Origin of the sequence: Brucella sp. NBRC 14130 (assembly GCF_040371715.1) — a bacterium.
In the GTDB taxonomy this organism is placed as follows: domain Bacteria; phylum Pseudomonadota; class Alphaproteobacteria; order Rhizobiales; family Rhizobiaceae; genus Brucella; species Brucella intermedia.
On the sequence record NZ_BAABTE010000003.1, the window covers coordinates 1 to 454,640 of the forward strand.

Here is a 454,640-nt window from a genome sequence, read left to right on the forward strand (position 1 = left end):
CTTGTTTCCCATGGGTGGTTTCTCCTACTTGGCCGCTTGACGCCGGGAGGCGTAAATCTCGCCGGTGTTGATCTTTGCGGTTGGTGTTCCGGGCTTGGGGGGGGGGGGGGGGCGGGGCCCCCCCCCCCCCCCCCCCGGGCTTCCTCCCTATTGGCGGATGCGAGGTGCTGGGCGCCGAAATTTCCCGGCACCTTACCAGGGGTGGTATTATTTTTGTTTTCAATATGTTAGGGTTGCAGGAAACGGGGTGTTTCATAACGCAACATTAATAGGCGGAAAGAATTGTGCGTTGCGATTTAAACGGTTTGAATATCAGCACATTGCGCCGTCGCATTTTAGCCAAATGCAGCCGACATTCAGGGAACCGATCACGGATACTGCCGTTTCCCTGAAATGAAAATTCAGACTAATGTCAGTGTCCACCCGCCGCATATAACTCATTTCCTTCGGAAAGGCTGTTAAGGCAGATGCCGGAATTGTCTTCTTCGCTCTCCAAATCAACCTCTACCGAGAATAAATCGCCGATGCAGCAGCCTTCGATGGAGCCCAAATCCAGCGACCGCGATGCGTCAGGCCAGATTCCCCCCGAACAGCCGTCGCCCATCCGGGCCTTGTATAAAACCGAGGAAGAACTTGGCGCGCTTGCCGCTGCCGTGGCGCGGGGCGAAGACATTCCGCTGCCGGGCTATATTGCCTTCCCGTTCGATCAGCGCCTGTCGGAAAACGGCAAGCTGATCCTGCATGCCTATCGCGCCTCCGATGCCGCCTCGCGCGCGGGTGAAACCATCACCCCTGCCGCGCAATGGCTGCTCGACAACCACTACCAGATCGACAAGAACGTCCAGCAGGCGCGCCGCGACCTGCCGCGCCGCTTTATCCGCCAGCTGCCGCTCTACAAGGCGCCGGTTGAAAAATACGAGGGCATGCCGCGCATCTTCGCGCTGGCCTGGCTCTATGTCGCGCATACGGACAGCAATTTCTCGCTGAAGACGCTGACGGCCATCGTCAAGGGTTTCCAGACCGTCGAGCCGCTGAAGATCGGCGAATTGTGGGCGCTGCCGTCTGCGGTGCGCTATTTCCTGATCGAGAATGCGCGACGTCTGGCGCTGCGCGTCGACCGCGCGCGCATCATGCGCAATCTCGCCAATACGGCTGCCGACCGCATCGTGGTCGCTGCCGACGGAGCCGAGCTGGATTCGGTCCTGGCGCAATATGCCGATGCCGCCCGCGACAGCACCTTCGCGACGCATCTCCTTTATCGCCTGCGTTCCTCCTCCACCGACACCACGGCAGCCGCCCACTGGCTGGAGCGGATTCTGGAACAGGAAGGCAGCAACCCGGAAGACGCCATCGTCGAGGAACATGCCCGCCAGTCCACCGGCGGCGTCACGATGGGCAATGTCATCCGCAGCCTGAAATCCATCGATGACGTGGATTGGGAAACCTGGTTTGAAACCGTCAACGAGGTCGATGCGATCCTGCGCGACCACAGCGATTTCGAGCTTCTGGACTTCCGCTCCCGCAATGCCTACCGCGTGACCATCGAAAAGCTCGCCCGCTATTCGGACATGAGCGAAATCGACATCACCTGGGCGGCGCTCAAGCTGGCGGAAGACGGCCACCGCGCCGAAAAGGCCGGTCATCCGGAAGCCGAGGGCAAGGGCGCAATCGCCTATTACCTGTCGGGCGAAGGCCGCACGGAGCTTGAAAGGGTCTGCGGTTACAAGGCGCCGTTCGGTGTCAGGGCGCTGCGTTTCTATCGCGGCCTTGGCCTCTGGGGCCTGTTCATTCCGACGGCGATCTTCACGATCCTGATTCTCACTCTCGTCAATTACTGCATGATCCGCGCCGGTCTTTCGACCGATCTGCGCACGCTGTTCACGCTGCTGGCGCTCTTCCCGGCGATGGACGCGTCCTATTCGCTGTTCAACGCGCTGGTGCCGTGGTTCGTGCAGCCCACGCGCCTCATCGGTTTTGAATATAAGGAAGGCTTGCCCGAAGAGGCGCGCACGCTGGTCGCGGTGCCGACCTTCATCACCTCGCGTGATTCCATCGACGAGCAGATTCGCAATCTCGAAGTGCATTATCTCACCAATCCGCGTGGCGAAATCTACTTCGCGCTGGTCAGCGACTGGACCGATGCGAAGCACGAGATCACGCCCGCGGATATGGAAATCTACGAATATGCGCGTGAGGAAATCGCCAAGCTCAACGAGCACTATACGGGCGATGACCAGCCGCGCTTTTTCCTTCTGCACCGCCGCCGCCTCTTCAACGAGAAGCAGAACTGCTGGATGGGTTGGGAGCGCAAGCGCGGCAAGCTGCATGAGCTGAACCTGTTGCTGCGGGGCGATCAGGATACGAGCTTCTTCCCGCCGGACGAACGCCTGCCGAAGGAAATCAAATATGTGATGACGCTGGACGCCGATACGCGTCTGACGCCGGAATCCGTCACGCATCTGGCCGGCAAGCTCAGCCATCCGCTGAACCGCCCGATCATTGACGAAAAGACCGGCAAGGTCATCCGTGGCTATGGCATTCTCCAGCCGCGCGTCACGCCGTCGCTGACGACCGGCGACGAAGCATCGTTCCTGCAGCGCGTCTTCTCGGTCAATCGCGGCATCGATCCTTATGTCTTTGCTGTGTCCGACACCTATCAGGACCTGCTTGGCGAAGGCACCTTCACCGGCAAGGGCCTTTACGACATCGACGCCTTCGAGGCCGCGCTGAAGGGCCGCGTGCCGGAAAACACGCTCCTCAGCCACGACCTTCTGGAAGGCGGCTATGCCCGTGCCGCTCTGGTCAGCGATGTGGAGGTGGTCGAGGATTATCCGACCGGCTACAATGTCGACGTCTCGCGCCACCATCGCTGGGCACGCGGCGACTGGCAGCTTCTGCCATGGCTGTTTTCGACCAATGCAGGCGTCAGCGCCATCACGCGCTGGAAAATGGTCGACAACTTGCGCCGCTCGCTCAACCCGATCCTGTGGCTGATCGCAGCCGTCGTCGGCTGGAGCGTGCTGCCGATCGGGCCTGCCGCCGTCTGGCAGGGCTTCCTCATCCTTTCCATGTTCGTGGCGCCGACCTTCGGGATCGTCACCAATCTCATCCCGCGCAACATGGATTATTCGCTGAAAGGCCATGCGCAGTCGGTACTGACCGACATTGCGCTCGGCACGGCGGATGTGGCGCTGCGCACCACCTTCATCGCCCATTCGGCGTTCCTGATGGCGGACGCGATTGCGCGCACCGTCTATCGTCTGTTCGTTTCGCACCGCAACCTTCTGGAATGGCGCACGGCGGCGCAGGCGAGAACCTCTCCAGATACGCTGCTTTTCTATTTCCAGCTGATGTGGCCCGCCATGGCCATTGCGGGTCTGGCGATCTTCTTCCCCCTTGCCGCTGAAAGCCATGCCGCGCTGATCGCCGCACCTTTCGCCGTCATCTGGTTTGCCTCGCCGCTGATCGCCTGGCTCGTCAGCCGTTCGGCCAAGCCGCAGGACACGCTGGAAGTGCTTTCTTCCGACAAGTCGGACCTGCGCCGCTATGCGCGCCGGACCTGGCGTTACTTCGCCGAGTTCACCAATGAGGAAAACCACCATCTCCCGCCGGACAATTTCCAGGAAGACCCGGCGCCCATCGTCGCGCAGCGCACGTCGCCGACCAATATCGGCGTCTATCTGCTGTCGGTCATCGCCGCGCGCGATTTCGGCTGGATCGGCTTCGGCGAAACGCTGGATCGTGTCGCCGCCACCGTCAATACGCTCGAAAAGATGGAGAAGTACCAGGGCCATCTCTACAACTGGTACGAGACCAACACGCTGACACCGATGCGGCCCCTCTATGTATCGGCGGTGGACAGCGGCAATCTCGCCGGTCATCTGGTTACGCTGTCGTCCGCGCTGGAAGAATGGGCGGAAGCTCCCTCCGTCTACATGCAGGGCGACCTCGACGGCATTCTCGATGTCAACGACATTCTTGAAGAGTCCATCGCGAAAATCCCCGACGACCGCCGGATACTGCGTCCGCTGCGCCGCCGCCTGGAAGAGCGGATCGCCAATTTCCGCCGTGCCGTCCTGTCCATCAAGGACGAGCCGGAGACGGCATCCTTCCGCACCATCAACCTGTCGCTTTTCGCTACCGATATCGTTCGCCTGATGGACGAACTCGATGGCGAAATCGAAACCTCCGCAAGCGCGGAAGCGGTGGAATGGGCGCGCATTCTGGTCGATACCTGCAAGGCGCATACCGACGATTCCATCGGCGAGCATGACACGGACGCGCTGCGCGAGCGCCTGCGCGATCTGGCGACCCGCTCGCGCCAGCTTGCCTTCGACATGCAGTTCGGCTTCCTTGAGCGGAAGGAACGCCGCCTGCTTTCCATCGGTTTCCGCGTGCAGGAAAACGAGCTGGACGAAAGCTGCTACGATCTTCTCGCATCGGAAGCGCGTCTGGCGAGTCTGTTTGCCATCGCCAAGGGCGACGTGCCGGTCGAACACTGGTTCAAGCTTGGCCGTCTTCTGGTGCCGGTGGGCTGGAAGGGCGCTCTGCTGTCCTGGTCCGGCTCGATGTTCGAATATCTGATGCCGCCGCTGGTCATGTCGGAGCCGCTCGGTTCGCTGCTCGACCAGACCAACAAGCTCGTGGTGCAGCGCCAGATCGACTATGCGACCTCGCGCGGCCTGCCCTGGGGTATTTCGGAAGCGGCGTTCAATGCGCGCGACGCGCATATGAACTACCAGTATTCCAACTTCGGCGTGCCGAATCTCGGCCTGCAGCGCGGCCTGTCGCGCAACGCGGTCATCGCGCCCTATGCGAGCCTGCTCGCCGCGCAATACCAGCCTGCCGCCGCCGTCGCCAACCTCAAGCGTCTTGCCAAGCTCGGCGCGCTTGGACGCTACGGCTTCCACGATTCGGTGGACTTCACCCCGTCGCGTGTCCGCGAAGGCGAACTCTGCGCCGTCGTGAAGAACTACTATGCCCACCATCATGGCATGTCGATCATCGCGGTCAACAACGTGATCTTCGAAGGCCGGATGCGCGAGCGTTTCCACTCCGACCCCGTGATCGAGGCTGCCGAACTGCTGCTGCAGGAAAAGGCGCCGCGCGAAATCCCGATGATCTACGCCAAGACGGAAAACCCGATGCGCGTGGATTCCGGCGGTTTCGACGATGCGCCGATGCGGATCGTCGACAAGCCCTTCAAGGCGCCGCGCACCACGCATATGATGTCGAACGGACAATATGCGCTGATGGTGACGGCCAACGGCTCGGGCTACAGCCGCTGGCACAATTGGGACATCACCCGCTTCCACGCCGATGCGTCGGAAGACCTGCAAGGCACTTTCCTGTTCCTGCGCGACATGGAAAGCGGCTATTGGTGGTCGGCAACCGGCGAACCGGTCCGCAATCCGGATGAGGAAACCAAGACGGTCTTCACCGAGGACAAGGCGGAATTCTACAAGACCGCCGGTGATATCAAGACGGTCATGGAAGTCATCGTGTCGTCGGAATCCGATGGTGAGGGCCGCAGGCTCGACATCATCAACACCTCCGCCCGCGACCGCATGATCGAGGTCACCTCCTATGCGGAACTGGTGCTGACCGACAGCGACAGCGACGCCGCCCATCCGGCCTTTGCCAAGATGTTCGTGGAAACCGAAATCTCCGATAACGGTTCGACCATCTATGCCAAGCGCCGCAAGCGCGCGCCGTCCGATCCCGATATTCATGTCGCGCATTTCGTGACCGATCTTTCCGGCTCGATCCGCGAAACGGAAGTCGAAACCGACCGCCGTGCCTTTGTCGGACGCGGTCGTTCCTTGCGCGATGCGGCAGCCTTCGACGCCGGCGCCAAATTCACCGGCAGCCAGGGTTGCGTGCTCGATCCGATTGCTTCGGTGCGCACACGTGTCCGCGTTCCGGCGCACAAGAAGGTGAGCCTCGTGTTCTGGACCTTCGCAGGCGGCAGCCGCGATGCGGTGGAACATGCCGTGGCGACCCATCGTCACCCCGAAACCTTCGCCCGCGAATATTCGCTATCCTGGACCTCGTCGCAGGTGCAGCTCTATCATATCGGCATCAAGCCCGCGGAAGCTGCGGATTACCAGAAGGTCGCCGCCTATCTGCTTTATCCCGAGCGGACCCTGCGCCAGCCGCCTGAAACCATCGCCAGCGGCCTCGGCAAGCAGTCGGACCTGTGGCCGATGTCGATTTCCGGCGACTATCCGATCTTCGCGCTGCGCATCGACAATGAAGCCGATCTCGACGTGTTGCGCGGTGTGCTGCGTGCGCAGGAATACTGGCGCTCGAAGGGCCTCACGGTCGATGTCGTGGCGGTCAATGAGCGCGCCTTCTCCTATGCGCAGGATACGCAGCGCGCCATCGACTGGATCGTCGAAGGATTCCGGGCGCGCGGCGGCGGCCAGCCGCACATCTTCGCGGTGCGCCGCGACCAGATGAGCGACGAAAGCTACAACACGCTGCTTGCCTCGGCGCGTATCGTCATGCACGCACAGAACGGCTCGCTGGCCGAACAGTTGCGCCGCAGCGAGGAAATCACCGTCGATCTCGCCGCGCGCGATGCCAAGACCGCGATTGGCGGACAGGCTTCGAGCCAGGGGCTCGGTGCCGCCGGTCTCGCGCCCATCGCCATTGAGCGCGGGACGGAAGAACGCCGCCCGGCTGTCAAGCCAGCGGTGAACCGTCCTGCTCCGGCAGGCGGCGACCTCCGCTTCTGGAACGGCTATGGCGGCTTTGCCGAGGATGGCTCCTATGTGGTGCGCATCAACAATCGCACCACCACGCCGCATCCGTGGATCAATGTGATCGCCAATCCGAATTTCGGTTTCCACGTCTCGGCGGAAGGTTCGGCCTTTACCTGGGCAGGCAACAGCCGCGATTACCAGCTCACCCCATGGGCGAATGATCCGGTCACCAACCGTCCGGGCGAGGCGATCTATATCCTCGACCGTGAAACGGGCCGCACCTTTGCGCCGACCGCAAGCGTGCTGCGCGACGAGGCGGTGACTTATGAAGCGCGCCATGGCCACGGCTATTCGAGCTTCGGGGCGCAGCACGGCGAGCTGGCGCTCGACCTCACCCATATCGTGGATGCGGACAAGCCGGTGCGTCTCTCGCGCCTCACGATCACCAACAAGGGCCGCTCGAAGCGCAAGCTGCGCGTCTATGGCTATGTCGAATGGGTGCTGGGCAATGCCCGCGCCAAGAATGTGCCTTTCATCGTGCCGTCGCAGGACGAGGAACTGGGCGCGCTCTTTGCGGGCAATCCGTATCATCCTGACAAGTCAGGGCAGGTCGCCTTCTTTGCCGCGACCGAAAAGCCGCAATCCGTCACTGCCGACCGCAGCGAATTCATCGGCACCACCGGTTCGGTGGACAAACCGGAGATCGTGCTGGCAGGCAAGGCGCTTTCGGGCACGGTTGAAGCGGGCCGCGATCCCTGTGCCGCGCTCGCCCTCGACATTGAAGTCGGACCGGGTGAAGCCCGTGAAATCGTCTTCCTGCTCGGCAATGCCGCCGACCAGAAACAGGCAAAGGCGCTGATCACCGAGACCCGCAAGGTTTCGTTCAGCGATATGCTTGCTGCCGCGAGGCAGCAGTGGGAAGGCCTCTTCGACCGCGTTCAGGTCAAGACCCCGGACCCGGCTTTCGACCTTCTGGTCAATGGCTGGCTGCCCTATCAGGCAATCGCCTGCCGTATCTGGGCGCGCGCCGCCTTCTATCAGGCAAGCGGTGCGTTCGGCTTCCGCGATCAGTTGCAGGACACGCTGTCGCTGCTGCTCATCGATCCGACGCTTGCCCGTGCGCAGATACTCAACGCCGCATCGCGCCAGTTCCCGGAAGGCGATGTCCAGCATTGGTGGCTTCCCGCAACGGGTGCGGGCGTCCGCACGCTCATCTCGGACGATGTCGTCTGGCTCGGCTATGGCACCTCGCTCTACGTCGAGACGACGGGCGACAGCGCCATCCTCGACGAAAAGCTGCCGTTCCTCGAAGGGCGCAAGCTGGAGGAGGGCGAACATGATGCCTTCTATCAGCCGGAAATCTCCGGGCAGACGGCCAGCCTCTACGAGCATTGCGCCCTGGCGCTCGATCTCGCCGTCGCGCGCACCGGCAAGCACGGCCTGCCGCTGATGCTTGGCGGCGACTGGAACGACGGCATGAATCTGGTCGGCGTGAAGGGCGAGGGCGAGAGCGTTTGGCTCGGCTGGTTCCTTGCCTATACGCTCGGCAAGTTCATTCCGATTGCCGAAGCACGCAAGGACGTGAAGCGCGTCGACATTTGGAAAGCCCATCTGGAAAGCCTGACGGCTGCGCTCGACCGCGACGGTTGGGACGGCGAATGGTATTGCCGCGGCTTCTTCGATAACGGCGCGCCGCTTGGCTCCAAGGACAGTGACGAATGCCAGATCGATGCCATCGCGCAATCGTGGAGCGTGCTGTCTGGCGTGGCCGATCCGAAACGCGCCGAACAGGCGATGGCCTCGCTCGAAAAATACCTGCTGGATGACGAGGGCGAATTGCTGCGTCTCTTCACGCCGCCTTTCGACAAGACCGTGCAGGAGCCGGGCTATATCAAGGGCTATCCGCCGGGTGTCCGCGAGAATGGCGGCCAGTACACCCATGGCGCGACCTGGGCGATCATGGCGCTCGCCCGCATGGGCAGGGCGGCGGAAGCCTGGAAGCTCTTCTCGCTCATCAGCCCGGTCAACCATGGCCGCAATCCGGATATCTATCGTGTCGAGCCCTATGTGATCGCAGCCGACATCTATTCCGTGGAGCCGCGTCGCGGGCAGGGCGGCTGGACCTGGTATACCGGCTCCGCCGGCTGGTTCTATCGCGTCGCAACCGAGGGTATCCTCGGCGTCACCAAACGCGGCGACCGCCTGCATCTCGACCCGGCCCTGCCGCCGGAATGGGATGGCTATGAAGCGGAACTCCGCTTCGGCGAGGCGCTCTACCGCGTGAAGGTCGTGGCCGGTGGCAAGGACAAGGCGGTCAAGCTCAATGGCCGCAAGATCGGCAAGCCGGAAGAGGGCGTGCCGATCAAGCCGGACGGTGAACATGAAATCGTCGTAGAGCTTCCCAAACAGAAGTGAACCGATTAAAAAGGCGGGTGAAAAACCCGCCTTTCTTTTTGCTGCAATTCCTCTGGGGCGGTTGCAGTACAAGTTCATGCAATGGAGGCCGTCATGGCCAAGACTGATATTGCGCGCCGCGTCTACAATCACGCATGGAAGCTCGATCCCATCGTCCGCAGCCTTCTGGACACGGACTTCTACAAGCTTTTGATGCTGCAGATGATCTGGGGCCTCTACCCCAAGGTGGATGCAACCTTCTCGCTCATCAACCGCACCACTTCCGTGCGCCTTGCCGATGAGATCGATGAGGGCGAATTGCGCGCACAGCTCGACCATGCCCGCACACTGCGTTTCTCCAAGAAGGAAATGATCTGGCTGGCGGGTAACAGCTTCTATGGCCGCAAGCAGATTTTCCAGCCCGAATTCCTGAACTGGCTTCATGATTTCCAGTTGCCGGAATATGAGCTGCGCCGCAAGGATGGGCAGTACGAGCTGCATTTCCATGGCGCCTGGTCGCACACGACCATGTGGGAAATTCCCGCACTTGCCATCATCAACGAGTTGCGCTCGCGCGCGGCGATGAAAAACCTCGGTCCCTTCTCGCTCGATGTGCTTTATGCGCGCGCCAAGGCGAAGATGTGGAGCAAGGTCGAACGCCTGCGCCAGCTTCCGGGCCTGAAGATTTCCGACTTCGGCACGCGCCGCCGCCATTCCTTCCTGTGGCAGCGCTGGTGCGTCGAGGCGCTGAAGGAAGGCATCGGCGATGCCTTTACCGGCACCAGCAATGTGCTTCTGGCCATGGATACGGACCTCGAAGCACTGGGCACCAATGCGCATGAATTGCCGATGGTGCTGGCGGCCCTTGCAAGGAATGACGATGAACTGCGTTCCGCGCCCTATCGCGTCCTGCAGGACTGGAACCGCTATTATGGCGGTAATCTCCTGATCGTGCTGCCCGATGCTTTTGGCACGGCGGCCTTCCTGCGCAATGCGCCGGACTGGGTTGCCGACTGGACCGGCTTCCGCCCCGACAGCGCCCCGCCCATCGAAGGCGGCGAGCGCATCATCGAATGGTGGAAGTCACGCGGCAAGGATCCGCGCGAAAAGCTGCTGATCTTTTCCGACGCGCTTGATGTGGATACGATCGAGGAAACCTATCGTCACTTCGAGGGGCGCGTGCGCATGAGCTTCGGCTGGGGCACCAACCTCACCAATGATTTCGCGGGCTGCGCCCCGAAGGAAATCGAAGGGCTGAACGCCATCTCCCTCGTCTGCAAGGTGACGGATGCCAACGGCCATCCAGCGGTCAAGCTTTCCGATAATCCGCAAAAGGCGACCGGCCACCCCAAGGAAGTGGCGCGCTATCTCAAGTTCTTCGGAAATGAGGAACGGGTGGAGCAGCTCGTCCGCGTGTGACGAGCTGCAACGCGCTTTAATCCTTTGTTTTGACGCGCATCCCGAAAACCGTTTCACCCTTTTCGGGATGCGCTGCTATTCCATCAGCCGTGCGGTGCCGGAAACGCGGATGGAACCGCCGCGCTCATTGCCGATCTGGGCGCGCAGGTGCGACGGGCTGCCCATATCCTCGCCCTGAAAGACTTCGATCTCACCGCCATGCGGCCAGCCGCTGTCGCGCAGATAAGCGGCAAAGGCAGCGGTCGCGGCACCGGTGGCCGGGTCTTCATAAACGCCGCCCGATGCAAACGGATTGCGGCTGTGGAAGCGTCTCGGCGTCTCGGAATAGATGAGCAGGATCGTCGTCCAGCCCTGCCGGTTCATCAGGGTGCGCCCGCGCGCCATGTCGTAATGCATCGAGGCGAGCCTCTCGCGGGAACGAAGCGGCAGCACGATATGGTCCGCACCGGCGTGGATCAGCGCGGGAGCAAGACCGGGCGCCAGATCGTCCTTTTCAAAGCTGAACAGCGCCAGCGCTTGCTCCACTTCCGCATCGTTGGCAGCGCGCTGGCGGGTTGGCGGCGATTGCAGGCTGGCGGCGAACAACTCGCCTTCCTTGCGGCCATCGACGCTGATATCGCCATTGTTGAGCTTGAGCGCGAAACGCCCGTCGCCCTCGCGCATGGCCAGCGCCGCGCCGAGCGCAATGGTGGCATGGCCGCAGAACGGAACTTCCATTTCCGGCGCAAAATAACGAACGCGCCAGCTGTCGCCTTCCGGCGCGGCAAAGGCGGTTTCGGAAAAGCCGACATCCTTGGCGATCTTCTGCATGTCTTGCGGGGAGGGCAGGTGATCGGCAATCAGCACTCCAGCGGGATTGCCGCCCTGATTGCCTTGCGAAAAGGCTGCAATGCGCAACACGTCCATGGTTTCTCCTCGCCAGTCTGATTCGTGTCCCGCCCCTCCCTATAAAGAGCGTGAAATGTGGCTGGTCAAGCTGTCTGTCGGCTAGCGGAAACTATCAACAGCATGGGCCGCTCCATTTCCTCCGACAGCCCCGGCCATGCTTCGATCTGCTCCGCGGAGGGGCGCCATTCCTCCAGGCGATTGATGGCAAATCCTGTATCGATCAGGGCGTTGACCGTGGTGCTGAGACGACGGTGATATTTGATGACGCCTTCGGCCAGCCAGTCGGTCCGCCGCTCGCCCTCCACGGCATAATGATCGACAGGCCAGTGCTTCCCGCCATTCTGGTCTTCGATCCAGCCCGGCGCCAGCGGTGCCATGAAAATCGGATGCTCGATCGTGAATACGAAACGGCCTTCCGGCCGCAAAGCCGCACGGATCGTTTTCAAAAGGCGCGGGAAATCGCGAATATAATGAAACGCCAGCGAACTATAGACGAGATCGAAGCTCGCTTCGGGAAGTTCCAGCTCTTCCATGTCCGCCTGAACATAGCGGACAGCGTCATCCGGCGTATCGCGGCGCGCGCGTTCGAGCATGTTTTCCGAAAGGTCGTAACCGATGACAGAGGCCGCGCCCTGTTTGCGGGCGAAGCGGGCGAACCAGCCGAAACCGCAACCGAGATCGGCGACATCGCGGCCTGTCAGGTCGGGCAGAAGGGAACGTACAAAGGGCCATTCCGGTGCGCCGTCCAGCCCGTGTACCGAGCGCGGCAACTGGCTGTAGGCTGTGAAGAAATCGTCGCGGTCATAAATGTTCTGGGCCATGGTCTATCGTTCGGTCAGTGCGAGTTTGGCCCCGAGCGCGATGAAGGCGGCTGCAAAGCTGCGGCGCATCCATGCAAGCACGGCGGGGCGTGAGATGATCTGGTTACGGACGGCAGCGGCAAAGACGCCGTAGATCGCAAACACCACGAATGTCATGGCCATGAAGACGAGCGACAGTTCCACCATGCGCGCCACCGTTGCGCCCTGCTGCGTATTCACGAATTGCGGCAGGAAGGCAAAGAAGAATATCGACAGTTTGGGGTTGAGAAGGTTGACGAGGATCGCAGACCGGATGACTTCCCGGTCTGAACGCGGCGCGTCATCGGTCTCGATTTTCAACGTGCCGTGCTCCTTGAGCGTCATCCAGGCCATATAGAGCAGATAGGCGACGCCCGCATATTTCATCAGCTCGAAAGCCAGTGCGCTGGCATGGAGCAGGGCAGCAAGCCCGGTCACGGCAGCCAGCATGTGCGGCACGATGCCAAGCGTGCAGCCGAGCGCGGCAATGACCGATGCGCGTGCGCCACGGGACAGGCCTGCCGCAAGCGTTACCAGCACGCCGGTGCCCGGCGAGGCAACTATGATGAAGGATGTCAGCAGAAATTCGATGCTCATGATGCGTCAGCTTTCCTTTGCGCATTGTCCGCGCAAAACCGCTTCGCACTTTTGCTGGAAATGCCCTTACTGGTAATGGCGAACTGGCAATGCTCCTGCGGGCATCATGTCACGGCTTTGCCGTGCGTCAATCCTTCATCTCATGCGCCCATGGCGGGTTTGCCCCTGCGCGGGCGACGGTTACGGCAGCAGCCCGCACCCCTAGCGCGACGACGGAATGAATCTGGTCTTCGGTAAGGTCCTCGAGCGCATCCTTGTCGAGTAGGCCCTGATTGTGAAGGCTGGCGAGAATGCCCGCATTGACCGTATCGCCTGCGCCAACCGTGTCGACCACGTCCACTTTCACGCCGGGCACGCGCACGGTTGCCCGCGCCGTATAGGCATCGGCCCCATGCGCACCCTTGGTGATGACCACCAGTTTAGGCCCAAGCTTCAGCCATTCGGCGGCGATTTCATCGTGGCTGCCCTTTTCGCCGAACCAGTCGAGGTCTTCGTCGGAAAGCTTGACGATATCGGCAAGCGCGATCATGCGCCTCATGCGGGCCAGATGCCTTTCGCGGTCAGTGATGAAGCTGGTGCGGATATTCGGATCGAGGAACATGACCCGCTTAGGCGCCTCGCGCGTCATCAGCGCCTCATAGACACTGCCGCACGGCTCGGAAAACAGGCTGATGCAGCCGAACAGCATGGCGTCGACGGCGTCGTCGACATAGGGCATGTCGCTCTCGGCCAGCATGCGGCCCGCCGTGTTCTCGTCGTAGAAGGCGTAGCGGGCCTGCCCATCCACCAGGCGCACGAAAGCCAGCGTCGTCGGACGATCCGAGATGGCGGCGAAGGAATAATCAACATTGGACCGCGCCAGCGTGTCGCGCAGTATCTCGCCGAAAAAATCCGACGAGATGCCGGAGAAAAATCCGGTCGGAACGTCGAGACGCCCAAGCGCGATGGCCGTATTGAAAACCGAACCGCCTGCAAAGGGCTGAAACGCGGTCTCGCCCGCTGCGGTTTCACGGGGCAGCATGTCGATCAGGGATTCACCGCAGCAAAGGATCATCGGTCGTTTCTCTGGTTCTAAATCGATTGAATGGAGATAAACAAAAAGCGCGGAGAATTTCAATCTCCGCGCCTTGCATGGTGTCAGACGTGCTGGCCGCCATTGATATGGATTTCCGAGCCGGTCACATAGGATGAGGCTTCGGAGCAAAGGAAGTATATGGTTTCCGCCACTTCCGATGTCTTGCCGAGGCGGCGCATGGGAAGCTGTTCCACCAGCTTGTCGGTTCCCGGCGAAAGGATCGCCGTATCGATCTCGCCCGGCGCGATGGCATTGACGCGAATGCCATAGGGGCCGAAATCGGATGCCATCTCGCGGGTAAGCGCGGCGAGTGCGGCCTTGGATGTCGCATAGGCTGTGCCAGCGAAGGGGTGTACGCGGCTGCCAGCTATCGAGGTCACATTGACGACCGAGCCTTGCGCCGCTTCCAGTTCCTTGAACAGGCCGCGTGCCAGCATGATCGGGGCCATGAAGTTCACCTGAAACACGTCGCGCCAGACTGCCATCGGCGTTTCGATGGAATTCATGCGGCGTCCGCCTTCCGCCTTGGGCGAAATGCCGGCATTGTTGACCAGTGCATGAAGCTTGCTGCCATCGGCTTCGAGACGGCGCCGGATTTCGGCAATTGCCTTGCCGACATCCTCCTGATCGGCGAGGTCCACCTTGATGTGATCTTCCGGGCCAGCCGGCCACGGGCAATTGTCGGAAAAATCCTGTCGCGAGCAGGTGATGACGCGCCATCCGGCGCGCGAAAAGCGCTTCACTGTCGCGTGGCCGATACCACGGCTGGCGCCGGTCAGGACCAGCGTCTTGCGTTCGGCATCTGCCTTGGAAGTATCGGAACCGGCAACGTCTGTTTTGGTGACTGGGGACATGGAAACCTCGCTCTCCGATCTTGAATAGACCAAGCCGCTCAAGATTTCGAGGGGAATCGGAGCACATTCTGAAAAGTGAGAGCTACTGCGCGGTTCACCAGTTCCCGATGAGAGAAATTCATCGGGAACCGGCGCTCATGGCTTGCTCAGCGCGGAACGTATTGCTCCAGCTCCGGCAACAGGACGACGCTTTCCTGCTCGTTTGGATCGGTTCGCGCTATTATGGCTGTCGCGGGCTTGTCGCTGAGATTGGCGGGAAGATGCGGGACGCCTGCCGGAATGTAGAACATCTCCCCTTCGCGAACGATGACATGCTCCTCAAGCTTTTCGCCGAACCAGCAATGTGTTTCGCCGGAAAGCGCATAGATCGCCGTCTCGTGGGAAGCATGAAGATGGGCCTTGGCGCGGGCACCCGGCGGGATGGTCAGAAGATGCATGCAAATGCCTTCCGAACCGACAGTTTCGGCTGCAATTCCTTCAAAATAATCAAGGCCCTGTTTCCCGGAATAAGTGTTTCCGGGACGGACGATCCGGCAGACCGGTTTCGATGAACTATTCATTCTCTGCCTTCCTTCTAAAATGACTTTTGTTGCTAAGGTCTATTGCGAGTTCCCCATTATGATATCGAGCAGTGTCGTGGATTTTCCCGATTGTTGCGGTTGTCCGCCGCCGATATCGCCGGGGGGCAACGGACGGAAATCGTCGTTGGCATTGGCCGGGTAGGCCACGGCACCGGGCTGCTGGACGGTGCCGCGCATCGTGGAATCCGGCGCAGGCGGCCAATAGCCGTCATCGCCATTACCCGCCATCGGCTGGCCGCCATAGGGATCCTGCGGCATCATGCCCGGGTCGTAGGGCGCATTCGGGTCGATGCCGTCGCTGCCGCCGGGGACGATGTTCTGGATGTCGTAATGGCCGGGAAGCTCGGCGATCGGCACGCCCTTGTGCGCTTCCTTCATGAAGCTTTTCCAGGCCGCGACCGGCAAGGTCGCTCCGAACACACGCTTCATGCCCTTGCCATCGTCATTGCCGAACCATACGCCGGTCGTGAGGTTGGCGGTATAGCCGACGAACCATGCATCGCGGAAATTCTGGCTGGTGCCGGTCTTGCCTGCGGCGGGCCAGCCGAAGGCGGCGCGCTTTGCCGTCCCGTCTTCGACGGTGCGCCGCAGCATCGCGTTCATCATGCCGACATTGCGCTCGTCGATGACGCGCGGTCCGACGCCATCTTCCTTCTGGTAGAGAACCTTGTCCTCGGAATCGGTCACTTTGGTTATGAAATAGACCGGCGCGCGATAGCCGCCATTGGCAAATGGCACATAGGCATCGGTCAGTTCCAGCAATGTCACTTCCGATGTGCCAAGCGCCAGCGAGGCATTGGCCTCGAGTTTCGATTGAACACCCAGCCTGTGCGCCGTGTCGATCACGGTCTGCGGGCCGACTTCCATGACGAGCTGTGCGGCGACGGAGTTCAGCGAGTGGGAAAGTGCTGTGGCCAGCGTCACCTGCCCCATATATTTGCCGTTGTCGTTGCTGGGGGTCCATTTACCGATGCGGACCGGTGCGTCGTTGCGCACGGAGTCCGGTGTGCGGCCCTGTTCAAGCGCCGTCAGATAGACGAAGGGCTTGAAGGAGGAGGCGGGCTGGCGGCGGGCATCCGTCACACGGTCGAACTGGCTGGTGGCATAATCGACCCCGCCGACCATGGCGCGAACCGCGCCGGTGCTGTCGATGGAAACCAGCGCGCCCTGGCTCGCATTCATCTTTTTGCCGTTCTGGGAAATCTGGTCCTTGATAGCGTCTTCGCCCGCGCGTTGCAGGTTGAGATCGATCGTGGTCTGAACGGTAATGTCGTCCTTCGCCTCACCGATCAGTTCGGGCAGCGCGGCCACCACCTTGTCGGCGACATAGTTTTCCGAACCTTGCCAGTAGGAAGGCGCCCGTGTCGGCGGTTCGCTTTCGGCGATGGCCATCTGGCTGTCGTCGATCATGCCTTCTTCACGCATCGCGCCCAGCACCAGCTTGGCGCGCGCGGCGGCGGCTTCCGGATCGCGGGCCGGTGACAGGCGCGACGGAGCCTTCAGGAGACCGGCCAAGGTCGCCGCTTCCATAAGGTTCACCTCCTTGGCGGACTTGTTGAAATAACGCCGCGAGGCTGCATCGACGCCGAACGCGCCAGAACCGAGATAAACCCGGTTCAGATACATCTCCAGAATCTGGTCCTTGGTGTATTTGTGCTCGAGCCACAGGGCGAGCATGACTTCCTGTACCTTGCGTTCCAGCGTGCGGTCGGGCGAGAGAAACAGGTTCTTGGCAAGCTGCTGCGTGAGCGTCGAGCCGCCCTGAACGGCGCGACCAGAAACGACATTGGTTACAACCGCGCGGGCAAGGCCGATGGGGTCGATGCCGAAATGCGAATAGAAGCGGCGGTCCTCGATGGCGATGACCGCCTTCGGGATGAAAGGAGACATCTCCTGCAGGCTGACCGCCTCGCCGCCGGTCGTGCCGCGATTGGCGATCAGGTTGCCGTTGACGTCGACAATGCGCACATTGGGCGGACGGTCGGGAATGGCCCAGTCGGTCGTCGGTGGCATCTTGGCCGCGAAATAGACCAGCATGCCCGCAAAGGCGATGCCGCCCCACAGACCCAGCACCAGGCACCAGTAGATCGAGCGGCGCACAAAGCCGAAGAAGCCGCGCGGCTTCTTCTTGCCGCGGCGCGACGCGCGCGGTTCCGGTCTATCCGATTGCCTGCGTCGGCGCTGCTGCGAGCGAGCCATGCGGTCCTCCTCGTCGACGCGAAAAACCTCATCGTCTTTTTTCTCTTCGCCACCGAAGGAAGGTTCGATGCGCCGGTTTTTGTCGTCACGCGATGCCATGTCAGTCTGGAGCCGCCCACCCGATTGCCGGTCCATGCCGTCATGCGGACCGGTCATTTTGAACAATGTCTGCGTGCTTTACGGGGTTTTGCGCCGCAAAAGCAAATAGGGCCTAATGCGGTGCAGGGTAAATGCGGCAGTTTAAAGGGACGTAAATCTTCAATGCACAAAAAAAGGCCCCACCGGAGTGGGGCCCTTCACAATCACAAGCTGCCTGGAGCTTAGAACTTGTATGCGACGCCGAGGCGAACTTCGTTGGTCTTGAAGTCCTGATTGATGTTCAGGCCACCGAAGTCGATGTCCTTGTCGCCGTAGTCGGTGTAGCGATATTCAAGGCGAACGATCAGGTTGTCGGTCGCGGCGTAATCCACGCCGGCACCTGCGGTCCAGCCGGTGAGCGTCTTGCTTTCGGAGAAGCTGCCGATATTGTCGATGCTGCCGCTGTTCTTGATGTTGCCGAAGGCCACACCGCCAGCAAGGTAAGGCATGAAACGGTCAACCGCATAGCCGACGCGAGCGCGAACGGCGCCGGACCAGCGAAGCTTGGTTTCGAAATCGCCAACTGGGACGCCGCCGGCGAATACGTCGATATCCTTGGAGACGTCGTTATAGGTCACGTCACCGTCGATACCGAGAACGACGTTGTTGCCGAGGTCGAAGTTATAACCGGCATAAACGCCGCCGAGGAAACCATCCGGCTTGACATTGCCATAGCTGAACACATCGCCGTCGAAGTTCGACTTGCCCCAGCCGTAGCCGATCTGGCCACCAATATAGGCGCCGGTCCAGGTGAAGGACGGAGCGACTACAACAGGAGCTGGTTCCTGTTCGATGACGGCGTCGGCAGCCTTTGCGCCCGTAGCGGCCACAAGGGCGACAGTCGATGCAAGAAGAAGGGCCTTGAGCTTCATGATAAACCTCCTGAAGGAAAGTCTCAGAACCAATATTTATCCCCAATATAAGCGATTGCTGTCAAAAGTCTGTAGCAAACGGGACACAGCAAGGGGAATGTCGCCCCCGCAGTACACGTTCCCGTGATCCGCTTGTGATGAGTCTCGACCGAAGACAGGCGCAATATGGCGCAGGCAGGCGCAAGTTCTTCGGGATGTGATTATGCCGCCATTCAGGTTATAGAGGGCAGGAAAACTTGCGGGGAACATGGAAATGCATGGCACGACGGGCGTAAGGGAGCGGGTCGACTGGGTCGATATTGCAAAGGGCATCTGCATCATCTTCGTGGTCATGATGCATTCGACGCTCGGCGTGGAGAAGGCTGCCGGCGCGCAAGGCTGGATGCACTATGTGGTGGCCTTCGCCAAGCCCTTCCGCATGCCAGATTTCTTCATGATTTCAGGCCTGTTCCTCGGTCTCGTCATCGACCGGCCCTGGCGGCGCTATCTCGACCGCAAGGTGGTGCACTTCCTCTATTTCTACATTCTTTGGCTGACGATCCAGTTCGCATTCAAGGCACCCGGCATCGCCAGCGAAGCCGGAATTTCGGGCGTGGTGAATGCCTATCTGATGGCTTTCATCGAGCCGTTCGGCACGCTCTGGTTCATCTATATCCTGCCCGTTTTCTTCATTGCGACAAGGGCTTTGAAGCGCGTTCCGGTGGGGGTGACCTTTACGGTGCTGGCACTGCTGGAAATCCTGCCGATCCATACGGGCTGGGTCATGGTGGACGAATTCTGCTCGCGGTTCGTCTATTTCTATGCGGGCTACGCCTTTGCTCCCGCCATCTTCCGGGTTGCAGACTGGCTGCGCCAGCGACCGCTCATCGGCATTGCCGGACTGCTCGTCTGGGGGCTCGTCGAATATATGCTCGTCTTCATGCCGGTGCCGGAAAGTCTCGCCGCGCTGATATCGCCGGCAGGTGATCTTCTGGACGGACGCGGCGCGGTCAGCGATCTGCCGGTCGTCTCACTCCTGCTGGGTCTGGTGGGGGCGCTGGCGATCATCTCCATCTCCTCGCTCCTGAGCCTTCTGCCAGCTGGCAGCTGGCTGCATCGGGGCCTGAGCTGGCTCGGCGCGCATTCGATCGTCGTCTATCTCGCTTTCTTCCTGCCGATGGCCATTGCCCGCACGGTGCTGCTGAAACTCGGCGTCGGCGATATCGGCACCGTCTCGCTTCTGACCACGGCAAGCGGCGTCGTCGGTCCGGTCATTCTTTATGGCCTTATCCAGTGGAGCGGCTACGGTCGGTTTCTGTTCCGCCGTCCGGCCTGGGCCTATATCGATGAGGTTCCGCAAAAGAAAACGGCGGCTGCCGCCGCCGTTTGATGGTTGGAGAGCTTTTCACGCAAGCCTCAGCTATGCGCGAAAATATCGTCTTCCGGCCAGCCCATGAGATCGAGTTCCGAGCGTGTCGGCAGGAACTTGAAGCAGGCTTCGGCCTGCTTGGCACGGCCGTCGCGTTCAAGCCGCTGCTCAAGCACGGCTTTCAGGCGATGCAGGTAAAGCACGTCAGAAGCCGCATATTCGAGCTGCGCCGCCGACAGTGTCTCCGCCGCCCAGTCCGACGATTGCTGCTGCTTGGAAATCGAAACGTCGAGAAGCTCGTTGCAAAGCTCCTTCAGGCCGTGACGGTCCGTATAGGTACGGGTCAGCTTCGATGCGATCTTTGTGCAGAACACGGGCTGCGGCATGGTGCCGAATGTGTGCGCCAGCACGGCCAGATCGAAGCGACCGAAATGAAAGATCTTGGTGATCGAGCGATCTTTCAGAAGCTTGACCAGATTTGGCGCTTTCTTTTGTCCTGCTTCGATCTGGATCACATCCGCCGTACCGTCGCCGGGCGAAATCTGTACCACGCAAAGCCGGTCGCGATGCGGATTCAGGCCCAGCGTTTCGGTATCGATGGCGACCGCATCGACCTGATAATGATGGAGGTTCGGCAAATCGTTCTTATGAAAACGGATTGTCATTTAACTGTCCTTATTTGGCGGCGATAGCCGCCATGATGCGTGCCCTACTTGGCGGCGATAGCCGCCATGATACGCGCCCATGAGCGCTGTCCCTTATGGAAGGAGTTCAGCTCGTATTTTTCGTTGGGCGAATGGATGCGGTCATCTTCGAGACCGAAGCCGACCAGCAGCGACTCCATGCCGAGGAACTTGTCGAAATCGCCGACAATCGGGATCGAGCCGCCCATGGCGATCAGCACGGCTGGCTTCGGCCATTCGTCGGAAAGCGCGTCCTTAGCCTTGGAAACGAGCGGTGAATCATAGGGCAGCTGGATGGCTGGCGAGCCGCCATGCGGATGGAACTCCACCGAGCAGTCGGCGGGCACGCGTTCCTTGACGAAGGTGCGGAAGGATTCGCGAATCTTGACCGGGTCCTGGCTGTGGACGAGGCGGAACGAAACCTTGGCGGAAGCCTGTGCGGCGATGACTGTCTTGAAGCCTTCTCCGGTATAGCCGCCGGTAATGCCGTTGACTTCCGCCGTTGGGCGCGCCCATGTCAGTTCCAGCACGCTGCGGCCTTTCTCACCGGACGGGATGGAAAGTCCAATCGGACCGAGGAAATTTTCCGCCGTGCGGCCGAGGCTTTCCCACGACTTCAGGATCTGCGTCGGGGTTTCTTCCACGCCCTCGTAGAAGTCAGGCACCGTCACGCGCCCGGTTTCGTCGTGCAGGTCAGCCAGAATCCTGGTCAGGATATGGATCGGGTTTGCCGCAGCTCCGCCGAAGAAGCCGGAATGCAGATCGCGGTCTGCTGCCTTGATGACGATTTCTTCGCCCACGAGGCCACGCAGGCCAACGCTGATCGCAGGCGTTTCCGCATCCCACATGGCCGTGTCGCAGACAAGCGCCACATCGGCTTTCAGTTCCTGCTTGTTGGCGTCGAGGAAAGGCTTGAGCGAGGGCGAACCGGATTCTTCCTCGCCTTCAAACAGCAGCGTTACCTTGACCGGCAGATTGCCATTCACTGCCTTATAGGCCCGGCAGGCTTCCACAAAGGTCATGAGCTGGCCCTTGTCGTCGGATGTGCCGCGCCCGGTCAGTATCTTGCGGCCGTTTCCCACATCCTTGATCGCAGGCTCGAACGGGTCGTTTTCCCAAAGATTGAGCGGGTCGACCGGCTGCACGTCATAATGGCCGTAGAACAGCACATGCGGGGCATCGGGTGTCGCGCCTTCTTGATGGGCAACCACCATCGGATGGCCGGGCGTATCGCGCACGCTCGCATCGAAGCCGATCGTCTTCAAATCCTCGACCAGCCATTCGGCGGCCTTGCGGCAATCGGCCTTGTAGGCCGGATCGGTGGAAATCGACTTGATCCGCAGGAGATCGAACAAGCGATCGAGGCTCTTGTCGAGATTGTTGTCGAGATGGGCGAGGACTTTGTCGAGCGATGGCGCAGACGATTGCTGGGACATGAAGATTTCCTGACGAGTCGTAACGTAAACTGGCGGCACACTACAACCAGCGTCGTCAAGAAGAAACCCAATTTGAAGGAAAGCCGTTCTCCGAAAAATGAATTGGCCGTTACGGTGAGGGGGTTACCGTAACGGCCATATCACTACACTCAAAGCGGCAGCCCGGAGAGGGGAAATGAGGCTGCCGCTAACATCCGGCATCCAACGGGGGACGGGTCAGAAAACCGGCGACCGACGAACTGTCGATGACCTGAATTTGGCCTTTCAACTGTGGCTATTCAAGGGCGTGGAAGATTACAAATCTGTAACAAACCCGTTATCGCGACGTGATCGGTTTCTTTCACGTGGACGGTTGTTTCTCCTGACAAGGGAGCGGTTTCCTTTGGCGCCGCTTTCCTCTAATTCTACCGTATGAAAAAAGGCGATCATCTCTTTCTCGTTGACGGCTCGGGTTACATTTTCCGCGCCTATCATGCCCTGCCACCGCTGACCCGCAAGACGGACGGTCTGCCGGTTGGCGCCGTCTCGGGCTTCTGCAACATGTTGTGGAAGCTCCTGAAGGATGCGCGCAACACGGATGTGGGCGTGGTGCCGACCCATTTCGCGGTTATCTTCGACTATTCGTCGAAGACCTTCCGCAACGAGCTTTATCCCGATTACAAGGCCAACCGTACCGCGCCGCCGGAAGACCTGATCCCGCAGTTCGGTCTCATCCGTCAGGCGACGCGCGCCTTCAACCTGCCCTGCATCGAGAAGGAGGGTTTCGAGGCCGACGACCTGATCGCGACCTACGCCCGCATTGCGGCGGAAGCGGGCGGCGATGTCACCATCGTCTCGTCCGACAAGGACCTCATGCAGCTCGTGACGCCAAGCGTGTCGATGTATGACAGCATGAAGGACAAGCAGATTTCGATCCCGGAAGTGATCGAGAAATGGGGCGTTCCGCCGGAAAAGATGATCGACCTGCAATCGCTGACCGGCGACAGCACCGACAATGTGCCGGGCATTCCCGGCATCGGCCCAAAGACCGCGGCGCAGTTGCTGGAGGAATTCGGCGATCTCGACACGCTTCTGGCCCGCGCCTCGGAAATCAAGCAGAACAAGCGCCGCGAGAATATTCTGGCCTTTGCCGACCAGACCAAGATTGCGCGCGAACTGGTGACGCTCAAGAACGACGTGCCGCTGGATGTCGATCTGGACGGGCTTGTGCTGGAGCCGCAGAACGGGCCGAAACTGATCGGTTTCCTCAAGGCCATGGAATTCACCTCGCTTACGCGCCGTGTTGCCGAGGCGACCGATACGGATGCTTCCTCGGTGGAGCCGAGCCATGTGGAGACCGGCTGGGGCGCCGATGCGTCCACTGCCGACCTTCACGGGCCGGACATGGATATCCCGCCAAAGGCGGATGGCGAAGTGACGGTCGTGGTCGTGACGGCGACGGTGTCCGTTTCCACGACAGAAGCCGGCTACACACCGACAGCGCTTGCCGACAAACGCGCGGAAGCGGCGCGTGCGCAAAAGGTCGATACCAGCGCCTATACCTGTATTCGCGATATCGCGACATTGAAGCTGTGGCTCGCCGAAGCAGTGGAAACCGGCCTCCTGGCTTTCGACACGGAAACCACTTCCGTTGATCCGATGCAGGCGGAACTCGTCGGCTTTTCGCTGGCGCTTGCGCCGGGCAGAGCCGCTTACATTCCGCTTCAGCACAAATCCGGTGCGGGCGATCTGCTGGGCGGCGGCATGGTGGAGGGACAGATTCCGCTGGGCGAGGCGCTGGCCGCCTTGAAGGCGGTGCTTGAGGACGCCTCGGTCCTCAAGATCGCGCAGAACATGAAATATGACTGGCTGATCATGCGGCGCTATGGGATCAACACCGTGTCGTTCGACGATACGATGCTGATTTCCTACGTGCTGGATGCAGGCACCGGCAGCCACGGCATGGACCCGCTGTCCGAACGCTGGCTCGGTCATACGCCGATTGCCTACAAGGACGTGGCAGGCAGCGGCAAGAGTTCGGTCACGTTCGATATGGTCGATATCGACCGGGCGACGGCCTATGCGGCGGAAGATGCCGATGTCACACTGCGCCTCTGGCAGGTGTTGAAACCGCGCCTCGCCGCAGAAGGGCTGATGTCGGTTTATGAACGTCTCGAGCGTCCGCTGGTCGATGTGCTGGCGCGCATGGAAGAGCGCGGCATCGCCGTCGACCGTCAGGTGCTTTCGCGTCTTTCCGGCGATCTGGCGCAGGCTGCTGCGGCCTATGAAGACGAGATCTACGAACTGGCAGGCGAGAGGTTTACCATCGGTTCGCCCAAGCAGCTTGGTGACATTCTCTTCGGCAAGATGGGCCTGCCCGGCGCATCCAAGACCAAGACCGGCCAATGGTCCACCTCCGCGCAGGTGCTGGAAGACCTTGCCGCCGAGGGTCACCCGCTGCCCCGCAAGATCGTGGACTGGCGACAGCTCACCAAGCTCAAATCCACCTATACCGATGCGTTGCCGGGGTTCATAAACCCTGCAACCAGACGCGTTCATACATGTTATGCGATGGCGTCCACCTCGACCGGTCGCCTGTCGTCATCCGATCCCAACCTGCAGAATATTCCGGTGCGCACCGCAGAGGGCCGCAAGATCAGGACGGCCTTCATCGCCGAACCCGGCAACAAGCTGATCTCTGCAGACTACAGCCAGATCGAGCTGCGTGTGCTGGCGCATGTCGCAGATATCGCGCAACTGAAGCAGGCCTTTGCAGACGGCATCGACATTCACGCCATGACCGCATCCGAGATGTTCGGCGTGCCGGTCGAGGGTATGCCTTCGGAAGTGCGCCGCCGCGCCAAGGCGATCAATTTCGGCATCATCTACGGCATTTCAGCCTTCGGTCTGGCGAACCAGTTGTCGATCCCGCGCGAAGAAGCCGGACAATATATCCGCACCTATTTCGAGCGCTTCCCCGGCATCAAGGATTACATGGAAGCAACCAAGGCCTTTGCGCGCGAGCATGGCTATGTCGAAACCATTTTCGGCCGCCGTGCGCACTACCCGGATATCAGGGCCTCGAATCCGCAGATACGCGCCTTCAACGAGCGCGCCGCCATCAATGCGCCGATCCAGGGTTCTGCGGCCGACATCATTCGCCGTGCCATGATCCGCATGGAAGATGCCTTGGCGAAGGAAAAGCTTGCTGCCCGCATGCTTTTGCAGGTGCATGACGAACTGATCTTCGAAGTTCCGGAAAATGAAGTCGAAAAGACCGTTTCCGTGGTTCGTCATGTCATGGAAAATGCGGCCATGCCTGCCGTCTCGCTTGCAGTGCCGCTGCATGTCGATGCGCGTGCAGCGCATAACTGGGATGAGGCGCATTGAGGTTTGGCCGGTTGACCTGAGCGGCCCAACCCTATAGGGAAGCATTAATTCTGTTGCTTCGGTGGTCGTCAGGGGAGTCGTGGACATGTGGTTCGCGACCAATGGGTATACGGCTTGAGAAGCTTTTTTCGTGAAAGTGGTTCATGTCTTTGCCCGAAACCATCGCTCCGGCTCTGTCCGGAGCATTAGCCGCTCGCGGTTATAATACGCTCACCGCCGTTCAAAATGCCGTTCTGGCATCCGAAACGCTCGATGCCGATCTTCTCGTTTCCGCACAGACCGGATCGGGCAAGACGGTCGCATTCGGCCTTGCAATGGCCAATACCATCCTCGAAGACGAACTGCGTTTCGGCGATGCCGGTGCGCCGCTTGCCATGATCATCGCGCCGACGCGCGAACTGGCGCTTCAGGTTCGCCGTGAGCTGGAATGGCTCTATGCCGATACCGGCGCGCGCATCGCATCCTGCGTCGGCGGCATGGATATCCGCACCGAACGCCGTGCGCTTGAACGTGGCGCCCATATCGTCGTCGGCACGCCGGGACGCCTGCGCGACCATATTACCCGCGATGCCCTCGATATGTCGGAACTGCGCGCGGTTGTTCTCGATGAAGCCGACGAAATGCTCGACATGGGCTTTCGCGAGGACCTCGAATTCATCCTCGGCGAAGCGCCGGAAGATCGCCGCACGCTGATGTTCTCGGCAACCGTGCCGAAGCCGATTGCCCAGCTTGCCAAGCGCTTCCAGAACGACGCGCTTCGTCTCACGGTCCAGAGCGAAACCAGCCAGCACGCCGACATCGACTATGTCGCCATGCCGGTGCCGCCGCATGAGCGCGATCACGCGATCATCAACACGCTGCTCTATTACGACAGCCAGAACTCGATCATTTTCTGCTCGACCCGCGAAGCGGTGAAGCACATGGCAAGCCGGCTTTCCAATCGTGGCTTTGCGGTGGTGGCACTGTCGGGCGAATTGAGCCAGGCAGAACGCAACAATGCGCTTCAGGCCATGCGCGATGGCCGCGCCCGCGTCTGCGTTGCAACCGACGTTGCCGCGCGCGGTATCGATCTGCCCAATCTCGACCTCGTCATCCACGCCGATCTGCCGAACAATCCTGAAACGATGCTCCACCCTTCGGGCCGCACCGGCCGCGCCGGTCGCAAGGGCACCTGCGTGCTGGTTGTGCCGTTCTCGCGCCGCCGCACGGCCGAGCGCCTTCTGCACATGGCAAAGCTCGATGCGCAGACGGTCCCCGCGCCAAGCATTGCTGCGGTTCAGGGCAAGACCAATGAGCGCATCCTGAATGCCGAAGTCTTCAACCAGCCGGTCGAAGAAGAATATCAGGATCTCCTGAAGGCGCTGACCGAGCGTTATACGCCCGAACAGATTGCGAGTGCCTTCCTCAACCGCGAAGTGGCTTCCTACCCCGCAGCCGAAGAAGTTTCCGACGCGCCGGTGCATCCGGTTGGCGGCAAGAAGCCCCGGGATCGTTTTGAAAAAGGTGAGCGTTCTGACCGTGGCGACCGCTTCGAGCGTCGTGATCGTGGCGAACCGGGCGAACGTTTCGACCGCAATGCTCAGTTTGACGGCGTGTGGTTCTCGGTTTCCGCAGGTCGCAAGCATCGCGCCGATCCGAAATGGCTGCTGCCGCTGATCTGCAAGGCGGGCGATGTTTCCAAGCGCGATGTCGGATCGATCAAGATTTTCGACAATGAAACCCGCTTCGAAATCACAGCCTCCAAGGCTGACGAGTTCCGCCGTTCGGTCGAAGAACGCGGCACTGGCGAAAAGGGTCTCGTGATCCGCACCGCTGTTGCAGGTGCAGGCGGCGACGCTGCCCCGCGCGAAGGCAAGGGCGGTTTCAAGCCGCGCGGCGAGAAGTTCAAGGAAGGCGGCTTCCGCGACGGCTACAAGAGCGACGGCTACAAAGGCGACCGCTCGAAGGGCGACAAGTGGGACAAGCCGCGCGATTTCTCCCGTGGAGACGACTTCAAGAAAGACGGCTTCAAAAAGGGCGGTAAAAAGCCCGAAGGCGGCGGTTACAGCAAGAAGCGCCGCGGCGAATAAAAGTCTGAAATGAGAAAAGCCCCGGATTTCCGGGGCTTTCTTTATCAAACGTCCAGATTGGCGACGCTCAACGCGTTTTCCTGGATGAACTCGCGGCGCGGCTCCACTTCGTCGCCCATCAGGCGCGAGAACAAGGAATCCGCGTCGGTCGCATCCGTCACCTTGACCTGCAGCAGCGAACGCACATTCGGGTCAAGCGTGGTTTCCCAAAGCTGTTCGGCGTTCATTTCGCCCAGGCCTTTGTAGCGCTGCAAGGTCAGGCCCTTGCGGCCGGTCGCGAAGATCGCATCGAGCAGAGCCATCGGACCGGAAAGCGTTTCCACCTTGTCCTTGCGGCGCAGCACCGGCGGTTCGGCAAAGACTTCCGAAAGGCGTGCAGCCACACGGTCGATCTGGCGGGCATCGGCAGAACCGAGCAGCGCCATGTCGAGAACGGCAATGTCCTTCACGCCGCGCACCATGCGCTCGAAGCGGTAACCACCATCTTCCGTCACATGGGCCGTCCAGCCACGCTCGGTTTCTTCCGAGATCATGTCGAGACGCTTTGCAACAATATCGGCGGAAGCTTGCGCGGTTGCATTGTCTTTCGAGGCATCCGGATTGAGCAGCCCGGCAATGGCCGCCTGTTCCACGACACGGCGGTCATAGCGCGTGTGAAGGCCGCCCAGAAGCTGACGCATGGTGCGTGCATCTTCCACCACCGAACGCAGGTCCGGCCCGGCGCGAACTTCGCCGCTTGCCATTTCCAGCGTGGCTTCTTCAAGTCCTGTCTCGATGAGGAAATCTTCGAAGGCCGCTTCGTTCTTGATGTATTGCGAGGACTTGCCGCGCGACACCTTATAGAGCGGTGGCTGCGCGATATAGATATGGCCGCGCTCGATCAGTTCCGGCATCTGGCGGAAGAAGAAGGTCAACAGCAATGTGCGGATATGCGCGCCGTCGACGTCAGCATCGGTCATGATGATGATCTTGTGATAGCGCAGCTTGTCCGGGTTGAAGCCGTGCGTTTCATCCTTGCCGATCGAGGTGCCAAGCGCGGTAATCAGCGTGCCAACCTGATCGGACGAGATCATGCGGTCGAAGCGAACGCGTTCCACGTTGAGAATCTTGCCGCGCAGCGGCAGGATGGCCTGGTTCTGGCGCGAACGGCCGCTCTTGGCGGAACCGCCTGCCGAGTCACCCTCGACAATGAAGATTTCGGACTTGGCCGGATCGCGTTCCTGACAGTCGGCAAGCTTGCCCGGAAGCGATGTCACGCTGAGATTGCTCTTGCGGGTGATGTCGCGGGCCTTGCGGGCGGCTTCACGGGCAGCGGCTGCCTGGATGACCTTCTCGACCACGGCCTTGCCGCCTGCCGGATGTTCTTCTAGCCATGTCGAAAGCGCTTCGTTGACGAGGCTTTCCACGACGGGGCGAACTTCCGAGGAAACCAGCTTGTCCTTGGTCTGCGACGAGAATTTCGGATCGGGAACCTTGACCGAAAGAACGGCGGTCAGGCCTTCGCGGCAGTCGTCACCGGTAAGCGTGACCTTTTCCTTCTTGGTCATGCCCGAAGCATCGGCATAGCCCGTCACCTGACGGGTCAGCGCACCGCGGAAACCGGCCAGATGCGTGCCGCCATCGCGCTGCGGAATGTTGTTGGTGAAGCACAGCACCTTCTCATGGTAGGAATCGTTCCACCACATGGCGACTTCGACCGTCATGCCGTCTTTTTCGCTGCGGATATAGATCGGCTCTTCCAGAAGCGGCTTCTTGCTCTGGTCGATATATTTCACGAATTCGACAAGCCCGCCGTCATAGTGCAGTTCGTGTTCCACCAGATCGGCGTGGCGGCGGTCGGCAAGCTTGATGCGCACGCCGGAATTGAGGAAGGCGAGTTCGCGCAGGCGACGCTCCAGCGTATCGAAATCGAATTCGACCATCGAGAAGGTTTCCGGCGAAGGCAGGAAGCTGACTTCCGTGCCGGTTTCACCGCCCGCATCACCCGTCACGACAAGCGGTGCATCGGCAACGCCATGCGTAAAACTCATCTCATGGATCTTGCCAGCGCGACGGATCTTCAGTTTCAGCCAGATCGACAGCGCGTTCACCACAGACACGCCGACGCCGTGCAGACCACCGGAAACCTTGTAGGAATTCTGGTCGAACTTGCCGCCGGCGTGAAGCTGGGTCATGATGACCTCGGCTGCCGAAACGCCTTCTTCCTTATGGATATCGGTGGGGATGCCGCGGCCATTGTCGGTCACGGTGCAGGACCCGTCCGGGTTGAGAGTGACGGTCACAAGCGTGGCATGTCCTGCCAGCGCTTCGTCGATCGCATTGTCCACGACCTCGTAGACCATATGATGCAGGCCGGAGCCGTCATCCGTGTCGCCGATATACATGCCGGGGCGCTTGCGAACGGCATCCAGACCTTTCAGAACACGAATGGAATCCGCGCCATATTCGGCGGGGGCTTCGGAATTCATCTCGGGCATCTCGCTCATGAAAATCTTTCGAAAAACGCGCTGCGAATGCAGCTTCAAAGATATGTCGAATCACGCGACAAACATGGCTTTAATATAGGTGCTAACGGCCATTTTTCCAAATTCTGGCGGTAAATTTGCCGGGGATTCCGGCAGTCTGTCCATATGAGGGCGATCCGGCTGCCGTCCGGCTTCTGGAACCGCCACAATTGACGCTTATATCTGGTCTGACGGGGGCGTTCTCGACCTGTTTAAAGCATGATCCGACCGGATTGTGCCTAAAGTGAAGCTGGAGCGGCGATCTGATCCCGTCAGATCGAAACGCGCTCCATGACGAAAGGAACGCTTGATGGAAATTGCGAATGTGAGCGACCGATCGGGACCGTTCGTGCCGCCTGCACCGCGTCCGCGGGAAAAGCCCGTGGGGCGTTTCGAGATGATGCGGGTCGTCTACAAGAACCCGCTCGAGCTTTGGGGCGAGCCTTCCTATAACGAGCGCTGGATTTCCGTCAGCTGGTTCGGCATGAAGACCATCATTGCCAACGATCCGGGGCTGATCCGTCATGTGCTGGTCGACAATGCCGCCAATTATCCCATGTCCGCCATCCGCCAGCGCGTGCTGCGTCCGCTGCTGCGCGACGGTCTGCTGACAGCCGAGGGGCAGGTGTGGAAGCGGTCGCGAAAGGCCATGGCTCCCGTTTTCACGCCGCGCCATATCGGCGGTTTTGCCGAGACCATGCGTGACCGGTCGCTTCGGTTCGCCGAGCGATACAAGACGCCCGGCACGATTACCGATGTCGCCCATGACATGACGCTCCTGACCTACGACATTCTCGCCGAAACCCTGTTTTCGGGCGAGATCGCGGGCGATCCCAATGATTTCGCCCATCAGATCGACAGGCTGTTCGAAACCATGGGCCGGGTTGATCCGTTCGATCTTCTGGGGCTGCCCGACTGGCTGCCGCGCTTCACGCGCCTGCGCGGACAGCAATCGCTGGGCTTTTTCCGCGAGCTGGTTTCAAACACCATCGCGCTACGCAAAGCCCGCATGGACAGGGGCGAGGACGTGCCGAGCGACTTTCTTACCCTGCTTTTGCGCGCCGAAGGACCAGATGGCTTGAGCCGCTCCGAGATCGAGGACAACATCATCACCTTCATTGGCGCTGGCCATGAGACCACCGCCCGCGCACTGGGGTGGACGCTCTATCTGCTCGCCAAGGCGCCCCGCGAGCGCGAGCGCATCGAGACGGAAATCGACGGCTTTTTTGCACGGGGCGGGCGTGATCTGCCGCCGCAGGACTGGCTGACGTCTCTGCCTTTCACGCGCGCGGCCTTCGAGGAGGCGATGCGGCTTTATCCGCCCGCTCCCTCGATCAATCGCGAAGCCGCGACCGACGATACATATGACGATCTGAAAATCCCGAAGGGCGCAACCGTGCTGGTCATGCCATGGGTCATTCACCGCCACAGGCTCTATTGGGATCAGCCGGATGCCTTCATGCCGGAACGCTTCTGGCCCGAAAACCGCGAGAGGCTAGACCGCTTTCAATATCTGCCGTTCGGGGCGGGTCCGCGCGTCTGCATCGGCGCGAGCTTTGCCTTGCAGGAGGCGGTGATAGCACTTGCCGTCCTGCTCGACGGCCGTCGTTTCGACGTGCTCGAAACGACAAGGCCTTGGCCGGTGCAAAAGCTCACCACCCAGCCGCAAGGCGGCCTGCCGATGAAGGTTTTGAAACGCTGATCAGCGCTTCAGACGCTCCCCGTGCCAGCGCAGGTGATCGCCCATGAAGGTGGAGATGAAGAAATAGGAATGGTCATAGCCTTCACGCATGTTGAGCGTGAGGGGAATGTCGGCTTTCCTGCAGGCTTCTTCCAGAAGCCATGGACGCAAGCCTTCATCGAGAAAGCCGTCGGCTGTACCCTGGTCGACCAGAAATTCCGGGAAGCGGTAACCATCCTCGATAAGCAGCGTGGCATCATAGCTACGCCAGGCCCGCTCTTCGGAGCCCAGATATTTTTCCAGCGCCGGTCTGGACCAGCCCGCCGTCGAAGGCTGAACGATGGGCGCGAAGGCCGAGGCCGACTTGAAGCGGTCCGGGTTTTTAAGTGCGATGGTCAGCGCGCCATGGCCGCCCATGGAATGACCGGTGATCGCCTGCCGCGCCATGTCGAGTGGAAATTCGCGCCCCACCAGATCGGTCAGTTCTTGCGTGATGTAGCTGTACATCTGATAGTTTTTGGCAAAAGGCTCCCGCGTCGCATCGACGTAGAACCCGGCTCCCTTGCCGAATTGCCAGTTGTCCGGTTCATCGGGAATGTCGTCTCCGCGCGGGCTCGTATCAGGGCAAATGACGGCAATTCCCAATTCTGCGGCCATTTGCCGATATTCACCCTTGTCCATCACGTTCTGATGCGTGCAGGTGAGGCCCGACAGATACCATAGCACAGGCACCGGTCCATCCTTGGCCTGCGGCGGCAAAAAAACGGCAAAGGTCATGTCGCACTGGTTTGTCGCGCTCTTGTGGCGATAAACGCCCTGCGTTCCACCAAAGCTCTTTGCGGTTGAAATGGTTTCCATGGAAAATTCCCGGTTTTGTTCAGCTTCCGAGCGCCACCGCAACATTGACCGAAGCGGCGACCAGAACGGTGTTGAAGAAGAAGGAGACGATGCTGTGCAGCAGCGTGATCCTGCGCATGGCAGGCGTTGTCACGCTGGTGTCGGACGTTTGCGCCGTCATGCCGATCACATAAGCGAAATAGGCAAAATCCCAGCCGGAAGGTTCCGGTGTGCCGGGAAACTCGAAACCGCCACGATGGCGGCTGGCATGGCTGCTATCGTTGCCAGCAGGTTCGCCGGGTTGCCAGTAAGCATGCGCGTAATGCAGCGCCGCCATCATGTGGATGGTAAACCAGCCGAGCGGCACCGAGGCGAGCGTCATCACCAGCGAGAAGGCATCGGCCTGCGGCTGCCGGTTGATCAGGATGAACAGCGAGACGACCGCCACGAGCACGGTCGCGAAGGTCACAAGGAAGATGATCCAGACCGGTTCATCGGCGCTGGCGGCGTGTTTTTTCAGCTGTGCTGCGGTGAGTTTTGGCAGCGCAAAGAGCGTCAGCGCGAGATAGAACACGAAGAAGCAGTTGGCCCCGATGACGGGGGCGAGTTCCCTGTCGACAAGCCACGCAATGATGAAAGCTGCAACGCCGCCCAGGGCAGCAAGATAGAACGACATATGGCGGCGCAGCAGAAACATCAGGCAAGCGTTTCCCTTGGTTCCAATCGCATATCGACATGTGGAATGCCGTCTTCGAGATATTCGTCGGAAATCGCCTCGAAGCCGAACGAGCCATAGAATTTCTGCAAATGGCTTTGTCCGCCAAGCTCGATCGCCGTACCCGGAAAACGGGCCTGGGCAAATTCGATGGCCTCTTTCATCAGACGGTGGCCGAGCTTGTAGCCCCGGTAATCCGGCGCCACGACCACGCGTCCGATCTTCACCGGCTTGCCATCCTGTTCCGGCGGCAGAACCCGCAGCGACGCTGCAAGCTCTTCCCCGTCGACAATGCGCAGGTGAAACGCCTCGAAATCCTTGCCGTCGATCTCCGGATAGGGACATTTCTGTTCGACCACGAAGACATCCACGCGCAGCTTCAGCATCGCATAAAGTGCGCGCGGGGTCAGGTTGTCGAGTTGGTCCCACCGGGAAACGAGAAGCTTTTCAGCCATCAGTAGACAACCACCGAACGGATGGACTTGCCTTCATGCATGAGATCGAAGGCAGTGTTGATTTCATCGAGCGGCATGGTGTGGGTGATAAGATCGTCGATATTGATCTTGCCCTCCATGTACCAGTCGACGATCTTCGGCACGTCGGTGCGACCGCGCGCGCCGCCGAAGGCGGTGCCTTTCCAGACGCGTCCCGTCACAAGCTGGAACGGACGCGTGGCGATTTCCTTGCCCGCTTCGGCCACGCCGATGATGATCGATTCACCCCAGCCGCGATGGCAGCATTCCAGCGCCTGACGCATGACATCCGTATTGCCGGTTGCGTCGAAGGAATAGTCAGCGCCGCCGTCGGTCAGGTCCTGGATGGCCTGCACCACCTTGTCATTGCCGATCTCACGCGGGTTGATGAAGTCGGTCATGCCGAATTTCTTAGCCATCTCGACCTTGGCCGGATTGATGTCCACGCCGATGATCTTGTCGGCGCCCACCATGCGGGCACCCTGGATGACATTGAGACCGATGCCGCCGAGACCGAACACGACGACATTGGAGCCGGGGCGAACCTTTGCGGTATAGATCACCGCGCCGATGCCGGTGGTCACGCCGCAGCCGATATAGCAGATCTTGTCGAAGGGCGCGTCTTCACGCACCTTCGCAACTGCGATTTCCGGCAGAACGGTGAAATTGGAGAAGGTGGAGCAGCCCATATAATGGAACACTTCGCCGCCATCGCAGGAAAAGCGCGTGGTCTTGTCGGGCATAAGGCCCTGACCTTGCGTGGCGCGGATAGACGTGCAGAGGTTCGAGCGCTGCGACAGGCAGGTCTTGCACTGGCGGCATTCTGGCGTGTAGAGCGGAATGACGTGATCGCCCGGCTTGACCGAGGTCACGCCCGCGCCTACTTCGCGCACGATGCCCGCGCCTTCATGGCCAAGAATGGCGGGGAATTTGCCCTCGGAATCGAGGCCCGACAGCGTGTAGGCATCGGTATGGCAAACGCCTGTCGCCATGATTTCGACCAGCACTTCGCCAGCCCGTGGACCACCGATTTCGACTGTTTCGATAGTGAGCGGCTTCTTCGCTTCCCAGGCGACGGCTGCGCGTGATTTCATGGCGATGTTTCCCTTCCAGTTGTGTGTTGCGCGCCTATTTCAGATAGGTGCGCAAAATCCGCATGATTTCGTCGATTTGCGTATCGGGATCGGCATTGGCTTCATGGCCGAACGTCTCGCGGAAATGACTTTCCAGCACTTCCGCCATCAGTCCGTTGGCCGCGCCTCGCAACGCCGCGATCTGCTGCAGCAGCGCCGCGCATTCGGTGCCTGCCTCCACCGCGCGCTCCAGCGCTTCGGCCTGTCCGCGAATGCGGCGCAGACGCGTCAGGGCGCGCTTCTTGTCTTCCGGTGAATGCGGCATGGAATCTCCCGATTTCAACGAAATCTATATACTCCGGGGGAGTACGTCAATCACTGTTCGCCAGCTGCAGGTGCAGAAGCGGATAAGGGCGTCCCTGATTGTCTGTTTCGGAACGCCCGGTTTCGACAAATCCCATATGCCGGTAAAAGCCGACGCCTTGCAGGTTCTGCTCGTTCACATCGACGGTCAAAGGATTGCCGACAGCTTTTGCATGGGCGATCATAAGTTTGCCGATGCCTTTGCCGCGCTGGTCGGGGGCGATGAACAGGCTGTCGATATGATGATCGCTCATGCCCATGAAGCCGACGGGCTTGCCAGCGTCTTCAACAAGCCAGACTTCGACATTGGGCAGATATTGCTCGGCCACGAGCTTTTCGATTTCCAGGAAATCATCGCGACTAAGGAAGTCATGCGTGGCGAGCACGCTGGCGCGCCAGATTTCGGTCAGCGCAGGCGCGTCGCTGCTGCTCGATTTTCGAATATGGATCATGTGCGCTCCTTGTGTGATAAGCACGAAAGCGAAAGCCTTATCTGACGGAAACTAATTTGACGAGCCTGCCCGATCTTCCTGTGACACAGATTCTGCCTCGACTGGATGAGGCATTGGCGCATCATGCGAGTGCAGTCCTTGTCGCGCCGCCCGGTGCGGGCAAGACGACACTGGTGCCGGTTCATATGCTGAATGCCGCCTGGCGCAAGGACGGCATGATCGTGCTGCTTGAGCCGCGCCGTCTCGCGGCACGCGCCGCCGCGCGCCGCATGGCGCAGCTTCTCGGCGAGGAGCCGGGCGAAACCGTTGGCTACCGGATGCGCCTTGAAAGCAAGGTGTCGGACAAAACCAGAATTCTCGTCGTCACCGAGGGCGTCTTCGCCCGCATGATTCTTGATGATCCGGATTTGACGGGCGTTGCAGCGGTTCTGTTTGATGAATTCCACGAGCGCAGCCTCGATGCGGATTTTGGTCTGGCGCTGGCGCTCGATGTGCAGGCGGCGCTTCGCGACGATCTCAAAATCCTCGTCATGTCGGCGACGCTCGATGGCGCTCGTGTGGCATCGCTTCTTGGCGATGCACCGGTGATCGAGAGCGAAGGCCGCGCTTTTCCCGTCGATATCCGCTATCGCGACCGCAAGGCCGATGAACGGATCGAAGACGTGATGGCGCGGGCGATCCGCGATGCGCTGGCCGAAGAGACAGGCAGCATTCTGGCTTTCCTGCCGGGGCAGGGCGAGATTGAACGCACCGCACGGCTTCTGGATGACCGGCTTCCGGCCAACGTGCTGCTTGCGCCGCTTTATGGCGCCATGGAAGGCGGTGCACAGGATGCGGCGATCAAGCCTGCACCGGCTGGTCATCGCAAGGTCGTTCTGGCGACCTCGATTGCCGAAACTTCCATCACGATCGATGGGGTGCGCGTGGTGATCGATAGCGGCCTTGCCCGCCTGCCGAAATATGAACCGGCCACGGGACTGACGCGCCTTGAAACCGTGCGCACGTCTCGCGCAAGTGCCGATCAGCGAGCTGGTCGCGCCGGGCGTACCGAACCCGGCATCGCCATCCGCCTCTGGCATCAGGGACAGACGGCAGCGCTCCCCCCTTTCTCGCCGCCGGAAATCCTGGAAGCTGATTTGTCCGGGCTGGTGCTCGATGCTGCCGCATGGGGTGTGACCGATCCGGCGACGCTCAGTTTTCTCGATGTTCCGCCGGGGCCCGCGCTGAAAGAGGCTAAGGCTCTGCTGTTGCGGCTGGGCGCGCTGGATGAAGCGGGGCGCTTGACGCCGGATGGCGAAGCAATGCGTTCTCTGGCGCTGCCCGCGCGTCTGGCGCATATGGTTGCGGAGGCGGCCAAGCGTGGCGAGGCACAGAAAGCGGCTGAGCTTGCCGTATTGCTGACCGAACGCGGTCTTGGCGGCAATGAAACCGACCTGGACACCCGTATGTCGCGTTTTCGCAATGACCGCTCGGACCGGGCGCAGCGTGCAAAAGGACTGGCAAGGCGGCTCGCCGCGAATGTCCCGAACAACGGCGAAGCCGCAGGCTCAAGCATTGGGCGAATGCTCATCGATGCTTATCCGGATCGCATCGCGAAGGCGCGTGGGGCGGCGGGGCAGTTTCTGCTCGCGAATGGACGCGGCGGAGAGGTTGATCCCGCCATCAGCCTTAGCCGCGCGCCGTGGCTGGTGGTTGCCGATATGTCGGGCAAGGCAGGCCGGGCGCGTGTTCTTTCTGCTGCGGAAGTCAGCGAAACGGAAATCCGCGCTGCCTTGGGCGGCAAAATCGAGAGTGGACGACAAGTTGTCTACGACCCGGAAAAGAATGCCTTGCGGGCGCGCGAAGCCGTGCGTATCGGCGCTATCGCTCTTTCCGAGAAGCCGCTCGCCGGTCCTTCAGGAAGTACCGCCGACGAAGGCGTGATTGCCGCCGTGCGTGAACATGGCCTCGATATCCTGCCGTGGAGCAAGGAGGCCGACATCCTGCGCCGACGGCTTGGCTGGCTTCACCGTGGTCTCGGCGATCCGTGGCCCGCCATGGATGATGAACATCTTGTCGAAAGGCTGGAAGACTGGCTGCTGCCTTTCCTGACAGGTGAAGCACAGCTCGACCGCATTCCTGGGCATGTGCTGAAAAACGGCCTGATAAGCCTCGTGCCATTCGATTTGCAGCGCAGCGTGGAGCAGCTTGCGCCGACGCATTTCGAAGTGCCGACCGGATCGAATATTCCGATCCGCTACGATGCGGAGGAGCCTGTCATAGCGGTCCGCGTGCAGGAACTGTTCGGTCTTGGCGTGCATCCGGCCATCGCCAACGGCAAGGTTCCGCTCCTGCTTGAACTGCTTTCTCCGGCTCACCGCCCGATCCAGATCACCCGTGATCTTCCTGGCTTCTGGAAGGGTTCATGGGCGGATGTGCGCTCCGACATGCGCGGGCGTTATCCGAAGCATGTCTGGCCGGAAGACCCTGCCAATGCGGAAGCGACCCGTCGCGCCAAGCCGCGCGGAACCTGAATCCGGCCTGCGACCGGATAACGCAGTTTCGCTTGCTTTCTGGTCCGGGCTTGCCTCATAAGGGCCTGACGAGGGACCCCATGCACGCAGAATTCGAGAATCGCGCTTCCAATCTTTCGCGCCGCCCGCGCCTCACCACGTTGGTCCGCGTTCGCTGGCTGGCAATTGCGGGACAGACCGCCGCAGTCATGTTCGTGGCGCTTTATCTGCAATTTGCGTTTGCAGTCGGCATCTGTTTTGCGCTGATCGCCTGTTCGGCCTGGCTCAACCTTTATCTTGCCTTCCGTTTTCCGACCAACCATCGGCTCAATCCGGCGGCGGCAAGTCTGGTTCTGGCATTCGACATTCTGCAACTGGCAGGCCTTCTCTATCTTACCGGCGGCCTGCAAAATCCGTTCGTCATCCTGATGATCGTGCCCGTCATCATCTCGGCGACATCGCTTTCTGCCCGCCACACGCTCGTGCTTGGCTTGCTGGTGGTTGCCTGTACATCGGTGCTCACCATCAGGCACGAACCGCTGCCCTGGTATCCGGGCGAAACGCTGAACCTGCCGTTCCTGTTCGTGATCGGCATCTGGTGCGCGATCATTTCGGCGCTCGGGTTCACCGCGGTCTATGCCTATCGCATCGCCGAGGAAGCGCGCCAGCTGGGCGACGCATTGAGCGCCGCCGAACTTATTCTCCAGCGCGAACAGCATCTGTCGGCGCTGGATGGGCTGGCTGCTGCAGCGGCCCATGAACTGGGCACGCCGCTTGCAACCATTGCATTGGTGGTGAAGGAAATGCAGCGCGCCCACACCACCGATCCGGGCCTTGCCGAAGATATCGCCTTGCTGCATTCGCAGACCCAGCGATGCCGGGAAATTCTCAGGCGCCTGACCAGTCTTTCCTCCGAAGGCGAAGAACACATGTCGCGCCTGCCGCTCTCATCGCTCATCGAGGAGGTCATCGCGCCGCACCGCAACTTCGGTATCACCATCGACGTGCAAAAGATGGAAGGTCCGAAGCCGGAACCCGTCACCCGCCGCAACCCCGGGCTGCTTTATGGCCTGGGCAACCTGGTGGAGAATGCCGTCGATTTTGCGCGCGGGACGGTCAATGTCACCTGGGGCTGGACTGACGGCAATGTGAGCGTAACCATCCAGGATGACGGCGAGGGGTTCAAACCCGAAATCCTCGACCGGATCGGCGAACCCTATATGACAAGCCGCGACAATACCCGAAATGGCGGCGGTTTGGGCCTCGGCCTCTTCATCGCCAAAACCCTGCTGGAACGCTCGGGCGCGCACATCACCTTCCGCAATCGCAACAATCCGGGGCAAGGCGCGGAGGTAAAGGTGGTCTGGCCGCGTTCCGCATTTACGTCCGTCTGAAGCACGCTTGCGGGCACGTATGGGATTTTCCTATCAAATCCTCGTGTCCGCATTTAAAAATAACATTTGAATACAAGGGCTTGTATTGCCCCGGCGCGGGATCGCCTGCTGAAATTGCTTCAACAATTCAGTGGCTATTTGACTTTTTGACGCAGGGGTATCAATAAGGAAAGAAAAATACAGGCAGGAAGCACCCGATGGACGACTTGAAGCAGGAAGACACCGAAGCCATAGGCAACGATCCGACCCTCCTTCTGGTTGATGACGACAAGCCCTTCTTGCAGCGCCTTGCCCGCGCCATGGAGAGCCGGGGTTTCCAGGTGACGACTGCGGAATCGGTTGAAGAAGGCATCGCCGCCGCCAAGGCAGCTGCACCGGCCTATGCGGTCGTGGACATGCGGCTGGGCGATGGCAATGGTCTCGACATCATCGAGGCGATTCGCTCGCGCCGCGCTGATACGCGCGCTATCGTTCTTACCGGCTACGGAAATATCGCAACCGCTGTGAATGCCGTTAAGCTTGGCGCCATCGACTATCTGTCGAAGCCCGCCGATGCCGATGAGGTCTTTGCAGCATTGACCCGCCGTCCGGGTGAAAAGGTTGCGCCGCCGGAAAATCCCATGTCCGCCGACCGGGTTCGCTGGGAGCACATCCAGCGGGTTTACGAAATGTGCGAGCGCAATGTCTCCGAAACCGCACGTCGTCTCAACATGCACCGCCGCACTTTGCAGCGCATTCTGGCCAAGCGCGCACCGCGTTAGAGCATAAAATAGAAGAACCTGGAGCGCCGATCTGATCCAATCAGATCGAAACGCGCTCTAATTCGGACTGCCAGATCAATCGATTTCCGTCTCGGGTACGTCGAGACCGGCCAGTTCGGCGATCGTCAGGCGGGCGGCGCCCGCCCGCGCAAAGCGAAGCATCAGCGCTTTTCGCGTCGCACCGGGCAATTTGTGCTCCGGCGCATCGCGCATAATTTCCGCTCCATAGCCATCAGAGAGAATGAAGCCGCATTCCTGCGGAAAGATTTCGCTCGGCACTGCCGGGTGGGTGGCGAAGAACAGCCGGTCGCAATAGGCGCGATATTCCGGCCATTTGCGATCTGTCTTCCAGTCCTCAATGGACGATTTGATCTCCACGATCCAGATTTCGCCTTTGCGGCTGAGCGCAATCAGATCGGCGCGCCGGCCCGACGCCAGCGGCAGTTCGGGCAAAGTGGCAAGTCCCATTTCCAGAAAAAGGCGCTGGACGCCACGCCGCACAAGCATGGCGTTCTCAGACTGCCTGCCGTCGGAAAGTGGATGGGTCTGGTTGGGAATCACAATGGGCATGGGCGCATTTTGTGCCCGGTTTGGGAGCGAAACAATCGGAAATCAGCGGCACGCCGGGCGAAAACTGCGGCGGCTGGGCAAAACATGGCCAAAAAATGTCTTAATCAAGGAATTTTCAATTTACGGTTAACGTCTGGTTAACAATACTGCCCCATCTTCAACGACAACGAACGATTCGCATCTATCTCCGGCCCATCGCGGTCCCATTGACGGAATGAACCAATCTGGGGGAATGCATGAATTCTCGCGTCCTAAATCTGACGGCGGCTCTCTTTCTGGGCAGTGTGTTGGCTGGCTGCTCGACCGTAGGCGGCACCTTTTATACCGCTTCCTATTCCTCGGTCACTGATGCCGGCTATGTTGTCCCGGCGATCCCGAGCGAAAAGATTCAACCGCAATATCGTCGCCAGATCGTCAAATATCCGACGGACGAAAAGCCGGGCACGATCATCGTCGATACGCGGGAAAAATTCCTTTACCTCATCATGCCGGAAGGCAAGGCCATGCGCTATGGCATTGGCGTTGGGCGTGAAGGTTTTGAATGGTCCGGCACGGCGCGGGTCGCCATGAAGCGCGAATGGCCGACCTGGACACCGCCTTCCGCCATGATCAAGCGCCAGCCGGAACTTGCAAAATATCGCAATGGCATGGACCCCGGCCTGCGTAATCCGCTCGGCGCGCGCGCCCTTTATCTTTACAACAAGGGTGGTGACACGGGCTATCGTCTTCACGGAACGCCGGAATGGTGGTCCATCGGCAAGGCAATGTCTTCCGGCTGCATCCGTCTCATGAATCAGGACATCATGGATCTTTACGACCGCACCGAACAGGGCGCGAAGGTCATCGTAAAGCAATAAGCCGGGCCATGCGGATATGAAAAAGGCCGCTTCACGCGGCCTTTTTCATTTGCAATTTCAAACAGATCAAATCTGTTCGACCTGCTGCACTTCTGGCACGAAATGGCGCAGGAGGTTCTGAATGCCGTGCTTCAGCGTTGCCGTCGATGACGGGCAACCTGAGCAGGCGCCCTTCATGTTCAGGAATACGGTGCCGTTTTCAAAGCCACGGAACGTGATGTCGCCGCCGTCCTGCGCAACGGCTGGACGAACACGGGTTTCGATCAGTTCCTTGATGATTTCGACTGTTTCCGCATCGGCTTCATCGAAGAATTCTTCGTCGCCATGGGCAGCGGCGGCATCCGCATTACTGTTGCCTGCCATTGCAGGCGCACCGGACATGAAATGTTCCATGATCGTGCCGAGAATGGCAGGCTTCAAGTGTTGCCACTCGCCGTCTTCCTTCGTCACGGTGATGAAATCATAGCCGAAGAAAACACCGGTTACGCCCGGAACCGAAAAAAGCTTGGCTGCGAGCGGCGACGTGTTGCCAGCGGTGGAAGGGTCGCGGAAATCGGCGGTGCCTTCCGGCATGACGACCTTGCCGGGAAGAAACTTCAGGGTCGCCGGGTTGGGCGTGGTTTCAGTCTGGATGAACATGCCAGTTGTCCCGCTTTCAGATTTTGGAACGATTCTCGTAAGCGCAGATCCATATGGACGCAAGTGCTGTCCCGACACTGCGCGTGTCAGTTGCCATCAATATAGGGTGATCAGGTCACCGCATCAATGTCATCGTCGCTCATGCCTGCCGGAATGACCGTGACCGGGATCGGGAACTGCGAGCGGCTGGCAAGCGATTGCACCAGGGGACCGGGGCCTTCCTTGCCCGAACCGGCAGCCAGAACCAGAATGGCGATATCCTGATCTTCCTCGATGAGGCTGATCAGCTCTGCGGCGGTTTCGCCCTCGCGAATGCTGATTTCCGGCTCGATCCCTTGATCCGTGCGCACGGTTGCCGCGAATTTTTCCAGCGCCGCCTGCGCGCGATCCTGTGCTTCTGCGCGCATGATTTCTCCGACGCCCAGAATTTGCTGGAAATCGGAGTCATCGATCACGAAAAGCAGGATGAGCGAGCCGCCCGTGTTTTTTGCACGGCGAGCGGCATAGGCAACGGCGCGCCCGCACTCGGGCGTCTCGTCGATGACGGCAAGAAACTTGCGGCGGTGACCGGCTTCCCGGCTAAGTCGTTTTGATACCATGGCCGCAATTTGCCATCGGGACCGGCCATCTGCAAGCTGACATTTGCAGGAGCTTGAGGATCGAAAGTCGATCTTCGAACGGGGAGGACGGCAGCAAAAAAGCTGCCGCCCGCTGGTCAATCGGGAATTTTAGTTCTGCAGCCAGCCGACGATGTCGCGGACATGACGCATGGTCTGTTCGGCGATCACGCCGGCCCGTTCGCCGCCATCGCGCAGAACGCTGTCGATGTAGGCCGGGTCAGCCACCAGCCGACGCATCTCATGGGTGATCGGCGAAAGTTTCGCGACCGCCAGATCGGCAAGCGATGCCTTGAATTCGGAGAACTGGCGTCCGCCGAATTCGTTGAGCACGTCTTCCTTCGATCGAGCGGAAAGTGCTGCATAGATGCCAACCAGGTTATCCGCTTCCGGGCGACCGTCGAGGCCGTCGAGTTCCGTCGGCAGGCCATCCGAGTCGGTCTTTGCCTTGCGGATCTTCTTGGTGATGGTCTCTTCGTCGTCGATCAGGTTGATGCGCGACAGATCCGATGGATCGGACTTCGACATCTTCTTGGTGCCGTCGCGCAGCGACATGATCCGCATGGCCGGGCCGGAAATAACCGGCTCGGTGAGCGGGAAGAAGCCAGAGACCTGCTCGTCACCGACCTTCATATCCACACCGACCCCAAGCGAGGCGATACGGTCGGAATAGTCGTTGTTGAACTTCTGCGCGATATCGCGGGTCAGTTCCAGATGCTGCTTCTGGTCCTCGCCAACCGGGACGGCGGTGGCGCGGTAAAGCAGGATGTCGGCGGCCATAAGGCTCGGATAGGCGAACAGCCCAAGGGAAGCGTTTTCGCGATCTTTGCCTGCCTTGTCCTTGAACTGGGTCATGCGGCTCATCCAGCCGATGCGCGCGACGCAGTTGAACACCCATGCCAGCTCCGCATGCTGCATGACGCGGCTCTGGTTGAAGACGATGCTCTTCTTCGGATCGACGCCAGCGGCGAGATAGGCAGCGGTCACTTCCCGGGTCGAGTTCGTCAACTCGGCTGGATCGGGTGAAATGGTCAGCGCATGCATATCAACGACGCAATAAATGCAGTCGTTGGTGTCCTGCATGTCTACCCACCGCTTGATTGCCCCGAGATAATTGCCGAGGTGAAGATTTCCGGTCGGTTGGGCGCCGGAGAAAACAAGCGGTTTGAACGTGCTCATGATCGTTTCCTAAAAAGTTAGCCCCGCCGGTGGAGAGCGGGGATTTTGAATGTTAGAGCATGATTCCGAAAAGTGGGAACCGGTTTTCGGATAAAATCATGCTCAAACAAAAACTTAACACGGGATGGTGATTCAACTTAAAACATCCCACTCTAGCCTTTTCGCAGAGACGCAGTCGCCTTTCAAGCGCGAATTATTGCTCGCTTTCAGGCGCTTTCTTTGCCGCACCGCGCTTGATGTTGCGGCGGATCATCCCGGTATTGGCGCCGCCGAGACCAAAGGCAAAGCCGAAATAAACGACCATTGCGGCAATGACGATTGCGGTCACGGTTCCCGCTCGTACAAGAAGCGGCGCAGCCGCGGAAAGCTCTTGGGCGAAGTAGCCGACGGCAAAATGGATGCCGACAGCCATGATCGCGGCAGCCACGAGAAGACGCGGGATGCGGGTGAGGAGTGGAATATCCTGTCCCCAATGGCCCCGCTTCACCAGTGTCGCAAAAAGCAGCACAGCATTGACCCACCCCGCGACGATTTCGGCGGTGGCGATGCCCGTCGGCCCGAAATGGGGGAAAAGCGAGATGGCAAGCGAGACATTCACCGCCACCGAAATGGCAGCGAAGATCATCGGCGTGCGGGTATCCTCGCGGGCGAAGAAGCCCGGAATGAACGCCTTTATCAGCACGAAAGCCGGCAGGCCCAGGCCATAGATTGCCAGAATATTGGAGACGACGAGCGTGGAATCCGGACTGAACTTGCCGCGTTCGAACAGGAGTCGCACGATTGGCTCCGACATGACGAGGAGAGCGGCTGCGGCTGGCAGCGTGAGGAACAAGGTGAACTCGACTGAACGGTTTTGCAGGTTCGACGCTTCCTTCATGTGACCGCCACGCAATGCGCGTGACAGTTCAGGCAGAAGCACGGTCGCGACCGCGATGCCGACGACACCGAGTGGAAGCTGATAGATGCGGTCCGCATAAACGAGCGAGGAAACCGCGCCTTCCATGCCCGACGCGATATTGGTGTTGATGAGCAGGTTGATTTGTGTGATGCCCCCGGTGATGGCGGCAGGAAGCGCCAGCACCAGAAGCCGCCTGACATTGGGCGTGAGGCGCGGACGGCGGAAGCCGATCTTGATGCCTGCATTGCGCACGGCAATCCAGACGATGGCAAGCTGCACCAGGCCCGCAGCCATGACGCCCCAGGAAAGGCCATATCCCACGGCCAGCGCATCATAGCCGCGCCACCAGGCCACGGCCAGGACGCCGATCAGGATGATGTTGAGAAAGACCGGGGCTATTGCCGCCGCGAAATAACGGTGCAGCGAATTCAGCATCCCGCCCATCATCGCGGCAAGCGACATGCAGGCGAGGTAGGGGAACATGATGACCGCGAGGCGCACCGTGTTCTCGAACTTTACCGGATCGTCGGTGAAGCCCGGCGCGATCACGGTTCGCACGATGAAGGGCATCGAAAGTTCCATCACGATGGTCAGGAACAGGAGCACGGTAAAGAGCACGCCGAACACTTCTTCGGAAAAGCGACGCGCGCCGTCCATGCCGTTCTTTTCGATTTCCTTGGCAAAAAGCGGCACGAAAGCGGAGTTGAAGGCGCCTTCGGCAAAAAGTCGTCGAAAGGTGTTCGGGAAACGGAAAGCGGCATTGAAGGCGTCGGCCACCGGACCGGTGCCGAGTGCCGCCGCCATGAACATCTCGCGGGTGAAGCCGAAAATGCGGCTCATCAGCGTTCCGGACGCGACCGTGGCGAACTTTTTGACCAAACTCATTTACTGAAAAACCTATGCTGCGGCCTGCGACGAGCGGCCGTTTGTCTTGCTGCCATTTTCCGCGCCCAGCACACCTAGCAGCTTGCGCCTGATATTGCCCTGACGGGTGGCATTTGAAATCTTGTGGCCCACTAGGTCGGTTACGTAAAAACTGTCAATCACCTTCTCGCCAAACGTGGTGATATGGGCAGAAGCAATATCCAGCGAAAGGTCGGAAATAAGGCCGGTCAGCTCCGAAAGCAGGCCGGGGCGGTCCAGGCCTTCCACCTCGATGACTGTGAACTTGTTGGAGAACGTGTTGTTGATCTCGACACGCGGCTCCACCTTGAAAGCCTTGGCGGCCTTCTTCGGCTTGGTACGCTTGGCCAGAACGTCGGGCAAATGCGCCTTTCCGGACAGGACATCCTCGATGACCTTGCCAACGCGTTCGGCACGGCGGCGCTCGTCGTCGTCAGTATCGAATTCACGGCTGATGAGAATGGTATCGAGCGCCCGCCCGTCGCCGGTGGTGAAAATCTGCGCGTCGACGATGTTGGCCCCTGCCGCCGCGCAGGCTCCCGTGATGATCGACAGGAGACGTGGATGGTCGGGCGCCAGCACCGTGATTTCGGTCACGGCCTCGAAGGTGTGTGGCTTCGCCATGGTGGCCAGCGCCCGCTCATTGCGGTCGGCTTCGCGGATGAAATGGGCGTGCCGGACCTGATCCTCGAGGCTGACGGTCAGGAAATAGTTGGTGTAGTGGAGGGCCAGATAGGCATCGCGCTTGTCCTTGGGCCAGTCGGAAAGCCGTTCTGCCAGCGCCTCTCGCGCCTGATAGTCACGGTCGGCGCGGGACAGTTCCGAGAAACCGCCGGTCAGGACCAGCTCGGTTTCGTAGAAGAGCGTGCGCAGAAGCTGGCCCTTCCAGCCGTTCCATACACCGGGGCCGACCGCCTTGATGTCGCAGACGGTGAGGATCAGGAGAAGTTTCAACCGCTCCATCGTCTGCACTGTATCGGCGAAGTCGATGATGGTCTTGCGATCATTGAGGTCGCGCGATTGCGCCACCATGCTCATGGTCAGATGTTCCCGCACAAGCCATTCGACGGTTTCGGTTTCGGCGGGGCTGAGACCGAAGCGGGGACCGAGCTTGCGGGCAATGCGCGCACCGGCAACCGAGTGGTCTTCCGGTCGTCCCTTGGCGATGTCGTGCAAGAGCAGGGCCACATAAAGCAGGTTGCGATCGCGCTTCACCGTCGTGATGAGGTGGTTTGAAAGCGGATGTTCGTTTTCAAGCTCGCCATGCTCGATTTCCGACAGCACGGCGATGCAGCGCAGCAGATGCTCGTCCACCGTATAATGGTGGTACATGTTGAACTGCATCATGGCGACGATCTTGCCGAAATCCGGAATGAACTTTCCGAGTACGCCGGATTCGTTCATGCGGCGCAGAATGAGTTCGGGATTGCGCGGTGAGGTCAGGACTTCGAGAAAAAGCCGGTTGGCTTCGGGGTTCTCGCGCAGATCGGCGTTGATGAGTTTCAAGGAGCGGGTGAGGCTTTGCATCGCTTCTGGATGAAATTCCAGCCCGTGCTTGTCCGCCAGATGGAAGAGACGGATGATATTGACCGGGTCTTCCTTGAAAACATCGGGCCGCGCGATGTTGATGCGGTGATTTTCCGAAACGAAGTCGCTGTCTGCGGAAAGCTTGCGCTTGCGCCGTGAAAAGGTGAGGAAGATGCGATTGAAGCCCGGCACATGCTTGGCCTGCTGCTCCTCCAGCGCAGCGCTGATGATGCGGGTGAGATCGCCCACATCCTTCGCCACGAGGAAGTAATGCTTCATGAACCGTTCGACATAGTTCTGGCCGGGATGCGCCGTATAGCCAAGGCGCTGGGCGATTTCCGGCTGGATGTCGAAGGAAAGCCGCTCTTCTGCCTTCAGCGTGGCGAAGTGCATGTGGCACCGCACCGCCCAGAGAAAATCTTCCGCCTTGTTGAACAGTTTCAGTTCGGCCCGCGACAGAACACCGAGCTTGACCAGCTCTTCCTTCGTCTTGACGCGGTAAAAATACTTGGTGATCCAGAACAGCGTATGCAGGTCGCGCTGCCCGCCCTTGCCTTCCTTGACGTTCGGCTCGACCAGATAGCGGGTTTCGCCTGCCTTGCGGTGGCGCTGGTCGCGCTCGGCAAGCTTGGCCTGAATGAATTCAGGCCCGGTATCCTTGACGATTTCCTCGTCGAAGCGGCCAACAAGCGATTTGAAGAGCTCACGATTGCCGGTGAGAAACCGCGCATCGAGAACTGCCGTGCGGATCGTCATGTCCTCGCGCGCCAGACGGATGCACTCATCGATGTTGCGCGTGGAATGCCCGACTTTCAGTCCCATGTCCCACAGCATGTAGAGCATGTATTCGACCACCTGCTCGCCCCACGGGGTCTGCTTGTAGGGCAGTAGAAACAGAAGATCGATATCCGAGCCTGGCGCCAGCCCACCGCGCCCGTAGCCGCCCACCGCGACGATGGCCATGTTTTCCGCCTTCGATGGATTGATCATCGGATAGGCTTTGGTGGTGGCGAATTCGAACAGCGCCTCGATCAGCGTGTCCATCAGAAAGGAAAGGCGTTTGGCGCAGAGCGTGCCGCCGCCGTCCTTCATCAACATGCCTTCCGCGTTGGCGCGGCCACGCACCAACGCGTCCTTCAAGGCCTGAAGCACCACTTTGCGCACGGTAGGGCTGGTGTAGTTTTCGTCCGTGGAATCCGCCAGTTCGTTGAGCTTGCGGCGCAGCGTCTCGGGATTGACGATCTCTTCCAGCTTAAGGTCGTGTGCGCTCATGCGGCATGTAGATCCGGTTTGCGGGGAAAGGATAGTGGACGATGGCCATCCTAGAGCATTTCCACCAAAAGTGCGAAGCGGTTTTGCGTGTGGCAAATGCGACAAAACAAATACTTAGCGCGGTTCCGACGATTCCGTTTTAACCGGAACCGCTCTATAGCCGCTTTTATGGATGATGAATATCCAAAAGCAAAGGCCGGGGAGACCCCGGCCTTCGTTTTACTATTCGCTGATCTTTCAGTTCGTCGCATTATAGGCGGTGATTGCCGCCATATTGACGATGTCGGAATCCTTCGCACCGATGGTGACGATCTGAGCAGGCTTGTCGAGGCCGACGAGCAGAGGGCCGATGATGGTTGCGCCACCCAGTTCCTGCAGCATGTCGGCGGCAATCGACGCAGAGTGATTGTCGGGTGTGACGATCACATTGGCCGGCCCCGACAGGCGGATGAACGGATATTGTTCCATCAGCTTCGGGTTCAGCGCCACATCGGCACTCATTTCGCCGTCGAATTCGAAATCCACATGGCGCGTTGCAAGAATGCGGACGGCTTCCTGAATGCGGGCGGAACGTTCGCCGCCCATATGGCCGAATGTCGAGAAGGCGGTGAGCGCCACGCGCGGCACATAACCCATGCGGCGCGCCATGCCCGCAGCCTCTACTGCGATATCGGCAAGCTCGGCTGCGGTCGGCATTTCATGGACCGCAGTATCGGCGATGAACACGGTGCGCCCACGGCAGAGTGCGATGGAAACACCAACCACGCGATGGCCCGGCTTGGAATCGATGACGCGGCGCACGTCGTCGAGACCCGTCGCATAATTGCGGGTCACGCCCGTCACCATGCCATCGGCATCGCCCAGCGCCACCATGCATGCCGCAAAATGATTGCGGTCATTGTTGATGAGGCGGTGGCAATCGCGCGTCAGATAGCCCTTGCGCTGTAACTTCTCGTAGAGATAGTCGGCGTAAGCCGCATTGCGGCTCGACAGGCGCGCATTGATGATTTCGATGCCCGGACGGTCGAGGTCGAGACCGGCAGCCTTCGCCGTATCCTGCACCCGTTCCTCGCGGCCCACCAGAATAGCGGTGCCGAGCCCCTGGTTCACGTAGGAAACGGCGGCACGCATCACCTGTTCTTCCTCGCCTTCGGCAAAGACGATGCGCTTCGGCTGGCGGCGCACGCGTTCATAGATGCCGCGAAGGGTCGAGGCGATCGGATCGCGACGGGCCGACAGTTCGCGCTTGTAGCCTTCGATGTCGGCAATGGCGCGTCCGGCAACGCCGGTTTCCATCGCGGCCTTGGCGACGGCAGCCGAGACGGATGCAAGCAGGCGCGGATCGAACGGCACCGGGATGATGTAGTTCGGGCCGAAGCGCGGGCGGCTCCCCTGATAGGCCGCGACAACATCGTCCGGCACGTCCTCACGGGCAAGTTCGGCCAGCGCGTTGACGGCGGCGATTTTCATCGCATCGTTGATGGTGGTCGCACGCACGTCGAGCGCGCCGCGGAAGATGTAGGGGAAGCCAAGCACGTTGTTGACCTGGTTCGGATAATCCGAACGGCCAGTCGCAACGATGGCGTCGTCGCGGATGCGCGCCACTTCTTCAGGCGTCACTTCCGGGTCGGGATTGGCCATTGCGAAGATGATCGGGTTCGGCGCCATGGAGCGCACCATGTCTTCCGTGAACGCGCCTTTGGCCGAAAGGCCAAACACCACATCCGCGCCATTCATGGCATCCGCCAGCGACCGCTTGTCGGTCTTTACCGCATGCGCGGATTTCCACTGGTTCATGCCCTCTTCGCGGCCCTGCCAGACGACGCCCTTGGTGTCGCACAGGATGACGTTTTCTGGAGCAAAGCCCATGGCCTTGATGAGTTCGATACAGGCGATGCCGGCTGAGCCCGCGCCATTGCAGACGAGCTTCGTCGTCTTCATGTCGCGGCCGGTCAGATGCAGCGCATTGATGAGGCCGGCGGCGGCGATGATGGCCGTTCCATGCTGGTCATCATGGAAAACCGGAATGTCCATCAGTTCGCGCAGGCGGCTCTCGATGATGAAGCAGTCGGGCGCCTTGATATCTTCCAGATTGATGCCGCCGAAGGAGGGGCCGAGATAGCGCACCGCATTGATGAAAGCGTCGATATCGGTGGTGTCGACTTCAAGATCGATGGAGTCGACATCGGCAAAGCGCTTGAACAGCACGGCCTTGCCTTCCATGACGGGCTTGGATGCGAGCGCGCCCAGATTGCCGAGGCCCAGAATGGCGGTGCCGTTCGAAATGACGGCGACCAGATTGCCCTTCGCCGTATAGTCATAGGCGCGGGCGGCGTCTTCGGCGATTGCCTTCACCGGCACGGCAACGCCCGGAGAATAGGCGAGCGATAGATCGCGCTGCGTGGTCATGGGCTTGGTGGGGTTGATCTCCAGCTTGCCCGGGCGACCCTGCGCGTGAAAGTCTAGCGCTTCCTTCTCACTGGCTGTGGGTGCGCGTTCTGATGTGTTGCCCTTCGGCGTCGAGGCTGGCATGTTCCCTCCGGTTTCATCTGCGGGAGAACCTCGATAGCGCCAGTCACGCATTGTGTAAACAGCGCTTGCGGGAATAGATATTCATCCAAAAACGATGGAATACGAAATTTTATGACCCTGGCATTGTTTGCCAGGCAATAAATGAAGGTTTACCGATGGAATCGAAGGCGAGCGAAAATATGTTGGAAGCGGAAGAAGATGCCGCCGAGGCAGCGCCCGTTCGCCTGACGCCCATGATGGAGCAATATATCGAGATCAAGGCCGCGAATGTCGATTCGCTGCTCTTTTATCGCATGGGCGATTTTTACGAATTGTTCTTCGATGACGCAGTGGAGGCATCTGCGGCGCTGGGCATTACGCTTACCAAGCGCGGCAAGCATCTGGGCGAGGATATTCCGATGTGCGGCGTGCCTGTCCATGCCGCCGACGATTATCTGCAAAAGCTGATCGCCAAGGGCTACCGGGTTGCAGTCTGCGAGCAGGTTGAAGACCCGGCGGAAGCGAAGAAGCGCGGCTCCAAATCCGTGGTGAAGCGCGATGTGATCCGCCTCGTCACGCCCGGCACGCTGACTGAGGAAAAGCTGCTGGACCCAGCGCAAGCCAATTTCCTGATGGCGATGGGGCGCACGCGCGGCGATGGCGCACTGGCGCTTGCCTGGATCGATATTTCTACCGGCACCTTCCGCGTGGCGGAAACAACGCCCGATCGGCTTTTCGCCGATGTGATGCGGGTGGACCCGCGTGAGCTGGTGGTAGCCGACAGCGCCTTCCACGATGAGGAATTGCGCCCCGTCTTCGATCTGGTCGGCAAGGCGGTGACGCCGCAACCGGCGACGCTCTTCGACAGCGCGGCTGCGGAAGCGCGTATCCAGCGCTATTTCAACGTCGCGACGCTGGATGGCTTCGGTCAGTTCAGCCGCTCCGAGCTGTCGGCGATTTCCGGCGCGATTGCCTATATCGAAAAGACGCAGATTTCCGAGCGTCCCCCCCTGATGCGGCCGGAACGCGAGCATGAGGGCGGTACGCTTTTCATCGACCCGGCCACACGCGCCAGCCTGGAGCTTGCCCGCACCATGTCGGGCAACCGCGACGGCAGCCTGTTGAAGGCAGTTGATCGCACGGTGACTGGCGGCGGGGCGCGGCTTCTCGCCGAGCGCCTGACCGCGCCGCTCACCAATCCGAAGGAAATTGCGCTGCGGCTTGATTCCGTTTCCTGGTTCCTGAGCGAGCCGTCGCTCTGCGAAGCCATGCGTGCGGAACTGAAAGGCGTGCCGGATATGCCGCGCGCGCTTTCGCGCCTTGCGGTCGGACGCGGCGGGCCGCGCGATCTGGGCAGCCTCGCGCGAGGTTTCGAGGCTGCGCACACGATTGCAAATCTGTTGGAAAGTGCGTTGCTGCCGGACGAACTGGCACATGCCCGCGATGCCGTCAGCGCCATGCCTGCCATCTTTACCGCGCATCTTGACCGGGCCCTGGCCGACGAATTGCCGCTTCTCAAACGCGACGGCGGTTTCGTGCGGGCAGGCTATAATGCCGAGCTTGATGAAATGCGGGCCTTGCGCGATCAGTCACGCCGCGTAATCGCCGGTCTCCAGGCTGATTATATAGAAGAGACCGGCATCAAGTCGCTCAAGATCAAGCATAACAATGTGCTTGGCTATTTCATCGAGGTGACGGCCAACAATGCCGGGGCGATGACGGACACAGACGAAGCCAAGGGCCGTTTCATCCACCGGCAGACCATGGCCAATGCGATGCGCTTTACCACGACCGAGCTGGCGGAACTGGAAAGCAAGATCGCCAATGCCGCAGACCGCGCCCTGTCCATCGAGCTTGCCGTGTTCGAGGAACTGACGGCGGAAGCCGTTTCCCATGCCGACAGCATCCGAGCGGCTGCATCGGCGCTCGCGGTTTTCGACGTTTCAGCAGCTCTTGCCGTGCTGGCGGATGAGCAGGGCTATTGCCGCCCGCAGGTCGATGACAGCCTGTCCTTTAATATCGTGGCTGGCCGTCATCCGGTGGTCGAACAGGCCCTGCGACGGCAGGCGGCCAATCCGTTCGTCGCCAATGATTGCGATCTCTCCCCGCAAACGGATGGGGGAAACGGTGCGATCTGGCTTCTGACCGGCCCGAACATGGGCGGTAAATCGACATTCCTGCGCCAGAACGCTTTGATTGCCATTCTCGCACAGATGGGTTCCTTCGTCCCTGCCGGTTCCGCGCAGATTGGTGTCGTGGATCGCCTGTTCAGCCGTGTCGGCGCTTCCGACGATCTGGCGCGCGGGCGTTCAACCTTCATGGTCGAAATGGTGGAAACGGCGGCGATCCTCAATCAGGCAGGCGAGCGTTCGTTGGTGATTCTTGACGAGATCGGGCGCGGTACGGCGACTTTCGACGGGCTTTCCATTGCCTGGGCTGCGGTCGAATATCTGCATGAGAAGAACCGCTGCCGTGCGCTGTTTGCTACGCATTTCCACGAAATGACCGCACTTTCGGAAAAGCTGGAGCGGCTTTTCAACGTCACCATGCGGGTGAAGGAATGGGACAACGATGTCGTCTTCCTGCATGAGGTGGCAAAGGGGGCTGCCGACCGTTCCTACGGCGTGCAGGTCGCGCGTCTTGCCGGTCTGCCCGAGGCGGTCGTCAATCGTGCGCGCGATGTTCTGCACCAGCTGGAAGCCGGTGAAACTTCCGGCAAGGCGGACAAGCTGATCGATGATCTGCCACTGTTCTCCGTCGTCTTGCAGCAGGAAAAGCCGAAGCCGCAGGCAACGGCAAAGGACAGCGAACTGGCAAAGGCGGTGGCAGGCATCAGCCCTGACGAACTGACGCCGCGCGAAGCGCTGGACCTGATTTATAAGTTGAAGGAACTGGCCGGAAAGGCGTGAGATCTGGACCCTCGCCCTTCGAGGCTTCGCTATGCTCCGCACCTCAGGGTGAGGGCGTCGAGTTTTTCGGCGAGGGGTATCCAGATGATTTCCCCTCATCCTGAGGAGGCCCGTAGGGCCGTCTCGAAGGGCGAGGGGAAATATCTACAGACTAAACAAACCTGTTCGCTTCAGCGCCGTAATAAGTAATGTAGCGGCTGGAGATGCGCTCAATCGGCAGGATGATGAACACATCGGTGGTGCCGAATGCTTCATCGATCACCGCACCATCCCCAATCATCGCGCCAAGGCGCAGATAGCCTTTCACCAGCGGCGGCATCGAGAAGAGTGCAACCTTGTTGTTGATGGCTTCCTTCGGCATCAGGTCCATGGCCTGATAGCGGTGCGGCAGGGCGCGCACGTCCCAGTCCGGGGTGGCCCGGCAGTTGTGATGCAGGAACGACAGGCCGAGCGCATGCGCGGCAGGCACGGCCCCGTGGAAGGAGGCGCAGCCGAACATCACATCGATGGAGTGGCGTCGGCAATAGGCCCAGGCGCCTTGCCACAGCAGCTCGACGGTGCGCTTGGAGCGATATTCCGCCTTCACGCAGGAGCGACCCAGTTCGAGCAGACGAAGATTGGGGCGCGAAAGGGCCAGACGCTGCACGTCATATTCATCGGCGGAATAGAAGCCGAGCGCTTTGTCGGCCTGATCGCTGCGCATCAGACGATAGGTGCCGACAATCTGTTGGTGTTCCGGCACGGGCAGGGCGGTATCGTAAACAAGCAGATGATCACAAATAGCGTCGAAGCGGTCGGCATCGCGAAGCTCTACAGCCTCGATGCTTTCGCGGCGCGCACCCATTTCGTCGAAGAAGACACGAAAGCGCAATTCCTGCGCGGCTTCCACGGCCTCAGGTGAATTGGCAAGCCGTACTTCCAGCGATCCGATGCGTCCCAGAACGATGGGATCGCCGCCGGACGCGAACAGCGCCTGTTGTGCTTCTAAGCCTGACATGACGGTATCATCAATGATTTGCTGGTCCATTCCAAGCAGTACTGTCATGATGATGGCTCCTGATTTGTCTATTCACGTATTCCTGAACGGCTTTCCCACCGATATTTCAGCAGGAACCATTCCAATCCATGTTCGGACAAGATTGCGTGGACACGACGTCCAGTTCGGCCGAAGCATTACAGATTCAGTGCTACGCGAGGATGACAGAAGCATGTCACCAATGTGTCAATTCAAGTGGATGGACCGTATCCTCTTCAAAAATCTTATAATTTCACGAGATTAAATTATGCGAAAGGCTGAAACCGATCAAGCTGCCTTGTCAGCGGGCCGCCCGCTCGCGCCGCCAGCCGAGAAATTCTTCCAGAATGATGAGTCCAGCGCCGATGGTTATGAACGTGTCGGCGAGATTGAACACGGCGAATGACCATGTCGGCAGGTGGAACAGAATATAGTCCACGACATAGCCATGCATCACCCGGTCGATCAGATTGCCGATAGCCCCCCCGACGACAAGCGCAAAACCGCAACGCGCGAAAATGCGGTCCGGAGCGTTGGTCCACCACAGATAAAGCACGAACAGGATAACTGCGGCCGTGATCGCGACCAGCCCCCAGTCGTGCAGCCAGGCCAGCATGGAAAAGGCGATGCCTTCATTGTGCGTGCGGAACAATGCGAGGAACGGCAGAAGGTCGATCTGCTGGCCGTAGCCCATCCGTGTTTCCACCAGATGCTTGACGCCCTGGTCGATCAATATGGTGAGAATGACGACAAAAAGTGAGGACCAGACAGCGTGCCGCTTCATCCGGAAGCCCTTTCATCAAGCGTGAGCGCGTCGCGACGGATTTCGTAGAGCATCACGCCGGTGGCGATGGCAAGATTGAGAGAATCGGCACGTCCCGCCTGCGGGATGCGGGCAAGCTTGTCGCAGGCTCCGGCAAGGCTGTCCGGCAGGCCCTGCTGCTCATTGCCCATCATCAGCACGACCGGCTTGTTGGCATAGGGAATGGTGCGATAGTCGACCGCGCCTTTCAGGTGCGTGCCGACGACGAGACCGGACACGCCTCTGCGCCAGTTGAGGAAATCGGCTTCGCTCACCTTATAGAGCGGCATGGAAAAGACCGAGCCCATGGTGGCGCGCACGGTTTCCAGCGAATAGGGATCGGTCGTGTCGCCGATCAGAATAACGCCCTTGGCGCCGACCGCATCCGCGGTGCGGATGACAGTGCCAAGATTGCCCGGGTCACGCACGCGGTCGAGCGCGATATAGACGTCGTTGCCCTTCGGCTTGAGGCTTGCAAGCGGGCGGTACTGCTGCTCGAAGACGCCGACCACCATCTGCGGATTATCGCGGCGGGTAATGGCGGCCATGATCTTCTCGGTCACTTCCAGCACCAGTCCGCCCTTGGCGAAGGTGCGGGCGGCAACCTGCTCAACCATTTTGTTGCCCTTGCCGGATTTCGCAAAGACAAGCGTCTTGATGCGCCAGTCCTGTTCCAGCGCGTCGATGACAAGCTTCAGCCCTTCGGCGAGGAACACGCCCTGCTGGTCGCGGAATTTTTTCAGCGCCAGCGAGCGCAGGTCCTTCACAATGGGATTGGTAAGGCTGGTGACTTCCTTGACCTGTCCGACTTTCGAATATTCGGTCCGTTGGCCTTTTGAGAAATCGTCGTCACGGCTCATTTTGCTACCCAGCGGCTGAACATGGATGTGGAAAGCGCGCGCCCTTTCGACTGGTCGGCGGAACGTTCACGCAGAATAAGTTCGCCCGATTCGACCGTGCCGCCAAGACCGGTGAAACGGTCGCGCATCAGCTCATGAATGGCGAAGAAGGAAGCCCGGATCGAATAGGCGGTCAGGATGACTGCAAGCGGCTTCGGCGTCAGGATAGAGCGGCATGTATCGACCATTGCGGGCAGATGCTCGAACAATTGCCAGACCTCGCCGCTCGGTCCGCGCCCATAGGCAGGCGGATCAAGCAGGATGATGTCGTAGAAGCTGCCGCGGCGTTCCTCGCGAGCCACGAATTTCATCGCGTCTTCGCAGATCCAGCGGATCGGTTTGTCGGAAAGCCCGGCCATTTCCTGGTTTTCCCGCGCCCACAGGATCGCTTTCTTGGATGCGTCCACATGGGTCACTTCCGCACCGGCCCGTGCCGCCACCAGCGAGGCGACGCCCGTATAGCCAAAAAGATTGAGCACTTTCACGCTGCGTCCGGACTTTACGCCGTCCCGGATAAGCCCATCCATATACGACCAGTGCGCGGCCTGTTCGGGAAACACGCCGACATGGCGGAATGAGGTGAAACGGCCATGAAAGGAAATGCCGTCGTGCTGCATCGGCCATGTTTCACCGAGCGGCAGTTTTGGAAATGCCCAGCGGCCCATGCCTTCCTCATCGGTATTGCCGGTGAAGACGGCATCCGCTTGATCCCACTCTTTCTGAGGCAGGTTCGGGAGCCAGATAGCCTGACCTTCCGGGCGGACAATCCGATAGGGGCCGTATTGCTCGAGCTTCAACCCATTGCCGCTGTCGAGAAGCGCATAATCGGGTGACGGTTCCGTTTCGAGGATGAGCGGGAGCTTTTCAGCAGGGCGGGCGCCGGCATAGGGCTTGATTTCGCGAAGCGGAGCGGCGGGTTTGTCGTCCGCAGGCCTGGGTGCAGCCTTGGCGAACTGGGGACGCGGCTTTTTGAAGGATGAGCCCTTATCGGACTTGCCTTCAAACCTGCTCTCAAGCTTGTTTTCCGGACGTGGCACATCGTGTCTTGTGCGCTCGAAACCACGCTCCTGCTTGCCGCCCGACGGCTTTTTGCCTTTTCCCTTTGGCGCTTTCACCCGAAACTCCAATCATCATGATTGGGGTCTAGGTAGGATAAACAGGGCCGGTGTGGAAGGGGAAAACGACGTTCAACCGCGCACAAAGGATATTTCAGCGGTCGAAAACCCGGAAGTTTGCTTCCGGGTTCGAGAATAAAGGCCGTTTCAGGAATTCGCGACCGATATATTGCGCTTTTCGGCGGCTGTGCTGCGTTCAAGCAGGCGGGCCGCCTCCTGCTTGTACATCCGTTCCTTGCGCCGATGCTTGCCCTGCGTGAACCAGGTCACCAGGGAGCCGATGACGACACCGAGGAGAAGTGCTCCAAACAGCCACAGGAACAGCGGTGCTTGATAGGAGAGGGCCGGATTGCCCGGATTGAACGGATCGATCGTGAATTGCACCGACGCGCGATTGGCAACCGACAACGCAATCAGAACCACGGCGAGCGGTACAAGAACGATGATGGCGATGATGCGTTTTGCCGCCATAGCGTCTATCAGACTGCGCCGTTCAGACGGTCGCGCAGTTCCTTGCCGGTCTTGAAGAAGGGAACCCACTTTTCTTCCACATCCACCGTTTCGCCGGTACGCGGATTGCGCCCACTGCGGGCAGGGCGGTTTTTCACGGAAAATGCGCCAAAGCCGCGCAGCTCCACGCGATTGCCTTCGGCAAGGGCGTTTGTGATCTCGTCGAATACCGCGCCGACGATGTTTTCGACATCGCGCTGGAAGAGATGCGGATTGCGGCTGGCGATAATCTGAACGAGTTCCGATTTGATCACGGCTTTAAACCCCTGTTCTTCTGTTTGTTTCGTCCGGTATCAGCCGGATATTGTGTGTGTTTGCCCGGACGGCGTCAATTCGCTTCAGGCGTACCGTCAACGTGCCAAACCGAAAGAAGTCCGTCAAGAAAGATGCGTTCCTTGGCAATCTGCTTCAACATGCCATCGGCTTCCTGCGGCACGCCGATGAGGCGCGCACCGGCATGAATGATGAGGTCGCGCAGCGAAAATCCGGTATCGTCGTTGACCGGCTTCCATTCCAGGCGAGGCAAATCCTTCGAGAGCCCCTTGCCTGCAAGCCAGGCAACAGCTTCCTCTTCACCGCCCAGCCCGTCGATCAGCTTCTTGTCCAGCGCCTGCCGTCCGGTGAAAACGGCGCCATTGGCGAGCGCCAGCGCCTGTTCATGCGTAAATGAACGGCGTTTTTCGACAATATCCACGAACCAGGCGTAGGAATCCATGATCATATTGCTGATCATTCCCTTGGCTTCGTCGCTGGCCGGGCTGAAATAGTTGGGCTCCGCCTTGAGCGGCGAAGACTTGATGGTTTCGACTTTCACGCCGATCGTATCGAGAAGCTTCGAGAGGTCGGGATATTGAAACAGGACCCCGATGGAGCCGACGATGGATGTCTGCCGCGCGATGATATGATCGGATGCGCTGGCAATCATGTAGCCCGCGGACGCGGCGAGCGTGCCCACCTGGGTCACGACCGGCTTCTTCTCGGCAATCTTGCGGACGGCTTCAAAAATGGCTTCCCCGCCAACCGTCGTTCCGCCCGGCGAATCGAGGACCAGAATCACACCCTTGACGGCATCGTCCCTGGCGATCTTGTCGAGGCGCTTCAGCAATTCCTCATTCTCGAAGATGGTGCCTTCGATGCGAACCTTGGCGATGTGCGGCTGGCTGAAATTGGTGCCGCGCATGGACCAGGAAGCGAAACCGGCGATCAGGGCTGCGATCAGAAGCAGGAACGCTCCGCGCCAGACTGTCAGCTTTCTGCGCAATTTCCGGCGTTCAATGATTGCTTCGGCGTCTTGAGCCATTCCCGTCCATCCGTTCGTTCAAATAGCGTGGTTCGCGCTTGCAGTTCACCTTTTGCCTTGAATGAAGGCATGCGGCAAGTCTCTTCGAAAAATAGGACTGGCCGGATATCGTTCCTGTTTCGCGAAATGCTCCCGTACCGGGTATATATAGTCATGACGACGCGCGCGATTCCCGGTTTGTTGCCGGTTCAGCTTTCATGGTGACGCCACACCCGACTGTAATTTGGGCCAGATTTGTGATATCAAAGAGTTGATTAGCATTCTACCAATCTTGGTAGAGCGCAAATTGGGATGAATTATCAAGCACATAAACCGTTCTTGCTGTCCTGTTGGGAGGCGGGTGCGGTGTTTTGTGCGGTATGAAGCTATTGAGCGACCGTCTATTTCACCCCAAATAAACCTTATTGAAATGAAAAAGCGCGACATAGGCGCGCCGATTATTGAATTCCAGGAAAGCATTGAGGAACTGAACGCAACATGACCGCCGACACGACACCCAGCCATGCGCCGCAGAACGTGACCTCCCAGGGTCGCGGCAAGGGTGGCATGCGTTTTGGGGCGTCGGAGAAGGCAGAGGCGCTCTTCCATGCGGCACAGCGCCATTCAGTCCGTGTTCGCGTCTTGAAGACCGCGCTGCCGGTGGCTGCTGTTATCGTGGCGGCCGTGTTCTCATGGTACACGTTTCTTGCGACGCCGAACACGCCCATAAAGGTGGAAGTGAATAATGGCGGCGAAAGCGGCAAGCTTGTCATGACGAGCCCGCACCTCAATGGATACACCAAGGACAACCGCCCCTATTCGATGACCGCTGCCAAGGCGACGCAGGATGCGAAGAACAGCGGCGCGATTTCACTGGAAGGCATTTCCGCCGAATTGCCGGTTGGTGAAAAGGGCACGGCCAAGGTCGAGGCGACGTCGGGTGTCTACGACAATGCCAATGGGCGTTTGCAACTTGATAAGGACTTTACTGTTACCACGGATGATGGTTTGCGTGCGGTGATGCATTCTGCGGACGTAAATCTGAAGAGCGGGCAGATCACGACCGACAAGCCCGTCGACATCCGCAGCGGCAGCACGCATATTCTGGCGGACAGCATGCAGGTCAAGGACAACGGCAAGGTTCTGATTTTCGAGAACAAGGTTCGAATGACCGTTGACGGCAGCGTTGTTTCGCCCAACAAGGCTCCCTGAAAAGGAAGCCTGATTTGAGGACAGGCGAAGCGTTCGGACCGATTCATATCTGTGCGGGCGCTTGAGTACGTTGCGAAGCCGGTTTCGGATTGAAATGTGCTCGAAAACAAATTGTTAGAGCGTGATTCTGATGCAATCGGAATGCCACAGGCTCTAAACCGCTTTTTTGATCGCATTTTGCGATGCCGAATGTTCCCATTTGGACGCAAAGTGCTTAATGTTGCGTCTGACCGCATGTCGGCCCAGGAATGGTCGAATGCTTCGGGGAGCTGGTGATATATGGAACGCGAGACGGGCAAGATGAACAAGGGTACGATGGCCCGCACTTTGCGGATGGGATTTGCAGTTCTGGCGCTCGGCATGATCGCGGCCCCGGCAGCCTCTCTGGCGCAGGAAGGCGCGGCTGTGAACGGCCTGAAGCTTTCCAACAGCAAGGCTCCCGTAAAGATCGACGCCGACAAGCTTGAAATGCGCGACAAGGAAGGCGTTGCCGTCTTCACTGGCAATGTTGCCGTTTCGCAGGGCGATGCGCTGCTGAAGGCTGGCCAGATGACGGTCTATTACAACAAGGCCAAGAAGGACGGTGACGCTCAGGCGCCGGAACCGGCAAGTGCTGGCGTCGGTGGCCTCGATTCGTCGAGCATCGATCACATCGACATTTCTGGAAAAGTCTATCTCAAGTCTGGCACCCAGGTCGCAACCGGCGATACGGGCCGCTATGATGCCAAGAACCAGGTGATGGTTCTCCAGGGGCAGAAGGTGGTGCTGACCGATGGCGACAATGTCGTGACCGGCTGCAAGCTGACCGCGCATCTCGATACGGGACGCGCCAATGTCGAAAGCTGCAAGGGACAGTCCAAGGGTCGCGTATCGATCATCATGGCTCCGAAAGATCAACAGCAGGGCGGTGCTGCGCCCAAGCAGAACTGACCGGAGCAGGCGTGGGATTGTTCTGGAACAAGAAGGCCGACGGGTCGCAAGACGCATCGCAAAATGTGAACGCACCATCCGATGTTGCCGGAGCCATGCCCGGCCAGCCGGGTAAGTCGGCGCGTCTCAAGGGTACGCTGGTGGCACGCGGTCTCTGCAAGAGCTATCGCGGCCGTCAGGTCGTCAACGGCGTGTCGTTCGGCGTGCGGGCGGGTGAAGCCGTCGGCATTCTGGGGCCGAACGGTGCCGGCAAGACTACCTGTTTCTACATGGTGACCGGTCTCGTCCCGGCTGATGCGGGCTCCATCGAGATCGACGGTTTTGATGTCACATCGATGCCGATGTATCGCCGTTCGCGTCTTGGCATTGGCTATCTGCCGCAGGAAGCGTCCATTTTTCGTGGTCTTTCGGTGGAAAACAACATCAAGGCCGTGCTGGAAGTGGTGGAGAAGGATCGCTCCAAGCGCGCGTCCGAACTGGACGCACTTCTGGAAGAATTTCACATCGCGCATTTGCGCAAGGCACCCGCCATTTCGCTTTCCGGCGGTGAACGCCGCCGTCTCGAAATTGCCCGTGCGCTTGCCTCGCGCCCGAATTTCATGCTGCTGGACGAGCCTTTTGCGGGCGTCGATCCGATTGCCGTTTCGGATATTCAGCAGCTTGTCCGCCATCTGACGAGCCGCGGCATCGGCGTCCTGATCACCGATCATAATGTGCGCGAAACGCTCGGCCTTATCGATCGCGCTTACATTATTCACGCCGGTCAGGTGCTGACGCATGGACGCCCTGCGGAAATCGTTGCCAACCCGGACGTGCGCAGGCTTTATCTCGGCGACCAGTTCACTCTCTAGAGCGCCCATCGGTCTGAAGGAATTCAGGCTGGCGCTCCAAATTCCCATGTTGACGCATCATGATCTGGGAGCGCGCGAAACAGTGCGCCTCCACATTTGCCCATCCCTTCCGCGACTAATTTCCCCTTTTGCTTGAAAAACGCGCATTCTGAATTGACAAGCAAGGTTCATACCAGTTTTCATTCCGTTCGGCCTGAACATGCGGTCCGTGGAGGTCGGCAGGGGTAAACCGGGGAGAATAACGCGTCGCATGGCATTGTCGCCCAAGCTCGATTTCCGTCAGTCGCAATCGCTGGTAATGACTCCCCAGTTGATGCAGTCGATAAGACTGCTGCAAATGACGCATGTGGAGCTGGAGCAGTTTCTCGACGCCGAAATTGAAAAAAATCCGCTTCTGGACCGAATCGAGGCAGCAAATGATGATTTTGCAGGCTCGGATTCCGTCCGCGACGATGGAGAAGCCGATGAGGGAGAGATAGAGTCCCAAGCGTCGGAGGACGACTGGTTCAAGACGGAAGTCTCCGGCGATGCGGAGAGCCTTTCTTCCACCTTCGACAGTTCGCTTGAGAACATCTTTCCCGACGATCCGGGTCGCTCCGATGAGATCGGGCCTGACCTTGCCGCGCAATGGAAATCCGCTGGCGGCGACGGATATGTTTCAGCCAGCGCTTATGACATCGACCAGGTCACGGCGAGCCGGGTTTCGCTGGGCGAGCATGTGGCGGAACAGATCGCGCTGACTTTTTCCGCGACGATGGACCGGTTCATCGCAACCGCGCTTGCCGACGCGCTGGACGAGAGCGGCTATCTGCGTGTCGATATTGTGGGGCTCGCCCAGAACCTGGGCGTGGAAACGGTCGAAATCGAGCGCGTGCTCGGTGTCATGCAAACCTTTGATCCCCATGGCCTTTTCGCTCGTGACCTGCGGGAGTGCCTGACGATACAGTTGCGTCTCAAGGATCGGTTCGATCCGGCGATGGAAGCTTTGATCGACAATCTCGATCTTCTGGCGCGGCGCGACTTCGCGACGCTCAAGAAACTTTGCGGCGTCGATCAGGCCGACATTCTCGATATGCTGACCGAAATCCGCATGCTCGATCCAAAACCGGGCGCATTGTTCGAGATTTCGGTCGCCGATGCCATCGTGCCGGACGTGCTGGTGACGCCGTCGCGCGATGACGGCTGGGCCATCGAGTTGAATGCCGCGGCCATGCCGCGCCTCATCGTCAACAATGAATATTATGCCGAGGTGAACGCCTCGGTGAAAGCCGAGGAAAAGGCGTTTCTCTCGGACTGCATGCAGACTGCGAACTGGCTCGTGCGCAGCCTTGACCAGCGCGCCCGCACTATCCTGAAGGTCACGCAGGAAATCGTGCGGCAGCAGGACGGTTTTCTGCGCCACGGAGTGACCCATTTGAAGCCGCTCAACCTCCGCATTGTCGCGGATGCGGTCGGCATGCATGAATCCACCATCAGCCGGGTGACCGCGAACAAGTTCATGGCGACGCCACGCGGCGTGTTTGAATTGCGCTATTTCTTCAATGCTTCCATCGCCTCGTCCGAGGGAGGCGACGCGCATTCATCCGAAAGTGTGCGCCATCGCATCCGCCAGATGATTGACGCCGAAAAGCCTGACGACGTGCTTTCCGATGACGCCATCGTGGATGCCCTCAAGAAGGACGGTGTGGATATTGCGCGAAGAACGGTCGCAAAATACCGGGAATCGATGAATATTGCCTCATCGGTACAACGCAGGCGGGAAAAGAAGGCGAGATTGTCGGCTTCCTGATCGTCCGCCAAGGCGGTCCCGAAATGTATTTCAAGCTTCGTTCTCCTGTGAAAACAGGGGAGGAACGCTCTAAAATTTTTGACTTGTCGCGCTGTTCATTCAGAAAAATTCGATCTCGATTTGTGAAAAGATCGACATTGCAGGGCGACCAGGTGGCAAGAGGGCCAATTGACAAGCGCCATTTCAACCAATAGAAGCCCGGCTCGCGCTGCGGCCCGTAATTAAAGCCTCGGTTTTCCGGCTTTCACGAGAGGCGGTCAGCGTGAACTGAGGCGCTGGTCCGTAATACGGCTTGTTATACGGAAAGCCGCGCCAAAGCAGAATTGAAGCATATCTCCCGGATTGGCCGGTTTTCGGGAGAAAGCATGAGATTGACGTTTCCAGCATATGTTTCTGCGGGAAATGTCCGGGAATGCGTAATTTCTGGAAGAAATTGCGATTGTGCATATGTTTGAAGGAAGGACAATGTGGCGTTCCAAGGCATGTCATCCGAACGGGTGACGCTAACCGGGCGTTACGTAAGAGAAATGTGTGGCAACCACCCCGTCAACGGGCTTTTCCGGGAGCAGCCAGGACTTCAAAGGCTTTTCGGAAGGTGTTTCAACACCTCTGCGGAGAGTGCGCCTGAGAAGCTCGTCGGCATCATGGATCTGGTTGGAAAACGCACTGGATGAAAAGCATCTTTGATGCTGGTTCGCTTTGCGCTTCGCTCGCCTTGTGATTAGACTGGGTTCTGTGGTGTAACGCAAATGAGGTGTGCCAAATGACTCTGCGTGTATCTGGAAAGCATATGGACGTCGGTGAAGCTTTCACGACCCGGATCATTGATCGGGTTAATGAAGCGGTCGGCAAATATTTCGATCATGGCTTTTCCGGACAGGTTACGGTCACCAAGTCCGGTTCGCGTTTCAGTGCCGATTGCACCCTGCACCTCGATAGCGGTGCGACTCTGCAAAGCACTGGCGAGGCACAGGATCCGCAACTGGCTTTCGAAGCGGCTGCGGACAAGATCGAAACCCGCCTTCGCCGCTACAAGCGCCGTCTGAAATCGCGTCCTGCCACGCAGCCGGATGCGATCTATGATGACGTTGCATATCGTGTTATGGCACCCCTGCCGGAGGAAGAGGAGGATCTTCCGGCGGATTACGCGCCGACAATTGTTGCGGAATCGTCCGTCGCCCTGCGCACCATGTCGGTGGCGTCGGCGGTCGTGGAACTGGATCTCATCGAGAATCCGGTTCTGGTATTCCGCAATGCCGGCAATGATGAAGTTAATATCGTCTACCGTCGGGCGGACGGCAATATCGGCTGGGTCGATCCATCGATGGTCACCCGCCAGGCCGCGCCCCGCGCCTGACGGCAAACCTGAAGCGCACGCAGCGGACCGCGATCGGCGGCCGCGTGCGCTTCCCAAAACCGGGCTGAAAAGGCCTGATTGAAGAAGGAACGGAGAGAATGGATCTTAGTGATCTGATTCAGCCAGGGGCGATTATCCCTGCGCTGAAAGCCAGCTCCAAAAAGCAGCTTTTGCAGATTCTGTCTGAGAAGGCTGCGGAACTGACCGGTCTCCCTGAGCGCGAAGTTTTCGAAACAATTCTCCAGCGTGAACGCCTCGGTTCCACCGGGGTGGGCAATGGCGTTGCCATTCCGCACGGTAAGCTGGCGAACATCAACAAAATAGCCGGAATCTTCGCTCGTCTGGAAACCCCGGTCGATTTCGAGGCGCTGGACGATCAGCCTGTCGATCTTGTTTTTCTGCTTCTCGCGCCGGAAAATGCCGGCGCGGATCATCTGAAGGCTCTCTCGCGCATCGCCCGTATGCTGCGCGACGCCGATACTGTTGCGAAGTTGCGCGGCACGCATGACGCGCAGGCGCTTTATTCATTCCTGACCGCTCAGCCAGCGTCCAACGCGGCCTGAGTTCAAATAGTTTCTCGTAAACAAAACCGCCGTTCAGCTTGAACGGCGGTTTTGTTTGTCCGCTCGCAGAAACGATGTGCGGGGAAGGCAGATGCTGCCAGCGACGCGATACCGGCGATGGCCGTTATCGCACCAAAGATCAGTGCAGCATCACGGTGCGCAGTTCGTGCTCCTGTGCGCCCTGCAGCGCGGTGGCGCGAAAATCGGAAAGCACGATTGGCTCGCCGCTGGCGCCAAACAGCGCCCAGAGTTCCAGGCCCGGCTCGATCGGTGGGAGGGCAGGGAAGCTGCGGGCAAGGTCATCAGAACGGATCTTGCGCACATAGGCAACTTCACCTTCGCCGAGATGGGCGAATTCGTTTTCGGTGAATATCTGTCGGTTCATGGTCGTAGCCTCCATTTCGTCGGCATGTCATTTGCGACCATGCCGCTTCAGAGCTTCACATTTTCAATATAGCGGACTTGTGCTGAACAAAAACTGAACAGTTTCAGTCTTTCACCGCTATGTTGATTCGTTTGATCAGCCGCTCCGGTTCCGGGCGGTCGAGATCGATGGCCAAAAGGCCGTTTTTCAGATCGCAACCGAGAACCCGCATACCGTCTGCCAGAACGAAAACGCGCTGGAACTGCCGGGCGGCGATGCCGCGATGCAGAAATTCCCGTTCGGTATCGTCGGTCTGGCGTCCGCGGATGACGAGCTGATTGTCTTCCGTCATGACTTCGAGGTCGTCGCTGGAAAACCCGGCCACCGCCAGGGTGATGCGCAGACGTTCGGAGCCAGTCTCGCCACGCAGGCGTTCAATATTATAGGGCGGATAACCATCGCCGGATTTAGCGATCCGTTCCAGCGTCTTTTCCATCGTGTCGAATCCGAGCAGCAGAGGGCTCGAAAACGGTGTCATTCTTGTCATTGCATCAGTCCTTGATGAGAAGCGACCGTTATGAAGAGAACCCATACGGCGTACTCTTCGCTAACTGATATGGCTTGTGAAAAGCCTGACTTCAAGGGCCAATCCGGATTCCTTCACTCCATCGTAGGGTGAAGTTCAGGCGCAAGATACCCGGGAACTTTAGGAGCGCTTACCGACGCGCTTCGGCGAGAGCCGCGCCAAAAGCCGTGGCGAAGCTTTCCCGATCGTCGGGATTGAGGAACTTGCCGACCGCGACGCTCGCCTCGCGGCTCTCGACGCTCATGCCGGTGATGCCAATGTCAGGCTTTCGCGCAACCTTGAACCGTGTCCAGAACGGATTGAAGCGATGTGCGGTCACCTTGCCGGATGCCGCATATTTGCGAATATGCAGGGCGGAGCGCGATACGGAGATTTCCTCCCGCGCCCGGGCGGCACGATAATTCCAGCGGAAGGCCAGATAGATGAGCAGGACATCAAGGCCGAAAAACCCGAAGATGGGCCAGGCCCCGATGGACCAGAAAAGAATGCCTACGAACATCCAGCAACCGATCAGGGCTCCCATCAGCACGGCAAAGCCCGTCCGCCCCAGCGAACGATAGGGCGTGAGCAGGGCCTCGAAAATGGGTTTGTCGAACCGGTCGGGTTCCGCGCCGTCTGGGTGGTGCATCGTTTTCAGATCATCTCGCAACGCCGCATCCGGCCTGCGTCAAGCTGCTGATTGTTTTGTCGATAGGGAAACCATTATAGAGGCGGAATGGAAAAGGCCAAAATCAAATCGCCCGTGAACGCATCTCCTGCCCGTTCCCAGCGTCGGGTGCGGGGCACGCTTTATACGGCGGATGAAATTCACGAGATATTCCGCCGTTTCTCCATCCAGAGACCCGAGCCGAAGGGCGAGCTTGAGCACGTGAATGCATTCACGCTTCTTGTCGCCGTCGTTCTTTCGGCGCAGGCCACCGACGCAGGCGTCAACAAGGCGACGCGGGGGCTCTTTGCCGTTGCCGATACGCCGCACAAAATGCTGGCGCTCGGCGAGGAAAAAGTCGGCGACTATATCCGTACCATCGGTCTTTGGCGCAACAAGGCAAAAAACGTCATCCTCCTGTCCGAAGCCCTGATCCGCGATCACGGCGGCGAGGTTCCCGGCGACCGGGATGAACTGGTGAAATTGCCGGGCGTTGGCCGCAAGACGGCCAATGTGGTGCTGAACATGGCTTTTGGCCAGCCGACCATGGCGGTGGACACGCATATCCTGCGCATCGGCAACCGGATCGGTCTTGCGCCCGGCAAGACGCCGGAGGCCGTGGAAGCCATCCTCGTCCGGGTCATTCCAGCCGAATACATGCTTCACGCACACCACTGGCTCATCCTGCATGGCCGTTATGTGTGCAAGGCGCGCAAGCCCGAATGTGAGAAATGCGTGATTGCGGATATCTGCAAATATCCGGCGAAAACCTGCGACGTGCCCGCGCCGCTTATCCCCTTGCCGCCGCAGGCGTGAGCTTGCTTTCGCGCTGCGAGATCGCCTTGTGCAGATGGACCATCATCGTTGCCGCAAAAAGCGGGGTGAGAAGGTTGACGATGGGGATCGCCATGAAGCCTGCAATCAGCAGCCCGGCCAGAAAGACCGTCACGCCATAATGTGACCGTAGCGCCTTCGCCTCAGCTTCGGACCGATAGCGCATGGCCGCAAACTCGAAAAATTCCCGCCCGAGCAGATAGGCATTGATGACGAAGAAGGCGATCAGGTTGATGCCGGGTATGAACAGCATCAGTAGGGCGGCGATATTGCCGATAATGACGATGCCGAGAAACTTCAGCGAAACGACGATGGAACGGCCGATCGGCAACGGCGTGCCGCGAGGATCGTTGGGATAGTCCTCGCGTTCGACTACTTCGGCGACATCATCGAGAAACAGGCCTGCTACCAGCGCTGTAACGGGTGCAATCATCAATGCGAGCACAAGCGCCAGGCCAAGACCTGCAACGATGGCGGCAACGATGCCGAGCCAGCCTGCCCAATCCGGCATGCCGGGCAAAATCTGCTCCATCCATGGCCAGGCAAAAGTAAAAAAGATTTGACGGACTGCGGCCCAAAGACCGATTAGCAGCAACAGCGTCAAACCGAGGGTCTTCCAGAAAACTGCGCGCAATTCCGGTGTGGTCAGGCGCTTCAGAGCCTTCAAGGCAGCATCCAGGATCATTTTGGCCCCAATTCCGACTGTGGACAAAGATGGAAATAGGTATGCCTCCATTCCGAAGCAAGCCGCACGATCACGGTAGGGAAGCTTGCAGGGTAGCCAAAGGGATTGCAAACGGCTAAACCGGCACCCACGTGACCGATCTGCTTCTGGCGGACAGGAGACCAATCAAAAGGGGAGCTTCTCGCGCTCATGGCCACATTCGACGTCCTTTGCATCGGCAATGCCATTGTCGACATTATTTCGCGCACTGATGAGTCTTTTCTGGAAACAAACGGTATCGTCAAAGGCGCGATGAACCTGATCGACGCGGATCGTGCCGAATTGCTTTATGGTCGCATTGCGGGCCCGGTGACGGAAATGTCCGGCGGCAGCGCCGGAAATACCGCAGCAGGCGTTGCAAGTCTTGGCGGACGATCGGCCTATTTCGGCAAGGTCGCGACCGATCATCTGGGCCGTGTTTTCGCGCATGACATCCGCGCGCAGGGCGTCGCCTTCGATACGCGCCCGTTGGAAAATGGCTCGCCGACCGCCCGTTCCATGATTTTCGTGACGCCGGACGGCGAACGTTCGATGAATACCTTTCTTGGCGCCTGTGTGGAACTTGGCCCGGAGGATGTCGAAACCTCCAAGGTGTCCGATGCGAAAGTGACCTATTTCGAAGGCTATCTGTGGGACCCGCCGCGCGCCAAGGAAGCCATTGTCCTTGCATCGAAGATCGCGCATGAGAAAAACCGCCAGATGGCGATGACGCTTTCCGATCCGTTCTGCGTGGACCGGTATCGCGAGGAATTTCTGGAGCTTATGCGCTCGCGCACGGTCGATATCGTCTTCGCCAATGAGGACGAGGCCAAGTCACTCTATAAGACGAAATCGCTCGAAACGGCGATTGCCTCCGTGCGCATGGATTGCGCGCTTTCAATCATCACCCGTTCGGAAAAAGGCGCGGTCGTGGTCACGCCCGACCAGACCCTGACCGTTCCCGCCATCGAAATCGATGCGCTGGTCGATACGACGGGGGCAGGCGATCTTTACGCCGCCGGTTTCCTGTACGGCTATACGAACGACCGTTCGCTTGAAGATTGCGCGCGTCTCGGTTCGCTGGCGGCAGGCCTGATCATCCAGCAGATGGGCCCGCGCCCGCAACTCAGCCTGCAGGCAGCCGCAAGCCAGGCCGGGCTGGTATAAGGCTTATTCCGGCCTGATTATCCGGTCGCGCTGAAGCTCTTCTTCGGTGCGCCCGGGACGGCTTTTATAGACGGGCAATGTCCAGCCGAAATAAAGGGCGCCCCCGCGAATGACGAAGGCGGTCAAAGCCGCCGCCACTGCGCATATGGCTGGTTCGACATGCAGCCAGGCAAGCAGGACATAAAGGCACGCACCGGCAAGCGAAGCCGTGACATAAATCTCGCGGCGCATCAGCACGGAAGGCTCGCCAGCCACCATGTCGCGCAATATGCCGCCAAGCGTGGCCGTGGAAATGCCGGTCACGATGGCGACGGACGGCCCGAAACCGAGCGCCAGCCCCTTGGCGGCACCCAATACCGTATAGGCGGCCATACCGATGGCATCGAGCCAGAGCAGGACGCGATAGCGCGACTCCACCATGTGCGCGGTGAAATAGACGACGATCGCGGCCAGCGTGCCGGCCAGCAGATAGGCGGGCTCGACGACCCAGAAAACCGGCGCGCCGAGCACCAGATCGCGAAATGTCCCGCCGCCAATACCGGTAATATTGGCAAGGAACAGAAAGCCGATAATGTCGAGCTGGCGGCGCGAGGCGGCAAGAGCACCGGTCGCAGCGAAAACGAAAACGCCTGCGAAATTCAAAAACTCAGGAATCGTCACGCTGTTGCTCTCCTCCGCACATGCCGGAGCATGTCCCGTTTAAACGAAACGCCGGAATCCCCCGAAACCGGTGCCCACTTTCGGGAAGCATGCTCTGTGACAACTTTTCACCGGTGTGTCCCAATATAGCAATATGCATGTTATCGGAAACCAGACCGCAGATATGAAAAGAGCGGCAGACAAAGCCGCCGCTCCAATTCTCGTCGGTTTTTGTTCGGATCAGGAATTGCCTTCGGGAGCGGCAGCGCCATTGTCGGCAGTAGCCTTCGGGCCACCCTTGGAGACGCCGACCATGGCCGGGCGCAGAACGCGGTCGCCAATGGCGTAACCATCCTGCACGACCTGCACGACGGTGTTGTTCGGCAGATCCGCATTCGGCACTTCGAACATGGCCTGATGGAAATTCGGGTCGAATTTCTGGCCTTCCGGTTCCAGCTTCTTGACGCCGTGGCGTTCCAGAGCGTGGAGCATGGCGCGTTCGGTCATTTCGACGCCATCGGCGAGCGACTTGAGGCTGGCATCGGTTGCCATGGCTTCGGCAGGGATAGCCTCGAGTGCACGGCGCAGATTGTCGGAAACCGACAGCATGTCGCGGGCAAAATTGGTCACCGCATAGGTGCGCGCATCCTGTACGTCGCGCTGGGTGCGCTTGCGCAGGTTTTCCATTTCGGCGGCGGCGCGCAGCAACTGGTCTTTCAGTTCGCCATTATCTGCTTCCAGCATGGCAATCCGGTTCGCGGTATCGTCCACTTCCGCTTCGGCTTCGTCCTCGGCAGCTTCTGCACGGGCTTCGGCCTTGCGCGCCTTCAGAAATTCGTCGGCAGCACGGTTGAGCGCCTCACGATCCCGGGGATTGTTGATATCGCGCTGCTCAAGATCGGGGTTCTGGGATTTGTTTTTTTCGTCAGCCATGATGCTACTTCCGTCTTGAATAGAGCATTTCCAGCAAAACTGCATGAGCCTTTGCGTCGGATAATGCGAAAAACAAACTATCGTCTGGGGCGGATATCGAGTTTCATGCCAATAAAATCAAGGTCTATTTTCAGTGCCTTGGTTTGTCCCGGCAAGTCTCACAGTTAACGCAGGAGCCGGGACACGATCTGTGCGGTATAGTCCACCATCGGGACGATCCGCGCATAATTGAGCCGTGTCGGCCCGATGACCCCCAGGGCACCAATAACCCTTTGCTCGCTGTCGCGATAGGGGGCCACCACCAGCGACGAGCCGGAAAGGGAGAAAAGCTTGTTTTCCGAACCGATGAAGATGCGTACGCCCGAACCCGCCTCCGCAAGATCGAGCAGCTGGACCATGCCATCCTTGGTTTCAAGGTCATCGAAGAGATGGCGCAGCCGCTCGATATCTTCCTGCGCATGGATGTTTTCCAGAAGATTGGCGCGCCCGCGCACGATCAGCCGCGCCGGCTGATCCGTTCCGGCTCCGCTCCAGACCGCCAGTCCCTGGGCAACCAGTTCCTGCGACAGCTGGTCGAGTTCCTGCCGCGTTTCTTCCGTCAGCTTTTTCAGCTCCGCCTTGGCTTCGGAAAGCGTGTGGCCATGAATATGCGCGTTGAGAAAATTCGATGCCTCGACCAGTTGCGAATTGCTGATGCCGACGGGCAGGTTGACGACGCGGTTTTCGACGTCGCCATTCTGCATGACCAGAACTGCAAGCGCCCGGGTCGGCTCCAGACGAACGAATTCGATATGTTTGAGCGCGCCTTCCGCCTTGGTGGCCAGCACGAGGCCCGCGCCGCGCGACAGGCCGGAAAGAACCTGACTTGCTTCTGTCAGGACGCTTTCGACCGAATTGTTTATGCCGGCGGAACGAACCTGCGCTTCAATGGAGGAGCGTTCCTCCGGCGGCAGGTCGCCCACTTCCAGAAATGCGTCGACAAAGAAGCGCAGTCCGATCTGCGTCGGCAGGCGTCCGGCCGAGACATGCGGCGCATAGATAAGGCCCAGATGCTCCAGGTCGCTCATGACATTGCGGATGGTCGCAGGCGAAAGCGTGTGCGGCAGCAATCGCGACAGGTTGCGTGAACCGAGCGGATCGCCATCGTTCAGATAGGTTTCCACAATCAGCCTGAAAATATCGCGCGAACGCTGGTCGAGCGAACTCAGAAGCTGGTGTTCCGGCGTTTTCATCATATTATGGTCGCGAAGTTTACGAATGACATAGGCCAAATATAAGGGCACAAGCCAAAGCGTCAAAGGCTTTAGGTTATAGTGACAGGGCTCTCAACATCTCTGTCGGTTTTTCGGGCAGAGCGCCTTTCTATTTGTGTGTGGGAAGCCTAAAAAGCCGCACAGGTAAATGAATCGAGGAATTCTCAATGCGTCCATCCAAGCGTGCGGCTGACGAAATGCGCGCCGTCTCTTTCGAACGCGGCATCTCCAAACATGCCGAGGGCTCCTGCCTCGTCAAGTTTGGCGATACGCATGTCCTGTGCACCGCAAGCCTTGAAGAAAAGGTGCCGGGCTGGATGCGCAATACGGGCAAGGGCTGGGTCACGGCGGAATACGGCATGCTGCCGCGCTCGACCGGCGACCGCATGCGCCGCGAAGCCGCCGCTGGCAAGCAGGGTGGCCGCACGCAGGAAATCCAGCGCCTGATCGGACGAAGCCTCCGCGCCGTTGTCGACATGCAGGCGCTCGGCGAAGTGCAGATCACCGTGGACTGCGACGTCATTCAGGCCGATGGCGGCACCCGCACGGCGGCTATCACCGGCGGCTGGGTGGCGCTTCATGAATGCCTGCGCTGGATGGAAGCACGCCAGATGGTGCGCGTCGAGAAGGTCCTGAAAGACCATATCGCCGCGATTTCCTGCGGCATCTATGAAGGCGAGCCGGTGCTCGATCTGGATTATGCGGAAGATTCTGTCGCCGAAACCGACAGCAATTTCGTGATGACCGGCAAGGGCGGGATCGTTGAAGTTCAGGGAACGGCGGAAGGTGCGCCTTTCTCGGAAGAAGAATTCGCCAGCCTGATGAAGCTTGCTCGCGGCGGCATTGATCGTCTTGTGTCCTTGCAGAAAATGGCTGTCGCCTGATAGGAACGAGGTCTGCTCCATATATCGAGGAGACCTCATCCATGCGCGCAGCACGTATTCTTGAAACCGCTCTCTATGTCCGCGATGTCGCCGAGGCGATAGAGTTCTATCAGGGAACAATGGGACTGGAGCCGGTTGGCAAAGTCAGCGAGCGCAATGCATTTTTCCGCTGCGGAGAGGGCATATTGCTTCTCTTCAAGGCGGAAGAAACGTTGAAGCCGCCGCCCGCCGGACATTTGCCCGTACCGGCCCACGGCACCAGCGGGCCCGGTCATGTCTGTTTTGCCGCAAGCCGGGAGGAGATGGAAGGCTGGCGCAGCCATCTGGCAAGACATGGCGTGGCGATAGAGGCCGAGTTCGATTGGCCGAATGGCGCGCATTCAATTTACTTCCGTGATCCGTCCGGCAATTCGCTGGAGATTGCCGAACCCAAACTATGGAACTGAAAATGAGAAAACTGGAACAGGGCAAGCTGATCGTTGCTTCGCACAATGCGGGCAAGCTGAAGGAATTCGACGGCCTGATCGGCCCGTTCGGTTTCGAGGTCAGTTCTGTAGCTGCCCTTGGCCTGCCGGAGCCGGATGAAACCGGTACGACTTTCGAGGAAAACGCCTATATCAAGGCGCTCGCGGCTGCCGAAGCAACGGGACTGCCCGCCCTTTCGGACGATTCCGGCATGATGGTCGATGCGCTTGACGGTGATCCGGGGGTCTACACGGCAAACTGGGCCGAGACCGAGGACGGTACCCGCGATTTCGACATGGCGATGCAGAAGGTGGAGAACCTGCTGCAGGAAAAAGGCGCCCTTGAACCGCAGCAGCGCAAGGCACGGTTTGTATCGGTCATCTGTCTCGCCTGGCCCGATGGCGAGGCGGAATATTTCCGTGGCGAGGTCGAAGGCACGATTGTCTGGCCGCCGCGGGGCAATACCGGTTTCGGTTTCGACCCGATTTTCCTGCCTGACGGCTATGAAAAGACTTTCGGCGAAATGACCGCCGACGAGAAGCATGGCTGGAAACCGGGCGACGCTTCGGCCCTGTCGCACCGTGCGCGCGCCTTCAAGCTTTTTGCCGAAAAAGCGCTCAATGTGGAAGCGGCGCCTGCGAAATGAACAAGCTGTTTCCCCCTTTGCAGGCAATGGACGCTGCCCGCGCAAATACCGCCGGGGCGATACCGATCGCGCGCGCAAACGGGGAAGATGCGTTCGGCGTATACTTGCACTGGCCTTTCTGCCTGGCCAAATGTCCCTACTGCGACTTCAACAGCCATGTTCGGCACAAGCCGGTCGATCAGGCCCGCTTTTCCGAGGCGTTTCTTCGTGAGATGGAATGCCTGCGCGAACGCACCGGCCCGCGCACGATCACCAGCATTTTTCTGGGCGGCGGCACGCCGTCGCTGATGCAGCCCGAAACGGTTGGCGCTCTTCTCGATGGGATTGCGTCCCATTGGTCCGTTGCACCGGATATCGAGGTGACGCTGGAGGCAAATCCCACCAGCGTGGAAGCGGATCGCTTTCGCGGCTATCGCGCGGCAGGCGTCAATCGCGTGTCGCTCGGCATTCAGGCGCTCAACGATCCCGATCTGCGCCGTCTTGGGCGCATGCATTCGGTCGAGGAAGCCAAGGCGGCAATCCGGCTGGCGCGTGAGATTTTCCCGCGCCTGTCCTTCGATCTGATCTATGCGCGCCCGAACCAGACCATAGAGGCGTGGCGCGAGGAGCTGAAGGAAGCCATCGGCCTTGCTGCCGATCACCTGTCGCTTTACCAGCTGACGATCGAGGAAGGCACGCAGTTCTACAATCTCTGGAAGGCGGGCAAGCTGACGACGCCCGACCCGGATCACGCCGCAGCCCTTTATGAGGAAACGCAAAGGGTGACGGCTGAGCACGGGCTTCCGGCCTATGAAATTTCCAACCACGCCGTGCCCGGGCGCGAGTCGCAGCACAATCTCGTCTATTGGCGTTACGGGCAATATGTCGGCATCGGTCCCGGCGCCCATGGGCGGTTCGTGGAAAACGATGTGCGTACCGTCACCATGACCGAAAAACACCCGGAAACCTGGCTGGACAAGGTCGAGCGCAACGGCCACGGCATTATCGAGGAAGAATATCTCGATGGCGAGCAGGAAGGCGACGAGTTCCTGATGATGGGCCTGCGCTTGCGTGAAGGCATCGACCTTGCCCGTTACGAGCGGCTTTCAGGCCATGCCGTCGACGAAAAGCGATTGGCGAAACTGATCGCGGAAGGCATGATCGAACCGATGGATGGCAGCTTCATCCGCGCAACGCCGGATGGCGCGCTGGTGCTGGATGCGTTGGTCGCCGATCTGGCCGCTTGATTCAGACACTGAAGGACGCATGATGACGGATGAAACGGGCGGTGAGCGGCGGGAATATGTGGTGGGCGGCACGGTGATGCGTGCCCGACCGCTGGAGCCTGCGCTTTATATCGTCTCGACCCCTATCGGCAATCTCGGCGATATGACCCTGCGCGGCATTGAAACGCTGGCTTCCGTCGATATTCTGGCTTGCGAGGATACCCGTGTCACCCGCGTCCTGCTCGACCGCTATGGCATAGCGCGCCGTCCGATCAGCTATCACGAGCACAATGCCGCAGAGGCCGGTGAAAAGCTGATTGCTGCGCTGACGGCGGGCAAAAGCGTCGCGCTCGTCTCCGACGCGGGAACCCCCCTTGTTTCCGATCCCGGTTTCCGGCTGGTGGGGGAGGCGCGCGAGGCGGGCATCCGTGTCGTGCCTGTTCCGGGTGCTTCCGCCGTTCTGGCCGCACTTGCCGCTTCCGGCCTGCCGACCGATGCCTTCATGTTCTGCGGCTTCCTGCCGTCCAAGCACGGACAGCGATTGTCGAAGCTTGAGAGCCTCAAAAATATCGACGCAACGCTGGTGTTCTACGAGTCGCCCAACCGCACGGCCGCGACACTGGCCGACATGGCTGCCGCTTTCGGAGCGGAACGCGCGGGCGCGCTTTGCCGCGAATTGACCAAGGCCTATGAAACCGTTGTCACGGCATCGCTGGGTGAACTTGCGGAAAAGTTCGATGGCGAGGATCGTATTCGCGGCGAGGTCGTACTGCTGGTTGGCCCGCCTGTCGGCGATGCTGTTGCCCAAAGCGAAGAAGATATCGACAGGCTGCTTCTGTCGCTTGCCGCCGAACTGCCGCCATCCAAGGCCGCAGGCGAGGCGGCGCGTATGACCGGCGGGCAGAAATCGGTGCTCTATCAGCGCCTCATGCAACTGAAATCGGATCAGCCATGACGGACCTCCGCGAGAAAAAGCGAACTGCTTTCTTTCGCGGACATAGCGCCGAGCGCTTTGCTTCGGTGGTGCTTCTCCTCAAGGGTTTTCGGGTCGTCGCGCGGCGTTATCGCACAAGGCTTGGCGAGATCGACCTGATCGCCCGGCGCGGCGATCTGGTGCTCATCGTCGAGGTCAAGGCGCGGAACAGCCTCGAAGCTGCGCAACTGGCCGTCACGCCGCAAGCCATGCACCGTATCGAAGCCGCAGCCGATCTCTGGCTGCAACGCCAGCCCGATCATGCCCGACTGTCGCTGCGTTTCGACCTGATCGCCGTGCTGCCGAGGCGGTGGCCGAAGCATGTGCCAGCATTCTTCACCAGCCGCAATTACTTATAAGTCTATGTAAATCCTATAAAAATTGTAGAGTATATTTGCTCCGCTTCCGGGAATGAAAATCCTGCAATTGCCTGATTTGAGAAAAAGTGATGCGCGGCGAGATTTTCGCGCGCAAGGGCGTTTCTTATAAAGCAAGGCCCTTCCATGAATAATAGCACCGTCTTGTTGCCTGATGCTTTTCCAGACACGAAACCGGTATCCGCTTTCGCTGGAAATGCTTCAAAGGATGGTGCTCATGTCTTTTTCGCAGAAGCGTCTGCTGGCTGATTTTCCCGCCTTCTTCCGGGTTTCGGACGAGGTGGTTGTCGTCGTTGGCGGCGGCGAGGAAGCCTTGAACAAGGCGCGCCTCGTGGCGCAGACCTCCGCCCGCATTCGTATCGTCGCGGAGGAACCGGAACACCATCTGGCCGATTTCATCGCCGCGCATGATGTGGAGCACGTCGCAGCTCCCTTTGCCAGCGAACAGCTGGAAGGCGCAAAGCTCGTCTTCGTCGCGACCGGCGATGAAGCACAGGATCGCGCCGTCGCTGCATTGGCCAGGGCGCAGAAGGTTCCGGTGAATGTGGTGGACCGGCCTGCGCTTTGCGATTTTCTGACGCCAGCCATCGTCAACCGCGCCCCCATTGCGATCGCCATCGGCACCGAAGGTTCGGCCCCGGTACTGGCGCAGATGGTGCGTGCGCGGATCGATGCCGCCTTTTCGCCCCGCCTCGGCGAGCTTGCGCATTTTGCCGAAAGCTGGCGTCCACTGGTCGAGCGCGTGCTGCCGAAAGGGCTGGCGCGTCGCAGCTTCTGGCGCGGTTTCTTTTCGGGCAGCGTTTCGCGCGCCATTGAAGATGGCGACCGAGAAGGGGCTTATCGCGCTGCCAATGATCTCATCGAGCGGCCACTGGACGCATCCGGTTATGTCTGGCTGGTGGGTGCCGGTCCCGGCGCCGAGGACCTTTTGACCCTGCGGGCGCACCGCGCTTTGATGGAAGCCGATGTGATCGTGCATGATGCCCTGGTGCCGGAGGGTGTCATTACCATGGGCCGCCGTGACGCGGAACGCCTTTCCGTCGGCAAGCGCAAGGGCTGCCATTCCAAGAGCCAGGAAGAGATCAACCGCCTGCTGGTAACGCTCGGCCGGGAAGGCAAGCGTGTCGTTCGGCTTAAATCCGGCGATCCGCTGGTGTTTGGACGCGCAGGCGAGGAAATTGCGGCATTGCGTGCTGCCGGTATCGGCTTCGAGATCGTGCCCGGCATTACTTCGGCCTTCGCTGCCGCAGCCGATATGGAACTGCCGCTGACGCTGCGCGGCGTCGCGTCGTCGCTGGTGTTTACGACCGGCCACGACATGACAGGCGATGTGCTGCCGGGCTGGGCAAAACTTGCCGTCTCCGGTGCAACCATCGCCGTCTATATGGGCTCGACGGTCGCGGCTTCCGTTGCCGCGCGCCTGATTGCGGCGGGCCTGCATGAAGATACTGCCGTGGCAGTCGTGGAAAATGCGAGCCGTCAGGACAAGCGCCTGTTCCACGGAACGTTGAAGGATCTGCCGGATCTCGAAAGCCGCAAGGAGCTTTCCGGCCCGGTCATGGTGATCATTGGCGATGCGGTCGCCGGTGCAGCAATCGACAAGGCCGAAGCGCTGGCGCTCAAGCCGGTTTCCGTCGCAGCCTAAGAGCGCATCCCGAAAAGTGTGCAGCGGTTTTCGGACAAGATGCGCTCAAAAACAAAAAGTTAGAGCGCAGGATGCGCGGTTAACAAAAGTTTGGAGTTTGGAAATGGTCGTAAAAGTTCTCACTGCAAACCGCCTCATCGATGGGCAGGCTGTGTGGCTTGGTGCCGATGGCTCCTGGCAGGAAACCATCGACGGCGCGCTGGTCGCCCGTCATGCGGAGGCCGTCGAGGCGCTTGAAGACGCGGGAAAGACTGCCGCGAAAGCCAATCTGGTCGTGGATGTGAACGTGATCGATGTCGAGGAGCGCGAGGAGGGGCTTTACCCGATCCGCTTGCGCGAACGCATCCGTCTCTCCGGCCCGACCATCGTGACCTTCGGCGATTTGCCTCTCGACAAGCCTGAATTGAAGCGCGCTTCCTGATTGCGGATTTGGACCTAGCCTATGTATCGTTATGATGAATTCGACCGCGATTTCGTTGCGGCCCGTGTTGCCCAGTTCAAGGATCAGGTCGAGCGCCGTCTGGCGGGCGAGTTGACTGAGGACCAGTTCAAGCCGTTGCGCCTGATGAATGGCCTTTATCTGCAATTGCACGCCTACATGCTGCGCGTGGCCATTCCCTATGGCACGCTGTCGAGCCGCCAGTTGCGCAAGCTCGGCCACATCGCGCGCGTCTATGACCGTGGGTTCGGCCATTTCACCACGCGCCAGAATATCCAGTACAACTGGCCTGCATTGAAGGACGTGCCCCGCATTCTGGAGGAACTGGCGGAAGTCGAGATGCACGCCATCCAGACCTCGGGCAATTGCATTCGCAACGTGACTGCCGATCATTTCGCAGGCGCTGCCGCCGATGAGGTTGCCGACCCGCGCCCATTCGCGGAAATCCTGCGCCAGTGGTCTTCGCTGCATCCGGAATTTTCCTATCTGCCGCGGAAGTTCAAGATCGCCATTGTCGGCTCGGAGCATGACCGCGCCGCCATTCAGGTGCATGACATCGGCTTGCAGCTGAAGAAGAACGAGGCAGGCGATCTGGGGCTGGCCGTCTATATTGGCGGCGGTCAGGGCCGCACGCCGATGGTGGCGAAGAAAATCCGCGACTTCCTGCCTATCGAGGACATGCTGACCTATGTGACGGCAATCGTCCGCGTCTATAATCTGCATGGTCGCCGCGATAACAAGTACAAGGCGCGCATCAAGATTCTCGTCCACGAAACGGGCGTGGAGGAACTGACCCGCGAGATCGATGCCGAATGGGAAGACATCCGTTACGGTGAGTTGAAGCTGCCGCAGCGCGATATTGACGCCATCGAAAGCTATTTCCGTATGCCGAACCTGCCGCAGCGGCCGGAAGGCTGGGAGATACTGGCCGTCACGCAAAGGGCCGATCCGGCTTTCGCGAGCTGGGTTGCCCGTAATGTCACGCCGCATAAGCACCCGGATTACGCGGTCGTCACCATTTCGCTCAAGCCTATCGGCGGCATTCCGGGTGACGCAAGCGCTGAACAGATGGAGCTGGTCGCGGATATTGCTGCAACCTATTCTTTCGATGAAATCCGGGTGAGCCACGAGCAGAATCTGGTTCTGCCCCACGTCGCCAAGGCCGATCTCGCCGCCGTCTACGATCTCTTGCAATCGGATGGTCTGGTGACGCCCAATGCCGGTCTCATCACCGACATTATCGCCTGCCCGGGTCTCGACTATTGCGCGCTTGCCAATGCGCGTTCCATTCCGGTGGCGCAGCGCATTTCCGAGCGCTTCGGCGACCAGCAGCGCCAGCTCGAAATCGGCGATCTGAAGATCAAGATTTCGGGCTGCATCAATGCCTGCGGCCATCATCATGTCGGCCATATCGGCATTCTGGGCGTCGAGAAGAAGGGTGAGGAACTCTATCAGATCACGCTTGGCGGTTCGGCGGACGAGCAATCGGCCATCGGTGAAATCACCGGTCGCGGTTTCTCCTCGGAAGACGTGGTGGATGCCATCGAGACGGTGGTGGACACCTATCTCGCCTTGCGTGAGAGCGCGGAGGAGACCTTCCTTGCCGCCTATCGCCGCGTCGGAATGGAGCCGTTCAAACGCGCGCTTTATGGAGAACTCAGCCGTGCAGCTTGATGCCGAAGAAAGTGCTGCCGCCGAAGCCCGCCTTCTTGAGGCTAGCCACGGCGCATCTTCCCCGCAGGAAGTGATCGCGCTTGCCACGCATGAACTCTATGGGGGGCAGATCGCGGTCGTGTCTTCCTTCGGCGCGGAATCGGCGGTGCTTTTGCATATGATCTCGGAAATCGACCCGGCGACCCCGGTTCTGTTTCTGGATACGGGAAAGCATTTCCGGGCGACGCTCGATTATCGGCACGATCTGGTGGACCGGCTTGGTCTGACCGATGTGCAGGACATTCTTCCCGTCGAGGAAAGTCTCAAAAGCGAAGACCCGTTCGGCGCCCTGTCGATGACCGACAAGGACCGCTGCTGCTTCATCCGCAAGGTCGAGCCGATGGCGCGGGCTGTCGCGCCCTATCGGGCCTGGATGACAGGCCGCAAGCAGTTTCAGGCATCGACCCGTGAAAGTTTGCCGGTATTTGAATCGGTCGGCCCGCGCATCCGTATCAATCCGTTGGCGCGCTGGCAGGCGGCGGACTTGAAGGCCTATGCCGAAAAGCACGATCTGCCGCCGCATCCGCTCACCGCGCAGGGCTATCGCTCCATCGGCTGCATGCCATGCACGCGCCCCGTGGGCGATGGCGAGGATCAACGTGCGGGGCGCTGGGCGGGATCGGAAAAGACAGAATGCGGCATCCATCTGACGGGTCTTGCCGACAGCCTTAAAACATTGGGAGCCATGGACCGCAAATGAGTGAAATCAACGAAACAAAACTCTGGTCTGCCGATGGCTTTCGCGAGGACGACTATGTCTTTGCCGACGATCTGGACGCGGCGGGCGATGCTTCGGCTGTCATCATTCCGCTGGCCATCTGGCTCGGGCTGGATGAGGAGCGCCGCCGCGCCTCCAACCGCCGGATCGGCGTTACTGTTGCGCCGGGCGAAGCAATCGATCCGCTTCTGGACGATCTTGGCAGGATACCGTTGATCGCCTTGCAGTTTCCGGCATTCAATGACGGACGCTCCTATTCCAAGGCCGAGATTTTGCGCCGTGAAGGCTTTGCGGGCGAATTGCGCGCCGTTGGTGACGTGCTGATCGATCAGGCGAGCCTGATGCTGCGCACGGGCTTCGACACATTGCAGGTGACAAACAAGGTCGCGCAGAAGCGTCTTGATGAAAACCGGCTTGTCGACACGCCGGGATATTATCAGCCGGGTCGCGGTTCCATTCCGGAAGAGGGCGGGTTTGCCTGGCGTCGCGTCAAGGCAAGTTAGGCGCATCGCTCAAATTTGCCATTTTTCTGCGCGCCTTGATGCGCTAGACACGCCTCAGCAATTTCAGGGAGTCGCGGCGTGATCCGGCACATTGTTTTCTTCAGCGTCAGGCAAGATCAGGATATCGAGACTGTCAAAAGGGGATTGGAGCAACTTGCCGCCATTCCCCACGCTGACCTTTTTGAAGTCCTGCCGAATTCCAAGGTCGACCCGATGTGCGACCGCATCGATCTGGTTGTCTATGCCGAGTTCAAGGATGAAGAAGCGCTTTTCGCTTTCAAGAAGCATCCGATTTACGACGCCACGACACAGCTTGTGCGTCCCATGCGCGAATTGCGTTTTTCCGCAGATGTGGTGACGGACAAGGGCTGAAGCATTTTCGAGCCAAGCGCGAAACGGTTTTGCGTTCGCAAATGATAACTACCAGTCGGCCTGCGGCCTTTCCTGCAATGGCAGGCCGCCAAAAAGATCGGGCTCGCTGGACGTTCTCGCCCGTTCAATATTGAGAAGCCTGAGCTTCGTCGCCGTGCCACCCGCCGCCGAAAAGCCGCCGACCTTGCCATTGGAGCCGAGCACGCGGTGACATGGCACGATGATCGGAAACGGATTCTTGCCCAGCGCATAGCCGACAGCCTGTGAGAGACTCACATCACCGATCCGTCGGGCAATTGCGCCGTAGGTCGTGGTCTCGCCCGTTTTCAGCTCGAGGATGATTTCATAAACCTGCCGGTTGAGGTCGGGTTGGGCATCGAGCGCCAGCGGCGTGCCCGAAAAATCAACATCGTCTCCGGCGAGAAGCGCACGCACACCCTCGACTGCCCGGGTAACGAAAGCCGGCGCCTCAGTATCGTCTGCCCCCGGAAACCGTTCGCGCAGACGATACCGGGTTTCCTTTTCGCCGGCATCTCCGATTTCGACGCCAACGATTTTCTCGCCGCGCCACGCGATGCCGCACGGTCCGATCTCTGTTTCGAAAATGGTGACGCCTGACGATTCCATGACTGTGATGTTAGCACGGTTTTGATCGCGACAATGCCGCTTATTGGGCCGCTTATCGGGCCGCTTATCGGGCCGCTACAGGAACGTTCACGTGAAAAGTCGCAACAATTGCCAAAAATGGCGCAGCGAAATGGTTGAAGAACGACACGAATAATGATTGTGTGAAAGCGACCGGCCAATGCCCTTAAATGGCCAAATGGATTGACGAAAGTTTCCGGCACCTGTCACGGCGGGAGCGGAACCGAGGAATTTAAATGGACGATTACGAGCGATATGCCACAGGGTTGATGATCGTTTTTGGCGCGTTGATCATCGGCGGTCTCATGGCGGCCAACCTGTACCACGGCGACAAGCCGGGCTTTTTATTCGCGCTTGGCGCGGCGGTCGTCGGCTGGTTTTCAGCTTTCGCCGTTCTTTTCGACAAGCCGCGCGTCTATGGCGTGATGATTGCGGTCGCAATCGGCCTAGTCGCGGCTTCCATCGGTGCTTATGTTACCTGATTTTTGAGCCAGTTCATTTAGAACAAGCCCCGGGAAACCGGGGCTTGTTCGTTTTAGAGATATGGCGAATAGCACTGGCGCCGTGGCCCGTAATTGGGCTGGAACGTGTTATCATAGGCTCGGTAGGAGCGATAACGATTGTAGCACCAGCGTACATGCGGGTTGCCGCCGCGATAGACTGGCGCTGCGCGGTAGCGGTAGGCAGGCGGCGGTCCCCAATAGCGTCGGTCATAGCGATAGTGTGGGCGGTAACGCGGGTAGTCATGCCGCCAGTGGCGGCGATGTTCGCGCCAGTAGCGACGGTCGCCCCGGTAATCGTAATATTGGACCTGATGCACATTCGGCGCCGAAGTCTGTGCGGACGGCGTCGCCATTAGAGATGGTTGCGCCGCATTCGCAGTCCCGGAAGCTGCGGATAGTCCCAGGCCGAGTGACAGGCATGCGGCAAACAGGGAATAAGCAAACCTTTTCATTGGTCTCTCCTCACAGCGCATCCCGAAAATGCGAAACCGCCTTCGGTGAGGATGCGCGCAAAAATAAACAATACATTTCGTCCCTGCGCCCATTTTACGCCCGACATTATGGCAGAGCGGTGGCCCTCCGCAGTCACAATTTCTTGGACCCGGCAACAGATCGTTGATCTCCGGCAATGCGATTGGAGAACGGCTTCCGAATTGACATAAAGATATGTTTATGTCATTAAGCGACCTTCGCAAGATGCGTATGGCAGGCAATTCCGGTTTGACGTCGCGAACCGGCCCCGTTGCCTGGTAACAGACAGAATACAGGCGGTGTTTTATGGCCTCTTCCCTCGAAGGTCTTTTTGGTGCAACGGCAGCGCAGCCGGATGGCCCCGAAGTACTGGCAGCTCTCACCAAGGCGGCGCGTGAGCGCATCCTGATCCTCGATGGCGCGATGGGAACCCAGATCCAGGGGCTTGGTTTTCATGAAGAGCATTTTCGCGGTGAGCGTTTCGGTGCCTGCGATTGCCAGCTTCAGGGCAACAACGATCTTCTGACACTGACGCAGCCCAAGGCTATCGAGGAAATCCACTACGCCTACGCCATTGCGGGCGCGGATATTCTCGAAACCAACACCTTCTCCTCCACGAGGATTGCGCAGGCCGATTACGGCATGGAAGATCAGGTCTATGAGCTGAACCGCGATGGCGCGCGCCTTGCCCGCCGCGCCGCCCTGCGTGCCGAGCAGAAGGACGGTCGCCGCCGCTTCGTTGCGGGTGCTCTCGGGCCGACAAACCGCACCGCGAGCCTGTCGCCGGATGTCAACAATCCCGGTTTTCGTGCTGTCACCTTCGACGACCTGCGCATTGCCTATGCCGAGCAGATCAGGGGGCTGATCGACGGCGGCTCCGACATCATCCTGATTGAAACCATCTTCGATACGCTCAATGCCAAGGCGGCCGTCTTCGCTTGTGAAGAAGTGTTTGCGGAAAAAGGCATTTTTCTGCCGGTAATGATTTCCGGCACGATCACCGATCTTTCCGGCCGCACGCTGTCGGGCCAGACACCGACCGCATTCTGGCATTCGCTGCGTCATGCCAAGCCATTCACTATCGGTCTCAACTGTGCGCTGGGTGCCAATGCCATGCGTGCGCATCTCGACGAATTGTCGTCGATTGCCGATACCTTTGTCTGCGCCTATCCGAATGCCGGTCTGCCGAACGAGTTCGGCCAGTATGATGAAACGCCGGAAGCAATGGCCGCACAGATCGAGGGCTTTGCCCGTGACGGTCTGGTCAATGTGGTTGGCGGCTGCTGCGGTTCGACGCCGGAACACATCCGCGCCATCGCCGAGGCTGTTGCAAAACATCCGCCGCGCAAGCCCGTCAAGGTTGCGCCGCTGATGCGTCTGTCGGGCCTTGAGCCATTCACGCTGACCAAGGACATTCCCTTCGTCAATGTGGGCGAGCGCACCAACGTGACCGGCTCCGCGCGTTTCCGCAAGCTGATCAAGGCCGGTGATTTCTCTGCAGCCCTCGATGTCGCGCGGGATCAGGTCGCCAATGGCGCGCAGATCATCGACATCAATATGGATGAGGGCCTGATCGATTCCGAAAAGGCGATGGTCGAATTCCTCAATCTGATTGCCGCCGAGCCTGATATTGCCCGCGTGCCGATCATGATAGACAGCTCCAAATGGGAGGTGATCGAGGCTGGCCTGAAATGCGTTCAGGGCAAGGCGGTGGTCAATTCCATCTCGATGAAGGAAGGCGAGGAAGCCTTCATTCATCACGCCAGGCTTGTCCGCGCCTATGGCGCGGCGGTGGTCGTGATGGCTTTCGATGAAACCGGGCAGGCCGATACGGAAGCCCGCAAGGTCGAAATCTGTACCCGCGCTTACAAGATCCTGACGGAACAGGTCGGTTTTGCACCGGAAGACATCATTTTCGATCCGAATATCTTTGCCGTCGCGACCGGTATCGAGGAACACAATAATTACGGCGTCGACTTTATCGAGGCGACCCGGCAGATCATCGCCACCCTGCCGCATGTGCATGTGTCGGGCGGCGTGTCGAACCTGTCCTTCTCGTTCCGCGGCAATGAGCCGGTCCGTGAGGCGATGCATGCCGTGTTCCTCTATCATGCCATCCAGGCGGGCATGGATATGGGCATCGTCAATGCCGGGCAGCTGGCGGTTTACGACACGATCGATCCCGAGTTGCGCGAGGCTTGCGAGGATGTGGTGCTCAATCGCCGCTCTGACTCGACCGAGCGCCTGCTGGAAATCGCCGAGCGGTTCCGCGACTCAGGCTCGAAGGAAGCCAAGGCGCAGGATCTGACATGGCGCGAATGGCCGGTTGAAAAGCGTCTTGAACATGCGCTGGTCAACGGCATTACCGAATATATCGAAGCCGATACGGAAGAAGCGCGCCAGTCTGCCGAACGCCCCCTGCATGTCATCGAAGGCCCGCTGATGGCCGGCATGAACGTGGTTGGCGATCTGTTCGGCGCGGGCAAGATGTTCTTGCCGCAGGTGGTGAAGTCCGCCCGTGTGATGAAGCAGGCCGTGGCCGTGCTCCTGCCTTACATGGAGGAGGAAAAACGCCTTAACGCCGAAAATGGCATCGGTGGCGGTGAACGTCAGAGCGCCGGCAAGGTGCTGATGGCAACGGTCAAGGGCGACGTGCACGATATCGGCAAGAATATCGTTGGCGTCGTGCTGGCCTGCAACAATTACGAGATCATCGATCTCGGCGTCATGGTGCCTTCGCAAAAGATTTTGCAGGTGGCGCGTGACGAAAAAGTGGATGTGATCGGCCTTTCGGGCCTCATCACGCCGTCGCTTGACGAAATGGTGCATGTCGCTGCGGAAATGGAACGGGAAGGTTTCGACATTCCGCTGCTGATCGGCGGCGCCACGACCAGCCGTGTTCATACGGCGGTGAAAATCCATCCGCGCTACGAACGTGGGCAGGCCGTTTATGTCATCGATGCCAGCCGCGCCGTCGGCGTGGTATCCAGCCTGCTGTCGCCGGAAGGCAAGCAGGCCTATATCGATGGCCTGCGCGGGGAATATGCCAAGGTAGCAGCCGCCCATGCACGCAACGAAGCGGAAAAGCAGCGCCTGCCGCTCGCCCGCGCTCGCGCCAATGCGCACAAGCTCGACTGGGAGAGCTTTGTACCGAGAAAGCCGACCTTCACCGGCACCAGAACCTTCGATGATTACGACCTGACGGAGATCGCCCGCTATATCGACTGGACGCCTTTCTTCCAGACATGGGAACTGAAGGGCCGCTATCCGGCGATTCTGGAAGATGAAAAGCAGGGCGAGGCCGCTCGCCAGCTCTGGGCCGATGCGCAGGCCATGCTGAAAAAGATCATCGACGAAAATTGGTTCGCGCCAAAAGCTGTCGTCGGCTTCTGGCCAGCCAATGCGGTAGGGGACGATATTCGTCTTTTCACCGATGAAAGCCGGAAGCAGGAACTTGCCACCTTCTTCACGCTGCGCCAGCAATTGAGCAAGCGCGATGGCCGTCCGAACGTGGCCATGTCCGACTTCGTGGCGCCGGTCGAGAGCGGAAAGCAGGATTATGTCGGCGGCTTCGTCGTGACTGCGGGCATTGGCGAAGTGGCGATAGCCGAACGTTTTGAGCGCGCCAACGATGATTACTCGGCCATTCTTGTGAAGGCACTGGCTGACCGCTTCGCGGAAGCCTTTGCTGAATTGATGCATGAACGGGTGCGCAAGGAGTTCTGGGCCTATGCTTCCGACGAAACCTATACGCCGGAAGAGCTGATCGGGGAACCGTATAAGGGCATTCGTCCGGCTCCGGGTTATCCGGCCCAGCCGGACCATACCGAAAAGACGACACTTTTCCACCTTTTGGACGCGACTGCGAATACGGGCGTGGAACTGACCGAAAGCTACGCCATGTGGCCTGGCTCCTCGGTATCGGGCCTCTATATCGGCCATCCGGAAAGCTACTATTTCGGCGTGGCCAAGGTGGAGCGCGATCAGGTCGAGGATTATGCGGCGCGCAAGGGCATGGCGGTCGAGGAAGTGGAGCGCTGGCTCGGCCCTATACTCAATTATCTGCCGGGCGCTGGAAAAGACGAGGATGCGGCGGCCTGACCGGCCGTCGCGGGCCTCTCGCTCACCGGCGTCTATTAATCATATCTCAAATACTAGTCATTCTGACAGGTTTGCCGAACCTGTCAGAGGGCTCTACTGTTCCTGAATGCAAATCGGTTTCAGGTTCGGCGGTGCAGGAGCATTTCCAGCGGAGTATGAAACGGGTTCCATTCGAAAGTGCTTACAAGAAACAGTTGGAGGTTTTTGGCTATTCCGGCAGCGGAAGCGCAGATCTGCTCGCGGCTGTATGGGAAGTCAAAGTATTTCATTTAGTGCTAATTTAGTAACCGACTGTTGTGATAAAAATATTCACAATTTATCACTTTGAGTTCATATGAAACTATTTTGCTATATAGTCAGAAACCGATGGTTGTGGTAGCCATCAATCGCGCAACTGTTTTATGTAAGGGCGCCACATTTTAATAAATTCAAAATTAGTCTTTAATTGGGATGTCTGCAATGAAATGGGAACAAATTTATGAATCCATGCAATCTGCTGACGATGCCGGACAGCTCCTTGAATACATAGATACCTATGCCAGACAGTGCGGATTTGCACACACGGCCTATCTCATGCGCATTCCACTGCTGAACGGCGTGGTCAAATGGCTTAGTTTTGGCTCGTTGCCCCAGGAATGGACCGATCATTATGCCGACAAAAAATATGCGGACATAGATCCGTTGGTTCGCAAGGCGTTGAACAGCATCGAGCCGCTGGTCTGGTCATCGAAGCTGTTTGCGGAGGCTCCGCAGATATGGACAGATGCCCAGCGCTTCGGCATCAGGGTCGGCATTTCGCAACCGTGCTGGGCCGCGCAAGGCGTGTTTGGAATGCTGTCCTTTCTCAGAAGCGGTCCGGCGCTGTCGTCCGGCGAGATTTCAATGTTGCGGCGTCAATTGCAGATCGTGGCCAACCTGCTGCATCTGGCGATGTATGAACATCTCGATGTTCCAACCATGAACTGCGTGTCGGAAGTGAACCTGACGATGCGTGAGCGGGAAATTCTGCGGTGGACGAGTGAAGGAAAGACGGCCGAAATCATCGGCACGATCCTCAATATATCCACACGCACGGTGAATTTTCACATCAGCAACGTGCTTACAAAGCTGGTTGCGGTCAATAAGGTTCAGGCGGTCGCCAAGGCGCGCACGTTCGGACTTCTCTAAATACTTCCCAAGTCCCTCGGCGGTTTGTTCCGAAGGGCATTTTTCAGCAGCTTCCGGTTTGCGCTTTTTCTGAAACGGGCTACAAATTCATTATCTTTCCGGAGGATCAATGAATGACTGCTCAGCCAAACTCTCTCGAAGCCCGCGATATCCGTTATCATCTGCATTCCTACACCGATGCTGTCCGACTTGAGGCGGAGGGCCCGCTTGTCATCGAGCGCGGCGACGGCATTTATGTCGAGGATGTAACGGGCAAGCGTTACATCGAGGCGATGTCCGGGCTTTGGAGTGTCGGCGTCGGCTTTTCGGAGCCGCGTCTGGCGGAAGCGGCTGCGCGGCAGATGAAGAAGCTGCCCTTCTATCATACCTTCTCCTATCGTTCGCATGGTCCCGTCATCGATCTGGCTGAAAAGCTCGTTTCGATGGCTCCCGTGCCGATGAGTAAGGCTTATTTCACCAATTCAGGTTCCGAAGCCAATGATACCGTCATCAAGCTGATCTGGTATCGCTCCAACGCGCTGGGCGAACCGGAGCGCAAGAAAATCATTTCGCGCAAGCGCGGCTATCACGGCGTGACGATTGCCTCAGCCAGCCTGACAGGACTGCCCAACAATCACCGCTCCTTCGATCTGCCGATCGACCGGATATTGCATACGGGCTGTCCGCATCATTATCGCGAAGGGCAGGCGGGTGAGACCGAGGAGCAGTTCGCAACGCGGCTGGCCGATGAACTGGAACAACTGATTCTCGCGGAAGGTCCGCACACCATTGCCGCTTTCATCGGCGAGCCGGTGATGGGCGCTGGGGGCGTGGTCGTGCCGCCGAGAACCTACTGGGAAAAGGTGCAGGCTGTTCTCAAGCGCTACGACATTCTGCTGGTCGCAGACGAAGTCATCTGCGGTTTCGGACGGACAGGCAACCTGTTCGGCAGCCAGACATTTGACATCAAGCCGGACATCCTGGTCATGTCGAAGCAGCTTTCGTCATCCTATCTGCCAATCTCAGCATTCCTCATCAATGAGCGCGTCTATGCGCCGATTGCCGAGGAAAGCCATAAGATCGGCACGCTTGGTACCGGCTTCACAGCATCGGGCCATCCGGTGGCGGCGGCTGTGGCATTGGAAAACCTTGCGATCATTGAAGAGCGCCAACTGGTTGCCAATGCGCGGGACCGCGGCGCCTATATGCAGAAGCGCCTGCGTGATTTGCAGGATCACCCGCTGGTCGGCGAAGTGCGCGGCGTCGGTCTTATTGCCGGTGTCGAACTTGTCACAGACAAGCAGGCCAAGACAGGCCTTGAACAAGCCGGCGCACTGGGCGCGCAGGCAAATGCAGCCCTGCAGGAACGCGGCGTGATTTCGCGCGCAATGGGCGACACGCTCGCCTTCTGCCCGCCGCTCATCATCAACGATCAGCAGATCGATACGATGGTGTCCGCACTGGAGGCGGCGCTGAACGATGTTCAGGCAAGCCTCGCCAGATAATAATTTGCTCTGGAGCCGTCCGGCGGACGGGCGGCTCCGGAACGGAAAATCTGTTTAATAGCACAAAAATTGTAGGATTTTCCGTAACTTGGCGGAAAATCGGCTTTTGCGAGCACGCGCAAGTTTGTTCCGGCCCCGCTCGCAAATACGGTAAGTTTTTCGCGCAAGCCAGTTGCAATACGCGATAGGTTTCTTTCACTTTCCCGCATCATTTCACGACAATGCGCGCACTGTGGCTTTTGCCGCATCTGCGCCGGATGAAAGCCCGTTTTCTGACCTTGGGCATCCCTCCCGCGTTCGAGCATTTCCAGCCAAAAGCGCAAAGCGGTTTTGCGTTGGATAATGCGAAAAAACAAAGAGATAGAGCGGTTCCAAACTCCGTTTGGATGGAACTGCTCTGGACCCCATCCGGTTGCCGGGAGTAAGTAGTCGTGCATCATGCATCCCTGACCAAGAACCTGACGCATCTGCAGCGCCTCGAAGCGGAGGCGATCCATATTTTTCGTGAGGTTGCGGCAACATTTTCCAACCCTGTGATGCTTTACTCGGTCGGCAAGGATTCGTCGGTGATGCTGCATCTGGCGATGAAGGCATTCTATCCGGCGCCGCCGCCATTTCCCTTTCTGCATGTCGATACGACCTGGAAGTTCCGCGAAATGATCGAGTTTCGCGATGCGCAGGCCCGCGAAAAGGGTTTTGAGCTGCTCGTGCATATCAACGAGGATGGCGTGCGCGAGGGCGTCGGACCTTTCAGCCACGGGTCGAATGTCCATACCCATGTGATGAAGACGGTCGCCTTGCGGCAGGCGCTCGACAAATACAAGTTCGATGCTGCTTTCGGCGGCGCCCGCCGCGACGAAGAAAAATCACGCGCCAAGGAGCGTATCTTTTCCTTCCGTAACGCACAGCACGGTTGGGATCCGAAGAACCAGCGGCCTGAAATGTGGAAGATTTACAATACGCGCGTTTCCGCTGGAGAATCGATCCGCGTCTTTCCGCTCTCGAACTGGACCGAACTCGATATCTGGCAATATATCCTGCAAGAGAACATCCCCATCGTCCCGCTTTATTTTGCCGCGCATCGCCCGGTGGTCGAGCGCGATGGCATGCTGATCATGGTCGATGACGAGCGCATGAAATTGCGCCCGGGCGAACAGGTGGAAAACCGGCTGGTGCGGTTCCGCACGCTTGGCTGCTATCCGCTGACCGGCGCAATTGAATCCAGTGCGGCGGACCTCTCCGGGATTGTCGAGGAAATGTTGATCGCCCGTACATCCGAGCGACAAGGTCGCGCCATCGATCGTGACGAGGCCGGGTCGATGGAGAAGAAGAAGCGCGAGGGCTATTTCTGATGAATGCTATAATCAAGCCTGTTGCGACCAATGCCGCAGTCAGCGATTTTCTGGCCGATCAGGAACGCAAGACACTGCTGCGCTTCCTCACCTGCGGCTCGGTGGATGATGGAAAGTCAACGCTCATCGGGCGTCTGCTTTACGACACGAAACTGATCTTCGAGGACCAGCTAGCGTCATTGAAGAACGACAGCCGCAAGTTCGGAACGACCGACGACGATTTCGATTTCGCGCTTCTGGTAGACGGTCTGGAGGCCGAGCGGGAGCAGGGCATCACCATCGATGTCGCCTATCGCTTCTTTTCGACGCCCCGCCGCAAGTTCATCGTCGCGGACACGCCGGGTCATGCGCAATATACGCGCAACATGGCGACGGGCGCATCGACAGCCGATCTTGCCATCGTGCTGGTCGACGCCCGTCAGGGTGTGCTGACCCAGACACGCCGCCATTCCTTCATTGCGTCGGCGCTCGGTATTCGCCACATCGTTCTGGCGGTGAACAAGATCGATCTCGTCGATTTCTCGAAAGAGGCCTTTGAGCGCATCGTTGCCGACTATATGGGCTTCGCAAAGGAGCTTGGCTTTGCCAGCATCCAGCCGATCCCGCTTTCGGCACGCTTTGGCGACAATGTCACCCTGCCATCCGCCCGCATGGGCTGGTACCAGGGGCCGCATTTGCTCGAACATCTGGAGACCGTGCGCATCGACACGGAAGTGGCGGCAAAGCCTTTTCGGTTCCCGGTGCAATATGTGAACCGGCCCAATCTCGATTTTCGCGGTTTCTCCGGCACCGTCGCATCCGGTTCGATCAGCGCCGGCGATGCCGTCGTGGTAGCCAAATCAGGCAAGACCTCCCGCGTCAAACGCATCGCCACCTATGACGACGATCTGACACGGGCTTCCGAAGGACAGGCTGTCACTTTGGTGCTCGAGGATGAGATTGAGGTCTCGCGCGGCAATATGCTGGTGGGGACGGAATCACGGCCCGAAGTGGCGGATCGTTTCTCCGCCAATATAGTCTGGTTCGGTGAGGATGCCTTGCATCCCGGCCGCTCCTATCTGCTGCGCACCGAGACCGATCAGACGCCGGTAACGATCAATGAGATCGTGTACAGGACTGACGTTGACAGCTTCACCCGGAAGGATGCATCCCGCCTCGACCTCAACGAGATCGGGCTTTGCCATCTCCAGACCGTGGATCAGATTGCATTCGACCCCTACACTGACAATCGCGTAACGGGCGCATTCGTCCTGATCGACCGGCTTACCAATGCGACCGTTGGGGCTGGAATGATCGACAGCGCGCTTCGTCAGGCGACGAACGTGCACCTGCAGTCCTTCGATCTCGACAAGCAGGCCCGCGCTGCGCAGAAATTCCAGAAACCGGCTGTGCTGTGGTTTACGGGCCTGTCCGGCTCCGGCAAATCCACCATCGCCAACCGGCTGGAACAGCGGCTGCACGCGCTCGGCAAGCACACCTATCTGCTCGACGGCGACAATGTTCGCCACGGGCTCAACAGCGATCTGGGTTTTTCCGAGGAAGACAGGGCAGAAAATATCCGCCGCGTCGGTGAGGTTGCCCGTTTGATGACCGATGCAGGTCTGGTGGTGCTCGTCTCCTTCATCTCGCCTTTTCGGGCCGAGCGGGATCGCATTCGTTCCCGGCTGCCTGAAGGTGAATTTGTCGAAATCTTCGTCGATACGCCGATAGAGGAATGCATTGCCCGCGATCCGAAAGGGCTTTATGCGCAGGCCCTGCGCGGCGAGATAAAGGCTTTTACCGGTATCGATTCTCCCTATGAACCGCCGGTATCGCCCGAGCTTCGGCTGAACACGACGGGCCGGGACGTTGACGAACTCGTCGCGGAAGTAGAAAAGTATCTTGCCGAGCGTGGTATCATCGGCAGCTATGGCAGCGATACCTGGTCAATCTGAGCAAATGAAGATTTCAGCCTCCCCGAAAGCCGATCCGAGCGGCGAAGCAATGCTTGCCGTGCTGCTGGAAGCCGCATTGGAGGCGGGCCGCACGATCATGAAGCACTATGCGAATGGTTGCGCGGTTCACAGCAAGAAAGATTCTTCTCCGGTCACGGAAGCAGATCGTGACGCGGAGGCCATCATCCTTTCCGCACTGGCTTCGGTCGCCCCGGATATTCCGGTCGTGGCTGAAGAGGAAGTGGCGGCGGGACGTCTGCCCGCGCAACTGGGACGGCGGTTTCTACTGGTTGATCCTCTGGATGGAACCCGTGAATTCCTGCTGCGCAACGGCGATTTCACGGTGAATATCGGCCTGATCGAGGATGGCGCTCCGGTTCTCGGCATCGTTTATGCACCCGTTCGCAATCGCTTGTTTGTCGGAACCGGCAGCGGTGCGGAAGAAATAACCACGACCAAGGATCACGCGCTGGGAACACGGCGGGGGATAGGGGTGCGCGTTCATGGAGCCGAGCAGGTGGCGGTTTGCAGCCGGTCCCATAAAAATCCGGAAACGGAAAAATTCTTGAACGACAACCGGATCACCAACTGCGTTTCCATCGGTTCGTCGCTGAAGTTCTGCCTTATTGCCAGCGGCGAAGCCGATATTTACCCGCGTTTCGGTCCCACCATGGAGTGGGATACGGCGGCAGGCGATGCCGTGCTGCGCGCCGCAGGCGGTCTAACGACCACTTTCGAGGGGATACCGCTCTCCTATGGCCAGCGCGCCAGCGAAGGTGTCGCCGGTTTTGCCAACCCCAATTTTGTGGCGTTTGGCGGCGGGACGCTGCCGGTTTTCGAGACCGTTTGAAGCTCTTTCCAGCTTTTCGGGTTCGGCATTCAAAAAAACGACAAGATGCTCTTGCGGCTTGAAATCTGGAGCGTTATAAGCCGCCTCAATGGTCAAGGCCACATGGTCACGGAGTGTAGCGCAGCCTGGTAGCGCACCTCGTTCGGGACGAGGGGGTCGGAGGTTCGAATCCTCTCACTCCGACCATCTTTCAAGTTACTGATCAACTTGGATATTCCCCGATTTATTGGTTTCGGCTTGCTGATCTTCTCCCATTGAAATGCAAGATGGCGCCCTACGCGGTGATTTTTCTATGCTGCGGCGAAAAGCTACACCATTCTGCAACCTGAAATATGCTTCATTCCCGAAAAATAGGGGGGAGGCATGGACGAGTTATCAAACCCAGCGGTCCATACACGCAAGAAGCGAGTAATTGTAGTCGATACGGAAACGACTGGACTGTTGCCATACGACCGCATCGTGACCATAGGGGCGGTCAAAATCGAAGGTGATGAACTTCTTCACCAGTCTCTACATCTGATATTCGATCCAAGGAAAGACAGCCATCCGCAGGCCGAAGCCGTGCATGGCTACGATAATTGGATGACACGATATCAGGACTTGTTTTCTGATCTTGCCGCTCCAATCCGTAAGTGGTTCGATTGGGCGGATGAAATCGTGGCACATAACGCAGATTTCGATATGCGCTATGTGCAACGGGAGTTTCGGAAGGCGGAAGTGGATATGCTCCCCCATCCGGTATTCTGCACCATGGAGCGGTCGCGAGAAATATGGTCTGGCCAGTCCGCCAAGCTCGATGACTGCTTGGCCCGAATAGGTTTATCACGTATCGGACAACGGCACGGAGCGCTTGAGGACGCGTACTTGACAGCAGGTCTTTACCTTCATCAGCGAGGCATCAAAAAGTCGCTACCGAAGGTCAACTCATGGTCGCCGCCTAAAAACTTGAAGCCATATCCGCCTCGGCCAGAGGGTGAACTGCCCAGGAGAGCCCCAAAGCGGAAATAAAGCGGGAAACAGCACCTACCATTAATGTGGGGTCTGTGGGATAGAGTACTTACATCGGTTGTCATTCTTCTTTCCCGAAAACCGACATCCGCATGAACTCTCCGTCGTACTGGGCAAGGGCGGCTACGCGCTTCCGGTCCAGAATTTCCACCCGGTTTGAGCGGAACAGGATCAGCCCTTCTTCCCGCAAGTCGCGCAGCATCCGGTTGAGATGAATTGGCGTCAGCCCCAGTGCATCGGCAAGCTGATATTGTGTCAGCGGGCAATAGAAGGAATTCGCATCGCCCATGCCCGAGGATTGCACGCGGTCGGAGAGCTCGAGAAACAGATGCGCGGTGCGGACGAAGGCAGCGCGGCACCCGATATTGGTAAGATGCTCGATAAGCAGGGATCGCTGGCGCGCGAGAAGCTCTATGAAGATCAGGCTGAGGCGCGGTGCGTATTCAATGGAGGCCTCGAGAGAGACGAGCGGAATTTCGAACACCGACATGGGCGTGATTGCCGTGATGGTGTTATAGCTGTAACCGTCCGCCGTTCGCAGCCCCAGAAAATCGCTCCGCATGGGAAAGTCGATGATCTGCCTCTCGCCGCTGGCCAGATCGCGATAGACACATCCCCAGCCGGAACGAACGAGATGAAGGCTTCTGATTTGTTCTCCCTGCCTGATGATCGCGGCATCGGCGGCAAAGTCGCCTTCGATAATGGTGAGAGAAGAAAGCGCGTCTATCTCCCGCGCTCCGAGCTTGGCGAAAATTGGAGAGGCCTCCAATAAACCAATGAGCGCTTCAGTCGATGGGTCTGTGGTCTGCCTGCCACTGTGCATTTTTAACCCGTTGGAGCATATTTTGATATGTGTGAAACGGCCTTTCGGCAAGAATGCGCATTAAGACGAACAGTTAGGGCGCTGATCTCATCTAAGCAAATCGAAATGCGCTCCAAACATTTTCTGAAAACTACAGGGCGATCTTCCGCTTGGAAGAACACATGAATAATCGAGGGATATTTCCGCCAGTGAGCATGAATATCCTCGAGCAAGAGTTACTCAAATTCCGTCTTGAGCTTCTCAAATTTCAGTAAAGTCGGAAATCAACTAAACCAAAGATATAGAGGCTATATCTCCTGCCGTTCAAGTCTTTCTTACAAGTGGTCATAAATTTTATGCATTGCTAACATAAGTTAATGACACGATTATTTCCCGATAGCAATATTCACGCTGGTCATGGATAGGGCTCTATCCATGTAAGCATTGGAAAACACTCGTCTCTGACGAAAGTAATAGTAGGATGCATAAACATAGAGCAACTTGAGTATGCCGGGAGCATCACATGTTGGAAGTAAGAGGGGATAGCATTTGGACTGCTCCGGAGCACGGGGATGACAGGGGGGGTGCTTCGGGTATTGAGGCCGTACGGGAACGGCGCCTGTTGCTGGTATGCAAGAGCAATCTTGAACGGCAATGTCTTTATAACGGGCTTGTGCTGAACGGGCTCAAGCTTCCCGTAGAAACACAAGCGACGATCGAACTGGCAGATCCAACCGAGGATATTGCTGTTGTTCTGATCAATATAGGTTCGAAGCGACTGGCGGACCCATTTTTCTCAGAAAAGCTGCAAGCTGTGATCGAGCTCTGGCGTCCGGTGCCGGTCGTATTTCTCGCTGAACGCGAGGAGTGGGCTCAGGTCGTACGTGCCATGGAAATCGGCGCTCGCGGCTATATTCCGACCTCGGTCGATATAAAAGTCTGTGTCGAGGCCATTCATCTTGCCACCGCCGGCGGCATGTATGTGCCTGCTTCCATGGTTTTTCAGACCGCGCCGGCCGATATCGACGACGACGTTCTGGGAGAACTGCTCACCGCGCGCGAGATCGAGGTTGTCCATGCGATCCGGATCGGCAAGTCGAACAAGATCATCGCCTTCGAGCTTGGCATGAGCGAGGGTACAGTGAAGGCGCATGTCCATAACATCATGAAGAAGATCGGCGCCGCAAACCGTACGGAAGTGGCTTGCAAGCTGCACCGCATGTATGGCGAAAAATTCGATCTCGATTAAATCATCATTTCTCGTTTGGTCCGGTGTCATTGCTCCACCTTGGGAGCGTCGGCACTCGGTCCCGCTTGCCTGACGTGCAGATTTTTCCTGCGTTTTCGCGCCGGGTAAAACGTCAATTCTGCTTCAGCCGCTGAAGAAAGGCGGCGTATGTCGAAAATTGTTCCGGCTGAAGTGGTTGCTTTCTATTGAAAAACCGCGAAATTATCCGGACGCGATCAGAATAATGCCAGCCTCAGGACAACAATGCAGCTCACTCCCCGTCACAACGCAATTCTAGAGCTCGCTCGCAAACAGGGGCAGGTTCTGGTGGACGATCTTGCCGCGGCATTCGAGGTGACGCCGCAAACGGTGCGCAAGGACCTGAACGACCTCTGCCGGGCTCGGATGCTGCGCCGCATCCATGGTGGGGCGCTCTATCCGTCCGGTGTCGAGAACATGGAATATGAGGCGCGGCGTCGCATCGCGGCGCATGAGAAGGAAGCGATCGGGCGCGCTGCCGCGGAGATCATTCCCGATGGCGCTTCATTGTTCATCAATATCGGCACCACGACCGAAGCCGTCAGCCAGGCACTGGTCGACCATGACAATCTGATGGTCATCACCAATAATATCAATGTTGCCAATACATTGCGGGTTCACGCCTCGATCGAGGTGGTGGTCGCGGGCGGTGTCGTGCGTCCGTCGGACGGGGGGATCGTCGGCGAAGCCGCCGTTGATTTCATCCGGCAGTTCAAGGTCGATTACGCGATCATCGGAGCCTCGGCCATGGACGAGGACGGGGCGCTGCTCGATTTCGATTTCCGCGAAGTGAAAGTGGCGCAGGCAATCATTGCCAATGCCCGGCATGTCATCCTCGTGACCGACGCCACAAAGCTGGAGCGCACGGCGCCGGTGCGCATCGGCCATATATCGCAGATCGACACATTCATTACCGATCACTGCCCGTCGGACCAGTTGAGGAACCTGTGCCGGGAAAACGAGGTCGAACTGATTGAAACCCTTGGCGAAAGCCCCACAGGGGAAAAAGAGTCCTAGTTTCGTTTATTTTCGATTTGCTTTCGTATTAAATGAATTATATTCGCTTTGGTTTTCGGAGAGCGGTCTTCGGGGTTCGCCATGGCGCAAGAGAAACTATTCGACATTTTTGTAATCGGCGGCGGCATCAACGGATGCGGTATCGCGCGCGACGCGATTGGCCGGGGATTTTCGGTTGGCCTGGCCGAGATGAACGACCTAGCCAGCGGCACATCCTCGCGGGCCACCAAGCTCATCCATGGCGGATTGCGCTATCTCGAGCATTATGAATTTCGTCTGGTGCGCGAGGCGTTGATGGAGCGGGAAGTGCTGTGGGCCAATGCACCGCACATCATTCATCCGATGCGGTTCGTGCTGCCTTATCACAAAGGCGGAGTGCGCCCTGCATGGCTGCTGAGACTGGGGCTGTTCCTCTACGACCATCTGGGCGGACGCAAAAAACTTGCCGCCACGCGGACGCTCGACATGCGATCCGATCCCGCGGCCGCGCCCTTGAAGCCGCTTTTTACCAAGGCATTTGAATATTCGGACTGCTGGGTCGACGATGCGCGCTTCGTTGCCCTGACCGCCCGGGATGCGGCGGATCGCGGCGCGATGATCCGCACCCGGACCAGAGTCGTAGCGGCTCGCCGTGACCGGGAATGCTGGACCATCACATTGGAAGATACCGACACGCACGAGCGCGAGGAAGTTCGCGCCCGCCTGCTGGTCAATGCCGCCGGTCCGTGGGCCGACAAGGTGCTGCAGGGCGTGGAGGGAGATCGCCAGCTTCACAATGTCCGCCTCGTCCAGGGCAGCCATATCGTGGTGCGCAGGAAATTTTCCGATCCGCGCTCCTATTTCTTCCAGAACAATGACGGGCGCATCATCTTCGCCATTCCTTATGAAGATGATTTTACCCTGATCGGCACGACCGATCAGGACTATGAGGGCGATCCGGCCAAGGTTGCGATTACCGACAGCGAGACCGACTATCTCTGTGCGGCCGCCAGCGAATATTTCAAGGAACCTGTCAGTCGCGCGGATATCGTGTGGACCTATTCCGGTGTGCGTCCGCTTTATGATGACGGCGCGAGCAAGGCGCAGGAAGCGACCCGCGATTACGTGCTGAAAGAGGATGCGCCCGATGGGCTTGCTCCCCTGATCAATGTGTTCGGCGGCAAGCTGACCACGGCGCGCCGGCTTGCCGAACATATGCTGGAAAAGATCGAGCAGCGACTGGGGCAGAAGGGAGCGCCATGGACCCATGCCGCCCCGTTGCCCGGTGGCGATTTCGTGGATGTCGAGTTCGAGCGGCAGTTGCAGAAAGTAAACGCCGCTTATTCCTTCCTCGCCCCGGCCCATGCGCGGCGGCTGTTCCGGCAATATGGAACGCGTATCCACAGCCTGCTCAAGGGTGCCGCTTCCCTGACCGACCTCGGACAATATTTCGGCGCCGACCTTTACGAAGCCGAAGTGCGGTATCTTCAGGAAAATGAGTGGGCAGTCAGCGCCGAGGATATCTTGTGGCGGCGCACGAAACTCGGACTTCGCCTCAATGCGGCGGATGTTTCCTTGCTTGAGGAATATCTGAAGCCTGCGCGCGTCGCCTGACCCTCTCGATCTTTAGAGCATTTCCAGCAAAAGTGTGAAACGGTTTTGCGTTGGATAATGCGATAGAACAAATAGTTAGAGCGGTTCCGGCGATTCTGTTAGAACAGGAGCCGCTCTGGCCGCACTTGCCAGTTGTGTTTTGAGCAGTCATTATTCTCCCATACAGCGGGTTCCAGCCTTCCTGGGAGGAAAAGATGGGCACACCGCAAGACCGGACACATGCTGACCGCATCCAATCCGCAATCACGACGGCGGGTGGGGCTGCACGGTCTGCTCTCGTCGCCTCGTGGCGGCGCTCGGCGGAACTGCACGGGCTCGACCCTGCCGAACCGGGATCGGTGCGCACACTTTCCGATGGCGAGTTCCGAACCGCCCATCAACGGATCGAACGCCTCGTCAGCATAGCGCAAGCCAGTATGGACCGCCTTTATCTGGCCGTCGGCGGCGTTGGCTGCTGTGTGCTGCTGGCCGACAGCGAAGGCGTGCCGGTCGAACGGCGCGGCGCACCGGGCGATGACGACACCTTCTACCGGTGGGGGCTTTGGACCGGCGCGGTCTGGAGCGAACAGAGCGAAGGCACCAACGGCATTGGCACCTGCATCGTTGAACAGCGCCCGCTGACGATCCATCGCGACCAGCATTTCCACACGCGCAATATCGGGCTTTCCTGCACGGTCGCTCCCATCCATGACCATCAGGGGCGCCTCATGGCAGCACTTGATGTTTCCTCCTGCCGCGCCGATCTGACGGAGGCCTTTGCGCAGCTTATATCGGTGGCCGTTATCGACGCTGCGCGCCGCATTGAGGCTGAAAATTTCCGTCAGGCTTTTCCTGATGCGCGTATCATGCTCGCGCCAAGCCCGGACCGCACCGGCGGCGCGCTGATCGCCGTCGACAAGGACGACCTCGTCGTCGGCGCGACGCGCGCGGCGCGCCTTGCGCTGGAGCTTGACGATGATGCGCTGGCAGGCCCCTTGCCTGCCGCCGATCTTCTGGGGACGCCCGCCGACCCGCGCGAGGACATGGCGGAATCGGAGCGCGGGGTGATCCTGCGGGCACTGGCCCGCGCGGAAGGAAACATTTCCTCTGCGGCGCAGCTTCTGGGCATCAGCCGGGCGACGCTGCACCGCAAGCTGAACCGTCTGAAGATCATTCGCGCCCATTGATGAAGCCACGCTGAAATAGGCGGGCCAAACTGTCTCAATATTGCGACAAATGATCTTGCGAGCTTGAATGCGTGGGATGACTCTTCCCCGCTCCCGCGCGATCCTCAACCATGAAGCGCTGTAGGAGCAGCGTTGTTTCTGGGAGGATGTCATGAACAAGGTTGAATTCAGCCGGACCGTGAAGCCGGCTTTTGCAAAGCGTTACGGAAACTTCATTGGCGGCAAATGGGTCGAGCCCAAATCGGGGCGCTATTTCGACAACACGTCGCCCGTCAACGGACAGGTGCTTTGCGAAATAGCCCGTTCGGATGCCGCTGACATTGAAGCGGCGCTCGACGCAGCGCATGCCGCCAAGGATGCCTGGGGCAAGACGAGCGCGGCTGAACGCGCGCTCATCCTCAATCGCATCGCCGACCGGATTGAGGAAAACCTGCCCGCGCTGGCGGCTGCCGAAACGTGGGACAACGGCAAGCCGATCCGTGAAACCACCAATGCCGACCTGCCGCTGGCTATCGACCATTTCCGCTATTTCGCAGGCGTCATTCGCGCTCAGGAAGGCGGCATTTCGGAAATCGATCACGACACGGTCGCCTATCATTTTCATGAACCGCTTGGCGTCGTCGGCCAGATCATCCCCTGGAACTTCCCGATCCTCATGGCGACGTGGAAACTTGCGCCCGCCCTTGCCGCAGGCAACTGCGTCGTTCTGAAACCGGCCGAGCAGACCCCGGCATCGATCCTGGTGCTCATGGAACTGATCGGCGATCTGTTGCCGCCCGGTGTCGTCAATGTCGTCAACGGCTTCGGCCTTGAGGCAGGCAAGCCGCTCGCATCGAGCCCGCGCATCGCCAAGATCGCCTTCACCGGCGAAACGACGACGGGACGCCTGATCATGCAATATGCCAGCCAGAACCTCATTCCGGTTACGCTGGAACTGGGCGGCAAGTCGCCGAATATCTTCTTCAAGGATGTTGCCGCGGAAGATGACGATTTCCTCGACAAGGCCATCGAAGGCTTCGTGATGTTCGCGCTCAACCAGGGCGAAGTCTGTACCTGTCCGAGCCGCGCGCTTGTCCATGAATCGATCTACGACAGGTTCATGGAAAAAGCGCTGAAGCGCGTGGAGGCCATCGTGCAGGGCGACCCGCTCGATCCGGCCACGATGATCGGTGCGCAGGCTTCCAGCGAGCAGCTGGAAAAAATCCTGAGCTATCTCGATATCGGCCGTCAGGAAGGGGCGGAAGTGCTGACCGGCGGCGAGCGCAATATTCTGCCGGGCGATCTCGCCGGTGGCTATTACGTTAAGCCGACGGTGTTCAAGGGCAACAACAAGATGCGCATTTTCCAGGAGGAAATCTTCGGTCCGGTCGTGTCCGTCGCTACCTTCAAGGACGACGCCGAAGCGCTATCGATTGCCAACGATACGCTTTACGGCCTCGGCGCCGGCATATGGACCCGCGACGGGACCCGCGCCTATCGCTTCGGACGGGCCATTCAGGCTGGCCGTGTGTGGACCAACTGCTACCACGCCTATCCGGCCCATGCGGCATTCGGCGGTTACAAGCAGTCGGGTATCGGCCGCGAAAACCATCTGAAGATGCTCGACCATTATCAGAACACCAAGAACATGCTTGTGAGCTACAGCCCGAAGAAGCTGGGCTTCTTCTAGAACTCCCGGCAGACGCAATGCGGAGAAAACGTCTTCGCATTGCGTTCAATCAAGGGTCGGGATCGCTCTTCATGCCAGTATTGCGTCGACTTTAACGATTCCCAATACCCTCCCAAGGGGCCTGGGCGGAAACGCCCGGGCGACCTTTTGTCCATGACTGCGAATTTTCACATTTCTTCCGTCCCCCAGGAAGCCAGCTCAGTTCGACAACGAAGGAGAAACTTCATGGCAAAGACAATGAAAGCCGCCGTGGTGCGCGCATTCGGAAAGCCCCTGACGATTGAAGAAGTGCCGGTACCCGAACCCGGCCCCGGCCAGATACAGGTCGCCATTCAGGCGTCAGGCGTTTGCCATACCGATCTGCACGCAGCCGAGGGCGATTGGCCGGTCAAGCCCAATCCCCCGTTCATTCCGGGCCATGAGGGCGTAGGTTACGTCTCTGCCGTGGGTAGCGGCGTCAAACATGTGAAGGAAGGTGACCGGGTCGGCGTTCCCTGGCTTTACACAGCATGCGGACATTGCCGCCATTGCCTGGGCGGCTGGGAAACGCTCTGCGAGGCACAGGAGAATACGGGCTATTCGGTCAACGGCGGCTTTGCCGAATATGTGGTTGCCGATCCCAATTTCGTCGGCCATTTGCCGAAGAGTATCGATTTCAACGAAATCGCGCCGGTCCTGTGTGCGGGCGTAACGGTCTACAAGGGTCTCAAGGTTACGGATACGAAGCCCGGCGACTGGGTTGTCATCTCCGGCGTGGGCGGACTGGGCCATATGGCGGTGCAATATGCCAAGGCCATGGGGCTCAATGTTGCTGCTGTCGATATCGACGACAAAAAGCTCGATCTTGCGCGCAGGCTCGGCGCAACTGTAACCGTCAACGCAAAGACGCATAACGATCCGGCGGCCTATATCAAGAAGGAAACCGATGGCGGCGCGCAGGGCGTGCTGGTTACGGCGGTTTCGCCGATCGCCTTCGAACAGGCGCTGGGCATGGTGTCGCGCGGCGGCACGGTCTCGCTGAACGGCCTGCCGCCCGGCGACTTCCCGCTTTCCATCTTCAATATGGTGCTGAACGGCGTTACAGTGCGCGGATCGATTGTCGGCACCCGGCTCGATCTGCAGGAGTCGCTCGATTTTGCCGGTGATGGCAAGGTGCGAGCCACCATCCGCACCGAAAAGCTGGAGGATATCAACTCCATCTTTGACGATATGCGGCAGGGCAATATCGAAGGCCGCGTGGTCATGGACCTCACGCAATAATGCCCCGTGCCGCATGGAAGATGCGGTAGAATGCACATCCGGGCGGGCATTGCACAAGTGCCCGCTCGTCTTCCCGGGAGGGGGATATGGCGGAGAAAAGCCCCGATACGGACCACGGACAGGTGAGCGCCACACCGGCCGCACTTGATCTCATCCGGCAATTGCAGGCCGAATACGGGCCGATCATGTTCCACCAGTCGGGTGGTTGTTGCGATGGGTCATCGCCGATGTGCTATCCGCAAGGCGAATTCATCGTCGGCGACACGGACGTGAAACTCGGAGAAATCGGTGGTGCTCCGGTCTATATCAGCGGTCCGCAATATGAAGCCTGGAAACATACCGAACTCATCATCGATGTCGTTCCCGGACGCGGAGGCATGTTTTCCCTCGACAATGGCCGCGAGGTTCGCTTTCTGACGCGATCGCGGGTCTGCTCAATTCCCTGATTTCTCTTTTCGTTTTGCGGCGAAGCGGTTAGAGCATTTCCAGCAAAAGTGCGAAGCGGTTTTGCGTCGGATAATGCGTGAAAACAGAAGGATAGATCGGAGAGGGAGGGAGACGATCCGATATGGCCGCAGCAGGAAAACGAGCAACCATTCATGATGTGGCACGCCTTGCCGGTGTGTCGATCAAGACAGTTTCACGCGTCTATAATGACGAACCGAATGTGCGCGAGGCCATCCGCGAAAAGGTCCGGCAGGCGGGAAGCGAGTTGCGATACCGCCCCAATGCCGCCGCCCGCAACCTTGTCGAACGCCGGTCTCACCTGATCGGTCTTTTCTTCGAAAATCCGAGCGCCAGCTACGTCACCGAATTGCAGATGGGTGCGCTGGAACGGCTGCGCGACACGCGATACCGCCTGCTGATCTTTCCCGTCGAAAATCGGGATGATATTCGCGGCGCGCTGATCGAAACGGCGCACGCCTCCGGCCTCGACGGCATCATCGTGACGCCGCCCATGTCGGACGATCCTGAAATCCTCGCCGAGTTGACGGCATCGGCAATGCCGTTTGCGCGGGTCGCGGGGGATGTGAATGTCCATCCGACCGACAGCGTCACGATTGATGACGGGGCTGCCGCCTTCGATCTCATGGAATATCTTCTGAAGCTCGGCCATCGCCGGATCGCCATCGTCATTGGCGATCCAACCCATCGTTCGGCGGAACTGCGCCTGGCGGGCTATCGGCGCGCGCTGGAGCAGGCGGGGATCGAGCGTAACCCGGATTACGAGGTGCAGGGTGGTTTCAGTTTCGCAAGCGGCCTTGCTGCCGGAAAGAAATTGCTTTCGCTCGATGAGCCGCCGACGGCGGTGTTTGCGTCAAACGACGATATGGCGGCTGCCGTCATGCAGGTCGCCTATGACCACAATGTTGCGATACCCGACCAGCTGACGGTGGTGGGCTTCGATGACAGCGCTATCGCCAGCATGGTCTCGCCGCAGATCACCACTGTCCGCCAGCCGATTTTCGAGATGACCCGCGACGCGGCGGACATGCTCTTGAAACAGATCGAAACCGGCCATTTGTCGGCTTCGCGGCAGATTGATTATAAACTCGTCATTCGCCAGTCGTCCGGCAAGGCGCCGGTATAGACCTGTCTAACTCTGTTCGGGATGCGAGGGGAAGAAGCGCTCGCGGGCAAAATTGCTGCCGAAGATCATGTCATATTGCAGCATCTGATAATCGCGCAGCAGCGGCGGGAAGGGCGGACGTTGTTGCCAGCCCTCTTCGGCATTCTCCGACCGGTCAAACACCGCATGATTGTCAACGACCCGGTAGCGCTCGTGCAACTGGCGCAGGAAGCCGGTGTAATAGGGGTGCTGCATCCCGGCCATGTCCAGAATGTGCAGCGGCAGGAAGGCGGGGCTGATCGTGCCCGTTCCCCGTTCGGCCCCACGCTTGTTTGACCAGAGAACCAGCGGGGTTTCGTGCTGCAGCATCATATCTTCGGCAGAGGCGGTGCGGCTCGCAACCCGGTTTGCCATGAAGCCCGTCTCGACATAGACGGGGCCGAGTGGCGGCAGATGGTCGCCGAAGAAAACGAGAATGGTTTCGCGGTCACGCTTGGATGCCCACTCCATCAGCCTTGCAAGGCTTGCATCGGCATCCATCGCCCCTTGCGAATAGGAGCGGATCGACTGGCGGGTATGCTCGCTGGCGTCGGTCTGCACCTCGAGTTTGGAATCCGGATAGCGGTTGGCCTCGTATGGGCCATGTCCCTGAAGAGAAACGGCGAAGAAGAAGAACGGAGCATCCATGGAATCGGCTTCGCGGATGATCTCATCGGTCAAGGCAGCGTCGGACGCCAGCGCGCCGCGCTTTTCCAGCGGCGGCATGTTTTCCTCTGACATGAACCGGTCGAAGCCCATGCTTTCATAGACGGGACCACGGTTCCAGAACCATTGGCGATAGGGATGGATGGCTCGCGTGGCGTAACCCTGATCCTTGAAAAAACTTGCAAGCGAGGGAAGCGGGCGACGGATATATTGCTGGTACGGAATGCTGCCCGAAGGCAGGAACGCCTTGGAAAAGCCGGTTAGAGTTTCAAACTCGACATTGGCGGTCATGCCGCCGAATTCCGGCGAGAAGACATGGCCGGACTGTTCCGCACGCACTGTCGGGATCGGATCGGCGCTGAAGGCCACGCCGGGAAGGCGCGTCGGATCCCAGAAGGATTCGCTCATCACCATGATGACGTCCGGCTTGCGGCTGTCGAATGCGGCAGGGATGAGCTGCGCGGGCGGTTCGATGGCGGCAATCGTCTCCGGGGAATAGCCCTCCGGCGCGAAGACCGTCGCCATCGGCACATTCAGGATGAAAGCCATGGTGAAGCCGTTATGCGCGTAATTTTCCTTCTGGTCCCACATGATGGGCAGAATGCGCAGACGGTCCCGGGCCAGCGAAAAACTCGCATAATCAGAAATGACCGCGAACCAGGCGAGCAGCGGCAGCGCGAAGGCAAGACGCAGCATCCGCCCCTTCCACGGGATCGGGTCGAAACGTCGCCACCAGAACAGCGTCACGGTGATCATCAAGGCTGCCGAGGCGATGAGCAGCAGGGCTATGCCCACCGCGCTCCATGGCCGGTCGCGCACCAGCAGCGGCAGAAGATCCACGATCTGACGGGCATAGAGAAAATCGCTCGGATAGAGCGGGTCGCCGAGATAAAGGCTTTTTTCACGGGCGGTCGTGGCGGCAATCAGCGCCAGCGGCCCGACGACGATGAAGCCATAATGGATGCGCCCGAAAATGGCGTCGCTTGCGGTGAGCACGACGACGAAAAGCGCCACGGTCGTCCATGCGGGCTTGTGCGGTGTGCGGAAGAACTGCATCGTATCGGTGAACGAGCCGCGCACGATCCATTCGATGGCGAAAACCAGCAGGGTCGAAAGCACCATGGAAGCAAGCGCAATGGCGGCCAGACGCAGCGGCCAGGCAATACGGGCAGGCCCGAAAATCGCGGCATCGCTCCAGCGACGCGCTGCGGTATTTTCCATCACACCCGGCATGTTTTACTCACCAACTCCCATATTTTCACAAAAATCCTGTCACATTTCTGTCATGGAAATGTCAACTCACGTTTGGGCCACGCTTGGGCTGCGAGTGATACGCACCGTGATCTGAACGGATGATGAATGGCGCATGTCTCCCGAAAGCGGAAAGCGGTTTCGGGTCGAAGACATGCGAAAAAACAAAGAGATAGGGAATATGAAACGAAGACAGGGCCGGAATCATCCGGCCCTGTGGGTGGCGACATGGGAGACTGGATTACGAAAAGACGTCTTCCAGCCCCTTGGTCAGTTCCAGCGCCTGACGCTCGAACAGGCGGCGGTAGATGCCGTCCGGCTTGCGGATAAGCGCATCATGGTCGCCTTCTTCGAGGATCTTGCCCTTGTCGAAGACCAGCAGCCGGTCAAGCGCCCGCACCGTCGAAAGCCGGTGTGCGATGACAAGCGTCGTGCGGCCCACCATCAGCCGTTCCATCGCCTGCTGGATCAGCACCTCCGATTCCGAATCGAGGCTCGACGTCGCCTCGTCCAGAATAAGGATCGGTGCATTTGCCAGAAACGCACGGGCAATGGCGACACGCTGGCGCTCACCGCCCGAAAGCTTCACGCCGCGTTCACCGACAAGCGTTGCATAGCCTTTCGGCAGGCGGCTGATGAAGTCGTGCGCGCTCGCAAGCTTCGCAGCTTCCTCGATCTCGGCCTGCGTCGCACCGGGGCGGGCATAGGCGATGTTCTCGGCCAGCGTCCGGTGAAACAGGATCGGCTCCTGCTGCACGATGGCGATCTGCGATCGGAGCGATGCCTGCGTGACATCGGCGATGTTCTGCCCGTCAATGCGGATAGCGCCGCCGCTGACATCGTAAAGCCGCTGGATCAGCTTGACGAAAGTCGTCTTGCCCGAACCCGAATGACCGACCAGACCGACGCGCTCGCCAGCCTCGATCTTGACCGAGAAGTCGCGATAGAGGGCGGATTCGTGATTGCCATAATGGAAGGTGACGTGATCGAAAGTGATCTCGCCATTTCCAATTTTGATGGCCGGAGCACCCGGCTTGTCGGCAATACCGTAAGGCTGCGCCTCGATATCGACCAGTTCCTCCATGTCGTTGACCGAGCGCTGCAGGTTGCGGATATGCATGCCCACATCGCGCAGATAGCCCTGCAACATGAAGAAGGCGGTCAGGACGAAGGTGATATCGCCCGCCGTTGCCTTGCCCTGGCTCCACAGATAGAGCGCAAAGGCAATGACGACGCCGCGCATCACCAGAAGGTTCGCACCCTGGATGAAGCCGTTCAGCGTACCGATCAGCCATGTGCGGCGTGTGCGGCCGCGCCACTTGGTGACGACCTTGGCAAGACGCATATCTTCGCGGCTTTCCGCACCGAACGCCTTCACAACCGCATTGCACGAAATGGCATCGGCCAAGGCGCCGCCCATGCGCGTGTCCCAGCTATTGGCAAGCGTTGCCGCAGGGGCGACGAAGCCGAGCGAGATCACGATGGTGCAGACGATGAACAGCACCGAACCAATGGCGACCAGCAGGCCCATCAGCGGCCAGTACCACGATAAAAGTGCGACCGAGCCGAGCAGCATCAGGACCGATGGCAGCAGGGCCACGATCAGCGTATCGTTGAGAAGGTCGAGCGCCCACATGGCCCGCGAGACCTTGCGCACGGTCGATCCGGCAAAGGCATTGGCATGCCAGTCGGTCGAGAACCGCTGCAGCCTGCGGAACGAGCTGGCTGCCATGTCGCTCATGATCTTCAAGGTGAAGTCGGTGATGACATAGAAGGTCAGCTGGCGCGTGATCAGCGCCAATGCACCCAGCGCAAGCAGGACGATCAGCGCATGAATGGCCGCATCCCATGCGCCGTCATTGCCCAGTGAAAGCGCGTCGACCAGCCGCCCGGAATAGAGCGGGGTCAGAACATCTGCGGCTGTTGCGAGCAGCATGCCGATTATCATCAGCGTCAGCCGCACGGGCTGACTTCGCCAGTGGCCGAAAGTGTAGCCGAGGACGTTGCGGAAAGCAGGTCCCCGGAAATTGATGCGAAACCGAGTCATATCTACAATACCAGGCCGCGTTCGGGCGGATTCTGGTTCCTTTAAAAGCATTTTCAGCAAAAGTGCGAAGCGGTTCGGCGTCGGACGATGCGTGAAAACAAAGACAAAACAAGCAGCCGGTAACGGCTGCGGCAAATTTGGAAGTTTTGGAATGTGCCCCTTTAGGGAGGGCGTTCAGGCCTCAGCCTGCATCGCGGGCCAAGGACTTAAAGCTTGGAAGCGCCCGCGCGAACACTGGGCACCATCGGGAATGGGTAATAGACACGCATCTCATACCTCTTGCCAGTGTTGCGGATAGGTGCACAATAAATGAGCAAAAATATTTGCCAAGGCGAAAAATGACAATTTTTCCAACTGGTCATTGACTGTGACAAATTTGCAAGGCAGGCCTTTCAAGGCCTAGGCCCGGGGCTTATTTTCACTTTTTGCGTTACAGGACGGCTCCGGTCTTGCAATTCCGCCGCTCATGGGTGAAGGGTCGTTCTGAGATATATCAGAGCCGTGCGGCGCACAGGGAGAGTTCATGACGGTACATCAAAATCTGATCGCGGGCGAATGGGTCGGCGGCGACGGGATCGCCAACATCAATCCTTCGGACACCAATGATGTCGTTGGAACCTATGCGCGCGCAACGGCTGAAGACACCAAGGCGGCCATTGCCGCCGCGAAAGCCGCCTTCCCGGCATGGTCGCGCTCCGGCATTCTGGAGCGCCATGCGATCCTGCGCAAAACCGCAGACGAGATCCTGGCGCGCAAGGACGAGCTTGGCCGTCTCCTGTCGCGTGAGGAAGGCAAGACGCTGGCCGAGGGCATCGGCGAAACCATCCGCGCCAGCCAGATTTTCGATTTCTTCGCGGGCGAAGCCCTGCGTCTGGCAGGCGAAGTTCTGCCTTCTGCGCGCCCCGGCATCGGCGTCGAAATCACCCGCGAGCCTGTCGGCGTCGTCGGCATCATCACGCCGTGGAATTTCCCGATCGCCATTCCGGCATGGAAGATCGCGCCGGCGCTCTGCTATGGCAACACGATCGTTTTCAAGCCGGCTGACCTCGTGCCGGGCTGCTCCTGGGCGATTGTCGATATCCTGCATCGCGCCGGTCTTCCAAAGGGCGTTCTCAATCTCGTCATGGGCAAGGGTTCCGTGGTCGGCCAGACCATTCTGGACAGCGCCGACGTCAATGCCGTTACCTTCACCGGTTCCACCGGCACGGGCAAGCGCGTTGCGGCTGCATCCATCGAGCACAATCGTCGCTTCCAGCTCGAAATGGGCGGCAAGAACCCGGTCGTGGTTCTCGATGACGCCGATCTGAATGTGGCTGTGGAATCGGTCGTCAATTCCGCCTTCTTCTCCACCGGCCAGCGCTGCACGGCTTCCTCGCGCATCATCGTGACGGAAGGCATCCACGACAAGTTCGTTGCCGCCGCCATTGAAAAGCTGAAGACCGTCGTGGTCGACAATGCGCTGAAGCAGGGCACCCATATCGGCCCGGTGGTCGATGAAAGCCAGCTCAAGCAGGACATGGACTATATCGAGATCGGCCGCAAGGAAGGCGCGAAGCTTGCCTTTGGCGGCGAGCGCCTCAACCGCGAAACGCCGGGCTTCTATCTCCAGCCTGCGCTGTTCACGGAAGCCACCAACCAGATGCGCATCAGCCGCGAGGAAATCTTCGGCCCGGTCGCTTCGGTGATCCGCGTCAAGGATTATGAAGAAGCGCTTGCCACCGCCAACGATACGAATTTCGGCCTGTCGTCGGGCATCTGCACGACGAGCCTGAAGCACGCCACGCATTTCAAGCGCAATTCGGAAGCGGGCATGGTGATGGTCAATCTGCCGACCGCCGGCGTCGATTTCCATGTGCCGTTCGGCGGGCGCAAGGGTTCGAGCTACGGTCCGCGCGAGCAGGGCCGCTACGCCGCCGAGTTCTACACGACGGTGAAGACGGCCTACACGCTGGCCTGATGGCAGTTTGAACAAACATGAAAACCGGCGGTTTCCCGCCGGTTTTTTTATGCGGCTTTTCGCGGCCAGACGGCAAGCTTGCGGGCGAAATGCGACACCGTGCCGTGCAGCAGCATGGTGAAAGCCGCCAGAACGAACAGGCAGGCGAACATCAGGTCCACCTTGGCCCGTCCATTGGCGAGCAGCATCAGATAGCCGAGCCCCTTGGATGCCCCGACCCATTCTCCCACCACGGCGCCGATGGGGGCATAGACCGCAGCGAGGCTCAGGCCCGACGCCAGCGAAGGAAAGGCGGAGGGGATGCGGATGCGAAACAGGATCGCCATGCGTCCGGCCCCCAGGATTTCCGCCGCGTCGATCAGGCTCGTTTCGGTGCGCCGCATGCCGTCGAAGAAGGTCGAAACGACGGGAAAGAAGATCATCAGCACCGTGACCGCAATCTTCGATGCGGGGCCGTAGCCGAGCCACAAGGTCAGGATGGGGGCGAGCGCGAAGATCGGGATCGCCTGGCTGAACACCATGGCGGGCATGACGAGGCGCTGCGCCAGTGGCGACATCATCAGGCAGATGGCGGTCGCAATGCCGACCGCACTGCCAAGGACGAGGCCGCCCAGCACTTCGCCGATGGTGGCGATGGCGTTCTCGGCAATCAGCCCGGCATTGCCGATCAGCGCCTGCACGACATCGAGCGGACCCGGCAGGATGAAGCGCGGCATCTGGCCGATGCTCACCACCGCCTGCCAGATGGCGAGCGCCACCGCTGCCGACAGCAGACCATCGGCAGCGCGTTTCATTCGGCTTCGGTTCGAGAGCGCTTCGGTCACTATCCGGCCTTCAACCCCATCGACCAGAACTCGGCTTCGAGCCTGCTTGCGGTGGCAAAAATCTGGCAGAGCCTTGGCCAGCGCGGGCTTTTCTCGAAGTCATCGCCGATGCGATCCCGAGCGGCCTGATCGAACAGCTTGCCCACCGTGTGGCACATGTCCTGATAATCAGGCCCCGCATAGGTATCGATCCACTCCTGATAGGGCGTGCCGGGGCGGGCCGTCACAGCGAGATTGAGGCCGATCTCGCCATAGCCATGCGCGCAGGGCACGAGCGCGGTCAGCAGGTCGAGGAAATCGCCCGCCTGTCCGCAATCGAGCACATAGCGCGTGTAGGCGAGGTTTTCCGGCTCTTCCTTCGTGGCGTAAAGCGCATCCTCGCTGATGCCTTCGCGGCCGCAGATGCCGACATGAAGCGGCAGCTCCGTCACCGTCAGCCGATGCATGATCTGGGCGCAGAGCCGGGTTTCCTGCAAGCTATTGGCCTTGACCACACCGAGCGCGAAGGCGCGGGCATAGTGATGCAGATAGACATAATCCTGACGCAGATAATGCAGGAAGGCCGCCTTGGGCAACGTGCCATCGCCAAGACCCCGCACGAATTCATGCTCGATATAGGGCTTCCAGTCATCAAGCGTCGCTGCGCGAAGGCGCGTGAACAGTTCGGATGAATAATGCGGCTGCGGCTGGCTCATGACTTGCTCCCTTCGGCATTGACGTCGATGGCGAATTTTTCGACCGGCAGGACGGAAGGCACCAGATTGTGCTCCTTGAGATAAGCCTCATAGCGACGCCAGCGGCCGGTATCGAGGCTGGCAGGTGCGCGTGAAAAGCGCGCGACGGTGTCTTTCCAGGCGCGCTGGTTCAATTCGTCCTTGAGTTCGGTGCTGTAGGACGAGAACAGCTCGAAACCCTTGTCCGGGTGATTGACGATATACTGCGCGGCCTTCTCGGTGGCCGACAGGAAGCGGGAAATCTTGTCCTTTTCCGCCGCGTCGAGCCCGGTCGTGGCCGCGACATAGACCAGCTCGTCATAAACCGGCACGCCTTCTTCCTCGACAAAGAAGCATTTGCCCGGCACGCCTTCGACGGCCATCTGGTTCAGTTCGACATTGCGATAGGCACCCATCACCGCATCGACCTGCTTCGACATCAGCGATGGCGCAAGCGAGAAATTTACATTGATGAGTTCAACGTCGGAAAGCTTCACGCCATGCTGTCCGAGAATGGTCCCGAGGAGCGTTTCCTCCACGCCCGCGACCGAATAGCCGATCTTCTTGCCCTTGAGATCGGCAATGGAATTCACCGAGCCGTCGTCGCGGGCCATCAGGCAGTTGAGCGGCGAGTCGATCAATGTGCCGACACGGACGAGCGGCAGACCCTCATGGACCTGAAGATGCACCTGCTGCTGATAGGAGACGGCGAGATCGGCCTGCCCCGCCGCGACCATCTTGGTCGGGGTCGAGGCGTCGGCAGGAGCGACGATTTCCACGTCCAGCCCCGCATCCTTGAAGTAGCCGAGCTTGTCGGCAACGATGATCGGGCCATGATCGGGGTTCGCATACCAGTCGAGAATGAGCTTCAGCTTGTCATCGGCGTGAGCCGAAGTGGCAGTGGTGAGGGCGAGGCCGAACAGGGCGGCAAAGGCAGTCTTTTTCATAGGGTTTGCTCCAGAGCATGGCCTGCATAAGCGCGCGTGGTTTCGATCCATTGGCGCAGGCGGCTTTCAGGGTCGGCATTGAGTGTGATGTCGGTGACGACGGAAACGATGTCGGCGCCCGCTTCGAAAACGCCCGGCGCGCGCTCGACGCTCATACCGCCGATGCCCACCAGCGGAATGTCGCCGATGCGTGCCTTCCATTGGCCGAGACGAGGCAGGCCCTGCTCGTGCCATTTCATCTTTTTCAGGATGGTCGGATAGACGGGGCCGAGCGCGATATAGTCAGGCTTAACCGACAATGCGCGGTCCAGTTCCGCTTCGTCATGGCTTGAAACGCCGAGCTTCAGGCCACCGGCGCGAATGGCATCGAGATCGGCATCGTTGAGGTCTTCCTGGCCCAGATGGATGAAGTCGCAGCCTTCCTCCAGCGCCAGTTTCCAATAGTCGTTGACGATCAGCTGGCAGTCATGGGCAAGGCATATCTCGCGGGCGGCGCGGATTTCACCGCGCAGTTCCGGCTCGCTCTTGTCCTTGACGCGCAACTGCACCAGCCTGACGCCGAGCGGCACCATGCGCTCCAGCCAGCTCGCGCTGTCGAAGATGGGGTAGAACGGATCGAGGGCCATTACAAAAATGCCTTTCCGAGAAGAGGGGTGGATGGTGCGGCCATGTCGCGGGCTTCGATGGCGTCCGCCTCGAAGGCGAGCCGACCGGCTTCGACGGCAAGCGCGAAACCGCGTGCCATGGCGACGGGATCGCCAGCCTTGGCGACGGCGGTGTTGATGAGCACGGCGTCGAAGCCCAGCTCCATTGCCGCCGCCGCATGGGACGGCACGCCGATGCCTGCATCGACGACAAGCGGAATGTCGGGGAAATGCGCCCGCATGGTTTTGAGCGCATAAGGATTGTTCAGGCCACGGCCCGAGCCGATGGGCGCGCCCCACGGCATCAGCACCTTGCAACCGGCCTCGAGAAGCTTTTCCGCGACGACCAGATCGTCATTCATATAGGGAAAGACCTCGAAGCCGTCGTCGCACAGCGTGCGCGCCGCTTCCACAAGGCCGAACGGGTCGGGCTGCAATGTGTCATGGTCGCCGATGACTTCGAGCTTGATCCAGTTGGTGCCGAAGATTTCCCGCGCCATTTTTGCCGTGGTGACAGCTTCGCGGGCCGTGTGACAGCCCGCCGTGTTCGGCAGAACAGCGACGCCCAGTTCCCGGATCAGCGCCCAGAAATCCTGTCCGGCGCGGGCCTCGCCGCTTTCGCGGCGCAGCGAGACGGTAACGATACCGCTTTGCGAGGCGCGCACCGCATCGGCCAATATGGCCGGTGACGGATATTGCGCCGTGCCGAGCAGCAGGCGGCTTTCAAACTTCCTGCCATAAAATTCCAGCATCTCAGCCTCCCTGCATCGGGGCCAGAACTTCGACGCGGTCGCCAGCCGACAGGATCGCGGCTTCGCGCTCGTCGCTGGCCACGAATTCGCCGTTGAGCGCCGTTGCGACAACCGCTTCATCCAGTTCGATTTCGATGAGCAGCGCCGCCAGATTGGCGGCTGTCGTGGTGACGACTTCACCGTTCAGCACGATTGTCATGCATAGTCCTCCACAAATTCGGGCCTGGTTTCGGGTGCGGTCGCAGCGGCGACCGCCATGCGCGCCATCGCCGGCGAGAGCAGGAAGCCGTGGCGGTAAAGCCCGTTGACATAGATGGTTTTGCCGCGCCGTCTGACGCGGGGCAGGTTGTCGGGAAAGGCCGGGCGCGCATCGACCCCGGTTTCGAGAATTTCCGCCTCGCCGAAGGCCGGATGCAGGGCATAGGCGGCACTCAGGAGTTCCAGCGTGGAGCGCACGCTGATCCCGGACCGCTCGCCGCTTTCGATCATGGTCGCGCCGATCATGTGCACGCCGTCGCCGCGCGGCACGATGTAAAGCGGAATGCGCGGGTGCAGGAGCCGCACGGGCCGCGAAAGATTGATGTCGCGGGATCGGACAACCAGCATTTCCCCCTTGACGCCGCGGAGGTCGGGCAGCGCATCCCGTGCGGCAAGGCCCCGGGCATCGACCACGATATCCGCGTCGATTGTCCCTGCGTCCGCTTCCGTACCGAGATGGAAGACGACGCCTTTTCGTTGCAGGTTTCCGGCCAGCTCGATCAATGTCCGGCGCGGGTCGAGATGGCCCTCGCGTGCGAAGAAAAGCCCCTGCCGGAAACGTCCGGCCAGATCGGGTTCCAGCGCATCGATGCGTGCTTGATCGATTGTGTCGAAGGCTTCCGTCCGGCGGGCGAAGCGACGCAATTCGCTGGCATCGCGCGTGTGCGACAGGACGAGCGTGCCTTCACGCTTGACGCCGGACACGTGCTTTTCCCACCAGCCAAGTGCTTCCTGCCCAAGCCGTACGACGGGTTCTTCGGCGCTTTCGCCCTCGCACCATGGCGCCAGCATGCCGCCCGCAAGGCACGAACAGCAATCGGCGCCGATCTGCGGGCTGCGGGCAATCACCGTGACGGCATGGCCCTGGTCGGTGAATTCGGCGGCGGTGGCAAGACCGGCCACACCCGCTCCGATAATGGTGACGCGCATCAGGCAATCTCCTCGGTCCGGGTTTTCCAGAGGCCATGGAAATGATGCACCGGCCCGTGGCCATGTCCGATCTTCAGGCTGTCGGCGGCGCGGATTGCGGCTTGCAGATAGGCATGCGCGCTCAGCACCGCCTTTTCCAGCGGCAGGTTCCGGGCCAATTCCGCGGCAATGGCCGAAGAGAGCGTGCAGCCTGTGCCATGGGTATTGGCGGTCAGGATACGCAGTGCTTCGACACGGAGCGTCGGCTGGTCGCGGCGAACCAGCAGATCGACGCAGGTTTCGCCTTCCGCATGTCCGCCCTTCATCAAGACGGCCTTTGCGCCAAGTTCCAGCAGCGCGCGCCCCTGCGCCTCAGCTTCGGTCTCGTCGCGCGCCACACCGGCGTCGAGCAGGCAGGCCGCTTCGGGCCGGTTGGGTGTCAGCAAGGTGGCGAGCGGCACCAGCCTCTCGCGCAGCAATGCGATGGCGTTTTCACTCAGGAGCGCGGCGCCCGACTTTGCCACCATGACCGGATCGAGAACGATGGGGCCGGAAAAATGGGCAAGGCCGCGCGCGATGGCCTCGATGGTTTCGGGCACGGAGACCATGCCGATCTTCACCGCCGCCACGTCGAGATCGCTGAAAACGGCGTCGATCTGTCCGGCGACGATGGCGGGCGGGATGTCGTGCACGGCGCTGACCGTGCGGGTGTTCTGCACGGTCACGGCGGCGATGACGCTTGCGCCATAGACACCAAGCGCGGAAAATGTCTTGAGGTCGGCCTGAATGCCAGCGCCGCCGCTGCTGTCGGAACCGGCGATCGTGACGCATATCGGCACGGATCGCGACGGGTCGCTCGTTGATTTGGTTCGGGAGAAACTGTTCTGTTGGTCCATCATGTCGTCTCTCATTCCGAACGGAAGATGAGACGTCATGAACCTGGCCGGAGCCGAGACTCCATTTGGGGTGTTGCCCCGTCCGCGACGCGCCAAACTCCGTTCCCTACGCAGGTATTACCCGGATCAGGTTCAATGGGTTGGCGCGAGAACGCACCTCTCAGCCTTTTGTGTCGCAATACCGGACGGAAAACCGCTTGGCACTTTTCCTGATATTGCTTCGAAGGCACCCCAACGAATTTTGCGCCTATAGGCATAGGCCGGAAGTTGAAGACGGTCAAGCGATGGAAAAAGTCTGATTTTAAAGAAATTCCTTAAATCGACCCCCAATTTGTATATGGTTTATTAAAATTCTCGGCTTTAATCTATGCTCGGGGTGCATCTGAATCGGGTTGCTCATAGTACTAACAAACGAGACGGTCCGCTCGTGGAGTGGAGCCGTATAATCCTGTAGGATCAGTAGGATGAGGGGAATGCGATGAGGAAGCGGGGGGGCGCTTCGGCTTCGGCGGAAGGTACGATGGCGCGCACGTCCGAACAGGACTTCCGCATCCTTTTTACGACGCATCCGACACCCATGTGGGTTTATGACCCGGAAACGCTGCGTTTCATCGTGATGAATGACGCCGCATACCGGCTTTATGGTTATACAGCCGACGAAATCCCGGCCATGACCGTGCTCGATATTCGCCCGCAAACCGAGCGGGACCGGATGCTTGCCGCCATTCGTGATCGCAGCGACCTTGAGCGCCCGGAGCGCTGGCAGCATTTGCGCGCCAATGGTGAAACCATCGATGTTCTGACTTACGGACGCCAGGTGCTGTTCGACGGCAAGGAAGCCATTCTCGCCATCGTTCAGGACAGGACGGAAGTGACGGAGGCCAATCGTCAGGCAAGTCACGCGCAGACCTTGCTGGACAGCCTCGTCAACAACTTGCCGCTTGGTGTGTTCGTCAAGGACATGCAGGATAATGGTCGTTACGTGCTCTTCAATCAGGCGGCATCCGTGGCGAGCGGACAACCGATAGAAGAAGCCATCGGCGCTACCGACCTTGATCTTTTCCCAAAGCGCGAGGCAGCCGTAATTCTCGAGCAGGACCGCATGGCGATGCGGCGCCGGGACGTGCTGAGCGTCGAACGCAAGGTGGAGCGCAAGGATGGAACCTCGCGCACGATGCGGATCATAAGATGCTCCATTCCGCCTGTCGAAGGCGATGAGCCCCGCTATTTGATCGGCCTTCTCGAGGATGTGACCGAGCGGCGCGAAATCGAGGAGCGCATGGCGCATATCGCCATGCACGACAGCCTGACCGGCCTGCCGAACCGCGCCTATTTCGCCCATCACGTCGAGAGCCTGCTGAAGAAGGGCGGCGATTCCGAGCCTTTCGCGTTGTTCTATCTCGACATCGATCATTTCAAAAACATCAACGACAGTATCGGCCATCAGGCGGGCGACCAGCTTCTGCAGGAAGTCGCGCGTCGGCTGAAACAGATTACGACCCCGGACGAATTCATCGCGCGGCTGGGCGGCGATGAGTTTGCAATCGTCTATCGCAGCGGCACGCTGGGGCAGATCGCGATGTTTGCCGACCGTGTGCTTTCGGCTTTTCAGGACTCGTTCAAACTGGTCGGCAATTCGGAATTTGTAACGTGCAGCATGGGCATTTCCCAGGCGCCGCTGCATGGCGATAATCCCGATGCGTTGATGCGTAACGCCGATCTGGCACTTTACGCGTCAAAATCCGGTGGACGCCGCACATTCCGTTTCTATCAGCATTCCCTGCGCCTGGCGGCCGAGAAGCGTCACGTCATGACTGGCGAGCTTCGGCAGGCACTGCTGGACGAACAGTTCGAACTTCACTACCAGCCGATCTTCAACCTTGAAAGCGGCAGGATTTCCGGCTTCGAGGCACTGATCCGCTGGCGTCATCCCGAGCGCGGCATGGTTTCTCCGGCCGAGTTCATTCCACTGGCGGAAGAAACCGGGCTGATCGGGCCGATTGGCGACTGGGTCTTGAGGGCGGCCTGCCGGGAAGCTGTCCTCTGGCCGGAAGACATCAAGGTTTCCGTCAATCTCTCGCCGGTCCAGTTCAGCCAGACGACGCTCCTGCAATCGGTTACCGATGCGCTTGAAGCAGCGCGGCTTTCGCCAGACAGGCTCGAGCTTGAAATCACGGAATCGGTCTTCCTCTCGAACAGCAAGAACAATATCGAGCTGCTGTTCGAGCTTCGGCGGCTGGGTGTCCGTATTGCGATGGATGATTTCGGAACCGGCTATTCGTCGCTCAGCTATCTGCGTTCCTTCCCGTTCGACAAGATCAAGATCGACCGCAGTTTCGTTTCGGGCATCGAGGTCGATACGCGTGACCTCGCCATCATTCAGGCCGTGGCGACGCTTGGCGCCGGTTTCAACATTGTCACCACGGCAGAAGGCGTGGAAACCGCGCAGCAGCTTGAACGCTTGAAGTCGGAACGGTTTGGCGAGGTTCAGGGTTTCCTCACCGGTCGGCCAATGCCTGCGGGCGATGTGCATTCCTTTATCCAGAATCGCAGCAATGCCGGGCTGGGGCTGGTCGCGGCGCATAATACCTTGCCGATCTAGAAACATCTCCTGAAAGGGCGGGGAGCCGCATTCGCGACAAACGCAATATCCATATCGAACTTGTGTCGAAAAGGGCTTGACCTTCCAACGGTGGGAAGGACTATTTAAGGAGCAACTCTCGAATTATGCCCTTCCCGGGCGGTGAAAGGGATTGCCATGAACAAGCCTGTAAATCACGAAACCATCAGCTTTCCTGTCCCTGTCGAAGGGATGAGTTGCGCTTCATGCGTGTCGTCCGTGGAAAAAGCTGTCGCCAAGGTTCCTGGAGTCGACAAGGTTTCCGTCAATCTCGCAACGGAACGCGCCGACGTGACTTTCAAGGGCGCACCGGATTTGCCGTCGGTGATCGACGCCATTCGCAAGGCGGGTTATGAAGTGCCCGCCGCCAGCATCGATCTGGCCATCGAGGGCATGAGCTGCGCGTCCTGCGTCAGCAAGGTCGAAAAGGCTTTGAACGGCGTGCCGGGCGTGACCCGCGCCAGCGTCAACCTTGCAACGGAGCGGGCCCATGTCGATCTGGCCGGGCAGGTGTCGGTCAACGAGCTTATCAAGGCCGTTGAAGCTGCCGGCTATGAGGCGCGGTCGCTTGATGACGGGCAGGGCAGCGACAGGCAGGAAACCCAGTCCGAAAAGCGGGATGCGGAAGCGGCAGAGCTGAAGAAAAGCGTCATCCTTGCCGCCCTCCTGACATTGCCCGTCTTCGTGCTGGAAATGGGGTCGCATCTCATCCCGGCGGTTCATATGTTCGTCATGGACCGTATCGGCATGCAGAACAGCTGGTATCTGCAACTCGTGCTGACGACGCTGGTCCTGTTTGGCCCCGGTTTGCGGTTTTTCAGGAAGGGCATTCCGACGCTCCTGCGCGGCACGCCGGACATGAATTCGCTCGTGGTAGTGGGTACGCTCGCAGCCTGGGGCTTCTCCGTCGTCGCGACCTTTTTCCCGGCGGTGCTGCCTGAAGGCACGGTAAACGTCTATTTTGAAGCCGCCGCCGTCATCGTCACGCTGATCCTGATCGGGCGTTTTCTGGAAGCGCGCGCCAAGGGGCGCACCAGTGCGGCTATCAGCCGGCTGGTCGGCTTGCAGGCGAAGTCGGCGCGTGTCGTGCGCGATGGCGAGACGGTCGATGTGCCGCTCGAAGATGTTCGCGCAGGTGATGTCGTACAGGTTCGTCCCGGCGAGAAAGTGCCGGTCGACGGAGAAGTGATCGAAGGTTCGTCCTATGTCGATGAATCGATGATTACCGGCGAGCCCGTGCCTGTCGCCAAGGAAAAGGGCGCGGAAGTGGTGGGCGGCACGATCAACAAGACCGGCGCCTTCACGTTCCGCGCCACCAAGGTTGGCCGCGACATGGTGATTTCGCAGATCATCCGCATGGTCGAGGACGCGCAGGCCGACAAGCTGCCCATTCAGGCCATGGTCGACAAGGTGACGGGCTGGTTCGTCCCCGCGGTTATGGTCGCCGCCGCCCTGACCTTCGCGCTGTGGCTGGCGATTGGCGGCACGGGAATGCTGGGTTACGCGCTGGTGAACGCCATTGCGGTTCTCATCATTGCCTGCCCGTGCGCCATGGGCCTCGCCACGCCGACATCGATCATGGTCGGCACCGGTCGTGCGGCTGAGTTCGGCGTCCTGTTCCGCCGTGGTGATGCATTGCAGACCTTGCGCGACGCTTCCGTAATCGCCGTCGACAAGACCGGCACGCTGACGCAAGGTAAACCCGCACTCGCGCATTTCGCAACGGTCGAGGGCTTCGACAGGGACGAACTTCTGGCGCTTGTTGCAGCCGTCGAAGCCCGCTCCGAACACCCGATTGCCGACGCGATCGTGGAAGCCGCGAAGGCGAAAGGGTTGAAGCTTGCGGACGTATCGGCTTTTGAAGCGGTCCCCGGTTTCGGCTTGAAGGCGCAGGGCTCCGGCCATGAGGTGGCCATCGGTGCCGACCGTTACATGGCGAAGTTTGGGGCTGATGTTGCTGCCTTTGCCGATGATGCGAAGCGCCTCGGCGATGAAGGACAGTCCCCGCTCTATGCGGCCATTGACGGCAAGCTGGCGGCGATCCTCACCGTCGCCGACCCGATGAAGGAAACCACGCCAGCGGCGATTGCCGCCCTTCACGAGCAGGGACTGAAGGTCGCGATGATCACCGGCGACAATCGCCGCACGGCTGAGGCCATCGCGAAACGTCTGGGCATTGATGAAGTGGTTGCGGAAGTGCTGCCGGACGGCAAGGTCGAGGCGCTGAAGCGCCTTTCGGCGGGCGGCAAGCGGATCGCCTTTGTCGGTGACGGCATCAACGACGCGCCCGCACTCGCCGCTGCCGATGTCGGTATCGCCATTGGCACCGGAACGGATATCGCGATTGAAAGTGCTGACGTGGTGCTGATGTCGGGCGATCTGCGCGGCGTGGTCAATGCCATCGCCATATCGAAGGCGACGATCCGCAATATCGGCGAGAACCTGTTCTGGGCCTTCGCCTATAACGTTGCCCTGATTCCCGTCGCGGCGGGTGTTCTCTATCCCTTCACCGGCACGCTGTTGTCACCGGTTCTGGCGGCGGGCGCCATGGCTTTCTCGAGCATTTTTGTCCTGAGCAACGCCTTGCGGCTCAAGGCCTTCAAAAGCCCGATAGAGGCGTGAACAAGAAAGGCGCGGTTTTGACCGCGCCTTTTTGTTTCAGAGCATTTCCAGCAAAAGTGCGAAGCGGTTTTGCGTAGGATAATGCGATAAAACAAATAGTTAGAGCGGTTCCGGCGATTCTGTTGAAACAGGAACCGCTCTAGAATTGTGCTTGGTATGCCGCTACATGCTCCGGGAACAATTCTTCATAAAGCTGATGATCTATTCCGAGGATGGTGACGAGGATTTCATTCGCTTCTTCGGAATAGTCTTCGATAACAACGCCTCCGCTTGACGGAATCGATACGCCATCGAACTTGACGGTCAGAACGCCCCTATCGATCAGATCAGTATGGAAGGACGGTGTCGTCAGCAGGCTGCCAAAGGCAACGCCCATAGGCGGATCGCCGCTCTCAAGAGAGCTGGTGCCGACCAAAACGTCATTTGCGTAGACTTCAAATCGCTTCATGTGCACCGATTTGTCCCCTAAAATCGCCGAAGACTATTATCCGCGATTTGAACGAATAATAGAAGGGGCGAGCTTGTTTGCCTTTTCGCCTTCCGGAGAAAAGTTCTTCATAAGCAACAACCCTGACAATCCGCAGTTTAAGGACTACCGCTGACCCGATTCCGCATTTAGCTAAGTGGCTGGAAGCTTTGACCGCGCCTTTGTTTTAGTGGGTGCCTACAGCCTTGCCGTAAGTCCGCACGACATTGCGGACGGCTTCGACCATCAGTGCATGCGGCGTTGCTGCGACCGCTCCTGCCGCGACTGCCGGATAGAGCGTGCCGAGATACTGGCTGATCAGCGTTTCCGGTATCTTGCGGCCTTCCAGACGCTTCAAAAGTGCATCCACGGCAGCCGTCGCCACCGGATGCGGCCAGTAATAGCGAATGCGGTCGCTATAGGAAAAATGGCGTTGCAGGCGCAGTTCTTCCGCGTCCCCGTGGTAGTATTTTTCCCAGTTCTTCGGCTCGGCCAGAAGCAGCGTTTCCATCTTGCCGCGCAGGGTTTCCTCTTCCGGCAGCTTGTCAAGGAAGGCCGCAATCTGGTCGAGGCCATAGAGCGCCTCGCGCAGCGCGAAAGTCAGGCCGGGACCGACTTTCAAAATGGCAAAACCATCATGAACCAGATCGGAAAGCGCTTCCACCGGCTGATAGTCGGTCGAATGGGCTTCGAACACGAATTGCGGCATTTCGCCGAGAACGCCGCTCAGCGCCGTCGCCTTCTCGCTGTCGTAGAACACGACATTCTCGTTGCCGAACTCGACGCCCGGCTGCACCACGACGCCGATGGCGCGGGCAAAGGCATCGTCCAGTCCGAGCGCTGCGAAAGCCTTGCGGTGAATGGCGACGGTTTCGACCGCCGCGTCCGGCCTGGTCAGTTCCAGCTCTTCGATTTCTTCCATCGCGCCGCCGGGGATCGGCACTTCGGTGCCGATGATGTAGACCGGCAGATCGTAGCCGGCTTCACGGGCGGCAGTTTCCGAAACTTTTGCAAGCCGCGCCGCGCGCTCGGCGGTCACGGCATCGGGCAGGGCGACCGGCTCGCCAGCGCAGCCCATCGACGTGTCGAGATGGATCTTGGTGAAGCCCGCGCGCACGAAAGCGTCGATCATGACGTCCGACTTCGCAAGGGCTTCCTCGGCGGGCAGGTGCTTCCACGGGTTGGGACCAAGATGGTCGCCACCCAGAATAAGCCGCCTGGTGTCGAAGCCGACGCGGGCGGCGATTTCTTCCACAAAACGGCGGAAGTCGGCAGGCGTCATGCCGGTATAGCCGCCATCCTGATTGACCTGATTGCAGGTGGCCTCGATCAGCACATCCGTGTCGGTTGCAACGCCTTCAAGGAGGGCAGCTTCGATCACCAGAGGATGCGCAGAGCAGATCGACGTGATGCCGCCACGAACCCCGCTGGCGTAACGTGCGGGAAGTGCGCTCAGAACTTTCGTGCTGCTCATGCTGGAACTCCGTATTTCTGAAGGAAGGCATCGATTTCGGCCATGGTCGAGGTGCCCTCCATCGGCCCCTTGACGCCAACGGCGCGCGCGCCGGTGGCATTGGCGATGACGAGAGCGTCCTTCGGTGCCATGTCGCGCAGCCAGCAGGTGACGAATGCCGCGCCAAAACTGTCGCCCGCGCCGGTCGGGTCGATTTCATCGACCTTGAAAGCGGGCGCGAAAACTTCGCCGGACTGGTCGAAATAGCTGGCGCCTTCCGCGCCGCGCTTGATGACGACGGCCTTGATGCCGCGCGCCAGCAATTCTTCCACGGCGGCCTTTTCTTCGGTCGCCCTGGTGAAGAGGAAGATTTCCGGGCCGCTCGGCATGAACAGGTCGGTATTCTCCAGCGCATGGGCCAATGCCTGACGCATGCCGGGCAATTCCAGCATTTCCTTGCGGATATTCGGGTCGAAGGACACGGTGCCGCCCTTCGCCTTGATGCGGATCGTCGCCTCGTGGATCGCCGAAACAATGCCTTCGGAGAAGAGCGCCGAACCCATGATATGCAGGTGATCGGCGGTCTCGATCAGCCTTTCGGCTTCCGGTGTCAGGCCGATGGCGCTGCATGCGCTGTGCTTGATATTGAAGATGAAATCGCGATTGCCGTCCGGGCGATAGCGCACGAAGGCGCTGCCGGTCGCCGCTGTCGGATGCACGCCTATGGCCGAAACATCCACGCCGTCTCTTTGCAGGCGCTCGACATTGAGCGCGCCGAAATCGTCATTGCCGACCGCGCTGACCATGCCGCATGGCTGGCCCATCCGGGCGGCCTGATCGATGAAGATCGCGGGCGCGCCGGAAGCGAACGGGCCGATCAATGGGATGGCGGACTTGAAACCGTTACCGGTTTCCACGGCCATGATTTCGACGACGATCTCGCCGATGGTGATGATCTTCTTCATATGGGGCACCGCGATTACGTGCGCATGGATTTCGAGCGCACGTCGAGCCAGACGGCGACCAGAATGACCACGCCCTTGACGATGAGCTGATAGAAATAGGGTACGGACAGCATGTTCATGCCATTGTTGATGACGCCGATGATGAGCGCGCCAAGAATGGTGCCGACCATGGTGCCGACGCCGCCGGCAAGCGAGGTGCCGCCAAGCACGACCGCGGCAATGGCGTCGAGTTCGTAACCCATGCCCGCATTGGTCTGCGCCGAGGACAGGCGCGACGAAAGCAGGATGCCGCTGATCGCCGCCATGACGCCGGAAAGCATGAAGACGATGATCTTGATGCGGTCGACGCGGATACCGGAATAGATCGCCGCTTCCTTGTTGCCGCCCGACAGATAGATGCGGCGACCGAAGACCGTCTTCGACAGGAGGATATAGTTGAAGATGAACAGGACGCCGACGATCCAGATGATGATCGGCAGGCCGAGCCAGCTTTCCGAACCGATGGCAAGCCATGCATCATTGTCGATGATTTCGGGCGCGCCATTGGTTGGCAGGCTGACCATGCCGCGATAGATGCCCATGGTCGCGACCGTGACGATGAAGGATGGCAGCATCAGCTTTGCCGAAAGCACACCGTTCAGCCCGCCCATGATGGCGCCCGCCGCAAGGGTGAAAACGACCGTCGGCACGAAGCCGAAGCCCATGGCGAAGGCCTGAGCCGCCACCATGCCGGATACGGCGATGATCGAACCGATGGAAAGATCGATTTCACCGAGCAGGATCACATAGGTCATGCCATAGGCGGCGACGGCGATCACCGCCACCTGCTGCATGATGTTCATGAAGTTGTTGAAGGCGAGAAAGCGCGGATTGAGCACCGCGAAGACCACGCAGAGCACGGCCAGCGAGATGATGATGCCGCCATATTGGCGCACCAGCGGGGAGCTGAAAAGCGAACGGCGGACCTCGGCGTCCACGGCTTTCTTGTGAATATCTGCATTGCTCATTGATGCATTCCTGCTGCGTAGCTCATGACGGTTTCCGGCGTAAGGCCATCGGCATCGACGATGGCGGCGACATGCTTGTTGTGCATGACGGCCACGCGGTCGCTGAGGCCCAGCACTTCCGGCAGTTCGGAGGAAACCATCAGGATCGCCGCGCCATTGGCGGCAAGTTCACGGATGATGCGGTAGATTTCGAATTTCGCGCCCACATCGACGCCGCGTGTCGGCTCATCGAGAATGAGAATGCGCGGTTTTGTCTGGAGCCATTTTGCCAGCACGATCTTCTGCTGGTTGCCGCCGCTGAGCGATCCGGCAACCGTATCCAGCGAAGCTGTCTTGATGGCAAGCCGCAGCACTTCCGCCCTGGCGGCAGAACGCTCCGCACTGGACCGCATGAGCCCGAACGGGCCTGCCAGCTGGCCGAGCCCGACCATGTTGATGTTGCGTTCCACGCTGTGCGGAAGAACGAGGCCTTCTTCCTTGCGGTTTTCGGTCACGAAAGCAATGCCGTGGCGAATGGCATCGGACGGCGAGGAGAGGGCGACAGGCTTTCCGTCGAGGCGGATTTCACCCGTTGGCCGCAGCATCCCGAACAGCGCCTTCATGACGTCCGAACGGCCGGAGCCGACCAGTCCGAAAAGGCCCAGAACTTCACCGGGCTTCACACCGATGGAAACATCGTGAAACTTGCCCGCGACCGAAAGGTTCTTCGTTTCTAGGATAGGCGCCACGCTTGCCGATGGTCTTGGCGCGACGCGTGGCGGATAGATGTCGTTCATCTCACGGCCGACCATCAGGGCGATCAGCCGCTCGATGGTGGTCTCGCTCTTTTCGGTGGTCGTGACATATTCGCCGTCGCGCACGACCGTAATATCGTCGGAAAGCCGCATGATTTCTTCCATGCGGTGCGAGATGTAGATGACGGCGGTGCCGCGTGCTTTCAGGCGCTCGATGATCGAGAACAGGATTTCCGCTTCGCTGTCGGAAAGCGACGAGGTCGGCTCGTCCAGAATGACGACGTCTGCGGGCTGGCTGAGGCCCTTGGCGATTTCAACGAGCTGGCGCTGGGCAATCGACAGGTCGCCGACCTTCGCGCGCGCATCGACCGGCAGGCCAAGCTCTTCGATCAGCTTTTCGGCGGCGGCGTTCAGCTCGCGCTCCCGGATGAAGCCGAAGCGGCTTGGCTCGTGATTGGCGAAGATGTTTTCGGCAACGCTGAGATTGCGCGACAGGCTCAGTTCCTGAAAGACGATGGCAATGCCGTTGGCGCGGGCATCGCGCGGGTCTTTCGGCGCATAGGATGCGCCTTTGAGCTGTATCGTTCCCGAAGTCGGCTTGAACACGCCGGCGAGGATCTTCATCAGCGTGGATTTGCCGGCGCCGTTCTCACCGAGCAACGTATGGACGCGGCCGCGACGCACGGTCAGGTTCATGCGCTTCAGCGCGACCACCGGGCCGAAGGATTTTGCCACATCGCGAATCTCGAGAACGGTGTCCGAAACGGCTTTTCGTTCGGATTTGGCGGCTGTCACAGTATCTGTCACTCTTGGGGCCTCCATTCTCCGTTGTCAGTCTATCGGCGGGACTTCGCTCGAACGAAATCCGCGATCAAAAGGGATGCGGCGGCGGCAGGCGCGTGGTGTTCGCCGGGCCGCCGCACGCAGAATGGAAACAGCGACTGGGAGGAGCGTCGCTGTTTCACGCGGTGTTACTTGGTTTCGCCGTCCTTGGTGACGACACCCGGAACGATCGGCTGCTTGGCCGGAACTTCCTCACCCTTGATGACCTTGGCAGCGGTTTCAACCGCAACCTTGCCCATCTGGTCGGGATACTGGGCAATGACGCCAACCATGACCGGGTCGTTCTTCACGGCGTTGCGGGCTTCTTCCATGCCGTCGAAGCCGATGACCTTGACCTGGCTTTCAAGCTTGGCCGACTTCACCGCCGAGGCAGCGGCCAGTGCGGCGTCGTCGCCGAAGCCGAAGATGCCGACGATATCCGGGTTGGCCTGCAGGATGTTCTGTGCAGCCGAAAGGGCTTCCGGACGGGTGATGCCCGGCTGGATCGCAACGATCTTGATGTCCGGATATTTGGCAATGCCCTTCTTGAAGCCTTCGATGCGATCGACGACCGACTGGACCGTCGGGTAATCGATAACGGCGACATTGCCCTTTTCACCGATGGACTTCGCCATCAGTTCGGCGGCCTTTTCGCCGCCCGCGAAATTGTCCGTGCCGACGAAGGAGGTCACGTCGACATTATTGGCCGGAACATCAACGGTAATGACCTTGATGCCTGCCTTCTGGGCCTTGTTGATGGCCGAGCGAACGCCCTTGCTGTCAACCGGCGAGATGACGATGACGTCGACGCCCTTGGTGATGAAATCTTCCACATCGGCGAGCTGCTTGCTCAGGTCCTGATTGGCGATGGCGATTTCCAGCGGCACATTCTCTGCCTGCGCTTCCTTCTTCATCGCGTCTGCGAGCGAGATGTAGAACGGATGCTGCTGGGTGAGAAGCGATGCGCCGATGCCTTCGGCAGATGCAGCGCCTGCCATCATGGCCAGGGCTACGCCGGAAAAGAGAATACGGCTGAGCGATTTGCGAAACATGATTTCCTCCGAATGACCGGCGCTCGCCGGAGCGTCCTTCTATAGGGACATGAACAAGGGTTTTTCCTGCAGGTTCATCAGTCGTCGCCAACTTCAAACCTCCCGAAGGGCAGGGCCTCCAGCTCATGAAGAGCTTCCCTAGACATGATAGAGCTTGTTCAACGTGTCAATATAAAATTTTTCACGTGTAAAAATTATAACGATTGAATTTGAGCATGATGTGCGCGGATGCGCCGCCGCAGGAAAAGGAAAGCGTGGATCGCCGAAGGACAGCCCGCCGAAATTTGTTGCGTCTCAACGGAAAAAAATTTACGCATGGAAACAAATTGGATGGCGCCGTAAAATCGCTATGATACCCCGAGGGGAAAAGCAGGGCATGACCGAACAGAAGATCAGGACGATGGAAGAGTTCGCAGCCGCAAGCGGATTGTCCCGTCCCACGGTCTCGAAATATTTCGACAATCCAGAAAGCGTAAAGCCCTCGACGCGCCTTCGTATCGAAAAGGCGCTGAAGGATTACAACTATCAGCCCAACATCTTCGCGGTCAGCCTCAACCGCAAGAAGCCGAAGAACATCGGCGTCATCGTCCCCCATATTTCCGATCCATTCTATGCGGAAATCATCCGCCAGATCGAAATGCGCTGCCTGGCGGAAGGCTACTGGCCGATCGTTCTGTCGTCGCATGGCGAGAGGAAACTCGAGGCGCGGGCGATGCGCACGCTCATGTCTCTCAAGATCGCGGGCGTTCTGATGGCTCCGCTCGGTTTCGAGACGGATGCGAAGCTGCTTTCCAGCCTGTCGGATTCGACGCCCGCGGTTTTCCTCGACAGCCGTATCGGCGACGATCAGCCCTTTGTCGGCACCGATAATCGCCAGAGCATCGGCAACATTACCGAATATCTCTATCGAACGGGCGAACATCCCTGCTTCCTCGAAATGCCGGCGGTAAACCAGAACGCGCTGGAACGGCGGTCGGCCTATATCGAAACCATGGAGAGGCTGGGCGTTGAGCCGATCGTGCTTCCCATCACGGCCAAGAACTGGAATTTCGAGGAACTGGGCTATCAGGAAGCAGGCCGGATTCTGGATCGCGGCGGGTTTCCGACGCGAACCGTTCTATGCGCCAATGACCGCCTGGCCTTCGGCGTCATTTCCGCAGCATTCGAACGGCGGCGGCATGTCGGGCGCGAAGAAGGCTGCGATCTTCGGGTCGCCGGTCACGACGATCATCCTCTCAGCCGCTTCACCTGTCCGCCGCTGACGACGGTCGCGCAGGACTACCGGCAAATCGCGCAACTGGGTCTCGACATGCTTTTCTCGCGGATCAATGCGCAGGAAAGCGGGGCGGCAGTCGAGAAGGAAATCCGTCGCCTGGACAGCCATCTCATCATGCGCGGCTCCGCCTGATATCTCGAAAAAGCCGCGTAAAAGACACAGGTTGCATAGTTTTGCCATTCCTTCGCCACAATTGATGGGCGAAAAAATGCACGTTTATGTGCAGTTTTGCGCCTTTTGAGTGCGCAAACCCCCTTTGCCGCCACTTTGCCATAATCACGGACGGCGCTCATTTCCCCTGATTGGCCTCATGATCGGGCCTCCTGATCGCACCAAGGAAAGATACATTTGCCGCTCTGGATTTTTTCCATGTTCGCCTATGTGGATAGGCACGCCGTAGGGAGTTGTCCGGCAGACCGAATGCTGCGAGACTTGCAACCATATCTGGCCATATCAGGAATGCCTCGAAATTGGTGAGCGGTTGGTCCGCACGGTTTTCCCGCATCGGCGACGGAACGCCGGTTGTACTGGAAGGGGGTAATATCTTGCTTATCTGGTTAACTTCTCTCGTACTTCTTTTGATCGGGTTTTCGCTCGGAGCAGGCGGCATCTGGCTCGCCCTGCTGGGCGGCAGCTGGTATTACATACTTTCGGCGATCGGCTTTCTGCTGACCGCCGTTCTGCTTTCGCGGCGCAGCGGCGCCGCACTATGGGTTTACGCTCTCGTCATTCTCGGATCGCTTGGCTGGGCCGTTTATGAAGTCGGCTTCGACTGGTGGCAGCTCGGCGCACGCGGCGGCGTCATCGTGCTGCTTGGATTCTGGCTGCTGACGCCATGGATCAGGAGGCCCTTGAACAAGGGTGCAGGCGACAGCGGCCTGCCGCTGGCCGTGGCATCGGTGATCGCAATCCTGGTTGCCGGTTATGCGATTACGCAGGATACCTACAATATCGCAGGCGACCTGCCGACCGAAAAAGTGGCTGCAACGCCCGATCTCGGCGGCAACGTACCCGATGGCGAATGGCATCAATACGGTCGAACGCCTTACGGCCAGCGCTATTCGCCGCTGACGCAGGTAACCCCGGAGAACGTCGCCAAACTCCAGGTTGCCTGGCAGTACCAGACCGGCGACGTGAAGCAGCCGCAGGATGTGGGCGAAACGACCTATCAGGTCACGCCGCTCAAGATTGGCGATTCGCTCTATCTGTGCACCCCGCATAACTGGGCGATTGCGCTGGATGCGGCGACCGGCAAGGAAAAGTGGAAGTTCGACCCGAAGGTCGGCTTCAATACGGACCGCCAGCACCAGACCTGCCGCGGCGTCAGCTACTGGAAGGATGCAACGGCAACGGCAGGCGCGAAATGCGCCGAGCGCGTCTATCTGCCGACGTCCGACGCGAGGTTGATTGCGCTGGATACGGCAACCGGGGAAATCTGCACGGATTTCGCCAATGGCGGGACGCTCGATCTCAGCCATGGCATGAAATATAATCCGGCAGGCTATTATTACTCCACCTCGCCCCCGGTCGTTGTCGGGGACAAGATCATCGTCGGCGGTGCCGTCAATGACAATTACTCGACGCAGGAACAGTCGGGCGTCATTCGCGCCTTCGATATCCGCACCGGGCAACTGTTGTGGAACTGGGATTCCGGCAATCCGGATGTGACCACGCCGCTCCCCGAAGGCGAGCACTATACGACGAACTCTCCGAACAGCTGGTCCGTTTCGAGTGTGGATGAAAAGCTCGGACTGGTCTTTGTGCCGCTCGGCAACAAGGTGCCGGACCAGCTTGGCATGGACCGCAGCGAGAATGTGGAGAAATATTCCTCGTCCATCGTTGCGCTCGACGTGAACACCGGACAGGTTCGCTGGGTGCGCCAGACGGTCCACCATGATCTGTGGGACATGGACGTTCCGGCCCAGCCGGTCCTGCTGGATATCAACGGTGTCCCGGCGCTGGTCGGCCCGACCAAGCAGGGCGATCTCTACGTCCTTGATCGGCGCACCGGCGAACCGATCATTCCGGTCAGGGAAATCCCGGCGCCGACAGGCGCTATACCGGAAGACCATACGGCTCCCACGCAGCCGATCTCCGATCTGACTTTCAGCCCGCCGCCCTTGCGCGAAAGCGACATGTGGGGCGTGACGATGTTCGATCAGCTCGCCTGCCGCATCAAGTTCCACCAGCTGTTTTACGAAGGCCGCTACACGCCGCCTTCATTGCGGGGAACGATTGTCTATCCCGGCAATTTCGGTGTGTTCAACTGGGGTAGCGTGGCGGTCGATCCGGTCCGGCAGGTGATGTTCGGCATGCCGACCTATCTCGCCTTCACCTCGCGTCTGGTTCCACGCGCGGACATCCCGCCGAAAGGACAGGATGAAAAGGGAAGCGAGCAGGGCCTGAACCGCAATGATGGCGCGCCCTATGGCGTGTTCATGGGGCCGTTCCTCGGTCCGCTCGGCATTCCCTGCCAGACGCCGCCATGGGGCTATGTGGCCGGGGTGGACCTGCGCACCGGCAAGATTGCCTACAAGCATCGCAACGGGACGATCCGCGACATGTCGCCGGTTCCGCTTCCGTTGAAGGTGGGCGTTCCGGGTATCGGCGGTCCGATGATCACCGCTGGCGGCGTCGTCTTCCTGGGCGCGGCGGTGGACGACTATCTGCGCGCCTATGACCTGACTTCCGGCAAGCAGCTCTGGGAGGCCCGGCTTCCGGCTGGCGGCCAGTCGACCCCGATGACCTATACGGTCGGCGACCAGCAGTTCGTCCTGATGGTGGCGGGCGGGCATGGTTCGGTCGGAACCAAACCGGGCGATTATGTAATCGCCTATACGCTGCCGAAGAGCTGAGGCAGCGATATGAAAGAAAAACGCCGGGAGCAATCCCGGCGTTTTCATTTGATGGTCTCAGATCTTGCCGTGTAGCAATTCGCCCTTGCGCGGGGCCGGACGTTTGCGGCTCTCGGCACTGTTTTCGGCAAGCTGGTGGATGATCGGGCAATCGGGACGGTTGTCGCCGTGGCAGTTCTTGGCGAGGTAGCGCAGCGTATCGGCCATCTCCTGCAACTGGCGCATCTTGGCTTCCAGCTCCTCGACATGGCCGAGCGCCACCTTCTTCACGTCAGCCGATGCGCGGTTGCGGTCACGCCAGAGCGCCAGCAGTTCCTTGATCTGCTCAACCTGAAAACCGAGATCGCGGCTGCGGCGGATGAAGCGCAGGGTTTCGACATCTTTCTGCGTATAGACGCGGTAACCCGAACCGGCCCTCTCGGCGGCTTCGATGAGCCCGATTGTTTCATAATGGCGGATCATCTTCGCCGATATGCCAGATGCTGCAGCTGCCTGCCCGATGTTCATCCCGTTCCTCGCTGGCTGGTTCCAGCCAAGGATATAGGAATGCAGAGGCATCTTTCAAAGAGCGATTCCGGTTCGTCCGGCACGTTTCAGGAGATAATGCTCAATTGCCTGAAACCCATCGAAGATGAGTATGGCAAGTGCGGCCACGACGAGCCCGCCCTGCAAAACGAAGGCGAGATTGTTGGAAATCAGCCCGGCAATGATGACTTCGCCAAGGGTTCTGGCAGCGACCGTGGACCCGATGGTGGCAGTCGCAAGGCTGATCACGGCGGAAAGCCTGATGCCTGCCAGAATGACCGGCATGGCCAGCGGAACCTCGATTTTCACAAGCCTTTGGGCGCTCGTCATCCCCATGCCGCGCGCGGCTTCGACAACCGGCGATGGCAAGGTGGTCAGCCCTGTCAGCGTGTTTTCAAAGATCGGAAGCAGGCCATAGAGGAAGAGGGCGATCAGGGTCGGCTTGTCCCCGAAACCGAAGATGGGAACGGCCAGCGCCAGCACCGCGACCGGAGGAAAAGTCTGCCCTATATTCACGAGGCTGCGTGAAAGCGGCAGAAACTCCGCGCCGTGCTTTCTGGTCACGAAGATCGCCATCGAGACGGCCACAAGAGTCGCGGCCAGTGTTGCGAGCGCCACGAGGCCCAGATGCTGCAAGGTCAATGTCACGAAGCTGGCGCGATCATAGATGGCTGGCACGCCTTCATCCACGAGCGGGCGAAACAGCGGCTCGAAAAGCCGGGGCCGTGCCAGGAACAGGAGCAGGATGCCCAGAAGCATGACGCGCGGGACAATGGACACGAGCAATCTCATGCCGGACGCTCTGCCTGATGCAGAAGCCTGTCGAGCGTGACCCGGCCGAGAGGGCGTCCTTCCGGGTCGAGAACGGGAAGCGCCTTGCGCCCGGACCACAGGAGTGCGGCAAGCGCATCGCGTTGCGATGCCGTTACCGGCAGGGTTTCACCGCTCGCATCGCCCGGCTGGAGCACGGTTTTCAGGTCCATCAGGGAAAGGAGACGGAAGGGCCGCTCGCCCGTACCGACAAGGCGTTCGACGAAATCGGTTGCCGGACGAGCAAGGATTTCCGCCGGCGGACCATATTGCAGCAGTTTTCCGTCATCCATGACTGCGATCCGGTCGCCCAGCGAGATCGCTTCCTCCATGTCGTGCGTGACAAGGATTATGGTCGTGCCGAGCCGCCTCTGGATCGCCTTCAGGTCTTCCTGCGCCTTGGCCCGGATAACCGGATCGAGCGCCCCGAACGGCTCGTCCATGAGAAGGATGTTCGGACCGGCGGCAAGCGCCCGCGCCACGCCGACGCGCTGCTGTTGCCCTCCGGAAAGTTCGTGCGGATAGCGGTCGCGATAGTCGGCAGCCTCCAGCTGGAAAAGGTCCAGCAATTCATCGACGCGCCTGTCGATGCGCTGTTTATCCCATCCGAGCAGCAGCGGAACCGTTGCAATATTCTCCGCCACGGTGCGGTGCGGAAAAAGCCCGTTCTGCTGGATGACATAGCCGATCCGTCGCCGCAGGACATGGCCGGGTTCGTCCATGATGCTGCGCCCATCGATGCGGATTTCTCCATCAGTCGGCTCGACCAGACGATTGACCATCCGCAGCAAGGTGGTTTTGCCCGATCCCGAAGTCCCGACAATGGCGGCGATACTGTGCGGCTCGATGGTGAAGCTCACGGCGTCGACCGCTGCGCGCCCGTTATAGCGCTTCGTGATATGGTCGAACTCGATCATAGGGAGCTGCCTTTCTCGGTGATTTCTATCGCGGCATCGAGGATGACGGCGGCTGCAAAGGCGAGAAGAACGGTGGGCAGGGCGCCCAGGAGGACGAGGTCCATCGCCGTCTGGCCGATGCCCTGAAAGACGAAAGTTCCGAAGCCGCCGCCGCCGATCAGCGCCGCGATGGTCGTCAGGCCGATATTCTGCACCATGACGATGCGTATGCCGGTGAGGATAACGGGAAATGCCAGCGGAAACTCGGTCTTGAAGAGGCGTTGCAGGCGCGTCATGCCCATGCCGCGCGCGGCATCCGTCACCGGCTCCGGCACCTGTGCCAGCCCTGCCACGGTGTTGGCCACGATTGGCAGCAGCGAATAGAGAAAAAGCGCGACGAATGCCGGTGCCGCGCCGATACCGCGAATACCGAGGTCGCCGACCCATGGAAACTGGGTGGCGACCCAGCTCAGCGGCGCAATCAGGATACCGAACAGCGCCATCGACGGAATGGTCTGCACGATATTGAGGCTGTTCAGAACGAAAGCGCGCAGTTTCGGCACGCGATGGCAGACAAGTCCGAGCGGAATGCCGACGATGGTTGCCGCGAGGAGCGACCCCAGCGCCAGCGCTATGTGCCGTTGTGCTTCATTCCAGAAGCTGTCCGCCCGGCCTTGATATTCCTTCATGAAGGAGATGCTGTCCCACAGGCCCGACGAAAGCAGAAGCGCCAGAAGCAGACCTGCAACGACCAGCAGTCCCACACGCAGGAACGGACCGGCCCGCAGCCGGACCAGCCCATCGGCGACATAAAGGGCGCTGGCAAAAAACAATAGCCAGAAGCCGGAAGCCGGAGAAACGCGTGCGTAATTGTTTCCTTCGGGCGAGAGATATGTCGCGGCAAGCCCGATCGCCGCCAGCACCGTCGCAAGACAGAGCAGAGCCGTCACGAGCCGCAGCCAATTATTGCTGCGAACTAGCCCGATCAGCAGCCCTCCCGCCACGATAGCGGCAAGCGCCAGCGCCAGTTCGGTCGGCAGGGCGTCGAAAACATGGCGCGGCTCACCCTGAACGATGCGGTTTGCCCGAAAGTTCGCAAAAGGCAGGAGCAAACCCGACAGGCCGATTGCCGCAATGACCAGTCCGAGCTTGTCTATATGGGCAAGCAAGCCCTTGGTGCCATTTGCCCGGATCGTCTCATGTGCTGCACTCATGCCCGGCAAATACCCGCGCCTATTTCAGAAAGCCGTTGGTCTTGAGAAACTCCTCCGCGACAGCCTTTGCCGGTTCACCGCCGAGCTGCACGCGACCGTTGAGTTCCTGAAGGGTCGTGAGATCGAGCTTTGCGAAAACGGGCTTCAGCAGCTCCTCGATTTTCGGGTTTTTCTTCAAAATCTCTTCCCGGATGATCGGGGCGGGCTGATAGACCGGCTGCACATGCTTGTCGTCCTCGAGCACGACAAGCCCGGACGGCGCGATGCCGCCATCGGTGCCGTAGACCATGGCCGCATTGGCGCCGTTGGTCTGGTTGGCGGCGGCTGCGATGGTCGCGGCCGTGTCGCCGCCTGAAAGCGTGATCAGCTGGTCGGGTTTCAGGGTGAAGCTGTAGGCGGTCTGGAAGGCTGGCAGGGCGGCCGCCGAATTCACGAATTCAGACGATGCGGCCAGAATGACCTTTCCGCCGCCTGAAATGTATTTTCCGAATTCGCTCAGGTTCGTAAGCTTGTTTTCGTCGGCGACGTCCTTGCGCACCGCAATGCCCCAGGTGTTGTTTGCGGGCGAGGGGGCGAGCCAGACAATCTTGTTGGCGTCGTAATCTAGCTTCTTCGCAGTCTCGAACGCCTTGGCGGCGTCTTTCCACAGCGGGTCGTCCGCCTTGTTGAAGAAGAAGGCCGCATTGCCCGTATATTCGGGGTAAATGTCGATTTCGCCTGCGGTGATCGCCTTGCGCACCACGGGCGTGGCGCCAAGCTGGATGCGATCCGTGGTCTGGATGCCATTTGCGTTGAGAACGGCCAGAATGATGTTGCCGAGAACGCCGCCTTCCGTGTCGATCTTGGAAGAGACGACCACCTGTGCCTGCGCGACGCTGGAAAACTGGATTGCGCCCGCAAGGAGGGCAAGTGCGACGGCACTTCCCTTGAATAGATTTCCGTACGACATGCTTTTCATCCCATCGCGCTGGTTTTTCCTCGTGAAGGTAAACTATAGCGCGAGCGGGAAAAGGAAACCGTCGTTCGACACCCCTCCTGACAGCAGGCTGGCAGGAGGGGCGATGTCAGGGGGCTCGATCAGCCGATGAAATCGCTTTGCGTGCCGTGTGCTTCGATGGCCTGTGCAAGGCGCTGCAGCGCGTGGACATAGGCTGCCGAGCGAACCGTCACATTGTGCTGCTTGGCATGGTTCCAGATGGCGCGGCCTTCGCGTTCCATGATGGTTTTCAGGCGCTCATGGATTTCTTCCAGCGTCCAGTAATAGCCCTGGCGGTTCTGCACCCATTCGAAATAGGAAACCGTCACGCCACCCGCATTGGCGAGGATATCCGGCAGAACGACGACACCGTTTTCTCCCAGTATCCTGTCGGCTTCCGGCGTCACGGGGCCATTGGCCAGCTCGACGATCAGCCTGGCCTTGATGGACGCCGCATTGTCCGCATGGATCATGTTTTCCATGGCGCTCGGCACCAGAACATCGCATTCGGCTGCAAGCAGTTCATCGGCGGAGATGGCTTCGTGGCCATTCTTGCCGGCGGTGGAAACGACCGACTTGCCCTGTTCCTTGGCCTGCATCAGCAGGTCGAGATCAAGGCCGTCGGCGCAGTAGACGGCGCCGGACGAATCCGAAACGGCAACGATCTTGTGCCCGTCGCCTGCCATCAGCTTGGCGATGAACTGTCCGGCATTGCCGAAACCCTGAACGGTGACGCGAAGCTGCGAGGCAAGGCCCAGATCCTGCGCCAGGTGGCGCACGAGATAGAAGCCGCCGCGCGCCGTCGCATCGTTGCGGCCGAGCGAACCGCCGAGCGCCAGCGGCTTGCCGGTGATGACGGCGGGCGAAGACTGCCCGACGATCTGGGAATATTCGTCGGCCATCCAGCCCATGATCATGGAATTGGTGTAGACGTCGGGTGCCGGAATATCGCGGTCCGGGCCGATAATGCCGGAGAAAGCCTGGATATAGGCGCGCGAAAGACGCTCAAGCTCAGCCTTGGAAAGCTGGCGCGGATCGACCTGGATGGCGCCCTTGCCGCCGCCATAGGGAAGGTTCATGACCGCGCATTTGAATGTCATCCAGAAGGCCAGCGTCTCGACTTCTTCGGCGGTCGATTCCGGATGGTAGCGAATGCCGCCCTTGGTCGGTCCGCGCGTGTCGTCGTAGCGGCAGCGCCACGCAAGAAAGGATTTGCGCGAACCATCGTCCATGCGAATCATCAGTCGCACTTTCATGGTCTCACGTGCATATTTCAGCTTCTCGATGACATCCGCATCGATGTTGATGTGGCTTGCCGCCTCGTCCAGACGAACGAGTGCGCTTTCGAGTAGATTCTCCTTAGTCACGGAATCACCTTTCTTGCGTTTCTTTTATTTTGGACGCGATTTTACGAAAGAATGCGTAGACCTTTGCGCAACAAAAGAAAAGGAAAAAGGACAATAATGTTGTCCTATTTTACAGGGGCCATTTTTGAAACTGCTTTACCGTCCCGTTGCAGGCGCGGGCAGGCTCGCCTGCGTCGGACGGGATGTCGCGAAATGGTGGCCATGTCGTATTTGTGGCGTCTTATGACGCAAGCCTGCTGTCGGGTTTGAAACGGAAACAATAGAAATATCATCAAAGGCTTCGCATGTGCCGGAAGGGCGCTTGCGGCCGCGAAACTGGTGGTTGTCTATGTCCCGTTTTTCTGCAGCTTCGATTATTAAAAATGCGCTGTCCGGCAACAAGAACTGGAAGCCGCAATGGCCCAATGCCGAACCCAAGGCCGAATATGACGTGATCATCGTCGGCGCGGGCGGGCATGGTCTGGGTGCCGCCTATTATCTGGCCAAGGAACACGGCATCACCAATGTCGCCGTCATCGAAAAGGGCTGGCTCGGCGGCGGCAATACGGGCCGCAACACCACCATCATCCGCTCCAACTATCTCTATGACGAGAGCGCGCATCTCTACGAACATGCGATGAAGCTGTGGGAGGGTCTGAGCCAGGACCTCAACTACAATGTCATGTTCTCGCAGCGCGGCGTCATGATGCTGGCGCATACGGTGCATGACGTGCAGAGCTTCAAGCGTCACATCCATGCCAACCGCCTCAACGGTATCGACAATGAATGGCTGAGCAAGGAGCAGGCGAAGGAATATTGCCCGCCGCTCGATATTTCCCCCAATGCGCGTTATCCGGTTGTGGGCGCCACCTTGCAGCGGCGCGGCGGCGTGGCCCGCCACGATGCGGTCGCCTGGGGCTATGCGCGCGGGGCGACCGAGCGCGGCGTCGATATCATCCAGAATTGCCCTGTCACGGCCATCCGCCGCGATGCTTCGGGCCGCGTCACCGGCGTCGATACGCCACGCGGTTTCATCAAGGCGAAGAAGGTGGCGGTATCGGCTGCGGGCAGCACGTCGATTGTCATGGATACGGCTGGCGTTCGCATGCCGCTTGAAAGCTTCCCGCTGCAGGCGCTGGTGTCCGAGCCGGTCAAGCCGATCTTCCCCTGCGTGGTCATGTCCAACACGGTCCACGCCTATATCAGCCAGTCAGACAAGGGCGAACTGGTGATCGGTTCCGGCACCGACCAGTATGTGTCCTACAGCCAGCGCGGCGGCCTGCCGCTGATCGAGCACACGCTTGCGGCCATCTGCGAAGTCTTCCCGATCTTCACCCGCATGCGGATGCTGCGCAAATGGGGCGGTATCGTCGACGTCACGCCGGATCGCTCCCCGATCATCGGCAAGACGCCGGTGCCGGGGCTTTATGTCAATTGCGGCTGGGGCACCGGCGGCTTCAAGGCGACGCCGGGTTCGGCGCATGTCTTCGCGCATACGATTGCCCGCGATGAGCCGCACTGGATCAACGCACCCTTCACGCTTGAACGCTTCACCACCGGTCGCCTGATTGACGAAGCGGCTGCTGCCGCCGTCGCGCACTAAGGGAGGTATGATATGCTTTTAATCCGTTGCCCTTATTGCGAGATGGAACGTCCGGAACTGGAATTCGCCTATGCAGGCGAAGCGCATATTGCGCGCCCTGCCGACCCATCGACGCTTTCCGACGACGAATGGCGCGATTTCCTGTTCACGCGCTCCAATCCGCGCGGCACCCATTTTGAACGCTGGCGGCATATCAATGGCTGCGGCCGCTTCTTCAATGCGGTGCGCGACACGGTGAGCGACAAGTTCGCGATGACCTACAAGGCCGGTGAACCCCGTCCTGCTTTGGCAGAAACTCCGGCTGCGGAGACGAAATAATGACCGATATGCGCATTCATAACAAAGGCCGCGTCAACAAGGCCAAGTCCGTGCGGTTCACCTTCAACGGCAAGTCCTATTCCGGCTTCGAGGGCGATACGCTGGCTTCCGCCATGCTTGCCAATGGCGAGCATCTGGCCGGTCGTTCGTTCAAATATCACCGCCCGCGCGGCATTCTTTCCGCCGGTTCCGAAGAGCCGAATGCGCTGATGGGCGTTTCACGCGGGCCGGGCCGTTTCGAGCCGAACACCCGCGCAACGGTGCTGGAACTCTATGACGGCCTCAAGGCCGAAACCCAGAACCACTGGCCGTCGCTGAAGCACGATGTCGGCGCGATCAACGACGCCTTCTACATGTTCTTCTCGGCAGGCTTTTACTACAAGACCTTCATGTGGCCGAAGAGCTTCTGGAACAAGGTCTATGAGCCATTCATCCGTGGCGCAGCCGGTCTTGGCAAGTCGCCCTCCGAGCCCGATCCCGACACCTATGCCAGCCGCTATGCCTTCTGCGATGTGCTGATCGCCGGTGGCGGGCCTGCCGGTCTTGCCGCAGCACTTGAGGCCGCGAAAAGCGGTGCGAAGGTAATCATCTGCGACGAGCAGGCGGAATTTGGCGGCTCGCTCCTGTCGGAACCGGAGCCGGTCATCAATGGCCGCGCAAGCTGGGACTGGCTCAGCGAAACCATTGCCGCGCTCAAGGCCAATCCGAATGTCACGCTTCTGCCGCGCACCACGGCCATCGGCTATTACCACCAGAACATGGTCGGCCTTTGCGAGCGCCTGACCGATCATCAGGCCAAACCCGCTTCCAACGCGCCGCGTGAACGCATGTGGCGGGTGCGCGCTAGCCAAGTCGTGCTGGCGCAGGGTTCCATCGAAAAGCCGCTGGTCTTTGCTGGCAACGACCGTCCGGGCGTGATGCTGGCATCCGCCGCCCGCACCTATCTCAACCGCTATGGCGTCAAGGTCGGCAATCAGGCCGTCGTCGTCACCTCGCATGACAGCGCATGGCTTGCGGCCTTCGATCTCGCGGTCGCAGGCGTCAAGGTTCCGGCCATCATCGATGTGCGTGCAAGCGTTGCCGACAGCCTCGTCAACCGCGCGAAGATGCTCGGCATCGAGACGCTGACCGGCTGGACGGTGACGGATACGGGCGGACGCCACCGCGTGTCGTCCGTGCGCGTCAATCCGGTTTCCAATGGCTCTGTCGGTGCTGCCCGCACGATTGCCTGCGACGTGCTGCTGATGTCCGGCGGCTGGAATCCGAGTGTGCATCTGTTCTCGCACACGAAAGGCTCGCTGGTCTGGGACGACGCACGGCAGATCTATCTGCCGGGCAAGCCGACCGAGGAAAGCCGCTGTGTCGGTGCGGGCAATGGCAATTTCGATTTGGCTGCCGCATTGCGTGAGGGTGCGGAAGCGGGTGCCGCGGCAGCCAGTGATGCCGGTCACAAGGCCAAGCCATCAGACTATGCTGTGGCCGGTGATTTCATCTGCGACGGCGTAAGCTGTCGCGAACTGCCGACCGATCGCGATCCGGGCAAGGCCAAGGCTTTCATCGATTTCCAGAACGATGTGACCGCCAAGGATATTCGTCTGGCCGTGCGCGAGGGCTTCCACTCCATCGAGCACGTCAAGCGCTATACCACCAACGGCATGGCGACCGATCAGGGCAAGACGTCCAACATCAATGGTCTGGCCGTTGCAGCCGATGCGCTCAAGCGCCCGACGCCGCAGGTGGGTCTCACCACCTTCCGTCCGCCCTATACGCCGACCACCTTCGGCGCGTTCTGCGGCTACAATCGTGGCAAACTGTTTGATGTCACGCGCAAGACGCCAATCGATAGCTGGGCCGAACAGCATGGCGCGGCTTTCGAGCCGGTGTCGCTGTGGCGGCGCGCATGGTATTTCCCGAAAACCGGCGAAGACATGCATCAGGCCGTGGCGCGTGAATGCAAGTCGACCCGCCAGTCGCTCGGCATGTTCGATGCCTCCACGCTCGGCAAGATCGAAGTTGTCGGCCCGGATGCGGCGGAATTCATGAACCGCATGTACACCAATCCATGGACGAAGCTTGGTGTCGGGCGCTGCCGCTATGGCCTGCTGCTCGGCGAAGACGGCTTCATCCGCGATGATGGTGTCGTCGGTCGCCTGACGCAGGATCGCTTCCATGTGACCACCACGACCGGCGGTGCCGCGCGTGTTCTCAACATGATGGAAGACTATCTCCAGACCGAATGGCCGGAGCTGAAAGTCTCATTGACCTCGACCACCGAGCAATGGGCCGTGGTCGCGATCAATGGCCCCAATGCGCGCAAGCTCATCGAGCCGATGGTTGAAGGGCTGGATATTTCCGACGAAGCCTTCCCGCATATGTCGGTTGCGGAATGCAAATTCCTCGGCGTGCCTGCGCGTCTGTTCCGCATGAGCTTCACCGGCGAACTGGGCTATGAAATCAACGTGCCTGCCCGTTACGGCCTGTCACTGTGGAAGGCGCTTTATGAGGCCGGCCAGAAATATGACATCACGCCTTACGGCACCGAAACCATGCACGTCCTGCGCGCCGAAAAGGGCTATATCATTGTCGGTCAGGACACGGATGGCACCGTGACGCCGGACGATGCAAGCCTTGGCTGGGCCGTCGGCAAGCAGAAGCCGGATTTCGTCGGCAAGCGTTCGCTCACCCGTCCGGACATGCTGAAATCGGATCGCAAGCATCTCGTGGGCCTGCTCACCAATGATCCGAAGCTGGTGCTGGAAGAAGGCGCGCAGATTGTCGCCGACCCAAAACAGCCGTTGCCGATGACCATGCTTGGCCATGTCACCTCGTCCTATTGGAGCGAGACGCTCGGGCGGTCCATCGCCATGGCGCTGGTGTCGGGCGGCAAGGCTCGCATGGGTGAAACGCTTTATATGCCGATGCCGGATGGCAGCGTGCACGAGGCGACAGTTTCGGGCATGGTCTTCTATGACCCCGAAGGCAAGAAACTGAACGGATAAGGATCGAACCATGCTCGTTGAAACCAAACCTTATTCGAACCGCAAGGTCGTCATTCCCGGTCGTCTGGAAATCCATGCGGCGGACGATGCCGCCCGCTTCGTCCTGCGCATCGGTCCGGCAAAGCTGGCCCTGGCTGAAAGGGCGCTGGGCGCAAAAATCCCGGCGAAGATCGGCGATCTTGTCCGCACGGATGATATTGCCGTTGCCTGTATCGGACCGGATGAATGCTATATCTGGGCTGATGAAGGCAAGGGTGCCGCCATCACGCAGGCTTTCGCCGGGCTTTATGAAACAGAGCCGCACAGCCTGACGGAAGTGAGCCATCGCGAAACCGGCATCGACATTACCGGCCCGCAGGCGGAATGGCTGCTCAATGCCGCGTCTCCGCTCAATCTGGCTGAAATGCAGGCACCGGGCGCTGCGCGCACCATCTTCGACCGTGCCCAGATCATCCTGCTGAAATGGGATGCGGATCATTACCGCATCGAAGTGTGGAATTCATTCGCCGATCATGTGTGGACCTTGCTGGAACTGGCCAGCAATGAGGTCGAACTCGCAATCTGATCGAAAAGACGCCGCCCCACCGGACGGCGTTTTTGCCTTGAGGGCTTGATGCGACATCTCCTTCCCTCATCCTGAGGAGCCGTTGAAAACGGCGTCTCGAAGGGCTGAGGGAAAACGCTCCGGGTATCCGCCTCTGTCCTTTAAAGCTTCCAGAGACGGATTGCATTCGCGGACAACAGGCGCGTTTTTTCGTCGTTGCTGCATCCTTCAAGAAGCGCATGGGTTGTCGCCACCCATGTGGAAAGCCCGGCATCGGCATTGGTTGCCAATGTGCAGACGGGCCAGTCGCTTCCCCACACCACACGGTCCCAGCCGAATGACCGGATGACATGTTCGACATAGGGCCGCATCGTATCGACGGTCCAGTTTTCCGGGTCCGCATAGGCCACCACGCCGGAAATCTTCGCCGTCACATTGTCGCGCTGCGAAATCTCGCTGATGCCCTTCTGCCAGCTTTCCAGCGCGCCCGACTTTATATCCGGCACGCCGCAGTGATCGAGCACGAATTGTACGCCGGGCGCGAGATCGGCCAGTGCCAGCACCTTGTCGATCTGGTGGGGAAGGGTGCAAAGATCGAAGGTCAGGCCGGTGCCTTCGAGCCGCTTGATATTCTCCCGGAAAAGCGCGCCCTCGGAAACATCGTCCGGCACGACATGCAACACGCGGCGAAAGCCTTTGACGAAGGGATTGCTGCGCTGGCGTTCCAGATATTCCGCAAAGCCCGGTTCTTCCGGGCGGCAGGAGGCGATTGCGCCCTTGATGAAATCACCCGATCGTCTGGAAATCTCCTGAATATGGTCCGTTTCAGCCTGAATGGCATCGGCTGCCACATCCACTTCCATATGCAACGCCGCCTCGATGCCGCAGCGCTCTGCCTGCTTCCGATAGGTCTCGAACAGGAAGTCGCGATTGAGGGCCGGAACGCCGTCGAGCCATGGATAATTCAGCGCGCTTTTGTCGATCAGATGCAGATGGGTATCGATAATCATGAAAACGTCCTCCTCCCGCATAGTTTCAAAAAAGAAGAGAGTTTTCAAATAAGAATTGGGGGTCTTCCGCTTTTGGGGATACGCTCTACTCGGCAGCTCCGATATCGGAGCCCACCAGTTTCGACAGATCCTGGACAGTCTTTTGCAGCAGGCCGATGGTCTGTGTGATGTCGGGGGCGGAAGCCGAGTTGACGAGCGTCACATAGGGGCAGGTCAGCGAGGCTATGCAGGTACCGTCCGGGCCGAGGATGGGCGCCGAGAGATTATAGACGCCCGCCACCTGGGCGCTCGGCATCATTTCATAACCGCGTTCGCGAATCTGGTCGAGGCGCTCGTAGAAGTCTTGATCAAGCTTTACGCTTTCAACGTCCCTTGCATATTCGGCAATCATCATCTTGCGTTCTTCGGGAGAACGGAAGGCGAGAAGCACATGGCCGGAACCGGTGTCGAACAGGCTGATATGCGAGCCGACGCGGATCGAAATTCCCCAGTAATCCGGGGCTTCCTGCTGTGCGATGACAACGACAGACCCGCGGTCGAACACCGCAAGCTGGTTGGCCTGTCTGGAGCGGTCCGCGAGTTCACGCATGAAGGGCGTGGCAAAGGAAGCAAGCCTGCGCACCGGGGCATGAAGATGCGCCAGACCGAACAGCTTGAGGGTCAGCGAATAGCGGTCGCCTTCCAGCTTCGTCACATAACCGCGCTTCACCAGCCGGTCCAGCATCCGGTAGAATTCATTGGGGCTGCGGTCGAGGTGTTTGGCAATCTCTGCCTGCGTCAGGCCCCCGTCCACGCTCGCAAGCAGTTCCAGAATATCCAGGCCCTTGTCCAGCGCCGGGGCGCGATAGCGATCCTCTGTTTCCAAGTGAACTCCCCTTGTGAATATCATTCTTCATATACGAAGGACCGCGGATTCGAAAGGTGCAAACAGGCAGAGAAAGCCTTGACCGGATTTGCGTAATATGTTTGCATATAAATAAATGATTTACAATTGGGGGCGAGTTGAGGAGCGCCGCCGGGAGGCCAGGGTGCAAGGTGAGTTTCGAGGCGTGCTGCCGGGCGGGAGCCGCCCTGTTGGCGCGGGGCGTGGAATAGCGCGCTGCTACGGATCGCATCTGCGATCTTGCCCACGGCACCCCGATCCTTGCAAGCGGCGCTCGGCATCACGGCGATGCTCATCAACCCGGTTGCTTTTTCCCATGGTTATGATCGTCTGCGGTTCATATCGGAAATACGCTTAATCAGCGGGACGACCACATCCTGCTTGTCGAACGGAAGGCTTGGAAATGACGATACGTTTTGATGCAAAGACCGCGCTGGTGACAGCCGCAGCGCAAGGGATCGGCCGTGCAAGCGCACTGGCCTTTGCGGAGGCGGGCGCGAAGGTCTACGCGACCGACATCAATACCGATGCTCTCAAGGAGATCGAAGGCGTCAACGGCATCATCACCCGCAAGCTCAACGTGCTTGACGATGAGCAGGTGAAGGCGCTTGTCGCCGAAATCGGGCAGGTGGATATCCTGTTCAACTGCGCCGGTGTCGTCCATGGCGGCTCGATCCTCGAAATGAAGGACGAAGACCTCGATTTTGCGGTCAATCTCAACATCCGTTCGATGATCCGCACCATCCGCGCCGTGCTGCCGGGCATGCTGGAACGCAAGGACGGCGCCATCGTCAACATGGCCTCGGTCGCTTCCAGCGTGAAGGGCGTGCCGAACCGCTTTGCCTATGGCGTCACCAAGGCCGCAGTTATCGGCCTGACGAAGGCCGTCGCCGCCGATTATGTTGCCAAGGGCATCCGCTGCAACGCCATTTGCCCCGGTACGGTGGAAAGCCCGTCCCTGCAGGACCGCTTGCGCGCGCAGGGCGATTATGAAGAGCAGCGCGCAGCCTTCATCGCCCGCCAGCCGATCGGCCGCATTGGCCAGCCGGAAGAAATCGCCGATCTCGCCGTTTATCTCGCCGGTGCGACCTACACCACCGGCCAGGCCTACAACATTGACGGAGGCTGGACGATCTAGGGCGGTCGATATTCAAGCTCTGGCGGCCTGCAAATGGCGCAGCCAGAGCGTCGACCACCCTGACGCCCTCTCTTTCATCCCCTCAAAGGAGTAAACTCATGAAATTTCTTCGTTACGGTGAAGCCGGTCAGGAAAAGCCGGGCATTCTCGATGCCGATGGCGCGATCCGCGATCTCTCCGCCCATGTAGGCGACCTCTCCGGCGCGGCGCTTGCCCCGGATGCACTGGCCAAGCTCGGCGCGATCGACGTCAATTCGCTGCCGAAGGTCGAAGGCAATCCGCGCCTTGGTCCTTGCGTTGCAGGCACCGGCAAGTTCATCTGCATCGGCCTCAACTATTCCGATCACGCCGCCGAAACCGGCGCGGCGGTCCCGCCGGAACCGATCATCTTCATGAAGGCAACGTCCGCCATCGTCGGCCCCAATGACGATCTCGTCATCCCGCGCGGTTCGGAAAAGACCGACTGGGAAGTCGAACTTGGCATCGTCATCGGCAAGACCGCGAAATATGTCTCGGAAGAAGACGCGCTCCACTACGTGGCCGGCTATTGCACCATCCATGATGTGTCGGAACGCGCCTTCCAGATCGAGCGTCAGGGCCAGTGGACGAAGGGCAAGTCCTGCGACACGTTTGGCCCGACCGGTCCGTGGCTGGTGACGAAAGATGAGATCGAAGACCCGGAAAACCTCGGCATGTGGCTCAAGGTCAATGGCGAGACCATGCAGAACGGTTCGTCGAAGACGATGATCTACGGCATTCGCCACCTCGTTTCCTACCTGTCGCAGTTCATGTCCTTGCAGCCGGGCGATATCATCTCCACCGGCACACCTCCCGGCGTCGGCATGGGCATGAAGCCGCCTCGCTATCTCAAGGCTGGCGACGTCGTGGAACTTGGCATCGAAGGCCTCGGCAGCCAGAAGCAGAACGTGCGCGCCGACATCTAGGCTTTGTTTGAGCATGGTCCCGAACCGGCTTTGCTGTTTCGGGACCACGCCCTGATCACGGATAAATCATGACCAAAATCACTGATCTGCGCGTCTTCGATCTGCGTTTCCCGACTTCCCAAAGTCTGGACGGTTCCGACGCGATGAACCCGGACCCGGATTACTCTGCGGCCTATGTCATTCTCGATACGGATGACGAGGCGCTGAAGGGGCACGGCCTCACCTTTACCATCGGTCGCGGCAACGATATCTGCTGCCAGGCGATTCTCGCCATGCGGCATCTGGTGGTCGGCGCCTCGCTGGAGGATTTCCGGGCGGCGCCTGGAAAATTCTGGCGCTATCTGACCGGTGACAGCCAGTTGCGCTGGATCGGCCCGGACAAGGGTGCCATGCATCTTGCAACAGGCGCTGTCGTCAACGCCTTCTGGGACCTGGCTGCAAAGCAGGCTGGCAAGCCGGTATGGCGGCTTGTTGCCGACATGTCGCCAGAGGAAATCGCCGATATCGTCGATTATCGCTACCTCACCGATGCGCTGACGCGCGACGAGGCTGTCGAAATCCTGCGCAAGGCGGAAGCCGGCAAGGCCGGGCGCATCGCCACGCTCGAAGCGGAAGGCTATGCCTGTTACACGACCTCGGCTGGCTGGCTCGGCTATGACGACGACAAGCTGCGCCGTCTGTGTCAGGAAGCCATCGACGAGGGCTTCAACCACGTCAAGATGAAGGTCGGCCGCGATCTCGAGGACGATATTCGCCGCCTCACCATTGCGCGCGAAGTGATCGGCCCGGACCGTTACCTGATGATCGACGCCAACCAGGTGTGGGAAGTCGATCAGGCAATCGAGTGGGTCAACAAGCTGGCCTTCTCCAAGCCGTTCTTCATCGAGGAACCGACCAGCCCGGACGATGTTGCCGGCCATCGCAAGATTCGCGAAGCCATTGGCGAGGTGAAGGTTGCGACTGGCGAAATGTGCCAGAACCGCATCATGTTCAAGCAGTTCATCGCGGAAGGCGCCATCGACATCGTCCAGATCGATTCGTGCCGCATGGGTGGCCTGAACGAAGTTCTGGCGGTGTTGCTGATTGCGGCCAAGTTTGGCAAGCCGGTCTGGCCGCATGCGGGCGGCGTCGGCTTGTGCGAATATGTGCAGCACCTGTCGATGATCGACTATGTGGCCGTTTCAGGCACCAAGGAAGGCCGCGTGATCGAATATGTCGATCATCTGCACGAACACTTCATCGATCCGTGCGTCATCAGGAACGCGGCCTATATGCCGCCGTCGCTGCCGGGCTTCTCCATCGAGATGAAGCCGCAGTCGATTGCGGAATATACGTTCAGGGGCTGAGATCGGTTTCTGCACCGGAAACAAAGGCCGCGCTGAAAAGCGCGGCCTTTCTGCTTATAGGAAGCGGATCATCAGCGCGCCGCTCAGCAGCAAAACGGCACCGGCGACGCGTCCGGCGGTGATTTCACGCACGGCAACGCCCATGAAGCCGATACGGTCGGCGGCGAGCCCGGCCATCAACTGTCCGGCGACCGCCAGACCCATCACGGCGGCAGCGCCGATGCGTGGCGTCAGCAGCACCGATGCCGTCACATAGATACAGCCAAGCGCACCGCCAGCCACGAACAGCCAGCCCGCAGGCACATTGAAGGCCGGCATTGCGCCGGTCGCGCGCGCGGTGATCCCGGCAATGATCGCAAGGATCACAGCACCGGAAAGGAACGAAATCGCGGCGGCAGTCACCGGCGACCCCAGACCCCGAGCCAATGCTGCATTGATGGGGGCCTGAATAGCAATACAGGCACCTGAAAGGATGCCGAACAATGTCCAGAGCATGGAAATTTCCTTATATGGAGAACCGGCTGAAACTTGGCACTACAGTTGCATTCTTCGGGATGCAGGACTGCAAAGAGCAATTTGCATTCGCATAATCCTGAAAAGCCTGCAACTTTTTGGGATCAAGCGAAGCTTCTGGTGTGCGAAAATCACTCTTTTCGCCACGGCATGGCGACTTTACAACCGTAGTGTCAAGCGGCGCGTTTATTCGTGGCTGTGACAGACAGGTGCAGGCCAAGGGCCTTTATGACGCCGAGCAGGGTCGATAGTTTTGGATCGCCGTTCTCGCTCAGGGAGCGGTAAAGGGCTTCACGGGTAATTCCGGCTTCTTTAGCGACAGCAGTCATGCCGATGGAACGGGCTACGTCACCAAGAGCATGCGCAATAAGGGAAGGGTCGCCATCTTCAAATGCCGCTTCCAGATAGGCAACACGCTCTTCCGGCGTCTTGAGGTGATCAAGAACATCAAAACGGGTGGTTTCAAGGACCATTCTAAATCTCCTTCGCCATTTGTTTCGCCAGCGCGATATCCCGGCCCTGTGATGACTTGTCGCCGCCACACAGCAGAACAACGATAGTTGATCCCATGGATACGAAATAAACCCGATAGCCGGGGCCGTATGTAATGCGCATTTCGCTCACGCCTTCGCCGACAAGATTTCACATCGTCGGGATTGCCCAGTTCCATGCGGCGGATCCGAGTGACAATCCGCAACCGTGCATTGGTATCACGAAGCTCATCAAGCCACTTGGTGAAAAAGGTGGTTTGGCGGACTTCGATCATGCGTAACCTATAGATCACATCGCCGATCTGGTCAATATAAACGTGATTTGTAGGTTACATGACGCGCGGCAGGAATCACCTGTCAACGTGTTGCACCGAATGTTGCATGGACAATGTTGCAACCCATATTCCGGGCAAATATGAGCCTTGATCCGGAATAGCTCTTTAAATTTATTTGATTTTGGAGTGGTGCCCGGAGGCGGATTCGAACCACCGACACGCGGATTTTCAATCCGCTGCTCTACCAACTGAGCTATCCGGGCATCCGTAACAAGCGATCTGCTTGTTCTGGGCGGTGTTGGTTCCCGCCGGAAGTGGGTGGGTTATAGCATTAAATTTCGCGCTGTCCAGCACCGTATCGCAATTTTTATCAGCTTTTCTCACATCTTTGTTAAGTAACTGATTTTATTGGCGGAAGCTGATTTGGAAGAGGCTAGTTGCCTTCTTCTTCCTCTTCATCAATCGGCTTTCCCGGCAGCACATAGCTGCCGGACAGCCAGCGATTGAGGTCGATGCTTTTGCACCGGGGCGAACAGAAGGGATAGGATTCGCGCGTGGAAGGTTTTCCGCATTCCGGGCAGGGGCGCGTCGGACGCAATGGCGTCACGCGTGCGCCTGCTGCTGCCGATATGTCCTTCTTGTCACTCATGTCTGCTCTCAGACTTTCCCGCTGCCCCAGTTGGCGTAAACCGGATAATCGACATCGTTCAGCAGGCTTACGGTTTCCTGCAGCGGCAATCCCACCACGTTCGTATAGGACCCGACCAGCTTCACGACGAAGCTGCCTGCCAGTCCCTGGATGGCGTAGCCGCCCGCTTTCCCGCGCCATTCGCCGGATGAAAGATAGGCATCCATCTGCTGGCGGGAGAGCCGCTCGAAGCGAAGCCGCGTTTCCACCAGTGTGTGGCGCAGATTTCCATTTGGCAAGACAAGGCTCACGCCGGTGAATACCTTGTGCGTGCGCCCGGAAAGCAGGCGCAGGCATTCTCTCGCCTCGTCGGCAATCTCGGTCTTGGGGAGAATGCGCCGGCCAACGGCCACGACCGTATCGGCGGCAAGAATGAAGGCATGTGCGAAATTCGCATCGTCCTTCAACAATTCCTGTGCCTTGCGCGCCTTTTCCCGCGACAGACGGCGCGCCAGCGAGCGCGGGTGTTCCGCGCGCTGCGGCGTTTCATCTATATCGGCCGGATAAATATGGTCCGGTTCGATGCCTGCCTGCCCCAGAAGCTCGATCCTGCGTGGAGAACCGGAGGCTAGAACCAGCTTGTGTTGCGCGCTCATCGACTAGACATTTCCTGGAACGGATTGCTTACTTGAAGCGGTAGGTGATGCGGCCCTTGGTCAGGTCGTAAGGGGTCATTTCAACCAGCACCTTGTCACCGGCCAGAACGCGGATGCGATTCTTGCGCATACGGCCAGCCGTATGGGCGATGATTTCATGTTCGTTCTCGAGCTTCACCCGGAACATAGCATTGGGCAGCAGTTCCGTAACAACACCCGGAAATTCTAGGACTTCTTCTTTCGCCATGCGATACCTGTTTCTTTCTTCGATAAACTGCGCTCTCGAGCGGTCTTTAGAACGCCGTGCGTCTCTGGGACGCACAAAGGACGCTCTGATTTATTGAATCTACGCATCGTGCTTTCCGAAATCGATTCCGATTTTCGGGCTGATGCGGTAGGTCGGAATTTGCGCGGAACCTATATGATTAGGCGGCATTTGTGAACAACGGAATTCGGCGAACTTATTGCTCGTCAAAACGGTGCATGATCTGGCGTTTCAGACGGTCACGCACATCGCGATAGGCCGCCATGATCTGGCTTCTGCTGCCCGTTACCAATGTCGGGTCCGGCGTCGGCCAATATTCCACATCGACCGAGAAACCGCGCATGCGTTCCAGCACGGTGTGGTGGGCAAGCGGCGTCAGCGTTACGATCAGATCGAAATAACCATCCGCCAGTTCTTCGAGGCCACGTGGCTGCCGATTGTCGAGGGACAGGCCTTCTTCCTGAAGGACTGCATCGACAAACGGATCGCGCTCGCCCCGCTTCACGCCTGCGGATGCTACATAAATATTGGGGGGAAGGGCCTGTCTTGCAAGTAATTCCGCGATCGGCGAGCGAATTGAATTCTTGCCGCAGACGAAAAGCAGAGACTTGGGCAGGCGTGGTTTATGATCTTCATTGCCGTCGGCGCTGGATTTTCGGGGAGGGACATCAGTGATGACCATCAGTGATCAGCCCCTCCAGTGCAGGACGCAGACAAGGGTGAAAAGCCGCCGCGCCGTGTTGAAGTCTACCTCGATCTTGCCCTTCAGTCGCGCCTGGAGCGTTTGCGACCCTTCATTGTGCAGGCCGCGCCGCCCCATGTCGATTGCCTCGATCTTGCTTGGCGTCGCCGAGCGGATCGCCTGGTAATAGCTTTCGCAAATCATGAAATAGTCCCGCACGACGCGGCGCAAGGGCGTGAGCGAGAGAATATGGGTTGCGACATCCTCGCCGGTTTCCCGTGCGATGGCGAAAATCAGCCGTGATTCCATCAGCGAGAGCTTCAGGCGGTAAGGTCCGCCCGTATCGTCCCCGATCGGGTGGAAGGAGTTTTCCTCGATGAGATCGAAGATGGCTACCGCGCGTTCATGCTCGACGTCAGGCGTCGAACGCCCGATGGATTCATCGAGCTCGACGTCAATAAGGCGGGCATTTGGAACACCGGCAGTCATGTCACCTCATAGGTTCAACCGGATGGCGACGGACTGGGCGTGGGCATCGAGGCCTTCAGCGCGGGCAATTTCGATTGCCGCAGGCCCGAGTACGCGCAGCTGATCGGGGCCGAGCTTGAGAAGCGACGTGCGTTTCATGTAGTCGAGAACCGAAAGTCCGGACGAAAAACGCGCCGAGCGCGCCGTCGGCAGCACGTGGTTGCAGCCGCCGACATAATCGCCGATCACTTCCGGCGTATACCCGCCGATGAAGATCGATCCGGCATTGCGGATTTTTGGCAGCAAGGCTTCCGGGTCAGCGGTGGCGATTTCCAGATGCTCGGCTGCAATGCGGTTGGCAAGCGGAATGGCGGCTTCAAAATCCTCGACCAGAATGACGGCCCCGAAATCGCGCCAGCTTGCGGCTGCGGTTTGCGCGCGCGGCAGGTTGCGGAGCTGGCGTTCGACAGCTTCCTCCACCGCTATCGCCAGCGCTTCATCATTGGTCATGAGGATCGATTGCGCCGCTGTATCGTGCTCTGCCTGGGCAAGCAGGTCAGCGGCGATCCAGTCGGGATTGTTGTCCTTGTCGGCAATGACCAGAACTTCCGATGGGCCTGCGATCATGTCGATGCCGACCGTGCCGAAGACGATGCGCTTGGCGGCAGCAACATAGGCGTTGCCGGGGCCGACGATCTTGGCGACGGGCTTGATTGTTTCGGTGCCATAGGCAAGGGCCGCGATAGCCTGCGCACCGCCGACGCGGTAGATTTCGGAAACGCCGGCCAGACGTGCGGCCACCAGAACCAGTGGATTGAGAATGCCATCGGGCGCCGGGACGACCATGACGATGCGCTCCACGCCCGCCACCTTGGCAGGAACGGCATTCATCAGGACGGAACTGGGATAGCTTGCCGTGCCGCCCGGAACATAAAGCCCCACGGCCTCGATGGCCGTCCAGCGCGAGCCAAGCTCGACGCCCAGCGCATCGGTGTAACGGTCATCCTTCGGCAATTGCCGCGCATGGTGCTTCTCGATGCGCTCATGGGCGAGTTTCAGCGCCTCGATTGTCGAGGCGGGCGCGGTCTCGAAAGCCGCATCGACTTCGGCTTCGGTTACCGCAATGCCGATTTTATCAAGATCGATCCGGTCGAAACGGCGGGAATAATCGATGAGCGCGCTGTCGCCTTCGCGGCGCACGCGTTCGACGATTTCCCGTGCTGCCCGGTCCACATCTTCGGACGCTTCGCGCTTGCTTGCCAGAAATGTCGCGAAATTATTCTCGAAATCGGGATCGGTTTGTCTGAGCGTCTTGACCACGCTTCTGTTCCTTCAAATCTGCCAAATCTGCTTGCCAGCCAAATGTGCTCGCCAGACCGGCGTCCGGCTGACGAAAGACGGTCTCGTGTGACCTTCTTTCAGACGTTATGGCGAGGAAGCGATTCTGTTTCCCATGCCGCGCCAAGGTCCGTCATTTGCGCCTCAATGCATTCCACTTCAAGACGGATAGCCGCATTTGCCGAAAAAGTCAGTTCTATTGTTCCGGCAGGTGTTTCACCGGCGGTGAACTGAACGGCCATCAGGGAAAGCACCTCATCCGGCTTCTGGCGGTCTATCCCGGTTGCCCGGGCGGCAATCACGCGGTTGAAGTGCAGGGCGGTGCGGCGGCGCTGATATTGCGGCTTGCGCAGGAATCGCGGCTTGCTTTCTTCCCAGACGAAACGGTTCGCCGTCAGGATGAAGCGCTTTTCATTGGCGAGATATTGAAGGTCGGATACTTTCAAAACCGCGTCCTGAAGATGAGCCGACAGGACCTGCAAATCCTCCTCATCCAGCGCCACGAGCTTCAGCATATCCATACTCCAACACCACTTTCCCGTTATCGGTTAATAACTGTTCCCGGCGGCGGGGAAATCAACCACCCGCCTGATTGTTGATCAACCTGGCCCAATATCAGCCTGGCCAATTATCAACTTGGCATGCCGAAACAAAAAAATCGACAGGCTTTTCAAGCCTGTCGCTGTTCATTGGCTTCTTAAAGAGGAATCAGAAAAGAGCGGAGCAATGAAAGTCGCTCCGCTCGGCCCTATTAACCACTGATGCGTTCCACCAACGCGCCGCAGCGGGACAGTTTTTCTTCCAGCCGCTCGAAGCCGCGATCCAGGTGATAGACGCGGTTGACCATGGTTTCGCCCTCGGCGGCGAGGCCCGCGATCACCAGGGAAACCGATGCGCGCAGGTCCGTCGCCATCACCTGTGCGCCTTTCAGGCGCTCCACGCCTTCGACGGTTGCCGTCTGGCCGGACAGGGAGATCTTTGCGCCGAGACGCGCCAGTTCCTGCACGTGCATGAAGCGATTTTCAAAAATGGTTTCCGTGATGCGCGAAGTGCCCTTCGCCTTGGTCATCAGGCCCATGAACTGCGCCTGCAGGTCGGTCGGGAAACCGGGGAAGGGGTCGGTGGTGACGTCGACCGGCTGGATGCCATGGCCGTTGCGCACCACGCGCAGGCCGCTATTCGTCTCGGTGATCTCGGCACCCGCCTGACGCAGCGTGTCCAGAGCCGACGACAGCAGGCTTTCCTGCGCGCCTTCCAGAAGCACGTCGCCGCCGGTCATCGCAACGGCCATCGCGTAGGTGCCGGTCTCGATACGGTCGGGAATGACGCGAACGCGTGCACCCGAAAGGCTGGTCACGCCTTCCACCTGGATGGTGCTGGTGCCCGCACCGGTGATTTTTGCGCCCATTGCGTTGAGGCAGTCGGCGAGATTGACGACTTCCGGCTCGCGGGCCGCATTCTCTATGATCGTCTCTCCCTTGGCGAGGGCCGCTGCCATCAGCATGACATGGGTCGCGCCGACGGAGACTTTCGGGAAGCTGTAGCGGGCACCCACAAGGCCGCCCTTCGGTGCGCGCGCCTTGGCATATCCGTTTTCGATGTCGATTTCGGCGCCCAGCGCCTGAAGCGATTCCAGCAGCAGGTCCACGGGGCGGGTTCCGATGGCGCAACCGCCCGGCAGCGAGACGGTTGCCTCGCCGGTGCGCGCCAGAAGCGGCCCGATGACCCAGAAGCTGGCGCGCATCTTCGACACAAGCTCATAAGGCGCGGTCGTGTCGACGATATTGCGGGCGGTGAAGTGAATGGTGCGCGAATAGGCGCCGTTCTGGTGCTCGCGACGCCCATTCACCGAATAGTCGACGCCGTGGTTGCTCAGGATGCGTATCAACTGCTCGACATCGGCCAGATGCGGCACGTTTTCGAGCGTCAGCGTATCGTCGGTCAGAAGCGAGGCGATCATCAAGGGCAGGGCGGCGTTCTTGGCGCCGGAGATTGGAATGATGCCGTTGAGCTTGTTACCGCCGACGATTTTGATGCGATCCATGCTGTGTCACCTTCTGGGCCGATACCTTGCCCGATAAATTTGCACCAAATCCAGCGGCCGGTACGGCGCGGAGGCGTTGCGTGATGAAATTACGAGTCTTGCGGCCAAATTACGTCAAATACGAATCACAAAAGGACGATATCGCTGCGAAGAACAGAAATGAGCTTTTACCGCAGAGCCTCCCTATCTTCAAGAAAGGCTTTGTCGTCGTGATTCTCAGTCGGTGTCGTCGCTGGCAGCGGTGATGCCGTCGTTTCGTTCATCGGCTTCGCCTGCGCGCCGGGATCTCAATTGCGCTTTGCGGCGCATGAGATTCGCGCGCAATTCCTCGGCCCGGCGCTTTTTGCGCTGGTCGGATTGGATTTGTTTCTCTTTGTTGGTGGTCGTATCGCTCATGACGGTCTTCTACTACGGGAAAAAGGGCCGGAAAAGCGGGTTTCAGATGCGTGTTCGGCAGATTTCCACATTATGTGAAAAGAAATGCAATTGCTTGCTTGCGATTTGCGTAATGATGTGGCAGAAGTCCGCCGCACTCAAGAGATTGCTGCGGTAGCTCAGTGGTAGAGCACTCCCTTGGTAAGGGAGAGGTCGAGAGTTCAATCCTCTCTCGCAGCACCATTCTATCTTCTTGAATTGGCGGAACTTCCTGAAAAACAAAGACTTTTGGCTGGCTTCTGGTTCACAGAGGTGGTCCCTACGAGTTTGTCTATGTCTTCACCTTACAAGCATCCGAAGACCGGGCGTCTATTATCTCAGGCATCGCTGATTTGAAGGACAAGGCGAGGGGCAAGATTGTCGCCCTTCCCATAAGCGGAACGCTCAAAAGCTGCACCGTGGCAGAGTGTTAAGGCATCTCTTGAGGCGAAAGACCCGGCAGGCGCCAAGGCGCGTTATCGTGAAGCCGGTGCGTTATTGTCGAAGTTTTGGAAGGCAATGGTCGCAGCAGGAGGCAAGAGTAAGCTTGCGTGTCCTGCCTTTCAGGAAGGCGCTCCCTGCCGTCATCTTTTCAAATGCTATGATCGGCGACCTACCGAAGTATGGGCCGAAGGAAGCACAATAAGGACTATTAGAATCCCCGTCGGTGGAAGCTTAGAGGGGGCTAACGGCGGTGGCTTGCAAGCAGGCAATTTTTAACACACCCTAAATTGGAAATGTATCTCTATCCAAATGCGTGTGTAATGGCCTTGCCGAAAGGTATTTATGGTTCCAGTATCCATTTTAATAGAAAACAGTTATGAAAAAATATCTGACCTTAGCAATCATTAGTGTTTCACTGCTCGGCGCGACAGAAGCTTGGTCGCAAGCGCCTAATAAGCCAATAAAACTAACCATGTTTTATAAACATAATGTAAATATGACTGTTCCGCAATGGAAAAATAATAGGCAATGCCGATTTGAAAACATAGTAAGATGTTTAAACAATTGCGATACTTGGTACAAGGAATGCATACCTTGTGGAGATGGATCTTATACGTGCGAGATGCCGGGATAACTGCGATTTTCTAATGAATTCTCTGATGTATTACTAATTCAATCGCCGCTTGGCCGTTGAAGGCTGGCGGCGTCTCTGTTTTGATAACGGCTGAGACTATGTCACCCATCATGTTTAATAATGGGGAGCAATCACGAAGGATGTTCGAAAGCTCCTCTAGGTGCACTGTACGGTGACCAGCATTGGCAAGATTATTGAGAAGCTTGCTGGCTACGAGATTCGGCGCGTTCGTCGCAACTGCAAGGCGCTCCGCATTTGCAGCTTTTAATGAGGTCGGCGCAGTTCACGCCGGCCCCGCTTCAGCGGGGCACTCGTTCTGCGGCAGGCTTTTACGTGCCGCCTTCCTTGTTTTTCTTCTTCTTACCCTCATCATAATGAAATTTGATGGCAAAGAACATGGCCACGCCCAACACGATGACCTTGAATGCCATCAAGCCTATAGGGATCCATTCCATTTAACTGCATTCCCGAGCTGCTATTTTCCGTGACTGGCACTAGCACATCTCGGTTCGATGAACAGATCATATTTGGTTGATCTCGCTGACGTTTGGAAAAGCGCTGTGTCGTGCGAATGGGATATTCGTTCAGGCGGGCGCAATCATGCCATGCCGCCTTTCTTTCGCAGCCGCTCTTTTCGATGTATACTGCCTGCCTGATCGTCAGGCTTCACGCGGATTATCCGCGGATCATGTGAAAGCCGGAAATTGCGTGCAGGCCTGTCCTGACCGCCGCCCTTGCCGTCAGGACTGCCTAACCCGCAGGAGGAGCGTCATGGCACAGTTTCATGTAATTGCAGGTCGGGACCAGACTGCCTTTTATCCGGACGTCAAGCGCATCCAGATGGCGGATGTATTCGACGCCCTGCGTTTGGGTTTCGACGACTTCTGGGCGAAGCCATCGCATTACGTTTTTCTTTGTCTCATATATCCGCTGGCCGGGTTGTTCATTACCTATTGGAGCACGAACGCAAATGCGCTGCCGCTCCTGTTCCCCCTCATGTCCGGCTTCGCGTTGATCGGGCCGGTCGCCGCCTTGCCGCTTTATGAAATGAGCAGGCGCCGCGAGGAGAAAATGGACACGAGCTGGAGGCGCGCTTTCGATGTCAGCCGCTCCCCGGCATTGCCGTCAATCGTGGCCGTCGGCTCCTTCCTTTTCGCCATCTTCATTGCGTGGTTGTTGGTGGCTCAAAATCTCTATGTTCACTATTTCGGCCCCATGCCGCCCGAGAGCTTCTCGATGTTGATCAATCAGGTGTCATCGACGGAAGAGGGACGCAGTCTTATTTTCGCCGGTTGTGGCATTGGTTTCCTTTTTGCAATCATCGTCCTGTGCTTGACGATTGTCACCTTTCCAATGCTGCTCGATCAGGATTGCGGGGCTGCGGCGGCTATCGCGACATCATTGCGCGTCGTCTGGCGCAATCCCCTGGAAGCGCTGCTTTGGGCGGCAATTGTAACCGCTATGCTTGTCGTGGGCTTCGCCACCATGTTTGCCGGACTGGCCGTGGTGCTGCCCATCCTCGGACATGCGACCTGGCACCTCTATCGAAAGACGGTTGCGCAGCCGGCGTTGGCGCGCATGGGATGATCGGGACGGATCGGAGGGCCGACGACCAAAAGTAACCTGTCGTGGAACTCCGAAATACGATTGGGCTGGACAAACGGATATTTGCAGTGGCCAATATAAGAGACGGCATTGGTAACACTTCATAGTTCCCAATAGTGTTGTGCCGTGTTGGCGTCGCGCCAGTGACGCCGCATTACTTCTTGTTTTGAGCTTGAGAGGCAAACAAATGTTTCGTGCCACTGCCATTATTCGTGCGGATGAGGTGATCGATGCTGTGCCTGCGGGCCACGCCGTTCTTGAACGCGATGAACGCCATCTGCGGCGCAAAGCCATTGCTCTGGAGGGCGGCGAGAAGGTGCTTGTCGATTTCGCGGAGCCGGTTGTGCTGGGTCACGGAGACAGGCTTGTTCTGGACGACGGGCGCGAAATTGAAATCCGCGCTGCAAGCGAGGAACTCTACGAAATTCGCGGGCGCGATCCGCTCCACATAGCTGAACTCGCCTGGCATATCGGCAACCGGCATCTGGCGGCACAGATCGAGAATGACCGTATCTTCATTCTTCGCGATCATGTCATCAAGGCGATGCTCGAGGGGCTTGGCGCCAAGGTGACGGATGTAACGGCAATTTTCAGCCCGCTGCGCGGTGCATATGCGGGCGGCCATTCGTATCATGACCACGGACATCATCATGGTCACCACGACCACGACCACGACCATCATCATCACCATCACCACGACTGATATTTACTGGCATTAGCGACATCATGGCCATGAAACACGAACCCCCACATTCGAGGCTTTTTCGCACATGACACAGAAAAACGGACCCTTGCGCATCGGCATTGGCGGGCCGGTGGGATCGGGAAAGACGACGCTGACCGAAAAGCTCTGCAAGGCGATGCGCGATAAATATTCGGTCGCCGTGATTACCAATGATATCTACACGCAGGAGGACGCCCTTATTCTGGCTCGTTCCCAGGCCTTGCCCGAGGAGCGGATCATGGGCGTCGAGACGGGCGGATGCCCGCACACGGCGATCCGCGAGGACGCCTCCATCAATCTGCAGGCAATTGCCGAAATGAACCGGCGGATTCCGGATCTGGATATCGTCTTCATCGAATCCGGCGGCGACAATCTGGCGGCCACGTTCTCGCCCGATCTGGCGGATCTGACGCTTTATGTCATCTCGGTTTGCCAGGGCGAGGAAATTCCGCGCAAGGGCGGACCGGGTATCACGCGGTCGGATTTCCTGGTGATCAACAAGAGCGATCTCGCCCCTCATGTGCACGTCGATCTCGACGTCATGCAGGGGGATGCGGCGCGGATGCGCGGCACGCGACCGTTTGGTTTCACCGATCTCCATCGCGGCAAAGGCGTGCCGGAGATTATCGACTTCATCGTCGAGAATGGCGGGCTGGAGCTGCGTTGAGCGCAGCTCGTTACGGGATCATGTCTTCAAAAATGGGAGTTGTTTCAGCGCGCTTTTGTGCCGCCGGGGACGGGAACATGCCAGCCCCGCGCCGGCAGCGCCAACGCCGAACTGTGCATAAAATCAACCAGGAAGGGAATGGCGCACCCGAAAGGATTCGAACCTCTGACCCCCAGATTCGTAGTCTGGTGCTCTATCCAGCTGAGCTACGGGTGCTTGCCTGTGTGCCGCTCGCTGCGGCGATGGGCGGTTGATAATCGGACAAATCGCTAAATGCAAGCGTCTTCTTAGAAAAAAATGTGGTTCTGTGAAGATTTCTTGTCAGGTCTCGCATTTCCGGGCTTTTCGGCCGGAACCGGTGCAACGGCAGATTGTCTAGGCGTTCTCTTCGGTCCGCTGGTTGCTGCGGTCTTCGTGGCGCATCTGCAAATCAGGAATGCGAATCTCGAAATGCGCGCCAACAGGGCGGTCCTCGCGAAGCTCGATTGTGCCCCCATGCGCGCGAACCAGTTCCTGCGCAATGGCAAGCCCGAGGCCGGTGCCGTCGCTGCGCGTCGAGCCACGGAATGCCGTGAAAAGATTGTCGCGCGCCTTTTGCGGCAGGCCGGGGCCGGTGTCCTCGACGCCGATGATCGTCGTCGTCCCGATTCTTCCCGCCGAAATCGTTAGTCGCTTGACCGTCGCGACATCAGTCGTCTGGTCACGCTCCATGGCCTGAACGGAATTTCGGCAGAGATTGCTCAGGACCCGGAACAACTGCTCCGAATCGACATTCAGCTCAAAATCTTCCGGAACGAGATTCTCGAACTCGATGCTGCTTTCGGAGCTGGGACTCAAGGTTTCCTGTACATCCGCGATAATGGTGTGCAGCAGGACGCGGCGCGGTCGCGGCGGCGCTTCCTGCGAGCGGCCATAGGCCATCACGCTTTCGGAATAGCTGATCGCACGGCTGAGCGTGCGAATGAGCTTGGGGGCGAACCGCTGCACCATCGGGTCTTCGGTATCGGCAAGCCTGTCCGACATCAGCTGTGCCGACGCCAGGATATTGCGCATGTCGTGGTTGATCTTGGAAACGGCGAGGCCGAGATCGGCCAGGTGTTTCTGTTCCTTCAGCGTTCGCTGGAGGTCGCTTTGAATATGGGATATCTGCCGCTGGGCGATGCCGAATTCGTCCTTGCGATTTTCCGGAACGAGAATGAGCGCGGGATTGTCGGGAGACGATGCGAAGTCGATCATGTTGCGATGCATGATGCGCACCGGCCGCAGCAGCATTTCATGGATGATCAGGTAGATCAGGCTTGCCGCTATCACGGAAATGATGAGGGATATGAAAGTGACGTTGCGCGCATAGACGAGCATGGCGTGGCGAAGCGGCGCATCGGAGGTGACAATTTCGATGACACGGTCCGGCGAACCGGAGGATGAAACCGAGCCGAATATCCGCAGCGTTCTCTCCCCGCCATTGAACAAGGTGCCGAATGCATCCCAAATGGCCGCCGCTTCGCTGATATTGTTCAGATCGATGACCTGATCGATCTTGCCGGGAACCTCCGACATGGCGAGCAGGCGCGACGCCCCGGCTTCACGCATGGCGATCGCCTTGGTGCCGGTGGCCAGAAGCACCTTGTCTTGGATTTCGCGCGGCACATCCATGTTGCCGCTGGCCGCCAGCACTTCGCTGACGGCGCCTACCGTATCGAGCCGGGAACTCATCCAGCGCACGCGCATATTGGCCACGGACGGGACGAAGATCAGAACTTCGGTAATCAGCACTGCGAGCGCGGTCAGCAGCAGGAGCTTGCTCGAAAGCCGGTTGCGCCAGGGCAGTCGTGTAAACTGGGTTGGAGAGAGCCGCTCGACGGTCGCAGTCCGAGAGGCCGCTTCGGGGGAAAGCGCGCCCGTGTCCGTGGTCTTTTCAACAACCGCCATAGCCTGCTTCCAATTCAAGGCGAACCGGCCCAATTGCCGCGGTGCCTAAACCGGTCTGCCGTCGAAACGCAATTCATAAAGGTAGCCTCCTATATATGGAGCCGACCGATAAATCCAACAGCCTTTGTTCAATCGGTTAAAAACGCGCCCGGTTCCGCGCACTTCATGCGCAGCATTACCGAAATTTAACTCGACGGTGCGAGGCCTCTATGCAAAATCGTAGCCGGAAAAATCCGTATTTCTTCTGGTCCTGCCCGGGGAATGCGTGATTTGCGCAATGTGAAGGCAATCATCATTCTGATACTATTTGCTGGCATTTTCCGCGCCCGACATAATGGTTTCGAATACGAGGTCCGTCAGGGCGACGGTACACCTCGCCGGAGAGCTGAATGAAATCCTGGAAGCAGATTGCCTTGTGCCTGCTCATCGCCGCGGCCGCCATCGGCGGCTGGTATGCATATAAGAACAAGTCCGATGTGGTGAAGGCCGCCGCAACGGGCGAAGCGCCCAGAAACGGGGGCGGGCGGTCTGCGCCGCTGGTCGTCGTGGAAGCGGCGGGCGAAGAGACCATCAACAACCGGTTGACGGCTATCGGCTCGGCACGGGCTCTCAGCACCGTTTCGATAACCCCATATTCCAGCGGTTACATGACGAAGCTTTACGTCAAGGCTGGCGACATGGTGAAGGAAGGCGATCCGGTCGCAGAACTTGATGCCGAGACGGAGAAGATCGCCGTCGCCAAGGCGGAAACAGCATTGAAGGATGCGCAGACGACCCGCCAGCGCATCGCAAAATTGCGGGCGACGAACACGGCAACGGAAGTTCAGGTGGTCGAAACGGAACTGGCGGTCGCCAATGCGCAGCTTGCCTTGCAGGACGCCCAGCTCGCCCTGAGCCGCCGCACGGTCCGTGCGCCGATTTCCGGCATCGTCGGCATCCTGCCCGTCAATGTGGGCAATTACATCACCGCACAGACGTCCATCGGCCGCATCGATGACCGGTCGAAAGTGCTGATCGATATTTGGGTGCCGGAACGGTTCGCGCCCCAGATCAAGGTCGGACAGCCCTTGACGGCGGAATCGACCGCTTTTCCCGGCGAGACCTATAGCGGCGAAATCAACGCCGTGGACAACATGCTGGACGAAGCCAGCCGCACGCTGCACGTCCGTGCAGAAGTCCCCAACACGCAGGATCGCCTGCGCGCCGGCATGTCGTTTTCCGTCACCGTTCTTTTCCCGGGCGACCGCTATCCCTCGGTCGATCCGCTGGCCATCCAGTGGGGCGCCGACGGTTCCTATGTCTGGCGCGTCGAGGACGGCGTAGCCCGCAAGATCGACGCGCGTATCGTTCAGCGCAATTCAACAAATATCCTCATCGACGGTCCGGTGAAGCAGGGCGACCTGATCGTCACGCAGGGCGTCCAGACCGTGCGGGACGCCGCACCCGTACGCGTGAAGGACGAGCAGGGTACGGCACTGGCGGACCCGGCCTCGGCAAAGCGGACCGCAGGATGAGGACGACAACGTGACCGGTCACAATTCCTCATCCGACAAAGGCGGATCGACGGCGCTGTTCATCCGCCGTCCCGTCTTTGCATTCGTTATCAATGTTCTGATCGTTGTTGCGGGTCTGGCCGCTTTCACGGGCGTCGATATCCGCGAACTGCCGGACGTCGACCGGCCCGTCGTGACGATCAGCACGGATTTCAAGGGCGCGTCCGCTGAAACCATCGACCGCCAGTTGACGCAGGTCCTTGAAAACGCGGTGGCGCGCGTCTCCGGCGTGAAATCCATTTCCTCCACATCGTCTTTTGAGCGAAGCCGCGTCACGGTGGAGTTCAACGACGGCGTGGACCTCAATGTCGCAGCCGCCGACATGCGGGATGCGATCTCCCGCGTTGCCAATGACGTGCCGGAAGAGGCGGACCCGTCCCGCATCATCAAGGCGGACTCCAATGCCGATGCGGTGATGCGTCTGGCGGTTACGTCCGACACCATGTCTGTCGATGACATGACGGTGCTGGTCGAAGACCAGATACAGGATATCCTGTCCGCCGTTCCGGGCGTCGCCGACGTCCAGATCAACGGTGACCGCGACAAGATTTTCCGCATCGATATCAATCAGGCGCGCCTTGCAAGCTATGGCCTGACCATTGCCGATATAACCAAGGCGCTTTCCTCCATGGGGCTGGACGCCCCTGCCGGTTCGCTGCGCAGCGCCGATCAGTCCATCGTGGTTCGCGCCACGGCCAATCTGGAAAAGCCGGAAGATTTCGAAAACGTCTATATCAGCGGACGCACGCAGATTCGCGATGTCGCGACCGTCACGCTGGGGCCGGATATCGAAAGTTCCGCCGTTCGCTCCAACGGCAAGACGGCAATCGGTCTCGGCATCGTCCGTCAGGCGCAGTCGAACACGCTCGACATTTCGGAAGGCATTCGCGCAGCGGTCGCCAATCTGCAGAAGACCTTGCCTGCGGGCGTCAATATTGCCGTCACCAGTGACGACGCGAACTTCATCAATGGCGCTATCCATGAGGTGGAAATCGCGCTGGTCGCGTCGGTGATCATCGTCGTGGCAATTATCTTCATGTTCCTGTGGGATATACGCGCGACGCTCATTCCGGCCTTGTCCATGCCCGTCGCCCTTATCGGCACGATTGCGGCCATCTATCTGGCAGGGTTCTCCGTCAATATCCTGACCTTGCTGGCGCTGGTGCTGGCGACAGGTCTCGTGGTCGATGACGCCATCGTGGTGCTGGAAAATGTGGTCCGGCGGCGCAATCAGGGCATGGGGCCGCGCGCCGCTGCCGTGCTCGGCACACAGGAAGTCTTCTTTGCCGTCATCGCCACCACGCTCACGCTGGCGGCGGTCTTCGTGCCGATCTCATTCCTGCCGGGTCAGGCGGGCGGTCTGTTCCGCGAATTCGGCTTCGTTCTGGCGATTGCGGTGCTGCTGTCTTCCGTGGTGGCGCTGACGCTTTGCCCGATGCTCGCCTCCCGCTTTCTCAAGGAAGGCAATGGCGAGGATGGTGGTCATGGCCCGCTTTTCCTGCGCCGGATCGGCGGTGGACTTGCTGCGTTTTACAAGAAGACGCTGCATCTCTGCCTGTCGGCGCCGTTCGTGGTTGTGCTCGTCGCCCTGCTTTTCGCCGGTGCATCCTTTGTCGGCTATGGCCTGATCCGTCAGGAACTGACGCCATCGGAAGATCGTGCCGTTGCGTTGCTGCGCATCAACGGGCCGCAAGGCATCAGCGTGGAGTTCCTTCAGTCGCAACTCGACCGGATCGAGGAAGCGATCCAGCCGCTGCGCGACAGTGGTGAAATCACCACCACCTATGCCATTGCTGGTTCCGGCGGATCGGCCAATAACGGCTTCGTCGTCCTGACGCTGGCACCGTGGAAGGAACGCGCGCGCAGCCAGCAGGAGATCATGGCTGACATTACCCAGCGCATCAAAGGCATAACGGCGGTGCGCATATTCACCACCCAGCCCAACAGCCTTGGTATTCGCGGCGCGGGCAACGGCTTGCAGTTCGCCATTGTGGGCAGCGACTACGCCAAGCTGCAGCCTGCGGCGCAGGCGGTTGTCGCCGCGCTGGAAAAGGACACGCGCTTCGTGCAGCCGCGCCTTTCCGTGGAGCCGACCCAGCCGCAATTGTCCGTCGAGATCAATCGCGAGCGGGCCTCGGATCTGGGTATCGACATCACCGGGCTCGCCAATGCCGTGCAATCCGTGCTGGACGGCCGCAAGATAGGATCGGTCTATGTCGGGGATCGCAGTTTCGACGTGAAACTCGTCGCCACCACCAATCCGATCAACGATCCGACCGATCTTGAAAACATTTTCATGAAGACGACGGACGGCCGTTATGTGCCTATGTCGTCCATCGCTTCGGTTGTCGAGAAGGCGGTTCCGCCGCAGCTTGATCGCGAGACGCGCCAGCGTTCGGTCTCGATCACGACAAACCTGCGCGACGATTTCGCCCTGGGCGACGCCTACAAGGCCGCGCAGGAGATCGCAGCGCCTCTGTTGCCGCCGGGCAGTCACATCATTCCGCTGGCCGAAGCTTCCACACTCAGCGAAACGTCAAGCGGTCTCGCCATGGTGTTCGGCTTTGCCATCATCATCATTCTTCTGGTGCTGGCGGCACAGTTCGAAAGCTTTGTCAGCGCCCTGATTGTGATGGCCACCGTTCCGCTGGGGCTGGGCTGCGCCGTTTTCGCCATGCTGCTTACCGGCACCAGCCTGAACGTCTATAGCCAGATCGGCCTTGTGCTTCTGGTCGGCATCATGGCCAAGAACGGTATCCTGATCGTCGAGTTTGCGGATCAGTTGCGTGACAAGGGCTTGAGCGTTCGCGAAGCAATCGAGGAAGCATCCAATATTCGTCTCCGCCCTGTCTGCATGACCATGATCTGCGCAGTTCTGGGCGGCGTGCCCCTGATTTTGGCGAGCGGTGCCGGTGCGGAAGCCCGCGTGGCTCTGGGCTGGGTCATTGTCGGCGGTCTTGGTCTTGCAACCATCGCGACGCTCTATGTGACGCCGGTCGCCTATCTGCTGCTTGGACGCTTCACGCAGCCCAAGGCAGAGGAAGAAGCGCGGCTTGAACGGGAACTCAATCAGGCGCTCAAGGGAAAGCCGCAAAGAGGCGGGGCGGCTGAACCGGCGGAATAGGCTTGAGCACGTCCCCAAAGGTGGAAACCGGCGGGATCAGGTTGCGAAAAAGCAAATCAAAAACAGAAAACCGGCCTTTGGGGCCGGTTTTCTTTTCTCATTTCAGAGCATGATCCAATCAGAATGAAAGGCGCTCCGAACGCGAGCGATCACTTCTTCATGGCGTCGGTGATCTTCGCGGTCCACGCGCCTTCCGGCTTCTTGGTGATGACCGGATCGGAACCGCCGCCGAGCAGGGTTTCCACCGTGCGGTCGGCAGCCGCTACGTCGAGGGTGCCATCGGAACCATCGACCAGCTTGCCGATTTCCTTGACCATACGCTCCTGGACTTTCTTGGTCTGCGCGCCGGAAGCATCATTGTCGAGCACGATATCGGCAGCTTCCCCCGGATTTTCGGAGGCATATTTCCAGCCCTTCATCGAGGCGCGGACAAAGCGGGCCAGCTTGTCGACCATCGCCGGATCGTCGAGGCTCTTTTCCAGCACGTAAAGCCCGTCTTCCAGTGTCGCGACGCCCTGTTCTTCATAAGGGAAGACGACAAGCTGGTCGGCTGGAATGCCCGCATCGATCACCTGCCAGTATTCATTATAGGTCATGGTGGAAATGCAGTCGGCCTGCTTCTGGATCAGCGGGTCGACATTGAAGCCCTGCTTCAGCACCGTCACGCCGTCCTTGCCGCCCTCGGTCGGGATTTTCAGATGGCTCATCCACGACAGAAATGGATATTCATTCCCGCCAAACCAGACGCCAAGGGTGCGGCCCCGAAAATCTTCCGGCTTGGTGATGTTGGTGTCCTTGCGGCAGGTCAGCATCATGCCGGACTTCTTGAAAGGCTGCGCGATGTTGACGAGCGGGACGCCTTTTTCGCGCGTCGCAAGCGCCGAGGGCATCCAGTCGACCACGACATCTGCGCCGCCGCCGGCAATCACCTGCGGCGGAGCGACGTCCGGCCCGCCCGGCTTGATATCGACATCGAGATTTTCTTCCTCGTAGAAGCCCTTGTCCTTGGCCACATAGTAGCCGGCGAACTGCCCCTGCGTGACCCATTTGAGCTGCAAGGTCAGCTTGTCGGCAGCCATTGCCGAACTGCTCATAAGAGCGAGCGCCAGCCCCGCAGTCCCAAGGCATAAAGAAATTGCCTTTTTCATTTCCGTTCTCCTCTGGTTCTTTTTATCAGGCGTATTCCGAAAACCGGTTTCCCCTTTTCTGAATGCGCTTTGGTCTGCCTTATGTTTGCAGATGCCAAATATTCGGGCCTAGGTCCTCCTGTATGAAGGGTGCCAGAATGTCAGTCTGCGCTCGATCAGCGCGATCAGCCCGTAAGAGAGCGAACCGGCAAGCGCGGCTACGAAGATTTCCGCCCAGACCATGTCCACATTCATGCGCCCGATTTCCGCCGAGATGCGGAAGCCCATGCCGACGATCGGCGTGCCGAAAAATTCCGCCACGATCGCGCCGATCAGCGCCAGGGTGGAATTGATCTTGAGAGCGTTGAATATGAAGGGCATGGCCGCTGGCAGGCGCAGCTTGAACAATGTCTGCCAGTAGCTGGAGCCGTAGGTTTCCATCATGTCCCGTTCCATCGCCCCGGCACTGGCAAGCCCCGCGACCGTATTCACCAGCATCGGGAAGAACGTCATGATGATGACAACCGCTGCCTTTGACTGCCAGTCGAAACCGAACCACATCACCATGATCGGCGCGACGCCGACGATGGGAAGCGCTGCGGCCAGATTGCCGAGCGGCAGCAGCCCCTTGCGCAGGAACGGAATCCGGTCCGCGATGATGGCGGTGATGAAACCAAGGCCGCACCCGGCGACATAGCCGATGATGACAGCCTTGAGGAAAGTCTGCCTGAAATCCGCCCAGAGGATCGGTACGGACGCGGCGATGCGCGCCCAGATCGCCGAAGGTGCAGGCAGGAGAACCTGCGGGATGGCGAAGAGCCGGACCGTTACTTCCCAGAGCAGCAGCATCGCGATGCCGAACAGCGCCGGCACGGCGATATCCAGCATCTTCTGGCCTACGGGATTGCGGGTCTTCAGGCTTGCCACCCAACCCACGAGCAGCCAGGAACCGGCAATGAGCGCCATGACGGAAAGAATGCCTGTCATCATGCTGCCGCCCTTTCCGGCTTCGCGCCCATGCGCCGGTTCACGAGCTGCGCTGCGATGCCGATCAGCGCAACCAGCACGGCGGCCATCAGGGCAGCGGCAACGAGGGCAGCCCATATCTGCACGGTCTGGCCGTAATAAGAGCCTGCAAGCAGCCGCGCACCCAGTCCCGCAACCGCTCCGGTCGGCAACTCACCCACGATGGCGCCGACGAGGCTGATGGCGACCGCGATCTGCATCGACGTGAAAAGAAACGGCATGGCCGCAGGCCAGCGCAGCTTCCAGAACACCTGCGATCTTGATGCATTATAGGTGCGCATAAGGTCGAGATGCATCACGTCGGGCGATCTCAGCCCCTTCACCATGCCGACAGCTACCGGAAAGAAGGAAAGATAGGTCGAGATGATCGCCTTGGGCAGCAGGCCGGATATGCCGACAGCATTCAGCACCACGATGATCATCGGCGCGATGGCGAGGATCGGGATCGTCTGTGAGGTGATGATCCACGGCATCAGGCTCTTGTCGAGCGTGCGGGAATGGACAATGCCGACAGCAAGGAGGACGCCAAGCGCCGACCCCAGCACGAAACCCAGCAAGGTGGAGGATAATGTCACCCACCCGTGATAGACGAGGCTGCGCTTGGAGCTGGGCTTGACCCCGAAGACGGTCTTCCAGATTTCCTCGGCCACCTGATGCGGCGCGGGCAGGACCGGCCGCTCCTGATGCATCGTATTGGCGACGAGCGTTGAGAAAGTGATTTCCGTTCCCGCGCGGGTAGCCTGATCCCGTTCGAACGGCGCATTGAGCACAATCGCCAGCCCATACCAGAGCGCGATGATGACGGCGAGTATGGTCGTCACCGGAATGAATCTGTCGCGCAGAAAACCTTTCATGGGCGATCTCCGGCACAATGCGGTTGAGGCGCGCGCTCACTCATGAATATGCCCCAGACGCAGGCCTTCACGGACCCGGTGGGCAATTTTCAGGAATGCTTCCGATTCCCTGATTTCCAGCGGTCTGTCGGGGCCAAGGTCGCAATCGATGATTTCATGTATTCGGCCCGGGCGCGGGCTCATGACGACGATCTTGGTCGAGAGAAACACCGCTTCCGGAATCGAGTGCGTGACGAAAATCACGGTCTTGCGTGTCGCGGCCCATAGTTTGAGAAGCTGTTCGTTGAGGTGATCGCGCACGATCTCGTCGAGCGCGCCGAAAGGCTCGTCCATCAGCAGCATGTCGGGATCGAAGGAGAGGGCGCGCGCGATCGATGCGCGCTGTTGCATGCCGCCGGAAAGCTGCCACGGATATTTCTTGCCGAAGCCCGAGAGATTGACGAGCGCGAGGTTCTTTTCGATCCGCTCGCGCCTTTCGGCCCCGGAGAAGCCCATGATCTCCAGCGGCAGGCTGATATTGTCTTCGATAGTGCGCCACGGAAACAGGGCTGCCGCCTGAAACACATAACCATAGGACCGGTCGAGGCGGGCCTGTTCCGGTGTTTTCCCGTTCACGGTGACGGAGCCGGAGGTCGGCCGTTCGAGATCGGCGACGACACGCATCAACGTTGTCTTGCCGCATCCCGAAGGGCCGATGAAGGAAACAAACTCGCCGCGCCTGACGGCGAGATCGATATTCGACAGCGCATGGACCGGCCCGTCATTCGTCTCGAAGACGAGCGACAGGTCCTTGATATCGATCACGGTCTGCGCATTTGCCTCGCCCCCCTTCGGGGCCATGCTGTCATTCAAACTCATGCGCGGTTCCCGAAGCTGGACGATGGCCATGTGTCAGACCCCTATCGGCATATGTTCGGCGCTGCGCTCCACCTTGCGCGGCGCAACGATTTCCTTCCATTGCGACAGCGCCCGATTGACGGCTCCATTCGGCTCGCGCTCGATGAAGCGTCCGTCGCCGGGTTCCGCCGTGACGTTACCCTTGTCGAAAGCAACCCGCCCGCGGGAAAGCGTCATCTTCGGCAGGCCCTTGAGTTCAAAGCCCTCGAACACGTTGTAATCGATGGAGGAATGCTGGGTCTTTGCAGAAACCTTCCTGGTGGCCTCCGGGTCCCAGATGACGAGATCGGCATCCGCTCCCGGCAGCACGGCGCCTTTCTGCGGATAGATGTTCAATATCTTGGCGATGTTGGTTGAGGTAACGGCCACGAATTCGTTTGGCGTCAGGCGCCCGGTACGCACGCCGCGCGACCACAGCACCGGCATGCGTTCTTCCAGCCCACCCGTTCCGTTTGGAATCTTGGTGAAATTGCCGATGCCGTAGCGCTTCTGCTCGGTGGTGAAAGCGCAATGGTCAGTCGCAACGCATTGCAGGCTTCCTGCCGCAAGGCCAGCCCAAAGACTGTCCTGATTGGCCTTGTCACGGAACGGCGGAGACATGACCCGGCGGGCCGCATAGTCCCAGTCCCGGTTGTGATATTCGCTTTCATCGAGCGTCAGATGCTGGATCAGGGGCTCGCCGAAAACGCGCATTCCCTTCTGGCGCGCACGGCGGATCGCCTCATGGCTTTGTTCGCAGGACACATGCACGACATAGAGCGGCACGCCTGCCTGATCGGCAATCATGATGGCGCGGTTGGTGGCTTCGCCTTCGACTTCCGGCGGGCGGGAATAGGCATGCGCCTCCGGCCCGTCATTGCCTTCGGCCATCAGCTTCGCCTGCAATTGCGCGACAATGTCGCCGTTTTCGGCATGAACGAGCGGCATGGCGCCAAGTTCCGCGCAGCGCTGGAACGAAGCGAACATCTCGTCATCGTTCACCATCAGCGCGCCCTTGTAGGCCATGAAATGCTTGAAGGTGTTGATGCCGCGCTTCACCACTTCGGCCATTTCGTTGAAGGTTCGCTCGTTCCAGCCGGTGATGGCCATGTGGAACGAATAGTCGGTGCGCGCCTTGCCCGCTTTCTGGAACCATTCCTGCAACGCTTCCAGAAGATTACCCTCCGAGCCGGGCAGGACGAAATCGACCACCATCGTGGTGCCGCCCGCAAGCGCGGCTGCGGTGCCGGTATTGAAATCGTCGGAGGAATAGGTGCCCATGAAAGGCATCTGCAAATGGGTATGCGGGTCGATGCCGCCGGGCATGATATAGCAGCCGGATGCATCGATCACTTCATCGCCGGAGAGATTGTCGCCGACGGCAACGATCTTCTCGCCTTCGATGAGAACATCGGCTTTAAAGGTGCGGTCAGCCGTGATGACGGTTCCGCCTTTGATGACCTTTGCCATTGTTCGTCGTTCCCCTTTTGGTTTTGTTGCGAACAGTAGCAGTATCGGAGAGGCCCGAAATCAACTCACAATTTCAGCGGTCTCCAATACTGCATGCAGAAGCACGTCGGTTCCCGCCGACGCCCATTCTTTCGAAATGTCCTCGTCTTCGTTATGGCTGAGGCCATCGACGCAAGGGCACATGACCATGGCGGTCGGTGCCACGCGATTGACCCAGCAGGCATCATGGCCTGCGCCCGAAACGATATTGCGGTGGCTGTAGCCAAGCCGTTCCGCCGCATTGCGGATAGCCTCCACGCAGCCATTGTCGAATGTCACGGGGTCGAAATGCCCCGCCACTTCGATCTCGATGCCGATGCCCAGTTCCGCGGCGATCTTCGGCGCTTCCTTTTCAAAACGCGCTTTCATGTCGTCCAGCACGGCCTGGTTGGGCGAGCGGAAATCGACGGTGAAAACGATCTGGCCGGGGAGCACATTGCGCGAATTGGGCGATACGTCGATATGGCCGACGCCCCCCACCGCGTCCGGCTGGTGCGACATGGCGATCTCGTTGACGAGCTGCAGCATGCGGCCAAGGCCGAGGCTTGCATTCTTGCGCATCTTCATCGGCGTGGAGCCGGTATGCGCTTCCTTGCCGGTCAATGTTACTTGCAGCCACCACAGCCCCTGGCCATGGGTGACGACGCCAATATCCTTGTGTTCGGCTTCGAGGATCGGCCCCTGTTCGATGTGAAGCTCGAACATCGCATGGATCTTGCGGCTGCCGATCGGTTCATCACCTTTCCAGCCGATGCGCTCCAGCTCATCGCCGAATTTCTTGCCCTTGGCGTCGGTGCGCTGGTAGGCCCAGTCCTGTTCGTGCACGCCGGCAAAAACACCGGACGAGAGCATGGCGGGCGCAAAGCGCGTGCCTTCCTCATTCGTCCAGTTGACGACGACGATGGGCCGTTTTGTCTTGATGTTCATATCGTTGAGCGTGCGCATGACTTCGAGCCCGCCGAGCACGCCCAGCACGCCGTCGAACTTGCCGCCAGTCGGCTGTGTGTCCAGATGGCTGCCCATATAAACGGGATCGGCATCCGCATCTTCGCCGGGACGCAGGAAGAACATGTTCCCCATCGTGTCGACGCCCATCGAAAGCCCGGATTTTTCGCACCAGCTCTGAAACAGCTTGCGGCCTTCGCCATCTTCATCGGTCAGGGTCTGGCGATTGTTGCCACCGCGCACACCGGGACCGATCCGGGCCATGTCCATCAGACTGTCCCAAAGGCGATCGCCATTGACTCTAAGATTGCTGGTGAGCACCATGCGCTCTGCCTCCGCATTATGTATGGGCGTTCAAATCCGGGCCATTATATTTCTGGCCCACATTCACCCGCCAATATATGTTCCCGTGACCCGGCTCTTTGGCCACAATATTCTTGCCTTGCGCAAAAACTTGACTAGTTGGTCAAATTGCAGGCTAGAAGAGCCTTTGAACATGGTCAAGCGCTTTTGAAAAATTCTATGCTGCTGAAAGGTGTCAAATGGCCACAGCTCCTTCAGACTCACGCACCGAGGCGGTCGAAAACGACAGGACGTCGAACGACAGGTCGGAAGGCGCGACGCGCATTCAGGGCATAAATCGCAGGCTTATCCTTGATGCAGCGCTGGAGGTTTTTTCTGCTTACGGCTTTCGCGGCTCGACGGTCGACCAGATCGCCGAGAAGGCGGGAATGTCGAAACCAAACCTGCTTTATTATTTCCCGCGCAAGCAAAATATTTATGTGACCGTGCTGGAAGACACGCTTGCGAGCTGGCTGGAGCCTTTCGAGCACATCGACCCGGACGGTGACCCGCTGGAGGAATTGCGGCGCTACATCCGGCTGAAGCTCGAAATGTCGGCGAAAAAGCCGGAGGCTTCGCGCCTCTTTGCCAATGAGATATTGCACGGCGCACCGGCGATTTCCGATTTTCTGAAGGGGCATCTGAAGCAACTGGTCGATGAAAAGGCGGCGGTCATCCACCGATGGATTGCGGAAAAGCGCCTGGCTCCGGTCGACCCGTACCATCTGATTTTCACCATATGGGCAGTAACGCAGCACTATTCGGATTTTTCCGTTCAGGTCGCAGCGGTTCTCGGACGCCGTTCGGAAGAAGCCGGATTTTACGACGAAACAGCCCGGGCGGTGAGTGCCATCATTCTTGACGGCATTCGCCCGCGAGACGAAAGTCCGCCCTCATGAAGACGATTCGAATTTCAGCAGCCATCGTCCGCGATGAGGCGGGCCGTTTCCTTCTCGTACGCAAGCGCGGCAGCGAGATTTTCTTCCAGCCCGGCGGCAAGATCGACGCAGGCGAGCAGCCTGAAATCGCGCTCATCCGCGAGATCGAGGAAGAGCTTGGCATTCTCGTTGACGAGAGCCAGTTGCGTTATGCTGCAAAGATGGCAGCGCCTGCCGCCAATGAAGCCGATGCGACGGTGGAGGCGGAACTGTTCCACCTCACTTTGAAAGACGGTCAGGTTCCGGTTGCTTCCAGCGAGATCGAGGAGCTTCTGTGGAACCCGCCGGGCGACATGACGCGCCCGGTCGCCCTGTTGTCGCAGAGCATCCAGGCGCGCTTCGCCACGGATTACTGAACTGCTCGCGGTTCCACCCGGTTTCCGTCGCCATCGAAAAAGTGGAGGTGCTGAGCCGGAAAGCTCACCTGAATTGAGCCCTGCATGTGCAGCGCATCGCGGTCCAGCGTGAAGATCTTGAACGGCAATCCATGCAGGCCGAGATGCAGGATGATGCCGAAGCCGGTCGGCTCCACCAGATCGACATCGGCAGGAAGGCCCGCGGATTTCTCGATATGGACATGCTCGGGACGAATGCCGAGCGTCGCTTTGGCGCCGTCCTTGAGGTTCAAGGGCTGCGGCAAGGCAATGAGCGTGCCGTCCTTGAGTTTCAGACGCGGACCGCCATCCTGTTCGAGATAGGCCACATCGAGAAAGTTCATGGCCGGTGAGCCGATGAAGCCCGCCACGAAAAGATTGGCGGGTCGGTCGTAAAGCTCCAGCGGCGAGCCAACCTGCTGCACCACACCACCATGCATGGCGACGATGCGGTCGGCCAGTGTCATGGCTTCGATCTGGTCGTGTGTTACATAGATCGACGTGGCTTTCAGTTCACCGTGCAGCTTCTTGATTTCAGCCCGCATCTGCTCGCGCAGTCGTGCATCGAGATTGGAGAGCGGCTCGTCGAAGAGGAAGGCCTTGGGCTGGCGCACGATGGCGCGGCCCATGGCGACACGCTGACGCTGGCCACCGGAAAGCGCCTTCGGACGGCGTTCCAGCAAAGGCTCAAGGCCAAGCTTGGCGGCGGTCGACTGGATGGCGCTGGCGATCTTCTCCTTTGGCGTTTTGCGCAGCCGCATGCTGTAGCTCATATTGTCGGCCACACTCATATGCGGATAAAGCGCATAGGACTGGAACACCATCGCGATGTCGCGATCCTTTGGGGCCAGTTCATTGACGCGTTTGCCGCTGATCTGCACCTGACCCGAGGTGATGTCTTCAAGCCCGGCGATCATGCGCAGAAGCGTGGACTTGCCGCAGCCTGACGGGCCGACCAGCACGATGAATTCGCCGTCTTTGATCTCAAGGTCAACGCCGTGCAGAACAGCATGTTCGCCATAGCTTTTGCGGACAGACTGAATATCGATGGAAGCCATAGGGAAAAATCCTTTCAGCCTTTGACCGCGCCAGCCGTGAGGCCCTGCACGAGATATCGTTGAATGAGGAAGAAGAAGACGCAGGCGGGGATGAGCGCGAGCACGCCTGCTGCCATCATCTGTCCGAAATCGACCGAGAACTTTGAGACGAAGCTCAACAGCCCGACCGGGAACGTGGCTGAATCATTGCCGGAAATCAGCATCAGCGCGAACAGAAGCTCGCTCCACGCAGCGGTGAAGACAAAGCCGAGCGTAGCGGCAATGCCGGGCAGGGTCAGCGGCAGGATGATCTGGCGGAAGGCCATGAACTGCGTTGCGCCGTCGATCTTCGCTGCTTCTTCCAGATCCTTTGGAATGCCATCGAAAAACGACTGCATCAGGAAGGTGGCGAAGGGCACGTTGAAGGCCGAGTAGACGATGACGAGGCCGAGCAGGCTGTTGGTAAGGCCGAGCGGCGCCATGATCTTGTAGATCGGCGCAATCAGCATCACGAGCGGAAACATCTGTGTCAGCAGCATCAGCGCCACGATCCAGTATTTGGCGCGGAAGTTGAAGCGTGACAGCGCATAGCCGGAGAGCGATGCCAGCAGCGTAACGATAATGGCGGTTGAGCCGGACACGATCAGGCTGTTGCGGAAGAACAGCGGAAACGAACTGTTGTTCAATACATGGCTGAAGTGGTCGAAGGTCATGCGCGATGGCCAGAGCCGCACGCCCTCGCTGTAAAGCAGATCATTGGGCGTGACGGAGACCTTCACCAGCCAGAAGATCGGAAACAATGCAAACAGGACGAACAGGAGAATGGCAATGCGATGCGCGCCAGCGAGGTAGATTTTACGGTTGGGCATGGCTCAATCCTTGTTCAGAAGCGTCTGGCGCAACAGCACGATGAGCATCGAATAGACCATCAGCAGGACAAGCAGGACCATCGCGATGGCCGAGGCATAACCGAAATCGAGCCGCTTGAAGGCTTGTGTGAAGATGTAGCTTGCAACGATCTGCGTCCGGTCGGCAGGGCCGCCGCCGGTCATAACGACAATCAGGTCGGCGCTGTTGGCGATCCAGACGGTGCGCAGCAGAATGGTGATGGCCATGGTCGGCGCGAGGTAAGGAAGCGTGATCGACAGAAAACGCTGCACGGGGCCTGCGCCATCGATCGCCGCCGCTTCATAAAGATCGCGCGGGATGGCCTGCAAGGCGGCCAGCATGGTGATGGCGAAGAACGGAATGCCCCACCACACACCTGCGGTGATAATGCCCCACATGGCAAGATTGGGATCGGACAGGATATTGTTTGGCGCGCTCAGTATGCCGATTGCATGTAGCCAGTGCGGCAGCGGGCCGATCACCGGATTGAACAGCCAGGCCCAGTTGAGACCGGTGAGAAATGTCGGCACGGCCCATGGCAGGAAGATCAGCGCCTGTGCCAGCCCACGCCCCGCAAATGGCTTGTCGAGCAGCAGGGCCAGAATAAGTCCGAACACGAATTGCAGCAGAACGGAGCAGCCGGTCCACCAGAGCGTGTTCTTCAAGGAACGATAGAAGGCCTGATCGGTCGCAAGTTCACGGAAATGATCAAGCCCGACGAAGCCGCCCGAAAACGGGTTGAGCAACTGAATGTCGCGAAAGGCATAGGAGACGCCGAGGATCAGCGGAACCAGCATGATGGCGCCGATGAGGATGAGCGCAGGGGCGCTGTAGAGATAAGGTTCGGAGGCGTGCGCAAGCCGCTGCAAAAAGCTGCGCTGGTCCTGCCTTGGCACTTCGTTGCGCACCGGGGCCCTTATGGAAGCGGTGTCGGTCATCATTTTTCCCTTCGCGGGGATTGCATGAAGAGGATGGGCAGGCGCGAAAAATCCGCGCCTGCCAACCGTTCGTGGTGCTATTGCTTGGCGAGGTGCTTCTGCTGCGCCTTGGTCAGATACTCTGCCCACTGGTCGGCCAGCTGGTCCGGCGTGATGTCGCCGAGAAGCGCTTCCTGCGAGGTCTTGATGACAAGCGAATCCTTGAAGAAGGCAAATTCTTCCAGATAGGTCGGCATCACGGTCGGAACGACGTTCTTGTCGGCCAGTTCATCGAACCAGCCCTTGAACTGCTCGCCGCTGTAGAACGGATCGTTCTGGGCCGATTTGAGAACCGGCAACGCGCCGGTCCGCTTGTTCCACTCGATGTTGCCTTCCGGCCCTTCGAGCATCGAGATCAGCTTCCAGGAAAGATCCTTGTTCTTGCTCGCGCTCATCATCGACCAGCCGGCGAAGCCGATGGTCGGGAAGGTCTTGCCATCCGGGCCCTTCGGCATGATGGCGACGCCGAAATCTTCCGGCTTCATGCGTTCGGCAATGGCGATCAGCGCATCCGGGTCCTGATTGAGGAAGGCGCAGGTGCCGCTGTAGAAACCGGCCACGGTTTCATTGAAGCCCCAGTTGACGCTGTCCTTCGGTGCAAGGCCGTTCTTGTAGAGATCGACCATCCAGGTGATGCCCTTTTTCCAGCCTTCGCTGTTCATGGTCGAGGTGCCGTCTTCATTGAAGAACTTGTTATTGCCCGCCATCGAAGCGGCAAAGATCACCCAGCCATTCAGCCCACCGGGACCACCGCGCATGCAATAGCCGGATTTGCCGGGAAGGGCGGCAATCTTCTTGGAGGCCTCGACAAATTCATCCAGCGTCTTCGGCGGTTCGGAAACGCCTGCCTCGCTCAGCAGCTTCTTGTTGTAGAACATGGCGTTCAGATAGAAGCCGTAAGGCAGCGTATAGGCTGTGTTGTTGACGCTGCGGCCGAGCTCAAGCGCGCGCTCGGTGAGGTCGGATGTGGTTTCCCATTGTTCGAGATAGGGCTCGAGATTCTCCAGCATGCCGTTATTGCCATAGAGCGAGACCCAGGTGTCCGGCATTTCCATGACGTCGGGGATTTCGCCCGCCGAAACCATGGTGGCGAATTTCTGGAAGGATTCGCCCCATGGCAGCGAAATGATTTCCACCTTGGTGCCCGGATTGGCCGCCTCGAACTTGGCGACGATGGATTCAAGCGTCTTTGTGCGCTCGGGGCTGGTGATGACTTCAACAAGCTTCAAGGTGGTATCGGCAAGCGCCGTACCGCTCAAAAGCATGGTTGCGAATGCGGCTGCTATTAGTTTTTTCATTGCAGTTCCCCTTATTGCTCCTCACTGTTTTATTCACACGGCCGATGCTGCGAGCGCTCCTTCAATATCCCGCCACAGCGCTTCCGTTCCTTCCAGTCCGACATGCAGGCGCACGGAGCGCGGGTCGATGCCGAACGTGTGCGCCGAATTGGGCTGCGCCTTCTGCTGCAGAACGACTTCACCCGGCACGATCAGGCTTTCATGTCCGCCCCAGCTCACGCCGAGCTTGAACAGATTGAGATGATTGCAGAACTCGCGAATGTTCACGCCTTCGCGGAAGATGACCGAGAACAGGCCGGACGTGCCATGGAGGCCCGCAGGCAAGCGGTTGGCAAGGGCGGGATGGCACACGGTTTCAACCACATCCAGTGCCTGAAGCCGCTTTGCGATTTCCAGCGCCGATGCCTCATGCGCCTTCATGCGGGTCGGCAAGGTGCGCATGCCACGCACCAGAAGCCAGGCATCAAAGGGCGAAAGCTTGCCGCCGAGATATGGATAGGTTTCCGCGCGGATCGCGTTGATCAGCGCTTTCGAGCCGGTCACGACACCGGCCACGACATCGCTATGGCCGCCAAGATATTTCGATGCCGAATGCACGACGAGATCGACGCCCAGCGACAGCGGACGCTGGAAGATCGGGCTGGCCCAGCTGTTGTCGATGATGGTCAGAACGCCATGCTGCCGGGCGATCTGGGCGAGGGCCCCGACATCATGGGCTTCCATGATCCAGCTTGTCGGGCTCTCCATGTAGAAGAGCTTTGCGCCGGGCAGGGCCTTTGCAACCGCCTCTTCGTCGCGGCCATCGACATAGTCGACCTGCACCTGCATGCGTTTCAGGATAGTGCCGAAAAGCCGGAACGCATCGGGATAGACATGGCGCACGGCGACAATGCGGTCGCCGGGCTTGACGAAAGCCAGCACGCTCGAGGAGATCGCAGCCATGCCGCTGGCAAACCCCAGCGCGTCTTCGCCGCCTTCAAGTTTTGCCAGCATTTCTTCAAACGCCCGCACGGTCGGGTTGAGGCCGCGCGTGTAGATGGGCCGAACCTTTTCGCCCCGATAGGAGGCGACCATGTCGTCATAGCTTGGAAAGGTGAAAAGCGAAGTCTGCACGATGGGCGGAACCACTGCGTCGAAAGCATTGCCTTCATCATGGGCGACTGTAAGCGCTGCGAAATCCAGCGGGTCCATCCCGTCAGTCATTTGGACATTTCCTTGATGTCTTCCTCGACAATGTCGAGGATTTTGAGTGTTTCCTGCCGCGCGGATTCAGGGTCCTGAGCCACGATGGCGTTGAAGAGCGTGCGGTGGAACGGAAAGGTCCGCCGCGCGAAGTCTACCCGCTCGAACGGATGATCCCAGAAACGCAGGAAGGCTTCGCGCATCTGTTCGAGCAATTGCCTGAAAAGCGGGTTGTGGGTCGCGTCGTAAATGGCGAGATGGAACGCCAGATCCTCGGGTCCGGACGTGCCTTCCGCGATGTGAACGCGCTCCATCTCATCGAGATTGCGTTCGATGACCACGAGGTCTTCAGCCGTGCGTTTGCGGGCAGCGACCATGCTGGCCTCGGCTTCGATGCCACGGCGCACTTCAAGCGATTGCAGCAATGCATCGCGCAACTGCGCAGGATCGAATGAAAGCGGCATATGGATGGTTGCAGCCGAAATCGGCTTGAGCAGATAGGTACCGCTACCCTTGCGGGCTTCGATCACCCCGAGGGCCTGAAAGTGGCGGATTGCTTCACGAATGGTGGAGCGGCCGACAGCGAGCGCCGTCATCAGTTCGCGTTCTGCGGGAAGGCGGTCTCCGGCCTGCAGCTGCGCGGTCGCAATGTAATTGGCGAGTGCGTCCGTCACCTGCCGGGCGCGATCCATCGGCGGTAGCGGCGCGATCTGCAACAGCCTGCGATCTTTCATTCTGCCTCCATTTTCCGGACTGCCCCAGACATTCGCAGCGCAATCCGTCCAGACCCGTTCCCTTATTGGTTTTAAAATTGGTCTGACATCATAGTAATATCGGCAGGAAATTTGCGGCTGTCAAGGATGGTTTATTCGCAAGTGAATAGACTGTTCGCATGCGCATGCTTTTCCGATTGCGCTTCGACAAGCTTGCTCCTATCAATCGCTGGAAGAGGCAGCGCATCCCAAAAAGTGCGAAGCGGTTTTTGGATAAGATGCGGTGAAAGAGGAAGCGCATCCCAAAAAGTGCGAGCGGTTTTTGGATCACGAGGCGCTGAACAAGGAGTGCGGCGTTCGTCGCCGTTGTTGAGGAGATATCCATGCATTTGAAGGCATCCGAAAAGCGAACGCTTGGCCGTACCGGTTTGACTGTGACGGCGCTTGGTCTGGGAACTGCACCTCTGGGTGGGCTTTATGCGCCCGTTTCCCGCTCTGACGCCGACGCTTTGCTGGAAGCCGGCTGGAATAGCGGCATCCGTTATTATGACAGTGCGCCGATGTATGGCTATGGCCGCAGCGAGCACATTCTCGGCGATATGCTGCGTGAAAAGAGCGAGCGCGCTGTTGTTTCAACCAAGGTCGGGCGCCTGATGGCCAACGAGCGTGCAGGTCGCACATTGCCGCCTGCGCTGCCGAAAAATCCATTCGATTCCGGATGGCACAATGGCCTCAATTTTCGTGAGGTCTTTGATTACAGCTATGATGGCATCATGCGGAGCTTCGATGACAGCCAGCAGCGTCTCGGCTTTCCTGAAATCGACCTGCTCTATGTCCATGATATTGGCCGTGTGACCCATGGCGACCGGCAAGAAATCCACTGGAACGCGCTTACCAAGGGCGGCGGTTTCCGCGCGCTCACCGAATTGCGCGAGGCGGGAAATATCAAGGGCTTCGGTCTTGGCGTAAACGAATGGCAGATCATTCGCGATGCGCTTGAAGAGGCTGATCTCGACTGCTCGCTTCTGGCGGGCCGCTATTCGCTGCTCGATCAGGTTTCGGAAAAGGAATTCCTGCCATTGGCGCAGAAGCGGGGCATGGCGCTGGTGATTGCCGGGGTTTTCAATTCCGGTATTCTCGCGGCACCGCGTGGCGGCGAACAGAAGTTCGACTATGCCGATGCCCCTGCCGAAATCATCGCGCGCACCAATCGCCTGCACGATATTTGCGACGAGTATCATGTACCGCTCGCCGCCGCCGCCATGCAGTTCCCGATGAGACATGAGGCCGTCAGCTCCATTCTGATCGGTGTCCGCTCGCCGGAACAGATCAGGCAGAACGTGGTCTGGTTCGAGCAGTCGATCCCCGAGGAATTCTGGACGACGCTTCGCTCGGAAGGTCTCATTTCGTAATCATGACATCCAGAATTCTCTGTGTCGGTGCCCTTACCATGGACACCATCTTGCGCCTCGATGCGCTTCCTCACGCGGCAGGCAAATATCTGCCCCGTGAGGCCGTCGAAATAGCGGCCGGCATGGCTTCGAGCGCAGCCGCAGCGATTGCCCGGCTTGGCGGCGATGTGGCGCTCTGGGCTTCTGCGGGGATTGACGCGGTTGGGGATCGTGCCGTCGCGGAGCTTCAAGCCGAAGGCGTCGACTGTGCCTATATCCGGCGGCTGGAAGACGCCCGCACGGCATTTTCGTCAATCCTCGTTGATGCGAGCGGCGAACGCATCATCGTGCCTTTTTATGATCGCAGGCTGGCAAGCCCGTCCGATGTGGTGCCTCCCATTGCAGCGGGAGCCTATGCCGCCGTGATGACCGATGTCCGCTGGCCATGGGCTGCTGAGACCGCGCTGCGTGCCGCGGGCGATGCCGGTATTCCAGCCATACTGGACGCGGATACCGCGCCGGTCGAATTGCTGGAAACGCTCCTGCCGCTTGCAACCCATATCGTTGCATCGGAACCCGCTGCAATCAGCGTCGCGGGCACGACGGATTTGCGTGAATGCGTTCGGATTCTCAGCGCGCGCCATGATGTGTTCACAGCGGTCACCGCCGGAGCGGAAGGCTGCTATTGGAGCGAAGGCGCTGGCAAACCGGTTTCTCACATGCCCGGTTTCAAGGTCGATGCAGTGGATACGCTGGCCGCAGGCGACGTGTTCCATGGCGCGTTCGCGCATGGTCTGGTGGAAGGTAAACCGATGACGGACATCATTCGCTTTGCCAATGCGGCTGCGGCGATTAAATGCGCGCGGTTCGGCGGACGGGCCGGTTCGCCGCGCCCGCAGGAAGTGCTTTCCTTCATCGAAACCGGTATTGTTCCGACCCGATAGTCGATTGTCTCCAAACCTCCCCCCTCGTCCTTCGAGACGCTGTTTTCAACAGCTCCTCAGGATGAGGGAGGGAGATGTCAGCGCGCTGAACTGGCTCGCGGTTCAGGTAATTTGCTTTCTCTTCCCGTTCTCCGGAAATCATGCAATTACGCACTGAACCCGAATTGACTCTTTACTAACATGTTAGTATGTGCCAGCTTAAAGTTCAAATTTGGGAGGAGCCAGTCTTGGCACATAATCATTCCGGGCAGGAGCGTTTCGGTCTCTCTGCAGCGCTCACCACGCCATTCGACGCAGATGGCAAGATCGATGTCAGCCGTGCGCTGAAGCATGCCCGCGCACGGCTCGATAATGGCTGCTCGAGCGTGACCCTGTTTGGCACCACCGGCGAAGGGTCGTCGATTGCCGATGCCGAGCGCGCCGCTCTTCTCGATGCATTTGTGGCAGGCGGTTTTCCGGCCTCCAGCATTGTCGTGGGTGTGATGGAAAACTCGGTTGCCGACGCTGTCCTCCAGGCTGGCGATGCGCTGCGCCGCGGCTGCAAGGCCATTCTTCTCGCACCGCCTTCCTATTTCAAGAACCTCTCCGATGAAGGACTGTTCAACTGGTTCTCGTCGGTCTTCAAGGGCCTGGGTGAAGATGCTCGCGGCATCATTCTCTACAATATCCCGTCGGTTACAGCGGTCGAGCTTTCGGTCGATCTCATCAGCCGCCTGCGTGCAGCTTTTGGTGACATCATCATTGGCGTGAAGGATTCTTCCGGCAATTGGGCCTATACCGAAAAACTGCTAGCTGCGCATAAGGACATCGCGATCCTGATCGGCGACGAGCGCGACCTTGCAGCCGGTGTGCGCCTTGGCGGGCAGGGCGCGATTTCCGGCATGGCCAATCTGTTCCCCGACCGTCTTCTGCGCATGATCAATGACGGACAGGACGATGCCGAACTGGTGGCCGCAGTACAGCAATTGCTGAACTATCCGGTAACGCCAGCGGTCAAGGCCATGGTGGCGCGCCATACGGGTGACAAGGAATGGCGGCGTGTGCGCGCCCCCCTGATTTCGCTCAATGATGCGGACTGCGATGCAATTGGTAGTGTATTCGACCGTTTGCATATGGCAAAAGCGGCCTGAAGGCGGCATAAGCCTGAAAGGATAGAGGGGGAACGGATTTGGCGGAAGATCACAACGAACCGGTAAAATTGCGGGACAAGGCTTATCAGAGCTTCACCCAGCATTTGCTGGCGCGTGATTTTCATCCGGGCCAGTTCGTTTCGCAGCGCCAGCTCGTCACCATGACGGGCTTGCCGCTGGGCGCGATCCGCGAGCTTATCCCGCGCCTTGAAGCGGAAGGCCTTATCAAGACCGTGCCGCAGCGCGGGCTTCAGATCGCCCATATCGATCTCAATCTGATCCGCGAAGCGTTTCAGTTCCGCCTCTTTATCGAGAAAGAGTCGGTGGCGATTTTCTGCCAATCGGCGTCCGACGAATTGCTGCGCGCATTGCGTGCGGAACATGAGGAAACTCTGGAACGCGCGATGGCGGAAGGTGAAACACCGGAACTGGAGGCGCGGGCGCAGACTATCGACTGGAGCCTGCACGATACGATTGTCGGCTCGCTCGATAATGAAATCATCTGGCGCGCCTATCAGACCAACACGATCAAGATGCGCCTGATCAATCAGGAACGTTTCCGCATCACCGGTCGCGTCATTCCGGTCATGCAGGAACATCTGGCCGTCCTCGCTGCAATCGAAACACGCGATCCGCAGACAGCCATGGATGCCATTGCCGTTCACATCAACAATGCACGGAAACTGGCTTTGCAGATTTAACGACCAGAGCCCGGGCAAGAGGAGTTGCCGGGCCGACGGAATATTGGGGAGGAGCATGCAATGAATCTATTACGTCCAACACGTCGCCAGTTCCTGGCGGGCTCGGCGGCAATCGCTGCATCGGGCATCACGGGCATCAGCCCGTCTTTCGCCCAGTCGAAAGTCGACTGGAAGAAGTTTGCCGGTACCACGCTTGAAGTGAACCTCATCAAGAGCCCGCGTGGTGAAATCCTTCAGAAATACCAGAAGGAATTCGAGGAGCTGACCGGCATCAAGGTGCATTCCGAGCAGATGCCCGAACAGCAGCAGCGCCAGAAGGCGGTGATCGAGCTGACGTCCGGCCGCCCGAGCTTCGACGTCATCCATATCAGCTACCACGTCCAGAAGCGCCAGTTCGAAAAGGGCGGCTGGCTTGCCGACCTCAATCCATTCCTGAAAGACCCGACGCTGACGGACGCATCGCTCACGGAAGATGATTTCGCAAGTGCCGGCCTGACCTTCGCCAAGGACGCCAATGGCCGTTTCGGCGCGCTGCCATTCTCGGTCGATTACTGGATCATCTACTGGAACAAGGAACTCTTTGCCGCCAAGGGCATCGAATTTCCGAAGACCTTCGAAGAGCTGGTCGCAGCCGCCGAAGCGCTCACCGATCCATCGACCAACACCTATGGTTTTGTCGCGCGTGGCATGAAGAACGCCAATGCGCCGGTCTATACCAGCCTCCTGCTCGGCTATGGCAAGCAGTCGGTTGACGCGGATGGCAACCTTCAGACGGATTCGGCTGAAGGCATCGAAGCCGCAAAGCTCTATCAGCGCCTGATGACCAAATCGGCACCTCCCGGTGTTGCAGGCTTCAACTGGGCTGAATGCCAGTCGAACTTCCTGCAGGGTCGCGTCGGCATGTGGCTCGACGGTATCGGTTTTGCGCCGCCGCTCGAAGACCCGAACAAGTCGCGCGTCGTGGGCAAGGTCGGCTATGGTGTCATGCCGGCAGGCCCGAATGCACAGGCAGCACCGACGACCGGCGACGGCATCGGCGTGACCGAAGCCTCCAAGAACAAGGAAGCCGCATATCTCTACTGCCAGTGGGCCATTTCCAAGGAAATGGGCGCCCGCCTGTTGCAGTCGGGGTCGGGCGTTCCGTTCCGCAAGTCGGTCATCGACGATGAAGCAGTGCGCAAGGGCGTCACCATGCCGGAAGGCTGGGTGGAGGCCCTGTCGAAGTCGGCCCCGATCAGCCAGCTTTGCCTGCCGGTCATCGTGCCTGTCACGGAATTCCGCGACATCATCGGCGTGGGCCTCACCAATCTGCTGAACGGCGCCGACGCGGAAGCTGAAATGAAACGCGCGACGGAAGAATTCCGTCCGGTCCTCGCACGGAGCGAAGGAAAATGACATCTGCCGCCCCGACAGGAGCAAAAACGGGAGTTGCTGCGGCAGCTTCCTCCACCAAGACTGGCAAGAGCCGCTTGCGGCCAAGCTACTGGCCGTTTGTTCTTCCAGCCTTGATCACCGTCGGGGCGGTGATCGTCTTCCCATGGGTGTTTACGCTCTGGATGAGTACCAACCAGTGGCAGCTGGGCGGCGAGCAGAGCTTTGTCGGCTTCGACAATTATCTGCGTCTTGCCGCCGATATGCGCTTCTGGGAATCCATGTGGCATACGATTGTCTATACGGTTCTGTCGGTCGTGGCCCCGATGGTTCTGGGCACGATCGCAGCGCTGGTCTTTGACAGCAAGCTGCCGATGCGCGGGCTCCTGCGCGGCATCTTCGTCATGCCGATGATGGCCACACCGGTTGCCGTCGCTCTGGTCTGGACCATGATGTATCACCCGCAGCTCGGCGTTCTGAACTATCTTCTGTCGCTGGTCGGCATTCCGCCCCAGGAGTGGATATTCAACCAGAACACGGTCATCCCCTCGCTGGTGGCTGTTGAAACCTGGCAGTGGACGCCGCTTGTCATGCTGATCGTGCTCGGCGGCCTTGCTTCCATGCCGCGCGATCCGTTTGAAAGCGCGGAAATCGATGGCGCCAATGGCTGGCAGAAATTCCGCTACATCACCCTTCCGATGATCCTGCCTTTCATCATGGTGGCTGTCATCATCCGCTCGATCGATGCGCTGAAAAGCTTCGACATCATCTATGCGATGACGCAGGGCGGTCCGGGAACCGCGTCGGAAACCATCAATATCTATCTCTATAATGTGGCGTTCTCCTATTACGACATAGGCTATGCATCGGCGATTGCCGTGGTGTTCTTCATTGTCATTATCGCCATGTCGCTGGTTCTCCTGGCTCTTCGTCAGCGGACCAAGTGGAACGCCTGAGGACCGACCATGGCACGCAAATCAATTCTTTCGAAGCTTGGCACGGCACTTCTGGTCTTCGTCATCGTGTCGCCTGCGATCTTCTTCTTCGTCTGGATGCTGTCACTTTCGCTGAAATATGAAATCGACAATGGCGCTTACCCGCCAATCCTGATCCCGGAGCGTTTCGCCTGGTCGAACTATACCGAGATTTTCGCCGCGAACGACTTCCTGCTCTATTTCTGGAACAGCCTTATTGTGACCGGCATGGCGACCTTGCTTGCACTGCTGGTCGGTGTTCCGGCTGGATATGGCATTGCGCGGCTCAAGGCGCATAAATCGGCGATCGTGATCATGATTGCCCGCATGACGCCGGGCCTCTCCTACCTGATCCCGCTGTTCCTTCTGTTCCAGACGCTCGGTCTGCTCGGCACGCTCTGGCCGCAGATCATCATCCATCTGGTCGTCACCGTTCCAATCGTGATCTGGATCATGATCGGCTATTTCGAGACGACACCGATGGAACTGGAAGAAGCAGCCATTATCGACGGTGCTTCCTCGTGGCAGGTGTTCATGAAAGTCGCCCTGCCGATTGCCAAGCCCGGCATCGTGGTTTCGCTCATTCTGGCGGTGATCTTCTCGTGGAACAATTTCGTCTTCGGCATCGTGCTTGCAAGCCGCGAGACACGCACCCTGCCGGTCGCGGTTTATAACATGCTGTCCTTTGAACAGGTCAGCTGGGGTCCGCTTGCAGCCGCCGCCCTCGTGGTCACATTGCCGGTCCTGCTGCTAACCGTTTTCGCACAGCGCCAGATCGTTGCAGGTCTGACCGCAGGCGCCGTCAAATAAGAGTCGAGGTTCAAGATGGCATCTGTATCCATCCGAAATGCAATCAAGAAATATGGCAATGTCGGCGTGTTGCATGGCGTGTCAGTCGATATTCAGGACGGTGAATTCGTCGTGCTGGTCGGCCCGTCGGGCTGCGGAAAATCGACGCTTCTGCGAATGATCGCAGGGCTTGAGGAAATCAGCGACGGCGAAATCGCCATTGGTCCGCGCGTCGTCAACGACCTGCGCGCCAAGGAACGCGATATCGCCATGGTGTTCCAGAATTATGCGCTCTATCCGCATATGACGGTGGCCGACAATATGGGCTTCGCGCTCATGCTGAAGAATGCACCGAAGGAAGAACGCGACAGCCGTGTGGCGCGCGCCGCTGAAATCCTCGGCCTCAACAAGCTGCTCGACCGCTTCCCGCGCCAGCTTTCCGGCGGCCAGCGCCAGCGCGTGGCCATGGGCCGTGCGATTGTTCGTGATCCGCAAGTGTTTCTGTTCGATGAGCCGCTGTCCAATCTCGACGCCAAGCTGCGTGTGCAGATGCGCGGTGAGATCAAGGGTCTGCATCAGCGCCTGAAGACCACCACGATCTACGTGACCCACGATCAGATCGAAGCGATGACCATGGCGGACAAGATCGTCGTCATGCGCGATGGTCTGGTGGAGCAGATCGGCGCACCGCTCGATCTTTATGACCGTCCGGCCAATATGTTTGTCGCGGGCTTCATAGGGTCTCCATCGATGAACTTCGTCAACGGCAAGATTGAGGAAGGCTCGTTTGTGGCCGATGGCGGCTTCCGTATGCCGCTTCCTGAAGGCGATTATGCAAGCCTTTCGGGCAAGGCCGTTTATGGCATGCGCCCCGAGCATATGAAGATCGCCGACACGGGCGTGCCGGTCACGGTCGAAATCGTCGAGCCGACCGGCTCGGAAATCATGGTGATGGGCAAGCTCGGCAACCAGCCGGTTACCTGCCTGTTCCGCGAACGGCTGACAGTGCGCCCCGGCGATGTGCTGACCATTGCGGTTGACCCAGCAACGAGCCATGTGTTCGAGCCTGAAAAGGGAATGCGCGTCAGCAGCTAAAAACCAAATATCAAAATGAAAACGCCGGGCTTTTGCCCGGCGTTTTGTTTTATTCCGCAGCCTCTTTCACCGCCATCGGATTGTTCGGATGTGTCGTCCAGTTGGCATATTGCGTCGGGATCGGTTCCTTGGTGCGCGGATCGAAGCCACCGATCTGCTCCATCGTGATGCAGTCCTCGACCGGGCAGACATTGACGCAGAGATTGCAGCCAACGCATTCCTCGTCGATCACCTCAAAGTGGCGCGCACCATTGACCAGATTGGTGATTGCCTGGTGCGAGGTATCCTCGCAGGCAATATGGCAACGCCCGCATTTGATGCAGAGATCCTGATTGATCCGCGCCTTGGTGACGTAGTTGAGGTTGAGATATTGCCAGTCGCTGACGTGGCCAACGGCCATGCCGCGGAAATCATCCAGCGACTGATATCCTTTGCTGTCCATCCAGTCGGAAAGACCGTCGATCATTTCCTGAACGACCTTGAAACCATAGGTCATCGCCGCCGTGCAGACCTGCACCGTGCCGCAGCCGAGCGCGATGAATTCTGCCGCATCGCGCCAGGTGGTGATGCCGCCGATGCCTGAAATCGGCAGGCCGCGCGTTTCAGGATCGCGTGCGATTTCCGCCACCATGTTGAGCGCAATCGGCTTGACCGCAGGGCCGCAATAGCCGCCGTGGCTGCCGCGACCATCAATGGACGGGACCGGCGACATGCTGTCCAGATCGACCGACACGATGGAATTGATCGTGTTGATCAGCGACACCGCATCGGTCCCCGCCGCATGGGCGCCACGAGCAGGCTTGCGAATATCGGTGATGTTCGGCGTCAGCTTGGTGATCACCGGCATCCGGCTATACTGCTTGCACCACTTGACGACCATGGCGACATATTCCGGCACCTGGCCGACGGCCGCACCCATGCCGCGTTCGCTCATGCCGTGCGGACAGCCGAAGTTCAGCTCGATGCCGTCAGCGCCGGTTTCTTCCACCAGAGGCAGGATGGCCTTCCATGCTTCTTCCTCGCATGGCACCATGATCGAAGCGATCAATGCGCGGTCAGGCCAGCGCATCTTCACTTCCTTCATTTCACGCAGATTGACTTCGAGCGGCCTGTCGGTAATCAGCTCGATATTGTTAAGACCGAGCAGGCGCCGGTCGGCACCATGGATCGCGCCATAGCGCGGCCCATTGACATTGACCACCGGCGGGCCTTCCGCGCCAAGCGTCTTCCAGACCACGCCGCCCCAGCCGGCCTTGAACGCGCGCTCGACATTATAGGCTTTGTCGGTCGGCGGGGCAGAAGCCAGCCAGAACGGATTGGGAGACTTGATGCCGAGGAAATTCGTTGAAAGATCAGCCATTTTCTATCTCCTCAGCCCTGTTCCTGGCCCAGATGAACGCCGCGGTCCCGAACAGCCGATGCCGGGGCATGGAGCGCGCCTCCTGAAAGCACTGCATCGGCAAAACCTTCGATTGCCTGGGGACGTTTGATCAGCGTTGCATGGATCGATTCAGCGGCGACCTTGCCATCTTCCACCGATGCGACGGTGAGGTCCTTGCCGCCTGCCACGCAATCACCGCCTGCCCATATGCCCTCGACCGACGTGCGACGTTCGTCGTCCACGCTGATCCGTCCTCTGGACAGCCCGATGCCCGAACCCGCCAGCGGTTCCGGTTCGAACTTCTGGCCGATAGCCTTGAAGACCTGATCGGCTTCAAGAATGAGATATTCCCCGGTGCCGGAAAGCCTGCCGTCTTCGATAGCGGTATATTCAAACACCACGGCATTGACGGTGCCGTCTTCGTTCCGTTCAAGCGCGTGGGGCTGCAGCCAGTGGCGAATGACCACGCCGTGAATCTGTGCCAGTTCCTGTTCATAGGCGCTGGCATTCATGTTTTCCTGACCGCGGCGATAGACGATGGTCACGTTTTCAGCACCGAGCTTCTTGGTCTGGATCGCTACGTCCACTGCGGTCATGCCGCCGCCGATGACCACCACGTTGCGGCCGACGGGCAGGGATGACAGGTCTTTTGCCTGGCGTAGATTGGCGATGTAGTCGACCGCATCGATAACGTTTGGCGCGTCTTCGCCAGCAAGACCCAGATCATTGACGCCCGGCATGCCCATTCCGAGGAAGACCGCGTCATAGCCAGCTTTCAGCGCCTCGACAGTGATGTCCTGACCGAGCGTCTGGTTATATTCGACATTGATCGCACCGATCTTGAGCACGAATTCGAGTTCGCGCTGCGCGAAATTATTGACCGTCTTGTAGGCCGCGATACCATATTCGTTGAGGCCGCCGCCTTTGGGCCGGGCTTCGAAGATGGTCACCTTATGGCCATGCATGGCAAGGCGATGGGCAGCCGAGATACCTGCCGGACCCGCGCCAACCACGGCAATGTGCTTGCCGGTTTCAGGCGCGCGCTTGAATGGATGATTGCCGGTTTCCATCAGAACGTCGGTGGCATAGCGCTGCAATTCACCGATCTTGACCGGCTTGCCTTCCGAAATTTCGCGAACGCACACTTCTTCGCAGAGTGTTTCTGTCGGGCATACGCGAGCGCACATGCCGCCCAGAATGTTTTCCGAAAGGATGGTCTTCGCAGCCCCAACCGGATTGCCCGCATTGATCTGTCGAATGAACAACGGAATATCGATGCCCGTGGGGCAGGCATTCATGCACGGAGCGTCGTAGCAGAAATAGCAGCGATCAGACTCAACCAGGGCTTCGTGCTTGGTAAGCGGTGGATGCAGATCGTCGAAAACATGCGCATAGTCGGCCTTGTCAAGCCTAGCCCCACGGATGTCAGGCCCGTTTGCGTGTCCCGGATTATCAATTGCATCAATAGGCGAATTCTCTGCTGATCTCATCGACCGCATCTCCCATTTTTGCTTGTTCAGGCGCGGGTTCCCTTTGCGCGCCGCAACTATGTACCGGGCCGCGATCTTTGCCGCCGCATGATGCCCGTTAAAGACAGGATGACAGATTTTCTCGGAAGGTCAAATTTTTTATCATCTGGTCAATTTATGGAATTGGGCGCGTTCATGAAGAAGGCCCGGCTTTGGAAGCACGGGCCTTTGATGTTCGGTGGAAATGCGGGATCACAACGGGTCGGACTTGAGGCCGTTTCTTGCCTCTATCGCGCTTGTCGGCTCAGGGAGAATTTCCGTCTCCTTGGGAAGTGCGGGGCGGGAGCTTAGCACCAGGGCGCAACCACTGATGATGACGGCCGCACCGACGAACTGGATCAGGGAAAGCTGCTCCTTCAGGAAGACGGCGCCTACCAGAACCGCGATGACCGTCACGACGAACTCGACGCTGATGGCCTTCGTCGGCCCGACACTTCCGACCAGCTTGAAATAAAGCACATAGGTGAGGGCGCTCATCACGCAGGCCGAAATGAGCAGATATCCAAAATCAGCCAACCCCGGGATGGCTGGCACAGGCACCGCGAAGATGAGCGGCAAGGAGAGGATGCCGCCAAAAACGAATGCGCCGATGGTGGTTTCCCAAGAACCGGTGCCGGAAAGGCGGCGGCTGGCATAGTTGCTGCCGAAAGCTGCGGAAAAGCAGGAGAAAAGCACGGCGACACAGCCCATGATGAAGGCGGGCGTGACGGCAACAGCCGGGAAACCGACCAAGAGCACGATGCCGGTAACGCCAAGCAGCAGCCCGACAAGCCCGCGCGACGTAATGCGCTCAAGCCCCCAGAACTGGCTGATGATCATCGAGAAGAGCGGAATGGAGGCCACGCAGATCGCGGCCATCGCCGTTCCGATCAACGGGGTGCCATAAGAAAGGCCGATCAGCTGGCCCGCAACCGTGGTTGCGCCAACCACGGCAAAAGGTTTCCAGCCAGCCTGAAAATCCAGCCTGCGTCCGGAGAGTTTCGCAATTGCAAAGAGCGTTCCGGCCGCAATGAAGGAGCGGAAAGCCACCGCGCCGACCCAGCCAAAGGCTTCTACGACGCGCAAGACCACGAGGAACGATAACCCCCATGCTACGGAAAGAAAAACATAGGTCGCGATATCTCTGGGTTTCATGCCAGCGGACTTTCAGGAAGTATTCGAAACTTTGAATACTTGGTTGCTAAGGAAGATCGTTACAGCTTTACAAGAGTGAAGCCTGATCAGGTCGTTTTTGCGGCGGCGTTGGACGCCGCTTCTGCGATATTGGCGAAGAAGCGGTCTGCGATCTTGCGTGCGACCGAACCGAGCAGTTTCGTGCCGATCTGCGCTACCTTGCCGCCCGCATCGCCACGTATGGCGTAGGACAGAATAGTATCCTCGCCATCTTCATCCAGACGCACGTCGGTCGCCCCATGCGCAAACCCGGCTATGGAACCTTCACCGTGGCCGGAGATCGTATAGGAGATCGGCGGTTTCATATTCGACAATTCCAGAATCCCGTGAAAGCGGACCTTAAGGATTCCGAAACTCACCTTGAGCGCAGCCCGTATTTCCGTATCCGAAATTCGTTCGATATCTTCACAGCCCGGAATGCAGGATTTCAGCGTCTCAATGTCGTTCAGCGCATCCCAGACTGCTTGTCTAGGCGCCGCTATCCGCTCTTCTCCAGTCAGGTCCATGGTTCACTCCTGGATGGATCACCCTAAATTGATCAATATGGTGTATATGACACCCTGTCCAAATTGGAAGTTCGGTAATTTATTTGCCGCAAATCCTCTCTAAAGCGCTTAATGTCCGCAATTAAATCGATTTGATTCGGGAGTAGCATCATGGCAAGAGACGCGACGAAGCTTGAAGCAACGGTCGCAAAGCTGAAAAAGCATTGGGCAGATTCGGCTCCGCAGGACATGCGGGCAGCGTTCAAATCGGACCCCGGTCGGTTCGAGCGGTATTCGTTGTCCCTGGATGACCTTCTGTTCGACTGGTCGAAATGCCGGGTCAACGACGAAACGATCGGGCTCCTCAAGGAACTGGCCGGTGCTGCCGATGTTGAAGGCCGTCGCGCGGCGATGTTCGCTGGCGAGCACATCAACAATACCGAGGATCGTGCCGTTCTCCACGTCGCGCTGCGCGATACTTCCTCGAAGGAAGTGCTCGTTGACGGACACAATGTCCTGCCGGACGTGAAGGAAGTGCTGGACCGTATGGCGGCATTTTCGGATGGCATCCGGTCGGGCGCTATCAAGGGCGCAACCGGCAAGAAGATCACCGATATCGTCAATATCGGCATTGGCGGCTCCGATCTCGGTCCCGTCATGGCGACGCTCGCGCTTTCTCCCTATCATGATGGCCCGCGCGCGCATTTCGTCTCCAATATCGACGGCGCTCATATTGCGGATACGCTCGGCATCCTTGATCCCGCGACGACGCTCGTCATTATCGCTTCCAAGACGTTCACGACCATCGAAACCATGACCAATGCGCAGACCGCGCGCAAATGGATAGCCGATGCGCTTGGCGAAGCAGCCGTGGGGGCCCATTTCGCCGCAGTCTCGACGGCGCTGGACAAGGTAGCCGCCTTTGGCATAGCCGAAGATCGGGTTTTCGGTTTCTGGGACTGGGTCGGCGGACGATATTCCGTGTGGTCGGCCATCGGCCTGCCGGTCATGATCGCGATTGGACCGGACAACTTCCGCAAGTTTCTGGCCGGCGCGCATTCGATGGATGTGCATTTCCGCGACGCGCCGCTGGAAAAAAACCTGCCCATGTGGCTGGGCCTCATCGGCTACTGGCACCGCGCCATCTGCGGCTATGGCAGCCGCGCGATCATTCCCTACGATCAGCGTCTGGCCCGGCTGCCTGCCTATCTGCAGCAGCTGGATATGGAATCGAATGGCAAGAGCGTCACTGTCGATGGGACGCCGGTTTCCGGCCCGACCGGCCCGGTCGTATGGGGCGAGCCCGGCACCAACGGCCAGCACGCCTTCTTCCAGCTTCTGCATCAGGGTACCGACACCATCCCGCTTGAATTCATCGTTGCGGCCAAGGGTCATGAAAAGCACCTTGATCATCAGCATGAAATGCTGCTCGCAAACTGCCTTGCGCAGTCGGAAGCCTTGATGAAGGGCCGCACGCTGGACGAAGCGCGGGCGCAGTTGAAGGCGAAGAACCTTGCCGAAAGCGAAGTGGAACGCATTGCACCGCATCGCGTCTTCTCGGGCAACCGTCCTTCGTTGACGCTGGTTCACGACAAGCTTGACCCGTTTGCTTTCGGGCGTCTGGTCGCGCTCTATGAGCATCGTGTTTTCGTCGAGGCGCAGATTTTCGGCATCAACGCTTTCGATCAGTGGGGCGTCGAGCTTGGCAAGGAACTTGCCACCGAACTCTTGCCGGTTGTCTCGGGCGAGCAAACCAGCGATGGTCGCGACGCTTCCACGCAAGGGCTTGTCGCCCATCTGCATGCGCGAAGGAAAGCTTGACGGCATTCTCTGCACAATTAGAAATGAAAGAGAGCCGGGTTTGTAATCCGGCTCTCTTCATGAGGAATAGAATGGGACATGAAATGAAAACCGAGATTGTAAAATTTGCCGGCGATGTACCGGGGAATGCCATCGAGTTGCGCGTGCTGCGCTTTGCCGGCAAGGATAGCGATGCGCCTTCCGCCTATTTGCAATCGTCGCTTCACGGTGCCGAACTTCCGGGGCAGGCGGCTCTTCATTTCCTGGTTCCGATGTTGAAGAAAGCGGCCGAGGAAGGGCGCGTTCTCGGCAATATTACGGTTGTTCCGCAGGCAAATCCGATCGGCTCCAATCAGTGGCAGGCCCATCAGCATCTCGGTCGCTTCGAAACCTTCTCGCTGACCAATTTCAACCGCGCCTTCCCGCTGCTGCCGGATTTCAACACGTCTGAACTGCCGGAGCCGGATGCGCCGATCTCACTGGCGCAGCGCCTGAAGGCGACGCTTTTGAAGCTGGCTCTGCCGAACGACATCGTTCTCGATCTGCATTGCGACGACGAGAGCGAAAACTACGTCTACATCGCTGAAGAATTTGCCGCGGATATGAAAGATCTGGCCATCGCGCTCAATTCGACGGCGATCCTCGCATGGGATACGACTGCCGACGCAGCTTTTGAGGAAGCCTGCGCGCATCCTGTCCTGCAATTGCCAGCGGACAAGCGCAACATGAAGCGCCGCGCGGTGACGACGGTCGAATTTCGTGGCTTGAGCGATGTTTACCCCGATATGGGGAAGGGCGACGCCGAGGGCTTGTATAAATTCCTCGTACATCGCGGTGTCGTTCGCGACGACAATGTGAAGCTCGAAACCGAGTATAAGGGCCTTGTCACGCCGCTCTCGCATGTCGAGATGCTGCGGGCGCCGGAGGGCGGCATGGTGCTCTATCATGTAGCGCCCGGCGATGAAGTCAAAGCAGGCGCGAAGCTCGTCACGGTGGTTACGAAACCGGGTGAACCGGAAGGCGACATTACGCTCACGGCACCGCAGGACGGGCGCATTTTGACCCGTCGTTCGCTGCGCTATGTGCGCCGTGGCGACGATCTTCTCAAATTGCTGGGGGTGAAGCCTTCTGCCGTCAAGAAGCGTGCCGGTGCGCTGGAAGCATGAGCGAAAAGCTTTCCGCAGAACACATCAGATCAATCCGTGCCGTCCTCTTCGACAAGGACGGCACTTTGATCGACTTTGACCGGACCTGGTTTTCAATCTCCTGGCAGCTTGCGCAGCGGGCTGCAAAGGGGGACGACCTGCGGGCCCGCGCATTGCTCGATGCCGGGGGCTATGACTGGCTGACCGAGCGTTTCCGGGCCAATTCAGTCATCGCGGCCGGTACGGTCGAAGACATTGTTTCGCTTTGGCACCCGGATGTGGTGTCCGAGCAATCGCGCGAGCTTATCGAAGAATATGACGCATACTGCGTCACCGAAGGCGCACGTTCTGCTGTGGCCGTAGAAGCTTTGCATGAAACGCTCGAAACGCTTCGCGCCATGGGTTTCCGGCTTGGCATTGCTACCAACGATTCCGAGGCTGGCGCGCATGCCACGGCCAAAGCGCTGGGTATAGACGGTTTTTTCGACGTCGTGATCGGCTACAACACGGCGGCGCGTCCAAAACCCTATCCCGATCCGCTGCTTTATTTTGCAGAAAAGCTGGGGCTTGCTCCGCATGAGATTGCCATGGTCGGCGACAATCTTCACGACCTGGAGACAGCCCACGCAGCCGGTGCGGGACTGGCAGTCGGCGTTCTATCGGGCAACAGTCCTCGCGAAGCATTGGAACCCCACGCCGATATCGTGCTGGATAGCGTGGCCGGCCTGCCCGAATTGCTGAAACGTTAAGTCGTCGCTTCCATTCAACGGATTGAATGGAAGCGTCACCACAATTCATTCTTGCTGCTCTTGCGGCGGAATTGGCATGGAGTAGCATGGCAGGACGTTTAACGTTCGCGGCGAGCTATACCCATGATCCTGATCGGCCAGTATGATTCTCCTTTTGTGCGGCGTGTCGCTATCGCCATGCGGCTTTACGGCCTGCCATTTGAACACAAACCATGGTCGACGTTCGGTGATCGTGACAGGCTTGCGGAATTCAATCCGCTGAGCCGCGTGCCGACGCTTGTACTGGATGATGGCGAGGTCGTAATCGAAAGCGCGGCGATACTCGATTATCTCGATGAGATCGCCAACGGCAAACATCCGTTGATCGCGCCAAGAGGTGCCGAGCGTCGTCAGGCATTGAAGATATGCGCGCTTTCTACCGGTCTTGCCGATAAAGCCGTAAGCCTGCTCTATGAAGGTTTGCTGCGAAGCGAAAAATCAAACGTTTGGGTAGAGCGTTGCGAAACGCAGATCGCCCGGGTGCTGGACGTGCTGGAGAACGACCTTTCAGAACGAAAATCACCATATTGGTTCGGAGATGATATCGGGCATGCCGATATTGCTGCGACCTGTGCACTGCGCTTTCTTCGTGAAGCCCATCCACATCTCTTCGACGAACAGAAATACCCCTCATTGGCTGGTCTAGCCGCTCGATGCGAAGCGCTGGCACCGTTTCAGGAGATCGTGCAGCCCTTGGCGCCACCCTCTGCCTGATGCTGTCTGAAACAAATGCGGCCGGATGAAAGTCCGGCCGCATTTGTTTTCAAGTTTTACCGTTCTCAGTCACGAAGTTCGCGGCGCAAGATCTTGCCGACATTGCTTTTCGGCAGGCTTTCGCGGAACTCGACTTCGCGCGGGCGCTTGTAATTGGTAAGGCGCTCGGCGCAATAGGCTTTGACTTCGTCTTCAGTGAGGTTGAGATCGCTGCGCACGACGAACAGTTTCACGACTTCGCCGGAATGTTCGTTCGGTATGCCAATGGCAGCCGATTCCACGATGCCGGGATGACCTGCGGCCACTTCCTCGATTTCGTTCGGATAAACATTGAAGCCGGAAACAAGGATCATGTCCTTCTTGCGGTCGACGATTTTGGTATAGCCCCGCTCGTCCATGAAACCCATGTCGCCGGTCCGGAAAAATCCGTCGGGCATGATTGCGCGCTTGGTTTCGTCCGGGCGGTTCCAGTATCCCGTCATCACCTGTGGTCCGCGCACGCAGATTTCGCCGACCTCACCGAGAGCGAGGTCGTTTCCATCATCATCGCGGATCGCAACATCGGTTGACGGCATCGGCAGGCCGATGGTTCCGGAGAACTCGGTTGCATCCAGCGCGTTGGCGCAGGCGACGGGCGAAGTTTCGGAAAGGCCATATCCTTCGGTGATGTGACAACCGGTCATTTTCTGCCAGCGTTCGGCCACAGGACGTTGTACAGCCATTCCGCCGCCGAGAGTGAGAATAAGAGGTTTGAAATCCAGGGTCTGGAAATCTGGATTATTCATGAGGCCATTGAAAAGAGTGTTGAGGCCCGGGAAGATATGGAACGGGGATTTCCTCAGTTCCTTGACGAAGCCAGCAATATCGCGCGGATTGGGAATGAGGATATTTCGCGCACCAAGCTTGATGCCGATCATCGCATTCACGGTAAGCGCGAAGATGTGATAGAGCGGCAGCGCACACACGAAATTCAGCGCCTTCGGCTTGCCCTTGTTGCGGAAGGCAACCTCCATCCAGGTATGCATCTGCTCCACATTCGCAAGGATGTTGCTATGGGTCAGCATCGCCCCTTTCGAGATGCCGGTCGTGCCTCCGGTATATTGCAGGAAGGCAAGGTCGGAACCCTGTACCGGAACCGGGTTGAAGGATAGGACACGGCCTTGAGCCAGTGCATCCTTGAAACGGATATGCCCCGGAATGGTCCATGCCGGCACCATTTTCTTCACGCGGCGCACGACCAGATTGATGATGTGGCCCTTGAACCCGTGCATGTCGCCCATGGACGCGACGATTATGTTGGGAACGTTGATCGAATTGAGGGTCTTTTCCACCGTCGATGCAAAATTTTCCAAAACGATCAATGCTTTGGCGCCGGAATCCTTCAACTGATGTTCCAGCTCTCGCGGCGTATATAGCGGATTGACGTTCACGACGACGAAACCTGCGCGGAGAATGGCCGTGAAGGCAATCGGATAATGCAGGATATTTGGCATCATCACCGCAACGCGGTCGCCCTTCACGAGACCGCGCGACTGGAGAAACGCAGCCAGCGCACGCGAATATTCATCGAGTTCCTTGTAGGACAGATCCTTGCCCATGCAGGTGAAGGCTGGGCTGGAGGCGAATTGCCGGCAAGATGCCAGAATCATATCGCCGATGGAAGTTGCCGTGCTCAGATCGATCTCGTGCGGAACGCCAGCCGGATATGACTTGAACCAGATCTTTTCCTGCGTCGGCGCGCCATTGGCTGGCGATCCCGCGGTCATGGATTCAACTACGGATGCACTTTGCCCAGTCGTCTTTTTCGCCATTTCTTCTCCCCGGATCGCTCCGTCCTAAATTGGGCCGCATGTGCGCCCGCCGTCTCCCAAGCCATCCGCCCCCCGGAAGGCTTCCTCATTGGTAAATGTGGTCGAGTTTTAATCTCTTCGCAAGAGTTACATTGACGTAAGCGTAAATTATAAAAGAGTCGAGCGTCTCTCCCAATTTTGCGGTTTGACAATCACGATTGGTTGAAACCGGCCATCGTGAAAATAGCCTGTCCGGCGGGTCAGGCATATCGAAATTGGGCCCGACAACTATGTTTGATGAGCTCCGAATGCCGGATTTCTAAGAGATTGAACGAGTATCGAGATTGCCCTGCCGCCATAGGTGACAAGATCATAGTTCCGGTCGCCTCGCAACCATTCGTTGAGAAGGCCGCTTAGAAGGGACAGCAGGATCGGTGCCGCCGTGTCTGCGGTCCATTCCTTTGAAAGCTCCCCGCGTCTTGCAGCCACGTCCAGCAATCCTGCGAACAGGGAGAGGACGTTGGCGCGCGCTTCGCGAAGGCGATCTTCAAGCGGGGCCATTTCGCCGACGAATTCGCATCGCTGGTTGATAATGATGAAAATGTTCTGCTGACGCTCGTTGTTCGAGAAAAGCTGCAGCGCCTGAATGATCGATTGCTCGAGCACGTGCATCGGATTGGGGTGGTTGACGGCCGCAGCCTGCAGCATGATTTCTTCTTGCGGAAACCGGACATTGCCGATGATGGTGCGAAGAATCTCCACCTTGTCGCGGAAGTGGAAATAAATCGCACCCCGCGTCACTCCGGCATGACAGGCAATTTCCATCAGTGTAGATTGGTTGACACCACGCTCGAGGAAAACCTGCTCGGCAGCCACCAGAATGGCTTCCCGGGTTTCGGCTGCCTCGGCTTTCGTTCTTCGCATGATTTCTCTCGGGTGAATGCAGTCTGATGGCTTAGTTCGCCACTTGAATCCGGGTAACTCATTCGTGATCTGTAATATTGAGCGATTGACTATAACACGGTAGATCGTATTTACAAACACTCGTGTATGTTAAATTGGCAGCACCGCGCGACAGCAAGGGCACTCCCACCATGACTTTGAACCGTTCCATTCGGCTTTTTGCGGCAGGGGCCGCTTTTCTTGTCTTTGCGGGGCAACCCGTTCTGGCGCAGGCACCCGGCGGCGCAACGCCGCCACCGCCACAGGTATCTGTTACCGTGGTCGAGCCGCATGATGTACCTGTCACCTACGAATATGCGGCGCGTATCAGTGCCTATCGCGACGTTCAGGTGCGTGCGCGTGTCGGCGGGATATTGCTTCACCGCAATTTCATCGAAGGCACGGAAGTCAAGGCTGGCGACGTGCTGTTCGAAATAGACCCGGCACCTTACCAGGCGGAGCTTGAAAAGGCTCAGGCACAGGTGGCACAGGCCGAGGCGCAGTATCAGCAATCCATCCGCGACGCGGAGCGCGCAGAACAGCTGGTCCAGCAGAAGGTGCAGAGCACTGCCGTTCGTGATTCGGCTTTCGCGACGCGCGACCTGAACAAGGCGTCTGTCGCCGCAGCCAAGGCGCAGCTGCGCACGGCTGAACTCAATCTGAGCTATACCAAGGTGACGGCGCCCATCAGCGGCATCACCAGCCTCGAACAGGTCAATGAGGGCAGCCTTATCGGTACGGATGCGTCTTCCAGCCTTCTGACCTCGATTACCCAGCTCGACCCGGTCTATGTGAACTTCTCCTTCACGGACACGGAAGCCGCTGAAATCGACCGTTTGCGCGCCGAGCGCGGTGCGACGGGCGAAGATGCCGACCGTCTCAAGATCAAGGTTCTGTTCGGGGACGGGCAGGCTTATGACCACGAAGGAACGATCGATTTCACCTCTTCGTCGCTCGATACGGAAACGGGTACGCTCGGTGCCCGCGCGGTGGTCGAGAATCCCAAGCGTCGCCTGATCCCGGGTCAGTTCGTTCGCGCTGTCATTCTTGGCATCCAGGTCAAGGATGCCATCACGATCCCGAAGGCCGCATTGCTCCAGGGGCCGCAAACGCAGTTCGTTTACGTGGTCAACAAGGACAATATCGTCGAAGTCCGGCCGATCACCGTTGCTCGCGAACTGAGCGATGCCTGGCTGGTTTCCGAAGGTCTCAACGCAGGTGACCGCGTCATTAGCGAAGGGCTTATCAAGGCAGCCCCGGGCAAGCCCGTTAATCCGGTCGACGCAGCTACCGAAGCAGGCAATAGCACATCGCCGGACAAGGCGGGTGCCGAAGCTGGCAAAGAACAGGCGGCAGGCAAGCAATGAACAGATTTTTCGTCGACCGCCCCGTTTTCGCGGCGGTCATCTCCATTGTGCTCGTGCTGGCAGGCCTGATCTGTATCCGGATTCTGCCGATTGCACAGTATCCCGAACTGACGCCGCCGCAGGTTGTTGTCAGCGCGACCTATCCCGGCGCCAGCGCCGAAACGGTGGCGCAGACCGTTGCCGCGCCGTTGGAACAGCAGATCAACGGCGTCGAGAACATGCTCTATATGCAGTCCTCGAGCCTCGGCAGCGGCACGATGCAGCTGACCGTAACCTTTGCTCTGGGCACCGACCCGGATCAGGCCACGATCAACGTCAACAACCGCGTGCAGCGTGCGACTTCCTCGCTTCCGCAGGAAGTGCAGCGTCTTGGCGTCACGGTGGACAAGCGTTCCACCACAATTCTGGGCATGGTCGCCATGTTCTCCGACAGCGATCGCTACGATCGCACCTATGTCGGCAACTATGCGCTTCTCAATGTGGTTGACGATCTCAAGCGCCTTCAGGGCGTTGGCGACGTGCAGCTTCTCGGCAACATCGATTATTCGATGCGTATCTGGCTGCGTCCCGACAAGCTGGCGCAGTATAACCTGACGCCGAGCGATGTCTCGACCGCCATTCAGGAACAGAACGCGCAGTTTGCAGCAGGCCGCTTCGGCGATCAGCCTGACCCGCAAGCCGGGCCGTTCACCTATACCGCGACCACACAGGGGCGCCTCCCGGATGCCGCGGCATTCGAGAACATTATCCTCCGTTCGAGCCCCAATGCGGCAACGCTCCGTCTCAAGGACGTTGCGCGTGTCGAACTCGGCACGGAAAGCTATCTCGTCGACAGTAATCTGAACGGCACCTCGGCCGTCCCGATTGCAATCTATCTGCAGCCGGGCGCCAACGCGCTCAACACGATGGAACTCATTCAGAACCGTATGGATGAGCTGAAGGCAAGCTTCCCGGCAGGTATCGATTATTCGATTCCGTTCGATACGACGAAGTTCATCAAGGTCTCCATCGAGGAAGTGATTCACACCTTCATCGAGGCGATCATTCTCGTCGTGCTGGTGGTGTTCATCTTCCTGCAGAACTGGCGGGCGACGCTTATCCCGATCATCGCGGTGCCGATCTCGATTATCGGTACTTTCGCGGGCATGTATGTGCTGGGCTTCTCCATCAACCTCCTGACGCTCTTCGGTCTCGTGCTGGCAATCGGTATCGTGGTCGACGACGCCATCGTGGTGCTGGAAAATGTCGAACGTATCATGACGACGGAAAAACTGTCGCCGCGCAAGGCCGCCATCAAGGCCATGGGCGAAGTGACGGGGCCGGTGATTGCGATTGTCCTTGTGCTGTGTGCGGTGTTCATTCCGGTCGCCTTCATGGGCGGTCTGGTTGGCGAAATGTACAAGCAGTTCGCCGTGACCATCGCGATTTCGGTGACGCTGTCGGGTCTCGTGGCTCTGACGCTTACACCGGCGCTTTGCGCGCTTATCCTGAAGCCGGGTCATCATGAGCCGATGCTGCCGTTCCGCATCTTCAACCGCTTCTTCGAGCGGGTGACGGATGGCTACTCGCGCGGCGTTCGCTTCTTCCTGAAGCGCGCTGCAATCGGGCTGGTCATTTTTGCGGGCCTTCTTGGCGCCACCTACTATCTTTTCGAAAGGGTGCCGGGATCGCTGTTGCCGGATGAGGATCAGGGCTTCCTGTTCAGCGTTGCAGTGCTTCCTCCCGCGGCCTCTCTGGAACGTACAACGGCGGTTCTCGATCAGGCGAGTGCGAATATCCGGAAAAACCCCGCTGTGGAGAGCGTCTTCGCGGTATCCGGCTTCGACCTTCTGTCGGGCGGTCTGAAAACCAGCGCCGGCACGATGTTCATCATGCTCAAGGACTGGAAGGAACGCACGACGCCTGAAACCGATGCGCGCAATCTTCCCGGTGCCATCATGGGGATGAATACGGGGATCAAGGACGGTCTTGTTCTTGCGTTCAACCCGCCTCCGATCATGGGTCTCAGCACGACGGGCGGCTTTGAACTCTATGTTCAGGATCGCACGGGCGGCGGTGTGGATTCGCTGACGCGGGCGACCAAGCTCATTACCGAGGCTGCCGTCAAGCGGCCGGAGTTGCAGGGTGTGCGCACGACGTTCGATCCGAACGTTCCGCAGTATGACATCCAGCTTGATCGCGAAAAGGCGAAGGCCATGGGTGTGCCGATCAACTCGGTATTCACGGCAATGCAGGCAACCTTCGGCAGCCTCTACGTCAACGACTTTACGCTGTTTGGCCGCAACTATCAGGTCAACTTGCAGTCGGAAGCCGAGTTCCGTCGTGATCCGAGCGATCTCAAGCATGTCTTCGTCCGTGCCAATTCCGGCAGCATGATCCCGCTCGATGCACTCGTGACCGTCAAGCGTATTGTCGGTCCTGATCAGCTCGAACGTTTCAATGCCTTCAATGCGGCGAAGATCACCGGTAATCCGGCGCCGGGCTTCACCTCCGGCGACGCGATCAAGGCGATGCAGGAAGTGGCTGCGGAGGTTCTCCCGCAGGGCTATCAGATTGCATGGACCGGCTCGGCCTATCAGGAAGTGACCACCAGCGGCACAGGCACGCAGGCCATGATCTTCGGCCTTGTCATGGTGTTCCTGATCCTTGCAGCGCAGTACGAACGCTGGAGCCTGCCACTTGCCGTCATAACGGCGGTGCCTTTCGCAATCTTCGGCGCGTTGCTGGCGACCGATCTGCGCGGGCTGACCAATGACGTCTACTTCCAGATTGGTCTGGTGACGCTCATAGGTCTGGCGGCGAAGAACGCGATTCTGATCGTGGAGTTCGCGGTGCTCGAACGAGAGACCGGCAAATCCGCCATCGAGGCGGCGGCGTCGGCGGCTCGTCTGCGCTTCCGTCCGATCGTGATGACCTCGCTCGCCTTTATTCTGGGCGTGGTGCCGCTCGCGATCAGCACGGGTGCCGGTTCGGCAAGCCGTCACTCCATCGGTACGGGCGTTATCGGCGGCATGTTGGCAGCAACGTTCATCGCCACGTTCTTCATTCCGATGTTCTACAGTCTGATTGCTCGTAAGCCTCCGAAGAGGCCGGAGGATGAAGACGTGAATGAAACGATCAGCCCCAACCCGCAGGCTGATAATCACGTCTAGCCCGCTTCAAGCTGCAAACGAAAGCCCCGCCGAATGGCGGGGCTTTTTGCATCCTGTACCCGCACTGCTGCCAGGGCGGAAATGGTTGATTACCAGTCTTCGGACGAGGACTGCCCGGCTCTAGAGCATTTCCAGCAAAAGTGTGAAACCGCTTTGCGTTGGATAATGCGATAAAACAAATGAGTTAGAGCGGTTCCGGCGATTCTATTAGAACAGGAGCCGCTCTAGAAAAGCGATGCGATACTTTGAACGATTGCCCAGCCTAGGAATGTCGCCGGCACGCTGAGTGCTGCGAGCATGATGCCCAGAAACACATAGGCGGCTTCATTCGGCGAGCGTTTTGTTTGTTCCGGAGTCTTGTGCCATTGAGCAGGTACGCCATCGAACATTGTATATATCCTCCTTCTCCCTCGCTTTGATTATTGATCGGAGCTGGATTTGTTCAAGTCAAAATAAATGGATGTATTTATCGTCTCGCTTGTGCTAAAAGCGGCGCAACTTATCCTGATTTGTCTATTGTTATGTCGCTATTAAGACGCGTTTTCCGTGCTATTTGTTTGATGGAAAACAATTTTACTTTTATACTGTAAGTATCGACATATCGGAAATTTCAAAAATATCTGAAAATTCGTTTGGTAGCAGTATTCTCCTGCGTCAAAATGGCACGCAATGGGCGGACAAATTAAACGACCCGCCCGTCCGATGTCCGGATCAGTAAAAGCTGTTCGGGAAATAGCGCAGGTAAAGCTCCGTCAGCGTGCCCTTCTGCTGCAAAGCTTGCAGTGCATTATCGAAGGCGCTGACAAGGGGAGCGTTTTTCTGCGCAACGGCAATGCTGAGCCCGGTGCTCAGATACTGGGGTGCCAGATAGGGGCCGGCTGCGAAGGTGCAGCATGCATGGCCCTCGGGACTGTTAAGCCACACGGACAGCGACATGCCATCGTGAAAGACTGTGCCGATCTTGCCGCTCCTGAGATCGGCGAGCATGCTCGGTTCATCAGGGTAGGGATTTGCGACCGCCTGGGGAAAATAGCTTTTCAACAATTGTTCATGGGCGGTACCTGCAATGACGCCGACGTTCTTGCCCTTCGTGGCCGTCACAGGATTATCGTTAAAGGCGCTGGCATTGGTCGTCGCAAAACGCGCAGGCAGCCGCATATAGGACCGTGAATAGGCAAATTGTTCCCGGTTTGCTTCGGTTGGCTTCCACCCCGCCAGTATGGCTTCAGCCTGTCCGCTGAGCAGGCGCTCCTCCAGCTCATTCCATGGGACAGCTTCGATCTGACATATGTCGTCGACGCCCAATTGACGGCAAAGGGCCTTGGCAAGGTCGATATTATAGCCGGAAAGCTGCCCCCGGTCGCCGAGCATATTGAACGGTGGAAAGTCCACGGTTGTAATGAACCTTAACCGTGTGAGCGCTTGCAGGGACGGCAAGGGCAGGCGCTCCCTCTGGTTGATGAAGGACGGAGCCTGGGGCTCTGTGTCGGAAGCCTGCGCGCTATGAATACCACATGCGGATGCCAGCGCGATCAGCAGTCTTGGAAGGTGGCGTTTCATGACCCGTCTCTGCTCTCTTTTTTATAATTTCGCGTTAACCGCACGATCGATTGCCTCTCCAGTATTCACCAAAAGTGCCAGGAAAATAAAGGTTGCAATTCTTTTTGAGTATATTACGTTCCGATTGTAATTTTGCTGAAATAATTAACTAATAAAGCGTTCGGTAAAATTACTATATTAGTATATATCTAAAATACAAATCACAAATATTCAGTAGTGCGGGGGTGCTATGAGTAGTGTATCGACTGCGTTCGATCTGGAGATATGCAGCGCCATATCAGCCAGACTGGAACAATGCGGCGTAGCGAGAGAGGCGTTGCTTGGGGCATATAGTGCTGCTGCTCGCCACGGAACGTCGTTTTGCGTGGAGCTGGTTCAGCGGGGTGATGTTGCGGAATCGGTGCTTTATGCAGCCATAGCTGATCTTTTGACATTGGAGTTCACAAACGAAGCCTTGCCGTCCCGTATTTTCGTATCGGGCGAAGAAAAGCCGTCGGCTTTCATCGATGTAGGACAGGTTATGGTGCTCGGCGCAGATGGAAGCAGCTATCTCTATATAGCGCCTTCGGAAAATCGCATCCGGACGCTTCGGGACTATGTGCTTGCGACGCCGCAGTTGAAGAACCGGATACGGATCTGCACGCCGACGCTCCTGAAGCAGGTCATGCGGCAGCGGCATCAAAAGGATCTGATCGCCAGAGCCTATGAAATGACACCGCAATCGCTGTCCGCATCGCGCGTTCTCGATACGCCGCAGGCGTTTATCATCGCCATGGCGGTTTACGCGCTTTTCGCCTGCATGTTCAATTGGCCCGCGACCACTCTCCTTGTTCTCCATGTAGCACTGTCATTATTCTTCTTCGGCTGTGTGATGATCCGTCTGTTCGCAGCGGTTGCCGGACGGCGGCTGAAGTTTCTGGAGATCAGGAAAAGCAGGCCGCGCGATCTGCCGATCTATTCCGTGCTGGTCCCGCTATATCGGGAACAGGAGGTGATAGGCCAGCTTGTAACGAGTTTGAAACGCCTGAACTGGCCGGCCAGCAAGCTCGATATCAAGCTTGTCTGCGAGAAGGACGACTTCGATACGATCGCCGCGATACGTCGTGTGGGGCTGCCATCGAATTTTGAACTGGTTCTCGTGCCGTCTGGCGGGCCCAAGACGAAACCGAAGGCGTTGAATTATGCATTGCAGTTTGCCCGAGGGGAGATCGTCGCGGTCTTCGATGCCGAGGACCGGCCTCACCCTGACCAGTTGCTTGAAGCATGGCAGACCTTTCAGGCCGAAGGCGACAAGCTGGCCTGCGTGCAGGCGCCGCTGATCATCGGGAATTTTCGCCATAATCTGCTGACGCGAATGTTCGCCTTTGAATATGCAGCACTTTTCCGCGGGCTGCTGCCTTGGCTGGCTTCCCGGGGGCACGTTATTCCCCTCGGAGGAACCTCCAATCATTTTCGGCGGTCCTGTCTGGAGGAGGTTGGCGGCTGGGACGCCTACAACGTCACGGAAGATGCCGATCTCGGCGTGAGGCTTGCTCGTTTCGGGTATCGTATCGGTGTCATCACGCGTGGCACGATTGAAGATGCGCCCGTAAACTATGACGTCTGGCGCAAGCAGCGGACACGCTGGCTCAAGGGCTGGATGCAGACATGGCTCGTCCATGGCCGCCAGCCGCACAATACCTGGCGCGAGCTTGGCTGGTTCAGGTACTCCGTCAATCAGGTCTATACCCTGGGAATAATCGGTTCGGCGCTTCTACATCCTCTGATGCTTGCCATGTTCGCCTTCCTGCTGATCGGAATGCTGTTCGGGCCGCTGACGACACACAGTATCTGGCTGTTGGGGATCGATGTGACGAACATTCTGCTGGCCTATCTGAGTTTCTACCTTCTGGGGGCCAGAACGATGGAACCAACGGAACTGGGAGGGTATGCGTACCTGTTCTCGATCCCGGTATATTGGGTGCTGATCTCAATTGCGGCCTGGCGCGCGCTATGGCAGCTGGTGCATGTGCCGCATCTTTGGGAAAAGACACCGCACCAGCCAAGCCTGTTTTACATCTCCACCGATGACGAGGTGAGGAATGTTGAGCCCCGTCCGATGATTGATTGATCCTCGGCCCCGATTGCCTGAAGGTCTCTTCCCTCATAGGGCAGCGTCAAAAGAATGCGCCGGATTGCTGCCAGTCTGGCGCGTCTCTTGTCATTCGAACGGATGATGGTCCAGGGCGCGTACCCCGTATCCGTCCTTTCGAGCATGGTGTGCAATGCATCGGAGTAATCATTCCAGCGAGAAATTCCGGCCACGTCCATCGGCGAGAACTTCCAGTTCTTGAGAGGGCTGTGGCGCCGCTCGTGAAAACGCTTGAGCTGCATTTCCTGGCCGATATCCAGCCAGAATTTGAAAAGATGGATGCCATCCGTCACGATCATGCGCTCGAAATCGGGCGTTTCGGTCAGGAAGGTTTCGAGTTGCGCCGGGGTGCAGAACCCCATGACGCGTTCCACGCCCGCCCGGTTGTACCATGAACGATCAAACGTGACGAACTCGCCGGCCGTTGGGAAATGCGCGACATAACGCTGGAAATACCATTGGCCCTGTTCCGTTTCGGTTGGCTTGGGCAAGGCGACGTTACGCGCGGTTCTGGGGTTCATGAACTCGCGGATTGTAAAGATGGTTCCGCCCTTGCCGGCAGCGTCGCGGCCTTCAAAGACGCTGATGACACGCCCGCCAGTATCCTGAAGCCAATATTGAAGTTTGACGAGTTCGATCTGAAGTCGCTCCAGCGTTTCCTCATATTCTTCCGACTTCATCTTGGATGGATAGGGATACCCGCCTGAGCGCAACGCATTGTCATCGATCCATTTCGGCAGCTTCGGATCGTTTATGTCGAACGTCCGCGTCTCACCTCCAATTTTGAGCTTGATTGGCTCGTCGCCTGATTTTGCCTCGTCTTTTTTGTCTTTCTTTTTGTTAGCTGTCTTCGAACTGTCACCCACGGCAATTCCCTTTCGTTTATATCAAGGCATGATATGGGCTGTTTGGAAGCTACGTAAAGGACATCCGGACATTTCCGGATAAAACATGATTCCGAAAAGCGGGAACCGGTTTTCGGGTGAAAACATGCTTGAACAAAAATTTAGAGCGGGATCATCGCGCTCTAAGGTCGATGCCACAACCGCAGAGGAAGCAGCATGAGCGAGGCAGGCAATCACACCGGTCCAGAACCTGAAGCGGAGAAGTCCATTTTCGAACCGCTTCTTCGGGTCAAGGGTGTCGTGATCGCCAGCATGGTTCTCGCCGTCTGCGTGCTGGCTCTCGATCTTCCCTTCTGGTTTCGCGCTGGTCTGCTGGCCGTGGTCGTGCTCGGCGCCGTCTGGCTCGCAAGCGAAGTTGCAAGCAGTGAGCCGGATGAAGTGCCGGTAAAGAATATAGCGCCCAACGAAATGGCGGGAGTGTCCGGCGAGCGCCTGGCAGACCTTCTGACCGACCCGATGGTTGTCTTCGATCATGGCGGCACGGTGTTGTTCACCAATTCAGCGGCTATCGAAGCATTTCAGTCTCTGGAGACTGGCACAGCGCTCTATCTGCGGTTTCGGGCACCGGAAATGCACGCACTGATTCAGGGGGTAATCGCCGATGGCGAAGCACGCAGCATAGAATATTTCGAGCGCGTCCCGATCGATCGCTGGTTCAAAGCCATGGTCAAGGCATTGCCAGGCAAGGACGGCAGACCCGAACTTTTTGTCCTGCTGTTTCGCGACCAAAGCGAAACACGGCGCATCGACCGCATGCGCTCGGATTTCATCGCGAATGCGAGCCACGAGTTGCGCACGCCGCTCGCTTCGCTGCGGGGATTTATCGAAACGCTGCAGGGGCCAGCGCGAAATGACGCGGCTGCCCGTGATCGCTTTCTGGATATAATGCAGAAACAGGCCGAACGCATGTCGCGCCTGATCGATGATCTTTTGTCTTTGTCGCGACTGGAAATGCGGGCCCATCTGACCGTCAATGAATGCGTCGACATGACTTCCATTCTCAATCACGTTGCCGACACGCTGGCGCCGCTGGCCGCAGGCCTCGATATCAATATCGAGCGGGTATTGCCGGATCATCCCGTCATGGTCACCGGAGCGCGTGACGAGCTTATCCAGGTTTTCCAGAATCTCGTGGAGAATGCCTGCAAATATGGACAGGCTGGCAAGCGCGTCATCGTCAAACTGGACGAAGACGATAGCGGCAGTTCTCCGGAGGTCGTGGCGTCCGTTCAGGATTTTGGTCCGGGCATCGCGGCCGAGCATCTGCCGCGCCTGACGGAACGGTTCTATCGGATCGACGTGGAAACGAGCCGGGCTCAGAAGGGCACAGGTCTTGGCCTTGCCATCGTCAAACATATTCTCGCCCGGCACCGCGGACGTCTGGTCGTTCGCTCACAACTGGGCGAAGGCTCGACATTTACCGTACGGCTGCCGAAACGTGCGGCATAGATGGCCTAGCCGAACTTGCGCAAGAGCCTCCATTTCAACGGGCGCAGCTTGGCGTAGAGGGAGGTCTCTCTCAGTCTTTCCATGCAACGGGCGAGGCTAAGCGAAATGCGCCCACGTAAAGTGACCGGCCGAATATAATCACGCAGAGGTGTCGTCCGGTCGCATATGCCGGACTTCCATGGCTCGTCGCCAAAGCCCAGATCGAACATGGTGTAACCGTCAGCCTTGAGCGCAGATAACAGGCGCAATATTAGCAGTTTTCCGGGTGAAAACTTGCTCCAGACGCCGTTCTCGAACGTTATGATCATTGCGCAATAATGGCCATTGCGGACGACGCTCCACAGTGTAGCCAATATGGTTTCACCCACGGCCAGCGCGGACAGGTGCAGGGCGCCATGTCGGGCGAGTTGCTCTGTCGCTTCTTTAAAGAAGCGTCGTTTTTCAGGATGCGCATCGAAACCGGGAACCATGGTTTCTTCAAAACGTCGCTGTTTCTGGCGGAACATGGCATCCAGAACAGACCGGCGCTCAGCTTCGGTCTGCGCTATAAGAAACCGGGCCCCTTCCAGCTTCTGAAAGGCTCGGTCACGTTTTTTGATATTGCCGATACCCTGCATGGATTTTTCTATTTCCGCGATCGGACGCACCAGTGACATCGTGTGCGTGGATGCGCTGGAACAGCGGTCCGTTACCGACCATAAGGGATTGATAAGACCCTCGACACGTTCCGGCATTTTGCAAAGCGCAACGACATCGTGAGAGGGAACCGATGCAAGCACAGCTGCGAGGACGCGCATTGCGGCATCATGCGAAAGCTGTGTTGCGGCCGGAAAGACGATAGGGGCATTATAATCGCTTACGCCCTCATCGATAAATGAAAGGACCCGGGAACCGCAGATGTGTGTGATAGAGAGCGGCAGAAAGAGAAGCGGTGTACCGTCAGTCTGGCGAACCTCGGTCAAGCAGAGCTGTACGCCGGGTTCTTGCCCATAGCTCGCTTCCCATGCCCGGATAAAGGATTTGGACTGAAAGACAAAAAATGCGCAGCCGGTTTTGTCATCGGCGTCCGGCCAGTCTATGGATAGCTGTTCCGTGATGCTGAAAACCCGGATGTCAAAATCTTTGGTCAACATAAAAGGCTTTCAGTATTCCGAGCGCACCGAATCTCATTTTATAGTTGAAGTGTTTATTGGATTTGAAACCAAAAAAAACTATGAAGTTCTGGCTTGTCTGGTCCTGATCCCAAATTGCTTCGCGCGTGCTTTTTCACAAATAGGGCAACGATGTCTGTTTCGATTATCATCAAAACCTTGAACGAGGAAAAGCGCATCGCCGGGGCTGTTGAAAGCGCCCTGAAAGCCTTGCCCGGCGGAAAAGTCGAAGTGATCGTAGCCGACAGCGGCTCTACCGACCGCACGATCGAGATTGCACGGGCCTATCCGATCAGGATTGTGCAGATCGAACCGCCGGCGCAGGCCAGTTGCGGCCTCGGCCCGCAGCTGGGTTTTCAGTATTCGACCCAGCCTTTTATCTGCCTGATCGATGGCGACATGATAATTGAGCCGGATTTTCTGCCCGCCGCCCTTGCTTATCTCGACAGTCACCCCGATGCTGGTGGCGTGACCGGCCATGTCGTGGATCAGGTTCTGGAAAGTCTGGAATTCCAGCGCCGTTCAAAACGACATTCGCCCGAAGCACGGACAGGCGATATCGACCGGATGAACGGCGGCGGGCTCTACAGGCGCAGCGCCATCGAGCAGGCCGGATATTTCTCGGATCGCAATCTGCATGGTCATGAGGAATTCGATGCCGGTGTCCGCCTGCGAAGCCATGGGTGGAAACTCCATCGTCTGGACCGGCCGTTCGTGCAGCATTTCGGCTATACGATGAATGCCTATAAACTTCTGGTCCGTCGCTGGAAGAGCAAATACCTGCGTGGCACCGGCGAAGTGTTGCGTGCTGCGATGGGGCAGCCGCATCAAAAAAATCTGTTTCGCGAACTGCCGGAATTGCGCCTCTGGGGCGCGGTCTATCTCTGGTGGCTGGCGATTGTAGCCGCTCTGTTTTTCGTGCCGGGATGGTTTCCTGCAATTGTTGTGGCGGCCATTATTGCCGCGGCGCCTTTCGTGGCAATGTGCGTCCGAACGCGTAGTATCGAGCTTGGTGTCTACGCGGTGGTTGCATGGATATTCCATGCAGCAGCACTGCCCCTTGGCTTTTTTCAGCCACGCCGTAAACCGACCGACTGGATTGAAAGCAAGGTTATAAGGGAGCCCTGATGGACATTCGGCGACTGGCCTCATCCGCCTTGTTTATCGGGCTCGCAGTGTCCGGCGCCGGTGCTGAAGAATGGCTTCCCGTCAAAGAAAACAATCTCGAAATCTCCGCCGGGAGCCCTCTCGATTTTTCGGGGTTTCTGGTCAATACGCCGATCGAAGAAAAAAAACGCCTGATCGCAAATCCCTACGGGCGTTTCGCTCAGGCTGACAAGCCGGGCGAGGCGCTCCGCCTGCAATGTGCGTCAATTGCCTGGGGACCGCCGTCGTCGGGGGCGGTGGATCGTGCCTTCATCGATCGATATGTGCGGCAGCTCAGTCTGCACGGTTACAATATAGCCCGGTTTTACTTCGTCGATGCCGATCTGATGCTCGGACAGGCGCAGGATTTCGACTTCCGCCCTGAAGCCCTTGACCGGATGCGCTATTTGATGGCTGCGCTCAAGCGCGAAGGCATCTACTGGATTATCGACGGACTGACCTCTGAAAGTGGCGCCTTGGGCGGCAAGGACATCGATCGCTGGGGCGTGGACGGCAATCTGAAGCGCCGAATCTATGTGGACGATGCGGCATTCGATCATTGGCTGCGTTTTCAAAAAGAAGTCTTCGCGACGGTCAATCCTTATACGGGACTTGCACCTTTGCACGACCCCGCGCTCGCGCTGATCGTTCCTTTCAACGAAAATGGCATCGAGTTTACGAGCTTTGTGCATGAGCACGCTGACGGGACAACATTCTGGACAGGCTATCGTCCTGCATTCAATGCTTTTCTGAAAAAGCGATATGCGGACACCCGTGCCTTGTCACGAGCCTGGGGCGGTTTGGCCTCCGGCGAAAATCTTGAACAGCAAACTGTCCAGTTGCCGGAAAGCCGGAGCGGCGGCGGCGGACGATTGCGGGATTTTCAGGCTTTTCTGGTTGAGAGAGAACGGTTGTTGACCCAACGTCTGGAGCAGGCGTTCCGCGATCTTGGTTATCGCGGCCTCGTCGCTCCCTATAACAACTGGTTCACGGTCCAGACGGCTCTTTCGCGGCAAAACCAGCAGGCGGTCGTTGCCAATACCTACCACGACTGGATCGGAACCCTGAACCCCGGTACCGAAATCAAGGATACGAGTTCGATTGCCGACGCCGCTTCCTACGTCGGTGAAATCGCCGCCGGACGCTGGCTCGGACGGCCTTTTCTCGCAACAGAATACGAGCACCTGTTCTGGAACCGTTATCGTTATGAAGCCGGAATAGTGATGCCAGCCTATGCCGCTTTGCAGGGCTGGGATGGTATCTGCCGCCATGGTCAGGGGCCGCTGACACTTGCATTCGACGAGGCGGCTCCATTCCGTCAGCGCATCATCCCCTATACCTTCGCTGTAGATCCCGTCGCTCGTGCCGGTGAGACTGTGGCATCGCTGCTGTTTCGCAGGGGCGACGTCGAAACGGCAGCTTTCAATGTGCCGTTCATGATGCAGGGAGAGACGAGTCTTGGTGAATCGCTGGAGTTTCGAGAACCGGCGCGACTGAAGCCGTTGGCGCTTGTCGGAGGGATCGGTCTGGCGACGAAAGAGCAGGCCTGGCCGCAGGGACTGCAAAAATCAGTTGCGGTGGACTACCGGAACGTGTCGCTCGACAACGTGTTGCAGCGTTTGAAGGGCGCAGAACTTGTCCCGCAGGATAATGCCACTGATCCGTCGCAAGGCTTTTTTGAAAGCGCTACAGGCCAGATCATGCTCGACCGCAACAGGCAGCGGATGCAGGTTGTTACACCTGAGACCGAGGCCATTGCCTTTGCCGAGCTGAGAGACCCCGTGACATTAAGTGAGTTGTCCCTCGGTAATGCGGAGGCGAGGGGGTTGTTTGCCGTTTCGGCAATTGATGGAAAGGTGCTGAAGGACAGCGAAAAGCTGCTTGTCATTTTCGCCAGCGATGCACGGAATTCCGATATGCGTTTCCGTGACAAGGCAGAGAAGGTTATTGAAGACTGGGGACGTCTGCCGGTTACCTTGCTGCGCAATCGCGTGGATGTGAACCTGGCAGGAAACACGGTGTCATGGACGCTCTCGCCGGTTGGCCTTGATGGCAAGGTCCACGAACGAGTAGCCGCCGGGTCTGGCCCGATCGCTTTCCGTTTGGATAATGGTGCGGGCAAAGCCGGACCGACCACTTTCTTCCTTCTGGAAAGGAAGCTTGCTGTTCAATAGAAATCCGTCGACAACCTGCTCCAGCTTTCCCCGGCAAGTCCGCCAATAAAGATATCATTGCGCTGGATCGCGCCTAGTATGTCCTCGTTTGCGGTGACCACACAGACATTGGCTTTGAGACGAAAGAACATGATGGATTGCTGCGAGAGCGCATTGAGATAGCGCGGATCGACGCGGCCTTGGGCTGCGATATGTCCTTCCTCCTGCAGATGGAACAACATCGCTTCGACAGCAGGTTTTTCCGCCCCGGCTTTTGCAACGACATTCAGAACTTCCGCCATGCCATTGGGGCGGCTGTAGTAGCAGAAAAGGGCGCTCGGGCGCCCGGATTGTTCGCTGATCTTGCAGAACCGCAAGATACCGGCCGCCTGGTTCCCCGCCGCCATGTCCAGCAGCCAGTTGATGTCGTTTTCCGTCCAGTCCGGATGTGCGCAATAGCCTTGCAGGAAACCGGAGATGAGCGAGACAGCCTCATCCTTCGCTATTTCCGTCACATTCGCTTGCGACCTGGGGGCCTTCTTGATTGGCGGGAGGGGAAAAAGGGGATTGAGCATTTTGCCAAGCGAGCTTGTCCCGCGCCCTCCGAGGATTGGACGCCGTTCGGCGACGTAATTGGCCACGTAGCTGGCGGCCTGAAACACCCGTGTCCATCCCAGACCATGCGCACTGAGAACAATTCCGCCGATCGCTTCGGAATGCCTGAGACTTACGGGGGCTGCGCTGTCGGTGAAATTGAATAACTTTTCGCTCGGACGCAGGGTAAGGGTCAGTTCAGCGGCGCCGCGCGGGGAGACCTCCGGCTTCATCATGAAAGCGCAAACCAACCGCCCCATGACACTTTTCCCATTGACCTTGTAAGGGATGGGCAAGACCGAGAGTGCGCTGTCGATCTCGCCGCGCTCGTCCTCGTGCACAACACTGCCAATCGCAGGGTCGTAATAGGGGTTCTCGAAGAAAAATCGCTGAAAATACTGATCGAAAGTTTCGTTACATGACTTCGAATGTGGGCGAAAAACTCGCTGAAACAGGTTTCGGATCGCCGGGATATCATCAAGCTTCATTGCGCGAACGCGCCGCGATTTGACGTCGTTTGCCGAGGTCGAGATATCCGCCATCTAAGCCCCCACTGTTGAAACCGCTTTCTGCTCTTCTGCGTCACGACTCCGACGAACGAGGTAGATAACACATCCCCATGATGCCAGCACAATACTGATTTCAATTGCGTAAATGGCGGCGAAAGTTCCCGTGATCGGCGCGTACCACGTTGCCAGTGCCAGGAGCGGCGCGCCGAGAATATTGCCTGTGTTGAGGACAGCCGTGCGATAGCTGTGCTGGCTGGCGGCACCCAGAAGATCGACCGCTATCGACCACAGGGCAACAAACACGGTGATCCAGCAAAGCGTGCGGCAGAACGAAACCAGCGTGTCATACTCACTGCCAAACAGATAGGGCAGATAGGGCGCGATGATAAACACGGCCAGCGACGTCAATATGCCGATTGCAAAAGCGGCCCCAAGCAGGCGCATCGTGATCGGCAGGGCATGATGGATGCCGTTTGCGCTGGCGCGGGCCAGATGAGGATAGACAAGACGGTTCATCGCCTCGACGGTCAAGGTGCTGCTGTCGATGATACGACGTGTGACGCCGTAACTGCCGACGACGCTCGGCGGCATCAATGTGCCGAGGAGCAGGAGGTCTGCATTCTGGCGCACAGCCTTGAAGATGAATTGCGAAGCAAACATCACGCCCAGCCGTATTTCGTCGCGCACGATCGTATATTGCGGCCGTCCGAGCCTGCGCAGAAACAGTGCGTAGACCACGGCGACCAGTACATGGGCTCCAAACTGCCAATAGGCCCACCCGACGACAGTGGAGACATCGAATAGAAGGCAGGCGATTGCTGCCGCAATGGTTCGGGCAATGGCGAAGCCGACGACGGAGAGATTGGCGGATACGAAGTCGGTATGTGCGATATAAATCTGCTCGACCAGCAGGATGAGGCGCATAAGCACGATGTTGGTGACGAGCAGCAGGAAAAGCCCGAACAGGTTTCCTGTAAATTCAGGAGAATTGTAAAGCCAGAGCGGCAATATGATCATTCCGGCGGCGACGAGGACAATGCCGGTAATCGCGATGAGAATGAGATTGTGGCCGAGCATCGCGGGGTAGATTGTCCGGTCCTGCGCCACGCGACGCACGAGGCATTCTGCTCCGCCCAGGCCACAGATGAAGGTAGCGATGTTGGTTACGGCCATTACGGTCACGAACAGGCCAAACTCGTGGGAACCAAGATAACGCGCCAACAAGGCAAATGTAAAAAGCTGTGCGATGTTTGCTGCAAAAAGGCTGCCGCTAGAAGCTGCGTAGGACAGTAATGTCGACCAATGGCGTTTCAAATTTTCATACCGAATTTTCGGGCCGGTCCGGACCGTAGTGAAGCGGAGTGCTTTTTGTTGAATTTCTGATGGTGCAGCATATGCTCCGTTTTCTCTTAATCCCGAAAAACACAAGGTGCCAAGCACGTCGACGGAAATTTGTCGCAAACTGCAAGACTAAATGATCCTCAAGGGCATTTTGGTGACACCATTGCGGATGATTGCCTTTCATTAACCGAATTTTTTAATCTTTAAGTCTAAGGAAAACAGTGGCGCCATGTTCGCGCTGTCGAGTGAACTTTAGGGGCAACTAATGTATACGTTGCGTGACCTCGCTTCGAAAGCACAGGTAACGGAGGCCGCTGGTGAAAATCCGGTCCCCGTAGATGAGCGGTTGCGCGCAGCCCGGCGCGAAACGCATATCATCCGCGAAGAAGAGAAGACCACCGAAACAATTGCGCCCGCTCACAACGGGCTGATGTTGCCTGAAATCGACCTGTTTGAAGCGCTGGCCTGGATGCGTGCCCGGTGGATTTTGATAGCCGCGCTCGCGATCATCGGCGGCCTGGCGGGCCTTGCTTACGGCATGACGGCAAAGCCCCGATATACAGCCTATACCGATTTGCTGGTGCCCCCATCGGGTCTTCAGTTGCTGCCCAATGACGTCTATGCCCAGAGCCTTCAGGCTGACAGCCAGATTCTCGACATTGAAAGCAAGATGCGCATCCTGACTTCCGGCAACGTGCTCCGGCGGGTCGTAACGGATTTGAAACTGAATGAAGACGAGGAGTTCGTCCCGCCTCCGCCAGCCTTCGATCTGCGGGCCATGCTTGGCCTCAGCAAGCCTGCAGGTCCGAAGGATGATACGCTGGCTGCGGTGCGCGCCCTGTCGCAGCGCATTACCGTTACGCGGCCTGAACGATCCTATCTGGTCACGATTGCCGTCTGGACGGATAATCCGGAAAAATCGGTGAAGGTTGCGGATTCTCTCGCAAACGCCTTTCAGGAAGAAGTCGCCCAGGCGGATGCCGACGGGGCGGGGCGGGCGGCTGCAGCCCTATCCGAACGTCTGGCTTCGCTGCAAAAGGCCGCGACAGAAGCGGAAGAGAAAGTTGCCGCGTTTCGCAGGGCGCATGGCTTGCAGACCGCTGGCGGCGAACTTGTCAGCACCCAGTCCATGACGCAGATCAATTCCAAGCTGGTTGACGCCAAGGCGCGAGTTGCCGACGCAAGCACGCGCTACGAGGAACTGACGAGGGATACCGGCAGCGCTGTCAGTCCTGCAAGTACATTGCAGTCGCCTACGATGACGAACCTGCGCGGACAATATGCATCGCTGAAACAGCGCTACGACGCTCTCGCGATGACCTATGGGCCACGGTATCCCGAATTGATAAATACGGAGCGGCAGCTTGCCGGTCTGGAGCAGCAAATGGCGCAGGAACGGGCGCGCATCCTGCAATCCGCGAAGGTTGATCTGGATCAGGCAAATGCCGTTGTCGCATTGCTCAACGCCCAGGCTGCTTCGGCCCGTTCAGCGGTTGCGCTTGACAATGATGCGCAAGTCCAGCTTTCGGACCTCGAACGTGACATGGCCGCGAAAGTGTCGATCTACAACACCTTTCTGACCCGTTCATCGGAGACGAGCCAGCGCCAGCAATTGGATGCGACCAATATACGGATCATTTCAACGGCTATTCCGCCGATCGGCCGGAGCTGGCCTCCGAAGACGCTGGTGCTCGGTGCGGGAGGCGGTATTGCCGGTATGGGACTTGGTGTGGTGCTGGCGCTCGGCCTCGGCTATCTTGGAGCGTGGCGCGGAAATCGGGAAGGTACGATCTGACCTTGGCTGAGCTGTCGGTTCATTACCGTGAGGAGATACAGCCGCGAGTCTCGTCAGCTGTCGGAGCTGGCCTTTTTCTGTGCATGTTCCTGTTTATGTGGATAGGCACCAATCCCTATCCCGACATTGGTGCGGTGACCGGTGTCACAGCCAAAGCCGCCGACTCCAGTTCCTTCAACCAGCTTGTCACTCTCTTCTTGACGGGCGGCTTTCTGATCTGCGGATTGAACAGCTCCATGCGCAGTGTCATCATGCAGCCGCGCATTTTGATGGGGCTCGTTTTCTTCTGGCTTCTCCTGACGGCTTTGCTGTCGGCCCACCCCATGATCGCCAGCAAGAAAGTCGTGCTGTCTATCCTGACTGCCTTGAACGCGAGCATCTTTCTTATGTTGCCGCAGTCCGAACGCCAGATGGCGCGGTTGCTCGCAATCGGCTCGCTGATAACGCTGGCATTTGCCTATTTCGGCGTAATTTTCATGCCGCAGCGCGCTATTCATCAGGGCACTGAAGTCCTTGAGCCCATGCTGGCTGGCGCCTGGCGCGGTCACTATCCGCACAAGAATGCCGCCGCCGCATCTTTGGTGCTGATGAGTTTTCTGGGGCTTTACATCCGGAAACGCGGTTTGCCGATAACAGGTCTGCTGATTGTCGCCCTTTGCGTTTTTTTCGTGTTGCATACAGGCGGCAAGACATCGACGGCCATGTTGCCTTTTATCGTGGTGATGTCGCTGGTGTTCGTGCGGTGGAAATGGACCCGTGTTTTCATTGCAGTCGGCGGGATCGCGGCCTTTAACATTGTTGCCGTAGGGGCCGCTGTCTTCGATCCACTGCGCGAGCTTGTAGAAAGCTTGGGAGTTGACGCCAGTTTTACAAACCGTTCTGATATCTGGAAACTTGCATTCTCTGCGATCTCGGCCAAGCCGGTTTTCGGCTACGGTCTGGACTCGTTTTGGAAAACGCCCGAAATGGTCTATGCAGGCGGCGGCGGTGCAAGCTGGGCGGTTGCCGCCTTCAATGCGCATAATTCATTCCTCGATATGATGATCAATGCTGGCATTATTGGTCTCATTCTGACACTCATCTGGATAATGATTTTGCCGCTTCGATATATTAGGGAAGCGGAAAGCACAGACAACGACCCTATATTAACGCTGCTTTACATTCGCCTTTGGCTTTACGGATTATATATGTCTTGTATGGAAAGTACGTTCTTTCAGAACGGTGGGGCACTATGGTTCTGTATCATGGTTGCTGTCTTCGGATTGCGCTTGCAGGCTAAGGCAAGGCTCGTCTGAAACAGCTTGGGGAGCTGGGGCAATGGCGGAAATGGATAGTCTCGAGAGGGCGCGCAGACGTCTGGAATGGTACGCCATTCGGCTGAACGACAGCATCAGTCGCCGGTTTCCGTTGCGCCCGTTCTGCTTGCCAGCCAACGAACGGATCATCACTTTTACGTTCGACGATGTACCCGACACGGCGGAAAGCGCCGGAGCTGCGATCCTTGACAAGCACGGCGTCCATGGCACTTTTTATATTGCCGGCAGCATGGTGGGCACGAAGGAGCGCGAGAGGAACCTGATCACGCAGGAAGGGTGCCGGAAGCTGGTTGAAGGGGGGCACGAGCTGGGTTGCCATACCTACAACCATCTCAAGGTCCCTTATTTCGGCGCCGGGGAAATAGCAGCTGACCTGGACCGCAACACGGCCTATCTCGATGCGTTCGAGCCCAATCGTGGCATGCCACGCAATTTCGCTTATCCTTATTGCGCATCTTCCATGATGACACGGCGGCTATTTGCTGATCGTTACGCGACTTGTCGCGGCGGTGGCAATCGTATCAATCGCGGCATGATCGATCTTGCCTTTTTGCAGGCAGTGGAAATAAGACAGCCAGACGACGGGGCTGCACGCCATACCCGCTGGATCGATGATCTTAGTGCCAATCCTGGCTGGCTCGTCTTTTATACGCATGATATCAGCGATACGCCGACTGAATTCGGGTGCAGGCCTGAGACCTTCGAGCGCCTCGTATCCCATGCGGTGAAAAGCGGGGCGACCATTCTTTCTGTCCGCGAGGTGGTGGCACGGCTTGAAGCGCATCCCGAAAGACGTGAAACGGTTTTCGGATAAGATGCGCATCAAAAGACCAACTGCTGAGACGCGCCGATTTGTTCAATCAAATCGAAACGCTCCAGCGCGCAACGAGGTGCTGTTTGACGCATGTGAATGATACGGCCCATCGTCTGCTGGCGATTAATAACTATTTTTATCGGCGTGGCGGCGCCGAAACTGTTTTTCTCGACCACATCAAACTGTTTTCGGAGATCGGCTGGCAAACCGCACCGTTTGCCATGCAGCATCCGGATAATTTTCCCTCCGACTGGTCTTCCTATTTTGTTTCCGAAATCGAGTATGGCCGGGAAAGCAGCCCGTTCACCAAAGTCGTGCAGGCGGGCAAGATCATCTATTCATGGGAGGCGCGGGACCGGATCAAGGCATTGATCGAGCACTTTCGCCCCAACGTCGCGCATGCGCATAATATCTATCATCATCTATCGCCGTCGATTTTTCCGGTTCTGAAAGACGCGGGAATCCCGACGGTCATGACGGCGCACGACCTTAAACTTGCCTGTCCGGCCTATAAGATGCTGTCCCACAACCAGATCTGCGAGCGCTGCAAGGGCGGACGCATCTACAATGTGGCGCTCCACAAATGCATCAAGGATTCCACAGCGCTGAGCGGACTGGTTTTCTTTGAGACAGCGATCCATCGCATGCTTGGCCTTTATCGCAATACGCTTGACCGTATCGTTGTGCCGAGCCGTTTCTATATTGCAAAGCTCGCCGAATGGGGATGGCCGGAAGAAAAGCTGGTCTATATCCCCAACTTCGCCCACACGGACGACCTGAAGCCCTATGCGGATGAAGGCGATTATTTCGCCTATGTCGGACGGCTGGCGCCGGAAAAGGGGATTGGTACTCTCATTCGCTCAGCGGCTCTTGCTGGACAGAAACTTGTCATTGCGGGCACTGGGCCGGAGGAAGAATCCTTGAAAGCGCTCGCGGCTGAGGCGGGCGGAGATGTCACCTTTGCAGGCTATGTCTCGGGCGAAAGATTGCATCAGCTTATCGGCGAGGCGAAAGCGCTCGTTCTGCCGTCTGAATGGTATGAGAACGCGCCGATCAGTATTCTCGAAGCCTACGCACTCGGGGTGCCGGTGATCGGCGCCGACATTGGCGGAATTCCCGAAATGATTATCGAGAGCGAGACCGGGATGGTTTCGCGTACGGGCGATATCGACGATCTCGCCCGCGTCCTGGGCGATTTTGCTCGGTTGACCCCGCAGGCGCGGCGCAAGATGGGAGAGGCAGGCCGCATGTGGGCCGGCCATGAATTCTCGCCAGAGGCGTACAGAAACCGGACGCTGGAACTCTATGCCGAGTTGGGAGCGTTTTGATGGTGCGAAGCGATAAAAGACCTCGCGTCATGATGCTGGGCCTGCGCGGTGTCCCCAATGTGCAGGGGGGCGTGGAAAAACACGTCGAAGAACTCGCCCGGCTCTATTTGACGAAGGGCTGGGATGTGGAGGTAATCGGACGCCGTCCTTATCTTGAGAAAAAGCAGCCTTATGTCTGGGAGGGCGTAGAGGTGACGCCAAGCTGGGCGCCGACCTCCATGAAGTTCGAGGCAATTGTGCACACGGTGCTGGGTGTGCTGCGGGCAGGTTTCACTCGCCCGGATGTCTTGCACATTCATGCGATCGGTCCGGCTCTTGCGGTTCCGCTGGCACGTCTGTTCGGTCTGCGCACGGTCGTGACCCATCACGGTTTTGACTACAATCGGCAGAAGTGGGGACGGCTTGCGCGCGCAATGCTGAAGCTTGGCGAATGGTGCGGGATGCGTTTTGCAAATGCGCGCATCGCAGTGTCCAACGATATCGCAAAAACCATGCAGCAGCATTATCATGTGCCGATCACTGTCATCCCCAATGGGGTCACGCTTCGCCCGGCCTGCCAAGACACGACGTGGCTGGAAAAGCACGGCCTTGATCCCAAGCGCTACATTGCTCTGGTGGCGCGGATCGTTCCGGAAAAACGTCAGCTTGATCTTATTGAAGCCTTTGCAAAACTTGCCGATCCTTCCTTGAAACTGGCCCTGATCGGATCAGCGGAATATACGGCTGAATATGCCGGAACCGTTCGTGCAAGGGCTGGCGCTGTACCCGGCGTTGTGCTGACGGGCGCGCTTCAGGGGGAGGAACTGTCGGCCTTGTTCAGTCAGGCTGCACTATTCGTCCTGCCTTCCAGCCATGAGGGCATGCCGATCGCGCTCCTCGAAGCCATGGGATACGGCTTGAACGTGCTTGCAAGCGATATCACTGCAAATGTGGAAGTCGGACTTTCGAAGGATAGCTATTTTCCACTGGGCGATGTGGAAGCGTTGAAGAATGCGCTGCGGCGGAAAATCGATCAACCTCTGACAAGCGAGCAGTCGCAGGAAATGATCGACTGGATCGCACGGGACTATAGCTGGAGCGGGATCGCTGATCGCACGCTGAAGGTTTATGAGGAAGGATTAAGGGAATAGGAAAGTAGGGGGATATGGGAGAAGAGCCTGTTCCCAAAGTCGCCCCGTGCTGCAACCAGCAACTTATCCGCGTTTCTCCACCCGACAATCATCATAGTCGCATATGTGTTTTTTAGTTCGGATCTTGCGGAAATGCTGAAATAGAAAAGGGAGCTGCCGAACACGTTCGGCACACTCCCTTATTCCCTTACTTTCCTTAAATCAGCGTGCCCGGCGACGCTCTGCAGTCGGCTGAAAAGCCAGACGCGAATGGTAGCTGCAATATGGGCTCGATTCACCGGATTCATGGCCGCAGAAATGGAAGTCTTCGTTCAGCGGGTCGCCGATCGGCCACTTGCAGGTGCGTTCGCTCAACTGCAACAGCGAGAGCCTGCGGGAAATAGGCACCACCACGTCCGAAGCGGGCTTGACCACTGTTTCCGCAACAACGTCCACGGCATAGTCCACCTGGAGGGCCGTCGCGCCGACCGTCTTGGTCACCGTGGCCGTGCGCATCGTCGTCGTATGTACGCCGGTTGAATGTTGTGCTGCAGGACGTGGCGCTGCGGCGACCGTATTGACTTTCTTGCTGCGCGGAGCAGCGGTCGTGGTCTTGCCACGGCCCGAAAGCTTCAAACGGTGCACTTTGCCGATCACTGCATTACGGCTGACGCCGCCAAGCTGCGCTGCGATCTGGCTCGCGCTCAAGCCCTCGCTCCACAGTTTCTTCAGTAGTTCGACGCGTTCGTCTGTCCAGTTCATCGCCCTGGGCTCCAATCATTTTCGTTATCCGGAATCCGGCAGTGTTCTCGGATCGCTCCGAGCAAAAACACCATATCTATCCGGGTGACTAGGTCCGCCGCACGAAATGTAGCTTTAATCTCTAAAAAGAAACTACAATATCCAACGACTCCATGACAAGGGATAGCCTTGTCAGGCGGATTCCATTTTTACGGTTTTCCCCAACTTGGGTGCCAAAGACGGTTTTTATTTGATCCGCCCCGAAATTTTGCACGCAATTGCTTCAGAACTGAAAACCCGAATTGTTTCAGGATGGAACATCGCGGACTTGCGGAATGAGCAACGTCGTCTGGCAGTCTCAGCCAGGGAAAGGTCGTTCACTATATAGTATGGGTGTCTACGTAAAGCCACCTTCGATGCCGGAGTGCTGCAAGAGCGCGAAAATGCATGAACTCATGTCGAAAGATGGCCCTCAAACCTCGCTTGCTTTGATTGACATTTTTCCTGCGAACGCCAATATACGCGCGAGATAAATATGCCGCCCAGAGGGCGGTTTTTTATTTCTACCGAAGGCTCAGGCTAGGAAGCATGGGTCTGAGCCCATTCCTCTCATGTCTCCTCGTAGTTTCGTGACGGCTTGGAATGGGGTGTTGGGCGCTCGTCGACAGGTGGGAACCGTTTCGGGTGCCTGAGGACTGTTTATGGGAAAACACAGCTTTGCCGGCGCAGCCGGGCAAGCTGCTAACTTGGGCTTTGGAGGCCTGGTGCTATGACCGACGCTACGACCGTGCAACCGCTTTACGACACCTATAATCGTGCGGCTCTGCGCTTCGAGCGAGGTGAGGGCATCTGGCTTATTACCGAAAGCGGTGAACGTTATCTCGATTTCGCGGCGGGCATTGCTGTGAACTCGCTTGGTCATTCGCATCCGCATCTGGTGGATACGCTGAAGGCGCAGGCTGACAAGCTCTGGCATCTGTCCAACGTTTATGAAATTCCGGCTCAGGAAAAGCTGGGGCGGCGTCTTGTCGAAAGCACTTTCGCCGACAAGGTCTTTTTCACCAATTCCGGCGCTGAAGCACTCGAGTGCGCGATCAAGACCGCACGCCGCTATCATTATGTGAGCGGTCATCCCGAACGCTTCCGCATTGTGACTTTTGAGGGTGCTTTCCACGGCCGCACGCTGGCCACAATTGCCGCAGGCGGTCAGGCCAAGTATCTCGAAGGTTTCGGCCCGAAGGTCGATGGTTTCGATCAGGTACCGTTCGGCGATGAGGCAGCATTGCGCGCAGCCATCAACGACGAGACCGCCGCTATCCTGCTTGAACCCGTTCAGGGCGAAGGCGGTCTGCGCGGTTTCCCGGAAGAATTCATGCGCATGCTGCGCCAGATCTGCGATGAGAAGGGCCTTCTGCTGATCCTTGACGAAGTGCAGACCGGCGTCGGTCGCACCGGCAAGCTGTTCGCGCATGAATGGGCCGGTATCAAGCCGGACATCATGGCGGTCGCCAAGGGTATCGGCGGCGGCTTCCCGATGGGCGCCTGCCTCGCAACTGCCGAAGCTGCCAAAGGCATGACGGCGGGCGTCCACGGCACGACCTACGGCGGCAACCCGCTGGCCATGGCTGTCGGCAATGCGGTTCTTGATGTTGTGCTGGCCGATGGCTTCCTCGAGAACGTCCAGGCTACCGCCCTGGTCATGAAACAGGGGCTCGCCTCCATCATCGACCGCTTCCCGGACGTCGTTTCGGAAGTGCGTGGTCGTGGCCTGTTGATCGGTATCAAGTGCGTTGTGCCGAATACCAGTCTCATTCAGGCTCTCCGTGACGAGCATTTCTTGAGCGTCGGGGCCGGAGACAATGTCGTCCGTCTGCTTCCGCCGCTGATCACGACGCCCGAAGAAGCGCGCGAAGCATTGAAGCGCATCGAAATGGCGGTCGAACGGCTCGCAACTGCAAATCCGACCAGTAAGACAGCGTGATATCATGGCTAACGATAACGGGATCAAACACTTTATCGACCTCTCCGCTGTGCCTGCATCGGAGCTTCGTGCGATCATGGAAGACGCCAAGGCACGCAAGGCGCGCCTCAAGGCTGGAGAAATGGAGAAGCCATTCGCAGGCAAGGTGCTTGCGATGATCTTCGAAAAGCCCTCCACCCGTACGCGCGTGTCCTTTGATGTCGGCATGCGCCAGTTGGGCGGCGAGACAATCATGCTGACCGGCTCGGAAATGCAGCTCGGGCGCAGCGAAACCATCGCCGACACGGCGAAGGTCCTGTCGCGCTATGTCGATGCGATCATGATCCGCACCACATCGCATGACCGGATGCTCGAACTTGCCGAATATGCGACCGTTCCGGTCATCAATGCACTGACGGATGACACGCACCCTTGTCAAATCATGGCCGACGTTCTTACATATGAGGAACATCGCGGCCCGATCAAAGGCAAGACCTTTGCCTGGATGGGGGACGGCAACAACGTCCTCCACTCGCTGGTCGAAGCTGCGGCGCGTTTTGATTTCAACGTCAATATCGCAACGCCGGAAGGCAGCGAACCCAAGTCGCACTATGTCGATTGGGCGAAAGCGAACGGCGCGAACATCATGTCCACCACCGATCCGGAACGGGCGGCGAGCGGTGCGGATTGCATCGTGACCGACACGTGGGTTTCGATGGGGCAGGAAGATCATGCTCGCGGCCACAACGTTTTCATGCCCTATCAGGTCAATGCGCGACTGATGGCAAAAGCTGATCCAAAGGCGCTTTTCATGCACTGCCTGCCCGCCCATCGCGGCGAGGAAGTGACGGATGAAGTGATCGATGGACCGCAATCGGTCGTATTCGACGAAGCGGAAAACAGGCTCCATGCCCAGAAAGCCATTCTGGCGTGGTGCCTGCAAGGCCGCGATTTGGGAGCATAATTTGGCTGACAAGACCAGCAACGAGCATATCGAAGTCGAGAACATCCACGTCAATCTGGGCGATTTCGACTTCGCAGGCGATGACGCTGTCGTGCCCTTCCAGGTGGAGGGGCTCGACGTGCGCGGTCGCGCGGTGCAGCTCGGCCCGAGCATCGACGGCATTCTGAAACGCCATGACTATCCCGAAGAAGTGGCCCGTCTGCTGGGGGAAGCAACGGTTCTGACCGTATTGCTCGGCACCTCGCTCAAATTCGAAGGCAAGTTTATCTTCCAGACGCAGTCCGACGGCCCCGTCGACATGCTGGTGGTCGATTTCCGCACGCCGCGTTCAGTCCGTGCCTATGCACGTTTTGACGCGGAGCGCCTGAAGGAAGCGATTGCCGCAAACAAGACGAAGCCGGAGGAACTGCTGGGACGGGGCACGCTTGCATTCACAGTCGACCAGGGTGCTTACACCCAGCGCTATCAAGGCATCGTCGCGCTGGATGGTTCGACGCTGGAAGAAATCGCTACGACCTATTTCCGTCAGTCGGAACAGATTCCAACCGACCTCAAACTGAGTGTCGCCAAGCTTGTCGAGCGTGGCGCCGACGGAAAACCTGTCGAACAGTGGCGGGCTGGCGGACTGATTATTCAATTCCTGCCGGAATCCGAATTGCGCGCGCGCATCCGCGACTTGCCGGGTGGCGACGAGGACGGAGCCGAGGCCGCCTTCCATCCGGAAGATGACGCGTGGGACGAGGCTCGCTCGCTGGTGGGTACGATTGAAAGTTCGGAACTGACGGACCCGCAAGTTGGCTCGGAGCGGCTGCTTTACCGGCTGTTCCATGAACGCGGTGTGCGTGTATTCGAATCTGTGCCTGTGCTGGACGAATGCTCGTGCTCGCGAGAGAAAATTTCCGGCGTGCTATCAGGCTTCACGGCCGAGGAAATTGCAGAAAGCGCGGAAAACGGCAAGATTTCCGTAACTTGCGAGTTTTGCTCGAAAATCTATTCGTTTGATCCGGCAGAGTTCGGGAACTGATGCGCAGGTAAATTAGTAGGAATTTATCCCCGTGTTCGGACAGGCTTTTATTCTCCACCAGTCAATTGTGGAGATACGATATGCCCGACATTTGGATACCGGTTACCCAGCAGAATCTCGAGATCGAGGCTGGCAGTCCGCTCGATTTTTCGACATTCCTATCAAATCCGCCGATTGACGAGGAGCGACGGCTCATCGTCAATTCGGACGGTCACATCGCCTTGCAGAGCAATCCGACCGTTCCATATCGGCTGCTGTGCGGAGCCATTGCAACTATTCCTGACCATGTGACAGCGGACAGGATGGCCGTTCAGTTGCGCCGTCATGGATATAATTGCGCACGGTTCCATTTTCTCGACATCGCTTTGATGGAGGGGCAGCTTCAGGATTTCGAATACCGACAGGATATTCTTGATCGGTTCCGCTACTACATGGCCGCGTTGAAACAGAACGGCATATACTGGGTCGTTGATGGCCTCACATCGAATGCGGGCGCGTTGGGCGGCGTAACGGACCGCTGGAGAACGGAAGGCCAGTTTAAACTCAAGACGCATGTTGAAAATGCGGCTTTCGGCCATTGGCTGCGCTTTCAGGTCGATATCTTCGGGACGGTCAATCCCTATACCGGGCTTGTGCCTTTCGAAGACCCGGCTATGGCTATGGTCGTGCCGTTCAATGAGAATGGATTGGTGTTCAATTCGTGGGTTTACGCCAACGGCGACCTCCAGGCGTTGGCGGAATTGAAGCGACCGTTCAATGCTTGGCTGAAGGAGCAATATGGTACCACGGCAGCCTTGCAGGCTGCCTGGGGCGGCGAGTTGCTGGGTACCGAGCAAATTGAAAACGCCACAGTTGCCCTGCCTTCAAACCGGTATGCGGCGTCCAAACGGCTGCGCGATTTTGCAAGTTTCTGCGTGTCGGTTGAAACCGAGACAGCGAAGAAAATGGGCGACTGCATCCGTGCGATGGGCTTCAGGGGTGTCATAGCACCCTATAATAATGGATATGGCATCCAGACCACGCTCACACGCCGCAATCAACAGGCGGTGGCGATGAATACCTATCATGATCCGAACGACAGTATGACGGGGCCGATATTCCAGACCAGTTCGTTTGACGGTGCGGTGGCCTACGTCCGCAATGCGGCTGCGACACGTCTGGCAGCAAAGCCATTTGTGATGACCGAGTATGATCACGTTTTCTGGAACAGGCATCGCTACGAGGCGGGGCTTGCAATGCCGGCTTATGCCGCTCTGCAGGACTGGGATATTCTGTGCCGGCATAGCAATGGAGCACTTGTCCTTGGCTATGGCGGTAGCGATTTTAACGAACAGTATATCCGTCCTTACCGCACCGCACTTGATCCCGTTGCCCGTGCCGGCGAAACCCTGTCGGCGCTGCTCTTCCGCCGTGGAGACGTTGCGAAAGCGTTGCATCGTGTGGTGGCGCAGATACAGGATGTCGGAAATCTGGCGGGGCTGGACATGCAGGAACCGGATGCCGTGACGATCATGTCGCTAATGTCTCGTTTCGCACAAGGCGATGCTCCGTTCGCACCAGACGCTGTGACGGTCGGTTCTCCTCGCCAGATTAGCACCCGTGCGGACGCCATCGCATTCCTACGGAGCCATGGAGTTCTGGCTGCGACAAATCCAAGCGATGCAGCATCGGGGATATATGTCAGCGATACCGGAGAGATCAGGCTTGATAGTGCGGCGAAACAGATGCGGGTTGTCACGCAGCATACGGAAGCACTTGCATTCTCATCCATCACCCAGCCGGTACAACTCGGGCAGCTCTGGGTCGGTGCAGCTTCCGGGGCGGGCATGCTGGCTGTTTCTTCGCTCGATGGCCAGACGGTAGCGGACAGCAGCAAGCTATTGCTGATCTTCGCCACGGATGCACGTAATACCGACATGGTATTTGCCGACAACGAAGAAAAGACTGTCAGCAGCTTTGGCACCTTGCCGGTGCAGATCAAGGTTGGGCAGGTCTGGTTCAAAATGCCGATCAACACGGCCTGGCGCTTATCCCCGGTCGGACTGGATGGCGTGGTGCAGCCTCCGGCGATTACGGGTGACGGAACGGATGGACTCAATGTCGAGCTTTGGAACAATGTTTCTGTTCTGCCGAACCCACCGGGACCAACGACTTATTTTCTGATCGAACGCGTTTAAAAACTCTCTCACCGGGCGCCGGATTGCGCGCCCTGTTGAAAATCCAGCGCGCTTTTCTTCGAGCCGAACTTCCTGAAAAGGCAAAGAACAGAGTTGTTCTCTGTTCGTCATCTGCCTTCGCAAAATGCTGGGATATTTTCAATTCAAGGTGCGTCGCAGGTCCGGCATGTCAAGCGAGAAGGCGGGGATGTCGACTTCGAACATGCTGCCGCCATTACCCTGCATCTGGTACCGTCCTACCATGACACCCGATGTGGTGGTTAACGGGCAGCCCGAGGAATACTGAAATGAATCGCCGGGCTCAAGTGTCGGCTGTTCGCCAACCACACCCGCGCCGCGCACCTCTTCGACGTGCCCGTTTGCGTCGGTAATCTGCCAGTAACGCGAACGAAGTTGCACGGTTTCCGTCGAATTGTTGGCGATCGTTATACGATAACCCCAGACATAACGGTTTTCATCGGGGTCAGACTGATCTTCCAGATAGAAAGGCTCGACAGAAACCTCGATCCCCCGCGTTACCGCTCTATACATGCGCACCGCCCTACATTCACATCGGCCCTGGCACCCTGCAATCCGGATCGCAATGATGCTGTCTACTCAACGGTTCGTCGTTCGGTTCACGGACGCCGCTTTTTCGCCCCTCCTATCGCTAAAGTTGCGGGAGGGTCAACGATGTGGGGCAGAAAATACGATGCAATTGCCGAAATCTCCGGAAATTGCATCGTTTACGCCTCTGTTTGCAGCCTAAATGCCACAATGTGGGAAGTGGCTGTTCAGCGAGCGACCTTCAACGCTGCTTCCACGTCTTCCACAAGGTCGTCCGTATCCTCAAGGCCGAGCGATATCCGAAGCAGGCCGTCCGAAATACCCAGTTCGGCCTTGGCCTCGTCGGTAAGGTTCTTGTGCGTCGTGGTTGCCGGGTGGGTAATAAGGCTTTTCGCGTCGCCCAGATTGTTGGAGATGCTGAAGACCTGCAAGGCGTTCTGGAACTTGAACGCTGCCTCTTTGCCGCCTTCCAGCTCCAGGGCGATGAGGGTTGAGCCACCGGTCATCTGCTTGGCGATGATGTCGGCCTGCGGATGGTCCGCCCGACCCGGATAGATCACGCGCTTCACGCCCGGCTTGCCTGCGAGGAAGTCGGCAACTGCTGCCGCCGACAGCGTCTGCTGGCGTACACGCACGGACAGTGTTTCAAGGCCTTTCAGCATGATCCACGCGTTGAATGGGCTAAGGCCCGGACCCGTGTGACGGAAATAATCCTGCAGGGTGTTTTCAATCCATTCGCGGTCGGAGAGGACCACGCCGCCAAGGCAGCGCCCCTGACCGTCAATGTGCTTTGTCGCAGAATAAACGACGATATGCGCACCGAGCTCCAGCGGCTTCTGGAATAGCGGGGTTGCGAAAACATTGTCGACGATCAGCTTGGCGCCTGCTTCGTTGGCGACCTGCGCAACGGCAGCAATGTCGATGATTTCGAGCGTCGGGTTGGACGGGCTTTCAAGGAACATCACCTTGGTGTTCGGGCGAACAGCCGCTTTCCAATTTTCGATGTTGGAACCATCGATAATCGAGATTTCGACGCCGTATTTCGGCAAGATCGTCTCGACGATGTAGCGACAGGAGCCGAAGACGGCGCGAGCCGAAATAACGTGATCCCCAGCCTGCACCTGACAGAGAATGGCTGCTGCGACCGCAGCCATGCCGGAGGCGGTGGCGCGTGCTTCTTCGGCGCCTTCCAGCGCGCACATGCGCTTTTCAAACATGTCGGTGGTCGGGTTGGCATAACGCGAATAGATGAAACCCGGGTCCTCGCCCTTGAACCGCGCTTCGGCGGCTTCGGCATTGGGATAAAGGAAGCCCTGCGTCAGAAACATCGCTTCCGACATTTCGGCAAATCCGGAGCGAAGCGATCCGGCATGCACGAGTTCGGTTGCAGGGCGAAATTTGCGGGTATTCTCAGTCGTCATTTTTCCAACCTGTCGAAAAGCTGGTCGGCCGGGGCAGGATGTCGAGCCTCGGCGGCCAATAAAAAACCGGCCTTGCGAAAACGCAAAAGGCCGGTAACGAACCGCGGCCTTTTTTAGCGAATTCTTTAACGTGGCTGCAAGCCGGCCGGCCAAATCACCACGGAACAGTTTTCCATTATGCCTGTTGCGCGGAGCCGTCAATGCCGAAACCAACGCATTTCTCGAAAAGCGCATCCGGGGCGCTATGAAAATACTCTGATTCCTGCGGAAAACCCGGTTTCTAGCGGTTGGAAGGGTTGGCATTGAGGCCCTGAGCGGTCAATGGTCTTTGTCAAGCAATGCCTAGAGCATATCTCCCGAAATCGGAAACCGGTTTCGGGAGATATGCGTGAAAACAAGAGATTGAAGCATGTCGCTTGATTACGACAAAATACGACATGCTTTAGGCTACGGAGTATCGGGTCGATGACGCAGAGAGATGCTGGAATTCTGGCGGACGCGGATATTTCCGCGCTGTTTGAAAGCGGTTTGCTGGCGTCGCCGCGCGCCCTTGATCCCGACCAGATACAGCCCGCGAGCCTTGACCTGAGGCTCGGAGCAAAAGCCTATCGTGTTCGCGCTTCCTTCATGCCGGGACCCGGGACGCCGGTCATCGAAAAGCTGGAACGGTTAAAACTGCACGAGATCGACCTGACTGCGGGAGCCGTTCTGGAAACGGGCTGCGTTTACATCGTTCCGCTTCTCGAAAGCCTGGCGCTGTCGCCCGATCTTTCCGCGTCGGCAAATCCGAAAAGTTCAACGGGACGCCTGGATATCTTCACCCGCGTCATCGCCGACGGAGCGCAGGAATTCGATAAGGTGCCTGCCGGATACAACGGCCCGCTCTATCTGGAAGTCAGCCCGCGCACATTTCCTATCGTCGTGCGTACGGGATCGCGCCTGTCGCAGATACGTTTCCGCAAGGGACGTGCCCAGCTCGACGAGGCGGAACTTGCTGCATTGCACAAGGCCGAAACGCTGGTCGCAGCGGAAATGCCGAACATCTCCGGCGGGGGCATTGCGCTGTCGGTTGATCTTTCAGGTGGTCCTGACCGGCTGATTGGCTATCGCGGCAAGCACCATACGGCAGTGGTGGATGTGGACAAGCGTGCGGCGCACGACATCCTTGATTTCTGGGAGCCGATCTATGATCGGGGTTCGCGCGAACTCGTGCTTGACCCGGATGAATTCTATATTCTCGTTTCGCGCGAGGCAGTGCATGTCCCGCCGCTTTATGCCGCTGAAATGACGCCCTTCGATCCGCTGGTCGGCGAATTCCGCGTTCATTATGCCGGCTTCTTCGATCCGGGCTTCGGGCACAGCGCTGCGGGCGGAACCGGAAGTCGCGCCGTTCTGGAAGTCCGCAGCCACGAGGTTCCATTCATTCTGGAACATGGGCAGATCGTCGGGCGGCTGGTTTACGAACATATGCTGCATCGCCCATCTGCACTTTATGGCGTCGATCTCGGCTCCAACTATCAGGCGCAGCAGTTGAAGCTTTCCAAGCATTTTCGTTGACTATAATAGCCTCCTCCAAGCAAATATAAATCTGGTGGAGGAGCAAGGTCGACGTGACGAACGGAACTGAACGGGATCGGGACAAGAAGCTTCAAGCCGCAACAGATGCCCCGCAACGCAGGCTGTCGGTGGGCATTGTTGCTTTGCCCGGTTTTACGCTGAGTGCACTCAGCCTTTTCCTCGATCCCTTCCGCCTTGCCGCCGATGATCGCGACAAAAGCCGTCAGATACGCTGCGCGTGGAAAATATGCACGCTATCAGGAGATCCTGTCACCTCCAGTTCCGGCATGGTGATCGAGCCGACCGCTCCCATAGGCGAACTCGACGATTGTGATTATGTGGCAGTCGTCGGCGGATTGCTTGCGCAATACCGGCCCAGACAGCAGGCGCTGGTCGATCTCATCAAGCGTGCGGACCGGCGCGGCAAGACAGTGGTGGGCCTTTGCACGGCTGCCTTTCTGCTGGCGGAAGCAGACCTTTTGCCGGACCGCAATTGCTGCGTCAGCTGGTTCCATCGCGACGATTTTCTGGAGCTTTTCGACGGATATACAGCCGATACGACGAGCCTGTTCCATCGTAGCGGAAGACACTTCACCTGTGCGGGCGGGCTTGGCACGGCGTCATTGGCGCTGTCCATCATACAGAACGAGATTTCGGAGGAACTGGCGCGCAAGAGTGCGTCCATCCTCATGATCCCTTATGAGCTTGTGCGTTCCGAACAACCGGCGCTGAGCTTCAACGGCGTGCGGTCGCCGATGATCCGCAAGGCAATCCGCATTTTCGAGGAAACGCTGGAAGACCCGGTGCCTATGATTGACGTGGCGCGCCGATTGGGAATTTCCGTCCGCCAGATGGAGCGTGGGTTCAAGCTTGCCCTTGAGCGGACGGCGTTCGAGGTCCGCGAAGAGCTGCGGGTTAAGAAGGCCAAGGAACTCTTGTCGGAAACAAGCTTGTCACTGTTGGAAGTGGCTGTTGCAAGCGGCTTTACCGATACGCGCAGCATGAACCGGTCGTTCTCGCGCCAAAAGCAGAAAGCCCCGCGCGAGTACCGCAAGCAGCGCTGAGCGAGGGCAGAACTTGCGCAGGCTGTACGGAGAGCCTATTTCTTGCGCGAAGAATCTGTCGCTTTAAACCATGATTCCGAAAAGTGGTAACCGGTTTTCGGAATCATGCTCAAACAAAAGCTTAGAGCGGGATGACGTTTCAACTTAAGAGCATCCATTCTAACCAATAACCACACAGGAGATTTGCATGTCGGATGGTGTAAACCGTTTTCTTGGCGATACCCCGGCCCGCGTTCTGATCAAGCTGGTGCTGATTTCGCTGGTGGTTGGCGTGGTCATGAGCGCATTTCACTGGACGCCCTACGACATCTTGTATGGCATCCGCGATTTCTTCCTCCGCCTTTGGAATATGGGCTTTTCGGCAATTGCAGGCTTTGTCGATTATCTCATTCTTGGCGCTGCAGTCGTCATTCCTGCCTTTATTTTGCTCCGTATCCTCAGCTACCGGAAATGAAATCAATTCGGTAACTGGGTAGCTCAGACAGGCATGCAGCAAAAACAAGGTTTAACACTCAACCGGCGGGGCTTTCTGATCCTTGCCGGGGGCGCGCTGGCGATGTCGGCAATGCCGTGGAAGGCGGCATGGGGGGCAGGTGACGACGATCCCACCGCTATTTTCAACGCTATTCGAAAGGCAAACGGACTGCCTTTGATGGCGACGGATTCCAAGCTGGAGCAAGCCGCGCTTTACCAGGCCAGGCGGATGGCGGGTTATGGAAAGATCGGCCATAGCGTCGGTTGGGGCAATGGTTTCGTGGCGCGTCTGCGGCAGGCAGGTATCCGCGGTCCGGCGGCAGAGAATGTCGCATCGGGACAGCGCAGTACACAGGCCGTCTTCGATGCCTGGATGAAATCGCCCGGCCATCGCAAGAACATGCTCGATCCGACCTTCGAGCATTATGGTCTCGCCTGGGCAACACCCGAAAACAAGCCAACTTATATATATTGGGCCATGATGCTCGGACTTTGATCCCTCATTCTCCTGACAGCCGGTTGTCAGGAACTGCGACAATGCGGTGGCCGAATTATCTGTAGTTTCGATTGATTCCAGAGTAGATCGTTTTGATCTGAGGGGAATATTCGGGACAAGCATCATGGACCAGTCGCTGCAGCGTGGTGGCGTAACAAGGCCGTTCGAAGTAACACACAGGATGGTGATGTTGATCGCCATTCCCATGACGCTTGCTGCGATCACCACGCCGCTTCTCGGACTTGTCGATATGGGCGTTGTCGGCCAGATGGGACAGGCCGAGCTGATCGGCGGTCTGGCGATTGGCGCGCTGGTCTTCGATTTCCTGCTGTCGATATTCAATTTCCTGCGTTCCGGCACGACCGGACTGGTTGCACAGGCCATGGGTGCGGAAGACGCGGTGGAAGAGCAGGCGATCTTCTGGCGGGCAATCATCATCGCGGTCATTGCCGGCAGCCTGATGATACTGTGCCTGCCGATCATCATCGGCGTCTCGTCCACCTTCATGCATCCGACGTCGGCAACGCAGGAAGCAATGGCGACCTATGTGTCGATCCGCATGTTGTCCGCGCCGGTTGCGCTCATCAACTATTCAATCCTCGGACTGGTTCTCGGACGTGGACAGGGTATTGTCGGCCTCGGTCTTCAGGTGCTCCTCAACGGCATCAATATCGTGCTCTGCATTATCCTCGGGCTGGAGTGGGGCTGGGGCGTTACTGGCGTTGCCTGGGCGACCGTGACCGGCGAAACGGTTGCCGCTCTCGTCGGCATGTTCATCGTGCTGCGCCATTTCCGAAAGGATGCGTCACTGCGTCCGGACCGGGCGCGGATATTCCAGAAGCAAGGAATCCTGCGCATGTTCGCGGTCAATCGCGACATCATGATCCGCTCCTTCCTGCTTCTCACGGCCTTCGCCTTCTTCACGCGGGCAGGGTCCGATCTCGGCCCGGTCACACTGGCGGCCAATGCCGTCTTGATGAACTTCTTCCTCATCGCCGGTTTCTTCCTGGACGGCATGGCGGCAGCCGCCGAACAGATTGTCGGACGGTCTATTGGCGCGCGCTACAGTCCTGCGTTCGTGCGCGGCGCCAAGCTCACTTTCGTCTGGGGGCTGGTCATGGCCAGCGTCATCGCCTTCTTCCTGCTGGTGTTTGGCGATGCGATCATCGGGCTGCTGTCCAAGGCGGGAGACGTTCACGCTGAAGCCTTGAAATACCTGCCTTGGGCGGCGCTGACAGGCATGACGGGACTGCTGGCCTTCCATATGGACGGGGTTTACATCGGCGCCACATGGTCGCGCGACATGCGCAACATGATGTTCCTGTCGCTCGGCTTTTTTCTCGCAGTTCTTTATGCGGCAAAGCCCGTGATGGGCAATCACGGGCTCTGGCTGGCTCTCAACCTGTTTCTGTCAATTCGCGGAGTTTTGCTTCTGGCGATCCTGCCGCGACGTTATCGTACAGAATTCATTATGTGACCCGGCTCTCAGGCGGGCAGGTCACGCTTCGCCCAGTCGCTGGTGTCCCGGTCGCGAAGTGCGGCAATGTTGGCGACGCCCTCGCGTTTCACCGCCGCCGACAGGCCACGCACGATTTCGGCGGGCAGGTTCGGTCCGCGATAGATGAGGCCTGTATAAAGCTGGACCAGATCGGCACCGGCCTTGATCTTTGTCAGCGCCGTTTCAGCGCTATCCACGCCGCCGACGCCGATCAATGGCATATCGGGGCCGACACGCTCGCGCATCTTGGCAAGGACGATGGTGGAGCGCTCGAAAAGCGGTACGCCGGAAAGCCCGCCTGTTTCATCGCGGTTGTCCGCGCTTTTCAATCCGGCGCGTGAAAGCGTCGTGTTGGATATGATGATGCCATCGAGCTTCTGTTCGGTTGCCTCGGCAGCGATGTCGTCCAGTTCTTCATCGGCCAGATCGGGGGCGATCTTCAGAAAAACCGGACGCTTCAGCGTGCACATCTTGCCTTCTTCGTTGCGCGCTTCCAGCACGCGGCTCAACAGCTCACGCAGACTGTCGCGGGCCTGAAGGTTGCGCAGTCCCGGCGTGTTGGGCGAAGAAATATTGACGGTGAAGTAGCGCGCCAGCTGATAGAAGCGACGGATACCGGCAACATAATCGGCAATGCGGTCTTCGGCATCCTTGTTGGCGCCGATATTGACGCCCACGATACCGCTCTTGCCGGCGCGTTGCGACAGGCGCTTAAACGCAGCATCATGGCCTTCATTGTTGAAGCCCAGCCGATTGATAACGGCCCTGTCATCCACGAGCCGAAAAATGCGCGGACGCGGATTGCCGCTTTGCGGGCGCGGCGTGATGGTGCCGATTTCCGTGAAGCCGAAACCGAGCTTCAACAGGGCGTCCGGCACTTCGGCATTCTTGTCGTAGCCCGCTGCCATGCCGAGCGGATTTGGAAACTGCAATCCCGCAACCTTGACGGAAAGCGCCGGATCGTTCGGCGCACCGCAGGTCACGAGACCTGTCTTCAAGCCAGCGATGGAAAGACCATGTGCCTGTTCTGCATCGAAGGCGAAAAGGGCGCGTCGCCCGAGAGTTTCAAAAAGCCCGCTCATTAACTTTCCAGCTCCGGAAAAATGTGAAGACCATCGTCGCCCAACGGCAGGGGTTCAACCTTCAAAACGGCTGCAAGCGGCAGCGTGCCGTAGAGATGAGGAAAAAGGGCCCCGCCGCGTGAAACTTCAAACTTCAATGCCGCGCCGAGCGCAGAGGCATTCACACTGATCAGAAGCAGATCCCGCTGGCCCGCAAAATGTTTAGCTGCCGTTTCCCGCACCTGTGTTCCAGTAGAGAAATGGATATAGCCGTCCGCAATATCAACTGGAGCCCCGGTAAAATTACCAGCCTGTTCTGCCTGCGCCCAAAGCCCGCGCGGAGCGATCTTATAGATGATCTCATTGGTCATGGGTGCTCTCTAGACCGAATTTCTTCGGAAATCAAAGTCCCGCATGTTCGATTTTCGTCGTAAACGTCCCATATGATGGGGACACCTCAAAGAGAAGCTGAAGGGAATAGCCTTATGTTGAACAGAAAGACATTGATGGTCCGCAATCTGGCTGCTGTTGCTGTTCTTGGTTCAGCGCTTGCCCCGGCCAATGCGCTGGCGCAGGAAAACGGGCGTTATCGGCTGGAAGGGACGGAAAACGGCTATGTCCGTCTCGACACCCGAACCGGCGCGATCTCGACCTGCGTGGAGCAGCAGGGACAACTCGTGTGCAAGATGGCGACCGAAGATCGCGAGGCTTATGAGAACGACATTGCCAGCCTGCAGGATCGCGTGAAGAAGCTTGAGGACAAGGTCTCCGCTCTTGAAGGGAAAGGCGGAAGTACTGCTTCGGGCTTGCCGACGGAGCAGGAGTTTGAGCAATCCATGAGCTATATGGAACGGTTCATGCGGCGCTTTATGGACATCGCGAAGAGTTTCGACAGCGAGCCGGAAAAGCCGGACAATGGAACCCTTCCGGGCGGACGGACCTGACAGCAAGGAAAAAGGCGCCGCACGGCGCCTTTTCATTGAGCATTTCCAGCAAATGTGAGTGCGTTTCGCCCTATTGCGCGAAACGCTTTGTCGCCTCTATCAATTCGTGGGTGATACCGGGTTCCGTAACGGCGTGTCCGGCGTCCTCGACGATTTTGAGATCGGCTTCAGGCCACATCTTCTTCAACTGCCAGGCATTGATGAACGGCGTGCAGACATCATAGCGGCCATGCACGATCACACCGGGAATATGCCGGATGCGGTCGACGTTCCGCAGAAGCTGGTCGTCGGAATCGAGGAAGCCACGGTTCTGGAAATAGTGGCATTCGATACGCGCAAAAGCGATGGCGTACTGGTCTTCACCGAAGGCTTCGACACGCGCCGGATCGGGCAGAAGCGAAATGATCGAGCCTTCCCAGCGCGCCCAGCGTCGGGCCGCTTCAAGCTGCACCTGCGGGTTGCGATCGGTGAGGCGCTTGTAATAGGCAGCGATCATATCGCCGCGCTCTGCTTCCGGTATATGCTCCTGATAGGCCTCGAAGTGATCAGGGAAGAGAATGCTTGCGCCGTTGGAATAGGTCCAGTCGACTTCGAAACGGCGAACCATGAAGATACCGCGAAGAATAAGTTCTGCGACCCGATCCGGATGGGATTGCGCATAGGCAAGGCCGAGCGTCGCTCCCCAGGAGCCACCGAACACCTGCCACTTGTCGATGCCGAGATGCGCGCGAATATGCTCCATGTCCGCGACAAGGTCCCAGGTCGTGTTTTCGCGCAGTTCCGCATGCGGGGTGGAGCGGCCACATCCGCGCTGGTCGAACAGGATTATGCGATAGCGCTCCGGGTCATGCAGGCGACGCATCGTCGGCGTGATTCCACCGCCGGGGCCGCCATGGATCATGATGACCGGCTTGCCGTCCGGGTTGCCACATTGCTCGACGTGGATTCGATGCAGCGAAGAGACCTGCAGCATCTCTTCCTTGAACGGTTGGATTTCGGGATAAAGCGTATTGCGCGTCATGAAATGCCTTTTGGTCCCCCCATTTCGCTGGTCGGGCCGCTCTTATGTTACTTTCAGCGCATAACCTAACATACAATGCGGCCAGATGGCGGCAATGAGTAATGCGAAAAGGGATTAGCAACGTGAATTTTGGTTGCCCGAGCCAAAAAACGGCATAAAACGGAGTGATTGGCTGATTGGCCTGCACCGCGAGGGGAGGAGACCTGAAACAATGGCGCGCGAGGCACATGCATTTTATCATCGCTGACGATCATCCGCTTTTCCGGGGGGCATTGAGACAGGTCCTTTCCGGACAGTCGCGAAGCGTGGAAATCATCGAAGTTGGCGATTTCGACGCCGTAAAGAAACTGGTCGGCGAGCGAGAGGATATCGACCTTCTGCTGTTGGATCTGACGATGCCGGGCGGTACTGGGCTTTCCGGTCTGGTGACGTTGAAGGCCTTGCAGCCCGCACTTCCAATCATCATCGTTTCGGCAACCGACGATGCGGCGACGATCCGTCATGCGGTCGAGCTCGGTGCTTCGGGGTTCATATCGAAATCCGCCAGCATGGAAACCATTGGCGAGGCCGTGAGCACTGTTCTGGCTGGCGATATCTGGACACCCGCCGACATTGAACTGGATCATGCGCACGACCCGGAAATCGAGGCGCTCATCGCGCGGTTGCGCACATTGACGCCGCAGCAGACGCGCGTGCTGACCATGTTGGCGGAGGGGCTGTTGAACAAGCAGATCGCCTATGAGCTTGGCGTGTCGGAAGCCACGGTCAAGGCGCATGTTTCAGCAGTGCTGCAGAAACTCGGGGTCGACAGCCGCACACAGGCGGTCATTCTCCTGTCGCGCATCGGCAATGATGCGCTGAACACGGATTAGAGCACGTCTCCCGAAACTGGGAGACAATCGGATAGAGCATTTGCGAGGCGCCTTTAAACAGGAAATGTTCCGGACAGTCCGTTACTGAGCGGCATTCTGCGCCGATGCATTGTCCTGCCTCGCATGATGAAAATGCGATAGCAGCGAACGGAGCGCCGCGGGACGAAGCGGCTTGTGCAAGACAGTGACGTTTTCATCCTCAGCGCGTTGGCGCACTTCCTTGGAGCGATCGGCTGTCAGGAGGATGGCCGGTATTTCGGTCTGGAACGTTTCGCGGGCAAAACCGATCATATCGAGGCCGTTTTCGTTCAGCAGATGATAGTCCGCGACGATCACATCCGGCGGGCGGGAATGGTCGGTGCAGTACGATTTCAGCGCAGTTCCGCTGCGCAGTGTCGTAACCTGGCACCCCCATCCGCGAAGCAGCGTTTCCATTCCCGACAGGATGCTGGCGTCATTGTCGATGCAGAGAACATCGAGCCCCGTCAGTTCCAGCGCCCGTTGCAGCCCGCGACGGTTCTTCACTTCGTCAGCGGGCACCTTTTCCTGCGAGACAGGAATGCGCAGGGTGAACATCGTCCCCTTGCCGGGCGTTGAAGCCAGCGCGAGCGGCAGCGACAAGAGCCTCGCGATGCGGTCAACGATGGAAAGGCCAAGGCCAAGGCCTTCCGCTTCCCGCATTCCCTCATCGAGCCGGGTGAACTCGCGGAAGACGAGTTTCAGCTTTTGCGGAGGAATGCCGATTCCGGTATCGAGCACCTGCAACTCCACAAAGGAACCACGGCGGCGGACGCCGAGCAAGATACCGCCCCTGCGGCTATACTTGATCGAATTGGAGACGAGGTTCTGGATCAGGCGCCGCAGCATGTTGCGATCCGTCTTGACGACGATGCTTGACGGGACAACGCGCAGTTTCAGCCCCTTGGTGGCTGCAAGCGGTGTGAAGTCGGTTGCAATCTGGCTCATCAGCTTGTCGAGACGAAACACCGAGAGTTCGGGTTTGAGTGATCCGGTGTCCAGCCGTGAAATATCCAGGACCATACCGAGAATGGCTTCCACGGCTTCCAGTGAGGAGTCGATATTGCGTGCGAATTCGCTGGTTTCGGAACGCCCCAGTCTTTCGGCAAGCGCGGTACTGTACAGTCTTGCCGCGTTAAGCGGTTGCAGAATGTCGTGGCCGGCAGCCGCAAGAAATCGTGTCTTCCCCTGATTGGCTTCTTCCGCTGCGGCTTGCGCCTTGGCAAGCTGCTGGTTGACGCGGGTCAGTTCCGCCGTGCGATCCGCCACGCGCTGCTCCAGCATCTCAGCCGCCTTCTGGCGCGTGACATCCGCTTCGACCGCCGCCGTGATATCGGTATATGTCGCGACGATGCCCCCATCCGGCATGGGATTGGACTGAATTTCCAGCACCTTGCCGGTGGATTTCATATTGATGCGCCATGGACGGCGCACAGCCGCGAGCGAGCGTATGGCGCTGTTCTGGCCGGTGAAAGATATGTCGCCGCGACGATGCAGCTGTTCCACGATTTCGGAAACGGGTATCCCGACCTGCATCACCTCATCGGGAAGATCGAAAAGCTTGCGGAACTGCCGGTTCCAGCAGGTGAGCCTCAAGTCCTTGTCGAAAACAGTGATGCCTTGTTCCATCTGGTCGAGCGCGGTTTGCAGCAGGTCGCGGTTTTGCTGCAAGGCCGTTGAAGCATCGTCCAGGAGTTGTCGCGCATCGCGCCCCGACGCATCGCCCTTTTGCAACAGCAGTGACAGGACAAGACGCGCCGATGCAGAGCCGACTGCCGTACCAAGCAGTTGCTCCGCATGGCGGATCAAAGGCGTATCGACGGTCATGCCGGGATCAAGTCGCCGCTGTTCCCTTCCTTCAAAACGAAGAAAAGCGCGCTCCACGCGTTCGGCGCCGAGATAGCGCGCCATCGTAGCCTTCAGTTCGGCGACGGTGACAGTCGTGCGAAAGCGCTTCAGGGTCGGTGTGCCGATCACATAACGCGGCAGGAAGATGCTGGCCTGAATGCGTTCCAGCGGCGTCGAGGCGCGCGAGAGGGAACCCAGAACGTAGAACAGCGTATTGGCCGCAAGGCTCCACATCACGCCGTTGGTCAGGGGAAGAGCATTGGTTCCAAAAAGCGCCTCAGGGCGCAATGCGGTGAACCCGAGAAAACCATCGCGTAAAATGGCGGCATTTTCCGGCGCCATGGTGGGCAGCAGCAAAGTGTAGGCCCAGACCAGAAAGCCGGTCGAAAGGCCCAGCATCGCACCGCGTCCGTTGGCATTGCGCCAGAACAGCCCGCCAATGAAGGCAGGCACGAATTGGGCAATCGCAGCAAAGGAAACGAAGCCGATCGAAGCCAGGTGGATATTGTTGGAGGTGAAGCGATAATAGGCAAACGCCAGAGCCAGAATGCCAATAATGGTGAGGCGGCGGGTGTTCAGAATGATTTTGGTCAGGTCACGCTGTTCTGCTGCCTGTTGCTTGGCCAGCCGCCGTATGAAAAGCGGCAGCACCAGATGATTGGAAATCATGATCGAAAGCGCGACGCAGGCGACGATGACCATCGCGGTTGCCGCCGACAACCCGCCGAGAAAGGCTACGAGGGCAAGCCAGTGAGCACCAGCAGCCAGCGGCAGGGCCAGAACATACAGGTCTCCGCTGACATTGCCTCCGAGTGTCATCACGCCGATCAGCGCGATGGGAAACACGAAGATATTGATGAGCACCAGATAAACCGGGAAGAGCCACGAGGCGGTTCGCAGTTCCTTTTCACTCCGGCTTTCCACCACGGTTACGTGGAATTGGCGCGGCAGCATGATGATGGCCGCGGCGCTGAGTGCGCTTTGCACGATCCATGTGCCGATGGACGTCTGATAGTGAAACGCTTCCAGCGCCTCCGGCGACTGGGATATCTGGTTGATCAGTTGCGACGGAGCGCCGAACAGGAAGAAAGTGCAGGCAAAACCGACGGTCAGGAAGGCGCAGAGCTTGATGACCGATTCCAGGGCCACCGCCAGAATGAGGCCGTTCTGGTGCTCGGTGGCGTCGGTATGGCGCGTGCCGAAGAGAATCGCAAAGACGGCAAGCACGGCGGCGACGGGCAGGGAAATATCGCCGAATATGAATACTGACGGATCGACGGCCGATCCGTAATGTTCCATGACGAGCCCGACACTCCCGGACACGGCTTTGAGCTGGAGCGCGATGTAGGGAATCGAGCCGACGGCTGCGATGCAGGTCGCAAGTGACGCGACACCAAAGCTTTTGCCGTAGCGGGCAGCGAGAAAATCGGCGATCGATGTGATGTGTTCGGATTTCGCCAGTCGAACGATATGCCGCAGCAAACGGTTGCCGAGCGTGAAGACGAGAATCGGGCCGATATAGATGCCGAGAAATTCAAGGCCGCGCTGCGCCGACAAGCCGACAGAACCGAAAAACGTCCAGGATGTGCAGTAGACAGCCAGGCTGAGCGCGTAGATATATGGGCGCGGGGCACTGTTCCAGCGCGACGTGCGCCGGTCGCCGATGCTGGCTACCGCAAAAAGCAGCAGCAGATACAAAAAGGCGGCGCCAATAATACCCCAGCCCTGCATAGCCGGCTTGTTCCCTCACTCCTCGATCACGAATGACGCAAGCACTTTCAGTGCGATCGCGCAAGATTATTGATCAAAAACAGTGCGTTTCTGCCGCTTTATCTTTTCTTTGGTAATTTTCGTCTACAAACTGACAGTGTGATCCTGAAAGTGCAGGGCCCTTTTCAGGACTGCGTTTGAAATGACAAAGCGCTTTCGGTTCCACTTGTGGAAAACGGCTTTGCCATCCACTGCCAGTTTTTCTGGTGCCCAGGTTGATTTGACGAACGCCACCGCGGCAGGACGGCCCAAGCGGTCCGCGTTCGTGAGGGAGACAGCAATGCTCAAGGAATTCAAGGAATTCGCCCTGAAGGGCAATATGGTCGATCTGGCCATCGGTGTTATCATCGGCGGGGCGTTCGGCGGCCTCGTCAACTCCATTGTCAATGACATCATCATGCCGATCATCGGTCTTATCACCGGCGGTATCGACTTTTCGAACATGTTCATACAGCTGGCAGGTGAACCCAAGGCCACGCTGGCAGCTGCCCGTGACGCCGGTGCGACCATCGCCTACGGCAACTTCATCACTCTTCTCATCAACTTCCTTATCATCGCATGGGTATTGTTCCTGGTGGTGAAAGCGATGAACCGCATGAAGAAGAAGGAAGAAGCAAAGCCGGAACCGGAAGCACCCCGCGAAGAGGTTCTGCTGACCGAAATCCGCGATCTTCTGGCAAAGCAGAAAGCCTGATTGACCAGGAACTGATGAATGAAACGGGGCCTTTTGGCCCCGTTTCTTTTGATCCATAAATGCGTTTGATCAGACCATCACAAAAAGCCGCGTGATTTCGCTACCGGGCCTTGATAAGCACGAAGTCAAAATCCAGATCCAACGCGGGGAAATCATGACGCTCATCGCCAATCTTCGTCGGGAAGCAGCCCAGTCACCGGAAAGCGGGATTGTGGCGGTCGCCAATCATGGGCGCGGACGCGAAGGACTTATTCCGCTGTGGGTAGGCGAGGGCGATCTTTCTACACCGGATTTCATTCGCGCCGCGGCCCAGAAAGGCATTTCTGACGGAGAGACCTTCTATACCTGGCAGGCAGGCATACCGGAGTTGCGGGAAGCGCTGGCTCGCTATCATGCGCGGCATTTTCCACTGGCTCTAAAGCCCGAGAATTTCTATGTCACCGGTTCGGGGATGCATGCCATCGAAATGGCGCTGACAGCAACCGTTGGAGCAGGTGAAGAAGCAATCTATCTCTCCCCGGCCTGGCCCAATTTTGTCGGTGCGGCTGGTCTTGCTGGCGTCACGCCGGTCCCGGTCGAACTGGAATTCGGGGACAACGGCTGGATGCTTGATCCGGAGAAGATTGCAGCCGCCATCACACCCCGCACAAAGGCCCTATTCGTCAATACCCCAGCCAATCCCACCGGCTGGACGGCGGATCGGGAAACTTTGCAATTCATTCTTGATCTGACGCGCAAACAGGGCCTCTGGATCATCGCCGACGAGATTTATACCCACTTCTATTATGGCGGCGGTCGTGCTCCCTCCTTCATGGATATTATGGAGCCGGATGACCGCATCATCTTTGTCAATTCCTTCTCCAAAAACTGGGCAATGACGGGCTGGCGTATTGGTTGGATGACTGTGCACCCGTCGCTGGGACCGGTTATTGAAAACCTGATCCAGTATTCGAATTCGGGCGTTGCGCAATTCATGCAGCGTGGCGCCGTTACGGCTCTCGATGAGGGCGACGCCTTCATTTCGATGCAGGTCGAGCGCGCCCGTTCCACGCGCGATAGCCTGTGCGCTGCGTTATTGGCGACAGGCAAAGTTCTCCTCACTCCTCCACAGGGTGCATTTTATCTGTTCTTCGGCGTGGACGGCGTCGAGGATTCGGTCAAGGCAGCTATCGACATGGTGGACAATGCCAATGTTGGCCTGGCGCCAGGCAGCGCATTTGGCCTTGGTGGCGAAGGGTTCTTCCGACTTTGCTTCTGCCGCGACCCAGAACAGGTGGAAGAGGCCGCAAGGCGGCTTGGGCACTGGATCGAAAAGCGTTGAACTCATCGCTTCCTGGTTGAAGGGCGGGGGCTGCGGCCTGCCGCCACCTTCATCAGGCGCTGGAAGGTCGGGCACTCCATATGGCTTTTAGCGGGACAGGTCGCTGCGTGGCGCAGCCCGTCTCGAAGTGCCGCAAGATGGGCGATTGTACGGTCGAGATCATCCGCCTTCGCAGACAGGGTTTCGCGACTGATCGAAACCTGGCCGTCGGGGCCGAACATGCCCGCAATGTCATCGAGCGAAAAACCAGCCGCCTGTCCGAGGGCGATCAGGGATAGCTTGGTCACAACGCCGGGATCAAAAACGCGGCGCAAGCCCCGTCGGCTGTGTGAGGCGATCAGCCCCCTTTCTTCATAGTATCGCAGGGTTGACGCGGGAATGCCCGTCACTTTCGCAACTTCAGCAATGTCCATATCTTTCATATTGACCTCAAGTCGGCTTTAACTTGTATGGTCCGCCTTTTCAATAATCCACGCAAGTGGAAAGGAAAGGTAAATGCTTGTTTTGCAGATCGTTTTCATCGGAATGGGAGCGACACTCATAACGGATATCTGGACGATGGCGAGAGTGCGGCTGTTCGGCGTTGCGAGCCTGGATTATGGGCTGGTGGGACGCTGGTTCGGTCATATGCTGGAAGGGCGCTTCGTGCACGAGCGGATCACCGCCAGCCCGCCAGTCCGAGGAGAGAAACTTCTTGGCTGGGGTGTTCATTACGCCATCGGCGTGCTGTTTGCGGCTGGTCTGGTTGCTGCTGGCGGGCTTGAGTGGATGGCATCGCCGAAGCTCCTGCCCGCGCTTGCCTTCGGATTGTTAACCGTTGCTGCTCCATTCCTTGTCATGCAGCCTGGCATGGGAGCGGGGATCGCCGCACGAAAGACGCCGAAGCCCTGGGCCGCCCGGGTATGGAGTATAGTGACGCATCTGTGGTTCGGAGCGGGGCTCTATCTTGCGGCTCTCGCGGCCACGCTCATCTTCTGAGACAGCAAAAAGGCCGGTTGAACCGGCCTTTTGTTCCAACGATCATGCTTGTCAACCGCCGGCCTTGGAGACCATCAGCGGAATGATCCGCTCGGAACTGGCGGGCTGCGAGACGGTGGGTTCGGCGTAGGGGATGCCGAGCGTGTTCCACACTTCCAGAAGTGCCTCCTTGAGACCGTCGATCAAGGCGTCATCATGCAGGGGCGACGGCGTGATGCGCAATCTTTCAGTGCCGCGCGGAACGGTCGGATAGTTGATCGGCTGGATATAGATGCCATGCACTTCAAGCAGGCGGTCGCTGGCCTTTTTGCAAAGCTCGGGATCGCCTACCAGAATGGGCACGATGTGGGTTTCCGACGACATGACGGGCAAACCGGCAGCCGAAAGTACATCCTTGGCGCGCCGCGCCTGACGCTGCTGACCGTCGCGCTCCACCTGCGAGGTCTTCAGGTGCCGGATCGCAGCCGTCGCGGCTGCAGCGACTGCCGGGGGCAGGGAAGTGGTGAAGATGAAGCCCGGTGCGTAGGAGCGCACCGCATCGACAATCGCACGCGAGCCGGTAATGTAACCGCCGAGCGCGCCGAAAGCCTTGGCAAGCGTGCCCTCGATGATATCGATGCGATGTGCAAGGCCATCGCGTTCGGTAATGCCGCCACCGCGTGCGCCATACATGCCGACCGCATGAACTTCATCGATATAGGTCATGGCATTATATTTATCGGCCAGATCGGCGATCTTCTCGATCGGCGCGATATCGCCGTCCATGGAATAGACGGATTCGAACACGATCAGCTTTGCGCGCGCAGGATCGGCAGCCTTCAGCAGCTGTTCCAGATGTTCGACGTCATTGTGACGGAAAATCTTCTTCTCCGCACCCGAGCGGCGCACGCCCTCGATCATCGAAGCATGGTTCAACTCGTCAGACAGGATCAGGCAGTTCGGCAGCAATCGGGCAATCGTGGAAATCGAGGCTTCGTTGGAGACAAAGCCCGATGTGAAAACGAGTCCGGCTTCCTTGCCGTGCAAATCAGCGAGTTCGTTTTCCAGTTCGACGAGCGGGTGATTATTGCCGGAAATATTGCGCGTGCCGCCGGAACCTGAGCCAGCATTACCTGCTGTGTCGCACATAGCCTTGATGACATCGGCATGGTGGCCCATGCCAAGATAGTCATTCGAACACCAGACGGTGATTTCGCGGGCAGTGCCATTGTTGCGCCAGATAGCTCGGGGGAAACGTCCGACAATACGTTCAAGATCTGCAAAAACGCGGTAACGCTTCTCGGCGTGCAACTGGTCGATCGCTTCTTCGAAAAAACGGCGATAGTCCATAATGCGCTCCTTAGTCTGTGCCCTAGTTAGCGCTTTTGGCACTTGCCGTCCATGGCGCATTGATGGGCAATTTGCCACGTTTGAATGAAGCAGCATTGATTGAAATCAAGCAAGTAGGCTCGACACTGGCAATAATGACAACCATTGTTCATCACGAACCATATCGGAATATCGCGCAGAGTGATTGGTTTCGACGCAGAGTTGCTTGAATAAGTAGCCAAAAATCGCCAGCTGTTTCCAGCATCCAACACAAAACGCGGCATTTGCATGAAATCAACGCGCTCGGCGATGAACTATCCAGCCTCAAACACTGGCGATTGGAACGCCTATTGGGGCGCTTCCCCGATGCGACATTTGCGATTGCTATGGCGTCATCTGCAGCTTTCGGTTCCAAACCGAAAAAACAAGGCAAATCTTGTCGCCACAGCTGGTAGCTTCCAGACTTTGAAGCCCGATGATCTGCCGCTCGTTTGCGTGGTGCGCAATGCAGCAGCCTACATCAAATCCTTTTTGCGCTATTATCGCGAGATGGGTATTACGCGCTTCATCGTCGTTGACGACCGGTCCGACGATGGGACGGCTGAAATATTATCCAGCGCCCCTGATGTGGATCTGTACTCCTCGAGCATTCGTTATGCAGAGGCCGACCGCGGCCGTGTCTGGCGCGATGCTTTGTTCAATCTGTATGGGCGCGGACGCTGGTATCTGTCTGTCGATGCCGATGAGTTCTTCGTGTTTCCAAGAATGGAGCAGCGGAATATCCGCTCGTTTATCGAGGAACTGGAGCAGAATGGAATTCGCCGATGCCTGGCGCCGATGATCGATATGTATCCCGGCGGTTTGCTGCGCGAAGGGGTTTTTGTCGATGATGGGACCAGATATCCATTCGAGGTGTCCTCACATTTCGATGGTGACGGCTATACGGTGACACCGGAAAAGTTTGGCGTAGCTGTGCGTGGTGGACCGCGTTTGCGCCTGTTCGGGCGCAGCATGCGCCTTTCAAAATTCCCGCTGATTTGGGTCGACGGGAAAACGGATTATCGCCGAGGCAGCATTCACGGGCCGGGACCGTGTTTCCGTAATTTTCTACCCGCTACCGGGGCTCTTCTCCATTATCGGTTTTCATCGCTCTCGGTCAGTGAATTCAAACGTATTGCCTCGGAAAAGAGCCATGCGGGCGGGGCCGAGCATTACAGAGCAATCGTTGAAAACGAGCGTTTTTCGGATGACCTGTCACTCGTTTATGAGGGCTCGTTGCAATACACAGGCCCTGCCGGTCTCGTTGAACGTGGCTTCATGGCCGATTTGCGAGATATAAAGCCGGCGGCGGGACCGAAGTGCCGCATTAGCGCGTAAAGGTCTTACGCAAGAACTGCAGCAACATATCATTGCGCCTGATCGTAAGGCGCGGAATGCCGAACGGATCGTCAGTTGGTCTTGCGCGGCGTTTTTCCGTCGTCGTCGCGTTTGTATAACCTGCCGCTTCGACGATCTTGCGTGTCGCTGCGTTTTCTCCACCGTAAGGATAGGCGAAAGACGTGACTTCGCTGCCGAGCACGTCCTCGATCCTTGTCCGCGATTGGTGAATTTGCGCTATGGCGTCCTTTTCGCTCGCGTCCGGAAGGAAGATATGGTCGAGCGTATGCGAACCAACTTCATGCCCGAGCTCTGCCCATTCTCGCAATTCCGCAACGCTCATGCAGGTGGCGTGTGCAACGCCGCTCTTCTGATCCCAAAGATTGAAACCGCCAATCTGGTTGGCGACGAAATAGTTTGTGGCGGTGAAGCCGAACTCCTGCAACACGGGCAGGGCGTTGCGGAAGACGTTCTCGAAACCATCATCAAAGGTGATGACAGCAACTTTGCCCTGCTTTTTGCCGTAGATGTAAGGCAGTGCGTCCCGCACCGACAGGCCGCGATAACCCAGCCTTTTCAGCCACGCCATCTGCTGGCGAAAGCGATCCGGATGAACGATCATGCTGCGATAGGGGGTGCGGTGCGTCGGCGGCACGTCAATCTGGTGATAAAGAAGAATCGGAACGGGCACGAGAACCTCAAACAGCTGCGCGCGAGCGCGATTTTATCTTCCAGCGATAGAGCGGGCGCAAGATTTCGCGCTTCAGCTTGTCTGGCAGGGAACGTGATTTCTGAATCGTGCTGCCGCCCAGCTGCACCGATATTTCTTTTACGCCGCCCGGAAGGACGGACAGCGGTTTCAGCCCGGTTACCCAGTTCATTTGCGCGGTGGTGTCGACAGGGCGGTCGAAGACTTCGGTTGCCGAGAGCAGCCGTTGCGCGGCTTCCCGCCCGACAAGCTGCGCCACCATGCCGAGGCCGACCGGCACCGGCTCGATGATGCGTACCCCTTCCGTCGTCAGAACCACCCGGCCGCTTTCCCGCTCGCGAAAGGGAAAGCGGATAAAACTGTCGGCTTTGAGAAGCTGGCATGCGGCGGAATAGGCTGCGGCAAATTCCGGCGTCAGTTCCACATCATCTTCCAGCACCAGGCCTGCCTCCAACCCTTGATCGACAATAGCCTGCCAGGCCTTCCGGTGCGAAAGGAAGCAGGCAATTTCATTGGTGCTGAGTTGAAATGGATAGCGGGGCTTGTGTGCCGACCGCCGATAGACACGGCTGATCGTTTGCGTATCGAGCGTGCGGCCGTCGACAGCGTTGACGACGTCTGTTTCAATCGGCAGCTTTCGAATAAGCTCTTCGACCTGGGGCTGGCGGTCGGTGGCGCGCTCCAGATGGATGATGAAAGCCTTGACGGCCCTCTGCGGGCCGTCACTCGCGGTAATGTCAGGACGCGTTTCGTTCATGGTCCCTATTTACCTTGGAACACATGGAAAAGCTCCAGGAATTTTGCAGATCAGACAGGCTGCCAGCCTGGTTCGACACGATCGGCTTCCGCCCGCCACAAATCGGCGTAGTCGACATTCTGCCAGTCCTTGAACCACGGCCCGCCGCGCGTGTAATGGACGACTTTCGGCAGTCCGGTTTCCGGCTTCTCGTTCCAGCCTTCAAGCCAGTTGTAATCCGTCGGCAACGCACCGATTTCATCGTCGGCGGCCCACTGCATACGGTGCAGATAGGCCCCGCTTTCGCGGTTGACCAGTTCGGGCGTCAGCTTGCGCGTCGAAGGATGCTCGCAGTTGAACAGCATGCAGGAAGACCAGTTCTTGCGCGGATAGCTGGTCTGCACCTTGCCATCCATCTTCACGCTGTCTTTGGGCTGATAATCGTGCTGAACGCAATAAACGGCTTTCGAAGGATCGTTATAGGATTGAAGGCCAGCAATATCGCCGAGGAAAAGGAAGTCGCAATCGCAAAAAAGTGCCCAGCCCTTGTAGCCCGCAAGCCATGGCGTGAAAAAACGCGAATAGGTAAACTCAGTCGACGCCAGGGGGTCGACTTCTCGCGTGTAGGCTCCCTGTTCCACAAGATCCTGCAGCTTGATCGGCACGATTTCCAACGGAATAGAAGAATGTTTCAACGCCGATGCTTTGGCGACGTCGTATGCGATGGGCTCGCGAGAATCCCACCCGATGAAAATGCGCAACGGTTCACTCATTCATATGCTCCTTTAAAGCGATTGCCTCGTGATCGTTCTCACGCCTTCTGCCGAAAATCATAGGTATGTGCAGCGTCATTGAATAAGGCTGATACGCCCGGACTTTACCTTTTGCTCAACCCAGCTGCGCTCATCCCCCCAGGTGTGACGTTTCCATCCTTCCCAGGTGAAGCCGCAGATTTTCACGTCCCAGCTTTCCTGCGGGCACTTTTCGAGCATGTACCAGATGCCAAAAAAACCAGTACTTGGAAAGACTTTGCTTATGTTCTCTTCGGTTACGCCCAGCTCTTTGCACCCGGCCAGATAGAACTGGGGCGGCATTATCCGGATTTCCTTGCCGGCAGAACCGACAACCTCAATGGTCTGCATGGTCCAGTCACCGCGCCGTCCCTTGAGGCGGGAAAGGAAATTCGGGCGGGGGTGGTATTTGCGGATGATGCTGGGATGATAGGCCAGCATCACTTCCTTGGCTGCCTTGAAGGTCGGTGTCTGTACGAAGCCCGGATCGCGCAGACGCCGCTGCATGGGCTTGCTGGAGGTTGCCAGCATCAGGAGATCCGTCCGGGTGCCACTCATGCCGATAGATTGTTTGGGTTCATTGAAACGGACAACAAAATCCGCTGCATCCACTTCGGCAGAAAGATCGCGCGGCAAAGGCGCGTTGCCGACGATGATCAAGGTCTTTTTCATGCACTCCAACTCAAAATAGAACGAACCACGGCCGACTGCGAAATAGCGGGCATCTCTAAACCAGAATTACATAATGAATACGATATTTGGAGACTATTTCTCGGAAGAAATTGAAATCCGGTGGAAATGCTGGGATTTCGCTGCGATCACGGCTGCCATGCAGGAAATGCACTTCTCAAACGGCACAGGAAGGCGGAAGCTCACATTCGGGAGGAAGATAATAAAAGGGGATACCACAATGAATCTTCGTACCCACTTCCATCGCTGGATGCAATATCGCGAAAACGTTCGCGAACTCAGCGGCTGCACAGACCGCGAGCTTTCCGATCTGGGGCTTTCCCGTACAGATATTCATCGCGTTGCTCGCGAAGCCGCTTTCGCGTGAACGTGTCAGGGTCGTTGTTCTTTTGGAAGCGCGACCCTGAACCGATCCGCAGGAAACCTCCAAAACCTACACATCGCCCGGTTTCTTGAAACGGATGTGAATGTTGTCACTTGCGAGATCGAAGCCAGCATAGTTGCGCTGAAAGGCAATGAGCGCATCATTGACGCCCTTTGAATAATCGTCTTCCTGCACGTCGATATGGTGCCGGTAGAGTATTCTGTCGTCCTTATAGAATATAACCTGACCTTCCATCATAGCCTCCTTCTGATGACGCGCAGAGCAGAAATCCGTCGGCGGTTTCAGGCGTCATGCGCTTTGAAACAGGTGGGTAGAGCAATATTCTACACATGGGCCTATGGCTGAAGTGGTGCCGAAGGCCTTATCCAGTCGGTATGTCTATTTGAGATAGGCGATATGGCGGGTGTTTCAAGATGATGCAGCGCCGGTTCGGGCTTTGCTGAGCTCAAGCCATGCACGAGCGGCGTGAGACAGGAATGCACCTTTTCGCCAGATCAACGCCAGATGCCAACTCACGTCCGCGCCTTTGATCTTGTGAATGCGCACGCCGGGGTGATGCCGCTGTTCCGCGATCATTTTCGGCAGAAAGCCGATCCCCATGCCCGCTGCCACCAGTTCCACGATGAAGTCGATCTGGCTGGAACGGACCGCCACGTTCGGAGAGAATCCATGCGAACGACATGCATCGAGGATGATATGATTGAGGGCAAAGCCGCTCTCGAAAAGAATGAAAGGCAGGCTGGCGATATCGCGCAGCGAAACGCCGTCGCCCTGTGCCTTCGCGTGATCGGTCGGGAGCAGCGCCACGACCGGTTCGCATCGCACATCCTGCCATTCGAAACTGTCTCCAACCGGCAGAAGCGAAGCCGCGAGTTCCACATCGCCCGCCAGCAGCAGTTCCTCCAGCCTTCTGCTGCCGTGCTCGACCAGTTGAATGTCGATCTGCGGATAAAGCTTCGTATAGGCTGCGAAAACGGGCGCAAAAAGCACGCTGGAGCCGATGGGCGGCAGCCCGAGCCTCAGGAGGCCGCGCTTGAGGCCGCGCAGTTCATTGAGCTCCGCCAACATGTCGTCCTTTTCCGCCAGCATCGCGAGCGCGCGACGGAAGACGATCTCGCCCGCCGCAGTGAGCCGCGAAGGCGAAACTTCACGATCAAGCAGGATCAGTCCCAATTCGTCCTCAAGCTGCCTGACCGCCTTGCTGACGGTCGATTGGGTCGCGTTGATGGCTTTTGCGGCAGCGGAAAAGCCGCCCTGCCGCACCACTTCGACAAAAGCCTGAAAGCTGCGCAAATTCATGAGCCATTCTATTACGGAATAGCTGCAATGAAATCAATTCATTTCTAGAATAGCGCCTCCCAGCCTATATTCATCAATGAAAATGCCTCGGTTCCTATTGGAAAAGCACATGAACGCCCACAGCCTCTTGATCCGGTTTCGTTACGCATTGCATCACAGCCGCCTGATGCAGATCGCGACGCTGGTTGGCTTCTGGCTGGCGGGTGAGTTCTTCGTTCGCTTGGTCGGCCTCCCGCTTCCTGGTGGCATTGTCGGCATGGCGCTGGTGCTGGCTCTCCTTCTGAGCGGGCGCATCAGCCTCTTCAGCATGAAGCGCGGGGCGGAGTGGTTCCTCGCGGAGATGCTGCTCTTTTTCGTTCCTGCGGTTCTTGCGGTCCTCGAGCATCAGGAATTGATAGGCCTGCTCGGCCTCAAGATCATGGCCGTGATTTTGCTGGGCACGTTGACGGTGATGAGCGTCACCGCATTGACGGTCGACCTCTGCTACCGGTGGAGCCTGCGTTATGTCGCTAAGTAACCCGCTTGTAGCGACGCTTTTCTGGTCCGCCGCAACGATCCTGCTTTATCTCGCCGCCAAGCGCGTCTATCGCCGTTTTCCCCTGTGGTGGCTGACGCCGCTTGCCGTCACGCCCCTGTTGCTGATGGCGCTCGTCATCGGGCTCAACCAGAACTATCGCGGCTATTTTAGCGCCACCCACTGGCTGGTCGCACTGTTGGGACCTGCAACTGTTGCCTTTGCAATCCCGATCTATCAGCAGCGTGCCACGATCCGCCGCTATTGGCCGGTGCTTCTGGCAGGCGTGGTGGTGGGAAGTTCGTCGGCAATGGCTTCCGCATGGGGACTGGCACATCTGTTGGGACTCAACGAAGCTATCAGCCTCAGCCTGATGCCCCGCTCGATGAGTACGCCATTTGCGATGACGGTTTCTGGCGACATTGGCGGCACGCCGGATCTGACTGCCATCTTTGTGGTGCTCACGGGCGTGTTTGGCGCGGCGATGGGCGAAGTCATGCTCAACTGGCTGCCCATCCGCTCGGCGCTGGCACGCGGTGCCCTTTTCGGCATGGGCGCCCACGGCGCCGGTGTTGCGAAGGCGCATCAGATCGGCAGCGAGGAAGGTTCCATTGCCGGGCTGGTCATGGTGCTTGTAGGGCTGGTGAATGTGCTGGCCGCGCCTCTGATCGCTCACTTTCTATAAGTGCCTGGAAATCGGCGTTTTATCTGCGTGAGCGTTTTCGTAAAAGCAATTGGTTAGAGTGGTTTTGAACGGACCTGTGAAAACAGAACCGCTCCAGCGGGCCTGCCTTTTTCTTGAGCGTCAACGTCTTTGCATAACTGATATGCATTAATGGTCGTTGCTGCTGAGGGAGGTGCCGGGTAAACATCTCTTCATCGAGTTCACTCCTCCTCCCAGAACTCGATAAGGAATACGGCACTCCTCCTCCCAAGCCGTATTCAAGATCAGGCCGCGCATCCTCCTCCCGCGCGGCCTTTTTCTTTTTCAGCTTCCCCTATTTGTTCTGATGCGTTGACAATGCGTAACCGCGCGAGCCCATAGGCAAGCCGCGGCCTCTACTCTATTTCTGGTCCAGGTTCTGAAATCGGGAAGAAGCGTCCATGACAAGCGGCATCCACCACATCACCCTCATCACCAGAAAAGTGCAGGCGAATGTCGATTTCTACGTCGGCTTTCTGGGGCTGCGCATCGTCAAGCAGACGGGTGGATTCGAGGATGCCGAGCAGCTCCACCTGTTCTACGGGGATCGTACCGGCACTCCCGGATCGCTGGTCACGTTTCTGGTTTGGGAGGATGGCTCCAGGGGCCGCGTCGGTCATGGACAGGTTGGCGAGATTGCGCTGGCTATAGATCGAACTGCCATCGGTTTCTGGCTGGAACGCGCGCTGCGCTATCATGTGCCGTCCGAAGGGCCGGTGCAGGAGTTCGGCGAACCGGTCCTGCGCCTGCGCGATCCCGACGGAGTGATCGTGAAGCTGGTCGGCTGCGATCTTGCGGCCAATGATGCCTGGGAAAGCGAGGGTATACCCGCCGCTTTCGCGGTCAGGCGCTTGCGGGCGGCGACCGTTCTGTCCGAAACCCCGGAGCAGACTGCCCGTTTCATCGAGCGTCATTTCGGCTTCCGATCGGTGGCCAAAGAAGGCACGATAGAGCGTCTCTTGTCGGATTCGGGCGACGCTATCGATGTGCGCGACGCGGGCGGCTTCTGGCCGGGCATTCCGGGTACCGGCATCGCCGACCATATTGCTTTTCGCGCCGCTGACACAGGTGAAGTGGAAAGGGCGGAGAAGGAGCTTTCAAAGCTGAACTCCAGTGCCGTCAATGTGCACGACCGCAAATATTTCACTTCGCTCTATGTGCGCGAACCGGCCGGAACGCTGTTCGAATTTGCAACCGATGCGCCGGGCTTCACGATAGACGAACCGGTTGAAGAACTGGGGAAATTTCTTTTTGTACCGCCGGGCAATGATGAAAAGGCGGATGCGATCCGCGTACGGATGCCGCAATTCGCTCAGCCGGGCGAGGAGCGAGTGATCTACCGCGACCTGCCTTTCATTCACCGGATACACCAGCCGGAAGATGCCGATGGCAGTACGCTGGTGCTCCTGCACGGCACTGGCGGAAACGAAAATGACCTGATGCCCTTCGCCCGTAAGGTGGCGCCCCGCGCAACCCTTCTGGGCGTGCGTGGACGCAGCACGGAAGAGGGTATCCAGCGCTGGTTCCGCCGCTTTGACCTCAAGCGGTTCGATCAGGCCGATATCCGGTTTGAAGCCGAAGCATTCAAGGCTTTCGTGGAGGGAGCCGTTGCTGCCTATGGCATCGATCCGGACCGGACGGCATTCATCGGGAACTCCAACGGCGCCAACCTGCTGGCCGCATTCATGCGCCTGCATCCGCACGTGGTTCGCACGGCGATCCTTCTGCGCGGGCAGGAAGTTCTGGAAGAACAGCCCGAAGGGGCGGATTTGTCCGATGCTTCGGTGCTTCTGATGAAAGGTGCTTCCGATCCTTTTGGCGACGAGGCCGGAACGCTGGAAAAAGTCCTGCGAGAAGATGGAGCGGCGCTTACCGTCAGCACGGTTGCAGCGGGCCATGCGCTTATCGATGAAGATATCCGCATCGCAAGCGACTGGCTTCGAGACAACATATAAAAAGAGGGCTGCGGAAAATTCCGCAGCCCTTTTACTCCATCAATCAAGCGGTTTCAGATTTCGCTCGATAGCTTCACGCTTTCTTTCAAGGAAAGGCGGAAGCGACAGGCTTTCGCCAAGGCTTTCCAGTGGTTCATCGACCGCGAAGCCGGGGCCGTCCGTGGCGATTTCAAACAGGATGCCGTTCGGCTCGCGGAAGTAGAGTGAGCGGAAATAATAGCGCTCCACCTCGCCGCTTGACGGCATGCGAACGGACCGCAGGCGCTCGACCCATTCCTGCATGCTTTCCTGATCCGGTGTGCGAAATGCGACGTGATGTACGGCGCCTGCACCCTGCCACGCGGTCGGCAGATTCGGCTGTACGGCGACATGCAACTCCGCAGCGGGGCCGCCCGGTCCCATCGAGAAGACATGGACATGGCCTTCGCCATCGGGTGAAGCATAGTCGCCGGTCTGACGCATGTTCATGACCTTTTCCAGGATGATCTGGGTCGGCGCCAGTTCAGGAACGCTGAGCGTGATCGGACCGAGCCCCCTGATCTGCCTTTCCACGGGAACCGGGCTTCGTGCCCAGCTATGCGCTTCACCCGCGCCGCCGTCATCGGTCAGGCGCAGCCGCTGTCCCTCGGGGTCCTCGAAGTTGAGAACGGCGCGTCCCGCAGCTTCGAAAATGTCGCTCGTCTGGACGCCCTTTTCAGTCAGATGCTTTCGCCACCATTCAAGACTTTCGACCCCGTTCACGCGCAAGCCGGTGCGTGCGACGCTATTGGTGCCGCGCTGTTCGCGCTGTACCGGCCAGTCGAAAAAGGTGATGTCGGTACCGGGTGAAGCCAGCCCGTCCGCATAGAACAGGTGGTAGGCGCTGGTGTCGTCCTGGTTGACGGTCTTCTTGACGAGCCGAAGCCCGAGCGTGTCGGTGTAGAAGCGCCGGTTGCCGGGCGCATCGGCGGTAATGGCTGTCAGATGGTGCAGCCCTGTCAGTTCCAATGCCATATGTGTGCCTCCTTCAGAAACGGAGTTGCTGTTGGCGGATATATCGGGCAGGGCTGATCGCGGGGAAAGTATCAGCTGTTGAACAGTGTGTAACCCATAAGCCGCAACCGCCGGTCTTTCGACAACGGTGGATAATTGGGGGCTTGGCAGAAGGTTTCACGTAAAGAATATGTTAACCTTCTAAATTCGGGTGTAAGAGCCCTGCTGGCGTAGTGTTAGGGAGTATGGTTTTGCGGCGCATTTTTTCTTGGTCTGCCCCTGCGTTGCTTGTTCTAGTATCTCTGCTCACCGGTTGCGCCAGCCGCCCTGAAGGTGTGCTCGTTCCAATCGGCGATACTGCCTCTCCCGGCACGACGAAGGTCAACCTCGTCGTCGCGACCACCCGCCGCCCGTCCGATAACCCGGGCATTCTTTTCTCCGGCGAGCGCGACAAACTCGTATCGCTCAATGAGATCGTCGTATCCATTCCCCCGGAGAAAAACCGCAAGGCGGGTGAAGTGCAGTGGCCGAAGAAGCTGCCGCCCAATCCCCAGAAGGATTTCACCACCGTCAGCGTGACGCCGGTCAAGACGGACGTGGAAATGGCAGGTTGGGTTCGTCCGCACCTGACCAAGAGCCGCCGCGTGATGGTGTTCGTGCACGGTTTCAACAATACGTTTGAGGATTCCGTCTACCGTTTCGCGCAGATCGTGCATGATTCGGGCGCCGATGTAGCACCGGTCATTTTCACCTGGCCGTCGCGCGCCAGCGTGTTCGACTACAATTACGACAAGGAAAGCACCAACTATTCCCGCGATGCGCTGGAGCAGATCCTGCGAGCCATCGTGCGCGAGCCCGAGGTCAAGGATATCACGGTCATGGCCCATTCCATGGGCAGCTGGCTGACGGTCGAGGCCTTGCGGCAGATGGCTATTCGCGACGGTCGTGTGAATGCCAAGATCACGGATGTCATTCTGGCCTCGCCCGATCTCGACGTCGATGTGTTCTCGAAGCAGTTTCTTGCCATGGGCAAGCAGCATCCCCGTTTCACATTGTTCACCTCGCGGGACGACAAGGCGCTTGCATTGTCGCGGCGCATTTCGGGCAATATCGACCGTCTGGGTCAGATAGACCCGTCGATCGAGCCCTATCGTTCCGAACTGGAAAGATCGGGCATCACCGTCATCGATCTGACGCAGCTGAAGGCGGGAGACCGTCTCAACCATGGCAAGTTTGCCGCGAGCCCGGAAGTCGTGCAGCTGATCGGCAAGCGTCTCGTCGCGGGCCAGACCATCACGGATTCGCAGGTCGGCCTCGGCGATCGTCTGGGTGCAGTCGCGATAGGGACGGCGCAGGGGGTCGGGACGGCGGCTTCGCTGGTGGTCACGGCGCCGATTGCGGTGTTCGATCCCAATACGCGCAAAACCTATGACGAGCAGATTGATCGTTTCGGTCGTGCTGTCGGCAATACGGTCGGCGCGGTGACGATCCCGACGCAGTGAGGCAGTCGGGAAGGCATTTGCCTCGGCAGTTGTCATATTTAAGCTGACGCTGTAGGACTCGCGGCCAACAATGTCGGTCGCGAGGAGGACCTCATGCAGATCATCCGCACCATAGAGGAGCTGCGTCAGGCTCTGGCGCCCGCAAGGCGGGCTGGAAAACGCATCGGCTTTGTGCCGACCATGGGCTATCTCCACAAAGGCCATCTTGAACTGGTTCATCGATCCAGAGCGGAAAACGATGTGACTGTCGTGTCCATCTTCGTCAATCCGTTGCAGTTCGGCGCAAATGAAGACCTCGACAAATATCCTCGCGATCTGGAGCGCGACGCAACTCTGCTGCGCGGGGCCAATGTCGATTATCTTTTCGCACCAGCGGTCAGCGACATGTATCCGCGTCCCATGCAGACCGTGGTGGATGTACCCGCGCTCGGCAACCAGATGGAAGGCGAGGCACGTCCCGGCCACTTCGCCGGTGTCGCGACGGTGGTCAGCAAGCTCTTCAATATCGTAGGCCCGGATACTGCTTATTTCGGCGAGAAGGACTTTCAGCAACTCGTCATCATCCGCCGCATGGTGGAAGACATGGCCATTCCGGTGCGTGTCGTCGGCGTCGAGACCGTGCGTGAGGATGACGGCCTCGCCTGTTCGTCGCGCAATGTCTATCTGACGCCAGAACAGCGCGCAGCCGCCGTCATCGTGCCGAAAGCGCTCGATGAGGCTGAACGCCTCTATCGCTCCGGCATGGATGATCCTGATGCGCTGGAAGCCGCAATTCGCGCCTTCATCGCTACCGAGCCGCTGGCAACGCCCGAAGTAGTCGCGTTGCGCGACCCTGAAACCCTGGAGCGCCTGACAGCTGTACAGGGGCGCCCGGTTCTCATTGCGCTGTTCGTTCGTCTTGGCGCCACGCGGCTTCTCGATAACCGCGTCATCGCACATGTCGCGCAGGAAAGGGCAGCCTGAAATGAGCGCACCCGTCAAACAGAAGCGGCTGACGCCTAAATCCATCCACGCCATGAAGGGCGAACGCCCCATCGTCAGCCTCACCGCCTATACGACGCCGATCGCGCGGCTGCTCGATCCGCATTGCGACCTGCTGCTGGTCGGCGACTCGCTTGGCATGGTGCTCTACGGCATGGATTCCACTCTTGCCGTAACGCTCGACATGATGATCGCCCATGGGCAGGCGGTGATGCGCGGGGTGGAAAAGGCCTGCGTTATCGTCGATATGCCGTTCGGTTCCTATCAGGAATCGAAGGAACAGGCGTTCCGTAATGCGGCCCGCGTCATGCAGGAAACCGGCTGCGACGGCGTAAAGCTCGAAGGCGGCGAGGAGATGGCGGAAACGGTTTCTTTCCTCGTCAAGCGCGGCATTCCCGTGTTCGGCCATGTTGGTCTGATGCCGCAGCAGGTCAACACGGTCGGCGGCTTCCGCTCACTCGGACGCGGCGATGAAGAGGCCGATCAAATTCGCCGCGATGCACAGGCCATTGCCGATGCGGGCGCTTTTGCGCTGGTGATCGAAGGCACGGTAGAGCCGCTGGCGCGTGAGATCACCGCATCGCTTGACATCCCAACGGTCGGCATCGGGGCATCTGCTGCCTGCGATGGACAAATATTGGTTTCAGACGACATGCTGGGGCTTTTTCAGGATTTCACGCCGCGCTTCGTGAAGCGTTTTGCGCATCTGGCGCCAGAGGTGTCCGATGCGGCCAAAGCCTATGCCGAGGAGGTGCGGGCACGCTCTTTTCCGGGGCCGGAACATGTTTTCGGAGCAGGGAACAAGGTTTAAGCGCTGAAAGCTGTGGCCGGTAACGGGCAGCGCCTTGTATTCGTTGCTCAATCACGTTCAATGCCGGAAGTGTTTTCTGGAGCGGCCGTGACTGACGATATTGCCCATACCGAATTGATAGCCGTGCTGGCAGCTGTTACCGGCGAACAGCCGCGCGTCATGACCGTGCGGGGAGGGCAGGCCCTGCCATCCGGTCCGTTCGAGAGCGAGCACCGCTCTCTGCAAGCGGGCCTGCGCGCCTGGGTGCAGTCTGAAACCGCACATCCGGTTGGATATCTGGAGCAACTCTACACCTTTGCCGACCGGGACCGGCATGCACAGGGCGAGCGTATCATCTCAATCAGCTATCTGGGCCTGGTACGCGAAAGCGACGCCGCTGCGGGGCAGGCTGGATGGCGCGGCTGGTATGATTATCTGCCGTGGGAAGATCACCGCCAGGGCGAGCCGCCCATCATGGAACACCTCAACAACGCGCTCCTCGTCTGGGCCTATCGGGCAGAGACGCCCGAACTGACGGCGCAGCGCATGCGGCGGATCGCCTTCACCTTCGGCTTCGAGAGCGGAGATTGGAGCGGGCGCTGGAATGAAGACCTTGTGCTGCAACGCTATGAGTTGCTGTTCGAGGCCGGTCTGGTGGCCGAAGCCGGTATGCAGGAAGACGAGAACGGTCGCTCCATGTTTGCCGATCATCGTCGCATCCTTGCCACGGCGATTGCGCGGCTGCGCGCCAAGATCAAATATCGCCCGGTGGTATTCGAGCTGATGCCGGAAAGTTTCACCCTGCTGCAATTGCAGCGCACCGTCGAAGCGCTGGCGGGGCTGCGCCTGCACAAGCAGAATTTCCGCCGCCTGATCGAACAGCAGGATCTGGTCGAAGAGACTGGCGAAAGCCACAGCGAAACCGGCGGACGCCCGGCAAAGCTCTTCCGTTTCCGCTACTCGATTGTCGAGGAACGCGCCCTTTCCGAGCGTCATCTGGCTGGAGCCAAGCTGCCAATTTCCCGCGATTGACAATATACTCGAATCGAGTATAAGGTTGCGATTATAAAATGCTCATGTTGAGTATAAGGGAAATGCGTAAGTGACCTTGGAGGCCACCATGAACGATCATGTTTCCGTTTCGCAACTTTATGACCGGGTGGCCAGGGTGTTGCCGAAGGCAGAGTGGCTCGGCTTCGAGGACGATGTCGCGGCCATTCTTGAGCTGAAGAAAAAGCGCAACGCCGTCATCCTCGCGCATAATTACCAGACGCCGGAAATCTACCACTGCGTGGCCGACATTGTCGGCGACAGTCTGGCGCTGGCACGCAAGGCGGCTGAAGTCGATGCCGACGTGATCGTGCTGGCGGGCGTGCATTTCATGGCCGAAACGGCCAAGCTGCTCAATCCCGGCAAGACAGTACTGATCCCCGATATGGGCGCAGGCTGTTCGCTGGCCGACAGCATCACGCCGCAAGACGTGGCGCTTTTGCGCGAGGCGCATCCGGGCGTGCCGATCATCACCTATGTCAACACATCGGCTGCCGTGAAGGCGGCGTCCGACATTTGCTGCACCTCCGGCAACGCCAAAAAGGTGGTGGAATCGCTCGGTGTGCCGCGTGTGCTGATGATTCCCGACGAGTTTCTGGCCCAGAACGTGGCGCGTGAAACCGACGTGGAAATCCTCGCATGGCATGGCCATTGCGAGGTGCATGAGCGTTTCACCCCAGACGATATTCGTGAACTGCGCGAAAGCCATCCCGGCATCATGGTTCTGGCGCATCCGGAGTGCCCGCCGGAAGTGGTGGAGGCAGCCGATTTTGCCGGTTCCACGGCAGTCATGTCGGACTATGTCGGTCAGAAGAAGCCGCAGCGCGTGGTGCTTTTGACCGAATGCTCGATGAGCGACAATGTCGCCGTTGATCACCCGGATGTTGAGTTCATCCGCCCCTGCAATCTTTGTCCGCATATGAAGCGGATAACCCTCGCCAATATCCGCGATGCATTGGCAAACAATCGTCATGAAGTGGTGGTCGACGCCGCTTTGATGGAACCGGCCCGGCGCGCCGTCGAACGGATGCTGGCAATATGATCAACGCCCGGACGGCTCCGGTTCTCATCGTCGGCAGTGGACTTGCCGGGCTGATGACCGCGCTGACGCTATCACCCCAGCCGGTCCTGCTGGTGACAGCGGGAAGCCTTGGCCTGTCTGGTTCCAGCACTTTGGCGCAGGGCGGGATCGCTGCGGGTATCGGGGCGGACGACAGTGCGGCGCTGCATCTGGCCGACACGATTGCAGCAGGCGACGGCCTGTGCAATGCGGCGGTTGCTGCGGAAATCATCGCAGCAGGCGCGGACGTCATTGCTGCTCTGGAAGCCCATGGCGTGCGCTTCGACCGCAAGGCCGACGGTTCGTTGTCCCTTGGTCTGGAAGCCGCACACAGTCGCCATCGTATCGTCCATGTCGATGGCGATGCGACGGGCGCTGGCATCATGCGCGCTTTGATCGCGAAGGTTCTGGCAACGCCCTCGATCACCGTCATGGAAAACACCCGCGCCCTGCGGCTCATCAAGCAGGATGGCCGTGTGGTCGGTGCCTGCCTGCAGAATATTGGACCGGTTGCCGCGCGCAGCGTGGTTCTGGCGACCGGTGGTATCGGCGCGCTTTATAAAGCAACCACAACACCGCTTGGCAATCTGGGGCAGGGGGCTGCTTTGGCGGGTCGCGCGGGCGCAGTGCTTGCCGATATGGAGTTTGTGCAATTTCACCCGACTGCACTTGCCGTCTCTGCACCACGCCTGCCGCTGGTCAGCGAAGCGGTGCGCGGCGAAGGCGCGGAACTCATCAATGATCGCGGTGAGCGGTTCATGGCCGACATTCCGGGCCGCGAGCTAGCCCCACGCGATGTCGTTGCCCGTGCCATTGGCAGCGAGATCGGCCAAGGTCGAAAGGTTTTCCTCGATGCGCGGGCGGCTCTGGGGGCAGGTTTTGCAACCCGCTTCCCGGGTATCGATGCGCTTTGCAGGCAACATGGCATCGACCCTTCGCGCGACCCCATTCCGGTGCGGCCCGCCACCCATTACCACATGGGCGGCATCAAGACCGACGCTGACGGGCGCAGTACCATACCCGGCCTGTGGGCTGTTGGTGAAGCTGCCTGCACCGGCCTGCACGGCGCGAACCGGCTTGCCAGCAATTCTTTACTCGAAGCTGCGGCAATGGGGCTGCGCGCCGCTCACGCCCTTGTGGATGAAGAAGTAATCGGTGTTCGCCATCTCGTACCCGTCAGCCTGCCCGGAGATACCGATCCCGAACCGGTACGGCGCGTCGTTTCCAGTCATCTAGGCCTGCTGCGCGATGAAGAAGGTTTGCGCGTGGCGATCACCACCCTTCTTCCGCTCGCTGAGTCAGACGATGCCGCCGCGGTGGCGCTGGTCGCTGCGGTAGCGGCCTATGAACGGTGCGAGTCGCGCGGCAGCCATGCCCGCATCGATCATCCGCAAAAGGATGCAGTCGCCAGACGCCGTTTTCACACATTCGAGACGGCGTTCGCGCAGGCTCACGAGATCATTGGTCCAAATCGAATTTCCAGGATAGCTTCATGAACCTGCCGCACCTGTCTCCGCTTGTTGTCGAACCGCTGGTGCGCACCGCGCTTCTGGAAGATCTGGGGCTTGCCGGTGATATCACCAGTAATGCCGTCGTACCGGAGGATCACCGCTCGGCCATGCTGTTCAGCCTGCGCCAGCCGGGTGTCATCGCCGGGCTGGATGTGGCTGAAATGGCGTTTCGTCTGGTCGATCCGGACGTCACTTTCGAGCGCATGGCCCGGGATGGCCAGTTTCTTGAAAAAGGGAGCGACATTGCGCGCGTTTCCGGCAGTTCGCGGTCGATCCTGGCGAATGAGCGAACGGCGCTCAATTTTCTCGGTCACCTGTCCGGTATCGCCACGGCAACGGCCAATCTGGTGAAGGCGGTGGCGGGAACCAGGGCTTCCATTGTCTGCACGCGCAAGACGACGCCGGGGCTGCGTGCCTTGCAGAAATATGCGGTCAGGGCAGGCGGGGGAATGAACCATCGCTTCGCGCTCTATGATGCGGTGCTCGTCAAGGACAACCACATCGCAGTCGCGGGCGGCGTGCGGGAAGCCATTGAGCGCGCCAAGGCCCATGCAGGCCATATGGTCAAGATCGAGGTTGAAGTTGACACGCTGCAACAGCTTGATGAAGCAATGGGGGTGGGTGTGGACGCAGTTCTGCTCGACAATATGTCACCGGACCAGTTGCGCGAGGCCGTATCGATCATCGATGGCCGCGCCATTTCGGAAGCTTCGGGCGGCATCACACCGGAAACGGTCGCAGCTGTTGCCGCAAGCGGAGTCGATCTGATTTCGGTCGGCTGGACGACGCACAGCGCGCCAAACCTCGATATCGGGCTCGATTTTGAATTGAATGGCTGAGGCGATAGCCCGCAATCTTCCCGAATATTCGGACCTGTTCGCTGCAAAACCCGACACATGTGCCGGGGTGGGCTGCGGTTTGGTCCGCGCCCGGCGCCTTCCAAATCCGCGCAACAAACTCCCTTCAAAACATGATTGTAATATTCATATTTTCGTGTCACAAATTCACTGACTGATAGTCAGTCATGAGTTGTGCGGCGGTTCGGACACCTGCTTGTGTGCGTGCGGATCGCCGGATCGTCGTCACGGCTCGCAGCGGCAACATTGCTGCGAAATTCAGGAATATCGATCAGGAGGGAGTGTAATGCTTCACCATACGGAAAACTGGCCTTACGTGGTCACCCTGTCGAAGGGCGCATCGACCATGGAGGAGACGCGTGAATTTTTTGATGCCTGGAACCGCTGGCTTGATGAAGGAAAGCCCTTTGTCACGATCCGCCGGTTTCTGGACGAGGATGCTCTCACGCATCCGGAAGGATCGGCGCGTGAAGTCAAGCAATGGTTTCAGCGCAATGCGCAGCGCATTCGCGAACAGGTGCTGGGGATGGTGAATATCGTGCCGGAATCTGTGTATGAACAGGCAAGCCGCATGGACGCTGAGAAGCTGTTCCGTGTTCCGGCTGGCACCTTCTCTAATGTCGAGGCAGCGCTGCACTGGCTGGAAGACCGCGTGGTTCGGCCAAACAGCCTTGTTTTTGACAGGGCGGCAATCCGGGGTAGATTGGCGGCATCCTGAAGTTCCGGAGATTGCTTTGCCGCCGACCGCCACCAAGCCCAAACCCCGCACCAAGCCCGCTGAAATACGTCGCGATGAACTGATGGCTGCAGCCGAGGCCCTCTTCCTCGAAAAGGGCTTCGCGGCGACGAGCGTGGATGAAATTGTCCGCCTTGCCGGTGTGGCCAAAGGTACGTTCTATCTGCATTTTCGCAGCAAGGACGACATCCTGATCGCCTTGCGGGAGCGATTTATCGACGGGTTCTGCGAGGGGCTGGAGCGTCAGCTGGGCCAGTATCCGGCCGATGACTGGCACGGAAAGCTGGTAGCGTGGGCCGAGACGGGGATCGCCGGCTATCTGGACAATTACAGGATACACGACATGGTGTTCCATGATTTTCATCCGCCCCTGCGGCGCATGAAGCAGGAAAATCCGGCAATCGTCCGGCTCGATGCGTTGTTGACCGACGGCAATTCCGCAGGTGCGTGGAAAATCTCCAATCCGCGTTTGACGGCTGTGCTCCTTTTCAATGCGCTGCACGGTGCGGTCGATGAAATCATCTCCAACCCCGATATGATGGATCGAGCGGAAATGGTCGCGGGCGTTAAGGCGTTTTTCTTGCAGGCGGTACGGGCTTAGGGCATCCTGTTTTTTTGTTTTCCCCGAGCCCGTTCCAGTTTTCGGCAGGCGCGCACCAGAGAGCGGGCAAAGAAAAAGGGAGGCTGATGCCTCCCTCCATTAACAGTCCAGCCCGTTTCGGCAGAGTTATTTCTCCACGAAAGCCTTCTCGATGACGTAGTGTCCGGCTTCGCTCTGGCTGCCTTCCTTGAAACCGCGCTCTTCAAGTATCTGCTTTGTTTCGGCCAGCATTTCCGGGCTGCCGCAGAGCATCATGCGGTCGTCGTCATGATTGAACTCTGGCAGGCCAACATCGGTGAACAGCTGTCCTGAACGAATGAGGTCGGTCAGGCGGCCACGATTCTTGTAGGGCTCACGCGTGACTGTCGGATAGTAGATGAGCTGCTTCTTGACCATTTCGCCAAGGAATTCATCCTGCGGCAGTTCGTTGGAAATGAAATCCGTATAGGCGAGTTCCGCGACCTGACGCACGCCATGAACAAGAATGATCTTTTCGAAACGTTCATAGGCTTCCAGATCGCGAATGATCGACAGGAACGGCGCAAGACCGGTGCCGGTCGAGAGCAGCCAGAGATTTTTGCCCGGCTTCAGATTGTCGTAGAGAAGTGTGCCGACCGGTTTCTTGGAAAGAATGATCTGGTCGCCAACCTTCAGATGCTGAAGCTTGGAGGTCAACGGACCGTTCGGCACCTTGATCGAGAAGAATTCCAGCCCGTCTTCGTAAAGGCTCGAGGCAATCGAATAGGCGCGCGTGAGCGGCTTGCCGTTTACTTCCAGCCCCATCATGATGAACTGGCCGCTCTGGAAGCGAAAGCCGGGGTCGCGCGTGGTGCGGAAGGAAAACAGCGTATCGGTCCAGTGATGGATGTCGGTGACGGTTTCCTGATTGAAGTTGCTGCTCATTTTCGGAACTGTCTCTGTCTTGCTCCTGCACCGCTTGGGAGGACGGCGCCCGTGGATGGATCGGTCGTTTTGGTCATTGCCGCATTTTGCCCGCAGTCACGCAGCTCCGTGGAGTCTGCATTTCCTGCAGGCAAAACGCCTTGATCGCAATCAATGTAAGCGCGTCATGCTGCCTTCAGGGTGGCTTCCGCGAATTCGTAATTGGCCAGCTTGTCGAGGAAATTCGTTACATAGTCAGGCCGACGATTACGGAAATCGAGATAATAGCTATGCTCCCAGACATCAAGCCCTAATAGCGCCTTGCCTTCGCCGGTTGCCAGCGGATTGGAGCCGTTAGGGGTCTTGGTGACCTTGAGCTTGCCGTCATCGGCCAGAACCAGCCATGCCCATCCCGAACCGAACTGGCCGACGGCTGCGGTCTTGAAGGCTTCCTTGAACTGGTCGACACCGCCGAAATCTTCGGTGATTTTCTTTTCCAGCGCTCCGGGAAGGCGGCCACCGGAAGCAGACAGGTTCTGCCAGAACAGATTGTGGTTCCAGTGCTGGCCGGCATTGTTGAACACCGGGGCCAGATCGGCCTTGTCCTTGGCAAGGAGAATGATTTCTTCGAGCGACTTGCCCTTGAGCGCATCGTTCTTTTCAACGAATCCGTTGAGGGCAGTCACATAAGCCTGATGATGCTTGCCATGATGCAGCTCAAGCGTTTCCGTACCCATTCCCACGCCCTCGAGCGCGTTGGTTGCATAGGGAAGCGGGGGCAAGGTGAAGCTCATTTCAAAACTCCTTGTTACGTACGCCGTCGCGGTACGGACCGTGAGGCCCGTCAATCTGTTGCTGGACGCCGGTTGAGTGCCGTCATTTGATAACTATCTTGCTAAAGTGGGGTAGATAGCTTATTTAACAAGATAATTCTTCTTTAAATAGAAAATCGTCAATATGTCAAGGAATGACTTTCTAAATACCGACGCTCCGGTAGCACGTTCTCCCGCCGAGCGCGTTATGCTCACGCTTAAGATGCGGGGGGCCCAGACGGCAGCTGCGATCGGCGAGCATCTGGGAACGACCGGCGAAGCTGTCCGCCAGCAACTGGTGCGACTGGCTGAAGAAGGTCTGGTCGCTCCCCATTCCGTATCGCAGGGGGTCGGACGTCCGTCTCAATTCTGGGACCTGACAGAGACCGGCAACAGGCGCTTCCCCGATACACATGCCGATTTGACGGTCCAGCTTCTCCATTCCGTTCGCAGCATTCTCGGTGAGGACGCGCTGGACACGCTGATCGCCCATCGCGAATCCGAGACCCGCCGTCAGTATCAGGCGCGCCTGAAAGATATGCCGCTCGGCGAGCGGGTGCTGGAACTTGCCGCGATCCGCTCGGCGGAAGGTTACATGGCCCATGCCGAAAAGCAGGAGGATGGCTCCTGGCTCTTCATCGAAAATCACTGCCCGATCTGCGCTGCCGCGGACGCCTGCCAGGGCTTCTGCCGCGCGGAGCTTCAGGTATTCAGGGCCGTGCTTGGCCCTGATGTTTCTGTAAACCGAACCGAACATATTCTCGCCGGTGCGCGGCGCTGCGCCTACGTTATTTCGCCCGCCGCCTGATAATTCTCAGCATTGGGCCGTTTGCGGCTGTCTTGCGCTGCGGACCAGAGCGAGCGCCGACACGAACGCCAGTGCGGACAGAATGGCGAAGCCGGAAAAGAGCCAGAGCGCGGCATGTGCGGTGCCTGCAAAGCCGCCGGGATTGGTGAGCCCAGCCATATTGGCAACCATTCCGGCAAGTGCTGCGCCAAGGGCGGTTGTGAAAAGCTGCACCATGGTCACGGAGGCGGATGCAAGGTTCTGATCTTCTGCGTTCGCGCGCTTGAAAATGCCGGTCAGCAGGTGCGGCCATGTCAGCCCCACGCCGAAACCGATGACTGCGAGCGCGATGCAGATCGGCAGCAGATCGTACCAATGACCTTCGCTTCCTGCCGGAATGAGGACGGCCAGCGCGACCATCCCGGCTACGCCCATGACGGGGGCGGCGAGAATAACGCGGTCGGTGCGTCCGGCGGCAATCCCCGACGACCCGATCGAGCCAAGTGTCCAGCTGCCGCCCATGATTGCTGCCAGATATCCCGCGACAAGCGGCGACTGGTTATGCAGCACCTGAAAGAACAGCGGTACGAAGACTTCCGAACTGGTAACGGACGCGCTGAGGAAGGCGAGCGTCAGATAAAGCGCGCCGAGTTTCCGGATACTGAAAGACCCTTTCGGAAGAATGCGTCGGCTGGCCTTCTTTTCGACGACAGCGAGGAGAAGCAGCAAGACGATTGCGAGTGCGACGCCGCCGGCATTCAGCGCCAGTTCCGACGAAATGCTTCCGGCGGAAACGGCAAGGACGGCAGCGGTCAAAAGAATGAGCTGTGGCCATGCCAGCCGGTCATTGCTGGCAGCGGAACCGGATTCGCGGGGCAGAACCGTCATGGCCATGATTGTGAACACGGCAATCACGGGCGCAAGCGACCAGAAGGCAGCGCGCCACATGCCGAGTTCCGCAAAAACGCCGCCAATCGCCGGGCCGACAAGCGTGGCAACGCCCCACATGCCGGAAACGAGGCCGATGGCGCGGGGCCATAGCGATTCATCGAAGACGATGCGGATCATTGAATATGACAGGGCGAGCATCATGCCACCGCCAAGACCCTGAATGGAGCGCCCCGCCAGCATGACGGGCATGGAGGGCGCGAGGCCGCAAGTCAGGGTTCCCGCAGCAAAGATGCACGCTGCGACCAGATAGGCGCTGCGCGGGCCTGCCCGCGAAAGCAGGCGCGGCACAAGGGCGGAGCCGAGAATGGATGCGGTCACGAACAGCGCCGTGTTCCACGCGTAATAATCCATGCCGCCAATGTCGGCGACCACCGTTGGGAGGATGGTTGTGGCAATGAACACGTTGATGGCATGAAGCGCCACGCCGCCGACGAGCGTCAGCGATACGATAGCGTTTCTGCCTGCGAACAGGTCTCCCCAACCGGCGGTCGGCTTGTGATCCTGCATCTGATTTTCCTTTGGCTGTCATTGCGTGGGCGAATGCCTGATGAGGTCGCCCTGAACATGGAAACAACGGCTACGCTCGTGTTCGTAATTTGTCAAGCAAATGCTTGTTTAATTAATTTGACGATACTCACCAATCTTAGCGGGCCTTCCAGTTGTATAAAAGCCAGGGGCGCCGGCAAAGACTTTCAACGAAAACGGCGGAGCGGGTAGAGCGGGAAGGGAAGGGGTTCAAATCCTGATAAAAAGCTCTATATGAGACGCGAGCCCTGAAGGCAGGGAAGTAATCCGCGATGGCTTATGGGGAAATTTTCCCGATAATGCTGTGGCGGATTTGTGTTTCTGTCACAAGCTTCCTATAAGCCTTCAAATAATTCGGGAAACCGCCTGATGTTTCCTCAACTTGGCAGACCAGACTTGCTGGCGAGGCCAGATTTTCCCATTAAATGACCCGGAACGCCCATGATCCAGACGCCCTACTACCTGATCGACAAGACCAAGCTGAAGCGCAACATGGAAAAGGTTGCCTATGTGCGCGAGAAATCCGGCGCCAAGGCACTGCTGGCGCTGAAATGTTTCGCCACCTGGTCGGTGTTTGATCTGATGAGCGAATATATGGACGGCACCACCTCGTCTTCGCTCAATGAAGTGCGTCTTGGCCATGAAAGATTCGGCGGCGAAACCCATGCCTATAGTGTGGCCTATGCCGACAATGAGATCGATGAGGTCATCAGCCACGCCGACAAGATCATCTTCAATTCGATTGGCCAGCTCGAACGCTTTGCTGACAAGGCGTCGGGCATCAAGCGCGGGCTGCGCCTCAATCCGGGCATCTCGTCTTCGAGCTTCGATCTTGCCGATCCGGCACGTCCGTTCAGCCGTCTTGGCGAATGGGATGTGGCGAAGGTTGAGAAGGTCATGGATCGCGTGACCGGCTTCATGATCCATAACAATTGCGAAAATTCCGACTTTGGTCTTTTCGACCGGATGCTGACCGACATCGAACAAAAGTTCGGCTCGCTTCTCAACCGCGTCGAATGGGTCAGCCTTGGCGGCGGCATCCACTTCACCGGCGATGATTATCCGGTCGATGAGTTCTGCGCACGACTGAAGGCGTTTTCGGAAAAGTTCGGCATTCAGGTCTATCTGGAGCCGGGCGAAGCCTCGATCACCAAGACCACGACGCTGGAAGTGACGGTGCTCGACACGTTGTTCAATGGCAAGAACCTTGCCATCGTCGATAGCTCGATCGAGGCGCATATGCTCGATCTGCTGATCTATCGCGAAAAGGCGAAGATGGCGCCGAACAATGGCGAGCATAGCTACATGGTTTGCGGCAAGTCCTGCCTCGCCGGCGATATTTTCGGCGAGTTCACTTTCGACAAGCCACTTGCCATCGGCGACCGCCTCTCATTCGAGGATGCGGCCGGTTACACCATGGTCAAGAAGAACTGGTTTAATGGCGTGAAAATGCCAGCCATTGCCGTGCGTGAACTGGACGGCACGGTCAGAGTTGTCCGCGAATTTGATTACGCGGATTTTGAAGGGTCGCTTTCGTAAAGATCCTGTTGCGGCTTCACGCTGCAACGAACTCATGTGTTCCGAATGAGAAGGCAATCGGGACGGTCAATAGATGGCGGGAAACCGCTGGAAGAGGAAGCATCGACAGAAAATGAAGAAGAACGTTCTCATTATCGGCGCCGGGGGCGTGGCACAGGTTGTTGCACATAAATGTGCGCAAAACTCTGACATATTGGGCGATATCCATATTGCGTCCCGCACGGTTGAGAAATGCCGCAAGATTATCGATAGCGTGCATGAAAAGAAGAGCCTCAAGACGGAGGTGAAGCTGGAAGCGCATGCGCTGGACGCAATGGATGTGGAGGCCACCAAGGCCCTGATCCGGAAGACGGGCGTTCAGATCGTCATCAATGTCGGCTCGGCCTTCCTCAATATGTCGGTTCTTCGCGCCTGTATCGATACGGGCGTGGCTTACATGGACACCGCAATCCATGAAGACCCGAAGAAGATCTGCGAGACCCCGCCATGGTATGGCAATTACGAATGGAAGCACCTCAAGGAATGCGAAGAGAAGGGCATTACCGCCATTCTCGGCATTGGCTTCGATCCGGGCGTGGTCAATGCCTATGCGCGTCTTGCTGCCGACGACTATCTCGATGAAGTCAAATCCATTGACATCGTCGACATCAATGCCGGTTCACATGGCCGCTGGTTTTCGACCAATTTCGACCCGGAAATCAATTTCCGTGAGTTCACCGGCACGGTCTATTCCTGGCAGAACGGTGCCTGGCAGTCGAACAAGATGTTCGAAGTCGGCCACACCTTCGACCTGCCGGTCGTCGGTCCGAGCAAGGCCTATATGACCGGCCATGATGAAGTCCACTCGCTGTCGAAGAACTATCCGAACGCCGACGTGCGTTTCTGGATGGGTTTCGGCGATCACTATATCAACGTCTTCACGGTGCTGAACAATCTGGGCCTCCTGTCCGAACAGCCGGTCAAGACCGCCGAAGGTCTGGAAGTCGTGCCGCTCAAGGTAGTGAAGGCTGTGCTGCCCGATCCATCATCGCTGGCACCGGACTATACCGGCAAGACCTGCATTGGCGATTTCGTCAAGGGCACCAAGGACGGCAAGGAGAAGGAAGTCTTCATCTATAACGTTGCCGACCACAGGGACGCCTATAACGAAGTGGGTTCGCAGGGCATTTCCTACACCGCTGGCGTTCCGCCGGTTGCAGCCGCAATCCTCATCGCTTCGGGCGAATGGGACGTGAAGAAGATGGTCAATGTGGAAGAGCTCAATCCAAAGCCATTCCTCCACATCCTCAACCAGATCGGCCTGCCATCCCGCATCAAGGATGAAGACGGCGACCGCGCGCTCGACTTCGCATAAGCATGCGATCCGGATGAATAAAGAAAACCCCGCTTCGGCGGGGTTTTTATTTTCTCGATCCTCATCCTGAGGAGGCCCGCAGGGCCGTCTCGAAGGATCGAGGGGGGCGACGAATGACGGTGGAAGACCAGCGTTGCGGTGGCCGTTCCATCTGGACCTCGCCCTTCGAGGCTGCGCTTCGCTCCGCACCTCAGGGTGAGGGGTGTGGCGCTCGATAAAGAGGTCAGAAGAGCGCGGGTAAAGAAGGTGCGCGGGGGTGATTGAGATTCTGGTGATGACGAAACGAAAATGGTGTTTCTCGAGAACCGGAGCGGAATGTACTTCAGAGCGCATCCCGAAAAGTGTGAAACGGTTTTCGGGAAAGATGCGCGTGAAAACAAAGAATTAGAGCGCCGATCTGATCCAATCAGATCGGAACGCGCTCTAGGGTACATGAACAACGGAAGCGAAGAGAAGCGCCATTTGCAGACCGTCCGCGCCTGAACCTCAGTCGCCGCGCGGCCAGGTATCCGCCAGCCGGTATCCACCGGGAAACGGATCGCTTGGATCGAGCATAAGCTGCGAGGTTGCTGTCACCCATGCGCGACCGGAAATAATGGGGCTGATGGCTGGCTTGCCACCGAGTTCAAGCGTCTTGTCGAGCCGACAATGAAACTCCGTACCCAGCACGGACTTGCCGATGAATTTCTCACCAACCTCCATCTGGCCCTTGGCGTGCAGCACGGCCATGCGCGCCGAGCAGCCCGTGCCGGTCGGCGAGCGGTCGAGTTTGGCCGGGCGAATGGCAACGGTGTTCACGCCCGTCAGCACGTCGCCCTCCCGTGTTACTGGCTCGGTGATCTGGCAGAAGGAAATGTGGTTCCAGTCTTTTTCCGGGTGGCGGAAGCCCAGTTGTTCATTGGCAGCCTTGGTGATCTTCACGCCAATCGCGGCCAGTTCTCGCGCCCGACCCGGCTCGATCTTCATGCCGATATGCGCCGCATCCACAATGACGAAACTGTCGCCGCCATAGGCGGTATCGACAGTGATCGTGCCCAGTCCTTCAACTTCCAGCGATGCATCCAATCGGTCGGCGAAAGATGGAACATTGCGCACACTGATGCGCTCCGCCTTGCCGTTGCGGCATTCGGCTTCCACTTCGATGAGGCCACCTGGAGCTTCCAGCACCATGCGGGTTACCGGCTCCTGCATCGGGATGATGCCGCTGTCCAAAAGCACGGTCGAGACGCAGATCGAGTTCGAACCGGACATCGTCGGCGTATCCGCAGGCTCCATGATGATGAAGCCCATCTGCGCGCGAGGATCTTTCGGCGGCACTAGCAGATTGACGTGGCGGAACACCCCGCCGCTCGGTTCGTTGAGCACGAAATTGCGCAAGGTTTCGTCGCTGGCGATGAAGCGCGATTGTTCCCATACCGTTGCACCCGGAGGCGGAGCCACGCCGCCGACGATGACATCGCCGACTTCGCCCTCCGCATGACAGCCGACAATATGGATGACTTTGGTGCTGCGCATGACGCCTCCTGCGATTAATGCAATCATTCCTATCGGTTAGGCCATAAGCGTCAATCCTTTATCGGACAGGCAATGACGCTTTCGCGTCAGAATGAGGATTTGATTCCTCCATGTGTCTGGAGACGAAAAATCCATTTCGAGACGTGTTGCTTCTTTGAGCAAGTCTGATATCCATGTTGCTCTAATTTTGTGCAAATCGATGCGCAGCCCGCTTGGCTCCGGATCAGTTTCTGGAACATACACAACGTTCCCAATAGAAATTGAGCAACCCGAAAAGTTGGGGCGAAGTCGCTCTTGCAGCGACAAACGCCCTTAGCCGGCATGGGACGGTCGATGATCGTATTTCCGCGCCTCTTCTCAGATTGACATGGTCTCTGATGTTCCGGGGCGTGGCCTCATTCAAATGGAACATCCGGCGGGTTGACGGCCCCGGATGCTTCGGGGAGCGGACTATGGACAGGACAAACAATGCGGGCTTTGAGCAGCCCCATGAATCCGGCACGCAACGCTGGGGCAGGGAGATGGTCGCGGCGCTGACACTCGGCTGGCCGCTGATCTTCACCAATCTTTCGCAGGCCGCGCTGACGGCGACCGATGTCATCTTTATCGGCCGTCTCGGAGCGGACACGCTAGCCTCGGCTTTGCTCGCGACGAGCTTCTATCATACGCTGATGATCTTCTCGATGGGGCTTGTCTCGGCGGTGATGCCTATGATCGCCATTGCGCTTGGCAAGAACCGCCATTCGGTGCGTGATGTGCGCCGCACCGTTCGTCAGGGTTTCTGGACCGCAATCATGATCGCGGTCCCGGTCTGGGTCGTGCTCTGGCATTGCGAGGAAATTTTCCTGTTTCTAGGCCAGCGTCCGGACATCGCCGCCCGCTCGACGGATTTCATGCACACGCTGCAATGGGCGCTGTTGCCTTATCTGGGCTATATCGTGCTGCGCTCATTCTTTGCGGCGATGGAAAAGCCGATGTGGACGCTGCTCATTGCAGCCCTTGCGATCGGTTTCAACGCGCTTGCCGGCTGGACGCTGATTTTCGGCCATTTCGGCTTCCCGCGCATGGAATTGCATGGCGCCGGTATCGCTACCACGGCATCAAGCACGATGATGTTCCTCGGACTTGCCTTCATCACCCTGCGCCATCGCCGTTTCCGCCGCTATCACCTGTTCGGCCGTTTCTGGCGTCCCGACTGGGCGCGCCTGCTTGAACTGTGGCGTATCGGCATTCCAATGGCGCTCACTTTCGTGTTCGAGACCTCCATCTTCTATGCCGCGGTGGTCATGATGGGCCGCATCGGCCCGACGGCTATGGCGGCTCACGCCGTAGCGATCCAGATCGCATCGCTCAGTTTCATGGTGCCGCTCGGTTTCGGACAGGTGGCAACCGTGCGTGTGGGCCGTGCTTATGGCGCCGGCCACCCCAAGGCGATTGCCTATGCGGGCTGGAGTGCCTACGCGCTCGGTGTGGGCTTCATGGCAGTCATGGGGCTGCTTATGGTGCTCATCCCTCGCTTGTTCATCGGCGTCTTCCTTGATCTGCACGACCCGCAGAACCTGCCGGTGATGGAACTGGCCGTCACTTTCCTTGCGCTGGCCGCACTCTTCCAGATCGTCGACGGCGCACAAGCGGTCGCCGCAGGCATGTTGCGCGGCCTGCGGGATACCCGCGTGCCGATGTTCCTGGCTCTGTTTGGCTATTGGGGCGTGGGCTTGCCGCTCGGCGCATTGCTTGCGTTCAAGTTCGAACTTGGCGGTGTCGGTATCTGGCTCGGTCTTGCCGCGGGTCTCGGCATTGTGGCGGTGTTGATGACACTGCGATGGCGCAGGCATCTTGCACATGTTTCGGCTCGCCCTGCCTGAGCGCTCCAATAAAAAAGCCATACGCCCGGCGGGCGTATGGCTTTGACGATCTGATCCTGCGACTTACTTCGTCAGCGCAATGATGCGGTCGAGTGCAGCGCCGAAGCCTTTCAGCGAAACCTTGAAGGCAACCGGCTGGCTTGGGCTCAGGGCTGTCGTGGTGACGTTGATATTGGTGCCGGCCTTGAGGGCGGCAACCTGCTTGGCGTCGAAGCTTACTGGGGCCAGACAGCCCTGCGGCAGGCAGGTGGAGAAAGCGAGATTCGGCGCGGCGGCGTCATCGATCTTGAGGGCCGCGCCCTTGGCGAGATCAAGGCCGAACGGCATCAGCAGGACGCCTTCAACCTTGCCCGCGACATTGCGCAGTTCCGCCGTCAGAACGCGCTGGCCGGTCTGCGTGCTGCTCTGCTCCTGACGCATCACGCAGATGCTGGTGTCTTTCTGGTTCTGACAGGAAACAGTCCAGTCCTCATAGGTTTCCTGCAGGTTGCTGGCGCCGCCGGGAAGCGGGGCAGCAAAGGACGAAGCGCCTGAAATGGTTGCGAGCGTGAATGCAAGACCGATTAAACGATAGGTTTTCATAAATAGATTCTCTCTGAAATGAATGGCTCCCGGAGCCGTATACTCCGAGACAGTGTTCAAGAAAATGATATTGAGCATAAAATATTCGCGTCATCAACTGCGATCGTTGTTTGTATTTTAGTTATATAAATAGCTATCAATATATTTCTTCTTGTGCGGTTGCGTCTCCTGCGGTGCCAGGTTTTTCCCCGCGCCCCTTTTCCTCGCAAGGCGGGAACTTTAAAGTCATTGGCTGAAAGGTCGGCCTGGGACGCCGGGAGGAGAGAACGTGACACTACGCTACCAGATCGTTGCACTGGCGATTGTGCCGCTCATCGTGGCCATATTGACGGTCACGGCCTTTATTACCTGGCAATCGGCCAACCTGGTGCAGAGCAGCATCGCCACGTTCGAGAAGAATATGCTGAAAGCCAAGGAGACCGAGCTTCTCAATCTCACCAATCTGGCCCTTTCCTCCATACAGCAGATTTACGACGAAGCCGGTCCCGACGATACCACGGCCATGGAAAAGGTGCGCGAGATACTGACCTCGCTCGATTATGGTCGCGACGGTTATTTCTTCGTCTATGATTATGACGGCAATAATGTCGTTCATCCGCGCCAGACCTTCCGCCCGGGCCACAACTGGCTCGACCTCGTCGATCCGGACGGGGATCGCGTCATCGCCAATCTGATCGGCAAGGCCAAGGAGGGTGGCGGGCTGCACCAGTATAAGTGGGAAAAGCCGTCGAGCGGCGAAATGGCCGACAAGCTTTCCTTCGCGGTCGGTCTGGATAAATGGAAATGGATGCTGGGAACGGGTGTCTATCTCGATGACGTCTATGTGCAGACTGCCGCCGCTAATGCGGATTTTCGCGCCAATATCCGCACGACCTTCCTCATCGTCAGCCTGATCGCCGTTCCGGCTGTGATGCTCGTCTTCGCGACCTGCATGCTGCTCAACCTGCGTGAGCGGCGCATGGCGGATACCAAGCTGAAGGAACTGGCGCAGCGCATCATCGATACGCAGGAGGAGGAACGGGCGCGACTGGCGCGGGAGCTTCACGACGGCATTTCCCAAAATCTCGTCGGCGTCCGCTACGCCATCGACCTTGCGAGCCGTCAGGTGAGAATGGGCAGCGGGGGTGCGCCGCTTGCAATCGAAAAGGCATCGGACGCACTCAACGGCGCAATCAAGGAAGTGCGGCGGCTTTCGCATGATCTGCGTCCGCGCATTCTGGACGACCTTGGCCTGACCGTCGCGCTCAAGGCTCTGTGTGAGCATTTCTCTGAACGGACCGGCATTGAAACCCGGCTGGAAGCGGGCGGGTTGAGCGAGACGCTGAAGCCAGAGGCAAGCACTGCGCTTTATCGTGTCGTGCAGGAGGCGCTCACCAATGTGGAGCGTCATTCCGGCGCGAGTCAGGTGAACATCCGTCTCTGGGAAGCCGGTGGCAAGGTGACGATGACGGTTGCCGATGATGGCAATGGTTTCACCGCGCGTGATTTGAAGGATCCGCTTTCCGGACTTGGCCTGCGAAATATGCAGGAGCGGATGGCACATTTCGGCGGGGTGCTCTTGGTTGAAACCAGTGCAGATGGTACGCAACTGACCGCGCGCCTGCCGCAGTCGGCAACAGAAAGAAAGCGGGAACCGGAAGTCGCATGACGAATGAATGCAAGATTCGCGTATTGCTCGTGGACAACCACCCGCTGGTGCTGGACGGTTTGCGGGCTGTACTCGAAACCTATGACGATATTGATGTTGCTGGTGCGGCTTCCAATGCGCGGGCCGCTCTCGAACTGGCGCTCGCCGTCAACCCGGATGTGGTCCTGATGGATATCAATATGCCACTTCTTAACGGTATCGATGCCATCGAACTGTTCAAGAAGCAGTTTCCCGGCATCCGTATCCTCATGCTGTCCATGCACGACAGCCGCGAATATATCTCGACCTCGATCATGCGTGGGGCTTCGGGATATGTCTTGAAGGACGTGTCCACGGCAGAAATCGTGGCCGCCATTCATGCGGTCGCGTCAGGCGGAACATATTTCTCGTCCGGCGTTTCGGAAGCGCTGCTCGACAGCGGCGAGAGGAAGTCGGAAGGTTTGTCCGTTCGCGAGAACGATGTGCTGGTGCTGGTGGCCGAAGGCGGCAGCAATCGCGAGATTGCAATCAGGCTCGGCATTTCGGAAGCAACCGTTGAAACCCACCGCAAGAACATCAAGAAGAAGCTTGGAATTGCCAGCACGGCGGGGCTTACACGCTATGCCATAGAAAACCGGTTGCGCCTGTCTTCGCCATAACCGGCATCGGCCACGGACTGCTGATTTCGCCTTACCCACTAATGGGTAGTCCTTTGTTCCTTAGAACTTTCGTCCGCTTGCGAGGCGGATTCGCCGGTCCTATCATCCGCCCCAAAACCGCTTGAGGAGGCGGAACAGAAGGGGAGGAGCGATGTCAGTCTTGCTGGCGTTGTCGCGCGCTATCGACGCGGCCAATAATATCATCGGAAAATCCGTATCGTGGCTCATACTGGTGGCCGTGCTCATCAGTGCCATCAACGCGGTTTCACGCAAGCTGTTCAATGTCAGTTCGAATGCATGGCTGGAAGCGCAATGGTATCTGTTCTCGGCGGTCTTCCTGATCGCAGCCGGATATACGCTCTTGCACAGCGAGCATGTGAAGGTCGATCTTCTTTACAGCCGCTATTCGCGACGGACACAGCTTCTGGTTGAAATTTTCGGTACGATCTTTTTCCTTCTGCCTTTCTGCCTCATCACGATTTACCTCTCCTGGCCCATCGTGGAAGCAAAGATCGCCAGCGGCGAGACTTCCAACAATACCGGGGGGCTGGTTCTCTGGCCGGTCTGGGTGCTGATACCCATCGGCTTCGGCCTGCTTGCATTGCAGGGCATCTCCGAACTCATCAAGCGCATCGCAATCCTTCAAGGGCGCATACCGGACACGGTCGCCATTGAAGATGCGGAAGCCCAGGCGCTCTGAGGGGAACGGACATGATTGCTTTTATTGCGGAAAATCTCGCCCCGCTGATGTTCCTGTCGCTGGTGGTCGTGCTTCTGCTCGGCTATCCGGTTGCCTTCGCGCTGGCTTTCGTGGGCTTCGCCTTCGGTTTCGTCGGCATCGAAATGGGCCTGTTGCCGGTCAATCTGTTCGGGGCCATACCGGACCGCATCTTCGGACAGATGTCGAACGAGACATTGCTTGCCATTCCCTTCTTCACCTTCATGGGGCTGATACTGGAGCGAAGCGGCATGGCGGAAGAACTGCTCGATACCATCGGGCAGCTTTTCGGTCCCGTGCGCGGCGGTCTCGCCTTTGCCGTTATCGTCGTCGGCGCGCTTCTGGCGGCAACGACCGGCGTGGTTGCCGCTTCGGTCATTTCCATGGGGCTGATTTCGCTCCCGATCATGCTGCGCTACGGCTATGATCGCAAAGTGGCGAGCGGCACGATTGCCGCCTCCGGCACGCTGGCACAGATCATTCCGCCAAGCCTCGTTCTGATCGTTCTTGCCGATCAGTTGGGCCGGTCGGTCGGCGATATGTACAAGGGCGCGCTGGTTCCCGGCCTGCTGCTCGTCGGCTTCTACTGCGCCTTCATCATCGGCATGGCGATCCTGCGGCCCGATTCGGTGCCCGCGCTGCCGCCGCAGGCCCGCACCCTGAAAGGCTGGAGGCTGCTGCAGCGTGTGGTGATCTCGCTCGTCCCGCCGCTGGTGCTGATCTTCCTGGTGCTGGGAACGATCTTCATCGGCGTTGCAACGCCGACGGAAGGCGGCGCCATGGGCGCGGTCGGCGCGCTCTTTCTGGCCATTATCAACCGCCGCCTCAACATGACGATGCTGAAATCGGCGCTTTATGCCACGGCGAAACTGTCTTCCTTCGTTATTTTCATTCTGCTCGGCGCCCGCGTGTTTTCGCTCACCTTCTATGGCGTCAACGGACACATATGGGTCGAGCACCTGATGACCTCCATTCCGGGCGGCGAGATCGGCTTCCTGATCGTCGCCAACATACTGGTGTTCTTCCTGGCCTTCTTCCTCGATTATTTCGAGCTGGCCTTCATCATCATCCCGCTTCTGGCGCCGGTCGCCGACAGCCTCGGCATCGACTTGGTCTGGTTCGGCGTCATGTTGGCGGTTAACATGCAGACATCGTTCATGCATCCACCGTTCGGCTTCTCGCTCTTCTATCTGCGTTCGGTGGCGCCATCGCGTCCCTACAAGGATAAGGTAACGGGTGCGACCATCCAGCCGGTGACATCGGGTCAGATCTATATGGGATCGATCCCGTTCCTCTTAATCCAGCTTGTCATGGTCGGCATCATCATCGCCTTCCCGGGCATCGTGACCCACTACAAGAGCGGCCATCCGCAGGCCGATCCGGCCTCAATCCAGATCAATGTGCCGATGCCCGATGCCGGCGGCGGCAATCCGTTCGGCGCGGCTCCGCCACCTTTTGGAGCGCCCGCGCCATCGAACGAACCCTTGCCCGCGCCGTCATTCGGTTCGCCGCAGCCGAGCTTCGGGCAGGACAAGGACCAACAGCAAAAGCCTGCTCAATGAGGGGAAACGAGCATTGAGCAGGCCCAATAAAACCAGAACAATCTTTGGAGGAGACACATGAAACAGGATTTGAGCCGCCGTACATTTCTGACGAAGAGTGCAGCAATCGGCGCTGCCGCCGCAACGAGCGGAGCGGCGCTCGCAACTCCCGCAATCGCGCAGGAATTGCCGACACTGCGCTGGCGTCTGACTTCGGGCTTTCCGAACAATCTGGATACCATCTATGGCGGCGCGGTCTTCATGGCGAACGCCGTGTCGAAGATGACTGACGGCAAGTTCCAGATTCAGGTCTTCCAGGCTGGTGAAATCGTGCCGGGCCCGCAGGCCATCGATGCGGTTCAGGCCAATACCGTCGAAATGGCGCATACCTGCGGCTATTACTTCACCGGCAAGAACCCGGCCTTTGCCATCGGCACGGCCATCCCCTTCGGCATGAATACGCGCCTGCAGAACGCATGGCTCTATCACGGCGGCGGCAACGAGCTTTATAACGCCTTCCTCGCCGATTACGGCATCGTGGGTATTGTCGGGGGCAACACCGCTGCGCAGATGGGCGGCTGGTATCGCAAGGAAATCAAGAGCCTTGAGGATCTCAAGGGCCTGAAGATGCGCATCGCGGGTGTTGCCGGTGAGGTCATGTCGCGGCTCGGCGTCGTTCCGCAGCAGCTTCCGGGCGGCGACATCTATCCGTCGCTGGAGCGCGGCACGATCGACGCCGCCGAATGGGTCGGCCCCTATGACGACGAGAAGCTCGGCTTCTACCAGATCGCGCCTTACTATTATTACCCGGCCTTCTGGGAAGGCGGTGCTTCGGTGCACTTCTTCATCAACAAGCAGCAGTACGAAAGCCTGCCTGAGGCCTACAAGGTTGCGCTCAATACGGCTGCCGAAGCCGCGACCCAGAATATGATCGCGCTTTACGACGTGAAAAACACCGCTGCAATCCGATCGCTGGTGTCCAAGGGCGTAAAGCTTCAGCCATTGCCGCGTGACGTTCTGGATGCTGCCTACAAGGTCGCCTTCGAACTCTACGCGGAATACAACGAAAAGAATCCGGCATGGGCGAAAATCTATCCATCGTGGAAGAAATTCCGTGACGAAGGTTTCGAATGGTTCCGCGTCGCTGAATATACCTATGACAGCTATGTCTATGCGCAGCAGGCGGCAGGGAAGTAGCCGCTGACGGGGGTGGGCGCCGATCCGGTCGACCGGATCGAAACGCGCGCCAGATGCCGATGCTTGTAAACGGGGCCTTCGGGCCCCGTTTGTTTTATGTGTGAGGAAGTATAGAAATAGTTCGATAAAAATTGTTAGCTTGAATATATTGGAAATATTAATTGAGATATAAATTCTGAGTTATATAATTCTTATAAGTAAAGAAGTTAATAATTAGTGCTAAAATTGACACATATGCTTTCATAACGCAGTTTTATTCTAAAATTGGAATTGATGGTTTTGAATAATTCATTCTATCACGTCTCGTCTGAAAAATTCTGGAGATAGTGAAATGAAAATCAAGAGCTTGCTGTTCGGCTCGACTGCGGCGCTGGTTGCAACCACCGGGGCATATGCTGCGGATGCTATTGTAACGCCCGAGCCTGAGTCCGTTGAATATGTTCGCGTTTGTGATGCCTATGGTGCGGGATATTTCTACATTCCGGGTACCGAAACCTGCCTGCGCATCTCCGGTTATGTTCGTTACGACGTCACTGGCGGCAACAATGTCTACGGTCGCGGTTTTGTCGATGGTAACAAGGCCGATACGCGCCGTGATACCTGGGATAACAAGGCTCGCTTCACGCTGGACATGACGACCGTTTCGGAAACCGAACTGGGCACTTTGAAGACCTTTGCTGAAACCCGTTACGATTGGGGCAATGGTGTTGAGGGTTCGTCCGGTTCGCTGCGCTACGCCTATATCCAGCTGGGCGGACTGCGTGTCGGTCTTGATGAATCGGCCTTTGTTACCTTCCCGGGCTATCTCGGCAATGTCATCAACGATGACGTGATCCTCGCGGGCGGCTATCGCACGAACCTGATCAGCTATACCTTCACCGGCGGCAACGGCTTCTCTGCCATTGTGTCGCTCGAACAGGGCAACAATGACGATACGGATGGCAAATACGGCTTCAACGGCGTCATCAAGGATTACACGCCGCATGTCGTCGGTGGCCTGAAGTATGAAGCCGGCTGGGGCAAGATCGCGGGTGTCGCCGCCTATGATGCGCGCAACGAAGAGTGGGCAGGCAAGGTCCGCGCTGATGTGAACATCACGGACCGTTTCTCGATCTGGGCGATGGGCGGTTACAAGTCCAACAAGGACGAATACATCACGCAGACCGATGGAAATGGCAATGTGCTCGGTTCCGTCCGTGCAATCAGCAGCTTCTACGGCACCTGGGGTGGTGACTGGGCAGTCTGGGGCGGCGCGGCATTCAAGGTTACCGACAAGGCGATCTTCAATGCGCAGGCAGCCTATGATGGCAGCAAGACTTTCGCAGCCACTGCCAACGTAGCCTATGAAATGGTTCCGGGCTTCACGGTTACGCCGGAAGTTTCCTATACCAAGTGGCAGGACGACAAGTCCTACCTCAAGGGCAAGGACGCGTGGCAGGGCATGGTTCGCTTCCAGCGCTCGTTCTAACACATTTCCAGCAAACTGCGACGCGGTTTGCATAGGATATGCGAATGTTGATCCGGGAGGTTCGTCCTGGCCTCCCGGGTCTCTTCTTATGCCCGATTATCCGTTCACTTGGTGTAACGGAGATGAATTCATTTAAGTTTTGTTGCTATAGTATTTTATCGAATTGAATGAATATTATTGAAATGCAAGATGCATGCGGGAGATCGATGCATCGGTTTAACAAAATTGTAATTTGAATTTTTATATTCTTGTCATATGTTTAAGGAACCATTCGATAGCGTAGAAGGACTGCGCTGTTTTCAAGTCTGATCTCCAGTCGGAAGAATGGTACGGCGAGCTTCGGCTCGCCGTTTTTATTTGCATTCCAACCAGGGAAAAAGGCCGGGACGTGCCCGGCCTTTGGTCGATATGCAAGTGGTGGATATGCTGGTCGCCTATCGCGAAAGCTTCATGTGCCGGTTGACGTCCTTGTAGAGCAGGTAGCGGAACTTGCCGGGGCCGCCTGCATAACAGGCCTGCGGGCAGAAGGCGCGCAGCCACATGAAATCGCCGGCCTCCACTTCCACCCAGTCCTGATTGAGCCGATAGACGGCTTTTCCTTCCAGCACGTAAAGCCCGTGTTCCATGACATGGGTTTCGGCAAACGGAATGACCCCGCCCGGCTCGAACGTAACGATGGTTACATGCATGTCGTGGCGCAGGTCGTTCGGATCGACAAAGCGCGTCGTCGCCCAGGCGCCATTGGTGTCTGGCATGGGATTAGGCGCGATATCCTTTTCGTTGAGGAATAGGGGTTCTGGAACGTCGAGGCCATCGACATATTCATAAGCCTTGCGCACCCAATGGAAGCGGGCCGTAGCCGCGCCGTTGTTACGCAACGTCCAGCCGCTCTTCGGCGGCAGATAGGCGTAGCCGCCTTCGGTCAGCGTATGGGACTTGCCCGCCACCGTGACCGTGATCTCACCTTCGACCACGAACAGTACGCCTTCCGCGCCCTCATCCAGTTCGGCGCGATCGCTGCCGCCGCCCGGCTGCACTTCCATGATATATTGCGAGAAGGTCTCGGCAAAGCCGGAGAGGGGCCGCGCAATGACCCAGAGCCGCGTCTTGTCCCAGAAGGGCAGGAAGCTCGTCACGATGTCGCTGAATGTGCCCTTGGGAATGATCGCATAGGCTTCGGTGAACATGGCGCGATCGGTGAGGAGCTGCGTCTGCGGCGGCAGGCCGCCCGTCGGTGCATAATAGGTGCGATTGTTCTTGTCGTTGCCCATGTGGGGAATTCCTTATGTGAGAAGCTGATCCACGACGCATCAGAAGGTCAGCCGTGAAATCGTAAAATAAAAGCGCCCGAAAGCGAACCTCCGGGCGGCGGGGATCAATAAAGCGCTTCGGGCAGAATATCCTTGAGGCGCAGCAGGGCGATGCGTTCCACCTGAGCGCAGGCGGTTTCAAATTCCGTATCGCGATCATTGGAAACGCGGCGCTGGAAAGCCTCGAGGATTTCCTTTTTGTTGCGCCCCCTCACGGCGATGATGAAGGGAAAGCCGAACTTCGCGGTATAGGCATCGTTCAGTTCGGTGAAGGACTGTTTTTCCGCGTCCGTCAGCGCGTCGAGACCGGCGCCAGCCTGTTCGGCGGTCGATTCCGCGGTCAGGCGTTTTGCCTGTGCCAGCTTGCCGGCAAGGTCAGGGTGCGCTTTGAGCACGGCCAGCCGTTCCTCCGGCGAGGCGGCGCGGAACACCTTGGTCATGGCTGCGGCGAGACCCGAAGCGGTGTCTTCCTCCACGGTGAGGCCCTCATCGTAGGCACGTTCCGCGATCCAGGGTGAATGTTCGAAAATGCTGCCATAGCGTGCGACGAATGCGTTTTTTTCAGCGCTGGAAGGCACGACGTCCGCAACGGCCGGCTTGTAGTTTTCATGCCAGTGACGGGCGATATCGACGCGCTTGGCGACCCAGACCTTGTCATGGCTCTGCACGTAATCGAGGAAGCGTTCCAGCGCGGCCACGCGGCCCGGACGCCCGACAAGGCGGCAATGCAGGCCGACGGACATCATCTTCGGCGCGCCTTCGGCACCCTCGCGATAGAGCACGTCGAACGTGTCTTTCAGATAGGTGAAGAACTGGTCGCCGGAATTGAAACCCTGCGGCGTGGCAAAGCGCATATCATTGGCGTCCAGCGTATAGGGCACGATCAGGTGCGGCCCCTTCGGTCCCTGCACCCAGTAAGGCAGTTCATCGGCATAGGAATCGGCGGAATAGAGGAAACCACCTTCCTCCATCACCAGTTTCAGCGTGTTGTCGGACGGCTTGCCCTGATAGATGCCGAGCGGGCGCGAACCGGTAATTTCCGTATGAAGGCGCACGGCTTCGCGGATGTGCTCGCGCTCGATCTCTTCGGGAACGTCCTTATATTCCCACCAGCGCAGTCCATGGCTGGCGATTTCCCAATCCGCTTCCTTCATGGCGGCGACGGCTTCGGGGTTCCTCGCCATGGCAAGCGTCACGCCATAGACGGTTACGGGCATGTTGCGCCGGGTGAAGGCGCGCCACAGGCGCCAGAAGCCGGAACGGGCGCCATATTCGTAGATGGATTCCATATTGAGGTTGCGCTGGCCCTGCCAGGCTTGAGCGCCGACAATCTCGGAAAGCAGGCATTCGGACGCCGGATCGCCATCAAGAACGCAGCATTCGCCGCCTTCCTCGTAATTGACGACGAACTGCACGGCGATGTTCGCCCCTCCCGGCCAGCGCGGATCTGGTGTGTTGCGTCCATAGCCGACGAGATTGCGCGGATATTTCATTGCGGGTCTTCCCTCGTATTCGTTCGTTTTACCCATGATAATAAAGATTTATCGCTATTATTCCCCTTCAAAAATTTGAAAGACATCCAACGATAACCATCTTTCCCAATGCGCAGGATCGCGAAATACTGAATGCTGGGAACATGGTGTGGTTGCGGCCCCACAGCCGATGCCGATATCGGGCCGAAATAAACCACCGGAAATCAAAAGCTTGTAAGTTCTCCAGTCGGGACGGCAGGAGAATCGCAGAGCGGCAGGAGTGCAAATGGGTCAGGAAAAGAGCGGTGATGGCCGGTTGACGACGCATGTCCTCGACACGGTAAGCGGCAAGCCGGCAGCAAATCTGCGCATCGAATTGCGTCGCATCGAGAATCAGCAGGCAGAACCCATCCGTGAAATTCGCACCAATGACGACGGCCGCTGCAATGAGCCGCTGCTGTCGGGGGGAAACTTGCGGGCCGGTTCCTACGAGCTTCTGTTTCATGTCGGCGAATATTTCGGCAAGACTGACGATGCCGTACCGTTCCTTGACGTTGTTCCTTTGCGCTTTGGCATTTCAGACGAAAAAGCGCATTATCATGTACCGCTTCTCGTTTCGCCCTTTTCCTATTCCACCTATCGCGGGAGCTAAGCGCCATGAACCAGTCTGTGCACCAGTCTGTGCGACACACGATCCGCTTTCTTCTGAACGGTGAAAAGATCGAACTCGACCGTGTTTCGCCGACCGAAACGCTGCTCGATTATCTGCGGCTGTCCGCCAAGCTGCGCGGCACCAAGGAAGGCTGCGGCGAAGGCGATTGCGGTGCGTGCACGGTGCTGGTCGGCAAGATTTCCGACGGCAAGCTGGTTTATGAGAGCGTCAATGCCTGCATCCGCTTCATGGGTTCGCTGGATGGTTGTCATGTGGTGACGATCGAACATCTGCGCGGAGCGGATGGCGGTCTGCATCCCGTGCAAAAGGCCATGATCGAATTTCACGGCTCGCAGTGCGGTTTCTGTACGCCAGGCTTTGTCATGTCGCTCTATGCATTGTGGATGCGCGAACCGAAGCCTGCCGATGCCGAGATTGAAAAGGCATTGCAGGGCAATCTTTGCCGTTGCACCGGCTATGAGGCGATCATGCGCGCCGCGCGCGCCATTTCCGATTATGGCACGGCAACGGAAGATCCGCTCGCAGCCGAACGCGCGCTCGTGCTGGAACAACTGGCGGCGATGCGCGATGGCGTGCGGGTGGAAGTGGGCGAAGGCAAGGACCGGTTGATCGTGCCTGCCGACCTCGACGATTTTGCCACCATTCTGGCAGCGGAACCGAAGGCGACCATCGTCGCCGGTTCCACCGATGTGGGCCTTTGGGTCACCAAGATGATGCGCGACATTTCTCCGGTCGTCTTCATCGGCCATCTGGATGAACTGCGTTTCATGCGCGAGGAAAATGGTGTCATCACCATCGGCGCGGGCGTCACCTACACGGAAGCCTTCGGCTTCCTCGCCAGACGCATTCCCCAGCTCGGCCAGCTCATCAACCGCATTGGCGGCGAACAGGTGCGCAACATGGGAACCATCGGCGGCAATATCGCCAATGGTTCGCCGATTGGCGACACGCCGCCGCCGCTGATCGCACTTGGTGCAAAGCTCACCTTGCGCAAAGGGGCGGAGCGCCGCACCATACCTCTGGAAGAGTTCTTCATCGCCTATGGCAAACAGGACCGCGGGGCTGGCGAATTCGTTGAGGCCGTGCATGTGCCGGTGCCGGCGGAAGGCAGCCATTTTGCCATTTACAAGGTGTCGAAGCGTTTTGAGGAAGACATTACGGCGACGCTCGGCGCTTTCCATCTGACGCTCGACGCGGCAGGCAATGTGGCGACCGTTCGTATCGCCTATGGCGGCATGGCGGCAACGCCGAAGCGGGCAAGCGCGGTGGAGGCAGCACTGACGGCCAGGCCCTGGACAGAGGCGAGCGTTGAAGCGGCGCTGGAAGCCTATTCGCAAGATTATACGCCCTTGAGCGATATGCGCGCGACTGCCGAGTACCGGCTGCTCGCGGCGCGCAATCTGTTGCGGCGTTTCTTCGCCGAAACGGAAGGCAGTTACACGCCGCTGCGCGCGGCGGAAATCGCCGCGGCGTGAGGAGGCAATCATGAACAAGCATCCTGCAAACGCACTGAAAGCGGCCCGTATCGTCGGTGGTGTGGCGACCGACCAGAAGCACGATTCCGCGCACAAGCATGTCACGGGAACGGCTGTCTATATCGACGATATACCGGAGCCCGAAGGCACGCTGCACATCGGTCTCGGGTTTTCTTCCGTCGCACATGGTACTTTCAAGTCGATCGATTTGTCGGCGGTTCGCGCCGCTCCCGGCGTGATCGACGTGCTGACCTACAAGGACGTGCCCGGCGAGAACGATGTTTCGCCGTCAGGCATGCATGACGATCCGATCTTCGCCGTCGACAAGGTCGAGTTTCACGGCCAGCCGATCTTTGCGGTTATCGCCAAAACCCGCGATCAGGCGCGCCGCGCCGCACGTCTGGCGAAAATCGACTATGAGGAAGCAGCGGGCATCTATTCCATCGATGGGCTGGATGGTCTGAAGGACCGGCTTGTCACCACGCCGCTGACGTTGAAGCGCGGCGATGCACGCGCGGCCATCGATGCCGCACCGCATCGCATCAAGAACCGCATGTATCTCGGCGGGCAGGATCACTTCTATCTTGAAGGGCAGGTTTCGCTGGCTATCCCCGGCGAGGATGAGGACGTCACCGTCTATTGCTCCACGCAGGGACCGAGCGAAACCCAGCATCTGGTTGCCCATGCGCTGGGCGTTCCGAGCCATTCCGTGACGGTGGAAGTGCGCCGCATGGGCGGTGGCTTCGGCGGCAAGGAAACGCAGGCCAACCAGTGGGCGGCGATTGCAGCCATCGCGGCCAAGAAGCACAAGCGTGCCATGAAGATCAGGCTCGACCGCGACGAGGACATGACCTCGACCGGCAAGCGGCACGGCTTTGTCATCGACTATGAAGTCGGCTTCGACGATGAAGGCAATATTCTGGGCATCGATTATCTGTTTGCGCTCAATGCCGGGTTTTCGGCTGACCTTTCCGGTCCGGTCGGCGACCGCGCCTTGTTCCACTGTGACAATGCCTATTTCTTTCCGGCAGTTCATGCGCAGTCGGCGCCGCTTTACACGAACACAGTGTCGAACACGGCGTTTCGCGGCTTCGGCGGCCCGCAGGGCATGGTCGGTGCGGAACGTGTGATCGATGAAGTGGCTTTCGCTGTCGGCAAGGACCCGCTGGAAATCCGCAAGCGCAATTTCTACGATGAAATGGGTAAAGACGGCACGCGCAACGTCACGCCCTATCACCAGAAGGTGGAGGATTGCATTATCCAGCGCATCGTTGCGGAACTGGAGGAAAGCTCCGATTACGCAAAGCGCCGCGAAGCGATCCGCGAATTCAACGCCAAAAGCCGCTATGTCAAACGCGGCATCGCACTGACCCCGGTGAAATTCGGCATTTCCTTCACCAAGACGGAGTCCAATCAGGCTGGCGCTCTGGTGCATGTCTATAATGACGGTTCGGTGCATATGAACCATGGCGGCACGGAAATGGGGCAGGGGCTCCATATGAAGGTGGCGCAGGTCGTGGCCGAGGAATTCCAGATCGATATCGACCGGGTGAAGATCACCGCGACGACGACCGCCAAGGTGCCGAACACAGCGCCGACGGCAGCTTCTTCCGGGGCCGATCTCAACGGGATGGCGGCACAAGATGCTGCCCGCCAGATCAAGAAGCGCCTTATCCATTTCGCGGCCCAGCAATATCAGGTGCCGGAAGACCAGATCGTCTTTCTTCCCAACCGCGTTCGGGTCGGCAATCAGGAAATCAGCTTCAACGATCTCGTCAAGCAGGCCTTTATCGGTCGCGTGCAGCTTTCGGCGGCAGGTCACTACAAGACGCCGAAAATCCATTGGGATCGCGCCAAGGGCCGGGGCCACGCTTTCTACTACTATGCTTACGGAGCAGCCTGTTCCGAAGTTTCCGTCGACACTCTGACTGGCGAATATGTGGTGGAGCGCACCGATATTCTGCATGATACCGGGCGTTCCCTGAACCGCGCCATCGATATCGGTCAGGTCGAAGGCGGCTTCGTGCAGGGCATGGGCTGGCTGACGACCGAAGAACTTGTGTGGGACGACAAGGGGCGGCTTCGCACCCATGCGCCATCCACCTACAAGATTCCGCTGGCTTCCGACCGGCCCAAGATATTCAACGTGGCGCTGACCGACTGGTCGGAGGCATATGAGCCGACGATCCATCGCTCCAAGGCTGTCGGCGAGCCGCCGCTGCCGCTGGGCCTGTCGGTGCTGCACGCTCTGGCCGATGCTGTCGCCAGCGTGGCGGATTACAAGGTCTGCCCGCGTCTTGACGCGCCAGCAACACCGGAACGCGTGCTGATGGCCATCGAGCGGCTCCGCAAGCAAAAGGGCTAGAAAAATGCCGGGCGCACGTGACGATATCCGGGCTTTTCTCAACCGGCGTCCCGATAGCGTGCTGGTGGAAGTCACCGATGTGAAAGGTTCCGCGCCCCGCGATGCGGGGGCGTGGATGCTGGTTGCCCGCGATATGATCTTTCGGACCATCGGGGGCGGTCAGCTTGAATATATGGCTATCGATCATGCCCGGAAAATCTTGGCTGGCGGCAGGGACACACCCATGGACGTCCCACTCGGCCCGGAAATCGGCCAATGCTGCGGCGGACGGGTGGGCCTGAGCTTCAAACGTGTCAATCGCGGGCTCACCGACGAGCTTGTCGGCAAGGTCGATGCCGAAATAGCCACGCGCCCGCATGTCTATGTCTTCGGTGCGGGCCATGTCGGCGATGCGCTGGCAAGTGCGCTTTCGTTCACCCCCGTCCGGGTCGTTCTCGTGGATACGCGGGAAGCCGAGCTGATGGCCTGCGATGTGCCGGGCGTCGAGACCTGTCTGTCGGCGATGCCCGAGCAGGTGGTGCGTTCCGCCCCTCCGGGCAGCGCCTTCATCGTCCTCACCCACGACCATGCGCTGGATTTTCTCATCGTTACCGAGGCTTTGCAGCGGGGCGATGCCGTCTATGTCGGCATGATCGGCTCGAAGACCAAGAAGGCCACTTTCAAGAATTGGTTGAAGCGCGAAATGGGTAGCGACAATCTTTTTGAAAATCTCGTCTGTCCGGTCGGCGGAGCCGTCGTGAAGGACAAGAGGCCGGAAGTCATCGCAGCATTGGTCGCTGCCGAAGTTCTGACAGCAGTTCTGACCTCCGCACGTGTCTCGCAGCCCGCCTGATCCGGCAGGCTTTCTTTTAGCGTTCCTGAGGCGGCAAAGAAGTATAGAGCGGTGTCCGCCGCTCTATGCCAAAGCCTCGCGGATCAGTCGCTGGCACCGTTCCGTCATGAAATCGATGATGAGACGCACCTTCGGGTCCTGAAAGCGCTTGTGCGGATAGATCGCAGCTAGCTGGATCGGCGCGGGTGGGGTGTTTTCGAGGATGGGAACCAGCCGTCCGTCGCGGATATATTCCTTCACTTCAAACAGCGGCTTGTTGATGATGCCTCGCCCGCCGAGCGCCCATTGCGTCAATACGTCGCCGTCATCGGAGTCATAAGGCCCCGTGACTTCGAACTTGCGCAGGCCTTCCGCCGTTTGCAGGGACCAGTAATATTCCTTCGAGCCCGGAAAACGCAGCAGTAGACAGTCATGCTTGTCGCCCAGCAACTCGTCCGGTGACTGCGGAATCCCGTGTTTCTCAAGATATGCGGGCGCCGCGCAGATCACGCGTTCGCAATTCATGATGCCGCGCATGCGCAGGTTGGAATTTTCCAGAACGCCGAGCTTGAAAGCCACATCAACGCCTTCGCTCATGATGTCCACTTCATGATCGGAGAGGCGGAGTCGCACTTCAATGTCGGGATATTTGTCGTGAAACTCCGGGATTCCCGATGCGATCAGCCGTCTGCCGAAGCCAAGCGGCGCGGTGATGCGAATCGATCCCTTCGGATTTTTCGCAAGTTCCGCCACGGCCGCTTCCGCCTCATCCACGGCTTCGAGGATTTTCAATGCACCGTCATAGAATACGCGGCCATGTTCGGTCGGCGTGAGCTTGCGCGTCGTCCGGTTGAAGAGCCTCACTCCCAGGTGCTTCTCCAACTCCTTGATTCGATTGCTTGCAACTGCCGGCGATGCGCGCTGATCGCGGCCCGCCGCGGATAGATTTCCCAATTCGACAACGCGCACAAAAACGCGCAGATTATCAAGATATGACATACGTCCCCTCCACGATTGTCTAGATTTTTTTGAAAGTGCTGGTCGTGATGTGACGTTCCCTGAACCTGATTCCTTTGGCACATAATGCAACAACGAACAATGGGCTAAGAATTGGCTCAAGAAACGGGATAAGAAATGGGAGTCCCTGATGTATGATTTCGCCGTAGCCTGGGACTGGCTGGGCTTCGCAGCGCGGTGGCTGCACGTGATTACCGCGATTGCGTGGATCGGCTCGTCCTTTTACTTCATCGCGCTCGATCTGGGCTTGCGCCAGCGCCCCGGCTTGCCGGAAGGCGCGCACGGCGAGGAATGGCAGGTCCACGGTGGCGGTTTCTACCACATCCAGAAATATCTGGTTGCGCCCGCCGAAATGCCGGAACACCTGACCTGGTTCAAATGGGAATCCTACGCCACCTGGCTGTCGGGTTTCACGCTGCTCTGCATCGTCTACTATGCGGGTGCCGATCTCTACCTGATCGATCCGAACGTCCTCGACGTCTCGCGTCCCGTCGCCATCGGCATTTCGATTGCCTCGCTGGCCTTCGGCTGGATCGCCTACAACACGATCTGCAAGCTGATGCTCGGCAAGAGCGATACGCTCCTGATGGTCATTCTCTACTGTATTCTGATCGTGGTGGCCTGGGGCTATACGCACCTGTTCACGGGACGCGCTGCCTTCCTGCATCTGGGTGCCTTCACCGCGACGATCATGTCCGCCAATGTGTTCATGATCATCATCCCGAACCAGAAGATCGTGGTCGCAGATCTGATCGCTGGCCGCAAGCCGGACCCGAAATACGGCAAGATCGCCAAGCAGCGTTCGACCCACAACAACTATCTGACGCTGCCGGTTCTGTTCCTGATGCTGTCGAACCACTATCCGCTGGCTTTCGGGACGCAGTTCAACTGGATAATCGCCTCGCTGGTATTCCTGATGGGCGTCACGATCCGCCACTGGTTCAACACGCAGCATGCCCGCAAGGGCAGCCCGACCTGGACCTGGCTGGTAACGGTCATCCTGTTCATCGTCATCATCTGGCTCTCGACTGTGCCGAAGGTGCTGACCGGCGAGCCGGAAGAACAGAAAATCTCTGCCTTGCAGCAGTCCTTCATCTCGGACCCGCACTTTGGAAAAGTGCGGGATACCGTTCTGGGGCGCTGCGCCATGTGTCACGCCAAGGAGCCGGGCTGGGAAGGCATCATCGCGCCGCCGAAGGGCGTCGTGCTCGACACAGATCGGGATATCGCAGCCCATGCGCGTGAAATCTATTTGCAGGCAGGCCGTTCGCATGCCATGCCGCCCGCTAACGTTACCGGCGTGAGCGAGGAAGAACGCCAGCTTCTTGCCTCCTGGTACCAGTCCGCCACGCAAGGCTCGAAATAAGGACCAAGACCACAATGACCAAGCTTCTGATCCGCGGCCGCGTGCTGACCTTTCGTGACGAGCCGCAGAGTCTCGATGACAATGCCGCCTACCGCTATATCGAAGACGGCGCCGTTCTGGTCGAAGATGGCCGTATCCTGCGTCTTGGCGATTATGCTGAAGTCAGTAGCGAGGCAGGCAGCGACATAAAAGTCGCCGACCATCGCCCGCACCTGATCCTGCCCGGCTTCATCGATACGCATATCCATTACCCACAGACGCAGGTCGTCGCTTCCTATGCAGCCAATCTTCTGGAATGGCTCAACACCTATACGTTCGTGGCCGAGCAGAAATTCGCCGACGAGCAGCATGCGGAATTCATCGCGGAGCGCTTTCTGGACGAGCTGATCCGCCACGGCACCACCACGGCGGTCGCCTATTGCTCCGTGCATCCGCAGAGCGTGGATGCCTATTTCCGCGCCTCGCAGCATCGCAACATGCGCATGCTCGGCGGCAAGGTGATGATGGACCGCAACGCGCCGCCTGCCCTCTGCGACACTGCACAGTCGGGTTATGACGACACAAAGGCGCTGATCGCGCGCTGGCAGGGCAAGGGGCGCCTCGATTACGTGATCACGCCGCGCTTTGCCATCACCTCCACGCCGGAGCAGCTCGAAGCAAGCCAGGCGCTTGTCCGTGAGCACCCCGGCAACTACATCCAGACGCATTTGTCGGAAAACCACGACGAAATCACCTTCACCAAGTCGCTTTACCCGGATGCGCCCGACTATCTCGGTATTTACGAGCATTACGGCCTTCTGGGAAACAAGACCCTGCTCGGCCATTCCATCCATCTGGAAGACCGCGAAGTGCGCGTCATGGCGGAAACCGGCTCGATTGCCGTCTTCTGCCCGACCTCCAACCTGTTCCTCGGCTCGGGCCTCTTCGACCGCGACCGCCTGAAAGCATCGGGCGTGCGCATGGCGGTGGCGACCGATGTCGGCGGCGGCACGAGTTTCTCAATGCTGCGTACCATGGATGAGGGCTACAAGGTTCAGCAACTGCGTGGAAACCGCCTGAACCCGTTCCAGTCCTTCTACATGGCGACGCTCGGCAATGCCCGCGCGCTCTCCATGGAAGACAGGATCGGCACATTGGATGAAGGCACCGAAGCCGATATCGTGGTGCTGGATTCGTTCGCCACATCGCCGATGCGGCTTCGCATGGCGGCTGGCGCGACGCTGGAGCAGGAGCTGTTCCTGTTGCAGACATTGGGCGATGACCGCGCCGTCATTGAAACCTATGTGGCCGGCAAGCCGCTCAAGGCTGAACTATAAAGCTTCATCGCTGCGCTTCTTCCTCATCCTGAGGTGCGGAGCGAAGCGAAGCCTCGAAGGACGAGGGCACGCGCAGCGCGGTTTCCCTCAGCCCTTCGAGACGCTCCCCTTTGACAAGCTCGGGGAAGCTCCTCAGGATGAGGGAAGGAGGGGCGCAGAGCGTCGATTAGCCCAAATTCACTGTGCGTTAAAACTCTTCCGGGCGCTTGCCGCCCATGGCGCGGGTCAACTCATCGGCGGTGGAGCGGATGAGCGGCCCGAATTCCTCGAGCTTCTTTTTCGGCAGGCGCACGGCAGGGCCGGAAACGGAAATGCCGGCAATCGCCTCGCCATATTCATTGAAAATCGGCGCGGCGATGCAGCACATGCCGAGCGTGTGTTCCTCATCGTCGACAGACCATCCGCGCGTCCGCGTTGCCTGAATGTCTTTCAATAGCGCGGGCAGGCTGTCGAGCGTGCGCTGCGTAAAGTGTTCGAGCGCGCGTCCGGACAGGGCATGGGCGATTTCCTTGTCCGACCAGGTGGACAATATGGCCTTGCCGATGCCGGACGCATGGATAGGCCCGCGCCGTCCAGGCCGGAAAAAGGCGCGCATCGGCGCATGGCTTTCAATCTGCGAGATGAACACGACATCGCCGCCGTCCTCGACGCCGATATTGGCGGTCTCGCCGCTCGTTTCCATCAACGTCTTGAGATAAGGGCGCGCCAGAATACCGAGCTTGCGGAACCGGCGAAAGGCATTGCCGATCTCGAAAGCCTTGACGCCGATGGTCCAGTCGCCGCTTTCCAGATCGTGGGAAACCATTCCATGATTGGCCAGCGACGATAGCAGGCGGTGCACGGTGGAAGGCGCCATGCCGCTCGCATCGGCAAGGTCGGTCAATGTCGAGCCGTCATTCTCTGCGATCAATGCCAGCAGCTTCAGGCTTCGATCGAGAACCTGCACAGACGAGGGCGCCGCGTTTTCCGCCGCCTTGCGGCCCCGCTTTACCTTCGCCTGTTCCATCACCGTCTCCGAATCCCGCCTAAACTCAGGAATTATCACTATCGCATCCATTGCTACTCGGAAAGACGCAGGCGGATTATCTCCGTTCCGTTGAAAATCTTTATTTCCATATAGTGATATGCATTTCCATTTTTTGATAATAGCATTGGTAAATGGATTAGAGTTCCATAGGAGGAATGGCCATGGCCAGAATGCGTGCAGTCGATGCAGCCGTGCTTGTGCTGGAGAGAGAAGGGATCAATTGTGCTTTCGGTGTACCGGGCGCAGCGATCAATCCGTTTTATTCGGCGATGAAGGCGCGCGGCTCGATCCGCCATATACTGGCACGTCATGTCGAAGGCGCTTCGCATATGGCCGAGGGCTACACCCGTGCAAAGCATGGCAATATCGGCCTGTGCATCGGCACCTCCGGCCCGGCCGGAACGGATATGATTACAGGTCTCTATTCGGCTTCCGCCGATTCGATCCCGATCCTCTGCATCACCGGTCAGGCGCCGCGCGCACGTCTCGACAAGGAAGACTTTCAGGCCGTCGATATCGCCAAGATCGCAGCTCCCGTCACCAAATGGGCGGTCACGGTCATGGAACCGGCTTTGGTGCCTTATGTCTTCCAGAAGGCGTTCCACATCATGAAGTCGGGCCGTCCCGGTCCGGTCCTCATCGACCTGCCGGTCGATGTCCAGCTTGCCGAAATCGAGTTCGACATCGACACTTACCAGCCGATGGAAGCCTACAAGCCTGCCGCAACGCGGGCGCAGGCCGAAAAGGCGCTCGCCATGCTGAACGAGGCGGAACGCCCCCTGATCGTGGCTGGTGGCGGCATCATCAACGCCGATGCGTCCGACCTTCTGGTCGAATTCGCCGAAATCACCGGCATTCCGGTCATCCCGACCCTGATGGGCTGGGGCGTCATCCCTGACGACCATCGTCTGATGGCGGGCATGTGCGGTCTCCAGACCTCGCACCGCTACGGCAATGCCAATCTGCTGGCCTCCGATGTCGTCATCGGCATCGGCAACCGCTGGGCCAACCGTCATACGGGCAATGTCGACACCTACAGGAAGGACCGCAAGTTCATCCATATCGATATTGAGCCGACCCAGATCGGCCGTGTATTTGCGCCGGATTTCGGTATCGTTTCGGATGCGGGCAAGGCGCTGAAGCTGCTGCTGGACGTTGCGACCGAATGGAAGTCGGCAGGCAAGCTGCGCGACTGGTCGGGCTGGGCCAAGGAGTGCCAGGAGCGCAAGCGCACCATGCTGCGCAAGACGCATTTCGACCAGACGCCGCTGAAGCCGCAGCGTGTCTATGAAGAGATGAACAAGGCGTTTGGTCGCGATACCTGCTATGTGACGACCATCGGCCTAAGCCAGATCGCCGGTGCGCAGTTCCTGCATGTCTATCGCCCGCGCAACTGGATCAATTGCGGTCAGGCCGGTCCGCTTGGCTGGACACTGCCCGCAGCGCTCGGTGTCCGTGCCGCCGATCCCGACCGTCCGATCGTGGCGCTTTCCGGCGATTATGATTTCCAGTTCCTGATCGAGGAACTGGCGGTCGGCGCACAGCACAAGCTGCCCTACATTCATGTGGTCGTGAACAATTCCTATCTCGGCCTCATCCGTCAGGCGCAGCGCGGCTTCAACATGGATTTCGAGGTCAGTCTTGCCTTCGACAACATCAATGCCGGTGGCGATGCGGAAAAGGGCTATGGCGTCGATCACGTGGCGGTTGCCGAGGGCCTTGGCTGCAAGGCGATCCGGGTTCGCAGCCCCAACCAGTTTGCCGAAAGTTTTGAACAGGCGAAAGCGCTGATGGCGGAGCATCAGGTGCCGGTGGTCCTGGAATTCATCCTCGAACGCGTTACCAATATTTCCATGGGTATCGACATCGATCAGGTCGTCGAATTCGAGGAACTGGCAGAACGCGGCGAAGATGCACCGACCGCTATCGCAGCACTTTTGGATTAACGTGTTGCCGATTTAATGCTCCGTATCACTCATCCTGAGGTGCGGAGCGCAGCGAAGCATCATCCTGAGCCCGTCGAAGGGTCGAGGACGAGGGCAGGCACGATGCATCTTCCTTCGTCGTTCGAGACGCCTCCCTTCGACAAGCTCGGGAGGGCTCCTCAGGATGAGGGAAAAGAACAACGTGGAAGGTAATTCGAGGAAAATTGTGAAACGGCTTTTTTCCGGAATTGCGCAAACAGAGAATTACAAGGAGGCGAAAATGCCGAGATTTGCAGCCAATCTCACAATGCTTTTCAACGAAGTACCCTTCATGGACCGCTTCGCATTGGCGGCAAAGGCCGGGTTCACCGGGGTGGAATATCTCTTTCCCTATGAGTTCAACCGGCACGAGCTGAAGGCGGCGCTGACCAGACATAATCTGGCGCAGGTCCTGCATAATCTGCCTGCGGGCAACTGGGCTGGGGGAGAGCGCGGCATTGCGGTTCTGCCGGATCGGGTCGATGATTTCCGTCGCGGCGTGGCCGATGCCATCGACTATGCCACCACGCTTAACTGCTCGCAGGTCAATTGTCTTTCGGGCATTGCCCCGCAAGGTGTCGATCCGGATGTGTTGCGCGCCACTTTCGTCAGCAATCTGCGTCTGGCCGCGAAGGAACTGGGCAAGCACGGCATCCGCCTGCTGATCGAGCCGATCAACCACTACGACATTCCCGGCTTCTACCTCAACACGGTGGAGCAGGCGGTTTCGATCATCGATGAAGTGGGCAGCAACAACCTGTTCATCCAGTATGACCTTTACCACCAGCAGCGCACACGCGGCGAACTGGTCGCGACCTATGAACGCTACAAGCCGCTCATCGCCCATATCCAGCTTGCCGACAATCCGGGCCGCAATGAGCCGGGGACCGGCGAGATCAATTATCCGAACGTGTTCGAAGCGCTGAAAAACGCCGGATACAAGGGCTGGATCGGCTGCGAATACAAGCCGAAGACCACCACCGAGGAAGGTCTCAGTTGGTTCAAACACCATGAAGCCGAACGGCTGACTGCATAATTTTGATTAGGGAGTATACGACATGGCCAAGATAGGCTTCATCGGACTGGGGATCATGGGCACGCCGATGGCGCGTCATCTGCAGGATGCCGGACATCAGATCGTCACCTCGAGGTTCAATCCTCCGCCGCGTCAGGAACTGATCGATAACGGTCTGCAAATCGTGGATACGCCGAAGGCCGTCGCGGAAGAATGCGATACGGTTATTCTCATGCTGCCAGATACGCCGCAGGTGGCCGAAGTCATCTTCGGGGAAGGCGGCGCAATCGGGGGGCTCGGCAAAGGCAAGCTGCTCATCGACATGAGCTCGATCTCGCCCATCGAGACGAAGGAATTCGCAAAGAAGGTCCGTGCAACGGGCGCCGAATATGTCGATGCGCCGGTTTCGGGCGGCGAGGTGGGCGCGAAGAACGCCAGCCTCTCCATCATGGCAGGCGGTTCGCAGGAATCGTTCGACCGTGCGCTGCCGCTTCTGAAGCTCATGGGCAAGAACATCACCCTCGTCGGCGATTGCGGCGACGGCCAGACGACCAAGGTCGCAAACCAGATCATCGTCGCGCTCAATATCGAAGCCGTGGCTGAAGCACTGGTCTTCGCTTCCAAGGCAGGCGCGGACCCGGCAAAGGTGCGCGAAGCCCTGATGGGTGGCTTTGCATCGTCCCGCATTCTCGAAGTGCATGGCGAACGCATGATCAAGCGCACCTTCGATCCGGGCTTCCGCATTTCCCTGCACCAGAAGGATTTGAACCTCGCACTGCAAGGCGCAAAGGCACTCGGCGTTTCGCTGCCGAACACGGCCACGGCACAGGAACTGTTCAACTCCTGCGCGGCGCATGGCGATGACGGTCTCGACCATTCGGGTCTGGTACGTGCTCTCGAGAGGATGGCGAACCACGACGTAGCTTGACGTCTCAGGCGAACTCTCTGGAGGGAGAGGGCGGAGCTGGCTGCTTGGAGGAGGTAGCCGGCTCCATTGATTTTAGATCTCGGGCGGGGAATAGTGCCGCCGTTAACACGCCAGCATCGGGAAACTCATGTCTGCCATCACCGATCCCAAGAAGTTTCTGACCAGCCTGTTCGACGCAGCCGTTGCGGCTGCCGATCCAGAACTGGTGATCCGCGCCAATCTCCCGGCCAAGCCGAAGGGACGAACGATTGTCATCGGCGCGGGTAAGGGATCGGCGCAGATGGCGGCGGCTTTCGAGCGCGCATGGGCCGAAAAACACGATGCCCCGCTGGAGGGCGTGGTGGTGACGCGCTATGGCTATGGCACACCTTGCCAGCACATCGAGATCATCGAGGCCGCGCATCCGGTTCCCGACGAGGCGGGGCTTCAAGCCTCGAAGCGGCTGTTCGATGCCGTGTCCGGCCTCACGGAAGACGATCTCGTGGTGGCGCTTGTCTCGGGCGGCGGATCGGCGCTGCTGCCGTCGCCGCCGGAAGGTCTGACGTTGCAAGATGAGATCGCCGTCAACAAGGCATTGCTCGCTTCCGGCGCGCCTATTTCGGCGATGAACGCCATCCGCAAGCACCTGTCGACGATCAAGGGTGGCAGGCTCGCCGCCGCCGCGCATCCGGCAAAGGTGTTCTCGCTGGTCGTTTCGGATATTCCCGGCGACAACCCGGCCTTCGTCGCTTCCGGGCCGACCGTGCCGGACGCAACCAGCCGCGACGAGGCCTTGAAGATCATCGAACGCTACAGGCTCGAACTGCCACAGGCAGCGCTTGATCACATCAGGAGCGAAGCCGCCCATGCGCCGAAACCGGACGACGAGGTTTTCGCTCGAAACGAGGTGCGGGTGATTGCTTCCGCTGCCGTCTCGCTGGATGCGGCGGTCAAGGAAGCCCGGCGTCATGGCGTCGAAGCGGTGATCCTGTCCGATTCAATGGAAGGTGAGGCGCGGGAAGTGGCGCATGTCCATGCGGCGATTGCCCGCGAAGTGGCCGACCGCGACCGCCCGTTCAAGAAACCCGTGGTCATTCTGTCGGGCGGCGAAACGACCGTCACCATTCGCGGCAAGGGTGGCCCAGGAGGTGGCAAAGGTGGGCGCAACAGCGAGTTCCTGCTGTCATTCGCGCTCGATATCGATGGCTATGACAACATCCATGCGCTCGCCGCCGACACGGACGGCATTGACGGCTCGGAGGACAATGCCGGAGCCTTTGCCGATGGTTCCACGGTTTCGCGACTGCAAAAGGCGGGCGAGGATGGCGCTGCGCGGCTCGCCAACAACGACGCATGGACGGCATTCGACGCCATCGATGATCTGTTCGTGCCGGGGCCGACCGGCACGAATGTCAATGATTTGCGGGCTATTTTGATAACGGACTAGTTTCGTCGTCCAGCAGGATGCGGTTTGCCGCGCCGTCGAGATCCTCATACTGGCCGTTTTTCAACGACCAGAGAAAGGCGACGAGGCCGAGCAGGCCCAGAAACAGCGCGATGGGAATGAGAAAGATAAGTCCGCTCATTTGTGCGCTTCCTTGATGACGGCAACAGGCGCGATGGTCTTCTGCGTCTGCTGCTTTTGTTTTCCGGCGCGCAACCGCAATGCGTTGCTCACGACCACGACGGACGACAGCGACATTGAAAGCGCCGCCACCAGCGGGGTGACATAGCCGAAAATCGCGATCGGCACGGCTATGATATTATAGCCGATGGAAAGCGCAAAGTTCTGGCTGATCAACCGGCCCGCTTCCCTCGATACGGCGAAGGCAAGCGGCACTGCCGACAGGCTTTCACGCAGGAAGACGAAATCGGCTGCATTGCGGCCAATATCGGCTGCCGTCGCGGGCGCCATGGAAACATGGGCCGCGACAAGGGCCGGAGCATCGTTCAACCCATCGCCAACCATCAGCACCTTGCTGCCTTCGGCTGACAGTTTCTGCACCAGTTCCGACTTGTCGGCAGGCAGCACTTCCGCCCGGAAGTCATTGACGCCGAGATAACCGGCAAGCCTCTCGACGGCAGGCAGGCGGTCGCCGGAAATGATGCCAAGCTTCAGCCCGTTGCGCTTCAGTGTGGCGATGGCTCCCGCAGCGTCCTCGCGCGGGCTGTCTTCAAAGCGGAAGGTTTCAACCAGCTTGCCATCGATGGAAAGACAGGTCTCGGGGCCATCGGCATGAACCATCGTGGCGCTGTCGTCCGCCCAGTCGCGCTTGCCAAGCCGATAGATGGAACCGTTCAGTTCTGCTTCGATGCCTGCGCCCGGCACTTCCTCGATGCGGGTAAAGGCGGTCATCGGCTTTGCGCCCGAGAACAGCGCCAGCGCCCGCGACAGCGGATGGCGCGAATAAAGCGACAACTCGGCTGCGATCTCCAGATTATGGTGATCGATGGCGTCGACATCGATCAGCCTCGGCTGGCCGAGCGTCAAAGTGCCGGTCTTGTCGAAAATGGCGGTGTCCACCTCGGCCATCCGCTCCATCGCGGAGCCGTCCTTGATCATGATGCCGTTTTCGAACAGGCGGCGGGCCGCAACTACCTGCACAATCGGCACCGCAAGGGCGAGCGCGCAAGGGCAGGTGATGATGAGGGTGCAGATCGCGATATAGATCGAGCGATACCAGTCCCCGCCGGTGTAGAACATCCAGCCGACAAAGGCGAGGAAGGCGATGGTGTGGACCATCGGCACATAGAGTTCGGAAGCGCGGTCGGCAAGACGACGGTAATAGGCGCGTCCGCCTTCTGCGACATCCATCAGCCGCACCATTTCAGCGAGGAAGGAATCTTTGGCTTCCGCCGTCGCGCGGATGATAAGCGGCGTGGAAAGGTTGAGCGTGCCGGCGCGAATGTCGGAGCCGGGACCGACAGGCACGGCATCGCTTTCACCCGATGCAATGGCGCAATCGAGTTCCGAACGGCCTTCTTCCACCTTGGCATCAACGGGTACGCGCTCGCCTGCTGCAAGGATGATGCGCATGCCGGGGCGGATTTCGTTGACCGGCAGGTAATTGCGTTCGTTATCATCGCCGATCACCACCGCGCCGCGGGAGCCAAGCTGCGCCAGACCTCGGACGGCGGAACGGGCACGGGCGCGCATCATGTAGTCGAGCGTGCGGCCGATGAGCAGGAAGAACAGCAAGGTCACCGATGCATCGAAATAGGCGTGCTGGCCATGATGCAGGGTTTCATAGACACTCATGCCAAAGGCCAGCGTGATGGCAAGCGCAATCGGCACATCCATGTTGACGCGCCGCGCACGCAGCGCATTCCATGCGGAAACGTAGAAAATCCGGCCCGAATAGATCAGCGTCGGCAGGGCGATAAGGCCGGAAATCCAGTGGAACATATCGCGTGTCGCCGCATCCGCCCCCGACCAGACCGCGACCGACAAGAGCATCACATTGCTGGAAGCAAACGCCGCGACGCCAAGCGCGATCAGAAGCCGCGTGAAGGTCGGGTCTTTCTCCTGCGCCATGTCGAAAATATGCGCTTCGTAACCGAGCCTGCGAAGCGGATCGACCACATCGGGCGGCGTCTCGCCATCCTTCCAGCGCACGGTCACGCGGCGGGCCGTCAGGTTGACGCGGACATAGGCAACCCCTGTGATCTTGCCGAGCGTCTCTTCGATATTCTTGATGCACAGGCCGCAATGAACGCCGGGAACCGACAGGTCGAGCTGGCGAAAACCATCTCCCAGCGCGCGGCTTGCGACCTGCATTTCATCTGCGGAGACGGCCTGAACGACGGTCGCTATCTGTGCATTCTCGACGCAGCAGCTCATAGCATTCTCCCATCCTTCACCAGAACGCGGATGATATGGCGATAAGGGTCTTCAAGACCCGCATCTGCATTCACTTCCATGATCCACGCGCCCTCGCCAAGTTCCAGCGGTGCGGTCAGCATCCCGGGCTCGCGGACGCTCAGCGTGACCTTGGTATCGTTCACGTCACCGACCGGACGCTTGAACTCCACCGTGCCGCCGGACATGGCGACGGCCTTTCCTTCATGGTCGGCGAGCCGCCAGGTGAAGATGCCGTTCTCATAAGCCGGCTTCGACTGCCAGTTCAGCGCGGCCTGTTCCTTGCCGGTCTGGGCCTTGTCATTGAATTCCTGACTGGCGACATAGGTGTTCTGCACCACCAGCCCGCTCCAGCTATGGATCGCGTTATAGGCCATGGTCAGGTTGACGGCGATAATGACGCCGAAGAAAGCGACCATGATGCCCAGCATGTGCCAGCCGGTGAACGTGCCTGCGGTTTTCGACTTGATCGACATTATCTGCCCTCCGGTGCCATGAAAGTTGCCTTGTAGCGTGCGTGTTCCGCGCCGTCCGCGTCACGCACTTCGATTTCATAGTCGTGGCGATGTTCGGTAATCGCATCATGCGGCATGGTGACGAACACGCGCAATGTCTTCAGGCGGTCCGGCTCCACCGGCACATCGTAATTGCCGTTCGCATCCGCGGTTTCGTCCTGAACGGTCAGCGTTGCGCCCGGCAGGCCCTCGATGGAAAGGCGGAAGGTGCGCGGCGTCGGGATCATGTTGAGCAGCTTGACCGTGTAACCGTTGCGGATCGAACCGTCCGACAGAAGCACATATTGCGGGTTGCGGTCATGCAGCACGTTGATGCCGATGCGCTGCCGCGTCGACAGCGAGATGACGAGCGTCAGGCCGATCAGCGCCCATACGGCGAAGTAGAACATGCTGCGCGGGCGCAGCACCTTCTTCCATGACAGGTTCTGCACCTTGTCCGAGAAGCTGTTGGGCGCCTTGTAGACGCGGGCGGGATCGATCGGCGCCGTGCCGTTATTGGTCGCAAGCGCCATGTTGGCGTTGTAATCGGCCAGCGTCGCATAGGAGATGAGGCCGCGCGGCTTGTCGATCTTGTCCATGACCGTATTGCAGGCATCGATGCACAGCGCGCAGGTGATGCATTCGAGCTGCTGCCCGTCACGAATGTCGATACCCATCGGGCAGGCGGCTACACAGGCATTGCAATCCACGCAATCGCCCACGGTTTCACCAGCGGCAATCGCCTTCTTGGAATGGCGTGAGCGCGGCTCGCCGCGCCAGTCATTATAGGTGACGGTGAGCGAATTTTCGTCCAGCATTGCGGCCTGAATTCGCGGCCACGGGCACATATAGGTGCAGACCTGCTCGCGCATCAGCCCGCCGAAAACATAGGTGGTGGCGGTAAGGATGGCGACGGTGAAATAGGCGACCGGCGCTGCCTGACCGGTCACGAAATCCATGAGCAGTTGCGGCGCGTCGGCGAAATAGAAAATCCATGCGCCCCCGGTCAGCCCGCCGATCAGCAACCAGATGGTATGTTTGCTCACGCGCTTCCACAGCTTGTCGAAGGTCCATGGCGCCTTGTCGAGCTTCATGCGCGCATTGCGGTCGCCTTCGATGGCGCGTTCGACGACGAGATAGAGATCGACCCAGACGGTCTGCGGGCAGGTATAACCGCACCAGGCGCGACCGGCGACGGAGGTCACGAGAAACAGACCAAGGCCCGCCATGATGAGCAGGCCCGCGACGTAGTAGAATTCCTGCGGCCAGATTTCGATAAAGAAGAAATAGAAGCGCCGATTGGCAAGATCGATCAGGACCGCCTGATCCGGCGCATAGGGGCCGCGATCCCAGCGCAGCCATGGCGTCAGATAGTAGATGCCGAGCGTAATGAGCATGACAATCCACTTGAAGCGCCGGAACTCGCCCTGCACGCGCTTCGGAAAAATCTTCACCCGCGCCGCATAAAGCGATTGGCGGGTTTTGGGGGAGTTGACTGCCTGAACGTCAATGCGTTCGACATCGTCTGACATTTTTTCGCTCCTTGGGGAGAGGAGGGCAATAGGGCAGTAAGGCAATAGGGCAGTATGTGATGGCCGCGATCAATACTGTCCCTAGTTTCTCATTTCCCTACTGCCCTATTGCCTTACTGCCCTGTAGCTGGGGCTTGTGCCCCAGCTATTCACCGCCGCCCAACGAATGGACGAAGATGGCAAGCTGCTTGACGGTTGCGTCTCCGAGGCGTGTTTCCCATGCGGGCATGACGCCGTGCTTGGGATGCGCAACCTGACGCACGATGGCGTCCTCTCCGGAGCCGTAGAACCAGATGGCGTCCGTCAGGTCCGGCGCGCCGAACTCGCGCAGGCCCTTGGCATCCGCGCCATGGCAGACGGCGCAGTTCTCTGCGAAAACCTTCTTGCCTTCCGGCACCATGGCGGGGTTGTGCGGCGTGCCGGAGAGGCTCACCACATAGGCGGCGACATCGCGGATCTGCTGCGGTTCCAGAACGTCGACAAAGGCGGGCATTTCGGAAATGCGGGTGTCGGCATCGTCCTTGGAGCGCACACCATGACGGATGGTCGTCAGGATGTCGTCGATCGAACCGCCCCACAGCCAGTCGTCATCATTGAGGTTGGGATAGCCGGGCGCACCTTGCGCGCCGGAGCCGTGGCACTGCACGCAATTGACGCGGAAGGCGGCAGCGCCACCGGCAATCGCATATTGGCGCAGGTTTTCGTCCGCCAGAATCTCGTGGACGTCCTTGGCCTTGATCTGGTCGATGATGCCCTGCCGCTCGCTGTCGATGCGGGCGGTTTCTTCCCAGAAAGCGCCGCGGCTCGACCACCCGAGCATGCCGCCGGTGGAACTTGAGATCAGCGGCCATGCCGGATAGGCGATCACATAGGCAAGCGCCCAGAAGATCGTCGCGTAGAATGTCCACAGCCACCAGCGGGGCATAGGATTGTCGAGTTCCTTGATGCCGTCCCATTCGTGGCCGGTGGTCGCTACGCCGGTTACTTCGTCGATTTGCTTGTCAGTCATTTGCGTCATCCTTGAAAGGAATGTCCTTCGCGTGGTCGGCTATCTGCTTGCTGCCTGGCCGGAAGGCGTAGAGAACGACGAAGAGAAAAAAGAGCGCCATGCCGAGCAGACCCCAGCTATCGGCGAAAGTGCGCATGGTGTTGTAATCCATCGCTAAATCTCCGCTTTATCTCGCTTTGGGGGACTGGTCGTAGGTCGAGAAATCGACGAGCGTTCCGAGCATCTGGAGATAGGCGATGAGAGCGTCCATCTCCGAGATCATCTGCGGATTGCCGTCGAAATCGCCGACCTTGGCCTTGGGATAGCGTGCCTCGACACCGGTCGTGTCGGCATCCGGCGTGGCCTGTGCCTTCAGATCGTCAAGCGCGTTGTCGATCATTTCCTGGCTGTAAGGTACGCCGACCGCCGCATTGGCTTTCAGATTGGCCGCAATGTTGGAAGCCTCCAGCGGACGGTCCTTCAGGAACGCATAGCTTGGCATGACCGATTCCGGCACCACGTCGCGCGGACGGACAAGGTGCTGCACGTGCCACTCGTTCGAATAGCGGCCGCCGACGCGGGCGAGGTCAGGCCCCGTGCGCTTGGAGCCCCACTGGAACGAATGGTCGTACATGGATTCCGCAGCCAGGCTGTAATGGCCGTAACGTTCCACTTCATCGCGGAACGGGCGGATCATCTGGCTGTGGCAGAGATAGCAGCCCTCACGCACATAGACGTCGCGGCCCGCGAGTTCCAGCGGCGAGTAGGGGCGCATGCCTTCCACCTTCTCGATGGTGTTCTCGAGATAGAAGAGCGGTGCGATTTCAACGATGCCGCCGACCGTGACCACGGCGAGCGATGCGATCAGCAGCAGCGTTGCGTTTTTCTCCAGCTTGGAGTGGTTCTTTAGTATCGACATAAATCACACGCTCCTTATTCGGCAGGCTGCATGGTCGCACCGGCTACAGTCCGGGTGCCGCCCATTGGGGCTTCGTTGCGCAGATTGCCGCGAATGGTCTGATAGACGTTCCAGGCCATCACGAAGCCACCGGCGAGGTAGAGCACGCCGCCAAGTGTACGGATGACGTAGTATGGGAACATGGCGAGCACGGTTTCCGCGAAGGAATAGACGAGGAAGCCCTGATCGTCGTATTCGCGCCACATCAGGCCCTGCTGGATACCGGCAACCCACATGGCAGCCGCGTAGAGAACGATGCCGAGCGTCGCCAGCCAGAAGTGCCAGTTGACCATGCGGATCGAATAGAGCCGCTGGCGGTTCCACAGCTTCGGTGCGAGATAATAGACGGCGGCAAACGAGATCATGCCGTTCCAGCCAAGCGCGCCCGCATGAACGTGACCGATGGTCCAGTCCGTATAGTGCGACAGCGAGTTGACGGCCTTGATCGACAGCATCGGGCCTTCAAAGGTCGCCATGCCGTAGAAGGCGATGGCGGCAACCATCAGGCGGATGATCGGATCGGTGCGGACCTTGTCCCATGCGCCCGAAAGCGTCATCAGGCCGTTGATCATGCCACCCCAGGACGGCATCCACAGCATGATGGAGAAGACCATGCCGAGCGTCTGCGCCCAGTCGGGAACGGCGGTATAGTGCAGATGGTGCGGGCCGGCCCAGATATAGAGGAAGATGATCGACCAGAAGTGCACGATCGACAGGCGGTAGGAATAGATCGGACGCTCTGCCTGCTTCGGCACGAAATAATACATCATGGCCAGGAACGGCACGGTCAGGAAGAAGGCGACGGCGTTGTGCCCATACCACCACTGCGTCACCGCATCCTGCACGCCCGCGAAGGCGGAATAGCTCTTCACGCCGAGGAATGAGACAGGGATCGCCAGGTTGTTGACGATATGCAGCATGGCGATGGTGATGATGAAGGACAGGTAGAACCAGTTCGCCACATAGATATGCGGCTCCTTGCGCTTCAGGATCGTGCCGAGGAAGACGACCAGATAGGCGACCCAGACGATGGTGAGCCAGATGTCGACATACCATTCCGGTTCCGCATATTCACGGCTCTGCGTGATGCCGAGCAGATAGCCGGTCGCGGCCATCACGATGAAGAGCTGGTAGCCCCAGAACACGAACCATGCCAGATCGCCGCCGATGAGGCGGGCGCGACAGGTGCGCTGCACGACATAGAAGGACGATGCAATCAGCGCATTGCCGCCGAACGCGAAAATCACCGCAGATGTGTGCAGCGGGCGCAGGCGGCCGAAGTTCAGATAGGGTTCCAGATTGAGATCTGGAAAGGCGAGCTGCGCGGCGATGACGACGCCGACCAGAAAACCGGTCACGCCCCAGAAAACCGTTGCGATGACGCCGTAGCGGATCGGGCCGTCCATATAGGCGGACTGGTCGACCTTTTTGGGCGTCAGGCCGTAATTGGCATTCCGCATCAGAAGAATGGTGAAGATGGCCAGTGTAGCGAACAGAATCCACATATGGGTTCTGAACAGCTCATCATGGGAAAATCCGGCCAGAAGCACAGCAAAAAGTGCCCCCAGACCGGAAAGGACTGTTCCAGCGGCGTAGTTCATGAAATCCCCTCGCAGCGCATGACAAGAGCCGCCTCGGATGAGGCAGCAATAGCGATAGGTTCGCTATCTGCGTTCGGGGAGCAGGTGTCATTGATCTAAATCAAAGACACGGGCTCAAACGCCTGAAAGCAGGGGAATGAGCCTTGTTCGATGCGCGCCGTGGTTCCGTTTGAGATGGCCGTCATCCGACGATGGTGCCCGGCACGATGATCGACGCGCTTAAGCCCCCTTGCGGGCGGTTTTGCAGCTGCAATTCGCCGCCCATACGCTCCACCGCCATTTTCACGATGGGAAGCCCAAGGCCGCTGCCGGTTTCATTGCGATTAGCGCCGCGGAAGAAACGCTCGGTCACGTGCGGCATTTCGCTTTCGGGAATGCCGGGCCCGTCATCCTCGACGACCAGCTTGAGCTTGTCGGCTGAGGCTTCAAGGCGGCAGCGCACGGTGCCGTTGCCGGGCGAGTGGTTGACGGCGTTTTCGATCAGGTTGCGCGCGGCAAGCGTGAAGAGGTGCGGGAAGGGCATCTGTACCAGCGGCATGTTGCCCGGCAGCTCGATGGAAACGCCGCGCTGCGCCGCAAGCATCCGCATGTCGGTGGACACCGCAACGAGAAGCTGGCACGCCGGTTCGCATGCCGGTGCTTCAATGTCGTCTCCGGTTTCGAGTGCGGCGAGGTCCAGAAGCTGATTAGTGAGACGGGTGGTGCGGTCGACCCCCGCTGCGATCTGGCGCACCGCATTGGCGCGCATTGTTTCGTCCTTTGCGCTTTCGGCAATCTGCGCCTGCGTCTTCAATCCGGCGAGCGGCGTCTTCAGTTCATGCGCGGCGAAGATCGCGAAATTGCGCTCACGCTCGCGCGCCTCCTCGACGCGTTGGAAAAGCCCGTTCAGCGCGGTGACGGCAGGCGCAATCTCTTTGGGCAGGTTGTGTTCGGGCAGTGGCCGCAAATCCTGCGCCTGGCGCTTTGAAAGCACGGATGCAAGACGGCTCAGCGGATCGAGGCCGCGCCGTACGCACAGCCAGATCATGAGCGCCAGAACGGGCAGCATCAACAGCGCGGGCAGCACAAGCCCGGTCACGACATTCTGCACCAGCCTTTCGCGAACGCTCAGGCTGTCGCCGACCATGACGCGCAGGCCGAGCTGGGTATTTTCCACCGCGAACACGCGCCAGCGGTCCCCCGCAACTTCCGTATCCGAAAAGCCGTTCGCGATATTGGTGAGCCGCACGCCGGGCGCGCTTTCGGAACGTCCCACGAGCTTGCCGTCGAGAGCCCATATCTGGCAGAAAAGCTGCCGGTCATAGAGCGGAAAATCGGGCATCGGCTTCAACGACAATTGCCCGCCATCTCCATCCGGGCCAACCGCGACCCGATGGTCCGTCAGAAGCGAGTTGACCATCCGCGCGGCTTCCATCAGGCGCGCATCGAGCACTTTTTCAAGCTGTGACTGGGTGCTGATATGGATCCACACGACCGCGAAAAGCCAGACGACGCAGGTGACGCCGATCAGGATGCCGGTAAGACGGCTGCGAATGGAATTCATGTCCTTGCTCCCGCCAGCCGATAGCCGACCCCGCGCACGGTTTCGATATAATCGGAGCCAAGCTTGGAGCGCAGATGGTGGATATGCACCTCCACCGCGTTGCTCTCCACTTCCTCCTGCCAGCCGTAAAGCGCTTCCTCCAGCGAGGATTTGGAGAAGGTGGCGGCGGGCCGCTCCATCAAGGTGCGCAGGATCGAGAATTCGCGCCGGGTCAGCCGCACGGGTTCGCCATGGAAGCGCACCGACATCTCCGCCGGGTCCAGTTCCACGCCGCGCCATTCAAGCAGGGCATTGGCGCGTCCTGCGCCGCGCCGGGCGACGGCGCGCACGCGGGCCGCAAGCTCATGCAGGTCGAAGGGTTTGCCGACATAATCGTCCGCACCGGCATCGAGCCCCGCAATGCGCTCGGGCACCTGATCGCGCGCGGTCAGCAGCAGAACCGGCGTCTCGTCGCGTCCGCGCCGCATGGATTTCAGAATGTCGAGGCCCGAGCCATCGGGCAGCATCAGGTCGAGCACCACCGCGTTATAGTTCTGCGCGGCAAGCGCGGCTTCCGCGTCGCAGCAGTTCGACACGGCATCCACGGTGAAACCGGCAAGCCCAAGCCCTACAGTCAGTCCGTCGAGAAGGATCGTGTCGTCTTCCACCACGAGTATGCGCATGAGTTCCTGTTTCTGCCTTTATTGATGTTTAACCCCGCACGGGCTTTTCCCTGCGCCAGCTTAAGGCTGCCTTAAGGTGGCGGGGACATTCGCCATTTGCAACATGATCAATTTGTCCGAATCGAATTATGCGGAAAATCGTAATGCGTCTCCTTGCGGGCCTAGCCAGCTTGTTCATCGGTTTGTTCCTCGCACTCGGCCCGGCCTCGGCGGCAAACCCGCTACCGGTCGATCAGGCATTCCGCCTGAGCGTATTGAAGGACACGGATGGCCAACTGGTACTTAACTGGCAGATCGCGGACGGTTATTATCTTTATCGTGACCATATAGCGGCGAAGGACGGGCAGGGAAATCCACTTGCCGTCGACACGCAGCCCGGGCAGCCCAAGGACGACCCGAATTTCGGGCGGCTTGAAGTCTATTACACCCACGCCACGGCAAGCGTGAAGGCGGGTACAGAGCCGCTGGAACTCACCTATCAGGGCTGTCAGGAAGACGGCATCTGCTACCGCCCGGAAACCAGGACGGTCGATCCGGTCACGCTCGCAATCTCGAGCGAGAAGGGCCAAAAGGCCAAGCTGCTGGCGCAGACGCCGACCTTCACACCGGCTGCGGTGCCAGCCGCTCCACCAAATGCGGCATTTGCCCTTGCACCCGAAAAGGGCATGGTCGAGGGGCTGCTGGATCGCGGCGGTGCCGGGCTGGTGATCGCGGCATTTCTGGCTTTCGGTGTGCTGCTTGCTTTCACCCCTTGCGTCTTTCCCATCTACCCCATCCTTGCCGGAACGCTGGCGCGTGAAGGTGAGAAGCTGACCGCAAAACGCGGCTTCGTGCTTTCCGCCACCTATGTCGTCAGCTTGGCGCTGGGTTTTGCCGTGGTCGGCGCAATCGCAGGCTGGTCGGGACAGAACCTGCAGATGGTGCTGCAATCGAAATGGACAGCACTCGTGCTGGCAGGATTATTCGTGCTGCTCGCGCTCTCCATGTTCGGCCTCTTCCAGATACAGCTTCCCAATTCATGGGTCAGCGCGATTTCGTCGCGGACTGGTCCCCACGGCCAGCAGCGGGCAGGCTCCAAGCGGTCGGCTGCCATTCTCGGCTTTTCGTCCGTGCTGATCGTCGGCCCTTGCGTTACGGCGCCGCTTGCAGGCGCGCTTATCTATATCGCGCAGACCGCCAATGTCGCGCTTGGCGCTTCCGCGCTCTTTGCGCTCGGCATCGGCAAGGGATTGCCGCTCATTGCCTTCGCCACGCTTGGCGCTGGCACGCTTCCGCGTGCAGGCGCATGGATGGAAACGGTAAAGCAGATATTCGGCTTCGGTTTTCTCGCGACCGCGATCTTCATGGCGGCTCCCCTTCTGCCGCCGGGTGTCGATATGGTGCTGTGGGCGCTCCTGCTTTTCGGGACCGCAAGTTTCGCATTCCTCAAAATTCCGGGGCGCAGCGTTGTCGCCCGCACCATAGGCACGGCGGCATTCGTCTACGGCGTCATTTTGATGATCGGCGTGGCGTCGGGCGGAAAAGACCCGTTGCAACCGCTGGCCGCATTCGGTAACCGTGGCGGCAACCAGAATCTGGCCGCGCTGCAATTTGCGCCGGTCGAGACTGTTTCTTCCCTTCAGGAGAAACTTGGCGAGGCGCGCGGCGACAAGCCGACGCTTGTCTATTTCACGGCGGACTGGTGCGTAAGCTGTTCCACCGTGGAGCGCCGGGTTTTGCCCGACGCTGGCGTGAAGAAGGCGCTGGAAGGTTACCAGCTTGTCAAGGCGGATATTTCCGAGCTCACAGCGGGCAATGCCGACCTGATGGCAAAGCTCGGCGTGGCCGGGCCGCCGACGATGATCTTCTTCAATCGCATCAGCAAGGAACCGGAGGGAACCAGACTGGTGGGCGATGTCACGACCGCTTCCATCGAACGTTCGGTCGGTCTTGTGAGCGCTGACTAGAGCATTTCCAGCAAAAGTGCGAAGCGGTTTTGCGTCGGACAATGCGTAGAATAAAGACGGGGCATTTCCAGCAAAAGTGCGAAGCGGTTTTGCGTTGGATAATGCGTAAAGACAAAGAGATAGAGCATTTCCAATAGTTCTGGAGAATGCTCCGGCGACAAAGGATGTAAGGATTTCAAGATGGCCCGGGGGCAAGAGAATTGACTGTATCGATTGACAAACAGAACGCGCGGAAATCACTGCTGCGGATGGCCGTGGTTGTCTGCCTGCCTTTTGTTGCCGCGGCATGCACGACCGCATCTGCGGAGCGGCCCATCGCCGTCACCATGCCGCAGCCGGTGGCCTTCAGGCCCGAGCCTGTTGCAGCCGAACCCGTGAGGCAGCCTGCGCCGGAAATGCAGACGGCGAAGAGTGAATATGAGACCATGTATGGCGCGGTGAACGACCGCGGCAATCTCATTCCCGCACTTGATGTCAGTAAGATCGCGGATCGCAATCTGCGTCGGGAAGTCGACTATGCCACGAACGAGCCGGTGGGCACGATCGTGGTTGATCCCTATGCGCGCTATCTCTATCTCGTGCAGCCGGGCGGCAAGGCAATCCGTTATTCGGTGGGGGTCGGTCGCGCTGGTCTGACTTTCTCAGGCGATGCCAAGGTTGCCTACAAGTCGCAATGGCCGCGCTGGACGCCGACTGCCAACATGATCAAGCGCAATCCGGAGCATTACGCAAAATACGCCAATGGTCTGGAGGGTGGCATCCGCAACCCGCTCGGTGCCCGTGCGCTCTATCTCTATCGCGATGGCAAGGACACGCTTTACCGCATTCACGGCACCAACGAGCCATGGTCCGTCGGCAAGGCTGCGTCGTCCGGCTGCATCCGCCTCTACAATCAGGACATACTCGATCTCTACAAGCGCGCCAGCGCCGGTGCGCGTGTCGTGGTGTTGGATAAATCCCAGTCTGAAGCAAAGTCGGGCAAAGGAGCAAGCTCATGATGAATCGTCGTCAGATACTGGCCGCAACGGCGGCGGGCGCCGCAACGATAGCGATTTCGGGTGGCGAGAGCCTCGCCCAGCGTGTTCCGACGGTTGCGGAAGTACTCTACGACAAGGAAATCCCGGTTCTGGGCAATCCTAACGGCAATGTCACCATTGTCGAATATTTCGATTACCAGTGCCCTTACTGCAAGAAGGGGCATGCCGAACTGATGCGCGTGGTCAGGAATGACGGCAATGTGCGCCTTGTCATGAAGGACTGGATCATCTTCGGCGACACGTCCGCCTATGCCGCGCGCCTCGTTCTGGCGGCGGAAAAATCCGGCAACTATGTAAAGGCGATGGAAGCGTTGATGGCGACGCCCGGTCGCCTTACGCCGGAACAGGTGGATGCGGCGCTGAAAAAGGGCGGACTCGATCCGGCGAAGCTCAATGCGGCCTATAAGGCTGATTCCAAGCGCATCAATGCCGTTCTTGAGCGCAATATGGATCAGGGCGAAGCCTTCAATTTCGGTGGCACGCCTTCCTTCGTCATCGGCACCAAGCTCTATGGCGGAGTGATGAAGGAGCCGGAGCTGATCGAGGCGATCAAGGAAGCGCGAAAGTCTTGAACGGATACCGATGATGAAAGGGCGGAGTTGAAAGCTCCGCCCTTTCTCGTTCAAAACGGATAATGCTGCGGGCCTTCGATGGTGATCCAGCGCAGGTCGGTAAATTCGTTGATGACGGCCTTTCCGCCGAAACGGCCATAGCCGGAAGATTTCACGCCGCCGAAGGGCATCTGCGCTTCGTCTGCGACCGTCGGGCCATTGATGTGGCAGATGCCGGTCGCAAGCTTTTTCGAAAGCGCCAGCGCCCGTTTCACATCCTGGCTGAAGATCGCGGATGAAAGGCCATATTCGGTGTCGTTGGCCACACGGATCGCCTCATCGGCATCCCTGACGCGGATGATGGGTTTCACCGGCCCGAAGGATTCCTGCGTATAAATGTTCATGTCGGGCGTCACGTGATCGATGATCGTCGCCTCGACGATGGAGCCTTCGCGCTTGCCGCCCGCCAGAACCTTGCCGCCTTTCGACACGGCATCCTGGATGAGCGCATCCATGCGCTCGGCGGATTTGAGATCGACCAGCGAACCGAGCACGACATTGCCGCGCGGATCACCGGCGGGAAGGGATTTTGCCTTGGCGGCAAGTTTTTGCGCAAAGGCATCCGCCACCTTCTCATGCACGATAAAGCGTTCCGTGGACATGCAGATCTGGCCCTGATTCATGAAAGCGCCAAAAGCTGCCGCATCGACCGCCTGATCGAGATCGGCATCCTCCAGCACGATGAAGGGCGCCTTGCCCCCCAGTTCCAGCAGCACGGGCTTGAGATGCTCCGCGGCCTGTTTGGCGATGATCTTGCCGACATGGGTGGAGCCGGTGAAGTTGATGCGGCGGATGGACGGATGGGCAACAAGGGCGGCGACGATTTCCGGCGCGTCCTCGGGCGCATTGGAAATCACATTGACCACACCGGCGGGGAAGCCAGCATCGTTGAGTGTCTTGACGATCAGGTGATGAACGCCGGGGCAGGATTCGGACGACCGCAGGATAACCGTGTTGCCGCAGGCAAGGGCGGCTGCAACGGCGCGCACGCCCAGAATGACCGGCGCATTCCAGGGCGCCATGCCAAGCACCACGCCAACCGGCTGGCGCACCGCCATGGAAACGATGCCGGGCTTGTCCGAAGGGATGATCTCGCCCGTAATCTGCGTGGTGAGCGCTGCGGCTTCGCGCAGCACACCGGCGCCGAGATGGACATTGAAGCCCGACCAAGGCGCGGTTGCGCCGGTTTCTTCCAACATGAGGCGGATGAATTCATCGGCGCGGCTTTCCATCAGGTCAGCCGCCTTGTTCAGCAGTGCACGACGCTCGCCCGGCCCGGTTTCCGACCAGCTTTCAAAGGCTTTCGCGGCAGATTCCGCAACCGCATCGACATCGGCAAGGCTGGCCGCCGGCGCTGTGGTGGCGACCTTTCCGGTGACGGGGTCCTTGCGGTCGAATGTCTTGCCGGAAGCGGATGGTGTTTCCTTGCCATCGATGATGAAGCCGATTGTCGTCATGGTCTTCTCCCTGTTTACCTTTCATATCATGGTATAAAAGCTGGAAGCTTGCATGTTCCTTATTTGTGAACAGACTGTGCAACGGCGCCGTTTCGAATTTGAAAGCAAGCAGCGGAGTGCAGCTTCGACGCGGTGGCATTAGCCTTCCTTCATGCTCATATTGAAGGAGTACGGACATGAACCTTATGACCATGAAGACCCACGACCCCGATGAAAGCCGCTGGCAGAAGGTGCTCGACCGCGACAAGGCGTCGGACGGGGCATTTGTCTATGCTGTGCGCACCACAGGCGTCTATTGCCGCCCGTCCTGCCCGTCGCGGCGCGGAAAGCGCGAGAACGTGCAGTTCTTCGACGGTTGCGAGGATGCCGAACGCGCCGGTTTCCGGCCATGCATGCGCTGCAAGCCGCATCTGTCCGAAACGCTCGCGACGCAGAACAGCACCCGCTATGCCGAGATGGTGGCCTCTGCCTGCCGTTTCATCGAAACGGCGGAAGAAGTGCCATCCCTTGAAGAAATAGCGGCTTCGGTAAAGGCAAGCCCGGCCCATTTTCATCGCATATTCAAGGAGTTCACGGGACTGACCCCGAAAGCCTATGCGGATGCGCATCGCGCGAGGAAGATGCGGGCGGCGCTTGATGCGCCGGAAATCCGCGTAACCGACGCCATCTATGATGCCGGTTACAATTCCAGCAGCCGGTTCTATGAGGCTTCGGATGGGATTTTGGGAATGACTCCAAAGGCTTACAAGCAGGGCGGCAAGAATGCGGATATCCGTTTTGCCATCGGCCAGTCGACGCTGGGCGCGGTGCTGGTGGCGGCAAGCGACAAGGGCGTCTGCGCCATTTTGATGGGCGACGACCCGGAAGAACTGATCCGTGACCTGGAAAAGCGTTTTCCGCAGGCCAATCTCATCGGTGCGGACCGCGATTTCGAGGATATGGTCGCCGAGGTGGTCGGTTTCGTCGAAGCGCCGCGCATCGGGCTCGACCTGCCGCTTGATCTGCAGGGAACCGCGTTCCAGCAACGCGTCTGGCAGGCTTTGCGAGAAATTCCTGTCGGTAAAACAGTAAGTTATACAGAAATTGCCGAGCGCATCGGCGCACCGAAATCGGTCCGTGCGGTGGCGCAGGCCTGCGCGGCCAACAAGATCGCGGTCGCGGTTCCGTGCCACCGCGTGGTGCGCAACGATGGCGGCCTTTCCGGCTATCGCTGGGGTGTCGAGCGCAAGCGCGATCTCCTGAAGCGGGAGGGTCAGGCATGAACAAAAATGAACCCACGCAGGGCCAGAATATTCCCGCCTATGACTGGCAAAAAATCGGCGCCGAACTCGACCAGTTCGGGGCCACAATTCTCGAAAACATAATTTCGCCACAGGATTGCCACGAGATTGCCGCAGGTTATCACACCTTGGCCGCATTTCGAACGGTGATTTCGATGCGAAAACACGGTTTTGGGCGCGGAGAATACAAATATTACGCAAATCCCATTCCTGCCTTAATTTGGAATCTGCGCCAGAAGCTCTATTTTCAGTTGGCTCCCATCGCCAATCGGTGGAGCGAAAGACTGGGATCGGATGTCCGGTTTCCGCCCACCCATGATGCCTTCCTGGAGCGGTGCCACGCGGCAGGGCAGACGCGCCCGACACCCCTCATCCTGCAATATGTCGAGGGCGACTATAATTGCCTGCATCAGGATATTTACGGCGATATCGCCTTTCCGTTGCAGGTGGCGATTTTGCTGTCCGAGCCGGAGAAGGATTTTACGGGCGGCGAATTCGTCCTGACCGAACAGCGCCCGCGCATGCAGAGCCGGGCCGAGGTTGTGCCGCTCCGGCAGGGCGACGGCGTGGTCTTCGCGGTCAATGACCGTCCGATGCAGGGGACGCGCGGCGATTATCGCGTCAAGATGCGGCACGGCGTCAGCCGCATCCGTTCCGGCAAGCGGCATACGCTGGGCATAATCTTTCACGATTCCAGATAGAGGTTGAAACCGGCGTTTCGATCGCCTTTGATCGCGGCTGGAGCGTGATTCCGAAAAGTGTGAACCGGTTTTCGGATAAAAACATGCTCAAACAAAAAGTTTGGAGCGGGATAATGGTTCAACCTGAAAACATCACGCTCTAAGCGATCAAAGGAGTCGGATATGAGCGTGACCATCTACGGTATCAAGAACTGCGACACCATGAAGAAGGCGCGCACCTGGCTTGAAGACCATGGCATCGACTACGCGTTCCACGATTACAAGAAGGAAGGGCTGGACGGCGAAACGCTCGACCGCTTTCTGAAAAGCGTTCCGTGGGAGCAGCTGCTCAACCGCGCCGGAACGACATTTCGCAAACTGCCGGAGGAAGAACGCCAGAACGTCGACGCGGGCAGGGCGCGGGCACTGATGCTGGCGCAGCCTTCCATGGTCAAGCGCCCGGTTCTCGACAGGGATGGAAAGCTGACGGTCGGTTTCAAGCCGGACCAGTACGAAAACTTCTTCAAGCCTTGAGGCGGGAAAATGCTGCCATAGATAGCTGCCGGTAAGCAGATGGAGAAATCGATGCGGCAGCGCGCGAAGAAGGTCGTTCAGCAATGGTCTGCGAGCTGGCGCGATTCCCTGATCGCTTCCTTTGCAGGCGGCGTCGCATGGCTGATCTGCCAGCTGCTTCTGGACCAGCCGAAACCGGTTTTCGCCATGGTGACGGCGGTGATCTGTCTGGCGCCGAACCTGCCCAACCACGGCAAGCAGGCGATCGGCGTGGTCGTCGGCGTCACGACGGGCGTGCTGGTCGGGGAGCTTTCGCTGCTTTTGCCCGAAACTGTTCCGGTCTTCCACACCAGCATCGTGACTTTCGTTGCCATGGTGCTGGCAACCTCTTTCGGCATGGCGCCTGCAATCGCCATCCAGTCGGGCGTTTCGGCGATTCTGGTTCTCGCAATGGGGCCGCAGGTCGCAGGCGTGACGCGACTGGTCGATGTTCTGGTCGGCGCGGGCGTGGGCTTGCTGTTCAGCCAGATCTTGATGACACCGAGCCCGTTGCTTCTGATCGACAAGGCCGCTCGCGGCCTGCTCGACCGGCTGGCAAAGGGCCTGAAACAATCGGCCGTGGCGCTGCAAAAGCAGGACCCGGTGCGGGCGCAAAGTGCGATCAACCAGTTTACCTCGGCCCACCGGGCGGTGATCGCATTGGGCGACGGCATCGCACTGGCCCGCAGCAATGCGCGCTGGTCGCTGCGCGGGCGGCTGGTGGCGCGCGAGGTCACGGAAATGGCGGGCCGTTATGATCGGCGCGGCATCCGTCTTTACGCATCGGCGCTGCTGTTCGGTGAAGCGCTGGGCAATGCGCTGCGCAAGAAGGAGGCGCCGCCGCCGCCATGGTTGATGGAAGCCTTGCAGGTAGTCATTGCCAATTGCGAGCTGGAGGAAGGGGAGGAGCCGCGCCGGATTCCGTCCATGCCGAAGGATATTCCGTTCGGCTGGCGCGATTGCGCGCACCGCCTGTCGTCGGTTCAGGACACCCTTCTGCACTTCCTGCATTCGGATATTCCCGACAGCGTTCCGGTGCCTGCGCAGCGGCAAAAGGATGAAGCCGCGGCCTGAAGATTTTCAGAAATGCAGCCGCACCTGATGTGCCAGTTCGTCAGCCGCCTGCCGTGCGAGCAGGGGATGGCTTTGCCAGTCGTCAACAGCCGCGCCCCGATAGGCCGCCTGCGCGAGCGCAAGGGCTGCGGCGGTTTCGGGGGAAACAAGGGGCAGCGCCCATTCGGCGGCGGCGTCCTTCGGCACGAATGTTCCGGTTTCGAGCGTGTACCACATCCGCGCCAGCGTCAGCAGGACATTGCGCTCGTCGCCTGCAAGGTTGCCGATAAGGGCGGGCAGGGCATCGGCAATCGCCCGTCGCACATCTCCATGCGGCACGGATGGCAGAAGATGCTCACGCGTGGGCCCCACAAGGCTTATTGCTTCTTGGCCGGCTTGCGCGAGCACCAGTGTATATTCGGGGTCGTTATGGGCCTGCGGCACGATCCCGGCCTCGAATTCGTCACGCAGCCATTCTCCATAGATGAAGGCGCACCGCGCAGGATAGCTAGAAGCGGCGAGGTCCTGCCGCAGAAAGATCATCACCTCCAGGCATCGGGGCATTCCGGGGGCGACCGGGTGCCGGCCCGATATCTGCATCAGCCGGTCAACGAGAAGCGCGCTGGTTTCAGGTGCCGGATTCCGGTCGCAGACCGCCAGCAGGTCAACGTCGCTGTTGGGGCGAAGGCCGCCATTCACGGCGGAGCCATGCAGATATAGGGCCTGTAAGGATGACCCCAGGCATTCCTGCAGGACGGTCAGGGCCTTTGCCGCTTCTTCGGGGATTGCTGCGTGATTTCTATCCATCCGGCGTTGATACTGTTCCCGGCGGACATATACAACGCTGCTGGCGACAGAAGACCCTGCTTCTCACGCCGCCGCAACTTCCCGCCGTTCTAGAATGCGGTCGATCAATCCCCATTCGAGACCCGCTTCCGCAGTCATGAAATTATCGCGGTCAAGCGCGCGTTCCACCTCTTCATAGGTGCGGCCGCAATGTTCGGCGTAAAGACGCGTCATCAGCCGCTTGGTTCGCTGGGCTTCCTCGGCATGGATGAAAATGTCCGATGCCTGCCCCTGAAAGCCGCCGGAAGGCTGGTGAACAAGCAGGTTCGCATTGGGAAGGGCGGCGCGATGGCCGGGCTCCCCCGCCATCAGCAGGAAGGAACCCATGGAACGGGCCGTCCCCATGCAGAGCGTGTGCACCGGCGCGCGGACATAGCGCATGGTGTCATAGATCGCGAGGCCGCTGGTCACGACGCCGCCCGGCGAGTTGATATAGAGATTGATCGGCTGTTTGGAATTTTCCGCTTCCAGAAACAGCAATTGCGCGCAGATCAGCGCGGATACGGTGTCGTTCACTTCGCCATTGAGAAAGATGATCCGCTCGCGCAGCAGGCGCGAATAGATATCGAAAGACCTTTCGCCGCGGCTCGACTGTTCAACGACCATAGGGACGAGTTGCATCGTTTCGCGCATGGCGAACTCCTCTCTTCCAAAATCAGAATGTAGATGCTTCAGGCTGCGCGCATGGCCGGCATCCGGTTGCTGTTGGCGGCAACCGGTGCGGCATGTTTCACCCGCGCGTCGTTCAATTCGTGGATGACGCGCAGACAGGTGCCGCCGGAAATGCCCGGCACGATGCGGAACGTCACCATGCTTTCCAGAAAGGGCGGTTCGTTTTCCCGCACCCGGTAGCTGATCTCCTCGCCGGGCTTGCAGGACGCAGGTTCCGGGTCGGCCAGTGCCTCGGATGGAAGCCAGTTTTGGCGAAATTCCGGAATGCTGATCGCGCGCCAGACTTTCTGGGGTGCGGCATCCAGCTCATATTCCAGCTCTATCGCTTTTTCGCGGTGTTCTTCCTGCCGGTCGGTCATTGGTCCATATCCTTCAGCAAGGTTTTGAGAGCATCGATACGTTCCGGCCAGTAGGCGCGGTATTTGGCAAGCCAGTTGGCGATGAGGGTCAGTCCGTTCGGATCGACTTCATAATTGACGAAGCGCCCCTCACGTTCCTCACGCACCAGTCCCGCGCCGCGCAACACCGCCAGATGCTGCGACATGGCGGGCTGGCTGATCTCCATCCCTTCCCGCAACGCACTGGCATTCATGCTGCCGGATGCCAGCTTCTCGAAGATCATCCGGCGGGTCGGATCGGCAAGCGCCCTGAAAACATCGTTGAATATATCGTTCTCATTCATGCCGTCACATAAGCACGCACTTATGCGATTCGCAAGAGAAACTTTTCGCTCGCTCAAAACGGGGGGAATGTCAGGCAAGTTTGTTCACCGGCACCCAACCGAAAAATCCATTGGGGGCGCTGCACCAAGCCCATCCATGCGTTTCTTCGATAACGTGGAGGATGGTCCCTTTGTTGCAGGTCAGTTCCATCGCCGAGTAGTCGCGCAGAGTGATGACCGTATCATCCTTGACCATGATGCTGTTATCGGGAATCCACCCCGCACGGCCATCCGCTCCCACAGCCCACAGCCACCGGTAGCCGTCCCAGATTTCGGCCTTTCCGGTCAGGGATACCGTCTGGCCTCATGTGAAGGCGATGGGATCATCGTATGGTGCGACGTGATCTTCCAGCAGACGTCTGGGAACCGCCTTGTCTGGCATCGATCAATCCGCCGAATGAAACTGCATGGTGAAGACATTCCCGCCGATACCCTCTGCCAGCGAGGGCGCAAGTTTCAGCGGCGTGCATTTTTCAACCGCGTCGATAGCAGCGTTCACGAATGCCTTTTTCGCCTTGTCATCCCCCTGAACGTTGATCGCGCTGGGGCGGGGCGGCCCCATCAGGCTGCCGTTGCGCTTGAAGCTGAAGCTGAGGGTCACGGCTGAATTCTTGCTGCCCGCAGGCGCGGTCCAGCAAGCGTTCAGCGCGCTGCCCACATCATCCATGGTCTTCAGTTCCTGTGCCTGGACGGCTCCTGCGGTGGCGAACGTCACGGTCGCCCACAGACAGAATTTCGACCCGTTCATCCTGATCCTCCATCAAGAGAGTGCAATAGATCTATTGTAGTTCTGCTCCGGCAGAGTTCAAATCCAACTCTGTCGTCGGGTTTCGGAGATCGGGAGCGGCTTCAGCGTCAATCCGTGTGATCGATCCGATCAGAAAAATTCAATTGTCCTTGGATGAATGAAGCTTATTTTGCCGCCAATGACCGAGACCTCCCTGCAAATGACCAAGCCAGCATCTTCACACCATCGCACCGCCGTTCGCTATGCTTTCGGCGGTTTTCTTGCCATGGCTGCCGCCATGGGGATCGGGCGTTTCATCTATACGCCGATCCTGCCCGGGATGATGGCCGATATCGGCTTCACTGCCGCCGATGCGGGGTTCATCGCGTCGGCAAACTATATCGGCTATCTGCTGGGGGCGGTCGTGGCCGGTTATGGCTGGTCCGCGGGCATCGAACGGGCAAGCGTGATCGCGGGCCTGATAATCAGCGGTTTGCTCTGCGCCGCCATGGCGCTTTTTGACGGCGTCTGGCTGTTTTCCATCATCCGCTTTGCGGCCGGTTTCATAAGCGCGGTGACGATGATCCTGTGCACGGCAATCGTGCTCAGTCATGTTACGGCGGCGGAAAGGGCCGGGCTTGGAGCCCTGCATTTCGGCGGCGTCGGCAGTGGCATTGCGCTTTCTGCCGTTCTGGTGGCGCTGATCCGCCTTGCCGGGCTCGACTGGCGGGCCGACTGGATCGGCGCTGCCGTTCTCACCATTGTGATGGCCGTTCTGGTCGCGGCTTTCGTCCGGGAAGGTCCGGTCGGCGGAAACAGCGGCACGCGCGAACCGGCGCTCCCCAAAAGCCTCGCCTTCAACGCGCTGGCATTGGCCTATGGCATCTTCGGCTTCGGTTATGTGATCACGGCCACATTCCTCATTGCAATCGTGCGCGCGACCGATGGCGGTCCGCTGATGGAAGCGGCTGTGTGGGTGGTGACCGGCCTGATGGCAGCGCCCTCCATCTGGCTGTGGGCTCCCGCCGCCCGTAAATTCGGCCTCTTCAACGCATTTGCCCTGACGGCCACCCTTGAGGCGGTGGGCGTCGCGGCAAGCGTGGTTCTGGCGCCGCCACTCGGTCCATTGGTGGGCGGTGCGCTTCTGGGCATGACCTTCATGGCATTGACGGCGTTTGGATTGCAGATTGCCCGCACGCTCGCACCGTCTTCACCGAAACGCGCTCTGGCTCGGATGACCGTGTGCTTCAGCATCGGCCAGATCGTCGGACCGCTGGTGGCAGGTTTCATGGCGCAGCGCTCCGGTTCGTTCACGTCGGCAAGTCTGGCCGCAGCGCTCTCGCTGGTGGTCGTCGCGGTGCTTGGCATCGTGGCGGGACGCGCCGCCCGGACAGCGGGTTGAAAACCTTACAGGAATTTAACTGGTAAACGCACAAGGACCGGCTTCTTATGAGGATAATTCCTCAGGAGTTGGATGTAACCCGGTGTTTGTGTCGTTTTTCCCCCGTCCGAAACTGTTCTTCTGGTCCGTCGTAATCTGGTGCCTGTTGGCGATAATCGGCTGGTACGAGGGAGGTGAACGGCTGGGCGCAGTGTTCGGCCTGCCGCCGCTGGCGCCCGACGCCGCGCCGATTATCGGCGCAAGCATCTTCTGGTCGGCGCCGTTTCTCTGGTTCTATATCTATTTCGCGGTGATGATATTCGCCTTCTATCTGTTCTGGGCGTGGTTTTCACCGCATCCCTGGCAGCGCTGGTCGATACTCGGATCGGCGCTGATCCTGTTCACCACCTATTTCGGCGTGCAGGTCAGCGTGGCGGTCAATGCCTGGTATGGGCCGTTCTACGACATGATACAGAAGGCGCTGACAACACCCGGCGCCGTCAGCGCGGCCGATTTCTACTGGGGGCTGGTCACTTTTGCCAAGATTGCCTTTATTGGCGTCACGGTCAGCGTTTTGAGCCTCTTCTTCGTCAGCCATTATATCTTCCGATGGCGCACGGCGATGAATGACTATTACGTCAGGTACTGGCCGAAACTGCGTTCCATCGAAGGCGCTGCACAGCGTGTGCAGGAAGATACGATGCGCTTTTCAACGACGCTGGAACAGCTCGGTGTCAATCTGGTGAAAGCTATTCTGACGCTGATCGCCTTTCTGCCGGTCCTGTTCAGCTTTTCCGAGAAAATCACCGAGTTGCCGGTTATCGGTACAATACCGCATGCGCTTGTATGGGCGGCTGTTTTCTGGGCTGCCTTCGGGACCGGTCTGCTGGCGCTGGTCGGCATCAAGCTGCCGGGACTGGAGTTTAACAACCAGCGCGTGGAAGCGGCTTACCGCAAGGAACTCGTCTATGGTGAAGATCATGACGATCGCGCCGGGCCAGTGACAATGGCCGAATTGTTCCGCAACGTCCGGCACAATTATTTCCGGCTCTATTTCCACTATGTCTATTTCAACGTGGCCCGCATTTTCTATCTACAGGCCGACAATATTTTCGCGACCCTGATCCTCATACCGTCCATCGTGGCTGGAAAGCTGACGCTCGGCCTGATGAACCAGATCATCAATGTATTTTCGCAGGTACAGGAATCGTTCCAGTATCTCGTCAAATCGTGGACGACGATCATCGAGTTGCTGTCGATCTACAAGCGACTGAGGGCGTTCGAGGCGACTATCCATGACGAGCCGCTGCCATCGGCGGATCGCGGAGATCTGGAAACGGTGCCTTCGGCCTGAAGTCAGGATCTGTTCTGGCCCGCGTGGACCGTTTCCTTGTCGAGACTGTCCAGATAATCGCCATAGGTCGTGCATTTGACATCCGGCCTGGTGCAGACTTCCGCCACCAGCCGTTCCATGGCGCGCCAGTAGGCGCCGTCATTCATCAGCACGAAATGAAAGCCGAGCTGAAGCGGAATGCGCTCGCCCGCACATTGCTTGTCGAACGCCGCCCGGAAAGCCTTGTAGGCCCGTTCCTCGAAAGCTGACGATTGCTGCGGGGCTTCCTTGCCCTTCGAGTGGCGGACATAGAGATTGTAGTCCATCGCCACGATGGGGCGCTGCGACGGACCTTCCGGGATAAGCGGCAATCCGAATGAGGCGAACTGACCGGCGAGGATCGGCGCTTCCGGGCCGCGGGTGACGGACGATGCCTGATAGCGAAAGCCGTTTGCCTTGAGCGCGTCCTGCACCGGCTTCGACGCAGCGAGATAGGGCGCGCGGAAGCCGTTTATGCCCTTCAGCGCGAGGTCGCGCCAGCCTTCCGGCTCGCCGTCGATGCCGTTATTCCTGTAGGCGTCGGCGGTGATGCGGCGAAATTCCCTGATCTCCTTGTCCCAGTCGGCGGTCGACCAGTCGGTGCCGTCGAAATGGCCGCAGCCATGGCTGGCAATCTCGTTTCCCTCCAGATGCGCCTGCCAGATATTGCCAAGACGCGCGACGACTTCATCGCGGCTGAGCGCAAAGCCGACATTGGACGAACCCGCCCGCTTGTGCGGCGGCTGGTAATCGCGCCGGTCCTGTCTGGTCATCAGGAAGACGCAGGACAGGAAATAGGTGAAGTGGGCGTTGTTCTTCTTCGCCAGTTCGCGCGAGCGGGTCCACAGCGCATTGTCATGGGCACCGTCGAAGGAGATCAGCACATATTGCGGCTTTGCGGGCACCGGTTCCGCCTGCGCGGCGCAGGTGGAAAGAGCAAGGGCTGAAAGCAGAAATGGGCGGGGGGACAGAAAGCGCATGGACCACTAAACGAGGGGGAGGGGAAACAGTTCCGGAAATTCCGTGGCTAGTTCTTGAATAAGGCGATTGTCGGACCGGAATGCACTTTGTAACGCATGTGTTGGCTTATTTCGCATACGGGTCTTACATCTGGCGCGAATTCCGACTAAAAGCGCCAGAACGCATAAATATCGAACATCAATTTGGCTTTAGTGGCAGGTCCATGGCAGACGACAGTTTCATTCGCGAGGTAAACGAGGAAATCCGTTCGGAACGGGCAAAGCAGGTCTGGCGGAATTTCGGTCCGCTGGTGATCGGCGCCGCCGTGGCCATCGTTCTGGGGACGGCTGGCTGGGTCGGCTATCAGCACTGGACCGACAGCAAGGCTTCCGCTTCCGGCGACAAGTTCCTGGCCGCGCTGGATCTCACCTCGGAAGGCAAGAACGACGAGGCGCTCGCTGCACTCGCCGATCTGGAAAAGACCGGCTACGGCTCCTATCCGGTGCTGGCGCGTCTTCGCGCCGCATCGGTCATCGCCGACAAGGGTGATGCCGCCGGTGCCGTGAAGGCGTTCGACGACGTTGCTGCCGACAATGCCGTGCCTGCGCCGCTGCGCGATGTCGCGCGTCTGCGCGCCGGTTATCTGCTGGTCGACAGCGGTTCCTATGACGATGTGGCCAAGCGCGTGGAAACGCTTTCCGCAGACGGCAATCCGATGCGCTCCAGCGCGCGGGAAGCCCTGGGCCTGGCCGCATGGAAGGCCGAACGTTTCGACGACGCGGTCAAGCTGTTCCAGCAGATCGCCAATGACAGTCTGGCCCCGGCCAATATCCGCCAGCGGTCCAACACGATGCTCGATCTGATGCGCAGCGCAGGCGTCAAGGTGCCTGACGCGCAAAGCACATAAATTCGCAAGTTTTGGAGTTATCTTCTTCCATGGGTTTTACAGTCGCCATCGTCGGGCGTCCCAATGTCGGCAAGTCCACGCTGTTCAATCGCCTCGTCGGCCGCAAGCTGGCGCTGGTCGATGACCTGCCGGGCGTCACGCGCGACCGGCGCATCCACGATGCCAAGCTCTACGATCTGAAGTTTCAGGTTATCGATACGGCGGGTCTTGAAGAAGCTGCCAATGACAGCCTGGAAGCGCGGATGCGCGCCCAGACCGAAGCTGCCATTCAGGAAGCCGACGTCATCCTGTTCGTCATCGATGCCAAGAACGGCCTGACGCCGACCGACAGCACCTTTGCCGAAGTGGTGCGCCGTTCCGGCAAGCCGGTCGTGCTGGTGGCCAACAAGGCGGAAGCGCGCGGCGCGCAATCCGGCATGTATGATGCTTTCCAGCTTGGCCTCGGCGAACCATGCCCGATCTCCGCCGAGCACGGTCAGGGCATGCCCGACCTGCGCGACGCGATTGTCGAGCTTCTGGGCGAAGAGCGCGTCTTTGCCGAAGAGAAGGAAGAGGAAGCCGAGGACGAGGTTTTCACGCCGAAGGTTGTCGGTGAACTGATCGGCGACGACATCGAAGACCCGGATGAAGAAGAAATCCCGGCCTATGATGCGACCAAGCCGATGCGCATCGCCATCGTCGGACGCCCGAATGCCGGCAAGTCCACGCTCATCAACACCATGCTGGGCGAAGACCGCCTGCTGACCGGACCGGAAGCAGGCATTACGCGTGACTCGATCTCGGTCGATTGGGAATGGCGTGACCGCAAGATCAAGCTGTTTGATACGGCTGGCCTGCGCCGCAAGTCGCGCGTGCAGGAAAAGCTTGAAAAGCTGTCGGTTGCCGACGGCCTGCGCGCGATCCGTTTTGCGGAAGTGGTGATCATCGTGCTCGATGCGACGATCCCGTTCGAGAAGCAGGATCTGCAGATCGCCGATCTCATCATCCGTGAGGGCCGTGCGCCGATCATCGCATTCAACAAATGGGATTTGATCGAAGACCGCCAGATGGTTCTTGCCGATCTTTACGAAAAGACGGCCCGCCTGCTGCCGCAGGTGCGTGGACTTCGCGCCGTGCCGATTTCCGGCGAGCGCGGGCAGGGCATCGACAAGCTCATGGAGAATGTCGTCAAGACCCACGAAATCTGGAACCGCCGTGTTTCGACCGGGCGTCTCAACCGCTGGCTGGCAGGTGTCATCGCGCATCAGCCGCCGCCGGCAGTTTCTGGCCGCCGCCTCAAGGTCAAGTATATGACGCAGGTAAAGACCCGTCCGCCGGGCTTCGTCGTGTCCTGCTCGCGCCCCGATGCGATGCCGCAATCCTATGTGCGCTATCTCATCAACGGCCTGCGCGAAACCTTCGACATGCCGGGTGTGCCGATCAGGCTTTCCTTGCGTACCTCGGACAATCCGTTCGCAGGCCGCGCCAAAAAGAAGAAGTAAAAAAAGCCCGGAGTGATCCGGGCTTTTTTATCTAGGCTCAGGACTTCGGTAACGGGGCCGTTCCAGTCAAGCAAAAAGTGACGACCGCAGCCGCGCCGTCATGGTGCCATTGCGGTAAATAATCCCGACAGATCCCCTTTCGCCGCTGCCTGACTTGCTTTGCCCTTCGTTTGAGGTCCGCCCGGGCTCATGCTTCGGTCCGTGGTCAGCGCGATAGCTGCCAACATGATGCTGGTCCAGTGCGGTAATTCCGATGTGCCCATCTCATTGGCGTGCTCGGCAGAGGCCGGCGACAGTCCTGACCACGGCATCATCGGAACCGCGTCCCGGTTGGGACCTCGAAGGTCTGCGGTCAGGCAGACGTCAACGATATGGTTCTGATGTGAAGGCTCAGGCCGACTTGGTGAGCAATCGGTCTGAAGAGAATTCGGTGCCATCCGTCCACATCCGGTGAAGGATGGTACCGATGCGCCTTGCCAAAGCCACCATCGCACGCTTTGCACCTCGGCGTTTGGCGACTTGTGCGGCCCAGCTTCTCAGCCATGTCGAGCGACCCCGATGTATCATAACGGTAGCCGCCTGACACAAGGCTCTTCGCAGATTGGCGTCGCCAGCTCGCGTAATACCGCCGATCACGTCGCGCTCACCGGACTGGTTGCGCGAAGGTGTAAGGCCGACCCATGGACCCACCTTCTTGGACGATGAGAACCGCGCGGGATCATCGACCGCGGATCGGAAAGTTAAGGCGACGACCGCCCCGATGCCAGGCATCGTCATCAATAGCCGGCACACCGCGTCGTCCTTCGCAAGCAGACGGACCTGACGTTCGAGTCCCGCCAGTTCATGGCGAAGGCTGGTGCGCGCGCGTAACATCGGTCCGGACGCTGCTTGCAACATGGAATTGCCTTCCACCAACTGTTTGATCCTGGCGTCGAACTGGCCGCGCGAGATGGCGCCGACCTTCAGGCCGAAGTTTCTCAGCAATCCGCGCAATGACAGTTCCAGCGCGATCATGCCTTGTTGGATCGCCTTGCGGGCAGACAGAAGTGCACGAACTTCCTGTGCCGACACGGATTTACAATGTACGGGCCTGAACCAGCCCAGATGAAGCAGTCGGGCAATCCCTTCCGCGTCGCGCCGATCCGTTTTGATCGGCATTGCCTTCAGAGCACCCTTCACCTGTCGGGTTTCCATCAGAACAACTTCCAGCCGGGCATCGGCCAAACCGCGATGCAGCCACTGGGACAGCGGCCCGGCTTCAAGCCCTATGATAGCGACCGATCCCTCCAGGGTGTTTGCAAAATCCACGATCGATTGGGGATCACTGAGAACCTGCGCTTCTTTTACGATCTTGCCGTGCTCATTGATTACACAGACCGCAGTCTTCGCCAGTGATACATCCAGTCCTATGAACAGCTTCATCCCATATTCCTCCGATTGAGACCGATACGGGAACAACGACAGCTTGCTGCGGGCAATTTCAAGATGCGTCAGCCGGTGGCGTGGCGCAGGCCCCGTTACAGCATCTCGTTAAATCAAAACCAGAAGATAACGGCAGCGGCGATGCATATTGCTGAGAAGAAAGTATGCGCACATCGGTCGTAGCGCGTCGCGATGCGCCGCCAGTCCTTGAGTTTGGCGAAGAGGTTCTCGACCTTGTGACGCTTCTTGTAGAGCGCCTTGTCGTAGGAATATGGAACCTTTCTGCTGCGGCTTGAGGGGATGCAGGGCTCGATGCCCTTTGCCTGCAAGGCTTCCCGGAAGGACTTGCTGTCATAGCCCCTGTCGGCAATCAGCGTTTTTGCAGCAGGCAATACATTCAGCATCAGACGAGCGCCTTTATGGTCGCTCATCTGGCCTTCGCTGAGCAGCATGATGATCGGGCGTCCCTCGCCATCGCAGACAGTGTGCAGCTTGGAGTTCAGCCCGCCTTTGGTTCGCCCGATACGACGGGGAACATCCCCTTTTTTAGCAGGCTCGCGGCCGTGCGATGCGCTTTCAGATGTGTGGCGTCGATCATGATGCGTTCGGGATTGGGACCTTCGCCGGCCAGCGCCGCGAAGATGCGGTCGAACACGCCGAGCCGGCTCCAGCGAATGAAGCGGTTATAGAGGGTCTTGTGCGGCCCGTAATCCTTTGGCGCATCCTTCCATTGCAGACCATGCTTGATGACGTAGACGATGCCGCTGACGACACGGCGATCATCCACGCGTGGAACACCGTGGGCCAAGGGAAAATGCGGCTCGATCCGAGCCATCTGGCGCTCGCTCAGCAGAAACAAATCACTCATCACGGTCTCCTTCTAGAAACCGTGAATCACATCTCAACTCAAATTAATAGGTCCTGAGCCTAGAGCATTTCCTGTTTTTCATGAATCGTTGGAGATGCTCTATCTGTTTGTTTTATCGCGCATCTTATTCGATCGAAGCAGGATCAGAAATCAGTCCAGTGGACTGATTTCCCTGCGTAGGCGTTTCACACTTTTCGGGATGCGCTATCTGTTTGTTTTATCGCATGTCTTTGACCCGAAACCGGTTCCCGCTTTCGGGAGACATGCTCTAGTCTGCGCCAAATCCACACTTTCGGGTTGAGCTTGGCTGCGACGGCTGCTAATCCGCCCGCTCCCCGATTTCCTCCAAAAAAGGTGCAGTGATGACGAAGGCTGACCAGAGCCCATTTGACGGCGTGACATTGGGCATCGATTTTGGCACGACCAACACGGTTCTTTCCGTTGCCGCAGCCGATGGCACGACGGCGGTTCTCAGTGTGCCGAAGGATGGGGTTGATATCACCGGCTACCGTTCGGTTCTCTGCTTCTGGCAGGATCGTGAAACCGGCGAGCGCACCGTCGAAAGCGGGCCATGGGCGATGGACGTATTCGTCAACGCGCCGCACTCCACGCGCATGCTGCAATCGTTCAAGACATTCGCGGCATCGAAGTCCTTCACCGACACGCCGGTTTTCGGCAAGCGCTTCAAGTTCGAGGATATTCTGACCACTTTCCTCGAAACGGTTGCCGCACGGCTGGGCGACCGCCTGCCGCCAAAGGGCAATCGCGTGGTCATCGGCAGGCCGGTGATCTTTGCAGGCGCTTCGCCCGATGAAGCGCTGGCCATGCAGCGCTATGAAAAGGCGTTCCGGGCGTTCGGCTTCACCGACATTCATTATGTCTATGAGCCTGTCGCCGCCGCTTATTTTTATGCGCAGGAACTGACGGCCGCGTCCACCGTTCTGGTGGCCGACTTTGGCGGCGGCACCAGCGACTTTTCCATTGTGCGGTTCGACGTGGACAGGCAAGGCCTGAGTTTCACGCCGCTCAGCCAGACGGGTGTCGGTATTGCAGGCGATACGTTCGATTACCGCATCATCGACAATGCCGTGTCGCCGCTGCTTGGAAAAGGGACGGAATATCAGTCCTTCGGCAAGAGGCTGACTGTGCCGAACCATTATTATGCAAATTTTGCCCGCTGGAACACGCTGTTTCTGATGAACTCTCCGGCCACCATCCGCGATCTGGACGAACTGGCCCGGCAAGCGGTTGACCCGAAGCCACTCGAACATTTCATCAACCTGATCGAGAACGATTATGGCTACGAAATCTATCGCGCCGTATCGGACCTGAAAGTGCGGCTTTCATCGCAGCGCATATCGGAACTGCACTTCAAGGCGGATGATTTTGAAATCCGTTCCGACATTACCCGCAACGATTTCGAAAACTGGATCGCTGACGATGTGCGCCAGATCGAAAACTCGGTGCAGCAGGCGGTCGAGAAAGCGGAGCTGGAAACCTCGTCTATCGACCGGGTTTTCCTCACCGGCGGCACGTCTTTCGTGCCGGTCATCCGCACCGTGTTTGAAAGCCGCTTTCCCGATGCCGAGGTGACAAGCTCGAACCAGTTCGATTCCATTGCCAACGGCCTCGCACTGATCGGGCAGAGTGCGGATATCGAACGCTGGTCTGTGAAGAGCTAGAGCATGTCTCCCGAAAATGGGAACCGGTTCCGGGAGACATGCTTAAAGAGAAACGATAGAGCATTTCCAGTGATTCAGTGAAAACAGGAAATGCTAGAGGCAATCTGGAAGGCTAGCGATGGGTCACTGGCCGTCAGGGCAGAATTTCTATCGGCGTTCCGGTCGGAACCCTGGCCCATATGTCACGCATCTCCGCATCGGTGACGGCAATGCAGCCATCGGTCCAGTCCCAGAGCCGGTGTGCCGATTTCAGCCAGCCCCAGCCATTCGGCAGGCTGTGGATCATGATATTGCCGCCCGGGGCATGTCCGGCAGCCGCTGCGGCCTGTTTGTCGTTTTCGTTGGGATAGGAAATATGCAGGCTCAGATGCGCCATTGAGCGCGGGTTGCGCCAGTCGATGACGTAATGCCCTTCCGGCGTCTTTTCATCGCCTTCGCGCTGTTTGTGACCGCCATCGCCGTTGCTGCCGAGCGATATTTGATAAGTGGCGATTGTCTTCCCGTCGCGCAACAGGGTCATCTGGCGGTCAGCCTTTTCAACCCTGATTGCATCGGCCTGTTGTTCGGACGGGGCGGCAAGCGGAGGTTCGGCCAGGCTTATCTTGGCCATGACCTTCGTATAGCCGAATAATGCGATGGCGATGAGCACCACGGCGAAGAGGGTTTTCTTGAACATGGTGCTCGCTTTGAACAGGTCAGTATCTGCCCGCTTTTCACAGATGATTGGGGCTTTCACAAGTCGAACATGGTCTGTGAAGTCATTGCATAACTCAAGGAGCAGTTGCCGTATCGGCAAAGCAGGCGGCAATTTCCTTGTTGGCACCAAGCTTTTCAGCCCATTTGACCAGATCGGGCATCTCGTCTCTTTCAGCCATCCCGCCCCAGACGTCCTTCAGTTTGGGCGATTTACCGGAAAGATCGAAGAAGAAATAGCCGGGATCAGCCACCGGAACATCCGCATAGACAACAGACCAGTTGCCATGTTGCATGAAGCTCTCGATGCTGACGGAAGCTGGTTTGACTTTCTTGCCGAGACTTTGTGCGATGAGCGACCTGTAGTCTGTTTTCTGCTGTTTGGTGAGCGTGGTCGTCACGCCATCACAGGCGGATTTGGCAAAGGCACTCCCTGCCGGAAGAGCCAACGCAACAGCAAGCAGAACTGCGGCACAGGCAGGCGAAAAGCGTGTGTTCATCATTCCCCTCAGAAAAAAGCCAGCGTGATAATTCCGATTTTCAAGCGTCTCCATAAATTCCCTCCTCGAACCGACTCGACCCATCGCGGTCGCGCTCATAGCCATGCATGTCCGGGAAAGGCGGCAGCCAGTTTTCGCGGCGGATGGTCCAGAGTTCATAGGTCGGCTTGAACTGATCCGGCGCATCGAGCGAACCGAGGTTGATTTCGATCTCATCGCCGCTGTGGCCGAAAACGGACGACCCGCAGCGCGGGCAAAAATGCCGTCCCGCATAGTCGCCGGTTTCTCCCTCGACCGTAACCGCAGTCTCGGGAAATATCGCCGAGGCATGAAACAGCGCGCCATGATGCTTGCGACAATCAAGGCAATGGCAGATGCCGACCCGGTACGGCTGTCCCGCCGCTTCGAAGCGTACATTGCCGCACAGGCAGCCGCCCGTGACCTTATCCATGATGCACCTCCTCACCGTAGCTGTCCGCAATCTGTAAAGCGGAATTCGCTTAAACCCCGCATTAACCATATTCGTTCATGGTTAACGCGCTGCTGATAATGACTGTATTCGCCAGAGCTGCAAGCGTGTCCCCAACCCACAGGACAAGGTTAATACTCCGTTATCACCGGCATGGTTCAGTCAGTGTGAGTGGAGTGTGCGGTGCGTCTTGTATCTTTACGAGCGCTGTTTGGTCGAAGGAAGGCCGTTGCCGAGCCGGTGTGGCATTACCCTGTCACGGGCTATTGCCCGGAGGAGGGGCGCTATTACGCCGTCCGCGCAAAGCCCCGCCAGACAGTCCATAAACCGCACCGTCTGGTGCCGCTGGTTCTGGCTGTCATTACCTATCTCTTCAATTCCAATGCGATTGCCTTTCAGGACATGGCGAGCCTCGTGCCGTCGGCGGACATGGGAACGCACCGCTGGACTGCCTTCGTCGCCAAGGCGCCGGTCGGCTCCGTCCATCAGGCCGAAATGCCCTTCGTCGATGCAACGACCGTGACGGGCAGCATCGCCAACAACGGCATCGAGGTGCCGGGCATAGGCCGCGTTGCGCTGTCGGGCGGGCGCAAGACGGCAAAGCTCGGCCCGGACGATCCGAATCCCGATGAAAACCGCATCCATCGCGCCGACAAGACGGGCCGTCTTGTCTCGGTAAAGCCCAAGGCGCCGGCCAAGGCCTTCACCGCCGGCAGCATGTTTGAAAAGATCAGCATGATCACGCGTCCGCCTGAAAAGACGGACGCGAAAATGGCTTTCTCCAGCAAGCTGGAAGGCAAGGAAGTCGCCATCACCATGGCGTTCCATGCGGTCCAGCCGCCGAAGCCGCGCGCCGAAATGCCGACCCAGCTTGCCAAGCTCATTACCAATGACCAGCCGGATGTGCTGGCCCTTGGTTATGCGCCTGCGACGCCGGACTACGGCAAGACATCGCCTTTCGAAAGCATCCTGAAGCCCCAGCCGGATGAAGGGCGCTTCGTGCCGCCTATCAGCGAACAGGATCATGAATGGGCCGCGACGCCGCTGCCGCCGTCAGCGTTCAGCAAGAGCGAGCAGAAGTGCCTTGCCGAAGCCGTCTATTATGAAGCCCGGGGCGAAACGGTGAAGGGACAGGTCGCGGTCGCCCAGGTCGTCCTCAACCGCGTGCGCAATCCCGCCTATCCGGGAACGATCTGCGGCGTGGTCTATCAGAACCGCGACTGGCTCAATGCCTGCCAGTTTTCGTTTGCCTGTGACGGCCAGAAACACCGCGTAACCGAAATGCCGCAATGGCGCATGGCCCAGCAGGTGGCAAAGACTGTCTCCGCCGGTCAGATATGGCTGCCGGAAGTCGGCTCCGCCACCCATTATCACGCGACCTATGTTCGTCCGTTCTGGGCTCCGACCATGAAGAAGGTCACCAAGATCGGCCTTCACGTTTTCTACCGGACCTATGGCGGCGGGTGGAGCTGATCATCCCGTCTGCGGCAGTAACGCGATCGGCGCGTTCAAACTCACGTTTTTGTTAGCGGACTAAAAGCCCGAACAGGCGCATATAACCGGCTTTGGAGCGGACCCGAATATGGCGCGATCCTCCAAAATCGATTCCGTTTTTTTGGCCAATAATGTGGCCAATCTGGTTCTTTGGTCGGAAAATGAGTCGCACCAATATCTAAGTAATTGAGATTACTGGATAAAAAACCTTCTGGACCAATGCCTGCACCGCCTTGACTAGCGGACGGCGTGTCAATATGTTGCGCGCAACTTGGAAATGGGATTGAAATCCTCGTATTTCTTGAAAAAAGGAGCTGCCAATGGCGCGCGGGACTGAACCCGGAAAGCCATCCGGTGCGATCAAGAATGCGAGGAATGAGCCCGGTTCCGGGGAGCTGGATCAGCGCCTGAATCGCCTGGAGGCCGAACTGGCCAAAAAAGGTGTATTCAAGCAGCCTGCTTCCGAGGATGAGCGATCGGCGACTGCAGGTTCGGTCGCGCAGGCCATGAAGATTTCCAGCGAGTTCATCGCAGGGGTTCTGGTCGGTGCGCTGATAGGCTGGTTCATCGATCGTGTCGCCGGTACGTCGCCCTGGGGATTGATCGTATTTCTCCTTCTGGGCTTCGGTGCGGGCGTCCTCAACGTGCTTCGTTCCGCTGGATATGTTGCCGAACAGGGCAACATCAAATCTAGCGCGGAAAAGAACGACAAGAAATAGGGCTTGACGGGCTTCACGGTAAAGTTCGTTCAAGTGTAAGTGAACAAGTGGGCCTTCTGGTCCGAGACTGAAACGCCCTTGGGCAAGCAACGTTGCCTTCGGGCAGGCCAAATTGCCTTCGGGCAGGGAAGACAGACGAGGTTAAGGTGGCGAACGATCCGATCCATCAGTTCCAGGTTTCCCGGTGGATTCCCATCGACGTAGGCGGTGTTGACCTGTCGTTCACGAATGTTTCGGCCTTCATGGTCGCAACCGTCGTGGTCGCTTCGGGCTTTCTTTATCTGACGTCCTCGGGCCGCGGCCTGATCCCGACCCGTCTTCAGTCGGTTTCGGAAATGGCTTACGAATTCGTGGCCACCAGCCTGCGGGATTCAGCAGGGTCGAAGGGCATGAAGTTCTTCCCCTTCGTCTTCTCGCTGTTCATGTTCGTTCTGGTCGCAAACTTTCTCGGCCTCTTCCCGTATTTCTATACGGTTACGAGCCAGATCATCGTGACCTTCGCCCTTGCTGTTCTGGTCATCGGCACGGTCATCATCTACGGTTTCTTCAAGCACGGCTTCGGCTTCCTCAAACTGTTCGTGCCGAGCGGCGTTCCCGGCATCATCGTGCCGCTGGTTGTCGCCATTGAAATCATCTCGTTCCTGTCGCGTCCGATCAGCCTCTCGGTTCGTCTCTTTGCGAACATGCTTGCCGGTCACATCACGCTCAAGGTTTTTGCGGGCTTCGTCGTCTCGCTGGCAGCCCTCGGCCCGATCGGCATCGGCGGCGCTGTCCTGCCGCTGATCATGACGGTTGCGATCACCGCACTCGAATTCCTCGTAGCCTTCCTGCAGGCCTACGTGTTTACCGTTCTCACCTGCATGTACATCAACGACGCTGTACATCCGGGACACTGAGTTCAAGCCGGCGGGCGACCGCCAGAACTGAAATCCGCGCTTATATTCAATCCAGAAGGAGCTTAACATGGAAGCGGAAGCAGCAAAGTACATCGGCGCCGGTCTCGCCTGTTTCGGTATGGCCGGTACGGCTCTCGGCCTCGGCAATATCTTCGGCAACTACCTCTCCGGCGCTCTGCGCAACCCGTCCGCTGCTGACAGCCAGTTCGGCCGTCTGGTGTTCGGTTTCGCCGTTACGGAAGCTCTGGGCATCTTCTCGCTGCTCATCGCGCTTCTGCTCCTCTTCGCCGTCTAATCAACGGTCGCAAGAAACGGGCTGGCCGCGAAGCAGCTTTTGGAACATGGTCCTTGAGGTCATGTTCCGCTGGAAGATGCAGGCGCGGCTGGCCTTTGCATATGTCGTCTGAGTAAGGCATGGTCTTTCTCCATCGGGATCGGATCGTGCTGGATTAAAGGGGAAATCTGGATGTTCGTGTCCACGGCGTTTGCCCAAACCGCCACCGAATCGCAACCGGCACCTGCTGCTGGCGAGCACGGCGCAGCCGATGCTGTGCACACCGAAACCGGGGTCGCTCACGATGCCGGACACGGCAGCGGCGTATTCCCGCCGTTTGATTCCACCCATTACGCTTCGCAGCTCCTGTGGCTGGCGATTACCTTCGGGCTTTTCTATCTGTTCATGTCGCGCGTGGTTCTGCCGCGCATCGGCGGCGTGATCGAAACCCGTCGCGACCGCATCGCTCAGGATCTCGAGCAGGCAGCCCGCCTCAAGCAGGATGCCGACAACGCTATCGCTGCCTATGAGCAGGAACTGGCCCAGGCCCGCACCAAGGCTGCTTCGATTGCAGAAGCCGCACGCGAAAAGGGCAAGGGCGAAGCCGACGCAGAACGCGCTTCCGCCGAAGCAGCCCTCGAAGGCAAGCTCAAGGAAGCCGAAGAACGCATCGCCGCGATCAAGGCCAAGGCCATGAACGACGTCGGCAACATTGCCGAGGAAACCACGGCGGAGATCGTCGAACAGCTTCTGGGCACCAAGGCCGACAAGGCATCGGTAACAGCAGCCGTCAAGGCCGCCAACGCCTGAGGAGAGGACAATGGACGCTACATTCTGGGCACTGATTGGCCTCATCATCTTTCTGGCGATCCTCGCCTATCTGAAGGTTCCGGGCATGGTCGGCCGGTCGCTCGACGAGCGCGCTGACCGCATCAAGAACGAGCTGGAAGAAGCACGCACGCTTCGCGAAGAAGCCCAGCAGCTGCTGGCCGAATATCATCGCAAGCGCAAGGAAGCCGAAAAGGAAGCAAGCGATATCGTTGCTTCCGCCGAACGTGAAGCCAAGGCGCTTCTCGAAGACGCCAAGCGCGCGACGGAAGAATATGTTGCACGCCGCAACAAGCTTGCCGAGCAGAAGATCGCAACGGCTGAAGTCGATGCCATCAATGCGGTCCGCGCATCGGCGGTCGACCTCGCAGTCGCCGCAGCCGGCAAGATCGTTGCCGAAAAGGTCGATGCAAAGGTTGCAGGCAACCTGTTCAAGGATGCCTTGTCTCAGGTCAAGACGAACCTGAACTGATCGCGGCTCATATAATTTTCAGAAAAACGCCGCCTCCAAAGGGCGGCGTTTTTGTTTTACGTCGAGAAAACGTTTTTAAAACCGGTTGGATCCGGGGCCGGTTTCCTTTCCCCCGCAATCTGCGGAACAGCGGGCGGTACTCTTCGAGCGCAAGGTCAGCCAATGCCTCTGCTTCATGCGGCGTGAACCATCGCAGCTCGGTGTGTTCGCGGTCGCGAATGGCAGGCTGGCCGTCCCATGCGGTAACGGTATAGAGATGGAATGAAGCTGCCGGTTTTGCGATCTCTATCGTCGTGAGAAAGGAAAACGTGCGAAGCGTCAGTCCAAGTTCCTCGTGGATTTCTCGTTGCAGCGCGCAATCAAGATCTTCCCCGGCTTCGACATGCCCGCCCGGAAAACTCCACCGGTTGGGGTAGGCCCGACGATCCGGGCCGCGACGGCCCAGAAGAATGCCTTGGGAACCGGGGAGAACCGCATTGACGATGTCGGGCATGACGGGCTCCGATGGACAGACGTGCAGTCAGTCTTCGTTCTCAGTCAGATGCGCAAGCGGCAGTTCTCCCTGCGATTTGACCGTCTGGATAGCAAAATTGCTCCGAATGTCGATCACGCCGGGAAGGCGCAGCAGCGTGCCGGATAGAAACCGTTCATAGGCTGCAAGATCGGCCACCACGACTTGCAACAGAAAATCAGATTCCCCGGAAACGAGATGACAGGAGAACACCTCGGGCAGGTTCTGCACGGAGGTACGGAACGCGGTCGCCGTTTCCTCGTGATGGCGCTCCACGCGAATGCCGACGAAGACAGTCAGGCCAAGTCCGACCGCATTGCGATCCAGTGCTGCATGATAGCCCCGGATGACGCCTGCTTTTTCGAGCATCTTGACGCGGCGCAGGCAGGGCGAGGGCGAAAGGCCGATTTTCTCGGCCAGCTGGACATTGGAGAGCCGGGCATCTTCCTGAAGTGCCGTCAGTATCTTGCGGTCGATGGCATCTAGCTTAAGTTTTGGCATGATCCGGCAACTTGAGTTGTTCTGTTGGCTGATTATATCAAAAAGAGAAAGCATTGCGCCACAAATCGCAAGGACATGCGCCTCCATGCCCGGATAGTCTGCGACATGACACTGCTTCGCAATCGGCATCATTCTCGGTGAGCCTCTGCGTCGCGGTCAATTTGGCATGATCCTTACAGGCGATATTGATGAGCGAGATGTGGTTATACGCGGGCGCACTTGCTGCTGCATTTCTTATTCCGGGGCCGGACATGCTTCTGCTGCTCCAGACCGGCGCGGCGCAGGGCAGGGCCCATGCGCTGGCAACCGCCGCTGGCCTCGCAATAGCGCGCACGTGCCATGTGGCCCTTGCCGCGCTCGGTCTGGCGGCGCTTCTGCATGCCTTTCCTGTGGCGTTCCAGTGCGTGCGGATCGTCAGCGCCTGTTATCTCGTCTGGCTTGCCATAGGGATCATCCGCCATCCTCTGCCGACAGTGGATGCGGTTGGCGGTGTCCGTGAACGGCGGTCCTATCTGGCTTCGGCCCGCAAGGGCCTTCTCACCAATCTGCTCAATCCGAAAGCGCTGCTGTTCTGTTCCGTCCTGTTGCCGCAGTTCGTCCATCCGGGAAATGGCAGTATAGCGCTGCAATTCGCGGTTCTGGGCGGCGTCATGACCACGGTCGGATTGTTGTTCGATACGCTCTATGCCTTTACAGGCTCATCGCTCGGAACCCTGTTCAAACGTTATCCGGCCATACAGTCGGTCCAGCGCTGGGGCTTTGCGGCGCTGCTGTTCGGCTTTGCTGCCAGGCTGGCGACGGTTTAAACGCCGAAGCGATCTTTGATGGGGGCGAAGGTGTAGCGGTGGATGCCGGGTACGGGCCCCGCCGTCTCGATGGCGGCACGGTGCCTTTCGGTGGCATAGCCCGCATGAATTTCCAACCCGTAGGGTGGGTGCGCTGCCCCGGCCCGGATCATCATGCGGTCCCGCGTTACCTTGGCAACGATGGAAGCCGCAGCGATCGAAATGGAGCGCTGATCCCCTTTGACAAGCGCCGAACCGGGGCAAGCGAGCCCCGGCGGCACATCGCGGCCATCGATCAGCGCGTGACATGGGCGCAGGGTCAGCCCGATGGAAGCGCGCCGCATGGCTTCCAGCGCGGCCTTCCTGATATCGCTTCCGTCGATGCTGCGGGCGCTGAGGCTTGCAACCGAAACGGTGATGGCCTTCGCCAGAATGATTTCGTAGAGCGCTTCGCGTCTCGCAGCCGTAAGCCGCTTGGAATCGTCCAGCCCATCCGGGAGATTGTCGATATCCAGCACGACGGCAGCGGCAACCACCGGCCCGGCAAGGGGACCGCGTCCGGCCTCATCTATGCCGACGATATTTTTCAAGCCACGCGAAAGCAGCCTTTTCTCTTCCGAGAAGTCAGGCGCGATCGGGATGTCAAAGAGGAGCGGAGAATCAGAAGCCGAGCGTTTCATTTGGCGGCAATGCTCGCATTGCTTCCGATTCTCCGCAAGGGCCCTGCTTGAGGATGGTGGCGTGAAAGCAGGCGGCCCCTCCGTCTGAAGGACAATCAGACGGAAATTGAACAGGCAACTGGCAGGTCGAACAGGTTGAAAAGCGACGCGGGGACAGGCTGCACATTTGGGTGTTTTTCCACAGCGAGTCCTTCACAGAGAAACGCGGAAACCGCTCCGGCTATTTGCTTTATCGCCTTATCAAACGCAAAACCGGCACACGCTTTTGCTGGAAATTCTCTAGAACAGCGACAGCTGCTTGCCTCCCTTTTCGACCGATTCGAACAGATCGGTGCGCAACTGAAGGCGGCGTGCATTGAAGCCGAGCTTGCGCGCGGTGATTTCGAAACGGCGGCCGATCTGCCATGCATATGGACCCGTGCCGCGCATGCGCTTGCCCCATTCGGCATCATAATCCTTGCCGTCGCGCATGGAACGCACCAGCGACATGACGTGGCGGTAGCGATCCGGATAATTGCGCAGCAGCCAGTCCTTGAACAAGGGCGCGACTTCAAGCGGCAGGCGCAGCAGGACATAGCCTGCCTCCCGCGCACCCTGCGCATAGGCGGCATCCAGAATGCGTTCGATCTCGTGATCGTTGATGCCGGGGATAACCGGTCCCATCATGACCGAGGCGGGAATGCCCGCATCGGCCAGTTTGCGGATGGCCTGCAGCCGCAACGTCGGCGTCGAGGCGCGCGGTTCCATCGTGCGCGACAGATGGGCGTCGAGCGTCGTGACCGACAAGGCGACCTTTGCCAGCCCTTTCTCGGCCATGCGGCCAAGAATATCGATATCCCGCACGACCAGAGCGGATTTCGTCACGATGCCGACCGGATGATTGGCGGCCTCCAGCACTTCTAGAATTTCGCGCATGATGCGCCACTTCTTTTCGACCGGCTGATAAGGGTCCGTATTGGTGCCGATGGCGATGGTCTTTGGCTGGTAACCGGGCTTGGCCAGTTCACGCTCCAGAAGACGCGGGGCATCCGGCTTGGCAAAGAGACGGGATTCGAAATCGAGACCGGCAGAAAGTCCCATGTAGCTGTGGGTCGGGCGGGCAAAGCAATAGATGCAGCCATGCTCGCAGCCGCGATAGGGATTGATCGAGCGGTCGAAACTGATGTCGGGTGAATCATTGCGGGTGATGATCGTCCGCGGCTTTTCGATCTGCACGTCGGTCTTGAACGGCGGCAGCTCCTCAAGCGTAGTCCAGCCATCGTCGAAGTCGTGGCGCGTGGTCGGCTCGAAGCGCCCGGTCGGATTGATGCCCGCTCCGCGTCCGCGCCGGCGGGCGTGATCGATGCGCAATCCGGCCTCGCCGATCACCGCATTGGCGTGATCCGCTCGCCCGCTACCGAAGGCAGCCCTGTCGGCCTGCTTGATGATATCTGCCTGCTGGATCACTTCCATCTTCGTCTCCCTGCATGGAAACATCTGGCTTTGTAGATCACGACGAAACCCAACCGGGACAGCGTCCTTCCAAGATCGGGAGCTGTTCTATGGTGCGTGCCGTGCCGCCATGCGACTCTGTTCTGATGAATCTATTCCTATAACAAGAATCAGAACAAAGCAAGAACATAAAAGCGTCAGCTTTCCGCTCACCCATTCTTGATATATGAAGCGCGCATGTTGTCCGTCGTCATAGAAACCCTGAATTCCGAGAGAGCGCTGGCTCACACGCTTTCGGCTTTGGTGCCGGCGGTCGTGGAGGGGTTGCTGCGACGTGTGTCGGTCATCGACAGAGGCTCGTCGGATGAGACCGTCCTGGTCGCGCTGGGCGCGGGATGTGCATTCCATGCGGAAATGGATATTGAGACCGCGCTCGATGAAATCCGCACACCATGGGTGCTGCTGCTGACGCCCGGTTCCATTCCGCAGGAGGGATGGGAGGAAGTTCTGCGCCGACACATGGAGCATGGCGGTGGCGCCGCGCGCTTCTCGCTGCCGGAAGATGGCGGGTTCGGGGCGGTCCGCAAAGTCTTCGGCCACAAGGCGACGCTTGATGCCGGACTGCTGGTTCGCCTGGATGTCGTAAAGCCGCTGCTGCTCGACGGCATGTCGTTCGCACAGCTTCCGCAGCGCTTGAAGCCGGTCCGGCTCAAACATTCCATCCTGCCGCCCGACGAAGCCTGAACAAACAAAAAGGCGAAGCCTGAGGCTTCGCCTTTTTCAACAGACATGCTGTCTGGATTAGTTCTCGTAGCTGGACGGCGAAGCGTCGCCGAAGCGATGAGCCGAGCCGTTCTGATAGACCGGAGCCTTCTGGATCGAGGCAGGAGCCGTGTAGTCGAGCTTCTGGCTCTGCGTTGCAACCGGCGTGCGGTCATTTGCATAAAGATCGGCAGGTTCGCCGACATGCGGGTTTTCAGCGAAAGCAGCACCGGCGCTAAGGGCAACGGCAACGGCAGCAAGAGCAAACTTCTTCATTCTCATAATCCTTCTGAAGCATTTTGCGGTCAAATGGACACATTCGGCGTCGCACAAATGCATTGAAACAAACCGCCCCTTCGGATGGCATAGAAGCCTTTCCGGGGCTCCCGGGTGGCGACCATGCCATCCATCGGGGAGATAACTGGGTGAAGCTGGACGGTTGGGAGGAACATCCAACTCCGGAATTTACCGGGCGTCATCGGCTGGGAGGCCACTGACGACGCCCTGCGTCAAGTCGTCAAGTCTTGGGAAAAGACTTAGTTCTGGTAGCTCGAAGGCGATGCGTCACCGAAGCGATGAGCCGAACCGTCCTGGAATGAGGACTGGCCGATCGAAGCGGGAGCAGTGTAGTCGACCTTCTGGGAAACAACCGGGGTGCGGTCGTTTGCGTAAAGATCGGCAGGTTCGCCAACGCGTGGGTTTTCTGCAAAGGCGGCACCGGCGGTAAGAGCAAGGGCAGCGGCAGCAAGAACAATCTTTTTCATTTTTCCTATCTCCTTGGAAAGTGGAGCGGCGTTTTGTTCGTCGTTCCGATGCAGCTGAAATGGGTGACAGTGAGCAAAGGTTCCAGTCACGAAAATGTTTTCTTGATCACACATTCGTGCAGCCAATTTTTTGAAATCAGAACGGATAATTCTAAATTATATAATATATTCAATTAATTGCGCTATATATCAGCCTTCACAAAACTGTTGTACAGGGCCTTTTGTTCAAAAAGCACGAACAGTCTGTCCCAATATATTGTCCAATGAGAGTGAACAATCGAGCGGTTTTGCAGGGTTTCATACCCGATGCCGCTCAGAAATTATTCTCGGGAGAGGGGACGCTTTGGGTCGCGACGACGAACCAGTCGGGTCTTTCGGCCGAGAGGTGTTCGGCTGCCCGTTCAGTGGCGGCAATGTCTTCGTAGATGGCGTAGCAGGTCGCACCGGAACCGGACATCTGTGCGTAAAGCGATCCGCTCTGGCGAAGAAGTTCGAGCTTGTCACCGATCCGCGGGGCGAGTTTCAATGCCGGGGACAGGAGATCGTTGCGGGTCGTCTGCAGATAAGCGCAAAGAGGGCCGATATCCGGGTGAGAGGCAAGTGCCAGCGCCGGATGGTCGCGCTTTTCGAGCGCGCGAAAGACATCCGGCGTCGCAACCGCTGTTCCGTCATTGACGAGCAGCATGGGCAAGGCGGGGAAACCGGCAACCGGAGTCAGGTTTTCGCCAATGCCGCGCGCGGCAAGCGGCGTCCCCTTCGATGCGCCATGCAGGCACATGGGCAGGTCCGCGCCAAGATCAAGGCCGATCACGGCCAGTTTCTCGAAACCGAGATTGAGGCCCCATAGCTCATCAAGTGCGAGCAGGGTGGCGGCTGCGTCACTCGATCCGCCGCCTATGCCGGAAGCAATCGGCAGGTTTTTTTCCAGATGGATGGCTATGGGCGGCAAAGCTCGCTGTGTCTGTTGACGCAGCGCCTCGCGCGCCTTGAGAACCAGATTGCCGCCGTCGAGCGGTATGCCCGTTGCAAAAGGACCGCAGACCGTAAAGCTGTCCACTTCAGCAGGTTCGATACGGATGATGTCGCCAAAGCGGGCAAAGACCACCAGCATGTCGAGCAGATGATAGCCGTCGGCACGACGCCCCGTCACATGCAGCGCGAGGTTGATCTTGGCGGGAGCCAGGCGCGTCACCGCAGGCGCGGAACCGGCATCTGCATGTGTTTCGGTTTTCGGAAAAAGGGTCATTTCTGCTGGTGGACCGTGACACGAGAAAACACGGCGATCGCATCGCTTCGTCGGCAATCGTTCGTGGAGGAAAGGTCAGTCCTTCTTGACGTAATATTCGCCGGTTTTGGGGTCCTGCACCAACGTGCCGTGAGCCCGGTTCTGCGCTTCCTTTTCCGCCTGACGCACACGCTGTGATACGCGCGAGGCTTCGCGCTTGAACGAGCGGTAGCCGTACCAGGCGGCGGCGATGATCAGCAGCAGAAAAATGAGCTGGGGCATGGCCTCAAGTCCTTAAGGTTGCGCATCGGATTGCCGGATTGCGAAGGCCGAAACGCCGGATGTTCCCGAATGTTCATGGAGGGGCGGGAAGCGGCCCGCCCCGCTTTCTGACACCATATCATGGTGAAACGAAGGAATTCAAAGCATTGGTGGGAAAATCGACGGTGTTTTTCGCCGGAGCGTTGTTTTTCCCACTATTCTTCAAAGCCCGTAACGCGCCCAAAGAGCCTTTTCCTCCGCCACCGAAAGCAGGCCGTCGCCAAGATGCGCGGCAATGGAAGCCGGTTCAAGATTTGCGAGCGCCATGTCAACGCCGGGAACCTTGCGCCCCAGGAGGCTGCGCTTCTGCTCAACCAGCTTTAGCTTGACCTTGTCGCCATAGGTCTTGCGCAGGAAGCTGCGCATATCGCCCAGCCCATCGATCAGGCCAAGCTGTTGTGCCTTGATGCCGGTCCAGAACAGCCCCGTGAACAGATCCTGGTCTTCCGCAAGCTTGGCTCCGCGGCGTTCCTTCACCATGTCGATAAAGGTTTCGTGGATTTCAAGCTGCAAGGATTTCAGCCGCTCGATGTCTGCCTTCTTTTCTGGCTGGAAAGGATCGAGCGTCACCTTGTTGGAGCCTGCCGTATAGACGCGGCGTTCCACGCCGATCTTCTTCAAAAGCTCGGGGAAGCCAAACGAGGCCGACACGACACCGATAGAACCGACGATCGATGACGGATCGGCGATGATCTCGTCACCGGCCAGCGCGATCATATAGCCGCCCGAGGCGGCGACATCCTCGACGAAGATGAAAACCTTCTTCTGATGTTCGGCGGCGAGATCACGGATACGCCGGTAGATCAGGCGGGATTGCACTGGCGAACCGCCCGGCGAGTTGAGCGAAATGGCGACGGCGGGCGCTTCCTTGTCGGTGAACGCCTTTTCGAGGATCGCTGCCGTCGACGCTATGGAAAGCGACGGGCGGAACGCCGAGCCTCCGGACATGATGGCGCCATGCAGTCGCACGACTGGTATCTCGATGGAAACCGGGCGGAAGCGGCGCGGAACAAGACGCGTCAATAAACCGGGCAAGGCAAACTCCTGAACTGAATCTCTCAGCCGCAATGTAGGGAGCAATATGGGAAACACAAAGAAAACCGCCCGGAAATTTGTTTCCGGGCGGTGGTATTTGTTTCGTCAGGCGCTTTTCGGCCTGGTGACCAGCCGCAGCAGGATATAGCCGCAGATCGCCGACAGACCCGAGCCCGCCAGCACGCCGATCTTGGTTTCCGCCTGCATGAGGTCGGACGGGAAGGAGAGGAGGCCGATAAAGATGCTCATTGTGAAGCCGATTCCGCACAGGATAGCCACGCCGTAAAGCTGCGTCCACGTGGCGCCAAGCGGCTTTTGCGCGAGACCGGTCTTGATCGCAAGCCAGGCCGCCCCGAAGACGCCAAGCTGCTTGCCGATGAAGAGGCCAAGCATGATGCCAAGCGTAAGCGTATCCCGCATGACCGAAGCGTCGAGGCCGGCAAAGGATATGCCCGCATTGGCGAAGCCGAAAACCGGCACGATGATGAAAGCGACGGGCTTGGCCAGCGCATGTTCCAGCACATGCAACGGCGACGACATGTCGTCAGGCTTTCCGGGGGCGGGTTTCAGCGGGATCATCAGTGCCGTCACCACGCCCGCGACTGTTGCATGGACGCCGGAATTGAGCACGAAGAACCACAGCGCCGCGCCGCCGATCAGGTAGGGCAAAAGCTTCATCACGCCCATCCGGTTCATGATGAGCAGAACGATGGCGGCGGCAAAAGCCCCGCCGAGATAGGGCATGGAGATTTCAGCCGTGTAGAAAATGGCGATGATGACGACAGCCGCAAGATCATCCAGAATTGCAAGCGTCGCCAGAAACACCTTGAGGCTCGAGGGCACCCGCGATCCCAGAAGCGACAGAACGCCAAGCGCAAAGGCGATGTCTGTTGCGGAGGGCACGGCCCAGCCGCGCAGCTTGACGGGATCATGCCAGTTGAGCGCCGAGAAGATGATGGCTGGCAGGATGACGCCGCCAGCGGCGGCAATGCCGGGCAGCATGCGGTTTGGCCAGCTTGCCAGCTGTCCGTCGAGAAACTCGCGTTTGATTTCCAGGCCCACGAGAAGGAAGAACACCGCCATCAAGGCATCGTTGATCCAGTGAGAAAGGCTGAGCGGACCGATATAGAGGTGCAGCGCTTCGAAATAGACGTGCGAGAACGGAGAGTTCGCCACTATGAGCGCGAGCGCTGCCGCCACCATGAGGCTGATGCCACCTGCAGATTCGCTATCCAGAAAGCGCCGCATGATTGATACGGGGCGGCTGTTGTTTGAGCTGTGATTCATTGGTTCCCGTTGCCTGCTCTATCGTTTGTTGTTTCGCTTTTTCGGAAAAGGGCGGCGGGGAGCCGCAGAACGAAAATTGCGGTTTAGAGATATTGGCTGGAATCCACGGTTTCAATCAAAATCGCCCCCCATTGTCCGAAATCGGCGGGTCCGGGCCGCCGGAACTTATGAAATGCTGCCGTGTTATCCGATCCGGGAGGAGACCACGATGGTGCTCACAACTATTGTCGCCCAATTAAGTTGTTCCGAACTCGAGCGCAGTACCGAATGGTTTGCCACGATCTTCGACCGTAACCCGGATGCGCGGCCGATGCAGGGGCTGGCGGAATGGCATCACGGCCCCTCCGCAGGCTTCCAGCTCTACCAGAATCCGGCCGATGCCGGACATGGCACGCTGACACTGATCGTCGGCGATGTGCGCGCCGAACATGCGCGGCTTTCATTCGACGGGATTCGCCCCGGCAATATCGAAGCAGCGGATTATAGGATGATTCTGAGATTGCGCGACCCGGACCGCAATCTGGTCGTGCTGGCACAGCCGAGGAGTTAGTGCATTTTCCAGCAGAGATGCGAAGCGCCTGCGCAGGCAAATCGTTCACGGATGGATGGCTTGTCCCGCTCTAAACGAGGGCGTCGAGCCCGTTATTGATGCCATCGGCGCGCGGCGTGAAGCCATGTCCCTCGTTGCCGTGCAGAACAAGTGCGGGCATCAGCGAGAGACCGGCGCGGCTTCCTCGTATTCCTGTCACGACGATACGTATTGCCGCCGCGTCCGGGCGCGGCTGGACCGGAACGATACTAATGCCGCCGAACCGTCCCGACAGGGCTTCGAGAATGGGAGAGATGGAACCGGGCCGCGCGATGATGGCGATGCCGCCGCCGGGTTTCACGATTGCTGCCGCAGTGCGCACCCATTGTTCGAACATGCCTTCGGGCATGACATGCGCTTCCGCCTTCAGGGGGTCGGGCGTGCTGCGATCCCGCGCTTCGTTGAAGGGCGGGTTCATGATGGCGAAATCGAAGCTGTTGTCGGCAAGTCCGGCGGCGATGCGCGCCTTGCCTCTCAGGGCCACATCGGCCTCGATTACATTGACGCGGCCTGCCAGAGCCGCATTCAGCGGATGGTCGATGCTCTTGCGGGCAAAACCGGCCATGAAAGCGGAGCGCTCGACAAGGGTGACGGTGGCGCCAGCGCAGCGGGAGGCGACGGCAAGCCCGGCAGCACCCGCGCCGCTGCCAAGATCGGCAACGCGTCCGGCAAAGCCGTTCGGAACCGTACTGGCCAGAATCATCGCATCCACACCGGAGCGATGGCCCTTCAATGCGGGCTGGACAAGGTGAAATGCCCCACGATGGAACACATCGAGGGTTTCTCCTGCGTCATTTTCGGTTTCGGGATTCATTGATCGCGCAGTTCGTGTTCAATCTTGGCATCGATCAGGATTTGCCGTGCTTCCTCAACCTGGTCATCGCTGACCAGAAGGCGGCGCGGCAAAACGCCGAGAGAACCTTCAATGATGCTCATATTCGTGTCTGCGATGAAATAAGCGATCCCGGCCTCTTTCATCAAGGCTTCGGCAAAGGACAGCAGAACGGAATCATTCGTACGGATAAGTTCGATCATGTGAACACTTTGTAGCGAATGCACCGCATTGACAACAGCTTCCTTCAATGGTGAACAGGCGTCGGAATAGTAACGCTCGGGAGCGCTTTGGGGGCGCTGTGGGGCCAGTTGCGACTTGAGCAATCCGGTCCGTTTCAATAATGTGGCCGGGCAGCTAGGAGAAATGGCATTGGGTTTGGTTCTGAATCTGGACGGTAAAAAGAAACAGGAAGGATCGGTTCAGCCGCTCGTCGATCTGACGAAAGCCGATATGGCGCGGGTGAACGAGATGATCCTTTCCCGCGCCGGGTCCGATGTCGAAATGATACCGGAAGTTGCCAATCATCTGATTTCCTCCGGCGGCAAGCGCCTGCGTCCCATGATGACGCTCGCAGCCGCCCGCATGTTCGGCTACGAAGGCGATAGCCACGTGCGTCTCGCCACCGCCGTGGAGTTCATGCACACCGCAACGCTTCTGCATGACGATGTGGTCGACGAAAGCGATCTGCGTCGCGGCAAAAGCACGGCGCGCATGATCTGGGGCAATCAGGCGAGCGTTCTCGTCGGCGATTTCCTTCTGGGGCAGGCCTTCAAGATGATGGTCGATGTCGGCTCGCTCGACGCGCTGGACGTCCTGGCGACCTCGGCCTCGGTGATCGCCGAAGGCGAAGTGATGCAGCTTGCCGCCGCCAAGAACATGGAAACCACCGAGGACGAATATCTGGCGGTCATCAAGGCCAAGACTGCGGCGCTGTTTTCGGCTGCCGGTGAAGTTGGCCCGATCATCGCTGGCGCGCGGCCGGCGGATCGCGCAGCCTTGCGCGACTACGGCCTCAATCTCGGCCTTGCCTTCCAGCTCGTCGATGACGCGCTCGATTACGGCGGTTCGGCAGCCGATCTCGGCAAGAATACCGGCGACGATTTCCGCGAAGGCAAGATTACCCTTCCGGTTATATTGAGCTATCGCCGCGGCACCGACGATGAGCGCGCTTTCTGGAAACACGCGATCGAAGAGGGCGCTAGCGACGACGCATCCTTGCAGAAGGCCATCGGCCTGATGACGAAGCACGGCGCGATTGCCGACACGGTGCAGCGCGCGCGGCATTTCGGCGAGATCGCCCGCGACGCCCTGGCGCCTTTGAAAGCGACGCCGCAGAAGGACGCGCTGATCGAAGTCATCGATTTCTGCATCAGCCGTGTGAACTGACCGGCCCGCATCCTTGCAGGCCAAGAATACTCGGGAAAAGCATTCTATCACGGATGCTTTTCTTGCCCCGCCATCCCAAAAAGGCCATGCTTGGGGTGCCTTTTCCGGCAAAGAGACAGCGTGCCCGGCACTTCGGAGCTTTTGTGGTTTGCTTGCCGGTATCTGTCACAGGGATTTGAGAAGAGGATAGGGCTTTATGCGGCAAGGATCGAAATACCGCCCGCTTTATGGTTTGCTGCTCTCGCTTCTGGCGGGAATTGCAATCCCGACAAGCGGCGCTTTGGCCAAGGCGACAACCGATCCTGCATCGCCCCCTGTCCGCGCCGGTTCGTTCGCCGGGGCATATCTTGCCGCCCGCACAGCCGAATCCGACAACAATCTCGCCGCTGCCGTGGATTTCTACCGTCAGGCCATGGCCTTCGACCCGGGCAATGCGCAGATCAAGCAGGACCTGCTGCTGGTCTTGCTGACCGAAGGCCGGTTCAACGACGCGCTGCCTCTGGCGGAAGAACTGAAGAATGTTCCCGACATAGAGCGGTTTTCCCGCGTGGCGCTGGCCATCGATGCGATCAATCGCAAGCAATATCGCAAGGTCGGTCCGCTTCTGATGCTGTCCCTGCAATCCGATATGGATCGTCTCTCGACCGGCTTCATGAGCGCATGGGTGAAGGTCGGGCAGGGCAATCCGAAACAGGCGCTCGCCGATATCCAGAAGATGCAGGGGCCGGAATGGTACGGCTTGTTCCGCACCTATAATTCCGCGCTGATAGCCGATCTTGCCGGCCAGAAGCAGGAAGCGCGTGATTTCTACCAACAGGCAGTCGACGACCGGCCGGGCGGAAGTGCTGCGCCCGATACATATGAGCGCATCGTCATGGCCTATGCCTCCTTCAAGCTCCGTCAGGGCGACAAGGAAGGCGCGATCAAGATTTTGAAAGATGCCGAGGAGCTTCTGAACGGTCGCATGACGATCACCGAAATGCGCGAAAAGATCGAGGCTGGCGAGAAATATGGCCGCCTGATCAAGACCGCGCAGGAAGGTGCCGCCGAGGCGCTCTATACGCTTGGAACCGCGATCAACCGCAGCGGTGCGGAAGCGTTCGCCAAGCTGTATCTGCAGATGTCGCTGCCGCTGCGCCCGGATAATGATGCGACGCTTTATCAGTTGGGCGATATTTCCGCGAAATTACGCCAGCCGGAAAAGGCCATCGAATATTATGGCCGCGTGCCGGAAAAATCGCCTTACCGCCGCGATGCCGAAATGCAGCGCGCGCTCAATCTGGCCGAAAACAGCCAGTCGGCGGACGCCATCAAGCAGCTCAAGATACTGCTGGAACGCGACAAGACCGACATGCGCACCTATCTGGCGCTCGGCGGCGTCTATGCGCAGGACAAGAATTTCGCCGACGCGGCGAAAATTTATGATGCTGCCGTCCAACAGATAAAGACGCCGGAACGCAAGGACTGGCCGGTCTTTTATCAACGCGGCATTGCCTATGAACGCCTGAAGGAATGGGACAAGGCGGAGCCCAATTTCCGCAAGGCGCTTGAGCTTTATCCCGACCAGCCGCAGGTGCTGAATTATCTCGGTTATTCCTGGGTCGACCGCGGCGAGAATCTCGATGAAGCGCTGGGCATGATCAAGAAGGCGGTCGAGCTGCGACCGCAGGACGGTTATATCGTCGACTCGCTCGGCTGGGCCTACTACATGCTCGGACGCTATCCGGAAGCGGTGATCGAACTGGAAAAGGCGGTCAAGCTTCGCCCGGAAGATCCGACGATCAATGATCACATGGGCGATGCCTATTGGCGCGTCGGGCGGCTTCTGGAAGCGACGTTCCAGTGGAACCATGCAATTGCAGGCAAGCCCGAACCCGAAGAACTGGTCAAGATCGAGGAAAAGCTCAAGAAGGGGCTGCCCGATGTCGCGGGCCAATCATCGGCCAAGACGGAAAAGCCTGCCGAAGACAAGCCTGCTGCGGATTGAGAATTGCTGCGCCGTCGCATAGGCGGCGGTGCACAGCGCTTTCACTCTTCGTTGCGAGGCGTGTCTTGACCGAAACCGCTTCCTGTTCCTAGGCATGCGTTTCACAGCGGAAGGCGGGAGACAGATGTCGGGCTGACCGCTTGCAGCGGGTCTCATTTTCGTGGCGATGATGTGTTGAGGGACGTCGCCACCATTCGCGACACCAGCAGCCAGAATGCCGGCATTGGCGCAAGCCCGGATGAATTTTACTCTGGCGCGCTGCTCTGCTGCGGCATTCTCCGGCCAGCTCAACAGGCATGACAACAATACCTCGTCTAAATCCGAAGGCTCAAACAAGGGCCAGTGCTTAAGCAGAAACCATTCTGCATTGCGTGTAGATGCAATATTATATAATAAATTATTCGATTTTACTACTACTGGCTTATTCCAAGTCACATGAAAACCTGTTGATTCCAAAATTGGAAGTGCCGTTTATCAAGATTCATGTGCGCTTTAAATAAGCAACTATTAGTATGTTATTTTGTATATTTAATTTCCGTTTTAATCATAAAGAACGTTATTATGTTTGGGCGATTGCATATGTCCGGTCTGGCCCGGTGCCGCAATGTTTGCCGGTCTGGCGCTTTCAGCGATCAAATGTCATGCTTGACCCTGCCGTGTTGACAAATTAGACCGGGCCATCATTTCAATTACGAGGCCCGACCCCGTGTCCAGTACGTTGCCAGCACATATGCATCCCACCCGTTCCTTTCAGGGTTTGATCCTGACGCTCCATAACTATTGGGCGGAACACGGTTGCGCCATTCTGCAGCCATACGACATGGAAGTAGGCGCGGGTACGTTCCACCCGGCAACGACGCTGCGCTCGCTGGGGCCGAAGCCGTGGAGGGCTGCCTATGTGCAGCCGTCGCGCCGTCCGAAGGACGGACGCTATGGTGAAAATCCCAACCGTCTCCAGCACTATTACCAGTATCAGGTGATCATCAAGCCGTCGCCGCCGAACCTTCAGGATCTTTATCTTGGTTCGTTGCGCGCGATCGGTCTCGACCCGACGCTGCATGACGTGCGCTTCGTGGAGGACGACTGGGAAAGCCCGACGCTTGGCGCATGGGGCCTCGGCTGGGAATGCTGGTGCGACGGCATGGAAGTGTCGCAGTTCACTTACTTTCAGCAGGTCTGCGGCATTGAATGCTCGCCGGTTTCCGGTGAGCTGACCTATGGTCTCGAACGCCTCGCCATGTATGTGCAGGGCGTGGACAATGTTTACGACCTCAACTTCAATGGTCTCGAAGGCGACGAGAAGGTCACCTATGGCGAAGTGTTCCTGCAAGCCGAGCAGGAATATTCCCGCTACAATTTCGAAATGGCCAATACCGAGGCCTTGCATCAGCATTTTATCGATGCGGAGCGCGAGTGCGAGGCCATTCTGAAAGCCGGTGCTCCGGCACCTGACGCCAATCATAAAATGCACAAGAGCGTTTTCCCGGCCTACGACCAGTGCATCAAGGCATCCCACGTCTTCAATCTGATGGATGCGCGTGGCGTGATCTCGGTTACCGAGCGCCAGAGCTACATCTTGCGCGTGCGCAATCTTGCGCGTCAGTGCGGCGAGGCATTTCTGCTCACCGATGCAGGCGGCTTTAATTACAAGAATGAGGCTGTGTGATGCCTGATCTACTGCTCGAACTCTTTTCCGAGGAAATTCCCGCTCGCATGCAGCGCAAGGCTGCCGGTGATCTGAAAAGGATGATTACCGATGGTCTGGTGGAAGCTGGTTTAACTTACGAAGCGGCGACCGCCTACTGGACGCCGCGCCGTCTGGCGCTTGATATTCGTGGCCTTACCGTGCGCTCCAAGGACGTGCATGAGGACATCAAGGGCCCGTCGGTCACAGCACCCGAACAGGCCATTCAGGGTTTTCTGCGCAAGGCAGGCCTGAGCGATGTATCGCAGGCGCATGTGCATTCCGACCCGAAGAAGGGCGATTTCTACGTCGCCCATCTGACGAAGCCGGGCCGCGCTGCGGAAGAAATCGTCGCCGAGCTGGTGCCGCATACGATCCGCAATTTCCCATGGCCGAAATCCATGCGCTGGGGTGCGGCTTCTGCCAAGCCGGGTTCGCTTCGTTGGGTGCGCCCGTTGCAGTCAATCCTCTGCACTTTCGGCCCTGAAACAGAGGAAACCGTGGTCATCGATTTCGATGTTGATGGCATCAGATCGGGCAATGTCACCTACGGTCATCGTTTCCTGAGCGATGGTCAGGCAATCAAGGTGCGCCGTTTCGAGGATTATGTCGAAAAGCTCGAAAAGGCTTTCGTGGTTCTCGATGCCGAGCGCCGCAAGGAAATCATTTCGCAAGACGCGCATAATCTCGCCTTCGCTTCCGGCCTTGAGCTGGTCGAAGACGAGGGACTTCTGGAAGAAGTGTCTGGTCTGGTTGAATGGCCGGTCGTGCTGATGGGCGAGTTCGAGGAAGAATTTCTGGCCATCCCGCCGGAAGTCATCCGCCTCACCATCCGCGCCAACCAGAAATGCTTCGTCACCCGCAAGCAGGGCGAAACGGAAGCCCTTTCCAACAAATTCATTCTGGTGTCGAACATCGCAGCCCGCGACGGCGGCACGGAAATCGCCTATGGCAACGGCAAGGTGGTGCGCGCGCGCCTGTCGGATGCGCTCTATTTCTGGCACACCGACCAGCACGATTTGCCCGACCTCGACAAGCTGGCCGCTTCGGCACAGAAGTTCGGTCTCGACCTGAAGAAGCCGCTCGATCAGCGCATGGCGCGTCTGGATGCACTGAATGTGACCTTCCATGCCAAGCTTGGCACACAAGGGCAGCGCGTCGAACGCATTCGCGAACTCGCTGCCCAGATCGCGCCGCTGGTCGGTGCCGATCCAAAGCTCGCCACTCGCGCAGCCGTGCTCGCCAAGGCCGATCTCCAGACGGAAGTTGTCGGCGAATTCCCTGAACTTCAGGGCGCGATGGGCCGCAAATATGCGGCTCTTCAGGGCGAAAACGAGGCCGTCGCCGCAGCCATTGAAGAACATTACAAGCCGCAAGGCCCGTCCGATGTGGTGCCGAAGAACCCGGTTTCGGTTGCCGTCGCGCTTGCCGACAAGCTCGACACGCTGGTCGGCTTCTGGGCAATCGATGAAAAGCCCACCGGCTCGAAAGACCCTTACGCGCTTCGCCGTGCAGCACTGGGCGTGATCCGTCTACTGCTGTCGCAGGAATGGAAATTCCCGCTGCTGCCGCTCTTCCGTTCGGCCTTTGCCGCGCTGAAAGAAGGTCAGGTGCAGCGTAAGCTTCGTGAATTTGAAGCCAGGCTCGCTGCGGAAAATTCCGGCGATGTCGACGGCGAGCAAGATGTGGACAACGCATTGGCCAGCTATGAAAAGCAGGCTCGTGCCGAGGCGGAAGCATCTTCCGAACCAGTGCTGGCCGATCTTCTCTCCTTCTTCCATGACCGTTTCAAGGTGCATCTGAAGGAAGAAGGCGCCCGTTACGATGCCATCGACGCGGTGCTGTCGCCGGAAGCCGACAATCTGCTGCTGGTCGCCCGCCGTCTGGAAGCGCTGATCGTCTTCATCAACGAGGAAGACGGCAAGAACCTTCTGGCAGGCACCAAGCGCGCCGCCAATTTTCTCGCTGCCGAGGAAAAGAAAGGTACGATGGTCGCCGACCACGTGGACCCGGCTTTGTTGCGCGAGGCGGAAGAAAAGGCACTCTTTGAAGCCGTCACTCTGGCTTCGAAGGATACCGAGGCTGCCATTGCCCGTGAAGATTTCAACGGCGCGATGCTGGCGCTTGCCAAGCTGCGCGGTCCTGTCGATACTTTCATTAAAAAGGTGTTGGTGAACGACGAGGATGAAAATGTCCGCGCCAATCGTCTGGCATTGCTCGATCAGATTCGTGCGGCTACCGGCAAGGTGGCGGATTTCTCGAAAATCGCTGGCTGATAATCAGCCGCGTGCGGCTCCATTTTCCCTCATCCTGAGGAGCCTCCCTGAGCTTGTCGAAGGGAGGCGTCTCGAAGGGCTGAGGGAAAACGCACAACGCCCGTCGTGCGTCCTGCTTATTTCAAACCGGGTCTGAGTTCGAGGGAACCGAGATCGGTTTCATCCGATGCCGCTGCCCAGGCGTCGCCAACCACCCGCACCGGCTTGGCGGGGTCGAAATCCTCCGCCGGCGTGGCGGCGGGCTCGAGCAGATCATCCGGGACGGGCTGGCCTTGCATGCGGGCCATATAGGCGCGGGCGCGCTTGCGGCGTGCCTCGATTGCCTTCTGTGCGTCGAGTTCGGCGGCCTGCTTTTCCGCGCAGGGACCACAGACCGGCAGGCCGTTGGCCCCGATCTTGTCATAGCCGATATAGTCGATGGAGCCGACCTGATAGGTCGACGGCGCGCCTTCGCTTCCGTTGGCGAACGCCATTGCGGGCAGTCCGATGGCCATTAGCGAAATAGCGATAAATCGCGATAACATTATTCACCTCACGCATGAATAAACGCACCATGCCCTGAAAAACCTAACAAAACGCAATTTTTCATGCGCAATCATGATCGTCTCGCCGTGATTGTGCCCGGACAGAGGCGGAGCTTGCTTGCGCAGGGGCCTCAGCTTGTGTAGGCAGAACGGGCTTAACTTGGGACGCCCGAGAGGCGGAAAACCAGTGTCCGATATAGTCAAATTCGATGATGAGGCGGTCCTGCGCGCAGTGGAAGTGCTGCGGCGCGGCGGTCTCGTCGCCATTCCGACCGAGACAGTCTATGGCCTTGCTGCAGACGCGTCCAACGGCGAGGGCGTGGCCGGCATCTTCGCGGCCAAGGGACGCCCGCAGTTCAATCCGCTGATTGCCCATGTAAGCGGCATTGCCATGGCCGAGCGCTATGTCACTTTCGACGCTCTGTCACGCAAGCTTGCCGAAATGTTCTGGCCGGGGCCGCTCACCATCGTGCTGCCCCTGAAAAACCGGCAGGATACGGATCGGCCAATCCATCCTCTCGTGACCGCAGGGCTGCAAACGCTCGCCATCCGTATGCCGCTTGGCCGCGTGCGCGATATCATCGAGGGGCTCGACAGCCCGGTGGCTGCGCCAAGCGCCAACACCTCAGGCCGCATCAGCCCCACGAGCGCGAGCGCAGTCGCGGGCGATCTCGGCAACAGGCTGGACCTGATCCTTGATGCAGGCCCTTGTGGCGTCGGGGTTGAATCCACCATCGTCAAGGTTGACGGCAACAGGGTGCATCTGCTGCGTCCGGGCGGGCTGGCCGCGGAAGAAATCGAGGCTGTGATTGGCGAAAAGCTGGTGCGTGCCGACCACACTTCCGCAATTCAGGCGCCGGGCATGATGGCATCGCATTATGCGCCTGACGCGGCGATGCGGCTCGATGTTGGTTCGGTGCAGCCGGGTGAGGCGCTGCTTGCCTTCGGCCCGCAGCGCGTGGCGGGTGCAGAAGGCGCGGCAACGATCATGAACCTGAGCGCCGATGGCAATTTGCGCGAGGCTGCGGCCAATCTCTTCGATTTCATGCGCAGGCTGGACGCGACAGGTGCCGCCACCATCGCTGTCGAACCCATCCCTTTTGAAGGTCTCGGCGAGGCCATCAACGACCGTTTGAAACGCGCGGCGGCCCCGCGTTAATCCTCCCTTTGAATTCAAGAGACAGACTATGCTGGACACCGCTCTGATCGAACGTTTCTCCGCCATCGTGGGCGAAAAGAATGCGCTGACCGCGCCGGAAGATCTCGCCGCTTATCTCATCGAGCAGCGCGATCTCTATCATGGCCGCACGCCGCTTGTTCTCCGTCCGGGCTCGACGGAAGAAGTCGCAGCCATCATGAAGCTTGCCAGCGAAACGAAGACGCCGGTGGTGCCGCAGGGCGGCAATACCGGTCTCGTCGGTGGGCAGCAGCCCGATGAAAGCGGCACGGCCATCATTCTTTCGCTGGGCCGCATGAACCGCATCCGCAATCTTGATACGGTTGGCAATCTGGTAACGCTCGAAGCGGGCGTGATCCTGAAAAACCTTCAGGACGCCGTGGAAAAAGCCGGTCGCCTGTTTCCGCTGTCGCTGGGTGCGGAAGGCTCGTGCCAGATTGGCGGCAATCTTGGCTCCAATGCTGGCGGCACGGCAGTGCTTGCCTATGGCAATATGCGCGAGCTTTGCCTCGGCCTCGAAGTCGTGCTGCCGACCGGCGAGGTTTTGAATGATCTTCGCTACGTCAAGAAGGACAATACCGGCTACGACCTGAAAGACCTGTTCGTGGGCTCGGAAGGCACGCTTGGCGTCATCACGGCGGCGGTTTTGAAAATCTTCCCCCAGCCGAAGGGCAAGGGCGTGGCTTATGCGGGCCTGCGCAGCCCGGAAGACGTGCTGCGCCTGTTCCAGCTTGCCACCGAACATGCAGGCCCCTCGCTGACCGGCTTCGAATTGATGCCCCGCGTCGGCGTGGAATTTACCGTGCGCCATGTCGATGGCGTGCGCGATCCGCTGGAAAGCCCGCATGACTGGTATGTGCTGATCGATATTTCCTCTTCCCGCTCGGAAGAGGATGCGCGCGCGACGCTGGAAACGATCCTCACCGAAGCTTTCGAGAACGACATCATTCAGGATGCCGCCATCGGTGAAAGCGTGGCTCAGGCGCAATCCTTCTGGAAGATGCGCGAGGAAATGTCCTGGGCGCAGAAGCCGGAGGGCGGCTCGATCAAGCACGATATTTCGGTGCCGGTCGCTTCCATCCCCGCCTTCATCCATGAGGCCAATGCCGCGACGCTGGAAATGATCCCCGGCGCGCGCATCGTCTGCTTCGGCCATATCGGCGACGGCAATTTGCACTACAATGTTTCGCAGCCGGTCGGTGCCGACAAGGAAGCCTTCCTGGCGCGCTGGCACGAGCTGAATCATCGTATTCACACGATTGTTGCGAGCTATACGGGGTCGATCTCGGCGGAACACGGCATCGGCCAGCTCAAGCGTGAGGAACTCGCCTTCTTCAAGCAGGATGTCGCGCTCGACCTGATGCGCCGCATCAAGGCGGCCTTCGATCCGGCTGGCATCATGAATCCCGGCAAGGTTCTGTAAGGTCCGCATTATTACGGAAACAAGACGGGCGGTGTTTACCGCCCGTTTCTTTTAGTAAACGCTTATTCAGAAGAATTTCCGAATTCTTACACATGGTTGCATTCTGATAACCAAAGCCGAAGCCAAGGAAAAGTTAACTTAACTCATTAAGCCCGTCGGTAATAAACCGCGCCTATTCTCCGTCTCAACAAGGGCAAAAGCCCAACCGGGAAACCGGACATAAGACAGAGAGACAGAGGCGTCGAAAATGATGAGCAAGGGACTGAAGCCCGATTGGGCAGGACGGGAATTGCGGCTCGATCCGTTTCATTTTCCGCAGGTCGTGACCTATGCGACCCGCGACGGCAGCAGCGACGTTACCTTCACCATCAACGAGCGTGGCGCGGTGATCCGGCAGGTTCTGCCTTCAAGCGGCCTGCCAATGTCGATCGCGCTTCCTGCCAACGCATTTCTGGGCGTTGCCGCCCGCGCGGTGGAAGATGAGTTCGGCGAAATCACGGTGACGCTGGAGCTGATGCATGAAGATCCGCAGCTTTCCGTTCCCCTGCTTGTCGCGCATGACCTGACCGACGTCGCCGCCGACTGGCGCGCATGGGCTGCAAGCTTCAATCTGCCGATGATGCTGGTTGAGGAAGACGGTGTTGCCCGCCCGCTTTATGAAAGCACCGGCGCTGTCCGCACCGGCCAGCCGCAGGCTCGCCGTCAGGGACAGGAGCCGCGCCGTCGCCGACCGCGTTTTCTCGCTCGCCGCAAGACCGGAACGCTTGGCGTCCGTCTGGTGATCTCGGGCAAGGAAATCATTGCGCGGAACTGAAATAGAGCATTTCCAGCAAAAGTGCGAAGCGGTTTTGCGTAGGACAATGCGGTAAGCCAGGGCATTTCCAGCAAAAGTGTGAAGCGGTTTTGCGTGAGGCAAATGCGGCAAGCCAGGACATTTCCAGCAAAAGTGCGAAGCGGTTTTGCGTGAGGCAAATGCGGCAAGCTAATAACTTTGGCTGACCTCCAAAAAGCCCCCGGATGTTCTTGGGGCGCATTCCGAAAAGATGCGCCCGTAAAAGAAACATCCGGGTTTATTTTTTCCGGCTCAGAAATGCCATGACAGCCTCGCGGGCCTCATCCGAGGTAAGCCGTTCGGCAAAATGTCTGGCCTCGCGCGCGATGCGCTCGGAAACTTTTTCGGCTGGCATGCGTATCAGCGCGCGGGCAATCTGCATGGCCTGCGGAGGCTTGGCGGCGATTTCTTCCGCCGCCTTCATCACTTCCGCTTCCAGCGCATCGTCGGCTACGACCCGATAGACGATACCGGCTTCCTGTGCGGCTTCCCCGGTGAAACCGTGGCCAAGCGCCAACAACGCAAAAGCCTTCTGGTGTCCCATCAGCGGCGGGGCGAGCAGGCTGGACGCAGCTTCCGGCACAAGGCCGAGATCGACGAACGGCGTGCGGAACAAGGCGTGCGGCGTTGCAAATGTCAGGTCACAATGCAGGTGGATGGTCGTGCCGATGCCGATGGCAAGTCCGTCGACGCCGGAAACGATTGGCTTCTTCGCGCTGGCAAGAGCGTTCAGAAAATCCAGAACCTCGTTGCCTAGGTCGCCGCCCGATGCCGCAACCATGAAATCCTGCATGTCGTTGCCGGACGAGAACGCACCCGGCACGCCAAGAAACACATGCACACGCACCGCGTCATCGGCGTCGCCATCCTTGAGCGCTTTTGCCATGGTCGCATACATGGCGCGCGTGATGGCGTTCTTCTTGTCGGCCCGGTTGAGACGGATGATCTGGATCGCGCCTGTGCGCTCGATCAGGATATGTTCGCTCATGCTTACGCCTCCAGCGCAGATTTGGCGGCGGCAAGGCTGGCGGCGCCGGTTATGACGGTATCCTTCAGGGAGGAAACTTCGGCGAGCATGTTTTCCGCGAAGAAGCGGCTCAGGACCGCACGTCCGCTGTCGTCACCGGCAAGCGCCGCGCGCGCCAGATAGGCACCGCCTGAAACGAGCGACAAGAGGCGCTGGTAAGGCGTGGCCCCGGCAAGGGCTGCCTCAAGCTGGCCGTCCGCTACTGTCTTTTGCAGCCATTCGGTGGCTTCGCGGGCCTGGGCGATCGCCGTGGAAAGACGTGCGCCGGTTTCGCCCAGTTCCGGGCGATTGGATGCGCTGGCCTTGTCGGCATCTGCCTGCAATTCTTCAAGGAAGCCCTTGATATGTTCACCTTGCCCAAGCGGCAGCTTGCGCACCACAAGGTCGATGGCCTGTATGCCGTTGGTGCCTTCATAGATCGGCGTGATGCGGGCATCGCGCAGCAACTGTGCTGCGCCCGTCTCTTCGATGAAGCCCATGCCGCCATGAATTTGCACGCCCAGCGAAGCGACATCCACACCTGCATCGGTGGCAAAACTCTTGGCGAGCGGCGTCAGCAGCCCGGCGCGGTCTGACCAGAACTGCTGGTCTGCGCCATCCGTCGCATGGCTCATGTCGATGGCATGGGCGCAGGAATAGGTGATGGAGCGGGCAATCTGCGTCAGCGCCTTCATGGTGAGCAACATGCGGCTCACATCGGGATGCTCGATGATCGGGCTCATGCCTTGCTTCGGATCAGCACCGATGGCGCGGCCCTGTTTGCGCTCCTTGGCATAGCTGAGCGCCTGCTGGTAAGCCGCTTCGGCAACGCCGACGCCCTGAATGCCAACCAGAAGGCGGGCATTGTTCATCATAGTGAACATGCACGCCAGTCCGCGATTTTCCTCGCCGATCAGATAGCCGACGGCACCCTGTTCCTCACCTTTAACGAAACCATCGCCATAGATCATGGTGCAGGTTGGGGAGGCATGGATGCCCATCTTGTGCTCAAGGCCGGAGCAGAACAGATCGTTGCGGCGTCCGAGCGAACCGTCTGCGTTGACGAGGAATTTCGGCACGAGGAAAAGCGAAATGCCCTTGGTTCCAGCCGGGGCATCGGGCAGGCGCGCCAGCACCAGATGCACGATATTGTCGGTCAGGTCATGCTCACCATAGGTGATGAAAATCTTCTGGCCGAAAATGCGGTAAGTGCCATCGCCGGCGCGTTCGGCACGGGTGCGAAGTGCGCCGAGATCGGAACCAGCCTGCGGCTCGGTCAGGTTCATCGTGCCCATCCACTCGCCGCTGATGAGCTTTTCGAGATAGACGTCCTTCAATTCCTTCGAGGCATGCTTTTCGAGCGCTTCGACCGCGCCCATGGTCAGCGTCGGGGCGATGGCGAAGGCCAGCGTGCCGGAGTTCCACATTTCGCTGACAGCCACCGACATCGTCATCGGCAGGCCCTGGCCGCCATATTCCGGCGTGCCGGTCAGCGAGTTCCAGCCGCCTTCGATCCAGTCGCGGTAAAGCTCTTTCCAGCCCGGCGCGGTCGTGACAACACCGTCCTTGACGGTCGCGCCGTGCTTGTCGCCGGTGATGCGCAGAGGTTCGACGCGCTCTGCGGCAAACTTGCCGGCTTCCTCCAGAATGGCGGCGGCAAGATCGGCGGAAAATTCAGGGAAGCGGTTGTCATCGAGGGCTTTTTCCAGCCCTGCAACCTTCATCAGCGTATGGGAAATTTCAGAAACCGGCGCGCGATACATCTTTCCTCCAAATATGATTTACCAGTGGATTGAATTCGACGTTTGAATCCCGACTGACACACAGGTTGTCTCAAACGTCGAATTCGAAAAATCCACTAGATACATAAAGTTACTAGTGGTCCTTTTGATTCCAACATTTGCTCGGCGCTTGAACCGAGGGATGCAAATGTTGGAATCAGACCACTAGCTTCTCCTCAGAAGCCTCCTGCATCGGCGCTGTTCGCATTCCGGCAGGCGCCAAAACGACCATCCGACATAAGAGCTATCGGCTTATTACGTAAACGTCAATGTTTTCGATGCACGTCATCGTGATGGGACAGCAGATGGCCATTCACGGGCAACATCCCTCCGTCGCGACGACGAAGGCGCTTAAAAAAGAAGAATTACTGCGCGTCAATTGCAGGCTGTCGGTGACGTCAGGACCGCTTCTCACGCTCCACGGCACGCCAGCCGATATCGGAGCGGTAGAAGCCCTCCGGCCAGTCGATGCGCTTCACGGCTTCATATGCGCGTGCTTGCGCTTCTGCGACCGTGTCGGCGATGGCCGTGACATTCAGCACGCGCCCGCCATTGGCAATAATGTTGCCGTCCTTCTGCGCCGTTCCAGCATGGAAAACCTTGACGCCATCGATGCCTTCGAGCTTGTCGAGATCACGGATGACGCTGCCCTTCTTCACATTGGAGGGATAGCCTTCCGCAGCCATCACCACCGTCAGCGCTGGCTGATCCTTCCAGTCGAGCGAAACTTCATCCAGCTTGCCGTCCACGGCAGCATTGATGAGCGCGAGAAGGTCGCTGTTGAGGCGCATCATCAGTACCTGGCATTCCGGATCACCGAAACGGGTATTGTACTCGATCAGCTTTGGGCCGTCCTTGCCGATCATAAGGCCGAGGAACAGGATGCCGGAGAAAGGCGCGCCGATTTCCGCCATGCCGCGCATGGTCGGTTCGATCAGTTCACGCATCGTGCGTTCAACGATTTCCGGGGTCATGACCGGGGCAGGTGCATAGGCACCCATGCCGCCTGTATTCGGACCGGTGTCACCGTCGCCGACGCGCTTGTGATCCTGCGCCGAGCCAAGCGGCAATGCCGTCTTGCCATCGCAGATGCAGAAGAAGCTTGCTTCTTCGCCGTCCAGAAATTCCTCGACCACCACTTCGGCACCGGCGGAGCCGAATGCGCCCTCGAAGCACGCGTCCACCGCGTCGAGCGCTTTATCGAGTGTCATGGCTACAACCACGCCCTTGCCTGCGGCAAGCCCGTCGGCCTTCACAACGATCGGCGCACCCTGCTGGCGGATATAGGCCTTGGCCTTGGGCGCATTGTTGAAGCGACCATAGGCGCCTGTTGGAATATCGAAGCGCGCGCAGAGATCCTTGGTGAAGCCCTTCGAGCCCTCAAGCTGTGCCGCAGCCTTGGAGGGACCGAACACGCGGATACCCTCACTGCGCATTTCGTCGGAAAGGCCAGCCACGAGCGGCGCTTCCGGCCCGACGACGACGAGATCGATCTTCTTGTCCTTGGCGAAGGCGATCAGCGCCTTGTGGTCATCGGCGCTGATGTCGACCAGTTCCGCAACTGTCGCAATGCCCGGATTGCCGGGTGCGCAATAGAGCTTTTCGAGCAGGGGAGAGGCGGCAAGTTTCCATGCCAGGGCGTGCTCGCGTCCACCGGAACCGATCAACAGAACTTTCATGCCTTGCTCCCTGCGCTTGAGGTAAGTAAACACTTAACTACCCGGCTCTCTATTGCCCATCGCACACGCGGGCAAGGGCAGGCTCGCGATTTTTCCAGAAAAAGCGGGTAGAGTCGTTCAGTTTCGAGAAAGCAGACGACCATGCAGCATCCGCAAACTAACCCACAGGTCAATTCTGGCATCCAGTCCCGCGATGCGCGCGGACGGGTGAAGGATGCTCCTTCCGGCCATTGGGTATATCGTGTCCTGCCGCATTGGCTGTGGCCCTACGCGCAGCTTGCCCGCTGGGACCGTCCCATCGGCTGGCAGCTCCTTCTCTGGCCGTGCTGGTGGTCGGCTGCGCTCGTGGCAGGGGCGGGCGCCAAGCCCGGCGATGGTGCATGGGCCGTGTTGCCGTCGTTCTGGCATCTGTTTCTGTTTCTGGTCGGCGCCATCGCGATGCGCGGTTCCGGCTGCACTTATAACGATCTGGTCGATCAGGATATTGATGACAAGGTGGACCGTACTCGCTCGCGTCCTCTGCCCTCGGGACAGGTAAAACGCGGTCAGGCCAAGCTGTTTCTGGTTTTGCAGGCGCTCGTCGGCCTCGTGGTCGTTCTGCAGTTCAACTGGTTTTCCATCGGGCTTGGTATTTTCTCGCTTCTGATCGTCGCTGCCTATCCCTTCATGAAGCGCATCACCGACTGGCCGCAATTCGTGCTCGGTCTTGCTTTCTCATGGGGCGCGCTCATGGGCTGGGCTGCGGTCGAAGGCTCGCTGAGCCTTGCACCGGTGCTGCTCTATATCGGCGCCATCCTGTGGACGATCGGCTATGACACGATCTACGCGCATCAGGACAAGGAAGATGACGCGCTGGTGGGCGTGCGTTCCACGGCGCGTCTTTTTGGCAAGCATACCAAGACGGCGCTGATGGTGCTCTACGGAGGTGCGATCGGCTTCTTTGCGGCGGCTTTCGCCGTAGCGCAGGTGCCGATGCCAGCCCTTGCCGGATTGCTTGCTGCGGGCGTGCATCTCTATCGCCAGATCATCGTGCTCGATATCGACAATCCCGACCAATGCCTGAAACTGTTCAAGTCCAACAATATCGTCGGCTGGCTGATTTTCCTCGGGCTTGTTCTCGGAAGCCTCTGGGTGGCGGTCAAGCCGCTGGTATAAAAAGAAAGGCCACTGTTTTCAGTGACCTTTTTGTTATCAGTTACGGATAGAGCCGATCCTTGTTCCAGTCGCCCTCCGGCGAGGGCCGTGAGAAAAGCACGCGGTCATGCAGGCGGAAGGCACGGTCATGCCAGAATTCAATCGAGACGGGGCGGATACGGAAACCCGACCAGTAGGACGGGCGAGGAATATCGCCGATGGCATATTTGGCCGTATATTCCGCAACCGCCTTTTCTAGCGCGAAACGGCTTTCCAGCGGACGTGACTGCTTGGATGCCCATGCGCCGATGCGGCTGCCGCGCGGGCGCGAGGCGTAATAGGCATCGGCTTCGGCGTCGCTGACTTTCTCCACCGGTCCACGCACGCGCACCTGACGGCGCAATGTCTTCCAATGGAAGCACATGGCGGCTTTTTCCGCCGACAGGATTTCCTTGCCCTTGGTGCTTTCATAATTGGTGTAGAAGACGAAACCCTGCTCGTCAAAATCCTTCAGCAGCACCATGCGCACATTGGGCAGGCCATCCGGGTCAACCGTCGCCAGCGCCACCGCATTGGGATCGTTCGGTTCGCTTTGTTTGGCGTCGGCCAGCCAGTCGGCAAAGAGCTTGAACGGCTGGGAGGATTCGGTGAAGTCGTCGCTTGCGTTTGTCATTTTGGATTTTCAACAGCCTGTCGGAAATGCGCGGATCATCCTGCAAGAGAATCCCCGCCGGAGACACCCCAATGGTGCGGGTCGGGACGGAGCTTCTTCGATAACCGCCTCTTTGTCCATGGCCTTGCCGGGATGCGTCGTCGCAGGGGCGCTTTACTTGAGGGGGAACTTCTAGTAGGGCGCCCGTTCAAGGTGGGGCTATGCCAAAACTCGATTTCCTGACGCTTTACATCGTAATTTTCTTAAATTCGCTGACGGTCTGCATCATCTGGACCGCCATCGCCTTCTCTTACCGCAAATTCAGACCGGCCAGGCTCTGGCTGCTTTCGACGACGCTCCTGCTGGTTGGCGGCTTTGTTCTTTCGCTGCAAGGCAATGAAGGTGCGTTCTGGCCCGCCGTTATCGGCAACACCATCATCATCTATGGCTTCTGCCTGGCCTTTATCGGCGCCCGCTACTTCTACGGCCAGAAAGGCGGCTGGCGGATGGCGGTGGGAATATCGCTCGCAAGTTTCGCCGTCATGGCCGCGTTTCATGCGAGCTGGCAGGGGCGGAACATCGCCTATGCGGTGGGCCAGTCGGTGCCCATGGCGATGACGGTATTCTATCTGGCGCGGCAAAAGAGCCTCGGTCTCGGCGGCCGGATCGCCATCATCGCCTTTTTGCTGGGTATCATCGGGCATGCCATCGAGACGTCGCTGAACATCGCCGCATGGGCGGGAGAGTTCGACCAGTCGCTTTATTTTTCCATCGAAAGTTATGCGCTGGTCTGCGTGATCTATAGCGGCATGATCTGGAACTTCGGTTTCATCGTCATGGCGATGAATCGTCTGCACGGCGATATGGCAAAGGTCGCGGAGACCGACGAACTCACCGGGCTCCCGAACCGCCGCCATTTCATGAAAAGGCTGGCGAGAGCCGAATTCGCATTCAGTGAAGACGGGGTCGCCTATACCGTCATGCTGATCGATATCGACAATTTCAAGCATTGGAACGACACATATGGCCATGCGCTGGGCGATCAGGCGCTTGTGCATTTCGCCGATGTCGGGGTCGACATCCTCAATCGCCGCGGTGTGCTGGCGCGCTTTGGAGGCGATGAGTTCTCGATTCTGCTGCCCGGGATGCATGAGCATGAGGCGACGGAAATCGCCCGTGAAATCGTCGGCGCAGTCAACCATACGCCGCTTGTTTTCAACGGGCGGAAACTCATCTTGACGGTCAGCATCGGCATTGCGAGCGAAGAACCGGGTGATGAGAGGAGTGACCTTGACGTTTTTGCGCGGGCCGATCTTGCGCTCTACAAGGTAAAGCAGGCAGGCCGGAACGGTTATGCTACCCGTACAACGACGGTGAACGCACCGCGTTCTTCTTTCTCCGGAAGGTCGCTGGCTGTTGGATGAGCGATAGCTGGCCTGAAGGACGCAGAGAATTGGGGGCATCATTTGCCGGCCGCATAAAGTATGGAGTTGGGCGTTGTGCTCCGATTCCGATTTGTTTACCTTTCCGGCACACCGCTTGTTAACTCAAGTTCACCCATAATCCCTGCATCTTTAGCGTGTAGAACAAGGGAATAGCGTTGGCCGTCGATACGCTTCGCCATAAAGTAAATTTCTGGAGTCCGTGCCGTGGCGCCAAGGTGCTGCGCGAGGCTGCGATCGGCCTATGCCTCTTCTCGCTTGCCGGTTGCGCCATGGGTGGGGTGAGCATCGAAAAGGCTGTTCCTGATTCTTCCACGATCACCGGATCCGTGAAGCAATCGCAGCCGGTCGAGACCGATACCGGCAAGCTTTCCGATCAATCCGCCATAAAGAACGTCGTTTCCGCGCTCAACTTCACGCAATGGGGAAAGAAGCCCGTTCCGTGGGCCAATCCCGATACGGGCAGCCAGGGCACCATCACCACGATTGCCGAGAACAACAAGAACAATCAGCTCTGCCGCGAGTTCGAAACCTCGCGTGAAGCTTTTGACGGTGTTTCTATTTATCGCGGTGAAACCTGCATGGAGCGCGGCGGTCAATGGACGGTAACTTCTTTCGCGCCGATCTGAAAAGAAAAGCCTGCCCTGACTGGAACTTTGCCGGTCAGATGCGCATATTGTGGGCAACGAATCTTGTTTATCTCACAATTATTTCCTGAAAGAGGAACTATATGCGCGATCCCTATAGCGTGCTGGGCGTCGCCAAAACGGCGAAGCCCGAAGAAATAAAATCGGCTTTTCGCAAACTGGCCAAAAAGCACCACCCGGATCAGAACAAGGATGATCCGAAGGCGCAGGAGCGTTTTGCAGAACTGAATCAGGCCTACGAAATTCTGGGCGACAAGGACAAGCGCGGGCAATTCGACCGCGGCGAGATCGATGCCGAGGGCAAGCCCGCTTTCCAGGGCTTTACAGGCGGGCAGGGCTTCGGCGGCGCCCATGGCGACCCGTTCGCCGGCTTCCGGCAGGGCGGCGGCAACAGCCATTTTGAATTTCGCTCCGGTCCCGGCGGCTTTCAGCAGGGCGGCGGCTTCGGTGGTGCAGAAGATATCCTGAACGATCTTTTCGGCGGAGCTTTCGGTGGCGGTGCCCGCGCAGGCGGCGCACGGCAGCGCGGCCCCGCGAAGGGAGCCGATCTTTCGGCATCCATCGATATCACGCTGGAACAGGCCGCCGGTGCTGAAAAGGTCGAGGCGGTTTTCCCGAACGGCAAGCATCTCAAGATCAAGCTGCCGAAATATGTCGAGGACGGTCAGACCATTCGCCTGAAAGGGCAGGGCGAGACATTGGTGGGCGGAACGGCTGGCGATGCGCTGGTAACGATTCACTTCAAGGCGCATCCCCGGTTTCGCCTGGAGGGGCGTGACGTGCACGTGGATCTCCCGGTCGAGCTTTCCGATGCCGTTCTTGGCGGCAAGCAGGAAGTGGAGACCCTCGACGGACGGATTGCGGTGAAAATACCGGCATGGTCGAGTTCGGACCGCGTTCTGCGCCTGAAGGAAAAGGGTCTTCCGCTCAAAGCTGCCGGACGTGGCGATCTTTACGTGCATGTGCGGATCATGCTGCCGGAAGGTGGCGACAGGGAACTCGAAGAATTCCTGCAAAAACGCAAACAAGCCTGAACAGGTCTTCAATCGTTTGAAGCCGGGTGTTGTCTCTTTGCGGCAGTAAAGTGACAATGCCCGGCTTTTTCACTGCAATTGCTTGAAGGAGAGCCGAGGCTGTGCGATAGGGCAACTAGTTAATTGTTTTCAATGAGGACCCCTAATGACCGCACAGTCAGGTTTGTTGCAGGGCAAGCGTGGATTGATTCTGGGCGTCGCCAACAACCGCTCCATCGCATGGGGTATTGCGAAGGCCGCTCGTGATGCAGGCGCAGAGCTCGCATTCACCTATCAGGGCGATGCATTGAAGAAGCGTGTCGAGCCTCTGGCTGAAGAGCTTGGCGCATTCGTTGCCGGACATTGCGATGTGGCGGATGCTGCCAGCATCGACGCTGTTTTCGAGACGCTTGAAAAGAAGTGGGGCAAGCTCGACTTCGTCGTGCACGCCATCGGCTTTTCCGACAAGGATGAGCTGACGGGCCGCTATGTCGATACGTCGGAAGCCAATTTTACCAATACGATGCTGATTTCGGTCTATTCCCTGACGGCGATTTCGCGCCGGGCGGAAAAACTGATGGCCGATGGCGGTTCGATCCTGACGCTGACCTATTACGGCGCCGAAAAGGTCATGCCGAACTATAACGTCATGGGCGTGGCCAAGGCTGCTCTCGAAGCAAGCGTGAAGTATCTGGCGGTTGATCTCGGACCGCAGAACATTCGCGTCAATGCTATTTCGGCCGGTCCGATCAAGACGCTTGCCGCATCTGGCATCGGCGACTTCCGCTATATCCTCAAGTGGAACGAGTACAACGCGCCGCTGCGCCGTACCGTCACCATCGAGGAAGTGGGCGATGTCGGCCTTTATTTCCTTTCCGACCTGTCACGTTCGGTGACGGGCGAAGTCCACCACGCGGACAGCGGCTATCATGTCATCGGCATGAAGGCGGTTGACGCTCCGGACATTTCGGTCGTGAAAGACTGAAGCTGCGAATACGAATTCCCGAAAAGTTGACCGCCTCTCGGGATTTTTCTTTTTCTTTCCCGGTGCGGGAAAGCTATCCAGACATTGACTGACGGCATATTGGGGTGGAGCTGTGGCTCGGGAAATCATCTACTTTTCACGTCACGGCGAGACAGACTGGAATGTTTCGCAGCGCATTCAGGGACAGCTCGACATCGATATCAATGCGCACGGCCGCACACAGGCGGATCGCAATGGCGATATGCTGAAGTCGCTGATCGGCGACGGCGCGGGCTTCGACTTCGTGGCAAGTCCTCTGCGTCGCACCCGCGAGACGATGGAACGCATCCGGTTGCGCATGGGGCTCGACCCTTATGATTACCGCACCGACCCGCAACTGATGGAAGTCAATTTCGGCGACTGGCAGGGCTTCATGATGGAGGATATTGCCAAGGAGCGCGAAGATCTCCTGGAGGCGCGCGCCCGCGACAAGTGGAATTTTGTGCCGCCTGGAGCAACCGCCGAAAGCTATATGGGTCTGTCGCGGCGTATCGGGCGCTGGGTGGAGGCCGTGGAATGGCCGACCGTCTGCGTGACGCATGGCGGCTGCATCCGCACGCTGTTTTACCTTTACGGCGACATGGACGGCCACGCTGCGGCAAATCTATCCATCCCGCAGGACAAGATCTTGAAGTTCGAAAACGGCAAGCTGGAATGGGTTTGATCCCGTAAATCAGTCTATAGTGACCGCGAACAGAATTTTGCCAGCGATGGAGGCGTTACATGCCCTTCGAACGTTTCGCGGTCATATCGGATATTCACGGTAACAGCGATGCGCTGGCTGCGGTGCTGGCCGATATCGATGCTTTGCAAATAGAGACGATCATCAATCTCGGCGATCATCTGAGCGGTCCCTTAGCCGCGCGTGAGACAGCAGATATGCTGATGGCGCGAGAAATGATCTGCATTCGCGGCAATCATGATCGCTGGCTTGTGGAAAAGTCGCTCGCGGAGATGGGCCCCTCGGATCGGGTCGCACGCGAACAGCTTGATGACCGGCACATCGAATGGCTGCGCGCAATGCCTGCATCGCGCTCTCTGGCCGATGGACGCATATTCATCTGCCACGGAACCCCATCGAGCGATACCACCTACTGGATGGAGAACGTTACCGCCAATGGCGATGTCGTTCTGCGGAGCCGAGAGGATATTGAGGCAGAGGCCGATGACATAGCGGCCTCTCTCATCCTTTGCGGCCATACGCACACGCCGCGGGTTGTTCGTCTTGGGGACGGGCGAATGCTGGTCAATCCGGGAAGCGTGGGTTGTCCCGGTTACGACGACGATCACCCAGTTCCACATATTGTTCAGACTGGCAACCCCAATGCGTCCTATGCTGTCATCGAGCAGACCGGGTCTGGCTGGCAGATAACCCTGCGCAATGTTCCCTACGATACGGCACGGATGGTCCAGATGGCGGAGAACAACCGTCGTGCCGAATGGGCGCGTGTTGTCAGAAGCGGGTGGTTCCAGCCCAAATGAAAAGAGCGGCTTATGAGCCGCTCATTTTTCTATAGGGGGCGGTTTCGGGCTTACGGCGCTTCCTGAATGTCGGTGATGAAGCGCGTGCTGTCGACCACATCGTAAATGATGAGAACCTTCATGCCCTTGTTGATCGCGCTGTAATCGAACTCGCCAGGCAGCTTGTATGTCTGGCCGTCATCCAGCGTTATGGTCTCGCTGTCCTTGTTGATACCGGTGATCTTGCCTTCGGCATCGTCCGCCATCGCCACCGTCGAGAACAGCGAAGCAATAATGAGAATTAATCCGACCAGATAATGCATGACTTTCCGTTCCTTTGGTTGTGCCTCGGGTTGGGTTGTCGCCTGACCGATTCGACACGATTGTCGCGATTTGAGCACGTCGCGGAAAAGTGGAAACCGGTTTTCCGATAACGACATGCAGGATAATGGGTTTAAAGCGCGATGCGCTTTGATAGTTCTGGCGCGCCGCACCGTCTATCCCACAATGTAGCGTGCGGAATGTGTCAAAAAAAATGCCGGATATCGATCTCCAGAAGGAAATTTTGCGTCGCCGGGGAGCTTGATTTGACCGCCGTCAAAAAGCCCAATAAAACCGGCGCGTAAAGTAGCTGCTCTCTCCTTGGCCTGCTCCGGACAAGGACAATTTATTCAGGCGTCGCGCATGTCTCACAATAGTTTCGGTCATCTGTTCCGCGTAACCACCTGGGGCGAAAGCCACGGTCTGGCGCTCGGTTGCGTTGTTGACGGCTGCCCGCCCGGCATCACGTTCACGGAAGCGGAAATTCAGGCCTATCTCGACAAGCGCAAGCCCGGCCAGTCCAAATATACGACGCAGCGCCGCGAACCCGATCAGGTGCGCGTGCTTTCCGGAGTCCTTCTGGGCGACGACGGCGTGACCATGACGACGACCGGAACGCCCATCTCGATGATGATCGAGAACACCGATCAGCGCTCGAAGGACTATGGCGAGATCGCCCGCCAGTACCGCCCGGGCCATGCCGATTACACCTATGACGTCAAATACGGCATTCGCGACTATCGCGGTGGCGGACGTTCATCGGCGCGCGAAACGGCGGCTCGTGTTGCAGCCGGTGCGATTGCGCGCAAGATCGTGCCGGGGCTCGAGGTGAAGGGCGCGCTGGTTGCAATGGGCGTGCATGGCATCGACCGCCGTCGCTGGAACTGGGCCGAAGTGGATAACAATCCATTCTTTTCGCCGGATGCAGGTTCGGTGGAGATTTTCGCCGACTATCTCGACGGCATTCGCAAGAACGGATCGTCCGTTGGCGCAGTCATCGAGATCGTCGCCGAAGGCGTGCCGGCGGGCATCGGCGCGCCCATCTATGGCAAGCTTGATCAGGATATCGCAAGCCTGCTGATGTCGATCAACGCCGTGAAGGGTGTGGAAATCGGCAACGGTTTCGAGGCGGCCCGTCTCACTGGCGAGGAAAACGCGGACGAAATGCGCATGGGCAATGACGGCAAGCCGCTGTTCCTGTCCAATCATGCCGGCGGCATTCTTGGCGGGATTGCTACAGGCGCGCCGGTCGTGGCGCGTTTCGCGGTCAAGCCGACCTCGTCGATCCTGACCCCGCGCCGCTCCGTCGACAAGGATGGCAAGGAAGTGGATGTGATGACCAAGGGCCGTCACGATCCATGCGTGGGCATTCGCGCCGTGCCGATCGGCGAGGCGATGGTGGCTTGCGCGATTGCCGACCATTATCTGCGCCACCGCGGCCAGACTGGCCGCGTCTGAATAAATTGGGGCCAGACTGGCCGCATCTGACTAATTTTGGGCCAGACTGGCCGCGTTTGATTGAATTCGGCCTTACAGGCCATATCTGACCGACGATTGGGCCCGTTGGTTGTCTGACATATAGAGGTCGAAATGAGCTATAATCAGAAGCAGGTTGTGGATGCGCTTCGCGCTTTCGAACGCGGCGAGATCGTGGTGGTCATGGATGATGACGGGCGCGAGAATGAAGGCGACCTGATTGTCGCCGCCGTGCATTGTACGCCCGAAAAGATGGCCTTCATCGTCCGCCACACATCCGGCATCGTCTGCACGCCGATGACCCGCGAGGAAGCCAAGCGCCTGAACCTCGCGCCCATGGTGGCTGAAAACGAATCCGCCCACACGACAGCGTTCACCGTGACGGTCGACTATCGCCATGGCACCACGACCGGCATTTCGGCGGAAGACCGCACGCTGACCGTGCGCAATCTGGCCAATCCCAATGCCGGCGCTTCTGATTTCGTGCGTCCCGGCCATATTTTCCCGCTGGTTGCCCGCGAGGGCGGCGTCCTGATGCGGTCCGGTCATACGGAAGCCGCCGTCGACCTCTGCAAGCTTGCAAATCTCCCACCCATCGGCGTGATCTGCGAACTGGTCAACGATGACGGTTCCGTCATGCGCGGCCCGGATGTGAAGGCCTTTGCCGAAAAACATGCGCTGCATCGGGTCACGGTGGCCGATCTCATCGCCTATCGCCAGCGCAAGGAAACGCTGGTCAAGCGCGTTGGCGATGCGCCGGTCAAGACTTGCGCGGGTGCAGCCCACGCCTACACTTACGAATTGCCGTGGGAACCGATGCAGCATGTGGCAGTGGTGTTCGGCGATATTCGTGACGGCGAGGAAGTGCCGGTTCGTCTTCACCGCGAAGACGTGCTGAACGATGTGTTCGGCAAGGGCGGCAGCAATCTCGAGGCCATCATGGAAAAGATGGGGAAGGAAGGCCGCGGCGTGCTGGTTTATCTGCGCGAAGGCTCTGTCGGGGTGCGTTCCGATCACCATGACACCCGCGCCCGCGATGCGATTCCCAGCGACCATGAAAGCCATGCCGAAGCGGTTGCCCGCGAGGAAGAGTGGCGGCAGATCGGACTCGGTGCACAGATATTGAAAGACCTCGGCATCACGTCGATTGTACTTCTGGCATCGCGCGAGCGCCATTATGTCGGCCTTGAAGGTTTCGGCATTCACATCGCCCGCACCGAAATCATCTGACTTTTTAAGACAGATCAGGCGCATGGCCGTCATGGTCATGTGCCTGTGAGATGCTATAGTGAATCTATGACGACACGGCTTTACTGGCATCCTATCTATCTCGAACACCTGACCCCGCCCGGCCATCCCGAGCGCCCGGATCGAATTCGGGCGCTGATGAGTGAGCTGGAAGGGCCGGATTTCTACCGGCTCGATCGGATGGAAGCGCCGCGCGGCGACGAGGCGTCTGTGCTGCTTACGCATCCGGAAGAACATCTGGAAGCCATTCGCGCCGGAATACCGGAGCCCGCTTCGGACGAGGAAGCTGTCTCTCCTGTGGTCAAGCTCGACGGCGATACCTATGTCAGCCCCAAAAGCCTGGATGCCGCGCTGACGGCTATCGGGGCGGCAACGGCGGCGGTCGATGACGTATTTTCCGGCGCTGCAAATAATGTCTTCGTTGCAGCCCGCCCGCCCGGGCATCATGCCGAGCGCTCCACGGCTATGGGTTTTTGCCTTTTCAACAATATTGCGATTGCGGCCCGCCATGCGCAGCGCCGCCACGGTGCCGAGCGCATCGCCATCGTTGACTGGGATGTGCATCACGGCAACGGGACGCAGGATATTTTCAAGGACGATCCAAGCGTCCTGTTCTGTTCGACGCATCAGTTTCCCTTGTATCCCGGCACGGGTGCGAAGGATGAAACCGGCGTTGGCAATATCTTCAATGCGCCACTGTCTCCCGATACCGGAAGCCGCGAATTTCGCGAGGCATTTAATAGTCGTGTATTACCTGCCCTGGACAATTTCCGGCCAGATTTGATCCTTATTTCGGCGGGCTTCGATGCCCATTTTCGTGATCCGCTGGCCGAGCTCAATCTTGACGAAGCGGATTTTGATTGGGCGACAGGCAAACTCATGGAGCGGGCAGAAAGGTTCTGCGATCACCGGCTAGTGAGTGTGCTTGAGGGTGGATATGATCTTGAGGGCTTGTCGCAGTCCGCGTCTACGCATATTACGCGGCTGTTGAAAGGATGAATCATGGTAACCGAACCGTCCAACGCCGACATTGCGGTAATGAGCTTCGAGGATGCGCTGAAGCAGCTCGAGAAGATCGTCGACGATCTGGAGCGGGGCGATGTGCCGCTGGAGGAATCTATTCGCATCTATGAACGCGGCGAAGCCCTGAAGAAACATTGCGACACGCTTCTGAAATCCGCCGAGGACAAGGTGGAGAAAATCCGCATTGGCCGTGATGGCCAGCCGGTCGGCACCGAGCCGCTTGACCCGGAATAGATCGGCCTGAATTGAACTGACCGGATAATTCCGGTCAGAACAGGTTCTTGAGCTGGGCGACATAAGGCGCCAGAACGCCGCTCAGCAGATAGGGGCCAAGGCCCCAGGCCAGCGTCCATCCAGCAGCACCAATAATATTCGCCGCCAGAAAATGCAGCGGGTCCATTTTCATGGAACCTGCAACGATGCCGTTGAGCTGCCGCAGAAGCACGACGAAACGCGCGGTCGCCACCACATAGATTCCCTTGCTTTCGAAAAGTTTCTCGAACTGATCCAGCCGTTCCGGCGTGAGTTTGAGGAGGTGTCCGTATCTGAGGATCAGTCGTCGGCCGCCAAAGCGGCCGATCAGGTATCCCGTGCAGTCGCCAAGCACGGCGCCGACAAATACCGCAATCAGCACGGTTTCGATGTTGAGAGTTCCATGCAGGGCAAGCAATGAGCTTGCTATGAGCGCGCTCTCGCCGGGCAGAGGGGCGCCAAAGGATTCAAAATATACGATTATGAAAAGAGCAAGCGCGCCGTATGCGGCAATGTAAGGTTCCAGAAAGCTCATTGATTTGCAGGTCTTTCGGCAAACGCCGATCTGATCAGGTCAGACCGAAACACGATAAAAAGGCCCCGGGCGAGCCGGAGCCTGAAATCTGTAACTATCACATCAACCGATGGAACGCTTGCCGGTAATTGCGTGGTACACCCACAACACGATTATCGAGCCGATTATCGCAATGACGAGGCTGATCGGATCGAATGCGCCGGTGACGCCACGTCCAAAAAGCTGAGACGAGATCACACCGCCGACGATGGCGCCGACAATGCCGAGAGCAATATCCAGAAACAGGCCCTGGCCGCTTTTATTGACGATCTTGCTGCCGATGAAGCCGGCAATCAAGCCTAGTATTATCCAGCTTATAACAGACATCTAATATCTCCCGATGCGTAAGTACACTTTTGCATCACGCACTTAGGAAATTTTCACACTGCTGCAAAATTTGCAAGGTATAATGCTTGTCAAAATGGGAAACCCATTTACCTTTATCTTACCGAATGCACAATTGGCATCGGATAACAGGGAGTATCGTGTGATGGGAAGTTATGACGACAACTCGGGCAATTCGCCTATCCCCGGCGGAAGCCTCGCGAAGCCGGTTCTGATTGCGCTCGGCGCGCTGCTGATCGGCAAGATGCTGAAGGGCCATAGCGACGATACGGCGGATGCTCCAGCGCAACCTGTGCCGGATCAGTCGCAGGCAGGCGGCGGCTTGCTCGGTGGTATCCTTGGCGGGCTTGGTGGCCTGCTCGGCGGCGCGGCCGCAGGAAATGCTTCCGCGGCTCCCACGGCGCCGGGGCCTCTGGGTGGCGGACTTGGCGGTCTTCTCGATCAACTGAAACAGGCTGGCCTTGGCGACAAGGTGGATTCCTGGGTCGGCCAGGGTTCCAACCATCCAATCGAGCCAGGGCAGCTTGGCGATGCAATCGGCCAGAAAACGCTAAGTGAAATCGCGGAGCATGCCGGTATCGACCAGCAGGAGCTTCTGAACCAGTTGTCGCAGGTTCTACCGGGATTGGTGGACAAGCTGACGACGAACGGGCAGGTTCCCGACGCCAGCGCGCTGTCCAAGCTGCTGCAGGGACGCTGACGGAATTTGCATTGAAACTGAACCGCACCGCTTGTCGGTGCGGTTTTGTTTTGAATGCGCTTTCGATAAACTGAAATCAGCTCTTATATAAGCTCTACAATTAATGGCTGGAGTTGCGTTTCATGAGTTTCTTTCCGTGTCCTGACCCGGTCCTTGGTGACAAGACTTCGGTAGACAGCATCGAAACGCTGGTCATCCCGCGTACAAGCGATATTGGCGGGCTGGAAGTGCGGCGCGCATTGCCGACAGTGCGGCGCCGTCTGGTAGGGCCGTTCATTTTCTTCGACCGCATGGGGCCTGCTGTTCTGCGCGATGGCGATGCACTCGATGTGCGCCCGCATCCGCATATTGGCCTTTCCACGGTGACCTATCTGTTCGACGGTCATATCCGCCACAGGGACAGCCTTGGCACCGAAATGGTCATTCGCCCCGGCGACGTGAACCTGATGACCGCCGGTCGCGGCATTGTGCACTCCGAGCGTTCGCCGGAAGAGGAACGCAACGGACCGTTGTCGATTTCCGGCATCCAGACCTGGCTTGCGCTGCCCGATGCGCTGGAAGAAATCAGCCCGGAGTTTTTTCACACCAACGCTCCCGATCTGCCGGTTATGGAGGACAGCGATTTCTCCGGGCGGCTGATCATGGGGTCCATGCTGGGGCTGAAGTCGCCGGTAATCCAGCACGCCGATACGCTTTATGCGGATATTCGGATAGAACCCAACGGGCGTTTCCCGATTCCGCCTGTCGCCGAAGAACGCGCAGTCTATACGCTTCAGGGCAATGTCGGGATTGGCGGCGAAGTGTTTCCGCCCGACCGCCTGCTGGCATTCCGCCCCGGCGACGATATTGTCGTGCAGGCCGGACCGGAAGGTGCGCATATCATGCTATTTGGCGGTGCAACACTCGGTTCGAAGCGCTATGTATGGTGGAATTTCGTATCGTCTTCGCGAGAGAGGATAGAGCAGGCCAAGGAAGAATGGCGCAGCGGGCATTTCGATATCGTACCCGGTGATGAGCAGGATTTCATACCTTTGCCTGAATGAAGTGAATTGAGTGGAGCCTTGGGACACGATGTCCCGCCTGCTTGATCCTGCCGCGTTGCTGCTATACCGACAACAAAACCGAACCAGAAACAGGTTGTTTTAATGTCCCGACCACTGACCCCGTTGCTTGACAAGGCACCGATCCCGGAAGCCCTGCGCGCATTGCCGGAATCCGATCTGCCTCAACTCGCGCAGGAATTGCGCGCGGAGCTGATCGACGTGGTATCGACCACCGGCGGGCATCTGGGAGCGGGGCTGGGTGTGGTGGAGCTGACAGTGGCGTTGCACCATGTCTTCGACACGCCGCATGACCGTATCATCTGGGACGTTGGCCACCAGGCCTATCCGCACAAGATACTGACCGGGCGTCGCGACCGCATCCGCACATTGCGTCAGACCGGCGGTCTTTCGGGTTTCACCAAGCGCAGCGAAAGCGAATATGATCCCTTTGGCGCGGCGCATTCATCAACGTCGATTTCGGCTGGTCTTGGCATGGCGGTCGCGTCCGATCTTTCGGGCGAAAAGCGTAATGTGATTGCGGTCATTGGCGACGGTTCCATGTCGGCTGGCATGGCCTATGAGGCGATGAACAATGCCGGTGCGCTCGACGCGCGCCTTATTGTCATCCTCAACGATAACGACATGTCGATTGCGCCGCCGACCGGCGCCATGAGCGCCTATCTGGCGCGTCTTGTCTCTGGCAAGACCTATCGCAGCGTCCGTGAGGCCGCCAAGCAGGTTGCCAAAAAGCTGCCGAAGTTTTTGCAGGACAAGGCCCGCAAGTCCGAAGAATATGCGCGCGCCTTCTTTACTGGCGGCACGCTGTTCGAAGAACTGGGCTTCTATTATGTCGGGCCCATCGACGGACATAATCTGGATCATCTGCTGCCGATCCTGAAAAATGTGCGCGATACGCAGGAAGGCCCGGTGCTGATCCACGTGGTCACGCAGAAAGGCAAGGGTTATCCGCCAGCCGAAGCCGCCGCCGACAAATATCACGGCGTAAACAAGTTCGACGTCATAACCGGCCAGCAATCGAAACCACCTGCAAATGCGCCGAGCTATACCAAGATTTTCGGCACCAGCCTGATCGAAGAAGCCCGCCACGACGACAAGATCGTGGCGATCACCGCCGCCATGCCATCGGGCACCGGGCTTGATCTTTTTGGCGAGGTGTTTCCGCAACGCACCTTCGATGTCGGTATTGCCGAACAACATGCGGTGACTTTCGCTGCCGGTCTTGCCAGCGAAGGTTTCAAGCCGTTCTGCGCCATTTACTCGACGTTTCTGCAACGCGGCTATGATCAGGTGGTGCACGACGTTTCGATTCAAAACCTGCCGGTGCGCTTCCCCATCGACCGCGCCGGACTGGTCGGGGCAGATGGGCCGACCCATGCTGGTTCCTTCGATACGGGCTTCCTTGCCGCTCTGCCCGGTTTCGTGGTGATGGCCGCATCGGATGAGGCCGAACTGCGCCATATGGTGCGCACCGCTGCCGAATATAACGAAGGTCCGATCTCTTTCCGCTATCCGCGTGGCGATGGTGTTGGTGTCGATCTGCCGGAACGCGGGCAACTGCTTGAAATCGGCAAGGGCCGCATCGTGCGTGAAGGCACGAAGGTCGCGCTGCTGTCCTTCGGAACGCGCTTGCAGGAATGCATTGCGGCGGCCGATGAGCTGGGCGCCGCCGGTCTCTCGACCACGGTTGCCGATGCGCGCTTCGCCAAGCCGCTCGATCACGACCTGATCCGCCGCCTGGCGCGAGAGCATGAAGTGTTGGTGATGGTGGAAGAGGGCGCTGTCGGGGGCTTTGCCTCGCATGTGCTGCAATTCCTCGCCACGGATGGCCTTCTTGATCGTGGCCTCAAGGTGCGGGCTCTGACCTTGCCGGACAGCTATCAGGACCACGGCAAGCCGGACGCCATGTATGCCGAGGCCGGTCTCGACCGGGCGGGGATCGTGCAGGCGGTTTTCGCAGCCCTTGGCCGCGAGGCCATCGCAGCGCCATTTCGCGCCTGACCGATGAGCGGAGAAGCAAGCGACAACAACCTGCGGCTCGATCAGCTGCTGGTCGAACTCGGGTTGTTTGCAACGCGTTCGCGGGCGCGTGATGCAATTCAGCGCGGCACGGTCAAGGTGGACGGCAAGCCAGTCACCAAGCCGGGGCAGACGGTTTTGCGTAACGCAAACATCGCCGTTGACGATCCGGCAAGCGCTTATGTCTCCCGCGCTGCCCTGAAGCTTATTGCAGCGCTCGACCATTTCGGCCTTGATGTGAAAGGGCGCACAGCACTCGACATTGGTGCTTCGACAGGCGGCTTCACACAAGTGTTGCTGGAGCGTGGCGCGAACCACGTTCTCGCCATCGATGTGGGCCACGACCAGCTGCACGCGACCTTGCGCGCTGATCCTCGCGTCACCAACAAGGAAGGGCTGAACGCCCGTGCGCTGGAATTTTCCGACCTGGATGGACGCGAAATTGACTTCGTGGTTTCGGATGTGAGCTTCATCTCGCTGAAACTCGCACTGCCTCCAGCATTGGCCTTTGCGCAAAAAGGTGCTATTTGCGCGCTTCTCGTAAAGCCGCAATTTGAAGCGGGCCGCGAGGCCATCGGCAAGGGCGGCATTCTGCGCGACCCGAAAGATGGTGGACGCATTGCAGAAGAACTGAGATTGTGGCTGGAGACGCAAGCCGGGTGGCGCGCGCTCGGCCTTTGCCCGTCGCCCATTGAAGGCGGCGACGGCAATCGTGAATATCTCCTGGCAGGAAAGAAAGACCAATGACGACGCCAAGTACTGGGCAAATTACAATCCGCTCGGTTGGTGCGGGCGGCGATGGCGTTGCCAACCTTCCCGACGGTCAGATTTACGTGCCTTTCACGCTGCCGGGCGAAGTGGCCAATGTCGCGCGCGACAAGAACCGTGCGACGGTTATGGCGCTTCTTGAAACATCGCCTGAGCGTCAGGCGCCTGCCTGCCGGCATTTCGAGGATTGCGGCGGCTGCGCCTTGCAGCATTGGCAGGATGAGCCCTATCGCCTGTGGAAGCGCGAACTGGTTGTCTCTGCGCTGAAGGGCAGGGGGATCGACACGGAAGTTGCGCCTCTTGTGGCTTGTCAGCCGCGCACACGCCGCCGCGCTGTTTTTGCGGTACGCAAGACGGAAAAGGGTGTGCTGCTCGGCTTCAACCGCCACTTGAGCCATGAAATCATCGATATAGTCGAATGCGCTGTAACTGTTCCCGAAATCATTGCACGGCTTGATGATCTGCGGGAAGTGGGAGCGTTGATTGCACCCGGTTCCAAGCCGTTCAAGCTGGCGGCAACGCTGACGGCGTCCGGCCTTGATCTCGCGGCGAGTGGCTGCGGTGTGCTGGATGACAGCCAGCGCCGCGCCTTGACCGCGCTTGTCATGAAAAAGGGCTTTGCGCGTCTTTCGCACGAGGGTGAAATCATCGTCGAGCCGAAAAAGCCGCTCATTCATTTCGGCAAGGTGCCGGTTCCGGTGCCGCCCGGTTGCTTCCTGCAGGCAACGGAGGATGCCGAAGAGGCGATGGTGCAACTCGTGCTGGACCATGTCGGCAAGTCCAAGCGTGTCGCTGACCTGTTCTGCGGCGTCGGCACATTTGCGCTGCGGATTGCAGAAAAGAACGCGGTTCATGCGGTCGAGAACGACGCGTTGGCGCTCGCGGCCCTTGATCGCGGCGTGCGCCATGTGCAGGGCTTGAAGCCCGTCTCGATAGAGCGCCGCGATCTGTTCCGCCGCCCTTTGATGCCGAAGGAATTGCTGCCCTATAACGCCGTGGTTTTCGATCCGCCGCGTTCAGGTGCGGAAGAACAGGCGCTTGAGCTGGCAAAATCCAAGGTGGAAAAGGTTGTCGCGGTTTCGTGCAATCCGGTGACGCTCGCCCGCGACCTCGCCATTCTGGTGAAGGGCGGCTATCGGGTCACGCGGGTCACGCCGATTGACCAGTTTCTCTGGTCACCCCATGTCGAGGCGGTGGCGACGCTGGTGAAGAAGTAAATCGATAAATGCCGGGCGCGATCACCCGGCATTTTCATTTCTGTCGGCAGGATCAGTTGGCCAGTCCGTCGAAATTCGTCAGAATGGTGGTCCAGCCTTTGATATGGCCGTCGCGCGCTTCAGGGCTGCGGAACTTGACCTGTTTCAGCGTAATGTCGGTGGTATTTGGATCTACCTCCTTGAGGTCTATCGTCACCACGCTGTCGTCCAGCGAGTGGGGCGAATTCCACGTGAACGCCAGGCGTGAATGTGGGTCGATTTCCAGATAAGTGCCCGAATGGGGCACGTCGCGATCGACCATGTGCATGACGATGGAAAAGCGTCCGCCTTTCACCGCATCCGTGCTGACATCGGAAGGTCCGGTGCTGTCACTTGATGCGCGCATGAATTTCGCCAGCGTTTCAGGCGACAGCCATGCGTTGAATACCTTCTCCCGTGGGGCCGCAATCCTGCGATTGATTGTCAGTTCGAGCTCACTCATTTTCATGTTCCTTAGAAACGAGTACATCTTCCAGCGCCGTCAGGCGCAGTTCCCAGACCGACTTCAGTTCCGCAAACCATGCCTCCACTTCCCGCACGGGCTCCAGCTCGGCGGCAATGAAATGCTCGCGTCCTAAAGTCTTGCGGGTGACCAGCCCTGCCTCCTCCAGCACCTTGATGTGTTTGGAGACCGAGTTGAGCGACATGTCGAAATGAGCGGCGAGCGCAGTCACCCTTGACGCGCCCTCCTGGACGAGAAGCGTCAAGATGTGCCGTCGGGTAACGTCCCCCACGGCCTTGAGAATATGCGACAAAGCATCATCGTTCATTATTCACCCGTAAGGTTGAATATACTGCATTGCGAAAGATAGTCAACCATATGGTTGAATATTTGCACGGCGCTCGACGGGAAGCAAGCGAATGGCATTGAAGTTCCGGAAAGAATGGTTTTTCTGCCGGGTAAAATCTCCAGGGTTTTCTCAGGATTTTGAGGAAAGGGCGGCATCAACCGCCGCCTCGGCATGCAATCGTGTCGTATCGAATACCGGCACAGGGCTGTCCGGCTGGCCAATGAGCAGCATGATTTCGGTGCAGCCGAGAATGATGGCTTCCGCCCCGCGCCCAACCAGACGATTGATGACAGCGCGGTATTTTTCGCGTGACGCATCGCGCACTTCGCCAACCACCAGCTCCTGATAGATGATGTCGTGCACGGTCTTGCGGTCGGCATCGTGGGGCGTCAGCACCTCAAGCCCATGTTTGGCCGCAAGACGGCCCTTATAGAAATCCTCTTCCATCGTGAAGGCGGTGCCGAGGAGCCCGACTTTTGAGAGGCCTGCAGCCTTGATCTTTTCCGCCGTTGGGTCGGCGATATGCACAAGGGGGATCGATGTGGCGTTTTCGATGTCGTCAGCCATCTTGTGCATGGTGTTGGTGCAGATCAGGATGAAGTCAGCGCCGCCCCGTTCAAGGTTCTGCGCGGCCTCGATCATGAGCGTGGTCAGCTCATCCCATCGGCCTTCATGCTGGAGGCGCTCGATTTCACCGAAATCCATGGACCACATCAGGCTCTTGGCGGAGTGCGTTCCGCCAAGCCGTGCGCGGATTTCCTGATTGATGATCCGATAATATTCTTGCGAGCTTTCCCAGCTCATTCCGCCTATCAGACCGATGGTCTTCATCAACCTCTCCCGGATAAGATTAAGGGCGGATCGCTCCGCCCCTGCCGCATGCTCATATGTTCTGGCGAAAGCCGCCACGATCACATCTTTTCGATGATCTTTTGGTCGCCTTCATATGCCTTGCCATTGGCGGCGATGATGGCGGGAACGATGTCTTCCGCCTTGTCAATGACCAGCGGCTTCACCTGATGCGCGGTGTGCAGAAAGCCTTCCGCCGTCATATGCTCCAGCAGTGAGAGCATCGGCTGCCAGAAATTGTTGATGTTTGCGAAAACCATCGGCTTGCGATGCTTGCCAAGCTGCGCCCAGGTCATCATTTCCACGATTTCCTCAACCGTGCCGATGCCACCGGGCAGCGTGACGAACGCATCCGATTTCTGGAACATGAGATGCTTGCGCTCGTGCATGTCGCCGACGACGATAAGTTCGGTCAGCTGTTCGGCCTTTTCAAGGCTTGCTTCCTTGTCGAGCAGGAAGGTCGGGATGATGCCGGTAACTTCGCCGCCAGCTTCCATCACGCCTTGCGCAACCGCGCCCATGATGCCGCGCGTGCCGCCGCCATAAACAAGGCGCAGGCCGTGTTCGGCAATGGACCGGCCAAGCGTAACGCCCGCTTCGCGATAGATGGGATTCAGGCCCGTAGACGAGCCGCAATAAACACAGATGGATCGAATCTCAGACATCATTTCTTGTGCTCTTTTGGTCTTTCAGCGTCAAGCGCCTGCGGTTTCATTTTGCGGAGATGATTGGCGGCGGGCGGGGGCGCGGTTGGACATTTGTGGAGATTGTTATATCTCAATCGGTATGTGTTTCAGATCGGGAAGTGGATTGGATATGAAGAACTGGGTTGTGTTTCTCGGGCTCACCTTTGCAGCGTCATCCGCGTCGGCGGGCGAAGTCAATATCAAGCTGCCGGACGACACCGAAGTGACGACCAACTCCGTTCTCTATAAATGCGGCGAGAAAAATGTCTCGGTAACCTACTACAATGCCGGTGATATTTCGCTTGCGGAACTGGAGCTGGAAGACGAAACCGTCATCGCCTCCAACGTCATCTCCGGCTCTGGTGCCAAATATGCCGGCGGCGTTTACATCTGGTGGACCAAGGGCGAAACGGCCGATCTTTATAACCTTATGGACGATCCGGACCAGTCGAAGCCGACAAACTGTGTAGAACAATAACCCTGCTAATAAAAAGCCTCGTACCTTTTGCTGTTTCGGTGCAGATTTCTTGTGGGGGGAAGCCAAAAGCTATAAACCCGTCATTATAGTCTCTGGCGTGGGTTTCGAAACGAAATGCAAAAGAACAGTTTAGGATTGCTGGGTATCGGGTTCGTCGCGATCGTCGTCGGGCTCGGCCTTTATTGGAATGCGACACGCTCTCGCGTTGAGGCACCCCAGTCCGATGTCGCCGCGCCAGCGTCGAACAATGCACCAGCCCAGCCCCAGGCGGCGCCGTCCGAGACAAAAGCACCAGAAGCGCAGGGATCCGCAGCGACGAAGCCCGCGAGCGAAGCCGCGACAGGCGATGCGAAGCCTCAGGCCGCGCCGACCCAAGAACCTGCTGCGCAGGTAGGCGCTGCTTCGCCACAACAGCAGAACAACACGCCGATTTTCGATCTCCTGCGGGTCGAGCCAGATGGTTCGGTGGTGATCGCAGGCAAGGCGCTTCCCAATGCCGATGTCGAAGTCGTGGCAGGCGCGACTGTTGTGGGTAAGGCCAAGGTTGGACCCAATGGCGATTTCGCCATCGTTCTGGATGAACCCTTGAAGGCGGGAGACCATCAGTTGGTCCTGCGTTCCACCGGCGCAGATAACAATGTTGCCACCTCCGCGCAGACTGCCATCGTATCGGTGTCTGAAACCAGGTCGGGGCAGGTGCTGGCGCTGGTCGAGGAGCCGGGGCAGGCGAGCCGTCTGATTACGAAGCCGGAAACGGCGCCGAAGCCGCAGGATACGGAAGCCGCTCCCGAAGCTGCCGCCAAGGCCGACAAGCCGGCAGCCAAGCCCGCGCAGGCTTTGCCGATTGCAATCGAGGCGGTGGAGATCGAAGGTCAGTCGGTTTTCGTGGCAGGCAAGGCCAATGGCGGCAATCGCGTCATCGTCCACGCCAACGATACATTGCTTGGCGCAAGCCTCATTTCGCCGGATGGCCGTTTCCTTGTGCAGAGCAAACAGCCGCTCAGTGTGGGTGACTATATCATTCGCGCCGACCTGCTCGACAACGCCAACCGCGTTCTGGCGACGGCACGAGTACCGTTCCGCCGCGAAGCTGGCGAGAATATCTCCGCAGTTGCTTCCGATACGGAAGGCCAGACGACCACGCCTTCGGAAGTGCATGGTGAAGCTGCGGCTCCCCTGCAGAAAGTGGAAGGCTCCGTCATTATCCGGCGCGGAGATAATCTCTGGACGATATCCAAGCGCACCTATGGTAAAGGTACGCGATACACCACTATCTATCTCGCCAATCGCGACCAGATCCGCAATCCGGACCTGATCTGGCCTGGGCAGGTCTTCAATATGCCGAAGGAACCTTTGGGTGAGGATGAGGTGAAGCGCCAGTTGGAAGATCACGCCAACTGACCATGGCTTTCAGAGCGGTTTCGGCGGGGCCGATGGTCACGATAGTGTGTTTTCATATTGCCGTGCTTTTGGAGAAAGAACGCCTCGAAAACTTGAACTCTGGAGCATAATCGTATATCGTCGATATACGATGAAGATAATTCTCGACAAGAATTCAGCTGAGGCTGTTTCCGATCTCGCGCAGATCGGGATTGACGATGAAGCCGCGGCGCGCATTTGCGCGGCGCTCGGACATCCTGTCCGTATTCGCATTATCCGGCAGTTGATGATGGAGGATGCCTGCTGCTGCAAGGATATTGTCGGCAAGCTCGACCTTGCTCAATCGACGGTCTCCCAGCACCTCAAGGTTCTCGTGCAGGCTGGTCTTATCGATTATCGGCCTGAGCGCCAGTCGTCGCGTTACAGCGTCAACTGGCAGCAAATGAACGCTGTCCGTACGCATTTTGCTTCGTTCAAAGGCGCATGCTGCGGTTAGAACCTATCCCGAGAAGCGGGAGCCGGTTTTCGGAAAAGATGTGTCAAACAAACAGATAAAGCGATGACGGAGTTCATCTCGTACGAAATCGCTTGAGCCCACCGACTTGAAAGAACGCACCATGAGTTCCCCCAAAACGGTTTCCGCCGATTCCGGCGAGACGTTCAAGACATTGCGAAATCTCTGGCCCTATATGTGGCCGTCCGACAGGCCGGATCTGCGCATGCGCGTCGTCTGGGCCACGTTCTATCTGGTGATTTCCAAGATCGTGCTCATCCTCGTTCCCTATTTCTTCAAGTGGGTGACGAATGCCTTGACCGGCCAGTTGAACCCGCCGGATTATATTCCGCTGTTTCTGGTCGGTGCGGTGATGCTGGTGCTGGCTTATAACGGCGCCAAGATTATACAGGCCGGCCTCAACCAGCTTCGCGACGCCTTGTTTGCGAGCGTCGGCCAATATGCGGTGCGCCAGCTGGCCTATAAGACCTTCGTGCACATGCACCAGCTGTCTCTGCGTTTCCATCTGGAAAGACGCACGGGCGGGCTTTCGCGCGTCATCGAGCGCGGCACCAAGGGGATTGAAACGATTGTCCGCTTTACCATCCTCAACACGCTGCCTACCATTCTGGAATTTGCGCTGACGGCGGTTATTTTCGCCTTCGCCTACGGCATTTCCTATCTGCTCGTCGTTGCCGCAACGGTCTGGCTCTATACCTGGTTTACGATCAAGGCGAGCGACTGGCGCATCAGCATCCGCCGGGAAATGAACGATTCCGATACGGAGGCCAACACCAAGGCAATCGACTCGCTTCTCAATTTCGAAACGGTCAAATATTTCGGCAACGAGCACATGGAAGCCAAGCGCTTCGATGCTTCGATGGCGCGTTATGAGAAGGCGGCTACCCAGACCTGGACATCGCTCGGCTGGCTGAACTTCGGCCAGGCCGTGATCTTCGGTGTCGGCATGGCAATTGTCATGGTCATGTCCGCGCTGGAAGTCCGCGCCGGAACGCAGTCCATTGGCGACTTCGTTTTCATCAATGCCATGCTGATGCAACTGTCCATTCCGCTCAACTTCATCGGCTTTATCTATCGTGAAATCCGTCAGGGCCTGACCGATATCGAGCAGATGTTCGACCTTCTCGATGTGAAGCAGGAAGTCGTCGACAAACCCGGTGCGCCGGCATTGAAGATCGACAAGGGCGCGATCCGCTTTGAAGACGTGCATTTCGCCTATGATGCGAACCGCCCGATCCTCAAGGGGATCAGTTTTGAAGTTCCGGCAGGAAAGACGGTCGCGATTGTCGGGCCGTCGGGTGCGGGTAAATCCACGATCTCGCGGCTTCTGTTCCGCTTCTACGATGTGCAGTCCGGAACGGTTTCCATCGACGGGCAGGATGTCCGTGATGTCGCGCAGGAAAGCCTGCGCAAGGCCATCGGCATGGTGCCGCAGGATACCGTGCTGTTCAACGATACGATAGCCTATAACATCCGCTATGGCCGCCCCGATGCAACGAATGAAGAGGTGGAAAAGGCGGCAGAGCTCGCGCAGATTTCCAGCTTCATCAAGCATTTGCCGGAGGGCTATGAGTCGATGGTCGGTGAACGCGGCCTCAAGCTTTCGGGCGGCGAGAAACAGCGTGTCGCCATTGCCCGCACGATCCTGAAGGCTCCGCCCATCCTCATCCTCGATGAGGCGACTTCGGCACTCGATACGGCAACCGAACAGGAAATCCAGTCCGCGCTCGACATTGTCAGCCGGGGGCGCACCACGCTTGTCATCGCGCATCGCCTGTCGACCGTTATCGGCGCAGATGAAATCATCGTCCTGAAGGATGGCCTTATCGCCGAAAGAGGAACGCATCGCATGCTGCTCAAGCACAAGGGGCTTTATGCTTCCATGTGGGCTCGCCAGCGCGAGGCCGATGAGGCGGAAGAACGTCTGCGCCAGGTGCGGCAAAGCGACGAACTGGGCGTCGTTACGCGCGGCGTCCCAGCGGCGGAATAGTCGGTTCGCGGGGCGGCTTGGTATATTAGGGTGCGATCACGTGCCCTAACAGCCGTGAATAATTTGCGAAATGGATTTTGATTCCGGATAGGATGAGGTAAATAACGGCCAAACTCAAAGGAAGAGCGATGAGCCTTACTGACACTATCCGCAATACTTTCGTGCCGATCCATCGGGAAGGCTATCCGTTTATCGCGGGCTTTTTCGTGGTTTCGCTCATTCTGGGCTGGCTCTGGGACCCGCTGTTCTGGATCGGCATGGTGCTGACCGTCTGGTGCATCTATTTCTATCGTGATCCCGAGCGTGTAACGCCAATGGACGATGATCTGGTCATCAGTCCCGCCGATGGCAAGGTTTCCTTTGTCGGCCCGGCAGTGCCGCCAGCCGAGCTGGACCTTGGCGCCGAGCCGCGTATGCGCGTGTCGGTTTTCATGAATGTGTTCTCGGTACATATCAACCGTTCCCCCGTGCGCGGCAAGATCGAGAAGGTCGTGCATCGTCCGGGCAAATTCCTCAATGCGGAACTGGACAAGGCTAGCACGGATAACGAACGCAATAGCGTGCTGATCGAAAGCCCGCATGGCAAGATCGGTGTTGTCCAGATCGCTGGCCTCGTTGCCCGGCGCATTGTTTGCTGGTCGAACGAGGATGACGATCTGTCCGTTGGCGAACGGTTCGGCCTGATCCGCTTCGGATCGCGGGTCGATGTCTATCTGCCGGCAGATGCGACCGTTCGTGTCGCGGTTGGCCAGACGGCAGTCGCCGGTGAAACCGTGCTGGCCGATTATGGCAGCGGACGCGGTGAGCCAGTGGTGCGGATCGCTTAAGCCGATGGAAGCGCCTTTTCCGCCTTTTGAGCCCAACGGCCGCGTGGATTCATCGCGCGGCCCGAAGCTGTCGCAGATACCCCTGCGTATCGTCGTTCCCAATGTCATCACGGTCCTCGCCATCTGTGCCGGTCTGACCGGTATTCGTCTGGCCTTTGAAAACCGTTTCGAGCTTGCCGTCGTGATGGTGCTCGTAGCAGCCTTTCTTGACGGCATCGACGGGCGTGTGGCCCGCATGATGAAGGGATCGTCCAAGTTCGGCGCCCAGATGGATTCGCTCGCCGACATCGTCAATTTCGGCGTAGCGCCTGCTCTGGTGCTCTATGCCTTCATGCTTGATCAGGCGCGTTCCTTCGGCTGGATCGCGGCGCTTCTCTACGCCATTGCCTGCTGCCTGCGGCTGGCACGTTTCAATGTCATGCTGGAAGACCCGAACCGCCCGGCCTGGCAAAGCAATTATTTCATAGGCGTGCCCGCACCTGCAGGCGCAATGCTCGTCCTGCTGCCGGTTTATCTCGGTTTTCTCGGCCTGACCCCGACGCGGGCGCTCGCTTTCGGTGTGGCGGTCTATACCGTGGCCATTGCGTTTCTGCTGGTAAGCCGCCTGCCGGTTTATAACGGCAAATCGGCCGGCAGCCTTGTCCGACGCGATATCGTCATGCCGCTGATCCTGTTCGTGGTTGTTTACGTCGCGTTCCTGATGAGCTTCACCTGGCAGACATTGAGCATCACGGCGCTCGCCTATCTCGCTTTCCTTCCGTTCAGTCTGGCAGCGTGGAACAGGCGTGAAGCTGCTGACAGAAAGGCTGCGGAAGCGGCCAGCGCCGAAGAGGACGCGTCGTCAGAGGAAAACTGATGGCAACGCCCGTCTGATGAAACGAACGCGCTCCTCGACCGGTGATTTCGGGAGGAGCGCGATCTCATATCCGAGCCGCCTGTAGGTTTTGTCCATCGCATCGAACGTGCGCACGGCTTCATCGAAATCCTGTTGGCGTTCCGCATCCTGCCCGAAGATTTCAGCCCATGGCGGCGCCAGGAACACGGTACTGTTATATCTGATCCGGTGGGCGGCCTCTTCCATATGCTGTGGGACGGGCAGGTCGCACAGCATCAGATAGCCGATCACATCGGGAACGCCGCGGTCGAAGAAAACGGTACCAGCCTGTTGTTCTGCCATGGCGTGAGAGCGCATCTCCCAACAAAGCATCAACTCTGCAAAGAGTGCGCGATCACTCCACGGGAGGGCGCTGCCGCCGATTGCGACCTGATCCTGGATAATGGCACGTCCCGCTTCAACGGTGCGGGAAAAACCGCCCTTTTCGAGTGCATCGATCAGCGTGCTTTTGCCTGATCCCGGTCCGCCGCTGATGATGATGAAACGCTGGTGATCTTTAATCATAAGTCCTCCAATAGCAAAGTGAATGCGCGCGAAGACGGTCCGCGCGTGACGAAGGGTCTGAAAGTGGGAGAATTGGCCGCTGAAAAAGGAGCCGTCAGGTGGCTACCGCGTGTCCCGAAAAGTGTGAGACGGTTTTCGGGCAAGGTGGACGTCAAAGAGGTTCACCGATCAGATTCAATCGGATCGTGACGCGGTACGTCAATAAACTAAATAGAACCGGCCTTGCAGGGAAGCAAGGCCGGAAAAAGAAATCAGCTCGGCAGATGGTAGTCCAGGAAGCGATCCTGGCGCACATCGAAAAGCTTGCCGGTGACATCCAGGGCAGGATCGGCGAGCTTGACGATCTTCTCTGCCACCGACTGCGGGGTCGGCAATGTTTCCGGATCTTCGCCCGGCATGGCCTGCGCACGCATTGCCGTGCGGGTCGCTCCCGGATTGACGGAGTTAACCTTGAGCTTCATCTGCTTCGTTTCTTCGGCCCAACTGCGCGCCATGACTTCGACGGCAGCTTTCGAGGCAGCGTAAGGCCCCCAGAAGGCCCGGCAGGTGTGCGCCACGCCGGATGAAAGCAGAATGGCCCGTCCCGCATCCGAAGCACGCAGAAGCGGATCGGTGGAACGGATGAGGCGCCAGACGCTGGTGACATTGACGTTCATGACCTTCTCGAAGGTCTTGGCTTCGACGTGCCCGATCGGGGAAATCGTGCCCAACACGCCCGCATTGGCAACCATGACGTCGAGCTTGCTCCAGCGCTCATGAATGGAGCCGCCGAGGCGATCGATGGCTTCCATGTCGGTAATGTCGAGAGGCACCAGCGTGGCGCTGCCTCCGAGTTTACGGATATCGTCGTCCAGCTCTTCCAGTCCGCCGACCGTGCGTGCGACCGCGATGACATGCGCGCCGCGTTTTGCCAGTTCGAGCGAAAGAAAATAGCCAATACCGCGCGATGCGCCTGTCACCAGTGCGATGCGGCCCGTAAGGTCGATACTCATCTAGTCCCCATATGTCATTCAAACACAAGAAACAGGCGGCCTTTTGGGCCGCCTGAGTGGAAGGATTTGCGATCAGCCGTTGCTGGCGAGGAGAGACAGCGTATGGACGTTGCTCTCGCCTTCCTGATCGAGGAGACGGGTCGGATATTCACCCGTGAAGTAGTGATCGGTAAAGGCAGGTGCCTTCGGATCACGTGGTTTTCCCCCGACAGCCTTGTACAACCCGTCGATGGAAAGGAACGCAAGGGAATCCGCGCCGATATAGCGACACATGGATTCGAGGTCCTTGTGCTGGTTTGCCAGCAGCTTATCGGCATGGGGGGTGTCGATACCGTAGAAATCCGGATGGTAAATCATTGGACTTGCCACGCGGATATGCACTTCTTTGGCGCCTGCATCGCGGATCATCTGCACGATCTTGACGGAAGTGGTGCCGCGCACAATGGAATCATCCACCAGCACGACGCGCTTGCCTTCGATCATGGCGCGATTGGCCGAGTGCTTCAGCTTGACGCCAAGCGCGCGAATTTGCTGCGTCGGCTCGATGAAGGTGCGACCCACATAATGGTTGCGGATGATTCCATATTCGAACGGAATGCCGCTGGCCTGCGCGAAACCAAGAGCGGCAGGCGTGCCGCCATCGGGTACCGGCACGATCACGTCGGCTTCGATACCGGCTTCCTTGGCAAGCTCCATGCCCATGTTCTTGCGCGCGACATAGACGCTGCGACCGCCGACGACGGAGTCGGGGCGGGCGAAATAGACGTACTCAAACAGGCAGAGCCGTTCCGGCTGCGGGTTCTCAGGCTTGATGGATTCCGTGGTTATGGAGCCGTCCTTCTGAATCTCGCAGATGATGACTTCGCCGTTTTCGACATCGCGAATATATTTCGCACCGATGATATCGAGGGCGCAGGTTTCCGAGCAGAAGATAGGCTTGCCATCAAGCTCGCCCATGACGAGCGGACGGATGCCGATGGGATCGCGCGCGGCGATCAGTTTTGTGCGGGTCAGCGCCAGCATGGCATAACCGCCTTCGACCTGCCGGATGGCATCGACAAAACGGTCGGAGGAGGATGAGTGGCGCGAGCGGGCAATCATATGCAGCACGACTTCGGTGTCGGAGGTCGCCTGGAAGATCGCGCCCGAAGCGATCAACTGCTTGCGCAGCGTAATGCCGTTGGTGAAGTTGCCGTTGTGGGCAATGGCGATGCCGCCGACTTCCAGTTCCGCGAACAATGGCTGCACGTTGCGCAGGATCGTCTCGCCGGTGGTGGAATAGCGCACATGGCCGATGGCGCGGTCGCCCGGCAGGCGGTTCAGCGTCGCCGCATCGGTGAAATGATCGCCGACGAGGCCCATGTGGCGTTCGGAATGAAAACGGCGGTTGTGATAGGAAACAATGCCGGCGGCTTCCTGCCCGCGATGCTGGAGGGCATGCAGGCCCAACGCCGTCAGCGCGGCAGCGTCCTCGTGGCCAAGAATGCCAAATACGCCGCACTCTTCATGCAGGGTATCTTCATCCAGCATGAAGGAGGCATTTTCAGAAGAATGGCTGGTCATTGCCGCAAGGCCTTTCGATTGCAGAGGCAACTAAAGCATGTCCCGGAAAGGGAAAACCGGGTTTCCGATTACGACATGCGTAAAGACTTCAGGCGCCTCTCTATCACAAGATGGCTTTTTGTTAAAAGCGAAGAGTTCATCGATGCGTCGATATGATCTCATGAACATCAGTATCGCATGATGCTCACGAATAATCTCGCAAATTCCCGCCTGAAATATGATCGCGGATGCAAAATGACAATGTCTGAACGTCGATATGGCTGTTTTGCATTGACCATGTTTATTTCCGGAATTGAAAAAGCCGCCAGCGGGGCTGGCGGCTTCTCCATATCTCGGAACGGCTTATTGCTGTGCAGGCGTATCGTCCGGAACCGGCGCCTCTTCCTGCTCGCCAGATGCGGGAGCAGTCTGTTGAGGCTTGAATTTGTCAATCATCTGGTCGGGATTTGCCGGCAGAAGGTCGATCAATTGTTGGCCGAACGAATCGAGCATCGGCTTTGATTTCGCATTCGTTACCCAAGCTGGCTGGTTAGTCGGGACGAGCCAGTTGAAGAACAGCATGGCGACGACAACGAGAAGCACCCCGCGCACGCCACCAAACAGAAAGCCAAGCGTGCGGTCGAGTGCACCGATACGGCTATCGATGATGAAGTCAGCGATCTTCATCGTAATCAATGAAACGACGATCAACACTACGAGGAAAACCGCGCCAGCGGCTGCAATCTTCGCGATGGTTTCGTTGTTGATATACGGTTGTACGAAAGGCAGAACTGGTTGGTAGAATAGATAAGCTGCAGCGGCAGCGGCAGCCCATGACACCAGCGACAGCACCTCGCGGGAAAAACCGCGCACCATCGCCAGAATGGCTGAAACCAGCGTTATCCCGAGCAGAATTCCATCAAGCATGGTTATCGGCATTCTGGCCTGTCCTCAGTTATTATGCGCAAAATGATCCATGCGCAGGGCAGTCAAAGATGCTGAAGTTTATCACCGGAAGGTTGACAGATTCTTCCAGTCATAAAACTCCAGATTTATTGCTTCTTTCCGGAGCCTGAAGCCGCGATGCGCGCAACAAGATCGGGCAGGGCGGAAGTTTCCATGAGGCGGAAGCTGCGATCTTTCCAGAGTTCGCCACTGCCACCGGGCACTTCTGCCTGCCGGAAGCCGAGTTTCTCCGCTTCCTTGAGCCTCTGTACCGCATGCGTTACCGCACGAACAGCACCGGAAAGGCTGATTTCGCCGAAATAAACACAATCTGGCGGAAGGGCAATACCGGCCATGGATGAAACAAGTGCGGCAGCCACAGCTATATCCGCAGCAGGCTCGCTGATACGATAACCACCCGCAACATTCAGGTAGACATCGTGCTGGCCGAAACGAACGCCGCAATGCGATTCGAGAACGGCGAGGATCATGGCAAGCCGTCCGCCATCCCAGCCGACGACCGCACGGCGGGGGGTGCCGAGCGAGGAGGGGGCAACAAGCGCCTGTATTTCCACCAGGACCGGACGCGTGCCTTCCATGCCGGCGAAGACCGCCGCACCCGGAGCCTTCGCATTGCGCTCACCAAGGAAGAGTTCGGACGGGTTGGACACTTCGCGCAGGCCCCCGTCGGACATCTCAAAGACGCCGATCTCGTCGGTCGGACCGAAACGGTTCTTCACCGTGCGCAGAATGCGGTAGTGATGCCCGCCTTCGCCTTCGAAATAGAGAACGCCATCGACCATGTGTTCTACCACACGAGGCCCGGCGATCTGGCCTTCCTTGGTGACATGACCCACAAGCACCACGGCGGCGCCCGTCTGCTTGGCATAGCGGATCAGCGCCTGCGCGGAGGAACGCACCTGCGTCACGGTTCCCGGTGCGGAATCCGCCATGTCGGTCCACAGCGTCTGGATCGAATCGATGATGACGAGATCGGGCCGTTTGGCGTCTGAAATGGTGGCGATAATGTCTTCGACATTGGTTTCGGCGGCAAGCTCCACCGCCGACGACGCCACACCCAGACGCTGCGCGCGCAGCCTGATCTGCGCCACGGCTTCTTCGCCCGAAACATAAACGATGCGATGGCCGCGATTGGAAAGGGCGGCGGCTGCCTGCGTCAGCAAGGTGGATTTGCCGATCCCAGGATCGCCGCCGATGAGAAGAGCGGAACCGCGCACGAAACCGCCGCCTGTCACGCGGTCAAGCTCGCTTATGCCGGAAATGATGCGTGGCGCGTCTTCTATGTCGCCGGAGAGCGAGGTCAGCGCCACGGCGCGCCCCTTGCGCTTGGACAGCATGGCGCCGGGTCCGGAGCCGATGCCGCTATTGGTGCCTTCCTCGACAAGCGTATTCCACTCGCCGCAGGAATCGCACTTGCCCGCCCAGCGCGAATGGACCGTGCCACAGTTCTGGCAGATGAATTGAACGCGCGCCTTGGCCATCAGACGCGCCCTTTGACTTGGGAAAACTTATTCATACTGCTCCGGCAGATAAGAACCCTCGGCCAGATCTGCAAATCGCGTGAATTCAGACTGGAAGGCGAGTTTGACGGTGCCGGTCGGACCGTGACGCTGCTTGGCGATAATCACGTCGGCGGTGCCGCGCACCTTTTCGAAATGCTGCTTCCATTCCTCGTATTTCGGATCGAACTCGTCACGCGGCTCGAGGTTCTTGACGTAATATTCCTCACGGAACACGAAGAGCACCACGTCGGCGTCCTGCTCGATGGAGCCCGATTCACGAAGGTCGGAGAGCTGGGGGCGCTTGTCGTCGCGGCTTTCCACCTGACGGGAGAGCTGTGAGAGCGCGATGATGGGAACGTTGAGTTCCTTGCCCAGCGCCTTGAGGCCGGTAGTGATTTCCGTGATTTCCTGCACGCGGTTCTGTGCGGAAGCTTTCGATGAGCCGGTCATCAGCTGCACATAGTCGATGACGAGAACGTCGAGGCCGCGCTGGCGCTTCAGGCGACGCGCGCGTGCTGCAAGCTGGGCGATCGAGATACCGCCGGTCTGATCGATATACAGCGGGATTTTCTGCATCACCTGCGAGCACGCGACCAGCTTTTCGAAATCGGTTTCGGTGATGTCACCGCGGCGGATTTTCGAGGAGGAAACCTCCGTCTGCTCGGAAATGATACGGGTTGCGAGCTGTTCCGCCGACATTTCGAGCGAGAAGAACCCGACGACACCGCCATTGACGGCCTTCATCGAGCCGTCGGCCTGCTGTTCGCCTTCATAGGCGTTGGCGATGTTGAAGGCGATATTGGTGGCAAGCGAGGTCTTGCCCATGCCCGGACGACCAGCGAGGATGATCAAGTCCGAGGGTTGCAAGCCGCCCATCTTGGCGTCAAGCGAATGAATGCCGGTCGAAACGCCGGAAAGATGGCCATCGCGCATGAAAGCGGCGTTGGCCATGTCCACGGCAGTCGTCACCGCGTCCTTGAAGGGCAGGAAGCCACCGTCATACCGTCCCGTCTCCGCCAGTTCGAACAGGCGTCGCTCGGCATCTTCGATCTGTTCCTGCGGCGCCATGTCAACCGGCGCGTCATAGGCAACGTTCACCATGTCTTCGCCGATGCCGATCAGCGCGCGGCGCGTCGCCAGATCGTAAATCGCACGACCATAGTCTTCGGCGTTGATGATGGTGACGGCTTCGGTGGCGAGGCGCGTCACATACTGGAATATGGTGAGATCGCCCACCTTGCCTTCGGTGGGCAGGAAGGTCTTCATCGTCACCGGATTGGCCATCTTGCCAACGCGGATGAGATCGGTGGTGATCTCATAGATGCGACGATGCAGTGGCTCGAAGAAATGGGTAGGCTTCAGGAAGTCCGATACCCGGTAAAACGCATCATTATTGATCAGAATGGCGCCGAGCAGCGCCTGTTCCGCTTCAATATTGTGGGGTGCTTCGCGATAGAGCGCGTCTTTCTGCTCCCGCGCGTCGTCGAGTTTGCGTACCGCCGCTTCCGCCATGATTCCAAATCCTGTCCCTGATGCAACCAGCTAGCCCTCAAGCGATGCCAAACGCAACGAAGCTTCGGGTGATTCCAGCTGGAAGAGACAAGCTATACCATGATTCACACTGATCCACAGTTTCGATCTCGGTTTTGTCAGTCCGCTGTTGACGCGGACCGACTCTCCGATTGGCGGGAATGGTTTCAGGCGTTCATACTTTTCTTGACCGCCCGCACCTCGCTATTGGCTCCCTTGGGAGCACTGTCGAGACGTTTAAGGCGTTTTTCTTCGGCCTCGATATAGTTGCGGGTCAGCGGAACAGATTCCTGCTTGTGGGCGATCTGGATGTGGAACACCATCATGTTCTGCCAGCGGAACGCGCTTTCCGATGCGGCCAGATAGAATTCCCACATCCGGCAGAAGCGCTCGTCATAAAGCGCCTTGGCCTTGTCGCGATTGGCCATGAACGCCTCTCGCCATGCTTTCAGTGTTTCGGCGTAATGCAGCCGCAGGATTTCTATGTCGGTGACATAGAGTCCAGCTTTCTCGATATGCGGCAGAACTTCCGAAAGCGCCGGAATATAACCGCCGGGGAAGATATATTTGCGGATGAATGGATTGGTCGCACCCGGCCCATCGGCCCGTCCGATGGCGTGCAGCAGAAAAACACCATCCGGCTTCATCAGCCGCGCGACATGCTGGAAATATTCAGCGAAATGCCCCACGCCGACATGTTCGAACATGCCCACCGAAACAAGCCTGTCAAACTTGTCGTCGATGTTGCGATAATCGGTCAGCTCGAATTTCGCCCTGTCGGCCAGCCCCTCATCCCTTGCGCGCTGGTTGGCGATGGCGTGCTGCTCTTCGGACAAGGTTACGCCTGTGACATTGGCCTTGAGGTGGCGAGCCAGATAAAGCCCCATGCCGCCCCAGCCGCAGCCGATATCGAGAACCTTGTCGCCCTCCTTTACCAGCATCTTGGCGGCGATGTGGCGTTTCTTGGCGAGCTGCGCTTCGGCAAGCGTGGCGTTCGGCGGATCGAAATAGGCGCAGGAATACTGCTTGTCGGGATCGAGAAACAGGTCGTAAAGCTCGCCCGAGAGATCGTAGTGACTTTTGATATTGCTCGACGAACGCGAAATCGTGTTCATCTGCTGGAAGCGGCGGAAGAGCACGCGCAGTTTTCCGGCGGCTTTCATCCATGGCTCGGTCGCTGCCGTCGGCCCGGTGTTTTCGAACACCACCTGAAGCAGCGTATAGATATCGCCTTCCAGGAAATCGATCTCGCCATCCATGAAACATTCGGCAAGCTTCAGTTCCGGGTCGAGCGCAACGGCGCGCTCGGCGTGCTTGGTCTTGAACTGAACATGAACCGGCGCGCCGGTCTTGTCGCCATACTGAAATCGCGACCCCTCCGAATCGGTGACCGTCAGGTCACCGGTTTTAATCATATGCGAAAGAACAGTACGCAACATTCCATACATCGGCCCCATCTCCTCTCCAGGATTGAAGCGAGTGCACGTCCATGCGTTTGCATGGCAGGCGGCGGTGCAAGGTATCAGAGCCGCTCTGTCATCAGATTTCAGGCAATATCCCAGTCGGTCAATCGGCCTTGGGAAAGCCCAAGCAACGCAGACGTTTCCGTCGGCACCCTCTGCAATCCAACACTAATGAACAGAATAGGGAGTTTTACCGATCTGAAAAGAGAAAATGCCCGGCGAAGGCCGCCGGGCATGATCATATAAAGTTTACCACGATGGGAATGAGCGACGCTTGGCCGGGCATTCCCACGGATAATAGGTGGCTAATTAAGCCTGATCTTCAGCTTCGTCTTCGTCGTCGAAAACTTCTTCCGACAGAGGCTGTTCTTCGATGCCGTAGATGGCTTCGATCGAGGTCAGGTCTTCACCCTTTGCCTGACGTTCGGCTTCTTCAGTCGAACGGGCGATGTTGACGGTTACCTGAACCTGAACTTCCGGATGCAGCGAAATCGAGACTTCGTGCAGGCCGATCGTCTTGATCGGGTGGTTCAGTTCAACCTGGTTGCGGTGCAGGGTAAAGCCGTTGGCCGAAATGATTTCGGCAATGTCACGGGTCGAAACGGAACCGTAGAGCTGGCCGGTTTCACCAGCCGAACGCACGACGATGAAGCTTTCGCCATTGAGCTTTTCAGCAACGGCACTGGCTTCGTTCTTGCGTTCCAGGTTCTGGGCTTCGAGCTGGGCGCGCTGGCCTTCGAACTTCTTCTTGTTGGCTTCGTTGGCACGAAGAGCCTTGCCCTGCGGGAGCAGGAAGTTACGGGCATAGCCGTCCTTGACCTTGACGGTTTCGCCCATCTGGCCGAGGCGGCCAATGCGTTCCAGAAGAATGACTTCCATTGGAGTTTCCTTTCGAGTTTCTGATCGGGTTTACTGACTGTCGGCGCCAGGCATTTTCGAAACCGGCGCGCCGCGCGAAGTGTCGAAAAGTCCGAGAACCATGAAGATGAAAAGCAGGAATGCGAAAAGTATGATCGCAAAGTAGGCAAGCCACAGCGCCACCGGGCGCCAGACCTTGCCGCGTGTGCGAAAATGCATGATGGCAAGACCTGACATCATGAAGCCTGCGCTGAGAGCGCCGGCGATGACGGTCGCAATCAATCCGGCGCCGCCGGGAAGAAATGCGACCGCAAGAGCGACCGCGAAGACAAGCAAAGCCGGGCGCGGCATGCGCAGCGTCGCGGGCCAGTCGTCACGCGGACGGCGCAGGCGACCCGACATCGAGATCAGGCGCTGCGCCAGATAAAGATTGCCAACGAGAATAGCGAGGCAGGTTGCCGGCTGGATTGCAGGCAAGACGACCATCAGGAGCGCGGTCACATTGTCCCGAATGTCTTCGCTGGCCGTGAACTGGGGATCGGCTTCCGCAAGTTGGTCGATAAGGGTGCTAGCGAGTTCGCGCGCCATGTCCGGGCCGAACCCAAGAATGGCGCCGATGACGATGAAGCTGAGCGCCACCATCAGGGCAAGGCGGAAGATGATGTCCGACAGCGGATACCAGACCAGAATATCCTTCGGTCCGCCGAGTTCTTCCGCTGGCCGTGCGAGGCCGGAAAGATACGCTCCCGTCGCCGCAGGTACGAAGCTCGTCAACGCCATCAGGAGTGCTGCGATCGGAACAGCGACTACGCCGACGGCAACCGTGGCGGTGGCGGCGGCAACGATACCGGCGCTCGACCCCCAGCCAAGGGCAACGACGAAGATGGGAAGCGGTGTCAGGAAATAGAGAACCATGGCCATGGCGGCGGCCATCGCGCCACCTTGCATGATGACGCCGGACGACATCAAGGCCGAGGCAAGCCCCGCCAATATGCCGATACCGATAATGGTTCCATTGAATTTCATCAGTTTCGCTGTCCTGCTCCGGTCTGGCCGGTTCGTGCAGTTAGAGGACTCTGCCCCAACTCGGGTTTTTGGTACATCCGCTACGCCCATCGCAACGGAGGAAACGGGAGGAGGCGAACCACCTCCCGAATTCGTGTTCTTACTTCACAACGTAAGGCAGCAGGCCGAGGAAACGGGCGCGCTTGATCGCCTTGGCGAGTTCACGCTGCTTCTTCTGGCTGACGGCCGTAATACGGGAAGGAACGATCTTGCCGCGTTCGGAAATGTAACGCTGCAGAAGCTTGATGTCCTTGTAGTCGATCTTCGGTGCGTTTGCGCCGGAGAACGGGCACGTCTTGCGACGGCGATGGAAAGGACGACGGGTCGGGATCTGATTGATATCAACCATGATTATGCTCCTTCACCAACTTCGTTGTCGCGCGGGCGACGCGGGCCGCGATCACCGCGATCGCCACGGTCGAAACCACCTTCACGGCGGCGCGGACGATCATCACCATCGCGTTCGCGACGGTCGTCACGGCGGGTGAGCATGGCCGACTGGCCTTCTTCATGTTCGTCAACGCGAACGGTGAGGAAACGAAGAACGTCTTCGTTGATACGCATCTGGCGTTCCATTTCGGCAACGGCTGCAGCCGGAGCGTCGATGTTCACGAGCGTGTAATACGCCTTGCGATTCTTCTTGATGCGGTAGGTGAGGGGACGCAGACCCCAGCTTTCGACCTTACCGACCTTGCCGCCATTAGCTTCGAGGACACCCTTGTACTGTTCGACGAGAGCGTCGACCTGCTGCTGGGAAATGTCCTGGCGGGCAAGAAGCACATGTTCATAAAGAGCCATTGGCTTTGCCTTTCTTCTGTTACAACATGCTAACACCAGCGGCTAAGCCTCTGCGACTTCTCTTGATCCGGCAGGCCGGAGAAGAAAGGACGCGCAACTTGAGACGGTCGAGAGCGGAGACACGGGAGGCAGAAGCGCTTATGACTTCTACGGACAATAGCGCAATTAATTGCACTGTTTGACCGGCCCTCCGTTCAGCCCCCAGCTGGTGCCGAGCAATGAACGGGCGGCTATTACGTGTTTTTCCCCGGCTTTGCAAGGCGCAAACGACACAAAAACCGGGAAATACTTGACTTTGCTGCCCGCGCTGGGGCACATCGCGCCAAATTGTGCAATTAATTGCAAAGATGAAAGAGGTTTTCATGGCGGTAGCATTCACTTTTCCCGGGCAGGGCAGCCAGGCTGTAGGCATGGGCAAGGCTCTGGCAGAGCAGTTTGCAGAAGCGCGTGCTGTTTTCGAGGAAGTGGACGCGGCACTGGGCGAAAAGCTTTCCGCTACCATGTTCGAGGGACCGGAAGACGTACTGACGCTGACCGCTAATGCCCAGCCTGCGCTGATGGCGGTCTCGATGGCCGTGCTGCGGGTCATGGAAGCGCGCGGCTTTTCCCTGAAGGATAAGGTTTCCTACGTCGCCGGGCATTCGCTTGGTGAATATTCCGCGCTTTGCGCGGCAGGAACATTCTCGCTTGCCGATACGGCACGTCTCCTGCGCATCCGAGGCAACGCGATGCAGAAAGCCGTTCCCGTCGGCGAAGGCGCCATGGCGGCCATCATCGGTCTGGAGCATGGCGACGTGGAAGCTGTCTGTGCAGAAGCAAAATCCTCGGGCTCGGTCCAGATCGCCAATGACAATGGCGGTGGTCAGCTCGTTATTTCCGGCTCCAAGGCTGCGGTCGAACTGGCTGCCGGGCTGGCGTCCGAAAAAGGTGCCAAGCGCGCCATCATGCTGCCGGTGTCCGCGCCCTTCCATTCGACTTTGATGGGGCCTGCCGCTGACGCCATGCGCGAAGCGCTCGCTTCGGTCGAAAAGCACAATCCAATCGTTCCGCTTATCGCCAATGTGCGCGCAGCGCCCGTCACCGATGCCAACGAGATTGCCGATCTACTCGTCGAGCAGGTCACGGGTCAGGTGCGCTGGCGTGAAACTGTCGAATGGTTTGCGACCAATGGCGTCACCACGCTTTATGAAGTAGGTTCGGGCAAGGTTCTGACCGGTCTGGCGCGCCGCATCTCGAAGGATGTGGCTGGCGTGGCTGTCGGTTCGGCTGAAGAAATCGAAGCGGCGCTCGCCGCCCTCAACGCTTAAAAGGGACTTCGCATGTTTGATCTGACTGGCCGCAAGGCTCTGGTAACCGGCGCAACCGGCGGCCTCGGTGAAGCGATTGCCCGCGCACTTCATGCGCAGGGCGCAATCGTGGGCTTGCATGGCACGCGTGAGGAAAAGCTGAAAGAACTTGCCGCTGAACTTGGCGACCGCACCTTCATCTTTCCGGCCAATCTTTCCGACCGCGAAGCTGTAAAGGCCCTCGGCCAGAAGGCCGAAGAGGAGATGGGCGGCGTCGACATTCTGGTCAACAATGCCGGGATTACCCGCGACGGGCTCTTCGTTCGCATGAGCGACGAGGACTGGGATGCCGTGTTGAACGTCAACCTGACGTCCGTCTTCAACCTGACGCGCGAACTGACCCATCCCATGATGCGCCGCCGCAATGGCCGCATCATCAACATCACCTCCATCGTTGGCGTCACCGGTAACCCCGGCCAGGCGAATTACTGTGCATCGAAGGCAGGGCTGATCGGCTTCTCCAAGTCGCTGGCGCAGGAAATCGCAAGCCGCAATGTTACAGTGAACTGCATCGCTCCGGGCTTCATCGAATCGGCCATGACCGACAAGCTGAACGAAAAGCAGAAGGATGCGATCATGAGCAATATCCCCATGAAGCGCATGGGCGTTGGGGGCGATATTGCTGCTGCCGTCGTCTATCTGGCAAGCGATGAGGCAGCTTATGTGACCGGCCAGACCCTGCACGTCAATGGTGGCATGGCCATGATCTAACCCTCCTTCTCCCCTCGATTATGGTATAAAATGCCTTAATACGGGGGGTGGAGAAGGAAAAGGCGCTTTGCCTTGCTCAAGAAGCATGGTAATGCGCCCATCGAGAATTGCGGCATTCGGAGTAGAAGCGCTGCGATCCTGTTCCGAAAGGAATATCCACAGGATGACTGTCCGGGCGGCTTCGCTCGAAACTTGGCAGACATCTTATAACTTGATTACAATCCTGCATGCCGCTAACCAAGGCAGAGCAACAAACACACAGGTCGAGGTTCCGACATGAGCGATACCGCAGAGCGCGTCAAGAAAATCGTTGTTGAACATCTGGGCGTAGATGCCGACAAGGTCACGGAAGGCGCAAGCTTCATCGATGACCTCGGCGCAGACAGCCTCGACACGGTCGAGCTGGTCATGGCTTTCGAAGAAGAATTCGGCGTTGAAATTCCTGACGACGCTGCCGAAACGATCCTCACGGTCGGCGACGCTGTGAAGTTCATCGACAAGGCTTCTGCCTAATCTGAACTTGAGCATTGGGCTGGGGTTCTCGCGAATCCCGGCCCTGCTTGTCTTTGGCTGTTTCTTTCGTATTCACGGTCGAAACGCACATGCACAAAGGTCCGTTCGAGGCCTGTTGTGAATCTGTCCGAACGCTGGTCGAGAACGCGTTCGATATGGCAGGCTCCGGTATTAACAATTGGAGCACCATCCCTTTCAGTCAGGCCCGGACATATGTTCTGCCGGTTAAAGCCTGCGGGGCGCGGTGCTTGTGACATAACAGAATTTTAAGGGGTGGATATGAGGCGTGTCGTCATCACCGGTCTTGGTCTGGTGTCGCCGCTTGCCAGCGGTGTCGAAGAGACCTGGAAGCGTCTTATTGCCGGTGAAAGCGGTGCTCGCCGCATCACGGAATTTGAAGTTGATGATCTGGCCTGCCAGATTGCCTGCCGCGTCCCGGTTGGCGATGGCACCAATGGCACCTTCAATGCCGACCTCCATATGGAGCCGAAGGAACAGCGCAAGGTTGATCCTTTCATCGTTTATGCCGTCGGCGCTGCCGATCAGGCGCTGGACGACGCCAACTGGCATCCAGAAAGCGACGAAGACCAGGTTCGCACCGGCGTTCTTATCGGTTCCGGCATCGGCGGCATCGAAGGCATCGTCGAAGCGGGCTATACGCTGCGCGACAAGGGTCCGCGACGCATCTCGCCATTCTTTATTCCCGGCCGTCTGATCAATCTGGCTTCCGGCCATGTTTCCATCAAGCACAAGCTGCGCGGCCCGAACCACGCGGTCGTCACCGCCTGCTCGACCGGCGCGCACGCCATTGGCGACGCTGCCCGCCTGATCGCTTTCGGCGATGCGGATGTGATGGTCGCTGGCGGTACGGAATCCCCGGTAAGCCGCATCTCGCTTGCAGGCTTCGCTGCCTGCAAGGCGCTCTCCACGAAGCGCAACGATGACCCGACCGCGGCATCGCGTCCTTATGATGAAGACCGCGACGGCTTTGTCATGGGTGAAGGTGCGGGCGTTGTGGTTCTTGAGGAGCTTGAACACGCTTTGGCGCGCGGCGCGAAGATCTATGCCGAAGTCATCGGTTATGGTCTTTCCGGCGATGCTTACCACATCACCGCTCCAAGCGAGAACGGCGAGGGTGCGCAGCGCTGCATGGAAATGGCCATCAAGCGCGCCGGAATCACGCCGGACCAGATCGACTACATCAATGCGCATGGCACTTCGACCATGGCCGATACCATCGAACTGGGCGCTGTCGAGCGCGTGGTTGGCGACGCCGCGTCGAAAGTTTCGATGTCTTCGACCAAGTCGTCCATCGGTCACCTGCTGGGTGCTGCTGGTGCTGCCGAGGCGATTTTCTCGACGCTTGCCATCCGCGATAACATCGCGCCTGCGACGCTCAATCTGGACAATCCTGCGGTCTCCACGAAGATCGATCTGGTTCCACACAAGGCCCGTGAACGCAAGATCGATGTGGCGCTGTCGAACTCCTTCGGGTTCGGCGGAACCAATGCTTCGCTGATCCTGCGCCGATATTCCTGATCGGTATTGCTGAAATAAATCTCGGAATCAAAAAACGCGGGGATTTCTCCGCGTTTTTGCCAAAATATAACCGGATGCGATGTTTAAAATTGTGAACACCGGTTAGTGTGGTCGCAACTCCGAAGAGTTTCATCCGCTCTGACGAAATTAAGTGCATAGCCGTTCTGGGCGGCATTCGACGGAAATGTCGGAAGCTGCGCCAAAATAGATAGACGGAGCTTTTCGTATAGTTTGGCTGAACTATTCAGGGCTCTGGACCGAGGTGATTGAGTGAATTCAGAGGCACCATCCGGAACACCGCCCGCGGACGAGCAGCCCACGGGCGCGACGCAGGAAACGAACGCGACTTCAAAGCCGTTCGTGCCGAAATCTGCGTCTGAAGCTCTGCGCCCCGAGCCCGGAACGCCGCCGCCGCGCAAGCGTTCACGCCATGCGCGCAGCCAGATCGTGGTGTTCATGAACTTCATGCTGTCGCTCGTCGTGCTCGTTCTGCTCGGCGCGTCCGCCTTGTTCTATTTCGGCAAGATGCAGTTCGATGCTCCGGGTCCGCTTGCTGCCGAGACCACATTTCTTGTCAAGCGCGGTGCCGGCATTGCCGAAGTCTCCAATAGTCTGGAAAACCGTGAAATCGTCAGCGATGCGCGCATCTTCCGCTATGGTATGCGCACGCTCGGACACGAAAATGATCTGAAGGCGGGCGAATACGCCATCCCTGCCGGGGCGACGATGCGCGATGTGATGAATATTCTCATCAGCGGCAAGTCCATCATGTATCCGCTGACCATCCCGGAAGGTCTGACGGTGAAGCAGATTTTCGACCGTATTTCGGTTGATCCGATTCTTGTCGGAGATATGCCGAAGGACATGCCACCGGAAGGCTCGCTCTTCACCGATACGCTGAATTTCACTCGCGGCACGACGCGTTCGGAAATCATCGACCGTATGATCGCCTCCCAGAAGAAGCTCGTGGACGAAGCCTGGGCAAAGCGTAATCCCGACCTGCCGGTCAAGGACAAGAACGAATTCGTGACGCTGGCTTCCATCGTGGAAAAGGAAACCGGGATCGCGTCCGAGCGCCCGCATGTGGCCTCGGTCTTCGTCAACCGCCTGAAGAAGGGCATGCGCATCCAGTCCGATCCGACCATCATCTATGGTCTGTTCGGTGGGGCCGGCAAGCCGTCTGATCGCCCGATCTTCAAGTCGGACATCGAAAAGCCGACGCCTTACAACACCTATGTGATCAACGGTCTGCCGCCGACGCCCATTGCCAATCCGGGCAAGGCGGCACTGGAAGCTGTTGCCAACCCGCTGGATACGGAAGACCTCTATTTCGTCGCCGACGGAACGGGTGGCCACGTGTTCTCAAAGACGTTGCAGGAGCACAACGCCAATGTTCGCAAGTGGCGCTCCGTGGAACAGCAGAGGAATAGCGGCAACGTTCCAGATCAGAGCGCGGGACAATAGAGCGGCCTCTGGTGAGTTTGTTTTAACCGAAGCCGGCGGCAGATGCCGGCTTCGGTTCGGTTTTTGAGTAAGTCCGCACCTCTGCGGACATGAGTTGAGGGGATGGAACGCATGGCGCTCCAAAGCATGACCGGATTTGCACGCCACGCCGTGCAGCACACCGTGGACGGCGGAGACGTGCGCATTGTCTGGGAGGTGCGTTCCGTCAACGGCAAGGGGCTCGACCTCCGGCTGCGTCTGCCGCAAGGTCTGGAAGCGGCGGAACACCCAGTCCGCTCGATGCTGGCACGCCATTTTTCACGCGGGAATTTTCAGGCAAGCCTCAACGTAGAACGTAGTGAGGCTCAGGCCGGTTTCACCATCAACCAGGCGATGCTCGCCGAGGTCCTCAAGCTTGGTGCGGATTTGCAGGCCCGGCACGGTCTCGCGCCTGCGAGTGTTGATGGCATTCTTTCGCTGCGTGGCATCATCGATCAGGTACAGGTGGCTGACAACGAAGATGAACGCGGCGTGCTGGAAACGGCCATCGTCTCGAGCTTTGAAGAGGCGCTTAAGGCAATTGCCGATGCTCGCAAACAGGAAGGCAAAGCTCTTTTCACCATTCTGTCCGCGCATGTCGATACTATCGAACGACTGACCGAGAGTGCCCGCCGTGACCCCTCGCGCAGTACCGATGCGATCAAGGCCCGTCTCGCGGGACAGGTGGCCCTGCTGCTGGATGCCGCGCGTGAACTCGATGAAGCGCGGCTCTATCAGGAAGCGGCGTTTCTGGCGACCAAGGCCGATATTCAGGAAGAACTTGACCGGCTGGAAACGCATGTGGCGTCCGCCCGCAAACTTCTTGCTGACGGCGGCCCCATCGGGCGCAAGCTCGATTTTCTTTCACAGGAATTTAATCGTGAAGCAAATACACTGTGTTCCAAATCGAACGCGGCGTCGATCACAGCCATCGGTCTGGAACTGAAGGCGGTCGTAGATCAGTTTCGCGAACAAGTACAAAATCTGGAGTAACAGGTATCATGGCCATCTCTTCGGTTGAAAATGGCGTCGCACGCAGAGGTTTGATGGTGGTGATCTCATCGCCGTCCGGGGCGGGAAAGTCGACCATCGCCCGGCTTTTGCTGGAAGACAAGAAGATGAACCTCTCCTTGTCGATCAGTGTGACGACGCGCCAGCGCCGCCCGAGCGAGATCGAGGGGGTCCACTACCATTTCAAGACCATACGCGAATTCGAGCGTCTGCGGGACAATGACGAACTGATCGAATGGGCCGAAGTTCACGGCAATTTCTACGGCACGCTCCGTGAAACTGCCGAGATTGCGCTGGCCGACGGTCAGGACATGCTCTTCGATATCGACTGGCAGGGCGCAGACCAGTTGCAGGCAAAGATGCCTGCCGATGTGGTCTCGATCTTCATCCTGCCGCCGACCATGCGCGAACTGCAGCAGCGCCTGAACCGCCGCGCCGAAGATACGGCGGATGTCATTGAGACACGCTTGCAGAATGCCCGCTTCGAGATCCAGAAATGGGTGAAGTACGATTACATCGTCATCAATGAAGACCTCGACCGCTCCTTCGCCGCGATCAAGTCGATTATCGAGGCCGAACGTCTTCGCCGCGACCGCCGCCCGGGCCTGTTCGATTTCGTAACCGGTTTGCTGGAAGAAGAGCCGGGCGTCTAAGACGAGAACCGGTTTTTACGAAAGCCTTATGGTTATTCTGTCCGTTTCGTTTGCGAGGCGGATGAACGCTTCGAGAAACGGCTGGCCGCCGCGTGTTTTCAACTTGGCGAGCGCATCGACATTCTGGAAAACGAGTTCGCACTCTCCGGGCCAGCCGGGACCTTGCCATTGCACTGCGTCCCAGAACGAGTCCAGTGTGTAGCCGAAGGCTTCAGGATTTTCCGCAGGAACGGCGGAAAGATAACGTCGCCAGAGTTCGTCAGCGCTTTCTATTCCCGTGCAATCAATTATGTAGACGGGCAGCATATCAGCCTAGCAGGATCAATAGGCCATCCACCATGCCAAGGACGAGGATGAGCGCTCCCATGGCGATGGCTGTCACGACCAGCACCCGTCTTTGCCGGTCACGCTTTTCCGTTCGCTTGCCCGTCCAGTCGTAGGGCGATTGAGGCATTTCTCTCTCCAGATCGGCGCGGCATTGAAAGTCGCCATGCAGCCTTATCCGTAACCTGCACTTTACCGCCCTTATCCGCAAGCAAGATGAAGCTAATAAATATGTGCGCTCGCACGGCGTGAGGGCATGGCTATACAAGCCGTGCCGCCCACCGTTACCTGATCCATGCGCAAATGCGGCTGGCCGACGCCGACGGGAACCCATTGGCCACCTTTCCCGCAATTGCCGCTGCCGGTATCGAGTTTCATATCGTTGCCGATCATCGAAATACGCTGCATGGCGTCCGGGCCGTTGCCGATCAGCATCGCACCCTTGATCGGCGCGCCGACCTTGCCGTCCTCAATCATGTAGGCCTCCGTGCAGCCGAACACGAATTTGCCGGATGTGATATCCACCTGGCCGCCACCGAAGGAAACGGCGTAGATGCCTTTCTTCATGGAGGCGATGATCTCCTCAGGCGTCTTGTCGCCCGAAAGCATGTAGGTGTTGGTCATGCGTGGCATGGGTGCATGAGCATAGGATTCACGGCGCCCATTGCCGGTTGCTTCCATGCCCATCAGGCGCGCATTCTGGCGGTCCTGCATGTAGTTGACGAGTTTGCCGTCCTCGATCAGCACAGTGCGATTGGTGGGCGTGCCTTCATCGTCGATGGTGAGAGAGCCGCGACGCTCGGCGATCGTGCCGTCGTCGACCACCGTCACGCCCTTCGATGCAACCTGCTGGCCGAGGAGACCAGCAAAAGCGGAGGTCTTCTTGCGATTGAAGTCGCCTTCCAGCCCATGGCCAACCGCTTCATGCAGCATCACGCCCGGCCACCCGTTTGCCAGAACGATGTCGAATGTGCCTGCCGGGGCGGGGATGGCCTCCAGATTGACGAGCGCCTGCCGCAATGCCTCATCGGCGGCATGCTGCCAGCTTTCAGTCGTGACGAATTCGCCAAATCCCTTGCGTCCGCCAACCGTATGAGAGCCTGATTCCTGGCGGTCGCCATTGCCTGCCACCACCGAGACGCTCAACCGGACCAGTGGCCTTATATCGCGCACGAAGTGACCGTCGGCACGCAATATTTCGACCTGCTGCCACGATCCTGCAAGCGAAACGGAAACCTGTCTCACCTTCGGGTCCTTGGCGCGCAGATAGGCGTCAATCTGCTGCAACAGTTGCACCTTGGCGTCGAAGGTCGGGGAGCCGATGGGATTTTCGTCCGTGTAAAGATGACGGTTGGTGCCAGCAGGCGCCGCCGAATAACTCCCGCCGTAGCCCTTGAGGGTTGCGGAAACTGCATCGGATGCGCGTCGCAAGGCGGCCATAGACAGATCACCCGCATGGGCATAGCCGATGGCTTCACCGGCGACCGATCGCAACCCGAATCCCTGATCCTGATTGAAGGAGCCGGTCTTGAGGCGGCCATTGTCGAAAACGAGAGCCTCCGCCTCGCGATATTCCACGAAGAGTTCGCCATCATCGCTGCCTTTCAGGCTTTGGGCGACAAGGCGCTCGATATCATCGCGGCTGGCGTCGAAACTGTCGATCAGGCTTTTCATAAAAATAAATCCTGCAGCATGTGTTTGCTGCAGGATGTAAGCCTTAAATCGGTTGAGAACAACCGGTCATCGCAGTTGTGATCAGGGCAGGGCGTCGAAGCCTTCGCCGAAGCCCTTCAGATCGACGGGAATGCCAACCCCTTCTTCCGGTGTCTGGAAGACGATGAAGGTCGCAGCCTTGCCGGAGCGCAACGTCTTGAGAAGATCATCCTCAAGGATCACCTCGGCGTAGCAGCCGTCTTCGAAGCAGCGGACGAAATAGGCGCGACCAATGTCCTTGCCGTCGACATTGAGGCCAAGACCATTGGGAAGCAGGACACCAAGCGGCGCCAGAACACGAAGAATGCGGGCCTTGTTGTCAGCCGTCTTGAGAACGACAACCGAAAGGCCGAGTTCCGGACGCTTTGCAGCGACCACGTTCTGGATCAGCGCGCACTGTTCCGTCTTTGCGCCAGCGGGCGTGTCACAGAGAACGGACCATGCGCCGTGCTGCGACTTGAGCTTGCCGCTCTGCTGCGGGCTGGACGGAGCCGCCTGCGACTGCGCAGCCGGTGCCTCCTGTGGGGTTTGTAACTGCGCCGGTGCCTGCTGGGCAAGCGAAGGAAGCGTAGCAATGGCAAGCGCCATGCAGGCGCCCGTTGCTAGTGTTGCGAGGCGCTGGCTGATCGTGCGGCGGGCAAGCATGCGAAAAGTCATGAAATCTCCAGATCGAATCACCGGGACGTTAACGCGCTGCATTGGCCATGAAAAGCGCCGCGACCGGCGTTTCTTTATCCTGGCCATCATAGCAACGGTGATACCGTCTGTTGCATCGATTGTCACGCGGCACGTTAAAGGAAGCGTCTTGTCAAATCATGGCTTCATTAAGGGTTTCGTGCGGTTTTCCAAAGTTTTCGTGGTGGACCGGAATAACTCCGCCATGCCGAATAATCCGGGACATTCGCAATTCTTCGCGCGGCTGCGCGCAAAAATGCCGCACAGGAACATATTCGCCTTCCTTGCGGTGTGCGCTAAGGTGTGGTTTGAACGCCGACGGGGGATGCGGCCGTCTTTAGCGTCCGGCGTCCAGCTCGAAAGGGCGAAAAGGGAGAGAGTTCTGGTGGATAAGATTGTTGCCACAACGAAGGGCGCCTTCGGCGGCGCTCTTGCAGTGCTGTGGACGACTGGTGCCGCTTTTGCGGATCAGCCCCGTCCCTGGGAATGGAGATTTCAGGACGCAGCGACTGGGATTGCCGAACAGATTCATTGGTTTGAGCGTTATACGCTCTGGTTCATTATTCCGATTACCCTGCTGGTTCTGTTTTTGCTGGTTTGGGTCGTGCTTCGCTTTCGCGCAAGCGCAAACCCCGAGCCGTCCAAAACCAGCCATAATACCGCTATTGAAGTGATCTGGACCATCGGGCCCGTGATCATTCTTCTGTTCCTGGCGGTCCCGTCTTTCCAGCTTCTGACGGCGCAATATTCGCCGGAAGATCCGACGCTGACGGTGAAAGCCACAGGATACCAGTGGTACTGGGGTTACGAGTATCAGGTCGATAATCCGGTGAGCTTTGATTCCCTCCTTCTGAAGGATGGTGATCGCGCCGCTGCCGGCAAGGAAGACAAGTCCCGCTATCCGCGTCTTCTCGCCGTCGACAACGAAGTCGTGGTTCCGGTTGGCGAAACGGTTCGTCTTCTCGTAACTGCTGCCGACGTCATCCATTCTTGGACGATCCCGGCCTTCGGCGTGAAGATGGACGCTGTCCCCGGCCGTATCAACGAAGCCTGGTTCAAGGCGGACAGGGAAGGCCTTTACTACGGTCAGTGCTCGGAGCTTTGCGGCAAGGATCACGGCTTCATGCCAATCGCCGTGCGCGTTGTCTCCAAGGAGCAGTATCAGACCTGGATCGCCGCTGCGGGATCGGATCTGAATGGCGCCAACAAGGCGCTTCAGGCCGCTGTCGAAGGTGGCGCAAACGATAAGGTGGCTGCGGCGGGTCTCTGATCCCGAACGCCAAGACTGTTGAAAAACGGGAGCGAATTCCATGGCTGGCACAGCAGCTCACGAGCATGGTGCCCACGACGACCACAAGCCTCACGGCTGGGTTCGTTGGGTATACTCGACCAATCATAAAGACATCGGTACCCTGTACCTGATTTTTGCAATCATCGCCGGTATTATCGGCGGCGCGCTGTCCATCGCGATGCGCGCCGAACTCCAGGAGCCGGGCATCCAGATCTTCCACGGTCTGGCACAGATGGTTTACGGTGTTGAGGGCGATGCGGCTCTCGATGCCGGCAAGCATATGTTCAACGTGTTCACCTCGGCACATGCCCTGGTCATGATTTTCTTCATGGTCATGCCTGCGCTGATCGGCGGTTTCGCCAACTGGATGGTGCCGCTGATGATCGGCGCGCCGGACATGGCTTTCCCGCGCATGAACAATATTTCGTTCTGGCTGTTGCCGCCTGCGCTGCTGCTGCTGCTCATCTCGCTGTTCATGCCGGGTCCGGCCGGCGGCTGGGGTCCTGGCGGCGGCTGGACGCTGTATCCGCCTCTGTCGACTTCGGGTCAGCCCGGACCTGCTGTGGACTTCGCCATCCTGGCAATCCACATCTCTGGCGCATCGTCGATCCTCGGAGCGATCAACTTCATCACCACGATCCTCAATATGCGCGCGCCGGGCATGACGCTGCACAAGATGCCGCTCTTTGCCTGGGCCGTGCTGGTGACGGCGTTCCTGCTTCTGCTTTCGCTGCCGGTTCTGGCAGGCGGCATCACCATGCTGCTGACCGACCGCAACTTCGGAACGACCTTCTTCACGCCGGATGGTGGCGGTGATCCGATCCTCTACCAGCACCTGTTCTGGTTCTTCGGGCATCCGGAAGTGTACATTCTGATCCTTCCGGGCTTCGGCATCGTCAGCCACATCGTGTCGACCTTCTCGCGCAAGCCGATCTTCGGTTACCTCGGCATGGCCTATGCCATGGTCGCCATCGGTGTCGTCGGCTTCGTCGTCTGGGCGCACCACATGTATACGGTTGGCCTTTCGCTCGACACGCAGCGTTACTTCGTGTTCGCCACGATGGTCATCGCGGTTCCGACAGGTATCAAGATTTTCTCCTGGATCGCGACGATGTGGGGTGGCTCGATCACCTTCCGCGCACCGATGCTGTGGGCGATCGGCTTCATCTTCCTGTTCACGGTCGGTGGTGTGACGGGCGTTCAGCTTGCCAATGCCGGTCTCGACCGCGCGCTGCATGACACCTACTACGTCGTGGCCCACTTCCATTACGTGCTGTCTCTGGGTGCGGTGTTTGCGATCTTCGCGGGCTGGTACTACTGGTTCCCGAAGATGAGCGGCTACATGTACAACGAGTTCACGGCGAAGCTGCATTTCTGGGTCACCTTCGTTGGTGTGAACCTGGTCTTCTTCCCGCAGCACTTCCTTGGTCTTGCTGGCATGCCGCGCCGTTACATCGACTATCCGGATGCCTATGCAGGCTGGAACATGGTGTCGTCCTACGGTTCCTATATTTCGGGCTTCGCCGTCCTGATCTTCCTCTACAATGTCTTCGAGGCATTCGCGAAGAAGCGTGAAGCCGGTGCAAACCCATGGGGCGAGGGCGCAACCACGCTGGAATGGCAGCTGTCGTCGCCGCCTCCGTTCCACCAGTGGGAACAGCTGCCGCGCATCAAGTAATCGTGCGATGGGCGGAGTCGGGAAAAGACTTCGCCCTTCTTTACAAAATGTGCTATGGGCGGGCGGCATTCTGTTCCGCCCGTCGCCGGTAGCTGACAAAGTCGGCCATCAAGCAAGGCATTTCCGGCGGGAACAGAACGGTTTCCGGGAGGACATTGTTATGATGGTGCGGTCTGCGCTGTAGGGGCGCGGGTTCGGACCGGTGAACTCGAGGTTTTTGAAGTTAAAATGTCTCTGGTGGAAAAAAACGCAGGTACCGATGACGCACTCGCTCTCTCAGAGGCGACCGCGCGCGATTACCTTGTTCTTTTGAAGCCCCGCGTGATGTCCCTTGTGGTCTTCACCGGGCTGGTCGGTCTTGTGGTCGCGCCGGGACATATGAATCCTGTCCTTGCTGCCATCAGCATCTTGTGCATCGCGGTTGGCGCCGGTGCATCCGGTGCGCTGAACATGTGGTACGACGCCGATATCGATGCGGTGATGAAGCGTACGCGTAACCGCCCCATTCCTGCAGGCGTTATAGCACCCAATCAGGTGCTGGCGTTCGGGCTGACGCTTTCCGCATTCTCCGTCATCACGCTCGGCCTCATGGTCAACTGGCTGGCGGGCGCATTGCTGGCGTTCACGATCTTCTTCTATGCCGTCATCTATACGATGTGGTTGAAGCGCTCGACGCCGCAGAACATCGTTATCGGCGGTGCCGCTGGCGCATTTCCTCCGATGATCGGCTGGGCCGCCGCGACCGGCGAAATCACTTGGGACAGCGTCGTCCTGTTCATGATTATCTTCCTGTGGACGCCGCCGCATTTCTGGGCGCTGTCCCTGTTCTCGTCAACTGATTATGAAGCGGCGCGTATTCCGATGATGCCGAACGTAAAGGGCGAACTTTCAACCCGTCGTCAGGCGCTGTTTTATTCCATCCTTATGGCTCCGGTCGGCGTCCTCCCTTGGGTGCTCGGCTTTGCAGGGCCTGTCTATGGCGCGGTTTCCACGCTGCTCGGACTGGCTTTCCTTTATTATGCATGGCGCCTGTGGGCTGCCGGATCGCAGCCTGCAATGCTGGCGGCCGCCCGCAAGCTGTTTCGCTTCTCGCTGCTTTACCTGTCGGGACTGTTTGCGGTGCTGCTTGTTGAAACACTTGCCGTCAAGGCACTGGCTTCTTTTGGAGTGCTCTAATGGATAAGGCCGTACAGAAGCCGTTGGACAGCGAATTGGAACTGATCGTTCCGACGGAACAGCAGAAGAAAGCCCAGCGCAATCGCTCTTGGGGCTTGGCAATCGCTCTGGCGCTGTTCGTGCTGCTTGTCTATGTCGGCACGATTGCGAAACTGGGAGCCAATATTCTGGTACGGCCTCTCTGACAGGCTGTTCCGGGAGGAAAATTGGAGGGGAATATGCCTGATCTGCACGAGAAGGATCAAAAGTTGAGGAAGCAACAGCGTTCCAACGCGACGATTGCTTTTGCTTGCCTGTCTTTCTTTGTCTGCATGATCGGTGCAGCCTATGCCTCCGTGCCGTTGTACCGCATTTTCTGTCAGGTGACAGGCTATGGCGGCACGACGCAGCGCGTGGAGCAATATTCCGATACCATTCTCGACAAGACGATCAAGGTGCGTTTCGATGCCAACACAGCCAATGGGCTGCCATGGGATTTCAAGCCCGTGCAGCGCGAGGTCACGGTTCGCATCGGCGAAACGACGATGATCAAGTATGAAGCGCGCAACCTGTTCGATGAGCCGACTTATGGCCGCGCGAGCTTCAACGTCGCGCCGGGCCGGGCCGGAGCCTATTTCAACAAGGTCGAATGCTTCTGTTTCACGGACACGACCCTGAAGCCGGGCGAAGACATGGAAATGCCGGTTGTGTTCTTTGTCGACCCGGAGATCGTCAACGATCCCGATCTGAAGGACGTGAAGACGATCACGCTATCCTATACATTCTTTCCGATCGAAAAGCCGAAGCCGGTGGCAAATGCCAAGGCCGAAACTTCCAGCAACGGAAGCTGACACTGGTGCGCATTCCGAAAATTGTGAAACGGTTTTCGGACAAGATGGGAAGAACGGAAAATATCGAGCGTTTCGACTGACTCATGAAGAGAAACGCTCTCGCGGCGCATAATGCCGCAAAGACAAAAGAATGAAGCGGTTTTATTCTGATACGAGATACCGCTTGTCACAGACAGACTTGCTTGGAACCCCTTCCGGGGTTTAAGCATGAAGGTACGAGAGAGGAGCCCCTAAGGGGATTTACGGGGAGAGACATGGCTGACGTCCATCAGAAAAATCACGACTATCATATCATCGCGCCCAGCCCTTGGCCGTTCCTGAGCTCCGTGGGTGCATTCGTGCTTGCCGTAGGCGGTATTGCCTGGATGCGTTACATCAATGCCGGTGAGTTGCCGTTCTTTGGCCTCAACGTGGTGACGCCATGGATTTTCTTCATCGGCCTCGCGATTGTGCTCTACTGCATGTACGGCTGGTGGTCGGATACGATCAAGGAAGGACATGAGGGGCACCATACTCGTGTCGTATCGCTGCATCTGCGCTACGGCATGATCATGTTCATCGCTTCGGAAGTCATGTTCTTCGTTGCCTGGTTCTGGGCGTTCTTCGATGCGAGCCTGTTTCCGAACGAAGCGCATCAGGTTGCACGCGCCACCTTCACCGGCGGTGTCTGGCCTCCAAAGGGCATCGAGGTTCTCGATCCCCTGCATCTGCCGCTTTACAACACCGTTATCCTGCTGCTGTCGGGCACGACGCTGACATGGGCACACCATGCTCTGCTGCACAATGACCGCAAGGGCATGATCACCGGTCTGGCGATTACTGTTGCTCTCGGTGTCCTGTTCTCCTTCGTACAGGCCTATGAGTACATTCACGCTCCGTTTGCGTTCAAGGACTCGATCTACGGCGCGACCTTCTTCATGGCGACGGGTTTCCACGGTTTTCACGTTCTCATCGGCACGATCTTCCTTTTGGTCTGCCTCGTCCGTGCCATTGGCGGTGACTTCACGCCGGAGCAGCATTTCGGTTTCGAAGCCGCTGCCTGGTACTGGCACTTCGTTGACGTGGTCTGGCTGTTCCTGTTCTTTGCCATCTACGTATGGGGTGGCTGGGGCGCGCCGATGCACGGCGGCTAATCCGTAGGATCAGCAGTTTTGGAGGCGGCCTTGGCAACATGGCCGCCTTTTGTTTATTGAATGATGCAAGGGGAAATCGGATGCCGGACCAGAATACTTATCCCACGGTCGATCCCATCAAGAGCGGTGTCGCTGGCCGCTGCCCGCGTTGCGGCGAGGGGAAGCTGTTCGACGGTTTCCTGAAAGTCGCTCCGCGCTGTTCGGCTTGCGGTTTGGATTATTCTTTTGCCGATTCGGGCGACGGTCCGGCGGCGTTCGTCATCCTCATCATCGGTTTCATCGTTGTCGGTCTTGCGCTGTGGATGGAAGTCAACTTTGGACCGCCGCTCTGGGTGCATTTCATCCTGTGGGTGCCCCTTGCGATCATTCTCAGCCTCGTGGCCATGCGATGGGCAAAGGGCATTCTCATCAATATGCAGTACCGCAACAAGGCAGCTCCCGGCCGCATAGACAGCCGACAGGATGACGGCGAATGACTAAACTACAGCAGTCACGCCGCTTTCCCTGGGGTATTGTGATCGCCTCTGCCATAGCGCTCGTCATTCTGCTGGCGCTCGGCACATGGCAGGTAGAGCGTTTGCAGTGGAAGGAAGCGCTGATTGCATCGACCGAGCAGCGCATTCACGAGCCACCACTGCCCTTGTCGGAGATGGAAAAGGTCTACAAGCAGGAAGGTTCTGTCGAATATCGCCCGGTAACAGTCTCCGGCACTTTCATGCATCAGGGCGAGCGGCATTTTCTGGCCACCCATGAGGGGGCCGCAGGCTATAATGTCTATACGCCGCTGATGCTGGAAGACGGACGTTTCGTGCTTATTAATCGCGGCTTCGTTCCATATGAGAAGAAAGACCCTTCAACGCGCATTGAAGGACAGATTGACGGCCCGGTGAATGTTACCGGGCTGGCGCGCGATCCCTTGTCGGCGAAGCCGGGCTTCTTTCTCCCCGATAATGATCCGTCCAAGAATATTTTCTACTGGAAGGATTGGACGGCCATGGCGGAAAGTGCCGACCTGCCAAATCTGGATGAGGTCGTGCCCTTCTTCATCGACGCCGACAGCAAGCCCAATCCGGGGGGATTGCCAGTCGGCGGGGTGACGATCATCGATTTTCCCAACAACCATCTGCAATATGCCGCGACATGGTACGGTCTTGCACTGGCCTTGATAGGGGTTGTCGGGACGTGGCTGTGGCGTTATCGAAAGGCCAGTAGGGGTTGACAATGGCCGCGTTGCGGCCCAACTCCGTGAAGGTCTGTTGATATTCGGTCTCTGATGGCCTGCAAATGGCGCGGTTTTCGCTTCCGGTGCTCAGTACCTTCAAGTACATTCCGCTCCGGTTCTCAAACCACACCATTTTCGGCTCCTCATAGACCGAATCTCAACAGACCTTAGATGTTAAGCCACGCCGAACTAGCGAGCATACTTCATGACCGATCAGCGACCACCACTGGAAATCCGCCTTTGCGGCCCCCGCGGCTTTTGCGCCGGGGTTGACCGGGCAATCCAGATCGTCGTGCTGGCGCTGAAGAAATATGGTGCGCCGGTCTATGTTCGCCATGAAATCGTACATAACCGCTATGTGGTCGAGGGCTTGCAGTCTCGCGGCGCGATTTTTGTCGAAGAACTGGACGAAATTCCCACAGAACACCGCGATCAGCCAGTGGTCTTTTCCGCCCATGGCGTGCCGAAGTCCGTGCCAGCGGATGCAGAAGCAAAGAACCTCTTTTATCTTGATGCAACCTGCCCCCTGGTTTCCAAGGTGCACAAGCAGGCCATGCGCCATCAGCGCCTTGGCCGCCATGTGATCCTGATTGGTCACTCTGGCCATCCGGAAGTGATCGGAACCATGGGGCAATTGCCCGATGGCGCGGTAACGCTGATCGAAACGGTCGAGGATGCGCGCAACTGCCATTTCGATGACGAGAACAATCTCGGATTCGTGACCCAGACGACGCTTTCAGTCGACGACACGGCTGGCATTATCGAAGAATTGCAGGCGCGTTTTCCAAACCTTTCGTCTCCGGCAGCGGAATCGATCTGTTATGCAACGACCAACCGGCAGGATGCGGTGCGATCCGCCGCCCCGGGCTGCGATCTGTTTCTGATCGTCGGGGCACCGAACTCTTCCAATTCCAAGCGTCTTGTCGAAGTGGCGGAGAAGGCCGGCGCGCGCATGTCGATGCTGGTTCAACGTGCGGCCGACATCGAATGGGACCGCATCGACGATATATCGGTCGTGGGCCTGTCGGCGGGAGCTTCAGCACCTGAAATCATCGTCGATGAGATCATCGATGCCTTCAAGGCCCGCTTCAATGTGAAGATCGAACTGGCCGAAACCACGGTTGAAACCGAGAATTTCCTTGTGAATCGCGAAATTCGCGATGTGGAACTGACGGTGCAGGACATGGCATTCGTCAACGGAGAACACCGGGTGGTAGGCATTCCAAAATTAATGCCCAAGATCATACAAGGGAAATAAGCGGCATGGCCGTCTATACGGATATCAATGAAATCGAGCTTGGCGTCTTCCTGCAGCAGTATGATATCGGCACACTGACATCTTACAAAGGCATAGCGGAAGGGGTGGAGAACTCCAACTATCTTCTGCACACGACTTCGGGCTCGTTCATCCTGACGCTTTATGAAAAGCGCACCAATCGGGAAGACCTGCCGTTCTTTCTCGGCCTGATGCAGCATCTGGCCAGCCGCGGGCTTGAATGTCCGCAGCCGGTGGTTCGTCGCGACGGCACGACAATCGGCGAGCTCGCCGGACGGCCTGCTGCGATCGTTACTTTTCTCGAAGGCATGTGGATGCGCCGCCCAACGGTCGAGCATTGCGAAGCTGTCGGCGAAGGACTTGCCCATATGCATCTGGCTGGCGCTGATTTCTCGCTGCGTCGCCGAAATGGCCTGACCCTTGCCGACTGGCGGCCGTTGTGGAATCTTTCGCGCGAACGCGCCGATAGGGTGGAACCGGGTCTTGTCCGCGAGGCGGAAGCTGATCTGGATTTTCTGGAGAAGAACTGGCCAGCGGATCTGCCGCAAGGCGTGATCCATGCCGATCTCTTTCCGGATAATGTCTTCTTCCTCGGCGACAGGCTTTCCGGTTTCATCGATTTCTATTTCGCCTGCACTGATATTCTGGCTTACGACGTTGCCGTCTGCCTGAATGCCTGGTGCTTTGAGAAGGATTTTTCCTTCAATCGCACCAAGGGGGCAGCGCTTCTGCGCGGTTATAATTCCGTTCGCCCGCTATCCGTGGCGGAAGCCGATGCGCTTCCGGTTCTGGCGCGCGGGGCGGCTATCCGCTTCATGCTGACCCGCCTTTATGACTGGCTGAATGTCCCGGAAGGCAGTTTCGTGGTCAAGAAGGACCCGATGGAATATGTGCGCAAGATGCGCTTCCACCGACAGATCGAAACCGCTGCTGAATACGGACTCGAGCCGCAAGGGGCAGCGGCGTGAAGCGGATTGAGGCTTTTACGGATGGTGCCTGCTCGGGCAATCCCGGCCCCGGCGGCTGGGGCGCCATCCTGCGCTGGAACGGCAATATCAAGGAACTGAAGGGCGGCGAAGCCGACACGACCAACAACCGCATGGAGTTGATGGCAGCCATCTCGGCGCTTTCGGCGCTGAAAGAACCGTGCGAAGTCGATCTCTATACGGACTCCGTCTATGTGCGCGACGGGATTTCCGGCTGGATCGAGGGTTGGAAGCGCAATGGTTGGAAGACCGCCGCCAAGAAGCCGGTCAAGAATGCCGAACTATGGCAGGCGCTCGATGAAGCGCGAAAGCCGCACAAGGTCAACTGGCATTGGATCAAGGGCCACGCCGGGCATCCGGAAAATGAACGCGCTGACGAGCTTGCCCGGGCCGGCATGGAGCCATTCAAATATGGCGGACGTAAATCGCTGAAAGTGCAGTGAATTTGCAGAATAAAGGCGGCGTTGCCGCCTTTATACTACGAAAAACACGATGGCTCGACATCGGCTCAAATCAATTCAGATTCTCGAGCCGATGTCCTGTCATTCTGTTTTCAAGCATATCTCCCAAAAGCCGGTTCCCGCTCTGGGAGGATATGCTCCAGCCTAAAGCTGTTCGAGAATGGCTGACGCAGCCGACGTCACGGCCTGTCCAGCCTGTTCCTCGATGTTGAGGGCTTTGACCACACCATCTTCCACGATTGCCGAATAGCGCTTGGAGCGAATGCCGAGGCCGCCAGCGGTCGCGTCGAGCTCAAGTCCCGCAGCCTTCGTAAAGGTGGCAGAACCATCAGCCAGATAGAGTATCTTGCCTTCGCCACCCGTGCTCTGCGCCCATGCGCCCATGACGAAGGCATCGTTCACCGCAACAACGGCGATCTGATCCACGCCCTTGGCGAGGATTGCGTCGCGGTTATCGAGATAGCCCGGCAGATGGTTGAGGCTGCACGTCGGCGTAAAGGCGCCCGGTACCGCAAAGAGAACGACTTTTTTGCCCTTGAAGACTTCATCGGTCGTCATTTCCTTGACGCCGTCTGCGGTCTTTACCTTGAAAGTCGCTGCGGGCAGCTTGTCGCCAACTTTGATAGTCATTTAATCTCTCCTCGGGGCAGGGGCCGTCTGTTCCACTGCCTATTGTCAAATTTTATCGCTCCGCGAAGCGCGGACGGCATAGTTAAACCGATAACAGGTCGCCGGACAATTTCAAAAACAGCAGGAAGGCTAATCCAGTGTCACCTGTCCAGAAACGGCCTTACCATTCTGCACAAGGGTATAGTCGATGATGGCATTGTCCGCCTTGCCCTGCACCTTTGCGGTAAAGCGGCCCTTTTCGACCGCGATGGTATCGGAAAGCCTGACCGTGTCGCTGGCAACGAACAGCTCCGATGGAGCGGTGGGATCTGGAACGGCCAGATCGAAGACGGCGTTCTCGCCGTCGCGCTTCACGCCGCTTATGCCGAATGCCGAGCTCGCCGGGGTCGGGAGCCGGTCGAATGCGGTTTCGATGATCGTGCGGGCAGCTATCGCCTGGGGCGAGGACTCTTGTTGATCACTATCAAGGGGAAAGTCGAAGGTGGCCTGCACCGGGACGCAGATTTTCTCGCACACTCCGAGAAAAACATGGCCCTTCAGCCGCTTGTCGGCCGATGTCAGGTTAAAGACTATCGGCAGCGAAACAGGCTGTTTATATCCGATGCCACCTGCATCGTCTCCCTCAAACCGGACCGGCGCAGGGAAGTCGATCTGCGCTTTTGCGTTTCCGTCGATGTTAATCTGGGGTGGAACGCCCGCATCGCCGGGATTGCGCCAGTAGGTTTTCCAGCCGGGCTGCAACTCGATCTGCAAGGCACCGCGCCGTTCCCCGCGGGCCGCATTGTCAGGGGTTTTGTCTTCGATAATGACACGCACGCGCCCGCCGGGCGTCTCGGTCCACTCGGAGGTCGAGGCCAGTGCTGGCAATGTCAGCAAGGCCAGCAAAAGTGGCGCGAAGGTAAAAGTTCGGATGTTCATCGTTGAAAGATGGAATGAAAAGATGGTTGCTTCAAGTCCAATATTACCGGATCGCCGGGCACGGTAATCGCTTGTATGGCCTGCCACCTGGCTATCGAGCTGGTTCCGCTTCGAATTCCGGGCTCGAAATAAATGGCCATTGTTATTTTGCGTAGTCTTGCTACCTTCATAATCATGACCATTCTCAAGACGTCGAACAAGGAGCAGGGTTTTCTAAACGGGCAGTTCCTGCTTGCCATGCCTGGAATGAGCGACGAGCGTTTTGCCCGGTCGGTGGTCTATATCTGCGCGCATTCTGATGAGGGTGCCATGGGCTTCATCATCAATCAGCTTCAGCCGGTCGAATTCCCCGACCTCTTGCGCCAGATCGGGGTCATCGATGACGACGAACTGATTATCCTTCCGGATCGTGCGCAGCATATGATGGTGCGCAATGGTGGTCCCGTCGACCGCACACGCGGATTCGTGCTGCATTCGGACGATTACATGGTCGATTCCACCATGCCGGTTTCAGAGGATGTCTGCCTCACTGCAACGGTCGATATTCTGCGTGCCATTTACGGGGGCAGTGGGCCGTCGCGGGCCCTGATGGCCCTTGGATATTCCGGTTGGGCACCGGGCCAGATCGAAGTGGAACTTGCCGAGAATGGCTGGCTAACCTGTGATGCGCCGCTCGACATGCTGTTCGACAGCGATATCGAGGGCAAATATTCGCGTTTGATGCTCCATATGGGTATCGATATGGCACGGCTGGTTTCCGACGCAGGACATGCTTGATGGAATAAGGCAGTAAGGCAGTAAGGCAGTATGTTAAGGGAATAGGGGAGTAGGGAGTAGGGGAATATGTTTTGCTTGCGGACGACCGCAACGCACATATCCTTCTCTGCCCTACTGCCCTACTGCCCTACTGCCCTACTGCCCTACTGCCCTACTGCCCTACTGCCCTAATCAAGCCGCTGCGGCATCCAGTTGTTCGCGGATCATGCGAGTTGCCTCGTCGCGGCTGGTGGGCTGACCGAACATGAAGCTCTGCACATATTCGCAACCCATCTGGCGAAGCTGAAGCGCGTCGCTTTCGCTCTCCACGCCTTCCGTTACCACGGCGAGCCCGAGATCGTGCGCCATGCTCACAATCGAGCGTAGCAGCGTGGTTTTTTGCGGCTGGTCCCCTTTCACGAAGGACCGGTCGATCTTGATGATATCGAACGGGAAGCGCGTCAGATAGGCGAGTGAGGAATAACCGGTTCCAAAATCATCGAGCGACAAGCCGATGCCCATCGCCTTCAGGCGAGCCAGGACATGGGTGGACTGTTCCGGATTTTCCATGAGGACGGATTCCGTCAGTTCAAGCTTGAGGCTGCCCGGATTGAGATGGATGCGGGAAAGCACCGAGCGGACATCATTGATGAGGTCCTGGCGGATGAGTTGCGTCGAGGACAGGTTGACCGAAACGAAAAGGTCGAGCTTCGGGAATTGCTCCTGCCATGCAAACAGATCTTCCGCGGCCCGTTGCATCGCGAACAGGCCAAGCTGGATGATCAGGCCGGAGTTTTCCGCAATTGGAATAAACTCCGAAGGCGAAATCGCGCCGCGACGTGGATGCTCCCAACGCATGAGCGCTTCGAAACCGGCAATCGTGCCCTCGTCAAGCTTCACGATGGGCTGGTAGACAAGGCTGATTTCGTCGCGTTCAAGTGCGCGCCGCAGATCGGATTCAAGCTGCAGCTTGTCGCTGCCGATGGCTCTGAAGGCCGGACGGAATGGCTCGATGCGGTCACCGCCGAAACGCTTTGCCTGATACATGGCAAGCTCGGCGTCCTTCACGAAGTCTTCCGCAGTTGTCGCCGTTTTCGTCCAGGTGATCAGACCTACGGATGACGTCAAAACGATTTCGCGCTTTGCATAGGCAATCGGCGCGCGCACGGCTTGACGCAGAGCTTCGGCGAAGGATGCGATGCGCCCCGGGTCGCTTTCAGAGGCAAGCAGCAGGCCGAACTGGTCGGACGAGAGGCGCGAGAGTGTATCCTGCGGTTTCATAAGGCGTGCCAGACGGCGCGAGATCGTCAGAAGGATAGTGTCCCCCGCCGACATGCCCAGGCTGTCATTGACCTGCTTGAACCGGTCTATGTCGATAATGAAGACGGTCGGATGCAGGTTGCTTTCCCCGCGCGCCATATTCATGACGTTGCTGAGACGATCGAGGAACAATTCCCGGTTCGGGAGGCCGGTCAGATTGTCGTGCACGGCATCGTGCAACAGGCGTTCTTCCGCCTTTTTCTGCTCCGTCACATTGACGAGTGTTCCAACGCAACGCACCACTTCGCCATCCGAACCGATGACCGGGCGCGCGCGGAGTGCATACCAGTGATAATGGCCATCATTGGCACGCAGCCGAAAAATCTGGCCGATGCGTCCGCGCCGGTTTTCCAGAATGGCATCAAGCGTGGAGCGGAAGCGGTCGCGGTCGTCGGCGTGCATGGCGGGAAGCCAGTTGCGCACCGGGCCTTGCAGGCTGTTGGCCGTATTGCCAAGATAATTGGCGATGTCCGGCGTGGTCACCACGCGGTCGCGCGGCACGTCCCAATCCCATACGATGTCTCCCGCACCAATGACGGCGAGAGCCTGCCGCTCCATATCCGACAGAAGGCCCTGCTGCAGTGCTCCGCCAGCAAAGGCATGCTGCATGACGGTAAAGCCGATCAGAAGAACGATCAGGACAAGACCGCCGCCGAGCGCAGGCTGGACGATATCATTATCGAGCCTGCCCGAAACCGTCATCCAGGCGCCCAGCAACCATATGAGAGTGAGAAGCCAGGCCGGTATCAGCATGACGGCGCGATCATATCCCTTGACCGCGAGATAACCGATGATGGCGACGCCGGACAGAACGGTCAGCGCCAGCGAGATGCGCGCAATACCGGAAGCCACTGGCGGATCGAAAACGGCAACCCCCGCAAGGGCCAGAAGGCCCAATACCCAGGTCACGGCGCCATAGCTGAAATGGTCGTGCCAGCGGTTGAGATTGAGATAGGTGAACAGGAAAATAACGAGAGAGGCGGCAAGCGCCACTTCGGTGCCGGCGCGCCAGATCTGCTCATTGCCCGGCGTTATCTCCATCAGCTTGTTCCAGAAACCGAAATCGACGCAGATATAGGCCAGAACGGCCCATGCAAGCGCGGCGGTGGCCGGGAACAGGGAAGTGCCCTTGACGACGAAAAGGATGGTCAGGAACAGAGCCAGCAGGCCTGAAATGCCAAGGAGGATACCGCGATAGAGCGTGTAGGAATTAACCGCGTCCTTGTAGGCTTCCGGCTCCCAGAGATAGAGCTGGGGCAGATTGTGCGAGGACAGTTCTGCTACGAAGGTGATGACGCTGCCCGGATTGAGCGTGATGCGGAAAACGTCCGCATCGGCGCTGGGCTGGCGGTCGAGCGCAAAGCCTTCGCTCGGCGTGATGGATGCAATGCGTGGAGAACCAAGATCGGGCCAGATGACGCCGGAGCCGACGAGACGGAAATGAGGAGCAACAATCAGGCGGTCGATCTGTTCGTCGGTTGGATTTGCGATCGAAAAAGCGGCCCAATCGCCGGATGCCTTGCTGTTTTGATCGGCCTGCACTTCGATGCGGCGGACGATGCCGTCAGGACCGGGGGCCGTCGATACCTGCACGCTTTCGCCTTTGTTGCGCAGAAGCTCGACAGCGCGGGAAAGGTCGAGGGCGGTATCTTCCTTGGAAATCTTGATCGGTTCGATGGCCGATGCCTGGATGACCGAAACGGCCAGAACAACCATGAGTACGAGAAACCGCACACCGGCAAAAAGCCACTTATCCGCAAAACCCGTCACGAGCGTCCAACCTTGCCATTGATCATGCGGCTATCCGTCATACGTTTGTCGCTTTCTATAAGGGCAAAAAGCAGGTGATCCTGCCAGAAGCCATTTATCTTGAGATAGGAACGCAACAGTCCTTCTCTCTCAAATCCGGCTTTTTCGAGAAGCCGTATCGAGCGCACATTATGAGGGATACAGGCTGCTTCAATCCGGTGCAACCGGAGTTGGTCGAATGCGAAGGGGATAACCAGCGACAGGGCTTCGGTCATGTAGCCTTTGCCGGCATGGGGCGCGCCGCTCCAATAGCCGATCATGCCGTTCTGCCCGACACCGCGCCGGATATTTCCGAGCGTTATGCCGCCGACGAGCGTGTTGTCACCATTGCGAAAGACAAAAAATGGATAGCCGGTTCCGGCGGCTATTTCATCCTGAAAGCGACGCATGCGATGGCGAAAAGCGCTCTTTGTCAGGTCGTCGTCCGGCCAGGTCGGCTCCCACGGCGTGAGAAAGGCACGGCTTTGTTCCCGCAGGCTGGCCCAACTGGCGAAATCGCTCATCATCGGCTCGCGCAGATAAATGCGCTGTCCACGCAGGACGGTCGGATTGCTTCTACGGAAGGGCAGGCCGATCATGACGGGTTAGGGGAGTAAGGGGGTAGGGGAATAAGGGAGTAGGAAAAACAAAATGCTCAATGTCACATACTCCCCTATTCCCCTACTCACATATTCCCTTAAACAGCGATTTTCCTCGCATGTGCGCTGGTCGACAGTGCGTCCGACAACCCATCGAAGCTCATCAGTCGTCCAACTGGACCCACGCCGGCGATGGTGGGCTTGCTGTCGAGGAACAACCGTCCGGCCAGATCGGTCAGCCTTTGAGGTGTAATCAGCGAGAGACGGTCCATCAGTTCACTGTTTTCGACGGGACGACCATAGAGCAGGAACTGGCGTGCGACCTGTCCGGCACGGCTTGCAGCACTTTCCTGCGACATGAGAAGGCTCGCACGATATTGCGCGCGGGCGCGGTCCACTTCTTCCAGGCTGATGGAGTCAGCGGCCTTGTGCAGTTCATCGATCAGAACCGGGACGAGTTCGACCAGTTCGTCGCGGCCCGTTGCAGCGTGAATTCCGAACAGTCCTGTATCCGAGAAGCCCCAATGGAAGGCATAGACGGAATAGCAGAGCCCGCGTTTCTCACGCACTTCCTGGAAGAGGCGCGAAGACATGCCGCCGCCCAAAACCATGGAAAGAAGCTGCGACGCATAGAAATCACGCACGTGGTAGGCGCGTCCCTCGAAACCGATCAGAACCTGAGCATCCATCAGTTCGCGATTTTCACGAAAATCGCCGCCGACATAATGAGCGAGGTCGAGCGTAGGTGCCGTATTGTGGGCGCGAAAACCGCCAAGACGTTTTTCAACTTCCCTGACGAATGCATCGTGATCGACGCCGCCAGCAGCGGTCACCACCATGCGGTCGGCGCTGTACTGTTCGTCCATATATTGGCGAAGGTCATCGGAGGTGAAAGACATGACCGTCTCAGGCTCGCCGAGAATGGCGCGTCCGATTGGCTGATGACGATAGGCTGTTTCGGTGAAGCGGTCGAAGACGATATCGTCGGGCGTGTCGTGCGCCGCGCCGATCTCCTGCATGATGACCTGCTTTTCGCGCTCCAGCTCTGCTTCATCGAATTTGGAGGCGGTCAGGATATCGGACAGAATGTCGATGGCCAGCGGCACGTCATTGCGCAGAACGCGCGCATAATAGGAAGTGGTCTCGACGCTGGTGGCGGCGTTGATCTCGCCGCCTACATTTTCGATATCCGATGCAATTTGCCAGGCTGTGCGGTTCTCGGTTCCCTTGAACGCCATATGCTCAAGAAGATGAGCAATGCCATGCCTGTCGGCAGCTTCGTTTCGTGCCCCGGCCTTGACCCAGATTCCAAGCGCCACGCTTTCCACGTGGGACATCGTATCGGTGGCTATCGTCAATCCGTTGGAAAGACGCGTTACTTCAACACCCATAAGCAAACTGCTCCCTGCATTCCCGCTCTGGTTCTCGTCTCGGAGCCGGTCTTTTTAAGCTCTCGAATGGCGGCGAACGTATTCTTCCACGATTTTCAGGTCGTTGTGAAGAACTGTGAAGCTTTCTTTTCGTTGCATCAAGTCCGAAAGCCATGCAGGGAGCTGCGGTTCGACGCCGCTGGCTGCCTTGACGGCATCGGGGAATTTGGCCGGATGCGCTGTTGCAAGAACAACCATCGGCGCTTCACTGGACTGGTTTTCGCGAGCCACCTTCACACCGATTGCCGAGTGTGGATCGAGCAGATAGCCGTCCGCTTCAAGCACGGATTTGATTGTCTCCGCAGTTTCATCGACAGTCGAGCGCCCGGCGGAGAACTCGCTGCGGATCGCCGACAGCGGCTTCTCAGAGATCGAAAAACCACCGGACTGCTTGAGCCCAGCCATCAGACCGCGCAGAGCTTCTGCATCGCGTCCGTGCGCTTCAAACAGCAGGCGCTCAAAATTCGAGGAAATCTGGATATCCATTGAAGGCGAGGTGGTCTGTGCGACACCGCGCATTTCATAGGCGCCGGTTTCGAGAGTACGCGAGAGAATGTCATTATCATTGGTGGCGATGATCAGCCGGTCGATGGGCAATCCCATGCGCTTGGCGACATAGCCCGCGAAAATATCGCCGAAATTGCCCGTCGGCACGGTGAAGGATACGGAGCGGTCCGGTGCGCCGAGGCTCAGAGCCGCCGTAAAATAATAAACGACCTGCGGCATGATGCGCGCCCAGTTGATCGAGTTCACACCCGAAAGCGACAGCGCATCACGGAACTGAAGGTCGTTGAACATGCCTTTCACAAGGTTCTGGCAATCGTCGAAATTGCCTTCGATGGAAAGGGCATGAACGTTGGAAAAACCGGACGACGTCATCTGGCGCTGCTGCACCGGCGATACGCGGCCGTTCGGGAACAGAATGAAGATGTCCGTATTGTCGCGTCCGCCGAAGGCCTCGATAGCCGCGCCGCCCGTATCCCCGGATGTGGCCCCGACAATGGTGGCCCGCTCGCCGCGCTGCGCCAGGACATAGTCCATCATGCGGGCCAGAAGCTGCATGGCGACATCCTTGAAGGCGAGCGTCGGGCCATGGAAAAGTTCGAGCACGAATTCATTGGCCCCGGTCTGAACCAGCGGGCAGACCGCATCATGCCGGAAAGATCCATAGGCTTCATGCACCATGCGACGGAAATCCGAATGCGGGATTTCGCCGTCGACAAAGGGAGTGAGCACCGCCAGCGCAATATCCACATAGGATTTTCCGCGCAGATCGCGGATTTGTTCTGGCGAAAACTGGGGATAATCCTGCGGCAGATAGAGACCGCCATCCCGGGCTAGACCGGCGAGCAATGCATCGCTGAACCCCAGGACCGGCGCTTCCCCACGCGTGCTTACATATTTCATTTCTTGGCCTTCATTTCGGATCGGCGCGGTTTTGAGCCGCGTAATGCAATAGAGCCTCCCTAAAAAAGCCGCAAGGTTTTAAAGCATGTTGACGGGGATGGGGGTTGCTCTCCAGAGCAAAAAACGGGAAAACGTCATCGCGCTACACGCATGCGTGATGTAGAAGACAGGTTGATCAGTGCAGGGAAGCCCGCTTTATGCAAACAGCACCACAGAATCGTTCATCGTTGTTTCCAGTCTTTGCAACGGTTTTGCTCGCAGCCCTCGCAGGCTGCACGACCAGTGGCACTGATAAGGCCGCCGACGGAGCTTCAGGCTCCTCAATGACCGCATCCGCTGCTTCCGGCGATCAGCGTGTCAAGGAATCCGAGCTGCGCGCCTTCTGTCCGTCGGTCACGCTGCGCGACGGCACAGCCTTCTTCAGTACATATGAAAAGGGCGGCGATAAGGACCCGGCACGGGTGATCTATCAGGCGGCGCTGACCGATACGACCCGCGCCTGCCAGTATGGCGCGGGGACCATGACGATTGACGTCGCGGCGGCGGGCAAGGTTGTTCCCGGGCCGAAATACAAGAACGGCACCATTACCATGCCGATCCGTGTTGCCGTCCGTCAGGGCGATCAGGTCATCTATTCCAAACTGCACAAGCAGGCGGTTACGGTAGCGAACGCGGATACCGCGACGCAGTTCGTGTTCAACGACAAGGCGATCACCGTACCGATGACGGATCAGAAGAATATCCAGATTTTCGTCGGTTTCGACGAGGGTCCATACAACACGAAGTAAAGCACTGAAAACGGTGCGCCGGTTTGTATTTTGGCGCACCGTTTAATCTGATATTATAGGCTTTTTCATATTGCTGCCAAAAGCCCGCAGATCTAATTAGAAAACACTTAACTATTGCCGATATGGCGATGTATTCAGTTTTAAAATAGCATTAATGACAGTTTCACATGTATTCATATCAATGTTTGTTTCATGTTATGGTTTTCTGACGTCAGGGATCGCCACGTCTTAGACGGATAGAAGTGATAACTCACCAGCTACGCCACGATTATTTAGGGGCGAGGGTCATATGCGATTTGATCGCAGTAAATTATTAAAGCCTGTTCCGCTTATTTTGCTTCTGTTGCTGTTTCTCGGTGCGGCTCTCGGCCAGTGGATGGGAAACAGATTTCGCATTGTCGATGAAGAGCGGCACATGAATATCTACATGTCCGCATTGCTCACGCATGCAAATCGACTGGCTGTTTCTGCCCGTGAAACAATCGAAGCAGCCAATCTCTCGCCCTATGAAATGTGTTCTCTGCAAGATATTGCCTATCAGCGCAAACTGGTCTTTTCCGCCTATCATATCAAGGACATAGGCCGGCTCCGTGATGATCGACTCGCCTGTTCCACGCTTCTCGGCGATATCAGCGAGCAGCCAAAGCGTTCGCCTGCCGATATTAATTTGCGGGACGGCACCTATGTATATGGCGAAAGATCGCTGATTACGCCGGGCAGCCGGGGCTTTGTGATAGGCAGGGGCGAGGCGAATGTGATTTTGAGTTCGGCTGCATTCGACCTGCTGCACACCCCAAAATACAGCTTTGCCGTCTATATGCGCGACGCCGAACGCAAACACTTCGCGCGCCTCTATGATTATCAGGCAGGTTATTTTCCAGTCCCGGATTTCAAAAATCACCGCGGCGAAAACGAGGTGCTCAGCGACGCAATCAAGGAATATCGTTGCGACGACGAAGTGGGTATCTGCGTCGCTCTCAAGGCGCAGTTGGACAATTCCAGCAATTCCGCCCGATGGGAATCCTTCATGGCGACAAGTCTGGGACTGCTCGCGGGGGCGACCCTTGGCCTTGGTTGGTTCGCCTACCACAATCGCGAACGCCCTTTGGCTTCCATGCTCAACCAGGCGCTCAGTGACCGCCAGCTCGAGGTGGTCTATCAGCCAGTGGTCAATGTAGAGAACGCCGAACTCACCGGTTTTGAGGCCTTGCTTCGCTGGCAATTGCATACCGGCGACATTATTCCGCCTGACGTATTTATCGCCGAGGCGGAGGAAAAAGGCATGGCGGGACGGATGACCGCCTATGTCGTGGATCGGGTTATGGACGATATGGGGGATTTGTTGCGCCTCAACCGCAATATCCAGATCAATATCAACATCACTGCAAGCGATGTTCAGGCGGCCGCATTTCCGAAAAATATCCAGGCGAAATTGGCTCGCGCGGGTGTCGATCCCCGTCAGATCGGTCTTGAATTGACCGAACGAACGGCGGTGGATTTCTCGAAAGCGTCGGAGGGCATCAGGCAGCTGCGTGAACAGGGACACAAGATCTACATTGATGATTTTGGAACGGGCTATTCGAGTCTTTCCTATCTGGGCGAACTGCATATCGATGCAATCAAGATAGATAAGGCCTTCACGCGCACCGTCTGTGCGGACGGGAACATGGTGTCGATCGTTCCTGAGATCATATCGATGGCGCGGCAGCACGATCTTGGCATCGTGGTCGAAGGCATCGAAACGGAAGCGCAGGCCGATTATTTTCGCAAAATGAACACGTCGATGACTGCGCAAGGCTGGTTTTACGGCAAGCCTATGCCAGCGGGCGATGCGGCTGCGCTGCTGATGGCCGGTTTGCGCAAAGCCAGACGGAAGCGCGGGAAAGCTTTTCAGGAAAAAGCCTGACTGAACCGATGCTGTGGATAAAGGAAAACCGATAAAATTCTAATTAAATGCAACTGCCTGCGTGAAATGAATGGCAACAGGTTTCGGCTAGTGTGTTCTCATGAAACAGAAATATGAACGCATTCTTGAACCGACGGACACCTGGGCGATCTTCGATACGTCCTCCGGCGAACCCGTCATCTTGGGAACCCGCTTGCTGATCGGCCTCTCTGAAAGTGAAGCCGAAGAGCTTCTGGCAATTCTCAATGCCCCGCCCAAGGGGCGCAACAAGCAAACCGCCGCCTGACGGAAGCCAGGCGTCGGACTATCTCATTCAGGCATCGGTCCAGACGGACAGGGCTTCGATGACACTGGGCAGGTCTTTGTGGCGATGGATGACGGTTTCCGCCCCCGCATCGGTCAGCTTGTCGGCATGTCCCGGATAGGTGTGAGCGCCGCCCGTAAAGCCGATCACACGCATGCCAGCGGCGCGTGCGCCCTGAATGCCATGCGCGGAGTCTTCAATCACGATGACGTCCTTCGGATCGACACCGAATTGCTTGGCTGCATAAAGAAACACGTCTGGTGCGGGCTTGGTCTTTTTGGTGCCTACTTCCTTCGCTGAAAAGATATTGGGCGCAAACAGCTCGTAAAGACCGACACGCTGCAACATGCTTTCCAGCCGATGACTGGTCGAATTGGAGCAGATGCACTTCGGCAGCTTTAATGCCGATACCACTTCAACGATATCTTCAACGGCCTGAACTTCGTTCTTGAGCTTTTCGTCCAGAATCGTTTCGGACTTGTCGAGAAGCGACGCTGAAAGCGGAATTCCGGCCTCGCGCTCCACAGTCAGAAGAATATCCTGCCACGTCAGACCGGCAAAACGTTCGGCCATCTCATCGGCGGCAATCTGATAACCGGCTTCGGTGAGAAGTGTGGACTCGACTTCCGCGGCGATGATTTCAGAATCTACCAAAACGCCATCGCAATCGAAAATGATGAGGGACGGGGCCGCCATGATCATAGCCTTCTTATTGGGAGGAGTGAGCACCGGCAGCAGCCGGAACACCGGGTTGAGCTACACCTTTATGGCGAAGCCGTCAAATTGGAGCCTTTCCAGCGAGAGGGTGAAGCATCCATGCGGCGCATCCGGTCCAGGGGCCGATTTACATTCCGCTTCGGTTTCCATCCCGTTCAGACCTCACCGGACACTTCGCGACGGCGCCGGTCCAGTTCTTCGCTATAGCGGCGTAAGGTGTGCGCTTCACTGAGGAGGCCGAGCACCTTGCGCTCCTGTGCGTTGTTCACCACGGCAAGAGCTTCACTTTCTGCCCGGTCGAAGCGGACGACAGCTTCCTTGGCGTTCATTTGAGGCAGCAGGAATTCATCCTGATATTTGAGAAGCTCGCGGATGCTGTGTTCGCCATCGGATGTATCGAAGCTGTCGGCGTAAACTTCCGGAACCGGGATCATGCCGACATACCGTCCCTCGGCATCCACGGCGATCACCCGCTGGGTCGATCCGAGCGGGAAATCGTGGCGGAATGTTTCGATATCGGTATCGATCAGAACGGTCCGCACGTCATGGCGCATCATCCGGTTTACGGTCAGGTCCCGTATCCATCCGATATCATGGGCGGACCGGATGGCCTCTCCACGCAGATGGAAGCGCCACGTGGCGAAGGAGTAACCGAAGGTCTTTCGCACCATCAGCGAGGACGAGACGACAGCACCGAGCACGAGCATGGAAATCGGAAAATCGCCGGTAAGCTCCAGTGCCAGGAAGGTCATGGTCATAGGTCCGCCCACAACTGCGACGGCAAGCGAGCTCATGCCGATGACGGCATAGACTTCGGGCGCGAGTGCCAGACCGGCTGGCAATACCGCGCCGGCCACGGCAGCAAACAGCTTGCCTGTCAGCGCACCGAGAAACAGCGATGCGAAGAACAGGCCACCGCGAAAGCCGGACCCGATGGAGACGGCGGAAGCGAGCGATTTGGCAAAGATCAGAAGCAGAAGGGCGGGAATGGTGATGTTTGCATTCAGGTCGAGGTGGAGCGCTCCGTGGCCCGAGGCCAGAACCTGCGGTGAAAGGAAGGCGATCATTCCAACGATGGCGCCGCCGATAGCCGGGGCCATCACATTGGGCACCACGCTGCGCCGGGCGACTTTTTCCACAAAGGTCACGCCGCGCATGATGAGGATGGCAATGCCTGCCGAGAAGAAGCCGAGCACAAGAGCGGGAACGTAATCACGTGGCGTGATGTCGTCGATCTGGCCGATATCGATGATGAAGGGCGCGCCGCCGATTGCCTGCGTCACCAGAGCGCCGATGATCGCCGCCACGACGACCGGCGTCAGCGTGGCAATCGAATAGACGCCGATGATAAGTTCGAATGCGTAAAATGCCCCGGTCAAAGGTGCATTGAAGGCGCTGGCGATGGCAGCCGCGGCGCCGCAGCCGACCAAAGTCCGCAGATCCGCGCGGCGAAGCTTGAGCGCCCGACCGATGCGGGAGGCGAAACCGCTCGCAAGCTGCGTATAGGCTGCTTCCAGTCCAACCGATGCACCGAAGCCGTTGGCAATCAGGTTCTGCCCGACAAGGATAAAGCTGTCCGTGAGCGACAGACGCCCCCCATGGAGCGCATTTGCTTCGATCGGGTCCACGATGGGCCGCTTGCGCCATCGCGCAAGAACCCAGATCACGATCCCCATCAAGATGCCGCCCGCGAGCGGCGCGATATAAGCGCTGGGTTGCAATGATGCCGCCGAGCTCAGTTTTTCGCCGGGTTCAAGAGCGAAGATTGCCTGATGCATCCATTGGGAAATGCTGCCAATCGCGGCAACCATCAGCCCTGAAATGATGCCGATGACAGTGCCGGCGATAACGAGGCCTATTTCGCTGCCGCGAACCAGTGCACGCATGCGAAAGGGTACAAAGAGAACCCGCAAATACCGGTTATGCCGCAGTTCAGCGATATTCATCATAAAATACACCGGACAAGCGGGGCGGCGCGCATGTCCGCCACGCAAATTCAGAAGTTGACTGCCGATTATAGGCAAAAAGGGATAACCAAGCCTTATCAAGGGCAAGAAGTTAAAGTTACAATTGCATAGCGATCGCGGCGTTAAGATGACAGGTGGCAAAATGTCGAGGGTCAATTGACCATGAAAAGCCCGGAACTGCGGACTTTCCACCTCGTTTAAGAAAAGATTTACGATTTCAATCACTTGGCGTTAACTGCATATTTACCCTACCCGGTAACCATAAGGACAAGTTTTTTGCGTCCACAGGTAATCGAGTATCCCATGTCTCTTGTACGTCTTGCACATGAGTTGCCCATTGAGGCTCCGCGTACCGCCTGGCTTGACTCCATCATCAAAGGTGATTGCGTCGCGGCTCTGGAACGCCTGCCGGATCATTCCGTGGACGTCATTTTTGCCGATCCTCCCTATAATCTCCAGCTTGGCGGCGATTTGCATCGCCCTGACCAGTCGATGGTCAGCGCAGTTGACGACCACTGGGATCAGTTCGAGAGCTTTCAGGCCTATGATGCCTTCACGCGTGCATGGCTTATGGCCTGCCGTCGTGTCCTGAAGCCGAATGGCACCATCTGGGTCATCGGCTCCTACCACAATATTTTCCGGGTCGGTTCGCAATTGCAGGATCTCGGCTTCTGGCTCCTGAATGATGTCATCTGGCGCAAGACGAACCCGATGCCGAATTTCCGCGGTCGTCGTTTCCAGAATGCTCATGAAACGCTGATCTGGGCTTCGCGTGATCAGAAGGGCAAAGGCTATACCTTCAATTATGAAGCGATGAAGGCCGCCAATGACGACGTACAGATGCGCTCGGACTGGCTGTTCCCTATCTGCACGGGTTCTGAACGCCTGAAAGACGAAAATGGCGACAAGGTTCATCCAACCCAGAAGCCGGAAGCATTACTTGCTCGCATCATGATGGCCTCCAGCAAGCCGGGTGACGTCATTCTTGATCCGTTCTTCGGTTCTGGAACGACGGGTGCGGTTGCCAAGCGCCTCGGACGCCACTTCGTCGGTATCGAGCGCGAACAGAGCTATATCGATGCAGCGACGGCCCGTATCGACGCTGTTGAACCGCTCGGCAAAGCCGAACTGACGGTGATGACGGGCAAACGGGCCGAACCGCGTGTCGCGTTCACCAGCGTCCTCGAAGCGGGGCTTCTTCGTCCCGGCACGGTGCTTTGTGATGAACGTCGCCGTTTTGCTGCCATTGTTCGCGCGGATGGTACGCTGGCTGCCAACGGTGAAGCGGGTTCGATCCATCGTATCGGTGCAAAGGTTCAGGGCTTTGATGCCTGCAATGGATGGACTTTCTGGCACTACGAGGAAAACGGCGCGCTGAAGCCAATTGACGCCTTGCGCAAGGTCATTCGCGACCAGATGGCAGTTGCAGGCGCTTAAAGCGCATCCTGAAAAGTGCGAAGCGGTTTTCGGATAAGATGCGCAAACGATTAGTTATCGGACGGCCTCCAGCATAGTCTGATAGTGAGGCGCTCGAAGCATTGGCTTCGGGCGCCTTCGCTATTTTAGATCTGGAGCATTTCCTGTTTTGATTGAATTATTGGAAGTGTTCTATTCGTTTGTTTTTACACGTATCTTTATCCCGAAACCGGTTCCATTTTCGGGAGACAGGCTCTAGAAGGTGAGGCTCAGGGCTTTCAAATCGGAGCTCAGCTTGTCCGCATCTGTAAAATGCACGGCCTGCCAGCCAGCCTGTCTGGCGCCATCCACATTGTGCATCGTGTCATCGATGAAAAGCGTTGCCGCGGGATCAAGGTCGAACGATGCAACATGATGATCGTAGATTTCGCGGTCGGGTTTCAGCATATGGATGTCGCCCGATACGGTGACGCCCCGACTTTCGGTTAGAAAAGGAAAGCGAACCTGTGCTTCGCGGAAAGTGTCTGAAGCGAAATTCGTCAGCATGGTGACGTCATTGCCATGGCCTATCAGGCCGCGCAGAATTTCGACGCTGTCCTCGTACGCATGGGGAACCATGCGGTTCCAGTTTTGCCGGAACGCACGAATATGATCGCGTTTCTCGGGATATGTATCGATCAGGAGTGCTTCTGCTTCCTGCCAGCTTCTGCCGCGATCCTGCTCGATATTCCATGCGCTGGTGCAGATGTTTTCCAGAAACCACCGCCGTTCCGAAGCATCGGGAATGACGTCGAGATAAGCAAGTTCAGGATCATAGTGGATCAGAACTCGGCCAATATCGAAGACTACATGCTTGACGGGACTGCTCAATGGTTTCTCCTCCCTCGTTTGAATGCTTCTGGTATGGCGGCGATGATCGCCTTTTTCATGACGGTGGGCAGCGCCTCATCGGAAAGCTCGTCTGGCCGTGACCACCATCCATCCGTAGACGCACTCTTGCTGACATTCTCGGAGCGATAGACCGACAATCTCAGTTCGAAATGTGTAAAAACATGCGTGATTGAACCGGAAACGTTCCATTGTGCCGGGAATGGTGCTGCAGCGATTGTTGCATCTCCGTCGATACGCGCCGTCCAGTGGCTGCCCGGAACTTCGGTCATTCCGGCAAGCAGGCCTTCACCTTTCCGCTTGCGCAGGAGAATTGAACCATCCCCCGCAATGGCGATGAATGCCGCCCCGGTGCGAATTGGCTTTTCTGCCTTGGGGGCCTTAACCGGAAACTCCTCCGGATCGCGTGATTTGAGAGCCAAGCAATCATCGTTGAGCGGGCAGATTGCACAGGCTGGCCGTCGTGGCGTGCATATGGTTGCGCCCAGATCCATCATGGCCTGAGCAAAGTCTCCCGGTCTGTCGATGGGCGTCATTTGACCCATGAGTGCGCGGATTTCAGCTTTTGCAGCGGGCAGGGGCGTGTCGATTGTGTAGAGCCGCGAAATTACACGCTCCACATTGCCGTCGACGACGGCAGCCGCCTCGCCAAACGCGATTGCGGCGATCGCCGCCGAAGTGTAATCGCCGATGCCCGGCAGTTCCTTCAGTGCAATGGCATTGTCTGGAAACTTGCCATCGTGCTGTAGGGCCACGGCGTTGGCACATTTTTTCAAGTTACGTGCACGCGAATAATAACCGAGCCCGGCCCATGCACGCAGGATATCGTCCTCACTCGCCTTTGCCATGGCTTGAACGGTGGGCCAGCGTTCTACGAATTTCACGAAGTAGGACTTGACCGCCTCCACCGTCGTCTGCTGAAGCATAATCTCGGAGAGCCAGACGCGATAGGGATCGGGTTTGACGCCGGAGGCCTGTTCGGACGGGCTCACGCGCCACGGCAGAACGCGATGGTGCCGGTCATACCAGCGCAGGAGCTTTGTGGATTGATTGGAATTGGTAGAATTCAGCATGAGAAGGACATCGGTTAACAGTTGGGCAGCATTCTGATTAATGCCTTATTTTTAGAATTGATAGAAACAACGCTGTGCATAATAGATCCTAGCGCATAGAAGTCTCACCGTGGGCCTTCTGATGTGCTCGGTTGGAAAGAGAATAAGTGGACCATTCTGTACCTGTCTATGTCATCAATCTTGCGCGGTCACGGGATCGCTGGGACAGGCTGAAGTCCAATGCGGATGCGCTTTCGATCGATCTGAGGCGCGTGGAAGCTGTTGAGGGAAAACTTCTGTCCCCGGAAGAACTGACGGATTTCGATGATGCAGGCTTTCGTCGTTGGCATGGTAAAACTGTACTGCCCGCAGAAATTGGTTGTTATTTCAGCCATATCCAAGTGCTGGAGATAATAGCCGCAGCACCTGAATCTTTTGCGGTCATTGTGGAAGATGACGTAATTTTCACTCCTGCTTTTCAACCGTTCCTGACGTATTTGACAAAGGTGACGGGTTGGGATGCGGTTAAGCTCGTGAATCACAGGACGGCTGCCTTCCGCCCATTTCAAAAAGCCGGTGATCAGTTCTCCATAGGTCGCTGTCTGCATGGTCCGCTGGGCAGTTCAGCAGCATATGTCGTAACCAGGGAAGGTGCGTCGAAAATGCTGAAAGCGCTCCGGCCCATGCGACTGCCTTATGATGTTGCATTGGAACGCGGGTGGGCTGGTGCGTATCAGGTTTTTACGACCGACAAGCCGGTCGTTGAGTTTTCGGATATTGCGATTTCTACGATCGCTCAGGGGCGTTCTGCCTACGCCAAGAAGCGTTTACCCGTATACAAAAGGATAACTACCCTTCTGTTTCGAGCAACTGACTATGTCCGACGAATCGCCTACGCTCTTGATAAGAAGGGCTTAAGAGAGGGCAGAGATTGAGTTATTTTAAAAAGTCTTTTCTCCTGCGGCGCCGGATAGATTCCTGGGTGCTCGGGATAGCGTCGGCCGCGATGCCCATTCGCATCGGTTTTGGACCGCTGATACTTTTCGTCTTTTCATGCATTGGTATTTATCTCGCCTGCGGACGTCATGCGACGACACGTATGTTCGCAAAAAAATTCTATCTTTTCATCGTCTTATATGCTGTCTGGTCGTTAGGCTTGATCCTGTTTCGCGGCGAGCCTTTCCACGATAACCGGCAGATCGGCTATACTCTGCTGATCACCATTTTCGCTTTTGCCGGTTCCGGAATGGTGCTTATCCGTGATCCACTGCGAGCCTATGTCCTTGGCGCACGCGTTGGAACGCTGCTTGCCGTCATTATCGCGGTCTGCCTTTCTATCGTCGACGGTGGACGCATTGGCATTGGCGGCAATCAGGCCGTTTTCGCATTCGTTGCTGGGGTAGCGGCGATCTCTGCTGCGATCCCGCTGCGCAACACATCACGCTACTTGCCGAATGGTCCGCATTGGCTGGTTCTCGGGTTCGCCGCTGTTTTGACCTCTGAAACACGTGCAGTCATTGTGGTGTTGCCGATATTTGTCGCTGTGGAAATCCTCATCTTCCTGAAGCGTTTCAGCATCAGGCAACAGGGCGCGGCTTACGCAATACTGTTTGCCGCAACAGCGGCTCTGGTCGTTGTCGGCCCTGTCGGAAGCATCATTTCCAAGCGTTTTTCTGGAATGGTCGAATATTACGATACCGGGCGTGCCGCTGACTGGGAAGACAAGATCTCAGCCGATATCCGCGAAGTCATGTGGAAAAGTGCGTCTCGTGTTATTGCGACCCATCCGTTTACAGGTGTCGGCTCCTATTCGAAGATGGATTTCGTAAAGGCTGAGGCTCGCGATAAGGCTACGATGCTGAACGGCTTCCGTCACGTGCACAACACGATTCTCGATGAACTGCTGAACGATGGCATTGTTGGTCTTATCTTCATGGCCGGCGCATTTATCTCGATCTTCGTCTATCTGTGGCGGACCGCCGATAGTTGGGCGATGCGGCGAGCATTAATTTATTTCGCTGTTATCTGTGGCAGCTACGGCATGCTGCACAATCCGCTTTTGCACGAGGTGACCATCGCCTCGACCATGTTCTTCCTCGCAGCACTGAATGCGGCTGCATCGCGACGAATGATGGCTGCGCGCCGCGCAGGTCTCATCTCGTATATTTTTGGAAAGAAATCAGCCGCATGAAAGCCATTGTAACGGGCGCAGCCGGATTTATCGGGTTCCACACGGCGCAACGACTGCTGGATGAAGGCTGGCAGGTCATCGGCATAGACAATGTGAATGACTATTATCCGGTTGCCCTGAAAGAAACCCGGCTCTCCAAACTTCATATGAGGGAAGGCTTCAGGTTTGCAAAGGCGGATATTTCCGATGCGGAAGCGTTCAATGCGGCAATCGGTGCTGATCGGGATGCAGATATCATCGTGCATCTGGCAGCGCAGGCGGGTGTGCGATACTCCATTGAGAACCCCACCGTCTATATCTCCGCTAATGTGCAGGGACAGGTCACGGTCTTCGAAACAGCGCTCAGACTGGATAAGCGACCGCCTGTCGTCTATGCCAGTTCATCGTCGGTCTATGGCGCGAATGAAAAGGTGCCTTTCTCCGAAAGCGATCCTGTCGATCATCCCGTCTCGATCTATGCCGCGACAAAGCGTTCGGGCGAATTGCTGGCCTACTCCTACCGTCACGTGCACAAGCTCCACTCTGCGGGCTTGCGTTTCTTTACCGTCTACGGTCCCTACGGGCGGCCTGACATGGCGCCATGGCTGTTCACGTCCGCGATCCTCAAGGGTGAGCCGATCCGGGTGTTCAATAATGGTGAGATGCAGCGGGACTTCACCTTCGTGGACGATATCGTCAGCGGTGTAGTCGGTGCGGCACGGCGCATACTCGACAAACCGGAAGATACCGCACCTGTTTATAATCTCGGCAACAACCGGCCCGTAATGCTGAACGATTTCATTGCTGCAATCGAGAAAGCGACGGGCAAGGAAGCAATCCGTAAGCTCGAACCCATGCCAGCTGCCGACGTGCCGCGTACTTACGCCGACATCACGCTTGCTGCTGGCGATCTTGGCTTTAGCCCGAAAACGACACTCGATCAGGGGATTCCTTTGTTTGTCGAGTGGTTTCGCGGCTATAATGGAGCGCGATGAGCGAACCAGCATCCAGACGCGGCTTCAGGCCGCTAGCAGACATGGCTTCGGGTCTGGTGGACCCGATGCTGCAAAAGCGTGCCGGTATCAATCTCGCTTTGCTTCAGTCGTGGGAAGATATTGTCGGGCCTGCCATCGGTGCAACGTCGCGTCCGCTGCGCATTATCTGGCCCCGTCGTCTGCATGAGGATGATCCGTTTTCACCAGCAACGCTGATTATCGCCTGTGAAGGCTTCGCAGCCCTGCAAGTTCAGCATGAAACAGGGGAAATCATCAGCCGTATCAATGGCTTTCTCGGCTTCTCGGCAGTCGGGCGCATTCGCATCGAACAGAAGCCGCCGGTCATTCCAGCCAAGCGTCGGATAAAGAGGCTGGCGCCGCTTGGTCCAGCGGAAGAACGCCGCATCGACAAGGCCACGGACGGTATTGAAGATGACGCGCTTCGCGCAGCACTGGCGCGTCTTGGCAAGAACATTCTCGCAGAGAAGCGGACGATCGGTCGAAAAGACGGTAAGGACAGCTGAATTCGGCTTGCTGCCATAAAATTGATGCAAGCTTTCAGCAGTTTGAACTAGGTACTCCAATTGATTGTCGCAAATATGAAGACAAAAAACACAAGGTGCTGACTTTCATGTGAACGCCGTGGGTCTAGCGAAGTGCGATCTGCCGCTTTAGATTGTATGTCGAAGTCAACTATTGAAACAGGACTGGATGATTCGGATGCCTGCAGCGTTTAATCGCAGACACGTTATTTCTCTCGCCGGAGCAGCGGCTGCCGGGCTGGCGTTTGCCGGTGGTGCGAATGCGCAGCAGCGCGATCCTGAAGGCACCGTTGATGCGGCCAAGATTGCCGAACCCGGCAAGCTCAAGGATATGGTCTATGGCAAGGCTGACGCGCCGGTCACCATCGTTGAATATGCATCGCTGACCTGCCCGCATTGCGCAGATTTTACGATCAACACATTCCCGAAAATCAAGGAAAAATATATCGATACGGGCAAGGCACGGCTCATCTTTCGTGAGTTCCCGTTCGATCCGCGCGCGACTGCCGCTTTCATGCTGGCGCGCTGCGCACCGGAAGACCGTTACTTCCCCATGGTCGACGTTTTCTTCAAGCAGCAGCAGCAGTGGGCGACCGCCGAAGATGGTGAAGCAGCTCTCCTGCAAATTGCAAAACTTGCCGGTTTTACACAGGAGTCCTTCAAGGCTTGCTTGACGAACCAGCAAGTTCTCGATGATGTGAGAGCGACGATGGAGCGTGGGTCGAAGGATTTTGGTGTGAGTGCAACGCCGACTTTCTTCATTAACGGACAAAAATACGCTGGAGCGCTTTCGGTTGACGAAATGTCGGCAATCATCGACAAGCTTCTCTGATCCGGTTTTCAGATCGAAAAGCGGGTGCTCTTCTGCGTCCGCTTTTTGCGTTATTGAGATAGAGCATTTCCAGCAAAAGTGCGAAGCGGTTTTGCGTGGGATAATGCGTACAAACAATGAGCTGGAGCGGTTCCACCACCCGGTT

416 protein-coding genes, 4 tRNA genes, 3 pseudogenes and 2 riboswitches are annotated in these 454,640 nt (G+C 58.5%); of the genes and pseudogenes, 219 read left to right on the forward strand and 204 right to left on the reverse strand.

All coding sequences use genetic code 11. The features are described from left to right. The first annotated feature begins 467 nt into the window (after window positions 1-467). Both ABWW28_RS06200 and pncB read left to right on the forward strand, forming a co-directional pair. Window positions 468-9,122 (forward strand): glycoside hydrolase family 94 protein, encoded by an 8,655-nt coding sequence (locus tag ABWW28_RS06200; RefSeq protein WP_187963204.1) that lies wholly within the window; start codon window positions 468-470, stop codon window positions 9,120-9,122. 93 nt (window positions 9,123-9,215) lie between these two features. Continuing rightward, complete coding sequence (gene pncB / locus ABWW28_RS06205) at window positions 9,216-10,520, forward strand: nicotinate phosphoribosyltransferase (RefSeq protein WP_063619940.1); 1,305 nt, start codon at window positions 9,216-9,218, stop codon at window positions 10,518-10,520. A gap of 75 nt (window positions 10,521-10,595) precedes the next feature. On the opposite strand, the gene ABWW28_RS06210 is transcribed toward pncB, so the two are convergent. From ABWW28_RS06210 to ABWW28_RS06245, 8 genes are all read right to left on the reverse strand, one after another. Beyond that, on the reverse strand, window positions 10,596-11,426 hold the full coding sequence (locus ABWW28_RS06210; RefSeq protein ID WP_021586411.1) for a PhzF family phenazine biosynthesis protein: 831 nt from the start codon (window positions 11,424-11,426) through the stop codon (window positions 10,596-10,598). 65 nt (window positions 11,427-11,491) lie between these two features. After that, on the reverse strand, window positions 11,492-12,229 hold the full coding sequence (locus tag ABWW28_RS06215; RefSeq protein ID WP_063619941.1) for a class I SAM-dependent methyltransferase: 738 nt from the start codon (window positions 12,227-12,229) through the stop codon (window positions 11,492-11,494). A gap of 3 nt (window positions 12,230-12,232) precedes the next feature. Next, window positions 12,233-12,844: a LysE family translocator gene (locus tag ABWW28_RS06220; RefSeq protein WP_063619942.1), complete on the reverse strand. Its 612-nt coding sequence runs from the start codon at window positions 12,842-12,844 to the stop codon at window positions 12,233-12,235. A 127-nt stretch (window positions 12,845-12,971) separates the two neighbouring features. Further along, a complete protein-coding gene (locus ABWW28_RS06225; protein WP_063619943.1) occupies window positions 12,972-13,898 on the reverse strand; it encodes a carbohydrate kinase family protein in 927 nt (308 codons plus the stop codon). A gap of 83 nt (window positions 13,899-13,981) precedes the next feature. After that, a complete protein-coding gene (locus ABWW28_RS06230; RefSeq protein WP_006470925.1) occupies window positions 13,982-14,773 on the reverse strand; it encodes an SDR family NAD(P)-dependent oxidoreductase in 792 nt (263 codons plus the stop codon). Between the two features lie 146 nt (window positions 14,774-14,919). Further along, the gene (locus ABWW28_RS06235; RefSeq protein ID WP_021586407.1) at window positions 14,920-15,333 is read right to left on the reverse strand and encodes a cupin domain-containing protein; all 414 of its coding nucleotides are present in this window, start codon (window positions 15,331-15,333) and stop codon (window positions 14,920-14,922) included. A gap of 39 nt (window positions 15,334-15,372) precedes the next feature. After that, window positions 15,373-17,652, reverse strand: a complete 2,280-nt coding sequence (locus ABWW28_RS06240) for a transglycosylase domain-containing protein (RefSeq protein WP_063620070.1) — start codon at window positions 17,650-17,652, stop codon at window positions 15,373-15,375. Window positions 17,653-17,873: 221 nt separating this feature from the next. Then, window positions 17,874-18,563 carry an outer membrane protein gene (locus ABWW28_RS06245; protein ID WP_063619944.1) on the reverse strand — a complete coding sequence of 230 codons (690 nt, stop codon included), beginning with the start codon at window positions 18,561-18,563 and terminating at the stop codon, window positions 17,874-17,876. A 247-nt stretch (window positions 18,564-18,810) separates the two neighbouring features. Here ABWW28_RS06245 and ABWW28_RS06250 point away from each other — a divergent pair, with 247 nt between their 5' ends. Beyond that, window positions 18,811-19,932, forward strand: coding sequence for an acyltransferase family protein (locus tag ABWW28_RS06250; RefSeq protein ID WP_063619945.1), 1,122 nt, complete (start codon window positions 18,811-18,813; stop codon window positions 19,930-19,932). 26 nt (window positions 19,933-19,958) lie between these two features. On the opposite strand, the gene ABWW28_RS06255 is transcribed toward ABWW28_RS06250, so the two are convergent. After that, the gene (locus ABWW28_RS06255; protein WP_063619946.1) at window positions 19,959-20,576 is read right to left on the reverse strand and encodes a ribonuclease D; all 618 of its coding nucleotides are present in this window, start codon (window positions 20,574-20,576) and stop codon (window positions 19,959-19,961) included. A gap of 44 nt (window positions 20,577-20,620) precedes the next feature. Further along, complete coding sequence (locus ABWW28_RS06260) at window positions 20,621-22,030, reverse strand: dipeptidase (RefSeq protein ID WP_063619947.1); 1,410 nt, start codon at window positions 22,028-22,030, stop codon at window positions 20,621-20,623. Window positions 22,031-22,441: 411 nt separating this feature from the next. Between ABWW28_RS06260 and polA the strand changes: the two genes are divergently transcribed. Both polA and ABWW28_RS06270 read left to right on the forward strand, forming a co-directional pair. Beyond that, window positions 22,442-25,399: a DNA polymerase I gene (gene polA, locus ABWW28_RS06265; protein WP_353390561.1), complete on the forward strand. Its 2,958-nt coding sequence runs from the start codon at window positions 22,442-22,444 to the stop codon at window positions 25,397-25,399. A 143-nt stretch (window positions 25,400-25,542) separates the two neighbouring features. Next, window positions 25,543-27,468 (forward strand): DEAD/DEAH box helicase, encoded by a 1,926-nt coding sequence (locus ABWW28_RS06270; RefSeq protein WP_353390563.1) that lies wholly within the window; start codon window positions 25,543-25,545, stop codon window positions 27,466-27,468. A 44-nt stretch (window positions 27,469-27,512) separates the two neighbouring features. On the opposite strand, the gene gyrB is transcribed toward ABWW28_RS06270, so the two are convergent. Then, complete coding sequence (gene gyrB / locus ABWW28_RS06275) at window positions 27,513-29,954, reverse strand: DNA topoisomerase (ATP-hydrolyzing) subunit B (protein WP_063620071.1); 2,442 nt, start codon at window positions 29,952-29,954, stop codon at window positions 27,513-27,515. 328 nt (window positions 29,955-30,282) lie between these two features. Here gyrB and ABWW28_RS06280 point away from each other — a divergent pair, with 328 nt between their 5' ends. Beyond that, on the forward strand, window positions 30,283-31,674 hold the full coding sequence (locus ABWW28_RS06280) for a cytochrome P450 (RefSeq protein WP_006470919.1): 1,392 nt from the start codon (window positions 30,283-30,285) through the stop codon (window positions 31,672-31,674). On the opposite strand, the gene fghA is transcribed toward ABWW28_RS06280, so the two are convergent. Genes fghA through ABWW28_RS06310 form a run of 6 tightly spaced genes read right to left on the reverse strand, consistent with a single transcriptional unit; the run spans window position 31,675 to window position 35,566 of the window. Continuing rightward, complete coding sequence (fghA, locus tag ABWW28_RS06285; RefSeq protein WP_063619950.1) at window positions 31,675-32,511, reverse strand: S-formylglutathione hydrolase; 837 nt, start codon at window positions 32,509-32,511, stop codon at window positions 31,675-31,677. Window positions 32,512-32,530: 19 nt separating this feature from the next. After that, window positions 32,531-33,187, reverse strand: a complete 657-nt coding sequence (locus ABWW28_RS06290; RefSeq protein ID WP_006465859.1) for a DUF1345 domain-containing protein — start codon at window positions 33,185-33,187, stop codon at window positions 32,531-32,533. Then, window positions 33,187-33,660 carry a GNAT family N-acetyltransferase gene (locus ABWW28_RS06295; protein WP_063619952.1) on the reverse strand — a complete coding sequence of 158 codons (474 nt, stop codon included), beginning with the start codon at window positions 33,658-33,660 and terminating at the stop codon, window positions 33,187-33,189. The genes ABWW28_RS06290 and ABWW28_RS06295 overlap by 1 nt, the downstream gene beginning before the upstream one ends. Beyond that, on the reverse strand, window positions 33,660-34,772 hold the full coding sequence (locus ABWW28_RS06300; RefSeq protein ID WP_021586396.1) for an S-(hydroxymethyl)glutathione dehydrogenase/class III alcohol dehydrogenase: 1,113 nt from the start codon (window positions 34,770-34,772) through the stop codon (window positions 33,660-33,662). The genes ABWW28_RS06295 and ABWW28_RS06300 overlap by 1 nt, the downstream gene beginning before the upstream one ends. 34 nt (window positions 34,773-34,806) lie before the next feature. Beyond that, on the reverse strand, window positions 34,807-35,076 hold the full coding sequence (locus ABWW28_RS06305) for a metal/formaldehyde-sensitive transcriptional repressor (protein ID WP_006470917.1): 270 nt from the start codon (window positions 35,074-35,076) through the stop codon (window positions 34,807-34,809). Between the two features lie 46 nt (window positions 35,077-35,122). Next, complete coding sequence (locus ABWW28_RS06310) at window positions 35,123-35,566, reverse strand: acetyltransferase (RefSeq protein WP_187963205.1); 444 nt, start codon at window positions 35,564-35,566, stop codon at window positions 35,123-35,125. A gap of 56 nt (window positions 35,567-35,622) precedes the next feature. Here ABWW28_RS06310 and hrpB point away from each other — a divergent pair, with 56 nt between their 5' ends. The 3 genes from hrpB (at window position 35,623) to regA (ending at window position 40,213) form a co-directional block, all read left to right on the forward strand. Then, window positions 35,623-38,079, forward strand: a complete 2,457-nt coding sequence (gene hrpB, locus ABWW28_RS06315) for an ATP-dependent helicase HrpB (protein ID WP_063619954.1) — start codon at window positions 35,623-35,625, stop codon at window positions 38,077-38,079. Window positions 38,080-38,159: 80 nt separating this feature from the next. Next, the gene (locus ABWW28_RS06320; protein WP_006470914.1) at window positions 38,160-39,452 is read left to right on the forward strand and encodes an ActS/PrrB/RegB family redox-sensitive histidine kinase; all 1,293 of its coding nucleotides are present in this window, start codon (window positions 38,160-38,162) and stop codon (window positions 39,450-39,452) included. A 197-nt stretch (window positions 39,453-39,649) separates the two neighbouring features. Further along, complete coding sequence (gene regA, locus ABWW28_RS06325; protein ID WP_006465866.1) at window positions 39,650-40,213, forward strand: global response regulator transcription factor RegA; 564 nt, start codon at window positions 39,650-39,652, stop codon at window positions 40,211-40,213. A gap of 75 nt (window positions 40,214-40,288) precedes the next feature. Here the strand turns inward: regA and ABWW28_RS06330 are convergent, their stop codons facing one another. Next, window positions 40,289-40,783 (reverse strand): MmcB family DNA repair protein, encoded by a 495-nt coding sequence (locus tag ABWW28_RS06330; protein WP_025089798.1) that lies wholly within the window; start codon window positions 40,781-40,783, stop codon window positions 40,289-40,291. A gap of 236 nt (window positions 40,784-41,019) precedes the next feature. Between ABWW28_RS06330 and ABWW28_RS06335 the strand changes: the two genes are divergently transcribed. Continuing rightward, window positions 41,020-41,640 carry a L,D-transpeptidase gene (locus ABWW28_RS06335; protein WP_006465868.1) on the forward strand — a complete coding sequence of 207 codons (621 nt, stop codon included), beginning with the start codon at window positions 41,020-41,022 and terminating at the stop codon, window positions 41,638-41,640. 66 nt (window positions 41,641-41,706) lie between these two features. Here ABWW28_RS06335 and ABWW28_RS06340 read toward each other — a convergent pair whose 3' ends face one another. The 6 genes from ABWW28_RS06340 to ABWW28_RS06365 all read right to left on the reverse strand — a co-directional run bounded on the left by ABWW28_RS06340 (window position 41,707) and on the right by ABWW28_RS06365 (window position 51,207). After that, entirely contained in the window at window positions 41,707-42,279 is a 573-nt protein-coding gene (locus ABWW28_RS06340; protein ID WP_063619955.1) for a NifU family protein, read from the reverse strand. 110 nt (window positions 42,280-42,389) lie between these two features. Further along, window positions 42,390-42,878, reverse strand: a complete 489-nt coding sequence (locus ABWW28_RS06345) for a universal stress protein (protein ID WP_006470912.1) — start codon at window positions 42,876-42,878, stop codon at window positions 42,390-42,392. Window positions 42,879-43,007: 129 nt separating this feature from the next. Next, complete coding sequence (gene trpS / locus ABWW28_RS06350) at window positions 43,008-44,075, reverse strand: tryptophan--tRNA ligase (RefSeq protein WP_063619956.1); 1,068 nt, start codon at window positions 44,073-44,075, stop codon at window positions 43,008-43,010. A gap of 193 nt (window positions 44,076-44,268) precedes the next feature. Then, on the reverse strand, window positions 44,269-45,858 hold the full coding sequence (gene murJ / locus ABWW28_RS06355) for a murein biosynthesis integral membrane protein MurJ (RefSeq protein WP_063619957.1): 1,590 nt from the start codon (window positions 45,856-45,858) through the stop codon (window positions 44,269-44,271). Window positions 45,859-45,870: 12 nt separating this feature from the next. Next, a complete protein-coding gene (locus ABWW28_RS06360; RefSeq protein ID WP_353390569.1) occupies window positions 45,871-48,675 on the reverse strand; it encodes a [protein-PII] uridylyltransferase in 2,805 nt (934 codons plus the stop codon). 237 nt (window positions 48,676-48,912) lie between these two features. Next, a complete protein-coding gene (locus ABWW28_RS06365) occupies window positions 48,913-51,207 on the reverse strand; it encodes an NADP-dependent malic enzyme (RefSeq protein WP_063619958.1) in 2,295 nt (764 codons plus the stop codon). 155 nt (window positions 51,208-51,362) lie between these two features. Here ABWW28_RS06365 and mutS point away from each other — a divergent pair, with 155 nt between their 5' ends. Next, a complete protein-coding gene (gene mutS, locus ABWW28_RS06370; RefSeq protein WP_063619959.1) occupies window positions 51,363-54,095 on the forward strand; it encodes a DNA mismatch repair protein MutS in 2,733 nt (910 codons plus the stop codon). A gap of 151 nt (window positions 54,096-54,246) precedes the next feature. On the opposite strand, the gene olsB is transcribed toward mutS, so the two are convergent. From olsB to sppA, 7 genes are all read right to left on the reverse strand, one after another. Beyond that, window positions 54,247-55,140 (reverse strand): l-ornithine N(alpha)-acyltransferase, encoded by an 894-nt coding sequence (olsB, locus tag ABWW28_RS06375; protein WP_006465876.1) that lies wholly within the window; start codon window positions 55,138-55,140, stop codon window positions 54,247-54,249. A gap of 271 nt (window positions 55,141-55,411) precedes the next feature. Next, window positions 55,412-55,894 carry a signal peptidase II gene (gene lspA / locus ABWW28_RS06380; RefSeq protein WP_063619960.1) on the reverse strand — a complete coding sequence of 161 codons (483 nt, stop codon included), beginning with the start codon at window positions 55,892-55,894 and terminating at the stop codon, window positions 55,412-55,414. After that, a complete protein-coding gene (locus tag ABWW28_RS06385) occupies window positions 55,891-56,772 on the reverse strand; it encodes a TrmH family RNA methyltransferase (protein ID WP_063619961.1) in 882 nt (293 codons plus the stop codon). The genes lspA and ABWW28_RS06385 overlap by 4 nt, the downstream gene beginning before the upstream one ends. Continuing rightward, window positions 56,769-57,926 carry an RsmD family RNA methyltransferase gene (locus ABWW28_RS06390; RefSeq protein ID WP_063619962.1) on the reverse strand — a complete coding sequence of 386 codons (1,158 nt, stop codon included), beginning with the start codon at window positions 57,924-57,926 and terminating at the stop codon, window positions 56,769-56,771. Before ABWW28_RS06390 ends, ABWW28_RS06385 begins: the two co-directional genes overlap by 4 nt. 147 nt (window positions 57,927-58,073) lie before the next feature. Further along, entirely contained in the window at window positions 58,074-58,397 is a 324-nt protein-coding gene (locus ABWW28_RS06395; protein ID WP_063619963.1) for a lipopolysaccharide assembly protein LapA domain-containing protein, read from the reverse strand. 8 nt (window positions 58,398-58,405) lie between these two features. Further along, the gene (locus ABWW28_RS06400; protein WP_004687882.1) at window positions 58,406-58,690 is read right to left on the reverse strand and encodes an integration host factor subunit beta; all 285 of its coding nucleotides are present in this window, start codon (window positions 58,688-58,690) and stop codon (window positions 58,406-58,408) included. A gap of 74 nt (window positions 58,691-58,764) precedes the next feature. After that, a complete protein-coding gene (sppA, locus tag ABWW28_RS06405; protein WP_063619964.1) occupies window positions 58,765-59,736 on the reverse strand; it encodes a signal peptide peptidase SppA in 972 nt (323 codons plus the stop codon). 477 nt (window positions 59,737-60,213) lie between these two features. Here sppA and lptC point away from each other — a divergent pair, with 477 nt between their 5' ends. The 6 genes from lptC (at window position 60,214) to ptsN (ending at window position 66,417) form a co-directional block, all read left to right on the forward strand. After that, complete coding sequence (gene lptC, locus ABWW28_RS06410; protein ID WP_021586380.1) at window positions 60,214-60,927, forward strand: LPS export ABC transporter periplasmic protein LptC; 714 nt, start codon at window positions 60,214-60,216, stop codon at window positions 60,925-60,927. Window positions 60,928-61,206: 279 nt separating this feature from the next. Next, window positions 61,207-61,857: an LptA/OstA family protein gene (locus ABWW28_RS06415; protein ID WP_063619965.1), complete on the forward strand. Its 651-nt coding sequence runs from the start codon at window positions 61,207-61,209 to the stop codon at window positions 61,855-61,857. Between the two features lie 11 nt (window positions 61,858-61,868). Next, window positions 61,869-62,708 (forward strand): LPS export ABC transporter ATP-binding protein, encoded by an 840-nt coding sequence (gene lptB, locus ABWW28_RS06420; protein WP_006465885.1) that lies wholly within the window; start codon window positions 61,869-61,871, stop codon window positions 62,706-62,708. 250 nt (window positions 62,709-62,958) lie between these two features. Continuing rightward, on the forward strand, window positions 62,959-64,497 hold the full coding sequence (gene rpoN, locus ABWW28_RS06425; protein WP_063619966.1) for an RNA polymerase factor sigma-54: 1,539 nt from the start codon (window positions 62,959-62,961) through the stop codon (window positions 64,495-64,497). A 763-nt stretch (window positions 64,498-65,260) separates the two neighbouring features. Continuing rightward, window positions 65,261-65,854 (forward strand): ribosome hibernation-promoting factor, HPF/YfiA family, encoded by a 594-nt coding sequence (hpf, locus tag ABWW28_RS06430; RefSeq protein ID WP_006470905.1) that lies wholly within the window; start codon window positions 65,261-65,263, stop codon window positions 65,852-65,854. Window positions 65,855-65,952: 98 nt separating this feature from the next. Continuing rightward, a complete protein-coding gene (gene ptsN, locus ABWW28_RS06435; protein WP_006465889.1) occupies window positions 65,953-66,417 on the forward strand; it encodes a PTS IIA-like nitrogen regulatory protein PtsN in 465 nt (154 codons plus the stop codon). Window positions 66,418-66,556: 139 nt separating this feature from the next. On the opposite strand, the gene ABWW28_RS06440 is transcribed toward ptsN, so the two are convergent. From ABWW28_RS06440 to ABWW28_RS06450, 3 genes are all read right to left on the reverse strand, one after another. Beyond that, window positions 66,557-66,802: a BQ00720 family protein gene (locus ABWW28_RS06440; RefSeq protein ID WP_063619967.1), complete on the reverse strand. Its 246-nt coding sequence runs from the start codon at window positions 66,800-66,802 to the stop codon at window positions 66,557-66,559. Between the two features lie 103 nt (window positions 66,803-66,905). Continuing rightward, window positions 66,906-67,328: an Hsp20 family protein gene (locus ABWW28_RS06445; protein ID WP_006470903.1), complete on the reverse strand. Its 423-nt coding sequence runs from the start codon at window positions 67,326-67,328 to the stop codon at window positions 66,906-66,908. 169 nt (window positions 67,329-67,497) lie between these two features. Next, window positions 67,498-67,995 carry a DUF2244 domain-containing protein gene (locus ABWW28_RS06450; protein ID WP_063619968.1) on the reverse strand — a complete coding sequence of 166 codons (498 nt, stop codon included), beginning with the start codon at window positions 67,993-67,995 and terminating at the stop codon, window positions 67,498-67,500. 87 nt (window positions 67,996-68,082) lie between these two features. Here ABWW28_RS06450 and nth point away from each other — a divergent pair, with 87 nt between their 5' ends. After that, window positions 68,083-68,829 (forward strand): endonuclease III, encoded by a 747-nt coding sequence (nth, locus tag ABWW28_RS06455; RefSeq protein ID WP_063619969.1) that lies wholly within the window; start codon window positions 68,083-68,085, stop codon window positions 68,827-68,829. Here nth and ABWW28_RS06460 read toward each other — a convergent pair. Continuing rightward, a complete protein-coding gene (locus tag ABWW28_RS06460) occupies window positions 68,804-69,532 on the reverse strand; it encodes a sulfate transporter family protein (protein ID WP_063619970.1) in 729 nt (242 codons plus the stop codon). The genes nth and ABWW28_RS06460 overlap by 26 nt on opposite strands. Window positions 69,533-69,721: 189 nt before the next feature. On the opposite strand from ABWW28_RS06460, the gene ABWW28_RS06465 reads away from it, so the two are divergent. After that, entirely contained in the window at window positions 69,722-70,717 is a 996-nt protein-coding gene (locus ABWW28_RS06465) for an adenosine kinase (protein ID WP_063619971.1), read from the forward strand. Between the two features lie 3 nt (window positions 70,718-70,720). On the opposite strand, the gene ABWW28_RS06470 is transcribed toward ABWW28_RS06465, so the two are convergent. From ABWW28_RS06470 to hrcA, 3 genes are all read right to left on the reverse strand, one after another. Next, a complete protein-coding gene (locus tag ABWW28_RS06470; protein WP_006470899.1) occupies window positions 70,721-71,377 on the reverse strand; it encodes a trimeric intracellular cation channel family protein in 657 nt (218 codons plus the stop codon). A gap of 219 nt (window positions 71,378-71,596) precedes the next feature. Beyond that, the gene (gene grpE, locus ABWW28_RS06475) at window positions 71,597-72,289 is read right to left on the reverse strand and encodes a nucleotide exchange factor GrpE (RefSeq protein WP_006470898.1); all 693 of its coding nucleotides are present in this window, start codon (window positions 72,287-72,289) and stop codon (window positions 71,597-71,599) included. Window positions 72,290-72,453: 164 nt separating this feature from the next. Beyond that, window positions 72,454-73,524: a heat-inducible transcriptional repressor HrcA gene (gene hrcA, locus ABWW28_RS06480; protein WP_025089795.1), complete on the reverse strand. Its 1,071-nt coding sequence runs from the start codon at window positions 73,522-73,524 to the stop codon at window positions 72,454-72,456. Window positions 73,525-73,709: 185 nt separating this feature from the next. Between hrcA and rph the strand changes: the two genes are divergently transcribed. The 12 genes from rph to ABWW28_RS06540 all read left to right on the forward strand — a co-directional run bounded on the left by rph (window position 73,710) and on the right by ABWW28_RS06540 (window position 83,482). Next, entirely contained in the window at window positions 73,710-74,426 is a 717-nt protein-coding gene (gene rph / locus ABWW28_RS06485) for a ribonuclease PH (RefSeq protein ID WP_063619972.1), read from the forward strand. A 41-nt stretch (window positions 74,427-74,467) separates the two neighbouring features. Then, a complete protein-coding gene (locus ABWW28_RS06490) occupies window positions 74,468-74,872 on the forward strand; it encodes a VOC family protein (RefSeq protein ID WP_006465899.1) in 405 nt (134 codons plus the stop codon). 2 nt (window positions 74,873-74,874) lie between these two features. Beyond that, complete coding sequence (rdgB, locus tag ABWW28_RS06495) at window positions 74,875-75,537, forward strand: RdgB/HAM1 family non-canonical purine NTP pyrophosphatase (protein ID WP_006470896.1); 663 nt, start codon at window positions 74,875-74,877, stop codon at window positions 75,535-75,537. Continuing rightward, entirely contained in the window at window positions 75,534-76,763 is a 1,230-nt protein-coding gene (gene hemW / locus ABWW28_RS06500; protein ID WP_006465901.1) for a radical SAM family heme chaperone HemW, read from the forward strand. Before rdgB ends, hemW begins: the two co-directional genes overlap by 4 nt. A 22-nt stretch (window positions 76,764-76,785) precedes the next feature. Then, on the forward strand, window positions 76,786-77,697 hold the full coding sequence (rsmI, locus tag ABWW28_RS06505) for a 16S rRNA (cytidine(1402)-2'-O)-methyltransferase (RefSeq protein WP_063620072.1): 912 nt from the start codon (window positions 76,786-76,788) through the stop codon (window positions 77,695-77,697). Then, entirely contained in the window at window positions 77,694-78,074 is a 381-nt protein-coding gene (locus ABWW28_RS06510; RefSeq protein WP_063619973.1) for a YraN family protein, read from the forward strand. Before rsmI ends, ABWW28_RS06510 begins: the two co-directional genes overlap by 4 nt. A gap of 226 nt (window positions 78,075-78,300) precedes the next feature. Then, complete coding sequence (gene cysG / locus ABWW28_RS06515; protein WP_113342145.1) at window positions 78,301-79,737, forward strand: siroheme synthase CysG; 1,437 nt, start codon at window positions 78,301-78,303, stop codon at window positions 79,735-79,737. Window positions 79,738-79,840: 103 nt separating this feature from the next. Next, window positions 79,841-80,158, forward strand: coding sequence for a DUF2849 domain-containing protein (locus ABWW28_RS06520; RefSeq protein ID WP_113342009.1), 318 nt, complete (start codon window positions 79,841-79,843; stop codon window positions 80,156-80,158). Between the two features lie 21 nt (window positions 80,159-80,179). After that, the gene (locus tag ABWW28_RS06525; protein WP_112701993.1) at window positions 80,180-81,850 is read left to right on the forward strand and encodes a nitrite/sulfite reductase; all 1,671 of its coding nucleotides are present in this window, start codon (window positions 80,180-80,182) and stop codon (window positions 81,848-81,850) included. Further along, window positions 81,825-82,589: a phosphoadenylyl-sulfate reductase gene (locus ABWW28_RS06530; RefSeq protein WP_113342010.1), complete on the forward strand. Its 765-nt coding sequence runs from the start codon at window positions 81,825-81,827 to the stop codon at window positions 82,587-82,589. Before ABWW28_RS06525 ends, ABWW28_RS06530 begins: the two co-directional genes overlap by 26 nt. Further along, entirely contained in the window at window positions 82,586-83,110 is a 525-nt protein-coding gene (locus ABWW28_RS06535) for a DUF934 domain-containing protein (protein WP_113342011.1), read from the forward strand. Before ABWW28_RS06530 ends, ABWW28_RS06535 begins: the two co-directional genes overlap by 4 nt. Window positions 83,111-83,188: 78 nt before the next feature. Continuing rightward, entirely contained in the window at window positions 83,189-83,482 is a 294-nt protein-coding gene (locus ABWW28_RS06540; protein WP_113342012.1) for a Dabb family protein, read from the forward strand. A 48-nt stretch (window positions 83,483-83,530) separates the two neighbouring features. Here the strand turns inward: ABWW28_RS06540 and ABWW28_RS06545 are convergent, their stop codons facing one another. Continuing rightward, window positions 83,531-84,109, reverse strand: coding sequence for a methylated-DNA--[protein]-cysteine S-methyltransferase (locus ABWW28_RS06545; protein ID WP_113342013.1), 579 nt, complete (start codon window positions 84,107-84,109; stop codon window positions 83,531-83,533). 254 nt (window positions 84,110-84,363) lie between these two features. Between ABWW28_RS06545 and ABWW28_RS06550 the strand changes: the two genes are divergently transcribed. Continuing rightward, window positions 84,364-84,609 (forward strand): hypothetical protein, encoded by a 246-nt coding sequence (locus tag ABWW28_RS06550; RefSeq protein ID WP_006465911.1) that lies wholly within the window; start codon window positions 84,364-84,366, stop codon window positions 84,607-84,609. 53 nt (window positions 84,610-84,662) lie between these two features. On the opposite strand, the gene ABWW28_RS06555 is transcribed toward ABWW28_RS06550, so the two are convergent. Then, window positions 84,663-85,082: a BA14K family protein gene (locus ABWW28_RS06555; protein WP_113342014.1), complete on the reverse strand. Its 420-nt coding sequence runs from the start codon at window positions 85,080-85,082 to the stop codon at window positions 84,663-84,665. 325 nt (window positions 85,083-85,407) lie between these two features. On the opposite strand from ABWW28_RS06555, the gene metH reads away from it, so the two are divergent. The 3 genes from metH (at window position 85,408) to ABWW28_RS06570 (ending at window position 91,853) form a co-directional block, all read left to right on the forward strand. Continuing rightward, window positions 85,408-89,202 carry a methionine synthase gene (metH, locus tag ABWW28_RS06560; protein WP_113342015.1) on the forward strand — a complete coding sequence of 1,265 codons (3,795 nt, stop codon included), beginning with the start codon at window positions 85,408-85,410 and terminating at the stop codon, window positions 89,200-89,202. 459 nt (window positions 89,203-89,661) lie between these two features. Then, on the forward strand, window positions 89,662-90,369 hold the full coding sequence (locus ABWW28_RS06565) for a LuxR family transcriptional regulator (protein WP_112701986.1): 708 nt from the start codon (window positions 89,662-89,664) through the stop codon (window positions 90,367-90,369). A 113-nt stretch (window positions 90,370-90,482) separates the two neighbouring features. Continuing rightward, window positions 90,483-91,853, forward strand: a complete 1,371-nt coding sequence (locus ABWW28_RS06570; RefSeq protein WP_100647904.1) for an aspartate aminotransferase family protein — start codon at window positions 90,483-90,485, stop codon at window positions 91,851-91,853. On the opposite strand, the gene ABWW28_RS06575 is transcribed toward ABWW28_RS06570, so the two are convergent. Further along, complete coding sequence (locus ABWW28_RS06575) at window positions 91,832-92,293, reverse strand: hypothetical protein (protein ID WP_353390584.1); 462 nt, start codon at window positions 92,291-92,293, stop codon at window positions 91,832-91,834. The two genes, ABWW28_RS06570 and ABWW28_RS06575, sit on opposite strands and share 22 nt — an antisense overlap. Here ABWW28_RS06575 and cysD point away from each other — a divergent pair. From cysD to ABWW28_RS06600, 5 genes are all read left to right on the forward strand, one after another. Continuing rightward, a complete protein-coding gene (gene cysD / locus ABWW28_RS06580; RefSeq protein ID WP_182506227.1) occupies window positions 92,285-93,205 on the forward strand; it encodes a sulfate adenylyltransferase subunit CysD in 921 nt (306 codons plus the stop codon). The genes ABWW28_RS06575 and cysD overlap by 9 nt on opposite strands. Continuing rightward, window positions 93,205-95,139, forward strand: coding sequence for a sulfate adenylyltransferase subunit CysN (gene cysN, locus ABWW28_RS06585; RefSeq protein WP_112701985.1), 1,935 nt, complete (start codon window positions 93,205-93,207; stop codon window positions 95,137-95,139). The genes cysD and cysN overlap by 1 nt, the downstream gene beginning before the upstream one ends. Window positions 95,140-95,143: 4 nt before the next feature. Further along, window positions 95,144-95,989 (forward strand): 3'(2'),5'-bisphosphate nucleotidase CysQ, encoded by an 846-nt coding sequence (cysQ, locus tag ABWW28_RS06590; protein WP_100647908.1) that lies wholly within the window; start codon window positions 95,144-95,146, stop codon window positions 95,987-95,989. Between the two features lie 109 nt (window positions 95,990-96,098). Further along, a tRNA-Pro gene (locus ABWW28_RS06595) sits at window positions 96,099-96,175 on the forward strand. Between the two features lie 177 nt (window positions 96,176-96,352). Then, a complete protein-coding gene (locus ABWW28_RS06600) occupies window positions 96,353-96,997 on the forward strand; it encodes a 3'-5' exonuclease (RefSeq protein ID WP_112701983.1) in 645 nt (214 codons plus the stop codon). A gap of 61 nt (window positions 96,998-97,058) precedes the next feature. On the opposite strand, the gene ABWW28_RS06605 is transcribed toward ABWW28_RS06600, so the two are convergent. Then, window positions 97,059-97,820, reverse strand: coding sequence for a Crp/Fnr family transcriptional regulator (locus tag ABWW28_RS06605; protein ID WP_006470823.1), 762 nt, complete (start codon window positions 97,818-97,820; stop codon window positions 97,059-97,061). Window positions 97,821-98,322: 502 nt separating this feature from the next. Here ABWW28_RS06605 and ABWW28_RS06610 point away from each other — a divergent pair. The 8 genes from ABWW28_RS06610 to ABWW28_RS06645 all read left to right on the forward strand — a co-directional run bounded on the left by ABWW28_RS06610 (window position 98,323) and on the right by ABWW28_RS06645 (window position 107,362). Continuing rightward, a complete protein-coding gene (locus ABWW28_RS06610) occupies window positions 98,323-99,048 on the forward strand; it encodes a response regulator transcription factor (RefSeq protein ID WP_006465924.1) in 726 nt (241 codons plus the stop codon). A 243-nt stretch (window positions 99,049-99,291) separates the two neighbouring features. Next, a complete protein-coding gene (locus ABWW28_RS06615) occupies window positions 99,292-100,083 on the forward strand; it encodes a DeoR/GlpR family DNA-binding transcription regulator (protein ID WP_112671368.1) in 792 nt (263 codons plus the stop codon). Window positions 100,084-100,164: 81 nt separating this feature from the next. Continuing rightward, window positions 100,165-101,676, forward strand: coding sequence for a glycerol-3-phosphate dehydrogenase (gene glpD / locus ABWW28_RS06620; RefSeq protein ID WP_113342016.1), 1,512 nt, complete (start codon window positions 100,165-100,167; stop codon window positions 101,674-101,676). 194 nt (window positions 101,677-101,870) lie between these two features. Beyond that, a complete protein-coding gene (locus ABWW28_RS06625) occupies window positions 101,871-102,842 on the forward strand; it encodes a GAF domain-containing protein (protein WP_113342017.1) in 972 nt (323 codons plus the stop codon). Between the two features lie 151 nt (window positions 102,843-102,993). Further along, the gene (adh, locus tag ABWW28_RS06630) at window positions 102,994-104,511 is read left to right on the forward strand and encodes an aldehyde dehydrogenase (RefSeq protein ID WP_006465928.1); all 1,518 of its coding nucleotides are present in this window, start codon (window positions 102,994-102,996) and stop codon (window positions 104,509-104,511) included. A 225-nt stretch (window positions 104,512-104,736) separates the two neighbouring features. Further along, window positions 104,737-105,771 (forward strand): alcohol dehydrogenase AdhP, encoded by a 1,035-nt coding sequence (gene adhP, locus ABWW28_RS06635; protein WP_112671362.1) that lies wholly within the window; start codon window positions 104,737-104,739, stop codon window positions 105,769-105,771. A gap of 86 nt (window positions 105,772-105,857) precedes the next feature. After that, window positions 105,858-106,217, forward strand: coding sequence for a DUF779 domain-containing protein (locus ABWW28_RS06640; RefSeq protein ID WP_113342018.1), 360 nt, complete (start codon window positions 105,858-105,860; stop codon window positions 106,215-106,217). 122 nt (window positions 106,218-106,339) lie between these two features. Continuing rightward, entirely contained in the window at window positions 106,340-107,362 is a 1,023-nt protein-coding gene (locus tag ABWW28_RS06645; protein WP_112671360.1) for a LacI family DNA-binding transcriptional regulator, read from the forward strand. Between the two features lie 6 nt (window positions 107,363-107,368). Here the strand turns inward: ABWW28_RS06645 and ABWW28_RS06650 are convergent, their stop codons facing one another. After that, window positions 107,369-109,279 carry an LTA synthase family protein gene (locus tag ABWW28_RS06650; RefSeq protein WP_113342019.1) on the reverse strand — a complete coding sequence of 637 codons (1,911 nt, stop codon included), beginning with the start codon at window positions 109,277-109,279 and terminating at the stop codon, window positions 107,369-107,371. A gap of 259 nt (window positions 109,280-109,538) precedes the next feature. After that, on the reverse strand, window positions 109,539-111,344 hold the full coding sequence (locus ABWW28_RS06655) for an ABC transporter ATP-binding protein (protein WP_182506228.1): 1,806 nt from the start codon (window positions 111,342-111,344) through the stop codon (window positions 109,539-109,541). A gap of 523 nt (window positions 111,345-111,867) precedes the next feature. Here ABWW28_RS06655 and ABWW28_RS06660 point away from each other — a divergent pair. After that, window positions 111,868-113,301 carry an aldehyde dehydrogenase family protein gene (locus tag ABWW28_RS06660; RefSeq protein ID WP_006465935.1) on the forward strand — a complete coding sequence of 478 codons (1,434 nt, stop codon included), beginning with the start codon at window positions 111,868-111,870 and terminating at the stop codon, window positions 113,299-113,301. Between the two features lie 47 nt (window positions 113,302-113,348). Here ABWW28_RS06660 and ABWW28_RS06665 read toward each other — a convergent pair whose 3' ends face one another. Genes ABWW28_RS06665 through thiD form a run of 8 tightly spaced genes read right to left on the reverse strand, consistent with a single transcriptional unit; the run spans window position 113,349 to window position 119,244 of the window. Continuing rightward, window positions 113,349-114,095 (reverse strand): ABC transporter permease, encoded by a 747-nt coding sequence (locus ABWW28_RS06665; protein WP_210272861.1) that lies wholly within the window; start codon window positions 114,093-114,095, stop codon window positions 113,349-113,351. A gap of 29 nt (window positions 114,096-114,124) precedes the next feature. After that, the gene (gene tenA, locus ABWW28_RS06670) at window positions 114,125-114,820 is read right to left on the reverse strand and encodes a thiaminase II (RefSeq protein WP_112702591.1); all 696 of its coding nucleotides are present in this window, start codon (window positions 114,818-114,820) and stop codon (window positions 114,125-114,127) included. Then, entirely contained in the window at window positions 114,817-115,785 is a 969-nt protein-coding gene (locus ABWW28_RS06675; protein ID WP_113342022.1) for an ABC transporter substrate-binding protein, read from the reverse strand. The genes tenA and ABWW28_RS06675 overlap by 4 nt, the downstream gene beginning before the upstream one ends. Further along, on the reverse strand, window positions 115,782-116,411 hold the full coding sequence (locus ABWW28_RS06680) for a thiamine phosphate synthase (RefSeq protein WP_113342023.1): 630 nt from the start codon (window positions 116,409-116,411) through the stop codon (window positions 115,782-115,784). The genes ABWW28_RS06675 and ABWW28_RS06680 overlap by 4 nt, the downstream gene beginning before the upstream one ends. Next, entirely contained in the window at window positions 116,411-117,181 is a 771-nt protein-coding gene (locus ABWW28_RS06685; RefSeq protein ID WP_112702593.1) for a thiazole synthase, read from the reverse strand. The genes ABWW28_RS06680 and ABWW28_RS06685 overlap by 1 nt, the downstream gene beginning before the upstream one ends. 1 nt (window position 117,182) lies before the next feature. Then, window positions 117,183-117,380, reverse strand: coding sequence for a sulfur carrier protein ThiS (thiS, locus tag ABWW28_RS06690; RefSeq protein WP_113342024.1), 198 nt, complete (start codon window positions 117,378-117,380; stop codon window positions 117,183-117,185). Beyond that, window positions 117,377-118,369, reverse strand: a complete 993-nt coding sequence (gene thiO / locus ABWW28_RS06695; protein WP_113342025.1) for a glycine oxidase ThiO — start codon at window positions 118,367-118,369, stop codon at window positions 117,377-117,379. The genes thiS and thiO overlap by 4 nt, the downstream gene beginning before the upstream one ends. Next, complete coding sequence (gene thiD, locus ABWW28_RS06700) at window positions 118,369-119,244, reverse strand: bifunctional hydroxymethylpyrimidine kinase/phosphomethylpyrimidine kinase (RefSeq protein WP_113342146.1); 876 nt, start codon at window positions 119,242-119,244, stop codon at window positions 118,369-118,371. The genes thiO and thiD overlap by 1 nt, the downstream gene beginning before the upstream one ends. An 86-nt stretch (window positions 119,245-119,330) precedes the next feature. Continuing rightward, a riboswitch (TPP riboswitch) is annotated at window positions 119,331-119,488 on the reverse strand. 234 nt (window positions 119,489-119,722) lie between these two features. Between thiD and ABWW28_RS06705 the strand changes: the two genes are divergently transcribed. Together ABWW28_RS06705 and ABWW28_RS06710 are read left to right on the forward strand one after the other, a co-directional pair. Further along, window positions 119,723-121,846 (forward strand): putative bifunctional diguanylate cyclase/phosphodiesterase, encoded by a 2,124-nt coding sequence (locus ABWW28_RS06705; protein WP_113342026.1) that lies wholly within the window; start codon window positions 119,723-119,725, stop codon window positions 121,844-121,846. Window positions 121,847-122,002: 156 nt separating this feature from the next. After that, a complete protein-coding gene (locus ABWW28_RS06710; RefSeq protein WP_353390592.1) occupies window positions 122,003-124,486 on the forward strand; it encodes a heavy metal translocating P-type ATPase in 2,484 nt (827 codons plus the stop codon). A gap of 139 nt (window positions 124,487-124,625) precedes the next feature. Here ABWW28_RS06710 and ABWW28_RS06715 read toward each other — a convergent pair whose 3' ends face one another. The 6 genes from ABWW28_RS06715 to ABWW28_RS06740 form a co-directional block, all read right to left on the reverse strand. Then, window positions 124,626-124,934 carry a hypothetical protein gene (locus ABWW28_RS06715; protein ID WP_112702601.1) on the reverse strand — a complete coding sequence of 103 codons (309 nt, stop codon included), beginning with the start codon at window positions 124,932-124,934 and terminating at the stop codon, window positions 124,626-124,628. A 205-nt stretch (window positions 124,935-125,139) separates the two neighbouring features. Further along, window positions 125,140-126,426: a D-tagatose-bisphosphate aldolase, class II, non-catalytic subunit gene (locus tag ABWW28_RS06720; RefSeq protein ID WP_113342028.1), complete on the reverse strand. Its 1,287-nt coding sequence runs from the start codon at window positions 126,424-126,426 to the stop codon at window positions 125,140-125,142. Continuing rightward, window positions 126,423-127,370, reverse strand: a complete 948-nt coding sequence (locus ABWW28_RS06725) for a tagatose kinase (RefSeq protein WP_021586332.1) — start codon at window positions 127,368-127,370, stop codon at window positions 126,423-126,425. Before ABWW28_RS06725 ends, ABWW28_RS06720 begins: the two co-directional genes overlap by 4 nt. Before the next feature lie 14 nt (window positions 127,371-127,384). Further along, window positions 127,385-128,377: an ABC transporter permease gene (locus tag ABWW28_RS06730; protein ID WP_162718916.1), complete on the reverse strand. Its 993-nt coding sequence runs from the start codon at window positions 128,375-128,377 to the stop codon at window positions 127,385-127,387. After that, on the reverse strand, window positions 128,374-129,933 hold the full coding sequence (locus ABWW28_RS06735) for a sugar ABC transporter ATP-binding protein (protein ID WP_210275638.1): 1,560 nt from the start codon (window positions 129,931-129,933) through the stop codon (window positions 128,374-128,376). Before ABWW28_RS06735 ends, ABWW28_RS06730 begins: the two co-directional genes overlap by 4 nt. Window positions 129,934-130,082: 149 nt before the next feature. After that, window positions 130,083-130,985, reverse strand: a complete 903-nt coding sequence (locus tag ABWW28_RS06740; protein ID WP_025089726.1) for a substrate-binding domain-containing protein — start codon at window positions 130,983-130,985, stop codon at window positions 130,083-130,085. A gap of 376 nt (window positions 130,986-131,361) precedes the next feature. On the opposite strand from ABWW28_RS06740, the gene ABWW28_RS06745 reads away from it, so the two are divergent. Continuing rightward, window positions 131,362-132,393, forward strand: a complete 1,032-nt coding sequence (locus ABWW28_RS06745; protein ID WP_006470810.1) for a LacI family DNA-binding transcriptional regulator — start codon at window positions 131,362-131,364, stop codon at window positions 132,391-132,393. A gap of 413 nt (window positions 132,394-132,806) precedes the next feature. Next, window positions 132,807-135,116, forward strand: a complete 2,310-nt coding sequence (locus ABWW28_RS06750; RefSeq protein WP_025089725.1) for a glucose/quinate/shikimate family membrane-bound PQQ-dependent dehydrogenase — start codon at window positions 132,807-132,809, stop codon at window positions 135,114-135,116. Window positions 135,117-135,173: 57 nt separating this feature from the next. Here ABWW28_RS06750 and cueR read toward each other — a convergent pair whose 3' ends face one another. The 6 genes from cueR to ABWW28_RS06780 form a co-directional block, all read right to left on the reverse strand. Next, on the reverse strand, window positions 135,174-135,623 hold the full coding sequence (cueR, locus tag ABWW28_RS06755) for a Cu(I)-responsive transcriptional regulator (RefSeq protein WP_112670744.1): 450 nt from the start codon (window positions 135,621-135,623) through the stop codon (window positions 135,174-135,176). Between the two features lie 54 nt (window positions 135,624-135,677). Further along, window positions 135,678-136,433 (reverse strand): ABC transporter permease, encoded by a 756-nt coding sequence (locus ABWW28_RS06760; protein ID WP_112670742.1) that lies wholly within the window; start codon window positions 136,431-136,433, stop codon window positions 135,678-135,680. After that, entirely contained in the window at window positions 136,430-137,368 is a 939-nt protein-coding gene (locus tag ABWW28_RS06765; RefSeq protein ID WP_353390597.1) for an ABC transporter ATP-binding protein, read from the reverse strand. The genes ABWW28_RS06760 and ABWW28_RS06765 overlap by 4 nt, the downstream gene beginning before the upstream one ends. Further along, complete coding sequence (locus tag ABWW28_RS06770; RefSeq protein ID WP_112701975.1) at window positions 137,365-138,561, reverse strand: ABC transporter permease; 1,197 nt, start codon at window positions 138,559-138,561, stop codon at window positions 137,365-137,367. The genes ABWW28_RS06765 and ABWW28_RS06770 overlap by 4 nt, the downstream gene beginning before the upstream one ends. Window positions 138,562-138,580: 19 nt before the next feature. Beyond that, complete coding sequence (osmF, locus tag ABWW28_RS06775; protein ID WP_112701978.1) at window positions 138,581-139,510, reverse strand: glycine betaine ABC transporter substrate-binding protein OsmF; 930 nt, start codon at window positions 139,508-139,510, stop codon at window positions 138,581-138,583. Window positions 139,511-139,638: 128 nt separating this feature from the next. Beyond that, window positions 139,639-140,904: a Glu/Leu/Phe/Val family dehydrogenase gene (locus tag ABWW28_RS06780; RefSeq protein WP_006465957.1), complete on the reverse strand. Its 1,266-nt coding sequence runs from the start codon at window positions 140,902-140,904 to the stop codon at window positions 139,639-139,641. Between the two features lie 328 nt (window positions 140,905-141,232). On the opposite strand from ABWW28_RS06780, the gene ABWW28_RS06785 reads away from it, so the two are divergent. The 4 genes from ABWW28_RS06785 to ABWW28_RS06800 are packed head-to-tail and all read left to right on the forward strand — an operon-like array spanning window position 141,233 to window position 146,368. Beyond that, complete coding sequence (locus ABWW28_RS06785) at window positions 141,233-142,486, forward strand: sarcosine oxidase subunit beta family protein (RefSeq protein WP_113342031.1); 1,254 nt, start codon at window positions 141,233-141,235, stop codon at window positions 142,484-142,486. A 12-nt stretch (window positions 142,487-142,498) separates the two neighbouring features. After that, complete coding sequence (locus tag ABWW28_RS06790) at window positions 142,499-142,804, forward strand: sarcosine oxidase subunit delta (protein WP_025089722.1); 306 nt, start codon at window positions 142,499-142,501, stop codon at window positions 142,802-142,804. Further along, entirely contained in the window at window positions 142,804-145,803 is a 3,000-nt protein-coding gene (locus ABWW28_RS06795; RefSeq protein WP_187963232.1) for a sarcosine oxidase subunit alpha, read from the forward strand. The genes ABWW28_RS06790 and ABWW28_RS06795 overlap by 1 nt, the downstream gene beginning before the upstream one ends. 10 nt (window positions 145,804-145,813) lie before the next feature. Next, a complete protein-coding gene (locus tag ABWW28_RS06800) occupies window positions 145,814-146,368 on the forward strand; it encodes a sarcosine oxidase subunit gamma (protein WP_151601895.1) in 555 nt (184 codons plus the stop codon). Between the two features lie 140 nt (window positions 146,369-146,508). Here ABWW28_RS06800 and ABWW28_RS06805 read toward each other — a convergent pair whose 3' ends face one another. After that, on the reverse strand, window positions 146,509-147,357 hold the full coding sequence (locus tag ABWW28_RS06805; RefSeq protein WP_113342148.1) for an amidohydrolase family protein: 849 nt from the start codon (window positions 147,355-147,357) through the stop codon (window positions 146,509-146,511). 85 nt (window positions 147,358-147,442) lie between these two features. Beyond that, the gene (locus ABWW28_RS06810) at window positions 147,443-148,246 is read right to left on the reverse strand and encodes an IclR family transcriptional regulator (protein ID WP_051556896.1); all 804 of its coding nucleotides are present in this window, start codon (window positions 148,244-148,246) and stop codon (window positions 147,443-147,445) included. Between the two features lie 233 nt (window positions 148,247-148,479). Between ABWW28_RS06810 and ABWW28_RS27600 the strand changes: the two are divergent. The 4 genes and pseudogenes from ABWW28_RS27600 to ABWW28_RS06825 form a co-directional block, all read left to right on the forward strand. After that, window positions 148,480-148,597: pseudogene (locus ABWW28_RS27600) on the forward strand (dehydratase); the annotation flags it as partial. A 46-nt stretch (window positions 148,598-148,643) separates the two neighbouring features. Then, window positions 148,644-149,378, forward strand: coding sequence for an SDR family oxidoreductase (locus tag ABWW28_RS06815; protein ID WP_113368590.1), 735 nt, complete (start codon window positions 148,644-148,646; stop codon window positions 149,376-149,378). Window positions 149,379-149,476: 98 nt separating this feature from the next. Then, a complete protein-coding gene (locus ABWW28_RS06820; RefSeq protein ID WP_113368591.1) occupies window positions 149,477-150,322 on the forward strand; it encodes a fumarylacetoacetate hydrolase family protein in 846 nt (281 codons plus the stop codon). Window positions 150,323-150,390: 68 nt separating this feature from the next. Beyond that, the gene (locus ABWW28_RS06825; RefSeq protein ID WP_112701111.1) at window positions 150,391-151,668 is read left to right on the forward strand and encodes an L-fuconate dehydratase; all 1,278 of its coding nucleotides are present in this window, start codon (window positions 150,391-150,393) and stop codon (window positions 151,666-151,668) included. A 54-nt stretch (window positions 151,669-151,722) separates the two neighbouring features. On the opposite strand, the gene ABWW28_RS06830 is transcribed toward ABWW28_RS06825, so the two are convergent. From ABWW28_RS06830 to ABWW28_RS06890, 13 genes and pseudogenes are all read right to left on the reverse strand, one after another. Further along, the gene (locus tag ABWW28_RS06830) at window positions 151,723-152,163 is read right to left on the reverse strand and encodes a DMT family transporter (protein WP_112701110.1); all 441 of its coding nucleotides are present in this window, start codon (window positions 152,161-152,163) and stop codon (window positions 151,723-151,725) included. A 191-nt stretch (window positions 152,164-152,354) separates the two neighbouring features. Continuing rightward, on the reverse strand, window positions 152,355-152,654 hold the full coding sequence (locus tag ABWW28_RS06835) for an addiction module antidote protein (protein ID WP_113368592.1): 300 nt from the start codon (window positions 152,652-152,654) through the stop codon (window positions 152,355-152,357). A 1-nt stretch (window position 152,655) separates the two neighbouring features. Next, a pseudogene (locus ABWW28_RS06840) lies at window positions 152,656-152,947 on the reverse strand (type II toxin-antitoxin system RelE/ParE family toxin). Window positions 152,948-153,134: 187 nt separating this feature from the next. Further along, window positions 153,135-153,210, reverse strand: a tRNA-Phe gene (locus ABWW28_RS06845). A gap of 170 nt (window positions 153,211-153,380) precedes the next feature. Then, complete coding sequence (yacG, locus tag ABWW28_RS06850; protein ID WP_006465970.1) at window positions 153,381-153,596, reverse strand: DNA gyrase inhibitor YacG; 216 nt, start codon at window positions 153,594-153,596, stop codon at window positions 153,381-153,383. A gap of 8 nt (window positions 153,597-153,604) precedes the next feature. Further along, window positions 153,605-154,231 carry a Maf-like protein gene (locus tag ABWW28_RS06855; protein ID WP_006465971.1) on the reverse strand — a complete coding sequence of 209 codons (627 nt, stop codon included), beginning with the start codon at window positions 154,229-154,231 and terminating at the stop codon, window positions 153,605-153,607. Between the two features lie 28 nt (window positions 154,232-154,259). Beyond that, window positions 154,260-154,478, reverse strand: coding sequence for a translation initiation factor IF-1 (gene infA, locus ABWW28_RS06860; protein ID WP_002965531.1), 219 nt, complete (start codon window positions 154,476-154,478; stop codon window positions 154,260-154,262). A gap of 214 nt (window positions 154,479-154,692) precedes the next feature. After that, a complete protein-coding gene (locus ABWW28_RS06865; protein ID WP_244629898.1) occupies window positions 154,693-155,178 on the reverse strand; it encodes an arsenate-mycothiol transferase ArsC in 486 nt (161 codons plus the stop codon). A gap of 6 nt (window positions 155,179-155,184) precedes the next feature. Continuing rightward, window positions 155,185-155,667 (reverse strand): UPF0262 family protein, encoded by a 483-nt coding sequence (locus ABWW28_RS06870; protein ID WP_006465974.1) that lies wholly within the window; start codon window positions 155,665-155,667, stop codon window positions 155,185-155,187. A 6-nt stretch (window positions 155,668-155,673) separates the two neighbouring features. After that, window positions 155,674-156,966, reverse strand: a complete 1,293-nt coding sequence (hisD, locus tag ABWW28_RS06875; protein ID WP_112670703.1) for a histidinol dehydrogenase — start codon at window positions 156,964-156,966, stop codon at window positions 155,674-155,676. Window positions 156,967-157,064: 98 nt separating this feature from the next. Next, window positions 157,065-157,505, reverse strand: coding sequence for a DUF2948 family protein (locus tag ABWW28_RS06880; RefSeq protein ID WP_021586309.1), 441 nt, complete (start codon window positions 157,503-157,505; stop codon window positions 157,065-157,067). 230 nt (window positions 157,506-157,735) lie between these two features. Next, on the reverse strand, window positions 157,736-159,028 hold the full coding sequence (murA, locus tag ABWW28_RS06885; protein ID WP_112670701.1) for a UDP-N-acetylglucosamine 1-carboxyvinyltransferase: 1,293 nt from the start codon (window positions 159,026-159,028) through the stop codon (window positions 157,736-157,738). Window positions 159,029-159,244: 216 nt separating this feature from the next. Then, window positions 159,245-159,424 (reverse strand): hypothetical protein, encoded by a 180-nt coding sequence (locus ABWW28_RS06890; RefSeq protein ID WP_006465978.1) that lies wholly within the window; start codon window positions 159,422-159,424, stop codon window positions 159,245-159,247. Window positions 159,425-159,571: 147 nt separating this feature from the next. On the opposite strand from ABWW28_RS06890, the gene ABWW28_RS06895 reads away from it, so the two are divergent. Further along, window positions 159,572-159,646 (forward strand) — tRNA-Thr (locus ABWW28_RS06895). 49 nt (window positions 159,647-159,695) lie between these two features. Further along, window positions 159,696-159,964: pseudogene (locus ABWW28_RS06900) on the forward strand (DUF6538 domain-containing protein); the annotation flags it as partial. Window positions 159,965-160,849: 885 nt separating this feature from the next. On the opposite strand, the gene ABWW28_RS06905 reads toward ABWW28_RS06900, so the two are convergent. Continuing rightward, the gene (locus ABWW28_RS06905) at window positions 160,850-160,975 is read right to left on the reverse strand and encodes a hypothetical protein (protein WP_006465979.1); all 126 of its coding nucleotides are present in this window, start codon (window positions 160,973-160,975) and stop codon (window positions 160,850-160,852) included. Window positions 160,976-161,291: 316 nt separating this feature from the next. Here ABWW28_RS06905 and ABWW28_RS06910 point away from each other — a divergent pair, with 316 nt between their 5' ends. The 3 genes from ABWW28_RS06910 (at window position 161,292) to ureG (ending at window position 163,516) form a co-directional block, all read left to right on the forward strand. Beyond that, window positions 161,292-162,107 (forward strand): DUF2189 domain-containing protein, encoded by an 816-nt coding sequence (locus tag ABWW28_RS06910; protein WP_112670699.1) that lies wholly within the window; start codon window positions 161,292-161,294, stop codon window positions 162,105-162,107. 205 nt (window positions 162,108-162,312) lie between these two features. Further along, window positions 162,313-162,828, forward strand: a complete 516-nt coding sequence (gene ureE, locus ABWW28_RS06915) for an urease accessory protein UreE (protein WP_112670697.1) — start codon at window positions 162,313-162,315, stop codon at window positions 162,826-162,828. A gap of 67 nt (window positions 162,829-162,895) precedes the next feature. After that, on the forward strand, window positions 162,896-163,516 hold the full coding sequence (gene ureG, locus ABWW28_RS06920; protein ID WP_100647983.1) for an urease accessory protein UreG: 621 nt from the start codon (window positions 162,896-162,898) through the stop codon (window positions 163,514-163,516). 139 nt (window positions 163,517-163,655) lie between these two features. Here ureG and ABWW28_RS06925 read toward each other — a convergent pair. Further along, window positions 163,656-163,732, reverse strand: a tRNA-Arg gene (locus ABWW28_RS06925). A 159-nt stretch (window positions 163,733-163,891) separates the two neighbouring features. Next, a complete protein-coding gene (locus ABWW28_RS06930) occupies window positions 163,892-165,445 on the reverse strand; it encodes a sensor histidine kinase (RefSeq protein WP_112670695.1) in 1,554 nt (517 codons plus the stop codon). A gap of 389 nt (window positions 165,446-165,834) precedes the next feature. On the opposite strand from ABWW28_RS06930, the gene ABWW28_RS06935 reads away from it, so the two are divergent. After that, window positions 165,835-166,959 carry an efflux RND transporter periplasmic adaptor subunit gene (locus tag ABWW28_RS06935; protein ID WP_100647986.1) on the forward strand — a complete coding sequence of 375 codons (1,125 nt, stop codon included), beginning with the start codon at window positions 165,835-165,837 and terminating at the stop codon, window positions 166,957-166,959. Window positions 166,960-166,969: 10 nt separating this feature from the next. Then, window positions 166,970-170,122, forward strand: a complete 3,153-nt coding sequence (locus ABWW28_RS06940; RefSeq protein ID WP_112670693.1) for an efflux RND transporter permease subunit — start codon at window positions 166,970-166,972, stop codon at window positions 170,120-170,122. A gap of 149 nt (window positions 170,123-170,271) precedes the next feature. Here the strand turns inward: ABWW28_RS06940 and ABWW28_RS06945 are convergent, their stop codons facing one another. The 6 genes from ABWW28_RS06945 to ABWW28_RS06970 all read right to left on the reverse strand — a co-directional run bounded on the left by ABWW28_RS06945 (window position 170,272) and on the right by ABWW28_RS06970 (window position 176,783). Continuing rightward, on the reverse strand, window positions 170,272-171,270 hold the full coding sequence (locus ABWW28_RS06945; protein WP_006465987.1) for an ABC transporter substrate-binding protein: 999 nt from the start codon (window positions 171,268-171,270) through the stop codon (window positions 170,272-170,274). A 108-nt stretch (window positions 171,271-171,378) separates the two neighbouring features. Then, window positions 171,379-172,239, reverse strand: a complete 861-nt coding sequence (locus ABWW28_RS06950; RefSeq protein ID WP_006465988.1) for an ABC transporter permease — start codon at window positions 172,237-172,239, stop codon at window positions 171,379-171,381. After that, on the reverse strand, window positions 172,236-173,129 hold the full coding sequence (locus tag ABWW28_RS06955; protein ID WP_021586299.1) for an ABC transporter permease: 894 nt from the start codon (window positions 173,127-173,129) through the stop codon (window positions 172,236-172,238). Before ABWW28_RS06955 ends, ABWW28_RS06950 begins: the two co-directional genes overlap by 4 nt. A gap of 36 nt (window positions 173,130-173,165) precedes the next feature. Further along, on the reverse strand, window positions 173,166-173,969 hold the full coding sequence (locus tag ABWW28_RS06960; RefSeq protein ID WP_502904577.1) for an ABC transporter ATP-binding protein: 804 nt from the start codon (window positions 173,967-173,969) through the stop codon (window positions 173,166-173,168). 51 nt (window positions 173,970-174,020) lie between these two features. Beyond that, the gene (hydA, locus tag ABWW28_RS06965) at window positions 174,021-175,475 is read right to left on the reverse strand and encodes a dihydropyrimidinase (RefSeq protein ID WP_353390608.1); all 1,455 of its coding nucleotides are present in this window, start codon (window positions 175,473-175,475) and stop codon (window positions 174,021-174,023) included. A gap of 60 nt (window positions 175,476-175,535) precedes the next feature. Continuing rightward, window positions 175,536-176,783, reverse strand: a complete 1,248-nt coding sequence (locus tag ABWW28_RS06970; RefSeq protein WP_112670689.1) for a Zn-dependent hydrolase — start codon at window positions 176,781-176,783, stop codon at window positions 175,536-175,538. Between the two features lie 218 nt (window positions 176,784-177,001). On the opposite strand from ABWW28_RS06970, the gene rutR reads away from it, so the two are divergent. Next, entirely contained in the window at window positions 177,002-177,700 is a 699-nt protein-coding gene (gene rutR / locus ABWW28_RS06975; RefSeq protein ID WP_006465996.1) for an HTH-type transcriptional regulator RutR, read from the forward strand. Then, on the forward strand, window positions 177,697-178,095 hold the full coding sequence (locus ABWW28_RS06980; protein ID WP_112670687.1) for an NUDIX hydrolase: 399 nt from the start codon (window positions 177,697-177,699) through the stop codon (window positions 178,093-178,095). The genes rutR and ABWW28_RS06980 overlap by 4 nt, the downstream gene beginning before the upstream one ends. Here ABWW28_RS06980 and ABWW28_RS06985 read toward each other — a convergent pair. From ABWW28_RS06985 to ABWW28_RS07010, 6 genes are all read right to left on the reverse strand, one after another. Beyond that, window positions 178,089-179,171: an ABC transporter ATP-binding protein gene (locus tag ABWW28_RS06985; RefSeq protein ID WP_112670685.1), complete on the reverse strand. Its 1,083-nt coding sequence runs from the start codon at window positions 179,169-179,171 to the stop codon at window positions 178,089-178,091. The genes ABWW28_RS06980 and ABWW28_RS06985 overlap by 7 nt on opposite strands. Before the next feature lie 14 nt (window positions 179,172-179,185). After that, window positions 179,186-180,019 (reverse strand): carbohydrate ABC transporter permease, encoded by an 834-nt coding sequence (locus ABWW28_RS06990; protein ID WP_006465999.1) that lies wholly within the window; start codon window positions 180,017-180,019, stop codon window positions 179,186-179,188. Window positions 180,020-180,022: 3 nt separating this feature from the next. Continuing rightward, window positions 180,023-180,976: a carbohydrate ABC transporter permease gene (locus ABWW28_RS06995; RefSeq protein WP_112670683.1), complete on the reverse strand. Its 954-nt coding sequence runs from the start codon at window positions 180,974-180,976 to the stop codon at window positions 180,023-180,025. A 77-nt stretch (window positions 180,977-181,053) separates the two neighbouring features. Then, window positions 181,054-182,313, reverse strand: coding sequence for an ABC transporter substrate-binding protein (locus tag ABWW28_RS07000; protein WP_353390612.1), 1,260 nt, complete (start codon window positions 182,311-182,313; stop codon window positions 181,054-181,056). 33 nt (window positions 182,314-182,346) lie between these two features. Continuing rightward, window positions 182,347-183,516, reverse strand: a complete 1,170-nt coding sequence (locus ABWW28_RS07005) for a PLP-dependent transferase (protein WP_112670679.1) — start codon at window positions 183,514-183,516, stop codon at window positions 182,347-182,349. Further along, window positions 183,513-184,229, reverse strand: coding sequence for a FadR/GntR family transcriptional regulator (locus tag ABWW28_RS07010; protein WP_112670677.1), 717 nt, complete (start codon window positions 184,227-184,229; stop codon window positions 183,513-183,515). Before ABWW28_RS07010 ends, ABWW28_RS07005 begins: the two co-directional genes overlap by 4 nt. Window positions 184,230-184,591: 362 nt before the next feature. Between ABWW28_RS07010 and ABWW28_RS07015 the strand changes: the two genes are divergently transcribed. The 8 genes from ABWW28_RS07015 to ABWW28_RS07050 all read left to right on the forward strand — a co-directional run bounded on the left by ABWW28_RS07015 (window position 184,592) and on the right by ABWW28_RS07050 (window position 192,603). Then, on the forward strand, window positions 184,592-185,620 hold the full coding sequence (locus ABWW28_RS07015; RefSeq protein ID WP_006466005.1) for an aldo/keto reductase: 1,029 nt from the start codon (window positions 184,592-184,594) through the stop codon (window positions 185,618-185,620). Window positions 185,621-185,622: 2 nt separating this feature from the next. Then, window positions 185,623-186,543: a PfkB family carbohydrate kinase gene (locus tag ABWW28_RS07020; RefSeq protein WP_112670673.1), complete on the forward strand. Its 921-nt coding sequence runs from the start codon at window positions 185,623-185,625 to the stop codon at window positions 186,541-186,543. A 227-nt stretch (window positions 186,544-186,770) separates the two neighbouring features. Continuing rightward, complete coding sequence (locus tag ABWW28_RS07025; RefSeq protein ID WP_112670671.1) at window positions 186,771-187,673, forward strand: dihydrodipicolinate synthase family protein; 903 nt, start codon at window positions 186,771-186,773, stop codon at window positions 187,671-187,673. A 38-nt stretch (window positions 187,674-187,711) separates the two neighbouring features. Then, a complete protein-coding gene (locus ABWW28_RS07030) occupies window positions 187,712-188,374 on the forward strand; it encodes a GntR family transcriptional regulator (RefSeq protein WP_006466008.1) in 663 nt (220 codons plus the stop codon). 60 nt (window positions 188,375-188,434) lie between these two features. After that, on the forward strand, window positions 188,435-189,769 hold the full coding sequence (locus ABWW28_RS07035; RefSeq protein WP_112670669.1) for an ABC transporter substrate-binding protein: 1,335 nt from the start codon (window positions 188,435-188,437) through the stop codon (window positions 189,767-189,769). Beyond that, window positions 189,766-190,701 (forward strand): carbohydrate ABC transporter permease, encoded by a 936-nt coding sequence (locus tag ABWW28_RS07040; RefSeq protein ID WP_112670667.1) that lies wholly within the window; start codon window positions 189,766-189,768, stop codon window positions 190,699-190,701. Before ABWW28_RS07035 ends, ABWW28_RS07040 begins: the two co-directional genes overlap by 4 nt. A 9-nt stretch (window positions 190,702-190,710) precedes the next feature. Further along, window positions 190,711-191,529 carry a carbohydrate ABC transporter permease gene (locus tag ABWW28_RS07045; protein WP_112670665.1) on the forward strand — a complete coding sequence of 273 codons (819 nt, stop codon included), beginning with the start codon at window positions 190,711-190,713 and terminating at the stop codon, window positions 191,527-191,529. A gap of 15 nt (window positions 191,530-191,544) precedes the next feature. Beyond that, window positions 191,545-192,603 carry an ABC transporter ATP-binding protein gene (locus tag ABWW28_RS07050; RefSeq protein WP_112670663.1) on the forward strand — a complete coding sequence of 353 codons (1,059 nt, stop codon included), beginning with the start codon at window positions 191,545-191,547 and terminating at the stop codon, window positions 192,601-192,603. 49 nt (window positions 192,604-192,652) lie between these two features. Here ABWW28_RS07050 and preA read toward each other — a convergent pair whose 3' ends face one another. The 4 genes from preA to ABWW28_RS07070 all read right to left on the reverse strand — a co-directional run bounded on the left by preA (window position 192,653) and on the right by ABWW28_RS07070 (window position 197,192). Then, on the reverse strand, window positions 192,653-193,963 hold the full coding sequence (gene preA, locus ABWW28_RS07055; protein WP_112670661.1) for an NAD-dependent dihydropyrimidine dehydrogenase subunit PreA: 1,311 nt from the start codon (window positions 193,961-193,963) through the stop codon (window positions 192,653-192,655). An 11-nt stretch (window positions 193,964-193,974) separates the two neighbouring features. After that, window positions 193,975-195,483 carry an NAD(P)-dependent oxidoreductase gene (locus ABWW28_RS07060; protein WP_278388685.1) on the reverse strand — a complete coding sequence of 503 codons (1,509 nt, stop codon included), beginning with the start codon at window positions 195,481-195,483 and terminating at the stop codon, window positions 193,975-193,977. Between the two features lie 222 nt (window positions 195,484-195,705). Next, window positions 195,706-196,647, reverse strand: coding sequence for a DMT family transporter (locus ABWW28_RS07065; RefSeq protein ID WP_112670657.1), 942 nt, complete (start codon window positions 196,645-196,647; stop codon window positions 195,706-195,708). 86 nt (window positions 196,648-196,733) lie between these two features. Next, complete coding sequence (locus tag ABWW28_RS07070; RefSeq protein ID WP_006466016.1) at window positions 196,734-197,192, reverse strand: SRPBCC family protein; 459 nt, start codon at window positions 197,190-197,192, stop codon at window positions 196,734-196,736. Window positions 197,193-197,342: 150 nt separating this feature from the next. On the opposite strand from ABWW28_RS07070, the gene pgi reads away from it, so the two are divergent. The 4 genes from pgi (at window position 197,343) to ABWW28_RS07090 (ending at window position 201,618) form a co-directional block, all read left to right on the forward strand. Next, complete coding sequence (gene pgi / locus ABWW28_RS07075) at window positions 197,343-198,992, forward strand: glucose-6-phosphate isomerase (RefSeq protein ID WP_006466017.1); 1,650 nt, start codon at window positions 197,343-197,345, stop codon at window positions 198,990-198,992. Between the two features lie 83 nt (window positions 198,993-199,075). After that, entirely contained in the window at window positions 199,076-200,137 is a 1,062-nt protein-coding gene (locus tag ABWW28_RS07080) for a succinylglutamate desuccinylase/aspartoacylase family protein (protein WP_112670719.1), read from the forward strand. Beyond that, on the forward strand, window positions 200,134-200,865 hold the full coding sequence (locus ABWW28_RS07085; RefSeq protein ID WP_112670655.1) for an HAD family hydrolase: 732 nt from the start codon (window positions 200,134-200,136) through the stop codon (window positions 200,863-200,865). The genes ABWW28_RS07080 and ABWW28_RS07085 overlap by 4 nt, the downstream gene beginning before the upstream one ends. A gap of 123 nt (window positions 200,866-200,988) precedes the next feature. Continuing rightward, window positions 200,989-201,618, forward strand: a complete 630-nt coding sequence (locus tag ABWW28_RS07090; RefSeq protein ID WP_112670653.1) for a glutathione S-transferase family protein — start codon at window positions 200,989-200,991, stop codon at window positions 201,616-201,618. Window positions 201,619-201,683: 65 nt separating this feature from the next. Here the strand turns inward: ABWW28_RS07090 and ABWW28_RS07095 are convergent, their stop codons facing one another. Further along, on the reverse strand, window positions 201,684-203,429 hold the full coding sequence (locus ABWW28_RS07095; protein WP_112670651.1) for a long-chain fatty acid--CoA ligase: 1,746 nt from the start codon (window positions 203,427-203,429) through the stop codon (window positions 201,684-201,686). 267 nt (window positions 203,430-203,696) lie between these two features. Beyond that, complete coding sequence (locus tag ABWW28_RS07100) at window positions 203,697-204,332, reverse strand: TetR family transcriptional regulator (protein ID WP_112670649.1); 636 nt, start codon at window positions 204,330-204,332, stop codon at window positions 203,697-203,699. Between the two features lie 170 nt (window positions 204,333-204,502). On the opposite strand from ABWW28_RS07100, the gene ABWW28_RS07105 reads away from it, so the two are divergent. Both ABWW28_RS07105 and bepE read left to right on the forward strand, forming a co-directional pair. Beyond that, the gene (locus ABWW28_RS07105) at window positions 204,503-205,717 is read left to right on the forward strand and encodes an efflux RND transporter periplasmic adaptor subunit (protein WP_006471074.1); all 1,215 of its coding nucleotides are present in this window, start codon (window positions 204,503-204,505) and stop codon (window positions 205,715-205,717) included. Beyond that, a complete protein-coding gene (bepE, locus tag ABWW28_RS07110; RefSeq protein ID WP_112670647.1) occupies window positions 205,714-208,869 on the forward strand; it encodes a multidrug efflux RND transporter permease subunit BepE in 3,156 nt (1,051 codons plus the stop codon). The genes ABWW28_RS07105 and bepE overlap by 4 nt, the downstream gene beginning before the upstream one ends. Window positions 208,870-209,093: 224 nt before the next feature. Here bepE and ABWW28_RS07115 read toward each other — a convergent pair whose 3' ends face one another. After that, window positions 209,094-209,258 (reverse strand): hypothetical protein, encoded by a 165-nt coding sequence (locus ABWW28_RS07115; protein ID WP_006466025.1) that lies wholly within the window; start codon window positions 209,256-209,258, stop codon window positions 209,094-209,096. Window positions 209,259-209,580: 322 nt separating this feature from the next. Next, window positions 209,581-210,429 carry a transporter substrate-binding domain-containing protein gene (locus ABWW28_RS07120; RefSeq protein ID WP_112670645.1) on the reverse strand — a complete coding sequence of 283 codons (849 nt, stop codon included), beginning with the start codon at window positions 210,427-210,429 and terminating at the stop codon, window positions 209,581-209,583. A gap of 229 nt (window positions 210,430-210,658) precedes the next feature. Here ABWW28_RS07120 and ABWW28_RS07125 point away from each other — a divergent pair, with 229 nt between their 5' ends. Then, window positions 210,659-212,539: a glycosyltransferase gene (locus ABWW28_RS07125; RefSeq protein ID WP_278388694.1), complete on the forward strand. Its 1,881-nt coding sequence runs from the start codon at window positions 210,659-210,661 to the stop codon at window positions 212,537-212,539. On the opposite strand, the gene ppk2 is transcribed toward ABWW28_RS07125, so the two are convergent. Next, window positions 212,482-213,426 carry a polyphosphate kinase 2 gene (gene ppk2, locus ABWW28_RS07130; RefSeq protein ID WP_112670641.1) on the reverse strand — a complete coding sequence of 315 codons (945 nt, stop codon included), beginning with the start codon at window positions 213,424-213,426 and terminating at the stop codon, window positions 212,482-212,484. The genes ABWW28_RS07125 and ppk2 overlap by 58 nt on opposite strands. A gap of 195 nt (window positions 213,427-213,621) precedes the next feature. Here ppk2 and ABWW28_RS07135 point away from each other — a divergent pair, with 195 nt between their 5' ends. After that, window positions 213,622-214,914 (forward strand): ATP-binding protein, encoded by a 1,293-nt coding sequence (locus ABWW28_RS07135; protein WP_112670639.1) that lies wholly within the window; start codon window positions 213,622-213,624, stop codon window positions 214,912-214,914. A gap of 5 nt (window positions 214,915-214,919) precedes the next feature. On the opposite strand, the gene ABWW28_RS07140 is transcribed toward ABWW28_RS07135, so the two are convergent. Then, window positions 214,920-216,047 carry a GNAT family N-acetyltransferase gene (locus ABWW28_RS07140; RefSeq protein ID WP_113368599.1) on the reverse strand — a complete coding sequence of 376 codons (1,128 nt, stop codon included), beginning with the start codon at window positions 216,045-216,047 and terminating at the stop codon, window positions 214,920-214,922. Between the two features lie 150 nt (window positions 216,048-216,197). On the opposite strand from ABWW28_RS07140, the gene ABWW28_RS07145 reads away from it, so the two are divergent. Both ABWW28_RS07145 and ABWW28_RS07150 read left to right on the forward strand, forming a co-directional pair. After that, window positions 216,198-217,193 carry a glycosyltransferase family 2 protein gene (locus tag ABWW28_RS07145; RefSeq protein WP_113368600.1) on the forward strand — a complete coding sequence of 332 codons (996 nt, stop codon included), beginning with the start codon at window positions 216,198-216,200 and terminating at the stop codon, window positions 217,191-217,193. Continuing rightward, complete coding sequence (locus ABWW28_RS07150; protein WP_112670633.1) at window positions 217,193-219,385, forward strand: glycoside hydrolase; 2,193 nt, start codon at window positions 217,193-217,195, stop codon at window positions 219,383-219,385. Before ABWW28_RS07145 ends, ABWW28_RS07150 begins: the two co-directional genes overlap by 1 nt. Here ABWW28_RS07150 and ABWW28_RS07155 read toward each other — a convergent pair. Together ABWW28_RS07155 and ABWW28_RS07160 are read right to left on the reverse strand one after the other, a co-directional pair. Next, window positions 219,379-220,500 carry a hypothetical protein gene (locus tag ABWW28_RS07155; protein ID WP_112670631.1) on the reverse strand — a complete coding sequence of 374 codons (1,122 nt, stop codon included), beginning with the start codon at window positions 220,498-220,500 and terminating at the stop codon, window positions 219,379-219,381. The two genes, ABWW28_RS07150 and ABWW28_RS07155, sit on opposite strands and share 7 nt — an antisense overlap. Next, the gene (locus ABWW28_RS07160; protein WP_112670629.1) at window positions 220,501-221,781 is read right to left on the reverse strand and encodes a lipopolysaccharide biosynthesis protein; all 1,281 of its coding nucleotides are present in this window, start codon (window positions 221,779-221,781) and stop codon (window positions 220,501-220,503) included. Between the two features lie 292 nt (window positions 221,782-222,073). On the opposite strand from ABWW28_RS07160, the gene ABWW28_RS07165 reads away from it, so the two are divergent. From ABWW28_RS07165 to ABWW28_RS07175, 3 genes are read left to right on the forward strand one after another with little or no spacing between them, the layout of a single operon-like run. Then, window positions 222,074-223,603: a GumC family protein gene (locus ABWW28_RS07165; RefSeq protein ID WP_112670627.1), complete on the forward strand. Its 1,530-nt coding sequence runs from the start codon at window positions 222,074-222,076 to the stop codon at window positions 223,601-223,603. Continuing rightward, window positions 223,573-224,898, forward strand: coding sequence for an O-antigen ligase family protein (locus ABWW28_RS07170; RefSeq protein ID WP_353390621.1), 1,326 nt, complete (start codon window positions 223,573-223,575; stop codon window positions 224,896-224,898). Before ABWW28_RS07165 ends, ABWW28_RS07170 begins: the two co-directional genes overlap by 31 nt. A gap of 22 nt (window positions 224,899-224,920) precedes the next feature. Then, window positions 224,921-225,733 carry a polysaccharide deacetylase family protein gene (locus ABWW28_RS07175; protein WP_112670625.1) on the forward strand — a complete coding sequence of 271 codons (813 nt, stop codon included), beginning with the start codon at window positions 224,921-224,923 and terminating at the stop codon, window positions 225,731-225,733. Window positions 225,734-225,741: 8 nt separating this feature from the next. Here ABWW28_RS07175 and ABWW28_RS07180 read toward each other — a convergent pair whose 3' ends face one another. Further along, the gene (locus ABWW28_RS07180; protein WP_246191631.1) at window positions 225,742-225,963 is read right to left on the reverse strand and encodes a hypothetical protein; all 222 of its coding nucleotides are present in this window, start codon (window positions 225,961-225,963) and stop codon (window positions 225,742-225,744) included. On the opposite strand from ABWW28_RS07180, the gene ABWW28_RS07185 reads away from it, so the two are divergent. Both ABWW28_RS07185 and ABWW28_RS07190 read left to right on the forward strand, forming a co-directional pair. After that, window positions 225,856-227,061, forward strand: coding sequence for a glycosyltransferase family 4 protein (locus tag ABWW28_RS07185; protein WP_278388838.1), 1,206 nt, complete (start codon window positions 225,856-225,858; stop codon window positions 227,059-227,061). The genes ABWW28_RS07180 and ABWW28_RS07185 overlap by 108 nt on opposite strands. Then, window positions 227,061-228,191 carry a glycosyltransferase family 4 protein gene (locus tag ABWW28_RS07190; RefSeq protein WP_112670623.1) on the forward strand — a complete coding sequence of 377 codons (1,131 nt, stop codon included), beginning with the start codon at window positions 227,061-227,063 and terminating at the stop codon, window positions 228,189-228,191. Before ABWW28_RS07185 ends, ABWW28_RS07190 begins: the two co-directional genes overlap by 1 nt. A 201-nt stretch (window positions 228,192-228,392) precedes the next feature. On the opposite strand, the gene ABWW28_RS07195 is transcribed toward ABWW28_RS07190, so the two are convergent. Further along, entirely contained in the window at window positions 228,393-228,932 is a 540-nt protein-coding gene (locus ABWW28_RS07195) for a GcrA family cell cycle regulator (RefSeq protein WP_006471065.1), read from the reverse strand. A gap of 748 nt (window positions 228,933-229,680) precedes the next feature. On the opposite strand from ABWW28_RS07195, the gene ABWW28_RS07200 reads away from it, so the two are divergent. From ABWW28_RS07200 to ABWW28_RS07215, 4 genes are all read left to right on the forward strand, one after another. After that, entirely contained in the window at window positions 229,681-230,892 is a 1,212-nt protein-coding gene (locus ABWW28_RS07200; RefSeq protein WP_112670621.1) for an aspartate aminotransferase family protein, read from the forward strand. A 4-nt stretch (window positions 230,893-230,896) separates the two neighbouring features. Then, the gene (gene argF, locus ABWW28_RS07205; protein WP_025089714.1) at window positions 230,897-231,835 is read left to right on the forward strand and encodes an ornithine carbamoyltransferase; all 939 of its coding nucleotides are present in this window, start codon (window positions 230,897-230,899) and stop codon (window positions 231,833-231,835) included. A gap of 1 nt (window position 231,836) precedes the next feature. After that, window positions 231,837-232,859, forward strand: a complete 1,023-nt coding sequence (locus ABWW28_RS07210; protein ID WP_112670619.1) for an Hsp33 family molecular chaperone — start codon at window positions 231,837-231,839, stop codon at window positions 232,857-232,859. Between the two features lie 80 nt (window positions 232,860-232,939). Continuing rightward, window positions 232,940-235,036, forward strand: a complete 2,097-nt coding sequence (locus ABWW28_RS07215; protein WP_112670617.1) for a glycoside hydrolase — start codon at window positions 232,940-232,942, stop codon at window positions 235,034-235,036. 138 nt (window positions 235,037-235,174) lie between these two features. On the opposite strand, the gene apaG is transcribed toward ABWW28_RS07215, so the two are convergent. Next, window positions 235,175-235,567, reverse strand: a complete 393-nt coding sequence (gene apaG, locus ABWW28_RS07220; RefSeq protein WP_006471061.1) for a Co2+/Mg2+ efflux facilitator ApaG/CorD — start codon at window positions 235,565-235,567, stop codon at window positions 235,175-235,177. Between the two features lie 242 nt (window positions 235,568-235,809). After that, window positions 235,810-237,003 carry an O-succinylhomoserine sulfhydrylase gene (locus tag ABWW28_RS07225; protein ID WP_112670615.1) on the reverse strand — a complete coding sequence of 398 codons (1,194 nt, stop codon included), beginning with the start codon at window positions 237,001-237,003 and terminating at the stop codon, window positions 235,810-235,812. Window positions 237,004-237,094: 91 nt separating this feature from the next. After that, window positions 237,095-237,174: riboswitch (SAM riboswitch) on the reverse strand. Between the two features lie 294 nt (window positions 237,175-237,468). On the opposite strand from ABWW28_RS07225, the gene ABWW28_RS07230 reads away from it, so the two are divergent. The 5 genes from ABWW28_RS07230 (at window position 237,469) to ABWW28_RS07250 (ending at window position 242,071) form a co-directional block, all read left to right on the forward strand. Further along, on the forward strand, window positions 237,469-238,560 hold the full coding sequence (locus ABWW28_RS07230; protein ID WP_112670613.1) for a 2'-deoxycytidine 5'-triphosphate deaminase: 1,092 nt from the start codon (window positions 237,469-237,471) through the stop codon (window positions 238,558-238,560). 53 nt (window positions 238,561-238,613) lie between these two features. Further along, on the forward strand, window positions 238,614-239,624 hold the full coding sequence (locus ABWW28_RS07235; protein ID WP_006466051.1) for a GlxA family transcriptional regulator: 1,011 nt from the start codon (window positions 238,614-238,616) through the stop codon (window positions 239,622-239,624). Between the two features lie 187 nt (window positions 239,625-239,811). Then, entirely contained in the window at window positions 239,812-240,078 is a 267-nt protein-coding gene (locus ABWW28_RS07240) for a DUF6460 domain-containing protein (RefSeq protein WP_006466052.1), read from the forward strand. A 33-nt stretch (window positions 240,079-240,111) separates the two neighbouring features. Further along, window positions 240,112-240,594, forward strand: coding sequence for a CAP domain-containing protein (locus tag ABWW28_RS07245; protein WP_006466053.1), 483 nt, complete (start codon window positions 240,112-240,114; stop codon window positions 240,592-240,594). A gap of 124 nt (window positions 240,595-240,718) precedes the next feature. Next, window positions 240,719-242,071, forward strand: a complete 1,353-nt coding sequence (locus ABWW28_RS07250; protein WP_100648068.1) for an MATE family efflux transporter — start codon at window positions 240,719-240,721, stop codon at window positions 242,069-242,071. Between the two features lie 8 nt (window positions 242,072-242,079). On the opposite strand, the gene ABWW28_RS07255 is transcribed toward ABWW28_RS07250, so the two are convergent. Continuing rightward, the gene (locus tag ABWW28_RS07255) at window positions 242,080-243,174 is read right to left on the reverse strand and encodes a quinone-dependent dihydroorotate dehydrogenase (protein ID WP_112670611.1); all 1,095 of its coding nucleotides are present in this window, start codon (window positions 243,172-243,174) and stop codon (window positions 242,080-242,082) included. After that, window positions 243,174-243,524, reverse strand: coding sequence for a DUF952 domain-containing protein (locus ABWW28_RS07260; RefSeq protein ID WP_006466056.1), 351 nt, complete (start codon window positions 243,522-243,524; stop codon window positions 243,174-243,176). Before ABWW28_RS07260 ends, ABWW28_RS07255 begins: the two co-directional genes overlap by 1 nt. A 114-nt stretch (window positions 243,525-243,638) precedes the next feature. Here ABWW28_RS07260 and ABWW28_RS07265 point away from each other — a divergent pair, with 114 nt between their 5' ends. Beyond that, window positions 243,639-244,097, forward strand: a complete 459-nt coding sequence (locus tag ABWW28_RS07265; protein ID WP_036564891.1) for a hypothetical protein — start codon at window positions 243,639-243,641, stop codon at window positions 244,095-244,097. Between the two features lie 70 nt (window positions 244,098-244,167). Here ABWW28_RS07265 and pip read toward each other — a convergent pair whose 3' ends face one another. Then, window positions 244,168-245,118: a prolyl aminopeptidase gene (pip, locus tag ABWW28_RS07270; RefSeq protein ID WP_112670609.1), complete on the reverse strand. Its 951-nt coding sequence runs from the start codon at window positions 245,116-245,118 to the stop codon at window positions 244,168-244,170. 227 nt (window positions 245,119-245,345) lie between these two features. Between pip and ABWW28_RS07275 the strand changes: the two genes are divergently transcribed. Further along, the gene (locus tag ABWW28_RS07275) at window positions 245,346-245,990 is read left to right on the forward strand and encodes a response regulator transcription factor (RefSeq protein WP_112670607.1); all 645 of its coding nucleotides are present in this window, start codon (window positions 245,346-245,348) and stop codon (window positions 245,988-245,990) included. Window positions 245,991-246,071: 81 nt separating this feature from the next. On the opposite strand, the gene ABWW28_RS07280 is transcribed toward ABWW28_RS07275, so the two are convergent. Continuing rightward, window positions 246,072-249,587, reverse strand: coding sequence for a PAS domain-containing hybrid sensor histidine kinase/response regulator (locus tag ABWW28_RS07280; protein ID WP_112670605.1), 3,516 nt, complete (start codon window positions 249,585-249,587; stop codon window positions 246,072-246,074). 319 nt (window positions 249,588-249,906) lie between these two features. Here ABWW28_RS07280 and mscL point away from each other — a divergent pair, with 319 nt between their 5' ends. Together mscL and ABWW28_RS07290 are read left to right on the forward strand one after the other, a co-directional pair. Beyond that, window positions 249,907-250,320 carry a large conductance mechanosensitive channel protein MscL gene (mscL, locus tag ABWW28_RS07285; RefSeq protein WP_112670603.1) on the forward strand — a complete coding sequence of 138 codons (414 nt, stop codon included), beginning with the start codon at window positions 249,907-249,909 and terminating at the stop codon, window positions 250,318-250,320. A gap of 154 nt (window positions 250,321-250,474) precedes the next feature. Continuing rightward, window positions 250,475-251,641, forward strand: coding sequence for a pyridoxal phosphate-dependent aminotransferase (locus ABWW28_RS07290; RefSeq protein WP_112670601.1), 1,167 nt, complete (start codon window positions 250,475-250,477; stop codon window positions 251,639-251,641). 2 nt (window positions 251,642-251,643) lie between these two features. Here ABWW28_RS07290 and ABWW28_RS07295 read toward each other — a convergent pair whose 3' ends face one another. Then, a complete protein-coding gene (locus ABWW28_RS07295) occupies window positions 251,644-252,063 on the reverse strand; it encodes a helix-turn-helix domain-containing protein (protein WP_112670599.1) in 420 nt (139 codons plus the stop codon). A gap of 73 nt (window positions 252,064-252,136) precedes the next feature. On the opposite strand from ABWW28_RS07295, the gene ABWW28_RS07300 reads away from it, so the two are divergent. Then, a complete protein-coding gene (locus ABWW28_RS07300) occupies window positions 252,137-252,619 on the forward strand; it encodes a DUF2938 domain-containing protein (protein ID WP_112670597.1) in 483 nt (160 codons plus the stop codon). A gap of 51 nt (window positions 252,620-252,670) precedes the next feature. Here the strand turns inward: ABWW28_RS07300 and hemA are convergent, their stop codons facing one another. Next, window positions 252,671-253,948, reverse strand: a complete 1,278-nt coding sequence (gene hemA / locus ABWW28_RS07305; protein ID WP_021586241.1) for a 5-aminolevulinate synthase — start codon at window positions 253,946-253,948, stop codon at window positions 252,671-252,673. A gap of 510 nt (window positions 253,949-254,458) precedes the next feature. On the opposite strand from hemA, the gene ABWW28_RS07310 reads away from it, so the two are divergent. Then, a complete protein-coding gene (locus ABWW28_RS07310) occupies window positions 254,459-255,304 on the forward strand; it encodes a glycosyltransferase family 2 protein (RefSeq protein WP_502904576.1) in 846 nt (281 codons plus the stop codon). On the opposite strand, the gene ABWW28_RS07315 is transcribed toward ABWW28_RS07310, so the two are convergent. The 4 genes from ABWW28_RS07315 to ABWW28_RS07330 form a co-directional block, all read right to left on the reverse strand. Then, window positions 255,294-255,995: a polysaccharide deacetylase family protein gene (locus ABWW28_RS07315; protein WP_112670593.1), complete on the reverse strand. Its 702-nt coding sequence runs from the start codon at window positions 255,993-255,995 to the stop codon at window positions 255,294-255,296. The two genes, ABWW28_RS07310 and ABWW28_RS07315, sit on opposite strands and share 11 nt — an antisense overlap. A 7-nt stretch (window positions 255,996-256,002) precedes the next feature. Next, window positions 256,003-256,770, reverse strand: a complete 768-nt coding sequence (locus tag ABWW28_RS07320; RefSeq protein WP_112670591.1) for a glycosyltransferase family 25 protein — start codon at window positions 256,768-256,770, stop codon at window positions 256,003-256,005. A 50-nt stretch (window positions 256,771-256,820) separates the two neighbouring features. Continuing rightward, window positions 256,821-257,522 (reverse strand): hypothetical protein, encoded by a 702-nt coding sequence (locus tag ABWW28_RS07325; RefSeq protein WP_006466070.1) that lies wholly within the window; start codon window positions 257,520-257,522, stop codon window positions 256,821-256,823. Between the two features lie 75 nt (window positions 257,523-257,597). Further along, entirely contained in the window at window positions 257,598-258,212 is a 615-nt protein-coding gene (locus ABWW28_RS07330) for a glycosyltransferase family 29 protein (protein WP_006471050.1), read from the reverse strand. A 238-nt stretch (window positions 258,213-258,450) separates the two neighbouring features. Between ABWW28_RS07330 and ABWW28_RS07335 the strand changes: the two genes are divergently transcribed. Then, window positions 258,451-258,597, forward strand: a complete 147-nt coding sequence (locus tag ABWW28_RS07335) for a DUF1127 domain-containing protein (protein WP_022568352.1) — start codon at window positions 258,451-258,453, stop codon at window positions 258,595-258,597. A 66-nt stretch (window positions 258,598-258,663) separates the two neighbouring features. Here ABWW28_RS07335 and ABWW28_RS07340 read toward each other — a convergent pair whose 3' ends face one another. Both ABWW28_RS07340 and ABWW28_RS07345 read right to left on the reverse strand, forming a co-directional pair. Further along, window positions 258,664-258,849, reverse strand: coding sequence for a hypothetical protein (locus tag ABWW28_RS07340; protein ID WP_021586234.1), 186 nt, complete (start codon window positions 258,847-258,849; stop codon window positions 258,664-258,666). A gap of 174 nt (window positions 258,850-259,023) precedes the next feature. Next, complete coding sequence (locus ABWW28_RS07345; RefSeq protein WP_113368602.1) at window positions 259,024-259,914, reverse strand: LysR family transcriptional regulator; 891 nt, start codon at window positions 259,912-259,914, stop codon at window positions 259,024-259,026. A gap of 109 nt (window positions 259,915-260,023) precedes the next feature. On the opposite strand from ABWW28_RS07345, the gene ABWW28_RS07350 reads away from it, so the two are divergent. From ABWW28_RS07350 to ABWW28_RS07360, 3 genes are all read left to right on the forward strand, one after another. Continuing rightward, window positions 260,024-260,431, forward strand: coding sequence for a CidA/LrgA family protein (locus ABWW28_RS07350; RefSeq protein ID WP_006466075.1), 408 nt, complete (start codon window positions 260,024-260,026; stop codon window positions 260,429-260,431). Continuing rightward, window positions 260,418-261,113: an LrgB family protein gene (locus ABWW28_RS07355; RefSeq protein ID WP_006466076.1), complete on the forward strand. Its 696-nt coding sequence runs from the start codon at window positions 260,418-260,420 to the stop codon at window positions 261,111-261,113. The genes ABWW28_RS07350 and ABWW28_RS07355 overlap by 14 nt, the downstream gene beginning before the upstream one ends. A 419-nt stretch (window positions 261,114-261,532) precedes the next feature. Beyond that, a complete protein-coding gene (locus ABWW28_RS07360; RefSeq protein WP_353390631.1) occupies window positions 261,533-263,086 on the forward strand; it encodes a VOC family protein in 1,554 nt (517 codons plus the stop codon). Between the two features lie 39 nt (window positions 263,087-263,125). On the opposite strand, the gene ABWW28_RS07365 is transcribed toward ABWW28_RS07360, so the two are convergent. Further along, window positions 263,126-264,079: a ring-cleaving dioxygenase gene (locus ABWW28_RS07365; protein ID WP_112670582.1), complete on the reverse strand. Its 954-nt coding sequence runs from the start codon at window positions 264,077-264,079 to the stop codon at window positions 263,126-263,128. 224 nt (window positions 264,080-264,303) lie between these two features. Between ABWW28_RS07365 and ABWW28_RS07370 the strand changes: the two genes are divergently transcribed. The 9 genes from ABWW28_RS07370 (at window position 264,304) to ABWW28_RS07410 (ending at window position 273,146) form a co-directional block, all read left to right on the forward strand. Next, window positions 264,304-265,560 carry an alpha/beta hydrolase gene (locus ABWW28_RS07370; protein ID WP_036564886.1) on the forward strand — a complete coding sequence of 419 codons (1,257 nt, stop codon included), beginning with the start codon at window positions 264,304-264,306 and terminating at the stop codon, window positions 265,558-265,560. Between the two features lie 93 nt (window positions 265,561-265,653). After that, complete coding sequence (gene panC / locus ABWW28_RS07375; protein ID WP_112670580.1) at window positions 265,654-266,523, forward strand: pantoate--beta-alanine ligase; 870 nt, start codon at window positions 265,654-265,656, stop codon at window positions 266,521-266,523. A gap of 1 nt (window position 266,524) precedes the next feature. Then, window positions 266,525-267,352 (forward strand): 3-methyl-2-oxobutanoate hydroxymethyltransferase, encoded by an 828-nt coding sequence (panB, locus tag ABWW28_RS07380; protein WP_112670578.1) that lies wholly within the window; start codon window positions 266,525-266,527, stop codon window positions 267,350-267,352. 60 nt (window positions 267,353-267,412) lie between these two features. Beyond that, window positions 267,413-268,363, forward strand: coding sequence for an NUDIX hydrolase (locus ABWW28_RS07385; protein ID WP_025089709.1), 951 nt, complete (start codon window positions 267,413-267,415; stop codon window positions 268,361-268,363). Window positions 268,364-268,451: 88 nt separating this feature from the next. Then, entirely contained in the window at window positions 268,452-269,423 is a 972-nt protein-coding gene (gene nadA, locus ABWW28_RS07390; RefSeq protein WP_112670576.1) for a quinolinate synthase NadA, read from the forward strand. Further along, a complete protein-coding gene (locus ABWW28_RS07395; protein ID WP_112670574.1) occupies window positions 269,420-270,937 on the forward strand; it encodes an L-aspartate oxidase in 1,518 nt (505 codons plus the stop codon). The genes nadA and ABWW28_RS07395 overlap by 4 nt, the downstream gene beginning before the upstream one ends. Next, on the forward strand, window positions 270,934-271,791 hold the full coding sequence (nadC, locus tag ABWW28_RS07400) for a carboxylating nicotinate-nucleotide diphosphorylase (protein WP_112670572.1): 858 nt from the start codon (window positions 270,934-270,936) through the stop codon (window positions 271,789-271,791). The genes ABWW28_RS07395 and nadC overlap by 4 nt, the downstream gene beginning before the upstream one ends. 304 nt (window positions 271,792-272,095) lie before the next feature. After that, the gene (locus ABWW28_RS07405; protein WP_006471045.1) at window positions 272,096-272,527 is read left to right on the forward strand and encodes a hypothetical protein; all 432 of its coding nucleotides are present in this window, start codon (window positions 272,096-272,098) and stop codon (window positions 272,525-272,527) included. 16 nt (window positions 272,528-272,543) lie between these two features. Beyond that, window positions 272,544-273,146 (forward strand): TetR/AcrR family transcriptional regulator, encoded by a 603-nt coding sequence (locus tag ABWW28_RS07410; protein ID WP_112670570.1) that lies wholly within the window; start codon window positions 272,544-272,546, stop codon window positions 273,144-273,146. A gap of 126 nt (window positions 273,147-273,272) precedes the next feature. On the opposite strand, the gene ABWW28_RS07415 is transcribed toward ABWW28_RS07410, so the two are convergent. Together ABWW28_RS07415 and ABWW28_RS07420 are read right to left on the reverse strand one after the other, a co-directional pair. Next, entirely contained in the window at window positions 273,273-274,049 is a 777-nt protein-coding gene (locus tag ABWW28_RS07415; RefSeq protein WP_006466088.1) for a ferredoxin--NADP reductase, read from the reverse strand. A 164-nt stretch (window positions 274,050-274,213) separates the two neighbouring features. After that, entirely contained in the window at window positions 274,214-274,822 is a 609-nt protein-coding gene (locus ABWW28_RS07420) for a superoxide dismutase (RefSeq protein WP_006471043.1), read from the reverse strand. Between the two features lie 226 nt (window positions 274,823-275,048). Here ABWW28_RS07420 and ABWW28_RS07425 point away from each other — a divergent pair, with 226 nt between their 5' ends. After that, the gene (locus ABWW28_RS07425) at window positions 275,049-275,648 is read left to right on the forward strand and encodes a helix-turn-helix transcriptional regulator (protein WP_112670568.1); all 600 of its coding nucleotides are present in this window, start codon (window positions 275,049-275,051) and stop codon (window positions 275,646-275,648) included. Between the two features lie 6 nt (window positions 275,649-275,654). On the opposite strand, the gene ABWW28_RS07430 is transcribed toward ABWW28_RS07425, so the two are convergent. Next, a complete protein-coding gene (locus ABWW28_RS07430; protein ID WP_112670566.1) occupies window positions 275,655-277,085 on the reverse strand; it encodes an MFS transporter in 1,431 nt (476 codons plus the stop codon). Window positions 277,086-277,544: 459 nt separating this feature from the next. Here ABWW28_RS07430 and nspC point away from each other — a divergent pair, with 459 nt between their 5' ends. Together nspC and ABWW28_RS07440 are read left to right on the forward strand one after the other, a co-directional pair. Continuing rightward, the gene (gene nspC, locus ABWW28_RS07435; RefSeq protein ID WP_006466092.1) at window positions 277,545-278,642 is read left to right on the forward strand and encodes a carboxynorspermidine decarboxylase; all 1,098 of its coding nucleotides are present in this window, start codon (window positions 277,545-277,547) and stop codon (window positions 278,640-278,642) included. Window positions 278,643-278,754: 112 nt separating this feature from the next. After that, entirely contained in the window at window positions 278,755-279,996 is a 1,242-nt protein-coding gene (locus ABWW28_RS07440; protein WP_112670564.1) for a saccharopine dehydrogenase family protein, read from the forward strand. 486 nt (window positions 279,997-280,482) lie between these two features. Here ABWW28_RS07440 and ABWW28_RS07445 read toward each other — a convergent pair whose 3' ends face one another. Next, complete coding sequence (locus ABWW28_RS07445) at window positions 280,483-281,511, reverse strand: trans-3-hydroxy-L-proline dehydratase (RefSeq protein WP_353390636.1); 1,029 nt, start codon at window positions 281,509-281,511, stop codon at window positions 280,483-280,485. Between the two features lie 452 nt (window positions 281,512-281,963). Between ABWW28_RS07445 and ABWW28_RS07450 the strand changes: the two genes are divergently transcribed. Next, window positions 281,964-283,376, forward strand: coding sequence for an MATE family efflux transporter (locus ABWW28_RS07450; protein WP_112670560.1), 1,413 nt, complete (start codon window positions 281,964-281,966; stop codon window positions 283,374-283,376). 63 nt (window positions 283,377-283,439) lie between these two features. Here the strand turns inward: ABWW28_RS07450 and ABWW28_RS07455 are convergent, their stop codons facing one another. Further along, window positions 283,440-283,958, reverse strand: coding sequence for an invasion associated locus B family protein (locus tag ABWW28_RS07455; RefSeq protein ID WP_353390638.1), 519 nt, complete (start codon window positions 283,956-283,958; stop codon window positions 283,440-283,442). A gap of 268 nt (window positions 283,959-284,226) precedes the next feature. Here ABWW28_RS07455 and mctS point away from each other — a divergent pair, with 268 nt between their 5' ends. The 6 genes from mctS (at window position 284,227) to ABWW28_RS07485 (ending at window position 291,168) form a co-directional block, all read left to right on the forward strand. Then, window positions 284,227-285,606, forward strand: coding sequence for a two-component system sensor histidine kinase MctS (gene mctS / locus ABWW28_RS07460; RefSeq protein ID WP_353390640.1), 1,380 nt, complete (start codon window positions 284,227-284,229; stop codon window positions 285,604-285,606). After that, window positions 285,603-286,244 carry a two-component system response regulator MctR gene (mctR, locus tag ABWW28_RS07465; protein ID WP_006466099.1) on the forward strand — a complete coding sequence of 214 codons (642 nt, stop codon included), beginning with the start codon at window positions 285,603-285,605 and terminating at the stop codon, window positions 286,242-286,244. Before mctS ends, mctR begins: the two co-directional genes overlap by 4 nt. A gap of 151 nt (window positions 286,245-286,395) precedes the next feature. Further along, on the forward strand, window positions 286,396-286,944 hold the full coding sequence (locus ABWW28_RS07470; protein ID WP_006466100.1) for a TRAP transporter small permease subunit: 549 nt from the start codon (window positions 286,396-286,398) through the stop codon (window positions 286,942-286,944). Between the two features lie 11 nt (window positions 286,945-286,955). Beyond that, window positions 286,956-288,524, forward strand: coding sequence for a TRAP transporter large permease (locus ABWW28_RS07475; protein WP_006466101.1), 1,569 nt, complete (start codon window positions 286,956-286,958; stop codon window positions 288,522-288,524). A 57-nt stretch (window positions 288,525-288,581) separates the two neighbouring features. Then, on the forward strand, window positions 288,582-289,700 hold the full coding sequence (locus tag ABWW28_RS07480) for a TRAP transporter substrate-binding protein (RefSeq protein WP_112670556.1): 1,119 nt from the start codon (window positions 288,582-288,584) through the stop codon (window positions 289,698-289,700). A 331-nt stretch (window positions 289,701-290,031) separates the two neighbouring features. Then, the gene (locus ABWW28_RS07485) at window positions 290,032-291,168 is read left to right on the forward strand and encodes a porin (protein ID WP_006466103.1); all 1,137 of its coding nucleotides are present in this window, start codon (window positions 290,032-290,034) and stop codon (window positions 291,166-291,168) included. Between the two features lie 434 nt (window positions 291,169-291,602). On the opposite strand, the gene ABWW28_RS07490 is transcribed toward ABWW28_RS07485, so the two are convergent. Together ABWW28_RS07490 and puuE are read right to left on the reverse strand one after the other, a co-directional pair. After that, complete coding sequence (locus ABWW28_RS07490) at window positions 291,603-292,439, reverse strand: bifunctional allantoicase/(S)-ureidoglycine aminohydrolase (RefSeq protein ID WP_112670554.1); 837 nt, start codon at window positions 292,437-292,439, stop codon at window positions 291,603-291,605. Between the two features lie 104 nt (window positions 292,440-292,543). Further along, a complete protein-coding gene (gene puuE, locus ABWW28_RS07495; protein ID WP_112670552.1) occupies window positions 292,544-293,971 on the reverse strand; it encodes an allantoinase PuuE in 1,428 nt (475 codons plus the stop codon). A 265-nt stretch (window positions 293,972-294,236) separates the two neighbouring features. Between puuE and uraH the strand changes: the two genes are divergently transcribed. Genes uraH through xdhC form a run of 4 tightly spaced genes read left to right on the forward strand, consistent with a single transcriptional unit; the run spans window position 294,237 to window position 299,295 of the window. Then, window positions 294,237-294,602: a hydroxyisourate hydrolase gene (gene uraH, locus ABWW28_RS07500; protein ID WP_006471036.1), complete on the forward strand. Its 366-nt coding sequence runs from the start codon at window positions 294,237-294,239 to the stop codon at window positions 294,600-294,602. Window positions 294,603-294,619: 17 nt separating this feature from the next. Next, window positions 294,620-296,098 carry a xanthine dehydrogenase small subunit gene (xdhA, locus tag ABWW28_RS07505; protein ID WP_278388839.1) on the forward strand — a complete coding sequence of 493 codons (1,479 nt, stop codon included), beginning with the start codon at window positions 294,620-294,622 and terminating at the stop codon, window positions 296,096-296,098. Between the two features lie 10 nt (window positions 296,099-296,108). Further along, window positions 296,109-298,463 carry a xanthine dehydrogenase molybdopterin binding subunit gene (gene xdhB / locus ABWW28_RS07510; RefSeq protein ID WP_112670548.1) on the forward strand — a complete coding sequence of 785 codons (2,355 nt, stop codon included), beginning with the start codon at window positions 296,109-296,111 and terminating at the stop codon, window positions 298,461-298,463. A gap of 4 nt (window positions 298,464-298,467) precedes the next feature. Beyond that, a complete protein-coding gene (gene xdhC, locus ABWW28_RS07515; RefSeq protein WP_353390642.1) occupies window positions 298,468-299,295 on the forward strand; it encodes a xanthine dehydrogenase accessory protein XdhC in 828 nt (275 codons plus the stop codon). Between the two features lie 63 nt (window positions 299,296-299,358). Here xdhC and ABWW28_RS07520 read toward each other — a convergent pair whose 3' ends face one another. Next, a complete protein-coding gene (locus ABWW28_RS07520; protein WP_112670544.1) occupies window positions 299,359-300,273 on the reverse strand; it encodes a LysR family transcriptional regulator in 915 nt (304 codons plus the stop codon). 148 nt (window positions 300,274-300,421) lie between these two features. On the opposite strand from ABWW28_RS07520, the gene ABWW28_RS07525 reads away from it, so the two are divergent. Together ABWW28_RS07525 and guaD are read left to right on the forward strand one after the other, a co-directional pair. Next, on the forward strand, window positions 300,422-301,657 hold the full coding sequence (locus tag ABWW28_RS07525; RefSeq protein WP_112670542.1) for a urate hydroxylase PuuD: 1,236 nt from the start codon (window positions 300,422-300,424) through the stop codon (window positions 301,655-301,657). A 14-nt stretch (window positions 301,658-301,671) separates the two neighbouring features. Next, entirely contained in the window at window positions 301,672-302,973 is a 1,302-nt protein-coding gene (gene guaD, locus ABWW28_RS07530; protein WP_112670540.1) for a guanine deaminase, read from the forward strand. A gap of 187 nt (window positions 302,974-303,160) precedes the next feature. Here guaD and ABWW28_RS07535 read toward each other — a convergent pair whose 3' ends face one another. Beyond that, window positions 303,161-303,979 (reverse strand): IclR family transcriptional regulator, encoded by an 819-nt coding sequence (locus ABWW28_RS07535; RefSeq protein ID WP_021586203.1) that lies wholly within the window; start codon window positions 303,977-303,979, stop codon window positions 303,161-303,163. 182 nt (window positions 303,980-304,161) lie between these two features. Here ABWW28_RS07535 and gcl point away from each other — a divergent pair, with 182 nt between their 5' ends. The 4 genes from gcl to ABWW28_RS07555 all read left to right on the forward strand — a co-directional run bounded on the left by gcl (window position 304,162) and on the right by ABWW28_RS07555 (window position 309,333). Further along, the gene (gene gcl / locus ABWW28_RS07540; protein WP_112670538.1) at window positions 304,162-305,946 is read left to right on the forward strand and encodes a glyoxylate carboligase; all 1,785 of its coding nucleotides are present in this window, start codon (window positions 304,162-304,164) and stop codon (window positions 305,944-305,946) included. A gap of 259 nt (window positions 305,947-306,205) precedes the next feature. Next, on the forward strand, window positions 306,206-307,000 hold the full coding sequence (hyi, locus tag ABWW28_RS07545) for a hydroxypyruvate isomerase (RefSeq protein WP_025089703.1): 795 nt from the start codon (window positions 306,206-306,208) through the stop codon (window positions 306,998-307,000). 22 nt (window positions 307,001-307,022) lie between these two features. Further along, a complete protein-coding gene (locus ABWW28_RS07550) occupies window positions 307,023-307,907 on the forward strand; it encodes a 2-hydroxy-3-oxopropionate reductase (RefSeq protein ID WP_006466115.1) in 885 nt (294 codons plus the stop codon). A 127-nt stretch (window positions 307,908-308,034) separates the two neighbouring features. Then, window positions 308,035-309,333: a glycerate kinase type-2 family protein gene (locus ABWW28_RS07555; protein WP_112670536.1), complete on the forward strand. Its 1,299-nt coding sequence runs from the start codon at window positions 308,035-308,037 to the stop codon at window positions 309,331-309,333. Here ABWW28_RS07555 and ccoS read toward each other — a convergent pair. The 10 genes from ccoS to ABWW28_RS07605 all read right to left on the reverse strand — a co-directional run bounded on the left by ccoS (window position 309,314) and on the right by ABWW28_RS07605 (window position 319,523). Next, the gene (ccoS, locus tag ABWW28_RS07560) at window positions 309,314-309,472 is read right to left on the reverse strand and encodes a cbb3-type cytochrome oxidase assembly protein CcoS (RefSeq protein WP_021586199.1); all 159 of its coding nucleotides are present in this window, start codon (window positions 309,470-309,472) and stop codon (window positions 309,314-309,316) included. The two genes, ABWW28_RS07555 and ccoS, sit on opposite strands and share 20 nt — an antisense overlap. Further along, on the reverse strand, window positions 309,469-311,727 hold the full coding sequence (locus ABWW28_RS07565; protein WP_112670534.1) for a cation-translocating P-type ATPase: 2,259 nt from the start codon (window positions 311,725-311,727) through the stop codon (window positions 309,469-309,471). Before ABWW28_RS07565 ends, ccoS begins: the two co-directional genes overlap by 4 nt. Further along, on the reverse strand, window positions 311,724-312,221 hold the full coding sequence (locus ABWW28_RS07570) for a FixH family protein (RefSeq protein ID WP_112670532.1): 498 nt from the start codon (window positions 312,219-312,221) through the stop codon (window positions 311,724-311,726). Before ABWW28_RS07570 ends, ABWW28_RS07565 begins: the two co-directional genes overlap by 4 nt. After that, window positions 312,221-313,771, reverse strand: coding sequence for a cytochrome c oxidase accessory protein CcoG (gene ccoG, locus ABWW28_RS07575; protein WP_112670530.1), 1,551 nt, complete (start codon window positions 313,769-313,771; stop codon window positions 312,221-312,223). The genes ABWW28_RS07570 and ccoG overlap by 1 nt, the downstream gene beginning before the upstream one ends. Window positions 313,772-313,916: 145 nt before the next feature. Then, window positions 313,917-314,780: a cytochrome-c oxidase, cbb3-type subunit III gene (gene ccoP / locus ABWW28_RS07580; protein ID WP_112670528.1), complete on the reverse strand. Its 864-nt coding sequence runs from the start codon at window positions 314,778-314,780 to the stop codon at window positions 313,917-313,919. Continuing rightward, window positions 314,773-314,931: a CcoQ/FixQ family Cbb3-type cytochrome c oxidase assembly chaperone gene (locus ABWW28_RS07585; protein ID WP_006466122.1), complete on the reverse strand. Its 159-nt coding sequence runs from the start codon at window positions 314,929-314,931 to the stop codon at window positions 314,773-314,775. Before ABWW28_RS07585 ends, ccoP begins: the two co-directional genes overlap by 8 nt. A gap of 15 nt (window positions 314,932-314,946) precedes the next feature. Further along, the gene (gene ccoO, locus ABWW28_RS07590; RefSeq protein ID WP_006466123.1) at window positions 314,947-315,678 is read right to left on the reverse strand and encodes a cytochrome-c oxidase, cbb3-type subunit II; all 732 of its coding nucleotides are present in this window, start codon (window positions 315,676-315,678) and stop codon (window positions 314,947-314,949) included. A 14-nt stretch (window positions 315,679-315,692) separates the two neighbouring features. After that, a complete protein-coding gene (gene ccoN / locus ABWW28_RS07595; protein WP_006466124.1) occupies window positions 315,693-317,318 on the reverse strand; it encodes a cytochrome-c oxidase, cbb3-type subunit I in 1,626 nt (541 codons plus the stop codon). A gap of 181 nt (window positions 317,319-317,499) precedes the next feature. Beyond that, window positions 317,500-318,861 (reverse strand): ATP-binding protein, encoded by a 1,362-nt coding sequence (locus tag ABWW28_RS07600; protein WP_112670526.1) that lies wholly within the window; start codon window positions 318,859-318,861, stop codon window positions 317,500-317,502. After that, window positions 318,858-319,523, reverse strand: a complete 666-nt coding sequence (locus ABWW28_RS07605) for a response regulator (RefSeq protein WP_021586193.1) — start codon at window positions 319,521-319,523, stop codon at window positions 318,858-318,860. Before ABWW28_RS07605 ends, ABWW28_RS07600 begins: the two co-directional genes overlap by 4 nt. A 143-nt stretch (window positions 319,524-319,666) precedes the next feature. Between ABWW28_RS07605 and dsbD the strand changes: the two genes are divergently transcribed. From dsbD to ABWW28_RS07620, 3 genes are all read left to right on the forward strand, one after another. Beyond that, window positions 319,667-321,469: a protein-disulfide reductase DsbD gene (gene dsbD, locus ABWW28_RS07610; protein ID WP_112670524.1), complete on the forward strand. Its 1,803-nt coding sequence runs from the start codon at window positions 319,667-319,669 to the stop codon at window positions 321,467-321,469. Between the two features lie 248 nt (window positions 321,470-321,717). Continuing rightward, window positions 321,718-322,467, forward strand: coding sequence for a L,D-transpeptidase (locus ABWW28_RS07615; protein ID WP_112670520.1), 750 nt, complete (start codon window positions 321,718-321,720; stop codon window positions 322,465-322,467). Beyond that, complete coding sequence (locus tag ABWW28_RS07620) at window positions 322,464-323,078, forward strand: DsbA family protein (protein ID WP_006466131.1); 615 nt, start codon at window positions 322,464-322,466, stop codon at window positions 323,076-323,078. The genes ABWW28_RS07615 and ABWW28_RS07620 overlap by 4 nt, the downstream gene beginning before the upstream one ends. 50 nt (window positions 323,079-323,128) lie before the next feature. Here ABWW28_RS07620 and ABWW28_RS07625 read toward each other — a convergent pair whose 3' ends face one another. Continuing rightward, window positions 323,129-324,574: an aldehyde dehydrogenase gene (locus tag ABWW28_RS07625; RefSeq protein WP_112670518.1), complete on the reverse strand. Its 1,446-nt coding sequence runs from the start codon at window positions 324,572-324,574 to the stop codon at window positions 323,129-323,131. 176 nt (window positions 324,575-324,750) lie between these two features. On the opposite strand from ABWW28_RS07625, the gene ada reads away from it, so the two are divergent. The 4 genes from ada to ABWW28_RS07645 all read left to right on the forward strand — a co-directional run bounded on the left by ada (window position 324,751) and on the right by ABWW28_RS07645 (window position 328,160). After that, window positions 324,751-325,836: a bifunctional DNA-binding transcriptional regulator/O6-methylguanine-DNA methyltransferase Ada gene (ada, locus tag ABWW28_RS07630; RefSeq protein WP_021586187.1), complete on the forward strand. Its 1,086-nt coding sequence runs from the start codon at window positions 324,751-324,753 to the stop codon at window positions 325,834-325,836. Continuing rightward, window positions 325,833-326,555 carry a 2OG-Fe(II) oxygenase gene (locus ABWW28_RS07635; protein ID WP_112670516.1) on the forward strand — a complete coding sequence of 241 codons (723 nt, stop codon included), beginning with the start codon at window positions 325,833-325,835 and terminating at the stop codon, window positions 326,553-326,555. Before ada ends, ABWW28_RS07635 begins: the two co-directional genes overlap by 4 nt. 162 nt (window positions 326,556-326,717) lie before the next feature. After that, window positions 326,718-327,068 carry an ArsC family reductase gene (locus ABWW28_RS07640; RefSeq protein WP_113476362.1) on the forward strand — a complete coding sequence of 117 codons (351 nt, stop codon included), beginning with the start codon at window positions 326,718-326,720 and terminating at the stop codon, window positions 327,066-327,068. A gap of 51 nt (window positions 327,069-327,119) precedes the next feature. Then, the gene (locus ABWW28_RS07645; protein ID WP_353390651.1) at window positions 327,120-328,160 is read left to right on the forward strand and encodes an FUSC family protein; all 1,041 of its coding nucleotides are present in this window, start codon (window positions 327,120-327,122) and stop codon (window positions 328,158-328,160) included. Window positions 328,161-328,166: 6 nt separating this feature from the next. Here the strand turns inward: ABWW28_RS07645 and ant(9)-Ic are convergent, their stop codons facing one another. The 6 genes from ant(9)-Ic to tolA all read right to left on the reverse strand — a co-directional run bounded on the left by ant(9)-Ic (window position 328,167) and on the right by tolA (window position 331,126). Then, window positions 328,167-328,946 (reverse strand): aminoglycoside nucleotidyltransferase ANT(9)-Ic, encoded by a 780-nt coding sequence (ant(9)-Ic, locus tag ABWW28_RS07650; RefSeq protein WP_183514180.1) that lies wholly within the window; start codon window positions 328,944-328,946, stop codon window positions 328,167-328,169. A 63-nt stretch (window positions 328,947-329,009) separates the two neighbouring features. Further along, window positions 329,010-329,618: an ATP-dependent Clp protease proteolytic subunit gene (locus ABWW28_RS07655; RefSeq protein ID WP_006472915.1), complete on the reverse strand. Its 609-nt coding sequence runs from the start codon at window positions 329,616-329,618 to the stop codon at window positions 329,010-329,012. A 38-nt stretch (window positions 329,619-329,656) separates the two neighbouring features. Then, window positions 329,657-330,016, reverse strand: coding sequence for an SRPBCC family protein (locus ABWW28_RS07660; RefSeq protein WP_113464483.1), 360 nt, complete (start codon window positions 330,014-330,016; stop codon window positions 329,657-329,659). Next, window positions 330,013-330,339, reverse strand: coding sequence for an ArsR/SmtB family transcription factor (locus tag ABWW28_RS07665; RefSeq protein ID WP_021586180.1), 327 nt, complete (start codon window positions 330,337-330,339; stop codon window positions 330,013-330,015). Before ABWW28_RS07665 ends, ABWW28_RS07660 begins: the two co-directional genes overlap by 4 nt. A 70-nt stretch (window positions 330,340-330,409) precedes the next feature. After that, on the reverse strand, window positions 330,410-330,574 hold the full coding sequence (locus tag ABWW28_RS07670; protein ID WP_313372645.1) for an SH3 domain-containing protein: 165 nt from the start codon (window positions 330,572-330,574) through the stop codon (window positions 330,410-330,412). A gap of 189 nt (window positions 330,575-330,763) precedes the next feature. Then, window positions 330,764-331,126 (reverse strand): cell envelope integrity protein TolA, encoded by a 363-nt coding sequence (gene tolA, locus ABWW28_RS07675; RefSeq protein ID WP_100648134.1) that lies wholly within the window; start codon window positions 331,124-331,126, stop codon window positions 330,764-330,766. 199 nt (window positions 331,127-331,325) lie between these two features. On the opposite strand from tolA, the gene ABWW28_RS07680 reads away from it, so the two are divergent. Next, window positions 331,326-332,507: a YbfB/YjiJ family MFS transporter gene (locus ABWW28_RS07680; RefSeq protein WP_353390786.1), complete on the forward strand. Its 1,182-nt coding sequence runs from the start codon at window positions 331,326-331,328 to the stop codon at window positions 332,505-332,507. 82 nt (window positions 332,508-332,589) lie between these two features. Then, window positions 332,590-333,840, forward strand: a complete 1,251-nt coding sequence (sbmA, locus tag ABWW28_RS07685) for a peptide antibiotic transporter SbmA (protein ID WP_006466143.1) — start codon at window positions 332,590-332,592, stop codon at window positions 333,838-333,840. Window positions 333,841-333,842: 2 nt separating this feature from the next. On the opposite strand, the gene ABWW28_RS07690 is transcribed toward sbmA, so the two are convergent. After that, window positions 333,843-334,838: a polysaccharide deacetylase family protein gene (locus ABWW28_RS07690; RefSeq protein WP_353390655.1), complete on the reverse strand. Its 996-nt coding sequence runs from the start codon at window positions 334,836-334,838 to the stop codon at window positions 333,843-333,845. Window positions 334,839-335,041: 203 nt separating this feature from the next. Here ABWW28_RS07690 and ABWW28_RS07695 point away from each other — a divergent pair, with 203 nt between their 5' ends. Beyond that, entirely contained in the window at window positions 335,042-335,725 is a 684-nt protein-coding gene (locus tag ABWW28_RS07695) for a tetratricopeptide repeat protein (RefSeq protein ID WP_353390657.1), read from the forward strand. Window positions 335,726-335,754: 29 nt separating this feature from the next. Further along, window positions 335,755-337,206, forward strand: a complete 1,452-nt coding sequence (gene der, locus ABWW28_RS07700; protein WP_353390659.1) for a ribosome biogenesis GTPase Der — start codon at window positions 335,755-335,757, stop codon at window positions 337,204-337,206. A gap of 390 nt (window positions 337,207-337,596) precedes the next feature. Here the strand turns inward: der and ABWW28_RS07705 are convergent, their stop codons facing one another. Together ABWW28_RS07705 and ABWW28_RS07710 are read right to left on the reverse strand one after the other, a co-directional pair. After that, window positions 337,597-338,628: an IS110 family RNA-guided transposase gene (locus tag ABWW28_RS07705; RefSeq protein WP_100649055.1), complete on the reverse strand. Its 1,032-nt coding sequence runs from the start codon at window positions 338,626-338,628 to the stop codon at window positions 337,597-337,599. A 113-nt stretch (window positions 338,629-338,741) separates the two neighbouring features. Next, a protein-coding gene (locus tag ABWW28_RS07710; RefSeq protein ID WP_353390660.1) for an IS5 family transposase occupies window positions 338,742-339,496 on the reverse strand; the annotation gives its coding sequence in 2 pieces (ribosomal slippage) (window positions 338,742-339,163 and window positions 339,163-339,496; 756 coding nt in all). A gap of 362 nt (window positions 339,497-339,858) precedes the next feature. On the opposite strand from ABWW28_RS07710, the gene ABWW28_RS07715 reads away from it, so the two are divergent. Continuing rightward, on the forward strand, window positions 339,859-341,178 hold the full coding sequence (locus ABWW28_RS07715) for an Hsp70 family protein (RefSeq protein WP_353390662.1): 1,320 nt from the start codon (window positions 339,859-339,861) through the stop codon (window positions 341,176-341,178). 133 nt (window positions 341,179-341,311) lie between these two features. Here ABWW28_RS07715 and ABWW28_RS07720 read toward each other — a convergent pair whose 3' ends face one another. From ABWW28_RS07720 to ABWW28_RS07730, 3 genes are all read right to left on the reverse strand, one after another. After that, window positions 341,312-341,854 (reverse strand): L,D-transpeptidase family protein, encoded by a 543-nt coding sequence (locus ABWW28_RS07720; RefSeq protein WP_353390664.1) that lies wholly within the window; start codon window positions 341,852-341,854, stop codon window positions 341,312-341,314. Between the two features lie 94 nt (window positions 341,855-341,948). Beyond that, window positions 341,949-342,371: a hypothetical protein gene (locus ABWW28_RS07725; protein ID WP_025089694.1), complete on the reverse strand. Its 423-nt coding sequence runs from the start codon at window positions 342,369-342,371 to the stop codon at window positions 341,949-341,951. A 40-nt stretch (window positions 342,372-342,411) separates the two neighbouring features. Then, window positions 342,412-342,822 (reverse strand): GFA family protein, encoded by a 411-nt coding sequence (locus ABWW28_RS07730; RefSeq protein ID WP_025089693.1) that lies wholly within the window; start codon window positions 342,820-342,822, stop codon window positions 342,412-342,414. Window positions 342,823-343,023: 201 nt separating this feature from the next. On the opposite strand from ABWW28_RS07730, the gene ABWW28_RS07735 reads away from it, so the two are divergent. The 6 genes from ABWW28_RS07735 to ABWW28_RS07760 all read left to right on the forward strand — a co-directional run bounded on the left by ABWW28_RS07735 (window position 343,024) and on the right by ABWW28_RS07760 (window position 347,523). Continuing rightward, on the forward strand, window positions 343,024-344,313 hold the full coding sequence (locus ABWW28_RS07735) for a cell wall hydrolase (RefSeq protein ID WP_353390667.1): 1,290 nt from the start codon (window positions 343,024-343,026) through the stop codon (window positions 344,311-344,313). 341 nt (window positions 344,314-344,654) lie between these two features. After that, a complete protein-coding gene (locus ABWW28_RS07740; RefSeq protein WP_176026345.1) occupies window positions 344,655-345,053 on the forward strand; it encodes an AtpZ/AtpI family protein in 399 nt (132 codons plus the stop codon). A 146-nt stretch (window positions 345,054-345,199) separates the two neighbouring features. After that, on the forward strand, window positions 345,200-345,949 hold the full coding sequence (locus ABWW28_RS07745; RefSeq protein ID WP_006472926.1) for a F0F1 ATP synthase subunit A: 750 nt from the start codon (window positions 345,200-345,202) through the stop codon (window positions 345,947-345,949). Window positions 345,950-346,016: 67 nt separating this feature from the next. Then, the gene (locus tag ABWW28_RS07750) at window positions 346,017-346,244 is read left to right on the forward strand and encodes a F0F1 ATP synthase subunit C (protein ID WP_006466154.1); all 228 of its coding nucleotides are present in this window, start codon (window positions 346,017-346,019) and stop codon (window positions 346,242-346,244) included. Window positions 346,245-346,415: 171 nt separating this feature from the next. Continuing rightward, complete coding sequence (locus tag ABWW28_RS07755) at window positions 346,416-347,033, forward strand: F0F1 ATP synthase subunit B (protein WP_006472927.1); 618 nt, start codon at window positions 346,416-346,418, stop codon at window positions 347,031-347,033. Window positions 347,034-347,043: 10 nt separating this feature from the next. After that, window positions 347,044-347,523: a F0F1 ATP synthase subunit B gene (locus ABWW28_RS07760; RefSeq protein WP_006466156.1), complete on the forward strand. Its 480-nt coding sequence runs from the start codon at window positions 347,044-347,046 to the stop codon at window positions 347,521-347,523. A 7-nt stretch (window positions 347,524-347,530) separates the two neighbouring features. On the opposite strand, the gene ABWW28_RS07765 is transcribed toward ABWW28_RS07760, so the two are convergent. Together ABWW28_RS07765 and ABWW28_RS07770 are read right to left on the reverse strand one after the other, a co-directional pair. After that, complete coding sequence (locus tag ABWW28_RS07765) at window positions 347,531-348,016, reverse strand: NUDIX domain-containing protein (protein ID WP_353390671.1); 486 nt, start codon at window positions 348,014-348,016, stop codon at window positions 347,531-347,533. 27 nt (window positions 348,017-348,043) lie between these two features. Next, window positions 348,044-348,535: an Lrp/AsnC family transcriptional regulator gene (locus tag ABWW28_RS07770; protein ID WP_025089690.1), complete on the reverse strand. Its 492-nt coding sequence runs from the start codon at window positions 348,533-348,535 to the stop codon at window positions 348,044-348,046. A gap of 188 nt (window positions 348,536-348,723) precedes the next feature. Here ABWW28_RS07770 and ABWW28_RS07775 point away from each other — a divergent pair, with 188 nt between their 5' ends. After that, the gene (locus tag ABWW28_RS07775; protein ID WP_006472839.1) at window positions 348,724-349,341 is read left to right on the forward strand and encodes a LysE family translocator; all 618 of its coding nucleotides are present in this window, start codon (window positions 348,724-348,726) and stop codon (window positions 349,339-349,341) included. Here ABWW28_RS07775 and rnhB read toward each other — a convergent pair. After that, entirely contained in the window at window positions 349,338-350,000 is a 663-nt protein-coding gene (gene rnhB, locus ABWW28_RS07780; RefSeq protein ID WP_265974353.1) for a ribonuclease HII, read from the reverse strand. The two genes, ABWW28_RS07775 and rnhB, sit on opposite strands and share 4 nt — an antisense overlap. Before the next feature lie 279 nt (window positions 350,001-350,279). Then, complete coding sequence (locus tag ABWW28_RS07785; RefSeq protein WP_183514199.1) at window positions 350,280-351,452, reverse strand: PA0069 family radical SAM protein; 1,173 nt, start codon at window positions 351,450-351,452, stop codon at window positions 350,280-350,282. 216 nt (window positions 351,453-351,668) lie between these two features. On the opposite strand from ABWW28_RS07785, the gene ABWW28_RS07790 reads away from it, so the two are divergent. Continuing rightward, window positions 351,669-352,175 carry a glycosyltransferase family protein gene (locus ABWW28_RS07790; protein WP_265974348.1) on the forward strand — a complete coding sequence of 169 codons (507 nt, stop codon included), beginning with the start codon at window positions 351,669-351,671 and terminating at the stop codon, window positions 352,173-352,175. A 57-nt stretch (window positions 352,176-352,232) separates the two neighbouring features. Here the strand turns inward: ABWW28_RS07790 and ABWW28_RS07795 are convergent, their stop codons facing one another. The 6 genes from ABWW28_RS07795 to nhaA form a co-directional block, all read right to left on the reverse strand. Then, window positions 352,233-352,469, reverse strand: coding sequence for a hypothetical protein (locus ABWW28_RS07795; protein ID WP_025089686.1), 237 nt, complete (start codon window positions 352,467-352,469; stop codon window positions 352,233-352,235). A 260-nt stretch (window positions 352,470-352,729) separates the two neighbouring features. Further along, the gene (locus ABWW28_RS07800; protein ID WP_353390675.1) at window positions 352,730-352,957 is read right to left on the reverse strand and encodes a hypothetical protein; all 228 of its coding nucleotides are present in this window, start codon (window positions 352,955-352,957) and stop codon (window positions 352,730-352,732) included. Window positions 352,958-353,270: 313 nt separating this feature from the next. Then, window positions 353,271-354,203: a 4-(cytidine 5'-diphospho)-2-C-methyl-D-erythritol kinase gene (locus tag ABWW28_RS07805; protein ID WP_265974343.1), complete on the reverse strand. Its 933-nt coding sequence runs from the start codon at window positions 354,201-354,203 to the stop codon at window positions 353,271-353,273. 75 nt (window positions 354,204-354,278) lie between these two features. Then, the gene (locus ABWW28_RS07810) at window positions 354,279-354,464 is read right to left on the reverse strand and encodes a membrane protein (protein ID WP_006466164.1); all 186 of its coding nucleotides are present in this window, start codon (window positions 354,462-354,464) and stop codon (window positions 354,279-354,281) included. A gap of 201 nt (window positions 354,465-354,665) precedes the next feature. After that, window positions 354,666-355,538, reverse strand: coding sequence for a S49 family peptidase (locus tag ABWW28_RS07815; protein ID WP_006466165.1), 873 nt, complete (start codon window positions 355,536-355,538; stop codon window positions 354,666-354,668). A 105-nt stretch (window positions 355,539-355,643) separates the two neighbouring features. Continuing rightward, entirely contained in the window at window positions 355,644-356,825 is a 1,182-nt protein-coding gene (nhaA, locus tag ABWW28_RS07820) for a Na+/H+ antiporter NhaA (protein WP_353390678.1), read from the reverse strand. 208 nt (window positions 356,826-357,033) lie between these two features. On the opposite strand from nhaA, the gene ABWW28_RS07825 reads away from it, so the two are divergent. Then, window positions 357,034-357,375, forward strand: coding sequence for a VOC family protein (locus tag ABWW28_RS07825; RefSeq protein WP_353390679.1), 342 nt, complete (start codon window positions 357,034-357,036; stop codon window positions 357,373-357,375). Between the two features lie 70 nt (window positions 357,376-357,445). Here ABWW28_RS07825 and ABWW28_RS07830 read toward each other — a convergent pair whose 3' ends face one another. Beyond that, window positions 357,446-358,228 carry a tRNA1(Val) (adenine(37)-N6)-methyltransferase gene (locus ABWW28_RS07830; RefSeq protein WP_353390681.1) on the reverse strand — a complete coding sequence of 261 codons (783 nt, stop codon included), beginning with the start codon at window positions 358,226-358,228 and terminating at the stop codon, window positions 357,446-357,448. Next, window positions 358,225-358,449 (reverse strand): putative signal transducing protein, encoded by a 225-nt coding sequence (locus ABWW28_RS07835; RefSeq protein ID WP_025089683.1) that lies wholly within the window; start codon window positions 358,447-358,449, stop codon window positions 358,225-358,227. The genes ABWW28_RS07830 and ABWW28_RS07835 overlap by 4 nt, the downstream gene beginning before the upstream one ends. Before the next feature lie 169 nt (window positions 358,450-358,618). On the opposite strand from ABWW28_RS07835, the gene ABWW28_RS07840 reads away from it, so the two are divergent. From ABWW28_RS07840 to glyS, 4 genes are all read left to right on the forward strand, one after another. Continuing rightward, window positions 358,619-359,635, forward strand: coding sequence for a polyprenyl synthetase family protein (locus tag ABWW28_RS07840; RefSeq protein ID WP_353390682.1), 1,017 nt, complete (start codon window positions 358,619-358,621; stop codon window positions 359,633-359,635). Between the two features lie 196 nt (window positions 359,636-359,831). Then, window positions 359,832-361,622 carry a tetratricopeptide repeat protein gene (locus tag ABWW28_RS07845; protein ID WP_353390684.1) on the forward strand — a complete coding sequence of 597 codons (1,791 nt, stop codon included), beginning with the start codon at window positions 359,832-359,834 and terminating at the stop codon, window positions 361,620-361,622. A 730-nt stretch (window positions 361,623-362,352) separates the two neighbouring features. Further along, on the forward strand, window positions 362,353-363,288 hold the full coding sequence (locus tag ABWW28_RS07855; protein WP_039852290.1) for a glycine--tRNA ligase subunit alpha: 936 nt from the start codon (window positions 362,353-362,355) through the stop codon (window positions 363,286-363,288). After that, window positions 363,288-365,582 (forward strand): glycine--tRNA ligase subunit beta, encoded by a 2,295-nt coding sequence (gene glyS, locus ABWW28_RS07860; RefSeq protein ID WP_353390688.1) that lies wholly within the window; start codon window positions 363,288-363,290, stop codon window positions 365,580-365,582. The genes ABWW28_RS07855 and glyS overlap by 1 nt, the downstream gene beginning before the upstream one ends. Before the next feature lie 116 nt (window positions 365,583-365,698). Here the strand turns inward: glyS and ABWW28_RS07865 are convergent, their stop codons facing one another. Next, the gene (locus tag ABWW28_RS07865) at window positions 365,699-366,055 is read right to left on the reverse strand and encodes a hypothetical protein (RefSeq protein ID WP_353390690.1); all 357 of its coding nucleotides are present in this window, start codon (window positions 366,053-366,055) and stop codon (window positions 365,699-365,701) included. Window positions 366,056-366,293: 238 nt separating this feature from the next. On the opposite strand from ABWW28_RS07865, the gene ABWW28_RS07870 reads away from it, so the two are divergent. The 3 genes from ABWW28_RS07870 to ABWW28_RS07880 all read left to right on the forward strand — a co-directional run bounded on the left by ABWW28_RS07870 (window position 366,294) and on the right by ABWW28_RS07880 (window position 369,520). Continuing rightward, window positions 366,294-367,265 carry an L-threonylcarbamoyladenylate synthase gene (locus tag ABWW28_RS07870; RefSeq protein WP_353390692.1) on the forward strand — a complete coding sequence of 324 codons (972 nt, stop codon included), beginning with the start codon at window positions 366,294-366,296 and terminating at the stop codon, window positions 367,263-367,265. Between the two features lie 28 nt (window positions 367,266-367,293). Further along, complete coding sequence (locus ABWW28_RS07875) at window positions 367,294-368,706, forward strand: FAD-binding oxidoreductase (protein WP_353390693.1); 1,413 nt, start codon at window positions 367,294-367,296, stop codon at window positions 368,704-368,706. A 247-nt stretch (window positions 368,707-368,953) separates the two neighbouring features. Beyond that, on the forward strand, window positions 368,954-369,520 hold the full coding sequence (locus ABWW28_RS07880) for a DUF6101 family protein (RefSeq protein WP_006470652.1): 567 nt from the start codon (window positions 368,954-368,956) through the stop codon (window positions 369,518-369,520). A 256-nt stretch (window positions 369,521-369,776) separates the two neighbouring features. On the opposite strand, the gene ABWW28_RS07885 is transcribed toward ABWW28_RS07880, so the two are convergent. From ABWW28_RS07885 to purD, 3 genes are all read right to left on the reverse strand, one after another. After that, complete coding sequence (locus ABWW28_RS07885; RefSeq protein WP_021586156.1) at window positions 369,777-370,526, reverse strand: crotonase/enoyl-CoA hydratase family protein; 750 nt, start codon at window positions 370,524-370,526, stop codon at window positions 369,777-369,779. Window positions 370,527-370,528: 2 nt separating this feature from the next. Continuing rightward, on the reverse strand, window positions 370,529-372,307 hold the full coding sequence (locus ABWW28_RS07890; RefSeq protein WP_176055906.1) for an acyl-CoA dehydrogenase family protein: 1,779 nt from the start codon (window positions 372,305-372,307) through the stop codon (window positions 370,529-370,531). 416 nt (window positions 372,308-372,723) lie between these two features. Beyond that, window positions 372,724-374,004, reverse strand: coding sequence for a phosphoribosylamine--glycine ligase (purD, locus tag ABWW28_RS07895; protein ID WP_021586154.1), 1,281 nt, complete (start codon window positions 374,002-374,004; stop codon window positions 372,724-372,726). 141 nt (window positions 374,005-374,145) lie between these two features. Here purD and ubiA point away from each other — a divergent pair, with 141 nt between their 5' ends. Further along, complete coding sequence (gene ubiA, locus ABWW28_RS07900; RefSeq protein WP_353390696.1) at window positions 374,146-375,159, forward strand: 4-hydroxybenzoate octaprenyltransferase; 1,014 nt, start codon at window positions 374,146-374,148, stop codon at window positions 375,157-375,159. Window positions 375,160-375,199: 40 nt separating this feature from the next. Here ubiA and pdxH read toward each other — a convergent pair whose 3' ends face one another. Beyond that, the gene (gene pdxH, locus ABWW28_RS07905; protein ID WP_021586152.1) at window positions 375,200-375,811 is read right to left on the reverse strand and encodes a pyridoxamine 5'-phosphate oxidase; all 612 of its coding nucleotides are present in this window, start codon (window positions 375,809-375,811) and stop codon (window positions 375,200-375,202) included. Window positions 375,812-376,011: 200 nt separating this feature from the next. Between pdxH and ABWW28_RS07910 the strand changes: the two genes are divergently transcribed. From ABWW28_RS07910 to ABWW28_RS07935, 6 genes are all read left to right on the forward strand, one after another. Beyond that, window positions 376,012-377,214, forward strand: coding sequence for a GGDEF domain-containing protein (locus ABWW28_RS07910; protein ID WP_021586151.1), 1,203 nt, complete (start codon window positions 376,012-376,014; stop codon window positions 377,212-377,214). 236 nt (window positions 377,215-377,450) lie between these two features. Then, complete coding sequence (locus ABWW28_RS07915) at window positions 377,451-377,861, forward strand: RT0821/Lpp0805 family surface protein (protein WP_244634795.1); 411 nt, start codon at window positions 377,451-377,453, stop codon at window positions 377,859-377,861. 101 nt (window positions 377,862-377,962) lie between these two features. Further along, window positions 377,963-378,913: a DnaJ C-terminal domain-containing protein gene (locus tag ABWW28_RS07920; protein ID WP_021586149.1), complete on the forward strand. Its 951-nt coding sequence runs from the start codon at window positions 377,963-377,965 to the stop codon at window positions 378,911-378,913. 145 nt (window positions 378,914-379,058) lie between these two features. Next, entirely contained in the window at window positions 379,059-379,877 is an 819-nt protein-coding gene (gene fabI, locus ABWW28_RS07925) for an enoyl-ACP reductase FabI (protein WP_006466187.1), read from the forward strand. Window positions 379,878-379,989: 112 nt separating this feature from the next. Next, window positions 379,990-380,580 carry a histidine phosphatase family protein gene (locus ABWW28_RS07930; RefSeq protein WP_021586148.1) on the forward strand — a complete coding sequence of 197 codons (591 nt, stop codon included), beginning with the start codon at window positions 379,990-379,992 and terminating at the stop codon, window positions 380,578-380,580. A gap of 59 nt (window positions 380,581-380,639) precedes the next feature. Further along, window positions 380,640-381,398, forward strand: coding sequence for a metallophosphoesterase family protein (locus tag ABWW28_RS07935; protein ID WP_021586147.1), 759 nt, complete (start codon window positions 380,640-380,642; stop codon window positions 381,396-381,398). 50 nt (window positions 381,399-381,448) lie between these two features. On the opposite strand, the gene ABWW28_RS07940 is transcribed toward ABWW28_RS07935, so the two are convergent. Beyond that, a complete protein-coding gene (locus tag ABWW28_RS07940; protein ID WP_021586146.1) occupies window positions 381,449-381,700 on the reverse strand; it encodes a DUF1344 domain-containing protein in 252 nt (83 codons plus the stop codon). 361 nt (window positions 381,701-382,061) lie between these two features. Here ABWW28_RS07940 and aroC point away from each other — a divergent pair, with 361 nt between their 5' ends. From aroC to ABWW28_RS07960, 4 genes are all read left to right on the forward strand, one after another. Then, window positions 382,062-383,156: a chorismate synthase gene (aroC, locus tag ABWW28_RS07945; protein WP_006470662.1), complete on the forward strand. Its 1,095-nt coding sequence runs from the start codon at window positions 382,062-382,064 to the stop codon at window positions 383,154-383,156. A 132-nt stretch (window positions 383,157-383,288) separates the two neighbouring features. Continuing rightward, entirely contained in the window at window positions 383,289-384,404 is a 1,116-nt protein-coding gene (gene ribB, locus ABWW28_RS07950) for a 3,4-dihydroxy-2-butanone-4-phosphate synthase (RefSeq protein WP_021586145.1), read from the forward strand. Between the two features lie 66 nt (window positions 384,405-384,470). Beyond that, entirely contained in the window at window positions 384,471-385,421 is a 951-nt protein-coding gene (locus ABWW28_RS07955) for a histone deacetylase family protein (protein WP_021586144.1), read from the forward strand. Between the two features lie 3 nt (window positions 385,422-385,424). Continuing rightward, window positions 385,425-385,679: an exodeoxyribonuclease VII small subunit gene (locus ABWW28_RS07960; RefSeq protein ID WP_002963588.1), complete on the forward strand. Its 255-nt coding sequence runs from the start codon at window positions 385,425-385,427 to the stop codon at window positions 385,677-385,679. Window positions 385,680-385,713: 34 nt separating this feature from the next. Here ABWW28_RS07960 and ABWW28_RS07965 read toward each other — a convergent pair whose 3' ends face one another. Both ABWW28_RS07965 and ABWW28_RS07970 read right to left on the reverse strand, forming a co-directional pair. Next, window positions 385,714-386,232, reverse strand: a complete 519-nt coding sequence (locus ABWW28_RS07965; RefSeq protein ID WP_021586143.1) for a DedA family protein — start codon at window positions 386,230-386,232, stop codon at window positions 385,714-385,716. Window positions 386,233-386,334: 102 nt separating this feature from the next. Further along, on the reverse strand, window positions 386,335-386,598 hold the full coding sequence (locus ABWW28_RS07970; protein ID WP_006466196.1) for a GlsB/YeaQ/YmgE family stress response membrane protein: 264 nt from the start codon (window positions 386,596-386,598) through the stop codon (window positions 386,335-386,337). Between the two features lie 163 nt (window positions 386,599-386,761). Here ABWW28_RS07970 and ABWW28_RS07975 point away from each other — a divergent pair, with 163 nt between their 5' ends. The 5 genes from ABWW28_RS07975 (at window position 386,762) to ABWW28_RS07995 (ending at window position 392,381) form a co-directional block, all read left to right on the forward strand. Continuing rightward, entirely contained in the window at window positions 386,762-387,316 is a 555-nt protein-coding gene (locus tag ABWW28_RS07975) for a YidB family protein (protein ID WP_021586141.1), read from the forward strand. A gap of 122 nt (window positions 387,317-387,438) precedes the next feature. Next, complete coding sequence (locus tag ABWW28_RS07980) at window positions 387,439-388,359, forward strand: pirin family protein (RefSeq protein WP_021586140.1); 921 nt, start codon at window positions 387,439-387,441, stop codon at window positions 388,357-388,359. Between the two features lie 102 nt (window positions 388,360-388,461). After that, the gene (gene dxs / locus ABWW28_RS07985; RefSeq protein WP_031346457.1) at window positions 388,462-390,378 is read left to right on the forward strand and encodes a 1-deoxy-D-xylulose-5-phosphate synthase; all 1,917 of its coding nucleotides are present in this window, start codon (window positions 388,462-388,464) and stop codon (window positions 390,376-390,378) included. Window positions 390,379-390,381: 3 nt separating this feature from the next. Then, a complete protein-coding gene (locus ABWW28_RS07990; RefSeq protein ID WP_021586138.1) occupies window positions 390,382-391,143 on the forward strand; it encodes a TlyA family RNA methyltransferase in 762 nt (253 codons plus the stop codon). Then, window positions 391,140-392,381, forward strand: coding sequence for a class I SAM-dependent RNA methyltransferase (locus ABWW28_RS07995; protein WP_353390703.1), 1,242 nt, complete (start codon window positions 391,140-391,142; stop codon window positions 392,379-392,381). Before ABWW28_RS07990 ends, ABWW28_RS07995 begins: the two co-directional genes overlap by 4 nt. Window positions 392,382-392,433: 52 nt before the next feature. On the opposite strand, the gene ABWW28_RS08000 is transcribed toward ABWW28_RS07995, so the two are convergent. The 4 genes from ABWW28_RS08000 to ABWW28_RS08015 all read right to left on the reverse strand — a co-directional run bounded on the left by ABWW28_RS08000 (window position 392,434) and on the right by ABWW28_RS08015 (window position 394,725). After that, complete coding sequence (locus ABWW28_RS08000) at window positions 392,434-392,862, reverse strand: SRPBCC family protein (RefSeq protein ID WP_021586136.1); 429 nt, start codon at window positions 392,860-392,862, stop codon at window positions 392,434-392,436. After that, window positions 392,855-393,190: an ArsR/SmtB family transcription factor gene (locus tag ABWW28_RS08005; RefSeq protein ID WP_021586135.1), complete on the reverse strand. Its 336-nt coding sequence runs from the start codon at window positions 393,188-393,190 to the stop codon at window positions 392,855-392,857. The genes ABWW28_RS08000 and ABWW28_RS08005 overlap by 8 nt, the downstream gene beginning before the upstream one ends. 150 nt (window positions 393,191-393,340) lie before the next feature. Then, a complete protein-coding gene (locus ABWW28_RS08010; RefSeq protein WP_353390705.1) occupies window positions 393,341-394,042 on the reverse strand; it encodes an aspartate/glutamate racemase family protein in 702 nt (233 codons plus the stop codon). A gap of 80 nt (window positions 394,043-394,122) precedes the next feature. Then, entirely contained in the window at window positions 394,123-394,725 is a 603-nt protein-coding gene (locus ABWW28_RS08015; protein WP_031346454.1) for an LOG family protein, read from the reverse strand. A 151-nt stretch (window positions 394,726-394,876) separates the two neighbouring features. Between ABWW28_RS08015 and ABWW28_RS08020 the strand changes: the two genes are divergently transcribed. The 6 genes from ABWW28_RS08020 (at window position 394,877) to pssA (ending at window position 400,791) form a co-directional block, all read left to right on the forward strand. Next, window positions 394,877-395,224: an MliC family protein gene (locus ABWW28_RS08020; RefSeq protein WP_021586132.1), complete on the forward strand. Its 348-nt coding sequence runs from the start codon at window positions 394,877-394,879 to the stop codon at window positions 395,222-395,224. Between the two features lie 114 nt (window positions 395,225-395,338). Next, window positions 395,339-396,625, forward strand: coding sequence for an Ig-like domain-containing protein (locus ABWW28_RS08025; protein WP_353390707.1), 1,287 nt, complete (start codon window positions 395,339-395,341; stop codon window positions 396,623-396,625). A 130-nt stretch (window positions 396,626-396,755) separates the two neighbouring features. Further along, a complete protein-coding gene (locus ABWW28_RS08030) occupies window positions 396,756-397,100 on the forward strand; it encodes an ArsR/SmtB family transcription factor (protein ID WP_006470669.1) in 345 nt (114 codons plus the stop codon). Between the two features lie 121 nt (window positions 397,101-397,221). Then, complete coding sequence (locus ABWW28_RS08035; RefSeq protein WP_021586130.1) at window positions 397,222-399,108, forward strand: ABCB family ABC transporter ATP-binding protein/permease; 1,887 nt, start codon at window positions 397,222-397,224, stop codon at window positions 399,106-399,108. Between the two features lie 128 nt (window positions 399,109-399,236). Further along, on the forward strand, window positions 399,237-399,935 hold the full coding sequence (locus ABWW28_RS08040; RefSeq protein ID WP_006466209.1) for a phosphatidylserine decarboxylase: 699 nt from the start codon (window positions 399,237-399,239) through the stop codon (window positions 399,933-399,935). 4 nt (window positions 399,936-399,939) lie between these two features. Then, the gene (gene pssA / locus ABWW28_RS08045) at window positions 399,940-400,791 is read left to right on the forward strand and encodes a CDP-diacylglycerol--serine O-phosphatidyltransferase (protein WP_100648183.1); all 852 of its coding nucleotides are present in this window, start codon (window positions 399,940-399,942) and stop codon (window positions 400,789-400,791) included. Here pssA and ABWW28_RS08050 read toward each other — a convergent pair. The 11 genes from ABWW28_RS08050 to rpsF all read right to left on the reverse strand — a co-directional run bounded on the left by ABWW28_RS08050 (window position 400,777) and on the right by rpsF (window position 412,050). Further along, the gene (locus ABWW28_RS08050; RefSeq protein WP_112700997.1) at window positions 400,777-401,334 is read right to left on the reverse strand and encodes an AAA family ATPase; all 558 of its coding nucleotides are present in this window, start codon (window positions 401,332-401,334) and stop codon (window positions 400,777-400,779) included. The genes pssA and ABWW28_RS08050 overlap by 15 nt on opposite strands. A 251-nt stretch (window positions 401,335-401,585) precedes the next feature. Beyond that, window positions 401,586-402,326 carry an SDR family NAD(P)-dependent oxidoreductase gene (locus ABWW28_RS08055; RefSeq protein ID WP_021586126.1) on the reverse strand — a complete coding sequence of 247 codons (741 nt, stop codon included), beginning with the start codon at window positions 402,324-402,326 and terminating at the stop codon, window positions 401,586-401,588. A 72-nt stretch (window positions 402,327-402,398) separates the two neighbouring features. Continuing rightward, complete coding sequence (gene purF / locus ABWW28_RS08060; protein WP_025091916.1) at window positions 402,399-403,889, reverse strand: amidophosphoribosyltransferase; 1,491 nt, start codon at window positions 403,887-403,889, stop codon at window positions 402,399-402,401. 342 nt (window positions 403,890-404,231) lie between these two features. Then, on the reverse strand, window positions 404,232-404,807 hold the full coding sequence (locus ABWW28_RS08065; RefSeq protein WP_021586125.1) for a CvpA family protein: 576 nt from the start codon (window positions 404,805-404,807) through the stop codon (window positions 404,232-404,234). 113 nt (window positions 404,808-404,920) lie between these two features. Beyond that, complete coding sequence (radA, locus tag ABWW28_RS08070) at window positions 404,921-406,315, reverse strand: DNA repair protein RadA (RefSeq protein WP_021586124.1); 1,395 nt, start codon at window positions 406,313-406,315, stop codon at window positions 404,921-404,923. Window positions 406,316-406,342: 27 nt separating this feature from the next. Then, the gene (locus ABWW28_RS08075) at window positions 406,343-407,848 is read right to left on the reverse strand and encodes a replicative DNA helicase (protein ID WP_006466216.1); all 1,506 of its coding nucleotides are present in this window, start codon (window positions 407,846-407,848) and stop codon (window positions 406,343-406,345) included. 185 nt (window positions 407,849-408,033) lie between these two features. Next, a complete protein-coding gene (locus ABWW28_RS08080; RefSeq protein ID WP_025091917.1) occupies window positions 408,034-409,314 on the reverse strand; it encodes a cyclopropane fatty acid synthase in 1,281 nt (426 codons plus the stop codon). Window positions 409,315-409,638: 324 nt separating this feature from the next. Beyond that, a complete protein-coding gene (gene rplI, locus ABWW28_RS08085) occupies window positions 409,639-410,208 on the reverse strand; it encodes a 50S ribosomal protein L9 (RefSeq protein WP_006470673.1) in 570 nt (189 codons plus the stop codon). A 30-nt stretch (window positions 410,209-410,238) separates the two neighbouring features. Beyond that, a complete protein-coding gene (locus tag ABWW28_RS08090) occupies window positions 410,239-411,213 on the reverse strand; it encodes a DUF2232 domain-containing protein (RefSeq protein ID WP_025091918.1) in 975 nt (324 codons plus the stop codon). Between the two features lie 139 nt (window positions 411,214-411,352). After that, window positions 411,353-411,601, reverse strand: coding sequence for a 30S ribosomal protein S18 (rpsR, locus tag ABWW28_RS08095; RefSeq protein WP_006466219.1), 249 nt, complete (start codon window positions 411,599-411,601; stop codon window positions 411,353-411,355). Window positions 411,602-411,603: 2 nt separating this feature from the next. Beyond that, window positions 411,604-412,050, reverse strand: coding sequence for a 30S ribosomal protein S6 (rpsF, locus tag ABWW28_RS08100; RefSeq protein ID WP_025091919.1), 447 nt, complete (start codon window positions 412,048-412,050; stop codon window positions 411,604-411,606). A gap of 362 nt (window positions 412,051-412,412) precedes the next feature. Between rpsF and fabD the strand changes: the two genes are divergently transcribed. The 7 genes from fabD (at window position 412,413) to gmk (ending at window position 419,305) form a co-directional block, all read left to right on the forward strand. Beyond that, the gene (gene fabD, locus ABWW28_RS08105; protein ID WP_025091920.1) at window positions 412,413-413,357 is read left to right on the forward strand and encodes an ACP S-malonyltransferase; all 945 of its coding nucleotides are present in this window, start codon (window positions 412,413-412,415) and stop codon (window positions 413,355-413,357) included. 12 nt (window positions 413,358-413,369) lie between these two features. Further along, window positions 413,370-414,107, forward strand: coding sequence for a 3-oxoacyl-[acyl-carrier-protein] reductase (fabG, locus tag ABWW28_RS08110; protein ID WP_006466222.1), 738 nt, complete (start codon window positions 413,370-413,372; stop codon window positions 414,105-414,107). Window positions 414,108-414,383: 276 nt separating this feature from the next. Beyond that, window positions 414,384-414,620 carry an acyl carrier protein gene (locus ABWW28_RS08115; RefSeq protein ID WP_002963616.1) on the forward strand — a complete coding sequence of 79 codons (237 nt, stop codon included), beginning with the start codon at window positions 414,384-414,386 and terminating at the stop codon, window positions 414,618-414,620. A gap of 279 nt (window positions 414,621-414,899) precedes the next feature. Beyond that, window positions 414,900-416,159: a beta-ketoacyl-ACP synthase II gene (gene fabF, locus ABWW28_RS08120; RefSeq protein WP_025091922.1), complete on the forward strand. Its 1,260-nt coding sequence runs from the start codon at window positions 414,900-414,902 to the stop codon at window positions 416,157-416,159. Between the two features lie 270 nt (window positions 416,160-416,429). Then, window positions 416,430-417,623: an endolytic transglycosylase MltG gene (gene mltG, locus ABWW28_RS08125; RefSeq protein WP_006466224.1), complete on the forward strand. Its 1,194-nt coding sequence runs from the start codon at window positions 416,430-416,432 to the stop codon at window positions 417,621-417,623. A 111-nt stretch (window positions 417,624-417,734) separates the two neighbouring features. Continuing rightward, window positions 417,735-418,634, forward strand: coding sequence for a YicC/YloC family endoribonuclease (locus ABWW28_RS08130; RefSeq protein ID WP_025091923.1), 900 nt, complete (start codon window positions 417,735-417,737; stop codon window positions 418,632-418,634). Window positions 418,635-418,642: 8 nt separating this feature from the next. Beyond that, entirely contained in the window at window positions 418,643-419,305 is a 663-nt protein-coding gene (gmk, locus tag ABWW28_RS08135; protein ID WP_006466226.1) for a guanylate kinase, read from the forward strand. 15 nt (window positions 419,306-419,320) lie between these two features. Here gmk and ABWW28_RS08140 read toward each other — a convergent pair whose 3' ends face one another. The 4 genes from ABWW28_RS08140 to ABWW28_RS08155 all read right to left on the reverse strand — a co-directional run bounded on the left by ABWW28_RS08140 (window position 419,321) and on the right by ABWW28_RS08155 (window position 421,999). After that, window positions 419,321-419,611: a barstar family protein gene (locus tag ABWW28_RS08140; RefSeq protein ID WP_006470681.1), complete on the reverse strand. Its 291-nt coding sequence runs from the start codon at window positions 419,609-419,611 to the stop codon at window positions 419,321-419,323. Between the two features lies 1 nt (window position 419,612). Then, on the reverse strand, window positions 419,613-419,759 hold the full coding sequence (locus tag ABWW28_RS08145) for a hypothetical protein (protein ID WP_006466228.1): 147 nt from the start codon (window positions 419,757-419,759) through the stop codon (window positions 419,613-419,615). 92 nt (window positions 419,760-419,851) lie between these two features. Then, complete coding sequence (tldD, locus tag ABWW28_RS08150; protein WP_353390716.1) at window positions 419,852-421,303, reverse strand: metalloprotease TldD; 1,452 nt, start codon at window positions 421,301-421,303, stop codon at window positions 419,852-419,854. A gap of 81 nt (window positions 421,304-421,384) precedes the next feature. After that, a complete protein-coding gene (locus ABWW28_RS08155) occupies window positions 421,385-421,999 on the reverse strand; it encodes an invasion associated locus B family protein (RefSeq protein WP_025091926.1) in 615 nt (204 codons plus the stop codon). Window positions 422,000-422,402: 403 nt separating this feature from the next. Here ABWW28_RS08155 and coxB point away from each other — a divergent pair, with 403 nt between their 5' ends. The 11 genes from coxB (at window position 422,403) to rnhA (ending at window position 432,052) form a co-directional block, all read left to right on the forward strand. Continuing rightward, window positions 422,403-423,287 carry a cytochrome c oxidase subunit II gene (gene coxB, locus ABWW28_RS08160; RefSeq protein WP_025091927.1) on the forward strand — a complete coding sequence of 295 codons (885 nt, stop codon included), beginning with the start codon at window positions 422,403-422,405 and terminating at the stop codon, window positions 423,285-423,287. Window positions 423,288-423,327: 40 nt separating this feature from the next. After that, window positions 423,328-424,986: a cytochrome c oxidase subunit I gene (ctaD, locus tag ABWW28_RS08165; protein ID WP_006466231.1), complete on the forward strand. Its 1,659-nt coding sequence runs from the start codon at window positions 423,328-423,330 to the stop codon at window positions 424,984-424,986. A 228-nt stretch (window positions 424,987-425,214) separates the two neighbouring features. Further along, window positions 425,215-426,162 (forward strand): heme o synthase, encoded by a 948-nt coding sequence (locus ABWW28_RS08170; RefSeq protein ID WP_025091928.1) that lies wholly within the window; start codon window positions 425,215-425,217, stop codon window positions 426,160-426,162. Further along, the gene (locus ABWW28_RS08175; RefSeq protein WP_025091929.1) at window positions 426,162-426,347 is read left to right on the forward strand and encodes a cytochrome c oxidase system small membrane protein; all 186 of its coding nucleotides are present in this window, start codon (window positions 426,162-426,164) and stop codon (window positions 426,345-426,347) included. Before ABWW28_RS08170 ends, ABWW28_RS08175 begins: the two co-directional genes overlap by 1 nt. A 33-nt stretch (window positions 426,348-426,380) precedes the next feature. Further along, window positions 426,381-426,992 carry a cytochrome c oxidase assembly protein gene (locus ABWW28_RS08180; protein ID WP_021586113.1) on the forward strand — a complete coding sequence of 204 codons (612 nt, stop codon included), beginning with the start codon at window positions 426,381-426,383 and terminating at the stop codon, window positions 426,990-426,992. A 254-nt stretch (window positions 426,993-427,246) separates the two neighbouring features. Continuing rightward, window positions 427,247-428,125, forward strand: a complete 879-nt coding sequence (locus ABWW28_RS08185; protein WP_241084159.1) for a cytochrome c oxidase subunit 3 — start codon at window positions 427,247-427,249, stop codon at window positions 428,123-428,125. Between the two features lie 80 nt (window positions 428,126-428,205). After that, window positions 428,206-428,601 carry a DUF983 domain-containing protein gene (locus tag ABWW28_RS08190; protein ID WP_025091932.1) on the forward strand — a complete coding sequence of 132 codons (396 nt, stop codon included), beginning with the start codon at window positions 428,206-428,208 and terminating at the stop codon, window positions 428,599-428,601. Next, entirely contained in the window at window positions 428,598-429,344 is a 747-nt protein-coding gene (locus ABWW28_RS08195) for an SURF1 family protein (protein WP_025091933.1), read from the forward strand. Before ABWW28_RS08190 ends, ABWW28_RS08195 begins: the two co-directional genes overlap by 4 nt. 208 nt (window positions 429,345-429,552) lie before the next feature. Then, a complete protein-coding gene (gene ispH, locus ABWW28_RS08200) occupies window positions 429,553-430,605 on the forward strand; it encodes a 4-hydroxy-3-methylbut-2-enyl diphosphate reductase (RefSeq protein ID WP_025091934.1) in 1,053 nt (350 codons plus the stop codon). A 5-nt stretch (window positions 430,606-430,610) separates the two neighbouring features. Next, window positions 430,611-431,591, forward strand: a complete 981-nt coding sequence (locus ABWW28_RS08205) for a homoserine kinase (RefSeq protein WP_025091935.1) — start codon at window positions 430,611-430,613, stop codon at window positions 431,589-431,591. Next, window positions 431,588-432,052, forward strand: a complete 465-nt coding sequence (gene rnhA / locus ABWW28_RS08210; RefSeq protein WP_006470692.1) for a ribonuclease HI — start codon at window positions 431,588-431,590, stop codon at window positions 432,050-432,052. The genes ABWW28_RS08205 and rnhA overlap by 4 nt, the downstream gene beginning before the upstream one ends. Window positions 432,053-432,214: 162 nt before the next feature. Here rnhA and ABWW28_RS08215 read toward each other — a convergent pair whose 3' ends face one another. Continuing rightward, on the reverse strand, window positions 432,215-432,700 hold the full coding sequence (locus ABWW28_RS08215) for a peroxiredoxin (RefSeq protein WP_006466242.1): 486 nt from the start codon (window positions 432,698-432,700) through the stop codon (window positions 432,215-432,217). 129 nt (window positions 432,701-432,829) lie between these two features. Continuing rightward, window positions 432,830-433,618 (reverse strand): protein-disulfide reductase DsbD domain-containing protein, encoded by a 789-nt coding sequence (locus tag ABWW28_RS08220; protein ID WP_006470693.1) that lies wholly within the window; start codon window positions 433,616-433,618, stop codon window positions 432,830-432,832. 174 nt (window positions 433,619-433,792) lie between these two features. On the opposite strand from ABWW28_RS08220, the gene ABWW28_RS08225 reads away from it, so the two are divergent. After that, a complete protein-coding gene (locus ABWW28_RS08225) occupies window positions 433,793-434,395 on the forward strand; it encodes a YqgE/AlgH family protein (RefSeq protein ID WP_006470694.1) in 603 nt (200 codons plus the stop codon). A gap of 171 nt (window positions 434,396-434,566) precedes the next feature. Here the strand turns inward: ABWW28_RS08225 and pdeA are convergent, their stop codons facing one another. The 4 genes from pdeA to thrC all read right to left on the reverse strand — a co-directional run bounded on the left by pdeA (window position 434,567) and on the right by thrC (window position 440,918). Beyond that, on the reverse strand, window positions 434,567-437,410 hold the full coding sequence (gene pdeA / locus ABWW28_RS08230) for a phosphodiesterase PdeA (RefSeq protein ID WP_353390791.1): 2,844 nt from the start codon (window positions 437,408-437,410) through the stop codon (window positions 434,567-434,569). A 50-nt stretch (window positions 437,411-437,460) separates the two neighbouring features. Next, window positions 437,461-438,081: a GNAT family N-acetyltransferase gene (locus tag ABWW28_RS08235; RefSeq protein WP_006466245.1), complete on the reverse strand. Its 621-nt coding sequence runs from the start codon at window positions 438,079-438,081 to the stop codon at window positions 437,461-437,463. A 98-nt stretch (window positions 438,082-438,179) separates the two neighbouring features. Next, window positions 438,180-439,472, reverse strand: coding sequence for a M16 family metallopeptidase (locus tag ABWW28_RS08240; RefSeq protein ID WP_006470696.1), 1,293 nt, complete (start codon window positions 439,470-439,472; stop codon window positions 438,180-438,182). Window positions 439,473-439,526: 54 nt separating this feature from the next. Next, a complete protein-coding gene (gene thrC / locus ABWW28_RS08245) occupies window positions 439,527-440,918 on the reverse strand; it encodes a threonine synthase (protein WP_187963257.1) in 1,392 nt (463 codons plus the stop codon). Between the two features lie 197 nt (window positions 440,919-441,115). On the opposite strand from thrC, the gene ABWW28_RS08250 reads away from it, so the two are divergent. The 3 genes from ABWW28_RS08250 to ABWW28_RS08260 all read left to right on the forward strand — a co-directional run bounded on the left by ABWW28_RS08250 (window position 441,116) and on the right by ABWW28_RS08260 (window position 443,898). Next, the gene (locus ABWW28_RS08250) at window positions 441,116-441,706 is read left to right on the forward strand and encodes a hypothetical protein (protein ID WP_031346443.1); all 591 of its coding nucleotides are present in this window, start codon (window positions 441,116-441,118) and stop codon (window positions 441,704-441,706) included. Window positions 441,707-441,995: 289 nt separating this feature from the next. After that, window positions 441,996-443,612, forward strand: a complete 1,617-nt coding sequence (locus ABWW28_RS08255) for an EAL domain-containing protein (RefSeq protein WP_138725270.1) — start codon at window positions 441,996-441,998, stop codon at window positions 443,610-443,612. Between the two features lie 100 nt (window positions 443,613-443,712). Then, window positions 443,713-443,898 carry a hypothetical protein gene (locus ABWW28_RS08260; protein ID WP_021586102.1) on the forward strand — a complete coding sequence of 62 codons (186 nt, stop codon included), beginning with the start codon at window positions 443,713-443,715 and terminating at the stop codon, window positions 443,896-443,898. A 27-nt stretch (window positions 443,899-443,925) separates the two neighbouring features. On the opposite strand, the gene ABWW28_RS08265 is transcribed toward ABWW28_RS08260, so the two are convergent. Together ABWW28_RS08265 and ABWW28_RS08270 are read right to left on the reverse strand one after the other, a co-directional pair. After that, window positions 443,926-444,612 carry an HAD family hydrolase gene (locus ABWW28_RS08265; RefSeq protein WP_031346441.1) on the reverse strand — a complete coding sequence of 229 codons (687 nt, stop codon included), beginning with the start codon at window positions 444,610-444,612 and terminating at the stop codon, window positions 443,926-443,928. Between the two features lie 176 nt (window positions 444,613-444,788). After that, window positions 444,789-446,579: a chloride channel protein gene (locus ABWW28_RS08270; protein ID WP_353390793.1), complete on the reverse strand. Its 1,791-nt coding sequence runs from the start codon at window positions 446,577-446,579 to the stop codon at window positions 444,789-444,791. A 324-nt stretch (window positions 446,580-446,903) separates the two neighbouring features. Here ABWW28_RS08270 and ABWW28_RS08275 point away from each other — a divergent pair, with 324 nt between their 5' ends. Further along, window positions 446,904-448,037, forward strand: coding sequence for a site-specific DNA-methyltransferase (locus ABWW28_RS08275; RefSeq protein ID WP_012090866.1), 1,134 nt, complete (start codon window positions 446,904-446,906; stop codon window positions 448,035-448,037). A 234-nt stretch (window positions 448,038-448,271) separates the two neighbouring features. On the opposite strand, the gene ABWW28_RS08280 is transcribed toward ABWW28_RS08275, so the two are convergent. Both ABWW28_RS08280 and mutY read right to left on the reverse strand, forming a co-directional pair. Continuing rightward, window positions 448,272-448,886: an HAD family hydrolase gene (locus ABWW28_RS08280; RefSeq protein WP_012090867.1), complete on the reverse strand. Its 615-nt coding sequence runs from the start codon at window positions 448,884-448,886 to the stop codon at window positions 448,272-448,274. Next, window positions 448,883-449,977 (reverse strand): A/G-specific adenine glycosylase, encoded by a 1,095-nt coding sequence (mutY, locus tag ABWW28_RS08285; protein WP_094514877.1) that lies wholly within the window; start codon window positions 449,975-449,977, stop codon window positions 448,883-448,885. Before mutY ends, ABWW28_RS08280 begins: the two co-directional genes overlap by 4 nt. Window positions 449,978-450,123: 146 nt before the next feature. On the opposite strand from mutY, the gene ABWW28_RS08290 reads away from it, so the two are divergent. The 5 genes from ABWW28_RS08290 (at window position 450,124) to ABWW28_RS08310 (ending at window position 454,495) form a co-directional block, all read left to right on the forward strand. Continuing rightward, window positions 450,124-450,891 carry a glycosyltransferase family 25 protein gene (locus ABWW28_RS08290; protein WP_012090869.1) on the forward strand — a complete coding sequence of 256 codons (768 nt, stop codon included), beginning with the start codon at window positions 450,124-450,126 and terminating at the stop codon, window positions 450,889-450,891. A gap of 164 nt (window positions 450,892-451,055) precedes the next feature. Then, entirely contained in the window at window positions 451,056-452,147 is a 1,092-nt protein-coding gene (locus ABWW28_RS08295) for an O-antigen ligase family protein (protein ID WP_353390724.1), read from the forward strand. Next, window positions 452,144-453,121, forward strand: coding sequence for an SDR family NAD(P)-dependent oxidoreductase (locus tag ABWW28_RS08300; protein WP_012090871.1), 978 nt, complete (start codon window positions 452,144-452,146; stop codon window positions 453,119-453,121). The genes ABWW28_RS08295 and ABWW28_RS08300 overlap by 4 nt, the downstream gene beginning before the upstream one ends. Beyond that, window positions 453,118-453,645, forward strand: a complete 528-nt coding sequence (locus ABWW28_RS08305; protein ID WP_012090872.1) for a DUF721 domain-containing protein — start codon at window positions 453,118-453,120, stop codon at window positions 453,643-453,645. The genes ABWW28_RS08300 and ABWW28_RS08305 overlap by 4 nt, the downstream gene beginning before the upstream one ends. A 196-nt stretch (window positions 453,646-453,841) precedes the next feature. Then, a complete protein-coding gene (locus tag ABWW28_RS08310; protein WP_010658427.1) occupies window positions 453,842-454,495 on the forward strand; it encodes a DsbA family protein in 654 nt (217 codons plus the stop codon). Window positions 454,496-454,640: the final 145 nt, after the last annotated feature.

Excerpts from the sequence above, each read along its gene's own strand:
- ABWW28_RS07940 (WP_021586146.1), bottom strand. The coding sequence starts at position 381,700 with ATGCATTATCTGGTCGGATTAATTCTCATTATTGCTTCGCTGTTCTCG.
- ABWW28_RS07280 (WP_112670605.1), bottom strand. The coding sequence starts at position 249,587 with ATGCAGGGCTGGGGTATTATTGGCGCCGCCTTTTTGTATCTGCTGCTG.
- ABWW28_RS08195 (WP_025091933.1), top strand. The coding sequence starts at position 428,598 with ATGACTAAACTACAGCAGTCACGCCGCTTTCCCTGGGGTATTGTGATC.
- ABWW28_RS07970 (WP_006466196.1), bottom strand. The coding sequence starts at position 386,598 with ATGTCTGTTATAAGCTGGATAATACTAGGCTTGATTGCCGGCTTCATC.
- murA (WP_112670701.1), bottom strand. The coding sequence starts at position 159,028 with ATGGATCGCATCAAAATCGTCGGCGGTAACAAGCTCAACGGCATCATT.
- ABWW28_RS07035 (WP_112670669.1), top strand. The coding sequence starts at position 188,435 with ATGAATCTATTACGTCCAACACGTCGCCAGTTCCTGGCGGGCTCGGCG.
- nhaA (WP_353390678.1), bottom strand. The coding sequence starts at position 356,825 with ATGAATCACAGCTCAAACAACAGCCGCCCCGTATCAATCATGCGGCGC.
- ABWW28_RS06610 (WP_006465924.1), top strand. The coding sequence starts at position 98,323 with ATGTTGGAAGTAAGAGGGGATAGCATTTGGACTGCTCCGGAGCACGGG.
- ribB (WP_021586145.1), top strand. The coding sequence starts at position 383,289 with ATGAGCTATAATCAGAAGCAGGTTGTGGATGCGCTTCGCGCTTTCGAA.
- ABWW28_RS07320 (WP_112670591.1), bottom strand. The coding sequence starts at position 256,770 with ATGAACGAAACGCGTCCTGACATTACCGCGAGTGACGGCCCGCAGAGG.
- rnhB (WP_265974353.1), bottom strand. The coding sequence starts at position 350,000 with ATGAAACGCTCGGCTTCTGATTCTCCGCTCCTCTTTGACATCCCGATC.
- ABWW28_RS07245 (WP_006466053.1), top strand. The coding sequence starts at position 240,112 with ATGCAGCAAAAACAAGGTTTAACACTCAACCGGCGGGGCTTTCTGATC.
- ABWW28_RS07405 (WP_006471045.1), top strand. The coding sequence starts at position 272,096 with ATGCTTCACCATACGGAAAACTGGCCTTACGTGGTCACCCTGTCGAAG.
- ABWW28_RS06790 (WP_025089722.1), top strand. The coding sequence starts at position 142,499 with ATGCTTTTAATCCGTTGCCCTTATTGCGAGATGGAACGTCCGGAACTG.
- cysN (WP_112701985.1), top strand. The coding sequence starts at position 93,205 with ATGAATGCTATAATCAAGCCTGTTGCGACCAATGCCGCAGTCAGCGAT.
- ABWW28_RS06800 (WP_151601895.1), top strand. The coding sequence starts at position 145,814 with ATGCTCGTTGAAACCAAACCTTATTCGAACCGCAAGGTCGTCATTCCC.
- ABWW28_RS06725 (WP_021586332.1), bottom strand. The coding sequence starts at position 127,370 with ATGAAGAAGATCATCACCATCGGCGAGATCGTCGTCGAAATCATGGCC.
- ABWW28_RS07290 (WP_112670601.1), top strand. The coding sequence starts at position 250,475 with ATGACGCTCATCGCCAATCTTCGTCGGGAAGCAGCCCAGTCACCGGAA.
- ABWW28_RS07175 (WP_112670625.1), top strand. The coding sequence starts at position 224,921 with ATGGCGGAAATGGATAGTCTCGAGAGGGCGCGCAGACGTCTGGAATGG.
- ABWW28_RS06280 (WP_006470919.1), top strand. The coding sequence starts at position 30,283 with ATGGAAATTGCGAATGTGAGCGACCGATCGGGACCGTTCGTGCCGCCT.
- ABWW28_RS06530 (WP_113342010.1), top strand. The coding sequence starts at position 81,825 with ATGGAGAACTCAGCCGTGCAGCTTGATGCCGAAGAAAGTGCTGCCGCC.
- polA (WP_353390561.1), top strand. The coding sequence starts at position 22,442 with ATGAAAAAAGGCGATCATCTCTTTCTCGTTGACGGCTCGGGTTACATT.
- ABWW28_RS07835 (WP_025089683.1), bottom strand. The coding sequence starts at position 358,449 with ATGATCGAACTTATCCGTACGAATGATTCCGTTCTGCTGTCCTTTGCC.
- ABWW28_RS07525 (WP_112670542.1), top strand. The coding sequence starts at position 300,422 with ATGTATGATTTCGCCGTAGCCTGGGACTGGCTGGGCTTCGCAGCGCGG.
- lspA (WP_063619960.1), bottom strand. The coding sequence starts at position 55,894 with ATGAAGCGGCACGCTGTCTGGTCCTCACTTTTTGTCGTCATTCTCACC.
- murJ (WP_063619957.1), bottom strand. The coding sequence starts at position 45,858 with ATGAGTTTGGTCAAAAAGTTCGCCACGGTCGCGTCCGGAACGCTGATG.
- ABWW28_RS07670 (WP_313372645.1), bottom strand. The coding sequence starts at position 330,574 with ATGGTCAAGGATGATACGGTCATCACTCTGCGCGACTACTCGGCGATG.
- ABWW28_RS07125 (WP_278388694.1), top strand. The coding sequence starts at position 210,659 with ATGAGTAGTGTATCGACTGCGTTCGATCTGGAGATATGCAGCGCCATA.
- ABWW28_RS07760 (WP_006466156.1), top strand. The coding sequence starts at position 347,044 with ATGGACGCTACATTCTGGGCACTGATTGGCCTCATCATCTTTCTGGCG.
- ABWW28_RS07260 (WP_006466056.1), bottom strand. The coding sequence starts at position 243,524 with ATGACCAATGAGATCATCTATAAGATCGCTCCGCGCGGGCTTTGGGCG.
- ABWW28_RS07690 (WP_353390655.1), bottom strand. The coding sequence starts at position 334,838 with ATGCGCTTTCTGTCCCCCCGCCCATTTCTGCTTTCAGCCCTTGCTCTT.
- ABWW28_RS07635 (WP_112670516.1), top strand. The coding sequence starts at position 325,833 with ATGAACAAAAATGAACCCACGCAGGGCCAGAATATTCCCGCCTATGAC.
- rplI (WP_006470673.1), bottom strand. The coding sequence starts at position 410,208 with ATGGAAGTCATTCTTCTGGAACGCATTGGCCGCCTCGGCCAGATGGGC.
- ABWW28_RS06295 (WP_063619952.1), bottom strand. The coding sequence starts at position 33,660 with ATGGCTGAAAAGCTTCTCGTTTCCCGGTGGGACCAACTCGACAACCTG.
- ABWW28_RS06450 (WP_063619968.1), bottom strand. The coding sequence starts at position 67,995 with ATGCACCACCCAGACGGCGCGGAACCCGACCGGTTCGACAAACCCATT.
- adh (WP_006465928.1), top strand. The coding sequence starts at position 102,994 with ATGAACAAGGTTGAATTCAGCCGGACCGTGAAGCCGGCTTTTGCAAAG.
- ABWW28_RS08035 (WP_021586130.1), top strand. The coding sequence starts at position 397,222 with ATGAGTTCCCCCAAAACGGTTTCCGCCGATTCCGGCGAGACGTTCAAG.
- ispH (WP_025091934.1), top strand. The coding sequence starts at position 429,553 with ATGACCGATCAGCGACCACCACTGGAAATCCGCCTTTGCGGCCCCCGC.
- ABWW28_RS06360 (WP_353390569.1), bottom strand. The coding sequence starts at position 48,675 with ATGAGCGCACACGACCTTAAGCTGGAAGAGATCGTCAATCCCGAGACG.
- ABWW28_RS07795 (WP_025089686.1), bottom strand. The coding sequence starts at position 352,469 with ATGAAGAAGTTTGCTCTTGCTGCCGTTGCCGTTGCCCTTAGCGCCGGT.
- ABWW28_RS07520 (WP_112670544.1), bottom strand. The coding sequence starts at position 300,273 with ATGTCATATCTTGATAATCTGCGCGTTTTTGTGCGCGTTGTCGAATTG.
- pgi (WP_006466017.1), top strand. The coding sequence starts at position 197,343 with ATGGCAAGAGACGCGACGAAGCTTGAAGCAACGGTCGCAAAGCTGAAA.
- apaG (WP_006471061.1), bottom strand. The coding sequence starts at position 235,567 with ATGTATAGAGCGGTAACGCGGGGGATCGAGGTTTCTGTCGAGCCTTTC.
- ctaD (WP_006466231.1), top strand. The coding sequence starts at position 423,328 with ATGGCTGGCACAGCAGCTCACGAGCATGGTGCCCACGACGACCACAAG.
- ABWW28_RS06395 (WP_063619963.1), bottom strand. The coding sequence starts at position 58,397 with ATGGCGGCAAAACGCATCATCGCCATCATCGTTCTTGTACCGCTCGCC.
- ABWW28_RS07800 (WP_353390675.1), bottom strand. The coding sequence starts at position 352,957 with ATGAAAAAGATTGTTCTTGCTGCCGCTGCCCTTGCTCTTACCGCCGGT.
- ABWW28_RS07825 (WP_353390679.1), top strand. The coding sequence starts at position 357,034 with ATGGTGCTCACAACTATTGTCGCCCAATTAAGTTGTTCCGAACTCGAG.
- hemA (WP_021586241.1), bottom strand. The coding sequence starts at position 253,948 with ATGGACTATCGCCGTTTTTTCGAAGAAGCGATCGACCAGTTGCACGCC.
- rph (WP_063619972.1), top strand. The coding sequence starts at position 73,710 with ATGCGTCCATCCAAGCGTGCGGCTGACGAAATGCGCGCCGTCTCTTTC.
- dxs (WP_031346457.1), top strand. The coding sequence starts at position 388,462 with ATGTCCCGACCACTGACCCCGTTGCTTGACAAGGCACCGATCCCGGAA.
- ABWW28_RS07425 (WP_112670568.1), top strand. The coding sequence starts at position 275,049 with ATGCTCACGCTTAAGATGCGGGGGGCCCAGACGGCAGCTGCGATCGGC.
- thiD (WP_113342146.1), bottom strand. The coding sequence starts at position 119,244 with ATGGACCAACAGAACAGTTTCTCCCGAACCAAATCAACGAGCGACCCG.
- ABWW28_RS06715 (WP_112702601.1), bottom strand. The coding sequence starts at position 124,934 with ATGAAGCGATTTGAAGTCTACGCAAATGACGTTTTGGTCGGCACCAGC.
- ABWW28_RS08180 (WP_021586113.1), top strand. The coding sequence starts at position 426,381 with ATGCCTGATCTGCACGAGAAGGATCAAAAGTTGAGGAAGCAACAGCGT.
- ABWW28_RS08015 (WP_031346454.1), bottom strand. The coding sequence starts at position 394,725 with ATGTCTGAGATTCGATCCATCTGTGTTTATTGCGGCTCGTCTACGGGC.
- ABWW28_RS06950 (WP_006465988.1), bottom strand. The coding sequence starts at position 172,239 with ATGATGACAGGCATTCTTTCCGTCATGGCGCTCATTGCCGGTTCCTGG.
- ABWW28_RS06910 (WP_112670699.1), top strand. The coding sequence starts at position 161,292 with ATGGCACAGTTTCATGTAATTGCAGGTCGGGACCAGACTGCCTTTTAT.
- ABWW28_RS07250 (WP_100648068.1), top strand. The coding sequence starts at position 240,719 with ATGGACCAGTCGCTGCAGCGTGGTGGCGTAACAAGGCCGTTCGAAGTA.
- aroC (WP_006470662.1), top strand. The coding sequence starts at position 382,062 with ATGTCTCACAATAGTTTCGGTCATCTGTTCCGCGTAACCACCTGGGGC.
- purF (WP_025091916.1), bottom strand. The coding sequence starts at position 403,889 with ATGACCAGCCATTCTTCTGAAAATGCCTCCTTCATGCTGGATGAAGAT.
- ABWW28_RS06535 (WP_113342011.1), top strand. The coding sequence starts at position 82,586 with ATGAGTGAAATCAACGAAACAAAACTCTGGTCTGCCGATGGCTTTCGC.
- mscL (WP_112670603.1), top strand. The coding sequence starts at position 249,907 with ATGCTCAAGGAATTCAAGGAATTCGCCCTGAAGGGCAATATGGTCGAT.
- metH (WP_113342015.1), top strand. The coding sequence starts at position 85,408 with ATGGCCTCTTCCCTCGAAGGTCTTTTTGGTGCAACGGCAGCGCAGCCG.
- ABWW28_RS06385 (WP_063619961.1), bottom strand. The coding sequence starts at position 56,772 with ATGAGCCGTGACGACGATTTCTCAAAAGGCCAACGGACCGAATATTCG.
- ABWW28_RS07065 (WP_112670657.1), bottom strand. The coding sequence starts at position 196,647 with ATGAAACCCAGAGATATCGCGACCTATGTTTTTCTTTCCGTAGCATGG.
- ABWW28_RS07060 (WP_278388685.1), bottom strand. The coding sequence starts at position 195,483 with ATGCGGTCGATGAGATCAGCAGAGAATTCGCCTATTGATGCAATTGAT.
- fabI (WP_006466187.1), top strand. The coding sequence starts at position 379,059 with ATGACCGCACAGTCAGGTTTGTTGCAGGGCAAGCGTGGATTGATTCTG.
- ABWW28_RS06465 (WP_063619971.1), top strand. The coding sequence starts at position 69,722 with ATGGCCACATTCGACGTCCTTTGCATCGGCAATGCCATTGTCGACATT.
- ABWW28_RS06555 (WP_113342014.1), bottom strand. The coding sequence starts at position 85,082 with ATGAAAAGGTTTGCTTATTCCCTGTTTGCCGCATGCCTGTCACTCGGC.
- ABWW28_RS07555 (WP_112670536.1), top strand. The coding sequence starts at position 308,035 with ATGTCTGCCATCACCGATCCCAAGAAGTTTCTGACCAGCCTGTTCGAC.
- ABWW28_RS07720 (WP_353390664.1), bottom strand. The coding sequence starts at position 341,854 with ATGTTCAAGAAAACCCTCTTCGCCGTGGTGCTCATCGCCATCGCATTA.
- hyi (WP_025089703.1), top strand. The coding sequence starts at position 306,206 with ATGCCGAGATTTGCAGCCAATCTCACAATGCTTTTCAACGAAGTACCC.
- ABWW28_RS07295 (WP_112670599.1), bottom strand. The coding sequence starts at position 252,063 with ATGAAAGATATGGACATTGCTGAAGTTGCGAAAGTGACGGGCATTCCC.
- ABWW28_RS06705 (WP_113342026.1), top strand. The coding sequence starts at position 119,723 with ATGAGGAAGCGGGGGGGCGCTTCGGCTTCGGCGGAAGGTACGATGGCG.
- ABWW28_RS07605 (WP_021586193.1), bottom strand. The coding sequence starts at position 319,523 with ATGCGCATACTCGTGGTGGAAGACGACACGATCCTTCTCGACGGACTG.
- ABWW28_RS06305 (WP_006470917.1), bottom strand. The coding sequence starts at position 35,076 with ATGCCGCATTCACCGGAAGACAAGAAGCGCGCCCTGACGCGTCTGCGC.
- mutS (WP_063619959.1), top strand. The coding sequence starts at position 51,363 with ATGGAATCGAAGGCGAGCGAAAATATGTTGGAAGCGGAAGAAGATGCC.
- ABWW28_RS08225 (WP_006470694.1), top strand. The coding sequence starts at position 433,793 with ATGACCATTCTCAAGACGTCGAACAAGGAGCAGGGTTTTCTAAACGGG.
- rpsR (WP_006466219.1), bottom strand. The coding sequence starts at position 411,601 with ATGGTTGATATCAATCAGATCCCGACCCGTCGTCCTTTCCATCGCCGT.
- ABWW28_RS07195 (WP_006471065.1), bottom strand. The coding sequence starts at position 228,932 with ATGAACTGGACAGACGAACGCGTCGAACTACTGAAGAAACTGTGGAGC.
- cysQ (WP_100647908.1), top strand. The coding sequence starts at position 95,144 with ATGAAGATTTCAGCCTCCCCGAAAGCCGATCCGAGCGGCGAAGCAATG.
- ABWW28_RS07070 (WP_006466016.1), bottom strand. The coding sequence starts at position 197,192 with ATGGACCTGACTGGAGAAGAGCGGATAGCGGCGCCTAGACAAGCAGTC.
- ada (WP_021586187.1), top strand. The coding sequence starts at position 324,751 with ATGAACCTTATGACCATGAAGACCCACGACCCCGATGAAAGCCGCTGG.
- yacG (WP_006465970.1), bottom strand. The coding sequence starts at position 153,596 with ATGAGTGACAAGAAGGACATATCGGCAGCAGCAGGCGCACGCGTGACG.
- ABWW28_RS07330 (WP_006471050.1), bottom strand. The coding sequence starts at position 258,212 with ATGAAAAAGACCTTGATCATCGTCGGCAACGCGCCTTTGCCGCGCGAT.
- rutR (WP_006465996.1), top strand. The coding sequence starts at position 177,002 with ATGGCCACAGCTCCTTCAGACTCACGCACCGAGGCGGTCGAAAACGAC.
- ABWW28_RS07300 (WP_112670597.1), top strand. The coding sequence starts at position 252,137 with ATGCTTGTTTTGCAGATCGTTTTCATCGGAATGGGAGCGACACTCATA.
- tolA (WP_100648134.1), bottom strand. The coding sequence starts at position 331,126 with ATGAACGGGTCGAAATTCTGTCTGTGGGCGACCGTGACGTTCGCCACC.
- ABWW28_RS06440 (WP_063619967.1), bottom strand. The coding sequence starts at position 66,802 with ATGAACCGACAGATATTCACCGAAAACGAATTCGCCCATCTCGGCGAA.
- thiS (WP_113342024.1), bottom strand. The coding sequence starts at position 117,380 with ATGACAATCGTGCTGAACGGTGAAGTCGTCACCACGACAGCCGCCAAT.
- ABWW28_RS07785 (WP_183514199.1), bottom strand. The coding sequence starts at position 351,452 with ATGGAAGTGATCCAGCAGGCAGATATCATCAAGCAGGCCGACAGGGCT.
- ABWW28_RS06905 (WP_006465979.1), bottom strand. The coding sequence starts at position 160,975 with ATGGAATGGATCCCTATAGGCTTGATGGCATTCAAGGTCATCGTGTTG.
- ABWW28_RS06245 (WP_063619944.1), bottom strand. The coding sequence starts at position 18,563 with ATGAAGCTCAAGGCCCTTCTTCTTGCATCGACTGTCGCCCTTGTGGCC.
- ABWW28_RS06835 (WP_113368592.1), bottom strand. The coding sequence starts at position 152,654 with ATGGTCCTTGAAACCACCCGTTTTGATGTTCTTGATCACCTCAAGACG.
- ABWW28_RS07085 (WP_112670655.1), top strand. The coding sequence starts at position 200,134 with ATGAGCGAAAAGCTTTCCGCAGAACACATCAGATCAATCCGTGCCGTC.
- ptsN (WP_006465889.1), top strand. The coding sequence starts at position 65,953 with ATGGATCTTAGTGATCTGATTCAGCCAGGGGCGATTATCCCTGCGCTG.
- ABWW28_RS08010 (WP_353390705.1), bottom strand. The coding sequence starts at position 394,042 with ATGAAGACCATCGGTCTGATAGGCGGAATGAGCTGGGAAAGCTCGCAA.
- ccoO (WP_006466123.1), bottom strand. The coding sequence starts at position 315,678 with ATGTCGATACTAAAGAACCACTCCAAGCTGGAGAAAAACGCAACGCTG.
- ABWW28_RS06735 (WP_210275638.1), bottom strand. The coding sequence starts at position 129,933 with ATGGAGGCCCCAAGAGTGACAGATACTGTGACAGCCGCCAAATCCGAA.
- ABWW28_RS06255 (WP_063619946.1), bottom strand. The coding sequence starts at position 20,576 with ATGACAATCCGTTTTCATAAGAACGATTTGCCGAACCTCCATCATTAT.
- ABWW28_RS07765 (WP_353390671.1), bottom strand. The coding sequence starts at position 348,016 with ATGCCCGACATCGTCAATGCGGTTCTCCCCGGTTCCCAAGGCATTCTT.
- fghA (WP_063619950.1), bottom strand. The coding sequence starts at position 32,511 with ATGGAAACCATTTCAACCGCAAAGAGCTTTGGTGGAACGCAGGGCGTT.
- ABWW28_RS06510 (WP_063619973.1), top strand. The coding sequence starts at position 77,694 with ATGACGGACCTCCGCGAGAAAAAGCGAACTGCTTTCTTTCGCGGACAT.
- ABWW28_RS07415 (WP_006466088.1), bottom strand. The coding sequence starts at position 274,049 with ATGAGCAGCAACTTCAATCAGGAAACCGTCACCGACATCCATCACTGG.
- ABWW28_RS08220 (WP_006470693.1), bottom strand. The coding sequence starts at position 433,618 with ATGAACATCCGAACTTTTACCTTCGCGCCACTTTTGCTGGCCTTGCTG.
- ABWW28_RS06935 (WP_100647986.1), top strand. The coding sequence starts at position 165,835 with ATGAAATCCTGGAAGCAGATTGCCTTGTGCCTGCTCATCGCCGCGGCC.
- ABWW28_RS06680 (WP_113342023.1), bottom strand. The coding sequence starts at position 116,411 with ATGGCCCTCGATCCGTTCTACCCCATCTTCGACAGCGCGAGCTGGCTG.
- ABWW28_RS06815 (WP_113368590.1), top strand. The coding sequence starts at position 148,644 with ATGACGATACGTTTTGATGCAAAGACCGCGCTGGTGACAGCCGCAGCG.
- mctR (WP_006466099.1), top strand. The coding sequence starts at position 285,603 with ATGACGAATGAATGCAAGATTCGCGTATTGCTCGTGGACAACCACCCG.
- ABWW28_RS07150 (WP_112670633.1), top strand. The coding sequence starts at position 217,193 with ATGGACATTCGGCGACTGGCCTCATCCGCCTTGTTTATCGGGCTCGCA.
- ABWW28_RS07040 (WP_112670667.1), top strand. The coding sequence starts at position 189,766 with ATGACATCTGCCGCCCCGACAGGAGCAAAAACGGGAGTTGCTGCGGCA.
- mutY (WP_094514877.1), bottom strand. The coding sequence starts at position 449,977 with ATGCTGAATTCTACCAATTCCAATCAATCCACAAAGCTCCTGCGCTGG.
- nspC (WP_006466092.1), top strand. The coding sequence starts at position 277,545 with ATGATCCAGACGCCCTACTACCTGATCGACAAGACCAAGCTGAAGCGC.
- ABWW28_RS06960 (WP_502904577.1), bottom strand. The coding sequence starts at position 173,969 with ATGGCCCCGAAGGGGGGCGAGGCAAATGCGCAGACCGTGATCGATATC.
- ABWW28_RS06980 (WP_112670687.1), top strand. The coding sequence starts at position 177,697 with ATGAAGACGATTCGAATTTCAGCAGCCATCGTCCGCGATGAGGCGGGC.
- ABWW28_RS07240 (WP_006466052.1), top strand. The coding sequence starts at position 239,812 with ATGTCGGATGGTGTAAACCGTTTTCTTGGCGATACCCCGGCCCGCGTT.
- panC (WP_112670580.1), top strand. The coding sequence starts at position 265,654 with ATGCAGATCATCCGCACCATAGAGGAGCTGCGTCAGGCTCTGGCGCCC.
- hemW (WP_006465901.1), top strand. The coding sequence starts at position 75,534 with ATGAACAAGCTGTTTCCCCCTTTGCAGGCAATGGACGCTGCCCGCGCA.
- cysG (WP_113342145.1), top strand. The coding sequence starts at position 78,301 with ATGGTGCTCATGTCTTTTTCGCAGAAGCGTCTGCTGGCTGATTTTCCC.
- ABWW28_RS07680 (WP_353390786.1), top strand. The coding sequence starts at position 331,326 with ATGACCAAGCCAGCATCTTCACACCATCGCACCGCCGTTCGCTATGCT.
- fabF (WP_025091922.1), top strand. The coding sequence starts at position 414,900 with ATGAGGCGTGTCGTCATCACCGGTCTTGGTCTGGTGTCGCCGCTTGCC.
- uraH (WP_006471036.1), top strand. The coding sequence starts at position 294,237 with ATGGGTCAGGAAAAGAGCGGTGATGGCCGGTTGACGACGCATGTCCTC.
- ABWW28_RS06685 (WP_112702593.1), bottom strand. The coding sequence starts at position 117,181 with ATGCTGGAATTTTATGGCAGGAAGTTTGAAAGCCGCCTGCTGCTCGGC.
- ABWW28_RS06660 (WP_006465935.1), top strand. The coding sequence starts at position 111,868 with ATGACGGTACATCAAAATCTGATCGCGGGCGAATGGGTCGGCGGCGAC.
- ureE (WP_112670697.1), top strand. The coding sequence starts at position 162,313 with ATGTTTCGTGCCACTGCCATTATTCGTGCGGATGAGGTGATCGATGCT.
- ABWW28_RS07215 (WP_112670617.1), top strand. The coding sequence starts at position 232,940 with ATGCCCGACATTTGGATACCGGTTACCCAGCAGAATCTCGAGATCGAG.
- ABWW28_RS07990 (WP_021586138.1), top strand. The coding sequence starts at position 390,382 with ATGAGCGGAGAAGCAAGCGACAACAACCTGCGGCTCGATCAGCTGCTG.
- panB (WP_112670578.1), top strand. The coding sequence starts at position 266,525 with ATGAGCGCACCCGTCAAACAGAAGCGGCTGACGCCTAAATCCATCCAC.
- ABWW28_RS07920 (WP_021586149.1), top strand. The coding sequence starts at position 377,963 with ATGCGCGATCCCTATAGCGTGCTGGGCGTCGCCAAAACGGCGAAGCCC.
- gyrB (WP_063620071.1), bottom strand. The coding sequence starts at position 29,954 with ATGAGCGAGATGCCCGAGATGAATTCCGAAGCCCCCGCCGAATATGGC.
- gmk (WP_006466226.1), top strand. The coding sequence starts at position 418,643 with ATGGCCATCTCTTCGGTTGAAAATGGCGTCGCACGCAGAGGTTTGATG.
- ABWW28_RS06445 (WP_006470903.1), bottom strand. The coding sequence starts at position 67,328 with ATGACAAGAATGACACCGTTTTCGAGCCCTCTGCTGCTCGGATTCGAC.
- radA (WP_021586124.1), bottom strand. The coding sequence starts at position 406,315 with ATGGCCAAGGCGCGCGTTCAATTCATCTGCCAGAACTGTGGCACGGTC.
- ABWW28_RS06770 (WP_112701975.1), bottom strand. The coding sequence starts at position 138,561 with ATGAGTGCAGCACATGAGACGATCCGGGCAAATGGCACCAAGGGCTTG.
- ABWW28_RS06650 (WP_113342019.1), bottom strand. The coding sequence starts at position 109,279 with ATGCCGGGTGTGATGGAAAATACCGCAGCGCGTCGCTGGAGCGATGCC.
- guaD (WP_112670540.1), top strand. The coding sequence starts at position 301,672 with ATGACCAAGCTTCTGATCCGCGGCCGCGTGCTGACCTTTCGTGACGAG.
- ABWW28_RS08265 (WP_031346441.1), bottom strand. The coding sequence starts at position 444,612 with ATGGCGGCCCCGTCCCTCATCATTTTCGATTGCGATGGCGTTTTGGTA.
- ABWW28_RS08130 (WP_025091923.1), top strand. The coding sequence starts at position 417,735 with ATGGCGCTCCAAAGCATGACCGGATTTGCACGCCACGCCGTGCAGCAC.
- ABWW28_RS07430 (WP_112670566.1), bottom strand. The coding sequence starts at position 277,085 with ATGCAGGATCACAAGCCGACCGCCGGTTGGGGAGACCTGTTCGCAGGC.
- ABWW28_RS07005 (WP_112670679.1), bottom strand. The coding sequence starts at position 183,516 with ATGACTGACGGGATGGACCCGCTGGATTTCGCAGCGCTTACAGTCGCC.
- dsbD (WP_112670524.1), top strand. The coding sequence starts at position 319,667 with ATGCGTCTCCTTGCGGGCCTAGCCAGCTTGTTCATCGGTTTGTTCCTC.
- ABWW28_RS06730 (WP_162718916.1), bottom strand. The coding sequence starts at position 128,377 with ATGAGCAATGCAGATATTCACAAGAAAGCCGTGGACGCCGAGGTCCGC.
- puuE (WP_112670552.1), bottom strand. The coding sequence starts at position 293,971 with ATGAAATATCCGCGCAATCTCGTCGGCTATGGACGCAACACACCAGAT.
- ABWW28_RS06200 (WP_187963204.1), top strand. The coding sequence starts at position 468 with ATGCCGGAATTGTCTTCTTCGCTCTCCAAATCAACCTCTACCGAGAAT.
- ABWW28_RS08295 (WP_353390724.1), top strand. The coding sequence starts at position 451,056 with ATGTTCGCAAAAAAATTCTATCTTTTCATCGTCTTATATGCTGTCTGG.
- ABWW28_RS07045 (WP_112670665.1), top strand. The coding sequence starts at position 190,711 with ATGGCACGCAAATCAATTCTTTCGAAGCTTGGCACGGCACTTCTGGTC.
- tenA (WP_112702591.1), bottom strand. The coding sequence starts at position 114,820 with ATGAGCCAGCCGCAGCCGCATTATTCATCCGAACTGTTCACGCGCCTT.
- ABWW28_RS08170 (WP_025091928.1), top strand. The coding sequence starts at position 425,215 with ATGTCTCTGGTGGAAAAAAACGCAGGTACCGATGACGCACTCGCTCTC.
- ABWW28_RS07910 (WP_021586151.1), top strand. The coding sequence starts at position 376,012 with ATGCCAAAACTCGATTTCCTGACGCTTTACATCGTAATTTTCTTAAAT.
- ABWW28_RS08075 (WP_006466216.1), bottom strand. The coding sequence starts at position 407,848 with ATGGCGGAAGCGGCGGTACGCAAACTCGACGACGCGCGGGAGCAGAAA.
- ABWW28_RS06460 (WP_063619970.1), bottom strand. The coding sequence starts at position 69,532 with ATGATCCTGGATGCTGCCTTGAAGGCTCTGAAGCGCCTGACCACACCG.
- ABWW28_RS08055 (WP_021586126.1), bottom strand. The coding sequence starts at position 402,326 with ATGAGTATCGACCTTACGGGCCGCATCGCACTGGTGACAGGCGCATCG.
- sppA (WP_063619964.1), bottom strand. The coding sequence starts at position 59,736 with ATGGCTCAAGACGCCGAAGCAATCATTGAACGCCGGAAATTGCGCAGA.
- ABWW28_RS07105 (WP_006471074.1), top strand. The coding sequence starts at position 204,503 with ATGACTTTGAACCGTTCCATTCGGCTTTTTGCGGCAGGGGCCGCTTTT.
- pncB (WP_063619940.1), top strand. The coding sequence starts at position 9,216 with ATGGCCAAGACTGATATTGCGCGCCGCGTCTACAATCACGCATGGAAG.
- ABWW28_RS07225 (WP_112670615.1), bottom strand. The coding sequence starts at position 237,003 with ATGACGACTGAGAATACCCGCAAATTTCGCCCTGCAACCGAACTCGTG.
- ABWW28_RS07885 (WP_021586156.1), bottom strand. The coding sequence starts at position 370,526 with ATGAGCGAACATATCCTGATCGAGCGCACAGGCGCGATCCAGATCATC.
- ABWW28_RS07015 (WP_006466005.1), top strand. The coding sequence starts at position 184,592 with ATGCATTTGAAGGCATCCGAAAAGCGAACGCTTGGCCGTACCGGTTTG.
- infA (WP_002965531.1), bottom strand. The coding sequence starts at position 154,478 with ATGGCGAAAGAAGAAGTCCTAGAATTTCCGGGTGTTGTTACGGAACTG.
- ABWW28_RS08090 (WP_025091918.1), bottom strand. The coding sequence starts at position 411,213 with ATGAAATTCAATGGAACCATTATCGGTATCGGCATATTGGCGGGGCTT.
- ABWW28_RS07385 (WP_025089709.1), top strand. The coding sequence starts at position 267,413 with ATGCCGGAAGTGTTTTCTGGAGCGGCCGTGACTGACGATATTGCCCAT.
- ABWW28_RS07890 (WP_176055906.1), bottom strand. The coding sequence starts at position 372,307 with ATGTATCGCGCGCCGGTTTCTGAAATTTCCCATACGCTGATGAAGGTT.
- ABWW28_RS08270 (WP_353390793.1), bottom strand. The coding sequence starts at position 446,579 with ATGAATATCGCTGAACTGCGGCATAACCGGTATTTGCGGGTTCTCTTT.
- ABWW28_RS07980 (WP_021586140.1), top strand. The coding sequence starts at position 387,439 with ATGAGTTTCTTTCCGTGTCCTGACCCGGTCCTTGGTGACAAGACTTCG.
- ABWW28_RS07810 (WP_006466164.1), bottom strand. The coding sequence starts at position 354,464 with ATGCCCCAGCTCATTTTTCTGCTGCTGATCATCGCCGCCGCCTGGTAC.
- ABWW28_RS07345 (WP_113368602.1), bottom strand. The coding sequence starts at position 259,914 with ATGAATTTGCGCAGCTTTCAGGCTTTTGTCGAAGTGGTGCGGCAGGGC.
- ABWW28_RS08215 (WP_006466242.1), bottom strand. The coding sequence starts at position 432,700 with ATGACTATCAAAGTTGGCGACAAGCTGCCCGCAGCGACTTTCAAGGTA.
- ABWW28_RS06665 (WP_210272861.1), bottom strand. The coding sequence starts at position 114,095 with ATGAAACGCGCTGCCGATGGTCTGCTGTCGGCAGCGGTGGCGCTCGCC.
- tldD (WP_353390716.1), bottom strand. The coding sequence starts at position 421,303 with ATGAAAAGCCTGATCGACAGTTTCGACGCCAGCCGCGATGATATCGAG.
- glyS (WP_353390688.1), top strand. The coding sequence starts at position 363,288 with ATGCCTGATCTACTGCTCGAACTCTTTTCCGAGGAAATTCCCGCTCGC.
- osmF (WP_112701978.1), bottom strand. The coding sequence starts at position 139,510 with ATGTCGTACGGAAATCTATTCAAGGGAAGTGCCGTCGCACTTGCCCTC.
- ABWW28_RS06525 (WP_112701993.1), top strand. The coding sequence starts at position 80,180 with ATGTATCGTTATGATGAATTCGACCGCGATTTCGTTGCGGCCCGTGTT.
- nth (WP_063619969.1), top strand. The coding sequence starts at position 68,083 with ATGGAAAAGGCCAAAATCAAATCGCCCGTGAACGCATCTCCTGCCCGT.
- ABWW28_RS07665 (WP_021586180.1), bottom strand. The coding sequence starts at position 330,339 with ATGAATGAGAACGATATATTCAACGATGTTTTCAGGGCGCTTGCCGAT.
- olsB (WP_006465876.1), bottom strand. The coding sequence starts at position 55,140 with ATGACAGTACTGCTTGGAATGGACCAGCAAATCATTGATGATACCGTC.
- ABWW28_RS07535 (WP_021586203.1), bottom strand. The coding sequence starts at position 303,979 with ATGGAACAGGCGAAGGTAAAGCGGGGCCGCAAGGCGGCGGAAAACGCG.
- ABWW28_RS07875 (WP_353390693.1), top strand. The coding sequence starts at position 367,294 with ATGCTGGACACCGCTCTGATCGAACGTTTCTCCGCCATCGTGGGCGAA.
- ABWW28_RS07845 (WP_353390684.1), top strand. The coding sequence starts at position 359,832 with ATGCGGCAAGGATCGAAATACCGCCCGCTTTATGGTTTGCTGCTCTCG.
- ABWW28_RS07000 (WP_353390612.1), bottom strand. The coding sequence starts at position 182,313 with ATGAAAAAACTAATAGCAGCCGCATTCGCAACCATGCTTTTGAGCGGT.
- ABWW28_RS07805 (WP_265974343.1), bottom strand. The coding sequence starts at position 354,203 with ATGACCCTTTTTCCGAAAACCGAAACACATGCAGATGCCGGTTCCGCG.
- ABWW28_RS07445 (WP_353390636.1), bottom strand. The coding sequence starts at position 281,511 with ATGCGCAGCACCAAAGTCATCCATATTGTCGGCTGTCATGCGGAGGGC.
- ABWW28_RS06235 (WP_021586407.1), bottom strand. The coding sequence starts at position 15,333 with ATGAATAGTTCATCGAAACCGGTCTGCCGGATCGTCCGTCCCGGAAAC.
- ABWW28_RS07135 (WP_112670639.1), top strand. The coding sequence starts at position 213,622 with ATGAGCGAGGCAGGCAATCACACCGGTCCAGAACCTGAAGCGGAGAAG.
- purD (WP_021586154.1), bottom strand. The coding sequence starts at position 374,004 with ATGAAAGTTCTGTTGATCGGTTCCGGTGGACGCGAGCACGCCCTGGCA.
- ABWW28_RS07775 (WP_006472839.1), top strand. The coding sequence starts at position 348,724 with ATGAGCGAGATGTGGTTATACGCGGGCGCACTTGCTGCTGCATTTCTT.
- ABWW28_RS08260 (WP_021586102.1), top strand. The coding sequence starts at position 443,713 with ATGAAACAGAAATATGAACGCATTCTTGAACCGACGGACACCTGGGCG.
- ABWW28_RS06240 (WP_063620070.1), bottom strand. The coding sequence starts at position 17,652 with ATGGCATCGCGTGACGACAAAAACCGGCGCATCGAACCTTCCTTCGGT.
- ABWW28_RS07865 (WP_353390690.1), bottom strand. The coding sequence starts at position 366,055 with ATGGCGTTCGCCAACGGAAGCGAAGGCGCGCCGTCGACCTATCAGGTC.
- ABWW28_RS08140 (WP_006470681.1), bottom strand. The coding sequence starts at position 419,611 with ATGCTGCCCGTCTACATAATTGATTGCACGGGAATAGAAAGCGCTGAC.
- ABWW28_RS07365 (WP_112670582.1), bottom strand. The coding sequence starts at position 264,079 with ATGGCATTGGAACTGACAGGGCTGCACCATCTGACAGCCATTACCGCC.
- fabD (WP_025091920.1), top strand. The coding sequence starts at position 412,413 with ATGGCGGTAGCATTCACTTTTCCCGGGCAGGGCAGCCAGGCTGTAGGC.
- lptC (WP_021586380.1), top strand. The coding sequence starts at position 60,214 with ATGACCGCCGACACGACACCCAGCCATGCGCCGCAGAACGTGACCTCC.
- ABWW28_RS06820 (WP_113368591.1), top strand. The coding sequence starts at position 149,477 with ATGAAATTTCTTCGTTACGGTGAAGCCGGTCAGGAAAAGCCGGGCATT.
- ABWW28_RS07655 (WP_006472915.1), bottom strand. The coding sequence starts at position 329,618 with ATGCGCGAAACGATGCAACTCGTCCCTATGGTCGTTGAACAGTCGAGC.
- ABWW28_RS07965 (WP_021586143.1), bottom strand. The coding sequence starts at position 386,232 with ATGAGCTTTCTGGAACCTTACATTGCCGCATACGGCGCGCTTGCTCTT.
- ABWW28_RS06605 (WP_006470823.1), bottom strand. The coding sequence starts at position 97,820 with ATGCACAGTGGCAGGCAGACCACAGACCCATCGACTGAAGCGCTCATT.
- ABWW28_RS07790 (WP_265974348.1), top strand. The coding sequence starts at position 351,669 with ATGTTGTCCGTCGTCATAGAAACCCTGAATTCCGAGAGAGCGCTGGCT.
- nadC (WP_112670572.1), top strand. The coding sequence starts at position 270,934 with ATGAACCTGCCGCACCTGTCTCCGCTTGTTGTCGAACCGCTGGTGCGC.
- ABWW28_RS07480 (WP_112670556.1), top strand. The coding sequence starts at position 288,582 with ATGAAACAGGATTTGAGCCGCCGTACATTTCTGACGAAGAGTGCAGCA.
- ccoP (WP_112670528.1), bottom strand. The coding sequence starts at position 314,780 with ATGACTGACAAGCAAATCGACGAAGTAACCGGCGTAGCGACCACCGGC.
- ABWW28_RS07485 (WP_006466103.1), top strand. The coding sequence starts at position 290,032 with ATGAAAATCAAGAGCTTGCTGTTCGGCTCGACTGCGGCGCTGGTTGCA.
- ubiA (WP_353390696.1), top strand. The coding sequence starts at position 374,146 with ATGCAGCATCCGCAAACTAACCCACAGGTCAATTCTGGCATCCAGTCC.
- ABWW28_RS06805 (WP_113342148.1), bottom strand. The coding sequence starts at position 147,357 with ATGATTATCGATACCCATCTGCATCTGATCGACAAAAGCGCGCTGAAT.
- ABWW28_RS07470 (WP_006466100.1), top strand. The coding sequence starts at position 286,396 with ATGTCAGTCTTGCTGGCGTTGTCGCGCGCTATCGACGCGGCCAATAAT.
- ABWW28_RS07145 (WP_113368600.1), top strand. The coding sequence starts at position 216,198 with ATGTCTGTTTCGATTATCATCAAAACCTTGAACGAGGAAAAGCGCATC.
- ABWW28_RS06270 (WP_353390563.1), top strand. The coding sequence starts at position 25,543 with ATGTCTTTGCCCGAAACCATCGCTCCGGCTCTGTCCGGAGCATTAGCC.
- ABWW28_RS07050 (WP_112670663.1), top strand. The coding sequence starts at position 191,545 with ATGGCATCTGTATCCATCCGAAATGCAATCAAGAAATATGGCAATGTC.
- ABWW28_RS06825 (WP_112701111.1), top strand. The coding sequence starts at position 150,391 with ATGACCAAAATCACTGATCTGCGCGTCTTCGATCTGCGTTTCCCGACT.
- ABWW28_RS06880 (WP_021586309.1), bottom strand. The coding sequence starts at position 157,505 with ATGGATATGCTGAAGCTCGTGGCGCTGGATGAGGAGGATTTGCAGGTC.
- ABWW28_RS07020 (WP_112670673.1), top strand. The coding sequence starts at position 185,623 with ATGACATCCAGAATTCTCTGTGTCGGTGCCCTTACCATGGACACCATC.
- ABWW28_RS07625 (WP_112670518.1), bottom strand. The coding sequence starts at position 324,574 with ATGACGACAATCGGCTTCATCATCGATGGCAAGGAAACACCATCCGCT.
- ABWW28_RS07935 (WP_021586147.1), top strand. The coding sequence starts at position 380,640 with ATGCCCTTCGAACGTTTCGCGGTCATATCGGATATTCACGGTAACAGC.
- adhP (WP_112671362.1), top strand. The coding sequence starts at position 104,737 with ATGGCAAAGACAATGAAAGCCGCCGTGGTGCGCGCATTCGGAAAGCCC.
- ABWW28_RS07660 (WP_113464483.1), bottom strand. The coding sequence starts at position 330,016 with ATGACCGACCGGCAGGAAGAACACCGCGAAAAAGCGATAGAGCTGGAA.
- ABWW28_RS07255 (WP_112670611.1), bottom strand. The coding sequence starts at position 243,174 with ATGAGCGGGCTTTTTGAAACTCTCGGGCGACGCGCCCTTTTCGCCTTC.
- ABWW28_RS06990 (WP_006465999.1), bottom strand. The coding sequence starts at position 180,019 with ATGCCCAACCGTAAAATCTACCTCGCTGGCGCGCATCGCATTGCCATT.
- ABWW28_RS07230 (WP_112670613.1), top strand. The coding sequence starts at position 237,469 with ATGACGCAGAGAGATGCTGGAATTCTGGCGGACGCGGATATTTCCGCG.
- xdhC (WP_353390642.1), top strand. The coding sequence starts at position 298,468 with ATGCCGGGCGCACGTGACGATATCCGGGCTTTTCTCAACCGGCGTCCC.
- thiO (WP_113342025.1), bottom strand. The coding sequence starts at position 118,369 with ATGCGCGTCACCATTATCGGAGCGGGTGTGGCCGGTCTTGCCACCGCC.
- ABWW28_RS07440 (WP_112670564.1), top strand. The coding sequence starts at position 278,755 with ATGAAGAAGAACGTTCTCATTATCGGCGCCGGGGGCGTGGCACAGGTT.
- ABWW28_RS06300 (WP_021586396.1), bottom strand. The coding sequence starts at position 34,772 with ATGAAATCACGCGCAGCCGTCGCCTGGGAAGCGAAGAAGCCGCTCACT.
- hydA (WP_353390608.1), bottom strand. The coding sequence starts at position 175,475 with ATGGCAAAGGTCATCAAAGGCGGAACCGTCATCACGGCTGACCGCACC.
- ABWW28_RS08040 (WP_006466209.1), top strand. The coding sequence starts at position 399,237 with ATGAGCCTTACTGACACTATCCGCAATACTTTCGTGCCGATCCATCGG.
- ABWW28_RS06810 (WP_051556896.1), bottom strand. The coding sequence starts at position 148,246 with ATGATATTCACAAGGGGAGTTCACTTGGAAACAGAGGATCGCTATCGC.
- pdeA (WP_353390791.1), bottom strand. The coding sequence starts at position 437,410 with ATGGTTGTTCTGGCCGTTTCGGTCATCCAGGCATCGGCCATCGAACCG.
- ABWW28_RS08235 (WP_006466245.1), bottom strand. The coding sequence starts at position 438,081 with ATGATCGGCCTGCCCTTCCGTAGAAGCAATCCGACCGTCCTGCGTGGA.
- ABWW28_RS07640 (WP_113476362.1), top strand. The coding sequence starts at position 326,718 with ATGAGCGTGACCATCTACGGTATCAAGAACTGCGACACCATGAAGAAG.
- ABWW28_RS07715 (WP_353390662.1), top strand. The coding sequence starts at position 339,859 with ATGACGAAGGCTGACCAGAGCCCATTTGACGGCGTGACATTGGGCATC.
- hpf (WP_006470905.1), top strand. The coding sequence starts at position 65,261 with ATGACTCTGCGTGTATCTGGAAAGCATATGGACGTCGGTGAAGCTTTC.
- ABWW28_RS08275 (WP_012090866.1), top strand. The coding sequence starts at position 446,904 with ATGTCTCTTGTACGTCTTGCACATGAGTTGCCCATTGAGGCTCCGCGT.
- ABWW28_RS08145 (WP_006466228.1), bottom strand. The coding sequence starts at position 419,759 with ATGCCTCAATCGCCCTACGACTGGACGGGCAAGCGAACGGAAAAGCGT.
- ABWW28_RS07420 (WP_006471043.1), bottom strand. The coding sequence starts at position 274,822 with ATGAGCTTCACCTTGCCCCCGCTTCCCTATGCAACCAACGCGCTCGAG.
- ABWW28_RS07100 (WP_112670649.1), bottom strand. The coding sequence starts at position 204,332 with ATGCGAAGAACGAAAGCCGAGGCAGCCGAAACCCGGGAAGCCATTCTG.
- ABWW28_RS07975 (WP_021586141.1), top strand. The coding sequence starts at position 386,762 with ATGGGAAGTTATGACGACAACTCGGGCAATTCGCCTATCCCCGGCGGA.
- ABWW28_RS07275 (WP_112670607.1), top strand. The coding sequence starts at position 245,346 with ATGCATTTTATCATCGCTGACGATCATCCGCTTTTCCGGGGGGCATTG.
- thrC (WP_187963257.1), bottom strand. The coding sequence starts at position 440,918 with ATGAAATATGTAAGCACGCGTGGGGAAGCGCCGGTCCTGGGGTTCAGC.
- ABWW28_RS07165 (WP_112670627.1), top strand. The coding sequence starts at position 222,074 with ATGTATACGTTGCGTGACCTCGCTTCGAAAGCACAGGTAACGGAGGCC.
- ABWW28_RS06995 (WP_112670683.1), bottom strand. The coding sequence starts at position 180,976 with ATGACCGACACCGCTTCCATAAGGGCCCCGGTGCGCAACGAAGTGCCA.
- ABWW28_RS06870 (WP_006465974.1), bottom strand. The coding sequence starts at position 155,667 with ATGACTGCCGGTGTTCCAAATGCCCGCCTTATTGACGTCGAGCTCGAT.
- ABWW28_RS07120 (WP_112670645.1), bottom strand. The coding sequence starts at position 210,429 with ATGAAACGCCACCTTCCAAGACTGCTGATCGCGCTGGCATCCGCATGT.
- ABWW28_RS08020 (WP_021586132.1), top strand. The coding sequence starts at position 394,877 with ATGAAGAACTGGGTTGTGTTTCTCGGGCTCACCTTTGCAGCGTCATCC.
- ABWW28_RS06855 (WP_006465971.1), bottom strand. The coding sequence starts at position 154,231 with ATGAGCGCGCAACACAAGCTGGTTCTAGCCTCCGGTTCTCCACGCAGG.
- ABWW28_RS06490 (WP_006465899.1), top strand. The coding sequence starts at position 74,468 with ATGCGCGCAGCACGTATTCTTGAAACCGCTCTCTATGTCCGCGATGTC.
- ABWW28_RS06415 (WP_063619965.1), top strand. The coding sequence starts at position 61,207 with ATGGAACGCGAGACGGGCAAGATGAACAAGGGTACGATGGCCCGCACT.
- ABWW28_RS08005 (WP_021586135.1), bottom strand. The coding sequence starts at position 393,190 with ATGAACGATGATGCTTTGTCGCATATTCTCAAGGCCGTGGGGGACGTT.
- ureG (WP_100647983.1), top strand. The coding sequence starts at position 162,896 with ATGACACAGAAAAACGGACCCTTGCGCATCGGCATTGGCGGGCCGGTG.
- ABWW28_RS08115 (WP_002963616.1), top strand. The coding sequence starts at position 414,384 with ATGAGCGATACCGCAGAGCGCGTCAAGAAAATCGTTGTTGAACATCTG.
- rsmI (WP_063620072.1), top strand. The coding sequence starts at position 76,786 with ATGACGGATGAAACGGGCGGTGAGCGGCGGGAATATGTGGTGGGCGGC.
- ABWW28_RS07645 (WP_353390651.1), top strand. The coding sequence starts at position 327,120 with ATGCGGCAGCGCGCGAAGAAGGTCGTTCAGCAATGGTCTGCGAGCTGG.
- ABWW28_RS08205 (WP_025091935.1), top strand. The coding sequence starts at position 430,611 with ATGGCCGTCTATACGGATATCAATGAAATCGAGCTTGGCGTCTTCCTG.
- ABWW28_RS06210 (WP_021586411.1), bottom strand. The coding sequence starts at position 11,426 with ATGGACGTGTTGCGCATTGCAGCCTTTTCGCAAGGCAATCAGGGCGGC.
- argF (WP_025089714.1), top strand. The coding sequence starts at position 230,897 with ATGGCTAACGATAACGGGATCAAACACTTTATCGACCTCTCCGCTGTG.
- ABWW28_RS06335 (WP_006465868.1), top strand. The coding sequence starts at position 41,020 with ATGAATTCTCGCGTCCTAAATCTGACGGCGGCTCTCTTTCTGGGCAGT.
- ABWW28_RS07855 (WP_039852290.1), top strand. The coding sequence starts at position 362,353 with ATGCATCCCACCCGTTCCTTTCAGGGTTTGATCCTGACGCTCCATAAC.
- ABWW28_RS06785 (WP_113342031.1), top strand. The coding sequence starts at position 141,233 with ATGTCCCGTTTTTCTGCAGCTTCGATTATTAAAAATGCGCTGTCCGGC.
- ABWW28_RS07955 (WP_021586144.1), top strand. The coding sequence starts at position 384,471 with ATGACGACACGGCTTTACTGGCATCCTATCTATCTCGAACACCTGACC.
- ABWW28_RS06340 (WP_063619955.1), bottom strand. The coding sequence starts at position 42,279 with ATGTTCATCCAGACTGAAACCACGCCCAACCCGGCGACCCTGAAGTTT.
- preA (WP_112670661.1), bottom strand. The coding sequence starts at position 193,963 with ATGGCTGATCTTTCAACGAATTTCCTCGGCATCAAGTCTCCCAATCCG.
- ABWW28_RS07620 (WP_006466131.1), top strand. The coding sequence starts at position 322,464 with ATGATGAATCGTCGTCAGATACTGGCCGCAACGGCGGCGGGCGCCGCA.
- trpS (WP_063619956.1), bottom strand. The coding sequence starts at position 44,075 with ATGAGCACGTTCAAACCGCTTGTTTTCTCCGGCGCCCAACCGACCGGA.
- ABWW28_RS06720 (WP_113342028.1), bottom strand. The coding sequence starts at position 126,426 with ATGAGCAGCACGAAAGTTCTGAGCGCACTTCCCGCACGTTACGCCAGC.
- ABWW28_RS06600 (WP_112701983.1), top strand. The coding sequence starts at position 96,353 with ATGGACGAGTTATCAAACCCAGCGGTCCATACACGCAAGAAGCGAGTA.
- ABWW28_RS06985 (WP_112670685.1), bottom strand. The coding sequence starts at position 179,171 with ATGGCTTCCATCGATATTCAGTCTGTCCGCAAAAGCTATGGCGAACAT.
- xdhB (WP_112670548.1), top strand. The coding sequence starts at position 296,109 with ATGAACAAGCATCCTGCAAACGCACTGAAAGCGGCCCGTATCGTCGGT.
- ABWW28_RS07350 (WP_006466075.1), top strand. The coding sequence starts at position 260,024 with ATGAACGCCCACAGCCTCTTGATCCGGTTTCGTTACGCATTGCATCAC.
- ccoN (WP_006466124.1), bottom strand. The coding sequence starts at position 317,318 with ATGAACTACGCCGCTGGAACAGTCCTTTCCGGTCTGGGGGCACTTTTT.
- ccoS (WP_021586199.1), bottom strand. The coding sequence starts at position 309,472 with ATGAGCGGACTTATCTTTCTCATTCCCATCGCGCTGTTTCTGGGCCTG.
- ABWW28_RS06640 (WP_113342018.1), top strand. The coding sequence starts at position 105,858 with ATGGCGGAGAAAAGCCCCGATACGGACCACGGACAGGTGAGCGCCACA.
- ABWW28_RS07010 (WP_112670677.1), bottom strand. The coding sequence starts at position 184,229 with ATGAAAGATCGCAGGCTGTTGCAGATCGCGCCGCTACCGCCGATGGAT.
- ABWW28_RS06290 (WP_006465859.1), bottom strand. The coding sequence starts at position 33,187 with ATGTTTCTGCTGCGCCGCCATATGTCGTTCTATCTTGCTGCCCTGGGC.
- ABWW28_RS07705 (WP_100649055.1), bottom strand. The coding sequence starts at position 338,628 with ATGAAGCTGTTCATAGGACTGGATGTATCACTGGCGAAGACTGCGGTC.
- pssA (WP_100648183.1), top strand. The coding sequence starts at position 399,940 with ATGGAAGCGCCTTTTCCGCCTTTTGAGCCCAACGGCCGCGTGGATTCA.
- ABWW28_RS06550 (WP_006465911.1), top strand. The coding sequence starts at position 84,364 with ATGGACGATTACGAGCGATATGCCACAGGGTTGATGATCGTTTTTGGC.
- ABWW28_RS06645 (WP_112671360.1), top strand. The coding sequence starts at position 106,340 with ATGGCCGCAGCAGGAAAACGAGCAACCATTCATGATGTGGCACGCCTT.
- ABWW28_RS08255 (WP_138725270.1), top strand. The coding sequence starts at position 441,996 with ATGCGATTTGATCGCAGTAAATTATTAAAGCCTGTTCCGCTTATTTTG.
- ABWW28_RS07335 (WP_022568352.1), top strand. The coding sequence starts at position 258,451 with ATGAATCTTCGTACCCACTTCCATCGCTGGATGCAATATCGCGAAAAC.
- ABWW28_RS07960 (WP_002963588.1), top strand. The coding sequence starts at position 385,425 with ATGGTAACCGAACCGTCCAACGCCGACATTGCGGTAATGAGCTTCGAG.
- ABWW28_RS06215 (WP_063619941.1), bottom strand. The coding sequence starts at position 12,229 with ATGGCCCAGAACATTTATGACCGCGACGATTTCTTCACAGCCTACAGC.
- ABWW28_RS06520 (WP_113342009.1), top strand. The coding sequence starts at position 79,841 with ATGGTCGTAAAAGTTCTCACTGCAAACCGCCTCATCGATGGGCAGGCT.
- ABWW28_RS06795 (WP_187963232.1), top strand. The coding sequence starts at position 142,804 with ATGACCGATATGCGCATTCATAACAAAGGCCGCGTCAACAAGGCCAAG.
- ABWW28_RS06745 (WP_006470810.1), top strand. The coding sequence starts at position 131,362 with ATGACCGAACAGAAGATCAGGACGATGGAAGAGTTCGCAGCCGCAAGC.
- regA (WP_006465866.1), top strand. The coding sequence starts at position 39,650 with ATGGACGACTTGAAGCAGGAAGACACCGAAGCCATAGGCAACGATCCG.
- ABWW28_RS08250 (WP_031346443.1), top strand. The coding sequence starts at position 441,116 with ATGCAAACAGCACCACAGAATCGTTCATCGTTGTTTCCAGTCTTTGCA.
- ABWW28_RS06765 (WP_353390597.1), bottom strand. The coding sequence starts at position 137,368 with ATGATCGAGTTCGACCATATCACGAAGCGCTATAACGGGCGCGCAGCG.
- ABWW28_RS06740 (WP_025089726.1), bottom strand. The coding sequence starts at position 130,985 with ATGTTTCGCAAATCGCTCAGCCGTATTCTCTTTTCCGGCGTAGCCCTG.
- nadA (WP_112670576.1), top strand. The coding sequence starts at position 268,452 with ATGAACGATCATGTTTCCGTTTCGCAACTTTATGACCGGGTGGCCAGG.
- rpsF (WP_025091919.1), bottom strand. The coding sequence starts at position 412,050 with ATGGCTCTTTATGAACATGTGCTTCTTGCCCGCCAGGACATTTCCCAG.
- ABWW28_RS06220 (WP_063619942.1), bottom strand. The coding sequence starts at position 12,844 with ATGAGCATCGAATTTCTGCTGACATCCTTCATCATAGTTGCCTCGCCG.
- rpoN (WP_063619966.1), top strand. The coding sequence starts at position 62,959 with ATGGCATTGTCGCCCAAGCTCGATTTCCGTCAGTCGCAATCGCTGGTA.
- ABWW28_RS07755 (WP_006472927.1), top strand. The coding sequence starts at position 346,416 with ATGTTCGTGTCCACGGCGTTTGCCCAAACCGCCACCGAATCGCAACCG.
- ccoG (WP_112670530.1), bottom strand. The coding sequence starts at position 313,771 with ATGTCAGACGATGTCGAACGCATTGACGTTCAGGCAGTCAACTCCCCC.
- ABWW28_RS07115 (WP_006466025.1), bottom strand. The coding sequence starts at position 209,258 with ATGTTCGATGGCGTACCTGCTCAATGGCACAAGACTCCGGAACAAACA.
- ABWW28_RS06760 (WP_112670742.1), bottom strand. The coding sequence starts at position 136,433 with ATGAGATTGCTCGTGTCCATTGTCCCGCGCGTCATGCTTCTGGGCATC.
- pdxH (WP_021586152.1), bottom strand. The coding sequence starts at position 375,811 with ATGACAAACGCAAGCGACGACTTCACCGAATCCTCCCAGCCGTTCAAG.
- ABWW28_RS08190 (WP_025091932.1), top strand. The coding sequence starts at position 428,206 with ATGCCGGACCAGAATACTTATCCCACGGTCGATCCCATCAAGAGCGGT.
- ABWW28_RS07550 (WP_006466115.1), top strand. The coding sequence starts at position 307,023 with ATGGCCAAGATAGGCTTCATCGGACTGGGGATCATGGGCACGCCGATG.
- pip (WP_112670609.1), bottom strand. The coding sequence starts at position 245,118 with ATGACGCGCAATACGCTTTATCCCGAAATCCAACCGTTCAAGGAAGAG.
- gcl (WP_112670538.1), top strand. The coding sequence starts at position 304,162 with ATGGCCAGAATGCGTGCAGTCGATGCAGCCGTGCTTGTGCTGGAGAGA.
- ABWW28_RS07370 (WP_036564886.1), top strand. The coding sequence starts at position 264,304 with ATGGTTTTGCGGCGCATTTTTTCTTGGTCTGCCCCTGCGTTGCTTGTT.
- ABWW28_RS07265 (WP_036564891.1), top strand. The coding sequence starts at position 243,639 with ATGTTGAACAGAAAGACATTGATGGTCCGCAATCTGGCTGCTGTTGCT.
- ABWW28_RS08300 (WP_012090871.1), top strand. The coding sequence starts at position 452,144 with ATGAAAGCCATTGTAACGGGCGCAGCCGGATTTATCGGGTTCCACACG.
- hrcA (WP_025089795.1), bottom strand. The coding sequence starts at position 73,524 with ATGATGAAAACGCCGGAACACCAGCTTCTGAGTTCGCTCGACCAGCGT.
- ABWW28_RS06225 (WP_063619943.1), bottom strand. The coding sequence starts at position 13,898 with ATGATCCTTTGCTGCGGTGAATCCCTGATCGACATGCTGCCCCGTGAA.
- ABWW28_RS06890 (WP_006465978.1), bottom strand. The coding sequence starts at position 159,424 with ATGAGCGATACGACCACCAACAAAGAGAAACAAATCCAATCCGACCAG.
- ABWW28_RS07770 (WP_025089690.1), bottom strand. The coding sequence starts at position 348,535 with ATGCCAAAACTTAAGCTAGATGCCATCGACCGCAAGATACTGACGGCA.
- cueR (WP_112670744.1), bottom strand. The coding sequence starts at position 135,623 with ATGAACATCGGGCAGGCAGCTGCAGCATCTGGCATATCGGCGAAGATG.
- ABWW28_RS07325 (WP_006466070.1), bottom strand. The coding sequence starts at position 257,522 with ATGAGTGAACCGTTGCGCATTTTCATCGGGTGGGATTCTCGCGAGCCC.
- ABWW28_RS06230 (WP_006470925.1), bottom strand. The coding sequence starts at position 14,773 with ATGTCCCCAGTCACCAAAACAGACGTTGCCGGTTCCGATACTTCCAAG.
- ABWW28_RS08025 (WP_353390707.1), top strand. The coding sequence starts at position 395,339 with ATGCAAAAGAACAGTTTAGGATTGCTGGGTATCGGGTTCGTCGCGATC.
- ABWW28_RS06930 (WP_112670695.1), bottom strand. The coding sequence starts at position 165,445 with ATGGCGGTTGTTGAAAAGACCACGGACACGGGCGCGCTTTCCCCCGAA.
- ABWW28_RS07395 (WP_112670574.1), top strand. The coding sequence starts at position 269,420 with ATGATCAACGCCCGGACGGCTCCGGTTCTCATCGTCGGCAGTGGACTT.
- ABWW28_RS07600 (WP_112670526.1), bottom strand. The coding sequence starts at position 318,861 with ATGAATTCCATTCGCAGCCGTCTTACCGGCATCCTGATCGGCGTCACC.
- ABWW28_RS08000 (WP_021586136.1), bottom strand. The coding sequence starts at position 392,862 with ATGAGTGAGCTCGAACTGACAATCAATCGCAGGATTGCGGCCCCACGG.
- ABWW28_RS06260 (WP_063619947.1), bottom strand. The coding sequence starts at position 22,030 with ATGTCCCAGCAATCGTCTGCGCCATCGCTCGACAAAGTCCTCGCCCAT.
- ABWW28_RS08030 (WP_006470669.1), top strand. The coding sequence starts at position 396,756 with ATGAAGATAATTCTCGACAAGAATTCAGCTGAGGCTGTTTCCGATCTC.
- ABWW28_RS07200 (WP_112670621.1), top strand. The coding sequence starts at position 229,681 with ATGACCGACGCTACGACCGTGCAACCGCTTTACGACACCTATAATCGT.
- ABWW28_RS06615 (WP_112671368.1), top strand. The coding sequence starts at position 99,292 with ATGCAGCTCACTCCCCGTCACAACGCAATTCTAGAGCTCGCTCGCAAA.
- ABWW28_RS08080 (WP_025091917.1), bottom strand. The coding sequence starts at position 409,314 with ATGTATGGAATGTTGCGTACTGTTCTTTCGCATATGATTAAAACCGGT.
- ABWW28_RS06625 (WP_113342017.1), top strand. The coding sequence starts at position 101,871 with ATGGGCACACCGCAAGACCGGACACATGCTGACCGCATCCAATCCGCA.
- ABWW28_RS06865 (WP_244629898.1), bottom strand. The coding sequence starts at position 155,178 with ATGGTCATCACTGATGTCCCTCCCCGAAAATCCAGCGCCGACGGCAAT.
- ABWW28_RS07730 (WP_025089693.1), bottom strand. The coding sequence starts at position 342,822 with ATGGATAAGGTCACGGGCGGCTGCCTGTGCGGCAATGTACGCTTCGAA.
- ABWW28_RS06655 (WP_182506228.1), bottom strand. The coding sequence starts at position 111,344 with ATGACTCGGTTTCGCATCAATTTCCGGGGACCTGCTTTCCGCAACGTC.
- ABWW28_RS07095 (WP_112670651.1), bottom strand. The coding sequence starts at position 203,429 with ATGGCGAAAAAGACGACTGGGCAAAGTGCATCCGTAGTTGAATCCATG.
- ABWW28_RS07180 (WP_246191631.1), bottom strand. The coding sequence starts at position 225,963 with ATGCTGCATGGCAAACGGTGCGGTTTGCCAGCCGATCTCCGAAAACAG.
- ABWW28_RS07615 (WP_112670520.1), top strand. The coding sequence starts at position 321,718 with ATGGCCGTGGTTGTCTGCCTGCCTTTTGTTGCCGCGGCATGCACGACC.
- ABWW28_RS07455 (WP_353390638.1), bottom strand. The coding sequence starts at position 283,958 with ATGAAAACCTATCGTTTAATCGGTCTTGCATTCACGCTCGCAACCATT.
- rdgB (WP_006470896.1), top strand. The coding sequence starts at position 74,875 with ATGAGAAAACTGGAACAGGGCAAGCTGATCGTTGCTTCGCACAATGCG.
- ABWW28_RS06330 (WP_025089798.1), bottom strand. The coding sequence starts at position 40,783 with ATGCCCATTGTGATTCCCAACCAGACCCATCCACTTTCCGACGGCAGG.
- ABWW28_RS07750 (WP_006466154.1), top strand. The coding sequence starts at position 346,017 with ATGGAAGCGGAAGCAGCAAAGTACATCGGCGCCGGTCTCGCCTGTTTC.
- ABWW28_RS06310 (WP_187963205.1), bottom strand. The coding sequence starts at position 35,566 with ATGATCCATATTCGAAAATCGAGCAGCAGCGACGCGCCTGCGCTGACC.
- ABWW28_RS08310 (WP_010658427.1), top strand. The coding sequence starts at position 453,842 with ATGCCTGCAGCGTTTAATCGCAGACACGTTATTTCTCTCGCCGGAGCA.
- der (WP_353390659.1), top strand. The coding sequence starts at position 335,755 with ATGGGTTTTACAGTCGCCATCGTCGGGCGTCCCAATGTCGGCAAGTCC.
- ABWW28_RS08155 (WP_025091926.1), bottom strand. The coding sequence starts at position 421,999 with ATGACTTTTCGCATGCTTGCCCGCCGCACGATCAGCCAGCGCCTCGCA.
- ABWW28_RS06710 (WP_353390592.1), top strand. The coding sequence starts at position 122,003 with ATGAACAAGCCTGTAAATCACGAAACCATCAGCTTTCCTGTCCCTGTC.
- ABWW28_RS06565 (WP_112701986.1), top strand. The coding sequence starts at position 89,662 with ATGAAATGGGAACAAATTTATGAATCCATGCAATCTGCTGACGATGCC.
- ABWW28_RS06320 (WP_006470914.1), top strand. The coding sequence starts at position 38,160 with ATGCACGCAGAATTCGAGAATCGCGCTTCCAATCTTTCGCGCCGCCCG.
- ABWW28_RS07565 (WP_112670534.1), bottom strand. The coding sequence starts at position 311,727 with ATGAGCTGCTGCGTCGAGAATGCACAGATAGCGACCGTCGTTCAGGCC.
- ABWW28_RS08050 (WP_112700997.1), bottom strand. The coding sequence starts at position 401,334 with ATGATTAAAGATCACCAGCGTTTCATCATCATCAGCGGCGGACCGGGA.
- fabG (WP_006466222.1), top strand. The coding sequence starts at position 413,370 with ATGTTTGATCTGACTGGCCGCAAGGCTCTGGTAACCGGCGCAACCGGC.
- ABWW28_RS06955 (WP_021586299.1), bottom strand. The coding sequence starts at position 173,129 with ATGAAAGGTTTTCTGCGCGACAGATTCATTCCGGTGACGACCATACTC.
- glpD (WP_113342016.1), top strand. The coding sequence starts at position 100,165 with ATGGCGCAAGAGAAACTATTCGACATTTTTGTAATCGGCGGCGGCATC.
- ABWW28_RS08175 (WP_025091929.1), top strand. The coding sequence starts at position 426,162 with ATGGATAAGGCCGTACAGAAGCCGTTGGACAGCGAATTGGAACTGATC.
- ABWW28_RS06945 (WP_006465987.1), bottom strand. The coding sequence starts at position 171,270 with ATGAAAAAGGCAATTTCTTTATGCCTTGGGACTGCGGGGCTGGCGCTC.
- bepE (WP_112670647.1), top strand. The coding sequence starts at position 205,714 with ATGAACAGATTTTTCGTCGACCGCCCCGTTTTCGCGGCGGTCATCTCC.
- ABWW28_RS06345 (WP_006470912.1), bottom strand. The coding sequence starts at position 42,878 with ATGGTATCAAAACGACTTAGCCGGGAAGCCGGTCACCGCCGCAAGTTT.
- ABWW28_RS08065 (WP_021586125.1), bottom strand. The coding sequence starts at position 404,807 with ATGCCGATAACCATGCTTGATGGAATTCTGCTCGGGATAACGCTGGTT.
- ABWW28_RS07190 (WP_112670623.1), top strand. The coding sequence starts at position 227,061 with ATGGTGCGAAGCGATAAAAGACCTCGCGTCATGATGCTGGGCCTGCGC.
- ABWW28_RS06675 (WP_113342022.1), bottom strand. The coding sequence starts at position 115,785 with ATGAAAAAGACTGCCTTTGCCGCCCTGTTCGGCCTCGCCCTCACCACT.
- ABWW28_RS06830 (WP_112701110.1), bottom strand. The coding sequence starts at position 152,163 with ATGCTCTGGACATTGTTCGGCATCCTTTCAGGTGCCTGTATTGCTATT.
- ABWW28_RS07090 (WP_112670653.1), top strand. The coding sequence starts at position 200,989 with ATGATCCTGATCGGCCAGTATGATTCTCCTTTTGTGCGGCGTGTCGCT.
- ABWW28_RS07740 (WP_176026345.1), top strand. The coding sequence starts at position 344,655 with ATGGCGCGCGGGACTGAACCCGGAAAGCCATCCGGTGCGATCAAGAAT.
- ABWW28_RS06575 (WP_353390584.1), bottom strand. The coding sequence starts at position 92,293 with ATGATGCACGACTACTTACTCCCGGCAACCGGATGGGGTCCAGAGCAG.
- ABWW28_RS07475 (WP_006466101.1), top strand. The coding sequence starts at position 286,956 with ATGATTGCTTTTATTGCGGAAAATCTCGCCCCGCTGATGTTCCTGTCG.
- ABWW28_RS07725 (WP_025089694.1), bottom strand. The coding sequence starts at position 342,371 with ATGAACACACGCTTTTCGCCTGCCTGTGCCGCAGTTCTGCTTGCTGTT.
- ABWW28_RS07490 (WP_112670554.1), bottom strand. The coding sequence starts at position 292,439 with ATGGGCAACGACAAGAACAATCGCACCTATTATGCACCGACGGGCGGC.
- ABWW28_RS07995 (WP_353390703.1), top strand. The coding sequence starts at position 391,140 with ATGACGACGCCAAGTACTGGGCAAATTACAATCCGCTCGGTTGGTGCG.
- ABWW28_RS07830 (WP_353390681.1), bottom strand. The coding sequence starts at position 358,228 with ATGAATCCCGAAACCGAAAATGACGCAGGAGAAACCCTCGATGTGTTC.
- ABWW28_RS06970 (WP_112670689.1), bottom strand. The coding sequence starts at position 176,783 with ATGGTGCTCACCAGCAATCTTAGAGTCAATGGCGATCGCCTTTGGGAC.
- ABWW28_RS07880 (WP_006470652.1), top strand. The coding sequence starts at position 368,954 with ATGATGAGCAAGGGACTGAAGCCCGATTGGGCAGGACGGGAATTGCGG.
- ABWW28_RS07570 (WP_112670532.1), bottom strand. The coding sequence starts at position 312,221 with ATGTCGATCAAGTCGAAAACCGCAGGCACGTTCACCGGCTGGCACATG.
- ABWW28_RS06570 (WP_100647904.1), top strand. The coding sequence starts at position 90,483 with ATGACTGCTCAGCCAAACTCTCTCGAAGCCCGCGATATCCGTTATCAT.
- ABWW28_RS07340 (WP_021586234.1), bottom strand. The coding sequence starts at position 258,849 with ATGGAAGGTCAGGTTATATTCTATAAGGACGACAGAATACTCTACCGG.
- ABWW28_RS07140 (WP_113368599.1), bottom strand. The coding sequence starts at position 216,047 with ATGTTGACCAAAGATTTTGACATCCGGGTTTTCAGCATCACGGAACAG.
- ABWW28_RS06545 (WP_113342013.1), bottom strand. The coding sequence starts at position 84,109 with ATGGAATCGTCAGGCGTCACCATTTTCGAAACAGAGATCGGACCGTGC.
- ABWW28_RS06365 (WP_063619958.1), bottom strand. The coding sequence starts at position 51,207 with ATGCCAGCCTCGACGCCGAAGGGCAACACATCAGAACGCGCACCCACA.
- ABWW28_RS07155 (WP_112670631.1), bottom strand. The coding sequence starts at position 220,500 with ATGGCGGATATCTCGACCTCGGCAAACGACGTCAAATCGCGGCGCGTT.
- grpE (WP_006470898.1), bottom strand. The coding sequence starts at position 72,289 with ATGGCTGACGAAAAAAACAAATCCCAGAACCCCGATCTTGAGCAGCGC.
- ABWW28_RS07360 (WP_353390631.1), top strand. The coding sequence starts at position 261,533 with ATGACAAGCGGCATCCACCACATCACCCTCATCACCAGAAAAGTGCAG.
- ABWW28_RS08305 (WP_012090872.1), top strand. The coding sequence starts at position 453,118 with ATGAGCGAACCAGCATCCAGACGCGGCTTCAGGCCGCTAGCAGACATG.
- ABWW28_RS07450 (WP_112670560.1), top strand. The coding sequence starts at position 281,964 with ATGGACAGGACAAACAATGCGGGCTTTGAGCAGCCCCATGAATCCGGC.
- ABWW28_RS06250 (WP_063619945.1), top strand. The coding sequence starts at position 18,811 with ATGGAAATGCATGGCACGACGGGCGTAAGGGAGCGGGTCGACTGGGTC.
- ABWW28_RS08240 (WP_006470696.1), bottom strand. The coding sequence starts at position 439,472 with ATGGGTGTTGAAGTAACGCGTCTTTCCAACGGATTGACGATAGCCACC.
- ABWW28_RS07080 (WP_112670719.1), top strand. The coding sequence starts at position 199,076 with ATGAAAACCGAGATTGTAAAATTTGCCGGCGATGTACCGGGGAATGCC.
- ABWW28_RS07585 (WP_006466122.1), bottom strand. The coding sequence starts at position 314,931 with ATGGATTACAACACCATGCGCACTTTCGCCGATAGCTGGGGTCTGCTC.
- ABWW28_RS08185 (WP_241084159.1), top strand. The coding sequence starts at position 427,247 with ATGGCTGACGTCCATCAGAAAAATCACGACTATCATATCATCGCGCCC.
- ABWW28_RS07355 (WP_006466076.1), top strand. The coding sequence starts at position 260,418 with ATGTCGCTAAGTAACCCGCTTGTAGCGACGCTTTTCTGGTCCGCCGCA.
- ABWW28_RS07695 (WP_353390657.1), top strand. The coding sequence starts at position 335,042 with ATGGCAGACGACAGTTTCATTCGCGAGGTAAACGAGGAAATCCGTTCG.